The sequence below is a fragment of the Clostridium sp. TJA020 genome (genome assembly GCF_058310295.1).
In genome coordinates this window covers 57672-444159 of the sequence record NZ_JBZEFC010000002.1, presented here as the reverse complement: position 1 = coordinate 444159, position 386488 = coordinate 57672, and the positions used below count along the sequence as shown (strand labels likewise).

The window sequence follows — 386488 nt, the reverse complement described above, 5'->3', positions numbered from 1 at the left end:
AAGATGAGATTTCCCATAGCGTAAGCTAGTAAGACCCCTTGAAGAACACAAGGTTGATAGGTCAGGGGTGTAAGCATGGTAACATGTTCAGCTGACTGATACTAATAGGTCGAGGGCTTGACCAATAAAAACAATCAACAAAAATCATGTGCAATTTTCAGAGAACAAATCTCTTAAAAATATAAAAATCTGGTGATGATGGCATAGAGGAAACACTCCTTCCCATTCCGAACAGGAAAGTTAAGCTCTATAGCGCCAATGGTACTGCATGGGTGACCGTGTGGGAGAGTAGGACGTTGCCAGGTATGGTGTGGCTCGATAGCTCAGTCGGTAGAGCAGAGGACTGAAAATCCTCGTGTCGCTGGTTCGATTCCTGCTCGAGCCACCATACAAATTTTGGGGGTATAGCTCAGCTGGGAGAGCACCTGCCTTGCACGCAGGGGGTCAGGAGTTCGAATCTCCTTACCTCCACCAATTTTAAGATGTTCATTAGAACATCTTTTTTTACTTTTAAAAAGAATTAAATAAATTTATAAACAAATACTATAAAAACTGTGGATATTTTTATTTAAAAAGACAAAAATCTGTGGATAAATTTTAAATAATGAAGAAATTTCGTAATAAATATTTTGAAAAAATAATTTACGTTGTTAATTTATAAGTATATTGGTAAAATTAAATAGTATAATAAATTACTTATCTAAAAAGGAGAAGATAATATGGAAAACAAAATATTAGCAACAGTTGGTTCAGAAGAAATAACTGAAAAGGATTTAAATGATGTAATTTCAAAATATCCAGAAGATAGAAGATCAATGTTTGAAAATGAAAATGGAAGAAAGCAATTATTAGAGCAAATAATATCTTTTGAATTATTTAATAATTTAGGAAAAGAATTAAAGTTAAATGAAACTGATGAATATAAAGAAACTGTTGAGCGTTTAGCTAAAGAAATATTAACTCAAATGACTATTTCAAAGGTATTAGCTGATGTAACAGTTACAGATGAGGAAGCAAAGGAATTCTATGAAGCAAATAAAGAAAGATTTGAAGAACAACCTACAGTTTCAGCTAAACATATTTTAGTTGACAATGAAGGGGATGCTATAAAGATTAAAGAAGAAATCGATAATGGAATGACTTTTGAAGAAGCTGCAAGCAAGTATTCAAGCTGTCCATCAAAAGAGCAAGGTGGAAATCTTGGAGCGTTTGGTAGAGGTATGATGGTTCCTGAATTCGAAAAAGCTGCATTTGAAGCAGAAGTAGGAAAAGTGACAGAGCCAGTACAAACTCAATTTGGATATCATTTAATATTAGTTGAATCTAAGAATGATGCTAAAGTTAGACCTTTTGAAGAAGTTAAGGATGGAGTTGTTCAACAATTACTTCAAGAAAGACAACAAAGAAAATACTTAGATGTATTAAAAGAATTAGAAGGAAAATATGGCGTTACTAGAAAATAATAAGTACCTATATATTTAAAGGGAATTTTCGAAAGAGAATTCCCTTTTTGTGTACCTATATTTAAAGATTAAATTTTATAGGTTTTTTATTCTAATAATAATTTTTTATATGATATTATATTTATAATATCGTATAAAAAATAAATCAAGCTTTATATAACCATATCTTTTGATGGAATTAATTCAAAAAAGTCTGATATAAATTTATCTGATAGTGAAATTAAATTATCCTTGTCAGACAAACTTCTTTCGTCTTCTACTGCTACAACTTTCATATTAGCTTTTTTAGCACCTTTTACAGCTTGTACAATGTCTTCAAATACAATACAATTTTTAGGATTTACATTCAATTTTTTTGCAGCTAATAAATAAACATCTGGTTCATGTTTACCTACGGATACTTCATCTGTAATTGTTATAGAATCAAAATAAGAATATATTCCATTTTTCTTTAATGTTATCTCTAATAATTCTTTAGAATTACTAGTAGCTAGGCCGATTTTTATATTTGATTTTTTTAGAAAATCAAGAAATTCTTTGACACCTTTTTTTAATTTTATATTATTTGAATAATGATAATTAGCCATATCATGCCAACAATTTTTTATTTCATCTAATGAATCTTTTAGTTGGAATCTTTCTTTGAAGTATATAGCAACTTGATTAAAGCTTAAGTGTCCAATTTCAGCATTTAAATTTTCAGGAATTGGTATATTTTTATTTGTTAAATAATCAATATCTATTTTATCCCATATCCACATAGAGTCTATTAGTGTTCCATCTAGATCAAATATTGCAGCTTCTACGTTATCAAACATTCTGTACCTCCTTTTATGTTAATAAAAAACTGTAGGAATTAAAAAATAAAACCTACAGTTTATTATACAATAGTATTGAAAGCTATTAAAAATTTCTATGAAAAATTTTAGTTTTTTCTTCATCCAATAAATCTTCAAAATCATTTATACCCAATCTTTTAAATAAATCTATTATTATATCACTATGAGTTGGGATTTTTATAGGTGATGAATATGCAAATTCCTTTACATATTTAGTACCGTTATTTGTATCTATTAGTTTTTTAGGACCACCTACACATCCACCAATACAGCCCATGCCTTCGATAAAGTTAAATTTAGTATTAGAACTTTGTATTTCGGTTAACAATTCTTTACAAGATTTAACTCCACTTGCACTTTTGCCTTTAAATAGTGATGCTTTATCAGGATATAATTCTTTTACCGCATCATTTATAGCTTTAGTTACACCGTTAGCTTTTGCGTAAAGTCTACCGCATCTAGAAGCATATTCACTGGTAACGGTTTCTTGTAATTGTGATAGATCTATATTTAGGGTTTCAAATAATCCTTTAACTTCTTCAAAAGTCAAAACTAAATCAACATCACCTATTAAATCTTTTTCCCTTGCTTCAGCTTTTTTAGCTATACAAGGACCTATAAATACAACTTTTACATCGCTATTAAGATATTTTATAACTCTAGCAGCAGCTATCATTGGAGATACTGAAGGTGTTACATGTTTGACTAGAGAACTATAAACTCCTTTTATCATTCCAATCCACATTGGACAGCAACAAGAAGTTATAAGCAAATCATTGAAGCTATTTATATGACTATTAAATTCACAGGCTTCTTTTATTGTTAGCATATCAGCAGCAAATGCCACTTCTATCATATCAGTAAACCCAAGTTCTATAAAAGCAGTTCTAAGTTGATCCATTGATACATTTTCACCAAATTGACCAATTATTGCAGGAGCAACTGTTGCTATTACTTTAGTATTATTTTTCAATAATTCTAATAGTGGAAGTATTTCTATTTTTTCAAGATAATGTCCATCCTCACAACTAGAAACACAAATACCACAGTCGGTACATAAATTATTATCAATATAAATATTATTATTTTTTGAATCTTTTAATATAGCATCAAATGGACATGCTTTTTGACAAATAGTTTTGGAGTTAATATCAGTATTACAAGAATTACATTTTGAAATTTTTTCAACTAATTTAGTTTTTACTGAGTAGTCAGTAATAGATTTCTTTAAGTTATAAATAAAGTTATCTCCTTCAGGCACAGATACTCCACATAAAGATGAAATAATATGTTTTAGAGTTTCATTTGAAAAATCATTAGATTTAAGAATTTTTTCTACTTCTTTATCAAAATTATCATTATAATAAGAAGAAATTAGTTTGTTAAGTATATCTTTATACTTTTTATTCATAGATTTCACTCCTAAGAAATTAATAGTAATCATGTTAATATTATTTATATTTTTGTCAATAATAATACTTAGAATATAAATTTTTATAGATTAAGGAGTTTTTAATTTATGGTATATTTTGCATTAGGGTATATAGGGATTTTTATAATAACATTATCATTGTGTAAAGCAGCTAAATTAGGAGATAAATATATAGAAGAAAATTATAAGGAATAGATAAATAAAAAAAAGACTATGAAATACTTCATAGTCTTTTTTGGTCGGGGTGACAGGTCTCGAACCTGCGACCTCATGGTCCCAAACCATGCGCGCTACCATCTGCGCCACACCCCGTAGCGACAAAAAATATTATATATGAATAAATAAACAATGTCAATAAGTTTATAATTTATTAAAAAAGGTTACAATTTTGTAATTTATGTGTTATTATATATATGTCAATAAATTAATAGTATGTGAAAATTTTAGATATAATATTTAATTTATAAAATTACAGATTATAAATAAAATACTATGTTTATTGAAAAAAATACAATAAATTGTAATATTAATTTAAATTGTTTCAAAATTAATATTAATATATTTTTATTGCATATTACTGTAAACAATATCACATCAGAAATAAAATGTTTCAAATTTTTTATTGACCTTAATTAATATGTAATAAATTACGGTTGTACCATTTATAATGTGATGTTATAATAATAAATGTATTTTTTTACTAGATACACATTTTGAAAGGGGGGAGGTTCTAGAAAGAACCGATTAACTCATGAAGAAAAAAATAGTTGCAGCTGTTATTGCAGGTATGTTAGTTATGAATTCTGCTATCCCTGCATATGCTACACCAAGTAATAAAGAAGTGAATCAAGCAAGAGATGAATATGCTGAATTAGGAGCAAAAATTTCAGGAATACAACAAAAAATAGACGAATTAAATGTTAAAATAGAACCATTAGTTGAAAAAGTAAAAAGTAATCAAAGTGAAATAGACAGTACTAAAAAAGCAATTGATACAACTGAAAAAGAAGTTGAGAAAACTAAGGAAGATATCAAAAAACAAGAAGGTGTTTTAGGTGGAAGACTTAGAGAGCTTTATAAAAATGGTGGACAAACTAGCTACCTTTCATTAATATTTGGAGCACAAAGTCTATCAGATTTAATAGGAAAAATTGATTCTGCAAGCAGATTAGTAAATATTGATAAAGATGTTGCAGATCAATTAATTGAAAATAAAAAAGATTTAGATCAAAAAGTTACATCACTTCAAGAAAAGAATAAAAAGTTAGAAGAATTAAATGTGGAAACTAAGAAAGAATTAGCTAATTTTGAAAATTTAAAGAAAGAACAAGAAAAATTATCAGAAGATGCTAAAGTAGCACAAAAAGAATTTGATTCAAAATATCTTTCAAAGATGGAAAGACAAATTATATCAGGACAAGTTGATGTTATAAATAACTCAAATAGTTCAATTGATGCTTTAAAATCAGCAGTTTCACAATTAAAAGATTTAAAAGCTAATCAAATTAAGAGTCCAACTGTATTATCAGAAATAGATTCTGCTATATCAAAAGGACAAGATGCTATTTCTAAAAAGCAAAGAGAAGAAGCAGATAGACAAGCTGCTGCTAATAGGGGTGGATCAACAAGCAGTTCTTCATCAAATAGTGGATCATCAAACAGTGGTAGTGGATCAAATGGAGGTAGTTCATCTGTTCCATCAGCACCATCTGGAAGCGTACAAGCAGTTTTAAATGAAGCATATAAGCACCTAGGAAAGCCATATGTATTTGGAGCAACAGGACCAGATTCATTTGACTGTTCAGGATTTACAAGTTATGTATATCGTAAAGCAACAGGAATAGATATAACTAGAACTACATTTAGCCAAATTGGAGTTGGAAGACCTGTATCTAGAGATCAACTTCAACCAGGTGATTTAGTATTCCCACATACTGGACACGTTGGAATATATGTAGGTAATGGAAATATGATACATGCTCCACATACAGGAGATGTTGTAAAAGTATCACCAGTTTGGAAATTCTACGCAGCAAGAAGAGTATTATAATAAAATTTTATTTGACTTATAGAGATCTTAGAAGCTTCTAAGATCTCTTATTTTTTTATCGAGTTGTTAACTAATTTTTTATAATGTATAATTAAAAAAGAATTTTAGATGTAAAAGGATGATTACATATGCAAGTAAATAAAGATAATTTAGTAAGGTCTGATGAAAATATAGATGATTTACAACTTAATGGTTTAATGTTAATTCAAAAAAAGGACGGATTTAAATTTGGGATTGATGCTGTTCTTTTATCAGATTTTACTAATGTAAAAAAGAAACATAAAGTAATAGATTTTTGTACTGGAACTGGTATAATACCTTTTTTATTATATGGTAAATATTCACCTATACATATAACAGGAATTGAAATACAAGATGATATGGTTGAAATGGCAAAAAGAAGTGTAGAGTTGAATAATATAGATAATATTAATTTTATAAATATAGATTTAAAGGATATAAATTATTTAAAAACTTTAGAAAAAGTAGATATTGTAACTGTAAATCCTCCATATAAACTTAATAATGCAGGAATAGTTAATCCATCAGATAAATTATCAATAGCAAGACACGAAATAATGTGTAATTTAGAAGATGTTATAAAGGCTTCAAGAACTGTATTAAAAGACAATGGTAGATTATTTATGGTACATAGGCCTGAAAGACTTATAGATATTTTTATGTTAATGAGAAAATATAAAATAGAGCCAAAAAGAGTAAGAATGATTCATCCTAATAAAAATAAAGCACCTAATATAGTTTTAGTTGAAGGGCAAAGAGATGGTGGAGCATTTTTAAAATGGGATACACCTCTTTATGTTTATAATGAAAATGGAAGTTATTCAGAGGAAATAAATAGAATATATGGTAGAGAGGAGAAGTAAAAAATTGAGTAATGGAAAATTATATTTAGTACCTACACCAATAGGTAATTTAAAAGACATAACTTTAAGAGCTTTAGAAGTATTAGAAAATGCAGATGTTGTTGCGGCTGAAGATACTAGACAAACAATTAAGCTATTAAATCACTTTAATTTAAAGAAAACTTTAATTAGTTACCATATGCATAATGAACAAGGAAAAAGTAATGAAATTTTAGATAGATTAAGATTAGGAGAAAATATAGCTCTAGTAAGTGATGCAGGAATGCCAGGAATATCAGATCCAGGTAGCGTTATTGTTAAAAAGTGCATAGAACAAGGGTTAGAGTTTGAGGTTTTACCAGGAGCAACAGCTTTTGCAACAGCATTAATATATTCTGGATTAGATAGTTCAGCTTTTACGTTTAGAGGATTTATTCCAAGAGATACTAAATCAAGAAAAGTTGTTGTTGAAGAATTAAAAAATCAGAAAGAAACTTTAATTTTTTATGAGGCACCGCATAGATTATTAAGTACGCTTACATTTTTAAAAGAAAATTTTGGGAATAGAAATTTATCAGCGTGTAGGGAACTTACAAAATTGCACGAAGAAATAGTAAGAGGAAAAATTTCAGAAGTAATAGAATATTTTAATAATAACAATCCAAGAGGAGAATTCGTTCTTGTAATGGAAGGATTAACTGAAGAAGAAATAGAAAAAGAAAAAAGAGCAAGTTTTGAAGAACTTTCAATTGAAGAACATATAATAAAATATATTGAAGAAGGAATGAGCAAGAAAGATGCTATAAAAGCAGTAGCAAAAGATAGAAAAGTTCCTAAAAATGAAATATATAAGTATTCAACTAATATATAAAAAAAGGCCACTAAGAATAAACTTAGTGGCTTTAGTTTCATTATGATATAAATATATTTTAGGGGAATATATTTATATGTAATATAAAAAACTATTTTTTTAATTCTGCTAAACAATTTTTGCAGATGTTCTTTCCTTTATAGTTAACTACGTCTCTAGCGTCACCACAGAATATACAAGCTGGCTCATATTTTTTTAATATGATTTGCTCTCCATCTACATATATTTCTAAAGCATCCTTTTCTGCTATATCTAGAGTTCTTCTTAACTCTATAGGAATAACTATTCTTCCTAATTCATCTACTCTTCTAACTACACCTGTTGATTTCATATAAGTTTCCTCCTTAAATTATACACTTAATAATAAATTATCTAAAAATCCACAAATTTCGACAATTTACTATGTTATCTTACCAAAATTGTAATTTAAAGTCAACATTAAAAATATTAAGTTTTATTTAAATGCAAAATTTGCTGATAAGATTATATTAATAAATATACTACCAAAAATTAGAAATGTCAATACTTTACAAATTTAAAATAAAAGTTTACATTTATTAACTTAAAATACATTAATCTATATAAAAGTTAAATATAAATAATATAAATTAAAAAAATATGTATAAAAATAGAAAAACATTGAGATAATTAATAAATTATATAATAAATTAAATATATGAAAAAATAGAGAAAGTTGTTGAATTTTAAATATTAATTATTATAAGATAACAGAGGTATATTATTTAATAAGATAAATTCATTTTGTATAAATAAACATTTTATAAAAAACTTTTAAATAGTATAATAAAATATAATAATGGTAAAAATAACTTGTAATAAGTTTATTCATACTATATAATAAGTATTGAAACTTGTATGGAGGTAAAGGTGGTAAATAATGAATAAAAAAATTGATGCAAACTATATTAATGAACTTACTGAAGAAATGTCAAGAAGTAGTATGATTTCATATGATGAATTGCCAAAGTACGATTTATTTTTATCACAAGTTATAGATTATTTAAATGATAAATTTACTGATGATAAATATACAAATAATATAGTTCAAAATTATATTAAAAGTGAAGTTATAAGCAAGCCTGAAGATGGTAAAAAGAGAGGATATACAAAGATACATTTAGCTCAGCTTGTTTTATTAAGTTATATGAGACCTATCCTTACTACAGAAGAAATTAAAAAGGTATTTAGTTTAGCATTCAATGAAATTAATGATAGGACAGATGATATAATATCATGGGAAACAGCATATAAAATTTTTGCAGAAACGCAAAAAGAAAGCTTAGAATCATTTTTATCAAGCTCTGTAGAGACTGAAGAAAAGTTAGATAAAATAATTAAAAGTCTTAACTTAGAAAATAATGATGAAGAAAGAATTAGGATATTTTTATTAGTAGTATCTTTAATAGCACAAGCTAGTGTAATTAAAAAGTTAGTACAAAAGATAGTAAAAGAATATCATTCAGAATAGATTTTATAGATGGTTTTATACCATCTTTCTTTTTTATATTTTAAAAATATGCATATTTTTAAAATATAAGGAGGTGTTAATATTGGAAAAATTTATTGATATTATAGGAAATGTAGGTTTTCCTATTGCTATTTCATTATATTTACTTATAAGAATAGAAGGAAAACTTGAAATTTTAACTAATAGTATAAATAATTTATCTAATACAATGAACAAATTTGAAAAATAGTCATGATATTTTCCTATGTTAAGAGAGGGTGTGATATTGTGAAACGTACTGTAAGAGAGTCTGTAAGAGGATTAGTTGAGTTTATACTGAAAACTGGAAGTATAGATAATAGGTTTTCTATATCTAAAAGAGCTATTGAGGGAATAAAAGCTCACCAAAAGCTTCAAAAAAGTAATCAAACCTTATATAAAAGGTATGATAAAGAAGTGTATTTAAGTGAAGAATTCAATTTTGAAAATTTTACACTTAAGCTTTATGGTAGAGCTGATGGAATTATATATGATAATGAAGATATTATAATAGAAGAGATAAAATCTACCTATAAGCCTTTTTTAGAAATCAATGATAGGAATGAAGTGCATTGGGCGCAAGCTAAAGTTTATGGATATATGTATTTACTTAAGAATAAATTAATGAGTATATATATTCAATTAAGTTATTATCAATTAGAGTCTGACGAAGTAAAAAGCTTTAAAAGACAGTATACTTTTAGTGAATTAGAAAATTTCTTTAATGATTTAATTAATAAGTATGAAAAATATATAAAATTACAATCCGATCATAAGTATAGTAGAAATAAATCTATAAAGGAATTAAATTTTCCATTTGTTAAATATAGAGATGGTCAATTAAAAATGGCTAAGGCTGTTTATGGTACCATAAAAGAAGGAAAAGAATTATTTGTTCAAGCTCCTACGGGAATAGGTAAAACTATATCTACTATTTTCCCAGCTATAAAGGCTATAGGTGAAGGACATATAGAAAAAATATTTTATTTAACTGCTAAAACTGTAAATAAGAAAGTTGCAGAAGATACATTTAACATTTTAAGGAACAAAGGATTGAATTTTAGAAGTATAACAATAACTGCGAAACAAAAGATTTGTTTAAATGATAAGATTAGTTGTAATCCGGATGAATGCAAATATGCAATTGATTATTATGATAAAAGTAGAAATGCTATATATGAACTTTTAAAAGAGGAGAGAAATATTAATCGTGATTTAATTTTAGAAATTAGTAATAAGTATGGTATTTGTCCTTTTGAATTATCTCTTGAATTAATTAATTGGTGTGATGGGATAATTTGTGATTATAATTATATTTTTGATAAAAGAGTTGGTTTAAAAGGCGTTATTGATGATATTGGAAATGAAATTTCAGTATTAGTAGATGAAGGTCATAATCTTGTTGATAGAGCTAGGTCTATGTACTCAGCTTCCTTAAACAAAGAGAAGTTTTTAAAATTAAGAAGAAATTTAAAGAATAAAAGTAAAAAGTTATATAAAACAGTCAATAAGGTAAATTCTTATTTTATTGATTTAAGAAAAGAATGTGAAAGTATAGAAAAAAATAGTTATTATCAAACAGAAGCTCCAAAAGATTTATATAAAATTTTAAGGAGCTTTATGAATCAAAGTGAAGATGAACTTATAAAACTCAAAGATGAGCCTTATTATGACGAGTTATTAGAAGTTTATTTTGATATAAATAGTTTTTTATCTATTAGTGAAGAATATGATAAGAATTATGTAACTTATATTGAAAAGAATGGGCAAAATATAAGTATAAATTTATTTTGTGTAAACCCATCAGAAAAGATAAAAAGTATAATTAAGAAATTAAATGGAACAATAATATTTTCAGCTACATTATCACCAATTGAATATTATATAGATTTACTTGGGGGAAGTGATGAATCTTATAGGTTAAGATTAAAATCACCATTTGATAGTAAAAAATTTAATGTAAGAAGATGTTCTATAAATACAAGATTTAAATTTAGAGAATCTACAATTCAACATATAGAAAAAGAAATTAGTTATTTTTTAAGTGAAAATAAAGGAAATAGTATGATATTTTTTCCTTCATATGAATATTTAGAATTATTTATGAGAAATTCTAAATATGATTTTAATGGGTATAACCTGTTGATTCAAAAAAGAGAAATGGATGAGATAGATAAAGAAAACTTTATAAGTGAATTCAGAAACAAACAAAATATAGTTGGATTATTTGTATTAGGTGGAGTTTTTTCTGAAGGCATAGATTTACCAGGAGATATGCTAATAGGAGTAATTATTGTTGGTGTTGGATACCCTAAGATATCTATGGAAAGAGAAATAATAAAGGAATATTTTAATGAAAAAGGATATGATTATTCATATATATATCCTGGGATAAATAAAGTGTTTCAAGCGGTAGGAAGAGTAATAAGAACAGAGGATGATGAAGGTAGTGCATTATTAATAGATGATAGGTATTTTAATAAAAAATATGATAGATTATTGCCAAGTGATTGGAATTTGTAAATAAGATATATAAATTTAATTTTAAGTATAAAATAAAACCAGTAGACTTTTGTATTTCTACTGGTTTTATTTATTATATTTATAACTTTAATTACTTAATTTAAGGTTATAATTTTTGATATAAGCTTTTACTCTGATAATGTTATAGTATAGCTAACATTGAAAGTTTGGCCTATATTTAACTCTTGTATTCCTGATTTGTCTTTTAATTCACCATTAAAATCAAAGAAATCAGCATGTCCATACCAAGGTTCTATGCAAACGAATGGAGCGCCTTCAGCTTTTGACCATAATCCCATAAATGGAAAGCCTTCAAAGTTCATAGTTAGGAATTTTGAGTGGTTTTTAGATTTTAATGATATTTCATTTGATTTTAAGTTATCAAATACTAAAGCATCGTTTTTGAATAATTCCTTACTTAAATTTATTATATTTTCATTATTTAATAATTCTTTTCTATCTTTAACAAAATAGCCGTCTTTATTTAAAAGCATTGTACTAACAGTTTCTTTTTTATTAAATTCAAAGTAATAATCATCTATTGTTTCATTAGGTTCTATTGAACATAAAAATGCAGGGTGAGCACCTATTGAGAAATAGATTGTTTTATTATCTAAATTTTCTACTATATAAGATACTTTTACGCTGTTTTTTATAAGAGTATATTTAATTTTTAATGAAAATTTATAAGGATAAACTTTTAAAGTAGCCTCTGAATATTTAAGTTCAAAAGTTATAGAGTCAGAAGTTTTTTCTATCATTTCATAATTAGAAATTCTTCCAAGACCATGTTGAGGAAGTTCATAAACATTACCTTCAACTTTATACTTTCCATCTTTAACTTTACCTACAATTGGGAAAAGTACTGGTGAATGATACTTCCAATATTCTGGATTACCATTCCATAAAAATTCTGTATTACTTTTTTTTGAAATTAAATTATGTAATTCAGCTCCATAAGTACTAGCTGTGATTTTAACTAATTCATTTTCAAGTGTATATAACAAAAAATCACTCCTTTTATTTATGAAATAAATATACAGTAAATTATACTATAATTGGAAACGTTAATAAATACATAATAGATTTAATAATAAAAATAATATATAATAAATAAGTTTTGCTACAATTAATAATAAATGTTATATTATACAATAGAAATAATATAAAAAAATAATTTTTATGTTGGTGAAGATATGAAGAGTAAAAAGAAAAATGTATGCAAAAAATCTTTTTTAGATACTATGCTGTATTTGTTTGTAAAAGTAAAAAGAGATGATTTATTTGCATTAGGTTCACAAATGGCATATTATTTAATACTATCGTTTTTTCCGTTTTTAATATTTTTAATAACATTAATAGGTTTTATTAAATTAAATTCAGACCAAGTTTTATTAGGATTACAGAACCTTGTTCCAACTGCTGTATTTGAGTTAACAGCTAATACTATTGAAGAAGTTGTAAATTCACAGAATACAGGTATATTAGGAGTTTCTATTATTTTGACAATATGGTCAGCATCATCTGCTTTTAGAGCTGTAACTAAAGGGGTAAATAAAGCTTATAATATACAAGAAAATAGATCCTTTATAAAAAGATCTATAATAGGAATGTTAAGTGTGATAGCTTTAGCATTAACTATTATATGTACTTTGCTTATGCTTGTATTTGGAGATATAATAGGTAATTTTTTGAATGAATTATTACCTTTTGAGCATATAATAAATTTTATTTGGAATATTTTAAGGTATTTAATAATTATAATTATGATGATTGTAGTTTTTGCTAGTATATATAAGGTTACTCCGGCGAGGAAGGTTAAATTTATAAATGTACTTCCAGGTGCCATAATAAGCACTATTGGGTGGTTAATAGTATCATTAGGATTTTCTTTTTATATAAATAATTTTAGTCATTATTCACGATTATATGGAAGTTTATGGGCGGTTTTTGTTCTTATGATTTGGCTCTTTATAACTTCGATGGTATTTATATTTGGAGTTGAAGTTAATTCGGTTTTAGATGATGAAAAAGAAAGGATGTAATAATTATTACATCCTTTCTTTCTATTAAAAATTATTTTTCGAATCCATTTGGATGGTTTTTATGCCAATTCCAAGCAGTTTCTATTATAGTTTCAACACTATTAAATTTAGGTTTCCAATTAAGTTCTTTCACAGCTTTATCGCTTGATGCTATAAGAACAGCAGGGTCCCCAGCTCTACGTGGAGCAACTTCTGCAGGGATTGGATGGTTAGTTACTTTTCTAGCTATTTCAATCATTTCCTTAACTGAAAATCCAGTTCCATTTCCTAAATTATAAATTCTACTTTCTCCGCCATTCATAAGTCTTTCAAGTGCAAGAGAGTGAGCTGATGCTAAATCTGAAACATGGATGTAATCTCTTACGCAACTTCCATCTTCAGTATCATAGTCATCTCCAAAAATCATTATTTTTTCACGCTTTCCTAATGCTACACTAAGTATTAATGGAATTAAATGAGTTTCAGGTGAATGATCTTCTCCAATTTTTCCATTTATATGAGCTCCGGCAGCGTTAAAGTATCTAAGAGTAGTGTACTTTATACCGTAAGCGTGATCACACCATTTTAATATTTTTTCTACTAAAAGTTTAGATTCACCATAAGCATTTGTTGGAATGGTTTCACTTTCTTCTAGTATAGGAACCTCCTTAGGTTCACCATAAGTAGCTGCTGTAGAAGAAAATACTATATATTTTACGTTATGTTCTTTCATAGCTTCAAGTAAATTTATAGTTCCATAAACATTATTATTAAAGTACTTTAAAGGTTCTGTCATACTTTCACCAACTAAAGAATAAGCAGCAAAATCAATAACAGCATCTATTTTATTTTCATTAAATACTTTATTTAATACGTCTTTATCTCTTAAATCTCCTATATATAGTTTTCCTCCCAAAAGTGCATCTTTATGACCTTTTTCTAAGTTATCTAAAACAACAACATCATTTCCTTTTTCTATTAATTCTGCAACCATATGGCTTCCTATATAACCAGCACCACCGCAAACCAATATTGTCATTAAATCACTCCCTAATTATTCAATTTATAATTCTATTTACTAACATAATAATTATATCATTAAAAATTAACAAATTTAAACTATAAATATGAATAATTTTATTAATTAGGGAAATAATTCTAGGTATATTATTCAGGAGGTATATATATGAATAAAATAGTTTTATTAGGAAAATTAATTAAAGACCCTGAACTTAAACAATTAGATAATAGTGATAAAGTAAATACTAGATTTATTATTGCAGTTGAAAGAAGCTTTAAGTCATTAGATGGAGTTAGAAAATCAGATTTAATACCTATAAGTGTTTGGGGAAAAAAAGCAGAAGTAATATGTAAGTATTTAAAGAAAGGAAATTACATAAGTATAAGTGGAAGACTTAGAACTGGAAGCTATGAAGATAAGGATGGAAATAAAAAATATATAGCTGAAGTTGTTGCGGAAGATTTTAAATTTGTTGGTGGTAGAATTAATAATGTAAGTGAATATAAAAGAGAAATTAAATAAGCATAAAAAAATAAATGTAAAAAATTATAAAAAAATTTCTAGAATATATTGTAATTCATTTAGAAAGTATGTTATAATAAATTCAAGTTATGGTAACGTATTCACGTTTCAATTATGGTTGTTTAGGGGAATTATGAGAAAAAAAGAAAGCTGTGGGAGCTTTCTTTTTTTTATATCTATATGGAAAATTTATACTTAAACATTAATCGACATAGTGACAATAAAAAGTTAAAGAAAGTATTGTACTATGTAAAAAAAAATACATTTTATAGGAAAATTACGAAAGATGTCAATAAAAAAATAATTATACAAACACTCTTTGACATATTTCACACAATATCTATGATATATTGAAATAGAAGGGTTATTTTAATATATTAAAGGGGGATGGAAATGATTAAGGAGAATTTTGTATTTTCAAGAATTAACAATGGAATAGAAAGGAAGTATTATTACAAGTTAATTAAGAGTATAAGAGGAAATGAAGACGTATTTGGAATAGAAGTTGAAAGGGTAGACATAAAAGGAGATATAATCATAGATTCTTTTAAAGATTCTATTGAATTAATATCACCAGTAGAAGAAAAGGTAAAAAAATTATTAAAGATGCTTTATGATAATCAAGTATCACCTATTCATTTAATAGATATAATAGGTCCATTTGCAGATGAATATGTAAATGATTTTAAAGAAATTAATTTTAATTAATCTCATATAATATTTTTTATAAATACCTAAAAGAAATATTTATATTTATAGTAAAATATAAATATAAATGTATTTTTAAGAAGGTGAAATAATTGATATTTGGAATAGGGACAGACATTATAGAAATAAATAGAGTTGAAACTGCATCAAGGAGAAATCCAAAGTTTCTTGAGAAAATGTTTACAAAGAGAGAACTTGAGTTTTTAAATAGTAGAAAGTTTAAATCTGAGACTTTAGCTGGATCATTTTCAGTAAAGGAAGCTGTAAGTAAGGCATTAGGAACTGGGATAAGAGGTTTCACATTTAAAGATATTGAAGTTCTTAGAGATAACCTAGGAAAGCCTGAGGTTATATTAAGTGAGCATATAATAAGTATCTTTAAATTAAAAAATATAAACATACATGCTAGTATATCTCATAATAATGATACTGTAGTATCGTTTGTAGTAATAGAGGTGTTGTAAATATGGAAATTTTAAGTAGAAAAAAGTGTATGATTATAGATAAGGAAACTATAGAATGCATAGGAATTCCTTCTATTGTACTTATGGAAAATGCAGCAAATTCAATTATTAAAGAAATTGAGGAATTTGGTGATAGGGTTGTTATATTTTGTGGAGTTGGAAATAATGGTGGAGATGGCCTAGCTATAGCTAGAAAGTTACATTTACTTAACAAAAGTGTAAAAGTTATTTTAGTTGGTAATGATGAAAAATTAACTGAGGATAATAGAAAGAATCTAAAGATAGTAGAAAATATAAATATAAATGTAATTAAATTAAATAAACCAATAAATTCAATTAATAGAAGCTATATAATAGAAGAAATAAGAAATTCAGATTATGTAGTTGATGCTATATTTGGAGTAGGTTTAAATAGAGAAATAAAAGGTATATATAAAGAAGTAATAGAATTAATAAATAAGTTTTCTAAATTTACAGTTTCTATAGACATACCTTCAGGGCTAGACTCAGATACAGGAGAGATTCTTGGGGTAGCAATAAAAGCTAATAAAACATTTACTATAGAAGTTATGAAAAAAGGATTTTTTCAAACAAAAGCTGTAAACTTAATTGGTGATATAGAAATAGTAAAAATTAATATTCCAGAATTTATAAAAGAAAAAAATAGCGAAAAAACTTACATAATAGAAAAAAATAAATATAAAGAAATGATTCCAATAAGAGATATCACTGGACACAAGGGGAAATATGGCAAGGTTTTAATAATAGCAGGTAGTAAAAAATATAGTGGAGCAGCATTTATAACAACTGAAGCTTGCGTTAGAACAGGTAGTGGATTAGTTACATTATTATCTCACAAGGATATAGTAAATTCATTAAAATGTAGATTAATAGAGGCTATTGTTGATGAATATTCAATAGTTAAAGATATTAAAGATTTAAATTGCTTTGATGTAATAGCTTGTGGACCAGGACTTAGCACTGAAGAAGAAAGCGTTAAAGTATTAGATAAAATAATAAAAGAAAGCAAATGTAAACTTATTTTGGATGCAGATGCTTTAAATATAATAAGTCAAAATAAATATATGCTAGATAGTTTAAAATGTAGGGCTATAATAACACCACATCCAGGTGAATTAGCAAGATTAATAGGAGTTTCTATTAAGGAAATTGAATCAAATAGAATAGATATAACAAGAGATTTTGCAAAAAAGTATCAAATTATAGTATTACTTAAAGGGTATAATACAGTTATATCAGATGGAAAAAACACTTTTATAAATCCAACTGGAAATAGTAAGATGGCTTCAGGAGGAATGGGTGATTGCTTAACTGGAATAATAACATCATTTGTAGGTCAAAAAGTATCTATGATAGATTCTGCATTGCTTGGCGCATACATACATGGATATATAGGAGATACACTTTCAAGTTCTAGATATTCAGTTAATGCAAGAGATATAATAGAAGAATTACCAAAAACAATAGAAAAATTATGTGAAAATTAGAATAAATCTTACGTTAGCTTAATATTAGTATTAATAAACAATTAAGCTACGGAGGTTTAAATGAAAGTTTTAGATAAAATAAAAAGTAATTTTAATAAAAAACAAAAAAATGTTAAATCAAAAGATAATAATCTAAAAAAGAAATTATTAATAACAGTTTTAATGATAATACCCTTTATTTCAATAATACTTATAATATCATTAAGACATATGGTAACCCCAACTAATGAAGATATATTAAATACTGTTAAAAATTTAGATGATTATACATCTATAGTTGAATATACAATAACAAATGATAATGGAACATACAATCAAAAGGCGGAATTATCTTATTGTAAAGATAACGGTATAAGGTTAGATTTTGGGGAAGAGCTTACAAAAATATATACTGATGATAGTATAACTATGATTTACAATAAAACAAATGAAAAGTATGAGGTAGATAGAGAACTAGATAGAGTATATGACTTGGCTGCAATGAAAGAACTTTTTAAAAACCCAATTTTAGAATTTAAAGAAGGACAAGAAGAGTGGGGAGATTTAAAATATTTAAAGGTTGAGTTTGATTTAGTAACTAAAAATCTTCATATTGATAGGGCAACTTTATATATAGATAAAAATAAGAAAGAACCAATGGTTTTAAAAATATTTGATAGTAATAATAAAGAAAGAATAAAAATAGAATATAGAGAATTTTTGAATAAAAAGTTATGTGAAAAGGATAAGTTTAAAAAATAAAAATCAGCCAAAGATCAAATCAAAACATTACAAAGGGTTAAATAATTAATTTAAGTGTACATATAGGATAAAAAAATGGGTATCAAATGATTTTAAAAAAATTTAAAACAAATTTAAATATATAATACAAATCCTTTGACATTGTGACATACTTTTATATATAATTTGAATATACATAAAATTCTTTGTTGAATTAGGAGGAATTATCATGTCACGTCAAAAGGATTTAGAAAAGTTAGGTCAATTAGAAGAAAGTTGTAAATATAATGGAGATAATTTAATAGTATATATAGATAGGGAAAATAATAAAGAAATTGAGGATATTATGAAAAAAGGATATCAAGAGATGGCTTTATTAAATTTACAATTAGCTTTAATGACAGAACATGAATTAGTTGATGTTGATGATTATGAGACATGGCTTTGCGGAGTGTGATAATTCTTATGACGACTATGGTAGTAAAAAGAGGAGATATATTTTATGCTGATTTGAGCCCTGTTATTGGATCAGAACAGGGAGGGATAAGACCTGTTATCATAATTCAAAATGATATAGGTAATAGATATAGTCCTACAGTTATTGTGGCAGCTATAACATCTCAAATTAATAAAGCAAAATTACCAACACATGTTGAGATATCTTCAGAAGAATATGGGTTAAATAGAGATTCTGTAGTTCTACTAGAACAAATTAGGACATTAGATAAAAGAAGGCTTAAGGAAAAAATAGGACATATGACAGATGAAGATATGAAAAAAGTAAATAAAGCTTTATTAATAAGCTTAAATTTAATTTAAAGTAATTAACAAAATTTTAATAAAAGATGAACAAGCTATGCGAATGTAATCATTTGCGTAGCTTTTATTGTTTTATAATATCTATTAATTATATAAAAGTTCAATAAAAGATATGTAAAGGATATACTATTACAAATAGAGTATACTAAAGTGTTAAATATGAGATACTAATTCAAAATAGTATATATTATTATGTATACAAAGTGGAAAATATATGATAAAATAAAAAACGTAAATAGCGGAAAACTAAATCTATATAATGTTAAATTAATACTGGGAGGATAAAAAATGAAAATGAATAAACAAGAGCTAATGGACACAGCTAAAATTATAAGAAAAGACATAGTATCAATGTTAACTGAATCTGCATCAGGACATCCAGGTGGATCATTATCAGCTGCAGATATAGTAACAACATTATTCTTTAATGAAATGAATATTGATCCAAAAAATCCTAAAATGGAAAATAGAGATAGATTTGTTTTATCAAAAGGTCATGCTGCACCAGTTTTATACAGTGCTTTAGCAAGAAGAGGATTTTTTAGTCCAGAGGAGTTAAAAACTTTAAGAAAATTTGGTTCAAATCTTCAAGGACATCCTAATATGAATGATTTACCAGGAATAGATATGTCAACTGGATCACTTGGTCAAGGTGTATCAACTGCTGTTGGAATGGCTCTAGCAGGTAAGGTCGATAACAAAGATTATAGAGTATATGCTCTACTTGGGGATGGAGAATTAGAAGAAGGTCAAGTATGGGAAGCTGCAATGTCAGGAGCCCACTACAAATTAGATAATTTAACAATATTTATAGATTTTAATGGTCTTCAAATAGATGGAGATATAACTAAAGTAATGAACCCTTCACCAATAGATAAAAAGTTTGAAGCTTTTGGTTGGAATGTATTAGTAATAGATGGACATAATTATGATGAAATATTAGAAGCTATAGAAAAGGCTAAAAATCATAAAGGTCAACCAACTGCAATAGTATGTAAGACTGTAAAAGGAAAAGGTGTTTCATTTATGGAAAATGAAGCAAGCTGGCATGGAACAGCTCCAAGCAGAGAACAATGCGAAGAAGCTTTAAAAGAAATTGGAGGGGACAAATAATATGAGTAAAAAAATAGCAACAAGAGAATCATACGGAAAAGCATTAAAAGATTTAGCTGAAATCAACAAAAATGTTGTTGTATTAGACGCTGACCTTTCAAAATCAACAAAAACTGCAGAATTTAAATCAGTTGCACCAGAAAGATTTTTTAACATGGGAATAGCTGAAGCTAACATGATGGGTGTAGCAGCAGGTATGTCAACTTGTGGTAAAATACCTTTTGTTAGTACATTTGCTATGTTTGCTGCTGGTAGAGCATTTGAGCAAATAAGAAACTCAATTTGTTATCCAAGACTAAATGTTAAAATATGTGCAACTCATGCTGGTTTAACAGTAGGAGAAGATGGAGCTTCACACCAAGCTATTGAAGATTTATCATTAATGAGAAGTATTCCAAACATGACAGTTATAAATCCATCAGATGATGTAGAAGCGCAAGCTGCTATAAAAGCTGTTGCTGAATTTAATGGTCCTTGTTATGTAAGACTTGGAAGAGCTGCAGTTAATGTTATAAATGATAATGCTGATTATAAATTTGAAATAGGTAAAGGAGTTACTTTAAAAGAAGGTAACGATGTTACTATAATAGGAACAGGTATAATGGTTGATACAGCTATAGAAGCTGCAGAAATTTTAAAGGCTGAAGGAATAAATGCAAGAGTTTTAAATATTCATACAATAAAGCCTATAGATAAAGAACTTTTAATAAAAGCAGCTAAAGAAACTGGTGCAATAGTAACAGCAGAAGAACACAACATAATTGGTGGATTAGGTTCAGCTGTTTCAGAAGTTTTATGTGAAGAATATCCTGTACCAGTATTAAAAGTTGGTGTTATGGATACTTTTGGTGAAAGTGGAAAACCAAACGAATTATTAGAAGCTTATGGATTAACTGCAAAAAATGTAGCTGAAAAAGCAAAGAAAGCTATAAGTTACAAAAAGTAATAGAAAAAATTACCTTATTTATGATATAACAGTATAGTGAAGGCTATACTGTTATTTTTATATATAAAATTATGTATTTAAATTATGAGGGTAATATGTAGGGTGATTTAAATGGTATGGGTTCATAAAATTTAGAAACGAATTTAAATTGTATTTAATCAGAATACTTTAAGTTATGTAATAAAAGCAATAGAAAAAATTAAAAATAAGCTCCTTTAGAATATGTATTTGAATTTCAATATAAATAGTGAACTTACATTATATTAATGATTAGTTATATAAATTAGTATTGGAAAGAGATATATACAGAAATATGTATTTTATTAAATAGAATTGTTATATATAAAATTATAAATACAATAAATATATTTAACCAAGTTATTATTTTTACTAAAACTTATGATTAAAAAATTATATAATAAAAGCTATCAATAGAATAATTATGAAATTTATATACTAGAAATAAAAAGTTATTTTAAAAGTACAAGTTATTAAGCTTAGAAAATTTATAAAAGATAACAATGAAATAAGCCTTTATAATTATCAATACTTTGTTATTCAAAGGATTTTGTATCGTAGGATAGTATAATTAAAGCTAGAGAAACTAATAATAAAGTATTGAAGAATATTTTATTAAGAATTGGGGTGTTAATTAATGGAAAAGAGAGTATTAAAAGATTATGTAATAATAACATTGGGGGTAATATTAGTAGCAATATCAGTAGAATATTTCTTCGCACCAAATAACTTAGCAGCTGGAGGAGTTACTGGATTTGCTATAGTAGTAAATAATTTTATACCATCAATAGGTGTAGGTATTATAACATTAATAATAAATATTATTTTATTTGCTGTTGCATTTATATTTATAGGTGGAAATTTTGGAAGTAGAAGCGTTTATGCAACCTTAATGCTTTCAGTAGTTATGTGGATTATTGAAAAATTTCTTAATCCTTTTGCAATAACTCATGATTTAGTTATTGCTACAATAATAGGAACACTTATATCAGCTTTAGGAATAGCTTTAGTATTTAATGCTAATTCATCAACAGGTGGAACAGATATTTTAGCAAAAATTATGAATAAGTTTATGCATATTGATATTGGTAAAGCTTTATTAATAGTAGATCTTATAATTACAATTTCAGGAGCTTATGTGTTTGGATTGGATTTAGGTTTTTATTCAATGTTAAGTGTAATAATACTTGGTGTATCAGTCGATAAGTTTATAGAAGGGTTTAATTCATGTAAACAAGTAATGATTATAAGTGATCATACAGAAAAAATAAGTAAGTTTATACTAGAAGAGCTTGAAAGAAGCTATACCGCAATAAAAGGAGTAGGTGGATTTTCTAAGAAAGAAAGTTATATAATATATACAATTCTAAATAGAAATGAATTTATAAAATTAAAGAAACATATAAGAGATGTAGATAAAAGGGCTTTTATTACAGTTGGAGAAGTTCATGAAGTTTTAGGAGAAGGCTTCTCAGATATTAATGAAGCATAATTCTACAAAAAATTTAATAAGTTCTTGTAGAAATTTATCTTAATACAAAAAACTTAATAAAATATTATATTATATGTGTAGATACATGTGATATAATGGTTCTGTATAATGGACAAGGGGTTTATGGAGGAGTCCAATTTATAAGGAGTGTTTAGAGAATGATAGAATTTAAAAATGTATCTAAGGTTTATGATAATAACGTAAAAGCTCTATCAGATGTCAACGTAGAAATAGCATCAGGTGAATTTGTCTTTCTAGTTGGTCCATCAGGGGCAGGTAAATCAACATTCATAAAAATGTTATTAAAAGAAGTAGAACCTTCTTCAGGAGAAATAGTAGTTTCAGGTCAAAATTTAGCAGATATAAAGAGAAAACAAACACCATATTATAGAAGAAAAATAGGAATGGTATTCCAAGACTTTAGATTAATACCTAATCTTAATGTTTATGAAAATGTTGCCTTTGCTATGAAAGTAGTTGAAGCGGCACCAAAAGAAATAAGAAGAAGAGTTCCGATGGTGTTATCATTAGTTGGATTATCACACAAATATAAGATGTTTCCACATGAGTTATCAGGAGGAGAACAACAAAGAGTTTCTTTAGCAAGAGCAATAGTTAATAATCCATCAATTTTAATTGCTGATGAGCCTACAGGAAACCTTGACCCTGATACAGCGAAGGAAATAATGGAACTTTTAGATGATATTAATAAGGCTGGTACAACTGTTCTTATGGCAACACATGCTCAAGAGATTGTTAATGATATGAAAAAAAGAGTTATAGCTATTGAGAAAGGTGAAATTGTAAGAGACGAAAAGAGAGGTAGGTATAATGATGAAAATTAATACAGTAAATCATTTTATTTCTGATGCCTTTAAAAGCTTGAGAAGAAATAAAACTCTTTGCTTTGCATCTGTTATCACAGTACTTATTACATTTTTTGTTTTAGGTATATTCGTACTTATAAGCAAAAATGTAGGTTTAGCTCTTAATGATGTACAGTCAAAAGTAGACGTTAGAGTATACTTAAAAGATGATATCAAATTAATTGAGCAAAGAGAAGTTGAAATAAAGTTAAATGAGCTTCCAGGTGTTAAAGAAATACAATATGAATCAAAAGAACAAGCATTTAAAAATTTCCAAGAAAGCACTAAGGAAAGTAAAGGACTATTAGAAGGATATAATTTAAATAATAATCCTTTCCCAGCATCATTTGTAGTAAAATTACAAGACCCTAGTTATGCAAAATCAATAGCAGATGCTGTTCAAAGTATGCCAGGGGTTGAAAGTATAGGAAATCAACAAGATATAGTAAATACAATTACTAAAGTAGTAAATGCATTTAGAGTTTTAGGATTTGTTTTATTTGTAATACTAACTGGTGTTGCTGTATTCTTAATTATGAACACAACAAAATTAACTGTTTACTCAAGAAGAAGAGAAGTTGGTATAATGAAGTTTGTTGGAGCTACTGATTGGTTTATTAGATGGCCATTTATAATTGAAGGAATGATAATAGGGCTTATAGGTTCAGTATTAGCAATAATATTCTTAGTACTTGCATATAATGGATTTGTAAGTTGGATTTCAGATAAAGTACTATATATATCATTACTTCCAGTAAGCTATGTTGGAACTAATTTATTACTATACTTTGGATTAGGTGGATTAGTAGTTGGTGGTGTATCAAGTTATGCTTCATTAAGAAAATTCTTAATAGTATAAAATTATTAAATATGAATAAAATATTATTATAATAACTCAGTAGGAAGAAATTCCTACTGAGTTTAGTTTAATATGGAAAAATTTTATAATTTAAGTTATACTATTAAATTATATGGCTTGAGAAGATTGAAAGGATGTTGTGGTTATGTATCAGTATAATAAAAAGAAAAATCAAAACAACAAAAAGGTTATCTACATAATGTTAGGTACTCTTTTTGTTGTTTGTTTATGTTTAGGAAGTTTTTATTTAGGGAATTTATTTGCGACTAAGGGATTAGTTCTTGCAACTACTAATTCAAAGGTTGATAAAGAGCTTAAGGAATTTAATAACGTTAAGGAATATAAAGAATTATTTAAAGTTAGAGATGCATTAATAAAGAATTACGATGGAGAAATTAATGATAGCATAGCCGCAGAAGGAGCAATAAAGGGAATGGTTAATTCTCTTGGAGATCCTTATACAATTTATATGAATAAAGATGAATATAAAAAGTTTAAAGAACAAAACTCAGGGGAATATATGGGGATTGGGGTGTATGTTGGTGTTAAAAATGACAAGGTTACAGTTATATCACCAATTGAAGATTCTCCAGCATATAAAGCGGGAATAAAAAGTGATGATGTTATTGTTGCTGTAAATGGACAGCAAGTAGGTAATGATGTAGATAAGGCTACTTCATTAATTACAGGAAAGGAAAAAGAAGAAATAACTTTAACTATAAAGAGAGCTGGTAAAGATACATTTGATGTTAAAGTAAAAAGAGATGTTATAAAAACTGATTCTGTAAAAGGTGAAATGATAGAAAAAAATATTGGTTATATTCAAATAAAATCATTTAATGCAAATGTTACAGAAGATTTTAAGAAAGAAATAGAAGATTTAAAATCAAAGGGTATGAAAGGATTAATATTAGATTTAAGGGGAAATCCAGGTGGCTATCTTAAGGAAGCGGTTGGGGTTGCATCACAATTCATACCAAAGGGAAAATTAATAACGTATACGGTAGATAAATATGATAATAGGTCAGAAGAATTATCAAAGGGTGGTATAGCAGAAGGAATGCCATTAGTTGTACTTGTTGATAAAGGAAGTGCCAGTGCATCAGAAGTTGTTACAGGAGCTTTAAGAGATTATAATGTTGCTACAATTATAGGAACTAACACATTTGGTAAGGGGATAGTTCAAGCACCAGTAGAATTTAAGGATGGAAGTGCACTTAAAGTTACTATATCAAAGTATTACACACCAAATGGAGAAAACATTCATAAAAAAGGAATAAAACCAGATATTAATGTAGAGTTATCTAAGGATGTATTAGGAAAACAATATAATAGAAGTTTAGATAATCAATTTAAAAAAGCATTAGAGATTATAAACCAAAAGGTAAGTAAGTAGGAGGAAAGATGGACTTAATTTTAAACGCAATAAAATCAGTAGCATATATTTTTATAGATCCATTATTTATAATATTTTTAATTGCTATGTCCTTTGTGTTTTATGTAAAAAATAAAAAATTAGCTTTTATGCAAAGAATGATTATAGGGGAGAATATTAATTCTCCCTTAGAATTAACTTTATCTCAAATAACATTAGGAATAATTGCAGGCTTTCTTGCAAGTATATTAATAAGCATTTTAGGAATAACGTTTAAAGAGGGGTCAGGTATAGAGTTAATATTTAGTTTGACTATTTTATCTATATTTTTTAGAGGAAGAGCAATTAAACTTCCTTACTTAGCATTTATTTTTGGAGCTTTAAGTATAGTGTTTACATATTTTAAAATTGGGGGAAGTGATATTAATTTATTTAGAATAAATATTACTTCTTTAATAGCACTTATAGGAGTTATATACATATTAAAAGGTTTTTTAATTATATTTGATGGTAGCAAAGGATCAATGGCAGTATTCTCTAAAAAAGAAGAAAAAATAATTGGAGGATATGTATTGAGTAGAAATTGGATGTTGCCAGTTGCAATATTTATAGCATTAAAATTGAGTGGAGATAGTGCCACAACATCAGACGTTATAAATACTCCATCATGGTGGCCTTTATTAAACTCAAGTAGTATACTTGAATTAATAAAAGTTTCAGTTTTAGTAATGGTTCCTTTTTTTACTTTAATAAATTATAGTGCAACTACTTTTACTAAAACTAAAAAAGAAAAAAGTAGATTAAGCGGAATATATACAATTTTATATGGAATTATAATTATTTTAATTTCAATATTAACAAAGTTTGGACTGGCTATGGAAGTATTAGCAATAGCACTAACCCCTATAATATATGAATTTATATTTAGGTTTGAAAGAAAAATGGAAGATAAAAGAGAACCTATATTTTTTAGTGATGACGCAGGAATATGTGTTTTAGATGTAATTCCTTTTTCAAGAGGATATAATGTTGGAATTAAAGCTGGAGATAAAATAATAAGATTAAATGGTAATAAAGTATTAAATGAAAAAGAAATATATGCATCAATTACTAATAATTATATGAGTGTGGAATTAGAATTAATAGATTTATGTGGAAATAATAAAAAAGTAATGTTTGAAAAAGGAAAAATGCCAGGAATATTACTTGTACCAAAATCTATAGATGAAAATAAGAAAATTAATTTAACGAAAGAAAAAATATTAGAAATGGTTAAAAAGTTAAAGAATAAATAAATTTGAGATGAGGTGAAGTTATGGGTGAATTTAAAATAAAATCAAAGTTTAAGCCTATGGGAGATCAACCAAAAGCTATAGATAAGTTAGTTAAATCTATTAATGAGGGAAATGAATTTCAAACTCTTTTAGGTGTTACAGGTTCAGGTAAAACTTTCACTATGGCAAATATAATAGAAAGAGTTCAAAAACCTACAATAGTGTTAGCACATAATAAAACATTGGCAGCACAACTTTGTTCAGAGTTTAAGGAGTTTTTTCCAGATAGTATAGTTGAATATTTTGTTTCTTATTATGACTATTATCAGCCAGAAGCTTATGTACCTCAAACAGATACATTTATTGAAAAAGATGCATCTATAAATGATGAAATAGATAAGCTTAGACACTCAGCAACATCAGCATTATTTGAAAGAAAAGATGTAATAATAGTTGCTTCAGTATCTTGCATATATGGATTAGGTAATCCAGATGAGTATAAAAAGCTTACAATAAGTCTTAGACAAGGTATGATAAAAGATAGAGATGAAGTAATAAAGAAACTTATTGAAATCCAATATGAAAGAAATGATGTTGATTTTTCTAGAGGAACATTTAGAGTTAGAGGAGATTCTTTAGATATTATTCCAGCATCATCTTCAAGCAAAGGAATAAGAGTAGAATTCTTTGGTGATGAGATTGATAGAATTAGGGAGTTTGATGTTCTTACAGGAAAAATTTTAGGAGAAAGAAATCATGCTCAAATTTATCCAGCATCTCACTTTGCTGCATCAAAAGAAGTTTTAGATAGGTCAATAAATAGAATAGAAGAAGAACTTGAAGACAGGCTTAAAGAGCTTAATTCACAAGATAAGTTGCTTGAAGCTCAAAGGCTTAGACAAAGAACTAATTTTGATATAGAAATGATAAGAGAAATGGGATATTGTAGTGGGATAGAAAATTATTCAAGAATACTAGATGGAAGAGCTCCAGGAACTCCACCAAAAACATTGTTAGACTATTTTCCAAAAGATGATTACTTAATGTTTATTGATGAAAGTCATGTGACGCTTCCTCAAGTTAGAGCTATGTATGCTGGAGATAGATCAAGAAAAGATTCGCTAGTTGAATATGGATTTAGACTTCCATGTGCATATGATAATAGACCATTAAAATTTGAGGAGTTTGAAAAGAAAATAAATCAAGTTGTGTTTGTTAGTGCTACACCTGCAAAATATGAAGAAGAACATTCAAAGGTTGTGGCAGAACAAATAATAAGACCTACAGGACTTTTGGATCCTGAAATTGTTATTAAACCAGTAAATGGACAAATAGATGATTTGTATAGTGAAATAATAAGTACAACAAAGAGAGGTTTTAGAACCTTAATAACAACATTAACTAAAAAAATGGCAGAAGACTTAACTAAGTATTTAATAGAACTTGGTGTAAAAACAACTTATATGCATTCAGATATAGATACAATTGAAAGAATGAAAATAATAAGAGATTTAAGACTTGGAAAATATGATGTTTTAGTTGGAATAAACCTTTTAAGAGAGGGACTTGATATTCCTGAAGTTGCTTTAGTTGCAATTTTAGATGCTGATAAAGAAGGATTCTTAAGATCAGAGACTTCACTTATTCAAACAATAGGAAGAGCAGCTAGAAATTCAGAAAGTAAAGTAATAATGTATGCAGATACAATAACAGGTTCAATGGATAGGGCTATTAAAGAAACAGAAAGAAGAAGAGAAATACAAAAGGAATACAATAAAGAGCATAATATAGTTCCAAAGACAATAATAAAGGATGTAAGGGAAGTAATAGAAGCTACTAAAGTGGCTGAAGAAGAAACTAAGTATGAAATAGAACATCAACCTAAAAATATGACTAAGAAAGAAAGAGAAGATTTAATTAAGAAATATACAGATGAAATGATGGATGCTTCTAAAAATCTTCAGTTTGAAAGAGCTGCTGAACTTAGAGATATGATAAATAAACTTAAAAAATAATAAAAAGCTAATCGGTATTTTAAAGATTATCGGTTAGCTTTTTTATTTATAAGATAGACCCAATTTATAAATTGTTAAAGGAAAATAATTAAATAACGGAAGTGTTTTAATAAAAAAAGTGAAAGAAATATAACAGAATATAATTAAATAATATGATAAAATTATTTTGTATATAATTTAGGAGGCGTTAATTATGAAAGATGAAAGATTACTTAGAATAAAAGAAACAGCTGAAAAATATTACAGAGATGGACAACTGTTCTGTTCAGAATCTATAGTTAAAACTTTAAAAGATGAATTTATGCCAGAGTTAAGTGATGACGTAATAAAATTTGCATCAGGATTTCCAGTAGGAATAGGGAGAGCTGGATGTACATGTGGAGCTTTAACAGGTGCTGTAATGGCTATAGGAATGATATTTGGTAGAAATGAACTAGGTGGAGAAGAGGTAAATAAGACTTTAGAACTATCAAAAGAATTACATGATAGATTTAGAGAAGCAAATAAGCTAACTTGCTGTAGTGTGTTAACAAAAGGTATGGTTATGGGTTCAAAAGAACACAAAGATCAATGTGTAAGATTTACAGGAGAAATGGCAGAGGCTGCTGCTGAAATAATAATAAGAGAAAAAAATTTATAATAAAGAGTTTATACATAAATGAAATAAAAGCTAAACAATATAATATTATATTGTTTAGCTTTTTTTATTCAAATAAAGTATATAATTATTAAATAATATTAATTATTAAAGAACTGAATGAATGGTATAATTGACAATAAAGAGAGATAAATTTAAAATTAATAATGAGAATATATGTTCGTGTATTTAATTATAAACTTAAGTTAAAAATAGATTTATAAGTTAAAAGAGAGGTAGTTATATGAAAGATAAAATTATAATAAAAGGAGCTAAAGTACATAATTTAAAAAATGTTAGTTTAGAAATACCTAGAGATAAGTTAATTGTATTTACTGGACTTTCAGGTTCAGGTAAATCATCATTAGCTTTTGATACATTATATGCTGAAGGTCAAAGAAGATATGTGGAATCTCTTTCAGCTTATGCAAGACAGTTTTTAGGTCAAATGAATAAACCAGATGTTGAAAATATCGAAGGATTATCACCAGCTATATCAATAGACCAAAAAACAACAAGTAAAAATCCTAGGTCAACAGTTGGAACTATAACAGAAATATATGATTATTTAAGATTGCTTTACGCAAGAGTAGGAATTCCACATTGCCCAAAGTGTGGAAAAGTAATAAGCAAACAATCTGTAGATCAAATAATTGATAAAGTTATGGCGTTAGAAGAAAGAACAAAAGTTCAAATTTTAGCACCAGTTATAAGAGGTAGAAAAGGAGCTCATGAAAAATTATTAGAAAATATAAAGAAAAATGGTTTTATAAGAGCAAGAATAGATGGTGAGGTATATGACCTTACGGAAGATGAAGTAAAATTAGAAAAGAATAAAAAACATAATATAGAAGCAATTGTAGATAGATTAATAATAAAAGAAGGAATAGAAAAAAGGTTAACTGATTCAATAGAAACGGCATTAAAGCTTGGAGAAGGATTAGTTATTATTAATGAGATAGGTGGAGAAGATACTCTTTATAGTGAAAATTTTGCTTGTCCTGATTGTAATATAAGTATTGAGGAATTAGCACCTAGAATGTTTTCTTTTAATTCACCTTTTGGTAAATGTGATTATTGTGATGGACTTGGTTCATTAATTGAAATAGATGAAAATTTAATAATACCAAATAAAGATTTAAGTATAATGGAAGGTGCCATAGCTTGTTGGGGTGAAGGTAGACTAAAAGAAGATTCATGGACATTTGCCTTTTTAAAAGCTTTAAGCAAAGAATATAACTTTGATTTAAATACACCAATAAAAGATTTATCAAATGAAGTTGTTAAAGTATTGTTATATGGAACAGAGGGTAAAAGATTAAAGGTTGATTATGTTAAAGATGGTGTAAAAGCAACATATAATTCTGTATGGGAAGGTGAAATAAATGCCCTTCAAAGAAGATATAGAGAAACAAATTCAGATTTAATAAAAGGTGAAATAGAACAATACATGAGTAATAAACATTGTCCAAAATGTAAGGGGGCAAGACTTTCAAAGGAAGCATTATCTGTAACTGTTAGTGATAAAAATATTTATGAATTTACTCAAATGTCTATAAAAGATGAATTAGATTTTATAAAATCTATAAAATTTTCAGAAAAAAATAAAATAATAAGTGAGCAAATATTAAAAGAAATTATTAGTAGATTAGAATTTTTAGTTAATGTAGGATTGGATTATTTAAATCTTTCAAGAAATTCAGGTACATTATCAGGTGGAGAGTCTCAAAGAATAAGACTTGCTACACAAATAGGTTCAGCCCTTATGGGTGTTTTATATATTTTGGATGAACCAAGTATAGGACTTCATCAAAGAGATAATGATAGACTTATAGGAACACTAAAACATTTAAGAGATGTTGGTAATACAGTAATAGTTGTAGAACATGATGAAGATACAATGAGAGCGGCTGATTACATTGTTGATATTGGTCCAAGAGCTGGAGAGCATGGTGGAGAAATTGTTGCGGCAGGTACATTAGAAGAAATAGAGAAAAATGATAACTCAATAACTGCTCAATATTTAACAGGAAAGAAAAAAATAGAAGTTCCAAATGAAAGAAGAAAAGGTAATGGAAATAAAATTACTGTAGTTAAAGCTAAAGAAAATAATCTAAAAAATGTAACGGTAGACTTTCCACTTGGAGTATTGACTATGGTAACTGGGGTATCAGGTTCAGGAAAGAGTACATTAGTTAATGAAATTCTTTATAAAGGATTAAATAAATTAGTTAATAAGAGTAAAAATTCAGTTGGAAATCATAAAGAAATTAAAGGTTTTGAAAATATAGATAAGATAATAGATATAGATCAAAGTCCTATAGGAAGAACACCGCGTTCAAATCCAGCCACTTATACAGGTACTTTTGATATAATAAGAGAATTATTTTCGCAAACACCAGAAGCAAAAATGCGTGGATATAAACCAGGAAGGTTTAGCTTTAATGTAAAGGGTGGAAGATGTGAAGCTTGTTCAGGAGATGGAATTATAAAAATTGAAATGCAATTTTTATCTGATGTATATGTACCTTGTGAAGTTTGTAAAGGAAAGAGATATAATAGAGAAACTTTAGAGGTTAAATATAAGGGGAAAAATATAGATGATGTTCTTAATATGACAGTAGAAGAAGCGTTAGAATTTTTTGAGCATATACCAAGAATAAAAAATAAGCTTCAAACATTATATGATGTAGGACTTGGTTATATAAGACTTGGTCAACCATCAACACAATTATCTGGTGGAGAAGCACAAAGAATAAAGCTGGCATTTGAACTTTCAAAGAGAAGTACAGGAAAAACTTTATATATATTAGATGAACCAACAACAGGTCTTCATATAGACGATGTTAATAGATTAGTTGGAATACTACAAAGGTTAGTTGATTCAGGAAATTCAGTTATTGTTATAGAACACAATTTAGATATGATAAAATGTGCTGATTATATAATAGATTTAGGACCAGAAGGTGGAGATAAAGGTGGTACCATCTTGGGAACAGGAACACCTGAAGAAATATGTAACATAAAAGATTCATATACTGGCCAATATTTACGTAAGATATTAAAGTAAAATAAAATTATGAAATAATTAGCTAGGTTTTAAGATATTTTACTTAAATACCTAGTTAATTATTATATAGTTTATTAATTGTAAGATAAATGTATGAATTTAATGGTATTTTGGTGTATAATCAAAAAGATAAAGTATTTTTTTTGAGGTGAAAAGATGGATTTTTCAAAATTTATTGCAGGTGTATTTGGAATAATTTTTATAGTAATATTATATTTCATAATTGTATACGCCTTAAAAATAATGGCTAAAGATGTTAAAAGCGGTGGAAATCCAAGTACTGCCAATAAAAAAGCTAGCAATAGAAGACCTATACCTAATAAAAAGAGATATCTAGGTATAGAAATAGTAAAGGCTGGTGAAAATACATCGCTAAAAGTTGGGTCGGTAGTCCCTATAAGAGATTTAGCCACAATAGGTAGAAGAAGTAACAATACCATAATATTAACTGATAAATATGTATCAGGAAACCATGCTAGAATAATGGCAAAAAATAATGTACTTATTTTAGAAGATTTAAATAGTACTAATGGAACATATTTAAATGGTGAAAAAATAAATGGTAAGGTTAAGTTATTTCCAAAAGATCAAATTGCTATAGGAACAGCTATATTCAAGGTTATTCCTTAGATAGTGGTGGGGTGATTAAATGAAAAAAGACAATAAAGAAAGAATAATGCTTGGATTAACATATTTATTATGTATAGCTCTTTTTACTAACCTAGCACTTTTAAAAGCTCCTATAGATAAAGATGCATTATATTTAGGTGGAATATTATGTGTAGTTATATTTATTGCTAATTTGATTGTAAGAAAATTTTATCCAGAGGGAGATAAGTTTATTCTTACATTTTCGTGTATTTTAGTAGTTATAGGTATAGCTATGCTTTATAGACTTGATCCAAAGGTTGCAGAAAAACAACTTATTTGGTTTTTAGCAAGTATAGTAGTATTTATTATAGTACTTAAAGCATTTCCTAACTTTAAAAATTTTGCTAAGTATAAAAATTTATACATGATTGGTGTAATAGTGTTTATGCCTATGGCACTTTTATTTGGTAAAGTAGTTTTTGGAGCTAAAAACTGGGTAATAATAGGTCCTATAAGCTTTCAACCTTCAGAGTTTGGTAAAATAGCATTGGTTTTGTATTTAGCAGCTGCTCTTAAGGAATATAAGGTTGGGGATAATTCAAAGGGGAACTTTAAAAATCTTATAAGACCAGGACTTGTAGTAATGTTTAGTTTAGGTTGTATGGTTCTTCAAAGAGATTTAGGGTCTGCACTTATTTTCTTTGGAATATCCGTAACTATGCTGTATATTGCAACAGGAAAGAAAAAGTATATATTTACATGTTTAGGACTTTCAGTAATAGGTTCAATTGGAGCATATAAATTTTTTGGACACGTAAGAGATAGAGTTTTAATATGGAAAAATCCATGGGAATATGCTCAAGATCAGGGATATCAAATAGTTCAAGGTCTATATGCTATTTCTTCAGGTGGAATGTTTGGATCAGGACTTGGAGAAGGGTATCCACAATATGTGCCAGTACATACAACAGACTATATCTTTGCGATAATATGTGAAGAACAGGGTATGATATTTGGTATAGGAATAATGATATTATATTTCTTATTATTTTATAGATGTATAAGAACAGCATTTGTAACTGATGATGAATTTTCACAATTAAGTGCAGTAGGATTTAGTGCTATGATAGTTTGTCAGGTACTTGTTATTATTGGTGGAGTATTTGCAGTAATACCATTAACAGGTATAGCATTACCTCTTATTAGTTATGGTGGTTCATCAATATTAACAATGTTTTTTGCATTAGGAATATTACAGAAAATATCAGAGGAGGGCTAGAATGAAAGGTGATATTAAAAATAGTGTAACAAAAGTAATGATTGTTTTCTTATTTTTACTTATAGCCCTTATATCATATATGGCTTATTTTCAGGTGTTTAAAGCTCCTAAAATTTCAGAGATGCCAGGTAATCAAAGATCATGGGCTAAGAGAAATGAAGTTTTAAGAGGGGAAATAAAAGATCGAGATGGGAATGTAATTGCAAAAAGTGTAAGAGAAAAAAATAATACTCAAAAGAGAGAATATGAGTATGGAGCTTTGTATGCTCATCCAATAGGATATGTTGATAGTAGATTTGGAATATCAGGGCTTGAAAATTCTTATGATAAACAGCTTACAACTTGTACATCATCAAGTTTCAATGAATTACTTCATAATTTTAGTATAGATAATTTAAAAAAAGCTTTTGAAAATAGAAATAATGATAAAAATAAAATAGGAAATACAGTAATTACTACTCTTGATACAAATTTACAAAAAATAGCATATAATGCATTAGGAAATAATAGAGGTGCAGTTGTAGCACTTAATCCTAAAACAGGAGAAGTTATAGCATCTGTTTCAAAGCCTAGTTTTAATCCAAATAATTTAGAAGCTGAAATGAAGAAAGCAAATTCAGGAGATAAATTAAATAGTCCACTTATAAATAGAGTTACAGCAGGAAAATATCCACCAGGATCAACATTTAAAATAATAACAACAGCAAGTGCGCTTGAAAATATTCCAGATGTTACAGGCAAGACCTTTAATGATAGTGGTGAAATTAAATTCCAAGATGGAAAAAATTTAGCTAATGCAGGTGGAGCTTCATATGGAAATATTGATTTAAGAAAGGCATTTATAGTTTCAAGCAATGTTGTTTATGGAACACTTGCTATGCAACTTGGAAATGATAAGTTATTAAAAACAGCAGAAAATTTTGGATTTAATAGTCAGATACCAGCAAATGGTTTTACTATATCTCCAAGTGAATTTCCAAAGCTTGAAAGTTATCAAATTGGTGATATAGCAAGAAGTGGTATTGGGCAAGCAAGTATACTTGCAACTCCTATACAAATGGCACTAGCAACTTCAGCAGTTGCAAATAATGGTGTTATAATGGAGCCACAATTAGTAAAAAGTGTTGTTGATGACAAAGGAAAAACTGTTGAAACAATGAAATCTAAAGAATATAGAAAAGCTATGACTGAAGGTCAAGCTACAATTATTAAAGGATATATGCAAGGATTGGTTCAAAAAAATGTAAAAAGTGGAAAGTGGAGTTTCTTTGATGGAATAAATGCTGCTGGTAAAACTGGAACAGCAGATCACAATAATGCAGATGGTAGTCCTGCAACTCCACATTCTTGGTTTGTTGGATTTGCTCCGGCAAATGATCCTAAGATAGTTGTGGCAGTCATAGTTGAAGAAGGTGGATTTGGAGCTGGAAAAGCTGCAACAGTTGCTGGAAAAGTAATGAATAGTGAATTAAACAAATAAAAAAGAGCATTTATAAATGCTCTTTTTTATTTGTTTAATTTATCTATAATTTAATTATATTTTTATTTTGCTTAAGTGATATAATTATTTATATAATAATTATTATAGCTTGGAGGTGATTAGAATTTTTGATTTTGAATATCAATTAAAGATATTACCAGATAATCCAGGTGTTTATTTAATGAAAAATAATCTTGGAGAAATAATTTATGTTGGTAAAGCAAAAAATTTAAAAAATAGAGTAAGGCAATATTTTAGAAATTCAAAAAATCATTCAGAAAAAGTAAGAGCTATGGTGAAAAATATAGCTGAATTTGAATATATAATTACTGATTCTGAAATTGAAGCATTAATATTAGAGTGTAATTTAATAAAAAAGCATAGTCCGAAATATAACATATCTTTAAAAGATGATAAATTTTATCCTTTTATAAAAATAACTACTAATGAAGACTTTCCAAGAGTTTTTATAACAAGAAATTTTGCAAAAGATGGTAATAAGTATTTTGGACCTTATACTAATGGAGCTGCCGTATATGAAACTATAAATTTAATAAGAAAAGTTTTTCCAATAAGAACTTGTAAAAGATCTATAACTGAAGATGGAGAAAAAACAAGGCCTTGTTTAAATTTTCATATAAATAAATGCAATGCACCTTGTGGCGGTTATGTCTCGAAGGTTGATTATGGAAAAATGATAAATTCAGTAATTGATATATTAAATGGAAAAGATAAAGATGTTACTAAAGAGCTTAAAGAGAATATGGAAGAGGCTGCTAATAATTTAGAATTTGAAAAAGCAGCATCTTATAGAGATAAAATATTAGCAATCGATACTTTAGTTCAAAAGCAGAAAATGTTTAAAATAACTGATGAAGATGAAGATTTTATAAATATATATAGTGATGAAAAAGATAGCTGTGTTCAAGTTTTCTTTTTAAGAGAAGGAAAAGTAACTGGAAGAGAGCATTTTATGATTGAAAATACTTCTGGTGAAGAAGAAAGCGAAGTTATATCTAAATTTATAGTTAGTTTTTATAGTGGGGTTTCTAAAATACCTAAGAATATATATTTACCATATGTTGATGATCATGATATTTTGGAAGAATTATTAACAATAAAAAGAGGATCGAAGGTTTGGATTAAAATTCCTAAAAAAGGCGAGAAGAAAAGTATGTTAGATATGGTAAAGGAAAATGCTAAAATAACTTTACAGCAATTTAAAGATAAAATTTTAAAAGAAAAAGAAATAAATAAAATTTCTTTAGAAGAACTTGCGGAGTTACTTAATTTAGACGATATCCCAAATAGGATAGAAGCTTATGATATATCTAATATACAAGGGGTAGATTCTGTAGGAAGTATGATTGTTTTTGAAAATGGTAAAGCAAAAAATAGTGATTATAGAAGGTTTAGAATAAAAACTGTAAAAGGTGCCAATGATTATGATAGTATGAGAGAAATATTGGCAAGAAGATTTGAACATGGTTTAAAAGAAATAAAAGAGATTCAAGAAAGAAACTTAGTATTTTCAAATGGCAAATTTTCTAACTTTCCTGATTTAATAATGATGGATGGAGGAAAGGGACAAATTAACATAGCTTTAGAAGTTCTAAATAAACTAGGGATAGAAATACCTGTATGTGGACTTGTAAAGGATGATAAGCATCAAACTAGAGGTATTATATATAATAACGAGGAGCTTATAATAAATAGAAGTTCAAATCTTATGCAACTTATAAGAAGAATACAAGATGAAGTACATAGATTTGCAATTACATATCATAGATCACTTAGGGATAAAAGAACACTTCATTCTATATTAGATGATATACCTAATATAGGGGCAAAGAGAAGAAAAGAGCTTCTTATGAAATTTGGTAGTGTTGAAAATGTTAAAAAGGCAACTTTACAAGAATTATTGGATACGCCGAGCATAGATAAAAAAGCAGCTAAAAGTATAATAGAATATTTTAATGGAACTAAAATTTAATTAAAATAATATAAATGTAATAGTAAAAGACTTGTTTTAATTTCCAATTTAGAATATACTAATTAATTGTAAAAAAAATATATTTCAAGGAGTTTTATGGATGAATAAGTATAGTGGATTATTCAAAAACATATATTCAGAAAATCAAATAGAGTTAAATGCAAAAATGCGTGATCATATATATTTCAAGGTTGGTGGACCAGTAGATGTGTTGCTTAAGCCTAATACAAAAGAGCAAGTAGTTAAAACTATAAAAGTTTGTTTAGAAAATAACATTCCTTATTATGTTATAGGAAATGGTTCAAACTTACTTGTTAAAGATGGTGGAATAAGAGGAGTAGTAATTAAGCTTACAGAACTTAATTCAATAAGAGTAGAAGGTAATAAGATTATTGCTGAAACTGGAGCACTTTTAAAGGATGTTTCAAATGAAGCTTTAAACAATAAGTTAACAGGTTTGGAATTTGCTTGTGGTATACCAGGATCTATCGGTGGAGCTGTATTTATGAATGCAGGTGCTTATGGCGGAGAAATTAAAGATGTTATTGAAAGTGCAGAAGTATTATTAGAAGATGGAAGTATAGTAAGTCATAATAATGAAGAGTTAAAATTAGGATATAGAACTTCAAAAGTTATGACTGAAAATGGAATAGTTTTAGAAGCTACTTTTAATTTAAAAAATGGTGAATATGATGATATAAAGAATGTGGTTGAAGACTTAACTCAAAAAAGAGAATCTAAACAACCGTTAGAATATCCATCAGCAGGAAGCACATTTAAAAGACCAGAGGGATATTTTGCAGGAAAATTAATTCAAGATGCTGGACTTAAAGGTTATTCAATAGGTGGAGCAGCTGTATCATCAAAGCACTCAGGCTTTGTTATAAATAAAGGTGGAGCAACAGCTAAAGATATATTAGACATTATAGCTCATATTCAAAAAGAAGTTAAAGATCAATTTGGAGTAGATCTTCATCCGGAAGTTAGAATAATAGGAGAAGATTTATAATTTAATAATTTATAATTTTTAAATAAGCTCATTTTTATGAGCTTATTTTTTATATATTAAACATCAAAAATAATTTTATATTTAATAATGAAAAAAATAAAGAGTTTATTAAGTTATTTAAATAGTCTATAAAATATAAAAGTAGTGATTTATAATATAATTTATTGCTAATATTATAATAGCTACATTGAAGGTTAGATTATATATTAAAAAGTATATATGATATAATTATATATATATAGGACTTTTAAAGGAGGAGTAAGTATGAGATTCGTAATAGTTACAGGATTATCAGGAGCAGGAAAGACAGAAGCAACAAGAAGTTTAGAAGATTTAGGATACTTTTGTGTTGATAACCTTCCACCACAATTAATACCAAAATTTGCTGAAGCATGTAAGAATGGAAATATAGAAAAAGTAGCAATAGTTACTGATATAAGAGGTGGAATATTCTTTGATGATTTATTTGAGAGCTTAGTATACTTAAAAAATAATGATTTTAAATATGAAATTTTATTTTTAGAAGCATCAAATGAAGTATTAGTAAAGAGATTTAAAGAAGCAAGAAGAACACATCCTCTTTCACCAAAGTCTCGTGTACTTACAGGAATAATTGAAGAAAGAAATAAACTTAGAGAAGTTAAAGATAGAGCTGATGTAATAATTGATACATCAAAGTATGCAATTAGAGATTTAAGGGAAAAAATGAATTCATATTATGGTTCAGCAGAAGAGCCAGATAAAGAACTTTCAGTAACTGTTTTAAGTTTTGGATTTAAATATGGTATACCAGTTGATTCAGATTTAGTATTTGATGTTAGATTTATTCCAAATCCATTTTATATACCGGAGTTAAAGCAGTTTTCAGGTTTAGAAGAGCCGGTTCAAAAGTATGTTTTAGAGCAAAAAGAAACAGAAGGCTTTTTGGAAAAACTTATGGATATGCTTAAATTTTTAATTCCTAATTACACTAAGGAAGGAAAGAGACAGCTTATTATTTCAATAGGATGTACAGGGGGAAGACATAGATCTGTTGCAATAGCTAATAAAGTTTATGAGCTTTTATCAAAAGAAGGATATAAAACAGGCATTGAGCATAGAGATATAATTGAAGATGTAAACAAGGGAGAAAAGAAACTATGAGGCTCTCTGATTGGATTAAACCTGGCATTAGAGTTAAGAGATGGATTGCATTTGGATTATTTGGAGTGCTTTTAATAGCATTTGGATTTAATGAATTAGTTACTCATAGAGTTTATGATATTTATTATAAATTATTTTATATATGTCTTAATGTTACTGGGATATTTGTTATATATATATCAATAACAGAGGGAATGAAGTCTGTTATTGCACTTATGAATAAAGGTTATATAAGAATGTCTTTAGATAGTAGAAAGATAGAGACGTTAATAACTGAAAAAAGACTTTTAGTAAAAGGTCCCAAAATAGTTGTTATAGGTGGTGGCACTGGACTTTCAACAATGCTTAGGGGATTAAAATATTATACATCAAATATAACAGCTATAGTTACTGTTGGTGATGATGGTGGAGGTTCTGGAGATTTAAGAGAAGATCTTGGAATGTTACCACCAGGTGATATAAGAAACTGTATATTGGCATTAGCTGATACTGAACCTTTGATGGAAGATCTTCTTCAATACAGATTTAAGGATGGAAGGCTTAAAGGACAAAGTTTTGGTAACTTATTTTTAGCTGCTATGGATGGAGTTTCAGGAAACTTTGAAGAAGCAGTACAAAAGATGAGCTCCGTTCTTGCTGTAACTGGTAAAGTTTTACCTGTTACATTAGATGATATGAAATTAATTGCAGAACTTGAAAATGGAAATACTATAATAGGTGAATCTTATATACCAGAAGAAGCTATAAAGCAGAAATCAAAAATAAATAAGTTATCTATTGAACCTAAAGATGCTAAACCTTTAGAGGAAGCAATTAAGGCAATAGAAGAAGCTGACGCTATAGTTATGGGACCAGGAAGTTTATACACAAGTGTTCTTCCAAATCTTTTAGTAAATGGTATTGTAAGTACAATAAAGAAATCAAATGCTTTTAAAATATATATATCTAATGTAATGACACAACCAGGAGAAACTGATGGATTTAATGTATCGGATCATATAAAAATTTTAAGAAAATATGGTGGGAAAAATATAGTTGATTGTGTTATTGCAAATGTAGGTAGTATAAGCGATTTTATGAAGGAAAAGTATAAGGAAAAAGGATCAGAACCTGTTAAAATTGATAATAAGAAACTAAATGATCTTGGAATCGACATAGTTGAGAAAAATCTTGTAAGAGTAAGTAAAGGAACTATAAAGCATGATTCAGATTATTTAGCACAAGTATTAGTTGAAACTATAATGGAAAAGAAATTATTATATGATAGAAAGAAAATAATTGAGTACATGTATCTTTCACAACGTATAAAAGAGAGAGATAAGACAGAAAAGAAACATAAAAGAGAAAGTACTAATAGTCAAGAAAATTAGTATTTGATTATTTAAATAAAAAGAGCTAAATAGAATTCTTAATATTTAAGGATTTTTCTATTTAGCTCTTTTTTATTGTTATTTTAATTTAAAAATAGAAAATAAATAGTTTTAGAATTTTATTTATGGATATGTAATTTTCGAAATTAATATAAGTATATATAAAATATAATATTAATCTTAAAATTTTAATGATTTTAATTTAACATTATATGTCAATAAAAATTTTTAGAATTAATATTTATGAATTAAACATGAAGGTAGGTATATTATGAAAAGGTCAAGTGGAATTTTAATGCATATATCATCTTTGCCAGGGAAATATGGAATAGGAACATTAGGAAAAGAAGCATTTGAATTTATAGATTTTTTAAATGAGTCTGGACAAACTTATTGGCAAGTATTACCTTTAGGGCATACAAGTTATGGAGATTCACCTTATCAATGTTTTTCTGCATTTGCAGGTAATCCATATTTTATTGATTTTGATAATCTAAGAGAAGAAGGATTTTTAAAAATAGAAGATTATGAAAATATAGATTTTGGTGAAGATAGGGTTAAGATAAATTATTCTACATTATTTAAAAATAAAATGAAAATTTTAAAAAAGGCATATGAAAATTCAAAAGAAATAAATAAAAAAGAAATAGAGATATTTAGGGAAAAAAATAAATTTTGGATTGAAGATTATGCATTTTTTATGGCTCTTAAGGAAAAATTTTCTCTAGTAAGTTGGCAAAATTGGGATGAAAAAATAAGGTTAAGAGATAGAAAAACTTTGTATGAATATAAAGAAATATTAAATGAAGAAATTAATTACTGGATATTTTTACAATATAATTTCTTTAAACAATGGAATAAGCTTAAAAATTACGCAAATAAATTAGGTATTAAAATAATAGGAGACATACCTATATATGTTGCTGAGGATAGTGTAGATGTTTGGTCTAATCCAAAGATATTTCTATTAGATAAGAATAAAAGACCTATAAAAGTTTCCGGTTGTCCACCAGATGCTTTTTCAAAAACTGGACAGCTTTGGGGAAATCCAATATATAATTGGTCTTATTTAGAAAAAACAGATTATTATTGGTGGGTTGAGAGAGTGAGACAAAGTTTAAGTATTTATGATGTTTTAAGAATAGATCATTTTAGAGGCTTTGAATCATATTGGGAGATTCCTTATGGGGACAAAACTGCAATAAATGGTAAGTGGGTAAAAGGTCCTGGAATTAAATTATTTAATGCTATAAAAGAAAAACTTGGAGAAGTTAATATTATAGCAGAAGACTTAGGATATTTAACTAAAGAAGTAATAGATTTTAGAAATAAAACAGGCTTTCCAGGTATGAAGGTATTACAATTTGCTTTTGATTCTCAAGGGGATAGCTACTATTTACCACATAATTATATAAATAATTCAATAGCTTATACAGGTACCCATGATAATGACACAGTAAGAGGTTGGTTTGAGGTTACAGGAAATAAAGAAGATATAAATTATGCTATAAATTATTTAAGACTTACTGAAGAAGAGGGTTATAATTGGGGGATGATAAGAGGGGCTTGGAGTAGTGTATCAAATATATCAATAGCTCTTATGCAAGATTTTTTAAATTTGGGAAATGAAGCAAGAATGAATTTTCCATCAAAATCAGAAGAAAATTGGATGTGGAGAGCTAAGAAAGAAGATTTAACTAATGAATTAGCTAAAAAAATATATGAAATTACTAAAATTTATAGGAGATTAAAAAAGTGATAAAAATATAATAAATAAAAATAATACCTAATAAAAATTTTTAAATTTATTAGGTATTATTTTTATGTTTTCTAATTTATTAAGAAAAAAGTATTAGTTTATGTAAAAATATATATTTCCTTGACAACATTGGTATAATTATTTACATTAAATTATGCTATAATTAAGAATTGTATATAGTTAGATATTAAATGAATTATCGTATATAGAAGGAGATTTATAAATGTCGTTTTCATCAAAAGTTAAAGGAGAAATCTGTAGATATATTGATATAACAAAAAGAGAAGCTTTGGCAGAAATATCTGCAATTATGAAAGTTAGTGGAACGATTGCTTTTACCGGTAAGGGATTAGCATTTAGGATTACTACTGAAAATCCTTCAAGTGCAAGGCTTATATTTACTTTATTAAAAGAACATTTTGATATTCACTCTAAACTTATGGTAAAGAAGAGTAATTCCCTTAAGAAAAATAATATATATATGGTTGTTATTGATGCAGAAATGGGAGTTAAGGAACTTCTTGAAGAAACTGGGATATTAAAAGAAATTAATGGTATTATGAGTTTAGATTATACTATAGATCCTTCTTTTGTAGATACTATTGAAACTAAAAAGGCTTATATAAGAGGTGCGTTTTTAGGTGGGGGAAGTATTAGTAACCCTGAAAAAACATATCATTTAGAATTTGTAACTCATAGTGAAGAATATGCAAATGATTTATGTGCTCTTGTAAATAGCTGTGGACTTAATTCTAAAGTTATTCAAAGAAAAAATAGTTTTATTATTTACATAAAAGAAGGGGAACAAATAGTTGATTTACTTAATATATTAGGTGCACATACATGTCTTTTAGAATTAGAAAATATAAGAATCAAAAAAGAAATGAGAAATAATGTTAATAGACTTGTAAACTGTGAAACAGCAAATCTTTCAAAAACTGTTAATGCAGCAGTTAGACAAGTTGAAAGTATTAAGCTTATAAGAGATAGTATAGGACTTAAAAGACTTCCTCAAAATCTTAGAGAGATAGCTGAACTTAGACTTCAATATCCTGAGGAATCTTTAAAGGAACTTGGACAATTACTTGATCCTCCAGTAGGAAAATCAGGTGTAAATCATAGACTTAGAAAAATTGAAAAGATAGCAGAAGAGGTAAGGTCAGGTACATACTAATGGCCTTTCTCTTATATATGAAAGGAGTGTGGGTAAGTGGGAGATAAAAAATTTTGTCATTTACATCTTCACACAGAGTACAGCCTTTTAGATGGATCTGGAAAAGTTAAGAAGCTTGTAAAGAAAGCTAAGGAGCTTGGTATGGAAAGTATGGCTATTACTGACCATGGAGTAATGTATGGGTGTGTTGATTTTTATAAAGCAGCTAAGGAAGAAGGGATAAAACCTATACTTGGTTGTGAAGTTTATGTAGCTAGTAAGTCAATGCATATTAAAAATATAGATAAAGATAATAGTACAAATCACTTAGTTCTTTTAGTTAAAAATAAAATTGGTTATGAAAACTTAATGAAGATAGTTTCAGAGGCTTCAATAGAAGGATTTTATTATAAACCTAGAGTAGATCATGATTATTTGAGAAAACATAGTGAAGGGATTATAGCATTAAGTGCATGTCTTGGAGGAGAAGTACAAAAGGCATTACTTAATGATAACTATGAAAAAGCAAAAGCTGTAGCTTTAGAATATAAGGATATATTTAAAGAAGGTTTTTATTTGGAGCTTCAAAATCATGGTATGGAAGAACAAAGAAAAGTAAATGAATTAAATATAAAGCTTTCAAAAGAAACGGGGATACCATTAGTTGCAACAAATGATGTTCATTATATTGAAAGAAAAGATTCAAAATCACATGATATTTTAATGTGTATACAAACAGGAAAAACTGTTGATGACGTAAATAGACGTAGATACCCTTCTGATCAGTTTTACTTAAAGTCACCAGATGAAATGTATGATATGTTTTCTTATATACCAGAGGCTTTAGAAAATACTATAAAGATATCAGAACAATGTAATTTTGATTATGAGTTTCATGTATCAAAATTACCTAAATTCCCATTACCAGAAAATGAAGATAATCCTTATACATATTTAAGGGATACATGTTATAAAGGACTTATAGAAAGATATTCAGTATTTGATTGTATTAAAGAGGATAAATATGATTATGATAAAGTCTTTAATATGAGGGAAGAAAGTGAAGAGGCAAGAGAACTTATTGATAGACTTGATTATGAACTTGGAGTAATCAAGCAAATGGGATATGTTGATTACTTTTTAATTGTTTGGGACTTTATAAAGTATTCAATAGATAATGGAATACCAACTGGTCCAGGGAGAGGTTCAGCAGCTGGTTCAATTGTTGCATATACTCTTGGAATAACAAAAATAGATCCAATAAAGTATAGTTTATTATTTGAAAGATTCTTAAATCCAGAGAGAGTAAGTATGCCAGATATAGACTCTGATTTTTGTTATGAAAGAAGACAAGAAGTAATAGATTACGTTGTTGATAAATATGGGGAAAAAAATGTATCTCAAATTATAACTTTTGGAACAATGGCTGCAAGAGCATGTATTAGAGATGTAGGAAGAGCAATGGATTATTCTTATGCAGAAGTTGATAGAATAGCTAAAATGATTCCAACTATGCTTGGAATAACAATAGAGAAAGCATTAGATTTAAATCCAGAACTTAAATCAGCCTATGATACAGATGAGCGTGTTAAAAATTTAATTGATGTTAGTAAAGATTTAGAAGGTCTTCCAAGGCACTCATCAACTCACGCAGCTGGAGTAGTTATAGCATCAAAGCCATTAGTTGAGTATGTACCACTTCAAAAGAATGATGAAATGATAGTAACTCAATTTGGAATGACCACATTAGAAGAACTTGGTCTTCTAAAGATGGATTTTTTAGGACTTAGAACGTTAACTGTTATGAATGATGCTGTTAATATGATTAAGTATAATAGAAATGTTGATATAGATTTAGATAAAATAGACTTTGAAGATAAAGAAGTTTATAAGATGATTGGTGAAGGTAAAACAGCAGGGGTATTCCAGTTAGAATCAGCTGGGATGGTAGCTTTCATGAAGGAACTTAAGCCAGATTCATTAGAAGATATTATAGCGGGTATTTCATTATATAGACCAGGTCCTATGGCTGAAATACCTAGATATGTTGAAAGAAAGAGAAATCCTGAAAAGGTCGAGTATTTAACACCAGAGTTAGAAGATATATTAAATGTTACATATGGAGTAATGGTATATCAAGAACAGGTTATGGAAATAGTTAGAAAGCTTGCAGGATACTCAATGGGAAGAAGTGACCTTGTTAGAAGAGCTATGTCAAAGAAAAAGCATAAGGTAATGGAAGAAGAAAGAAAAAACTTTATATACGGAATAGAAGATAAAGATGGAAATATTGAAGTACCAGGATGCTTAAGAAATGGAATACCAGAAGATGTAGCAAATAAAATATACGATATGATGATGGATTTTGCTTCATATGCTTTTAATAAAAGTCATGCTGCAGCTTATGCAGTTGTTGGTTATCAAACAGCTTATTTAATGAAGTATTATCCAGTTGAAATGATTGCAGCTATGCTTAATTCAGTAATGGGAACAAGTGAAAAAGTTGCATCATATATAAAGTTTGCAGAAAGTTTAGGCATACAAGTGGTTCCACCTGATATAAATAAAAGTTATTCAAAATTTACTGTTGATGGAGATAAAATAATATTTGGTCTTGCAGCAATAAGAAATGTTGGAGTAAATGTCGTTGAAAATATAGTAAAGTCTAGAAATGATAAAGGTGAATTTTTATCAATAATGGATTTTATAAATAAATTAGATCTTGGAACAATTAATAAAAGAGCGGTAGAAAGTCTTATAAAAGCTGGAGCTTTAGATTCATTTAAAGTATATAGATCAAAGCTTTTAGCTGTTTATGAAAAAATAATGGATGGTGTTTCAGGAGAAAGAAAGAGAAATATTGATGGTCAAATTAGTTTATTTGGAATTGATGAAGAAAATGTAAGTATGCCAGAAATTAAATATCCTGATATAAAGGAATTTAATAAAAAGCATATCCTTTCAATGGAAAAAGAAATGACAGGTATATATTTATCAGGACATCCTTTAGATGAGTATGGAAAGAGTTTAAAGGTGCAAACTACAACAACTATAAGTAATATATTTAAAGTTTATGAGGCTATGGAAGAAAATATTGCTAAAGGTATAAGCTTAGATGATATGTCAAGTGAAATGCCTATAAAAGATAATCAAACAGTAATATTAGGTGGAATTTTAACAGAAGTAAATCAAAAGGTTACTAGAAACAATACAATAATGGCATTTTTAAAGCTTGAAGATTTAAGTGGAGAAATAGAAGTTATCGTTTTTCCTAGAACATTAGATAGAGTTAGAGAAAGTATAAACGAAGATGCACTTGTCACAATAAAAGGGCGTATAAGTCTTAAGGAAGATGAACCACCAAAGCTTATATGTGAAAAAATTGAAGGTCTAGAAAAAGTAGATTCAAATAAAATATATATAAGAGTAAATGATGCTAAAGAAGCAAAAATCTTAGCAAATGAAATAAAAAATAATTTTAATCAATATAAAGGTGAAACAGCAGTTTATATATTTAATAATGAATTAAGAAAAAGTTATAGACTTTCAAGAGAATGTTGGCTTGATTTAAATAGTGATTCAATAACAATATTAAAGGAAAAATTAGGTGATGATAACGTAAAGGTAGTGGAATCTTAAAATCTTTAAAAATGTAATTTAAAAATAAAAAAGATGGTTTAAGAAGTTAATTCTTAAACCATCTTTTTTATTTTTAAAACTATAAGTAAATAATATAAATCTACATAATTTTTTAATAATTAGATTAGTTTATAATATTGTTATATATAATAAATGAGTTTAATAGAATTATACAAATGCTTATATTATTTAATAGGAGGGAATTGTATGGAAAATTCGGAAATTAAGAAATTATCGAAAGAAAATCTTAAGGGGAACTGGCTTAAGTTTGTATTGGTAACTTTAGTAGTTTTTATTTTAACAGGAATTCCTGAACTTATATTTAATGAATCAAATATATCAATAGCAAATAATGTGTTAACTTTTATAATATCGGTATTAACAGGAGTATTTTCAATAAATTTATACTTAAATTTAGTTAGGAATGGTAAATTTGATATAAATAATATAACAAAAGATTTTAAAGTATATTTAAGATATGCAGGGTTTTCGTTAATATTAGGAATAGTTGTAGTTGTAATAACAATAATTTTAATTTCTATATTTATAGGAAGTATATTTAGTATTACTTTTTTTGAATATGAAATTAGTTATGTTATATTTTCACTTATTTTAGTTGCAGTATCATTAAGTTTAATGATGCTTATAATAAATATATTCTTTTTACCAGTAGAATATTTAATAGTTGATGGATTTACATTATCAGAAAGTTTGTCAAAGTCATTTAGTTTAATGAAAGGGAACAAATGGAGATTCTTTAAATTTCAATTATCATTTTTAGGTTGGATGATACTTGGAATATTAACTTTAGGAATAGGGTTACTTTGGGTAATTCCTTATTATAGTACATCATTAGCTAATTTTTATTTAATAATAAGGAATGAAAAAGATTCTTGTGAAAAATTTGATTTAAATGCATAAATAAAGTATAAATATTCAAAAATTTATATATTAAGGTAGGAAAGGTATGATAAAAATATAGATTTTCATACCTTTCTTTTGCTTTTTATTAAAAAATCTAAAAATACAGAAAATTCATTTTTTCTCTTGATATTTTATCGAAATAAGTAGATAATTGTTATGTAATAGCAAATAAAAGCTTTATAAAATATATAAAAAATAATTAATTTATAAAATAATTAATTAATAAAAAGGCAATAAAAATGCAATAATTGTATTAAAGTAATAACAATAGTCAATAATATTGAATGAAAGATAAATGAAAATTTTTACAAAAATTAAATCCAAAAAAATAATAAGATTACATATAATTTTGAATTTCATAGGGTATAATAATGATGTGGAATGATTACAACAATTCAATATAAAGAATATTGTAGAATATTTTAATATAATATCAATATATTAAAAAAATTAAACAATTTACATTGATAACATTGATAATTTTCAGCAATTTATGTACAATTATAATCGGTCATATAAACGTGGGAAGATTTATTACCGGTGGGACAAGATGTGTCCTGTTTGGTGAATAAGGAGGAGTAATCATGAAAAAGATAGCTATTTTAACTAGTGGTGGAGATGCACCAGGAATGAATGCTGCAGTTAGAGCGGTAACTAGAACAGCAATAGCAGCTGGATTAGAGGTAATGGGAGTTCAAAGAGGATATAGTGGTTTAATTAACGGAGAATTATTCACTATGGACAGAAGTTCAGTTTCTGATATTATTCAAAGAGGTGGAACAATTTTAAGAACAGCTAGATGTCCAGAATTTAAACAAGAAGAAGTAAGAAAAAAAGCAGTTAAAATCTTAAAAGCATATGGAGTAGATGCATTAGTAGTAATAGGTGGAGACGGATCATTTACAGGAGCAAAGCTTCTTTCTAAATTAGGAATTAAAACAATTGGTCTTCCAGGAACAATTGATAATGATTTAGCTTACACAGATTATACTATTGGATTTGATACAGCATTAAACACAGTATTAGATGCGATTAATAAGATTAGAGATACTTCAACATCTCACGAAAGAGTTTCAATAGTTGAGGTTATGGGAAGAAATTGTGGAGACTTAGCTTTATACGCTGGTTTAGCAGGTGGAGCTGAAGCAATAATAGTTCCAGAAAAAGGATTCGATAAAAATGAATTATGCAAAACTATTCTAGAAGGAAGACAAAGTGGAAAGATGCACAATCTTGTACTTTTAGCAGAAGGAGTAGGTGGAGCTTTCGAATTAGCTAAAGAAGTTGAAGAAGTTACAGGAATGGAAACAAGAGCAACTGTTTTAGGACATATCCAAAGAGGTGGAAGCCCAAGTGCTTTCGATACAATATTAGCTTCAAAAATGGGATCAAAGGCAGTTGAAGTTTTACAAGAAGGAAAAACTTCAAGAGTTATTGGAATAGTTGATAATAAAATAGTAGATATGGATATCGACGAAGCTTTAGCAATGGAAAGAAAATTTGATGAAAAGACTTATGAAATTGCAGAAATAATTTCAAAATAGTTTTAAATAATAAATTAATAATGCTATAAATAAATTTTTATATATAGATTTTGGGTAATTACAAAAAAAGAGGGAGTGTTATTTCGAATGAAAAAGACTAAGATGATTTGTACAATAGGTCCAGCTAGTGAAAATGAAGAAATATTATCACAAATAATCCAAGCTGGAATGAATGCTTCAAGACATAACTTTTCACATGGAGATCATGAAGAGCATGCAGGAAGAATAAAAAAAGTTAAGGAATTAGCTAAAAAATTCAACAAAGAAATAGCTATCGTTTTAGATACAAAAGGACCAGAAATAAGAACTGGAAACTTTGAACCAAGCAAGCTTGAACTACAAAAAGGTTCAGAATTCACTATATATGTTGGTGAAGAAGTTCTTGGAGATGCAACTAAATGTTCAGTAAGCTACGATGGATTAGCTAATGACGTTAAACCAGGAAACACAATCTTAATAGATGATGGTTTAGTTGGATTAGAAGTTAAAAAGGTAGAAGGAAATAAAGTAATCTGTGAAGTTATGAACACTGGATTAGTTGGAAGTCACAAAGGAGTTAACGTTCCTGGTGTATCAATAAAATTACCAGCTTTAACTGAAAAAGACGAAGCAGATTTAAAATTCGGTTGTGAAATCGGAGTAAACATGATAGCTGCATCATTCGTAAGAAAAGTTGAAGACGTAAGAGCAATCAGAAAAGTTTTAGATGAAAATGGTGGAGAAAACATCCTTATCTGTCCTAAGATAGAAAACCAAGAAGGTGTTGACAATATAGATTCAATAATAGCTGAATCAGATGCTATTATGGTAGCTAGAGGAGACCTTGGAGTTGAAATTCCAATAGAAAACGTACCAGCAGTACAAAAAATGATCATTCAAAAATGTAACAAAGCTGGAATCCCAGTTGTTACTGCAACACAAATGTTAGATTCAATGATCAGAAACCCAAGACCAACAAGAGCTGAAGTTTCAGATGTAGCTAATGCTATATTAGATGGAACAGATGCAATAATGTTATCAGGAGAAAGTGCTAACGGAAGCTATCCTGTAGAAGCTGTTAGAACAATGGCTAAGATTGCTGAAGAAACTGAAAAGCAATTAGAATACAAAGTTGCAACTTCAACAGCAACTCATCATGTTCCTGCAATATCAGGAGTAATAAGCAGAGCTACTTGTAATGCTGCTAATGAATTACAAGCTGCTGCAATAGTTTCATCAACTCAAAGTGGAGCAACTGCAAAGAGATTATCACAATGCAGACCAGAATGCCCAATATTAGCAATTACTCCAAGCGAAATTGTTGCTAAACAATTAGCTTTCTCATGGGGAGTATATGCAATGGTTTCAGAAAGAATGGAATCAACTGATGAAATGATGGAAAAATCAACACAAATAGCTAAAGAAAACGGATTTGTTAAAGCTGGAGATACAGTAGTTATAGCTGCTGGAGTACCAGTTGCAGAAGTTGGAGCAACTAACTTAATGAAAGTAACTGTTGTAAAATAGTTTAATTTATATAAGTTAATTAAAAATAACCTTTAGATTTATTTCTAAAGGTTATTTTTTATGAAAATATTTAAATTTATAAAAAAATATAATAAAGTATTGTATATTATTTATAAGATATGTTAAAATTATAAGATGTATCTAAAGTAAAGATTATTATTGGCAACTGATTCTATTGCACCCTTAGTGGTGCTAATTTTTTTAAAAAAATGAACAAAAAGTAAAACTTTAAGTTTTACTTTTATAACTATTGTAAATGTTTACTAAAAATATTATTATAAAATTAGAGATAGCGCTATCTTGAATTTTTTATACTTTAATCAAAATTTAATACATGGTACAGAGATTTAGAGAGTAGACCACAATTAGTATATTAAAAATATACTTTTGTGGTATTTTTTTATTTTCTGACATCGTAGGGGGGACAAGAGATATGTCAAACTTTTCAAAAGTTAACAAAGCAGATATGACAGTAGATTTATCTAATCAAACAAGAGATATATTAGGATTTTTAAAACCTGCTAAACCAATAGCTAGGTTGCCAAAGGATAAAATAGATTCTGCATATAAAAGGTATAGAATTCAAGTATTTATTAGTATATATATAGGATATCTAACTTATTATTTTGTAAGAAGTAATTTTTCATTAGCAAAAGCTTACTTAGTAGATCAAGGGTTTACTAAGCTTCAATTAGGATTTGTAGCATCAGCACTTGGAATAGCATATGGAATTAGTAAATTTGTTATGGGAAATGTTTCTGATAGATCAAATCCAAGGTATTTTTTGGGAATAGGACTTATTTTATCAGGTATAGTAAATTTCTTCTTTCCAATTACATCAAGTATAACATTAATGTTTATATTAATGCTTGCTAATGGTTGGGTTCAAGGAATGGGTTGGCCACCTTGTGGAAGAACAATTACTCACTGGTTTTCAGATAGAGAACGTGGAGTAAAAATGTCAATTTGGAATACTGCTCATAATGTTGGAGGCGGACTTATAGCAACAATAGCAGTAATTGGTGTTTCAATGTTTGGTAGCTGGAAAGGAATATTCTATTTACCAGCAATAATTGCAATTATAATTGGAATTCTTTATATGATATTTGCAAAAGATACTCCTCAATCAGTTGGATTACCACCTATAGAGGAATATAAAAATGATTATCCAGAAGTTCAAGTTGATGATAGAGAAAGAGAATTATCAGCAAAAGAAATATTATTTAAGTATGTATTTACAAATAAATATTTATGGGCAGTAGCTTTGGCAAATATTTTTGTATATTTAGTTAGATATGGAGTTATAAACTGGGTTCCAACATATTTAGAAGAAGTTAGAAACTTTAGTATGAAAGAATCATCAGTTGCATTTGCACTTTTTGAATATGCAGCAATACCAGGTACTATAATAATTGGATGGCTTAGTGATAAGGTATTCCATGGAAGAAGAGCACCTCTTGGAGTATTCTGTATGATTGGTGTATTTATCGGGGTGTTTATATATTGGAAGAGTTCAAATCCAATAATTATAAATTGTGCTTTAGCTTCGATTGGAGCTTTAATATATGGACCAGTTATGTTAATTGGAGTAAGTGCATTAGATTTAGTTCCTAAAAAAGCAGCAGGAACAGCAGCTGGTTTTACAGGTCTTTTCGGATACATGGGAGGACAAGTGTTAGCAGAAGTTGCTATGGGTGCTGTTGTTGATAAGTTTAATTGGGATGGTGGATTTATACTACTTATGGCATCATGTATATTAGCAATAGTATTCTTAGCATTTACTTGGAATGTTCATGATAGATCAAAAGCTTAATAGTAAATGTTATCAATTAAAAATTCTATATAAATAAAAGAATATTATCACACTCCTTGCAAATAATATAACTTAAGGGAGTGTGATAATTTATGAATACAACATTAGGATGTTCAGTTCATAGTTGTATAAATAATGAATGTGGGCTTTGTGGAGCAGAATATATTCTTATTGAAGGAGAAAATGCTTACACATCAAGTCAAACATATTGTAGTAATTATAGAGAAAAATCAATAATAAATGGATTTAAAGCTTTGGGGAATACTGATTTTATTGGAGAAATAATGCAAATGGTTAATGATGGTAGTGATATAAAACTTAGTCCAACAGTTTCTTGCAATGCAAAATCTTGTTTTTATAATGGAAATGGTAAGTGTGAAGCTAGAAACTTAATAATAACTAAAAACACTGAAAGAAATGATGTGTTAACTCAATGTGAAACTTTTATAGAGTCATATTAAATATTTTTTATACTATAAATAAAATATTTAATTTATCAATTAGTTAAAACAATAATTAATAAAAATCATAATATATAATAAAACAACATATCTCCATAAATAATTTGCATGAGGTGGATAAATGAAAGATAGTATTTCTTTAGGTTTTTCTTATAATGAAAAAAAAGTTAAAAGCTTATTAGGACTAGGATTAGTTATTGTTGTTACTTTTAGTGGTATATTAATTACATCTATTGCAAACAAAATTAAATAATTATAAAGAGCTGTCAAATGAAAGTTTGACGGCTCTTTATATTATAGAAATTAATTTTAAGCTTAGAAATTTTATTTAGAATATGAATTAATTTGATAAGAGGGTTATATCAATATTTATACAACTTTTATATAACTTTATGATATAATAAGTCGGTATTACATGTTAGGAAAAAGGTGAAACGATATGGTTATAAAAAACAAAGAGTACACTTTAGATATATTGTCACAAGGATATGAAGGTGAGGGAATTGCTAAGGTAGAAGGATTTCCTATATTTATTGAAGGAGCTTTAAAGGGAGAAAAGGTTAAGGCTTTAATTGTTAAGGTTAAAAAAAATTATGCATATGGCAAATTATTAGAAGTTATAGAAAAATCTCAAGGCAGAGTAGAAGCAAGATGTGAAAACTTTAAAAAATGTGGTGGGTGTAAAATTCAACATATGAATTATAAAACACAACTTGATTTTAAGTATGAGAGAGTTAAAGATTGTATAAAAAAAATCGGTGGTCTTAATGAAGATATAGTAAATTATCCTATTGGTATGAATGAAAATCCATATAATTATAGAAATAAAGTTCAATTGCCTGTAGGAATGGTTAATGGGAAATTATCAATTGGATTTTATGCACCAAGAAGTCATGACATAATTAATATAGATAGATGCTTTATTCAGGAAGATGATTCAGATAAGATAGTGAAAATCTTTAGAGATTGGATGGAAGAAAACAATATAAAACCAGCTTTTGTTGATGGTAAATTTAATAAAGAAGGTTTTTTAAGACATATAATGATAAGAAAAGGCTTCAAAACAGGAGAGGTTATGGTTGTCTTAGTTACAACTAGAAAAGAATTAAAAAATATAAATGAGCTAATACAAAAGTTAGAGTTTAAAATTAAAGGTTTAAAAAGCGTTATACTAAATGTAAATAAAAAAGATACAAATGTAATACTTACACCTGAATGTTATACGTTATGGGGAGAAGATTGTATTACTGATTACATTGGAAACTTTAAATTTAATATATCACCTCTTTCATTTTTTCAAGTTAATCCTGAACAAACAGAAGTACTGTATGGAAAAGCACTTGAATATGCAAACTTAACAGGAAATGAAACGGTATTTGACGCTTACTGTGGTACAGGTACAATAACACTATTTTTATCACAAAAAGCAAAGAAAGTTTATGGAGTTGAAATAGTTGAGCCTGCAATAGTAAATGCTAGAGAGAATGCTAAAAAAAATAATGTTGATAATGCAGAATTTTTTGTTGGTAAGTCAGAAGAAGTTATACCAAAGCTTATAGAAGATGGAGTTAAAGCTGATGTTATAGTAGTTGATCCGCCTAGAAAGGGTTGCGATAATAAATTACTTAATGCTATAGGTGAAGTAAAGCCAGAGAGAGTCGTATATGTATCATGTGACCCAAGTACTTTAGCTAGAGATTTAAAGGAACTTGATATATTAGGATATAAAACTATAGTGGTACAACCAGTTGATATGTTTCCACATACAGCACATATAGAAAATGTTGCATTATTAGAAAGAAAATAATTTTGATAGAAATACTTATAAATTAAATATATTTTAATGGAAGAATATTAATATATATTCTTCCATTTTTATTAATAATTACAATTATGTTTATTTAGAGGTTAATTATAATTTAAAGAAAGAGAATTAGATAATAGAATGAGATTAGATAAATTTTTAGCACAGTCATCAATTGGAAAGCGTAAAGAAGTTAGAATTTATATAAAAGAAGGAAAGGTAAGAGTTAATGAAAAAGTAGTAACAGTACCTGCAATTAATATAGATGAAAAGATAGATAAAATAGAATATCTTAATAATGTAGTAGAATATTCAGAAAAGGTATATTATATGTTTAATAAACCTTCTGGGTGTATTACTGCAAAGATAGATAAAGAGCATAAAACTGTATTTGAATTTTTAAGTGAAGAAGATAAAAAAGGAATATTTCATGTTGGAAGGTTAGATAAAGATACTGAGGGTTTATTATTGTTCACTAATGACGGAGATTTTGAACATAAGTTAATGCATCCAGAAAAGCATGTATGTAAAACTTATTTCTTTTGGGCATTAGGTTCTTTAAGTAATGAAAATATAAAAAGCTTAGAAAATGGAGTTAATATAATAAAAGGTAGAGTTTTAACTAGACCTGCTAAGGTGAAAATTAATGATTATGGCTTATTTAAGGATTTTGAAGATGAACTTAAAAAGTTAAATATAAATTTAAAAAATTACAATCAATCCGTTGTTTCAGGATATATTACTATTTCAGAAGGACGAAAGCATCAAGTGAAACGTATGCTTAAAGCAGTTGGATGTAATATTTTATATTTAAAGAGAATTGCTATAGGAGAAGTAGTGTTGGACACAAAATTAAATTTAGGTGAATATAGACATTTAACAGAAAAAGAACTTCAAAGTTTGTTTAGTATTTAATATAATTATTATAATAAAATTAAGAAAGTAGAAGTTTTAAAATTTATTATATATTGAATTGGTATTGTTTTGATTTGATATATCTTTTAATTACATAATGTTTATAAATTTATTTAACACAAGTATCATTTAATTATAATATAAAATGGAGATGATTTATTTTGAATTTTGATGATGGATTAGAGAAATTAGGAATAAATAAAGGGGAAATAATAAGTAGATTTGCGAATAATACTAATTTAGTTGAAAAGTTTATAAAAGCTTTTCTTAAGGATAATACATATTATGAATTAAAAGAAGCTGTTGATAATTTAGATTATAAAGAAATAGAAATAAAAGCACATACATTAAAGGGAATATCTTTAAATCTTAGCTTTCATACATTATTTTTATTATGCACAGAACTTGTAAATGATATTAGAGCTCACAAATACAATAAAATAAAAGAACTTTTTTTAGATATAAAAAATGAGTATGAAAGAATTTGTAAAATTATATCAAGTATAAATTAATCTTGGAATTAATAATTAAATAAAAATTTATTAAATTAGTGAGGTGTATCTGTTATATTATAAGAATGTAAAAATTAAAAATGGGGGATAATTTTATGAAAAAGAAGGGACATATTCATAATAATTTAAAAAGATATAAAGAAATAAATGAATATCTTAAAGAGAAATATGATTCTTCAAGTGAATTTTATAAACAGTTATTAGATGAGTATATATATTCTAATAATGAGTTTGATATAGATGAAATTAAAAAACATGAATTATATTTAGAATCGCAAGTTGAATTGGATTCATTAAATGAATTATACAATAAAATGAAAATAGAAGATTTTATAAATAATCAATTAGTTATTAAAGAAAATAATGAAACAAAATACGCTTTTATTTTATTAGATATTGATAACTTTAATAAGATAAATAAAAAATATGGACGAATGTTTGGAAATGAAACTTTAAATAAGGTAGAGTTAAAATTAAAGTCATTAGTTAGAGATAATGATTTTATTTCAAGGGTTAGTGGAGATGAATTTATTATTTTTATTAAGGATATTAAAAATAAAAATGATGTTTTAATAAGAGCTTATGAAATATGTAAAAGTATTAATTTAATATTTTTTTATGATTTTCCAGAACTTCATGTTTCTTGCTCATGTGGAATTTCAATAGCAAAGGAACATGGAAACAGCTTTAATGAGCTTTATAATATATCATATATAGCTCTTACAGAAGCTAAGAAGTTAGGAAAGAATTGTTGTAAAATTTATGGTGAAGAGAGTATAGATATAAATAACAAAAGTTTTAATGAAAACATAAATAATAAAATTTTGATTGTTGATGATATAGATATAAATAGAGAAATTTTAAAGAGTATTTTTTCAGATGAATATGAGGTTTTAGAAGCGGAAAATGGACAGGTGGCTTTAGATATTATAAAAGAGAAAGGTAACGAGATTTTAGCTGTAATTTTAGATATAATAATGCCTATTAAAAATGGATTTGAAGTTATGGCTGAAATGAAAAATAATAATTTAATTAATGAGATACCTGTTATTGTTGTTACTATGATTGATGAAACGGAAAATGAGGTTAAAGCTCTTGAAATGGGTGCCGTTGATTTAATTGTTAGACCATATAATTCAAAAGTTATTAAAGAACGTATAAGAAATGTTATAAGTAGAAAAGAGCTTAGTAAAATAAAATATCAAAACAAGATATTAAAGGAGCAAAATGAAACTGCTGAAAGGTATCGTATAATAGTTGAACAAACAGGGGCTATAGTTTATGAATGGAACCCAATAGATAGAACATTTTATAGTTCAGCAGGAATTAAAGAATTTCTTATAAGTACAACTAAGCCATATTTAGTTTTTTCAGGTAAAGATACTTGTTGTAAGTATTTTCATCCAGAAGATTATGGGATTATATTAAATACATATTTTAGAGATATCTTAGAGGGTAATGGTAAAACAATTGTTACTGTACGATTAAAAAAACTTGATGGATCATTTGTATGGTGTGAGATAACAATTAATTGTGTAAAAGATGATGACAACAATATACAACGTATAATAGGTACAATAGCTGATGTTGATGAAAAAATTAAATCAGAACAAAAGCTTTTATATATGGCTAAATATGATGAGTTAACTGGAATATATGATAAGGATGAATTTTACAGATCAACTTTAGATATGATTAAAAAAAATAATCAACTATCATATGCAGTAATTGTTATGAATATTTCAAAATTCAAGGTTTTAAATGATATATTTGGCTTAAAAGCTGGAGATAAGTTATTATGTTTTATAGCAAATTATCTAAAGACAAACTTAGTTGGAGATGTAAGGTTTGGAAGACTACAAGCTGATAGTTTTGCAATGTGCGTTCCAGCGGATGAGAAATTTATAATTAATTTAATAAAAGATATAGAAAAGAATATATCTATATATCCATTGGATTTTAATATAATAGTTAATTTTGGAATTTATTTAGTAGAGAAATATGATGAATGTGTAAATTTAATGTGTGATAAAGCAAATATTGCATTATCTACTATTAAAGGAAATTATGTAAAAAGATATGAATTTTATGATAGTAAAATGCGTAGAGATTTAATTAAACAACAAGAGTTAATTAATGATGTTAAGTTAGCAATGCAAAATGGAGAATTCAATATACATATACAACCTCAAATAGAATATAAATCAGGTGAAATTGTTTCAGGTGAGGCATTAGTACGTTGGAATCATAAAACTAAAGGAATGATTCCACCAAATGTTTTTATAAATTTATTTGAGGAAAATGGATTTATTACAAAATTGGATATGCATATATGGGAATGTACTTGTAAATTAATAAGAAAATGGATTGATAATGGTCAAAAAGTAGTACCTATATCAGTAAATGTATCAAGAATAGATATATTTAATTTAAATTTAAATGATCATTTCAATAAACTTATTAAAAAATATAATTTACCTAAAGGAGTTTTGGAATTAGAGATTACAGAAACAGCTTATATGGAAAACTCTGTACAACTTATTGAGATTGTAAATAAGTTAAGGTCAGATGGATTTAAGGTTCTTATAGATGATTTTGGTAGTGGATATTCTTCATTAAGTATGCTTAAAGATATTGAAGTAGATATATTAAAATTAGATCGTAGTTTTATTCAAGATGCAAATGTTAATAAAAGAAGTGAAAAAATTTTAACTGCTATAGTATATATGGCAAATGCATTAAAAGTACCTATTATTGCTGAGGGAATTGAAACAAAGGAACAAGCGGAATTTTTAGGGAAATTAGGTTGTGACATAATACAAGGATACTATTATTCTAAGCCACTACCTATAGATAAATTTGAAAATTTACTAAATAGCCAAAAACTAATAGGAGATTAATTTATATGAGAAAAAGAAAGGAAGGATATGAAAAACGAATAAAAAATATAACAATTATAAGTAATATTATAATTATAGTTTTATTAATTATGTTTTTTATATTCTTTATTAGGTCTATAAATGGACTAAAAAAACAAATAAACTATATTTTTTATCATACATTTAATGTATCATCTAGTGTAAATAAAATAAGTAGTAATTTAAATAATATTGGGGTAGGTGTATCTAAGTTATCAAATTTAACTAACGAAGATGATTATAAAGATATAAAGTTAAGCATAGATAAAGATAAAAATAATATTAAAAATGAACTTAAGTACATAAAAGATAATTATTTAGGTCCTTATAAAGACTATGAAGAATTTTACAATAGTATAATGCAAGTAGAAAGTAAGTTTGATGAAGTTTTTAAAGGTGCTAAATATAACAATGGTGATTGGATTAAAAAAGAACTTGGTAAAAAGGTATGTCCGTTAGTTACTAAGTATAATAAAAAGGGATATGAAATTATTGAAAATGCTCAAAAAAAATGCTCAGAATTAAATGAATACTATGAACATATAGATAATGTTTTGGTTATTGGATTAGTTATAATTGCTTTATTTATTCTAATAGTTTCTACAGTATTTAAGAAAGCTATAAAGTCAATGAATAAAAAAGTTTATGATGGTTATGAAATATTAAGTGTTCTTTCAAAAACATTAGATGCTGTATTTATTGTTTTTAATTTAAAGGATAAAAAGAAGGAATTTATTAGTTCAAATAGTTTAAGAGTTCTTGGAATAAATAATATTGAAATAGAAAAAGATAAATTTTCATTTATTAACTTAATTCATCCAGATGAAAGAGAAGAAATAAAAGAATTGCTTGAAAATGCTAATCAAGAAGAACCTTTAGAAAAAGAGTTTAGATTTTATAAAAATAATGAATTAGAGCCTATATGGTTAAGACTTAATATATTCCCTGTAAAAGATAATTATGATTCTAAAAGTAATGTATCTAAATATATAGTAACTATTAGTGATCAAACAGAAGAGAAGAAAAAGAAGCAAGCACTTAGTGATGCTTTAAGATTAGCTCAAGATGCTAATCGTGCAAAAGGTGATTTTCTTGCTAATATGAGCCATGAATTAAGAACTCCTATGAATGGAATTATAGGTATGACAACATTAGCTAAAACAAACATAAACAATACAAAAAAGGTAGAGCAATATTTAGATAATATATCTATTTCTTCTAATCATTTAATGATGTTAATTAATGATATTCTTGATATGGCAAAAATAGATAACGGAAAAATGTACATAACACATGAATTATTTGATTTTAACGAAATGATAAATGATGTAAATTCTATGATATATCAACAAGCTATAAAAAAAGAATTATCTTATAATGTGAAAATGACAAATATAGTTTATAAAAAGATTATTGGCGATTTTATGAGAACAAAACAGATACTTATAAATATTTTATCAAATTCAGTTAAATACACTCCTTCTGGTGGAAATGTACTTATGGAGATTAGTCAAATTCAAAGTGGAGATAAACTAAAAGTTAACTTTACAATAAGTGATAATGGAATTGGTATGAGTGAAGAGTTTTTAAAAAATTTATTTAAACCATTTGAAAGAGGTAGTAATATAAGTAATAAAAATATAGAAGGTACAGGTCTTGGACTAGCTATTACAAAAAATCTTATAGCATTACTAGATGGAACAATTAGAGTTCATAGTAATTTAAATAAAGGATCAAAATTTGTAATTGAATTGCCTTTTGATATTGATAAAAATTATAAAGTATCAGTAAATGACTTGCAAAATAATAAATTAAATACATTTAGTAATAGTAATATAAAATATTTATTAAAAGGAAAGAGATTTCTTTTAGCAGAAGATAATGATTTAAATGCGGAAATTGCGATATCATTTTTAGAGCAAGCATCTGCTAAGGTAGAACTTGCGAAAAATGGGAAAGAAGTTTTAAAAAAGTTTTTAAAATCACAAAAAAATTATTATGACTGTATATTAATGGATATACAAATGCCATTGATGAATGGATATGATGCAACTAGAGCTATAAGAAATTCGATACACGATGATGCAGAATCTATACCTATAATTGCAATGACAGCAGATGCTTTTGAAGAGAATATTACAATGTCATTAGAAGCAGGAATGGATGGGCATATATCTAAACCAATAGAGATAAACGTATTATATAATACTTTAAAGGAAATACTTATAAATAAAAAAGAAGGAAAATCTAATAATTAATAGAGAAATTTAATTTGATATAAAGTTATACTATTTTATTATTTAAAAATATAAGATTTAAATAATAAAATAAATTACAAAATTTAATTTATAAACTATATGAAAAATAGACTTTTTAAGATTTTATTTTAACTTAAAAAGTCTATTTTAAAATATAACAGAGAAAATTATTTACTTATATATTGTCCAAAAACCCAACCAGTATGTCCATTATAATTTACTTTATACCATCCATTTGAACTACCTAATACAGTAACGACTCTATTATTAGGTATAGTTAATATACAACTACTATGAGTAGTATTAGATGTTCTTAAATTTAATCCTGAGCGAGCAGTTATTCTAGCTTTCTTCATGCTTTTGTTTTCGTTATTAGAAGATGATGATTCTATGAAATTAGAATTTACTCTTACATAGTCTTTAGAAACATAAGCGTGTCCACCTCTATATTCTATTTCATAGAAGTTACCTTTTGAACCTGTGATAGTAACTTTATTATTTCTTTTTAAAGAACCGATTATTCTTGAATTAGTTGAAGCACCACTTCTAATATTTAAATAACTATTAACATTAACAGTACCAGTTTTCTTATCTGTAGAATTATTTGATTTTTTAATTTCTTTACTAGGTGATATATTTTTCTTAGTTTCTGTATAAGTTGAATTTATTCTTACATAATCTTTAGAAACATAAGCATGTTCACCTCTATATTCTATTTCATAGAAGTTACCTTTTGAACCTGTAATAGTAACTTTATTATTTCTTTTTAAAGAACCGATTATTCTTGAGTTAGTTGAAGCACCACTTCTAACATTTAAATAACTATTAACATTAACAGTACCAGTTGATATTTTCTTAGCTTCAGATTGTATAGCTGCTTGTTTTTTAACTTCAGATTTAATATTTATTTTTTTAGTTGTATCTGTTTTTACTGATTTATAGTTTTTTACATAGTCTGAATAAACATAAGCTGAATCACCATTATAATTTATTCTATAAAAATGATTATCTAATCCTGTAATATCAACTTTAGTATTATTTTTTAATGCTCCAATTGCTTTTGATTTAACTGAAGGGTTACTTCTTACAGTTAAATAAGTATTTACTCTTACAGTACCTTCAGCTATTTTAGGATTAGTTTTACAATTAGATTTTTTAGGGCTAGTTTTATAAGCAGCCTTTTTAGCTTCTTCTTTTACATATTCATAGAAATGAGAAGTTGCAGTTATATTTTTTCCATCATATAATCCTCTTTCATGATATATATTATTATTAAATAATGCCTTTTGATTATCAACAACATAAGCTAATGTATGTTCTTCATTAGCCCATCCCATAAAAATATATGCATGCATTTCTCCAGCAAAACATACATCACCAGGTTCTAATTGGTTTAAATTAGTTACTTTTTTCCATCCAACATTTTTTAGTGCTTTTTCTAAATTAGTTGTATATCCAGTCTCTTCAGGAATATTTACTCCAACACGTCTTAATGCTTCTGAAGCAAAGTAAACGCAGTTGTTGCTAGTAATACCATTATGAAGTTTTACAGCTTTTACATCAACAGATTTTTGATGTTCTGGATCCATCATATAATAATATAAATTTTCTTGAACTTTTGAATGAAATTTTGGTTTTACTGCAGATGATATTGTATTTTCACTTGAGGCTTTAACTGGTGAGTTTACTTTATTAGAATCAATTTTTTTTGTTTCTGAAGAAGATGTAGTATTTATATCTTTTTTTACTTTTTCTTCAGATTTTTTATCAACAGTATTTTTACTTTTTATAGTTTTATTTTCTGTTTTTTTGTCTTTAGTAGTTTCAGTATTTTTTGTTACATTATTATCAGTTTTCACTTCTTTATTGTTAGCTTTAGAATTAGAATCTTTTACATCTTTTTTAACTTCTGATTGATTATTAGAATCTAAAGCTTTTGAAGTGATATTTGTATTACTTTCAATTTTTTGTGTACTCATATTATCGGCAGATGCCGTTAATGAAGATGAATACAATAATGAGCCTGTAGAAATTGCACTTGCAATTAAAAACATAGCTATTTTCTTACTTTTCATTATTAATCCCCCTAGTTTTCTTTTGTATATTTATCAATTAATATTTTACAATAAAATTACTTTGCAAAATGTTAATAAATTATAAATAAAGAAAAAAAAACAATATATAACAAAAAATAGATAGAGATATAAAGTGTTTTATAATATTGTTATATTAAAAGTATTTTAATATAAATTAATAGAATTATATTATTTGCAACTGTTTATGAATTTTTTAAATAAATTAAGCATTTTTAAATCTTTTAATGCGAGAATTTCAGGATGCCATTGAACCCCTATAACAAATTTTTTATTAATCATTTCTATAGATTCAATAACACCATCTGGAGCATATGAAGTGGCTTTAAAACAATTACTAAGTTTATTAATACATTGATGATGTCCACTATTAACAATATATTTATTTCCTAATAAAGAATTAACTAAACTATTATTTATTGTTGTTATAAGATGAGTTTTTTCACCTAAATAGTTTTCTTGATTATGCTTAATATGATTTTTATTAAAATAAGATATATCTTGATATAATGAACCATAACAAACTACGTTTAATAATTGCATACCTCTACATATTCCAAGTATTGATTTATTTAAATTAATAGCTTTTTTAGCCAATGTAATTTGATACCAATCCATTAATTCGTTTGATTTATTTTGAAGAGGTTTTGGGGATTCACTATAATAAAGTGGATTTATATCTAATCCTCCAGGAAATAAAAAACCATCACAAAGATTTAATTGATAATTTAATACGTCAAGGTTTTTTGTTGCTGGTAAAATAATTGGCACACCTAAAGCATTTACAATAGACTTAGAATAATTATTGTTATTGTAATCATAATTATCTCCAATAAAATAAGTTCTTTTATCAGTAGATATAGAACTAGGTATTCCTATTATAGGTCTTTTCATAATAATCACCTCAACATAAAATAGAAAAGAACTTTTATAATATTATATTCTTTATATAAAAAGTTGATAAATTTAGTTATATATTTAATTTATAAAAATTAAATTAAAAAATTAAGGGTAATATAAATTTTATATAATTAAGAATTTTATTGTTTAAGTTTAATAAAATATAAATAGTTTGATTATTAAAAATCTTAAGTAGTATATAAAAACAATTAAAGAGAATAATAAAATAAGGAGTAATTTAAGATATTAATCAACTTAGGTTACTTCTTTTTTAATCTAAAATAAAGGAGGTTTCTATATGTATAAATCATTATCACCACAAAAGAAATGGATTATAAAAGGAATTCCTATTTTATTTATAATAAGTGCTTGCATTCATTCATTATATAAGTTAACAGGTGAGAATAAAATACTTGCAGCATTTTTTCCTATGAATGAAAGTGTTTGGGAACATTTGAAGATGATTTTATTACCTATAATTTTATGGTGGAGTATTTATTATTTAGTTAATGGAAAAATATACGATATAAATAAAAGAAAATGGTTTACTGGTGCTCTTGTATCATTGATTATTTCTTTAATAACTGTACCTTTATTATATTATTTTTATACTGGAGTCTTTGGTATTGAATCAGTAATTATAGATATTATAATATTATTTTTAGCTGTTTTAATTGGACAATTAATGGGATTATATGTTTATAAAAGGTGTAAGGGTATAAATTATAAATTTTGTATTATAGTTTTTATTATATTAATATTACTTTTTGTTTTATTTACATATTTTCCACCTGAATTACCTATCTTTCTTGATAGTACAACTGGAAAATATGGAATTAATTAAATATAACAAACATTAACATATTTACATTGAAAAGTAAGTATGTTATAATATTAACAAATTTAATAAATCTTCAGGGCAGGGTGAAATTCCCTACCGGCGGTAAAGCCCGCGAGCTATTAAATTAGCAGATTCGGTGAAACTCCGAAGCCGACAGTATAGTCTGGATGAAAGAAGATTAATAATAATTAAGTATTATATTTAATGAAATAATTTTGGTAATTATATTTTAAGTATAATTTTTATACAACATTAATTATTAATAGTATATTATTAAAATTTGTTTTTTAAGCTCTGAAATAATTTATATTTCAGAGTTTTTTAATATTAAATAAAAATTTAATATTAAAATATAATTTAAAATAAATTTAATTTAAAAGATATTAGATACAATTATATATTAAAAATTAAAAAATAATTATAGTATATTGTATTAATATTTTATTTAAATAAAGTTACTATTAATTTATAATATATAGCTTAATTATATTTATAAGGTTAATCAAATTCATTTAAGGTCCTGAGAAAATATTCTCAGGGCTTTTTTATATCCTAAAGAATTATTAAAAATTTAAAAAAGAGAGATGATGCTAATGGATGAAAAGTATATGAAGCTTGCGATGAATTTAGCTAAAAAAGGTGAAGGAAAGGTTAATCCTAATCCTTTAGTTGGAGCTATTATAGTGCAAGATAATAAGATAATTGGTAAAGGTTATCATAGAGAATTTGGGGAAAATCATGCTGAAATAGAGGCTTTTAATAATTTAGCTTCTGACAGTTATGGTGCAACTATGTATGTAAATTTAGAGCCTTGTTCTCATTATGGAAAAACTCCACCTTGTGTTGATAATATTATTAAAAATAAAATTTCAAAAGTGATTATAGGATGTTTGGATCCAAATGAATTGGTCAAAGGAAAAGGTATTAAAAAACTTGAAAATGCGGGAATAGAAGTTAAGATTAGTAATTTAGAAGATGAATGTAAAAAACTAAATGAAGTTTTTATAAAGTATATAAAATTAAAAAAACCATTCGTAGTTTTAAAGAATGCTATGTCTTTAGACGGAAAAATATCAACATATACTGGAGAATCAAAATGGATAACTGGGGAAAAATCAAGAGAATCTGTGCATAATTTAAGGAATAAATATATGGGGATAATGGTTGGTATCAATACTGTTATAAAAGATAATCCAGAATTAACTTGTAGATTAAAAAATGGAAGAAATCCAGTAAGAATTATAGTTGATAGTAATCTTAGAATACCTATAAATTCTAAAGTAATTTTAAATAATAAAAATTCATTTAACTTAAAATTATTAAAAGAATTTAATACTGAAATAGAAAATATAAATGATTTTTTTAAAGAAGATAATAATTTAAAAATTAGAAATAATATAGTTTTAAAAGATATAACAATAATTGCAACTACTAAAAAAGCTAACAAAGAAAAAATAAAAATTTTAGAAAGCAAAGGTGTCATAGTTTTAATTACAAAAGAAAAAGAGAATAGAGTAGATTTAAATGATTTAATGATTAAACTTGGAAAACTAAATATAGATAGCATTTTACTTGAAGGTGGATCAGAATTAAATTTTTCAGCTATTAAGGAAAGAATTGTAGATAAAATTATATGTTATATAGCTCCAAAAATAATTGGGGGAAGTAGCTCAAAGACACCAATAAGTGGACAAGGGATAGAAAAAATAAGTGATGTAATAAATATAAAAGATATGAGCTTTAAAAATATAGGAGAGGATATAGTCGTTGAAGGGTATATAAGATACTAAATAAATTACAAAGCTACTTAATAATTATAATTTAAAAAAATTTATTATATATAATTTTGAGGTGAAAATATGTTTACTGGAATTATAGAAGAAATAGGAGAGGTTAAATATATAAAAAAAGGGATAAACTCATCAAGACTTTTAATAAAAGCAAAAAAGGTTTTAGAAAATACTAAGATTGGAGACAGTGTTTCAACGAATGGAGTATGTCTTACTGTTACAAATATAAGTAATGATAATTTTGAAGCTGATGTTATGTCAGAAACATTAATAAGAAGTAATTTAGGAGGTCTAAAAATTGGTAGTAAAGTTAATCTTGAAAGAGCATTAACTTTAGAGAAAAGATTAGGAGGTCACATTGTTAGTGGACATATAGATGGAACTTCTAAAATAATATCTTTTTTGAGAGAAGATAATGCAATTTGGATAACATTAAAAGCAGATAAAAATATTTTAAAATATATTATTTTTAAAGGTTCGGTAACAATAGATGGTGTAAGTCTTACGGTGGCATATGTAGATGATGAAATTTTTAAGGTTTCAATAATACCTCATACAGGAAGTGAAACAAATTTATTAAGTAAAAATATTAATGAAACAGTGAATATTGAGTGTGATTTAATTGGAAAGTATGTTGAAAAGTTATTAGGTTTAAATCAAATAAGTAATGAAAAGAAAGTTAATCAAATAAGTGAGGAGTTACTTATAAATACTGGCTTTATATAAAAGAAAAATAAATATTTTAACTATATTTAATAGCTTTATTTTAGATATAAGAAATATTATTAACTAAAAATAATTTATATTATATAAATAATAATTTAGGATTTTAAATATTAGTATAAAGGTGGATGGTAACAAATGTTTAAGTTTAATAGTATTGAAGAAGCAATAGAGGATATAAGAAGTGGAAAGATGGTTATAGTTATTGATGATGAAGATAGGGAAAATGAAGGAGACTTTTTAATGGCTGCTGAAATGGTTAATGGTGAAGCTATTAATTTTATGGCAAAGCATGGAAGAGGCCTTATATGCATGCCAATTGAAAAGAAAATTGCAAAAAAATTAAATTTTCATCCAATGGTTTCAAATAATACAGATAATCATGAAACTGCTTTTACAGTATCAGTAGATTATAAAGATACTACTACAGGAATTTCAGCTTTTGAAAGAGCTTTTACTATAAAAAAAGTTTTAGAAAGTAATAATTGTAATGATTTTAGAAGACCAGGGCATGTATTTCCTTTAATTGCAAAGAATAATGGAGTTTTAGAAAGGTTAGGACATACAGAAGCAGCTGTTGATTTAGCAAAACTTTCAGGTTTTAAAGGTGCTGGAGTTATTTGTGAGATAATGAGTGAAAATGGAGATATGATGAGAACAAAAGAACTTATTGGATTTGCTAAAAAATTTGGTATTAAGATTATTACAATAGAAGATTTAGTTGAATATAGAAAAAATAAATTAGAAGTTAATAATTTTAAAGATAATCTTATTAAATGTAACTTTAATGAAAAGGAACTTACTTTTAATAATAAAAATTTAAAGTATGAAAGTAGTAATAATGAAGTTGTTGTTGAAAGAGTTGTAGAAACTAAAATGCCAACTAAATATGGTTATTTTACAATGTATGGTTTTATAAATAAATTAAATGGTGAACATCATGTGGCTTTAGTTAAAGGAAATATAGAGGGCGGAAAAAATATTCTTGTAAGAGTTCATTCAGAATGTCTAACTGGAGATGCCTTAGGGTCAAGAAGATGTGATTGTGGGGAACAATATGACGCTGCTATGAAAAAAATATCAAAAGAGGGGAGGGGAATACTTCTTTATATGAGACAAGAAGGACGAGGAATAGGACTTATAAATAAGTTAAAGGCTTATGCTTTACAAGATGAGGGATATGATACAGTTGAAGCAAATATAAAACTTGGATTTGAAGCTGATATGAGGAAGTATGATGTAGCAGCAGCTATACTTAAGGATTTAGGAGTTAAAAGCTTAAAGCTCATGACAAATAACTTAGATAAGATATATAGTTTGGAAAATGAAGGTATAAGTGTAATAAATAGAGTTCCTATTCAAATGGATTTCAATGAAAATAATGAGTTTTATTTAAAAACTAAAAAAGAAAAAATGAATCATATTTTAAATTATTAAACTGATAAATTATAAGATTTATAATAAAAATTTTTAAATCATATTTTAAACAAATTTTTTAGGAGGAATTAATATGAGAATATTAGAAGGAAATTTAGTAGCAGATAAATTAAAAGTTGGAATAGTAGCTGGAAGATTTAATGAATTTATAGTATCAAAATTATTAAGTGGTGCTTTAGATGGTCTTAAAAGACATGGTGTAGATAAAGAAAATATAGATGTTGCTTGGGTTCCAGGTGCTTTTGAAATCCCTCTTATAGCAAAGAAAATGATACAAAATGAAAAATATGATGCTGTTATATGTTTAGGGGCCGTTATAAAGGGATCAACACCTCATTTTGACTATGTATGTGCAGAGGTTTCAAAGGGAATAGCACAAGTATCAATGCAAACAGAAAAGCCAGTAATATTTGGAGTATTAACTACAGATACAATAGAACAAGCTATTGAAAGAGCAGGAACTAAAGCTGGAAATAAAGGTTATGATGCAGCAGTATCAGCTATTGAAATGGCAAATTTATTAAGTAATTTATAAAAATTATAAAAAGACTAGAGCTTTTAAAAGTTCTAGTCTTTTAGATTAATATTTAAGCTTTTCTACCAATAGTAGTATTGTCACAAGTTCTATCTCTAAGTTCAGGAATAGGGTGAGTATCAACTTCAAAACGATAATCTTCTTTCTTTTTGCAAATATAATCATCAATTACATTATGACTTGGTACGATATCGTTAGAACTATTTACGATATTTTGGAATTTGCAGAAATTACTATCAGCAGGAACTTTAGAAACATCAATATAATCTTCTTTATCTGAAGTTTCATTTACAGTTCCTTTTAATATATTTCTTACATAATCAACATTTGATCTAAGTTCAAGAAGTTCAGGGAATTCACCATTTGGAATAACTTGTTGCCATTCTTTATTTTCATATTTTTTTAGTAATTCTGCTGCTTTATGTAGTTGAGCAATTTCCATATGTAAGTTTTGTTCCCATAATGATTTTATGTATGGGTCCTTTTCTGTCATATAACATGAATAATATAAATAGCATTCTGTATATTCATGGTTTAAAAGATTTTCAAGCCAAGTACAGTTAGGATCCATTAAGCTTTCATATTGACTAACGTGTTGTTCTTCAATCAATCCAATTTCTTGGTATAATTTTCTTCCTATATCTTCTTTTGCTAAGTTAGAAACATTCATGTAATAATTCATTGTTTGTTGTTCAGCAGCAGTTATAATAGATACGTTTAACTTTGTTATAGGGTCGGCTGTAGTATTATCTATAAAGCGTTTAACATTATCAAACGGATAACGGTGCTCTGATATAGTTGGACGACCTGGCATAATTTCAGTAAATCCTCCAACTAAGTGTTCAGCATGTATTCCTTCTTTCATTTCTAAAAGATCCGCATAACGATATAAGTGATCAAAATCTTCTAATAATGCAAAGTCTAATGCTTTTTTTACATTAGGATCTGGTTCTCTTTGAGCTAATACCGCAGTTAAATCAACAGCTAATTGTTCATAACTTATTGTGTGTTCTAGTATAGATTCATTTTTAGGTTTTAAGTTTGAGATTTTCATTTGTTGTTGTTTTTCTATACGACGAGTAAGAGCTATTTCTCTACGAAGGTCATTATTATTACAATGTCTAGCAAATTGATGTGAGAACCAGTTTGCCTCAAATTCTGTTCCGTTCATAAGAATAATTCTAGTTTTAGTATATGGGTCTACTTCATGCTTATTATAAGGCTTTGGATAAATATCATTCCAATTTTCAAATGAGTTCCAAATATCCATAGGTTTTTCATTAAATGGATTCATAGTCATATCTTTACCTCCAATTTTAAAGTTTCATTTATTATTGTTACAATAATAGGGAATATTATGTATTACTATAAAATTTAAATATTAAAAAATTTTGGTTAAATGTTTACAATAATTTTGTAAGGTGTTACTATTTAATTGGAATTAAATGGAGGTGGAAATGAGTTTATTAAGGGGTATTGGGAATGTTTTAGTATATGTTATATTCTACATTTTATATTTGTTTTTAAGTATATTATTAAATTTTAGATGGAATATAATCATATCTGGAACTTTAATGATTATTTTTTTTATAATTGTTACAAGGCAAGGAATAAATATATTTAAAAGATATAAGGGTAAGATTATAAAGATAAAAATATTAAGCTTTATACTTAATATAATGATGTTATTTATGATCTTTATATCTATACTTGTATTGAAGGATTTTTATAAGCTTGAAGATAAAGGTGTTGCGTTATATGCTATTGCTTTAAAGACAGAAGGTGAGTCTGAAGAATATAATAGTAAATTTAAAGTGCTTGATTATAAAAACAATAAAATATTTTATACAGAAGAGCAAGAATCAATAATAGAATTAATAAAAGAATATATTAATGAAGCGAATAAAAAGAACAAAAATATTTTTGGAAATTTTGATTTAAGTACTTTAAGTATTAAATTAGATTACGATAAAAATGTATTCCATAAAAGAAGTAATAATTATAGGGTTGGAGGGTATTATCTTGTAGATGCTAATAGTATGTATTTAAGTGTAGAGGATCCTTATATAGATGTTTTAAAAGGTTATGATTTATTATATGACTTTGATTTTAAAGAAACTTTTCTACATGAATATACACATCATATAGTATATGAATTTATGAAGAAAAATAATATAGATGAAAGCAAAGTCCCTATATGGTTTATAGAAGGAGTATCGGAGTATGTTGGAAACTTAGGCAATAGTTTATATGCTCCACGAAAAATTATAGAATTTGAAAAATTAACTGATTATAATAATTGGAATGAAAGTATAAGTGAAGTAGATGTTTATACTCAAAGTAATTATGCTGTAAGTAAAATTGCGAATCAAAATGGAAATATTGCAATAAAAAATATATTATTAAATATTAAAAATATGAATTTTAATGAAGCTTTTAAGAAAGTTACAGGAACAGAATTTAAGGAGTTTGAATATAATTTTATAAAAGATTTTAATAATGGTTTTATTGAATATAATGATTTAGTACAATATACAGATAACTATAATATTAATGATGAAACTAGAGTTAAATGTTATGAGAAATATTTAGAGAAGAACAATATAATTAGTGCTTATGAAACTTTAGCTAATATATATGCTAATAGATTAAATAATTATGAAAAGGCTAAAGCTACTTTAAAAAAATGTATAGAAAATAATCCAAGTAGTCCTGAGGCTTGGAGGTATCTTGCTTTACTTTATGATGAAAAGGGAGAAAAAAGTTTGGCAGAAGAAGCATTTAATAAAGAAAAGGAGTTATTAAATAAATAACTATTTTTAATAAATTTAATTATAAAAATACTTAAAATCAATATATAATTTTATAAACAATAAATTATATTAAAAAATTTAAATGAGTAGTTGACAAGTTGGAAATTAAAGTATAATATATATTTAAATTTAAAACAGATTTTTAAATTCTATGACGAGAAAAAGTAAGTTATATAATTGTTCCACAGAGAGTTGGCATTTTGCTGTAAGCCAATGTTCAGTATATTTCCGAAAATCATCTCTGAGAAGTAAAGCTGAAACAATATTTTAGTAAGCTTTATCGGATTTTCACCGTTACAGGAAAAGCGTATTAAGATGTACGTAATTAAGGTGCTATGAACATAGTTAAGTGACATTTAGTTTATTTATGTTTATAGAATTAGGGTGGTAACGCGATTTAACCTCGTCCCTTTTATTAGGGGCGGGGATTTTTTATTTTTTTAAGTTTTTGATTTAAATATTTTAATAAAATATTTAATTAAAGTTATTTTATGAAAATATGTAAATATAAAAAGAATGTTAAATAAATTAAAAGGGGGCAATTTCATGGACATAGAAGGAGACATACAATTAGAATAATTTTTAAAATTGATTAATTGGGGGCGTTTTTAATGAAAAATTTATCAAAAAAAGATTTATTATTAGTAAGCTTAATGCTTTTCTCATTATTTTTTGGTGCAGGAAACTTAATTTTCCCGCCATTTTTAGGACAGTCAGCTGGAGTAGATACTTGGATTACTATGATTGGATTTTTAATTACATCAGTAGGATTTCCTATTTTAGGTGTAGTTGCAGTAGCAAAATCATCAGGACTATATAATTTAGCAAGTAGAGTAAGTCCTTTATTTGCAACGGTATTTACAATTCTTATTTATCTTTCAATTGGACCTGGACTTGGAATACCAAGGGCGGGAAGTTTACCATTTGAAATGGCAGTAAGACCATATTTAGGAGAAGGTTTTATATCTCATGGATTGGCATTATTTATTTATACATTTATATTTTTTTCAGTAGCTTATTGGCTTTGCTTAACTCCATCTAAATTAGTAGATCGTATGGGGAAAGTTTTAACTCCTACGTTATTAATATTAATTTTTTCAATATTTATTGCAAGTATTTTTAAGCCATTAGGTGCTTATGGTGAAGTAACTGGAGAATATGTAAATGCACCTTTAGTAAGTGGATTTTTAGAAGGATATATGACCATGGATACAATTGCAGCATTAAATTTTGGTATTGTTATCTCACTTGTAATTAAACAAAAGGGAATAAAAGGAGAAAAGGCAGTTGTAAAAAATTCAGTAAAAGCTGGTGTATTTGCAGGTGGATTATTAATTTTAATTTACTCAATGCTTGCTCATTTAGGGGCAACCAGTGGTGGTAGATTTGGAGCAACTGAAAATGGTGCTCAAACTTTATCAAATGTTATGACATATCTTTTTGGAGATATGGGAGCTGTACTTCTTGCAGTAATATTTACACTAGCTTGTCTTACTACTTGCGTAGGACTTATAACATCATGCAGTCAATATTTTGTAACATTAAACTCAAAGATAAGTTATAAAACTTGGGTTAGAGTTTTAGCATTATCAAGTATGGTTCTTGCTAATATGGGACTTACAAAAATTTTAAGTATTTCAGTTCCTGTACTTGATGCAATTTATCCAGTTGCTATTGTTTTAATTTTACTTGCAATGTTTGATAAACTTTTAAAGGGAAATAAGTTAGTTTATTCAGCAACAGTTTTAATTACAGCTTGTGTAAGTGTTATTTATGCATTAAGCAATACTTCATTAAATATGAAATTCCTTGAAGGTATAGTTAGATGGTTACCACTTTATGATAAAGGGTTAGGTTGGGTAGTTCCAGCATTTTTGGTAGCTTTATTAAGTTCTTTAGTTGTATTATTTAAGTATAAGGTTAATAATAATGAAATTTTAGAAAAAGAAATTAATGAGGAAAAGGTAAATTTAAGTGAATTAGAGTTATAAAATTCTTATTTGATTAATTAATTTATTATATATAGAAAGAACAAGAAGTTTGAATATAAAGTATTAATAATAAAAAATTAATTACTATATATTAATACAATAATAAATATAGACTGTAGAATTTGTATCTACAGTCTATATTTTATACTATAATGTTTAAGTATTATTTAAAGCAATTATTAATGCCTTGAGCTATTCCTTCACATATTTGATTATAATTTTTATCATTACTTAGGTAAGAATCTTCTTTAGGATTTGAAATAAATCCTAATTCAAGTAAAACAACAGGAACTTTTGACCAATTAAATCCAGTTAAATCGTCTCTTTTAACTACACCTCTATTATATATACCAGTAGTTTTGGTATAAGAGTTTAGTATCTTTTCACCATAAGAATAACTTTTCTTTGCTATATTTTCTGTTATATATCCTTTCACTTCAGGAACAAGTATAGAAGCTCCTTTAGCGCTTGGTGAATCAACTCCATCACAATGAATTCGTATTAGTAGATTTGCATTAGCTTTATTTCCTATATTTGCTCTTTCTATATTACTACGTTGTTCATTTATATTATCTTTAGTTAAAATAACATTATAACCTTCTTTTTCTAATAAATTTTTTAATTTAATACTTATTTTGTGAGTTATTGTATATTCAGGTATACCACTACTTACACCAGTTGCTCCACTAGTATCTTTTAATTTTTTTTCTTTTGAATCTGGTGATACACATTCTTTTTCATTTGAGCTTTTACTTGAATGTCCTGGATCAATAACTATAGTTATCTTTTTTAAGTTATTAGTATTTTTATTAAGATTATTTTCATTTAAGTTTTTATTATTAGATGTAGAATTAGTATCTTTAGTATTTTTCTTTTCTTTATCGTTAGATTTATCAATATCTTTAGTATCATTGATTATATTATCTGATTCAGAATTTATTTTTGAATTAACAGTATTAGAATCAGATGAATTAACTTTAGATTTATTATTAGTACAACCAAATAAAAGTATTGATAAACTTAATGTTAATAAAATGAATTTCATAAATTTCTTCATTTATATTACCTTCTTTTACTTAGAATTTTCAACTGATTTTATAGTTTTTACATTTGCTACTTCATATTCATTAAGTTCTTTATCATCACCTTTAAATGATGAATCTGGAGAATACCAAGACTTTGAATTAAAATATGATTTATAAGGCTCTGTTCCAAATATATAACCATGTCTTGCATAAATTTCATTTCTCATAAGAGCTAATGTTTCTTTGTTGTACTGATTAATGTCGGATTTATCTATATAACTTGAGTTACTATAGGGAATTAAATAATCTCCTTTATAATCATAAATATTTTTAGGAATATTATTAGTTGGAGTTTCATTTTTAAAGCTATAAATATTTTGTGATGAATCTGTAGACTTATGATTTTCTTTTGATTCATCTATTTTTTTTATTAATTCGTTATAGTTTATATAATCTTTTTCGTTATAGCCATATTTCTTAGCTAAAGATAAGTAACTAAGGCATGCATCGTAGTTTTTGCCATCAAAGTTTTTATCCGCATAAAATGTACATAATTTATATATTAATTTATTGGTATCTTCTTTATTCAAGTTAGTAAGAGGAGACATTTCATCTATGAATGATGAATCACCTTTTAATACATTATATATTGAATTAATAACATCATCATTATATCTATATTCTAAAGCATTATTATAATCTTTTAATTTTTCAAAAGTAGATGTAGCAGAATCTGCTTTATTTACATAATGATTATACATTAGCGAATCTCTTGAAAAATAAATGAAACTACCAATGGATAAAATAACTATAATAATTATACTTATTATTATGTATTTCTTTTTTTTATTTTTAGGTTTAATTTGGTCATCATAAGAATATGATTCCTCATCTATTTTATTATTGTTAATTATATTATTAGTATTTTTATTAATAGTTTCTTTAGATGAATTATTAATATTATTGTTTAAATCATAATCATTTTTATCATATAGTGTAGTTTTATCTAAATCATTAGAATCGGATTTTTGTGATTCATTAATTTTGCTTTTACTATATTTTGACTCATCAATATTAATTTTATTTTTATTAATAATATTATTAGAATTAGTGTCAAGATTACTCTTTATATTAATATCATTATTTTTTGATAACTCTTCATTAGATAAATCTTTAGTATTATTAGATGATATTTCTACTTCATTTTTAATAATTTTATTCCCACATTTATTACAAAACTTAGCTGAACTTTCTAATTTATTTCCACATTTATTACAATATTTCATTAAATACACCTCTAATCTTTAATATCAGTTAAAACTAATAGACCATTAGAATTTCTTTCAAAAGTATAAGTATTTTTAAATTCTTTATATTTTGGAACGTTATTATTTTTAGCAATAGAGTATACTTCATTACAAGTAACTTCTCCAGTATTTGTATCATTATTAAATTTATAATTTAGTATTTCTGTACTATTAAATGATTCAGTAATATTTTGTTTATAAATATCTGGTACAACCTTCTTTTGTTTATTATATATAGGACTATTTTCTTTAAGGTATGATGAAATATAATTAAAGTCATTATAATTAACAGCATAAGCGAACCCAGATGAGTAATTATTTAAAAGGCTATAAAGTTCTGTTTTAAAATCATCTTCTGATGCTTTAGCATCAGCAAAATTAATGTAAATTTCAGATGAAGAATCAACAGTATATTTTTTACTCATAAGTTTTTGACCATTTTCATTTGATATAGCATAAATAGTACTATTTGGGTCAACTGGACCAAAATCCTTAGCATCTTTTACTTTAATTCCAGTATTTTTGTTATTTATATATAAGTCAGCGTTTGGTATATCACTATCTATATGTATAATTTTTAAATCTTTAAATACTTCAATATCTGGACAATTATTATCAAAAGTATTTACATCTATAACTTCACTTTTATTTAAATAAGAATTAGATAATTCTGCTGTGATATTATAGTTTCCAGGCATTAAAGGACCTATTTCTGTTGATTCGTTTAAATCACTATAAGTTTGATCTAACACTTTAATTTTAAAATTTTTAAAATTACATTTTACTTTCATAAATGTAGGTTTAACAACAACTTTATATACTGGGAAAAAGAAAAACTTTTTAGAAATCTCTTTTATTGATAAAGGATAACCAGTATCAACATATTTTCCAGCGTTAAAGTTATCATTTATATCAGAAAATTTAGATGGATTTTTAGTAAAATAATCAATTAAAACATTTGCATTTGTTGTATTAATTTGTAGTTTTTGATTATCACAATAAAGAATTTCTTGAAGTTCATCAGCGTTTTTATTAGATATTGCATTAGAAAAATCCATTGCAATTTCAGACTGTGTTTTTGAGGTTGATTTTCCATAAATAAAAATACCTCCTATTAAAATAAATAAAATTATAATAAATCCAATTATAAGTTTAAAATAATTTTTATTTTTGTTTGAATTAGAAATAGTAGAGCAATTAGGACAAGAGCCGTTTTCAAGCCTACTACCACATTTGCTGCAAAAATTCATAATATATCCTCCTTAGTAAAAACTTATATAAATAATTTATCATTTTTATGTATAATTTACAAATATAATTAAAAATTGACATAAATAGTATGCGGAAGGTATAATTTTCAATATAATATTTAATTAAATTAAAGGGGGAGAAATAATGTATTGTACCAAGTGTGGAAGTAAGATTCCAGATGATTCAAAATTTTGTCCAGAATGTGGAAATAGTTGCGGTGGAGAAACAAAAAATAATAAAACAACTATAAATATATCAACTCCAGAAGTTGATATAAAAAAGCATAAAAGTTATGTATTAACTGCAATAAAACATCCATTTACTAGTATGAAAGATGGTATACTAGGACTTTCATTGAAGTTAAGTTTAATATATGGCGTAATAATAACTTTGATAATTCCTTTAATAAAGGTATTATCTATAAAAATATTTAGCTACAACTTATTAAAATCAATTATGGAATTGGTTTATAGTATATCAGGAGAGTATTTTAGTAAGAATGATTCTATATTTTTAAAACAGCAATTTAACACTCAATTAGATATGGTATTTCCTACTGGAAGTGTATATTTCTTAGATTTATTAAATTATATATTATTTTATGGAATAATAATTTTTATAGTATATTTAATTTATAAATATTTAATAAAAGAAAAGATAGATAGAAAAAATTTAGGAAATATATTTTTTGTTTTTTCAGTAATTAATTTTATACTTGTTATAATTCAATCTTTAGCATTATTTATAGGATTTATACCTTGGGCTATAGTAAGTATATTTGCTTCAATAACTTCAGTAATTTTAATTTATAGTGGTTTTAACAGTATATTAAAAGGGAAAAATAAATTAGTGTATTTATTTTCATTTGCTTATGTAATAGCATTTGGAATAGTTTTATGGGTTTCAATTAATAATATAACATCTATAATAACAAAAATTATTTATCATTCTAGTGGATTAAATTTTTAAAAATTCAAAAGTAATAGATTTAATTATAAAATTTTTAATAAAAACGAATTAAAATATTTTTGTAAATAAAATAGAGTTGCTTTAAAAGTATTAAAGCAACTCTTTCATTATGTAGACTATTTTATTGTTCTAAATTCAAAGCCTTTATCTTTAAAATATTCAATTATTTGAGGTAGAGCTTTTGCTGTTTCAGCTTTTCCATAAGTATCGTGCATTAATACAACAATACTATCTGCATTTGGGCCAAGTTCATTAACGCTTTTCTTCAAGAATTCAACAAGTTCAGGTGCGTTTTTCTTTTTACCTTCAGCATCACCATTTAGAGCGTTCCAGTCAATATTACTTATATTAAGTTCTTGCATTTTCTTTTTAAAAGGTTCTCTACCTTTCCATGACCAATATCCACCAGGTAATCTTATTACTCTAGTTGAAAAGTCTTTTCCTAAAACACTTTTCATAAGTTCATCATTTTTATTAAAGTCTTTTAGCATATTATGTACATTCATAGTTCTACCTGGGTATAAGTAAGCATAATCATGGCTATAACTATGATTTGCAATAGCATGTCCATTTTTAGCTATTTCTTTTAATAATTCCTTAGCTGTATCATTTGCAGCTAGAGATTTTCCCATTACAAAAAATGTACCTTTAACATTATATTTTTCTAGAGTTTTAAGGACTGTTGGTGTATTAGTAGTTGAAGGACCATCATCAAAAGTTAAGTAAACAACTTTTTTACCATCTGTTCTAACAGGGTACTGTTTAGCTCCAGTTAATAAATCATTTGTATTTTTTGCTACCATTTCAGCATCATCAGCATTTGGGTCATCTTTTAATGCTATATATCCACTATTATCTAATTTTTTTTCTTCAGGCTTTTCTTTTGCTTCGTTATTAATATTATCATTATTGTTGTTATTAGATGAATCAGTAGTAACTTTGTTAGTATCGGCTTTAACAACTTCATTATTAGTACTTTTTTTATTTAAAATTAAAAATAAAGGAATACAAATAATTAATATAGCAATAAATGAAATTGAAATTATTTTTCTTCTTCTCATTGCTTTTTTTCTTTTCATTATTTGCATACTTTTACGATTATTATTTTTCATTTTTTATTACCCCCTTTTATTTCTATATTTAAACTATATATTAAATATTAATATTATTAGTTACATAATGGTTAATTTTTAGCAACAATTGCTGAAAAATGAGCTAAAAATTATTATTTTAATAAATTATCATTTAAATTATCTAAATATGTATTTAAGTTTTTTATTACTAAAAATAGATATTGATATTAGACTATGTTTTTTAGTGGATTGGTTTATATAGGTATAAAATATTTAATTTTATATTTAGGTTATTTCATTATAAGAAATCAAATAGTGAATTAATTACAAAAGATTTGTTATTTAAGTATATAATAATTAAGTTTTGAAATTATATCTATAATAGAAGGAGCTAAAATTTAGCTCCTTTTTTAATAATTATAAATTATAAATTATATTAATCCTTTTTGTCTTCTTTCTCTTTCAGCAAGCTTTGGCATTATTAAACCAAGTCCTACTAATACGAAAGGAGTTATTATATTTAATACTAATTGGAAAGTATTTTCTGAATACATACCACCTATACAAGCAAAAGCTGTGAAGAAGAAGCACCATGCTCCTAAAATTATTCCAAGAACTTTGCTCTTTGTGAAACGATATTCTGCATGGAACTTGTCTCCAGCTTTCTTTAATGCGATATAAGCTACAAACACCCATAAATAACGTAATGGCATACAAACAGCATTTAATTTAACTAACCATTTAACTATAGCATCAACATTTCCTATACCAAATGCAGGAATTATAATTAATATTGATACAATTATAGTAATTAATATATTACCATTTATAAATGCACCATGTTCATTTTTCTTAAGTAATTTTGATGGAATAAATTGTTCATCAGCATTTTCAAGTAAAATACGTAAAGGAGCATCAATTGATAGTATTAAAGTTGAAATTTGTCCTATAACATTTGTTATAGCATATATTACAACGAATGTATTTCCGATTCCGTAATACTCACCAAGTTTTTGGAATGCATAATAAGCACCATTAGTTAATAAGTCTTTTGGTACATTATCAGAACTAAACATCATACCAAGAGAAATAGTTCCTAATATAGCACATACCGCAACCATAATTGCTAAAGCAATCATACCTTTAGGGAATCCCTTTGAAGGATTGTCCATTTTATTTACATAAGGTGAAATCTTTTCACATCCTCCAACAGCAAATACTAATATTGAAAGACTAGTAAAGTATTTAACATCAAATGTAGGCATAAATGTTTTAAATGACCAATCAATATTTACTAATTTAGCATCAGTAATAGCAGGTGCTGCTATCATAAGAAGTATAAATAAGATTGACATAACAAACATTGATGTACCAGCAATAGTTGTTATTCTTTTTAAAGGTTTTATACCTCTTGATGCAACCCATATTCCTATTAAGAATATTATTAAACAAAGTGTTTGTAAAAGAATTGGATTTAAAGAACTAACCCCGTTGTTTTGGAATATAGCCCAGAAACCAGCAATAATAGCACCTTGTGGCTTTTGAGAAATATAAGGAAGATGTACAACCCAATAAGTCCAACCAGCATAATATGCAAGTCTAGGTCCAATAGTTTCATTGATCCATGAACTTACACCACCACCTAAATCTTTGAAGGCAGAACCAAGTTCACCTACCATTAAAGCATAAGGTACAAAATAAATAGCAAAAATAAGAATCCATGATACTATAGCCTTTAATCCACCAAATTCTGAGAATCCATTAACTACATTACCGAATCCCCAAACAGCAGAGAATGCCATAAGAGCAAGGCTATACCACATAATTTTTTTAGTTTCTTTAGTTCCTTCCATATGAAACTCCCCCAATTATAAAATTTTTATTTTAATAAAACTATAGATAATTTCAAATATACAATTAAATGTACATTTAATTGTATAATAATTGTATAAAAATAAGTTTAATATAATGAATATAAATAGTCAAGGACATTTGTGTATTATAGGCGAACAATTTGTTTGTATTTGTGGAATAAATAAATATTCTAAAATACCACTAAAGGAGAGGAAATAATTGATTAATACTTATTATTACTACACAAGTTTAGGAAAAATTACTATTGTTCAAGAGGAAAATTATATAACAAAAATTTATTTTGGTGAAAGTAAAGAAGTAAACTCAAATAATATAGAAACGGAATTAATAAAAGATGCAAAAATTCAAATAGAAGAGTACTTAAATGGAAAGAGAAAAAAATTTAATTTACCAATTAATCCAAAGGGAACAGAGTTTCAAAAGAAAGTTTGGAAATTTCTGATGAAAATACCTTATGGAAAAACATTAAGTTATAAAGAAATTGCAAATTTTATTGGAAATAAAAATGCTTCAAGGGCAGTAGGAATGGCTAATAATAAAAATCCAATACTTATAGTCATACCTTGTCATAGAGTAATTGGATCAAATGGAAATTTAATTGGATATGCTGGTGGAATTGATATGAAGCAAAAACTTTTAAATATAGAAAAAGAAAATACGTTATAAATTATAGGTATATAAAATAATTGGTTACTATCACAAATAAAAATAAACTCTATAAAGGAGTATTCCTTTATAGAGTTTATTTTTATTTAGAATTTTCTTTTATATAATTATTTAAATTAGTTATTTGGTTATTTAACTCATCAATTTTTTTATTAGAATTTGAAAGTTCATTATTAGTATCAGAAAGAGTTATTTGTTTATTGCTATATTCTTTATCTAGTTTAGCTTTTAGTTCATTATTTTTATTTGAACCGCAACCTATGATAATTCCAACAAAAAAACAAATAAATACTAATACGATAGTAAGTAGTTTTTTTACTAATTTATTCATTAATTTCTCCCCTTAATTAAAAACATTTAGAGCAAGCATCTAATCCTAAACTTTGTGCTTCTTTTAATGATGCTTGTCTTGCGTTGTTTGGATTAGTATTTCCACAATGGTTTGTTCTATGATATTTTTTACCAGTTGCAGTTATCCAAACAGTAGTTCCAACAGTATTATTGTTGTTATCTTCATAATTTGAAGAATTATTTTTTGCTTTTGATGAAGAGCTTGTATTATTAGTAGTAGATTTATGAGAGCTATTACTACTTTTTTTTATGTTAGTACTAGATTCAGCCGAAGCAGTTTGTTTTTCTTTTAATTCTTCTTTTGCTTTTTCTGCTTTTAATTTTTCAGCTTCTTTTTTTGTTTCAATTTCATCTTTTTTTGATTGTAAAGTAGAAATCTCATTTGTTAGCTTAGATATTTTAGAATTATTAGATTGCAATGCTAAATTATTATTAGAGATTTCAGATGATATACTAGAATTTCTAGATTGAGCTGAAGCTATTTCATCTGCAGATGCTGATGAAATATTACCAAATATAATTCCTAAAAATAAAAATATAATACCAAAAGCTAAAATTTTCTTATTTTTTGATATAAATGATTTAAAGTTCATTATTTAACTCCCCCCTTTGTTTTTAATCATGATTATAATAACACAATGTTTAAAATATATAGTATAATGTTACAAAAATTTAAAATATTGCATTTAAAAATAAATTTTGGATAGTTGTAAAATATATATAATAATTATATTTTTATAATTTAAGTTAGGAGGAAATATGTTTTTTATAGGAATATTCGGAATAGAAAGTAAGTCAAAGGAAATAAAAATTTTAGAAAATCTTCAGTGTAAAAAATGCAATTTAAAAACTAAGGGTAAATTGATAAAAACATTTGACTGTTTTCACTTTTTCTTTATACCTTTATTTAAATGGAATGAAAGCTATTATGTAGTTTGCAACAGATGTAATTCTGTATATGAAATTCCAAAGGAAAAAGGTAAAGCAATAGAAAGAGGAGAGAATGTTGATGTAACTTATTGGGATTTAAAAGAGATTAAAAGAGAATATAATAACAATTATTATCAATATGAAAAAAGATGTCCGAATTGTGGAAAAGTAATAGAAGGTGATTTTAAATATTGTCCATATTGTGGAGAAAAAATAAATTAATTATTAAAAATAAAAAAGTTTAAATCATGTACACAGCAATAAATCAAATTATTAATAAATTACTTCTATAATTAAATCAAAATTATTTTATTATAAGGAGTAAAGTTCTATGGGTAATATAGATAATGAAGTTTCTGAAAGTAGAAAATCAAAAATATTAATGTGTGTTGTTATAATGACATTTATGTCATGTATTGATGGAAGTATAGTAAATGTTGCACTTCCACTTATAGCACGTGATTTAAATGTAACAATGGCTCAGGTTGAGTGGGTAGTTACAAGCTATCTTTTAATAATTTCAGTATTAGTTTTATTAAATGGAAGAATAGGAGATATAAAGGGTAAAAATAAAGTTTTTAAGTTTGGAATTTTAGTATTTACTATTGGATCTATTTGTAGTGGATTTTCAAAAAATTTAGTATTACTTATTGTTTCAAGAGTTATACAAGGTATTGGAGCATCTTGTACAATGGCAGTTAATATGGGAATAATAACTGGTATATATAAGGAAGGGGAAGGTAGAGGAAAAGCTCTTGGAATATCTGCAAGTGCAGTTGCTTTGGGAACAATGATAGGTCCATCAATTGGAGGTATACTTGCATCAATTAGATGGGATCTTATATTTTGGATTAATGTACCTATTGGAATAATAAATTTAATATTAGCCAACAAGGTTTTAGAAAAAGATAATATTAAAATTGAAGAGAAAATTGATGTTAGAGGAACAATTGCTTTTGGATTTTTTATAGTTTCACTTATATTGTCAGTAACTAAAGGTGAGTTTGTAGGATATACAAATAAATATATATTATTTGGATTTTTAATTTCAATAATAGGGCTTATTATATTTTTATATTTACAAAAAACAGTTAAGTCACCAGTACTAGATTTAAAATTATTTAAAAATAAATTATTTTCAACAAGTATATTATGTAACTTCTTAACTTTTATAGGACTAAGTTCAGTAACAATAATATTACCATTTTATTTGCAAGATGTACTTAAAATGTCAACTTTACATGCGGGATTTTTTCTTATGATATATCCATTAGTATTAGGAATAGTTTCACCATATAGTGGTAAGCTTTCTGATAAGTTAAATTCAAAATATATAGCAACTATTGGTTGTTTAATATTATCAATAGGATTAATTCTTTTAGGTACAGTAAAAGAAAATACATCTTTATTTCAAGTTGCTATTTATAGTGGAATAATGGGACTTGGTAATGGTTTATTTAAATCACCTAATAATGGACTTGTTATGAAGGAAATTAAAAAAAGTCAACTTGGTATAGCAGGAAGTGTTAATGCATTACTTAGAAATGTTGGGATGGTGTTTGGTATAACTCTTTCAACAACTCTTTTATATAATAGAATGAGTCATATTATTGGTTATGAAGTTTCAAATTATGTACCAGGAAGAAATGATGTATTTATTTATGCAATGGATATTGTATTTTTAACTACAGGTTTTATATGTGTATTAGCAACAATATTAAGTATAATAAGGTCAAAAAAGTATTAAGGAAAATTAATATTGACATAAATTTCAAATAGTGATATATATAAATTATGCATTAGCACTCGAGTTATAAGAGTGCTAATAAAAATATCTTTTGAATTTGAAGGGAGAGATTTAAATTGGAAAAAAGACAATTTAAAGCAGAATCAAAAAGATTATTAGATATAGTAATTAATTCAATTTATACTAACAGAGAAATATTTTTAAGAGAATTAATTTCAAATGCAAGTGATGCAATAGATAAAATTTATTATAAAACATTAGGTGATAATTCATTATCATTTAATAAAGATGATTATTTTATAAAAATAGTTCCAAACAAAGAAAATAGAACTCTTACTATATCTGATACTGGTATAGGAATGACAAAAGAAGAATTAGATGAAAATCTTGGTGTTATTGCAAAGAGTGGTTCACTTAAATTTAAAGAAGAAAATGATTTAAAAGATGGATTTGATATAATAGGACAATTTGGTGTTGGATTTTATTCAGCATTTTTAGTTGCGGATAAGGTTACTGTTATAACAAAAGCTTTTGGTGAAGAAAAAGCTTATAGATGGGAATCAGACGGAGTAGATGGATATACAATAGAAGATGCAGAAAAAGAGAGCCATGGAACAGATATAATTCTTCATTTAAAAGAAAATACAGAAGATGAAAATTTTGATGAGTTTTTAGATGAGTATAAATTAAGATCTTTAATTAAGAAGTATTCAGATTTTATAAGATATCCAATAAAGCTTGATGTTACAAAATCAAAACTTAAAGAAGGAACAGAAAATGAATATGAAGAATACAAAGAAGAAGAAACAATAAATAGTATGGTTCCTATTTGGAGAAGAAATAAAAATGAACTTACAGATGAAGATTACAACAATTTTTATTTTGAAAAAAGATTTGGATTTGATAAACCATTAAAACATATTCATATAAGTGTTGATGGTATGATAAGTTATAATGCAATACTTTATATTCCAGAAAATATACCATATGATTATTACACAAAAGAATATGAAAAAGGATTAGAGTTATATTCAAATGGTGTATTAATAATGGAAAAATGTTCTGATTTATTACCAGATTATTTTGGATTTGTAAAAGGTATAGTTGATTCACAAGATTTATCACTTAATATATCAAGAGAATTACTTCAACATGATAGACAATTAAGACGTATTGCTAAAAATATTAAAAATAAAATTAAAAATGAATTAGAAAATATGCTTAAGAATGATAGAGAATCTTATGAAAAATTCTATAAATCATTTGGAAGACAATTAAAATATGGTGTTTATGATGAGTTTGGAGCAAATAAGGATACATTAAAAGATTTATTAATGTTCTATTCATCAAAAGAAAAGAAAATGGTAACATTAGCTGAATATTTAGATAGAATGTCAGAAGATCAAAAATATATTTACTATGCAGTTGGTGAATCAAATGAAAGAATAGAAAAAATGCCACAAACAGAAATGGTATTAGATAAAGGATATGAAATTCTTTATTTCACTGAGGATATAGATGAATTTGCAATTAAGATGCTTATGAACTATAACGAAAAAGAATTTAAGTCAGTATCAAGTGGAGATTTAGGAATAGAATCAGAAAAAGATAATGAAAAGGCAAATGAAGAAAATAAAGATATATTTGAAGCTATGAAAGAAACTTTAAATGGAAAAATAAAAGAAGTTAAAGCTTCAAGTAGACTTAAAAATTATCCAGTATGTTTATCAAGTGAAGGTGAACTTTCAATAGAGATGGAAAAAATATTAAGTCAAATGCCAAATAATGGTGAAGTTAAAGCTGATAAGATATTAGAAGTAAATATAGATCATGAAGTATTTTCTTCATTAAAAGATGCTTTTTCAAATGATAAAGAGAAGTTTAATCTTTATACAAATCTTTTATATAATCAAGCATTACTTGTAGAAGGATTAAGCATCCAAGATCCAGTAGAATTTACAAATGATATATGTAAATTAATGAAATAGTTTGAATGGAATAGACTGTCTAAAAATTAGACAGTCTATTTTATTTATTTTAAGTTTGTATAGCAAAGGTAATAAAAAATATACATTAAAACTACTTTAATATAACTTTAATAATACAATTATTAATTTTATTTATTAAAGTTATATTAATAAAGTTAATAAAAGGTAAAAATTACTAACAACTACTAAAAAGTATTAAATTTGATATTATAATTAAATAGACTTTTTTATATTAGGGGGAAAATTATGTACTGTAAGAATTGTGGTAAGGAAATCGATGATAATGCTTATGTATGTGTACACTGTGGAGTAAAAGTTAATAATGAGGATGATAAAAAAATTGATAATCCTTCAAACTTAGCAGGAGCAGTTTCTTGTTGTTTTCCAGTTGTAGGATTAATATTATATTTTTTATGGAAGGATGAGAAGCCAAATTCAGCAAAACTTATTTGTAAATGGATGATAGGTGGAATAATTGTTTGGGTAATAATTTATATTTTATTCTTTATGCTTGGAATAGCAAGTGAGTTATAATACATATGGAAAAAATACTTCATTATATGTTTTTTTGTCATAGACTACCGGAAAGATCATTTTTTTTCAAAGGTAAGCAGTTTCCAATATGTGCAAGATGTACGGGAATACTTTTAGGATATTTAATAGGAATTATATATTTGATTATAGTTGGTAAAAGTAATTTTGCTATTATAGTATTATTAATAACTCCTCTTTTAATTGATGGAGTAGGACAGCTAAAAGGAAAATGGATAAGCAATAATTTTAGAAGACTAATTACGGGAATATTTGCAGGTATAGCAACTATACTTTTTTTAAAATTTTCAGCAGAATTAGGATTAAATAGCGGTAGATATATAAGTAAATTTATATTGAATAAATAGAGAAAAGGAGAGTATTGATTATTTCAGTACTCTCCTTTCTTGTTTAACAATTATATTCTAATTTTAGTTTATTTATATTATTTTTTATTTAGAAATGAATTGGTATTTTTACTAATTAAAAAAATATTAATACATAAACTTATTGACTTAGAGTAAACTCTAAGTAATACAATATAATTTATAAAAATTATGCAATATAAAAATTGGAGTATAAAGATGGAATATACTATAGGACAAATTTCAAAAATAACAGGATTAAGTGAGTATACTATAAGATTTTATGAAAAAGAAAAGCTAATACCAAATATAAAAAGAAATAAAAATGGAATTAGAATATTTAGTGAAGAAGATTTAAACTGGGTAAACATAGTAAAGTGTTTTAGAGATACAAATATGTCAATTGATGATATAAAAAATGTAGTAGCTCTTTATGAAGAAGGAGACCATACATTAGAAGAAAGAAAAAAACTTATAGAAAAGCATAGAGAAAAGATAGAGAATCAAATAAAAGAATTAAGAGAATATTTAAATAGAATTGATGCTAAATTAAATATGTATGAAGGAAAAATAAAGGATAGACATTAAAATATTTATATAGATTTTAAATAAAATATAAAGGAGGAAAAGTTATGAATAACTTTGATTTTTATAATCCAACTCATATAGTATTTGGTAAAGATAGAATAAAGGATATAAATAATCTTGTACCAACAGATTCAAGAGTATTAATTCTTTATGGTGGTGGAAGCGTTAAAAAATTTGGAACATTAGATAAAGTAAAAGAAGCTTTAGGAGATAGAATTGTATTTGAATTTTCAGGAATTGAACCAAATCCAAAATATGAAACATTAATAAAGGCAGTAGATTTAATTAAGAAAGAAAAGATAGATTTTTTACTTGCAGTAGGTGGAGGCTCTGTTATAGATGGAACTAAGTTTATATCATTAGCATCACATTATGATGGAAATTTAACTGATTTATTAATACCAAACTTTACTTTAGAAAATATAAAAGTAGCACTTCCAATAGGAGTTGTATTAACATTACCTGCAACAGGTTCAGAGATGAATAGTGGTGCTGTTATAACATATGATAAGGGAAAATATAGTGTTTATAGTCCTTTAGTATTTCCAAAGTTCTCAGTATTAGAACCAGAAATAACATTTACTTTACCAAAAACTCAAGTTGCAAATGGTGTTGTTGACACATATGTTCATGTTCTTGAACAATATTTAACATATCCAGTTGATGCAAAATTTCAAGATAGAATGGCTGAGGGGATACTTTTAAGCTTAATTGAAATAGGAAGAAAAACTATTGATGAACCAGAAAATTATGACTTAAGGGCAAATCTTATGCTATGCGCAACTATGGCATTAAATGGATTGCTTAAGATGGGAGTTCCAGGAGATTGGAGTACTCATAAGATTGGTCATGCACTTACTGCTTTATTTGAAATTGACCATGCAAAAACTTTAGCAGTAGTTTTACCAGCATTATGGACTGTAAGAAAAGATAAAAAGAAAGCAAAATTAGTACAATATGCAGAAAGAATATTTAATATTACAGAAGGTAATGATGATTATAAAGCTGATATGGCTATACAAAAAACAAGAGAGTTTTTTGAAAGTCTTGATATAACTACTAAACTTTCAAATTATAATATAAATAAGGAACAAATTGAATTAGTAGTTGATTCATTAAAGAAACAAGGACTAACTAATTTATCAGAAACAGGAGATTTAACACCTAATATAGTAAGAGAAATATTAATAGAAGCGTTATAAAAAATAAAAAACCAATTAATGATAAATTAATTGGTTTTTTATTTAAGGTTTAATGAGATACCTTTAATATAATAATTCTGTTTTATTTATGTTAACTATAAGTTTTTCTTAATATTATAAATATTTCATTAGTTTATAGTAAACTTTAATTAATAGAATTATTTATATGTTTTATTTACTTATCAATAATAATTAAATTTAAATGTATTTAAGTTATTATTAATTATTGGTTTAAAGAATTTGTAGGCTAATATATAAAATGCAAAAATATAAATTCTATTTTAGAAACTTAAATTTTATGTATGAAAGGAATGAGGAGTATGAATAATTTTGATTTTTACAATCCAACTCATATAGTATTTGGAAAGGATAGAATAAAGGAGCTAAGTAGTCTTGTGCCAAATGATTCAAGAGTATTAATTCTTTATGGTGGTGGAAGTGTTAAAAGGTTTGGAACTTTAGAAAGGGTAAAAGAAGCTTTAGGAGATAGAAGTGTATTTGAGTTTTCAGGAATTGAACCAAATCCAAAATACGAAACATTAATAAAGGCAGTAGATTTAATTAAGAAAGAAAAAATAGATTTTTTACTTGCTGTAGGTGGAGGTTCTGTTATTGATGGAACTAAGTTTATATCATTAGCTTGCAATTATGATGGAGATTTAACTGATGTTTTATTAAGGGAAGTATCAGGAAAAATCAAAAAAGCTTTACCTATAGGAGTTGTACTAACTTTACCAGCAACAGGCTCAGAAATGAATAGTGGTGGAGTTATAACATATGATAAAGGAAAATTTGTAATTGGAAATCCTTTAGTTTTCCCTAAGTTTTCAATATTAGAGCCTGAAATCACATTTACTTTACCAAAAACTCAAGTTGCAAATGGGGTAGTTGATACATTTATTCATGTTGTTGAACAATATGTAACATATCCAGTTGATGCAAGATTTCAAGATAGAACAGCAGAAGGAATACTTAAAACTTTAATTGAAATCGGTAAAGATACAATTGAAAATCCAAATGATTATGATTTAAGAGCAAATCTTGTTTTATGTGCAACAATGGGACTAAATGGTTTAATAGCTATGGGGGTTCCAGAAGATTGGAGCACTCATATGATAGGACATGAACTTACAGCTTTATATGGAATAGATCATGGGAAAACTTTAGCAATAGTTCAACCAGCATCATGGAGTGTAAGAAAGAAGGAAAAGAAGGAAAAGTTATTGCAGTATGCAGATCGTGTATTTAACATAAAAGATGGGGATGAAGATAGTAGAATTGAAATGGCTATAAGTAAGACAAGAGAATTTTTTGAAAGTTTAGGAGTTAAAACAAAGCTTTCAGATTATGGTTTAGATGAAAAAAATATTGATGAAGTAATAAATTCATTACAAAAACATGGACTTACAAACTTAGGAGAAAATGGAGATGTAACATTAGAAGTATCAAGAGAAATATTAAATAAAGCTTTATAAATTTTTATGGTAAAGTTAATTTAATTAAATTGAAGAAATATCATATTAAAGTTTTAAAAATGAAAAATTTTTATAAATTTACCGGTTAACTATTTATAATTTTGCAAAAAAGTATTATTATAATAATATAAGTGTATACAATTACATTAGCAAAATTATGGATATACAGAGGAGAAATTTATGAAGATTGGAATTTTAACAAGCGGTGGAGATGCTCCAGGAATGAATGCAGTTATTCGTGCTATAGTAAAGGTTTCTAATAACTATGGTATTGAGACTTTTGGAATAAAGAGAGGTTATACAGGTCTTTTAAATGAAGAAATTAAAAAGATTGGTGAATTTGATGTAGATTATATTTCAGAAGCAGGAGGAACTATACTAAAAACATCTAGATGTCCAGAATTTACGACAGTAGAAGGAAGAATGAAAGCAATAGAAAATTTAAAAAAATATAATATAGATGCTGTAATTGTAATTGGTGGAGATGGTTCTTTTCAAGGAGCAAATAAATTACATGAATTAGGTGTAAAGGTTATTGGAATTCCTGGAACTATCGATAATGATTTAGAGTATACAGATTATTGTATTGGTTTTGATACAACTTTAAATACAGTATTAGAATGTATAAGTAAGATAAAAGATACAGATGCATCACATGAAAAGCCAACAATAGTTGAGGTTATGGGGAGATACTGTGGAGATTTAGCTCTATATTCAGCAATGGCTGGTGGTGGCGATATAATATCAACACCAGAGAGAAAATTAAGTTTTGAAGAAATTGCACAAAAGCTTAAAAAGAATATAGAAAAAGGAAAGCAAGACAGTATTATAATAATAACTGAAAGAATGTATAATATAGAAGATCTTCAAAGATATTTAGAAGAAACATTAAATATTGGAGTAAGAAACACGGTTTTAGGATTTATACAAAGAGGTGGAAATCCATCTGCTTTTGATAGAGTTTTAGCATCAAGAATGGGTATTCATGCTGTAGAGCTTCTTAGAAAAAATGAATCTGGAAAAGCAGTAGGAATTCAAGACAATAATATGATAAGTGTTGATATATGTGATGTAAATAAGAAAAGAGACATAAAGGAAAGCAAGTACAATCTTATGGAATTGCTTTTATAAGATAAATATAGATTTAGTTTACGCATAAAATAAAAAGGACATTTTTAATGTCCTTTTTATTTTTTATTATTTTCACTATTGGTATAATTAGATTCATTTATAAGGTTTTTAAACATTTGATGGACTCCTGTACTTGCAAGTCCAGAAAACATACCAGCAAGAATTATATCTAAAGTAATTGATTTGTTTATAAAGATATTTAATGATAAACCAAGTATTAGCATAATTAATGGGATATATTTATTAGGAATAAAATCTAAGCTACTTTTAATTACATAGCCAATGCATAAACAAATTCCAACTATAGTAGGAATGCAATAATTTTGCAAAAAACCTAAATCCATATTTAAGCCTCCATGTTTTAGAATTAATATATATTATTTAAAATATTTTAAATTTGATATAAAACAATTTGGGTTGATTATAATAAATTTTTGAATTAAAATTATATTATGGCAAAAATAACTTAATAAGACAGTTCGAAACCATCCTGTCTATAAACAAAACTAGGATTATAATATATTATATATATATTTTATTTGTTTATTAGGGCAGTTTATGCCCTTTTTTTTATGCAAAAAATATTAAATTAATTATATGGCTATAATTATTGATTTAATGTTTTAGTTTATAAAATGAATTTTATAATGTATTAATAAAATACAGATTTAGAAATGTCTTATTTAGTTAAATAATTAAATAAGGAGAAAATTTTATGAGTTATTTTTTAGAAGGAGAAGAAAGTTTTGATTCAAGTCATTTTTTAAAAGGACATTCTGGTAAATGTAAAAATTTACATGGGCATCGTTGGAGGGTAAAGTATGGACTAAAAGCAGAAAATCTAATAGAGAGTGGTAGCTCTAAAGGAATGATAATAGATTTTTCTGATATTAAAAATATAATAAAAGAGTATTTTAAAAATTATGATCATGCTTTAATTTTTACTGATGAAAATGTAACAAATGAAGAAAGAATTTTTATAGATGCATGTAGAAGGATGAATTTTAAAATAGTTAATATTTCTGTTAGATCAACAGCAGAAAATATGTGTAAATTATTTTTTTGTGAACTTGAAAATGAGCTTTCAAAAGTAATTAAAAATAAAAATTTTAAAATTGATTATATAACTGTATATGAAACACCAAATAATAAAGCAACATATAGGGAGTGTAATTAATGAAAGTAGTTGAAATTTTTCAAAGTATAGATGGAGAAGCAAATAGAGCTGGTTTTATCACTAATTTTATAAGACTTTCTGAATGTAATTTAAGATGTTCATATTGTGATACTTGTTATGCACAAAATGAATCAGATGGTGTAGAAATGAATGTAAATGAGATTTTAAATAAGCTTGATTTTAATATAAAAAATGTAACATTAACAGGTGGAGAGCCACTTTTACATAAAGAAAATGCTAGTTGCTTATTAAAAAAATTAATAGAAAATGGATTTAATGTAAGTGTAGAAACTAATGGTTCTATAAATATTAAGGAGTATATAGAAGAATTTCCAACTGTATCTTATATAGTTGATTACAAAAGCCCTTCAAGTAATATGGAAAATAAAATGATATTAGAAAATTTTGAGGTTGTAAGAAATATAGATTGTGTAAAATTTGTTGTTTCTAATTTAGAAGATTTAAAAACTATGGAAAAAATATATAAGGAAAAAAATTTAGAAGATAGAAATATTAATGTATTTGTTAGTGCAGTATTTAATGAAATTAATCTTGAAGATATAGTGAATTATTTGAAATTAAGAAAATTAAATGGAATAAGACTTCAATTACAAATGCATAAAATAATATGGAATCCTATGAAAAAGGGAGTTTAAGAAAATGAATATTTGGAATTCAAAGGAAAAGGAAGAAAGAGCAATAGAGTTAGTTAGAGAACTTTTAGAATTAATTGGAGAAAATCCAAATAGAGAGGGATTAATTGAAACTCCAAAAAGATATGTAAATATGTTAAAGGAAGTTTTAGAAGGTAATAATTATTCCAATAAAGAAATAGCAGAAATGTTTAATAAATGTTTTAATGAAAGTTTTGAAATATCATATAGTGACGAAATGGTTATAGTTAAAGATATACCTATATTTAGTTATTGTGAACATCATTTAGCTTTAATGTATAACATGAAAGTTACAGTTGCATATATTCCTAATGGAAAAGTAATAGGACTTAGCAAAATAGCTAGAATTGCAGATATGGTAGGCAGAAGATTGCAACTTCAAGAAAAAATAGGTAAAGATATAGCAGAAATTATAGAAATTATAACTGAAAGTTCTGATATAGCAGTTATTATAGAAGGGGAACATTCCTGTATGACAACTAGAGGAATTAAAAAGAATGGATCATGTACTAAAACAAGTATTTATAAAGGAAAATTTAAAGAAAATATACTTTTAAGACAAGAGTTATTGTTAAATATGAAAGGTGGATTTTAGTAATGAATAAGGAAGAAGCAATAGTAGTTTTTAGTGGTGGACAAGATAGTACAACTTGTTTATTTTGGGCAAAGAAAAAATATAAAAATGTAATTGCAGTATCTTTTGACTATGGTCAAAGACATAACCTTGAACTTGAATGTGCAAAAAATATTTGTAAAAAGTATAATGTGGAACATTATATATTAGATTTAAATTTGTTAAATCAATTAGCTCCAAATTCATTAACTAGAGTAGATATAGAAGTTGATAAAGAGGCGAAGAAAGATACAGTTCCAAATAGCTTTGTAGATGGAAGAAACCTTTTGTTTCTAAGTTTTGTTGCAATATTTGCAAAGCAAAGAGGAATAAATAATATAATTACAGGTGTTTCACAAAGTGATTTTAGTGGTTATCCAGATTGTAGAGATGTGTTTATAAAATCATTAAATGTTACATTGAATTTATCAATGGACTATCAATTTGAAATAATAACACCACTTATGTGGATAGATAAAGCAGAAACTTGGAAATTAGCGGATGATTTAGGTGTTTTAGATATAGTTAAAAATGAAACCTTAACTTGTTATAACGGAATAATAGGAAATGGATGTGGTCATTGTCCATCATGTACATTAAGGAAAAATGGTTATATAAAGTTTAAAAATAAATTTAAATAATGGGGGATTTTTTGTTATGCAAAATTTAAATAGAGAAAATGAAGGATTAACACTACTTGGAAATAAAAATACAAATTATGAATTTTCATATACACCAGAGGTTTTAGAAGTTTTTGAAAATAAACATAAAGATAATGATTATTTTGTAAAATTTAACTTTCCAGAGTTTACAAGTCTTTGCCCAATAACTGGACAACCTGACTTTGCAACAATATATATATCATATGTACCAAATATAAATATGGTAGAAAGTAAGTCTTTAAAATTATATTTATTTAGTTTTAGAAATCATGGAGATTTTCATGAAGATTGTATTAACATAATAATGAAAGATTTAATTAAAGTAATGGATCCTAAATATATAGAAGTTTGGGGAAAATTTACTCCAAGAGGCGGTATATCAATAGATCCTTATTGCAATTACGGTAAGAAAGGCACCAAATGGGAACAGGTTGCTTACAATAGATTAGTAAACCATGATCTTTACCCAGAAAAAATAGATAATAGATAATAGTGTATAAGGATATATTTAATTAAATATATCCTTATTAAATTTAAAAATATATAGATAGTTTTAATAAAAAATAAACTTATATATTAAATAACTAAGTTATTTATATAATATTTATACTTAATTTATTTATAATTTTTAATATTTTACTATCAGGCGTATTTTCTGTAATTATATAATTTATATCAGATAGAGTTCCAAATTTATAAGTTCCATCAAAATTAAATTTTCTATTTTCTATTAGAAGATAAGTTTTATTTGATGCTTCAATTATTGCTTTCTTAGTGTTACCTTCTTCTAAATCAAAGTTGCTTATACTTTTATCAAAAATGTTTATTCCACAACTTCCTATAAATGCTTTATTAAACCTATATTTAGAGATACCTTGTATAGCTTCAGAACCAACAACGCCTCCAAGTTTTTTGTTATACATACCGCCTATACAAATAACATCTATTTTAAGTTCAGGATTATTAAAAAGAGAAGTTATTTCAACCATATTAGTAACTAATGTTATTTTTTTTGAACTTTTAGATAATAATTCAGCAAGTAAGTAGTTTGTACTTGATATATCTAAAAATATAGTATCATTATCTTTTATATTTTCAAAAGCTTTATTGGCTATAATTTTTTTTGTATCTATATTATTTATAAGTCTATTAGAAATATTTGTGCTTTCAGCTAAATTTCTTGGAAGTATAGCACCACCATAAGTTCTTTCAACCAAACCTTCCTTTTCAAGTTTATTTAAATCTTTTCTTATCATACTTTCTGTAACATTAAATTTATTACTTAAATCTTTAACTAAGACTTTATTATTTTTTTTTACTAATTCTAATATTTCATTAAGTCTTTCTTCCATAAACATTTTAATTCACCTCATTATTATTATATATAAAATGAGAATAAATGAAAATAAATAAGAATTGAATATATTGACATTAATAATTAATAACTATAAAATATAGATAAATGATAATAAATAAAATTAAATGATAATAAATGGGAGGTGATTTATATGAACAAAGCTGTTGTGTGTGAAATAGAAAAATACGCTACACATGATGGTCCTGGAATTAGAACAGTAGTTTTTTTAAAAGGGTGTCCATTAAAATGTATATGGTGTGCAAATCCGGAAACTCAAAGAAAAGAAATTGATATTTATTATAACGAAAATAAGTGTGTAAAATGTAAAAGATGTATAAATTCATGCAATAATGATGCAATTATTTTTAAAAATAATAAAGTAGTAATAAACAGGAATAAGTGTATATTATGTGGCGAATGTATAAAAACATGTCTAATGTCTGCTTTAAATTTTGTAGGAAAAGAAAGAGATGTAAAAGAAGTGTTTGATGAAGTTTATAAAGATAATATTTTTTATAAGCAATCTGGTGGTGGAGTTACTATTTCGGGTGGGGAAGTTTTGATGAATAGTAAATTTGTATTAGAACTTCTAAATATGTGTAAGGAAAATTATATTAATACAGCTATAGAAACAAGTGGGTTTGGAGACTTTAATGATTTAAAGAATATAGCAAATCTTTGCGATACTGTTATGTTTGATATAAAAAGTACTGATGATAATATGCATAAGAAGTTTACTGGAGCAAGCAATAAAATTATATTAGATAATTTAAAAAAGTTAAGTAAAATTCATCATAATATAATTATTAGGATTCCTGTAATTACAGGTTTAAATGATAATGAAGAAAATATTTCAAAAACAGCAGATATAGCTATTGAAAACGATATAAAAGAAATTCATTTATTACCGTATCATTCATTAGGAAAAGACAAGTATAGACAACTTCAAAGAGATTATAAATTAAAAGAATTGAAGAACTTAAACGAAATTGACATAGAACATTTAAAAAATATTGTTCAAAATAAAGGCTTAAAATGTGTAATTGGTGGATAAGAGGAGGTTAAATTTATGAAAGTTTATGAGATTAGAAGTGAGAGAGTAAAGGCTTTAAGAGAATCAGTTTTATCACAAACACCTAGTGTTTGTATTGAAAGAGCTAGATATGTAACAGAGGCGTATAAGGAATATGAAAATGCTCCAGTTTATATAAAGAGAGCTAAGGCAGTTGAAAAAATATTAAAAAATATGACTATATACATTAAAGATGGAGAACTTATAGTTGGTAATCAGGCTTCGAATGAAAGAACTGCTCCAATTTTTCCTGAATATGCAGCAAAATGGATGGAAGATGAAATTAAAGAAAAAGGAAATTTTGATAAAAGGGAAGGAGATAACTTCCATCTTAATGAAGATGATATAGATGAATTATTAGAGATAGTAGATTATTGGAATGGAAAAACATTAAGAGATAAATGTTATGGAGAAATACCAAAAGAAATAGAAGATGCAATTTTAGTTAAAGTAATACATGGTGAAGGAAATATGACATCAGGAGATGGACATATAGTTCCAGATTTTGAAAAGGCACTTAATTTAGGATTAAAAGGTGTAATTGATGAAGCAAAGGAAAAGCTTAAAAATGTAGATATAAGTGAAAATGATGGATTAAGAAAAAAAGCATTTTTAGAGGGTGTAATTATAACTAATGAAGCAGTAATTAAATTTGCAAATAGATATGCAAATCTTGCTATGGAACTTGCTAAAAATGAAGATAACGAAAAAAGAAGACTTGAATTAATCAAAATCGCAGAAGTTTGTAGTATTGTTCCAGAAAATCCACCAAGAAGTTTTTATGAGGCTGTGCAATTAGTTTGGTTTATTCATTTAGTAATTCAAATTGAAAGTAATGGACATTCTGCATCACTTGGAAGACTAGATCAATATTTATATAAATATTATAAAAATGATATTGAAAAAGGCATCATAACAAGAGATGAAGCAAATGAAATATTACAGTGTTTATGGATAAAACTTTATTCAATATTAAAAGTTAGACCAACTTCACACTCAGGATATGGCGCTGGATATCCAACATATCAAAATGTAACTATTGGAGGCTCTAACTTTGATGGAAGTGATTGTGTTAATGAATTAAGCTATCTTATTTTAGAGAGTGTTGGAGAAGCAAAGCTTACTCAACCAAATCTTTCAGCAAGATTACATTCAAATAGTCAAGAAAAATTTATAAGAGAATGTGCAAATGTAATAAGAACAGGTTTTGGGATGCCTGCACTGCATACAGATGAAATAATAGTACCTGCACTTTTAAATAAGGGTGTAAGTTATAAAGATGCTTATAATTACACAATGGTTGGTTGTGTTGAAGTAGCAGTTCCAGGTAAATGGGGATATAGATGTACAGGAATGACATTTTTAAATATGATAAAAGCTTTAGAACTTACATTAAATGATGGTTTTGATAAGAGAACAGGAAAAACTCTTTTAACTGGAAATGGTAATCTTACAAACTTTAATACTTATAATGAACTTTGGGAAGCTTGGAATAAAAATATTAAATATTATACAAAACTTACAGTAGCCCTTGATAAACTTGCTGATACTCATCTTGAAGAATTTCCAGATATGTTATGCTCATCACTTGTAGATGATTGTATAGGAAGAGCTAAGAGCATAAAAGAAGGTGGCTCTGTATATGATTTTATTTCAGGTCTTCAAGTTGGACTTGCAAATGTGGCAAATTCCTTAGCTGCATTAAAGAGTGTAGTATATGAGAATAAATATTTAAGTAAGGAAGAAGTTATGAGTTCTTTAAATAATAACTTTGAAGGAGAAAATGGAAAAATAATTCAAAAGATATTATTAGAAGCACCAAAGTATGGTAATGATATAGACTATGTAGATAATATAGCAAAAGAAGCTTATGATACTTATATTAATGAAATAGTAAAATATGATACAACAAGAAAAGGAAAAGGTCCAATTGGTTGCAAATATGGCTTATCAACTTCTGGAATTTCATCAAATGTACCTATGGGAACAGTAACAGGAGCAACTCCAGATGGTAGAAAAGCATGGACTCCAGCAGCAGAGGGAGCATCACCAGTTCAAGGAACAGATGTAAATGGACCAACATCTGTATTAAAATCAATAACTAAACTTAAAACTATATTAATGACAGGTGGACAATTATTAAATCAAAAGTTTTCACCAGAATTATTAAAAGGAGATGCTCAATTTGAAAAGTTTGTAGCTTTAATAAAATCTTTTGTAGCAATGAAGGGATGGCATATACAATTTAATATAATTTCAACTGAAACATTAAGAGCAGCACAAAAGGACCCAGAAAAATACAGAGATGTAATAGTTAGAGTTGCAGGGTATTGTGCACAGTTTGTTACATTAGATCCTACAACTCAAGAAGACATAATATCAAGAACAGAAGAAGCATTATAAATTTAATTAAATAAAAATATTTTAAAGTGCAAAATTTATATATTAAAAGGGGAGAAATAATTATGATATACATGTTAGATACTGCAAATATAGCTGATATAAAGAGAGCTTTTGATTTATATCCAATAACAGGAGTAACAACAAATCCAACAATAATATCAAAGGAGAATAAAAAATTTTTAAGACTTTTAAAAGATATAAGAGAAATAATTGATAAAGATACAATGTTACATGTACAAGTTTTAGGTAAGACTTCAGAAGAAATGGTAAGAGAAGCTAAATATTTAAATAAAACTATAGGGGGAAATCTTTATATTAAAATTCCTGTAACTAAAGAAGGAATTAAAGCAATTAAAGTTTTAAGTAAAGATGGGATAAATATAACAGCTACTGCAATATTTACAGCTCAGCAAGCATTAATGGCTGCAGTAAGTGGTGCTAAGTTTGTTGCTCCATATGTAAATAGAATTGATAATATAAGTGGAAATGGTGTACAAGTAGTAAAGGATATTATTGATGAATTAAAACTTTATAGCTTAGATTGCAAAGTTTTGGCAGCATCATTTAAAAATGTTCAACAAGTCCATGAATTAAGCAAATATGGGGTTCATTCAGTAACTGTAAATCCAGAAATAATGGATAAAATGTTAGAGCATCCATTAACTGATTGGAGTGTTGAACAATTTATTAAAGATTGGGAAAGTGTATATGGTGAAGGTAATTTAACAACTGATGTAAAATAGTAAATTTAAAAATTTTATGTTATTAAGAAATTAATCGTCTATAAATTAATAATAATTTATAGACGATTTTTTATATATAAAAATTTGAAAAAATTTAAATAAATTGTATAATTAAACCAAGGGACTTTGGAGGAATTTATGAAAAATTTATTTGACTTAATTGATTTAAAAAATGGTGATATAGTTTCTGTTGTTGGATCTGGTGGAAAGACGACATTTATGTACAAATTATCTAAAGAGTTATCTAATAAAAAAGTTATTATAACTACCTCTACTAAAATGTTTATCCCAAAAGAAGATGAAAAATTTAATATTATATTTTTAAATGAATCTAAAAATATTAATTTAGAAAAAGGTATAAATTTTTTAATTGGAGAAATTGTTTCTGAAAACAAATTTCATACAAATGTAGAATTAATAAATGAAAATGTATATGGATTTGATTATTTATTAATAGAGAGTGATGGTTCAAAGAGAAAGCCATTAAAAGGTTGGAATGAAACTGAACCAGTAATAAGTAAGAGAACAAATAAAACAGTAGGAATAATACCTATAGATATTATAGGGAAAATTGCTAAAGAGGATATAATTCATAGAATAGAAAAGTTTTCAAAAATATCTCTTATATCAGAAGGAGAGGAAATAACTCCTGAGGCTATAGCAAATGTTATTTCAAGTAAAAATGGATTATTTAAAAATAGTGTTGGAGAAAAAATATTATTTTTAAATAAGATAGAGAATAAAAAACAATATGAAATGGCATGTAAGTTGCTAAAAATATTAGAGAGGAAAAATATAAATAAAATAATAGGTGGAAGTCTCTTAAATGAAAGTTATTTTTTATTTTAAGTTTTATATTGAGGTGTTTTAGTTGGTAGCAATAATTATGGCATCTGGGATGTCTAGAAGAATGAATGAAAATAAGCTTCTTATAAATTTATATAATAAGCCTTTAATAAGATGGACTATTGAATTAGCAAAAAGTTGTGATTTTGAAGATGTAATAGTAGTTTATAAAGATAAAGAAGTTAAAGATATAGCAGAGAATTTACAAGTTAAAACTATATATAATGGAAGGTTTAAATATGGACAAAGTGAAAGTATAAAATTAGCTTTAAGTTCTTTGAAAAAGGAATATGATGGATATATTTTTTTTACTGGAGATCAGCCTTTTATTAAAAAGGAAACTATTAAAATACTTATGAAAACGTTTATAAAGAGGGGTGGAATAATACTTCCAAAAGTAAATGGCAAAAATAAAAGTCCAGTAATTTTTTCAAGGGAATTTAAGTTTGAATTAATGAATATTGAAGGTGATATAGGTGGAAGAAATGTAATAAAAAATAACATTAAAAAAGTTACACCTGTTTATTTTAATAAAAGTATAGAGTTTTTTGATATTGATACAAAAGAAGATTTAAAAATGGCAAAAGCTATATATGAGGGGGAAAAGTTATGAAAGATGAAATAATAGTAGTAAGAGGTGCTGGAGATATAGCAACTGGGACTATTCAAAAACTTAAGAGGGCAGGATTTTCAGTGGTTTCACTTGAAGTTCAAAAACCTTCATCAATAAGAAGAAATGTATGTCTAAGTGAGGCTATATATGATGGCGAATGTACAGTTGAGGATATAATTGCTAAAAAGGCTGAGTCAATAGAAGAAATGCATAATGTATTAAAAGAAAATAAGGTATGTGTTATGGTTGACTCAAGTGGTGATTTAATAGAAAAAATAAATCCAATTGCAGTTGTTGATGGAACTTTATGCAAGAAAAATATAGGAACTAATAAAAGTATGGCTCCAATAACAATAGCATTAGGACCAGGTTATGAAGCTGGAAAAGATGTTGATATAGTTGTTGAAACAAATAGAGGACATAATTTAGGAAGACTTATATTTAAAGGGCCAGCTGAAAAAAATACTGGAGTTCCTGGAATTATAAAAGGGTATGGAAAAGAGAGGGTTGTTTATTCACCTTGTGAGGGATCATTACACATAATAAAAGATATTGGTGATGTAGTTGAAAAGGGTGAGCCAATATGTAAAGTTGGAAGTGAATATGTATATGCAACTATGAGTGGTTTGTTAAGAGGAATGATAAGAGAAGGGTTTTATGTAACTAAAGGATTTAAAATAGCTGATATAGATCCAAGAATAGAAGAAAAGAAAAATTGTGATTTAATTTCAGATAAAGCAAGATGCGTAGGTGGAGCAGCTTTAGAAGGAATACTTTATTTAAGAAGTATTATGGAGGTTTAAATTATGGAAGAGAGAATTTTGAGAAATATAACTATGGAATTAAATAATTGTAGAAAGGTTGCTCTTGCAATTATAACTGAAGCTGGAGGTTCAACACCAAGGAAAGCAGGGACAATGATGAGTGTTAATGAAGATGGAGTTATAGTAGGAACAATTGGTGGAGGAGCTGTTGAAGCAAGAGTAATAAAAGAGTGTAAAAATGCAATAAAAGAAGGAATAGGTACAAGCTTTGATTACAGATTAAATGAAAAAGGAAATCTTAAAATGACTTGTGGTGGAGATATTTCAGGGTACATAAAAGTGTTTATACCAAAACCAAAACTTATAATATTTGGGGCTGGACACATATCACAAAATATTATAAAAATAACAGATAGCATGAACTTTAGAAGAATAATAATAGAAGATAGAGAAGAATATAAAAGCTACGAAACATTTAAAAATGTTGATGAGTTCATAGTTACAGATGATGAGAATTATATTGAAAACATTGATTTTAAAGATTCTTTTGTAGTTTTAGCAACTAGAGGACATGCTAGTGATCGTAAATGGCTTAAAGCTGTTATAGATAAGCCATATAAATATATAGGGGTAGTAGGTAGTAAAAAGAAGGTTTCAGGATTGAAAGAATATCTTGTAGAAAAGGGAATTGAAGAAAAAATAATAAATAATATTCATATGCCAATAGGGCTTGATATATCAGATGGAACGCCAGAAGAAATAGCATTTAGTATAATTGCAGAAATATTATTTGAAAAAAACAATGGTAACTTAATATGTATGAAGGATAAATCAAAAAAATAATTTAATTAACTAAAATATTTCTAAAAGGGTGAAATTTTATATGAATAAAATAGGATTAAAAGATATTTCAGATGTTGTAAATGAATATGTTGTTTTACTTTCTAATGTATTAAAAATAGATGTTGAAATTGTAGATAATAATATGAATAGAATAGCAGCAACTGGAATCTATGAGAATCAAAGTGGTCAAAACATAGAGTTTTCAGGGTATGTTTATAAAGAAGCATTAAGATCTGGGGAACCAAAAGTTATTGAAAATCCTGGATTAGATATACTTTGCAAAAATTGCAAAGATAAGGGTAAATGTAAAGAGTGTATGGAAATATGTGTTCCTATAATATATGGAAATGATAAACTTGGAGTTATAGGACTTATATGCTCAACAGAAGAACAAAAAACTAGATTAATGGAAAATCTAAATACTAATTTAGAATTTTTAAAGAAAATAGCAGATTTTATAGCAATAAAAATAATGGAAGAAAGAGAAGTACTAGATAATAAAAATAATTTAGATTTTTTAAAACAAATAATAAATTCAGTAGATGATGGAATTATAACAATAAGTAAAGATCATAAGATGACATTAGTAAGCAATAAGGCTTTAACTATGTTAAATCTTACAATAGATGTATTAAATAAAGAAATAAAAATAGAAAACACTGGAGAATATTATCCTAGAGGAGAACTATTTAATTTAAAGATAGATAGAAAAAAATATTCAGTAGTTGGAAAAATAATATATAATTACATAAATTTTAAGGAGTGCGAAAAGATATTAATATTTAAGGAATTTAAAAGCGCACAAAAAGAAGCTGTTAATTTAACATTTGGTAAAAATAGAATTTCTTGTGATGAAATAATTGGTGAATCTCATCCAATGGTTCAATTAAAAAGTAAAATAAAGAAAATAGCTTCATCTAAATCAACAGTACTTATTACTGGGGATAGTGGAACAGGAAAAGAGTTAGTTGCAAGGGCAATACATGCAGAAGGTGATAGAAGAAATAAACCATTTATTGCTATAAACTGTGGAGCTATTCCAGAAAGTCTTTTGGAAAGTGAACTTTTTGGATATGCTAAAGGTGCATTTTCAGGAGCAAATTCAAATGGAAGAGTAGGTAAATTTGAACTTGCAAATAAAGGAGTAATTTTCTTAGATGAAATAGGAGATATGCCACTTTATTTACAAGTTAAGTTATTAAGAGTTCTTCAGGAAAGAACTTTAGTAAGAGTTGGATCAAATAAGCTTATAGATTTAGATATAAGAGTTGTTGCTGCAACTAATAAAAATTTAAAGGAGCTTGTTGAAAAAGGTGAGTTTAGAGAAGATTTGTACTATAGATTGAATGTAATACCTATAGAAGTTCCTCCTCTTAGAAAAAGAGATGATGATGTTATCTTAATAATAAATAAACTTATTAAGAAGTATAATAATTTATTTAATAAAGATGTTCATACAATAGAAAATGAAGTGTATAGAATATTAAAGGAATATAATTGGCCTGGTAATGTAAGAGAGTTACAAAATGTAGTTGAATTTATGGTAAATGTTGCAGGTGAAGATGGAATAATAAAAAAAGATATGATACCAAAATCTATATTAGATTTTGAAAAGAATAATGTAGATTTTGAAGTTAAAAATATAGAAGAAAATATAAAATTTGATAAAAATGAAATAAAACCTTTAAAGGATATGGAAATGGAATATATTGAAAAGGTATTAAATTTATGTGGTAAAGATACAGCAGGAAAGAAAAAAGCAGCTAAGATGCTTGGGATAGGTATTGCAACTTTATATAGAAAGATAGAAAGTCATAAAGAATAATTTTAAAATTTTATATTTATCATTTTGATAAAATTTAATATTATTTTGATATATAAGTATATAAACTTAGAAAAATAGAGGGTTACGGCCTAATTATCACTTTGACAATTAATTCTCAAAATGATAATTAGGCCTATTTTTATATAAAAAAAGAATAGGTTTATATAAAAAAATATAAGTTTAAATATTTACACTAAACTGTTAGTTTTATTGACTTTATAGAAATATTTTCAAAATAATTGTAGATTTAATTAACAATAAAAAATAGAGGTGGTTTTGGCATAGCAATTGCTATCAGTATAGTTATAAGGAATAAACTCTAGAAAATAGTGGGGGATAAAAAAATAACTTTAGGAGGATAATGCTATGGAAAAAATATTATGGAAAGAAAATACTTTACCAAAAACAGATAAAGAAGGATGTGTAAAATTTTTAAGTAAAGAGGAAGTATCAAAAGCTAGAAACTTTCACAAAAGTTTTTCAGAATATAAAGAAACACCATTAGTTAGCTTAGATCATTTAGCAAAAAAAATAGGACTTTCAGGAATTTACTTAAAAGATGAATCTTATAGATTTGGGTTAAACGCTTTCAAGGTTCTAGGTGGATCATTTGCGATGGGAAAATTTCTTGCTGATAAATTAGGAGAAGATATTGCAAATTTACCTTATGAAGTAATAACTTCAGATAAAGTAAGAGATAAATTAGGAGATATTACTTTTGTAACTGCTACAGATGGTAACCATGGAAGAGGAGTTGCTTGGACTGCAAATAGATTAAAACAAAAATCAGTAGTTTATATGCCAAAAGGATCATCAAAAACTAGACTTGAAAATATTAGAGCAGAAGGTGCAGAAGCTAGTATAACTGATATGAATTATGATGATGCTGTAAGACTTGCTGCTAAATATGCAGATGAACATAATGGAGTTGTTATTCAAGATACAGCATGGGAAGGATATGAAAAAATTCCTGCTTGGATAATGCAAGGTTATGGAACAATGGCTTTAGAGGCTGAAGAACAATTAAAGGAAAAAGGAATTGAAAAACCAACTCATATATTTGTACAAGCTGGTGTTGGTTCATTAGCTGGAGGAGTTCAAGGATTCTTTGCATCAGAATTTGGAGAGGATTGTCCAAAAACTGTTATAGTTGAAGCAAACTTAGCAGATTGTTTCTATAAATCAGCAGTAGCAAATGATGGTAAAGCAAGAGCTGTTGGTGGAGATATGCAAACAATAATGGCAGGACTTGCATGTGGTGAAGTTAATACAATAGGATGGGAAGTTTTAAAGAATCATGCAACTGCTTTTGTATCATGTCCTGATTGGGTTTCAGCAAAGGGTATGAGAATACTTGGAAATCCATTAAAAGGAGATACAAAGGTAACATCAGGAGAATCAGGAGCAGTAACAGCAGGTCTTTTATATGAAATTATGACAAATGAAGATTATAAAGATTTAAAAGAAGCTTTAGAGCTTGATGAAAATTCAAAAGTATTATTATTTAGCACAGAAGGAGATACAGATCCAGATAAATATAGAGAAATAGTTTGGGAAGGTAAATATTAAATTTTTAGATTATATATTTGAGCATGGAGGTGAACTTTATGTTAGACGAACAAAGAAAAGAAGAATTAATAAGTTTATGTCAAGAACTTATTAGAAATCAATCACTTTCAGGAGAAGAAGAAAATGTTGCATTAGCTATAAAAAATGCATTTGAAACACTTGGATATGATGAATGTTTTGTAGATTCTTATGGAAATGTTATTGGACATATTAAAGGAAAAAGAGAAGGTAAAAAAATTCTTTTTGATGGTCATATAGACACTGTACCAGTTCCAGATGATACAAAATGGTCCCATGCACCTTTTAGTGGAGAAAGAGTTGATGGAAAGATATATGGCAGAGGAACTTCAGATATGAAGGGGCAATTGTCAGCTATGATGGCGGCAGCAGCTTTCTTTGCGAAAGATACAAATAAGGATTTTGATGGAGATATATTTGTAGCAGGAGTAGTTTTTGAAGAAATATTTGAAGGTGTTTCAGCAAGAAAAATAAGCGAAGCTATAAAACCAGATTATGTAGTAATAGGTGAGTCATCAGAACTTAATTTAAAAATAGGACAAAGAGGTAGAGCTGAAATAGTAGTTGAAACTTTTGGAAAGCCAGCTCACTCAGCAAATCCTGAAAAAGGAATAAATGCTGTCTATAAAATGTCAAAAATAATTGAAAAAATACAAGAAATAGAACCAGTAGAGCATGATGTTTTAGGTAAGGGAATTTTAGTTTTAACAGATATAAAATCATCACCTTATCCAGGAGCATCAGTTGTTCCAGATTATTGTAAAGCTACTTTTGATAGAAGACTTCTAGTTGGTGAAACTAAAGAAGAAGTTTTAGCACCAATTCAAAAAATAATAGATGAGCTAAAGAAAGAAGATAAAGAATTTAATGCAAAAGTATCTTATGCAATAGGTACAGAAACATGTTATACAGGAGAAACAATTCATGGAGAAAGATTTTTCCCAGCATGGTTATATGATGAAGATGATGAATTTGTAAAAGCAGCTCTTAAAGGTTTAAGAGAAGCTGGAATAGAACCAGAAATCACTCAATATTCTTTCTGCACTAATGGATCACATTATGCTGGAGAAGCAGGTATTAAAACTATTGGTTTTGGTCCATCAAAGGAAAATTTAGCTCATACAATAGATGAATATATAGAAGAAGAACAATTATTTAAGGGAGCTGAAGGATACTACGGAATATTAAAATCTGTTTATAACAAATAGAGGGTGATTAACATGAAAATATTAATAAAAAATGGGTTTATAGCAGATGGAAGTGGAGAAAAAGGATGGATTGGAGATATCTTAGTTAATGGTAATAAGATAGAAAAAATAAATAAAAATATAGATGATAAATCTTATGATAGATTGATAGATGCTAAGGGGCTAGTTGTAGCCCCAGGATTTATCGATACACATTCACATAGTGATCTTAAGATACTTGAAAATCCATATAATGAGATAAAAATAAGACAAGGTGTAACTACCGAGGTTTTAGGACAAGATGGTATATCAATGGCACCTTTACCAAAAGAATTTATTTCACCTTGGAGAAAAAATTTAGCTGGTTTAGATGGTGAATCTGATGATATAAATTGGGAATATGAAACTACAGATGGATATTTAAAACTTATGGAGGAAAATGGAGTAGGCTTAAATGAAGCTTATTTAGTTCCTCATGGAAATATAAGAATGGAAGTTGTAGGACTTGGAAATACAGAAGTTACAGATAAAGAAATAAAGGATATGTGTAAAGTTCTAAGAAGAGAAATGGATGCAGGGGCATTTGGGCTTTCAACAGGTCTTATATATATGCCATGTGCATATTCTAAAACAAAAGAACTTATAGAACTTTGTAAAGTTGTTGCAGAATATGATGGAGTATTTGTAGTTCATCAAAGAAGTGAAGCAAATGAAATAATATCATCAATGAAAGAAGTAATAGAAATTGGTGAAAAATCAGGTGTAAGAGTTCATTTTTCTCATTTTAAGATTTGTGGAAAGAAAAATTGGAAACATATAAATGAAGTTATAAGTCTTCTTAAAGAAGCAGAAAAAAAGGGGATTAGGGTAACAGTTGACCAATATCCTTATATAACAGGAAGTACAATGCTTGGAGTAATTTTACCACCTTGGGCTCATGATGGTGGAACAGATAAGCTTATGAAAAGACTAGCATCAAAAGAAATGCGCGAAAGAATGATATATGATATGAAAAATGGAATAGAAGGTTGGGAAAACTTTCTTGAATTCATACCACTTGATTCAATATACATAACTTCTGTAAAAACAAAAAAGAATGAAGATGTTATAGGAAAAAACTTAGTTGAAATTGGACTTTTAAGAGGAAAAGACCCTTACAATGCAACATTTGATCTTTTATTAGAGGAAGAAAATGCTGTTGGAATGTATGACTTTTATGGTAAAGAAGAACAAATAATTGAATTTATGAAATTGCCAGAACAAAATGTTTGCACTGATGGATTATTATCAGGAAAACCTCATCCAAGAGCATATGGATCATTTCCAAGAATACTTGGTAGATATGTAAGGGAACTTAAAGTTATAACTCTTGAAGAAGGAGTTATGAAAATGTCTAGTAAAGCTGCAGAAGCTTTTGGTATAAAACTTAGGGGATATATAAAAGAAGGATATTTTGCGGATTTGGTTATATTTAATAAAGATACTGTAAGAGATGTTGGAACATATGAAAATCCAACTCAATATCCAGAAGGAATAGACTATGTAATTATCAATGGAAATATAGTTGTTGAGAAAAATAAGTACAATAGAGTAAAGGCTGGTATGGTATTAAGAAAATAATAGGGGGAGAGTTTATGTTAGTTGTAGGTAATGGAAGATTAATAACTCAAAATAATGAAAACCCATTTATAGATAATGGTGCCGTAGTAATTGATGGTGGAAAAATAATTGATTATGGAAATACTGAAAATATTCTTGAAAAATATAAGGAAATAGAATATTTAAATGCAGAAGGAAAAGTTATAATGCCAGGACTTATAAATACTCATGGACATATATATAGTGCTTTTGCAAGAGGGATGAATTTAGAAGGTCCAGTATCTAAAAACTTTATTGATATACTTAATAATCTTTGGTGGAGATTAGATAAGGCATTAACATTAGAAGATATAAAATATAGTGCTTATAGTACACTTATGGATAGCTTAAAGTATGGTGTAACAACATTTTTTGATCATCATGCTAGCCCACATGCTGTTGAAGGAAGTCTTTTTGAAATAGAAAAAGTTGCTAAGGAGCTTGGAATAAGAACTTCTCTTTGTTATGAAGTTTCTGATAGAGATGGAGAAGAAATCTTAGAAAAAGGAATAAAAGAAAATGTAGATTACATAAAGCATTGTAAGGAAGAAAATAATAATATGAATTCAGCAATGTTTGGATTACATGCAAGTTTTACTCTTTCAGATAAGTCACTTGAAAAATGTGTAAAGGCAGCAGAAGGATTAGATTGTGGATATCATATTCATGTAGCAGAAGGAATTGCTGATGAAGAGGATTGTATAGAAAAGTATGATATGAGAGTTGTTGAAAGACTTAATAAGTTTGGAATACTTGGTGATAAGACTTTAACAATTCACTGTATACATGCTGATGAAGATGAAAGAGAATTACTTTTAAAAACAGGTACTTCAGTAGTTCATAATCCTGAATCAAATATGGGAAATGCAGTAGGAGTATCTCCTGTAATAAAACTTATAAAAGAAGGAGTTACAGTAGGTCTTGGAACTGATGGATATACACAAGACATGTTTGAATCAATGAAAGTTTGTAATATAATTCATAAACATCATCTTAGAAATCCTTCAGTTGCATGGGGAGAAACTCCAATGATGTTATTTGATAATAATAGAAAAATTGCACAGAAGCATTTTGAGGGAATGTTTGGAATAATTAAAAAGGATGCTAATGCTGATGTAATAGTAGTAGATTATAATCCTTTAACTCCAATGAATGCAAGCAATTATAACTCACATATTTTGTTTGGAATGATGGGAAAATCAGTTGATACAACAATAGTTAATGGAAAAATTGTTGTAAGAAGAGGTCAAATTGTTAATGTAGATGAAAATAAAATATTAGAAAAAACAAGAGAGTTAAGTGCTGAATTATGGAATAGAGCATAATAATGAAATTTTAATATTTTAAGTAATAATAATCCTTTTTGAAAAAGTGAACATTTATGTTTTATATAGTGTTGTTTTTAATATGAGTATAGTAAGTGTGTTAAAAATAAACTAATAAATTTTAATGTTATTAGTTTAAGATAATCTATAAAATTAAAATTTTATAGAAAAATAATATAAAAAATCTAATGGTAATTAGGGGGAGTCAAAATGGCAAGTTTAAAGGTTAATATATTAGGAATGGAATTTAATAATCCAGTATTTACTGCAGCAGGTCCAGGAGCTAAAGATGGAGATCTTTGTGTTAAAGCAGTAGAAGGTGGAGCAGGTGGAATTGTTACAAAAACAATATCAGTAGATCCAGCTCCAGTACCAAGACCTTGTATGGGAAAAACAAATTCAGGATTTTTAAATACAGAATTATGGTCAGAATTACCAAAGGAACAATGGATTGAAAAAGAATATAAAAGAGCAAAAGAAGCTGGAGTTCCAATGATTGTTAGTATGGGATATACAAAAGAGCAAATAGAAAAGGTTGCTCCTCTTGTAAAACCTTATGCAGATGCAGTTGAACTTTCAACTCACTATGTAGGAACAGATGTAACTCCAATTGTTGAGGCTATGAAGGCAGCAAAAGCTGCATTAGATTGTCCAGTATTCATGAAAATGAGTCCTCATACTGATATTCAAAAAATTGCTAAAGCATTAGAAGAAGCAGGAGCAGATGGATTAGTAATGATTAATTCATTAGGACCATGTATGGCAATAGATGTTGAAACTGGTTACCCAATTATGGGAAGTGAAAAAGGATATGGATGGCTTTCAGGTTCACCAGTAAGACCAGTTGCAATAAGAAATATATATGATGCATCACAAGTTATAAATATTCCTATAATTGGTGTTGGTGGAGTAACTTGCGGAAGAGATGCAGCAGAAATGTTAATGGCTGGAGCTACTGCAGTTCAAGTTTGTACAGAGGCTATATTAAAAGGACCTAGCGTTTATGGAAAAATAGCTAAAGAATTAGATGAGTTCTTAGATAGCCACGGTTATAAAGATGTAAATGAAATAATTGGATTAGCTCATAAAAAGTCAGCTGATAGACATTTTAGAACAACATCAATTGCACCAGAAGTAGATCAAGACTTATGTATTAAATGTGGAATATGTAAGACAAGCTGTGTATATGATGCAATTGAAGTTTCAGATAAATTAATAATTGATAAAGATAAGTGTTTTGGATGTGGATTATGTGTTACAAGATGTCCAAAACATGCATTAAGCATCCAATATAAATAATTTTAAATTAAATTGATACTTATTTATATTGAGTTTATATAAATAAGTAAAAATAGATATACAAAACAAATAAATTATTTTTGAAAAGATGGTAGTTTGGGTATTTTATTTTAAATTACTTAAATTTAATAATAAAATATTATTCAAATTATATTGCGAAATAACATAATTACGCGTTAAGACCTTCAAATGTTAAGTACACATTAGTATGACACTTACAAAATAGCTAAACATGATAAAAAATAGATTACCCAAAATTTTATAGTTCAAAAATCTAAGTATAATATTAAAAATTAATTAAGTAATAAAAAATACCCTACTATCTTTTAATATTAATAATAAAAATAATAATTATTTAATAGTAATAAATTTATTAAATTTATTAGTTTTAATAAAACAGAAAATTTTTAGATATTTATTAGAATATAAATATCTGTTTAAAGAATATGTTTATATAAGGGGAACATAATAATTTGATATAAGATTATATGGGAAAACTTGTTTTGTTAGTATATACAAAACAAGTGTGACTATGAGAGGTGGAAGTTATGGCTGAATTCATACTTAATGGAGAGAGGAAAGTTGTAAATCAGAATAAGAAGTTATTAACATACTTAAGAGAAGATTGTAATATAACATCAGTAAAAAATGGATGTTCAGAAGGTGCATGTGGAACATGTACTATTTTAATTGACGGAGTTGCTAAAAAGGCTTGTGTAGTAACTACTGATAAGGTTGATGGAAAAGAAATAACTACTATAGAAGGATTTACAGAAAGAGAAAGAGATGTATTTGCTTATGCATTTACAGAAGCAGGAGCTGTTCAATGTGGTTTCTGTATACCAGGAATGGTTATGAGTGCTAAAGGATTATTTAATAAAACATTAAATCCTACTTCTGAAGAAGTTAAAAAGGCACTTATAGGAAATATATGTAGATGTACTGGTTATGTAAAAATAGAAAAAGCTATTATGATGGCTGCTGAAATATTTAGAGAAAACAAAGAAGTACCAAAAGTACCTTGTAAAGGAATACCAAGAGTTGGAGAAAGATTAGAAAGAGTTGATGCAATGGAAAAAACTCTTGGAATAGGTGAATATGCTGATGATATTAGAATAGATGGAATGCTTCATGGAGTTGCCCTTAGAACTAAATATCCAAGAGCTTTAGTTAAATCAATTGATATTAGTGAAGCTGAAAAGGTAGAAGGTGTAGTAAAGGTTGTAACTGCAAAGGATATTCCAGGAAAAAGATATTTAGGACATATATTTAAAGATACTCCAGCACTTGTAGAAGTTGGAGAAGAAACAAGATATTTAGGTGATGCAGTTGCTTTAGTAGCAGCAGAAACTGAAGAAATAGCAAGAGAAGCTATTAAGCATATAAAAGTTGAATATGAAGAATTAAAGCCAGTTACATCACCAGAAGAAGCAGCAAAAGAAGATGCTCCAAAGATACATGAAAAAGGAAATCTTTTATCACATGAGCATTTAGTAAGAGGAAATGCTGATGAAGCTATAAAAAACTCTAAGTATGTAGTTACTTATAAATATAAAGTTCCATTTACTGAACATGCTTTTTTAGAACCAGAATGTGCTGTTGCAGTACCAGAAGGAGAAGATGGATTAGTAGTTTATACAGGAACTCAAAGTATATATGATGATTTAAGAGAAATAGGATCATTATTAGATTTAGGTCCAGATAAATTAAGAGTAATTTCTAAGTATGTTGGTGGAGGTTTTGGTGGAAAAGAAGATATGAGCTGTCAACATCATACAGCACTTCTTGCATATTTAACAAAGAAGCCAGTTAAAATGGTATTACCAAGACAAGAAAGTATTATAGTAGATACAAAGAGACATGCAATGGAAATGGAATTTACAACTGCTTGTGATGAAAATGGTATGTTAACAGGAATGAAAGCCGTAATAGTTGCTGATACAGGTGCGTATGCATCACTTGGAGGTCCAGTCCTTCAAAGAGCTTGTACTCATGCAGCAGGACCATATAATTATCAAAATGTAGATATAGATGGAAAGGCCTATTATACAAATAATACTCCAGGAGGAGCATTTAGAGGTTTTGGAGTTACTCAATCAGCATTTGCAACTGAATGTAACTTAAATAAACTTGCAGAATTAGTAGGTATAGATCCATTTGAAATAAGATATAAAAATGCTATAAGACCTGGTCAAGTTTTACCAAATGGCCAAATAGCAGATGAAGGAACTGGATTAGTTGAAACTCTAGATGCAGTTAAAGATGAGTATTATGCTAATAGGGATAGAGCAGGAATTGCTTGTACATTTAAAAATGCAGGTATAGGTGTTGGGCTTCCTGACACAGGTAGATGTAGAGTTGCTGTAGTAGATGGTAAGATTCATATTAGAACATCAGCAGCATGTATGGGTCAAGGTCTTGGAACTGTAGTTGTTCAAATAGTTGGTGAAGTTCTTAAATTAAAAAATGAAGATATAGTATACGAAACACCAGATACTAAAATAACTCCAGATTCAGGAACATCAACTGCTTCAAGACAAACAGTGTTTACAGGTGAAGCTACAAAAATTGCAGCAATGAAGCTTAGAGATGCATTAAGAGATAAAACTTTAGAGGAGCTTGAAGGTGAAGAGTTCTATGGTGAATATCTAGGTGTAACTGACCCAATGGGTAGTCCTAAAGAAAATCCAGTAAGCCACGTAGCTTATGGTTATGCAACTCAAGTTGTAATTATAGATGACAAAGGAAAACTTGTAAAAGTAATTGCAGCTCATGATGTTGGACGTGCAATTAACCCAAGAAGTGTAGAAGGTCAAATTGAAGGCGGAGTTGTAATGGGACTTGGTTATGGATTAACTGAAGATTACATTATAGAAAATAGTGTACCAAAATCAAAATTTGGAACATTAGGTCTTTTAAGAGCAAATCAAATACCAGAAATAGAACCTATAATAATTGAGAAAAATACAGCAGAATTGTCATTTGGAGCTAAGGGGGTTGGAGAAATTACATGTATACCAACTGCCCCAGCTGTACAAGGAGCTTATTATAAATTAGATGGAGTGTTTAGAACAGAACTTCCACTTAAAGATACTTTTTATAAAAAGAAAAAATAATATAAATATATAGAAATAGTTAATCAAAAATTTCTATTTCTAGACTTATTATAAATATGCTTAGTATTAAAAAATAAATAATAATACTTAAAAGATAAATTAATATGAAAAGAGGTAAATGTTATGAAAAAAGTAATTAACACAGAAAAGGCACCAGCTGCTATAGGACCATATTCACAAGGTATTGAAATTCAAAATTTAGTTTATACATCAGGACAATTACCATTAAACCCTGAAACAAAAGTTTTAGAAACAGAAATAAAAGCTGCAACTAAACAAAGTTTAGAAAATTGTAAAGCAATTTTAGAAAAGGCAGGAACAGGATTTGATAAAGTAATAAAGACAACTGTTTTTGTAAAAGATTTAAATGATTTTGCTGCAGTTAATGAAGTATATGGAACATACTTTAATGAAAATCCACCAGCAAGAAGTTGTGTACAAGTAGCAAAATTACCTATGGATGCACCTGTAGAGATAGAGGTAATTGCTATTAAATAAATATTATTTTGGTTAAGGATGCTTTTAAGCATCCTTTTTTAGTATAAATATTTTATTTAGGATAAACTAAAAATATAAGCATAAACTTAAATAATATATTAAAAATATGGTATAATTCTATTGAAATCATGAATATATTTTTGTTTTTACTCAGGAGGAAACAGTATGGATTTAATAACGGTATCGGCTATAAGTGTTGGGATTTTTTCTGCATTATGGGCATTTATAAGCGATGCTCTTGGATTATTGACATGGGTTGGGTTTATAGGATTTACTAGTTATTTTGCATCAGGAGGAAAGGCTGTTGGTCTTAAAAAATCAATTGTTGCAAATATTACAGGAATAATTTGGGCTATGTGCATAATTGGAGGAACTAATTATTTTGGCTCTCCATATATAGCTTATATACTTACAGGATTTTTTTCTTTTGTTATGTGTTTTCAATCTAAGGCTAAGCCTTTAACATTTATTCCGGGAGCATTTTTAGGAGCATGTTCAACATTTGGAACTAATGGTAACTGGAAGATAGTATTAATATCAATAATTATTGGTAATTTAATAGGTCGTTTATCAGATATAGTAGGATTACTTATGCATGGTAAATTTGGAAAAGAAGATTAAGATTAATTTAATAAATTAATAATTAAAATAGTTACTTTTATAACTTCTTAACTGATTATTGTTAGGAAGTTTTTTTATTTGTGAATACTATATAATTAAATCACATTAAAAAGTTAATATAAATAAGTTTAAACAGTATATTAGATATAAAATTAAAATAACTATATAAATGTATTTAAATATAAAAATTAGTTTGGTATTTAAGTTATTTTAATTTTATTCAGATAGACTTTATATAAATAAAGATGTTAATATAAATTTTGTAGTAATTTTATTGTAGGTTAAATATAAGTAAAAAGATATAATTATATTTAATTAAGAAAAATAACATTTGTTTATAATTTAATGATTAAAGGATGATAAAGATGAGTATAGCTATAATGGCATGTAGAAAACTTATAGGAAAGTGTGCAGGATCAGGATGCTTTAAGGCATATAATAATTCTGATAAATATTTTTCTATATATAAAAATAATAAACAGGAGCTTGCAAGTTTCTTCTATTGTATAGGATGTAAAGATACATTAATAGAAGGTGAGAATTGGAGTCATAAGTTAAGTCAGTTAAAGAAAAATAATGTTAAAGTAGTACATATATCAGATTGTATAAAAAGAGAGTGTAAGACGTATAAAAAGCATGAGGAGATTTTAAAAAAAGAAGGTTTTGATGTTGTCCATGGAACTCATTAAAAAGAAAAGACCAGATGAATATTCATCTGGTCTTTTCAATAAGAAAGGTTTGTTTATTTATATTAATTATTATGGTTGTTAGCTTTTTTTGTGTTTAAAGTTAATGATAGAAGGATTAAAGCAATTACTGCTCCGCATATTATAAAAATAAATGCTCCATTCCATCCAAAGTTATCAGCTATAAATCCTATAACTAAGTCAGCCATAAGCTCACCTAGGATATATGCACAAAGTCCTGATAATCCAACTGCTGCACCAACAGCGAAGTTTGGAACAATATCAATTAGGTTCATACCTATTAATAATTGTGGACCATATATAAAGCATCCTATTACAGCTACTGATATCATAGTTACCATGTAGTTAGAAGTTGTCCAGTAAGCTACAACAGCGAAGATAACTCCTACCATACATATTATACTTAAAGGAGCACGTTTTCCTTTAAATAATACGTCTGATAACCATCCAAGTAATATTGATGCAGGTATTGCTGCGTATTCAAATAAGAACATAGCCCAGTTTGCATCGGCATTTGTAAAGTTTTTAGCTTCGTGTAAGTATATTGGAATCCAGTTAACAACACCTTGTCTGATTAAGTAAACAAAGATATTTGCTAAACATAAATACCAAACATATTTATTAGTTAAAACATATTTGAAAATTATTTCTTTAGTTGATAATTTTACTGGGTCTTCTTCAGTTTTGATTTCTGAATAGTCATTTCTATATTCATCAATTGGAGGTAATCCAACTGATTCTGGAGTATCAGCTCCAACTATAAATACGAATATTGCAACTACTATACATATTACTGCTGGTAAGAAGAATATGCTTTGGAAATTACTAGCTCCAAATAATACTAAAGCTAATGTAGCTAAAGGAGCTATAAGTCCACCACCAATGTTATGTGAAGTATTCCATATTCCCATTTTAAGTCCTCTTTCATTTTGTGAGAACCATTTACCTATAACGATTGAACATGGAGGTGCTCCCATAGCTTGGAATAAACCGTTTATAATCATAAGTATTAAAAATATCCAAACAGTACTTGTGAATCCCATAAGGATACTTACTACTGCAGATGCTAAAAGACCAAAACCTAAGAAATATTTAACGTTTGATCTATCTGCTAAACTTCCTAAAACAAACTTACCTAAGCCGTAAGCTACAGCAAGTCCAGTACTAATTAAACCTATATCAGTTTTTGTAAAGTGATAATTACTAATTAAAAATGGTGATGCAACTGCAAAGTTTTTTCTAACTAGATAATATCCAGCATAACCAACAAATATCATAAGAAAAACTCTTAAACGATACATTTTGTAGGCTGAAGGGATTTTATCTTTTGCTAACCTTGGCATTGCAGGTGCAGGTTTAAAAAAATTAAACATTTATAAATCCTCCCTAAAAACATAATAAATTGATTACGTTTTCTGTATTTAAATCACATTAATATAATAAAATAAAAAATTAACAACAAAATCTCCTAATTGTTTCGCAAATGTAACAATTAGGAGATTTTGTTGTAGCTTTTATTATTTATATACATTTTTGTTAAATATATTCATAATTTCGTCACGATTCATAGCTGCTTTGTTGAAATCGTAATCTAAAAATATAGTATTATATATGTTATTATTGGCTTGTTTTGTTGAGGTAGCCTTTGAATAGTTAGATAAATTATTAGCAACTTCTTGAGATAATATAAAATCTATAAAGATTTCTGCTGCTTCCTTATTTACACAGTTTTTAAGTTCTGCTATAGAATCTACATTCCAACCAGTGTTTTTAGGAACTATGCTTATTATATCTTTGTTAAATTTACTTTGAAGAAGTTGATCTCCTAAAAAGTTTACTGTAACTGCATATTCACCAGATGAGACTCTTTGAATTGAATTAAAACCACTTACAGTATAGGCAGGTACATTTTCTGTGAATTTGGATAAATATTCTTTATATTTATCTTTACCTAACTCTTGATATAAAGAAGCTAAAAATGTATAACCAGTACCTGAGGTTTCAGGGTTAGGCATTATTATTTTTCCTTTATATTCTTTTTGTAGTAAATCATCAAAGGTTTTAGGAAGTGAAATTCCTTTACTTTTAAAATCCTTATCCCATATTTTTTTATTTATTCCTATTGCTAATACATCTACTTGAAATCCAGTCCAGTAGCTATCTGGATCTTTGTATTTTGCTTGTATATCATTAGAGTTTGGTGATTTATATTTTGCTAAAGCTCCATGTGACTTTAAAACTTCATAGGCATCACAACTTCCTCCTATAAATATATCACCACTTGATTTTCCTTTTTCAGCTAATATTTTATTAACAGCTTCTTCGGTAGGGAGTTTTATAAATTCATATGTACAGCCAGTTTCTTTTTTAAATTTTTCTAAAAGTGATATAGCTTCTTCTTCTCTCATTGCTACATAAACTGTTAAATGTTTTCCTTTTAGATTCAATTTATCCTTTTTATTATCTTTATTTTTAAAGGCAAAGATAATAAAAATAATTGATATTAATATAAAAAAGATAATTATGACTTTTTTATTTAAAATCTTTTTCATTTAGTTCACCTTTAATATAAATATTTTTACCATTTTCATCGCCTAAATATTGAATTGCTAAATAATTTTTATATATAGCAATGTATATTGTATTATTTGCATTAATAGTGTTTAAACCATTTATAAAAATTTTTAAAACACCTTTTGAATCCTCATTAAGATTAGTATTTAAAAAATCTTTATTATCTTTCATAGTACTAAATTTATTTAAACATTCTATTAGCTTCTTTTTTTTCTCATTATTAAGCGTGTAAGATAAGTTTTCTTTTTCATAAATAATTTTTGTTTTATTAGATTTTAATATATTTAATATGTTTGGATAAGTATATAAGTTATTAAATAAGCTGTTTCTAAGAGTATTAATCAAATATGAATCATCATAAAATTTCTTATTGTCAATGGTTAGGTGATTATTTACTTTATACTTTTCGGAAGTGCCGTTTGAGTAAAATATTTCACCTGATATTGTTATGGTGTTAGTATTTTTAATTTTATTCTCCTTAGACATTTTTGAAGATTTTATGTCATTGAAATATTGAACTGTATCATTCATAAGTAAATTATCAGTTGAAGTAGTAGTGCCTAAGTAGTCATTATGTATTATTATTTTTGTTGGAAATTTAGTTGAAAAACTTTTTTTATTAAAACTAGAACTATCTATAATAGTTAAGTTATTATAAATTGCTTTTGTTGAATAAAGTAAAAAAGATAAAATTAAAATTATAAAAGCTATATATAATACAATAATATTTTTAAAATTCTTATTCATAAAAAATCCTTTCGTTATTTATAAAGGACTATTTCCTTTGTTTAAAAAATGTTAATGTTGCAGTTGTACCTTCATCTAAAATACTTTCAATTTTAAAACTTCCATTTTGAGTAGATAAAATTTCTTTGCATATATTAAGGCCAAAACCGTTTCCTTTTATATTGTTTATATTTGACATATTATTTATATCAAATCCTATTCCGTCATCTGATATATAAATTTCTATTCTATCATTAAGGTTTTTTGATGAGATTTTTATATACTCACATCCGCTATATTTTATTGAATTAATTAATATGTTTATAAATACTTGTTTTGTTTTATCATAATCGCCGTATATAAAAAGGTTATCGTAATTTTTTATTACTTGAATATGATATTTTTGAAGATTTACACTTAAAATAGACAAGCATTCATCAATTAAAGATTTTATATCTATATAAGTTGATTCAATTGAAAAATTTTCTTTATTTCCTTTTGATATGGTTAATATTTCTTCAACTAAAGATAATAATCTTCTTCCTTCTTTTTCAATAAGGGAAGAGCTATGTATAACTTTTTCTTTATCTGATAACTTTGGTATTATTTCTGAAAAACCAATTATTGCAGTTAAAGGGGTTTTGAATTCATGAGATATATTGTCAAAGAATTTTTTTTGTTTAATTTTTGCAGACTTAAGTTCTTTAATATAAACATCTATATTTTTACTCATTATATTAAAGGTATTTGCTAAATCTTCTACTTCATCTCCACTTTTGATTTCTATTGTTTCACCAAAATTACCATTAGCAATTTCATGTGTTTTATCCTTTAACATAAGTAATGGTGTTACTAATTCTTTTGAAAAGTTATATATTAAAATTATACCTATACCTAATGAAATGATACTAACTAAAATCATTATTAATAAGGTATTATTCAATATGCTTCCGTAAGAATCATTTTTAAGTATAAGTCTTAATACACCACAGTTAATATTATTATAAAAAATTGGTGTAGACAAAAATATGTAGGGAACACCATCAATTTTTTTTATTATGTAAGCTTCTGAACCTTCTAATGCTTTATCTATATCTAAATTATAAAGGCTTAATTGTTTTTTATCAGAATCATAAAATATTTGTCCTGAATTACTTATTATCTGAACTCTTGTGTCAAACCTGTTACTTAAATTTGTAGCAATAAATGGAGAAAGTGATTTAAAAACCTCTTCTTTATTTGGATTTTTGTTTGATTCTAATAAGTTTTCTATGTATGCCCCCATAGTTGTATTTTCTTTAAGTAAGTATTTAAGAGAGTTATCTAATAAATTTTCTGAAAGGGTATTGAAGGTTATTATATATATAAAAGCTATAATAGGTATTAAAATTGATATATTAGTTAAAATTATTTTTTGTTTAAGAGTTAGATTCATCTTCAATATCAAATTTGTAACCTGCTTTATATAAAGTTTTTATATATTTTTGACAAGAGCCTAATTTTTTTCTAAGCCTTTGAATTAAAATGTCTACAGCTCTAGTTGTTCCTTCAAAATCATATCCCCATATTTTATTTAATAAATCTTCACGACTAAATACTCTACCTTTATTTTCAGCAAGACAAAGTAAAACTTCAAATTCTTTAAATGTTAAATCTACATAATTAGAATCTATAGAAACCTTTCTTTCAATAGGGTTTATTTTAAGATTTCCAAAGGAAAGTAAAGTTGGTTTTTCTTCAGAGGTTTTTTCTAATCGTTTGGAGATAACTTTTACCCTAAGTAACAATTCCGTACTGTTAAATGGTTTAGTAATATAATCTTCTGCACCAAGTCTAAACCCTAAAATTTTATCGTTAATATCGTCTTTAGCTGTAAGCATAATTATAGGTACATCTTTAATTAATTTAATTTTATTAATAAGTTCAAAACCACTTATATCAGGAAGCATAGCATCTAAAATTATTATGTCAGGTTTATGTTTTATAGTAAGGTCTAAAGCTTCATTTCCACATGTTGCTGTAATAACATTATAATTTTGTAATTCTAAGTTCATTTTTATAAGTTGTAATATACTAATTTCATCATCAACTACTAAAATATTCAATATTTTTCTCCTTCTATTTTAATATTGTTAAATGGTATACAATAGATTATACAAAATGAGTAGCTTTTTTACAATTAGAAAGGTTTTCATATCATTAAATATTGATAAAAAAAATATATATAAATTATTTTTAATTTATAAATAAAAATAAAAAATTTTAATTTTAAATTAGATTAAATATAAATTTAACAAAAGTTAACAATAAGTTACTATTGTATTAAAGTAATTATATATGCTTGACTAAATTAAGTTTCATTACTACAATGATATAAAACATAGTAAATTTATAAATTAAATAAGTTCTCGGTAGGTGAGGCTACCATAGGGATACGGGTTGCTGCCGCGGATTAATGGAGACATTAATTTGAAGGTTAGCAGTATACGTCGAATTTCAAGGCGTATTCTAATGCAATTTCATTGCCCTACGGAGTTGAAGCTTGAACGAGGTAATTTAAAGATTATTATCCTTGTTCTGCTTTTAAGATTTTAACAAGGATTTTTTTATTTTTTAAATTACTAATAATTTTAATAAATAAGTGAGGTGAAAATAAATTGGAAACTGTAAGTAGTATTTTGGGAATTGATGGGCACCTGAGAAGCCTATATTTAATTAAGCAAAACATAAATAATATATTAAAAATACGAAGCCAGTATCTGGTTTATTTGTTTTGCCTGAAAATATAGAGACTTAAAATTAAGTGCCTGTCTACTAAAGCTTTAGTTGACAGGTTTTTTTATGCCTAATTCTCATTACTATTAAAAAGTAAGGAGGGTTTTAACATGAAAATTTTAAGAAAAGATTTTTCAAATAATAAAGTTAATTTAAGAAGAGAAGAAATAAATAAAAAATTAATTGAATTTGGATTATTAGAGAAAGAAGAATTTTTTAAAAAATTAAATACAAAAATAGAAGGTTTGGAAAAAGAAGAAGCTGAAAGAAGAATTGAAGAATATGGTTACAATAAGATTAGTTATGGGGAAGGAATAACATGGTATAAAAGACTTTTTGATGCCTTTATAAATCCTTTTTCATTAGTATTAATATTATTAGCAATAGTATCATTTTTTACTGATTACGTTATTCCAGCTCCAAAAGATAAAGATTTAACTACTGTTATTATAATTTTAGTAATGGTAACAATTAGTGGTATTTTACGTATTTTCCAAGAAGGAAAATCTAATAAAGCTGGTGAGAAACTTAAAGAAATGATTGAAACAACAGCAACTGTTATTAGAGGCGGTAAAGATATTGAAATTCCTATGGATGAAATAGTTAAGGGAGATGTAGTAAAGCTAAATGCGGGAGATATGATTCCAGCAGATATAAGAATTATTTTTGCAAAAGATTTATTTATAAGTGAATCAGCAATGACTGGAGAATCAGAGGCTGTAGAAAAGTATGGAGATTTATCAGAAGAAACTAAGGGGAAAGATATAAAAAGTACTTTTGAATTAGAAAATTTAGCGTTTATGGGGACTAATGTTATAAGTGGTACTGCTATAGGAATTGTATTAAGTACAGGTAATAATACAGTAATTGGTAGTATGGCAAATGTTATAACAGAAAAGAAAGAAATGACAAGCTTTGATAAAGGAGTAAATTCAGTAAGCTTTTTATTAATAAGATTTATGGCGATTATGGTTCCGGTAGTATTTGTTATTAATGGAATTACAAAAGGTGACTGGTTACAAGCATTTCTATTTGCGTTATCAGTAGCAGTTGGATTGACTCCAGAAATGCTTCCAATGATAGTTACAACAAACCTTGCAAAGGGTGCTGTAAAAATGTCAAAGTATAAAACAATAGTTAAAAACTTAAATTCAATACAAAACTTTGGGGCTATGGATATACTTTGTACTGATAAGACAGGAACACTTACAGAAGATAAAATAGTTTTAGAAAATCATCTTGATATACATGGAAATGAAGATATTAGAGTACTTAAGCATGGTTATTTAAATAGTTACTTTCAAACAGGACTTAAAAATTTACTTGATGTTGCCATACTTCAATATGGAGATAAAGAAGGATTTTCTAATTTAAGTGAAAAATATAAAAAAGTAGATGAAATTCCTTTTGATTTTTCACGTAGAAGAATGTCTGTTGTTTTACAGGACCAAAATGGAAAAACTCAATTAATAACAAAAGGTGCAGTTGAAGAAATGCTAGAAATATCTTCTTATGCAGAATATAAGGATGAAATTGTAGAGTTAACAGATGATTTAAGAAAAGAAATATTAGAAACTGTTAGTAAACTTAATACAAATGGTATGAGAGTAGTTGCAGTATCACAAAAAAATAATCCATCACCAGAAGGTAGTTTTTCAGTGAAAGATGAAAGTGATATGGTTCTTATGGGGTATGTAAGTTTTCTAGACCCACCAAAGGAGTCATCAAAGGATGCTATAGAATTTTTACATGATTATGGAGTAGAAGTTAAAGTATTAACTGGAGATAATGAAAAAGTAACTAAATATGTATGTAGTCAAGTTGGTATAAATGTTAAAAATATATTATTAGGTTCAGAAATTGAAGATATGAAAGATGAAGAGCTAAAAAAAATTGTTAGACATACAAATGTTTTTGCAAAATTATCACCAAGTCAAAAAGCAAGAATTGTATCAGTATTAAGAGATGATGGACATGTTGTTGGATTTATGGGAGACGGTATAAATGATGCTCCTGCAATGAAAAAAGCAGATGTTAGTATTTCAGTAGATACAGCAGTAGATATAGCAAAAGAATCAGCAGATATAATTCTTTTAGAAAAGAACCTTATGGTACTTGGAAAAGGTGTTGTTGAGGGACGTAAAACTTTTGCTAATATAATAAAATATATAAAAATGACAGCAAGTTCTAATTTCGGAAATATGTTTAGTGTATTAGTTGCAAGTGCGTTTTTACCATTTTTACCAATGCTACCAATTCAAATATTAGTATTAAATCTTATATATGATATTTCATGCATAGCAGTTCCATGGGATAGGGTTGATATGGAATATTTGAAAAGACCACGTAAATGGGATGCCTCATCAATTGGAAGTTTCATGGTATGGTTTGGACCAACAAGTTCAATATTTGATATAACAACTTATGCAATTTTATATTTTATAATATGCCCGATTGTAGCAGGTGGACATTATGGAGCTTCAGGAGTTAATAATGTAGTATTTTTAGCAGTATTTAATGCGGGCTGGTTTGTAGAATCACTATGGACACAAACTTTAGTAATACACATGATAAGAACACCAAAAATTCCATTTATTCAAAGTAGAGCTTCAAGTTCAGTATTTTTATTTACAGGACTTGCAATATTAATTGGAACAATTATTCCATATACTTCATTTGGAGAAATTTTAGATATGAAACCAATGCCGGGAGTATATTTTATATATTTAACTTTAACAATATTATCTTATATGATTTTAGTAAATGTTATTAAGAAAATTTATATAAAAAAATATGGGAAATTATTATAATATATAGATTAATAATATAAGTGTATAATAATTATATAAAAATAAAATTATTAAAAGAGAGGAGGAAGATTATGTTTTCATTTTTAGATAAAAAATATAATTCAGTAAAAGTGAATGATTTAAAAGATAAATTAGTAAATATAAATTTAATAGATATTAGAGAACCATATGAATTTAATAATGGACATTTACCTAATGCAAAAAACATACCTATGGAAAATATAGTTAACCAACCTGAAAAATATTTAACTAAAGATAAAGAGTATTATATAATATGTCAGTCAGGAGTAAGAAGCAGTAGAACTTGTGATTTTTTAGATAGAAAAGGATATAAAATAATAAACGTTTCAGGTGGAACAGGAAACTATAATGGAAAATTAGAAAAATAATAAAAAAATTTGTACTAAATATAATTTTAGTACAAATTTTTTTTGCATAAAATAGAATTAAGTTAATAATATAAAGTATATTAATTGTAAAAGAAATAAAATAGAAAAATATAGAATTAAATATTTAATGTGATAGTTTGCTCTTATGACGAATAAGAGTTTTTAGAATAATTCTAATATAATAGATGATTATATTAATATTTAATTATTAATGTTTTGTTATATATTAATTATTAATATTAATGTAATAATTAATATATTGAAGAAAAGATTTTAAATAGTATACTTAATATTATTATAAAATAAAAATTGGAGGACATAATGAACGGATTTGAATTTTATGTTGATTTAATTAATATATACAGAGAAGTAGATTTAAGATTAAATTATAAGCTTAGTAATCTTTTAAAAATGATAAATACTAAAGGAGCAGTAAATGCAGCTAAGTATATAATAAAAGAAGATGATGATATATATGGATTGGAATTATTAATGAATAATAATATGGAAGATTTAACTATAGAAAATCTTATTCTTAATAATAAATATAAGGCTCTTTTTACTGATAAAGATAGAGAGTTAAGTAATTTAAGATTAAAAAAATATAGAAATACCGAAAATAAAGATTTAAATGAAGAATAAAAAATCTATATCAAAAGGAATATATTCCTTTTGATATAGATTTTTTATTTTTATATTAAATTATTTTAAAATATATAAAAATATATATTATTATATAATAATTGTAATTAATTAGTACACATAAATTTAATTAAATTTAAATAGTAATAAAATATTACAAAATATGAACTAAGTGTTAAAAATGTATTGAAATTTTAAATAAAATGTTTTAAAATTTTAAACAAGATATAAAATAATTAAATTTTTTGTAAAACTTAGGAAGAGTGGAGTGAGGGAATAAATGATAAAGCTAATTGGAGTTTTAATTGTAATATTAGGGTTTGTATTTAAAATTGAAACTTTATTTACAGTTTTATTGGCAGGACTTGCAACTGGTTTTGTTTCAGGAATGGACTTGAATGAAATTCTAACAGTTTTAGGACAATCGTTTGTATCAAATAGAGCTGTTTCATTATTTATATTAACGTTGCCTGTAATTGGAGTATTAGAAAGATATGGTTTAAGGCAAAGAGCCATTTATTTAGTAAAAAAATTGGGCAAGCTTACAACAGGCGGAGTTTTAACTGCTTATACAGCTATAAGGCAAATTACTGGAGCACTTTCAATAAGAATAAGTGGACATCCTCAATTTGTTAGACCATTAGTTAATCCAATGGCACAAGCAGCAGCTAAAAATAAGTTTAATAATATAGATGAGGCTGATGAAGAAAAAATAAAAGGTTTATCAGCAGCATCAGAGAATTATGGTAATTTCTTTGGGCAAAATCTTTTTGCAGGAAGCTCAGGAGTTTTATTGATATCAAGCACATTAACAGAGTTTGGATATAATGTTACTGCATTAAGTATAGCCAAAGCTAGTATAATAATGGCTTTAATAGCTTTCTTAGTATCATTATTACAAAATTATTTATATGATAAAAAAATGCAAAAAAAATATTCTAAAAAATAATTCAACAAAAGAGGAGGGGAAATATGCAACAGTTTATAGATATAGCTTTGGAGATTTTTTATATAACAATGGGTTTATTTATGATTGTAATAGCATATAAATCGTTTAAAACAATAGATTCAAGTAAACGATATTATACAGCATTATTTTGGATTATGATGTCGCTACCATTTATATTTGGTAAGTTGCTTCCTTACAACGTAACTGGTGGAATACTTGTCTTATCAAGTTTGTTAACAGTTTCTAAAAAAGTTGTTTTTGCAAAATACGATACAGCTACTGAAGAAGAAGGACAAAAAGCATCAGAAAGAATTAAAAGCAAAATATTTACTCCTTCATTAGTATTGGCTTTTGCAGCAGTTATAGTAGCTATGGGATTATCCGATTATAAGAATTCATCACAATTTGCAATTGGTGTTGGGGCAATAGCTGCAATGGTAGCAGCTTTTGCAATAACAAAAGCTAAACCTAAAGAAGCTGTTAATGATGGAGCAAGGCTTCTTCACCAAATGGGACCAACAAGTATGTTACCGCAATTACTTGTTGCACTTGGAGCATTATTTACACAAGCTGGTGTTGGGGAGGTTATATCACAATATATTTCAGGTGTAGTTCCGCAAGGAAATAGATTATTAGGAGTTACTGCATACGTACTTGGAATGGCATTATTTACAATGGTTATGGGAAATGCATTTGCAGCATTTTCAGTAATTACAGCAGGAATAGGAGTACCTTTTGTATTAGCACAAGGAGCAAATCCAGTAATAGTTGGAGCATTAGCACTTACTGCTGGATATTGTGGAACACTTTTAACACCTATGGCTGCAAATTTTAATATAGTTCCATCTGCATTGCTAGAATGTAGAGATCAAAATGAAGTAATTAAGACTCAGGCACCAACAGCTATAATATTATTAGTTGTTCATATATTTGCTATGTATTTCTTAGCGTTTTAAAAAATTTAAGGGTATAGTAACAAAGGAGGAATTAAAATGAAGATATTATTAACTGGATTTGATCCTTTTGGTGGTGAAAAAATAAATCCAGCACAAGAAGCTGTAAATATGGTTTCAGATAATATAAATGGTGCAGAAGTAATAAAACTTATAATACCAACTGTATATGAAAAATCATTAAAAGTTATAGAAGAATCTATAATAAAACATAAACCAGATGTAGTAATATCAATTGGTCAAGCTGGGGGAAGATATGATATAACTCCAGAAAGAGTTGCAATTAATATAAATGATTTTAGAATAAAAGACAATGAGGGAAATCAACCAATAGATGAGGTTATAAGAGCAGATGGAGATGCTGCATATTTTTCAAATTTACCATTAAAAGCAATAGTAAAACATTTAAATGAGAATGGAATACCAAGCACTCTTTCAAATACAGCTGGAACTTTTGTATGCAATCATGTAATGTATGGAGTTTTATACATGATAAATAAAAAGTATCCAAATATTAAAGGAGGGTTTGTTCACATACCATATATAACATCTCAAATCTTAGATAAAAAGAATGTACCTTTTATGTCGTTAAATGAAATAGTAAAAGGTATAGAATTAATTTTAGAAGCATGTACTATCTATGATGAAGATGTAAAAGTAATTGGTGGAGAAATATGTTAGTGGATAAAGTATTTGTATATGGAAGTCTTAGAAGTGGGATGTTCAACTATGAGAAATTATTAAAGGGTAAGGTTAAAGGGTTAAAAAAGGGGACAATTTATGGAGAATTGTTCCATATAGAAAATAAGGGATATCCAGCAGTAATTTGTGGGGAAGAAGAAATTGCTGGTGAATTAATGACATTTAAAAATTTTAATAAAACTTTATTTGAACTAGATGAATTAGAAAATTTTAAAGTTTTAGATGAAAATTCAGAGTATTTAAGAGAGGTTGTTGAAGTTTATTTAGAGGATGGTACTAAAGAAAAAGCATATTTTTATAAATATAATACAAAATCTATTTTAAATAAAGAAGATAAGTTATTAAAAGTTAAAAGTGGGGATTGGTTTAAGAGGTAATGTAGAAAGAAGTTATCAAATATTTGGTAACTTCTTTTTTGTATAATTTATAGATTATAAACCAAAAATACAATAAATATTAACAAAAATATAGTAAACTTAAAAAACATATAAATATTAAATTGAATATGCTAAATTATTTTTATAATTTAATCATTAGGGGGAAAAATGAAAGATAAAAAACAATTAAAAAAGAAAAATTCAATAAAAACTGTACTTAATATTATATTTTATTTATTTATAGTTGCAGTTATAGTTTTATCAATCTTTAATATAATGGGTGAAAAAGAAGGAAAACATCCAAGTATATTAGGTTATAGTACATATTATATAATGACTGGTAGTATGGAACCAAATATAAATCCAGGAAGTTTAGTGGTAGTTAAAAATGGTACAGATCAATCAATAAAAGTTGGAGATGTAATAACATTTAGAGGCTCAACAGGAAAGACAATAACAACTCATAGAGTGCAAAAGGTTATAAATAATGGAACTGAATTTATAACAAAAGGAGATGCAAATAATACAGCTGATCCAATTCCAGTTAAAAATATGCAAGTTATAGGAAAGGTAATGTTCCATGTACCTTATTTAGGAAATATATCTCAATTTATTCAAAGAAATTTAGTTATAGTAATAATATTTATTTTGGCCTTATTTGGTATTAGTACAGTTATCGATAAAGTTAGAAATAAATAATAAAAATATATTTTATTAATAAATTTAACAAAGTGTTAATAAAGTAAAATAAATATAAAAACTATTGTATAATAAAAAACTAAATGATAACATTTTATTATAAAAATGAAATTTAGGAGCTTTGAAACATATTCTGTATATGGGCACTTGGAATATGTGGAGCTAGTAGTGCAACCGACTAATTTATATTATTTTAAATATAGATTAGTCTTTTTTTATATAAAAATATATTAATTAAGACTAATGCAATTAAAACTAAAATTTTATAGAAGCTTTGAAGTATGTTCTGTATATGGGCACTTGGAACATATGGAGCTAGTAGTGCAACCGGCTAATTCTACATGATTAGCTTATTTTCTTAGCTAATCCTTACATTATATTCTAAAAATATAAAATAAAGTAAAACGGAGGATTAACAAATGAAAAAGAAAAAAATTATTAGTGCAATAGCGGCAGTCGCAGTAGTGGCATCATTATCAATAGGATCATTAGCTTGGTTTACATCACAAGACAGTGTAACAAATAAATTTTCAACAGTATCAACAGATAATCCAAGCAATGCAAATTCAGGAATAGATATAAACGAAGATTTTGATAAAACAACTGCTCAAAAAGTACTTCCAGGAACAGAAGTAAAAAAACTTGTAAAGGTTGATAGTAAAGCACAATATGATCAACTTGTAAAAGTAAAATTAGAAAAAGTTTGGACAAATTCAAGAGGAGATAAAGTTGACTCATATAAGGTTACTACTAAAATAGGACAAGATACTAATGGAAATAATATTAAGTTGGAAGATATAACTTATTATGATAGTTCAAAAGATAATACACCAAAAGATGCTAAAAAATTAGATTTAAGTTTAATTAAATTAAATTTTGGAGATAACTTAGGTGATTCAGAAGGAAAGTGGATTGATGGAAAAGAAGGAACTTATTATTATAATGGAATTCTTAAACCAGGGGCTACAACAAATGCATTATTAAATAGTGTTACATTAGATAAAAAAGCAGATAATGTTTATAAAAACTTAAAGTTTAATGTTATAGTTACAGCAGATGGTATACAAGCATCAAATGGAGCTGTAAGTGATGGATGGAAAGAAGCACCTCAAGCTATTAAAGATTTAGGCGGAGTATCTAAATAATTAAATAAATATAAAAGTAGGGTGATAATATATGAAAAATATTTTAAAAGCTTTTGTATTAACCCTATCAATTATATTACTTACTGGAATTAAGGGGGAGGCAGCAGAGGTGCTTCCCCCTAATGTTAAATTGGTAGGAGATGCTAATGGAATAGTATTTGTTAATGGTGATGAACCTTTTTTATGTAAATATAATATGCTTCCTGGGGATAGTGTAAAAAGAACAATGACTCTTAAAAATGCTCATAAAGATTCTTATGATATATATGTAAGAGCTGAAAGAGTTACTAAAAGTAAACAGTATGATTTATTAAAAAAGATAAATTTAGTTGTAAAATATGATGGCAATATTATATATAATGGTCCAATAGCTAGTAAAAATGGATTAAGTAATGAGATTTTTCTTGGTAAAGTTAAGCCAGGAGAAGAAAAAAAGCTTGAAGCTGAGGCTGTATTTGATGGAAAAACAATCGGAAATGAGTACAAAAATAAATATGCTGAAGTTGAATGGATATTTACTGGTATAAAAATTCCAGAGCAAATGATTAATAAAGAAAATAATTATAATCTAAATAATAAAAAAATGAATGGTATTTTACCTAAAACTGGTTACGAAAATTTTTATTTTATAGGTATATTAATTGCTTCAATAGGAATTATTTCTATTTTAAAAAAAGATAAGAAATTTAGTAAGTAGTAGTAATGGTATTTAAAATTATTTATATATAAAAGTTATACGATTTATGGATACTTCTTAAAAAGGAGGAAAAGTATGATTAAAAAGAAGAAAATTATAATTGCAACAATTGGAATAGCGTTAGTTAGTTTAATTAGTTTAATCAGCTTTGCAAGTAATGCATTTTTTACATCTTCTGATAAAGTGAAAAATGATTTTAAAATTGCTAAATATGAAGTTACTACTAAGGAAAATTTTGATCCTAGTAAATATAATAAAAATGATACTATAAAAAAAGAAGTTTATGTAGAAAATACAGGAAGCTTACCTGCTTATATAAGAGTTAAAATAGTTCCAGTATGGAAAAATGGATTACCTATACAAGTTAATGGTAAAAGCACAGTTGATTTAAATATTATTAATTTAGATAGTTGGGTAAAAATAGGGGATTATTATTATTATAAGGGAGTATTAAATCCTAAATCTTCTACAAAAAAATTACTAGATAGTGTAAAAATTAGTGATAATATAAAAAATTTAGATGGTGATTATGATATAAAAAATTTATCTGTTGATGTATTTACTGAAAGTATAATACATCTAGATGAAACAAAAGAGAACCAAAAAGAGATTAATATTAAAAGAATAAAAGAAGCTTGGAAAGTTGATGAATCTAAGTTTATTGATAAAAAGAGTAAGGAGTGATTTTACTAATGAATAATAAAAGAAAAAAATCTAAAGTTATTTTAGCAATGACAGTAATATTCACTTTTTTTACTTTTAATATTACTCCATTGAGTGTTAACGCAGATAATAGAGAAACAGCAAATAATAAAAGTTTATTTACTATAAGTAAAACAGCAGAATATTATCACAAAGGGGATAAACAAAAACAATTAAAAGATAGAGAATATACTATAAATTTAAATGCTTCATTTAATGGAGCAACAAAATCAAATCCTAAAGATGTAATATTAGTTTTGGATAAGTCAGGAAGTATGAAATCTAATAAAGCAGAAGATAACTTAAAAGAGGCTGCAATTAACTTTTCAAAAAAGTTGCTTTCGGATAAAAATAATAAAATATCTGTAATAACATTTTCAGGAACTTATGAAAATGATAGAGAAATTAAGGGGTTAAAAAAAGTTTCATATAATGAATATAAAGGGTATTTAAAATATTATAATGACAATAAAGAAGAAGTAGTAACTATACATGATGATGACTCAAATGAATATTATTGTTATGGATATATAAATAAAGGATTAAAAAATGAAAAGAAATTATTGTTAAGAAAAATATATACCCAAAGCTTACACTTTCCTCAATATATATATATTGGTTATAAGGTTATGTCTGGTATTAAATCCGATTCAGATTTATTAGTAGATTTTACTTCAAATAAAAATTATGTAACACAAAAAATAAATAGTATTACCTCTGAAGGAGTTACTAATGCAGAAGCAGCTTTAGATAAAGTTGAAATACAACTACAGAAAGTTAAGAATGACAATAGGGGAAAATACGTTATATTTTTTACAGACGGATTACCTAACTATAGCTTAAATTATGTAGGTGAAAATAACCAAAATTATATTAGCTTGAATGTTATTAATCAAACTATAAATACTTATAAAGAAATAGAAAAAGAAAATAAAAATACTAGGTTTATATCTTTAGGATTTAAAAGTTCTACGTTAGGTTTTGATGGATATTATAAAAATATGTCAGACAAATTCTTGTCTGGAATACAAAATTATAATAAAGAAATAGAACCTGAGAGTAAAAATGGAGTAATTTATATAAATAGTCCTAATGATATTGATAAGGTTTATGATAAAATTTATAAAAAAATTATAAATTCTATAGATAATGTAACAATAAGAGATGTAGTTCCAGATAATTTTAAAATAGTTGAAGGTAGTGTGACAAAAGGCGGAAAGATAGATGGAAATACTGTCACTTGGGATAATCAAGTAATAACAAAACAAAACCAAACTTTTTCATTTAGGATTAAGGCTAAGGATACTTATCTTGGAAATGTAGAAGCTAATAGTGATTATATGAATAAAGATGGTTCAATTAATACTAATGAAAAGGCAACAATAGAATATATAAATCCCACTGATAATAAAAAAACTATAGAAGAATTTCCAATACCTAAAGTAAATGTTCCTTATTTATATAAATTGAGTTTACAAGATAAAACAGTATTATATGGAGATAAAATAAGATTAAAAGATTTAATAAAGGATTTAAATATACCATATGGTCAAGAAAATGGATATGTATATAAGTGGACAGATAATAAAGGTAAAGAAATATTATTAGATAATGTAGGAAAGAATGAAAAATTAGGTGATGGATTTAATAAAAATGATAGTATAGTTATGAAAGAAGATACTAATTATACTTTAGAAATAACTAATAAGGATATACCAAGTTTAAATTTAAAAAGTACTGCCAAGGTTAAAGTTATTAAACCAAAAGTAGAAATATTAAAAAATGTTATTGATTCAACTGGAAAAAGTATAGATTCAGATCAACTATTTTCATTTAATATGTCTCAAAATTATAATGGCAATATTCCTGTAGAATTTACTAATCAAAATTGGAATGTTGATATTTATAACAATGAGAAGTTTACTATTAATAATATTACAAGGGGAACATATAAATTTAATGAAGGTGATTGTCAAGGTTATAACATAAAATCTTTAACAGTAGATAATCAAGTTATTTCTTTGAATAAAGATGCTTTTGAAATTGGTATGTCAGGTGATGGTAATGTAACTTTAAACGGGAAAAAGATAGGTAATAATAATCCTGTGATAAAAATAAATATAGTTAATGAATCTAATCCACTTAAATTTTTTAATAGTAGTAATGTAATAAGAAATACATTTGAAAAATGTAAGTAATATAAGCCCATAAAGCAATATTTATATACTAAGGTATTTACTTCAATTTAATTGAGTAAATACCTTATTTTTTATGAAAACTTTTATAGTATTTTATATATAAACTTAAGTTAATAACTTTAATAATATGTAAAATAAATAATAATATATATTAAAAGCAAGAATACATTAGATATTAGAACATTAAATATATATTTTTTTATTTAAACTAACTTTAATAAGAAAAATAAACAAATAAAAGATAATATTAACTAAAGGATATTTTACCTCATTTATAATAGATGTTAATATTAAGATAAGATTTGGACAAGATGTTGAGAGGGATGATAATTATGAGTCAAAAAAGATATGATGAAGTTGTCATTGAAAAAGAAAAAACAAAAACAAATGAATTAAGAAAAGAACAAGAAAAAATGGCTAACAAAATAAAAGAAAAAGAATTACATAAATAAGACTACACCAATAAAATAAAAGAACATATTGTTTGATTAAGTAAATCTTAATTAAGCAATATGCTCTTTCTTTTTATGTGAAGAAATTTAATTTTATACTGTCATTATTTTTAAAGTATTATCTTTAAATGATGAATCTCTATTAGAAGTAAGTACTATAATAGTATCCAATCTATTTGCAATTTTATTTTTTAATACAAAATTTCTACAATCATCTAAAAATTTATTATCGCTTATAAAATCATTATATACAAAAGGTGTTACACCGTATTGCAATAATAAACTTCTAGCAACCTCCTTATTAGGTGTTATTGCAATTATATTAGCTTTAGGTCTGTATTTTGATATAGATTTAATCATTTTACCATCTAAAGTATTTATTAATATAGCTTTAGTTGGAAAGTTATTAGCCATATTGACTATAGAAGAATACATTATATCATCATATCCTAAGGTTTTATTTATACATTCTTCTAATATTTTATTTTTAATTTCTAATTTGTTTTCTCCATCTTTTAATAATTTGCATAATGTATCTAATACTTCAATTGGATTATTACCTATAGATGTTGATCTTGTAAGCATAACTCCATCAGCATTATCAGATATTATTGTGAATATATCGCTTATTTCAGAACGATTAGGTTTATTAAATGTAATCATTGAACTTAATATTTGATTAGCAACTATAGATATTTTATTATTTTTAATACATTTATTTATTATATTTTTTTGAATTGCTGGTATTTCTTCGTATTTAATAGTTATACCCATTTCATTTCTACAAATAATAACCCCATCACAAAAACTTAGTATATCATCAATATTGTTGATACAATCAATATTTTCAACATTACATAATAATTGAGTCATTGAGCTTTTTCTATATTCTAATATTTTATCAAAATATAGTAATATATCACTTTTAGTTCTTACAGAAGATACAGAAATAAAATCAGCACCAATATTACAAGCAAATTCAATATCTTTTTCCATTAAAGTTGTAATTAGAGGTTTTTGTTCTTTTATTTTAGAGCAATTTAATTGTTTATTTGCAGATATAAATCCTGGAACTATAACCTTGCATTTAATTTCACGTCCTTGAATTTCAATAACTTCAAATTGAATAAGACCATTATCTATAAATAGTTTATCAGAAGGAGATAAAATTTTATGTAGATATGAGTTTGATATGGAGCACCTAGTATCATCTCCAATAATTTCACTACCACATAAGAAAGAAAAATTTTGACCTTTCTTTAGAGCAAAGCCACTATTTATAAAAGAGTTAGTTCTAATTTTATTGTCTTTAATATTTATAAGAATTGCTGTAATTGTATTTAATTCTTCGTCAACTTCCCTTAAAAGCTTAACAGCAAGTTTTGCTTCATCATATGAATAATGCAATAAGTTTATTCTTGCTACGTTCATACCATGATTAATTAATGTCTTTAAGCTTTCTTTATTAAAATTAGATTTGTTTAAAGTAGCTATTACTTTTGTTTTTTGCATTATATCACCTCAAATAATAAATTTGTAAATTGTTATAATAAGATTATACATATTTAAATATAAAAAAGGGGTTAAATTTATTTAATTATTTAAATGTTTACAAATTTTGTCTTACGAAAATGTAAGTTAAATGAAATATAAATAAATATGAGATTATATGTAAAGAAGTTAATATATACACATAAGATAATTTCAAGGAGGGCATACTGATGAAAAATATATTAGAAGTTAAAAATATAGAAAAATATTATGGAAATAAAGATAACGTTACAAAAGCATTAGATGGAATAAGTTTTGATGTTACAGAAGGAGAATTTGTTGGAATAATGGGAGCATCAGGAAGTGGTAAAACAACACTATTAAATTGTATTTCAACAATAGATACAGTAACTACAGGTAAAATACTTTTAGATGGGGAAGATGAAACAAGATTAAAAGGAAAGAAATTGGAAGAATTCAGAAGAGATAAGCTAGGATTTATATTTCAAGATTATAATTTATTAGATACACTAACTGTTTATGAAAATATTGCGTTAGCCTTAACAATACAAGGCAGAAAACCTAAAGAAATAGATAATTTAGTTAAAGATGTATCAAAAAAATTAGGAATAGAGACACTTTTATCAAAATATCCATATCAAGTATCAGGAGGTCAAAAACAAAGAGTTGCATCAGCTAGGGCAATTGTTACTGATCCTACATTAATATTAGCTGATGAACCAACAGGAGCACTTGATTCAAAATCAGCAAGACAATTACTAGAAAGTTTTGAAAAGATAAATAAAGAATTAAAAGCAACAATACTTATGGTAACCCACGATCCATTCACAGCAAGTTATGCAGATAGAATTTTATTTATAAAGGATGGGAAAATATTCAATGAAGTAACAAAAGGAAATAATTCTAGAAAAGAATTCTTTGATAAAATAATTGAAGTTGTTACTCTTCTAGGGGGGGAAACTAATGTATTTTAAGTTAGCAATAAATAATGTAAAGAAAAGTTTTAAAGATTATACTATATATTTTCTAACATTAACATTTGTGGTATGTATATTTTATAGTTTTAATTCAATTGATGCCCAAAAAGACATGATGGGTATTAACAAACAATATTTAGAGCTTATGTCAAATGGAATGTCATACATATCAATATTTGTATCAGTAATACTTGGTGGACTTATTATATATGCGAATAACTTTCTTATAAAAAGAAGAAAAAAAGAATTAGGTCTTTATATGTCTCTTGGAATGAGCAAAGGAAAAATGTCAAAACTTTTAGTTATAGAAGAACTGTTAATAGGTATAGGTTCATTAATTATTGGACTTATTGCAGGTATGGTAATATCACAGCTTTTAGCGATTATTACTTCAAAATTATTTGAAGTAAATATAATAAAATACCAATTTATAGTATCTGTAAATTCAATAATAAAAACAATAATATATTTTGGTGTTATATTTTTAATAGTTATGATATTTAATACATTTAATATTTCAAAATATAAGCTTATTGATTTATTTAATGCTCATAAAAAGGGAGAAAAGAACAAAATTAAGAACCCTTTTATTGCAGGAATTCTTTTTATAATTTCAATAGTTATGATAGTATTTGCTTATAAATTAATACTTAAAATTGGATTAGATTTTACCAAACCTGAATTTAAAATATCAATACTTTTAGGAATAGTAGGAACAGTATTATTTTTCTATGGCTTAACAAGCTTTTTAATAGTTATAATTAAAAAAAATAAAAAAATATATTTGAAAAAATTAAATATATTTACTTTAAGACAAATGAATAGCAAGATAAACACAAATTTTATATCAATGGCAGTTATTTGTTTAATGTTATTTTTAACTATTAGTATATTATCAACAGGTGTAGGTTTTAAGAAACAAAATATTGATAATATTGCTAAATATGATGCTTCAGTTACTGCATATTTTGATAAAAATAAAAAAGATTCAATTAAAAATATATTAGATAAAACTAAGTTTAAAATTATAAGTGGAGATAAGTATGCTTACATAAACCTTTATGATACAAAAGTAAGTTTTAATAGTCTATTGGGAGAATATGCAAATGGAAATATAAAAGAAACCATTGAGAATGGGCATATGGGAAATATAAAGGCTATTCCATTATCAGAGTTTAATGAATTAAGGGCATTAAATGGAGAAAAACCTTTAAAGTTAGATGAAAATAAGTTTTTAATACAATCTAATATGGAACAAATGAGACCTACAATAGAAAAATTTATAAAAAAATCAAGTGAAATACAAATAGAAAATAAGAAATATACATTAGAAGATAATAAATTAATAGAAAATCCTATATCTACTCAATCAGCGGCAGAAGTTCTATTTAATATTATAGTTCCAGATAGTGTTGTAAATGGATTAGAAATTAATCAATCTTTCTTAGATATACAATATGGAAATGATAAAGATAAATCGCAACAATATTATACTGAATTCTTTAAAAATAATAATGATTTTAATGGTACTTTTTTACGACTAACAACTAAGATAGAAATATTAGAAGTTATGAATGCTTCAACTGCATTAATACTATATATTGCATTATATTTGGGAATAATTTTCTTAATATCAAGTGCAGCAGTGCTTGCTCTTCAACAATTATCAGAAGCTAGTGATAGTGCTGAAAGATATAATTCATTAAGAAGAATTGGAGCACCAGAAAAAATGATAAACAAAACAATATTTATTCAAACATTATCATATTTTATGCTTCCATTAGCACTTGCTATAGTTCATTCAGTAGTTGCTATAAAGGTTACTAATTCATTTATAGCATTATATGGAAAGCCAAGTATAATATCATCTTCGTTATTAACTATGGTATTTATAATAATAGTATATAGTGGATATTTTATTGCGACATATTTTGGTTATAAAAATATAGTTAAAAAGATTTAATTAAATAAAAATAGGGCTATTGTAGTAGCTCTATTTTTATAAGTTCAAATATTTTATTGAATATTATGTAAATTGACTTAGAATAATATATAATGCTATTTAAAATAAAGTATATTTTATAAATATGTTTAAATGAAGGGATAGGAGGTTTTTTATGTTTAATATTGGGATAATAGAAGATACAGAAATTATAAGAGAAGAACTTGGGAAGCTTCTTTCAAAGTATGGATATAAAACTACATTACTTACTGATTTTGAAAATGTAATAGAAGATGTTTTAAAAACTAATTTAGATTTAATATTATTAGATATAAATTTACCTTATTATGATGGATATCATATATGTAGAGAAATTAGAAAAAAATCATCTGTTCCAATAATAATAGTAACAAGTAGGGATAGTGATATGGATGAAATTATGAGTATGAATTTGGGTGCTGATGATTTTATAACAAAGCCTTATAACACTCAAATACTTTTAGCAAGAATAGAAGCAATTCTTAGAAGAGTAAATGGAGTAAAAAATGATTCCAATATACTTACATATAAAAATTTAAAATTAGACTTATCAAAAGGAATAATTATTCTAGAAGATGGTAATACATTAGAACTTACAAAAAATGAAATAAAGATATTATCATATTTAATGGAGAGAAAAGGTGAAATTGTAAGTAGAGATGATTTAATGGAATATTTATGGAATTCTGATTATTATGTAGACGATAATACATTATCAGTTAATGTAACTAGAATAAGAAAAAAACTTCAAGAAGTAGGAGTTAAAGATATAATAGAAACTAGGAGGGGACTTGGGTATATAATGCCATGAGTTTATTAAGTTATTTAAAAGATAAAAGTATATTTTTAATAATAAATTTAGGATTATTTATATTAATGTCTATATTAATGAATTTTTTAAAATTTGGAAATGGAATAATATTTGTTATATTTTGTATATGGTTTATGCCTTTATTTATTTATATAATATTTCAATTTTTAAGAGAAAAAAGATTTTATAGTGAAATAATAGAATTAAGCAATGAATTAGATCAAAAATATTTGTTAGCTGAAATAATAAATAAGCCTGAGTTTTTAGAAGGACAAATAGTTTATAATGCATTAAAAGAAGCTAATAAAGATATGCATGAGCATATAAATGTTTATAAAAATATGCAAAATGAATATAGAGAATATATAGAAATGTGGGTTCATGAAATAAAAACACCAATTGCATCAACAAATCTTATTATAGAAAATAATAAAAATGAAGTAACAAAAAATATTTCAGGTGAACTTAAGAAAATAGATAATATGATAGAACAAGTTTTGTATTATTCAAAAAGTGATGAAGCTAATAGAGATTATATAGTAAAGCAATTTTCATTAAAAGAAGCTGTAATGTATTGTGTTAAAAAGAATTCAAGAGATTTTATAAGTAAGAAAATTAAACTAAATATTGGGGAAATAGAAGCAAATATATTTAGTGATATAAAGTGGATTGAATTCATAATAAATCAAATATTAGGAAATTCATTAAAATACACTCTAAGTGGAGGAGAAATTTCTATAAAATGCAATAAAGAAAAAAATAAAATAATTTTAAATATTGAAGATAGTGGAGTTGGAATTGAAAAATCTGAATTAAATAAAGTTTTTATAAAGGGATTTACAGGAGAAAACGGTAGAATATTTGGTAAGTCAACAGGTATAGGATTATATTTATGTAAGAAGCTTTGTGATAAATTAGGACTTGGAATAGCACTAATGTCTGATAAGGGAAAAGGAACAAAGGTTAGTATAATTTTTCCAGTAGGAAATACCTATATATAAAATTTATAAATATTTTAGCAAAAGTGATTAATATTAAATTTAAAATGAAATAATACTTATATATGTAAAAATAGGAGTGGTTTAATGTGAGTAAAAGGATATTAATTACAGGAGCTGGAACAGGAATAGGTAAAGATGCTTCAATAGAATTAGCAAGATTAGGGCATAGAGTTTATGCAACAACACATTATGATGACGAAGCAAAATGGATTAACGAATATGCAAGAGATAATGAATTACAAAACAATTTAATAGCCTTTAAATTAGATTTATTATCAGTTGAAGATAGAAAAAAAGTTTTAGAATATGATATTGATGTTTTAATAAATAATGCAGCCATTGGAGATACTGGTTCAGTAATAGAAGTTCCGATTGACTCCTATAGAAGAACTTTTGAAACTAATGTATTTTCAGTTTTAGAATTAACTCAATTAGCACTTCAAAATATGATTACAAAAGGAAAGGGCAGAATAATTTTTGTATCATCATTGGTTGGTAGAATATCAATGCCATTTTTTTCGCCTTACTCAGCTACTAAATTTGCAATAGAAGGTATTGCAGAATCTTTAAAAGATGAACTAAATATGTTAGAAAACTGTGATATAGATGTTGTATTAATAGAGCCTGGAGCTTATGCTACTGGATTTAATCAACTTAATATGGAAAAGAAGTATGTGTGGATGAGAAATAATTCATATTTTAAGGATAAATTTAATAAGATTAAGTGCAAAGAGCAAGAGCGATTTAAAATTTTAGAAGAAAAAGATACTGAGTCAATAGTTTTAAAATATATAAGAGCGGTTGAGGAACGTAAACCTAAATTTAGATATACATCACCTACATATCAATCATTTGTTATTCAAGGACTTAGACTTATAGGTAGATAAATTAATTATACTTTTAATAAATTTTTTAGAACTTAGTAAAATCTAAGTTCTTTTTATTTCAAATTTAATTTAATAAAAAAAGAATTTATATTAAAATAGTAGTAGTGGACTTTATAGAGTAATGAACTTTTTAAGGAGGAATAAATGAGAAGGATATTTGATTCTTTATTTAGTAGAATAGCCATAGTTGGACTATTAATTTTTATACAACTAATTATATTGATTATAGGGATATGGAAGCTTAGTGAATCATTTGTATACTTGTATGTATTTTTCTTTATAATAAGTGTTTTAGTAGTAATATACATAGTCAGTAGAACAGATAACCCATCATATAAATTAGCTTGGACAATACCTGTTTTGTTATTTCCTGTATTTGGAGGTTTGTTTTATTTATTATTTGGTGGAAAGAAAATTAATAATAATTTTAAAAGAAAAATAATTAGAGTATATTATGAATTTAAAGGGGCTCTAATACAAGATCCAATGATAATTCGTGAGTTAGAGGAACAAGATAAATCAATAGCTAACCAAGCTAAGTATACAAGTAAATATGCAGAGTCTCCAGTATATAAAAATACGTTAACTGAGTATTTATCTCCTGGAGAAAAGTTTTATGAAAGATTAGTTGAAGAATTAAAAAAAGCAGAAAAATATATTTTTATGGAATATTTTATAGTTCATGAAGGTAAAATGTGGAATACTATTTTAAATATTTTAGAAGAAAAAGCCAAACAAGGCGTAGATGTAAGAATGATATATGATGATATGGGATGCTTAACTACACTTCCTTATAAGTATAATGAAGAACTTGAAAAAAGAGGTATAAAGTGTAAAGTATTTAATCCATTTGTACCATTTCTTTCAATAATATTAAATAATAGAGACCATAGAAAAATAACTGTAATTGATGGACATACAGCATTTACAGGAGGAATAAATTTAGCTGATGAATATATAAATGAAATAGTTAGATTTGGTCATTGGAAAGATTCTTCAATAATGATAAAAGGTGAAGCTGTTTGGAATTTAACTATAATGTTTTTACAAATATGGAGTTTCAATAGTGGTGAAAATATTGATTATAATGATTTTAGATTCCCAAAAGATAAATTTAAATTTGAAAGTGATGGATATGTTCAGCCATATGCAGATAGCCCTTTAGATGATGAGATTGTAGGAGAAAATGTTTATTTGAATATAATTAATAAGGCTGAAGATTATGTTTACATATGTACTCCATACTTGATAATTGATAATGAATTAGTTACGGCATTAACTTTAGCTGCAAAAAGTGGGGTGGATGTAAGAATAATAACGCCTCATATAGAAGATAAGTGGTATGCGCATATTGTTACTAAAGCATATTATCCTCAACTTATAAAAGCTGGAGTTAAGATATATGAATATACTCCTGGTTTTATACATTCAAAAACTGTTGTATCAGATGATAAGGTAGGAACAGTTGGAACTATAAATTTTGATTATAGAAGTTTATATCTTCATTTTGAGTGTGGAGTTTGGTTATATAAAACAAGTTCTATAAATGCAATAAAAGAAGATTATATAAATACGTTAAAAGTTTGTACAGAAATAACGTTAGAAGATTGCAAGCATGTTAAAGTATATAACAGAATATTAACAGCTATATTTAGAGTTTTTGCACCACTTATGTAATATTTGCTTTATAATTAAGTTAAGAGGACTTTTTTTAAAAAGTCCTCTTAATAAATTAGTTTTTTACAGAAGAAAAATTAAGGGGGAAGTTTATGGTTTTAATCTTGACGTTTATATTGTTTCTTGCAATATTTCTTTTAGTTATAGATTTTTTCTCAGTACTTTTTAGACTTACAGGAATGCCTTTAAAAAAAGCAAGATTTCAAGTAATATCTTTACTTACTAGTACAGGATTTACTACAAAGGAAAGTGAAATGATAGTTAGAAATCCATTAAGAAGAAAACTTGCAAGTTGGCTTATGGTAATAAGTTATGTAAGTACGGCAACATTTATATCATTTTTTGTAAGAATGCTTTCAGATAGTGTTACGAGCATTGGATTTTTTACAGTAGTTATAATATTTATTATCGTAGTAGCTTTTTTTCATAAAACTTCATTACTTGAAAAGTTTGAATCAAAGATTGAGTTATCTGTATCAAAATCGAAAATATGGGAAAAGTTAAATGCTAAGCATTTTACTTTAATTACGGATACAAAGGGATATGGAATATATGAAATTTATTTAGCAAAAGATTCAAGTTTGATTGGAAAAAGTATAATGGAAAGTAATCTTAAAGATTTAGAAATAGAAGTTTTAAATATAGATAAAGGAGATGAATTTATAAAATTTCCTTCTCCTGATTACATATTTGAGATATATGATAACATAACTGTTTATGGTAATTTAAAAAATATAAGATCAGAATTTAAATATGTAAGTGGACAATAAACAAAAAAAGAACTACTAAGTAGTTCTTTTTTATTTATTTACTATCAAATATATAAAAATTATTTGAAATATAATTATTAAAGGAATACCATATTTAAATTTAATATGCTTTGTTTTGTGTCTAAATTTATTCATTCCTATAAAACTTCCAATACTACCACCTAATAAAGATAAAATAATTAATGTGTTTTCTGATATTCTCCATTTATGCTTTTTAGCTTTTTCTTTATCTATATACATAAATATAAAGCCCAATATATTAATGATTAACAAATAAAATATAAATAAATTATTCAACTTTCTAGCCTCCTTATATTACTGATTTAATATTTTATCAGATAAATAATATAAAAAGAACAAAAAGTTTGCATTTATTTACAAAATATGGTAACATTTATTTATAGAATATTGGTATAAAATGAAGCATGTCTTAGATATTTAAAGGTTTTTAAGGGGTGATGGGGAATGGCAAATACAAATTATGCTAAACTTAGAGAAATTGAGATGTTTCATAAAAAAAAGATGAGATATGAAAGAATTATGCAAAAAAGAAGAAGAAGAACTTTTACAATTGTTGCGTTAACCTTAATAATATTTAGTTTTTTTATTTATACTAAAATATCAAGTAGTAGATATTCAACATTTTTGATGAATAATAGTAAGTACGGAAAAGTTAAGAACAGCCTTTTAGCAGAAAATATTGACAATTTAATAAGAAATTTAAATATAGAAGAAGTTAATTATAAATGGAATGAAGACATTATAGAGAATAATGTACCAAATAAAATAGTTGTACATCATGCTGTTACAACTGATGTTGAACCACAAGAAATACATTCTTGGCACATAGAAAAAGGTTATGGTGGTATAGGATACCACTACTACATAAAAAAAGATGGAACTATATATAGAGGAAGAGAAGAAAAAATGCAAGGAGCACATGCTATAGGAGAAAATAGTAGAAGTATAGGAATATGCTTAGAAGGAAGTTATGATAAAGAAAATATAGAACAAGCCCAGATGACTAGTCTTGTAAACTTAGCATCAAGCTTAGTTGTAAAATATAATATGGAAAATATAATAGGCCATAGAGATTGCAATGATACTTTATGTCCAGGAGAAAATATAAATATAGATAAAATAAAAGATAAAGTTGTAAATGTATTAACTAATTCAATAGAATAAACACTCTTAAAATAAACAATACTAATATTAAAGTATTATTATTTTAGGAGTGTTTTTAATATGAAGTTATTACACATAATAGTGAATTCAAAACCTGAAGAAGAATCATCTAGCAGAAAAGTAGCAAGGCATCTTGTAAATACAATATTAGAAAGAAATCCTCAATATAAATTAGAGGAAATAAATTTGTACGAAGATTATATACCAAGATTAAAATATAATTATTTTAAAGGTAGGAATTGTTTAGTAGATAATAAAGAATATGAAAATTTAAATGATGATGATAAAAAAGAAGTTGATAGAATAAATGAATTATGTGATCAATTTAGGAGTGCTGACATGTATGTAATAGCTGCACCAATGTGGAGCTTATCATTTCCAGCTCCTTTAAAGGAGTATTTAGATTGTATAGTTCAGGTTGGTAAGACTATTGAAATTAAAGATGAAAAAATAAAAGGTTCATTAGATGATAGAAATAGAAAAATGGTTTATGTTCAATCTTCAGGTGGGGAGATTCCTTGGATTTTAAGAGGAAAATTAAGTCAAGGAGTTGAATATTTTGAGGATATAATGAAATTTTTAGGAATTAAAAAGTTTAAAGAATTATTAGTTGATGGGACAGGAATTGATAAATATACTAAAATGGATGCTGAACATAGAGCGATGAAAAAAATAGATGAAATTATAGAGGATTTTGAATCATAAAAGAAATTTTGATAAATCTAGATAATATTAGAAATATTAAAATATTATCTAGATTTTTTGCATAAAATAACAAAAAAATAACTAAATATAATAAAAAAAATTATAATTATTCAAAAAAATCTCTATCATATGAATAAAATTTCTGTTATTCTAGTTATTGTGTTTAACAAAAGAAAAATAAAAGTTGTATTAGGAGATGTTAATTGTGAAAGAAAACATAAAAGAATACGGAATAATAACTATAGGAGTTCTTCTAATTTCAATAGCAATAGAGTATTTCTTTGCACCAAATTGTATAGCTGCTGGAGGAGTAAGTGGACTGGCTGTTGTAGTAACTCATTATATACCTAGTTTAAGTGTTGGTAGTTTCTCATTTATAGTTAATTTATTTTTATTTGTACTGGCATTTATTGTAGTTGGTGGAGATTTTGGACTTAAAACTATTTATGCAAGTTTTGGCTTATCTTTTATATTATGGTTTATGGATAAATTTATACATCCACAAGCGTTAACGAATGATTTGATGCTTGCAACTATTTTAGGAACTATAATAGTTGCTATAGGACTTTCAATAGTATTTAATATAAATGCATCAACTGGAGGGACTGATATATTAGCTAAAATATTAAATAAGTACACTACTTTTAATATTGGTATAGCATTACTTTGTGTAGATTTTTTAGTAACTTTATCAGGGGCTATAACATTTGGGGTAGATAAAGGATTTTATGCATTACTTTCTGTTGTAATAAATGGACCATTAATAGATAAAATATTATCTATTATGAATCAGAAAAAGCAAATTACTATTATAAGTAATAAAAATGAAGAAATATCAAAATTTATAATGGACGAATTAAAGAGAGGATGTACAGCTTTAGCTGGTTCAGGTGCTTATAGCAAAGAGAAGAAAGAAATAATTTATTCCATTTTAAATAAAAAGGAATTAGAAAAATTAAAAGATTTTATAGAAAAGATAGATAATGAAGCTTTCTTTACTATAGGAAATATAGAAGAAGTTCAAGGAAAAGGTTTCTTAAAGGTTAGTGGACTTTAATAATTTATAAGACAAGTGTTTTTATAATCACTTGTCTTTTTTTATAAAAATAATTAATAAAATAAACTATGTTGAGATAATAATTAAAATTAATGTTAACAAGAATAGATATAGTTAATAATAGTATTAATATATTGATATAATTGAAATAAAAGCAAATAAATTTATATAAGTTTATAGAAATAAATATATTATTTAAATTCATAATAAAAGATTATTGTGTATATTAAGTTTTAAAATAATCAAATATAAATTACAGAAGAAGAGGGGATTAATGTGAAAAAAGTAATATCAATTCCAGTTATAGTTGTATTATTATTTAGTTTAGTTTCATGTGGTGCTAATAGAAAAATTTACGATAGTGTTAATGACTTTTTTAAAGCATACAAGGAATTGGATTTAAATAATGCAAACAAGTATGTTGAAGATGGTGGATTATTAGCCAAGTCTATAAATAAATTTGATAGTTATAATGATAAAAGAAAAGATGCTATAAAATATTGGGCAAGCAAGATATCATATAAAATAAATAAAACAGAAGAAAAAAATGGTATAGGAATTGCAGATGTTGAAGTTACAGCTCTTGACGGAAATTATATTTATAATAATTATATGCAAAATGTACAAGCATTACAATTTAATGAAAATCAATTAAATAATAATAATAAATATGGAAATCCAATAGGTGGGGATTTCGATGATGCATTTTTAAGTGCTTTAGAAAATCAAGAAACACCACTTAAAACAACAAATATTAAAGTTAAGCTAAAGAAGATAGATGATACGTGGAAAATTACAAATGATAGTGAAGTACTTACTGCAATATTAGGTGGACTTAGTCCTAGTGAAATATTAGATTAATTAAATTTTGTTTATTTATATAGATTGAATTTTTTTAGATACATAAATAATATTATTTGTGTATCTTTTTTCTTTGATATAGAATAAATTAATAAATATATTTAGTAGATGATAGAATTAGTCTGAAGGAATATATTTATTTTTTGTTATATTAAGGGGGATTTTTATGAAAAGGTTTTTAATTACTTTTATTATTTGTATTGGATCTATATCTTTAATTGGATGTTCTGGTGTGAATAAAAGTATATCTGAAAATTCTAATGAAGTAATTAATCAGGAAGATAACAATGAAGAAAAAGAGAAAGAAGATACTAAAAGAAAAGAAGAATTAAAAAAAGCTAAAGAGGAAAAAGATGCAGCAGAAAAAGCAAGATTAGAGAAAGAAAAAAAGAAAGTAGAAGAAGCAAAAAAAAGGAGGAAGTTAAGAGAATAGAAGAAGAAAAGAGAAGAAAAGAAGAAAAAAGGAAGTATGAAGAAATTAAGAAGAATCAAAATAAGGTATTTAAGTTATATTCTTTAGATGAATTAGGCGATAAAAAAATAATTATTGGTGAAGTTAAAAGTTCATCAAACTCTATAAAAGAAGATTTAAATAAAATAGCTGTAGAATTATCAAATAAAAAATTTAATTCAATGAAGATAGAAGTAAAAGAAGTTAAAAATAATATAGCTTATATAAATTTAAAGGACAGCGGAAATAATGAATGGGTGAAAAAGTGGTTTCAAGGTTCTTATGGAGGATTATCAACTTACACGGCACTTACAGAAAGTTTTTTACAAAAATCTTATAAAGGTGATTGGATTAGAGGAGTAGTTTTTACTTATAATAATAAACCTATTGAAGAGTATGATCATGTTAATTTAACAGGCACAATATATAGATAAAAAAAGGCTACATATATGTAGCCTTTTTTTAAAATCCTAATCCCATTGGATAATTCATAAACATGCTAGAAAATACTGAAGCAAATACTAATACAAACATAATTGCAAATAATAAGCATACAGCTAATAGAACTAAAGGAGCTACAATATTAGTTCCTCCATTTTCTTTTAGAGCTTCTGAGCTATCTCCAAACTTATTAAAGAATGATTTTAGAGAAGTAATTTTATTTTTACTATCATGTACATAAATACAGTTTCCATAAACTCCAAGTAAAATCATAATTATTAAGTCAAAAATAGCAGCTAATGTAGAACTGAATGTACCTATTAGTATACCGCCAAATAATTTTATTAAAAATACTCCAATAAACCATTTATAAAGCTTTCTATATAATAACCAATATGTTCCTAAGAAAAATGAAGCCCAATTCCATGATGCAAAATTTGATTTTTCGTGGTTATTTTTAAATTTTTCAAAATAATACTTAGTATTTTTATTTCCAATAAAATTAATAATATCTAAATCTGTTATTTTATTAGAAGTGCTTGTACTATTTTTTTGTTCTGAATTTTCTTCAGTATTTATGAATTCTTGTGAATTATTTAATTCTTCTGAAATCATATAATTCCCTTCTTTCTATAAGTTTTAAATATAAGTTCTTAGTTTATTATAACAAAATAGTAATGAATAATTGTATTAAATATAAGAAGGTATTGTTTCAATAAAGTAAAATTTAGTTCAATATAAATTAAAAATAAAAATATGTTTAAACATGAGGAAAGAGGGGATAAGTTAACCCCTCTTTAGTGTAGTTAAAAATTATAGTTATGCATGAATAGTTATTATAGGTAAATTACTTAGGTTGTTAGATTCATCTCCATCTGGTAAACTTCTTAGATATTCTTCGCCTTTAGCGGAGACTCCAACGCCAACACCTTTGATTTCTCCTCTTTTAGCCATTTCAATTGCAGCATTTTTATCAACTTGGTGGCCGTTTTGAAGTTCATATCCTATTATTAACCCGCCGTGTTTAACAACTTTAGTAATTTCTTGTGCATCACTTTTAGGTGTTGGAACTATTTTATTAATATTTTTTGGTACATTTCCGGTCATATTATCTTTTATAGTATCCTTCATTTAAATACACCTCCATTTGATACAGTAATAGTTTAAGTAATTTTAAAAAAATTATTCAGTAAAATATTAGATTATTATTCTAATATAAGTTTAAATTTAATAAATTATTATAAGACCATTATAAATTAATTTAAATAGTGGAGGTTCTTATGAAGTTAGATTTATATACTTTATATCTTTATAGATATGCAAAAGAATATTTATTTGAAAAAAATGTTGATATAATAAAGATAAAAGAATTTTCAAATTGTTCTAAAGTAAGGTTTTTTGATAACTTCATATTTGAAAAAAATATTGCAGATAATGTAATAGATTTTTATGAATATTTAAAAAGAAGAAAATGTTTTAAAATTAATATGCTAGTTCATAATAAAAAATATTTAATATTAAAATTTTGGTGTAGTTTTTCTCTTGAATATTGGTATGGATATAAAGAAGATGATAAATTTGACATAATGAACTTTGAAAAAGTAAATGAAGATATTTGGGCAAAAAAATATTTGAATATTTCAGAAGAAGAAGAGAAGATGTTAAGATTAAAATTTAAGATGAATAACTATATGAATATTTAAATTAATCACAATATACCATAAGTATATTGTGATTTTTAATACTAAAATATAAAGATTATATAATTATTCTATTTAATTTATGTTTATAACTCCAGATTCAGTTGATTTTATACTTAAGATATCTTTTCCATTACCGAATTTTTTTGTATATATTTTTTTATCAAAAGCTTTATCATTTAATGCTATTATTTCGCCATTACGAGTTTTTGCATTTAATGAATAATCACTTACATTACCTCTATTATATATATTTATTATTCCATGAGTATTTGAAATATTAGTATATGAACCAAGTTTAGTAAATGAAAAATCAATTTCTCCTGAATAGCATTCTATAGATGAGTTTCCAAAATATCCATTACAATAAATCTTTCCGTTGTCATTTTTAATTTTAGAGTTTTTAAAATTAGAATTTGTACAACTTATATCACCAAGTGTTTCTACATCAACATTAGTGGCTTTTATATCAGAAAGTTCAACCGATGAAGTATCTCCTTTTATGTTTAAATTATTTAAATTTAAATTAATTATAGATATTTGAGATGATGTTGGTTTTATAGTTAAATTTTTATTATAGCTCTTAGGTATAGAAATATTTATTGTATTATAATCTATGGATGAATCTAAGTTCTCAGTATTAAAGGTTAAAGTTCCACCATTTTTATTAAATTTTATTTCTTTAGAATTAAAATCTTTAACTATACTTTCTTTACCTGATATAGAAAATTCTAATAATAGTTCATTTGAATTATTAGGATATATTTTTATATCAGAATTATTAGATATTATATTTATAGAATCTATATCTTTATTTATATTGTATTTGGCTTGTTTGGTTGTAACAATAGTATTTTCAAACCAAGTTTCTGCATTAAATAATCGAGAATCAAATCCTAAGAATTTTTTGGCATCTTCTTTGTAATTTGATAATCTATAACCACTATTATAAAGTATTGCAACAGAACTTATATATGAAGCTATACAAATTATAAGAAGAACTAATAAAGCAATTTTATATTTCTTTTTTATAAGAGGTTTTTTCATATTAGTTAGCCTCCTTACCAAATATTTTTTTTACTAATTTAATTGAATAGAATAAGCAAAATTTTAATAAATAATAAGTTAGCATTATAAAAAGTAAAGTTAATGAAATTGAGCCTATTATAAACATGATTATTGAAGCAGTAGGAAATTCAGTTATAAATGCTGGTGTATTACTTGCTCCTAATATAACTAATCCCATTTTTCCTAACAAAACAGATATACTACCTATATTTAAAGCAATACTAAAAGCTATAGCTGCTATAAGTATTGCAATTATTGCAGCAAATATTCCGAAGGCAAGCCCTCCGATAGATAGAATTATTGGGATACATAATAAGAACAAAAAACAAATTAAAGCAAGTTTTATTACTCCACGTATATTGATTGAAAAATTTTTAGAGAAAAATTTTTTAGATGTATTATTAGTATCTCTAATATTTGAATTAGATGAGTAATTAATATGATCTATTGTTTCTTTTTTACAATCATTATTTTTACTTTTTGATTCTTCACTTGATTTAGTATCAGTACTAATATTAGAACTTGAAATTAAATCATTAGAAAATTGTTCTGTATCATTTATATTAGTAGATGTAGTTTTATCTGAAGTATCACTATAGTCTTTTACATATTTATTATAATCATTTTCGTAATAGTCTTTTGTATATTCATTATAACTATTTTTTAGATAAAGATTTTTATAATGAACAATTAAATCGTATGGATTTCCTAATTCATTTATAATCTCTTCTTCATTTTTTCCTTCAGAAAATCCAGATATAAAATTTTCTTGATAATCAAAAATAATCTCAGCAAGCTTTCTATCAGGAAGTTCTTTAAGTCCATTTGCAAGTATTGATAAAAATTCTGATTTAGTCACATTGACATCCCCCTATTATAACTAAATTACAAAAAGTTATATAGATTTTGTAAAAAATTTCATATTCATAGTATAATATTCGCTTAATGACAATTCAACGTATTGGTGTGTATTTAAAGATTATTTTAAGAGACTTAAGAATTTAATAAGATTTGTTAAGGATTTTTATAATTATTTATAAAATAAAAATTCTGAATTACATAATATTATTTTTTATACAATTTAATTACTTGTTTTCTAAATTTTAAAGTATAATTTTAGAAATAATATTTATTAAAAAGAATTTCAATATTTCAATTAAAGTCTTTATGAAGTTAAGTATATTAATAAAAATATACATATTAATAACTTTATATTATGAAATTATAGAAATTCTTTTTAATTTAAATGTACTTTTGCTTAAAATTTAAGCTTTGAAATTTGTTTATACATTGATAATTCTTTTTCAGATGATACTTCCTCTAATGATTCATTCCAATCTTTATCAAATTTAATTTTAAATATTTCTATTTGATTTGGAGAATTAACAGGTGCTAATGCAACGTATTCAGTTCCACATAATAATTTTTGTTCTAAAATAGAATAATCAATTTTATTATTATTTTCATCTAAAAATGTCATTATATTTCCTGTATTCAAAATAATCACTCCTTAAAAGTTATATCACTATATTTTTCTACAAAAAAATATAATTATTCAGAATAATAATTAACAGGCTATAAATGGCTTATTTAAAGGATTTATTAAGAATTGTTGTTGATAATGTGGATAACTATGTTTATAATATGTAAAAATAAAGAATAATTTCCATAAAAAATATAGTATAAAAACACCACAATATATACCAAAAAAATAAAAAAATAATCAATATGATGGGTGTTGTAGAAATAAAGATTATTAGTTAGAATTTATTTAAGAAAAATAATTTATGTTGATGAAAAATGTTAACAGTATTCACAAAGCTGTGGATAAAAATTGTGGATAATGTGAATAACTTTAAAGGAGATAAAATATGGAATATAATAAAGAAATACTTGAGGCTAAATTTATAAATAGACCAAATAGATTTAATGCATTAGTAGAGCTTGAGGGGGAGGAGATAACTGTACATGTTCCTAATACAGGAAGATGTAAGGAATTACTTGTAGAAGGAGTTAAAGTACTTCTAAGAAAAGAAAATAATCCTACAAGAAAAACTAAATATGATTTAATTTCTGTATATAAAGGAAATGAGTTAATAAGTATAGATTCGCAAATACCAAATAAAGTAGTTATGGAAGCTTTACAAAATAAAAAAATAGAGAAATTAATTAGATATAATAATATTTTAAAAGAAAAAACTTTTGGAAATAGTAGATTTGATTTTAAATTATCTAATGATAATGGGGAAGAATACTATTTAGAGGTAAAAGGTGTTACATTAGAAGAAGACGGTCATGCAATGTTTCCTGATGCGCCAACAGAAAGGGGAAGAAAGCATTTATTAGAGTTAATAGAAGTTAAAAAAAGTGGTAGAGGAGCAGGTGTGTTATTTTTACTTCAAATGAATAATATGAAAGATTTTGCACCAAATGATGAAAGAGATAATGAATTTGGTAAAGCCTTAAGAGAAGCAAGAGATAATGGAGTAGATATATTTGTTTATGAATGTGATGTTTTAAAAGATTCAATAACATTAACAAATAGAATTGAAGTTAATTTTTAGAAAATTTACTTCTAAAACATAATATTGTATTTTATAATTAAAGTAATAATTATAAAGTAAAAGGGAGTTATATATGAAATATAAGTTTTGTCCAAAGTGTGGTAGGGAATTAGAGATGTTTAATTGTTGGGATGAGGGATATGTACCTTATTGTCCAATAGATGATACATTATATTTTGATACTCCAAAACCTTGTATAGTGGTTGGAGTAGTGAAAGAAAAAGAAATTCTTTTATTAAAACAAAGTTATATATATAAAAATTCAAAAGTATTAATATCTGGATATGTAGGTCAAAATGAGTATGCAGAAGATACCGTTTATAGAGAAGTTCTTGAGGAAACAGGAATAAAAATAAAAAATATAAAATATCTAGGTTCTGATTTTGTTAAAGATAAAGATTTATTTATGATAACATTTATGGCTGATTATGATAGTGGTGATATAAAAAAATCAGATGAAGTAGAAGGAATTGAATGGGTTAACATAAATGATGCTATATCTCAAATGGAAGAAGATAAGATAGGGAAAAGAGTAGTTAAAAAGATATTAGAAAGTATGAATTTATAACAATTAAAATCCACATAACTATAGTTTGATATAGTTATGTGGATTTTTTAATAATTTTCAATTCTTTTAAGTTCTATAACTAATATATTATTATCATAAGAAATAGTTGCACTATCTACCATCATACCAACTAAAGATAATTCAGAGTCAAATTCATTATTTCCTCCTAAATGCCAATAGTATTGTTCAACTTCATGTTGGCGTGGAATATTAAGAGTTTGAGTTAAATTCATTAAAGTTTCATCTGATAAATTTTCAATTTTTGCCTTTATTAAAATAATAGATGTATTTTCTATAGTTTTTACGTTTACATTAATGTCAGTACTATTTAAGTGATAACAAAATGACATAATTTCATTAATTATCTTAAGTTTTTTTTCTACATTAAATTTCATTTGTGTAAACCTCCCTTTTGAATGTTGTTATAATTGGTATTAAAATCATTGCTACAAATCCACCTGCAAGTCCATTATTATATAAATTTAACCCACCATGTAAATATCCTACATTTGTAACTAATGAAACATGAAGTATACCTGCTAGTATTCCATATTTCCAACCAAATTTACCTGATATAGGAGCAAGACAAGTACTGAATAGTATTGCGAGTTGAATTCCAGGATCAGATATATCATTAACTCCTATAATAGCACATATAGTAGCTCCAATCATTACAGGTACTATGTTTTTTATATGTTTTCCAAAACAGCCAAAACCTATTATAGTAAATAAACCACCAATTGTTGGACCGTTTAAGTCTCCACCAAATAATAATAAGTATATACTTGAGAAAATACCTATTATTCCCATATTAATATAAGATGTTTCTCCAAATAAAATATAAAAATCTGATACAAGTTTTCCAGAAAAACTATTTATTTTTTTTAAGTTATTTTTATAATCTTTTCCAAAATAGAGTCCAATACAAATTAAGTAAATAGATATTATAAGCATAAATATAAAAAGAAATGTGTTGTTTCCGGTACTCCAAACTAATTGAGTTTTAAAGTCTATTCCAAATATTCTAAAAATGGACATAAGAAGTGTTGCAAGAAGTCCACAAGCAAAGCCTATATTATAAAGGTTATAACCGCCATGAGCTGAAATACAATGAGTTGCTATAGGAGTTAGTAGGAATCCTGTAAATACTCCTATTAATGACCCTAAAGTAATACCTAGCAATAGATTATTAGATGAAAAACTAAGTTGAGTAACAGTTGGGGCTAGAGTTGTTGATAATAACATTACTAAGGAATAATTCATTAAAGGTTGCTTTTGATATTTGGAATATAGATAAACACCAAACATAACAGGCCATATATTAATTATATTTTTGCCAAAGAAAGAAAAGCCAGTCATAAGCCATAATGCCATTATAGTTGAGCCATTAGGTTTAATTTTTAAAGCTACTAATATAAAAATGCTTATAATACTTGTCAATGCTGCATTTACTAATGTAGCACCAATGCCAGCAATTTGAATATAATCAGTTATTAGAATATCAGGTGTTAATATTATGTTTTTTAATCCTATAAAGATTTCTTTAGGAGAATTAATAGTAAAAGCAGTAAGTATAAAAAATAGATATATTGAAATTAAGATTTTGTACGGGAGAAAAAATTTTTTTAGTTGAAGCATAAATAAAAAAACACCGCCTTTTATAAATCAATATTATTTGTAAACATTATATTACAAATAATACATACTTATCTATAAAATGAATAAATATTTTTTATTTATCAAAAATAAATATTTTAATTAATGGAAGTTGGTTATATAATAAGTTGTAAAGCAAAGCAATGTAAGTTTTTGGAGGGATAAAAATGAGTAAGGATAATGAAAAATATGTTCCAGAAATATTAGGAACATTTAGAAATCATATAATTGAAGCACCTTCTGCAATAAGAAAGTGTAGTGGAATAAAGATATTTGGAAAGAGAATTAAATCAATAATGTTTTCAACTGATGTTGCCATGATAAAAAATACAAATGCAGATGCAATAATGGCAGTATATCCTTTCACCCCCCAACCAAAAATAACTGAGGCTATAATAACAGCAGCTGATGTTCCTGTGTTTTGTGGAGTTGGAGGTGGAATAACTCAAGGTAGGAGAGTTATAAACTTAGCATTAGATGCTGAATTTAAAGGAGTAATAGGGATAGTTGTAAATGCACCAACAACAAACAGTGTAATAAAAAAGATAAGAAAAACAATAGATATTCCTGTTGTTGTAACAGTTGTATCAGAAGATACAGATATAGAAGAAAGATTAAATTCAGGTGCCACTATATTAAATGTATCAGGTGGAAAAAATACAGCTAGAATTGTTAAGAAAATAAGAGAAAAGTATCCTTTAGTTCCTATAATTGCAACTGGAGGAAATACTGAAGAAAGTATATTAGAAACAATAGAAGCTGGAGCTAATGCAATAAGTTATACACCACCATCATCAGCAGAGATAATGGGAGATTTAATGAATATTTATAGGGAAAAAGAATATTAATGTATAAAAGACTTTAAATTTAAATAAATTTATAGTATCATAAATAATAAAAAATAATAATATATTAGGAAAGAACAAATCTTAGGGTAGAGGTGCCGAGATTAAGAGTAATCTTTAGGAGTTTTGCAGACTATGAATAAGGATGAAAGGATGATTGGCCGAAGTTAAATTATAATGCAAATATAATTTTTCTGGGTATGTATATAATATATGCATAACTGTCACATAACGTGGAGAGCTACAAGGATTTTTAAATTACTATATAAGTGAGTTTAGAATATATTAATTTTAGGCTTAAGTTTTTGTAATTATAATACCTTAATGTTATAACGTTATTACCCGTCACAGGAATTTTCCTGTGACGTTTTGTTTTACTTAAATGAATTGGAGGAATTTAAATGAAACTATTTGGTAATATGAGGACTGAAGAAAATACTTTAGTAATTGGAGGAGTAAAAACAACAAAGTTAGTTGAAGAGTTTGGAACTCCTTTATATGTTATGGATGAGAATTTAATTAGAGAAAATTGTAGAAGGTATTTTCAGGCCTTTAGTTGTGAAAATAGAGGTAATAAGGTAGCCTATGCTGGAAAAGCATTTTTAACTTTAGCGATGTGTAAAATAATAGAGGAAGAAGGCTTATGTTTAGATGTTGTTTCAGGTGGAGAATTATATACAGCATATAAAGCTGATTTTCCATTAAAAAAAGTATTATTTCATGGAAATAATAAAACATTAGAAGAAATTGAAATGGGTGTAAAACTTGGTGTTGGAACATTTGTAGTGGATAATTTATTTGAAATAGAACAGCTTAATAAAATTGCTAGAGATTATGAAAGAAAGCAAGATATTTATTTAAGAATTACTCCAGGTATTGAGGCACATACACATGAATATATAAAGACAGGACAAATTGATTCTAAGTTTGGTTTTGCACCAGTAGGAGATAATATAATAAATGCTATAAAAAGGGCTATAAAATTGGAAAACATAAATTTACTTGGGCTTCATTGTCATATAGGTTCACAAATATTTGAAATAACTCCTTACGAAGATGCGGCTGAGATAATGCTTAATTTAATAAATAGAGTTAAGAATGAAACTGGATATATAATAAAAGAGTTAGATTTAGGTGGTGGATTTGGAATATATTATAGTGATGAAGATAAACCAAGAGAAATAGAGGAATATTGTAATGCTATAATAAATAAAGTAGATGAAGTTTGCAAAAATTTAGAATTGGAAAGACCTATACTTATTATAGAGCCGGGAAGGTCAATAGCTGGAAATGCAGGAATAACATTATATACTATAGGCTCAATAAAAAATATACCATCAGTTAGAAAATATGTATCTGTAGATGGTGGTATGACTGATAATATAAGACCAGCATTATATAAGGCTAGATATGAATGTATAGTTGCAAATAGGGTTATATATGATGCTAAAGAGAAAGTAACTATATCTGGAAAGTGTTGCGAATCTGGTGATATATTATTAAATGCAATAAAAATACCATCTGTTTTAAGTGGAGATGTTCTTGCAGTTATGTCAACGGGTGCATATGGTTATTCAATGTCTAATAATTACAATAAGATTCCAAAGCCAGCAGTTATTATGGTTAAAGATGGAAAAATTAAAATTATATGTAAAAGAGAGAGCTATGATGATATAATTAAAAATGAAGTAATTTAAATTTAACTGAAGGGTATAAAGTGGGGAAAAGTATGGGAAAAAAATTTATTATGGACATAGTCTGTCCTATTATCTTAGCTGTAATATTAGCTTTACTAATAAACAAATTTTTAATTTTTAAAGTAGAAGTTCCTACATCATCAATGGAACCTACTATAAAAGTAGGAGAAAAGTTTTTAGTAACAAAAGTTTATAATTTTAACAATTTAAAAAGAGGGGATATCATAGTCTTTAAAAATAAAGAAAAAAATGAGATTATGATAAAGAGGCTTATAGGTCTTCCAGGAGATGAAATTGATGTAAGAGGAAATGAACTTTATATTAATGGAGAATTTATTCAAGAGGATTATGTGAAAAATCCAGATGGTTTTTTTGGGGAGTTCAAAGTTCCAGAAGGTAAATATTTTTTCTTAGGAGATAATAGAAAAAATTCAGCTGACTCAAGGTATTGGGAAGATCCATATATTCCAAAGGAAGATATAAAAGGTGAGGCACAACTTAGAATATATCCAATAAGGGAATTTGGAAGTATAAAATAATATTTTATTTAATAATAGTAAAAGATTTTAATGTAATTTAGAACGAATAAACTAATTAGTTTATTCGTTTATTTTTGTTATTAAAAAATACTTAAGTGGTATTTAATATTGTATAATATTGAAATATAAATTACATATGATATAATGTGAAAATAAGATTAAAAGTATTTAAAAAAGGACAAGAATATAATATAAAAATTTAAATTTCATGAAATAAATTTGTCAAAAAAGTATGATATAATTAAATTTAATTTAATATCAATATTTAGGAAAGGTTAAACAGGTATATAATGCATTTATGAGAAAAATTTATGTAGTTGATAGAAGTGAAGGACGATATTATATTTTACAGTCTTTAGATAATAAAATATTAAATGTTCCTAAAAATGAATTTTCTATAAAGTTAAAAAGTGGTGATGTAGTATATGAAGAAAATAATCAATACTATTATAGTGAAGAAGAAACCATTAAAAGAAAAAAGTATATTAGTGAATTAATGGAAGGAATGTGGGATGAATAATACTAAGTTAAATTTTTTTAAAGATTGGATTATACCAATAATTATAGCTGTTGTATTAGCTATATTAATAAATAGATTTTTAATATTTAGAGTTTATATACCAAGTTCATCAATGGCACCAACTTTAAATGTAAATGATAGGCTTTTAGTAACAAAAGTTTATAAGCCAGAAAATTTAAAAAGAGGTGATATAGTAGTTTTTAACTCTAAAGAACTTGATGAGGTAGTTATAAAAAGACTTATAGGACTTCCAGGAGATGAAATAAGATTTGATTGTACTTCTGTTTATGTAAATGGCAAGAAGTTAGATGAACCATATGTAAAAAATCCTATGGAGTTTTATGGAACATTTAAGGTTCCAGAAGGTAAGTACTTTTTCTTAGGGGATAATAGGGCAAATTCAAATGATGCTAGATTTTGGAAGAATCCGTATATAAATGGAGATCAAATATTAGGTAAAGCACAAGTTAAAATATATCCTTTCAATGAGATAGGATTTTTACAATAATTATAAGGAAAAGAGAGGTGGATTGTATGGAGCCAGAAAACCAAAAACAAAATAAAAATAAGGCTGGGATTATATATTTTTTAATAGCCTTAGCAATTATAATGTCCTTTAATTACATTAGAGAGACATCAATGAACAAAGAGATTAGTTATACTTCATTCCAACAAATGGTGAAGGATAAACAAATTTCAAAGGTTGTAATAACTACTGAGAATTTAATTATTACACCAAATGATAAGAGTGAATACAAAGGAAAGACTTTATATACAGCAAATATACCAAACAATGACTTACTTAAACAATTAAATTCAGCAGGAATTGACGTAACAGGAAAAAATCCTAAACAATCACCTATTTTTGACTTCTTAGTAAGTTATGGATTATTATTTTTATTCATGTTTATAATGTGGAAAGTAATATTCTCAAAAATGGCAGGTAAAATGGGTGGCGGAATGATGTCACTTGGAAAAAATAATGCTAAAGTTTATTTAGAAGATGAAATAGGCGTAACATTTAAGGATGTTGCAGGACAAGAAGAAGCTAAAGAATCTCTTGAAGAGGTAATAGATTTCTTAAATGATCCTAGTAAATATACTGAAATAGGAGCTAAGCTACCAAAAGGAGTTCTTTTAGTTGGACCTCCAGGAACAGGTAAAACATTACTAGCAAAAGCAGTTGCAGGAGAAGCAAAGGTACCATTTTTCTCAATATCAGGTTCAAGCTTTGTTGAGATGTTTGTTGGTGCTGGAGCTAAAAGAGTTAGAGAATTATTTAAGGATGCTCAAGAAAAAGCTCCTTGTATAATCTTTATAGATGAAATTGATGCTGTTGGTAAGAGTAGAGATAGTCAACTTCAAAGTAATGATGAAAGAGAACAAACACTTAATCAGTTATTGGCTGAAATGGATGGTTTTGATTCATCAAAGGGTATAGTAATACTTGGGGCTACAAATAGACCTGAAATACTTGATAAAGCATTACTTAGACCAGGTAGATTTGATAGAAGAGTTATAGTTGATAGACCAGATTTTCCAGGAAGAGAGGCTATACTTAAAGTTCATGCAAAAGATATTAAACTTGGAAAAGACGTAAATTTAGAAGAAATAGCAAAGAGTACTCCTGGTGCAGTTGGGGCAGACCTTGCAAACATCATGAATGAAGCAGCACTTAGAGCTGTTAGAGAAGGTAGAAAAGAAGTTATTCAAGATGACTTAAGAGAAGCAGTAGAAGATATAATAGCAGGTAAAGAAAAGAAAGATAGAATACTTTCACCAAAAGAAAAGAAAGCAGTTGCTTTCCATGAAGTTGGTCACGCTTTAGTTGCAGCTCTTTTAGATGGAGCAGATCCAGTTCATAAAATTACAATAGTTCCAAGAACTATGGGAGCTCTTGGATATACTATGCAATTACCTGAAGAAGAAAAATACCTAATTTCTAAGGAAGAGCTTATGAATCAAATAACTGTAATGCTTGGTGGTAGATCAGCTGAAGAAGAAGTATTTAATCTTGTATCAACAGGAGCTTCAAATGATATAGAAAGAGCAACTCAAACAGCTAGAGGAATGGTAACTATGTATGGTATGACAGAAGAGTTTGATATGATGGCTCTTGAATCAATACAAAATAGATATTTAGATGGTAGGGCTGTTAGAAATTGTAGTGAAGAAACTTCAACTTTAGTTGATAAAGCAGTTCTTAATATAATAAAGGAAGCTCATAAGAAAGCAAGAACTTTACTAAAAGATAATAGAGACCTTTTAGATAAAATATCAAATGTTCTTCTTGAAAAGGAAACTATTTTTGGAAATGAATTTATGGAAATAGTTTATGAAAAATATCCAGAAATGAGAATTAAAAAAGAAGAAGAAGATAGAATAAAAGAACAAGCTAGAAAAGAAGCTAAGATGCTTGCTGAAAGTAGAAAAAATTCTAAAAAGGAAGCTTCAATATTATCAACAGAAAAATTAGAAGCAAAGGATGAAATAGCTGTTACTAAGGTTTCTACTACAATAGTAGAAAATTTAGAGCAAAACAAAGAGAGTTTAAATTCTTCTAATAATGAAAAAAAAGATTTAAAATTAAGCAATGAAAATGAAGAAAAATCAACAAGTAATGAGAATAATAGAGATGGTAAATAGGTGAGTAACAATCTATTTTGGAAGGAGATATAGATAATATGGAAAACAACCTAGATTTCCTTATGGAAGAAGCTCATTTAAATGACACATTAAATATAATAAATGAAGAGATTTTAAGTTATATAGAAAAAAGAAAATATATAACAGAATATATTATAGATTACAGAAAAAAAGTAATAGAAGAATATAGAGATGATGAGGATAAAGTATTAGAATACTTTGACCATGAAGCTTATGTAAAAGAGGAAGCTTTTAAAAATATAGATAAAAAGCTTAAGGAATACACAATTTTGAAGGAATCACCTTACTTTGGAAAAATAAATTTTATAGAAGAGGGAGATTCTCCAGAAGAAATTTATATAGGTAGATTTGGACTTACAAGAGAAGGAACATATGAGCCAGTCATTGTAGACTGGCGTGCTCCTATAGCTTCATTATTCTATAAAGGAAATGTTGGTGAATCTTCATATACTTCTCCATCTGGAGAGATATCTGCTGATATACTATCAAGAAAACAACTTGTAATAAAAAATGGAGAACTTAAAGGTGTATTTGAATCAGCAATAGATGTAAAAGATGAAATACTTCAAATGGTTTTAACAAGTAATTCAAGTGAGAAACTTAAAGATATTGTAATGACAATACAAGAGGAGCAAGATGAAATAATAAGAGCTCCAAAGGATAAAGCTGTTGTTGTAAATGGAGTTGCGGGTTCAGGAAAAACAACAATAGCTCTTCATAGAATATCATATCTTTTATATAATTTTAGAAAACAATTTGGAGATAAAGTTTTAATACTTGGTCCAAATGATATATTTATGGATTATATAAATGGTGTACTTCCATCACTTGGTGAAGATGGAGTAGATAATATGACCTTTGAAGCTTTTGCAATTAAAGAAATAGGAATTAATGAACCTATAACAGAGTTTTCTTATTATATAGAAGAAGCTATGAAAGGTAACGAAGAAGCTTTAAAAGAATACAAGTATAAGAGTTCATTTGAATTTGTAAGAAAACTAGATGATTCCATAGAAGAAATGAATGAAAATTATTTTTCTTTAGATAGTGTAAAATTCTTTGGAGAAGAAATAGTTTCAAAAGATGAAATAAGAGAATTATTTAATAAACATTATGCTTATATGCCTTTATTTAGAAGAAGTGATAAAATAAAAAGAATACTTATTTCTAAAATAAAAGATAAAAGAGATGAGTATGTTTGGAAGTTAAATAAAGAAATACAAGAAAAAATAAGCGCTCTTACAGAAGATGAACTTATTTTTGAAAAAAATAATTTAGATTTTACTAGAAGACTAAGAATAAGAGAAATAGTAAGAGAAGTTATTAATGCAAGAGAAAGATTAAATGAATGGCTTAATAATGAAGATACAGTAAGTATATATAAGAAAATTACAAATACTGATAATCTTGGTTTTATGGATCTTGCAGGTATACTTTATTTAATGATAAAGTTAAATGGTAAAAAAACTAAAAAAGAATATAAGCACGTAGTAATTGATGAAGCTCAAGATTATAATTATATTCAATTTATAGTATTAAAAGAATTAACAGGAGCTAAGAGTTATACGATAGTTGGAGATAGTAATCAAAGGCTTATTGATACAAAAGAAGTTCCAGCAATGCTTAAATTAAATGAAATATTAGATAATGTAATGGAATTTAGTTTAAATAAAAGTTATAGATCAACTCAACAAATAATGGAATATGCAAGTAAATTCTTAGATGAGAAGAAAATTGTACCATTAGTAAGAAGTGGTGAGTCCGTTCTTGAAGAAGAAACAGAAAATATTGAAGAAACTATAGATACTATAACTTCTATAATTGAAGATTATGAAGAAGAAGGTCTTGAAAGTATAGCTGTTATAACTAAGAAAAAAGATGAGCTTAAAAATTTATCTCATAGACTCAAAGAAAAAGTTAAAATACTTACATTTGATAGAAATGACATAATATATAGAGGCGGAAAAGTTTTAATACCAGCATATTTTGCAAAAGGATTAGAATTTGATGGGGTAATTATTTTAGAGGATGACACAGACACTCCAAATCTTGTAAAATATATAATGTGTACTAGGGCCCTTCATAGATTATCAGTTATAAAACAGATAAACAAATAGCAAAAAAGATTGCGTAAATTTACGCAATCTTTTTTTTGCTTATAATTATAATCCATCATAATATTAAACAGTTAAAGATTAATTAGGATTTAAGTTTATTTAAAGATAATTTAATTTTTAAACTTTTCAAAATCTATTATTATATCATTATAAATTTTATTTACTAAATTAAAATCCATGTGAGAAACATATATTTTTTCAAGCTTATCATGTGTAAGTTTAGCTTCTGTTATTAAAGATAAACCTTTATTAAGAAGTATATCAAATTCAGTTCTATCAAAGTCTAATTCTTCTTTATAATTTGCTAATATATTTCTATCACAAAGGGAGGATAAATCAAAAACAGTTGCATTTAATTTTATTTTTGATAATTCATTTTCACTAAATATACCTATTCCTTCTGAAGGTATTATTATATGCTCTAATTCATCAGGTAAAAGAGGATGATGGTAGTACTCAACATATAAACCAAGCTTTTGAGCTGAAATTCCTAATGATTTTAATAAATCACTTTTATAAAGACCAGGTTCACCTTTAAGTACGAATAATTTTGTTAAAGATTTTGATAGAAGTTCACTAAAAGAAACTATTCCATTTGGAGTAAAAGCAGTAGCAAAAAGATGTCTTTCACCTCCAAGTGTATTGGATGATTTAATAGGTAAAACTGCTGACTTAATTGTTTCTTCAAGATTTAATAATAAGTCTTTATTTACAGATGATTTATTTATATTTCGCCAATCCAAATATACTGAATTTGCAGCGTTAAAAAATGTATAAGCTCTAGAAAAACATTCACTTATTTGATTACTAAGGGATATAATTTCATTCTTATATTTAGATATATTTTTGTTATCTAAAGCGACAGCTAAGTCAATAATTTTATCTATAGCTCCAGGGGAACGTGGGTCTGTCATATGAGGAGAAGTTGCATCTAAAATTGCTGCTTTTAGTTCTTTAACTAAGACACCATCTAATGATTGATCATCAGATGAGCAGTGATATTCCTCAACTGTATATCCGTTAGATTTAAAGTGGAAGGCAAGTTTTTTCATAAGAGAGGATTTTCCAGTTCCAGGTCCACCTTTAAGACATATAATTCTATTGGCATCTTCTTGAGATAATAAATATTTAAAAAGGGAATAAAAACCTTTTGGTGTATTATTACCTAGAAACATATGACGATTTTGAGTTGTGTCCATTATTTCACCTTCTCATAAAATATTTCAGTAATACATTATATATTTGTATAGATTTATTTGTTACTATTAGGGAATTATGTTTTAAAATAGTTATGAAAATAAAAAAGGACAGAATTCCTGTCCTTTTTATTGCTTTTTGGCAAAATAATATCTAATACCAATTACCAATACAGCCAGTAAAAATAAGATTACAAACCAACTCACAAAACTAGGTTTTGTATTAGTTATATTAGAAAGAATATTAATATTATTTATCATATAGCCCCCTATAATACAATGATTTTTTCTATGCTTATAATATTATATGCAATAGTAATATAGTTCTCTAAAGAGAACTATATATTCCTTTAATTGATTAAAATATTAATTTTATTTTGAATTGATAATAAAACAATAAAGAGTTAAAAGATTTTAAATAGAATTTACTTATAAATAGATTATAATACAAAAATTTCCAAAAATTCAATATAAAAAATAACTTTTTGAAAAATTAAAGTTTTATTAGATTAACAATAGAGTAGCTAAAAAGCTACTCTATAAAATTTGCTTAAAACAAATGATTACTATAAATTATAATTAAATTAACTATAATCATGGTCTATTGTTATTATGCAATTATATTGAGGATGTATATCTTTTATTGATTTTATTAAATCTTTTTTTAAGGCATTTTCATCCATTATTTTATTTAGTGCCTTTGAATTAACTACTATATCAAAAATAAGATTTTTTTCATTTCCTTCACCAACTATCCTAAAGTCATGCATAGACTTAATTAATGGATTATATTTAATAATTTTTGATACTTCATTATGAGCTTCTCTAATTTCATCATTAGATAAACATATTGGGTCCATATGAATTACTAAATATACACCAAGTTCTTTAGAAATTTCTCTTTCAGCTTTATCTATTATATTATGAATTTTCATAATATCAATATCTGATGGTATTTCAGCGTGGACTGATGCCATACATCTTCCAGGACCGTAGTTATGTATAACAAGATCATGTATTCCTGTTATATAATCGTATGATAAAAGCATAGAATGTATATCTTTTACTAATTTAGGGTCAGGTGCTTCGCCTAGTAAAGGATTAATTGTTTCTTTAACAAGTGAAAATCCAGAATAAATTATAAATAATGCAACTAGGATACCAACATAACCATCAATTGGAATAGTTGTAAATTTAGCAGCAAGTAAAGATATTGCAACACAACTTGATGTAAATACATCACCTAAAGCATCAACAGCAGATGCTTTTAAAGCTGTTGAGTCAATTTTATTTCCAATAAATTTATTAAAGAATGAAAGCCACACTTTAAGAAAAATAGAAATAATAAGAAGAATAAAAGGAATCCATTCAAATTTAATAGCTTCGGGATTCATTATTCTATCAAATGATGTTTTTACAAATTGAAATCCAACTAGCATAACCATAAATGCTACAACAAGAGCTGATAAGTACTCAATTCTACCATGTCCAAAAGGATGTTCTTCATCAGCTGGTTTATTTGCCATATTAAATCCAACAATAGTTATTATTGAAGAAGCCGTGTCAGATAAGTTATTAAAGGCATCAGCAGTAACTGCTATACTTGATACTAATGTACCGACACTAAATTTTATTAAAAATAATAAAAAATTAACTATTATTCCAATAATACCACCTAAAAATCCATAAGAATTACGAACTTTTTTACTAGCGGTATTTTCACTATCTTTTATGAATTTTTTTACTAAAAATTGCGAAATCATTAATATTACCCCCGTTTAATTTATATATTTTATTCTATATTAGAGTTAAACATTAATCAAATAAAGTAAACATTAATTTTATACTATATTTTAAATTAAATTTTATTTTTTATTTGGTAAAGAAATATTATTTTAATTTAGAATTTATATAGTTAAAAGTATATTTTAAAAGTTAATATTTATTTAAATAAATGTTTATTTTATTTCAGGTTATTTATATAATTTTAGTTTAAATGAAAAAATTAAAATTTATGCTTTATACATATTTTAATTTAAATAATTAAAGGTTAAATAAAGTATTAAATCATTAGTTTATAATTATTTTTAGTATTAAATGTGGTAAAATATATAATAAATAGTTATTTAGCTTTAGGAGGAATAGTTATGCAAAAGAAATTAGCAAATGAATTAATAGATTTCTTATATAATAGTCCAACAGCATATCATGCTGCTTCATCAGTAAAAGAAATTTTGGATAAAGAAGGATTTGAAGAATTATTTGAATCTGACTCATGGAAAGTTAAAAAAGGCGGAAAATATTATTTAAAGAAAAATGATTCAGCAGTAATAGCTTTTACTGTTGGTAATGGTGAAATAGAAAAAGATGGTTTTAGACTTATTGGAGCACATACAGATGCACCAGGATTTAAAATTAAGCCAAATGCTGAAATGGTAGGAGAAAATCATTATTTAAAATTAAACACAGAAGTATATGGTGGACCAATACTTTATACTTGGTTTGATAGACCACTTGGAATTGCTGGAAGAGTAATAGTTAAGGGTAAATCAGCATTAAAGCCAGAAGTTAAACTAGTAAATATAAATAAGCCAGTATTAGTAATACCAAGTTTAGCTATTCATATGAATAGATCAGTAAATGAAGGTTATGAATTTAATAAACAAAAAGATACATTACCTTTAGCTGGATTTGTTAATGAAAGTTTAGAAAAGGAAGATTTATTATTAAATCTTATTACAGAAGAATTAGGTGTTAATAAAGAAGATATATTAGATTTTGATTTATTCCTATATGAATTTGAAAAAGGATGCATAATGGGAGTAAATGAAGAATTTATATCAGCTGGAAAGTTAGATGACCAATGGATGGTTTTTGCAGGAATTAAAGCTTTAATAAATAGTTCAGATATAGATGCAACAAAAGTTATGATTTGTATAGATAATGAAGAAATAGGAAGCTTAACAGCTCAAGGAGCTAATTCAAATTTAATTAGAAGAACATTAGAAAGAATTGCAATTGCTCTTGATAAAAATACAGAAGAATTCTTTAGAGCACTTTCAAATTCAATAATGATTTCAGCAGATTTAGCTCATGCAGTACATCCAAATTTACCAGAAAAACATGATCCAACAAATAGACCTGTTCTTGGAAATGGACCAGTTCTTAAAATTGCAGCATCAGGAAGCTATTCAACAGAAGGAGTTGCAGCTGGAATATTTGAAGCTGTATGTAAAGAAGCTAATGTTCCAATGCAAAAGTTTGTAAATAGATCAGATGTAAAAGGTGGAACAACAATAGGACCAATGTCAGCAGCTGATTTATGTATACCAGTTGTTGATATGGGAGCACCAATATTAGGAATGCACTCAGTAAGAGAACTTGCAACAGTAAAAGATAATTTCTATTCAGTAGAAGCATTCACTAAATTCTTTAGCTTAAATTAGTTATTATAAAGAGCAGTTATTTAAATAATTGCTCTTTTATTTTTATAGTAAAATTAAAAAATTCTCATTTTATATAAAGTATATTTTAATTTTAAGTTGTTATTATTAATACATAATATAAATATTAAATTTTTAGGAGGATTTTTTATGAATGAAAATAATATAAATGAAAACAAAAATATAAAGGATACAGAATTTATAGAATTAAATAATAATAAAGATGATTCACAAAATAATTCAAAAGAAAAAAAAGCTAAGAAAAAAATTAGTAAAGGAAAAGTGATAGGACTTTCAATATTGGGAGTTCTATTATGTGGAACAATAGCTGCGGGAGCTATAACACATGAAGTTATGGAGAATAAATATAATCCAATAGAGCAAGTAGAAGAAAAAATAGAAATGAAGTTTGCAGAAAAACCAAATTATACATTAGATCAAGCTAAAGAAATAGCTTTAAAGAAAGTTCCAGGAAGTTTAGTAAGCGCAAAAGAAGATGTAGATGATGGTGTTGTAGAGTATGAGATAGAGATAAAAGATAAAGATAATATGCTTCAAGAAGTTAATGTAGATGGAAGAACAGGTGCTATAACAGAAATAGATAATAATTGTCATGATGGTCATGGGGATAATCATCATGATGATTAATTTAATTATTAACTATTATAAATAAGAGAGATTTTAAATCTCTCTTATTTTCAAAATATTTACATATAGTTTAGCTATTGTGTGATTAAATAGTAGTATAGGCAATTTATATTAATTTAATTTAGGAAGGAGGATTTTATGAGAAAAATTTTAATTGTTGAAGACGAAGAAAATATGGTTTTATTTATACAGATGGAATTAAAATATGAAGGTTATAATGTTGATGTAGCAAGTGATGGCAGAAAAGCTGTAGAATTAGCATTAAAAAATAATTATGATTTAATATTACTAGATTTAATGTTGCCAGGAATAAATGGTTTGGAAGTTTGTAGAAGAATAAGAAAAGAAAAAGATACACCTATAATAATGTTAACGGCAAGAGATAGTGTTATGGATAAAGTTACTGGTCTTCAAAATGGAGCAGATGATTATATTGCAAAACCTTTTGCAATAGAAGAATTATTAGCTAGAATGGAAGCTATATTTCGGAGAATAAATAGAAAAAATATAAAAAGTGAATTTAAATTTAAAGATATAACATTAGACGTAGAAGGAAGAATAGTAAAAAAAGATGAAAAAATTATAGAATTAACAAATACAGAATTTCAACTTTTATTAATACTTATAAGAAATAAAAATAAAGTTCTAACTAGAGATGTATTATTAGATAATGTTTGGGGATATAACTCAGAGGCAGAAACTAATATTGTTGATGTATATGTAAGATATATAAGAAATAAATTAGATAAAGATGATAAGGAAAAATATATTCAAACAGTAAGAGGAGTTGGATATGTTATGAGAGATAATGATTAAAGAAAAGTATAAGAAATTACCTATATTTTGGAAAATAACGATAGCATCTGCAATAGTATTTGCAGTATTTATATTATTTATAGCAATAGCTCAAACAGCAGTATTTTTTGATTGGTTTATAGATCATAGAAGTAAATATGGAATAGAACTTAATATTTTTGATGATATATTTGAATCTTATGGTTATTTAATATTAATAACTGCTGTACTTGGGTTATTTATAAGTGTGATAGGTGCAATGGCAATATCAAGATTATTTCTTAAAAATATAAGAGAACTTACAAATACAATGGAACAAATAAAAAATGAAGGAAGACTAGATAAAAGAGTTAATATAATTGGTGATGGTAGGGATGAAATTTCAAAGCTTGGTATAGTTTTTAACTCTTTAATGGATGACTTAGAGGCTTCGTTTAATAGGGAAAGAAGATTTGTTCAAGATGCTTCTCATGAACTTAAAACACCACTTACTATAATAAAAGGTCATTTATCATTATTAAATAGATGGGGAAAAAATGATAAGGAAGTGCTAGATAAATCAATAAAGGCAAGTAGTGAAGAAGTAGATAGATTAATAGATTTAGTAAAAACATTACTTGATATATCAAAACTTGATAACTTGAATGAGAGGTTAAGTGGAAGTTGTAATACGGAAGAAGTTTTAAAAAATATTTTAGATGATTTTTCTATTATAAAATCTGATTATAATATTAAAGTTAATTATAATGGAGTAAAAACTTTTCCTATGAGCGAGTTACATATGAAGCAACTTATTATAATTTTATTAGATAATGCTATAAAATACTCAACTACTAATAAAAATATAGATATAATATTTGAAAAAAATAATAACAATAAAATATTAAAGGTTGTAGATAGAGGTATTGGAATACCAAAAGAAGATATACCATTTCTTTTTGATAGATTTTATAGAGTTGATGAATCAAGAAATAGTAAAACAGGTGGAAATGGATTAGGTTTATTTATAGCAAAAAAATTAGTAAATATATATGGCGGAACTATATTTGTTAATAGTAAATTAGGGGAAGGATCAATATTTGAAATAAAAATATGACAATAGCAAAATAGCCATTGACAATAGGATTTTATACTCTTACAATCTATAATTGAACGTGTTTAAAAGTTAGTGATTATATATAATTAAGGGGATGAAGAATTGAAAAATTACAAAGGAATTTTATTTGCAATATTAGCTTCAGTTGCATTTGGGTTAATGCCTATATTTGCTAAATTTGCATATCAAAATGGTTCAAATCCAACTACAGTATTAGTATTTAGATTTTCAATAGCTGCAGTTATACTTTTTGTATATTTACTTATAACTAAAGTATCAATTAAAGTAACAAAAAAACAATTTCTATATTTATTTTTTACAGGATTTTTTGGCTATACAATAACTACTCAAACATTATTTATGTCTTATAATTATTTAGGGGTAGGACTTGCAACTACATTACATTTTGTTTATCCAGCATTTGTTTGTATATTTGAATATATTTTATTTAAAAAGCTTATGAGTAAAAATAAATTAGCATCATTAATATTTGCAGGAATTGGAGCATATGCTTTAATTGCATTTGAAAATAATACATTAAGTATATTAGGTGTAGTTTTAGCTATAATTTCTGGAATAAGTTATGCAGGTAACATTATAATGTTAGCCCTTGAGGAGCTTAAAGATGTTGATAATAGAGTAGTTACTATGTATTTATCTTTTGGAGCTGGTGTTGGAATGATACTTTATGGACTTATAAATAACTCATTAGTTATGACATTTACAGTTAATTTAGTATCTTCATATATGTTAATATCAGTTGTATCAACAATATTATCAATAATATTATTATTAAAAGGTATAGAACTTATAGGTGCATCTTCAGCATCAATACTTGGTACGTTTGAACCAATTGTTAGTATTATTATGGGAGTAATATTATTTGGAGAACATCTAACATTAGCATTAATTTTAGGTACAATATTTATAATAATATCAACTATAATATTAGCAAAAGATAAATCAGGCATAGAAACTGTTGAAGAGTTAATTGAAGAAAAGAATTTAGGGGAATTAAATACAGAAATAAAGTAATATTATATATTTAAAAAGATGGTATTTATAAATGAGATTTTTTATCTTTTTTATAAATACCATCTTTTTTATTTTTATAGAAAAATAAAAAGTAATTTTTTTTATTATTTTGGTAAAAACTAAGTTAACAAGTAAAACTTTGCAAAGGAGAAGATTAAAGTGAATAACAAAAACTCATCAAGTAGGAGAAATGTACTTAATGAATTAAAGCTTAGTTTTATGAAAATAAAAGAAAATTATAAGTATATAAAAGCTTTATCAAATGAAGGAGAAGATGTAATAGGGGCAGGGCAATGGTTATTAGATAATATTTATCTAATAGAAAAAGAATATAAAACAACTAAAAAGAATATGCCTAAAGAATATTTTGAGGATTTAAATGAAGTTACTTTTAATAATGAAAATTCTCCACGTATTTTTTTTCTTGCAAGAAAGATGTTAAATGAAAATAATATGAATGTAACAGAAGAAGAATGTATAAATTTTATATTAAAAAATAATAAAAAGTTAACTATGGGAGAACTATGGGCATTTCCATTAATGCTTAGAGCTTCAATAATTATAAGCTTATCTAATATAACTGAAAATTTAAAAGAGATATATAGTGATAAATTAAATGGTAAAAAACTAGCTTATAAAATAATTTCAGATAAAGAACATAAAAATTCAGATGGATATTATGAAATTATAAAAAAATCAACATTTAATTTTAATAATCAGTTATATAAAGTTTTAAAAGATAATTCTTATGAAGATGAAAATTTATATAGTATTTTAAAGTTAAATTTAATTGAAAACAGTTCAGATAAATGTGTAATGAAAAATAAATTATTAGAATCAAAATTAGAGTTAGAAATAAGTTTATTAATTAATTCAATAAGAGAGATAGATTCTATAAATTGGAGAAGGTTTTTTGAAGAAACATCTATGGTGGAGAAAATTTTAAAAAATGATCCTAATAATATTTATAATAGAATGGATTTTGAATCAAAAGATTATTATCGCCATAAAATTGAAAAAATTTCTAAATTAAATAATATTGATGAAATTTTAATAGCTGAAAAATTAATATTTCTAGCAAAAAAAGCAAGTGATTTGGGAAAATGTGATTTTAAAAGGCATATAGGATACTATTTAATTGATGATGGAATTAAATATTTAAATGAAGTTCTTGAAATTACAAATAAAATAAAGAATAAAATGAATTTTAAAAGTTTCTTTATGATAAATGTTTTAGGAACATTATTTTTAATATTAATTACACTTTTTATGGGAAATTTATTAGGTGCAAATTATAATTTAAGTCAATATATACTTGCAGCAGTAATACTTTTAATTCCATCAAGTGAAGTTGTAGTTACATTAATAAATTTAGTAGTTAGTAAAAGTGTAGAAGTGAGGCATGTACCAAAGTTGGAGTTAAATTCTATAAGTTCAGAACAAAAGACTATAGTAATAGTGCCAACAATAGTTAATTCAATAAAAGATATACATAAGCTTTTAGAAAAACTTGAAGTAGCATATTTAGCTAATAAAGAAGATAATTTATATTTTGCTATACTTGCAGATTTTAAAGATAGCAAAGAAGAATTAAATGATTATGAAAAAGAAATAAATTTAAAGGCTATAAGAGAAACGGAAACTCTTAATATAAAGTATTGTAAAGGAGATGAAGATGATAAGTTTTTCTTCTTTAATAGAAAAAGAGTTTATAATCCTCATGAAGGTGTGTTCATGGGTAAAGAAAGAAAAAGAGGAAAAATAATGGAATTTATAGCTTTATTAAAAGGGAGCAAAAACCATACATATAATGTTATAAGTTCAAATATAGATTGCATTAGAGATGCCAAGTATATTGTAACTTTAGATACAGATACTTTTTTAACAAGAGGAGTAATAAAAAAATTAATAGGAGCAATGAGTCACCCTTTGAATAAACCATTTTGCAAAGAAGGTATTGTAAAAAGAGGTTATACTATAATGCAGCCTAAAGTTTCAATATCTTTAGAAAGTAAAAATAAAAGTAAATTTTCAAAAATATTTGGTGGTGATAGTGGAGTTGATGGTTATTCAACAGCATATTCTGATACTTATCAAGATTTATTTGAAGAAGGTTCATTCACTGGTAAAGGAATTATAGATATAAATGTATTTTATAATGTTCTTAAAGATGAAATACCGGAAAATAGAGTATTAAGTCATGACCTTTTAGAAGGATGTTATGTAAGAAGTGCATTAGTAACTGATTGTGAGTTTATAGATAATTATCCATCAACATATATATCAAGTACAAAAAGATTACATAGGTGGGTAAGAGGAGATTGGCAATTAATTTCATGGATGTTTTCAAAAAAGTTATCTGCACTTTCAAGGTGGAAAATATTCGATAACTTAAGGAGAAGTCTTTTAGCTCCATCAATATTAATAGGCATTATAATAACTTTATTATCATTAAATAGAGGTATTGAAATAACTATATTATTATTTTTAGCAATAGCAACACCATTATTATTTACTGTTACGGATTTTGTTGTTACTCCTAAAAATAAACTTATAGGAACTTTGAAAAGTTTTAAAGAAGTAATTCTAATTATAAGTTTTATACCATATCAAACGTATATAATGGTAGGGGCAATATGTAAAGCATTATTTAGACTTCTAATATCAAAAAATAATTTATTAGAATGGCAAACAGCAGAAGATGCTGAGAATACAGTTAAGGATAGTATTGGATATTATTATAGAAATATGTGGTTTTCTGTATTAGCTGGAGGATTATTTATTGTATTTGGATTTAATTCATCTTTTACATTAGGTGGATTAATGACAGTAATATCTATACTATGGTTATTTGCACCATTAATAGCTTTTAATATAAGTACTTCAATAAAAGAAGAAAAAGATGAGCTTACAAGAGGTGAAAGAAATTATTTAAGATGTATAAGTAGAAGGATATGGGCTTATTATGAGGATTTTGTTAATGAAGAAAATAATTATTTAGCTCCTGATAATTATCAAGAAAAACCTTACAAAGGAGTTGCACATAGAACATCACCAACTAATATTGGAATGGGGCTTATATCAAATATTGTTGCATATGACTTAGGATATATATCATTAGGTGAAGTTATAAAGAGATTAGAACTTATAATAGAAGGAATGAATAAACTTACTAAATATAAGGGGCATTATTTTAATTGGTATGATACAAAAACCTGTACACCATTATGGCCAAGATATATATCAACAGTAGATAGTGGAAATTTATTAGGTTATTTATGGATTATAAAAGAAACACTTGTTGAATATAAAAATAATCCATTAATAAGAGAAGAAGAAGTTTTAAGTTTAGTTGATACATACAATATATTAGGAATAGATTATAGTAATAATCTCAATGTATCAAATAATTTAAAAAATGAAGATTATATACAGATTTTAAAACAACAATTACAATATATTAAATTAATAAAAGAAGAAAGTACAGATAGAGAAGAAGAATTTAAATATTGGTTAAATAAGTTAGAGAAAGAAATTGAAAATAAAATAAAATATTCAGAGTATATTTATGGAGATATAAATAAAATATTATTTGAATATTTAAAGAAAGAAAACCCATCGCTTATAGAATTTAAAAAAGAAATAAAAAAGATTAAAAGATTATCAGAAGATGACTCTAATAAAGTTTTAGAAGAAAAAGTTAAACAATTAGATGTTTTTGAAAAGAAAATTGATGATTTAATAGAAAAAATAGAAGTAATTATGAGTGAAATGGATTTTAAAATTTTATATTCAAAAGATAGAGGATTATTTTCTATAGGATATAATGTAGAGGAAAATTCTTTAGGTAATTCATATTATGATTTATTAGCATCTGAATCAAGAGTAGCTTCATTTTTATCTATAGCAAGAAATGAAGTTGATACTAGTCATTGGTTTAAACTTGGAAGAGCAATGACTAATGCATATAGAGGGATGAGTTTAGTTTCATGGAGTGGAACTATGTTTGAATATTTTATGCCAAATTTAATAATGAAAAGTTTTGAAGAAACTCTTTTAGATAAAACGTATAAGTCAGTTATAAAGGCACAAATAGCATTTGCTAAAAAGAAAAATGTTCCTTGGGGTATATCAGAATCAGCTTATTATAAATTTGATATAGGAGAAGTTTATCAATATAAAGCTTTTGGAATTCCAGGAATAGGATTAAAAAGAGGGCTTGAAGATGATTTAGTAATATCACCATATTCAACACTTATGGTATTACCTTGTATTAAGGAGAAGTCTATAGAAAATCTAAGAAATTTAGAAAGTTTAGGAGCAGTAGGAAGATATGGTTTTATAGAAGCTATAGATTTTACTGGAAAAAGAGATAATAAAATAAAAGGGCATATGTATAAAGGTAAAGAAGTAAGATGTTATATGGTTCACCATTTAGGTATGTCTTTATTAGCTTTAGATAACATATTAAATAATAATATACTTAAGCAAAGATTTCATAATATAAAAGAAGTAAAAGCAACAGAAATATTACTTAAAGAAAAGATACCTAAATATATAACATTTGAGCGTAATGAAGATATTGCAATTAATAGAGAATATATAGAATGTGAAGATTTTACTCCAAGAAGATTTAATAGCAGTACAAATAAAAATCAAGAAGTTTTGTTGTTATCAAATGGAAACTTTTCAACTATGATTACCTTACAAGGAAGCGGTTATTCAAAAGAAGGAAATAATTTATTATATAGATGGAAAGGGGATAGTACTGTTGATAATAGTGGATTATTTTTATACATTAAAAATTTAAATTCTAATGAATATTGGAGTGCTACTTTTGAGCCTTGCAGAAATGATTGTGAAGAAACGGATATAGAATTCTCAGTAGATAAAGCAAAATTTACAAAAAGATGTGGATTAATAAAGAGTGAAATGGAAGTTGTAGTATCAAGTGAAGATAGTATAGATATAAGAAAGCTAAAATTAAAAAATGTTGGAGAAAAAGGAATATCTATAGAAGTAACAAGTTATATGGAAGTAACATTAACTACTATGGAAGCTGACACAGCACACCCAAGCTTTTCAAATCTTTTTATTCAAACTGAATTTGATGAAAGTACAAAAACAGTAATAGGGAAAAGAAGAGCTAGAGTTAAAGATGGAAAAGTTCCTTATATATTTCATAAGCCAATATGTGATTATGAGTTTGAAGGGGTAATGAGTTATGAAACTTCAAGAATGAATTTTATTGGAAGAAATAGAGACTTAGATAAGCCTTTAGCTTTGGATAATAATAATAGTTTAAAAAATACAGTAGGAACAGTATTAGATCCTATAATTAGTACTAGAGTAAGATTAAACTTAGAACCAAATGAAGAAAAAATAATTTATTTTATAACAGGAACTGCATCTGAAAGAGATGAGGTTATAAAACTTTCTAGAGAATATAGTAATATTAAAAAATTAGAAAATGAGTTTAATACATATAGTAGATTTATGCAAGTTGAACTTAAAAACCTTGCTATTACATCAGCACAAGCTAATATATATCAAAGTTTATCTTCATATATATTATTTTTAAATAATGAAAGAAAAGATAGAGAATTTTATATAAGAAATATAAATAAACATCAGAAAGATTTATGGGCATTTGGAATATCAGGAGATATAAAAATTATAATGTTACTTGTTAATAGTGATGAAGATATTAATTTAATTAGGTCAATTATAAAAATGCATAAGTACTTTAAAAATAAAGGAGTTAAAACTGACTTAGTAATTTATAATAATGAAGAATCAAGTTATGAAATGCCACTTCAAAGAGAGATATTAGAAGAAATTAATGTTTTATCTGGTGAAGAAATTTTAAATAAACAAGGAGGAATATATCTTCACAATAAATCAACAATGAATGAAGATATAAGAGATTTTTTAATTGGTATATCATCAATTTTTATAGATAGTACAAAGGGAAATATATTAACTCAATTAAAAGAACAACAATTTTTAAATAAGAAGAATGATAAATATACATATGAAGAAAAATATAAATATAAAAAAATAATAGAAAATAAAAACAAAATAAGTATGTATAATGAATTAAAGAATAAGTTAGATTTTTTTAATGGGTATGGTGGTTTTGATAAAGAAGATAAAGGTTATGTAATAGTGCTTAGAGAGAATAATAATACGCCAGCACCATGGATTAATGTTATTTCTAATGAAAGGTTTGGATTTCATACATCCGAAGTTGGATCTATGCACACTTGGTGTGAAAATAGTAGAGAAAATAAAATAACTCCTTGGAATAATGATATAGTTAAAGATTCATTAGGAGAAGCAATTTATATAAGAGATAATAATGATTTGAAATATTTCTCAATAACTCCAGAGCCTGTTAGAAATGATGGAGAGTATATAATAAAACACTCATTTGGATATTCAAGCTATTCTCATACAGTTAATAATATAAGAAGTAATATGATAGTATTTTCTCCAAAGGGAGAAAGGGTTAAAATTCAAAAAATAATACTAGAAAATATAGATAATATTGATAAAAATTTATCAGTATATTATTATGCTCAACTAGTACTTGGAGTTTTAAATTATCAAACAGCTAGATATATATCAACCTACAATAGAGGAAACTATATTTATGGTCAAAACCCATATTCAGAGTACTTTGGTAATTTGAAAGCGTATTCAACTATAATAGGTGGAGAAAATATAAGTTTTACCTGTGATAGAAAAGAATTTATTGGAATTTCTGGTAGTTTAGAATCACCAAATGGTTTGCAAGAAGATAAATTAAGTGGGGCATGTGGAAGCAGTTTTGATCCATGTTTAGTTACAAAGTGTGATATTACATTAAAGCCTGGAGAAAAGAAGGAGTTAATAGTACTTTTAGGAGAAGAAGAATCTGAAGAGAAAATAGAGTGTTTAATAGAAAAATATGAATATATAGAAAATGTAAATGACGAATTAAATAATATTAAGGAGTATTGGGGCGATTTCCTAGGAAATATACAAGTTAAAACAAAAGATGAATCAATGAATTATCTTTTAAATGGATGGTTACTATATCAAAATTATAGTTGTAGATATTTAGCGAGAACGGCTTTTTATCAATCAGGTGGTGCTTATGGATTTAGAGATCAACTTCAAGACTCAATGTCTCTTGGTATTATAAATCCAAGTATAACAAAAGATCAAATTATAAGAAGTGCTTCAAGACAATACTTAGAAGGTGATGTTCAACATTGGTGGCATCCTATAATAAATAGTGGAATAAGAACAAAATTTTCAGATGATTTATTATGGTTACCATTTGTAACAGCTGAATATATAGAAATTACAGGAGATTATAATATATTAAATGAAAGTGTTCCTTATTTAGAGGATGAACCTTTAAAGGGAGATGAGGATGAGAGATATACAATAGTTAATCAATCAAATAAGGAAGGAACTATATATGAACATTGTATAAAAGCTATAGAAAAATCACTGAAATTTGGTAAGCATAATATCCCACTAATGGGAAGTGGGGATTGGAATGATGGAATGAGTACAGTAGGCAATAAGGGAAAAGGTGAAAGTGTATGGCTTGGATGGTTTATATATAAAATTTTAGTAGGATTTGATGATATATGTAATTATATGAAAGATGATGAAAAAGTAAATAGATATAGAGAAATGAGAGAATTTATAAGAGAAAATATTGAGAAAAATGCTTGGGATGGAGGATGGTATAGAAGAGCTTATTTTGATGATGGAACACCTCTTGGTTCTAGAGAAAATGGTGAGTGTCAAATAGACTCATTAGCTCAAAGTTGGTCAGTAATATCAGGAGGTGGTAAATTAGAAAGAGCAAAAGAAGCTATGGAAGCTGTAGATAAAAATCTAGTGGATAAAGATTTAGCTTTAATAAAACTTTTAACTCCACCTTTTGAAAAATCAAAAGAAGAGCCAGGGTATATAAAGGGGTATGTTGCAGGGGTAAGAGAAAATGGAGGACAATATACTCATGCAGCAACTTGGGTTATTTTAGCATTAACAAAGCTTGGAATGGGAGATAAAGCTGTAAAATATTTTAATATGATAAATCCAATTAATCATGGATTAACTGAACTTGATTGTAGAAGATATAAGTTAGAACCATATGTTATGGCAGCTGATGTTTATGTAAGAGAACCACATGGAGGCAGAGGTGGATGGAGCTGGTATACAGGAACAGCTAGTTGGATGTATAAAGTAGGATTAGAAAATATATTAGGATTTAAAATTTATAAAGGAATAGGATACAAAATATCACCATGTATTCCAAGTGATTGGGATGATTTTGAAATAAAAATAAACAATAAATCAGAAAAATATAATATAAAGATAAAAAAATCATTTAAAAATAAAATAATAATAAACGGAAAAGAAATAGAAGGAGATTTAATTCCTAAAAACTTAGGAGATGCAAGTATAGAGGTTTATTACAAAGATATTAAAAACTAAAAATTTAATAATAGTAAGAGATATAGTTAAATTTATTTTTCTATATCTCTTTTTTCTTTAAAATAAATTTATTGAAAATATAATTAAAGTTTAAAGAAAAAAATGAATTAATTTTAATATTTTACTTATATTTATAAATAAATTAAAGAAATTAATAGAAAAATGTTAAAAAAATATCATAATTGACATATATTTTAATAGGTGCAATAATAAAAAAGTAGAAAACATTTACAGAAATGATAGGGGCGAGAATATGAATTTTAAAGAAGTTTTAGCAGATAATCCAGTAATAGCAGCAGTAAAAGATTTTGAGGACTTAAAGGTGGCTATAAATTCAAATATAGAAATTATATTTGTTCTTTTTGGTGATGTCCTTAATGTAAAAGAAATAAGCAGTATGATAGAAGAAAAAAATAAAATAGGAATTGTACATATTGATTTAATAGATGGATTAAATCAAAGAGAAGCAGCAATTAAATTTTTAAAGAAAGAGACTAAGTTTAAAGGAATTATTAGTACAAAGCCTCAAACAATAAGATTTGCCAAAGAAAATGGTTTTATAGCAATACAAAGAAGTTTTGTATTTGATACAATATCACTTAAAAATGTTAAAAATCATTTATTATCAGATATTGATGCAGTAGAAATATTACCAGGTCTTATACCAAAAGTTATTAATCAAGTTACAAAAGGCTCTGAAAAGCCAGTAATTTGTGGTGGACTTGTAGAAAAGAAGGAAGAAGTAATAATGGCATTAAGTTCTGGAGCATCATCAGTTTCAACAACTAAAAGAGAAATATGGGGAATGTAAATATGGTATTTGAAATTTAATGATAAATTAAATTTATGATTTTAAATACGATATATTATATAAAAGCAAAACATATAGACTATAAAAGAGGTGTAGAGATGAAACAAAAGTATATTATAGCTTTAGATCAAGGAACAACAAGCTCAAGAGCAATAGTTTTTGACAATGAACAAAACATATTAGGGGTAAGCCAAAAGGAAATAACTCAAATATATCCTAGAGAGGGTTGGGTTGAACATAATCCTATGGAAATATGGGCAACACAATATGGTGTTCTTCAAGAAGTTATAGCAAAAACTAATATAACTCAAGAGGATGTTGCAGCTATAGGAATTACTAATCAAAGAGAAACAACTATAATATGGGATAAAAACACTGGAGAGCCTATATATAATGCAATTGTTTGGCAATGTAGAAGAACAGCTACTATTTGTGATAGTTTAGAAGAAAAAGGGATGAAAGATTACATAAAGGAATCAACTGGTCTTATACTTGATGCATATTTCTCAGGTACAAAAATTAAATGGATTCTAGATAATGTTGAAGGTGCTAGGGAAAAAGCTGAAAAAGGAGAATTACTTTTTGGTACTGTAGATACTTGGCTTGTATGGAAGTTAACAAATGGAAGAGTTCATATAACTGATTATACAAATGCATCAAGAACAATGCTATTTAATATAAATACATTACAATGGGATGAAAAGATTTTAAAAGAATTAAATATTCCAAAATCAATATTACCAGAAGTTAAAAATAGTTCAGAAATATATGGATATACTAATCTTGGTGGTAAGGGAGGAGTAAGAGTTCCTATAGCTGGAATTGCTGGAGATCAACAGGCGGCTTTATTTGGACAAGCATGTTTTACAAAGGGTTCAGCAAAAAATACTTATGGAACAGGATGTTTCTTACTTATGAACACAGGTGATGAAAAGGTTGAAAGTAAAAATGGACTTTTAACAACAATAGCAGTTGGAATAGATGGTAAAGTTCAATATGCATTAGAAGGTTCAGTATTCGTTGGGGGAGCAGTTATACAATGGATAAGAGATGAGTTAATGCTTGTAAGTGATGCTCAAGATACTGAATATTTTGCAAAAAAAGTTAAAGATAATGGTGGTGTATATGTTGTACCAGCTTTTGTAGGACTTGGAGCACCACATTGGGACATGTATGCAAGAGGAGCTATATTTGGATTAACAAGAGGATCAAATAGAAATCATATAATAAGAGCAGCATTAGAATCAATAGCATATCAATCAAAAGATGTATTAAATGCTATGGAAGAAGATGCAGGAGTAAAAATTAATGTCCTTAAAGTTGATGGTGGAGCTAGCAAAAATGACTTTTTAATGCAGTTCCAAGCAGATATATTAGAAACAGAAGTAACAAGACCAATAATTACAGAAACAACAGCACTTGGAGCAGCATATTTAGCAGGACTTGCAGTTGGGTATTGGAAAGATAAAGAAGAAATAGCTAAGTCTTGGTATGCAAGTGAAAACTTTAAACCAAAATCAGAAAAAGAGCATATAGAAAAATTATATTCTGGTTGGAAGAAGGCTATAAAAAGAGTTAGTGGCTGGGAAAAAGAATAGTAATAAAAGGAAAAATTTATTTTTAAATTATAGTTGAAAACGTTTGACAAAAATAAAAAGCTATGATAATATATAACCATAATATAATATGAGTGTTAAGAGAATTAGAGTCAAGCACATAAGTTAGGGATTATTAATCCCTAGTTTCTGCTTGACTTTTTTTGCTTTTAAAATTTATAAAGCGCATTCTAGGAGGTTTTTTTATGTATGATGTTGCAATTATAGGAGCAGGAGTTATAGGAGCTTCAATATTTAGAGAACTTACAAAGTACAATTTAAAGGTAGCAGTATTAGAAAAAGAAAATGATGTATCAATGGGAACATCAAAAGCAAATTCAGCAATAGTTCACGCAGGTTATGATCCAAAAGTTGGCACATTAATGGCAAAATATAATGTTAAAGGAAATGAAATGTTTGAAGATCTTTGTAAAGAATTAGATGTACCATTCAAAAGAAATGGTTCATTAATAATAGGTTTCTCAGATGAAGATATGGAAACTATAAAGGCATTATATGAAAATGGTAATAAAATTGGAGTTAAAGGCTTACAAATTTTAAGCAAAGAAGAGCTTCTAGAAAAAGAGCCAAACTTAAGCGAAGAAGTTGTTGGAGCTTTATATGCACCAACAGGAGGTATAGTTGGACCATTTGAATATACAATAGCACTTATGGAAAATGGTGTATCAAATGGAGGAGAATTAATATTAAGAGCTGAAGTAACAGATATAAAGAAAGAAAATGATATATTTAAGATAAAAACAAAAAATGGACAAACAATTGAAGCTAAATATGTAATTAATGCAGCAGGAATTCATGCAGATGATGTACATAATTTGATTTGCAAAGAAAGCTTTAAGATAGTTCCAAGAAAAGGTGAATATTTTGTAATGGATAAAACTCAAGGGGATATCGTAAGTCATACAATATTCCAATGTCCATCAAAACTTGGTAAAGGAATATTAGTAACACCAACAGTTCATGGAAATCTTTTAGTTGGACCAGATGCAGAAGATTTAGAAGATAAAGAAGATACAAAGACAAAAGGTGATAGATTAGACTATATAAGAGAAACATCAATGAGAACAACTAAAAAAGTTAATTTCAGAGAATCAATTAGAAACTTTGCAGGACTTAGAGCAACACCAGATAGAGGAGATTTCATTGTAGAAGAGGCAGAAGATGTTAAAAACTTTATAGATGTTGCAGGAATAAAATCACCAGGATTATCATCAGCACCAGCAATTGCAGAAGATGTTGTTAAAATTTTAGAAGGTTGCGGATTAAAATTAGAAGAAAATAAAGATTTCAATGGTGTTAGAAAAGAAATAAGATTTATGGAATTATCACCAGAAGAAAAAGCTGAAATAATTAAAAAAGATCCAAGATACGGAAAGATAGTTTGTAGATGTGAAAGTATCACAGAAGGTGAAATAGTTGATGCTATACACAGATGTTTTGATAAAAATATGACATTAGATGGTGTTAAGAGAAGATGTAGACCAGGAATGGGAAGATGTCAAGGTGGTTTCTGTGGACCAAGAGTTCAAGAAATTATAGCTAGAGAATTAGGAATTAAGTTAGAAGATATTAACCTAGAAAAAGACGGTTCATATATATTAGTAGGAAAAACAAAATAGGAGGGGTAGTTATGTACGATTTAATAGTAGTTGGAGGAGGCCCTGCAGGACTTGCAGCAGCTTATGAAGCATACAATGATGGAGTAAAGAAAATTTTAATTATAGAAAGAGACAACGAGCTTGGAGGAATATTAAATCAATGTATACACAATGGTTTTGGACTTCACACATTTAAAGAGGAATTAACTGGCCCTGAATACGCACAAAAGTTTATAAATATGCTAGAAGACACAAATGTTGAAGTTAAACTTGGTACAATGGTTCTTAATATAGATGAAAATAAAAATGTACATGCCATAAATGAAGAAGAAGGATATATAGTATTAAGCGCAAAAGCTGTAATACTTGCAATGGGATGTAGAGAAAGAACTAGAGGAGCTATAAATATACCAGGAGATAGACCATCTGGAGTATTTACAGCAGGAGCTGCTCAAAGATATATCAATATGGAAGGATATATGCCAGGAAAAAAAGTTCTAATATTAGGATCAGGTGATATTGGACTTATAATGGCAAGAAGAATGACTCTTGAAGGAGCAAAAGTTTATGGTGTTGTAGAACTTATGCCATATTCAAATGGATTAAATAGAAATATAGTACAATGTCTAGAAGACTATGATATACCACTATACTTATCACATACTGTTGTAGATATTGTAGGTAAAGAAAGATTAGAAAAAGTAGTAATAGCTGAAGTTGATAAAAATAGAAAACCAATAAAAGGAACTGAAAAGGAATTTGAAGTAGATACATTACTTTTATCAGTTGGATTAATTCCAGAAAATGAATTATCTACTAAAGCAGGTATTACAAAAGATATGAGAACAAATGGACTTATAGTATCAGAAAGTATGGAAACATCAATAGATGGAATCTTTGCTTGTGGTAATGTAGTACATGTTCATGACTTAGTTGACTTTGTTACTCAAGAATCAAAACATGCAGGAAAATCAGCTGCAAAATATATAAAGAATGAGTTAAATAAAGGTGAAACAATAAATATAGTTAATGGTCAAAATGTAAATTATACAGTACCTCAAAGATTTAATGTAGATGCAATAGATGGTAGCATGACTGTGTTTATGAGAGTAAATAATATATATCATGATAAAGCATTAGTAGTAAGAGAAGGAGATAGAGAAATAGCAAGCTTTAAGAGAAAGCATCTAGCTCCATCAGAAATGGAAAAAATAATATTACCAAAGAAACTTCTTGAAGGAGTAAAGGGTGATATTACAATATCATTAGAATAATATAAAATAATAATTAGTAGGGGAACTCAACTTCTCCTACTAAATAAGATTAAAAATAAGACCTCAACCTAAAAAATAATAAAGTTATAAAAATTAAGTACAACAAAAATGAAAAACTAACAATATTTACAAATTAAGTATAAATAAGATACGGAAATTTAATTGTTTAATGAGAGAATTAGTAAAATAGAGTATATTATAGGACGGTGAAAATCTATGATTAAGGAATTAATTTGCATAAGTTGTCCAATGGGATGTCATTTAAAAGTAGATACAGATAAAAAAACAGTTACAGGTAATACTTGTAAACGTGGTGAAATATATGGATTAAATGAAGTTACAAATCCAGTTAGAGTAGTAACTTCAACAGTAAAAGTAGAAGGTGGAGAACTTCCAGTGATACCAGTAAAAACAAATGGAGCAATTCCAAAACCTTTAAACTTTGAATGTATGAAAGTTATAAATGAAACTGTAATTAAAGCTCCAGTAAAAATGGGAGATATAGTTATAAAAGATGTACTAGGAACAGGAATAGATGTAATTGCTAGTAGAAATATAGAAGCAGTCTAAAAAGCTAAATAGAGCTTATAGAAATAAAGATTTAATCACATACGTACCTCTTTAAGGGCAATTTAAACTTTAAAAGTTTAAATTGCCCTTAATTTGTGATTTTTATAGAGTAATTGTAATAATTTTGACTTTATTTTGTAATTGTATATAATATATATAAAATTTATACTTTATATAGTATATATGAGTTACTTTAATGAAATTTTTATAAATTTATATGTATATTAAAAGTTAAAAGTTAGTTAATTATTTGATGAAAAATACTATTTTTAATATAGCTATAAGCCTAGAAAAATGGCTTTATAAGGAGTATTTAGGTAGTTTTATAAATTTAATTTAAGAAGTAATTAAGATAGTATTTACAATTTGTTAAAAACAGTTAAATTAATGTAATTGAATATTATTAAAAATAGTAATAATATTTCAGGTGGAATTTATTTATTTCCGGATTTTACGTAACTTTAAGAGAGGAGCAAGGTATGAAAAAATTATTATATTTTATAATACCATTAATAATTGGGGTATTATTTGCTTTTGGACTAAATAAGTTTTTAGACCATGAAAATAGCAAATTGATGAAAGAAAAAAACTTAGTGCCTCTTATGGGGGAATATTCATCAGATATAAAGGATAAGGGTGTACTTATAAATAATGAATTATTATCTAAAAATAATATAATGATTTTAGGTTCATCAGAATTAAGTAATATAATAAAAAGACAACATGCAGCAACATATTTTAATAGTGGAAGAACTAAAAATGGATTATTTACTGTTGGAAGACCATATAATCAAACATTACAAGAAACACTTATACTTGGATCTACTAATCCTGATATAGATAATAAAAAGGTTGTAATATTTGTATCTATGCAAGCATTCTTAAGTAGAAAAGGAGTGCCTGGAAAAGATTTTCAATCATTATTTTCGCCAACACAATTTTATGAATTTTTAAATAATAATAATATAAATAAAGAAACAAAAGATTATTTAGCAAGAAGAGTAGCATCACTTTTAAAAAGTAGTGATGAATATTCAAGTGAAAGAGTTTATGCTGAACTTTACACTGATAACTCAACTTTGGGTGATATATGTAGTGTATTATTTAAGCCTTATTTTTTTATTAGAGAAAAAGAAGTTATGTTAAAAGAAAAAGGTCTTTTATATTTAAAACTTAAAAAACTTAATAATAAAAATAAAACTAAAAAATTAAGCAACAATTCAATAGATTGGAAAAGAGAAGATGAAATAGCATATAAAGAAGGTCAAGCAAAGGCTAAGGGAAATAAATATAAAATAGATTATAACAATTATAAATTTATTTCCAAGAAGTTACCGAAAATGAAAAATGCGTATTCAAAGATTAATTTATTAAAATCACAAGAAGTAGATGATTATAAGAATCTTTTAAATACTTGTAAAGAACTTGGAGTTAAACCTACTATAGTATTATTACCAAATGCAGACTGGTATTATGATTATACTGGAATTACTAAGGATAAGAGAACTAATTTTTATAAAACATTAGAAGAATTAGCTAGCAAGGATGGTTTTAAAGTAATTAATTTACAAGACAAAGAACCAACTCTAAAAAATAATAAAAATACAGATTACTATTTAAGAGATATAATGCATCTTGGAACGAGAGGATGGGTTGATATAAGTGAAAGGATTTATAAAGAATATAATCAAGGACAAATACCTGTTAACTAGTATAATAGTAACTTTAATAATAATTGCAGCAATATTAATAGTAACATTTACACCATTTAAACAAATACCATTCATTTACAATGAATTCTAATTTGAGGAGGATATTAAGATGGAAATAATTAAAGGGATTAAGAAATATGCTAATACTGATAGAATTGCTTTAAAATGCGATGGAGAAGAATTATCATATAAAGATTTAGATAAATTTTCAGAAAGCATAGGAGTTTATTTAAAAGAAATACATAAGGATAACACTCCTATAGTTATATATGGTAATAAAGATAATTTAATAATGTCATGTATGATTGGGGCATTAAAATCAGGTAGAGCTTATGTTCCATTAGATATAAGCTTTCCTTTAGATAGAGTTTCAAATGTAACTGAAGAAGTAAAACCAAAAGTACTATTTAACTTTAGTGATTATGATAAAGAGGTTTTTGGAGAAGGAATAAAAGTAATTAATAAAGATGAATTAGAAAAAATAATATGTGATAATAAAAATGAAGTATTAACAGAAGATTCATGGGTTAAAGAGGATGAAAATGCATACATATTATTCACATCAGGAAGTACAGGAAAACCAAAAGGGGTTCAAATAAGTAGTAACAACTTAGATAATTTTGTTGAATGGATTAGTGAGTATTTAAATATTGATGGAAGTGAAAAAGTTATAATGAATCAAGCTGCATATTCATTTGATCTTTCAGTAACAACAATATATCCAGGATTAACTCATGGAGCAACTTTATTTTCACTTTCAAAAAAGACTTTAGCAAACTATAAAGAACTTTTTAATCAATTTAAAGATTCTGATATGGCAATATGGGTATCAACACCATCATTTGCAGGGGTATGTGTAACAGAAGATACATTTAATTCAGAGATGTTACCTAAATTAGAGTCAATGATATTTATAGGAGAAGTTCTTCCAAAAAATTTAGCTAAAGATCTTAAAGAAAGATTCCCTAACACTAGAATAATAAATGGATATGGACCAACAGAAGCTACAGTTGCAATAAGTGCAAATGACATAACTTCACAAATGATTGAAGATTCAAAAAGCTTACCAGTTGGTGTTGTTATGGATACAACAAAAATTAGAATAATAGATGATAATGGGAATGATGTAGTAGATGGAGAAAAAGGTGAAATCGCTATAATTGGTAAATCAGTATCAAAGGGTTATTTTAAGAATGAAGAAAAAACAAAGGAAGTTTTCTATTATGATGAATTTAATGGTGAAAAATTTAGAGCGTATAAAACAGGGGATATGGCGTATCTTTTAGAAGGTAAAATATATTACTGTGGAAGAAAAGATTTTCAAATAAAGCTTAATGGATTCAGAATAGAAATAGAAGATATAGAAAATAACTTAAGAAAAGTTGATAATGTAAAAAATGCTGTTGTATTACCGATATATAAAGATGAAAAGATTGCATATTTACAAGGAATAGTTCAATTAGAAGAAAAAAATGACCTTAGTAATTTAAAAAATGGAGTAAGAATAAAAAAAGATTTAGAAAAATTTATTCCAAATTATATGGTTCCAAGAAATATTAAGATAATAGAGGAATTCCCAACAAATATAAATGGTAAAATTGATAGAAAGAAACTTATGGAGGAGATTTAATGACACAGTATGGAGATTATTTATATCTATACATATTATTATTAACAGCTATACCTGCCATAGTTTTAGGTTTATGTGGTAAGAAGATAAAAATATATGGAATGATTGCTACTATATTTATGATTTTTCTTATTATTGGTATTAATGTACAGTTAGGATTTTTGTGTACATTCATAATATGGGAATTAATAATAGTATATGGATATTTATTTATTAGAAAAAAAACAGATAGTATTATAGTATATAGAATATTTTTATTTGCTTCAATGCTACCTGTAATAATTAATAAAATATCACCGCATTTTGATTTAATAATTCCAGGTGCTAAGATAACTACTATAGGTTTTATCGGTATATCATATTTAAACTTTAGAGTTATTCAAATGGTTATTGAAATATATGATGGTGCTATAAAAGAAGTGAAATTATCTACATTTTTATATTTTGTTTTATTTTTCCCAACATTAAGTTCAGGACCAATAGATAGGTCAAGAAGATTTGAGAAAGATTTAGATAAGGAAATTTCAAAATCAGAATATATAAATGAATATTTAATGCCAGGAATAACAAAAATATTTTTAGGTATTTTATATAAGTTTGTAATAGCATTTTTAGTAAATACAATGTGGTTTACTAAAATACCAACAAACCATTTAACATTTGGTCATGCATATCAATATATGGTAGCTTATACTTTATATTTATTCTTTGACTTTGCAGGTTATAGTTTATTTGCAGTAGGTACAAGTTACATATTTGGAATAAAAGCACCAGATAACTTTAATAAGCCATTTATTAGTAAAGATATGAAGGAGTTCTGGACAAGATGGCATATATCACTTTCAAGATGGTTTGGAGATTATATTTTTTCAAGATTTGTAATAAGTTCTATGAGAAAAAAAAGATTTAAAAAGAGAGTTACAGCATCTCATGTTGCACAAATGATAACAATGATAACAATGGGATTTTGGCATGGATTAACATGGTATTATATAGTTTATGGTATATATCAAGGTGCTGTATTAGTACTTACTGATATGTATCAAAAAAAATCAAAGTTTTATAAAACTCATAAAAAGGAAAAATGGTTTCAATATTTACAAATATTTATTACATGGCATATAGCTGGATTTGGTCTTTTAATATTCTCGGGATATTTTGCGATAGTTAAATAATAAGGTTTAATTAAATGTTATATAAACTTAATATAAATTTACTGGAGAATTTTAGCTTTTAGTATTAAAATATAAATATATATTTTAAAAATAATTAAACTTTAATAAAAAATAAAGATTTGTATAATAGTATATAAGAGAGAGTTTAAAAATAAAGGAGAATTTAGATATGCAAGAACAAGTAATAGAAATTTTTGAAGAAGTAACAGGTTGTGATGAAATAAGAGACGATTTAGATTTTGATTTATTTGAAGCTGGTCTTTTAGATTCACTTGCAATAATTGAAGTTTTATTACAAATTGAAGAAAGATTAGGAATAAAATTACAACCAACTGATTTAGAAAGATCAGATATGGCTACAGTAAATAATTTAGTAGCATTTTTAGAAACAAGATAATATTAACTTTATAAAAATTAATATTTAAGTTACATAAAAAGAGATATTCAATTTATTGAATATCTCTTTTTTGACGCTTAATCTTTTGGTTATTTTAACTTATAGTTATTTTTTATTATTTTTAAGATGAGATTTTGGTTGCTTTTGTATTTCTTTTACTGATTCAATTTCAGATAATCTATCTGCCATACTATCAGTGTAATTAAATTCTTGCCAAGCTATATTATTTACAACTATATCATCAGTAACAGGGTTTGGAATCATTGTTATATCTCCATTTGGAGCTGTACTTATTAAGTCTTCATCTGGAAGATGATAGTCATCTCTTTCATTAGGAAGATATGCATGTTCACCAGGATTATTTCTTATTTTTGCTGAATCTACTTTATTTTTTTTCATAATTAATCCCTCCTCGTGTTTAGTTTCTCCATAAAGAAAAAATATATTAGATTTATTTAAAAATAAATTTATTTAGGCTTACTTCTAGTAAGCATTACATTTTATATGATAAAGTATTAATTATAGAAAACTTAAGATTATAAATATTTAAAATAAAGTGGTGAAAAGATTATGTTTCAACTAGAGGCTATTAAAAGTTTCAATGATTTAGAATTTAGCGTTTATGATTATGTTATGAAAAATAAAAATACAGTAGTATATATGAGAATAAGAGAGCTTGCAGATGAAGCACATGTATCAACAACTACAGTTTTAAGGTTTTGCAAGAAACTTGGATGTGATGGTTTTTCTGAATTTAAAATTAAGTTAAAAATGTATTTAGAAAATGAAGAAAATTTTAATGTGAAAAATGATAAAAGTATTATAGTTGAATTTTTAAATAGAGCAGATAGCAATAATTTTAAAAATGATTTAGAAAAAGCATCAATTGCTCTTAAAGAAGCTAAATATATATTTTGTATAGGTTTTGGTAGTTCAGGAGCTATGGCAAATTATGCTTCAAGGTATTTTGCAGGGCTTGGAAAATTTTCATTACCAATAACTGACCCTTATTATCCAACAGAAAGTGTTTATGTAGAAGGAAGTGTTACACTTGCCTTTTCAGTATCAGGTGAATCAAAAGCAGCTGTAATGCATACTAATAGAATGAAAAGTGCTGGGGGAAAAATTATATCAATAACAAATAGTAAAAATTGTACTATAGCAAGTTTAGCGGATATAAAACTTGCATATTATGTACCACAAGAAAAGTATGGAATAAATGAAGCAACAACTCAAATACCTGTACTGTATATAGTTGAAGATTTAGGAAAAAGAATGAAAAATTTATAATTTTAAAATAATTAAAGTGATAAAATTTTATATGTTTATTTAATTGAAATGTTTTATATAAAAAAGCATCTTATAACAAGATGTTTTTTTTATATAACAAATTATTTAAAAGATTATGTGTTTTTTATTAGTTCAAATATATTTACCTAAATTTTAAAAGGAAATATAATTAAGTCAATATAAGAAAGAATTATTTAAGGTATAGGTTATCTGTTATAAAATTTGTATAAATAAATTGAGAATAAATTATAAAAATAAATTGGGAGGTTTTAATTTGAGTAAAAAAGGATTGAAGATAGTTACAATAGGTGGAGGGTCAAGCTATACTCCAGAATTAGTTGAAGGAATTATAAAAAGATATGATGAGATGCCAGTTGCAGAATATTGGCTTGTTGATATAGAAGAAGGAAAAGAAAAACTTGAAATAGTAGGGAATCTTTCAAAAAGAATGGTTGAAAAAGCGGGAGTTCCAATGGAAATACATTTAACTTTAGATAGAAGAGAAGCTTTAAAAGATGCAGATTTTGTTACAACTCAATTAAGAGTAGGTCTTTTAAAGGCCAGGGCTAAAGATGAAAGAATTCCTTTAAGCTATGGATATTTAGGACAAGAAACAAATGGAGCTGGAGGACTTTTTAAGGCACTTAGAACAGTTCCGGTTATTCTTGATATAGCAAAAGACATAAAGGAGCTTTGTCCTAATGCTTGGCTTATAAACTTTACAAATCCAGCTGGTATAGTTACAGAAGCACTTTTAAGATATGGAGTTCATAAAAAGGTAATTGGAGTTTGCAATGTTCCAATAGGCATGGAGTTTGGAGTAGCTGAACTTTTAGGAGTAGAAAAAGATAGAGTAACAATTGATTTTGCAGGTTTAAATCATATGGTATATGGACAAAGAGTTTACTTAGATGGAAAAGATATTACAGAAGAAGTTATAAATAAAATGGTAAAGGGAGAAGATATACAAGGGGTTGCAAATATTGCATCATTAGGATGGGATCCAGCGTTTATAAAGGCATTTGGAGTGCTTACTTGTCCGTATCATAGATATTATTATAAGAAAAAAGATATGTTAGATAATGAATTAAAAGAGTTTGCGGAAGGAAAAACAAGAGCGGAAGTAGTAATGAAACTTGAAGAAAGGCTATTTGAACTTTATAAAGATGAAAATTTAGATGTGAAACCAGAAGAACTTTCAAAAAGAGGTGGAGCTCATTATTCAGATGTTGCATGTAATGTAATTAATGGTATTTATAATGATAAGCATAATATAGTTGCTGTAAACACAAAAAATAATGGAAAGCTTAAGCAATTTGATGATAATTCAGCAGTAGAAATAAGCTGTTATATAACAAAAGATGGTCCAGTACCAGTTGAGACAGTAACAGATTTACCAATAGCAGCTCAAGGATTAACATCACAAATAAAAGCATTTGAAAGATTAGCAGCAGAAGCGGCCTATACAGGAGATTATAATACGGCTCTTCTTGCAATGGTTACAAATCCATTGGTATCAGATGATATAAAAGGAAGAAAAATATTAAATGATATGTTAGTTGCTCATAAAAAATATTTACCTCAATTTAAGAAGGTTATAGATGCAATTGAAAAGGTAAATTTAGCAGAGTTTTAAAATTATAAAAATACTATTTTTTAAAACTACATGGCTTTATAAGGCTATGTAGTTTTATTTGTGTTATAATCATTATATTAGTTTTGACTAATTTAATTGAAACTTATTGATTGTACTGATATAATAACTTTGTTTTCTTAAACTTATGATAAAAAGTTAAGTACAAATGTTTATTTGGAGGAGAGAGATTATATGCCAGTAAGAATAGCCATCTTAGGTGGACCAAGATGTGGAAAAACTACACTGATACAACAATTATATGTTGATTTAAAAATAAGAGATTTAAATGTTGGAGTTGCGACTGAGTATAGTACTGATTACTTAAGAGATAAAGGTATGATAGAAACAATCGCAGAACAATATGGTATATATTTAGGACAAGCTCAATTAGAAGAAAGTTTAAATGAGTTTGATTATGCAATAACAGATTATGCTACATTTGTTCCATATATATATGCTAGATTTATGTTAGGTGATAAAAAGAGAACAAAAAAAGAAATAGAAATATTAAAGGATTTGTACATATTAGCATTAAGAGATTTACCAAAGTATGATTATATATTCTTTGTACCAAGAGAATTTGGTTATACACAAGATGGAGTAAGATGGCAGGATGAGGATTTAGCAAATGCCATAGATAAAGCTATATTAAGTTTCCTAGAAGCGGAAAATGTTAAGTTTGAAGTAATAACAGGTTCAACAAAAGAAAGATCAGAAAAGATTTTAGATAGAGTTGGAATAAAAGAAGTAGAAATAAAGGCAGCAATGCCACAAAAATAATATAATTATAAAGACTTATTAAAGTTTAAATTTAAACTTTAATAAGTCTTTTTTTATCATTAAATTTAATTTAATATACATAAAAAATAACATTTATTTAAGTCTAAAATTAATATGAAAGTTTAATAAATATAAGAATTAAAGTATACAAATTTTAACTGTTTAGTGATTATTTAAAAAATTTTAAAATAATAATACGCTTAGTGTGATAAAAGTTCTTAAATAAGTGTGAATATATAAATGAAAGTTTAGTGATACTGTATAAAGAGTTTTTAATTTTAAAAATAATATAGATAAAACTTTAATTATAGATTTCACACGAATTTGGCACAATAATTGCTATTTGTATTTAATACTAAGGGAAAATAAATTAAAAGTACATATATTATAGTCATATTGGAGGGTTTAGAAATGGAATTCAGAATTGAGAAAGATTCAATAGGAAGCAAAAAGGTGCCAAAGGATGTTTATTATGGAGTACAAAGTTTGAGAGGGCATGAAAACTTTAGAATTAGTGGATTAGATTTAGAAGAATCTTTCATAAAAAGCTTAGCTTTAGTTAAAAAAGCTTGTGCTATTACAAATTGTGAGGTAGGGGAGTTAAAAGATAACTTAAAAGATGCTATAGTAAAAGCTTGTGATGATTTATTAGAAGGAAAGTATTTAGATCAATTTATATTAGATCCAATTCAAGGAGGAGCTGGAACTTCAACTAATATGAATATGAATGAAGTTATAGCTAATATAGCAAATGAGTATTTAGGTTATGATAAGGGGTTACAATATCCAGTACATCCAAATGACCATGTAAATATGGGACAGTCAACAAATGATGCTATACCAACAGCAGGATTAATAAATTGTCATTTATTATTAAGAGAATGTATAGAAGAATTAGAAAAATTTAAAAATGCACTTTTAGTAAAAGGACAAGAATTTGAACATGTAATAAAAATGGGAAGAACAGAAATGCAAGATGCTGTTCCAATAAGTTTAGGTTCAGAATTTACTGCATATGGAAGAGCAGTAAGTAGAGATATAAAGAGATTAGAAAAAAGACTTGATGAAGTTTTAATAGTTAATCTTGGTGGTACTGCAATAGGAACAGGAATAAATGCAAATAAAGATTATATAAAAGAAGTTTGTATAAATTTAAATAAATTAAGTGGATTAAATATAAGACAAGCTGAGGACTTAGTAGATAGCACTCAAAATGCAGATACAATGGCAGCACTTTCATCAGATTTAAAAGTTTGTGCTATTAATTTAAGTAAGATTGCAGGAGATTTAATTTTAATGTCATCAGGACCAAGAACAGGATTTTCTGAAATAAATCTTCCAGCTAAACAAAATGGTTCATCAATAATGCCTGGAAAAGTTAATCCTGTAATGCCAGAATTACTTAAACAAATATCATTTCAAATAATGGGAAATGATACAACAGTAACTTTAGCAACACAATCAGGACAATTAGAACTTAATGCTTTTTATCCAATTATACTTTTAAATGTATTCCAATCAATTAGAATATTAAAAAATGGAGTGCGTACATTTACTGAAAACTGTGTTAAAGGTATTGAAGCTAATGAAAATACATGTAAAGACTTAGTTGAAAAGAGTATAGGAATAGTTACAGCTTTAGCACCTTCTTTAGGATATGAAAAATCTGCTGATATTGCAAAGAAAGCTCTTAAATTCAATAAGAGTGTAAGAGAAGTTATAAAGGAAGAGTTAGGACTTAGTGACGATGAAATAAAAAAAACACTTAATATAGATAAAATGGTTAGAATTAGTGGTTAAAGGTTTTAATTGAAAATTTATGATTTTATAAATGAAAGGAGCATAAAAAATGCTCCTTTTTTATTTATCAAGAATTATATCAGAGTTAAAAACATATATTGCAATTAACATAATTAGAATAAACTCTGATGGAGAAATATATAGATTAAGACTATCTTCAATAATATTTGTATATTCTAAAGCTAGTTTATATTCTTCAGGAAACAAGCCTTTTAATCTATTTTGAAGATTTAGGTTATCTAAAGAAATAAGGCTCATTCTATCATATATTAAATCTATATGAATATTAAATAAATTTTCAAATACAGAAATTTTAAAAAATTTCTCCATATTTTTATCAAATTCAATAAGTTTATTATTAGTCTCATCAAATGTAGCATAAGCAAAGTTAAATTTATAATTATCACTATGATGAGATATAACCTTAAGATACTCGTTTAAGATATCATTAAAATCTTCATAAGAAGCGTGCTTAGTTGATGAATGTATTTCAACTTGATTAATTAGAGTTTTATATGCTTTAAACATAGCCTGTTTTTGATTTTGAAAAGAGTGACTATTAACTTTACTATCCTTATCATATATAAAGTATCTATCCTTAGTTGGAAGTTTATCTAGTATTATTTTTTCTTCAATCAAAGGACGAGTAAGGTTTTCACGCATTTCTTTTGGAAGATCCGGACTATTAATTTTTATATGTTTTTTATTATTTATAAAATATTCAGTATATGAATTAGCGATAGCAAGCTTTACATCATTTCTAAGTTGTCCGACATTAAATGTGCAATTATAAGATAAAAAGCACAGCATTGCATTATAGGAAATATATATAGGTTTATTTAAATTAATACTTTCTTCTTTTATAAAAGTTTCAATTAAAGTAAGTTTTTCTTCTAGACTTCTTTCATTAAGACTTGGTATTTTTATTTTTATAGAAATTCTTCTTAAGAAAGTACTAAGAAGGGTTTCATTTATATCTTCGTTAGTTGCACAAATTATCCTAACATCAGATTTTATCTTTTTTGATACTTCACCAAATCTTCTAAAATACCCTGTATCCATAAATAAAAATAGCATTTCTTGTCCTTCGCTTGGAAGATTGTGTATTTCATCTAAAAATAATATACCTCCATTTGCTTTTTCAATAAGTCCAGCTCTATCTTCAGTTGCTCCAGTAAATGTACCTTTTTTAACTCCAAAAAGATGAGAGCTTAAAAGTTGTACATTATTTGCATAATCTGAACAGTTAAAGTGAATAAAAGGCATATCTTTATTAAAAAATGATACTGCATATTCATGCATAAGTTTTGCAAGCATAGATTTACCAGAACCAGTTTCACCTATTATTAATGAATTCATTCCATTAGGAGGATAAAGTATAGCTGTTTTTGCAAGCTTACAAGCATCTGTAAGAGATGGATAAAGATAGGAAAGTTTATCAAGTGATGATTTTAAATTAAAATCTATATTATTAGGATTTTTTAAATAATATTTTACTGGTCTAGAAGAGTTTTTATACAATTTTTCTTCTTTAACTAATTTATTTAGATTTTTGCTTATATTTGAACGTTCTATATTTAATTCATTACAAATATCTTGTGTAGTAACCCCATTACCTTTATCTAACTTTCTAATTGTCTCATAAATTAAATCAATTCTTTTCACCATTATGTTACCTCAACCCCATTATTGTATATAAGAGAATTCACTCTTATTAAAAAAAATAATTATGTATAAATTTAGTGTGCTATAAATGTAAAAATTTAAATTATTATGTATTATTTTAAAGCACACATAATATAAAATCAACAGATTATGAAAATGATATCATAAAAATTAGCTAAAATACTAGCCTTATAACTAATGAAAATTTATGGCATGATATTTGCTTATTGTTATTTGTACAAAAATAAATTAATAAAAATTTTATAAATTCTAAGGAGGAATTATCTATGAAAAAAATATTTTTATTTTGTGATGCAGGAATGTCAACAAGTCTTTTAGTTTCAAAAATGCTTGAAGTTGTAAAGAAACATAACTTAGACATTCATATTGAAGCTAATCCTTGTGTTAAAGCTCATGCAATGATTCAAGATGAAAGACCAGACTGTGTTCTTTTAGGACCACAAGTAAGATTTATGCTTGGAAAAATGCAAGAAATATGTGATCCATTAGGAATTCCAGTTGATGCTATAAATGCAGCTGATTATGGAGTTATGGATGGGGAAAAAGTATTAAAAACAGCTATAAAAATGATAAAAAAAGCTCAAAGCAAATAACTATAAAAAGTACAAGCTATTAAGTGAAAGAACTATAGTGTAACCATGGAGAAAATTAGTAAGTAACGTATATAAACAAAAGATAAAGTTATAAAAAGGGTTTAATAAAAGAGAGAGGGGAACTTATTATGAACTTTATAATGAAAAAGTTTGAAAAGATATTAATGCCTATGGCAGAAGTTATAGGAAAAAATAAATATTTAATAGCAATAAGAGATGGTTTCTTAATATCAACACCACTTCTTATTGTGGGATCATTATTCTTACTTATAGCAAACTTCCCTATTCCAGGATGGAATGATTGGGTAGCACAATTTTTAGGTGAAGGATGGGCAGCTAAACTTACAACTCCAGTTGCAGCAACTTTTGATATTATGACAATACTAGCTATAGTAGGTATTGCATATAGTTTAGCGAGACAACTAGATATAGATGCAATTCAGGCATCAGCTACAGCATTAGTTGCTTTCTTTATAGTTACACCTTATAAAATAAATTTTACTCCTAAAGAGCAAAATGTTGAATACATAGTAAAAGGTATTCCACTTGATTGGGTTGGATCAAAAGGATTATTCCTTGGTATGATTGTAGCTCTTGTTTCAGTAGTGATTTTTGCTAAAATTCTTAAAAAGGGATGGGTAATCAAGCTTCCAGCAGGGGTACCTCCAACAGTTGCAAAGTCATTTGAAGCATTAATACCAGCAGGTATAGTTATAATAGTATTCTTCTTAATAAATTATATTTTTGCAGCAACATCTTATGAAACAATTCATAATTTTGTATTTAATATGTTACAAGTACCACTATTAAAATTAGGTAATACATTACCAGCTATGGTAATTGCATATATTTTCTTACATGGATTCTGGTTCTTTGGAATTAATGGATCAAGTGTTGTTGGAGCTGTATTTAATCCAATATTAAAGGCATTATCAGTAGAGAATTTAGAAGCTTTCCAAGCAGGACAACCAATTCCAAATATAATTACAGGACAATTCCAAGATATGTTTGCTACATTTGGTGGAGCTGGAAGTACACTATCATTACTTATCGCAATAGTATTTATTTGTAAGAGTCAAAGGGTTACAAAGATTGGTAAACTTTCATTATTACCAGGAGTATTTGGTATTAACGAACCAATAATATTCGGATTACCAATAATGCTTAACCCAGTAATGTTAGTTCCATTTATGTTAATACCAACAATTAATATAATTATTTCTTATTTTGCAATGTCAAGTGGTTTAGTTCCATATACTAACGGAGTACAAATTCCATGGACAACACCACCAGTTATTTCAGGTTTCTTAGTGTCAGGATGGCAAGGTGCAGTATTACAAGTATTACTAATAATTTTAGGTATAATTATTTATATTCCATTTATTAAAACAATAGATAATCAATACTTAAAAGAAGAATTAGAAGCAGCAGCTAATGAAGATGAAGATGATGATTTAGATTTCGATGATTTAGATTTATAAAATTTATTATAAAAGTTTAGGAGGAAAGAAGAGCAATGGTTAAAGTATTATTAATATTAAATCATGTACAAGCTGGAATGGGAAGCGATGAAAATGCAGATTTACCACCAGCTGGAAAAAAATCAATAATAGGACCGGGAAAGATGATGGAGCCTTACTTTAAAGAAATGGATGGTAAGATAGTTGCTACATTATATTGTGGTGATATGTATTATCAAAAAAACGAAGAAGAGGTGAAAAAGAAGTTCTTAGCAATGGCTAAGAAGCTAGGTCCAGATGTAGTAATATGTGGTCCAGCTCTTCATTATCCTAACTTTGGAGAAATGGCAGGTGGACTTGCTGAAGAAATTAATAATAATTCCGATATACCAGCATTTGCTGCTATGTCAGCTGAAAATCCAGCAACTACAAAGTATAAAGATAGAGTTATTGTTGTAAAAACACCTAAAAAAGGTGGGGTTGGATTAAATCAATCAATAGAAAATATTTGTAACATGGCAATAAAGCTTGCCAATAAAGAAAATATAGAAACTTTAAAGAAAGAAGTATGTTTCTAATAAAAAAACAAAAGGGTTAAAACTTTAAATTTGCAGTATGAGTGGAGGAATAAATTATGAAATGGGCTATGATAGCTACTTGGAGAATGGCAGTTGAAGGGATTACAGAAGCATCAGAAGATCTTAAAAATGGAGGATTTGCAGGGGATGCAATAGAAAAAGCTATAAAGGCAGTTGAGGACTTTCCTTATTATAAATCAGTAGGATACGGTGGACTTCCAAATGAGCATTGTGAAGTAGAGCTTGATGCAGCATATATGGATGGAGATACACTTTCAATAGGAGCAGTTGCTGGAATAAAAGATTACAGCAATCCAATAAGTATAGCAAGAAAATTAAGTGAAGAAAGATTTAATTGCTTTTTAGTTGGAGCAGGAGCAGAAGATTATGCACACAAAGAAGGTTTTGAAAGAAAAAATATGCTAACTGATAGAGCAAAACAACATTATAAGAAGAAAGTAAAAGAAACTTTAGAAAAAGGCTTAAGCCCATATGACGGTCATGACACAGTTGGTATGATAGCTGTAGATAAAGAAGGTAAAATGGTAGCTGGAACTTCAACAAGCGGACTTTTTATGAAGAGAAAAGGAAGAGTTGGAGATTCACCAGTATCAGGTTCAGGATTCTACTGTGATAGTGAAGTGGGGGGAGCGTCAGCTACAGGTCTTGGAGAAGACTTAATGAAAGGATGTATTTCATATGAAATAGTAAGATTAATGAAAGAAGGAATGCATCCACAAGAAGCTTGTGATAAAGCTGTTCAAGATTTAAATGATAAATTAACAAGAAAACGTGGAAAATCTGGAGATCTTTCATTAGTAGCACTTAATAATAAAGGTGAGTGGGGAGTTGCAACTAATATAGCTGGTTTTTCATTTTCAGTAGTTTCAGAAGATGAGGAACCAACAGTATATGTTTGTAATAAACAAGAGAACGGAAAAACTACTTATGAAAAAGCATCAGAAGAATGGTTACAAGCTTATCTTGATAGAATACATTCACCAATAACATTTGATTAATAATTTTAAGGTAGCTAATATTTAGCTACCTTAAATAATATAGTTAAAATTATTTTAAAATGTAATTTTAACTATGTTTAGTATATAAAATAATATTTTATATTTTAAATATAAAAATAATTTATTATTAATTATTTAAGGAGATGTGATTTATGAAAGAGGTAAAAGATGATCTTAATATAAAGTTTAAAGAAAAAGTTTTAAGCTACAAAGATGAGCTTATAGAAAGTATAAGAAGACTAGTTAAAATAGATAGTATTGAAGGGGAAGCTAAAGATGATGCACCATTTGGTGAAAATCCTAAAAGAGCATTAGAAGAAGCATTAAAAATAGCAAAGGAACTTGGATTTAAAACAAAAAATATAAATAATGCTATTGGTTATGCTGAATTAAGTTTAGGAGAAAATTGTAGTGATGATTATATTGGAGTAATTGGACATGTTGATATAGTTCCAGTTGGTAAAGGATGGTCATATAATCCTCTTGATGTAACAGAAGCAAATGGAAAAATATATGGTAGAGGTGTTTTGGATAATAAAGGACCAATAATGTCAGTTCTTTATGGCGCAAAAGTAATAAAAGATTTAAATATACCCTTATCTAAAAAAATAAGAGTTATTTTTGGTACTAATGAAGAAACAGGATTTAAAGATATTCCTTATTATTTAAATTCAGAAAAACCACCTGTAATGGGATTTACTCCAGATTGTAAATATCCAGCAGTATATGGTGAAAGAGGAATACTTGATGTAACAATATGGAGTAATGAAATAAAAAATTATTATGTAGAAAATATTAAAGGTAATTTTAGAAATAATATGGTTCCAGATTTTGCAGAAATATGCATAAAGAGAAATGAATTTTTAAAAGGTGAAAGTACAAGTTGGGAAACAAATATAACTGAAAAGGTAAGTGCAAAAGGTAAACAAGCACCAGGAAATGCACCAGAGGTTGGGATAAATGCAGCTACAACTTTATGTAAAACATTAAATGGAATTGGAAGTTTTAAGGGTGAACTTGGCGAATTCTTTAAGTTTGTTCATAATAATTTTCATGAGAATCATTCATTAGAAAAGTCAGGAATAAAGTGTGAAGATGAAATATCAGGAAAACTTGTTATAAATCCATATAATATAAGTAAAAATGGTAATAAACTTGGAATATCAGTAGTATTTAGGTATCCAATAACTTATAAATATGAGGATATTATTGAAATAATAAATAGTATAAAAATAGAAGGATATGAAGTTGAAGTTAATAGAAGAATGGATTCAGTATGTTTTGATAAAGACCATATACTTCTTAAAGAATTACAAAAGGCATATGAAGGTGTTACAGGAGAAGATGGAACACCAGTTACAACTACGGGGGGTACTTATGCAAAAGTATTTCCTAATATAGTAGCTTTTGGACCATCATTTCCAGGTCAGAAGGGAATAGCACACAATAAAGATGAATATATGGATGTTAGTGATCTTTTATTAAATACAGAAATATTTACTAATGCTTTATATAATTTAGCTAAAGAGTGATAGTAATTAGATTAATTTATTATTTAAATATTTATTATTAAAATTTATAAACAAAAATAGTGTAAATGTTATCAAAAACTGTGATTAACTATTTTAGGTTGTGGATAATTTTTTATATTTATTTATGTTAAGAGATTTTAGATTTAAAATTTTTTGTTATTTAATTATATATTCTTATTAAATACAAGTATTATTAAAACTAATACTTGTATTTATAATTAGTTTTTTGAATAGAAATTTAATTATAATATGTTATTATAGTTTTATAATAAAAGCTATTTTTTAAAGTATTACTAATTTTTATATAAAATTTTATTATTATTTGAATGATTATTAATATTTAATTATGTAATAGTAACAATAAATAATTAATAAAGATATAGGCTATATTAATATCAATTGAAAATATAGATTAAAATATAATTTATAAATTGAAAGGGGATAGAGAAATGAATATATATGAAGAGGCGTTAAAGTTTCATGGAGAACTTAGAGGAAAGCTTGAAATTAAGTCAAGAGTTAAAGTTGAGAGTAAAGAGGATTTAAGTTTAGCATATACACCAGGAGTAGCTGAACCTTGTAGAAAAATTCATGAAAATAAGGAATTAGTAAATACATACACAAGAAAATGGAATACAGTAGCAGTAGTTTCAGATGGTACAGCAGTTTTAGGACTTGGAGATATTGGCCCAGAAGCAGCTCTTCCTGTAATGGAAGGAAAGAGTGTATTATTTAAGGAGTTTGCAGATGTTGATGCAATTCCAATAGTTTTAAATACAAAAGATGTTGATGAAATAGTTGATACAATAGTTAGAATATCACCAACTTTTGGAGGAATAAATTTAGAAGATATATCAGGACCTAGATGTTTTGAAATAGAAAAAAGACTTCAAGAAAAACTAGATATTCCAGTATTTCATGATGACCAACATGGTACAGCAATAGTTGTATTATCTGCTCTTATAAATGCACTTAAAGTTGTTAAAAAAGATAAAAAGGATATAAAGATTATTGTAAATGGTGCAGGAGCAGCAGGATGTGCTATAACAAAACTTCTTTTATCTTGGGGAGCTGGAAATGTTGTTATGGTAAATATAAATGGTGTTATTCATAGAGATATGGAACATGAAAGTGAAATTCATAGAGAACTATCAGAAGTTACAAATAAATATAATGAAAAAGGACATCTTAAAGATGTAATAAAAGGAGCAGATGTATTTATAGGAGTTTCAGCACCAAATGTATTAACAACTGAAATGGTTAAAACAATGAATAATGATTCAATAGTATTTGCAATGGCAAATCCAGTTCCAGAAATATTTCCAGAAGATGCTATAAAAGGTGGAGCAAGAGTTGTTGGTACTGGACGTTCAGATTTTAATAATCAAATTAATAATGTATTAGCATTCCCAGGAATGTTTAGGGGAGCTTTAGATGCAGGTGCTAAGAGAATAACAGAAGAAATGAAACTTGCAGCAGCTTATGCAATTGCAGACTCAGTTAAAGAGGATGAATTATGTGAAGAATATATAATGCCAAAAGCATTTGATAGAGATGTACAAATAAAGGTTGCTGAAGAAGTTAAGAAGGCGGCGATTAAATAAAATAATTAGTGATAATATTGAGTGTTTATCATAAATAATCATTAAATTTGAATAATTATTTAATAAAAAGTTAAAAAATATACAAATTTATTTACTCATATTAAATAGGATTGTATTATTTAATAGAAATCAATTACATTAAGTCTACATTTAAGATTTCAATATCTTAAATGTAGACTTTTTGCTTTATGGGGGAACATATGAAAAATAAAAAGATTCAAGCAATTATAATAGCTAGCGCTATGACTGTTAACTTAGTTGTACCATCAACTAATGTTTTAGCAGATGAATTAGGAAACAAGGTAGAAATTAATACTGTTTCTGAAAATACAGATATAAATAAAAATATATCTAGTACTATTTTGAAAAATAATGAAGTGAAAGAAGGTGAAAAAAATAATATAAATTTAAAAAATTCAGTTACGAACAAAAATGAAAGTATTACTAAAGACATTAGTAAAAAAGATAATACATATAAATTAGGTTGGAATAAGATAGGTGAAGATACATATTACATTGATACAGATGGGAATAAAAAGACTGGATGGCAAACAATAAATGGCATTAAATTTTATTTTGGACAAGATGGTAAGTTAAAAACTGGTTGGCAAAATATTGGTGATTCAAAATATTATTTTTGGGAATCTAATCAACCGGCAAAATGGTCAGGAACTCCTGTTGGAGCAATGGCTAATGATAATTGGATTCAAATAGATGGAGTATATTATAGTTTTAATAGTGATGGAAGGCTAAAAATAAAAGATATAGATTCAAAGAATGAATCAAATAAAAAATTAGAAGAAGACAATTTAAATACATTTATAAATAAAGAGTTAAGTAAGATAGATATAAGCAATGTAAGTGATGTATTAAATAATGAAGAACTAAATAAATATATTAACAAAAAAGAACTTATATCAAGAATAGGAGTAGATAGTTTAAATCAATTTAAAAATACTGATGATGTACATAAAAACTTTATGAATTGGCTTTTAAATAATAATGAAGCTATGGAATATTATTTAAGTGGTGGGCTACCATCAACAACAACTCAAGGTTCAATGGGAGCTTATCGTTATGAAAATAATTCAAAAGTAAATAAAGAAAAAGAAATAAGCGCATTAGAAGTTTGGTCAAAAATTTGGAATTTTGATAAGGAGTCACAAACTGGAATAAATTTAAAAATTGCTATAGCAACAGCATTAGAATTTGCAAGTCCAGTAAACACATGGCTTACAAATAAACCATTAGATTCAATATCAAGATACAATACTTTTAAAGATTCAAATAAAGAAGGAATACTATTTCCTTGCTTTAAAGATTTAAGTATAAAAGATTTAAGAAATGTAGTTAATGCAAAAATAACAGATGAAGATATAATATGGCTTAGACAATATGTAAAAGAGTTAACAGAAGGAAAAGAAGATAAAAAATTTAAATGGCAACATGATCATGTTCATAATCCAGATTTATTAAGTCAGGATAAAATAGCAAATATATGCTCAACAATACAATATACTAAAACAAACCCATATGGAAAAAGTATATTTGGAGCAGGATTTTATGGAGATAATCCAACAATAGAAAAGGTAGTTGAATATGGTGGAGTTTGTGGATCTATATCAAAGTTTAGTACAGCAGCATGTCAAGTATTTGGGGTACCTGCATATCCTGTAGGTCAACCTGGACATTGTGCATTTCTTCATTTAAATTCAAAAAATAATTGGCAACTAGGATATGATGTATTTGGATGGGAAAAGTCAGGTGGATATTATAATTCAATTCCATACATGTTAATAAATGAGGAGTTAAATTTAAATAATAATCAAGATGCATATATAAAATCTGAACAACTTAGAATTATTGCAAAAAATATTAATTCTAAAGAAATATCAGAAATTTTATTAAATGAAGCAATAAAAATTGAACCAATAAATTATATGGCTTTTGAAGATAAAATAAATATTATGATAAAAGATTCAAATACTACATTAGAGCAATATAGAGAATTAAATTTACAAATAATGAATAACTTTAAAAAGTATCCTCAAGTTATGGAAAATTTACTTATTAAAATTAGAGAGAAAGTATTAAATGGTGATAGAAAAGAAGTACAATATTATGTAAATAAATATGAACCAATACTTAGACAAGTTTCAGATAATAGACAAAAGCCTTATGCAAATAAGCTTTTAGGTGAAATGGTTCAAAACGGATTATATTTAGCAACGTTTAGTTTTGATGGCGTTAATGGAGGGAAGCTTGTTGGAGTAAAGAAAGGTATTGATGAATATAGTATTGATGGAGGAAAAACTTATAAGTTAGTTAATGAAGATTCACAAATGTTAAGTGAAGAAGAGATAAATAGTTTAACTTCTAAAAATGGAATATTAGTAAGAGTAAGGGGAAGTGAAAATCCAAATATAATTAAGATAAAAAAAGGTTCAAATATAAATATATCAATTAATGATGATGAAAACTTAATATTTGGTTTAAATAAAACTATGGAGTTTTCAAAAGATGAAGGAAAAACTTGGACTCAATATGATGGAAATAATTTAGGTGATTTAAGTGGAAATTTAGCATTATTAATTCGTAAGAAAGCAAAAGAAGATACATTAAGTAGTGATATAGTTAAAGTTAATTTTACGGATAATGAAGCTCCAAAAGGATTAATACTACATAAAAATATGAAAGTAAAAGCTTTTTCAAGTGAACAAAATAATTCAGATCAATCAGTTAATAATGCTATAGATGGAAATAAAAATACTATTTGGCATACAAAATGGGATAGAAGTGATAAAACACCATTTATAACAATAGAACTGAATAAAGAATATGACATAAAAAAGTTATCATATACACCAAGACAATCAGGAAATTATAATGGCAATATATCACAATATAATATATATACAAGTTTAGATGGTGAAAATTATACAAAAGTTAAATCAGGTTCATGGCAATCAAATAGAGAAGTTAAATTTGCAGATTTTAAGCAAACAAAAGCAAAATATGTAAAATTAGAAGTAGTAAATGGTGTTAATGGATTTGCATCAGCAGCAGACATAAGTTTATACACAGAATAAATTTTATTTATTACTTGTAATAGTTATAAAGGAAAAGTAAAAATATATAATACTTAAATTAAAAATAAAAAATAAATAAACAATAAAAGGGGCTTAAAATTTAAGCCTCTTTTATGTTTTAAAAATATTTTTTTAAGTATTTAAATATTAAAAAAATTAATTATAAAATCATTAACAATAGAATCCATTAACTGGTTCTAGATTACCAACTAATATTCTTATAAAGTCAATAAGTGCCCATATAAAAACTACAAAGGTTGTAATTCCAAAAGTAAAAAATCCTAAGAAAAATAATACTAAAAATATAATTCCATAAGTTGTATATCCAAGATAAAATCTATGAATTCCAAGATTACCAAGAAAGAATGCAAGTAAGGCAGCAGCAAGTTTAGATTTTCCTTGACCATTAACAGTATCATTTGCCATATCTTTTAATTTTTTTGTAAATGGATCTTTTAATGAACAACCACACTTTAAGCAAACTTCTTGTGTTTCGCTAGATACGGATTCTCCACAGTTACCACAAAAATTTTTGCAATCACCAACTTTTGTTCCACATTTTACACAAATTACAGCTTTTTCATTTTCAATTTTTTCTCCACAGTTTTTACAATACAAAATATTCACATCCAATCAATAATATATTCCATAAATATTATGATTAATAAGACATTATTATGATTACAAGATTAGTAATTATAAATGGTAGATTTTTAAATGCATTAAGTTTTAAGAAAAAGTGTATTAAAGATATTATTTTAAATAAGATAGAATACTTATTACTGATTAGCTTGCATTAAATTCAAAAAAAAAATTAGTTTAAATAGGGAACATATAAATAAAATTGTTAATGAAAGAAATGAAAGATTGGAAAATTAAAAGAATTGGTATATTTACGATAAATTAGAGAAAAAATTAAAATTAAATAAGGGTTTTTAAGTTATGTACATTGAGCCTGTAACTATGTTATAATCGAGGGTAGATTGTAATAATATAGATAACATAATTTTTAATATGGAAATAAAAAAGTACTATTAATATATAAGGAGGAAATATCTTGGCTGATTTTAAAAAAGAAATAGAAAAAAGAAGAACCTTTGCAATAATTTCTCACCCAGATGCAGGTAAAACAACATTAACAGAAAAATTCTTATTATATGGAGGAGCTATAAGACTTGCAGGTTCAGTAAAAGCAAGAAAAGCTTCAAAACATGCAGTATCTGACTGGATGGAAATTGAAAAACAAAGAGGAATATCTGTAACATCATCAGTTATGCAATTTAACTATGGTGGACACTGTATAAACATATTAGATACTCCAGGTCACCAAGACTTCTCAGAGGATACATATAGAACTCTTATGGCAGCGGATTCAGCAGTAATGGTTGTTGATGCAGCTAAAGGGGTAGAGGATCAAACAAAAAAATTATTCCATGTTTGTGCATTAAGAGAAATGCCAATATTTACTTTTGTAAATAAGATGGATAGAGAATCACAAGATCCATTCCAATTATTAGAGGATATTGAAAATGAACTTGGAATTAAAACATATCCAATGAACTGGCCAATAGGCTCAGGTAAAGAATTTAAAGGTGTATATGAAAGAGATAACAAAAGAATTATAGCATTTACAGGTGGAGCTCACGGACAAAAAGAAGTTGAAGCTATAGATGGTGATGTTGACGATCCTAAATTCAAAGAAATATTAGGAGAAGCACTTCATGAAAAATTAATGGAAGATATAGAGCTTCTTGATATAGCTGGAGATGAATTTGATGTAGAGAAAGTAAGAGCAGGGGAACTTACTCCAGTATTTTTTGGATCAGCTCTTACAAACTTTGGTGTTGAGCCGTTCTTAGAACATTTCTTAGAAATGACAACATCACCACTTGGAAGAAAATCAAGTATAGGTGATATAGATCCATTTGATGAAAAATTCTCAGCTTTTGTATTTAAGATACAAGCAAATATGAATAAGGCTCATAGAGATAGAATTGCATTTATGAGAATATGTTCAGGTAAGTTTGAAGCTGGAAAAGATTATTTCCATATGCAACAAAATAAAAAAATAAAACTTACTCAACCACAACAATTTATGGCTCAAGACAGAGAAATTGTTGAAGAAGCTTATGCAGGAGATATAATTGGGGTATTTGATCCAGGTATATTCTCAATTGGAGATACTATTTGTACACCATCAAAGAAATTTAAGTTTGAAGGAATACCAGCCTTTGCTCCAGAACATTATGCTAGGGTTAGACCAGTTGACACAATGAAGAGAAAACAATTCATTAAAGGAGTTACTCAAATAGCACAAGAAGGAGCAATCCAAGTATTTAAAGAACTTCATATCGGTATGGAAGAAATAATAGTTGGTGTTGTTGGTGTTCTACAATTTGAAGTATTAGAATATAGACTTAAAAATGAATATAACGTTGATATAAAGATGGAAAGATTACCATACAGATTTGTTAGATGGATTGAAAATGATGCTAACATTGATGTTGATAAGTTAAACTTAACATCAGATACAAAGAAAGTAAAAGATTTAAAAGATAGAAACTTACTTATATTCCAAAACACTTGGGGAATTAGCTGGGCGTTAGAGCATAATCCAGGGGTAGTATTATCAGATGTAGGAAAGTCAGAAGAATAGTAGTATAGTTATATATTAAAAAGTGATTTATTATATTACAGGTAGAATGTTTAATTTAATAAAAGTATTTTGATTGTCTTTTTCTTAAATATTAATAAGATTTTTGAAGTTTATTTTATTTAGATATATTAGAATTTTATTATAGTTATTATAAAATCAATGAAATACTAGAATCTTATTTAAATATTCTACTAAGTAATATAATAATCAATTATTGTAAATGATAGATAATATATTATTTAAAATTAATAGCTTACATTAAGTAGACTAGAAATTTTGGATGTTAGCAATAATTAAAAAGTAAATGTTTAGCTTAGAAATTTACAGTTAAATATTTAAGTTAAGCATGTTAGCTAAAGATAAGTTATAAATTACATAAATATAATTTAAGGAAATATAAATTATAAGAAGAAAAATTTTAAATATTAATTTTAATATTAATCAGCAGTTTATGCTACATTTTAAAGGACGGTAGATTACTATGAAAAAGATAAAAGTATTATCAGTTTTTGGAACAAGACCTGAAGGAATAAAAATGTGTCCATTAGTTAAGGCACTTGAAAAAGACGATAGATTTGAATCAATAGTATGTGTAACAGCACAACATAGAGAAATGCTTGATACAGTACTTGAAATATTTGATGTTCATCAAGATTATGATCTTGATATAATGGCTCACGGACAAACGATAGTTGATATATCAAGTAAAGTTTTAAAGGGAGTGGATGAAGTAATTAAAAAATGTCAGCCAGATATAGTGTTAGTTCACGGAGATACTTCAACAACTTTAAATGGAGCACTTGCTGCATTTTATAATCAAGTTCCAGTAGGACACGTAGAAGCTGGACTTAGAACATATGACATATATTCACCATTCCCAGAAGAAGCAAATAGAAAACTTACAGGTGCTATAACAACACTTCATTTTGCTCCAACAAAAACAAATAAAGCTAATCTTTTAAAAGAAGGTGTAGCAGAAGAAAAAATATTTATTACAGGAAATACAGTAATTGATGCATTACTTAGTGTAATAGATGATACATTAATGTTTGAACAGCCAATATTAAATGATATAGATTATAAAAATAAAAATGTAATATTACTTACAACTCATAGAAGAGAAAATTGGGGAGAGCCAATGGAAAATATCTTCAAAGCAATGATTAAGCTTATTGAAGAAGATGAAAGGGTAGAAGTTATATTCCCAATGCACAAAAATCCTGCAATAAGAAAGTTAGCTCATAAATATTTTGATGAATATGCAGGAAGAGTATTCTTAATAGAACCTCTTGAGTATGTTGAATTTGCAAATCTTATGTCAAGAGTTAAGCTTATAATGACAGATTCAGGTGGAATTCAAGAAGAAGCACCAACACTTGGAAAACCAGTAATGGTACTTAGAACAGAAACAGAAAGACCAGAAGCAGTTGAAGCAGGTACAATAAAACTTGCAGGAATTGAAACAGATAAAATTTATGAAGAAGCTAAGAAGCTTTTATTAGATGAAGAAGCATATAAAGAAATGGCACATGCAGAGAATCCATATGGAGATGGAACAGCTTGTATAAAGATATTAGATGTGATAAGCAATTACTTTTCTAAATAATTATAAAAATTACTCAATTAGATACCACCAAAAAGCTATAAATTTTGGTGGTATTTACAAAGTAGGAGGAATATAAATGGATAAGCTTTATTTAGTAATACCTTGCTATAATGAAGAAGAAGTACTTCATGAAACTAGTAAGAGATTACTTGATAAAATGAATACAATGATTGAAAGAGAATTGATACATAAAGATAGTAAAATTCTTTTTGTAAATGATGGTTCAAAGGATAAAACTTGGAGTATAATTGAAGAATTACATAATCAAAATGATATTTTTTCAGGAGTTAATCTTTCAAGAAATAAGGGGCATCAAAATGCGCTTCTTGCAGGTCTTATGACTGCAAAAGAATATGCAGATATGACAATATCATTAGATGCAGACCTTCAAGATGATATTGATGTTATAGATAAATTTGTTGAAGAATATTATAGTGGATCAGATATAGTATATGGTGTTCGTTCATCTAGAGCAACAGATACATTTTTTAAAAGAACAACTGCTCTTGGGTTTTATAAGTTTATGAATACACTTGGAGTTGATGTGGTTTATAATCATGCTGATTATAGACTTATGAGCAAGAGAGCTCTTGAAGGTTTAAGTGAGTTTAAAGAAGCAAATCTTTTTTTAAGAGGAATAGTCCCACTTATAGGATATAAGTTTTCAATTGTAGAATATGAACGACATGAAAGATTCGCAGGAGAATCAAAATATCCTCTAAAGAAAATGCTTACATTTGCTTGGGATGGAATAACATCATTTAGTGTAAAGCCAATTAGAATAATAACAAGCTTAGGATTCTTTATATTTTTCATAAGCTTTATTGCAATAATATATTCACTTGTTTCTAAATTTATGGGAAATGCACAAGCTGGTTGGACTTCACTTACTGCTTCAATATGGATGATTGGTGGAATTCAACTTTTATCTCTTGGAGTAATTGGGGAATATATAGGTAAAATTTATACTGAAACAAAGAGAAGACCAAGATTTATTATAAAAGATACATTAATTGATGGAAAAAAAGAAAATGTTAGAGATATATAAAGAAATAGGGGAGAGGTTATGGGAGAAGTAATAAAAAAAATAAAGGATACTTTCTTCAATAAACAATTTATATTATTTGTAATAATAGGTGTTATAAATACATTTAATGGAGTTGTTTTTTCATATATATATTCAAGCTTTTTAAATGAAAATGTAGCCTTTGTATTTGGATATATATCAGGGCTTGTTATATCTTATATTTTAAATAGTTATATAACATTTAGAGAGAGATTGGAATTTATTAAATTTATAAAATTTGCAATATCTTATATACCAAATTTTATAATTCAAAATATAATTGTTTTAATTGTATTCAATATGATGGGATTTGATAAGCTTATTGCTTATGCACTTGCTGCAATAATAGGGGTTCCTGTTACTTTTATATGTATGAAATTTTTTGCATTTAAAGAAAAATAAAAATTTAAATTAAAAATACTTAATAAATATTATTTTTAATAAAATTTATTAAAAGAGTTATGAAAATTAATTTTCATAACTCTTTTTTTATTTACTAATATTTTTAAATAATAAAAATAAATAAATAGTTAATAAATAGTTAATAAATAGTAAATAAAAATAATTGCAAAAAGAAATATAGGTGTTAAAATATAGTAAAAATAAAACTTATGAGGTGATATATGGTTAATATAGCAATATGTGATAATGATTTAAATGATATTAAAAAATTAGAATACATTTTAAAAATAATATCAATAAATAAAAACATAAAAATGAACATTGAAAAATTTAATCATGGTAAGGAACTTATGAGAGTTTATAAAAATGATGTAGCAAAATATAATGTTATATTTTTAGAAGTTGATTTGGATGATATTAATGGAATTGATGTTGCTAAATATATTATAAAGAGAGATAGATTTGTAAAATTTATAATTTTAAGTAGAACTAAGAAGTATGTATTTGAAGGGTATGAAATATTAGCAGTTAATTATCTATTAAAACCTGGAATTAGGGATAGAATAGAGAAAGAATTATTTAGAGCTCTAAAAATAGATAATGATAAAGAAAATTTTCATGAGATAAGTAAAAAAGGAATAAAAAAATTAATTGAAATTAATTCAATATATTATTTTGAGGTAAATCATAGAAAGATAAATGTATTTATGAATGATTGGCAAGTTGATTATTATGAAAAACTTGAAAATATAGAAAAAAAGCTTTCAGAAAGAGGTTTTATAAGGTGCCATAGAAGTTATATGGTGAATTTATCTAAAATAAATGAAATTATAAAAAATGAACTAATTTTAATAAATGGAAGTATATTGCCTATAGGTAGAAAATATAAGAATAATTTAATTAAAACATTAAATTATTATAGAAATTTAAGAAATGAAATTTCTTTATGATTTATATAAATTAGACTTTTTATGTAATTTATTACATTTAAAATGTAATTAAGTACAATAATGTTTTATCAAATTATAAAAAATGGTATAAGTTATTAGGGAAGGGTGAGGTCTTAAATATGGAAGGAACAAAAAATAAAATTTTTTTTTGGAAGTATTTAAAAAATATTATTTTTTATTTTTTAGTATTTATTTTTTTGTTAATAGCTTTATTTTCAATAATGGGTAATAAGGGAATAGGTGGATATAGATCTTTTAATATACTAACTGGTAGTATGAGTCCTAATATAAATCCAGGGAGTTTAATTATAACTAAAAAGGTAGATGTAAATAAAATAAAAGAAAATGATGTAATAACTTTTAAGGGGAGTAATACAAACAACGTTACTACACACAGAGTGGTTGAGGTTATTAATGATAAAAGTGGAAGAATTAAATTTCAAACTAAGGGAGATGCAAATGATGTTTTAGATCCTATGTTAATTGGACAAGATCTTGTTGTTGGGAAAGTAATTTGTTCAATGCCATATTTAGGATCAATTATTAACTTTATTATAAAATTTAAGTTTATAATTATGGCTTTAGTAATATGTTCATTAGTATTAAGTAGCATATTTGATAATAAAGTTAAGATTAAAGGGAATATATAAATAAATTTTATATATAAATATTTGAATTTTGGGAGGATTATTTTATGGGAAAAAAGAAAATTATAGGACTATGTTTAGCAGTAGGACTAATGGTTGGAGTTGTTGGAGGATCACTTGCTTGGTTTACTGATACTGATACAGTAACTAACAATTTTGCAACACAAGGAGATGGAACAGAGAATAACAATGGAATAGAGATACATGAAGACTTTGAGTCAGAATTAGCTCAACAAGCTTTACCTGGAACAAAGGTTAATAAAGATGTTAGGGTAGAAAATAAAGCTTCATACCCACAACTTATTAGAGTGGAATTTAAAAAAATTTGGCAAGATGGTGGAGATCTAAAACCTGAATTTATAGAGTTAGGATTTCAAAATTTAACTACAACTGGACAAGAAGGTAAATGGATTGAAGGAACTGATGGTTATTATTACTTTAATAAGGTTGTAGAATCTAATGGATTTACTACTGATCTTTTAGATTATGTTAAATTAAGTAAAAATATAGACAATACTTATAAAAATAAAAAATATGATGTTGTAGTTAATGCAGAAAGTATTCAAGCATCAAATGGAGCTGTAAGTGACGCTTGGAAGGGTGCACCAGATGAAATAAAAAAATTAGGTGGAACTTTAGAAAAATAATATAAATAATTTTATATATAATATTTAAAGGAGTGAAAAAATGAGCAAGGTTTTAAAGACTATTGTTATGTCTTTATCACTTCTTTTAATGATTGGAATAACGGGGGTTGCAGATGAACTTGCACCCCCTAATGTTGAATTAGAAGGAAATTCTGAAGGTATAGTGTATATTCCAGGAGATGAGCCTTTTTTGCAATTTAACAATATGATTCCAGGAGATAAAATAAAAAGAAGCTTGATAATGAATAACAAACATTCAGAAGAATATGAAATATTTTTAAGAGCAGAAAGAATTAATGAAAAAGAAGAATTTGATTTATTAGAAAAATTAAATATGAATATAATACATGATAATAAAGTGTTACATGATGGAGATGCAACAGGCGCTCCAAGTATAGAAGAGGATATATCACTTGGAGTTATAAATCCAGGTGAAAAAAAAGAAATTACTGCTGAGGTAATTCTTAATGGATCAGAAACAGGAAATGAATATAAGGGAAAAGAAGGTTCTGTAAGATGGATTTTTACAGCAGTAAGAACAGGAAATACAGATGATAATACAGTAAAGCCAAACTTACCTAATGATACAAATGGCAATATATCAACTAGACCACCAAAAACAGGAGATAATGGTATATTAAATTATTTATTAATAATTGTTATTGGAGCTATATTACTTGTAGTCATAAATAGAAAGGGAGGTAAGCAAAATGAAAAAAACTAAAATAATCATATGTGCGGCACTTGCATTTTCAATATTTTGCTCTACTGAATTAAGTACAAAGGTTTATGCTATGGGTAAAGAAGTTATTGGATGGTTTACAGATAGTGATCAAGTAACCAATAATTTTAATTTAGCAACTATTGATATAAATACAGATGAATCTTTTACTCCAGCAGAGAATTGGAATGGAGATAAGTATGAGAAAATAGTTAAAGTTAAAAATGAAAGCACAGCAAATGCTTTAATTAGAATATCTATAAATCCAAGATGGGTTGATGAGAACGAAAATTCATGGGCAGGAGATATTAATTTTATTCAGTTAAATTTTTCAGATAGTAATAAATGGGTGAATGGAAATGATGGGTATTACTATTATAATGAAATTTTACCTAAAGGGGATACAACTGATGAGATTTTAAATTCTGTTCAGTTAAATATCCCAAAAAATTTAAAAGAAAGATATAAAGGAAAGACTGTAATAATTGATGTAAGTTCAGAAGCTGTACAAGCAACCGAAGAAGGATATAAAGCTATATGGAAAAATTTAAATTCTGATATAGAAAATATGTTAAATGGATTATGCAAAGGGAGGTAAAGGTAATTTATGAGAATGAAAAGAAGAAGAAAAAACAAATTAGTATTAAAAAAATATGCCTTTATCTTAGGTATTTTAATGTGCATTACAGGTTTTATAACATTATTATTTTCAGAGTTTGATGTTTATGCAAATAATAATATAAAAACTTCTGAAAGCTTTAATGAAGTAAATGGAATAAAGTATCTTAAAACAGCAACTCCAACAGATGAAGAAGGAGTATATGAGATTACATTTAATGTAAAGGGTACTCCAACTACTGAAATAATTCCATCAGATATAGTTATGGTAATGGATACATCAGGTAGTATGAGAAATGATATGAAAACATTAAAAGCATCTATGAATAAATTTGTAGATGAAGTTTTAAAAATAAAAGATACAAGGGTATCAGTAATTGAATTTGCAGGTCCAAGTAATTACTATACAACAGGAAAAAGTTCAGATGCTAAATTAATTCAAGATTTTAGTAAAAATGCACAAACTATAAAATCACAAATACAAAAAACAGTATCAGGTGGTGGTACAAATGCTCAAGCAGCATGGCAATCTGTTAAAAATCAATTAAATAACGCAAGAAAAGAAAGTAAAAAATATGTTGTATTTTTCACAGATGGTATACCAACAGTTAAAAATGGAATTACGTCAGTTCAAGATACAAGGGTAGATAAAATAAGAGAAAAAATAAAACCAGATACTATAAATGCATATAATGAAGCGATAAAAGATAAAAGTGTAAAAGTATATTCTATAGGATTATTAGATAATATAAAAGGAGATAATTCAAATACAACAAAAAGAATGAGAGAATTATCTAAAGAAATTTTAAATGAAACTCAAAATGCTGGTACTTATTTTATTGAAGGTGGGAACAGTAACTTAGGTAGTATATATGAGGAAATAGCAAATAATATAATTACAGATATGTCAATGTCTAAAAACACTATTATAGCAGATGAAGTAACAAAAGAATTTGATATAATACCAAATTCAAATATACAAGTAATAAAACCAGGAGTAGATGGAAAAAAAGATGAAATATTAAATATAAAACCAAATATTGAGGGTAATAAAATATCATTTAATCTTGGTGATGTTGGAACAGAAGGAAGAATAATAAAGTTTAGAATAAAACTTAAAGATGAGTATTATGGAATAGGGGATGAAAAAATAAAAACAAACGTAAATGCAACAATGAATTACAAAGATAAAAATAATCAAGATAAAGAAATAACATTCCAAGTTCCAGAAGTTAATATTCCTTATAAACAAGGTTCAATAACTATAGAAAAAGAAGTAATAAATAAAGATGGCTTAAAAGCTCCTAAAGATGATAACTTTAATATATTATTAAAGGGAAATGGTAATAGTTATGCATTTAATTTAAAGGCTGGAGAAAGTAAAAAAATAAACTTTACATTAAAGCATAAAGATGCTAAAGTTTCAGATGAAAATTTAGCAAAACAGGATTTCTTAAATATTGGAGAATTTAATATTAAGGAAATAGTTCCAATGAATTATGAAATTCAAAGTATAACTGTCAATAATAAAAATGTAACTGATAATCCTAAAGTTACAATTAATAACGTGAATACAGATATAAAAATAAAAATAACAAATAAATATGTAAATGATAATTATTTCTATGATAAAGATGAAAAGAAGAATGTACTTAAGGTTAGCAAGTAAATTTAAATTATTAATAAGTGTAATATTGATAATTATGATAATTATAAGCAGTTTTATTTTAGTAAATAAAGTAAATAGTTATAAAAAAGCAAAGAACACCTATAAAGAATTATTAAATATAAAAAATGAATTAAATAAGAAAGATCAAATATTGCATAGTAAACTAAAAGCTATAAATAAGGATTATAAGATGTGGCTCCAAGTTGAAGGTACAAGTATAAACTATCCAGTAGTTCAAGGAGCGGATAATGAGTATTATTTAAATCATGATTTTAACAATAATATAAATAGTTCTGGAAGTATTTTTATTGATTATAAAAATGATATAAAAGAAGATAAAAATATAATTGTTTATGGACATAATATGAAAAATAAAACTATGTTTCAGCCACTTATTAATTTTAAAGAAAAACAATTTTTTGAGAAGAATAAATATATAATACTAACTGTTAATAATAAGGAATATAAATATGAGATATTTGCAAGCTATTTAATTGATGCAAATGTTGATGAATTAAAAATAAGTTTTTCATCAAATAAAGATTTTCTTAATTATATAAAAAAAATCAAAGAAAAAAGTTTATATAATAGAAATTTAAATATAAAAAATGATGATAAAATTATAACTTTAAGCACTTGTAGTTATGAAACTAAAAGTACTAGAATTGTAGTTTGTGGAAAATTAATAAAATAAAATAATTTAATTTAAAATAAGGTTGGATATAAAGTAATATCCAGCCTTATCTATTTAAGGTATTTATAACTTAAATAGAATAAAATTTCCAATTAAAAACTTTTCAACTTTTTTACACAGTTAAAATTTAACAATATTTGATAAATTATATAAAATATATATGAATTTATTAATTTAAGTTTAAATAAGCAAATTTTTATGTTAATTATACATATTAAGTTTAATAAAAAGAAAAAATAATCCTTTAAAAGTAAAAAAAGGAGAAAAAATATATTAAAAAAATTACAAGTTTCTTAACATTTAAAGAAAAATATAGTAGAATAACAAAGTAATACAAAATAGTATTAAAAAAATGTGAATTTATAATATATAATATGTTAAAAAAAGATAAATATTAATGGAAAAAGGAAGAATAAATTCATATTTATGTTATAATTTCAAAGGAAATGTAAAAAATACGGGGGAACTTAAATGAAAGAAGAAAATATTAATATTAGTGAAATCTTTGAAGCTCTTAAAAAGAGATACAAAATGATAATTGGTATAACATTAGCATTTACAATTATTGCTGGAATTATAAGCTTTTTCGTAATAAAACCAAAATATGAAGTTACAACAAAGCTTTTTATTGGTAAACAAGAAAGTAAAACAGAACAATATAATAGTAATGATGTAATGATGTATCAAAAATTACTTCAAACTTATGCTGAAGTTATAAAAACTGATGATTTAATAGAAAAAGGCTTAAAGAAAGCAAATGTAAGTCATGATATTAAAGATATAAATGATGTAGAGGCAAGCTTAAAAGTTACTCCAAGAGCTGATACTCAAATACTTGAAATATCTTATACTGGAACAGATAAAGATGAAGTTGCACGTGTAGTAAAAGGAATTACAGATGAATTCATAAAAGAATCAAAGCAACTTATTCCAAATGGAAATGTTAAAGTTATAGAAAAAGTAAAAGTTCCAGAAAAGCCAGTAAGTCCAAATAAAAAACTTAATATACTTATAGCTTTTGTACTTGGTCTTATGGTAAGCGTTGGATTAGCATTACTTTTAGAATTTATGGATAATACATATAAGTCAAAAGAAGAATTAGAAGATGACTTAGATTTACCTGTTATTGGTGTTATACCAGAGCTTGATGATGAAACTAATAATAGAGATGTAAAGAGAAAGAAAGGTAGAAGGTAGGTGGAAATATGTTAATAGTTGAAAAACAGCCAAAATCAATACCAGCAGAAAGTTATAGAACTTTAAGAACTAATATTCAATATTCATCTTTTGATAAAGAAATTGAAAAAATATTAGTTACAAGTTCAGAACCAGGAGAAGGAAAATCAACAACAGCTGGAAACTTAGCACTTGCCTTTTCACAAGATGAAAAGAAGGTATTACTTATAGATTGTGACCTTAGAAAGCCAAGTATTCATAAGAAGTTTAGAATATCAAATAATATTGGTCTTTCAGATGTTGTAATTGATAGTTCAAAATTTAGTAAAGCAGTAATACATCACACGGAACATCTTGATGTATTACCATCAGGTAAAATTCCGCCAAACCCTTCAGAGCTTTTAGGTTCAAAAGCAATGGAAAATTTACTTAATGAACTGCAAAAACATTATGATTTAATAATACTTGATACTCCACCAGTTCATGCAGTTACTGATGCTCAAATACTTTCAACAAAAGTTGATGGGGTTTTGCTTGTAGTAAGAGCAGAAAGAACTAAAAAAGATTCAGTTGCATCAGCAAAGGCATCACTTGAAAAAGTTAATGCTAATATTTTGGGAGTTGTGTTAAATGGTGGAGAAAGAAGCTCAGGAAAATATTATTATTACTACGCTGACTAGGAGGACAATATATGATAGATATACATTCACATATATTACCTGGAATTGATGATGGATCAAAAAGTATAGAAATGACTCTTGATATGATAAAAAGAGCAGAGCGAGAAGGAATTGAAAATATTGTAGCTACTCCACATTTTAGGAGAGGATGTTTTGATGTTACTTATAATGAAGTAAAAGAGTTAGTTTTAAAAATCAATAAGCTTTTGGAATCAGAAGGAATTGATATAAAGGTTCATTCAGGGCAAGAAGTATATTTTTCAGAAAGAATAATTGATGATTTTGAAGAAGGAATAATTGGAACAATTAATGATGGAAAATATATGTTGCTTGAATTTCCTATGAGAAAAATTCCAAAAGAAGCTACTGATTATATGTATGAACTTAAATTAAGAGGAGTTACTCCCATTATTGCTCACCCTGAAAGATATTCAGAAGTTATAAGTAATGTTGAAGTATTAAATCAATTCATTGATGAAGGATGCCTTTTTCAGCTTAATGCAGGAAGTATAAGAGGGGACTTTGGAAAAGATGTCAAAAAAACATCAGAAAAGCTTATAAAATCTGGAGTATATTCATTTATTGGAAGTGATGCTCACAATAATAAAAGTAGAAATACTGGAATACTTGAAGAGTCTCAAGAAGTATTTAAGAAAAATGTTTTATTAAGAAGTGTATTTTTAGAAAATGAAGTTAAGTTACTTAATAATGAAGATATAATTTATGAAGGAAGTAAATTAAAGAGAAAGAAATTTTTCTTTATATAAAATAAAATTATAAGGGGGAAGTGCTTTGGAGAGAATAGAAGTGGATAGTCAGGCTCAAGAAAAAGAATCTACTTTATATAACCTTACAAAAAGATTAATTGATATTATTGGTTCATCACTTGGGGTTATAGCTTTAAGTCCTTTGTTTTTAGTTGTTGCTATTCTTATAAAAAAAGAATCAGAAGGGCCAGTTATATTCTCTCAAGATAGAATTGGGAAAAATGGAGTTTCTTTTAAGATGCATAAGTTTAGATCAATGGTTCAAAATGCAGAAGAACTTAAAGAAAAACTTAAGGAACAAAATGAAATGTCAGGACCAATGTTTAAGATGAAGGAAGATCCAAGGGTTACAAGAGTAGGGAAATTTATAAGAAAGACAAGTATTGATGAATTACCACAGCTTATAAATGTACTTAAAGGAGATATGAGTCTTGTAGGTCCAAGGCCAAGCCTTCCTAAAGAAGTAAAAGAGTTTGAACCATGGATGATGGAAAGACTTAATGTAAAACCAGGTCTTACTTGTTACTGGCAAGTATCAGGAAGAAATAATATTGATTTTGAAGATTGGATGAAACTTGATATTAAATATGTAAGGGAACGTAATACACTTACTGATTTAAAACTTATATTTACAACAGTTTTTGTTTTATTTGGAGATGAGAATGCTAGATAGGGGATGGATAATATGAAAAAATTAAATATTATAGGATTAGGTTACATTGGATTACCAACTGCACTTTCTTTTGCATCTGCAGGTGTAGAAGTTGTTGGTACAGATTATAATAAAGATATAGTAGATACTTTAAATCATGGAAAGACAACATTTAAGGAAGATGGATTAGATGAATTGTATAAAAAAGCACTTAATAAAGGAATTACATTTTCTAATGAGTACTTAAGAACAGACAGGTATATAATAACAGTTCCAACACCATATATAAAGGAGACCAAGAAATTAGATTCAAAATATGTTATTGCAGCTGTAAATTCGGTTTTAGATGTATGTGAAAAAGGAACTATTCTTATAATAGAATCGACAGTATCACCAGGCACTATGGATAAATTTGTTAGACCGATAGTTGAAGAAAGAGGTTTTAAAATAGGTGAAGATATACATTTAGTGCATGCACCAGAAAGAATAATACCAGGTAATATGGTATATGAATTAGAATATAATTCAAGAACTATAGGTGCTGATAATGTAGAAATTGGACAAATGGTAAGAGAATGGTACAAATCTTTTTGTAAGGGAGATATAGTAGTTACAGATATAAAAACTGCTGAGCTTTCAAAAGTTGTAGAAAATACATTTAGAGATATAAATATAGCATTTGCAAATGAGCTTTCAAGAATATGTAGAAGAGAAAATATGGACGTTTATGAACTTATAAAAATAGCTAATAAGCATCCAAGAGTGAATATATTAACTCCAGGCCCAGGTGTTGGTGGACATTGTATATCTGTTGATCCATGGTTCTTAGTTGGAGATTATCCAGATTTAGTTAACATAATAAAAGCAGCAAGAGAGGTTAATGATTCACAACCAGATTTTGTTATAGATAGAATAAGAGATGTTATGAATGAAAATGGAATAACTGATATTTCAAAAGTTGGCTTATATGGACTTACATATAAAGAAAATGTTGATGACATGAGAGAAAGTCCAACTCTTCAATTATTAGAAAAATTAGAAAGATATTTTGTAAAGGGAATTAAGGTATATGATCCATGGATAGAAGAAAAGAAGTTAGAAAATCAATATAATAGCTTTGAAAGATTTTTAAATGATGTCGAGTTAGTTGTTATACTTGTAGCACATGATCATATAAAAGATAATAAAGAATTATTAGATAATAAAATAGTATTAGATACTAAAAATATCATTAATTTTGCTAAAAAAATATATAAGCTATAGGATGAATGAATTATGAAAGAAATTTTTATTATTGGATCAAAAGGAATACCTGCAAAATATGGAGGTTTTGAAACTTTTGTAGAAAAACTTACAGAGAATAAAAAAAATAACCAAATAAAATATCATGTTTCATGTTTGAGTGATAATTTTAACGAATTTGAACATAATAATGCTAGATGTTTTAATGTAAAAGTCCCTAATATTGGACCAGCTAAGGCTGTATATTATGATATAAAAGCATTAAAAAAAAGCCTTGAATATATTGAAGAAAATAATATAAAAAATTCGATTATATATATTTTAGCGTGTAGAATAGGACCTTTTTTAGGATATTATAAAAATAAGGCTAAAAAATTAGGTGTTAAAATTTACGTTAATCCTGATGGCCATGAGTGGAAAAGAGCAAAGTGGAATTATTTTATAAAAAGATATTGGAAACTTTCTGAAAAATTAATGGTGAAAAACGCTGACTTATTAATATGTGATTCTAGAAACATAGAAAAATATATAAAGGAAGATTATAAAAAGTATAATCCAAATACAACTTTTATAGCGTATGGTGCAGATATGAATAAATCTAAATTAACTGATGAAGATGAGGTTTTATTAAAATGGTATAAAAAAAATCAACTTAATACTAAAGAGTATTATTTAGTTGTTGGAAGGTTTGTTCCAGAAAATAACTATGAAGTAATGATAACAGAGTTTATGAAATCGAAGACAGATAAAAACTTTGTATTAATAACAAATGTTGAAAAAAATAAATTTTATGATGATTTAAAAGAAAAAACTGATTTTGATAAAGATAAAAGAATAAAATTTGTTGGGACTGTATATAATCAAGAATTGTTAAAAAAAATAAGAGAAAATGCTTATGGATATATTCATGGTCATGAAGTAGGTGGTACAAATCCATCATTACTAGAAGCTTTAGCAAGCACTGACTTGAATTTATTATTAGATGTAGGATTTAATAGGGAAGTTGGAAAAAATGGAGCGGTATATTATTCTAAAGAAGAGGGAAGTTTATGTAAATTACTTAATAATCTAGAATATATTTCAGATGATGAAATAAAGAATATATCATTAATGGCAAAAAAAAGAATAATTAATAATTATACATGGGATATTATTGTAAATAAATATGAGGATACGTTTTTTAATTAAATATGAAAGATGTGAGTAGTTTCTAATGAAAATAAAAAATATATTTAAAATTTCAATTTTTAAATCTATTTGGTATTCTATTAAATTTAAAGGAAAAATATTTGTTGGAAAAGGTTGTAATATAATTATAGCGAAAAATGCAAAAATAAAAATTAATAATGGAATTTTAAAATTAGGAATTTCGTATAACATTCCTAATAAAATGATATTACAAATAGAAAAAAAAGGATTATTTATAGTAAATGGTAATGTTTCTATAGGAAGAGGATGTAAGGTAGTTATTGGTGAAAATGCTGAGATGGAAATAAATAATAATAGTTATATAAATGAATGTTCAAAAATTGTATGTATGAAAAAGATAAGAATTGGTGAAAATTGTGCAATTTCTTGGAATGTTAATATATTGGATACTGATTATCATTTTATTATAAAAGATGGAGTAATAAAAGAAAGGGAAAAAGAGGTAATTATACATAATAAAGTATGGATTGGATGCAATTCAACAATTCTAAAAGGTACTGTAATAGGAGAAAATAGTATAATTTCAGCTAATTCTTTAGTTAATACAATTATACAAAATAATATTTTGTTTTATAATGGAAAACAAATTTCAGGTTATGATTGGAAGATATAAATTATAAGCCAGGAGATTAAAATGATAAAAAAAGTATTTAAAATTATTAGAAAAAAAGGATTAAAGCAACTAATTAATATAATTTTAAAAAGATTAAAAATTTATATTGAAAGCTATATATATAAGTTTAAAAAAGATAAATATACATATTTGAATTATAATACAAATAAAAAAAGATTATTAAGAAATAATTATGAAATAAAAGAAATGTTCAAAAATGATGGGAATATTTTAAATGCAGCAGATAAAATAATTAATCATAAGTTTAATTTTTTGGGAATGAATTATTTAAATATAGGAAAAAATATTCTTTGGAATAGAGATTATATTAATAAATTTTCGTGGAAAAATAATTATTATAAAAAAATAAAAATTGTAGATAAAGATTATAATGCTGATGTTAAGTTACCATGGGAGTTATCAAGAATGCATCAATTGGTTATTTTAGGACAAGCGTATATTATATCAAATGATGAAAAATATACAATTGAGTTTATAAATCAATTAAATTCATGGATGAAAGAAAATCCATATAAGATGTCGGTAAATTGGACTTGTGCAATGGAAGTTGCAATAAGGTCAGTAAATATAATTATCTCTCTAGAATTATTTGAAGATAGTAAATTATTAAATAAAGATTTTAAATATTTAATTAATGATTTATTGTATAAGCATGGAAGCTTTATATATGAAAATTTAGAAATAGTTGATGGAGTCAAATCAAATCATTATTTAGCTGATATATGTGGGTTATTTTGGTTAGGAATATATTTTGGACAATATGATAATAAAACAAAAGAGTGGTTTGAATTTGGGTGTAAAGAATTAGAAGTAGAAATATTAAATGAGACCAATAAGGATGGAACAAGTTATGAAGGCTCCACTTCTTATCATAAATTAGTTACAGAAATGTTCTTATTTAGTGCGATATTTGCTGAGAAAAATGGATATTATTTCTCAAAAGATTTTAATGATAGATTAAAATTGATGATAGAATTTTTATTTAATATTTCAAAAGTAGATTATACAATACCATTATTAGGAGATAATGATGATGGAAGATTTATAATTTTAGAGAAATATTATTCAAGTAAAAAGTATTCAATAAAATATCTTATTGCCTTGGCATGTGGGTATTTTGGTTGTAAAGATGTAAATCTAAATATAAAAAATATAGATTCATTTAAATTTGTATATGGAAAAAAGGAAATTAAAAATAATTGTCAATTCATAAGAAATAATTGTTATAAATATGGTGGATATTACATGTTAAGAAATGAAAGAATTAATATGATAATTAGATGTGGAGAATTGTCATTTAGAGGTCAAGGTGCACATAGTCATAATGATCAATTGAGTTTTGTATTGAATATAGATGGAAATGATATATTTATAGATCCAGGAAGTTATGTATATACTTCAAATTATGAGTTAAGAAATAAATTCAGAAGCACATCCATGCATAATACAGTTTTGATAAATAATACTGAACAAAATGAAATAGATTTTGAAATTTTATTTGCGCTTAAAGAAAGAACATATTCTAAAAAGGTATTTTTTAATGAGTATAAGTTTATAGGAATCCATGAAGGATACAAAAGTGCTTATGGATTAATTCATAAAAGAGAAATAAATTTAAATAAAAATGAAATAAATGTAATTGATGAAATATTAGGAGAAAATAAAGAAATTAAAAAAGTTATTTTAAATTTATCACCAAATGTAGAATTGAAAATAATAGATAATGAGATAATTATAAATTCATATATTCATATAATAACGGATTTGGAATTTTATGTAAATAAATCTATGATGTCAGAATCATATGGCGTTTTAAATAAAAATAAACAAATAATTTTTGAAACTAGTTTAAATAAATTTAAAATAAAAATAAAAATATAAAAAGGAATTGTTATTATGAAAAAAAACTTGATAAATAAATTACTACAACCTTTAAAATATGTATATAAAAGTATTCCAGATTATTATAGATATGGACGAATATATAGAAAAAGATATAATGAACTATGTTCATTTGATGAAACTTTATCAAGAAATCAAGTTGAAAAATTACAATTAGAAAAATTACAAAAACTAATTAAATATTGTTATGATAATGTTCCATATTATAAAGAATTATTTTTAAAAGAAAATATTATTCCAGAGGATATAAAAAATATAGAAGATATAAAAAAGATTCCATATTTAACAAAAGATATTATTAGAGAAAATGCAGAGAAACTAATATCTAATAAATATGATAAAAATAAAATTTCTCCAGTAGTAACAGGTGGAACTACTGGAGTTCCTCTAAAATTATATATGGATAAAGGTTATGACAAAGATAATGAGTGGGCATATACAACATATATATGGAAGGAAATAGGATATAGCCCTTTTAAAGTGAATAAAAGTGTGATATTAAGAGGAAATAAACCAGAAGGTGAATTTTTTGAATATAGAGGAAGAGATTTAATACTATCAGGATATGATATGAGTGATGAAAATATAGAAAAGTATGTGAACCTAGTAAATAGATTTAATCCAGACTTTTTTCAAGTATATCCTTCATTTGCTTATGAATTTGTTAAATTAATAAAGAAAAATAATTTAAAAATAAAAACTAAAATTAAAGCAGTAATATCTGCTTCAGAAAATTTATATAGTTTTCAAAAAGACTTAATTGAAGAGGTATTAAATTGTAAGGTTTATACTTTTTATGGGCATACTGAACATTCAGTATTAGCAAAGCAATGTCTTAAAAGTGGAAACCTTCATTTTATTCCCCAATATGGTTATGTAGAAATAATTAATGAAAACAATGAATATGCTAAAAATGGTGAAGCGGGAGAAATTGTTTGTACAGGATTTAATAATTATGTTATGCCATTATTAAGATATAGAACAAATGATATTGGAGTATATATTGAAGAAAAATGTGAATGTAATAGTAATTATAAAAGTATTTCTAAAATTGAAGGAAGAAAACAAGAATTTTTTGTTGATAAAAATAATAAAAAAATTTCATATATTTATCAAGATGTCCCATTATGGGAAATAAAAGATAAAATAAAAGCATACCAATATGTTCAAGATGAAAAAGGAAAACTAATATTAAAAATAGTTTCTAATGAAGAAATATCAAATAAGCAAGTTGAGTTAGTAAATTCAGTATTTAATAAATATTATTCAAATATTGAACTAAAAATTATATTTACAGATAAATTAGAAAGAACTAGAAGTGGTAAATTTAGATATCTTATACAAAATATTAAGTAAAAATAAGAAGTTGAGGGAATAAATATGATAATTCAAATTGGACCATATCCGCCACCAGTAGGGGGAATATCAATTTATATAAAGAGATTAAAAGAAATTTTAGATAAATTGAATATAGAAAATGAAGTATGGACTAATACTGATGTAAAAGAAAAGTATGGAATTAAAGTATATAGGAATAGAGAGATATTATTTAAAGTTTTAAAGTACAAGAAAAATATAGATATTATACATATAAATCAAGCTGGAAGAAAAAATAAAATTTATTTTGGAATTTTAAATTTGTTTTTTGGGAAAAAAATAAGAAAAATAATAACTATGCATGGAGATTGCACAGATCTTTTTGACGGATTTTGGGGTAAAATAGCAAAGTATACTTTAAATACATTTGATGTTATTATTTGCGTAAAAAAAGGAGATAAAGATTTACTACAAAAGAATGGAATAAGCACATGTATTATTGAAGAAAATGCCTATATAAATCCAATAAAATTTGAAAAATTACCAAATAAAATAGAAGAATTTATATTAAAAAAAGATTTTATTATTTCAAGTAATGCATCTTCTTTAGATAATTTATATTCAATTGAAGAGATAATAATAATGGTTTATAAATTAAAAAAGATATATTTTAATAAAAATATAGGTTTAGTATTCTTAATTCCTCAGATTGATGATATTAAAGAATTTAAAAGATTAAATGATATTATTAAAAAATTAGGATTAAAAGATGATATTTTATTATATAGTGAAGAAAAAGTAGAATTTTCTTCATTAATTTTAAAAAGTGATTTAACTATAAGAGCAACAAAAGAAGATGGATATGGAGTTTCTATACCAGAATCTATTAGTTTAAATACTCCAGTTTTAGCAAGTGATGCATGTAAAAGGGCAGAAGGAACAATTTTATTTAAAAACTATGACTATGATGATATGTTAGAGAAGACTAAAAATATTATTGATAATTATAACTATTATTTAAGAAAAGTAAAAAAAATAAAAATAAAAGATGCAAGTGAGACTATATTAAATCTATATAAAAATAAAGGTCAATAATAAAGAGGTAAAAATGAATTCAAATAATAATTCAAAAGGAAATTTAATAAGAAAAGCAACTATAATTTATGTTATAGGACAATTTATTATGAAAGGTGTTAATTTTTTCTTAATACCTTTATATACACATAAATTAGGAACTGTTGGATTTGGACAATTATCATTAATAGATATGATATATTCTTTTGCAACTATATTTATAACTATAGGAATAGGATCAGGATATACTAGATTTTATAATGAATATAAAAGTGAAGATGAAAAAAGAATATTAAAAAACACAACAATAACTTTTGCAATAGTTTTAGCGGTTATAATAACAATTTTAGGAACTATATTTTCTCCAGTATATTCTGAAAGCCTGTTACATATAAGTAATTCTAATTTTTTAATGTTTTTATTGCTGGTAAGGTGTGCTACAGATCAAATAATATATATATTATTAATAGAGTATTCAATGACATATAATGCTAAAAAAGTGGTAATTATAGAAACTTTGAAAGTTATATTAAGTACAATTTTAATAATAATATTAATAAATATTTTAAAAAACGGAGTTATGTCTATATATATGGGATATGTCATTGGCAATATTCCTATAATGATATATTTATTTATAACTCAAAGAAAATCTTTTGAAATTACAATTAATAAAAAGATGTTGCAAGAAATGTCAAATTATAGTATACAATTGATTCCATCAGGATTATCAAGTGTAGTATTAAATTTAGCAGATAGATATGTTATAGAGTATTTTTGTGGTTTATCAACTACGGGGATATATTCATTGGGATATAAGATAGGAATGCTTATAGATCCAATTTTTATAGATCCATTTAGAAAAACATTCACTCCTTTTAAATTTTCGGTTTGTCATGATAGTGATGCAAGTGAAAAACTATCATCTAAATATGAAAGTTATAATATTTTAGGAATAGGAATTGTGTTTTTAATATCAATATTTAGTAAAACTCTTATAGGAATAATTTCTACTCCAGATTTTATAGATGCATATAAGATAATACCATTAATATTAATATCATATTTTATATACGGTAAATCGCAATTTTATAGTTTAGGAATGCATGTATCAAATAAAACATATTACGATGCTTATGTGATGATAATTGGAGGAGTATTAAATATTATACTTAATATCATTTTAGTTCATTATTTTGGAATGTATGGTGCAACTATATCAACAGTTATATCATATTATATTATGAATATTTTATATAAAAAAGTATCTGATAAATTATCAAGTTATGAGTTTAAAACAAGTAAAAAAACAATATTTATGTATTTAATAACTATAATAATGTATGCAATATATTTTACTTTAACATTATTTATTAAAAGTTCAATATTAGAATTTTTGTTTGAGTGTATAATTGCATTTTTATGGATTTTCCTAGTAGATAAATTAAAGATAATAGCTGTGAAAAGTATAGTTATAAATATATTTTCAAAATATTTAAGGAGATAGTAATGAAAGAAAAATTAAAATTGTTGACCTTTGATACACAGTCTGCAACTACACTTAGCTTAATTAGAAATTTGGGACAACAAGGAATAGAAATATTATTAGTAAAAGACAAAAAAAGTAGTATAACTAGTTTAAATGAAAAATCAAAATATATAAAGGAAATAAAGAAAATAACATGGCATGATAATGATGAAAAACAATTTATATATGATTTAATTAATATAGGTAAAAAAGATGCATATATTATTATTGCAGCTGACGATAATATTAATAGTATAATATGTAATAATTTTAGTGTTCTTAATAAATATTTTAAGTTACCATATAAAAATGCTGATATTATAAAATCTAATATAGATAAAAAATTATTCTATAATTTAATGAAAGAAAAGAATATAGTGATACCTAAAACTATTTTTGTAAACAAAGAAGCTGATTTAGTATATATTAAACAAAATTTTAAATTTCCAATAATATTAAAGCCAAATAAAATGTATAATAAAATTTTTAGAAATATATTTGGTGATAAATATTATAAAATATATTCTTATGAGGAGTTACAATCTTTCAAAAATGACATTTTAAAATTATATGGAGATTTGATAATACAAGAGTGTGTTAATTATAAAAAGTCGCTTTGTGTCTATGGATTTTTCAATAATGAATTTAAGAAAGTTAATGTACTAAAGAAAGATCTATTAGGAGAAGGTGGAACTACAGTATTAGGGCATTTAGTAAATGATGAGGATATAGTTTATATAAGCAATAATATATTGAAAAGTATAGACTATAATGGTTTTGCAGAATTAGAATTTTTGTATGATGAAGATAATAAAGAATATAAGTTGTTAGAAATAAATACTAGGCCGGTTCAATGGTGTAGTATAACAAAATATGTTAATAATTCATGTGAAGTATACCCATTTGATGAAAGTAATAAATTAAAAGCAACAAATAAAGATATATATATATATTATGAAAGTGGATTAATAGAATTATATAAACAAAAGAAAATTTCATTAAATAAATTTTTGAAAATAATGTTTGGATATAAATATAAATCTATGTTTTCAGATTATAGAGATTTAAGACCTACTATTAGATATAAATTAAGGTGTTTAAAACAAATATTAAAATAAACTAAGGCAGGAAAATGTAATGAATATATGTAAATGGTATAATGATGCGAACTCACCAGTTGTATTTATGATAGATGATTTAGCAAATGTATGGGTTGATACTAATAATAATGGAGAGATTGATATAGAAGAAGATTGGGGATATGCAGGATTTTCTGAAAATTCTTCATTTAGATATTTAGAAAATAATATTCTTAGGGATTTTAAGAATATAAAAGTTACTTTTTTTGTTCCAGTAGGTAATAGAGTTGGAATGATAGAAAATCCTTATATAAAATCAATATCAAGACCAATTAATAATTCAAATAAAAGTAAAGAATTTTTTAAAAAAATAAATGATAGTACAAAATTTGAAATAGCATACCATGGAACTGATCATGGAAGAGTTGGAAAAATAAATGAAGATTTTATACAGGAATGGGAACTATTCAATAGTGTTGAAGAAGCCAATTTAAAAACTAGAAAAGGAATTGATATTTATATAGATACATTAGGAAAAAAACCATTAGGTGGTAAGTACTGTGGATATATGAGTAATCAATTTTCAGATTGTAGTATAGATGAATTGAAATTTTTATGGTGGTGTAGATTCTGTAATTTAGATACTCAGGCTGCATCAAAGGAAAATAGATTAATTAAAGAATTTCATGGAATAGATACAAATTTTATTACTAATAATGATATAAAATTTTTTGGAAAAAACAATATTATAGATATTCCAACAACAGTTAATGGTGGATTGCTTACAGGTATATATTCAAGAAATGGGAATTTACCAAAAAAAATATTAAAAACTTTATTTCCACAAATTTTATCAAGAAAAAAATTGAAAATTATAGATAGTTTAATTGAAAATAAATTAATAATATCTATACAAGAGCATATATCTCCAGCTAGAGATGATGGTAGAAGGCAAACTCCCAATATATATGATGATAAAAAAAGCTTAGTTAATATATTTAAGTATTTAAAAAATAAAAATATATGGAATTGTACATGCAGTGAACTTGCTTCTTATGTATATTATAGAGAAAATATTAAATTTGAGATAGTTGAAGATGGTTTTGATACAAATTTTAAAATGTTGGAAAAATATGAATATAGATTTATTACTATAAAAATTAAAAAAGTAAAAAGTATAAAAACACCTTCTGGAAAAATTATAAAGGGAATAAATGGGATTTTTAATATTCCATTAGAAAATGGAATATATAAGTATGTAGATTAGATATAGTAATAATAATTTATTGGGAAGAGGAGATTTGTTTGGAAAAAATTAATTCTGATATAGATGCATCTAGTAAAAGTTTATCAAAAATAATGTTTTGGATAATTATTTCGATAATGTTTTTTAATGATGTTATAAGAGAAACAATTTTTGGACATAATATATTTTCAAAATATAATATTATTTATATAATACTAAGTTTTATTTTATTTTATAAATTAATTGTTTACAAAAGATTGAAAATAGTATGGATTATAATATTATTCTTTTTTTGGAGTATTGGAATAGCATTTAATAATAATTTTGATTTAATAAGTAAATTTAGAATAATATTTTTTCTTATAATTCCATTATATTTTTGTGTTGATAATTTTATTACGATAAAAAGTATAAATAGATTTTTGAAGATTTATAATAAAATAATAATAGTGTTATTATTGTTTGGAACTATAGATTTTTTCTTGGATGGAAAGTTAATGAATTATGTTATATCAATATTTAATAGATATCCATTGAAAGATTTAATGTATGAAGAAAGAAGTTGGGAAGTATACAGATATTATTCAATTATTGGACATCCACTAACCAATGCAACATATTTTCTTTTTTATCTTATTATTAATTTTACATATGGAATAAAAGATAAATTTGTAACTAATAAAGCAGTTATTATAATTGTTGGGTTATTAGGACTACTTATTTCAGGAAGTAAAACTGCAATTTTAATAGGGCTAGTTTACATTATATTAATGTATGGACTTGGCGGAAAGAAAAAAATATTAAATAGTATTTTAATATTAAGTATTATTATCTTATTATTTAATACAAGTTTTTTTAGAGAAATATTATTAACAAGATTTAAGGTTGCTATAGATTCAGGAGATATTACAACTGGTAGAAATTCATTAATTTCTATTTTAGAATCATCATCTTATGTATTAAAGCCAAAATTTTTAGGATTAGGTTTAGGAGTATCAAGAAAGGTGGCAATTAGTTTAGGAAGTAATATATTTAACTTTGAATATCCATTTATAATGTTATTATATGATTTTGGATATTTAGGTGAATTAATTATATACATATATATGATTTTAATACCTTTAGTTAAAGGAATTTTAAATAGGAATATGGTACATATAATTTCTATAGTAGCTATTTTCGTTATGGTAAATACTAATAATGGAATTGCAAATATATCTGATTCTACTGTTTTATATGGAATTTTTATCCTTGTGTTGAATAGTATATTTTTTAATAAGAAAAATGATAAATTTAAAATAGATATATAGATTTTAAAATATAAATTTCTTGAATATTAATAATTTTAGTTAATGTAAATGGTGAAGAAATCTTTAGAAAAGAGGAAAAGTAATGGAAAAGATCATGTATATAACAGATTATGTTGAAGGTTTTCCTGTAGTTGCATCAGTAAGATACTCAGATCTTATGGAGCAATATAATAAAGCATTTGATGTTATTGTTGTTAATGATTTAAAGTATGGAGATTCAAAGAGTAAATATTCAAAAGAAAATTTAAAATTTTATACTGGAAAATTAAATTTTAATGTTAATAATAGAGGTTCAAATAGAAATTCTTTTAAAGATTTATTTAGGCAAGATTGGATATTAAAAATTTGGAGGAATTACAAGTATAGCTATTTGAAATTTAAAAGAGAGAATGATAAAAATTTAGATAAAATTATTGAAATTATAGAAAATAAAAAAATAAAAAAGGTTTTTATAACTGTTCCAGATGTTTATTCAATATATATTGCTAAATATATAAAAGAAATAAATAAAAGTATAATAATTATTACTGAAATTAGAGATATATTAAATCATAATATAGGTAAAGGGAATCCAAGATTTATAATGAAAAAAGCAGAAAGAAATATGTTAGAAATTTCAGATGGATTAATAGTTTTATCAGAAGGAATAGAAAATTATTATAGACAAATGGATAATACAAAGACAATTAAATTAATAAAAAATGGATATAATAGTAGAGACTTTGAAGAGTTTGATTATACATATGAAAGTAAAAAAGGAAGAATAGTTTTAGCTCATATAGGATCTATTTATAAAGGAAGAAATATAAAAGATTTTATTTTAGCATTGATAAAATATAGTGATGAAAGAAATATAAATATTATATTTAATGTTGTTGGATTCTTAGATAGTGAAGCATTAAATGACTTAGAGGAAATAGATCATTTAGTAAAAGAGTCTAAAGTAGTTTTAAATATTATAGGAACTGTTGAACATAAGAAAGCAATAGAATATTTAGTTAACTCAGATATTGCAGTTATATTAACACATATTAGCGGAAGTGGATTTGCTATTCCAGGAAAGACATTTGAATATATAGGTGCAGAAAAACCTATATTAGCAGTTACTAATGATAAACCATTAGTTGATTTAATAAATCATAAGTATGGGGAATGTGCTAAGCATAATATTGATGATATAGTAAAAAAACTAAAAATTATATTAGATACATCATATGATTTTCAAGATAAATATAAATATACACGTAAGTTTCAAGCTGATAAAATAATAGATTTTATAAAATCATTTTAGAAAGGAAATTTATTATGAGAGTATTAATGCAATCAAGACAAAATCTATTTACTTTGCCAGGAGGAGATACAATACAATTATTAAAAACTAAAGAGTATCTAGAAAAAAGAGGCATAGATGTTGATATATCAACAGAACTTGAACCAGATTTAAATAAATATGATATAGTACATTTGTTTAATTTAACGAGAGTACAAGAAACTTATTTTCAAGCAAAAAATGCAAAAAAACAAAATAAAAAAATTATATTATCAACAATATATTGGCCTACTGATGAATTTGAAAGAAAAGGTCAAATTGGTATTAGAAAAGTTATAAATAATTTAATCAGTATAAATAATATAGAGAGATTAAAGGCTTTTTATAAATATTATATAAAAGATGAGAGGCATAAGGGAACTAAGTATTTAATGCTAAATAGTTTTAAAAAAATGCAAGATGAAATTTTACAATTAGTTGATTGGTTTCTTCCTAATTCGTATATGGAAATGGATGAGTTAGGAAAAAAATTCTATTTTAATAAGGATGATTATACAGTTGTTCCAAATGCGATAGACTTAGATAAAATAAATAATTTAGATGATTGTGAATATGAAGAGAAATATAGTAAGTATAAGGATTACATATTATGTGTAGGTAGATTAGAAACTAGAAAAAATCAATTAAATGTAATAAAAGCATTAAAAAATTCAAGTTATAAAGTACTATTTATAGGAGCTATATCACCTGGGCATAGAAAATACGGAGAAAAGGTAATTAATGAAATAAATTCAAATTCGAATTTTGAATATATTGAAAAAATTGATAATGCAGAATTATATAAGATATATAAGCAATGTAAGGTTCATATATTACCAAGTTGGCTTGAAACACCAGGATTAGTTTCATTAGAAGCAGCTGTAATGGGGTGTAATATTGTAGTATCTGATAGGGGGACAACTAAAGATTATTTTAAAAATTATGCTTATTATTGTAAGCCTGACGATATAGAGTCAATATTATGTGCAACTAATAGTGCTATGAATAATGACTATAGTAATGATTTTAGAAAATATATTTTACAAAATTACACATGGGAAAAAGCCGCTGAAAAAACAGAAGAAGGATATAGAATTTTATTAAGTTTATAAAAAGAAATCTTAGGAGGAATTTATATGAAAGGAATAATACTAGCTGGAGGAAGTGGAACAAGACTTTATCCAGTAACAAAGGCAATGTCAAAACAAATGGTTCCAGTATATGATAAACCAATGATATATTATCCAATGTCAGTTTTGATGCTTTCAGGGATAAAAGATATTCTAATTATATCAACACCAAGAGATATAGTTCATTTTAAAGAATTATTTAAAGATGGTTCAGAACTTGGATTAAATATAGAATATGCAATTCAAGAGCAACCAAATGGACTTGCAGAAGCATTTATGATAGGAGAAGAATTTATAGGTAATGATAATGTTGCCATGATACTTGGAGATAATATATTTTATGGACAAAGCTTCTCAGAAAAGTTAGTAAATGCAGCAAATCTTAAAGAAGGTGCAATGATATTTGGATATTATGTTCAAGATCCAAGAGCTTTTGGAGTTGTTGAGTTTGATAAAGAGGGTAAAGTGTTGTCTTTAGAAGAAAAACCAGAAAAGCCAAAATCAAAATATGCAGTTCCAGGTCTTTATTTCTATGATAATTCAGTAATTGAAAAAGCTAAGGCTTTAAAGCCATCAGCAAGAGGAGAACTTGAAATAACTGATTTAAATAAAGTTTATATGGAAGAAGGAAATTTAAGTGTAACATTACTTGGAAGAGGAATGGCTTGGCTTGATACGGGAACTCATGCTTCAATGCTTCAAGCATCAAATTTTGTTGAAGCTGTTCAAAATACTCAAGGAACATATATTGCTTGTCTTGAAGAAATTGCATATAGAAAAGGTTGGATAGGTGAAGATAAAGTAATAGAACTTGCTAAACCTTTAATGAAAACAGGATATGGAAAATATTTAGTTGATATTGTTGAAGAAGCTGAAAAACAAAAGGCATATGAAGAAGTTGCAGCAACTAAATAGAGAGGATGAAATAAAATGGGAAAGTTTAATTTTATTGAAACCAAAATTAAAGATTTATATATTATAGAACCTACAGTCTTTGGAGATGAAAGAGGATACTTTATGGAAACATATAGTAAGAAAGATTTTTTTGAGGCTGGTCTTGCTATGGAATTTGTTCAAGATAATGAATCAAAGTCAAGAAAAGGTGTATTAAGAGGACTTCATTTTCAAACACAAAAAACTCAAGGTAAGTTAGTTAGAGTTACAAGTGGAGCTGTTTATGATGTAGCTGTTGATTTAAGAAAAGGATCACCAACATATGGACAGTGGGAAGGTGTACTTTTAACATCAGAAAATAAAAAACAATTTTATGTTCCTGAAGGATTTGCACATGGTTTTCTAGTAGTTTCAGATGAAGCAACTTTTAATTATAAATGTACAAACTTCTATGCACCAGAATATGATGGTGGAGTTTTATGGAATGATCCAGATATTGGAGTAGAATGGCCATTAGAAGGAATTGATGAAATTTTATTATCAGAAAAAGATAAAAATCAAAAAACATTAAAAGAACTTGATTTACCATTTGTATATTAAGCATTGGAGGAACGTATTATGAAAATACTTATTACAGGTGCAAAAGGTCAACTTGGTAATGAATTAATTTCAATAATTAATTCAGGAAAATCAGAAATAGGGGATATGCCAAGTTATGTTAAAGATTATGAAGTTATAGCATTAGATGTTGATAAACTTGATATAATAAATCTTTCACAAGTTAAAGAAGTTGTAAGAATTGAAAATCCGGATGTAATAATAAACTGTGCTGCAGCTACCAATGTTGATGGATGTGAAACAGATAAAGAATTTGCATTTAAAGTTAACACTTTAGGAGCAAGAAATTTAGCTATTGCAGCTGAAGAAAATGGTTCAAAATTAGTACAAGTTTCAACTGATTATGTATTTAGTGGTACAACTCAAGAAACTCCTTTTACAGAATTTGATTTAACTGGACCATATAGCGTATATGGAAAAACAAAACTTGAGGGAGAGAAATTTGTCAGAGAATTATGCTCAAAATATTTCATAGTTAGAACAGCATGGCTTTATGGATATATAGGACATAATTTTGTATATACAATGAGAAAACTTGGACAAGAAAGAGATAAGTTAACAGTTGTTAATGATCAAACTGGAAATCCAACAAATGCAAATGATTTAGCTTACCATATTTTAAAGCTTATAGAAACAGAGGAATATGGAGTATATCATTGTACAGGAAATGGAGAATGTACATGGTATGATTTTGCTAAGAAGATAATGGAACTTTCAAATATTGATTGTGAAGTAGTTCCTTGTACTTCAGAACAATTTAAAACAGCAGCAAAAAGACCAGAGTATTCATCATTAGATAATATGATGCTTAGATGTACAATTGGTGATGAAATGAGAGATTGGGAAGAAGCTATAGAAAACTTTATAAGTAATCTTAATAAATAATAGGAGTGAATAATAATGAAAACATACTTAGTTACTGGTGGAGCAGGATTTATAGGATCAAATTTCGTACTTTATATGCTAAATAAGTATAAAGATATAAAAATACTAAATTTAGATAAATTAACTTATGCAGGAAATTTAGAAAATTTAAAATCAGTTGAAAATGATGAAAGACATATATTTGTTCAAGGAGATATTTGTGATAAAGAATTAGTTACAAGACTTTTTGAAAAATATGATATAGATTATGTAGCTCATTTTGCTGCTGAATCTCATGTTGATAGAAGTATAAAAGAACCAGAAATATTTGCAAAGACAAATGTTTTAGGAACAGTAAACTTACTTAATTGTGCAAAAAATGCATGGGAAACAGAAAATGGATGGAAAGAAGGGGTTAAGTTTCTTCATGTATCAACAGATGAAGTATATGGTTCACTTGGAGATACAGGATACTTTATGGAAACAACACCATTAGATCCACATAGTCCATATTCATCAAGTAAAGCAGGATCAGACTTAATGGTTAAGGCATATGCAGATACATATAAAATGCCAGTTAACATAACAAGATGTTCAAATAACTATGGACCATACCAATTCCATGAAAAATTAATACCACTTTTAATAAATAATTGTTTAGAGCATAGAGATTTACCTGTATACGGTGATGGTATGAATATAAGAGATTGGTTATTTGTTGAAGATCATGCTAAAGCAATTGACATGGTAATTAATAATGGAAGATTAGGAGAAGTTTATAACATTGGTGGACATAATGAAAGAACTAACATTCAAATAGTTAAAACAGTAATTTCATATATTAATGAAAATGTTGATAAAGAAGTTACAGAAAACTTAATTAAGTTTGTTGAAGATAGAAAAGGTCATGATAGAAGATATGGAATAGATCCAACTAAAATCAAAGAAGAACTTGGGTGGTATCCAGAAACAACATTTGAAGTTGGAATAAAGAAAACTATTAAATGGTATTTAGATAATAAAAAATGGATGAATAATGTAACATCTGGAGAATATCAAAGTTATTATGAAAATATGTATAGGTAGGAGATAATATATGAAAAAGATAAAAGTATTATCAGTTTTTGGAACAAGACCTGAAGGAATAAAAATGTGTCCACTAGTTAAGGCACTTGAAAAAGACGATAGATTTGAATCAATAGTATGTGTAACAGCACAACATAGAGAAATGCTTGATACAGTACTTGAAATATTTGATGTTCATCAAGATTATGATCTTGATATAATGGCTCACGGACAAACAATAGTTGATATATCAAGTAAAGTTTTAAAGGGAGTAGATGAAGTAATTAAAAAATGTCAGCCAGATATAGTATTAGTTCATGGAGATACTTCAACAACTTTAAATGGAGCACTTGCTGCATTTTATAATCAAGTTCCAGTAGGACACGTAGAAGCTGGACTTAGAACATATGACATATATTCACCATTCCCAGAAGAAGCAAATAGAAAACTTACAGGTGCTATAACAACACTTCATTTTGCTCCAACAAAAACAAATAAAGCTAATCTTTTAAAAGAAGGTGTAGCAGAAGAAAAAATATTTATTACAGGAAATACAGTAATTGATGCATTACTTAGTGTAATAGATGATACATTAATGTTTGAACAGCCAATATTAAATGATATAGATTATAAAAATAAAAATGTAATATTACTTACAACTCATAGAAGAGAAAATTGGGGAGAACCAATGGAAAATATCTTCAAAGCAATGATTAAGCTTATTGAAGAAGATGAAAGAGTAGAAGTTATATTCCCAATGCACAAAAATCCTGCAATAAGAAAGTTAGCTCATAAATATTTTGATGAATATGCAGGAAGAGTATTCTTAATAGAACCTCTTGAGTATGTTGAATTTGCAAATCTTATGTCAAGAGTTAAGCTTATAATGACAGATTCAGGTGGAATTCAAGAAGAAGCACCAACACTTGGAAAACCAGTAATGGTACTTAGAACAGAAACAGAAAGACCAGAAGCAGTTGAAGCAGGTACAATAAAACTTGCAGGAATTGAAACAGATAAAATTTATGAAGAAGCTAAGAAACTTTTATTAGATGAAGAAGCATATAAAGAAATGGCACATGCAGAGAATCCATATGGAGATGGAACAGCTTGTATAAAGATATTAGATGTAATAAGTAATTACTTTATTTAAATTTTTAGTTAGTTAAAAAGGAAAAAGAATTATGAATAAAAAATAAGAAAGGCAATAATACCATCAGCAGGCCTTGGTACAAGATTTTTACCAGCGACAAAAGCACAACCAAAAGAAATGCTTCCAATAGTTGATAAACCAACAATTCAATATATTATAGAAGAAGCAATAGCTTCAGGAATAGAAGAAATACTTATAATAACAGGAAGAAGCAAAAAGTGTATAGAAGATCACTTTGATAGATCAGTAGAACTTGAATTAGAACTTAAAAAATCAGGTAAAAAAGAAATGCTTAAAATGGTTGAAGATATATCAAATATGGCAGACATATATTATATAAGACAAAAAGAACCTAAAGGGCTTGGACATGCTATAAGCTGTGCTAAAACTTTCGTAGGGGATGAACCATTTGCAATATTACTTGGAGATGATGTTGTATATAATGATGAAAAACCATGTTTAAAGCAACTTATTGATTGTTATAATGAGTATAATACATCAGTACTTGGGGTACAAACTGTACCAGAAGATAAAGTAAATAAATATGGTATAGTTGATGGAATATTAATTGAAGATAGAGTATGTAAGGTTAAAGGCTTAGTTGAAAAGCCAAGCATTGAAGAAGCACCATCAAATGTTGCTATACTTGGAAGATATATTGTTACACCAAAAATCTTTGAAATTTTAGAAAGAACAAAGCCAGGTAAGGGTGGAGAAATTCAACTTACAGATGCATTACTTGAACTTATAAGTGAAGAAGTAATGTATGCATACAACTTCGAAGGAAGAAGATATGATGTTGGAGATAAGCAAGGTTTCTTAGAAGCGACAGTTGAATATGCATTAAGAAGAGAAGATTTAAGAGATGGCTTTATGGAGTACTTAAAAGCATTAGCAGAAAAAGAAGAAAATAAATAATAATTATTTTACTACCTCAAATGTATTATTAAATTAAATTTTAATAGTATATTTGAGGTGATTTTTTTTGTTTTAAGTCATAATTCGACAATTAATTGATATTTAATATAATATAATAAATTTGATAATTAAATATACTTAGGGGGAATAAACAAATGAAAAAGAAAAAAATAATAGTAAGTTGTATTATTGCTATTTTAATAATTTGTTTAGGAGGTATTACATATAAACATTATTCTAAAAATCAAGCAATAAAAAGTTTTAAAAAATACATTGAAAATTATGATGAAAGCATAAAATGTTTTAATTTAACTACAGAAGAAAAAGATAAATATAATGAATTAAAAACTAAGGCTGATGTTGCAATAAATTTAAAATCGGATGATTATATAAAAAGCTTAGAAGGAGATTTTGAAAATTTAAAAAAGAATATAGAAAAAGAAAATATAGAGAACATAAATAATCAATATAAAAAAATAAAAGATATAGATATAAATAATTTTAATCATGATACTAAAGAAAATTTAAAAGATTTAAAAAAGAAAATACAAGATAAAATAAATAATAAAGATTTTATTCAAGCAAAAAAATATATAGATGAAGCAAATGACATAGTTAATAAAGTAAATAAAGAGAAAGATGATGAGGAAAAGAAACAAGCTGCGAAAGAATCAGAGGCTAAAAAGGCCAGAGAACAGGCTAAGAAAGAAGAAAAAAATAAGATGAATCCAAAAGATATATCAGGAACGTATGAATATCAAGAGCTAAATAAATATGGTGTGCCAGTGGTTAGGGATGAAATTAAAATAGAAAAAATAGGAGAAAATAAAATTTCATTTGAAGGTGGATATAATTTTTTATTAAATTGTTACTATAATGGGGAAAGTATAAATGCTAAAGATATAACAAAAGAAATTGAAAATAATGGAGCAACTCATTCAAGATCAGGAACTAGAAGTGGAGTTTTGGAATACAAAGGCAATAATATATGGGAAGGAAAAGTTTATGATGATAATGCAGTATCTGAAGATAAAGGAATGCCAAGTGATCCTAAGATTCCTTGTAAGCTTTCAATTAATGGAGAGAAATTAATACTTACATTTGAAGTTCAAGTAGTACCTTATAGTAAAAAATAATAAATATTATGATTTTAAAGATTATAAATATATCTATTTATAGTCTTTATTTTATATTTTTGTGATATTTTAATCTAGTTAAATATATAAATATAGTATATTTTATAAAATATTTAATTTAATTATAATATGTATAAATTTTTATGTATAATATTATTATGTTAATTTTAGAATATTATAGGTTACTATTAATATTAATCTTTATATAACATAATAAATAAAATTTAATATAGGGGGAAATAAAAACAAATGAAAAAAGAAAGTATAATAAAGATACTAATATTATCTGGTATTTTATTAAGTTTTACTTCAGCATTAGATGGAAATGCTGCAACTGCTCATAAAAATAATGTAAAAAAGATAAGTAGTAATGTACAAGCAGGATGGATAAAAAGAAATGGAACTTGGTATTATAAAAATAGTAATGGCACTTTAGCAACAGGATGGAAAAAAGTAAATAATAAGTGGTATTACATGGATAGTACAGGAAAAATGAAAGCAGGTTGGGTTAAAGTAAAGGGTATTTGGTATTACTTAAATGATAATGGTGATATGGCAATAGGGTGGAAAAAAGTAAAAGATAAATGGTATTACTTAAACAGTAATGGAGAAATGCAAACAGGTTGGATTAAGGTAAGGGGAATTTGGTACTATTTAAATAATAATGGGGATATGGCAACAGGATGGAAAAAAGTAAAAGATAAATGGTATTACTTAAATAGTAATGGAGAAATGCAAACAGGTTGGATTAATGTAAGAGAAAACTGGTATTATTTAAATGATAATGGAGAGATGCAAACAGGGTGGCTTAAGTTTGGGGATAAAAAATATTATTTAAAATATTCAGGTGAAAGAGCTACAGGAAAAATAAAAATAGATAATAAGGAATATGAATTTAACAGTGATGGAACTTTAAAAATAAGAAAAGCTGAATGGATTAAGAGGAATGGAAAGTGGTACTATAAAAATGAAAATGGCAATTTAGTAAAGGGTTGGAAAAAGATAAATAACAAATGGTATTATATGAATAAAGATGGTGAAATGCAAACAGGCTGGATTAAGTTTAATGATAAATGGTATTATTTAAACAATAATGGTGATATGGCAACTGAGTGGAAAAAGGTAAATAATAAATGGTATTATATGAACAATAGTGGAGAGATGCAAACAGGATGGCTTAAACTTGATAATAAGTGGTATTACTTGAATAAAGATGGTGATATGAGAACTTATAGAATAAACTTAGGAAATAAGTCTTATGAGTTTAACAGTGATGGTTCAATGAAAGATCAAAAATATGCTAAAGGAAAAATTACTGATTATACAATGAACCTTAGAAAAAGTCCAAGCCTTAAGTCACAAGTTTTAACAACAATTTCACCAAATTCAAAAGTTGAAATTTTAGGTAGAGAAAAAAGTGATCTTACTTATTATCATATTAAATATACTGAAGATGGACAAGTTTATTATGGTTATGTAAGTGTTTATTTAGGTGGAGATACAGCAGTAGAAGTTTATGAAGATAATAATTGTAATGATTATTTAGGGATACTATCTGAAAAGTATGAATCAAATGGTGATCCAGGTTGTGTATCTTCAGGAGAAGGAGATTATGGTGGTAAATCTTATGGAGCTTGGCAATTATCATCAAAGTTAGGTTCTTTAGATAATTTTGTTAACTGGCTTTCAGGAGAAAATAATGAATTTTATACAAAATTAATTAATGCAAGAAAGTTAGATAATGGATCAAATTGTGGAAAGAATTTTGATGCAGCTTGGAAGACAATTGCAAAAGATCATTACAATGAATTTTATAATTTACAACATACATATACAAAGATAACTTTTTATAATGACTTAGTAAATAGATTAGAAAAGAGTGGAGATTTTAATAAAATTTTAAATGATTTTTCTGCTAGAAATGTACTTTGGTCAACAGCAGTACAACACGGTGGATATGGAGCTTACAGAATAATAGAACCTCTTAAAAATATTTCAAACATAGAAGATTTTATAATAGCTGTATATAAAGAAAGAGGACGTAGAAATTCAAAAGGAGCTTTAGTTCATTTCCCTAATTGTTCAAAAGTTGTACAACAGGCTGTTGCAAGTAGATACAATAGAGAAAGAGAAGATGCTATAAGTATATATAGAGATGAAAAGTAAAGGAAGAATAAAAATGAAAAATAAAAGAAGGTTTTTATATAGTTTATTCATTTGTGGAATTTTAATTTTATCTCCAATGTATGTTTTTGTTGGATGTGGAAATAAAGATTCTAATAATGAAAATACAAAAATAGAAGATAAATTTAAGCCTAAAGAAGATATTAATAAGCAAGATACTGAAAGTAGAAATAATTCTATAAACATAGAAAAAAATAAAAATAACAGTAAAGAAAATACTAAAAGTGAACTTAATAAAAATATAAAAAATAAAGTTAATAAGGAAAAAGATTCAAATAATAAAAAGACTTCAGTTAATAATGAAGGTAATGATACAAAAAAAGTAGTTACTGCTAAAGAAAGTAATAAAGGAATTAAATCTGAAAATCAATTATCCAATAAGAAAGAACAATCAAAAGCAGTATCAAGTAAATTTACATCAAAGGATGCTGTAATTGCTTGTGAAAAAAAGTATGGTAAAGATTCAGATACAATATATTCATGTAGTGAAAATATGAAAAATGTTAATGGTGAAAAAGGTTATTTGGTTCAAGTAAAATCAAAAGAGCTTATGAAACAAGGGGGAAATGGAGTAGCATTTACTGTACTTGTTACACCAAGTGGAAAAATAATAGAATTATAAAGAAAATATAATAATATGGATTGATTATATAAGAAGTATTTTGATTAAAATACTTCTTATTTTTTTATATGATAAAAATTAAAATAATACAAAATTGAATTTTAGTATTAACATTTGTATTAGAATTATTATAAAAAAGTAAAAGTGTAAAATTAAATATGAATTAATTTTGAACAATTATAGAATTAAATGGTTATTTTAAAATGTAAAATTTGTATAAAATAACAAAAATGCATATTATATATAATTAAGTATTTTTTTATTTTGAAAAATTAGTTATAATAATACTATGTAAAGATATACAAGGGGGATTCAGAATGAATTATAAAGAAAAATATAGCAATTGGTTAGAATCAGAAATTTTTGATGAAGCAACAAAAAACGAACTTAAAGAAATAAAAGATGAAAAGGAAATTGAGGATAGATTCTATAAAGACTTAGAATTTGGTACTGGTGGACTTAGAGGAGTAATTGGAGCTGGTTCAAATAGATTAAATATTTACACAGTTGGTAAAGCAACAGAAGGACTAGCAAGATATTTAGTTAATAAGTATAAAGAAAACATATCAGTATGTATAGCTTATGATTCAAGACATATGTCACCTGAATTTGCTGAAGAAGCTGCTCTTGTACTTGCAGGACATGGAATAAAAGCAAATCTTTTTGAAGCTTTAAGACCAACACCTGAATTATCATTTTCAGTAAGAGAACTTAAAGCAAATGCAGGAATAGTATTAACTGCATCACATAATCCAAAAGAATATAATGGATACAAAGTATATGGAAATGATGGTTGTCAAATTACTGATGAAGCTGCACATGCAATTATTACAGAAATAAATAATGTTGATTATAAAGATATTAAGAAAATTTCTAAAGAAGAAGCTTTAAATTCCGGACTTCTTAACATAATTGGAGAAGAAGTAGATAGAAAATTTATTGATAAATTAAAATCATATACTATAAGAAAAGATTTAGTTAAAAAACATGCAAAAGATTTAAAAATAATTTATACTCCATTACATGGTACAGGTTTAATGCCAGTTACTACAATATTAAAAGAACTTGGATATGAAAATTTACATGTTGTAAAAGAGCAAGAAAAACCAAATGGAGACTTCCCAACAGCTCCATATCCAAATCCAGAAGATCCAAAGGTATTTGAAATTGCACTTGATATGGCAAAGGAAATTAATCCAGATATAATATTTGGTACTGATCCAGATGCAGATAGAATTGGTGCTATTGTTAAGGATTCAAAAGGTGAATATAAAATACTTACAGGAAATCAAATGGGAGTGTTACTTACTAATTACATCATTGAATCATATTCAGATTTAAATGAATTACCAGACAATGGTGCAGTAATTAAAACAATAGTTACAACTGAAATGGTAAGAAATATTTGTAAGCATTATAATGTAGAATTATTTGATGTTCTTACTGGATTTAAATATATTGGAGAAATGATGACAAACTTTGAAAAGACAGGTAGTCATAAATTCTTATTTGGATTTGAAGAAAGTTATGGATGTCTTTTTGGAGATCATGCAAGAGATAAGGATGCAGTAGTTGCCGCTGAGCTTATTGCTGAAATGACTCTTTACTATAAAACAGAAGGGTTAAGTCTTTATGAAGCATTTATAGAACTTTGTAAAAAGTATGGATTCTATAAAGAGCATTTAGTTTCAATTACTTTAAAAGGTAAAGAAGGACAAGAGAAAATTAAAGAATGTCTTGATAGCTTAAGAAAGAATCCTATAATGGATGTTAATGGAGTTATGGTAGAAACATTCTTTGATTATAAATCATCAACAGAAATGAATTTAAAAACAAGAGAAGTTAAGGATGTTACACTTCCAAAATCAAATGTACTTAAATATGTACTTGAAGATGGTTCATGGTTTGTAGTAAGACCTTCAGGAACTGAACCAAAAATTAAGATTTACTTAGCTGTGGTTGGTAAGTCAGTTGAAGATTCAGAAGAAAAAATTAAAGCTTTTGAAAAAAATGTTATGGAAATAGTAAATTTATAATATTTTATTTAATATAAAACCTTTATTAGCATAGTATTCGCTAATAAGGGTTCTTTTTATAGTAATAATATTTAAAAGTTAACAAACAAAAATTAACAAATTAATAAAGAAAAGATTAAGAAAATATTAATTACAACATAATATTAATAAATTAATATTGAAACAGAAAAAAAGACTATATATAATAATGGTACAAAATATATTTTTAAATTAACATACGATAAAAGGAAGTGGATTATGGGAAATATTAAAAAATTTAAATCTATAAATGATATAGAATTAAATGAGTTTTATGGGGCAAGCGAATTTAATTTTAAAGAATATATTAAGAAATCGAATAAATACAAAATCATACTTATTGATGAAAATTATTCGGATTACGTATTTAAAGAAATATATGATATGCAGATAAATGGAGATATTGTAATAATACTTTATCCAGAGAAGTTAGAAAAAATAACAAAAAATATAGAAGAAATTAATCATTTTTTAGATGCTGGATGTCTTTTTATTCTTGATGCAAAAAGCCTTGAGGGGGATTATGGAAGAAGTGTAAAAAATGTTGCAAAGTATTTACTTGAGAAAAATATATATAATTTTATAATAAAAAATCGTGTATCAGAAGACAGAATCGAAAACAAAATAATAAAATTTAATAACGTAAAAGATAAGTTGTTAAATAATTTAGAATGTTTAGTTAATGATGAAGTTATAGAACAAAGTAATAGAAGAATAAAGAAGAAAAAACTATTAGGAATTTTTTAAAGACTTTACTTATTGTAAGGTCTTTTTTATTTTATATTAATTAAAGAATTTTAGTAAATAATTATTTAATTTAAATTACTTCATTAAAAATTTCTTAAATAATATTATTTTAATAAATTTTTACATTTATAGTAATATAATAAATTAGTAAAATGAAAGAGGGATGGTAGGATATATGATCAATAATCAAAGCGATATACATAATAATGAACAAAATAATTTAAAAATAAATGAAGTTAGTATAGAGCATAATAAAAATAGAAATATTAGAAATAAACATAAAATGAATACAAATAAAGACTTATTTATGATAATATCAGTAATTTTAAGCAGCATAATAAATATTGAATTTATTTTACCCTTTTGGATTAAACTTGGATATTCGAAGAATATATTTATTCAAACAATATTTATAACACTTATTTCACTAGTTTTATATATATTATTTAATTTTTTAATAAATAATGAGAAGATTAGTATTCATGCAAATAATTTTATAGTTATTTATATATTATTTTTAATAGCTATAACTTTTTTTAAAGCAAGAACTAATAATATGTCATTTATATTTAATCCATTTGATTCTATATATAACTTAAAATCTGAAATTTTATCTCCATTAATAAATATAGTTGGTAACTTATTAATGTATATACCGATTGGAATATATATAAAATTTAAATTTAATAAGAATATTACAACTATGACAGTTATATTTATAATATATATATTATTAGTTGAATTAACTCAAGGTATAACTAAAACAGGAATATTTGATGCTAATGATATTATTATGAATACTTTAGGTTTTATAATTGGTATGAAACTAATCTCAAAATATTAGAGGTTAGTTTTTTTATATTTATTTGTAGAGTAAAATCGACATATTTCCAGGGAAATTTATATTTATAATATAAATTCTAGAATTAATATATTATATACAAAAAGTACTTAAAACTATAAATTTTTTTATTGATAATATTAATATGGTATGTTAAGATTTTCTTTAATGCCAAAAAAAGTTATATGAAAGGGATGTGGACAACTATGGATTCATCAATGAAACCCAAAAAGGAAAAATTTTTGAGTAAGAAAAAATTAATAGACAACCTATTAGTTATGCTTGGCATAATAATATTTATATCAATATTTTCAAAGTTTTTTGGAGAAGACAATACATTAGTTGGTGTAACAATAATAACTGCAGCTCTTATGTTTAGTGCTATGGATGTTAGTATAAAATTTAAAGATGCAATAGCATCAATAATTATTGTATTTACAATTATGGGAGTAACTTCATACGTAAGTATGCTTAATGCTTTTATTGGAATACCACTAAACTTTATATCAGTATATTTAATTACATATATATTTTCAAATAAAGTAGAAAATAAAGCTTATCTTCCTTTTATGTTATGTTATGTATTTATGCAAGGAAATCCAATACTAGGATTAAATCAGTTTTTAATAAGAATAGGGGCACTTTTTATTGGAAGTATTATAGTTGCATTAGTATATTATTTTACACATAAAAAATCAAAAGATGATGATAAGAGAAGTATAAAAGAAATGTTTACTACAGAATTTCATGCTAATAAAATACAAGCTAATTTTGCTTTAAGAATGGCAATTGGAATCACTATATCAATGTTTATTGGAAGTTATTTTGGATTTCAAAAAGGAATGTGGATAAGTGCTACTGTTTTATCACTTACTCAACCTTATTATGAACAAACTAAAGAAAGAATACCAGAGAGAATATTTGGAACGATAATTGGTGCAATAGCATTTGTTATTATATTTTATTTTATTGTTCCAAAATCACTAGAGTCTATGGCTGTTTTAATAATAAGTTATGTTTATATGTTTGTTAAACCTTATAAATATCAAATGATATTTGTTACTCTTAATGCACTTTCAGCTGCAATGATTTTATTTAATTTTACTGTTTCAATTCCAATGAGAATAGCTTTTATGTTAGTTGGAGTAGTTATAGCTATAATAGTAAATAAATCAATGAGACATGTTAAAGAAAAAATTGATAAAAATGAAATTTAGTTAATTATATGATAGTTGTAATGTTATAAAGATAAATCTGTTATAAAAGAATATATTATAAATAAGTCGTATAAAAAATAATCTAAATACAAAAGCTTAAAATGAAAGATTTTTGTATAGGAGGTTTTATTATGGCAAAAAAGAATCAACCATCATCATGGGAAAGTAAAAGATTTAAAACACCACAAAAAAATGATATGAATCCAGTACCAGAAATTCAAGGTAAGGAAAAACATAAAAAATAATTATAAAAAAGTAAGCAAGGATTTTAATTAAAGTCCTTGCTTACTTTTTTATGCATAACATACAATAATATGTTAAAATTAGATATATAATACAAAAAAATAGGAGGAACTATGAAAGGAAACTATATAAATGAATATACATTCCTTAAAGGAAGAGGAATAAGATACGCTGTATTAGTTGATAAAGATGATAATTTAAAAACTATTCCGTATAATTTTGATTATTTAACTTTTTTAATTGGAGGTATTTCTTATATTATAAGAAAGGAGTTTATAAAAGGTATTGGGTTATTATTAATACAAGCTCTTTTAGTCTTTTTAATAGAAATGCCTTTTGGAATTTTAGCTAATTTTGCTTTAACCTTTGTACTTTCATTTTTTACTGGTAAGGAATATGTAAAGAAACTCATTAAAGATGGAGCTATAGCTTTTGAGGAATATAAAGAAAATGGATATTCATTAAAGTATGAAGAAGGACAAGTTATAAGTAGATCTAATGATAAAAAAGGAAAAAGAATGATGGATGAATATAAAAATAGTATTAAAAAGCAAAATACTTATTTTTATATTTTTGGAATTTGCCTTTTAGTAGGAGTATTTTTAGTTTCAGGCTATAAATTTAGGCACTTAGAAAGTAAACCTACAAATGTTAATATGCAGGCTGTTACATTAGAAGATGAAGAGAGTCACAAAGAAATTAAATTACCAGAAAAATTTGTTTTACTTTTAAATAAAGGTGATGATTTACAGTATTTTTCAATAGTAAACTTAAATGAAAAAGATAAAAAGCTTAGTGGAAAATATTATGACGGAAAAGTTCTTGTTTCAGAAAAGGATAATGATACTTCAACTCCATTAAATGAAATAGTAAAGAAAAAAGGGAAAATTCCAAGCTTCGTATTTAAAAAATATTTTAGTATAGATAAAGATATTCCAGAAGTAAAAGTTAATATTTCAGATGTTGAAAAGGTGTTACCTAAATTAAAAGAAAGCGATGTAAAAGAAAAGTTTAAAGAGATTTTAGTTAATTCTACAAAACTTTCAGAAGAAGATTATGAAACTTTAATAAAAAGTATAACTTATTGTTATGATAATGCTTCAGATGATGTAAATAATGAAATTAATAAAGACGTATTTTTAAAGTACAAGGAATTTGTAAGTGAAATAAATATTAAAGAAAACTATGATTTTAATAAGGGTAATTATTATGAACTTGGTTTAGAAAGTATAGCATCAAAAGACATAATAAATACATTTAAAAATAAATTAAATGGTAATGTTATGTATTATTTAAATAATAATGATGTTGAAAATAATGATGTTGTAAAAGATATTAAGAAAAAGGTAGCTGAAGAAGAAAAGAAAAGAAAAGAAGAGCAAGAGAAAGAAGAAAACAATAATAATGTGAATAATTCTAATGATGATGATAATACAAATAATAGTGGAAGTAATAGTAACAATAATAATTATAGACCATCATATAATACAAATAATTCAAGACCAAACAATTCATCTGGTAATTCAAGTAGTAGGCCAACACATAGACCAACACATAGACCAAATAGGCCTTCAACACATAAGCCAGTTAATAAGCCAATTAATAAACCAAGTAATAATAATGGACAGAATCAAGAAAAACCAAGTAAACCTAATGAAGAACAACATAAACCAGAAGTGGATAATAATTCAGGAGACAATAATGTTGAAAATCAAAAGCCAGATAAGCCATCTGATGGAGAAGAAAATTAAAGTTTTATATTGTAAGTAATTACTATAAATTTAAAAGAAAAAATTATCCTATAAAAGAAAATAGAATATAATTAAAAAATATAAATTATGTAAAGTGTACCCCGTTAAGAAGATACAGTAAAATGTGCTGTTATAAATTTACTTGACGGGGTAATTTTTATTTCAAAATTTATTTATATAAATAATTTATAATAAAAGAATAAATTAATATATGGTGTAAGAAAAAAATTTTTAATTATAGAATTAAATCTTTTAAAAAGTCATATAATAAATAATATATTTGATAAATGAAATATAAGCTTAGTATATATTTAAAAATATCTTCTTTAATTTAGTACATAATTTTTTCTTTTGATATATACATTTAGAATAATCAATGTTGTATTTTTCAGAATATCTTTTTAATGGACAACGAACACCACTATACATTAAAAAATCAAAAAGTTGTCTTTCTTCAGTGGATAAAAGCTCTCTTGCTTTAAGTATACGTTTATCTTCATAGTTATTTATAAAAATATCTTCTGTTGATTTATTATCTTCAATTAAATCTATAATTTCTAATCCGTCTTCATTTTCTATATTTAAACTTGTAGCACATTTTTCTGAAGGATTTTGTCTGCAAAGATAAGCAAAGTTATTTATTACAGCAAATTTAACGTAAGATGGAAATTGTGTTTTCTTTTCAACATCAAAGGCTTTAATAGCTTTTAATATAGAAAGTATTCCGTACTGAATAAGGTCATTATAATCATAATTATCTATAAAAGGATATTTTTTAATTTCCTTTTTTACTAAAGGTAAATATTTTTCTATTAATATTTGTTTTGAATTTTTATCATTATTTTTGGCAAGTAGAATTAAAGTTATGTCTCGCATTATTATGTCCCCCTTTCAATTTATACGTTTTATTTTTAGTTTTTAATTAATAATTTTCAATAATATATTTACTTATATATATGCAAATAAAATAAAAAATAATAAAAAATATGAACGTATGTTCGCATAAATGTTAAAAATTTTGCTTAGCTACATTATGAGTAACTAAGCTTATATTTTAACTTTGCTTATAATTTAGATTTAATTATTGCTATATAAGTTTTATTATCTTTAATTATGTTTATAAAAAATAATTCTTTATTAAATAAAATATATTTTTATAAATATAGTATAGCATTATAAGGAATTTATGTAAATAAAAGTATAAAATGATTTAAAGAAATTTTTAATATAAAAATAAAAACACAAGTGGACTATAGTTATACTTGTTTAACTTCATTAGTTTTATAAAGTACAAAAGTAGGAAATAATATTCCTACTCTTATGTCTTAATTAATTTTCAAAAATAAATTTATGCAATTCTTTTGTTTCAGCTGGTATATCAAATGTCATATAATAAACACTTTTTATAAGCTTTCCATTTTCATGTTTATCACAAGGAACTCTTAGTTCATCAATTTTATTAGCTCCAGTATCAATTATATCTTTACCTAAGCTTATAAATTCATTTGAACTTATATTAGTAGTTACAAGAGGTAATAATTGATTTAAAATTCCTGGATAATCAGTTACAGGAGAATTTTTTATTTTATCGAAGACAGCAGTTATAACTCTTCTTTGTCTTTCAGTTCTTCTTTGATCTCCGCCATCATATCTAATTCTACAATAAGCAGTAGCTTGAACACCATCTAAATGTTGCATTCCTGTACTTGTTATATGAGGTGAATTTGTATGATCATAATTATTTATACTATCTATATAACCATTTATATATTTTAAATCACCTTTAGTAATATTCATATCAATTCCACCAAGCTTATTAATAACATTTGGTAGTGAAGTAAAGTTTACTGTTATAAATTTATCAATATTCAAATCGAAATTAGTATTGATAGTATTTAATGCAAGTTCAGGACCACCATAAGCATAAGCATGAGTAAGTTTTGTCATTCCATGACCTTTCACATTAACATATGAATCTCTCATAAGAGAAGTAAGCTTAATTTTATTATGTTTATTATCAATTGTAAGAATCATGTCAGCATCAGATCTTCCTACTTGACCTTGAGGAGCATCAATTCCAAATAATGCAATATTAGTTATATCTGATTTTGTAGCTTCATTTTGAGCTTCTTCATTAATACCAAGATTATTTTTATTAAGTTCTACTTTATTAGTTTTATTAAGCATAGCATATACATATCCAGCTCCAAGTCCTATTATAACTAATATTGCAATAACTATACCTATAACAACCTTTTTCCAAGTTGCCATTTTTCTTTTTGATTTTTCCCCCATTTTTTGTTCTCCTTTCAGTATAAAAGATTAAAGAGCAAACTTTCTAATGGCTTTAGCTACACCAGAATTTACATTTGTATCAGTAATATACTGAGCTTCTTTTTTCAATAAATCAAGTCCATTACCCATACAAACTCCAATGGCAGCATATTTTATCATAGAAAGATCATTCTCACTATCTCCAATACACATTATTTCATCTTTATTTATATTAAGCATTTCTGATAAATGCTTAACTGCATTTCCTTTTGAAGTTCCTTTTTTCATTACTTCAAAATTATTAAGTCCTGAACTTACAACTTCATATCTGCCAAGACTTAGGAATTCATTTTTTGCTTTTAAAAGTTCTTCATCATTAGCTTCATTATTTACAGCGATAAATTTTAAAATATCTCCTTCAAGCTTTATTAAAGTATCTGTTAAGTCTTTAGATACTATAAATTTAATTTTATCTTCTTCTGGGATATTTTTATTAGTAATTTTATAAGCATGATTTTCTTTAAACTCAGTAGTAGATATTGCTGTATCATGAGTATTAAAGTAAGCATTAAAATTGTATTTTTTTGATATATTATATATTTCTAAAGATTCATCAAGTGATAATGGTCTTTCATATAAAACATGAGATGATTTTTTTTCTCTTATGTAGGCACCATTAGATGAAATTATAGGTGCATCAATTCCTATTAAATCAGAATAATATTTAGCTGATGTAAATAATCTACCTGTAGTTAAAGCAATTATAATACCTTTTTCTTTAGCTTCTATTAAAGCTTTTTTATTATCTTCTGATACTTGATGATTATTATCTAAAAGCGTTCCATCCATATCAATACAAATTAATTTTATAGACATATAAAAAAACCTCCTTTACTTAAGTTTTGAATAAATTAAATATTATAAATTTACACATTCAAAATTTTATCATTATTAAAAAATAATGTAAAGTTAACTATTTATAATGATTAAATTACAATAAAAGCAATAAATTTTAAAATTATATTAGCAAAATTATATTATGTATTTATAAGAAATATATTTATAAATAAATTCTAAGTTAAAAATAATTTAATTAATGAAATGAAAAATAAAATTAATATTAAATAAGAAATAATTAAAAAGAAGCTTCTTAAAATTAAGAAGCTTCAATTTCATTTAAATTATTTGAATTAGTTTCATCATTTTTAGATTTAGATCTAAATATTACATATCCTAAAAGGATAGCAACTATTGTTGGAATAAGCCAAGGGAATCCTTGAGCTCCAAGTGGAAATAAGTTTAAGTTTATTCCAGGAATTATTCCGATTACTCCAAAAACTAATGAAGTATAAACTCCAAGTCTTACAGCATTTATATTAGTTAAGAATTTATCTAATAAAGTTGTTACAATAAGAGTTATAGCAACTGGATATAATATATTAAGTATTGGTCCTGATATTTTTACAATATGATCAACACCAAGAGAACCAATTCCGATACTAATTACTGAAATAATTAACGCATTAACTTTATAAGGTAATTTCCCTTTTGAGATTTCAGTAAAGAATGATGCTCCAGCAGATATTAATCCAATTGAAGTTGTAAGACATGCTAGTCCCATAGCTATTCCTATAATTGCTGGACCAACATTTCCTAAAATATTTTTTGAAATAAATAAAAGTAATGTTGTTTTTGTTGCATCAGCTGGTGCGGCATTAGCAGTTTGAGCTCCGATAAATGTTAAACCACCATACACAAATGCTAGTCCAATAGCAGCAACTACTCCAGCTTTTATAGTCATAGGAACTAAATCTTTTTGTTTATAACCTTTAGCAATTATGTTACCAGATACTATTGCTGCAAAAAGTAATGCTGCAAGAGCATCCATTGTTTGATATCCTTCAAGGAATGAACTTGAAAGAACTGATGTAGCTCCAGTACTTTCAATAGCATCAATTGGAGATATTATTCCTTTAAAAATAATTATAGCTAATATAATAAGTAATGCAGGTGTTAAAAATTTACCTATTAAATCAATAACACTTGATTTTCTAAATATAAAAAATAAGTTTATAGCAAAATATACAACCATCCAAGCTATTGATGGAACTTCTGGGAAAAATGGATGTATAGTTAATTCATAAGTTGTTGCTGCAGTTCTTGGAATTGCAAGCATAGGTCCTATTGCTACAAATAAAAGTGTTGCGAAAATTAAAGCAAACTTAGGACTAATTTTTGAAGCCATTGTTTCAAAAGTACCATCACCTTTTATACATGCAATTATAGCAAGTAAAGGTAGTCCAACTCCAGTTAAGCAAAAACCAATTATAGCAAATATATATTCACTTCCAACCGATTTACCAAGAAACGGAGGGAATATTAAGTTACCAGCACCAAAAAACATAGCAAATAGAGCAAAGCCTACTATTAAAAAATCTTTTGTTCTTTTGTTCATAATTAAAACCTTCCTTTTATAAATTCTTTTTAAAATTAAAATAATATAATTTTATTTTTTAACGTAAAATCAAATATATTTAAAGTTTGTAAACTTTTTATTTATTTACATTTTAATATATCAACTATATTAGCATTAAATTTTATAAAATTCAATAAATAAACTTTGGAAATGATGTAATATAGATTTGATAATGGCAAAAAAATTATCAAATTATCAACAGATAACGTTTAACATTGATGAATAGTTATATAGAAAAATAACTTAATGTTATGATATAATAAATTCGTATTTTTAATAAATTTTATAAATTTAACTTTACTAGGATAATTTTAGTAGATAATATTTAAATTATTGTTCTAAAGAGGGGGATAAATAATGAGAGTAAAAAAAGCAATAATACCTGCAGCTGGACTTGGAACTAGATTTTTACCTGCAACAAAAGCACAACCTAAAGAAATGTTACCAATAGTTGATAAACCAACTATACAATATATTATAGAAGAAGCTATTGCATCAGGAATTGAAGAAATATTAATTATAACAGGTAGAAATAAAAAATGTATTGAAGATCATTTTGATAAATCAGTAGAACTTGAAATGGAACTTGAGAAATCAGGAAAAGATGAACTTTTAGAACTTGTAAGAGATATATCAGATATGGTTGATATTCATTATATAAGACAAAAAGAACCTAAGGGATTAGGTCATGCTATTCATTGTGCTAAAACATTTGTTGGCAATGAGCCATTTGCAGTATTATTAGGGGATGATGTTGTAGATAGCAAAAAGCCATGTTTAAAACAACTTATGGATTGCTTTGATGAATATAAAACATCAATATTAGGAGTTCAAACTGTTCCAGAAGAAGATGTTTCAAAATATGGTATAGTTGATGGACTTCATATTGAAGATAGAGTATACAAAGTAAAGGATTTAGTTGAAAAACCAAAACAAGAAGAAGCACCAACTAATGTAGCTATTCTTGGTAGATATATAATAACTCCACAAATATTTGAAATATTAGAAAATACAGCACCAGGAAAAGGCGGAGAAATTCAATTAACAGATGCTTTAAAAACATTAATTTCTCAAGAAGCTATGTATGCTTATGACTTTGAAGGTAGAAGATATGATGTTGGAGATAAGTTTGGTTTCTTAAAAGCTACAATAGAGTTTGGACTTAAGAAAGATGAGTTAAGAAATCAGCTTTTAGATTATTTAGAAAATAAAGACTGGGAAGAAGTTTTTAAATAAATATAAACAAAATAAAAAATAATACTTTTAAAAAGTAACATGAATAAAATGTATAAACTAAAAGCTATTATGAAATAATTATTGATTTATTTCATAATAGCTTTTTTATATAAATAAACAGATAAGTAGAAATATATATTAAAGTTTAATATTTTAATTATTTTATTTAAATATATAGTACTTTTTGATAAAGAATATACATATAAACTATCAATATAAACAAAAATATTTCTAAAATGTTAATTAGAAACAAATTATTAATAAATAGAGGTTTTTTATACATATTTTTACTAAAGTAAAATTACAAATAATCAAAAAATAATAAAATTAACTAACAAATGTTAATTATTAAAAAATCCCGAATAAAACAACCAAAAAATATATAAATATTAGTTAACATTTACATTTACATATTATATATAAAATGGCTATTATCCCTTTAAAATGAAGGATATAGCCATTTTTAAATTTTTAAAAATTTGGATAAGTTTTAAATGGAATATTAAAGAAAAAACGTATAGTAAACGGGTGAAGTACATATGTATATTATATGTGTACATATAACAAAATGATAAAAAAATAAGCATTTATTTAATAATTTATTAATCGTGTTTAAAGTTTACTAAAAATATAAAATTGCTTCTTTAAATTTTTGATAGAATATATAAAAAGGGGGCAGCAGTATGAAAGCTAAAAAAGCAATAAGCACATTTTTAATTAGCGGATTAATAGTAATTTTATTCACAGGGTGTGGAAGTAAAAGTTCTACATCATCTAAAAATTTAAAAAAGTTAAATTTAACAACTGGGGCAATTAAAACTATGGATTCTGTAAAGGCTACTGATTCTGAGTCTTTTAACATATCTCAAAATACTCAGGAAACATTATTAGTATATGATAATGATAAGCCAGTGCCTGGAGCAGCAAAATCTTTTGAAAAGAGTAAAGATGAAAAAACATATACATTTCATTTAAGGGATGGGCTTAAGTGGAGTGATGGAAAAGATCTTACATCAAAAGACTTTAAATATGCATGGATGAGAATGTTAGATCCTAATGTTGCAGCTGGATATTCATTCTTTTTATTTGGTGTAAAAAATGGAGAAAATTATTTTAATGGAAAAGCAAAAGCAGAAGATGTTGGAATAAGAACACCAGATGATAAAACTTTAGTTGTAGAACTTGAAAATCCAATTCCATATTTTTCTCAATTAGTAGCATTTCCAGCTTTAGCACCACAAAGAAAAGATGTGGTTGAAAAGCAAGGTGAAGAATATGGAAGTAGAGAAGAAGGATTAGTATTTAGTGGACCATTTATGATTTCTAATTGGCAAAGAGGAGCTAAAGTTGAATTAGTTAAAAATCCAAACTATTGGAATGCAAAAAATATTAAATTAGATGAAGTAAATTTAACTCAAATTAATGAAGCAAATACACAATATCAAATGTTTTTAAGTGGTCAGCTTGATGTAATGTTTAAGGTTAATGGTGAATACATAAAAGAACTTCAAAAAGGAGTTAGTGAAAATAAATGGGATGAAGTAAGTGGTGTAATGCCAACTGTTTTCTATAATCAATTTAATTTTAAGTCAAATAAAATATTACAAAATACAAAAGTAAGACAGGCTTTATCTATAGCTATAAATAGAGAAGAATATACAAAAGATATATTAAAAAGTGGAGTTCCAGCTTATGGATTAGTTCCAGATGGAATTGTAGTTGGAGACATGAATTATAGAAAAAAAGTTAAAGAACCATTAAAAGAAATAATAAAAGAAGATCCTAAAAAATTATTTGTAGAAGGATTAAAAGAGTTAGGACTTGATCCAGATCCTTCAAAATATAATATAAACTTTTTACTTCAAGGAAGTAGTTCAAGTTATAAAAACTTAGGAGAATATTTACAAAATACTTGGAAAAATAAAATTGGAGTAAATATTAAACTTTCAATACCAGCAGATTTTTCAGATTTCTTAAGAAAAGAAGATTCAGGAGAATTTGATATAGCAATGGCTGGATGGGGTGCAGACTATAATGATCCTATGACTTTCTTAGATTTATATGGGGCAAAAAATGGAAGTAATTATGGAAAGTATAATGATCCTAAGGTTAATAAGTTATTAGAAGAATTACAGACAGAAATAAATATTGATAAAAGGCTTGATATGTATAAAGAAATAGAAAAAATTGAAGTTGCTGAAAATCCAGCAGTAGCTCCAACATATTATTTAGATATACATTCATTCCAAAAGAAATATGTTCATGGAATGCAATATCCAAAGTTTGGTGGAAGTTATCAATTAAGATGGGCATATATAGAATAAGCTAAATAAATAAGGGGGCAAAATATATGGTTAAATATCTTTTGAAAAGATTAGGATTAATGATAATAACTTTATTTGTTATAGTATCAGCTACATTTTTCTTAATGAATAGTATGCCAGGAAATCCTGTAAGGGCACAAGCTAAAAAATTACCAGAGTCAGTACTTAAGACTATGGAAGCTAAATATGGATTAGATAAGCCAATTACAGAAAGATATGTGCTATACATTAAGAATCTTGTTAAGGGAGATTTAGGTGATTCTTTTGTAACTCCAGGACTTGGAGTTGGAGAAATAATTAAAGATAGATTTCCAGCATCAGCAAGAGTCGGAGTTCAATCAGTACTTTTAGGATTAGTAGTAGGTGTGTTGCTTGGAATTATAGCAGGATTTAAGAGAAATACAGCAATAGATTATGTAGTTATGTTTATTGCAATACTTGGAGTTTCTATTCCAAGCTTTGTTCTTGCAACTTTAATACAAAGTACTGTAGGAGGAAATAGTGGACTTCCTATTGCAGGTTGGTTTAGTAGTAGTACTCCATTTTTAGAAAGATTTAAGTTTACAATATTACCAACAATAGCATTAAGTTTTAGTAGTATAGCAACTTATGCAAGATATATGAGAACTTCAGTTTTAGATGTTCTTGGACAAGATTATATATTAACAGCAAAGGCTAAAGGTTTATCTTTTGGGGCAATAACTTTTAGACATGTTTTAAGAAATTCTATGTTACCAATAATAACAATACTTGGACCACAAATAGCTACAATAATAACAGGAACTGTAGTTATTGAAAGAATATTTGCTATTCCTGGTATTGGTAATGGATTAGTAGATGCAATATATACAAAGGATTATAACGTGATTATGGGACTGACATTATTCTTTGCAGCTCTTTATATATTATCACTTCTTATGGTAGATATTTTATATAGTGTCGTAGATCCACGTATTAAATTAGAGGGTAAATAGGAGGGGGAAATATGGCTGAATTAACTAGAGAAAAGTTTAAAGTTGTTGGTATAGATAAAAATAAAGCAGAACAAATAGCTAGGCCAAACTTAACATATTGGCAAGATGCTTGGAGAAGGCTTAGGAAAAATAAAGTAGCTTTAAGCTCATTAATTATTTTAATAGTACTTATACTTATGTGTATAATACAACCTATTATTGCAGGTGATAATTATATGGTTCAAAATATAAATGATATGAACCAAGGACCTTCAGCTTCTCATTGGTTTGGAACTGATAATCTAGGAAGAGATTTATTTGATAGATTATGGATTGGTGGAAGAGTATCATTAATTATTGCTTTTGTTGGTACTTTAATTGAATGTGTAGTTGGAATTATATATGGAGGAGTAAGTGGATACTTTGGTGGAAAAGTAGATAGCATAATGATGAGAATAGTGGAAGTTTTAAGTGGAATTCCATATTTAATTGTTGTTATATTAATAGCTATAAGACTTGGAAATGGTATATTACCTCTTCTAATTGCACTTTGTATAACAGGATGGACAGGTATTGCAAGAATGGTCCGTGGACAAGTAATGCAACTTAAAGAGTCAGAGTATGTTATGGCAGCAAAAACTTTAGGTGCTAGTCCTTTTAGAATTATAATGAAACACATGATTCCAAATACTTTAGGGATTATTATTGTATATATAACTTTTGATATACCAAGTTACATATTTGCAGAAGCGTTCTTAAGTTTTATTGGACTTGGAATTCAACCACCACAAACAAGTTGGGGTGCTATGGCATCAGCTGGACAACAAGTAATGCAATTTTACCCAAGTCAGCTTATATTCCCATCATTAGCAATTGCAATAACAATGCTTGCGTTTAACTTATTAGGTGATGGATTAAGAGATGCTTTAGATCCTAAGCTTAGACAGTAATAATGGTTCTTGATTTGGGAGGTAGAGAGATGTCAAAAGTACTTGAAGTTAAAGATTTAAAAGTAAGGTTTAAAACTTACGCTGGGGTTGTTCAAGCTGTTAGAGGTGTTAGTTTTGATTTAAAAGAAGGAGAAACTCTAGCAATAGTTGGAGAATCTGGTTGTGGAAAGAGTATAACTGCTAAATCAATAATGAGACTATTACCAACACCACCAGCAGAAGTAGATAAAGATTCTAAAATTATATGTAACGGAAAAGATGTATTAAGTTTAAATAAAAGGGAGCTTCAAAGTTTAAGAGGTGGGGATGTAGGAATGATATTCCAAGATCCTATGACTTCTTTAAATCCTACTATGAAGCTTGGGAAGCAAATAATTGAGGTTTTAAATATACATAGAGGATTAAAGGGCGAAGAAGCTAAACAAGAAGCTATTAGGCTACTTAAGCTTGTTAATATTCCAAATCCTGAAACTAGAATAAATCAATATCCATTTGAGTTTTCAGGTGGTATGAGACAGAGAATGATGATTGCAATTGCACTTGCATGTCATCCAAAGGTATTAATTGCTGATGAGCCAACTACAGCACTTGATGTAACTATTCAAGCACAAATAATGGAGCTTATAGATAAATTAAAAGAAAAATTTAAAACAGCTGTTGTATTAATAACTCATGATTTAGGAGTTGTTGCAGAACACTCTGATAAAATTCAAGTTATGTATGCTGGAGTAATATTAGAAAGAGGAAGCGTAAAAGAAATATTTGAGGATGCAAAACATCCATATACATGGGCGCTTTTAAGATCAATGCCTACTCTAGATACAGAGCATAAAGCTGAATTATATTCAATAGAAGGAACACCACCTGACCTTTTAAATCCACCAAAAGGATGTCCATTTGCAGCTAGATGTGAGTATGCAATGGAAATTTGTAAGGAAGAGATGCCAGAAGAAACAAAACTTTCAGAATCTCATAAGGTTAATTGTTGGCTTATGCATGAATATGCTCCAAAGGTTGTATCACCTTTAAAGATAGGAGGAAAAGCTAATGAGTAAAGAAGTATTATTAGAAGTTAAAGATTTAAAAAAGTATTTTAATGTAGGAAAAGGAAAAACATTAAAGGCAGTTGATGGAGTTAGCTTTACTATAAATAAGGGTGAGACATTAGGTTTAGTTGGTGAATCAGGATGCGGTAAAACTACATGTGGTAGAACAATAATAGGTCTTTATGATGTAACTGATGGAGAAGTATTGCTTGATGGTGTTAATATGAGCAAGTTAAGCAATAAGGAAAGAAGAAAGCATGCAAGATTTGCACAGATGATATTCCAAGATCCTTATGCATCATTAAATCCGCGTATGACAGTTGGAGATATAATAGCAGAAGGTATTGATATACATAAACTTTATACAGGTCAAGCAAGGACGAATAGAATATATGAGCTTTTAGATCTTGTTGGACTTAATAAAGAGCATGCATCAAGATTTCCACACGAATTTTCAGGTGGACAAAGACAACGTATAGGAATAGCAAGGGCACTTGCTGTTGAACCTAAGTTTATTGTATGTGATGAACCTATATCAGCTCTTGATGTATCAATACAAGCACAAGTTGTTAACTTGCTTATTGAGCTTCAAAGAAAAATGGATTTAACATATCTTTTTATAGCTCATGATTTATCAATGGTTAGACATATATCAGATAAGGTTGGAGTAATGTATTTAGGAAACTTAATGGAATTATCAGATAGTAATGAATTATATGAAGAGCCACTTCATCCATACACTAAGGCTCTTATGTCTGCTATACCAGTTGCACAATATAGTGAATGTGAGAAAAAGAGAATAGAACTTGAAGGTGAAATAAGTAGCCCTATAAATCCGAAACCAGGTTGTAGATTTGCAAGCAGATGTAAGTTTGCTAAGGATATATGTAAGAGTGAGACACCTATATTAAAAGAGGTTAAGAAAGATCACTTAGTTGCATGTCATTTATATTAATTTTATAAAATAATATAAATTGAAAATTGATTTTAAATAAAGATTTATAGAATTAGTTTTAAATAGAATTAGTTTTAAATAGAATTAGTTTTAAATAGAATTAGTTTTAAAAAAAGAAGTTAAAGCATATTGCTTTAACTTCTTTTTTTATCTAGGAATAAATCCGATTTTCTTTTGCATTTTTCTTAAAGTTTTATTAGCTATATATGAAGCTTTATTAGCTCCTTCTTTATATATAGCTTCAAGAGTTTTCTTATCTTTAATAAGTTCTTTAACTTTATCTTGAATTGGAGATAACTCATTAACGATTGCTTCAGCTACATCTTTTTTTAGATCTGCATAACCTTTACCTTCATAATTTTTAACTAAACTTTCAGGTTCTACATTATTTATTGCAGCTAGTATATTAAGTAAATTTTTAACTCCAGGTTGTTCATCTGAATAATTAACGATTCCGATACTATCTGTTACAGCTCTTGAAATTTTCTTTCTTATAACATCAGGTGGATCCATTAATAATATGAATGAGTTTGGATTATCATCAGATTTTGACATTTTCTTAGTTGGTTCTTGTAAACTCATTATTTTAGCACCTGTTTTAGGAACATATCCTTCAGGAATCTTAAATGTTTCACTATAATTGTTATTAAATCTTATAGCTATATCTCTTGTAAGCTCTAAATGTTGAATTTGATCTTTTCCAACTGGAACTAAATCAGTTTGATAAAGTAAAATATCAGCAGCCATAAGTACAGGATATGTAAATAATCCTGTTCCTACTGAATTTCCAGCTTTTTTTGATTTATCTTTGTATTGAGTCATTCTTGAAAGCTCACCCACATATGAGTTACAAGTTAAAAGCCATGCACATTCTGAGTGTGCAGGTACATGAGATTGAATGAAAAGAGTATTCTTTTCAGGATCAATGCCACATGCTAAATATATTGAAAGAAGTTCTAAAGTTCTTCTTCTTAAATCTGCTGGTTTTTGTGGTACTGTTATAGCATGTAAATCAACTACACAGAAATAACAATTGTATTCATCTTGAAGCTTAACCCAATTTTTTATAGCTCCTAGATAATTACCTAATGTAAGATCACCAGAAGGTTGGATTCCACTAAAGATGACTTTCTTAGCATCTTTATTTTCCATAGTGCGTCACTCCTTAATTTTAGTTATATATAAAATTATAGGGGGCATATATATTAATGTCAATTTGTATATATTAAGTTATATTTTTATTTGTATTTTTAGATTTTATGTCAGGAATAAGTTTTTTACGCCATTTAATATAATAAATTAAAAATGTTACAAATGGTAGAAGACAAAATACAATTAATGAAATAAGCTTATATAATTTTAATAAATCAAATAATAAGTAATGATGTCTAGCTAAAGGAAGAGCCAATACAAATACTAAAATTGAATATATAATTGAAAATAAAATTTTGTTAGTAAATATATTTGAATAAATATGTCTTATTGCTATTACAGCAAGGGTATATTTAAGTGTCCATATACATACTGTTTTAGCTATAAAAAATAAATCACCAAATTCTATAAAGCCGTTAATTTGAATTCTTTGTACTCTTATAAATTCTGGATAATAAATATTATAAGCTCTAAGAGGTCCAAAAGTTCCAATAGCTGCAGCTATACTTATAACTACAATAAAAACAACAAAAATATTAGTTAAAGTTGTATATTTTAAAAATTTATTTTTTTTATCCATATATTTTAAAAATGGAAATGTTATTGCAGTTGAAGCAAATGAACCAAGTATAAGAAGTACTGCATATATAAATTTTTTACTAATTCCATAGCCCATAATTGGTAATAAAAGCTGTGGCTTTATATATTTAAATGTAAATAGTTCTACTATGAAAACTGAAATATATATAAAAGCACAAGATATTATTACAACAATCATAATGGTATCTAATCTTCTTGTTATTAAATAAGCAGTTGGAATTATAAACAATAATAAAGAATACCAAACTGGAGTTTCTAAAAATATATTTGTATGAATTGAATCAGCCTGTATTGCAGCTGTTTCTACTGATGTTATAAATAAATGTAATGAAAATAAAAATATAAAAATATTACTTAATGTTTTAGGATATGTAAGTTCAAATATTTCTTTGAAGTCAAAAGTATCAGTTTTCTTACATACATAAAAAATAAAAAATGAAAAAGCTATATAAATAATTCCAGCTATAATTGCTGCAACCCAAGTGTCTCTATCACCTAAATCTATAAATATAGAAGAATAACTTCTAAGACTTATTGCTGAAACTATAAGTATGAGAAATATATAATGTTTACTTGATATTTTATTCATTTAATCACCTCTAAAACTATAACTTACCATATTCAAGTATAGTATTAGCAAAATAATGAATATTAAACATTTATAGAGGAATAATATTTTTAGGTGATGCTTATGGATAAAAATTTACAAATAATAAAAGAGAGATTTAAGGATAGCTTTGACGTTAAATATAGAGAGATAAACGGCGAGCTTGGTAAAATGACTTTAGTATTTATTGATAATTTATGTAGTACTCAGTTTATAAGTGATTATATTGTTGCGCCAATAAGAGCTCAAAGAGTTCCTTGCAATAACTTAGATGAACTTATTACTAATGTACTTGAGATAAATATTGCAAATTATGTAAAGGACAAAACAAATATAGATGATGCTATGCTTCATATAGTTTCAGGAGATATTGTAATATTTGTTGAAGGCTATGAAGAAATGATTTATTGCGAGGTAAAGGGATACGTAAGAAGAGGTATTGGAATACCAGTTACTGAATCAGTTATAAAGGGACCAAGAGAAGGGTTTAATGAGCTTTTTGTTGATAATATTGCATTAATAAGAAGAAAAATTAAAAATCCTGATCTTAAGTTTGAACCAGTTTATGTTGGTGAAAAAAGTCAGACTGTTATTTGTGTAGCTTACATAAAGGGAATAGCTCCTAAAAATTTAATAGATTATGTAAAAAAGTGTGTTAACGATATGGATTTAGATTTTGTACTAGATACAAACTATGTTGAAAGTAAACTCAAAGAAAATAATTCTCTCTTTGACACAACTGGATATACAGAAAAGCCTGATGAAGTAGCAGCAAAGATTATGGAAGGAAGAGTAGCTATATTAGTAGATGGAACTCCATTTGTAGTTACAGTGCCATATTTTTTTGTAGAGAATTTTCAAATGCCAGATGATTATTATATAAATAGGATTTTTGCTAACTTTACAAGAGGATTAAGAATTTTAGCCTTTATATTCGCTACATTTGTACCAGGAATTTATGTTTCAATAATAACATATCATTTTGCTCTTATACCGTCATTATTTTTGTTTAGGCTCGCTGTATCAAGAGCTGGAGTACCTTTTCCAACTATCGTTGAAGTGCTCATGATGATGTTTGCATTTCAAATAATAAAAGAAGCTGGGCTTAGACTTCCACAGCCAATTGGAGGGGCAATGAGTATAGTAGCAGCACTTATCTTAGGTGATGCGGCAGTTGGTGCAGGAATTGCATCTAGAATAACTATAATTGTAGTTGCACTTAGTTCTTTGAGTTATTTCTTAATTCCAAAGCTTTATGGTGCAGTATCAATTTGGTCTATAATTTTTGTTATTGCTGGTTCTATATATGGATTACCTGGTATATTTTTATGCTTTATAGTGTTCCTTACTATATTGGCAGATTTAAAGAGTACAGGATATCCATATTTATTCCCATTAGGAAGTTTAGAGGAGTTTAAATTTAAAGATTTATTATATAGGGGCAGATTAAGTAGAATATCAAAAACTATAATTGGAAAGGGTGGAGATTATGACAGTATTAAGAAAAAGTTTTAAAGTTTTAATTGTTATTTTGCTTATTCCAATTATATTGACAGGTTGTTTTAATTATAAAGAAATAAATACAGCTACATTCACAACTTGTGCTATATTCGATATAGCAGATAATGGAGATGTATTAATTTATTTAGATTGTGTAAAGCCTTATAGAAATGCAAATGAAAGTTCTGATAAAGGTAAGAGAATAATATATAAAGGTACTGGAAGAACTGCCTTTGAGGCAATAAGAAGTATAAATATGGCATCAAGTTACAAGGTTAACTTCACTCAAAATAGAGCAATAATATTTACAGAAAAGGCTGCAAGAGGTGGAATAAACAAATATCTTAGTTTAATAAATACTGATCAAGAATTCCAAGTTAAGCCATATGTTTTTGTATTTTTTGGAGATGTTGAACAATTAATAAAAATAAGTTCAAGTGATGAAGAGTATCTAGGGGTACTTTTAAGTGAATTAGTTCAAAAAAATAAAACTAATCCAAGAGCAATAACTACTAATATAAATGATTATTTAGTTGAATCAAAGGTAGGAAATAACTACACAGTACTTGGAGGATTAGATATTAGAAAAGATGCATTAGATGAAAGAGTAGAGCTTTCAGGTGGTGTTCTTATGAGAATGACTGAAATGGTAGAGAGAATAGACGTTATTGAATGTATGAGTTATAACTTTTTAACAAATAGAATAAAAACGGGCACTTTGGAAGTTAAAAATCCGCAGATGAAACAGGGCTTTTTAAGTTTAGAAATATTAAATAGTAATACTAAAACAGATATAGAATATAAGGATGATGAAGTTATATTAACAAAAGATATAAAAATAAATGCTGTAATTGCTGAATCACAAGGAAGATTTATAGTAACTGAAGAATCACTTAAGGAGCTTAAGAGAAATGAAGAAGAAAACATTAAACAATATTTAATGCAATTTTTTAAAAGATTTTCAAATAGTCAAGTTGATGTGTTACAAGTTGAAAGGCTTTTAGAGATGAAATATCCAAAACTTCAAGTTGAAAATATATTATCAAAAATAGATTTAAGAATAAATGTTGATGTTAATATATCAGAAAGTAATAGAGTTGAGGATAGTTATTTTTAGTATAAAATTATAATAAACTCTTAGTAATATATGATTTTTTATATATTACTAAGAGTTTTTATTTAAAGCATAGTTTATTTATTAATTTTAAGTAAGAATTGTTATAAACTTAAATAAGTTATTTATTATTTAAATTCAATATAAATAGAATGTTGTGTTATTTTAAAGAAAATATATTATATTGTTTATGAAATTAAAAAATTATGTATTATTTTTATGATATCGGTAATTTAGTAGTAACTCATAATAATATATTTAATTTGAATAATAATTTTTAATTATACAATTTGGAGCAATGCTTTAAATAGAGTAGTATTATATATAGAGAAACACTTTATATAAAAAGGGGAAAGAGCTAGTGGATATTAAAAAGTTACACTCCTTAATTCAAAAAGATGAGGGGCAAAAATTAGATTTTAAATTGAAGTTAGACCTATGGTCAGAAAGTGGGAAAAAGGAATTTGTAAAAGATATTTGTGCTATTGCTAATTCAAAAGGTGGTAGAGGTTATATAATAGTTGGAATTAGAGATAAAAGTAAGCGTGTAGAAGGTATAAGGAAAGATGATATGTTTTCAGAGGAGCAAATTCAGCAAATAATATCATCAAGAACTGAACCTCCAATCCCTTTATTAGTAGAGTTTTTTAGAATAGAAAAGAAAAAAGTTGCTGTAATTACTATATGTGATAGTAGTGAAAAACCACATCAAGTTAAAGAGCATGGTATTTTTTATATAAGAAGGGGATCAACAACTGATGTTATGAGAAGAAGTGAGCTTATATCTGCATTTGAAGATAATATGGAGTTAACAGTTGAAACTACGAGTGTTATTAGAAGTAATATAAACATGTTAGATGATTCTTTAATAGAGAGTTATTTTTTACAAAAAGGAATAAATATTAATGATAAAAATAAAATAGCATTATTAGAGGCATCAGGAATAATAAATTATGTAAGTGAATTAAATGAATACAGATGTACCTATGGAGGCCTTTTGGTATTTTCAGAAGTTAATAGCTTATGTATACCAAATAATATTATAAAAATTGTAAAAGGAAATTACAGTAAAATAATACAAGGTAGTTTAATTACTATGGTGGACAAGGCTGAAAATGAATTAAATAATATTTTGGATAAAAGTTATCCTAAAATTGCAGTTTTTGAAGCAATAAAAAATGCAATACTTTATAGAGAATATACAGATATTAATAAGTTTATAGAAGTTGTAATAGATGATGATAAAATAACAATTACAAGTCCTGGGGACTTTATTGATAAAGATATTGTAAAGCTACGTGGAAAAAGAAATATGTGGATTTATGAAAAGTTAATAACAATAGATAGTAAAAAAAGATTTTTAAATAATGGAAATGGACTATCAAGAATAAAGGAAGTTTTTAAAGAGAATAAAGTTAAATTTATAAATTCAAGTGAGGAAAATTGCTTTAGTGTAGTATTACCAAATAATATAAAATAAAATTTATTAAAGTTAGGATTAATTTAAAAGTTATGAATATAATGTAATATAACTAAAAATAAGGAGTGGTCCTAATGATTAGAGTATTTTGTAACAGAAGAGGTTCAGGAAAGACTAAGAAATTAATTGAGCTTGCAAATAACTATGTAGATAAAGCTAAAGGAGACTCAGTATATATAGATAAAAATACTAAACACAGAAGCAGTTTAAATTGGAAGATAAGATTTGTATCTATGGAAGAGTTCAAAATATCTGATTGTAATGGATTTTATGGATTTCTTTGCGGAATGATATCTGCAAATTATGATGTTGAAAATATATATATAGATGAGTTTTTAAGTATAGTTTCTTGTGACATCAATGATACCTACTATTTATTTAATAAATTAAGATCACTTACAAAACAATATAATATAAATTTATTTATTAATATTGATTCAGAGGAGAATGTTCCAAGCTTCTTAAAAGAGTATATATGTGATGCTGCTTAAAAGATAAATATTTAAAAAGTAAGTTAAAAGATTAAAAATTATAAAAATATTTTCGTTGAAAACAATTACTTTAATAATTTAAATTTTGTTTTTTAGTTAGATTAAAATTTGTTTTTAGGTTTTGAAATACACTTGAGTATATTAGCATGGGGTATAAATCAAGATAATTATAAATTAAAAAATTTTTAAAATAATAAAAGCAAGGACTGTATAAAATTACAGTCCTTTTATATTTATTCTAATTGAATGTTAAATGACAAACTTTTTTTTAATATTTAAAATTAATTTATTTAAATTATACTAAAGTATTATTTAAGTTAAAGTATGCTTAAAATTTTATAATAATGTGCCTTTTTAATTGCAAAATTTACATATTAAATATATACTATTTATTAGGCATTTAGTATATGGATTTGGAGGAATTTAAGATGGCTAGTGTATTAGACGAATTATTAGAACGTGGTTATATAAAGCAATTTACTCATGAAGCTGAAACAAGAGAATTATTAGAAAAAGAGAAAATAACTTTCTATATAGGATTTGATCCAACAGCTGATAGTTTACACGTTGGACATTTTATAGCAATGATGTTTATGGCTCATATGCAAAAGGCAGGACATAGACCAATAGCTTTACTTGGTGGTGGAACTGCAATGGTTGGAGACCCAAGTGGTAAAACTGATATGAGAAAAATGCTTACAAAAGAGCAAATTCAACATAATGTTGACTCAATAAAGAAACAAATGGAAAGATTTATTGATTTTACAGATGATAAAGCTCTTATTGTAAATAATGGAGATTGGTTATTAGATTTAAATTACATTGATTTCTTAAGAGAAGTTGGAGCTCATTTTACAGTAAATAAAATGCTTTCAGCAGAGTGTTTTAAAAAGAGACTTGCAACTGAAAATGGTCTTTCATTCTTAGAATTTAACTATATGTTAATGCAAGGATATGACTTCTATGTGTTAAATAAGAAATACGGATGTAAGATGGAACTTGGTGGAGACGACCAATGGTCAAATATGATTGCTGGTGTTGATTTAGTTAGAAAGAAATCAAGAGATAATGTATTTGCAATGACTTGTGCACTTTTAACTAACAGCCAAGGAGAAAAAATGGGTAAAACTGTTGGAGGAGCTTTATGGCTTGATCCAGAGAAATGTTCACCATTTGATTTCTATCAATATTGGAGAAACGTAGCAGATGCAGATGTTGAAAAATGCTTAAAACTTTTAACTTTTGTACCAATGGATAGAATAAAAGAGCTTAGCAGTCTTGAAGGTGCAGCAATTAATGAAGCTAAAAAAGTTCTTGCTTTTGAAGTAACTAAATTAGTTCATGGAGAAGAAGAAGCTAAAAAAGCTGAAGAAGCATCACAAGCTCTTTTTGCAGGTGGAAATGATATGACTAATGTTCCAACAGAAGTTATAAAGAAAGAATTTATCGGTAAAAGCTTAATAGATGCATTAGTTGATGTTAAAATATTCCCATCAAAAGCTGAAGGTAAGAGAATAATAAAGCAAGGTGGTCTTACAATAAACGAAGAAAAGGTTACTGACTTTATGAGACTTCTTACTGAAGAAGATTTAAAAGATGATGGAGCATTAATTAAAAGAGGTAAAAAGAAATTCTATAAGCTTATAGCAGAATAAAATATTTATATAAAAATTAAAAGTTTAAATTGTTTTTAGTTAATTATATAAATTTAAACTATAAAAACCTTGGTAGCACGCTATCAAGGTTTTTTTAATCTATTGATGTTATGTAATTTTTTACTTTATTTACAACGTCATTTTCACCAACATAAACTATTATGTCTTTTTCAAGTATATTAAAGTATGGACCAGGTGAAAGAAATAAGTGGTCATCTCTTTTTATACCAACTATTGTTGCACCAGTATTATGCCAAAAATTAAGTTCACCTAAATTTTTACCTATCATTAAGCTATTAGGTTGAACTATACTTTCATAAGGAACTATAAGTCCAACATTTCTAAGTTGTGTTGCAAATTCTATTAAATTTTGGATTTTATTTTCTAAATTTTTTTCAAGATTTTTCTTTTCATCAAGTAAATCGTAAATTTCTTCTTTTAAATTAGTAAATTCACTTTTAGTTTTAAATTGTTCTAAAAATTTTAAGGCATTATCTCTACTACATATTCTAATACCACTTTTTTCTTCAACTTCAACAACATTCATATCTCTTAATAGTGCTATTGCCCGACGAATTGTTTCAGGAGAAACATGATATATACTTACTAAAGTAGAACGTCCTGAAAGTTTTTCACCTTCTAAAAAACCACCGTTTACTATTCTAGAAGCAACATCAATTGCTATCTTTAAATATGCTGGAGTTGATGCTTTTCTTGCCATATTGAATCACCCCTATCAGTGATTAATTGTACCATAAATGTAATGAACTTAATAGATATTAGGGGATAATTTAAACTTGATAAGTATACATTATTTGAAATTTGAAAACTTATATGGTATCATAAAGTTGTTAGATGAATAATATAAATTAATGAAGTATTGAATTTTGCATTAATTTATATATGATATTAGGTTATTAAAAGTAAAAAATAAGTAAAGTGACAACTTGTTATTTTGAATAAAGTTATCACTTTAGTTTTGATTTAATTTAATAACGTGGTATCAATGAGAGATAAAATTTTTTAACAATACTGACAACTTTTAAAATAAAAAAGAGTTGTCAAAAGAAAGGGTGTTATGATGAAAAGTGTAATTCAAAATATAAAAAATAATATAACTTATTATTTAACTATAATTATATCTTTAGTAGTTCTTATATGGGGAGGAATTTTTACTGATAATTTTAAAACATTCTTTGATAAAGCATATAAATTTACAACGGAAAATTTCTCGTGGTATTTTATGGCTTTAATGGCCTTCTTCTTTGTATTTAGTATTTATTTATTATTTAGTAAATATAAAAATATAAAGCTTGGAGATGATGATTCAAAACCAGAGTTTTCAAATATTTCTTGGTTTGCAATGCTTTTTAGCGCAGGGATTGGAATTGGGCTTGTTTTCTGGGGAGTTGCAGAGCCATTAACTCATTATTTAAATCCAGTTGGAGCTGAAGCCGCAACAAAAGAAGCTGCAGCTTTTGCTTTTAGAAAATCTTTTTTACATTGGGGAATATCAGCTTGGGCTTGTTATGCATTACTTGCTCTTATAATTGGATATATGCATTTTAGAAAGGGTAAGCCAATTCTTCTAAGTTCAGTTTTAATTCCTTTAATAGGAGAGAAAAGAGCTAGAGGACCTATTGGAAAAACTGTTGATATATTAACTATTTTTGTAACAATAGCTGGTATAATTACTTCTCTTGGAATGGGAACTTTACAAATAAATAGTGGACTTAATTATTTGTTTGGAGTGCCTGAAACAAAAACTGTCCAAATTTTTATTATTGCTATAATAACAGTTCTTTTCTTAATATCAGCAACAACAGGAGTTAAAAAAGGAATAAAAATATTATCAAATTTAAATTTAGGTGTTGCTGTAGTATTTTTCTTAGGAGTATTTCTTATAGTTCCAAAGATAGATTTATTTAATAATTTTACTGTAAGTATTGGACAATATGTACAAGCAATAACTGTTGATAAGTTTAATTTATTTGCAAAAGGGGATTGGTATTCTAAGTGGACTATATTTTATTGGGCTTGGTGGATTGCTTGGGCACCATTTGTTGCTATTTTTATAGCTAGAGTTTCAAAAGGAAGAACAATAAAAGAGTTTATTAAAGGGGTACTATTAGTACCAGCTGGATTTTGTATGTTTTGGTTTTTAGTATTTGGAACACTTGGTATTTCTGCACCATTAGATGTTGCACATAGAGCAGTACAAAAAACAGAAACAGCACTTTTTGTAATATTAAATGAATTTAGTGGTGTTGGACTTTTATTAAGTATAATAGCAGTTGTCTTGTTATTTACATTCTTTATAACATCAGCAGATTCAGCGACTTATGTTTTATCTGTAATTGCAAGTGATGGAATATTAGCACCAAAAAATTCAAGAAAAATTATTATAGGTGTTACTCAAAGTTTACTTACAATAGCATTTTTATTTGCAGGAGGATTTGATATGATTCAAACTGCAACTATTGTAATGGCGCTGCCCTTTGGTATAGTTATTTTAGGAAGTATAATATCATTTATAAAAGAAGTTAGGTGTGAAAATATTAATGAAGTTGACGAAGCATTTTATAATGATAAGTTACAAGAAAAAGTTAATGTTGGAACAGAAAATGGAAACTTTAATGGAAACAGGGGAACTGTTAAATTAAGACTTCCTAAAGGCTTAACGATTATAAATGTTAATAATGTAAACCATAAAATAAGTTAATATAAAGATAGGGTTTCTAAGTGTATTAGAGCCCTATTTTTTATATATTTTTAAACTCATTGGAAAAAAATAAGTATATGATGATATAATGTTTATTAGCTTATAAAATGATGAAAGAATATTAATATAGTTATTAATTATTATGTTTAATTTATACATTAATTAATATTTCTTTAATTTTAGTTTTATATAGAATATATTAATAATATTGATTGTTTATATACAAATATAGATATGGAAAGGTGATTTTAAGACATGGCTTTATATGCTATATCAGATTTACACTTAGCTTTAAGTGGGGATAAGCCAATGGATATATTTGGAGAACATTGGAGAGACCATCATGAAAAAATAAGAGTAAATTGGTTATCTAAAATAACAGAAGATGATACTGTTTTAATTGCAGGAGACATATCTTGGGCAATGAAATCAGATGAAAGTGAAGAAGACCTTAAATGGATAAATAATCTTCCAGGTAGAAAAATAATTTCAAAAGGAAATCATGATTATTGGTGGGGAAGTATTAGTAAGTTAAATAAAATGTTTGAGAATACTAAATTTCTTCAAAATAATTTTTATGAATATGGAGAATATGCTATCTGTGGAACTAGGGGATGGATATGCCCAGGGACAGATAGATTTACAGCACATGATGAAAAAATATATTTAAGAGAAGGTATAAGACTTAGACTTTCATTAGATGAAGCTAAGAAAAAGGGATTTAATAAATTTATTGTTATGCTTCATTATCCTCCAACAAATGAAAAGTTTGAACCTTCCCAGTTCACTGAAATATGTAAGGAATATGGTGTTGAGAAGGTTATATATGGGCATCTTCATGGAAAGTGTTTAAATAGAGTTTTAGAGGGAGATTTCCATGGAGTAGAATATATAATGACAGCAGCTGATTTTATTGATTTTAATCCTAAGCTTATAAAAGAATAGTTGATTTTTTTAAAAGGGCTAAAATTTTATTTTTAGCTCTTAATTAGGTTTTAAATTTATAATAGATATACTATTTAAGATTTTTTATTAGTTAACATAATTTTAATTATAAATGGTATATCACATAAAGTTTAAATTTTGGTATAATATAGTGTAGTAATAAGGAATAGGTGGGTTATTTAAATGGCTATAAATGATTGGAAGAGTTTTTTAGTGCCTTATGATCAGGCAGTAGACGAACTAAAAGTTAAACTAAAAAGTATAAGAAAAGAATACAGAAAAAAGAAAGAATATTCTCCAATTGAATTTGTAACTGGTAGAGTTAAGGAAGTTGCAAGTATATTAGAAAAAGCCAATAAATTTGGGATTCCTGTTGATAGAATAAGATATGAAATGGAAGACATAGCTGGTATAAGAGTTATGTGTCAGTTTGTTGATGATATAGACAGGGTTGTTGAGCTTTTAAGGGGAAGAAATGATATGCAGGTTCTTTATGAAAAGGACTATGTAAGAGGGGTAAAATCAAGTGGATATAGAAGCTACCATATGATAATTAAGTATACTGTAAATATGGCAGAAGGACCAGTTGATATTTTGGCAGAATTTCAAATAAGAACCCTTGCTATGAACTTTTGGGCAACTATAGAACATTCATTAAACTATAAGTATAAGCAGCAAATTCCAGTTGAACTGAAAAGGAAGCTTAAGAGTGCTGCAGATGCTGCATTTAAGCTTGATGAAGAAATGCTTGAGATAAAAGATGAGATTAAAGATGCTCAAAAATTATTTGAGGTTAAATCAGGAATAATATCAGATATTATGAACAACATATTAGTTTTAATATCTTTAGGAAAAATACCTGAGGCAAGTAGATACGAAAAATCGTTAAATAAATTAATAGAAGATGGAGATGTTTGGGAACTTAATGATCTTCTATGTCTTATAAAAAGGGAAATAGATAAATATAAAGATTAATTTTAAATATAATTTGAAAATAGTGCTAGATGCTTAAAGTTTAAGTATCTAGCTTTTTTATGTTTTAAATATATGATTATAATTCTATTAGTTTTATATTTATTTTTTGATTTAATGTTGAGTATAATAGTAAGAAATGATATAATTTATAAATGATAATTATTATTATATAATAATTAAGTTGAATTTGAAGTTTATTACTGTATTTTTAAAAAGGTATTATATAAAAATATAATATAAATATTAGTTTTAAAAAGTGTTATAGAAAACTTTATTATATATTGTTTAAGAGGTGTTATAGTGAAGGACGTTAATTTAAATGAAAAAGAAATAATAAAAATGATAGAACAAAATCCTACAAGAATAGCTGAAATTGAAAATCCAACAGAGGATATGAAAAAGGCAGCTCTTAAAGGTAATGGAATGATGATTAAATTTATGAAAAACCCAAGTGTTGAACTTCAAAGACTTGCTGTTAAAAGTGACCCTTTATCAATAGAGCATATTGATAATTTAGATGAGGAAGTTGCTATTTCATCTGTAAGAGCTTTATGGAATTCATTAAAGTATATAAAAAATCCAAATGAAAAAATTATTGAAGAAGCAGTTAAGTCAAAAGGATGGGCAATTCAATATGTAGAGAATCCTTCAGAAGAACTTAAGCTATTAGCTGTAAATAAGGATTATGATGCAATAAAATATATTAAAAATCCTTCAGAAGAAGTTCAAGAGGCAGCAGTATTAAACTATTGGGGAGCAATAAGATTTATAGAAAAGCCAACTCTTAAAGTAAAAAGACTTTCTGTAATTAAAGATGAGGAAGCTATTAATTATATAGCTGGATATTCTTACGATGAAATGAAGCTTTTTATAGAGGATAATATAAATGTTGTTAAGTATCTTTATGAAAGTATAGATCCAGAACTTGTTGTTGATGTATTAATTGAAAAATTAGATAAAGGTGAAATGACAAGGGAGTATATGAAAAACTTCTTGGATTTAGAAATATTAGAAATGGATAAGGTTTCTTTCATAAGAGAATACGGAGATAAAGAAACTAAAAAACTTTTAGTGGATTGTAAGCTTTAGGGAGGTAGACAAAATGAGATATTCAGATACTTTAAGTGCAGCAGAGTTAGTTATGTCTTCAAATGATGTTCCACTTATTATTGGAGAAAGTGGAATAGGAAAGACTGCACTTGCAAGAGAAATAGCAAAAAGAAATAATTATGTTTTAATTACAATAGATGCAAATCTTTTAAAGGAAGGGGAAATAGGTGGACTTCCAACTGTTGTAAGAGGCAGAACAGTGTATGCAACTCATGATAAGCTTTCTAAAGTTTCAGAGATTATAGAAAATGGAAGAAATGTATTGTTATTTATTGATGAGCTTAACAGATGTGAGCATGCTGTTCAACAAGAGCTTATGAACTTAATATTAAATAGAGAAATAAATGGATATAACCTTCCAGAAGAAGTTAAAATAATTGCAGCTATGAATCCATCAAATAAGTATGATAATTACAGAGATAGTGAATATGCAGTTGTTGATATGGACCCAGCTCAAGAAGATAGATTTGTATGGCTTGATATGGAAGTTGATGTTAAAGAGTGGATTAAATGGGCTATGAGCAAAGATGGAAATATTGATGAGGATATTATTGAATTTATAAGTACATTCCCAGAATATTTAAATACTCCAAACTCAAATGAAAGTATTAAAGCTACTCCGAGAAGTTATGAAAGAGTTTCTAAAGCTTATAAAGTTTATAAAGATAATAAGGAAAGATATTCTTTTGATGTATTTTTAAGTACAGTTAAAGGTAACTTAGGAGTTAATATATCAACTGATTTTGCAAGTTTTATAAAAAATAAGAAAAAACCTATGCTTAAACCAGAAGAAATATTTAAGTTTGATATTTTACCTGAAAATATTAAAGAAAGAATATTTAGTGAAAATAGTTCAAGACTATATATATTAGCTAAAAGTAGTTTGTTATATTTAGAAGGATTAGATGAGTTTAATAGTGAAGTTTCTATATTTGGAGAAGTTTTAAGATGTTACCCAAGAGATTTAAGACTTGGAATAATGAAAGAAATAAAGCATGAAGGAAGTAAAAGAGTTTATGAAGCTCTTCTTGATACAGATGAGTTTTTAGAAGCATTTTTTGATATTTATGCTTAAGGTTATGTTACGTTAAAAAGTATATTAGTAGGAGGAAGGATATGGCTACAAGTTTTGAGGATAAGAGAAATTTACTTTTAAAAGAAGCTCTTGAATTTCAAAATATAAATGATGTTTCAAGTAAGTTTAAAAGAGAATTTTTCAGTTTAATAGAAAAAATAATAATAAATGAAATTGAAGAGGAAGACAGCTTTTTTGGTAATTTTATGCTTAAAATTGACAGAGATATAAAGCTTGATATATCTTGGCCACTTGCTACAACTCCTACATTAAATGGATTTAAAATGTTTTTTAATCCAATATTATTTTTAAATAATACAAAAAGAGAAATGGGAGCCCTTTTTAAACATGAAATATATCATATAATGTTTAATCATTATGAGAGAGAAAAAGAGCTTAAAAATACTTATAGCAAAGAAGCTGTAAGTGTTGCCATGGATATATCAATAAATCAATTTATAAAGCATCTTCCTATGGAATGCAAAAGACTTCAAGCAGTAGCTATGGAATATAATATTGAACTTAAAGAAGATAAACCATTAGAATATTATGCAAAAGAAATAGATAAGGCTATTAAGAAAAGAATAGATAAAAATAAATCTAAAAAAGATAGCGATAAAGTAAAAAGAGAATATGATAGTGAAACAGCTCATGATATTTGGGAAAATATTGAGATGGATAATGAAAGAGTAAAAGAACTTACAAAAAAGACTGCTATAAGTTCAGCTAAAGGTGATACTCCAAAAAGTATATTAGATATTATTAAAGGATATAAAGAAAAAGAAGAAATTGATTGGCAAAGTACTTTGAAAAGATTACTTCCAATAGTAAAGAGTGGATATAAGAAAACTATAGTTAGAAGAGATAGGAGACAGCCAAATAGAGTAGACCTTAGAGGTGTTTTACGTGATTCTATTCCAGAAGTTATTGTTGCAATAGATATAAGTGCAAGTATGAGTGATGAGGAAGTATATAAAATAATGATTGAAATACTTTCTATAACAAGAAGTAGAGTGGATAAAATAAAGGTTATAGAATGTGATGATGAAATAAGAAGAGTATATGATATAAAAACTCCAAAAGATATTAAAGAGAGAAGTAAAAAAAATGGAGCAACTAAATTTTCAAAGGTTTTTGAATATATAAAAGATAATAGATTACAAGATAGAGTTCTAATTTATTTTACTGATGGTGAAGGGGAGGCAGAACTTACTATAAAGCCAAATATAAAAAATGTTATATGGGTAATAACAGGTGACTCTAATCTTTCATTAAAAAAACCTTTTGGAACTATAAAGCATATCAATAAAACAATAAAAAAATCAGAAAGTGGAGATGCTGCTCTTCAAATGATTAGAGGAGTTATTCATGATTGGGCAAGGTGATTTATTATATAAATTATAGTTGTGCAAAGTTATATAGTTAAATTAATATTAATAGAATTAAATAGGATTATATATTATAAAAATATTATATAAGGTTATAAGTATTTTAAATTTGTTAAGTTAATAGAAAAAATGTGTACTTTATGTTAATATTAATTTATAAGGGGTGTTAACATGCATAAGTTAAAAAAACACAATAAGTATTTAACGTTACTTGTATTAATAGTGTTTGTAAGTTTTGTATTCAATATAATTATGTATTTAAATAATAGTAGATATGAACATAGAGTAGGAATGAATTCATACAAGAACATAGTAACTATAAAAGTTAGTAATGATAAAATATATAATATATTAAACAAGGCTACTGAAATAAAAAAGATTAGCAATGAAGAAGTATTATTATTATATAAAAATTATGGGGCTTTATCTGAATGTCTAATTGAACTTTGGGATGATTATAATTATTATAACTCTAATTATTCAGGAGTGTTTTCTAAGAAGAAAATAGATACAAGTTCTATATTACAAAATGAAGTATATTCAAGAATAGAAAATTATTTAGAAAATAGTTTAAGCAATATAATGAATACAGAGGAAAATGAATTAAAGCTTTCAGGAAAAGGACTTCAAGATTTCCAAGTGATGAAGAGTTTATCTGAGAAAACTAAAATGTTTTATCATGAATTTAATGATAAAAATTTAAGTGGATTAGACGGTAAAGAGAAAGAAGAAAAAGCTGTAAAAGATAAATGTTGGATTGATATGTTAAATAAAATAAATCAAATAAATGAAAATTATACAGACTATGATTTTACAAAAGAAGTAGTTAAAACAAAAATAATAAATTAATGAAATTTTGTAAATAATAAAAATAAAAGGATGTCTTAATTAAGACATCCTTTTTGTGTGGATTAGTGACATCCACCACCACATGAACCGCAACCACCTTCTGGAGCGATTACTGGTTTTAAGCTTAATCCGTTTCCGTTATTTTCTTCTGATGCAAGTAAGATAAATCCACCAAATTCATCGATTAATGATTTTTCCATAATGAAGTTTACTTCATTTACTGCTTCAACAACATCATTATCGTTAGCTTCATCAACAGTAATGTTGAATACTGGACCACTACAAGCCATTCCAGCTAAGTTTATTCTTATATTATAATTTTCAACTTTATTTTCATCTAAAAATTCTTTAAATTCATTGTAAGCTGCATCGCTTATTGTTATGTTTTTCATATATTTCACCAATCCTTATAATTAAAATTAAATTTTGAACTTATAATTATTATAACACAATTTAATTCAAAGTAAACCAGTCAGAATTAAAAAAATTATGTAAATTTTAAAAAATAAAGGTATACTAAGTTTTAAGGCGAATTTATTATTAAGTAAGGAAATAGTATTAAATGTAGAAAGGATGGTTTTTAGTGAAACCATATGTAAAAAAATTTGTAGTAGAAAAAATTAAAGAATATAATGACAAGTTAAAAGAGGAAGAAATAAATGAACATAAAATAGTAAAGCTTAAAGGCCCTTTTAAAAGTACAGAAGGATATCTTTATGAAAATGAACAAGGTATAGAATTAGATTTCTTTGAACTTGTAGGTAAAAATAATTATTGGATGAGATTAGACTTTAGAGAAGTTGAAAGTACTTATGGTATTATAAAAAATGCTCATGGAAGAGTTGGAGTTGTTGGACTTGGACTTGGTTTTACTGTTCAAGAAATGGCAAAGAGAAAAGAAGTTAAAGAAATAATAGTATATGAACTTGAAAAAGATATTATAGATCTTTATTTAAATAATTTTGGAGAGAATGAAAAAATAAAAATAATTAATGAAGATGCTTTTAAAGTAAAAGGAGAAACATTTGATTATTTTTATGTTGATATATATGAATACAAATTAACAGAAAAAGTTGTTGAAGATTATAAGCATTTTATGAAAGCACATAAAATAACTGATTATGTCTTTTGGGGAGTAGAACATTTCTTATTAAGTTGTAGATATGAAGAAATAGTATGGGTTTATATTCCAGAGCTTTGGATGGATTTAAGCAAACATATATTTGTTTCACTTCAGGAATCTGGTTACTTAAAATGGTATAAGCAACTAAATGGGTCTCTTGTATCTAAAATTTTAGAGGAATTTAAAGAAGAGCTTAATAAGTAAAAATTATATTATAAGGCAACTTAATTTAATATAAAATAATTCTAAGTTAAAATATAATCTATTTTATAAATAAATTTATTGTAAAAGCAAATATTTAAAATAAGTAAAAAATGAATAAATTATCATAATAATTCTAAAACTACTAAAGTGTAATAAGGCTTATTAAATAAAGCTTAGGAGGAATTATTATGAAGGTCACTAATTCAGAGGAATTATCTAAAAAGATGGAACAGCTTAGAGCTGCTCAAAAAAAGTTTCAAACATACACTCAAGAACAAGTAGATGATATTTTTAGAGCAGCTGCAATGGCAGCTAATAATGCTAGAATTGAGCTTTCAAGAATAGCTGTTAAAGAGAGCGGAATGGGAATAATAGAAGATAAGGTAATTAAAAATCATTTTGCATCTGAATATATTTATAATCAATATAAAGATATGAAAACTTGTGGAATTATAGAGAGGGATAAAACTTTTGGAATTACAAAAGTAGCTGAACCAATTGGCGTAGTTGCAGCAATTGTTCCAACTACTAATCCAACTTCAACTGCAATTTTTAAGGCTTTAATATCTTTAAAGACAAGAAATGCAATAATTATATCACCTCATCCAAGAGCTAAAAATGCAACAATTAAGGCTGCTAAAATAATATTAGATGCAGCTGTTAAGGCAGGAGCTCCAGAAGGTATAATTGGTTGGATTGATGAACCATCAGTTGAACTTTCTCAAAAGGTTATGCAAGAAGCGGATATTATACTAGCAACTGGTGGACCGGCTATGGTTAAAGCAGCTTATTCATCAGGAAAGCCAGCAATAGGTGTTGGTGCTGGAAATACTCCAGCTATAATTGATGAAACAGCACATATTAAGATGGCTGTTAACTCTATATTACTTTCAAAAACTTTTGATAATGGTGTTATATGTGCATCAGAGCAAAGTATTATAGTTTTAGATGAAGTTTATAATGAAGTTAGAAGTGAGCTTATGGATAGAGGAGCTTATCTTTTAAATGATAGAGAGTGTGATCAAGTAAGAAAAGTTATTTTAAATGAAAAGGGCGGATTAAATGCAGCCATAGTTGGTCAATCAGCATATAAGATTGCCAAGATGGCTGGGGTTAAAGTTCCAAAGGATGCTAAAGTTTTAATTGGAGAAGTAAAATCAGTTGAACTTGACGAACCATTTTCACATGAAAAACTATCACCAATACTTGGAATGTATAGAGCAAAAACTTTTGATGAGGCTTTAAAGAAAGCATCAAGACTTATAGAACTTGGTGGATATGGTCATACATCAGTACTTTATACAGATCAAGTTAAATCAAGAGATAGAATTGATAAGTTTGGAACAACAATGAAGACAGCAAGAACTTTAGTTAATATGCCATCATCACAAGGAGCTATTGGAGATATATTTAATTTTAAACTAGCACCATCTTTAACACTTGGTTGTGGTTCATGGGGTGGAAACTCAGTTGCAGAAAATGTTGGTCCTAAGCATTTATTAAATATTAAGAGTGTAGCTGAGAGGAGAGAAAATATGCTTTGGTTTAGAGTTCCAGAAAAAACTTACTTTAAGTATGGATGTCTTCCAGTTGCTCTTAAAGAATTATGTGAAATGGGCAAGAAGAAAGCATTTATCGTAACAGATAAAGTTTTATTTGATCTTGGATATACAGATGAAATTAGAGAAATATTAGAAGAATGTGATATAGAATTTAAAGTATTTACAGATGTTGAGCCAGATCCTACACTTGGAGCTGCAAAAAATGGAGCAAAAGAAATGCTTTCATTTAATCCTGATGTAATAATTGCAGTTGGTGGTGGATCACCAATGGATGCAGCAAAAATAATGTGGGTTCTTTATGAACATCCAGATGTTAAATTTGATGAACTTGCAATGAGATTTATGGATATAAGAAAGAGGGTATTTAAATTCCCTGAGCTTGGAAAAAAAGCTATGATGGTTTCAATTCCAACATCAGCAGGTACAGGTTCAGAAGTTACACCATTTGCTGTTATAACAGATGAAGAAACAGGTGTTAAATATCCACTTGCTGATTATGAATTAACACCAAATATGGCTATTGTTGATGCAGCACTTATGATGAGTATGCCAAAAGGTCTTACAGCAGCATCAGGAATTGATGTCTTAGTTCATGCATTAGAAGCTTATGTATCAGTATTAGCTTCTGAATATACAAATGGATTAGCACTTGAAGCAATAAGATTAGTGTTTAAGTATCTTCCAGTTTCATATTTAAATGGTTCAGAAAATATAAAAGCAAGAGAGAAAATGGCTCATGCAGCATCAATGGCAGGTATGGCCTTTGCAAATGCTTTCTTAGGAGTTTGTCACTCAATGGCTCATAAGCTTGGAGCATTCCATCATATACCACATGGAATGGCAAATGCTTTATTAATAAAAGAAGTAATTAAGTTTAATGCAGAGGATGCACCAAGAAAACAAGCAGCATTTCCACAATATAAATATCCAAATGCTAAGTGGAGATATGCAAGGGTAGCAGCTTATCTTGGACTTCCAGGAGATAATGATGATGAAAAAGTTGAAAGTTTATTAAAGGCTATTGATGATTTAAATGATACAGTTGGAATGCCAAAATCAATAAAAGAAGCTGGAGTTTCAGAGGATAAATTCTATGCTACTTTAGATGAAATGGTTGAGCAAGCATTTGATGACCAATGTACTGGAGCAAATCCAAGATATCCACTTATGAGCGAAATAAAACAAATGTACATAAATGCTTATGAAGGAAATAGGGATACAGAGCCAGTTAAGGAAGATAAGACAGAAGTCTAATTAAAATAAATATATTATAATACATATGAAATTAAAAAAAGAGATTATCTAAAATAATAGATAATCTCTTTTGTATTAAATTACTTAACAACTATATTAACTAATTTTCCTTTTATAACTATAATTTTAACTATGTTTTTGCCTTCTGTATTTTTAATTACATTTTCATCAGCTAAAACAGCAGCTTTTATAGTTTCATCATCTGCTCCGTTTGGAATAACAACTTTAGCTCTTACTTTTCCGTTAATTTGAACAGCTATTTCAACTTCATCTTTAACTAATGCACTTGGGTCAAATTTTGGCCAAGTTTCGTTAAATACTGAAGTAGTATTAGAGAACTTGCTCCATTGTTCTTCAGCAAAGTGAGGTGCAAATGGTGCTAGAATTTTTATAAAGCTTTCGCATACTTCTTTTAAGAATTTAGTATTTTTAACTTGTTCTTTGTTGTATTTTGATAGGGCATTTATAAATTCCATCATTCTTGCAATTGCAGTATTAAATTGCATTTTTTCTCCGTCTTCAGTAACACCTTTAATTGCAGTGTTTAACCAGAAGTTAAGTTCTTTTTCAGCCTTATCAACTGTATCTTTAGTTTGGTCTCCATTTATAGCTTCTAGTGCAGTTTCTAAGTTTCTTTCGATTCTATCTACAAATCTTGCAACAGATTTAATTCCGTCATCACTCCAAGCTCCACCTTCAGTATAAGCAAAACCAAACATTAAGTACATTCTAAATACATCAGCACCATATTCTTTAATGTAATCATCTGGTGAAATTGTATTTCCTTTTGATTTACTCATTTTAAGTCCATCTGGTCCTAAAATTAATCCTTGGTGAACTAATGAAGTGAATGGTTCATCAAAGTTTAAGTATCCCATATCTCTTAATGCTTTTGTTATAAATCTTGCATATAGAAGGTGCATACAAGCATGCTCTGGTCCTCCAACATACATATCAACAGGAAGCATTTTATCTATAAGTTCTTTATTGAAAGGTTCTTTTTCATTTTTGTTATCTGGGTATCTTAAGTAATACCATGATGAACAAACAAATGTATCTAAAGTATCAACTTCTCTTTTTGCTTTTCCACCACAGCAAGGACAAGTTGTATTTACAAATTCCTCACACTTAGCAAGTGGTGATTTACCATCTGGTGCAAATTCAACATCATATGGTAATTGAACTGGAAGGTCTTTTTCAGGTACTGGAACTGTTCCACATTTTTCACAATAAATCATTGGAATTGGAGCTCCCCAGTATCTTTGTCTTGATACAAGCCAGTCTCTTAATCTAAAGTTAACTTTTTGACTTCCTTCATTAGATTCAGCTAGTTTTTCAACTATCTTAACTTTAGCTTCTTTTGTAGTTAATCCATCAAATTCACCTGAGTTAACTAATATTCCATGCTCGCAGTATGGAAGTTCTACTTCTAAGCCATCCTTTGGAGCTATAACTCTGTTTATTGGAAGATTAAACTTAGTTGCAAAAGCAAAATCTCTTTCATCATGAGCAGGAACTGCCATAACAGCACCTGTACCATAGCTTGCAAGTACATAATCAGCTACCCATATTGGAACTTCTTTTCCGTTTATAGGATTTATAGCATAAGCACCAGTAAATACTCCAGACTTTTCTTTTGTACTTGATTGTCTTTCTATATCTGATTGTTTTATAGCTTCTTCTTTGTATTTTTCAACAGCTTCTTTGTTTTCATCAGTAACTAATTTGTTAACTAATTCATTTTCAGGAGCTAAAACAACATATGAAACTCCATTTAATGTATCAACTCTTGTAGTAAATACGTTAAATGATAAATCACTATCTTTAACTTTAAATGTAACTTCAGCACCAGTTGATTTACCAATCCAGTGTTTTTGCATAGCTACAGTTTTTTCTGGCCAGTTAAGTCCATCAAGTTTTTCAAGTAATTCGTCAGCGTAATCAGTAATTTTTAAGAACCATTGAGTTAAGTCCTTTTTAGTTACTTCAGTTCCACATCTTTCACATGCACCATCAACAACTTGTTCATTAGCTAAAACTGTGTTACATGATGGACACCAGTTTACAGGAGCTTTTTTTCTGTAAGCTAATCCTTTTTCATAAAGCTTTAAGAATAACCATTGAGTCCATTTATAGTAATCTGGTCTACAAGTTACAAGCTCATTTTCCCAGTTAAACATAGCTCCCATAGCTTTAAGTTGAGCTTCCATGTTTTTAATATTTTTTTCTGTTGAATCTTGTGGGTGAATACCTGTCTTTATAGCAAAGTTTTCTGCTGGAAGACCAAAGGCATCAAATCCCATTGGTTGAAATACGTTGTATCCATTCATTCTTTTAAATCTTGCCCATGTATCAACTGGTCCATAGTTGAACCAGTGTCCAGCGTGAAGTTGGCTTCCTGATGGATAAGAGAACATTTCAAGAACGTAAAGTTTTTTATCTAAATTGTTTGGGTCAAATTTATATAATTGTTCATTTTCCCACTTTTCTTGCCATTTCTTATCTATGGCAGTTCCATAGTTTCCCATTAAAAATTCCTCCTTAAATATATCTTTTATATGTAGCACATAATATGCTTTATAATTTGCAAATTTAAATTTTGTTTTATTAAATTCAAAAATAAAATTGAAATTAATAACAAAATTATTAGAAAAGGAAATACATATAAAAATATTTAAAATAATATTTAGATTAAAAATATTTTATTTCCTTTTAAGTTTGAGAGTGTTTATTTTAATAAAATATAATAAAAAATTTAAAATCCTTACTATAATTTTTATTAATTAAAAAAGTTTAAGTTTTTATTATAAGTTTTATAAAAATTAAAGAAAATAAAAAAATCCTTAAGCCTCTTAAAAATTTAAGAGACGAAAGGATACTTCCGCGTTACCACTCTTTTTAGGAATTTAATAATTCCTCACTCAATAATTTAACGGTTTCCCGTACTTGCTTCAACACAAGTAAGCTCCTAGGCAAGTTCCTATATTTGTGATGCTATTTTGCACCAAACAATAGCTCTCTAAAAAACACAAGTTTATAGTACTACTCCTATTCAAAGCAATATATAATTAAGTTTTAAAAAATTAGTGCTATAAAAACTATAACACTTTTTCTAATTATATATTAGAAAATATAATTAAGTCAATGATATTTTAAGTTATATAGATACATGAAGGAAATATTAAGAGATTAAAGGAGAACAGGTGCCATTTGTTATAGCAATTGATTGATAGAGTTATAGATAATTAGGGAGATTTCACAATATATAGTACTTGTAATATAATACATAGTATAAGGCCTAAACAAAAATTTGTAATTTGGAGCGTGATATTTTGTATTCCAGGTCAAAAAACTTGAAAGGTATTATTAAGGGAATTCTTTTAGTGATACTAGGGTCAAGTATATTAGCTTTTGGTACTTATAATTTTAATTACCAAAATGGCATTACAGAAGGAGGGGTTTTAGGATTACTTCTTCTCGTTAAAAATATTTTTAATATATCGCCATCAGTAACTAATCTTATAATAGATTTTTCATTATTTGCTCTTGGAGCAAGATTTTTTGGAAAAAGATTTTTAATTTTTTCTATATTCTCAACAGCTTGCTTTTCGGTATTTTATAGAATATTTGAAAGCGTAGGTTTTGTTGTGCCAAGCCTTAATGAATATATGATTTTTGGAAGTATTTTTGCAGGACTTTTTGTAGGAGTTGGTGTAGGATTTGTACTTCGTGGAGGAGGAGCATCAGGTGGAGATGATGTTATTGCTCTTTTAGGTAGTAAATTTACTCCTTTAAAGGTTAATCATGTTTATATGTTAACTGATGCCATAGTACTGTTACTTTCATTAGTATATTTAAGGGTAGATCAGGTTATGTATTCTATATTAGCTGTTACTATAAGTGGAAATCTTATTGAGATTATATATGAATATAAAAATAAAAGTATTGAAAATGATAAGATAAATAAAGATGAAGAAGAAAATATAGATACAAAAAAATCTATAACAACATAGAGATTTTAAGCTATTATAGTTAATTCTATAATAGCTTTTTTGTTTTAGATAATTATATTTTATATGTAATAAAAATATGTATCGATACATTTGACTGCTTGTACTTAAGGTAATAACATAAAATAGATATTATTAAATATTAAATTTTGGAACAATAATTAGTGTATAAAAAGTAAAAAATAATTTAAAGCATGAGAATATAAATAAATTTGAGGTTTAGGAGATAAGGGTTATGAAGAAGCCAATAGATAGAGTATTAATGATAAATAGTTTTTGTACAGTAGGAAAGGTTTCTATTACAAATATGATGCCTATTATGAGCGTTAGAGGAATAGAAGCATGTCCAATGCCTTCAATAGTATTATCAAGTCATACTGAAGGGTTTAAAGATATTGCTACATTCACTGGTAAAACTTTTATAGAAGATGCAACTAGAAGTATGAAAGAAAATAATATATATTTTGATTTAAATTATATTGGATATTTAGGAAATATAGAAAATATAAATCAAACACAAAATTATTTGAAGGAAGTAAAAGATTGTATAAATATAATTGATCCAATATTTGCTGATGATTTTAAATTATATAGTGGATTTGATATGAATTATGTTTATAAAATTAGGGAACTTTTAAAATATAGCAATATAATTACTCCAAATTTTACTGAAGCTTTATTTTTAACAGGAAGGGAAAAAGAAATTAGAGAAATTTATAATGAAGATTATATTAAAGATATAATTTATGATTTAAGAGAACTTGGAGCTAAAAATATAATTATAACTTCAGTACCATCAAGTAAGGAAAATGAATTAAAAATAGCTGTATTTGATGGAGAAGATTTAACTTTTGTAACTCATGAAAAGATGAAAAAATCATATACAGGTACTGGAGATATTTTTGCTGGAGTTTTATGCACAGAAGTTTTAAGAGGAACAGATTTAGTTACTGCTTCAAGAAGGTCTGGGGAATTTGTTAAAGATTGTATTGAATATAGTATGCAATTTGATTATCCAGCTATTGAAGGAGTTTTACTTGAAAAGCAATTATATAGATTAATTTAAAAAGTATGGTAACATTACCATGCTTTTTTATGTTTATACATAATATAATAAGAATATTGGTATTAGTTTATTAAAAAAATAATAATATAAAATATATGACTTAAAAGATTTTAAAATTATAATTGTACTAAAACATTAAACTATTTTTATAATAGGTGGTGAAATTATGGTTAATATTTTAAATAATATCCCTTTAAAAATAAATACTGTAAAAGTGGAGCATTTATTAAAAGGTTGGTCAAGTGATAAAAAATTTTATATTGAAGATGATAAAGGTAATAAGTACTTACTTAGAGTTAACGATATTTCACAAAAAGAAAATAAATTTAATGAATATAAAAGCATAAAGCTATGTGAAAAACTAAAAATAAAAACATCCAAAGCTATTGAAGTTGGTGTTTCTAAAGATTTAAAGTATGTTTATATATTACTTAAGTGGGTTGAAGGATATGATGCACTAGAAAAAATAAAGGAATTTAATGAAAAGGAACAATATAAGCTTGGTGTAAAATCAGGGGTAATTTTAAAGAAGATACATACAATAGAGCCTTTTGAGTTTAAAGGAACTTGGGAAAAAAGATATGAAGAAAAAATAGAAAGAAAAATTAAGCTTTATAAAGAATGTGGATATAAAATAAATGAAGATTTAAAGATGATTAACTTTATAAATAATTTAAAACCTTATATAAAGGGAAGAAAGCAAAGTTTTCATCACGGAGATTATCATATTGGAAATTTAATTATTACTGATAATAACAATATTGGGGTAATTGATTTTAATAGGTTTGATTATGGTGATCCATGGGAAGAGTTTAATAGAATATTTTTCTCATGGAGAGTAAGTGTTCCATTTGCAATTGGTCAAATTCATGGATATTTTAACAATAAAGTACCAGAGGAGTTTTTTAGGCTTTTAGCATTGTATGTTTGTACAAATTCTCTATCTGCAGTTTCATGGGCAGTTCCTTTTGGAGATAAAGAAATTAATTTTATGATTGAAAACGCTAATAATCTTGTAAAGTGGTATGATGAATTTAATACAGTTGTTCCAGTTTGGTACAAAGGTCCAAAGGATATGAAATTATTATATAAATAAATTATTATATATCTATAAATAATAATTTAAGTCGTTTAGCTTGATATGAATTTAATATATAAATAGATTATTTAACTTGGATTTTACTGGAGCTGTCAATATTAATTTAATATAGAAATAGATTATACTAATAAAGGCATATAACTTTAGATTAAAAGTTATATGCCTTTTATTATTTTCTCTTAAAGAAATTTAAATATATCAATAAAATTATAAGTACTAATATAAGAAAAAATAAAAATAATAAGTCTTTGTTGAAAATAAATGATACAAAACTTGTTCCCATAAATATCCCCCTTTAACCTCTTCTTTTACATAAATTTATGTTGTAAATTAGAGAAAATGTTTAATATTAATAATCATTTGAAGTATAAATTAAGTGAAACAAAATCCTATATTAAAATATAAAATTTAAAAACTAAAATTAAATTAGAAAAATAAATTATATATAATATTTTACCTTATATTTCCATAAATATTAATGAGATTAGATTTATAAATAATAAAAATTATTAAATATATAGAGTAGGTTAATAAAAAATTTAAATATAATAATAAATAAAGTTTAAATAGGGGTGATTATTTTATGAGTAATCTAAATATGAAACAAGTAATGCTTGATATAATATATAATGCTGGAGAGGCTAAAGCTTTAGCTTATGAAGCTTTAAATGAAGCTAAGGTTGAAAGATTTGATAAAGCAGAAAAGCTTCTTAAGAAGTCTGATGAGTTACTTTTAAAGGCTAATTCAATTGAACATAAAATTATTCAGGAAGAAGCAGCAGGTAATAATATAGAAGTAACAATTTTAATGGTACATGCTCAAGACCATTTAATGACAGCAATAGAAGCTAAAAATTTAATAGAAGGCATAATTGATTTTTATAAAATAAAGACATATTCAGATAGTTTATATAACCCTATTTAATTAATAAATTTTAAGGGGGAAATTAATTAAAAATGTTAAAGGTTTTATTTGTTTGTTTTCAAGGAATAACAAGTGCAATTGCAGTTAATGAATTAAAAAAGGCAGCTGATAAAGAAGGAATTAAAATGGTAGTATCAGCAGTTAGCACTCAAGAATTTGAAGATGAAATAAAAAATGGATATGATATTGCAATGATTGCACCTCAAGTTAGGCATAGATTTGATCATTTAAAAAATCATGCAAAGAATTTTGATACTCCATTTGCATTAATTGAATCACAAGGATATAGACAACTTGGTGGTGATAAGCTTTTAGAGCAAGTTAAGGAGGTTCTTAAATTATAATTTAGTTAAATAAAAAAAAGTATAGATTTAAATAAAAATCTATACTTTTTTATTAATTTTTATTATTCAATAAAAACAACTGGTTTAATTAAATTTTTTGGCTTGTCCTTCATTAAAAGAAGAGCTTCCTCTATTTTATCAAATCCAGTGAAGCGATGTGTTATTAATTTAGAAGGATCTACACGTTTTGTTTCAATTAAGGAAATAAGTTTTTCCATACGTAGACGTCCTCCAGGCATTAATCCAGCAGAAATTTGCTTATGTGCCATTCCGCATCCCCATTCAACACGTGGGATTTTTACATAATCACCTTCACCAAGATAATTTACATTTCCAATTTTTCCACCAGGTTTAAGTACTTTAATAGCTGTGCTGAAAGTATCTACATCTCCACCGGCAATAATAACTTTATCAACACCTTTTCCATTTGTTAGTTTCATAACTTGATCTTCAATTGAACCATTTTTATAATTAATTATGTGTGTAGCGCCATAATCTTTAGCAATTTCAATACAGTTTGGTCTACTTCCAACAGCATAAATTTCAGAAGCACCTCTAATTGCTGCACCAGCTACTGACATAAGTCCAACTGGACCAATTCCTATAACAAGAACTTTATCTCCAAATTGAACATCTGCAAGTTCAACACCATGGAATCCTGTAGGCATCATATCACAAAGCATAACTCCAGATGCATCATCAATGGATTCTGGAAGAATAGCCATATTTCCATCAGCATCATTTACATGAAAATATTCTGCAAATACCCCATCTTTAAAATTTGAGAATTTCCAACCAGATAACATTCCACCAGAATGCATAGCATAACCAGCTTGAGCTTCTAAAGAATCCCAATCTGGTGTAATAGCAGGAACAACAACTCTATCTCCAGGTTTAAAATCCTTTACTTCACTTCCAACAGCTTCTACAATACCAACAGCTTCATGTCCTAAAATCATATCTTTACGATCACCAATTGCACCAGCCCATACTGTATGAACATCTGATGTACATGGTGAAAGGGCAGTAGGTCTAACAAGTGCATCCTTTGCACCTAGAGAAGGAACTTCCTTTTCTACCCAACCAATTTCTCCTATTTTTTTCATTGCAAAACCTTTCATTAAGTCTCAACCTCCTTTGAAATTTTACTATATAATTATAACACATAGAATGGGATATTAGTAAAATATATAATAAAATGTATTTAAATGGAACACTATAATTTAATATTTATTGAAATAGAGGAATTAATAATATCATTAATAATTGGTTAGACAAGAAAAAAATGGTATAATTTATGTAATTATTATAACTTTACACAAAATATAACAAAATAGCTTTAACTACTAAAAGAAAAAGGGGGATAACTTTGGATTATTTTGGAGTTTTTTTAGGTGTTGTTTTCTTTATAATAAATATAATACTTATTATAAAAACAATAAAAAGTAAAAAAGAATTAAAAGGTTATGAATATAATATTGTAGATTTAAATTTAAAAAATGGAAGAGAGAAAAATAATTATAAAATTTCTTATTATTCAATAATAATTATGATAGTCTCTATTCAAATCATGGTTATATGTTCATTAATAGTAGGAGATATTAAATTTATAATGTTTGTAGGTTCTTTTTATGCAATGATATTAGCTTTAAATAATCAATATTTTTATGTATCTAAAAATAGAATTGGAACTTTATATAAAATAAATAATACAGAAAATATTAATTATATTGAAGCGGAGTTTAATAAGGACTATTGTAAGATGAAACTTTGTTATAAAGATAAAAGTGAAAAGAAATTATCTTTAAGATGTCGTAACACAAATGGACTTATAAAAAAATTAAGAGACCATAATTATGAAGTTCATTATATACAAAATTAAATGGCAGTATTACATAAAAGTGATGCTGCTAAAATTTTATGTATAAAATAAGTTTTTATATAGTTAAATTTAAGAATATCTTTAGAAATAGTTGATATAATTGTTTACAAGTAAATTAATAATAAAATAATGTAAGATTATAATATAAAATTTAGGACATTATAAAGTTATAAAATAAATTAACAAAGGAGGAAGTTTATTTGGAAATCTTTAATATATGCTTAATTACAGTGCTTACAATATTTAATTGTTTTCTTTTTATCGCTTTTATGAAAAATGGAATATACTTAAAGAAAAATAGTGCGGAATTTGTTGACCTTTTAAAAAAAGGATTAAAAATTAGAAGAATTAATTTTAACTTTATAGTTTTACTTTTAGCTATACAAGTTGGGTTATTTCTTATAGCATATTTAAAAGAAGAAAATTTATACTTCGTACTTATAATATACATATCACTTATGATTATTAATGACAGAGGATTTTATGTAAGTGATAAAAAAATTGGTAAGATGCTTAAGCTTCAAGATACAGAAGGTGTAGAGTATATAACAATAGCTCGTACTATTGACTATGCAGAGTTTACATTAGTTTATAATGATAACAGTATCAAGAAAATTAGAACACAAAACAAAAATGTAGAAGGAATAGAAGATGCATTAAAAGATTGTGGATATGAAGTTTATGAGAAGTCAAAATAATTAATGAAAAAGGCTAGTAGTTTAAAAAACTACTAGCCTTTTGTTATATAATTTTAATATTTTAAAGTAGCATATTTTAACTTAAGAAATAATAAAAATACAGTAATATTAAGTTTTGTGGAGGGTTTAACTTGGGAGTTTTAGGAGAATTATTAAATTCTTTTACTGGTCAAGGAATCGTAGGATTTTTATTTGTTTTTATTATTTTAGCATTAGGGGTAACTGGTATAATTTTAAGCTTGAAACTTAAAAAAATTTATAGTGAGTTGAAAAGTAACTTTGAATCTTCACCAATAATTAATGATGAAACAGGTGAAAGAAATCTTGAAGATAAAACTCTTTATAATATTTCAGAAGAGTTTAAAAGAAGTGCATCTAAGGGAACTGAGAACATAAATACAGAAGTACTTATGGCAAAACATTTAAGTAATAGATTAGGGGTAAATGAAAAAGCACTTCATTTATTTCCAGCTTCATCAATAGCCTTAGGTCTTCTTGGAACTTTTTTAGGACTTACAGTTTCAATTAATTCAACAAATACTGTTTTAGAATCAGGTGTTAATTCAATGGAAGCTTTTTTAAGCCGTATGGAAATACCTCTTCAAGGAATGGCAAGTGCATTCTGGACAAGTATTTTTGGTGTTATTATGTCTTTAATTTTAAATTACGTAATTCAGCTTTCTAAAAAGGAAAAAGAAAGTTTTTATGACCAATTTGAAGACTACTTAGATAATATTTTATATAGTGAGCATGCTTTTAGTTTTGTTACTCAATTTGAAAGATTTAATGATGTTATTAAAGGCTCAATGATTGATTTAACTAAAGAAATTAGAGTTTTATTTAAAGAAGGTATTGATGAGCTTGTTAAAAATATTAATAAAAATACAGTTGATATGACTGAATCTGCAAAGGTTCTAGCAATATACACTAAAGATTTAGAACTTGTAATAAGTTCTCTTAATAATTCTGTGGATAATTTTAAAGCACCTATTGATAAATTTAAAGGTTCAATTGATGATTTTAATATAACAACTGAAAAGCTAGAATTTATAATGAATACTTCAATAAATAAGCTTTCAGATAAAATGGATGTTTTAGCTGAGATTCTTAATAAATTAGATATATCAATGGATGGACAAAAAGAAGTTATTGAAGTTGTTAATGATGAAATAAGGTCATATAAGGAAATAGTAAGTAGAAGTTATAGAGAACTTTCAGAAGGAATTTATAATATTTCTAAATCTATTGATCAAAATAATGAAATTTCAAAAGAGCATATTGATGAATTAAAAGATGTTTTTGAAGGGGTTAATGAAACAATAGGAGATTTTGCAAATAATGTAGATTCATTAAAGGAAGGCATTGCCGAAGTTGTTTCAAGAATAATAAAAGAGGAGCTTTTAAATATATCAGATGAAATTGCAGAAAGGCTACAAGTTTCAATTAAAGGTATAGAAGAAGCAACAGATAGTTTAAGTTATAATACAAAAACTATTGGAGAGCTTGTACGTGCAACTAATGAATGGGTTGCTGTGGCAAATGATGATTAAAGGAGGTCCTCTTTATGAAAATAAGAACTAGAAAATATAGAAGCAGAGAAGAAGGACAGTCCTACTGGCCATCTTTTGTTGATATTATGAGTGTTTTTGCTCTTGTATTTTTCTTTCTTATGATGATTTCAATGGCTATATCATCATTATTTGTTGACAATATATCAAAAAAGAGAGAAGAAATATATAATTCTATACAAGATAATTTAGATAAAAATAATGTAGATGAAAATATTATGTATTTTGATAGAAATGAAGGCAAGATGGTTTTAAATACAGAAACATTTTTTGATACAGATAAATGGGTTTTAAAAAAGGACGGACAAAACTTAGCAAAACAGCTTAATAATATTTTTTATAATATTTTATCTTCTGAAAATATAAAAGATGAAATTGAATATATTGAAGTTGTTGGTCATACAGATTATGCAGGTAACACAATAGAAAACAGAAAACTTTCAACAGAACGTGCAATGAGCTTTTTAAATGCTATGGTTCCAATGGATAGTAAGCTTGAAAATGAGTTTGGAGGGAAATTTAAAGCTTCTGGAATGTCAGAGTTTGAAACTAATCCAAATAAAGAAGATAGAGATAAAAAAACTTACACTAAAGAAGATATAGAAAATACTAAAGATCAAAGAAAAATTGAAATTAATATGGTATTTTCTAATAAAGATTTAGAAGAGGCTATAAAGTCTAGAGTAAGTAACTAGGAGGACTTTATATGGAAAGCTTAGATAATAAGGTTTATGGCTTTAGTGTAGAAGATGCATTAAGATATAGAGAAAGAACATCACTTACTGATAGAGTATTAACTTATAAAAGAGAAAATGGACTTCATAAGGAATTTTGGATTAAATATGAAAGTGATGGGTTACTTTATAATATAAATAAAGTTTCTGTAAAGCATAATGAAATAATAGATGTTATAATTGAAAATTCTCTTTATGAAAAAAGAATAAAAGTATCTATAAATATTCCAAGGCAGTTAAGGCGTCAATATAATTTTAAGGAAACATTAATTATATACACAGGTTATGATGTTAGAGAATTTTCCTTTTACGTTCAATGTGAAGGGGCAAGAATAGAAAAAAATATTATAAAGCTTACTGATGTATTAAAGTATAGAAAAAGTGAAAGTACACTTTTAAGCATAGTAAATAACATGAATGACATTGATGATATATTAGATATTACAAGAAAAGCTCCTTATATTATAGATATGGATATCTCAATAGATACTTATTTAAAGATTATAAAAAACTGTAAGGAAATTTCAAAAAATGATATAAAGCTTTCTTTATTTTGTGAAGAACTTATAAAAAATAAAGCAATTGTAACTAATGATATTGTTGAGTGTGTAAAAAACATGTACACAAGAGGTTTAGTTACTAAAAATACTTTAGAAGCTATAAAATATTTAAGTATTACTTGCTCAAATAATAGAGAGTTAAGCTTTATATTACTTGGAATAAAAGCAAAACTTAATTTTATAGATGATGATTTTGCAAAAGAGTTTGTAAAATTATATAAAGAGGCACCAAATGTTAAAGCTTTAGATAAAATATTAAATTTAATATTATATTCAGAAAGAGTTAAATACAATAAAGAGCTTATAAAAATAATATTTGGATTTCATAAAAGAAATAATGATGTAAAATCACTATTAACTGTATGTAGATGGCTTACTAAAAATAAAGTTTCGTTAGAGCTTTATGGAATAAGCCTTAAAGATAGAAATCTTTTAGTTAAAGCTTATAGGAAAGATATTATAGATTGGAAAGAGCTTTTATTATATTGTGATGGATATTACAATAAGAGTATTTATATAAGAGATGCTTTAACTAAGCTTTTTGAAGAGAAGATTTTAAGAGGTAAAGAAAAAGATAAAAGATTTATATATTCAAAGTATAATCACGTAGTAAAAGATTTAAGTAAATATAGTAAAGTTATATACAAAGATTATATTGATTTTATTTTAAGTCTTCAAAATAGAACTGATACATTTAAAACTTTAACTCTTGAAAATTATTTAAATAACTTTAGAGATTCGTTATCTAGAGAAGAAAAAAATAATATAGTAGAAAAAATAATAACTTTTTATATAGAAGAAGGAAGTAGAGAAAAATATATAAAGGTTATAAAAGAAAATAAGGAAATTTTAAATTCTATAATATATAGAAATATAAAAAATATTAATTTTATAGAAGAAATTTTGTTTAGTGATTTAACTAAAGAAATACAGTTTACAAATGAATTATTAAAAGATTTTTCAACATGTATTATAAAAAATAAAAGGTTTGAATTGTTATTTTATATTTTAGAAGAATATAAAAATATAGAAAATTATGATGAAAACTTATTTAAAATATTTAAAAGCTTTATATTTAATTTTAATGGAATAAATGAAGCAGTATACGAAAAAACAATATTCCCAATATACTATAAGTTATCTCTTGAAGAAAAGGAGAAGTTTTATAAACTTTTATTAAATAGAGAGGATTTACCTTATTATTTTAGGGAAGAAAATTATAAAATATTTAAAATAAGTAAAGATAAAAAATTTATAATTGATAGTTTCTTAAAAGGAAATAATGAAAGTGTATTTTCTAAAAATTTAACTCTTAAAGAATATTTTAATGAAGATGATATTTTTTTAAAAGCATTAAAAAAGGGTAATGAAGATGATATTACAATAAAAATTGTTTTAGAAAAAATATGGAATAAATTTAAAGAAGATAAGACGTATGTAGTAAGTTTATGTTCTAATATAAAAAATAAAAATACAAAAATTAAAGATATAGAAATTTTTGCAAAGGATTATTTGAAATTTAAAAACGATAAATTTAATAAATATATATTTGAAGAATTTAAAGTAACAAATAAAATTTCAGGAGAAGTTTGTAATAAAGTAGAACTTACTAATATATTTACTTTAAAAATAGAAAGTGGATATATATTTAAAGAGGAAGGTATAAAAAATTTAATAAAGAAATATTTAAAAAGAAATTATATATCCTTTAAGGAAATTGAAGGTGAAGTTATAGTAATTGATGAAAAGCCTAGTAAAGCTCTTAATGATAATAATATAAATTTATTTTTGAAAAATATGATAAAATTTATATCACTACAACAAGGACTTATGAATAATGGATGTATTATTTTAGACTTTGGAAGTGACAGCTTTATTTATTTTAAAGAAGATATATTTTTAGATAACCTTCAAAATATATCAATATTTAAATATAATATAGAAAATAAAAACAATAAAGAGCTTAGAATAGAAAGTAAATATAGTAGAACATTTGGTACACAAAATAATGAAGTAGTTAATATAAAATGTAATGATAAAGAATTCAATATAAAAAATAATATAACCTTCAATAATATAGAAAAAAGCTCAGTTAATAGTTTAAAATATTTTATAAATAAAAGTATTAAAGCTTTAAGTTTAGATGATAAAAATAAAGAACAACTAATTAAAAATAATATTATAAAAAATATAATTTATAATGATAAAATTAAAACTTATATAGACCTTAAAAATTCCATTAATGAAATATTAAAGGGAGAAGATGAAGGCTTTAAAGAATATAAATACAATAAGTATTTAGATGATTTTCAAATACTTCAAGATAGTTTTAAAGAAAAGGTATTAGAACTTATATTAAAGAGATGTGATATAAGAAAAAAAGCTAAGAGTATAGCTATATATTCTTCTGTTTATGAGAAGGCTCGTGAAGCACATTTTAAGTATTTACTTAATTGCTTTAATAATCACTTTTTTGATTTAGAGGATAGTGATTTTAAAGAAATATACAATAAAATAATAAGTATAATAAAAGAAGATAAAAATATGGCTTATGAGTACCAAAATGAAATTACTGAAGTATTTTTAAATGCACCAAAGAGATGTAATTATAGTGGATATGATGTGCTTTTTGAAGTGAAAAAATTTCCTGATATGTTTGATGTAGATTATATTAGAGATAAAATTATAAGTTAAATTAAAATAAACGTAGGTATATATTATACCTACGTTTATTTTGCAAACAATATTAAATTTGTTTAACAAACTTATTCTCTATCATAGGAACAAGGATGGCATGGGTTGTCATGATCTTGTTTATGACATTGTTGGTTTCTTGGAGTTGGAATAGTTAAAACTGATAGCTTTTCTTCAGCTAAAGCATATATAGTTTTCTTTATTAATAATGAAGTTTCTATATTAGCTTTGAATTTAAATTGATTATTATGCATTCCGTGTTTTTCGGAAGTATCAAGTTCTTCAGAAACATCAGCTTCTTCAGAAGCAATAGCTTCTTCAGTAGTGTCAGTTTGAACAGTATAATGTTTCTTATATAAATCAGTTGCAGGTTCTATGCAATCTATAGAAAGACAAGATTCAAAGTTTTCTCTAATTATTACACCAGAATTTGATTGAGGGATACATAATTTACCAAAGAAGTTGTAATGATTTGGTAATCCTAATGTTTTATATAATTCAGTATCATCATGATGAGGAATATATTCAGCAGTAAATGGTAAGCAACCAACTCTACCAGTTACAATAATTTTTAATCCTAAAATTCTAAATGGAATATTTTGTTCTACAACTTTACATTGTCTTCCTTCTTTTACATGATAATTGTCAAAACAACAAGAAGTATTATTAATGCTAAAAATAAGATTATTTGAAATAGATTTATCATTATGACCAAATTTTACTGGATAAGGTATAGATGAACCAGGGATAGGTTGTGGATTTACCTTATTTGAGCAAACTGTAGTATGAGGTTTATGACTAGTTGTTTCATACATTTTACAGTGTTCAAATACTGGGCCTATAACATCATATTTAACACAAATTTTATCTATACAAACTTTGTCTCCACAATTATAATTAGTATTTGGTGGTGGGGAGCTTATAATTTTAAATTCTCTTTTAGCAATTGCAAAATTAGGATTTTCTAATTTTATGCAATCAAATATTCTGTTTGTAAGAACTGGCACTGCCTTAACATTATTTAAATCTGGCACTACTTTAGGTAATCCAGAACAACATTCAGGTTTACAATTTGGTTTAAATGGAGCACAGTCAGTGCAGCATTTTATTTCATCACAATGATGATGGTCTTCGTGATGATGACAATGCTCTTCATGATGGCAATGATCTTCGTGATGACAATTATCATCATTATTAGGTTTTTCTTCGTAGCAATTTAAGTCATTTTCGAAGTATGACATATTATCTTCAGGATATTTACAATCGGACATAAAAAGTTCCTCCTTAAATAAAATAATTTTATAAATTAAATTCCTTACTTTTATATTATGGAGATAACTTAAATTGTTTACGAATAAATTTAATTTTAAAGAAAAATATTGACGAATAAGTAAAAATAAACGTAGGCATAAAGCCTACGCATATTATAATTGTTTATTTATGAGGTTTCATTAATCCAGAATTATTACAGCAATGCTCTCTAGGAGTATTAATAGCTAATACTGATAAGTTTTCTTGAATTAAAGCATATAAAGATTTTATTATTAAAAGTGATGATTCTACAGTTGCATTAAAAGTAAAAGTTGTTGTTCCTTGTAATGGTGTTGTTGGTTCTATACATTCTATAGATAAACATTCTTTAAAGTTTTCTCTTAATGGTATTCCAGAACTTAAATGAGGCAAGCATATTTTACCAAAGAAATTAAATTCAGAAGGTAACCCTAAAATTTCATTTAATGTTCCACTTTGAGGAGCAGATTCAGCAGTAAATGGTATGCAACCAGCTCTACCAGTTACAGTTATAACTAAATCACTAATATAGAAATTAAGTTCTCTTTCTAATACTCTACAATTAGTTCCGTTTTTATTATTATGATGATGACAGCTATGACAACAAGGAATATTTCCAGTTGTAATAGAAAAATCATTTGCAATAATTATATCATTATCAAGCGTTGTTGGGTTAATAGCTGTTGCTGTAGCTAATTCTGAGCATATTGTAATGTTACCGTCTAAGGTATTATCACCGGTAACTATAGCCCCTATTGCATCATAACTAAATGATACTCTATCAACACATACATCAGTACCAGCTGTATATGAACCATTTTGTGGTGGTTGAGAAGTTATAGTAAATTCTAAATCTTCAAACATTCCAAAGAATGGATTTTCTGATTTCATACAATCAAATATTTTATCAGCTAATATTGGTACACTAAAAACTGAACTTAAATCTGGTGTAACCTTTGGTAATCCAGAACAACAATTTGATTTGCAATTTGGTTTAAATGGGTTGCAAGTTGTAGCTTGGCAACATCTTTCAGGCCTTTCAAAACAATTTTCTTTTTCCTCATGATTTAATCTATCATTACAGTTTAATCTATCATTATGGTTTAATCTATCTTCAAAATAAGAATCTTTATCTTTACAATATCTATAATCGGACATAATTTGAAATCCTCCTTAAAATTTTATCAGTTGTCTATCAATTTTTTATATTTTATTGAAGTGTTAAAACTATTTTTTGTAAATTTGATTTACCTACTTATATACTATGAAAATTGTCTTATATGTTTACAGAAATTTTTATAAAGTATATTAAATTATTTAAAGGAGATTAAAATTAGTTGTAATTCATAAGAATAACCAAAATAGAATATATATTTCATAAAAATAACTTTTAGGAGTGAGCATATGTCTTTTGTAAGGGAATATGAAACAATTTTAAAAAAGTCAGATGGAAGTATATATTCAATAAATTATAATAATGGAAGTTTTAGTGTTTATGATGATGAAAAAAATATTTGTAATGAGAAAATTACAAATGAAGATTTAAGCTTTGTTGATGTATGGTTTGATATAGATAATAAAGATAATATTTATGGAATTATAAATAATAAAGAAGGTAAAATTTTATATTTTAATGAACTTAACAATATTAAATCAAAAGTATCTTTTTATAATTATGATAAATATAAAACTTTAATAAAATTTCCTTATATAAAAAATATAAATGATGAAAGTCATATTATTTATTATTCAATGGATGCTTATGATGGAAATTTTTTTAGATTGATACATTATAACAAGGTTGGAGATAAAATAGTAAAACAAGAAATAGATAAAGTTGAATGTATTATTTTAAGTAATTTTTGTGTTGATTTTACTAAGGATATGATGTATGTATTTTATTTTAAAATTGTAGACCAATTAGAAGAAATTTTTGTGTCTTGTTATGATTTAAAAAGTAAAGTGTGGGGAAATCCAATTCAACTTACAAGTACAAATAAACAAAAAGTGTATTTATCTTTAGCAAAAGATAATGAGAATAATTTTTTTGTAACATATTCTGAAAATAATGATAGCAAATATTATTGTATGTGCTTAAAGGTTAATATTTTTGAAGGAAAAATAGTTAATAAAAATATTAAGGTTGTTAATGAGTGTGTTGAGTGTACCTTTCCTCAAGTAATTAGGGAAGGGGATAGCTTATATATTCAATGGGTTGAATATGGAAAGTTAATTGAATGTTTTTCAAAGGATTCTGGAGAAAGCTTTAGTAAAGGAATTATTTATAGTAAGTCAATTGATAGTGATTTTATTAGATGTAACTATGGATCAAATAATTTAGAAGATAAGGATTTAAGCTTAACAACTGTATTTTTAGAGTACTGATAAATGAAGGTTTAATTATAAATATAAAATAAAGTATAGTAAATTTTTGTTAATTTTTATAATAAATACTTATAATAAAACTGTAATAATTTAAAATAGAAGTATAAGTATATAAAGGGGAGTGAGTTTTTTGAAGATATTTATAGATACTGCAAATGTAGAGGAAATAAGAGAAGCTAGTAAGCTTGGAATTTTATCTGGAGTAACTACAAATCCATCTTTAATAGCAAAAGAAGGAAGAGATATTAAAGATGTTGTAGAAGAAATTTGTAGCATTGTAGATGGTCCTATAAGTGCTGAAGTTATGAGCCTTAATGGTGATGAAATGGTAAAAGAAGCTAGAGAACTTTCAAAAATTCACAAAAACATAGTAATTAAAATTCCTATGTGTGAAGAAGGTCTTAAAGCTGTTTCAATTCTTTCAAAAGAAGGAATTAAAACAAATGTAACTTTAATATTTTCACCACTTCAAGCATTACTTGCAGCAAGAGCTGGAGCTAGTTTTGTAAGTCCATTCATTGGAAGGCTTGATGATATAGGAAATCCAGGAATTGAAATTGTAAGGCAAATATCAGAAATGTTTGCACTTCATGGAATAGAAACCGAAATTATAGCAGCTAGTATAAGAAATCCAATGCATGTTTTGGATTCAGCTATGGCAGGTGCAGATATAGCAACAATACCTTATAAGATTATAGTAAGTATGACAAAGCATCCTTTAACTGATGCTGGAATTGAAAAATTTATAAAAGATTATGAAAAAGCTAATAAATAAGGCTAAAAAAATAAAATTATAACTTTATTTTTATATGAAAAATTAATTAGTAATTATGTATAAGTAAAGTAATTTATAAACAATTATAGTATTATAAAGGAAAAAGAAGAAAGAGGGGAGCTTTTAGAGAAATTTAAAGCTAACCTCTTTTTTAATATTTATTTTTGTTTGATAATTATTATTAAAAATTATATTATAAAATAGAAAGTGTAAGGTTTTATTTTAAATCAATTTTTAAAGTAGCATTAATTATGGTTTTAAAATTATTTAAATATATAGTATAAAAATTGGGAGCGAAAGCTATGAAAAAATTAAAAATAAATAAAAATGAGAAGGAGATAGAAGTAACTCTTATAAGAAAAAATGTTAAAAATATAAATTTAAGAGTTAAAGATTCAGGAGAGATAACTGTAACAGCCAATAATAAAGTTGATGAAGAATATATTATAGATTTTCTTAAAAGGAAGATGGATTGGATTTTAAAACATATAGATGAGTTTGAGGAAAGAAAAAAGCTTAAAGTAAAAAAAGAAAAGTTGCTTAAAGATAATAATATAATATATTTAGGAAACATATATAAAATTAAGGGTGTTAAAAGTAATAAGGAATATGTAAAGCTAGGGAAAGACGAAATTTATGTATTCTTAAAAGATAAGGATAATTTACATAAAATAAATTTAGCATTAAATAGATGGTATAAGGATAAAATTAATGAGGTATTTTTAAAAGTTTATAGGGAAACGTTTAAAAAATTTAAGAGATATAATATAAAGCATGTTGAAATAAAATCAAGAAAAATGAAAAGAAGATGGGGTTCTTGTAATCAAAATGATAGAATAATCACTTTAAATAGTGAACTTATTACAAGAAATATTGAATGTATTGAGTTTGTTATGGCACATGAGCTTGCACATTTAGTTCATGCAAATCATAGTAAAGATTTTTATGAAGTTTTAGAAGATGTTATGCCAGATTGGAAAAATAGAAAAGAAGCTTTAGGAAGTATATAAAGTATAAAAAAGCTTTAGGAAACATCTAAGGTATTATTTTAAAATAATATAAATAAGTGAAACTTAAATTTAATATGTAGTTTAATTAAATATATTTATTAAGAAAACTAACCAGTAGAATTTAAATTTCTGCTGGTTTTATTATTTAATGAACTTATTTATTATGCAAATTTGTATAATATAAGAAAAATATACTTAAATAAAAATATATTTGTAAAAATTTTTAAGGTAAACTAAAAGAGTTTATTTAAAGTATTTATTTTATTATAGAGCTTTTATATTAGTTTATTTTTATATTTTACAATATATTTAGTTAATAATTTGAAAAACAACTAAAATTGGTGATATAATCCTAATGAAAAGGATTAAATTAACTAGGGGAGAGAATATTTTGAAAAATAAGGACAGAGTCGAAAGGTGTTTGGAAGATTTAACTTCAAGATTAATAGATAGAGAAGATTTTTTGGGCATAGAAACAACAGAAATTGCAGAGAAGCTAAATTTAAAAAGAAATTCTGTTAGTCACTATTTAAACGTTTTAGTAGATGAAGGGAAAGTTATAAAAAGAAAAAGTAGACCTGTTTATTTTATTCATAAAGGTGTTATGGATAAGTATAAAGAGGAAAAGGATATAATCGAAGGCAAAAAGGAAAAATCTTATTATACTTATAAAGATGTTATAGAAGAAGAAATTTTAAAATTAAAAAGTTTTTTAATTGAATATGACAAAAGAAATATAACTATAGATTATTTAAAAAAAGAAGTAAGATTATGTGTAAATAAAATACTTAGCATTATAGTTTATAAAGATTTTGATTTTAATGATGAAATTTTGAGAAATAATTATAATGAAAGTGTAAAAGTTGCTCTTGATAAAAGTAGTAAGTTATATGGATTTAAGTATTATAAAAATGCAGTTAATGCAGTAAGTAAAATATTATTATTTTTTAATAAGTACACTGAAATTGATGAATTTTTTGATGACTATAATAAAACAAGAATAAGAGAAATAAAAAATAAAATTTTCTGGAAAGAAAATATAATTTCAGATTACATAATAAAAGAATTATCAAGTTTAATAAATTATAAAAATAGTTTTATTATAGATTTCTTTTTTACAATTTACATATTTACAATAACAGATAATAAAGATTTAAAAACAAATATTATACTTATGGCACATGGGGAGTCTACTGCTAGAAGTCTATCAAGTGTTGTAAATAAATATTTTGGAGAATTTTTAATAACTCCTTTTGATTTTTCATTAGATACTAAAAGAGAAGATAAAATTAAGACTATAAAAGGATATTTAAATTCAGTTTGTACTTTTGGAGATAATATTATATTAGTTGATATGGAAGAATTGCTTGAAATTAGTGATGAAATTGAAAGCATAGTAAAGGGACATACATTAATTATAAAAAATATAACTACTGATTTTATTATAGATATATCTAAGAAAGTTAATGAAGGTTCTGATTTAAATTCTATTATTAAACTACTTGAAGAAGAAAGTAATTTTAAATATAAGCTTGTTAAGGGTAAAAAGAAAGAAAGAGCAATTCTTACAACTTGTGTATCTGGTATTGGAACTTCTGTAAAAATAAAAGAACTTTTATCAAGATGTATTGATGATAAAGAAATAAATATAATACCTTATGAGTATGGAAGACTTGCTAATAAAGGCTTAGATGATGAAATTTTTAATGATTATGATGTTAAGCTTATAATAAGTACAACAGATTTAAAAATTGAAGGAATTGAATGCATTTTATTAAATGATTTAATGAAAATTAAAAGTTATGAAAAGATAAATAAGGCTCTTATTGAAAATATAGATAAAGATAAAGTTCAAATAATAAGAAAAGACTTAGCAAAACATTTTTCATTTGAAAATATAATAAGTAAATTAACTATTTTAAATCCACAAAAAACAATAAATGAAGTTGAAACTATTGTTATATCTATGGAAAAGAAGTTAAAGAAAAACTTTACTCCAGAACTTAGAATGCTTCTTTATATTCATATGAGTATAATGATTGAAAGACTTATGATTAATAAGGGAATAGATTGCAAGGAAGATGAATTAAAGGATTATATTAAAAATAATAAAAGAATAATAAAAATTATAGAAGATAGCTTCTATGAAATAGGAAAAGAATATAATTTGGTCATAACAACAAAAGAAGTTCAAATTATACAAGAAATAATTGAGGGACGTATAGGGAAATTATAAATTAATTTAAAAAAAGACATGTATATCCTCCATTTAGGTTAGATATGCATGTTTTTTGTTTATAAATTAATAAGTATTATTTTAAAAAAAAGAGAAGAATTTGTAGTAATATTTAATATTTTTACAAATTAACAAAATATTATTTAACAATAGGTTTTATTTGGTTCACAGAAAAATAATTACTGATTAATTATTATGATACAAATTATTGATAAAATTTTTTTATAAAATAAAAATATTAGAAATGGGGAAAAAGAATGAAAAAATTTCAAATAAATGATTTATTAAAACAAATAATTATTATAAATAGAAACATTAATCCAGCTGATAAGGAAAAATTAATAAAACAAATAAAATATAAAGAAGTTACAAGTCTTCAAGGAGTTAAAATAATAGAAGGAATATTAAATTATGGTGTTATTTTAAGTGAAGAACAGATAGAATCACTTCCTTATGTAGATTGTAAGAGGTTAAACACTGCATTATATTTAATAATTAAATGTTATAAAATTATGGATATAGAAAGCTTAAATGAAGCTTTAGATTCAATGCTTACAATTAATATTGATGAAATAACTGGTGGATTTTATGAGAGAGATACAATTGCAGATGTATCAGCGGTAAACGATATTATTGAAGGATATGTTTTAGCTTCTAAGCCTTTAGAAGATGATGATTATAACATAGGAAATGATGAAATAAGTATAGATAAAATAAAAATCAATTATGGAAATAAAGAGATGATAAGAGAATTTAATCGTGAATTATTTAGTTAATTATAAAACTAAAGGAGTGATAAAAATGAAAAATATAATAAGACTATTATTAGGTTCAGCTTTTATTTGTACATTAGCGATTTCTCTTGTAGGATGTAACAATAATTCTATATCAAAAAACATTGATGCAGCAAAAGAGTTTATAAATAATAAAGAATATAACAAGGCAGAAAGTGCACTTGAAAATGTAATTGACCAAGATAGCTCAAACAGAGAAGCAAAACAATTAATAGATATAGTAAGTAATTATGAAGGTGCATTAGCTCATTATAATGCTGGTGAATATAAGGATGCTGTAAAAGAATTAAATGAGATTCCAGTAGAATATAAAGATTATAAAATTAAAGATGATATAGATAATTTAAAACATGAATTAGCTTTTCAAATTGATAAAACTAAAGACGTAAATGGATATATAAAAAAGGCAAAGGATTTAATTGCAAAAAATAAATATGATGAAGCAGAAGAAGTTATTGAAATGATAGATGTAAATTCACCAAATAAAGCTCAAAGAGATGAAATCAATAATCTTATGACAGAAATAAGTAAACATGATGATTAATTTAAGTAAGATTTTAAAAATAAAACTTAAATAAACAAAGTAGCAAAGTAAGTAAAAGATTTAAACTATATATAATATTAAAATTTAAATTAAGAAGTTTTATACTTAAAATACTAAAGAGAATTAGAAGAATTTAAAGAGAGCTAGAAGAATTTACTTGTATAAAATAGAATGATTTAAAGAAAAATAATAGTATAATGAAAGGAGTGGATTCATATTATGTATACAAATGTTTATAACATGCTTTATGAAACAGGATCAACTACTTTTGGTATTATTTTATATGCTGTGGTATATTTAATTGAAATATATCCCCTTTATGTAATGGCTAAGAAAGCCAATCTTAGCAATCCATGGCTTATGTTTATTCCAGTATTTAATATGTTTAAGCTATATCATTTAGCAGGACTTTCTTACTGGTATGTATTGTTATCATTTATACCATTTATAGGATGGATTGTACCTATAATAGTTTTATACAGAGTCTTTAGAAACTTTGATGTTGGAGTTCTTGGAAGTATACTTGGGGTTATATTCTCCTTTATAGGCTTCTGGTATCTTGCATTAAGTAACAAGAGATTCGTTGGTGAAATACCAGATAGATTTAGAGAATATATTTAAAATAATTTAAATAATGTTAGTATGAGTCATCTATTTAAAGATGGCTCTTTCTTTATATTTTAAAATATAAAAAATTAAACGAGGAATTTATTTAAAACAAGTAGTTAATTTTAAAATTATTAAATTATAAAACATTAAAACTAATACTAAAATTCTAATGTGAAATTTACGTGAAATTAGAAAATAAAAGTCTATAAAGTGTTAAAATGAAAAATAATAAAAATCTATTTAGTTAAAACTTATTTAGTAAATAATAATCTAATTTTAAACTTTAAATTATTTTAGTTTGAAATTAATAAGAGTTAAATAAAAATATCTATTAGGAGGTAACTTAATTTCATTATGGAAAAAATATTAGTAGTTGAAGATGATAAAAAAATAAATGAGCTTATTGTAGAATTTTTAAAAAGTGAAGGCTATAAGGTTATAGGAAGTTATGATGGAATTGATGGTTTTAGTAAATTTAAAGAGAATGAATTTGACTTAGTTATTTTAGATGTAATGATGCCAAAGCTTGATGGATATGAATTATGTAAATTAATAAGAGAAATAAGCAATATTCCAATAATATTTTTAACAGCACTTAGTGAAACAGGAGATGAGATTAAAGCTTTTGATATAATGGCAGATGATTATATAACAAAACCTTTTTCTTTTAATATACTTATAAAAAGAGTTGAGGCTATTTTAAGAAGAACTAAAATAAATAAAAAAGATAATGATAATTCTAAAGAAAAATTAAAGTTTAATGAAATAACTATAAATCCAAATACTTATAAAGTTTATGTAAATGGAGAAGATGTAGAGTTTACATTAAAGGAATTTAATATATTAAAGCTTTTAATGGAATATTATCCAAATGTAGCTTCAAGGGAATTTATTATGGATAAAGTTTGGGGATATGATTACTACGGGGATATGAGGGTAATTGATGCTCATATAAAAAATATACGAAAGAAAATAGTTTATAATTACATAGGAACTGTTAAGGGAGTTGGATATGTACTTAAAGAACAAATGGAATAACCTTGGAATAAAGAATAAATTATTTATAATATCAACAACTGTTATACTTATTACATCAATAATAACTTATACAATTTTGTTTTTTGTAGCACCAACAATATATTCAAATTCTAGAGAAAAGTCTATAAAAAATTCAACAGAAAACTTAATTAAGCTTATAGAAAATGATAATGAAGAAAATTATATTAAAGAACTTGATAAATTTTCTTATGAAAATAAAGGGTTTGTATTACTTAAAACTTTAGATGGGAAAGTATTATATGCATCAAATGATTTTTTAATTAATAAGCCTCTATTTTCAAGAGAAAAGTATTTAGGTTCAACAATAAATAATATAAACAAAAAAGAAGAAATAAAAATAATTAAAAGAGTAAAATTAAAAGCTTTAAACGAAGAATGTATTTTAGAAATATTATCACCAAATAAATTAGGTGGAGAAATACAAGGGGCAATGCTTACAATATTACCTATAATATTTTTTATAACAATAATAATTGGAGTATTATCTCAATATGTTTATTCAGTAGTAATAAGCAAGCCACTTCTAAAAATAAATGATGTATCAAGAAAAATTTCAAAAATGGATTTTGATGAAAAATTAAATTATAAAGGTAATGATGAAATCGCAGAATTATCTGAAAGTATAAATTCAATAAGTGAAAACTTAGAAGAAACTATAAATGATTTAAAAGAAGCAAATAAAAAGCTTTTAAGTGATATTGAAAGAGAAAAACTTCAAGACAGAAGAAGACGAGATTTTATAAAAGCTATATCTCATGAACTTAAAACACCTATTACGGTTATAAATGGGCAAATAGAAGGAATGATTTATAATATAGGTCCTTATAAAGATAGGGATAAATATTTAAAAGAAAGTTTAGATAGTGTAAATGATCTTAAAGTTTTAGTTCAAGAAATAATAAATCTTGCTAGATATGAGGAAAGCATAGCTTTAAATTATGAAAATATTAATTTAAATGATTTGGTTTATGAGATTGTTTATGGATATAATTATTTAAAAAATGAAAAAAGAATTGATATAAATATAAAAGAAGAAGGAAGTATTAATATTTTTGCTGACAGCAATATAATTAAAAAGGTTATATCAAATTTAATAAATAATAGTATAAAATATTCAGATGACAATAAGGATGTAAATATAATTTTAAAATCAGATGGAACTTTAAAAATAATTAATTATGCAGAAGAAATAGAAAATATAGATAAGGAAGCTATATTTACAGCTTTTTATAGAGGAGAAAAATCAAGAAATAAGGAAACTGGAGGAAGTGGACTTGGTCTTTATATAGTTAAGACCCTTTTAGAGCTTCATAAGGATATTGATTATAAAATTGATACTAAAGATGGAAAGTTTATATTTATATTAAAATTTAAATCTATTAAATAAATTATAAAGATTAAATAAGTTAAGGAAAAAGAAAAGTAGAAGTAACAAAATGTTATTTCTACTTTTTTACTTTAAAAATAATATTATTAATTTCACTTAATTACTAACTTCACTTAAACTTCATGTCTCTTTCATATTCATTACAGTTTAAAGAATTAATATGATACCTGTGATGAATATTAAAAAGAGGAGGGATAAAATGAATTTTTTGTTTAGAGGATTTTTAAGTGTAAAAGAAAGATTTTCAAAATCCTTTATATTGTTTTTAGTAATGACAGCTATTTGTGTATTTGTATTAGCTGGATTTTCTATAAGAAGTGCAACAGAAAAGGCTGGAGTTTTGGCACGACAAAAGCTTGGAGCAACAGTTACTTTTTCAGCTAATATGGAGAAGATTAGAGAAAATATGAAACAAGGCATGGAAGAAAAGGGTGAACCAAAGAAGATGGAAATGCCAAAGGTTTCAATTGATGATGTAAATAAAATTTTAAAGTTAGATAATATAAAATCTTATAATCTTATATCAAAGGCTGAAGGAATATCAGACGGATTTGAACCAATTACAAGTAGTGATGAAGAAGATAATAATACAAATTGGAATATGCAAATGGGAGGCGGATTTAGAGGACCTATAAGTAATGCAGATATTACTATTTATGGAGTTTCAAATTTAAGTTCATTAAATACATTTTCAGATGGAGAAAGTACATTAGAGAGCGGAAAAACAATAGATGATAGTTTAAAGAATGATAAGGTTTGTGTAATTGAAGAAACTTTAGCTAGTCAAAATAGTTTAAAGGTTGGAGATTCAATAAAGGTTAAATCATCAATGAATGAAGATGATACAGTAACATTAAAAATAGTTGGAATTTATAAAAGTGGAGAAGAAGTTACAGATTTTGCAGTAAGAAATTCAGCTATGAATCCATATAATAAAATTTATGTTCCATATACTGTGGCAAATACTTTAAAGGGAGCTGATTATAAAAACACTGTAGATAGTGCAGAGTTTTATTTAAATGACCCAGTAAATGTTGATTCATTTATAGAAGCTGGTAAAAAGATTGATATAGATTATGACACATATACACTTGATGCAAATAGTAGAGCTTATGAAACTATGATGAGCTCAATTGATAATGTAGCATCATTTGCAAAAATGACTGTAATAGTTGTATCAATAGCAGGAGCTGTTATATTAGGACTTATTATAATGCTTTCAATAAGGGAGAGAAAAAATGAAATTGGAATATTATTATCTTTAGGAGAAAGTAAGATTAGAGTAATAAGTCAGTTTATAACTGAAACTATTATAATTTTAATTTTAGCATTAGCAGTATCATCGGTATTAGGAAATACTGTAAGTAAATCAATTGGAAATGTATTAATGTCTAAAGAAACAGAAGTTACGGAAAGTGTAAATAATTTTGGACCAGGTGGTCCTATAGATAGACAAGGTGGCCCAGGCGGTATGGATAAGGGCGGAAGAGGCAGAGAAGAAAAAGTTGAAACAATAGATAATTTAGATGTATCAGTATCTGGAGAAGATTATGGCAAAATGTGTGGATTAGCAGCATTAATATCTGTTGCTTCTGTATTAATTCCATCAGGTGCTATTATGAGATTACAGCCAAAAGAAATTTTAAGCAAGCATGATTAAAGCTTATAAAGGAGGGTTAGTTTATGTCAGAGTGCATATTAAGTTTAAATGACGTATCTTATTATTATAATAGTGATAATAATATATTAGATAATTTAAATGTAAGTTTTGAAAAAGGAAAGTTTTACACTATAATTGGACCTTCTGGAAGTGGAAAGACTACATTTTTATCAATAATATCAGGACTTGATAAAGCAAAGAGTGGAGATGTTTTATATAAGGGAGAAGCTCTTAAAAAAATTGGTCTTTCAAGTTATAGAAATAAGTGCATATCAATAATATTTCAAGGGTATAATCTTATAAATTATATGACAGCACTTCAAAATGTTATTTCTGCAATGTCAATAAAAGGTGTTAAAGTAAAAAATAAAAAAGAAGTTGCATTAAATATGTTAAAAAAAGTTGGACTTACTGAAAGTCAAGGTAATCAAAAGGTTCTTACATTAAGCGGAGGACAGCAACAAAGAGTTGCAATTGCAAGAGCACTTGCTTGTGAATCAGAGCTTATAATAGCAGATGAACCAACAGGAAATTTAGATGAAAAAACGTCAGATGATATAATTATGCTTTTTAAGCAGATTGTAAAAGATGAAAATAAGTGCCTTATAATGGTAACTCACAACAATGAAATTGCAAGAAATTCAGATAAAACATATAGGCTTAAAGATAAAAAGCTTATAGAACAAGTTTAATAATTTAAACTGTAATAATTTAAAGTGTAGTAAATTAAAAAGAACTAAAAATTTATAAATAACTAAAAATTATAAATTAACTAACAATTTATATCCATAAGCTAGAGATAAATATGATGTTAAATCCCCCCCTAAAAATTTAATATATATGTATTTAAGGCTTATGGGTAAATTGAATATAAAAGCCATATAAAATATTAAAAAATAAAAGAGGGTGTTTTAAAAAAACACTCTCTTTTATCTATTATGGGATATTTTTTGGTTAACTAGCTTAATTTAAATTAAATTACTTGTTTTCTTTATTTTCTTTTTTGTCTTTATTATCTAATCCACATGGTACCCATGGATAATCTGGATGTGATGGATCACATGGATTTTGTGGGTTAACTTTCTTTTCTTCTTCATAAATTTGTTCATATTTGTTTAAGTTTTCTTTATCGCTCATAATTAACATCTCCTATCTATAACTCTCAATCACTTTATGTTTATATTATATATTAAGTAATAATAATTATCAAGAAATAATTTGAAAAGTTTTTATGAATTGAGTTCTTAATATTAATATAAAATAAATTGATAGTTTAATAATATTTTTACCACAGTGATGATTTTTATTATTAAATCTAGTTAATGATAGCTTATTTTAAAGAATTAGATAGGTTATTTTGATAAAAGTACCTTTTGTTAATTATAAATTATAAAGAATTATTTATAACTTTGTTTAAATAATAAAAACTATTTAAACTTATTTATAAGTATTATAAATAAACTTATGCACAAAACTATAATAAAGATTATTAATATTATAAATGTGTTTAGAACATACATATTTAAAGATTATTTAATATTATAAAAGGATTTAGGACATACTATTTATTAGAGGATGAATTACATTTAAACCCTTTATTTATAAAGGGCTTAAGTGATTAATTAAAAGCTTATATTTTATTAATATAAATTTAATATTTAACATATTGTAAAGAATGTTTAGTTATAATAAAATCAATGTAATTTATAAAATATATATAGTTTTAAAGAGAAAGCTAATATATTTTTTAAGCGTTATTACAAACTAAAAGGGAGGTTTGAATTGTATGGATATAAAAGAAAAATTAATAGACTTAGTTGTCTTAAATGGGGATGAAAGTGAAATTAAAGCATTAGAAGCAAAAGCTTTAAATGAAGACATATTTGATATAGACAATGGCAGAGAAATTGTACGTAAAAATAATGAAAGCCTAGGAAATTACATAGATAGATATTCAGTAGAAATAATGAAGAATTTTTCAAAAGAAAAGTATTTTAAGTTAAAAAGATTATCAGAAATTTATAGTAGCAAAGGTGATAGTAGTGAAGTAGTAGTTACTATGACAATTGAAGAAAAGCCTAAGCACAATATTTTTGGAAAACACAAAGGTAAAATTGCAGTTGGAGCTTTAGCAGTAGCAGCAGGAACAACTTTATTTAAATTTTTCTCAAAGAAAAATACTAAATAATAAAAGTTTATTTAAAGAAAAAACTTAATATATTTTTATTAATATAGTTTAAAGAGAGATAAAGTATTAAAATTTATCTCTCTTTTTTATAACTTTTATAAATAAAATTTATTAAATTATAAAAATATATTGCTTTTATAATGAATATTAATTAATATTTATTATATCACAGTATGTTATGATATTACTTAAATGGGGTAAAAAGTAAAATTTTAAATCTATGGGAGGGTTAAATGGGAGTAAAGTTAAGTAATGATGTTGTTGTAACTAAAGTTTTTAATAATAGTATAGTTTTAGTTAAGTCAAAAGGAAAAGAAAAAATATTATTTTCAAAAGGGATAGGCTTTAGTAAAAGATTTGGAGAAAAAATTTTAAAAGGAACAGAAGTTGATAAATTATTTACTATTGAAGATGAAAATAATTTAATAAACTTAAATAAAATAGTTGATAGGGTTGATTCAGAATTTTTTGCTTTCTGTGAAGAAATTATATATAGCATATCAGAAAGTTTAGGAGAAGAATTAAGTGAAAATATACATATAGGACTTATTGATCACTTATATTTTGCAATAAAAAGGCTTAAAGATGGGGAAGAAATACAAAATCCTTTTATAGTTGAAATAGAAACTTTATATCCAAAAGCATTTAATTTAGCATCAGAAGCTTCTAAAAAAATTGGGGAAAAATTTAATGTAAAAGTACCAAATGGGGAAATTGGATTTATAGCTTTACACATTCATTCAGCAATAAATAATAGTAAGCTTTCTCACACTATAAAGTATAGCTATTTAAGCAATTTAATAGTTCAAAATGTTGAAGAAAAATTAAAAATAAAAATTAATAAAAAATCATTAGATTATGCAAGGTTTTTAACTCATATAAGATTTGCAATAGAAAGATTATTAACTAAGAAAACTATAAAAAATGAACTTACAAGTGTTATTAAAGAAAAATATGAAAAGTCTTATGAAATTGCAAGTTATATAAGTAAATTGTTAGAAGAAGAGTTAAATACTAAGATTGAAGATGATGAAATTGCTTATTTAGCTATGCATATAGAAAGATTAAAATTATCTTTGTAGAAATTTAAAAAAATATGTTGAAATCGTTGACAAGATTTTCAAAATGAAATAAAATTAAATTGATAAAGCAAATAATGTTTAGATCGGCGTGTTACCAATTTAAATTTGGGCATTAGCTGGGGAGAATACCATACTAACGGTATAGGTATATTCTTTCCAGCTTTTTTTGTGCTTAAAAATAAATTTATAGCTATAATATCATAATTCTTACTTTTAATCGCCTATCTAAATATAAAAAATTTATGTTGGGGGGAATTATAATGGCAAAAGGAAATGGAAAAATACTTGGCCCATTACAAAAGCTAGGTAAAGCACTTATGACTCCAGTTGCTTGCTTACCAGCAGCAGCACTTCTACTAAGACTTGGAGCTCCAGATGTTTTAGACATTGTTTGGATGAATAAAGCAGGGGCTGCTATCTTTGACAATATGGCAATTTTATTTGCAATTGGTATTGCAATAGGACTTGCTAAAGAAAATAATGGTGTTGCAGGACTTGCAGCTGCAGTTGGTTATTTTACTATTACTAATGTGGCAACTTCCTTTGATAAAGAAATTAATATGGGGGTTTTAGCTGGAGTTATTGTGGGAGTAGTTGCAGGATTACTTTATAACAGATTTAGAGATATTCAACTTCCACAATTCTTGGGATTCTTTGGAGGAAAGCGTTTTGTACCAATAGCAACAGCATTTACTTGCTTAGCATTAGGATTTGTTGCAGGATACGTTTGGCCAATGATTCAAGGTAACTTAAATGCATTTGGTAATTCAATGGCTCAAGCTGGAGCAATTGGAGCATTTGTTTTTGGAGTATTAAACAGATTACTTATTCCTTTTGGTTTACATCACGTACTTAACACTATATTCTGGTTCCAATTTGGAACATTCCAAGGTCCAGATGGAGTTGTAACTGGAGATATTAATAGATTCTTTGCAGGAGATCCAACTGCAGGAGCATATACTACAGGATTCTACTTTATAATGATGTTTGCATTACCAGCAGCTTGTATAGCTATGATAGCAGCAGCTAAAAAAGAAAATAGAAAAGCTGTAACAGGTATGCTTATAAGTATAGCAGCAACTGCATTCTTAACAGGTATTACAGAACCAATCGAATTTACATTCATGTTCTTAGCACCAGTACTTTATGTATTCCATGCAATTATGACAGGAATAGCACTGGCAGTAGCAAATATATTTGGAATGAAGATGGGATTTGGATTCTCAGCAGGTCTTTTAGATTATCTTTTAAGCTTTGGTATTTCATCAAAACCAATAATGATTGCAGTTGTAGGTTTAATATTTGCAGCAATTTATTTTGTAGTTTTCTATCTTGTAATTAAGAAATTTAATTTACCAACTCCAGGAAGAGAAGAAACTGGAGCAGATTTATTAGAAGAGGTATCAGATGGTGATTACTCAGCATCAGCTTCTTCACCAATAAAAGCTAAGGCAGAAGCTATGATTAATGCTTTAGGTGGAAAAGAAAATATAGAACACTTAGATGCATGTGTAACAAGATTAAGATTAGTTCTTAAAGATTCATCAAAAATGAATGAAAGAGAAATTAAAAAATTAGGTGCTAGTGGAATAATGAAATTAGATTCTAAAAATGTACAAGTAATAGTTGGAACAATTGCAGATCCATTAGTATCTCAAATGAAAAAACTTATGTAGTAAATTAATAGAAGTTATATATTAAACTTTTGAGAATTATATAATTTTAATAATAATTTATAGTTTTTGTTATATGGTATTTACTAAAGTCTAAAACTCACTCCGCTCAACAATTTGGACTTATTAATGTAAATACCATTGTACAAATACTTAAATTTAATTATTTATGTTAACCATATTATATAAATAAAAAACTATTAAATACCCAAAGAACGCCAATAATATTTCTTAAGTTTAATAATAATATTCTTTAGTTTTTGAGTTTTAAAATTAAACTCTGTAAACACTCTATTTGTTTTTAAATAGAGTGTTTTTTAATATTTAATTATTTTTGATTTTAACAAAAATGGTACTTAAATTATATGTTTTTTTATTATTTATGTAATAATCTCATAATATTTCTTGCAAAGGGTTGTACAAGGAGTAATTCTAAAAAGATAACTATGCAAAAATTACGTGGCCAGTTAAGTGGAAATTCTCTAAAGACTATAATATCAAGACCATTTGCAAAAAATCCACCTATAGCGGTCATAATTATTGACATACCGATAACAGTGAAAAATGTTTTAAATAAGATATAAGCATTTAAACTATCTGTTGGTGAAGTGAAAATTTCTACTAATTTATCAGCTATTTTACTTACAATAAAAGTTTCAATTAACATTGCAATTATAAAAAGCATTGGGAATGCTTTTAAAGTTGTAATAAGTGATAATTTTGATATTCCACCCATAGCAATTGAAATGTTAATAGTTGCCATACATATACAAGTTAAAGCACATATAATTCCTCCATATAATAAGCCTTCTTTTGCATTTCTAGGCATACAATTTTTCATTTAATGTCCTCCTATTTTGTTTAAAGTTTTTATGATTAAAAGAAAAAATGCGTGTATCCTTTGACAAGTGGTATGACACTTTGGTACAACGCATTGACTTTCATAAGTATAGCACAAAAAAAAAATTTGATGTAATAGCAAAAAATTTAAACAATTTGTTAATTTTTAAATATTAATTTTTTTATTTCAGAAACTATTGTATGTAAATCTTTATATGTTGTATCTATTTTTATGGTGTTCATTTTATTATATAAAGATAATCTTTCTAGGCTTCTTTCGATGTTACTAGAATCCCTTAAGCCATTTTTTATATCTTTTTCTATTCTAGAAATTAATTCATCCTTTTTACATATTAATGATATTTTATATACATCTACATTACAAAGTATTAGTTTATTTAAAATAGTTTCCATTATTTCATCTGTATGAATAACCCAATTGAATATAATATATTGACCGGATGAGTTTTTTATAAAATTATTTAATATATAAGTTATATTATCTAAAACCATACTTTTATTTTCTTCATTTACTATAAAAGGATTCATCATCCAGCAATTATCACCATCTAACCAAAAAGAGTTTTCAAGTTCTTTATAAAGAAGTTTGCTTATAGTTGTTTTACCAACCCCAATAACACCATTTATTATTATTAGTTTCTTTCTCATAAAATTCTCCTTAAAAATATTAGTTTATATTAGATTATTTAAAAAGTTGTTTGTATTCATCTGAAAGAATTGAATACAGTGAGTAATCACATATTCCTTGATTATTTATTTCAGCTTGTCTGATAGTACCCTCATATTTCATATTACATTTTATCATTACTTTACCTGAGTTTGGATTATTAGAGTCATGTCTTGCTTCAATACGATTTGCTTTAACTTCAGTGATAAAATAGTCAATTAAAGCGTTTAATGCTTCAGAAGTAATCCCTTTATGCCACCATTTTTCTCCAATACAATAACCTACATTAACTATTCCTAATTTTTCATTTTGGTCGACAATACTAATACTTCCAATAGGTTCATCCCTGTTTCTTTAAAAATAATTGCCCATTGATAATAGTTTTTGTTTTTATACTGAGAAATCCAAGAATTTAAAATATCTTTTGTAACTTCTATATTTTCATGAGGTTTCCAAGTTAAAAACTTAGTTACATTAGAACTATTTGCCCAGTTTCTAAACATAGCTTCTGAATCTTCTAATTTGAATTGTCTTAAAATTAATCTTTCTGTTTCAATATATTTTGTTCCTAAATGATTCATAATAGCCCCCTTTTTTAGTTATCTTTAAATAATTTAAAATAATTAGTAATTTATTTTTTATGTATTAATATTTTAAACTCTATTATTTAAGTTCTTTTTACTTTTATTCATGAAAAATTTTATTATTCTATTATTAATTAAATTTTTTACTACAATTCAATAAAATAATTTTCATAAAATATGGTAACAATTATAAAACAAACATAAAATAATAATGGTGTAATATTTTTAGGGGGATTTATTGTGGATAGTAGGAGCATTAAATCAGTTGTTTTGTGTATTATTTTTGGAATTATATGGGGAACTATACTATATGAACTTGGAATATTTATAGTTCAAAATAGTAATGAGAAATTAAGTGATATTTTATTTATTGAAGGAATTATATGTATATTATTTGGTCTTTTTTCTCATGTTGGAGGAAATTCTATTGGAATTTATATGCAAGGCCTTGAAGAAAATAATGCTCATTACATTGGTAGTTTAAATCTTTCTATATCTAAAATAGAGAAAAGTAAGTTTAAAAGTAATATTAGGTCAATTGTTAGTTTAAGTTTAAGTATGGTTTCTTTTATTGTTGCAGGAACTATATGTTTTGGAATTAATTTTATTCTTTAGAAGTTTAAAAAATAAGCTAAAGATATATAATATTAAACTTTTAAAAATATAGTATATTGAAAAATATGGTATAATATTAGTTAATATTATAGCTAAAGGAGAATTTTTATGAAATTAGTTTATTTTATAACTCCAGCAGTTCTTTGGATATTAGGGTTAATAATTGGAACTGGAAAGGCAAACTTTTTAATAGCAGGATATAATACTGCATCTAAAGAAGAAAAAGAGAAAATAGATGAAAAAGCATTAAGTAAGTTTATGGCTAAATTTCTTTTTGTTTTAGGTTTTATTCAATGTATTTTGCCAATTGCTCAAGTTTTGGAGGTTAATAATATTGATGTTATTTTAATTTTTGAAAATATATTATTTTTCTTAGTTGTAATCGGTGGAGTTGTATATATGAATACTGGAAATAGATTTAGTAAGTAAGGTAATTATTTATGTAGTTAATAATTTATAATAAAAACTATGGTTTAAGTAAATGTTTATTTTTATGAGTTATTTAAATTTTAATAATAAGCTTATTAGAATTAATATTAAGAGAAAACTATAATTTTAAATAATAAATTTATAAAAATGTAAGGATAAGTGTAATGCTTGTCCTATTTTATTGAAAAAATTTAGTTTTAAATAAAATGAGCATTAAAATTAATCTAAAATACATTAAAAATCAATTTAAAATACAATAAATTTTAAAAAATATTTAAATTATAATATAAATATTTCCACTAAATTAAATGAAGGGTTATACTTGTAAATAGAGTTAAAAAGTTTATTTTTGTTTTAAAGCTAATCATAATTTATAAAAAGAAATATTTTGTAATTGGAATTTATTTAATAAAAGAAATATTTTTTATTAGAATGTATTTAATATAAGTATAGTTTTAAAACAATAACTTAATTCATATAAGTTATAATGGATTTAATTTTGGGAGGCATAAAATATGAAAGTAATATTAGTTAATGGAAGTCCAAACGAAAAGAAATGTACTTACACAGCATTAAGTGAAGTTGCAAAGACTTTAGAAGAAAATGGAGTTGAAACTGAAATATTTCAATTAGGAAACAAGCCTATGGCTGACTGTATTGGTTGTGGAGCATGTAAAAAGACAGGTCAGTGTTTTAGAGGCGATAAAGTAAATGAATTTGTAGAAAAGGCAAAGGATGCAGATGGATTTGTATTTGGTTCACCAGTTTATTATGCTGCATCAAGTGGTGCTTTAAGCTCTTTCTTAAATAGAGTATTTGTTAGTGGAGGAAAGAATTTAGCATTCAAACCAGGGGCTGCTGTTTGTAGTGCAAGACGTGCTGGAACAACATCAACTTTAGATGAAATAAATAAGTATTTTACAATATCAAATATGCCAATTGTAAGCTCTCAATATTGGAATATGGTACACGGTTCTAATGTAGAAGATGTTAAAAATGACTTAGAAGGCATGCAAACAATGAGAATATTAGGAAGAAATATGGCTTGGTTATTAAAATGTATAGAGTTTGGAAGAGAAAATAATATTAATAAGCCAGAGTTAGAAGAAAGAATATGGACTAACTTTATAAGAAATTAATTTATACAAATTATTCCTTAACATCCTTGAAATGTATAAGTTTTGTTATATATAATAAACTTATATAAAGGGTGTAGGGGGAATAATATGAAGGGAATTTTATATAAAAATCCAGTTGTATCAGCTATTATTATAAATATAGTATCTTTAATAACTTATATTTATTTAATTAAAGATAGAAATTTTATATTTACTGTATTTTTGATATTTATAGGAGTAATTAATAGAAAAATTATTGAAAATGGAATAAATATTAATAAACAAAAGAAAACTATAATTTATATTAGTTTCTTTTTAATGCTTGCTTTAGGATTAATTTATGGACTTTATGCAATAAATTTTAGTGCAAAGTTTTAAATTTATAGTAATTAATAACAAGCTTTTATGATTTATTTTAAAAAGTATTATTATAAATTAATATTATATACTGTAAAAGGGAAGTAGATAAGTGCTACTTCCCTTTAAATTTATTTAAATAATTTATCAGTTTTATAATATCTAATTAATACAATAATAATTATAATTCCTTTTAATATGCTAGTTAAACTTACAGCCCACCATACACCATTTATTCCTAAAAGATTAGGACTTGATAAAATATAAGCTAAAGGAACTCTAGCTCCAGTTAAAACAATACTTATTATTGATGGAATATGAGTTTTTGAAACACCATTAAATATTCCTGATGTTGTAATTTCTATACACATAAATATTTGTGAATAACCAAGTATTTTAAGGTAAGATGTACCTTGAATAATTGCTTCTTTCTCTGGAATAAATATTGAAAATACATAATTACCAAAGAATATAAGAAGTATAGAAGCAAATACACCAACACCAAGGGCAATTAATAAAATTGCTTTATAACCTTTAATAATTCTATCAAATTTTTTAGCACCAAAGTTTTGACCAACAAATGCTCCAAGTGCAACGGCAAGTCCTTCAGTAGTCATCCAAGATATAGATTCTATTTGAGAACCAACCTTTTGAACAGCAATAGGAATTGGGCCCCAAACTGCAATAATTCTTCCAAGTATCATTGCAAATACAGTAAATAATCCACTTTGAACTGCAACTGGTGTACCAACTTTGCATATTGTTTTTGCATATTTAAAATTAAAGTTTTTAAGTACATTAACTTTTAAAAAATCATAATTGCTTTTAATAATGTTGTATAAAAATAATAATGATACAACTACTTGAGCAATAACAGTTGCAATAGCAGCTCCTAAAACTCCAAGTCCTTTAAAATTTCCAATACCAAGTATAAAAATTGGATCTAAAATCATATTTACAATAAGACCACATGTATTTACGAAAAAAGGCATTCTACTATTGCCAACAGCATTAAAAATTGAAGTAAATACTGGATTTATAAAATAAAAAGGTAATCCAAAAACAATAGCAACTAAATAAGTTTCTGCCATATTTATAACTGTTTGGTCACCTAAGTGAAAGAAACCAATTAACGGCCCTTTAAAGAAAATTAAAACTAACGAATATAAAATAGATAAACCTATATTTATTTGAAGTGCAGTTCTAATATAATTTTTAGCACATTCATAATCTTGACGACCAAAGCTTTGTGCAACTTTAACTTCAGCTCCCATTTTTGAAACTAAAACAAATGCCATTGCAAGCCAAGTGAAAAATCCAGCAGTACCAACAGCTGCAACTGCTGAACTGCCAACTCGTCCTACCCATATCATATCAATCATATTATAAGCCATTTGTATAAACGAAGTTCCCATTATAGGCAAGGACAGTGCAATAAGCTTTTTAATAATTGGCCCTTCAGTAAGATTTAACGTTTTTCCCATATTTAATACCCCCTCTATAAATTTATTTAAATATTAAGCTATAACTATTAATTATTAGATTATATCTTATATAATTTATCAAATTATTATATTATAGCTTTTATAATTTATAATTTCAAGAAAGAATAGTAAAATTTGTACATAAAATACTAAAAGGCTAGGTAGAATGTCTATATAAGACAGCCTACATAGCCTTTTAACTTACAATTTACGGGTAACTAATAATTATACTAGGAAGTTTATATTTTAAATAGATTAATATCTATTTAAAGTCTTTTTTAAATTCATCAACTAATTTTTTTTCATCTGCTTTGCTTAATTCATTATCTTTAACAAATTGCTTCATTCCTTCATCAAACATTTTGTTAAATTCCTTTATAATTTCGGCACTTGATTTGCCTTCTTCTTTTTCTATTTTAATAAGTATCTTTTCACAATCTTTTAAGAATTTTATTTTTTCTTTAGCTTCTAACTTAGTTTCATGTTTTAAATCTTTTATTGTATCTAAGTCTAATTTCTTTTCAGCTCTTGCAATACTTGATGGTTCATCAGTATCTTTAGTTTTTTTAATTTCTTGCTTCATCTTTCCAAGTTCATCAAGATCATTTACTTTTTCAGTTTTGATGCCTTCTTTAACTCCTTTAAAGAATTCTTTTGTTTCTTTGATTTCTTCCTTTTCATTTTCTTTAATATCTTTAACATCATTACTCATTTTAAATTCACCTCAATTTTTTTAAAAGATATTTATATAATTTATAATGTAATACTCTAAAGCTCCTTAAAGGAACTTTAGAGCATTATATTGTATGGCTATAAAAGGGGGATGGGGGGTTAAGTAGATTAATATTATATTAAGGATAAGCATTAAATTTTTTTATTTAAAAGAATATTAATCTACTTAACTTATTCTTATTACATGTTTATTATAACAAGTAAAACTCAAAAAAGTTCATGTGTAAATCAAGTTTAATAGGTTTATAAGTAAATGTTTAAAATTGGTAATATTTGTTCATTTATGACTCAAATAATAAGATTTGAAATAGACTTTAAACAAATATATTTAAATTTAAACATAATAAAGAAATCATTTATTTATGTGGTAATATAGTAAATAATTTTCAATTAAATTATAGAGGTGGTATAAAAATGAAAACAAAAGAGGTAGAGTTAAATATTAATAAAGATAATGCAGTTTATATTTTACAGATGGAAATAAACAAGCTATCTGATATAACAGGAGCTAATTCTATAAAGCTTGCAATAGAGGAGATTTTATCAAAGCTTGATGAGGTTTTATGTGATGAAAATTTGAAAAATGTTTTTAAGGAAAAAGAAGAAGAATTACTTAATGATGATGTTTTAAAAGCAAAGGAAAATGTTATAGATTTTCTTAAAACTTTAATTTATGAAATAAATGATAAAGCTTACAATGACGTTAAGAGCATCTCTGATGAAACAGCAATTAATATTGTTGAGAATGCTTTAAAAATAAAAAATAATAAGTAAAAATATAAAAGATGGGATGCATTAAAAACAACCCATCTTTATTTATTTAAATAAAATTTTCTTATTAGGATTTTTAGTTAAATTTTCTTTTAAATAAGTTTAATATTTTCTTTTATCAACTCTTTAACATAATTAAGCTTTTAGTTGATTTCTATTTTAAATAAATTTTTTATTTTAAAGTATTTAAAGATTAAAAAATTTTTCTCAAAAATTTATATAACTGCATATATGTAAAGTAGATGAAGTTTTATAAAGGAGTTGGTTTTTATGAGAAAAATAGTTTTAGGATATTTACAAGAGGAGGCTATAAAATTAGGGATAGACCTTAAAGATTTACAAATTATTAGGTACATTTATGATTTTATAAAATTAGGTTTTGTTGTAAGTAGGGAAATTGATGGGGAAAAATTTTATTGGATAAAATCATCACATTTACTTAAGGAGCTTCCAATACTTGAAATAAAAAATTGTGAAGTATTAAGAAGAAGGCTTAAAAATTTAGTTGAACTTAAAATACTTGATTATAGGTTAGTTAAAAAAGGTGGATTATTTACTTTTTATAGGTTTGGAGAGAATTATAAATTATTACTAGCTAGAGAAGAAGAAATTAATGAGTTTAATTTTAGATTTAATAATTACAAAGAAGCTTATGATAACAGCACAAAAAATAGTTATGAAGAAGATGATTTTGATAATAGCTCAAAAATTAATTATTACAAGAGCCATTACCACCATAATTTTAATAATTATGATGATATGGATTTTAGTGATGAGTTTAATTTTAATACAAGCTCTAAAAAAATTTGCCCTAAAATAACCGTTTTAAAAGAAGAAAGGGATAAGAGTTTTAAATCTGATGCTTTAAACTCAAAGGTAGAAACAAAAGATAATCAGGTTTATATAAACAAAGAAAAAGATAATAAAAAATATATACAAAAAAAGTTTGTGAAGAAGTAATAGATTTTTTAAATAATGAACTTGGTACAAAATATAAAAGCAATACTAAGCAAACAGTAAAGCTTATTGAAAGACTTATTGATTTAGGTTTTGATATTTCGGATTTTAAGAAAGTTATATTAAATAAAAAAAGATGTTGGAAAGATACTGAGTATGAAATTTATTTAAGACCATCAACTCTTTTTAGAGAAAGTAAATTTGAAGAATACTTAAATGAAAAGTATAAGAAAAAAGATTTTAAAGAGAAGGAAAGAAAGCTTAAAGATGTTTATAAACCTTTTTTTGAGGATTAAAATTTTATAAAAATATTTATATAAGCCTATTTGATTTTTATAAAAGCTTAGATTAGTTTTATTAAATAATTTTATATTTTATGGGGAGAGTTTATGGGTATGAATAGTTTTTGTAGTATAAAAAGTATTGAGGCTGAAATAGAAGTTTTAGGAGCTATATTAGTTAAACCAAAGCTTATAGAAACTTGTGTTATGAGCCTTAAAATAGAAGATTTTTATTTGGAAAAACATAAAAAGTTATATAAGGGTATACTTAATCTTTATTATGAAGGGAAGGAAATATCAGTTACAACTTTAATTGAAGAAATAACTAGAGAAAAGCTTAAAGAAGTTGGTGGAATAAGCTATATTAGTGAGCTTATAACAAGTGGGCTACCTGTTAATATAGAAGGGCATATAGAAATTTTAAAAGAAAAAAGTTACAGAAGAAAAATAATGATGGCTCTAAATAAAGGACTTAAATATATACAAAATGAAAAAAATAAAAGCTTTTGAAATAGCAGGTAAAATACAAAATGACCTTTTAGAAGATGAAGAATTTAGTAAAAGAAAAATTTTAAGTGATGAGGATTTGTTTAGTAAAACTTTAGATAAAATTGAGAAAATTTATAATTCTAAAGGGAATATGTTTGGCATGAAAACAGGTTTCTATAAATTTGATAGTGTAACAAATGGTCTTCAAAAAGGAGAACTTGTTGTAATTGGTGGTAGACCTTCAATGGGAAAAACAGCAACAGCTTTAAGTATTGCAGAGGGACTTGCAGATAATGGCTCAAATGTATTGCTTTTTGAAATGGAGATGACAGAAGAAAGTCTTGGTATAAGAAGGTTTGCGGCAAGGTCAAATATAAAAGCATCAAAAATATCAAGTGCAAAGCTAAATGATGTTGAATTTACTAAACTTATAAATACTTTTAATGAATTTTCAAAAAGAGGGAGAATATTTACTGACTGCTCAAGTTACCAAGATATTTTAAAAATAAAATCAAAGTGCAATGGGTTAAAGCTTTCAAAAGGCCTTGATGTAGTAATAATAGACCATTTAGGACTTATGGATATGAGTAAAGGTGAAAATAGAGTACAGGCAGTAGGGGAAGTAACAAGAAGTTTAAAGTTACTTGCAAAAGAATTAGATATTTGTATAATTTTACTTTGTCAATTAAGTAGAGCGGTAGAACAAAGGCGAGATAAAATCCCTATGCTTTCTGATTTAAGAGAAAGTGGAAATATAGAGCAAGATGCTGATTTAGTTATGTTTATATATAGAGAAGCTTATTATGATAATGAATGTGAAAATAAAGATGTAATATGTTGGGTTATTGCAAAGCAGAGAAATGGAAAAACGGGAACATTAGAGTTTAAATACTTAGATGAATTCCAAAGAATAGAGAACTTATAATTATTTTAGTAATATTATACTAATTTATAGAGAGATTTAAACTTGATTATATAAAAGAAGTATCAATAAAAAAAGACTTAGATATTAATTCTAAGTCTTTTTATTTTTATATATACTTTTTATTTATATTTTTCTTTTATAGGAATGTTTGTATCAATATTTAATATTATTTTAGATGGAACTTTTTCTTTTAAAATAGCCATAATTTTATCATAATCTGATAATTTAAAGTACAAAGAACATTCTATAAAATCGCCTATTAATTCAATTTTTATATGTTTTTCACAAGACACTGTAACCTTACTTATATTTTCCCACTTAATAAGCTCATAGGAACGATATTGTCTAACAAATCCATTTTCACAAATTCCTTTATCTAAAAATATTGATATAAAACCTATTATAGCCAAAGTTCCAATTATGTAAAAGCTTATTGTATCTGAATAAAAATAAACAAATATAACTAATGCAATTATAGAAACAATCATAATAAATGATTCTAACTTTTGATTTATTGCTTTAACTTTAAGATGTATTATTGAATGTATATGTCTTATTATAATGTATAGAAAAAATATACCTACCAAAATATTTAAAATATCCATTTTTTAAGCCCCCTTATTTATATTATTTATACAACCTTGTAAAAATATCCCTATAATTATGTTAAAGAAATTATTAATATAAAACAATATAATACAATACTCTATTCACAAAAAGTTAAAATTTAAAACATTGACGACACAAAGTTAATATATTATTATTATCAATGTGATAATGATAATAAATATCAATAGAAAGAGGTAAGAAATTATGCATTTAATTTATTCATTAATTATAGTTACGGCATTATCATTGATTTTACCAACAGCTATAAGAAAATATTCAAAAGTATTTTATGGGTTAGCTACTGTAATTGGAATTCTAGTTACAGTTTATGAAATATTAAGATTAACAAATGGTTATAAACTAGAAGGGTTTATTGGAGCTTTAGAAAAAGCATTTATGAGAGGAAATGTTGCAATAGCATTTTTCGTACTTGTTATGTTTGCAGGAGCTTTAAATAAAAAGCTTAATATAACTAAAAAATTAATAAGTATTAGAGCAGAACTTGCTATATTAGGTTCAATACTTATAACTCCACATTGTATTATGTATTTTGTAAGATTTATAAATAAATTTATGTTAGGAAAACCAATTAAATTCCTTTATGTAACTTATTTAATTATAGGACTTATAGCATTTTTCATAATGATTCCTTTATGTGTAACTTCATTTAAAAAAGTTAGACGTAAAATGGACTTTAAAAAGTGGAAGAAGATACAAAGATGGGCTTATCCATTTTATTTCTTAGTTTATGTACATATAATGATAGCTTTATTTAATCACAAGTTAGATTGGATAAAAATAATTACATATACAGTTTTATTTGTTGGATATTTTATTTTAAAGATTTTCAATGAGAATAAAAATTAATTTCGCTTAAATTATATAATAAAAGTTTATTATATTTAATTTATAAATACAAATATATTATTTTAATTGTAATATGAAACATTAATATTCATTACAATAGCATTTGAAATGCTTACAAAAAATCACCTAGATTTAAACACATAATTAAAAGTAGTTAAAGAAAATAAAATTATTTTCTTTAACTATTTTTTATATAAATTTTAAACATTAATAAACATAAATAATAAATTATTTTATAATATTTTTTTTGTATTTTTGAGATTTAATAATTAAGACACAACCTAATACAGCAAGTATTATTGTTATTATAAATGATAATAATATTGGTAGTTCATATATGTAATAAATAGGATTAGTGTAAAAGCTACTATGCATTTGCATATCAATGTACTGAATGATTTTTAAGCCATATAATTCTAAGGATAATAATACCAAACTTATAATAATTGCAAGCCATCCAATATAACCTTTTTTATTCATAGTTATCCTCCTAATAGTTTAAAATGATTATTTATAACTACTTTTAAAAACTACATTAAATTTATGAAAGTATAAAATTTTATTATACTTTTAATATATAGTATCACATATAACCTATTTAATAACAGAAGTGTTAAAAATTTTTTATTTTTTTAATAGATTTTTATATTCTGTATATAAATTTTCATATAATTTCGTATGCTTTTTAAATACTATTTTAAATTTATAAAGCTTAAAAAATTTAAGATTAAAATTTAATAAGTATACCTAAATAAAAAATAATTGTAGTTTATGAAGATAGATTTATATGTTATTAAAAGGCTCTTTTAAAATGTAGAGATTTTTTCTTTTTTAGAAATATAAATAATTAAGATTTTAAAATTTAATTATATGAAGTTAATTTGAATTAAAAATTAATTTTACATTGCAATTTTTAAAAGTTTAAAGACTATCAAAAGTATATATAAGCAATTATATTAAATTATATTTTTAATATAAAAATAGTTAAATGAATAAATGATATTTAAGTATATAATAGCTGAACATAAGAAAAAATACTTTGTATATAAGAAAAATATGAGGTGAATTTATGGAATCAGTATGGAGCGAAAGCTGTAAAATTACAAAAAGAGAAAGCTTAAATAAAGATATAAAAACTGATATTTTAGTTATTGGAGCTGGAATAGCAGGAATATTAACAGCATATATGTTAAAGGAAAAGGGAAGAGATGTTGTTTTAATTGATGGAGATAAGATTGCAGGGGGAAACACTAAAAATACTACTGCAAAAATAACTTCTCAGCATAATTTAATTTATCACAAATTAATATCAGAATTTGGAGAAGAAAAGGCAAGGCAATATGCAAAGGCAAATGAACTTGCTATAAAAAAGTATAAAGAAATTATTGAAGAGAGAAAAATAGATTGTGATTTTGAAGAAAGACCTGCATATGTTTATTCTTTAAATGAAACATATTTTCTAAAAGATGAAGTGGAAGCTGCTAAAAAACTTGGTATTAATGCTGAGTTTGTAGAAGAAACTGAACTTCCATTTAAAGTTGAAGGTGCTGTTAAGTTCAATAATCAAGCACAATTTAATCCACTTAAGTTTTTAGAAAACATTTCAAAAGATTTAACTATATATGAAAATACTAGAGCAATAGAAATTAGAAGAAATGAAGTAGTTACTAATAAAGGAAAGATAACTGCAAATTATATAGTTATAGCAACTCATTATCCAATAATGAATGCACCAGGATATTATTTCTTAAAAATGCATCAAGAAAGGTCATATGTTATTGCTTTAGAAAATGTAGATAAAATTAATGGTATGTATATAGACGTTGATGAAAGTGGATATTCTTTTAGAAATTATAAAGATTTAATGTTACTTGGTGGAATAAAGCAAAGAACAGGAGATAATGAAACTGGTGGTAGTTATGATAAATTAAGAGAAGTTTCAAAAGAGTTATATCCAAAATCAAAGGAAAAATATCATTGGTCAGCTCAAGATTGTATGACTTTAGATGGAATACCTTACATAGGAAGATATTCAGATGATACACCTAATATATATGTAGCAACTGGATTTAATAAATGGGGAATGACAAGTTCTATGGTATCTGCAATGATAATATCAGATATGATACTTGAAAAAGAAAATGACTTTAAAGAAATATTTTCTCCAAAGAGATTTGACTTATCATTATCAATAAATAATGTTGCAAAAGATATAAGTGAAACAGCAAAAAACTTTATTGCACAAAAAATATATATTCCAAGTAGTCAAATAGAGCATATTCAAAATGGTCATGGAGGAATTGTTGAATATAATGGAGAAAAGGTTGGAGTTTATAAAGATAAGAATGGAAAAGAATATATTGTATCAACAAAATGTGCTCATTTAGGATGTGAACTTAAATGGAATGCAGATGAGTTAACATGGGACTGTCCATGTCATGGATCAAGATTTGATTATAAAGGAAGATTAATTGGAGGGCCAGCAGTTAAAAATATTGTGGAAGATTAATTTTAAAGGCTTGTGTAAAGTTATGAAGGAAATATAACACTTTATAATATTGATGGGAAAAAGATTAATAGTATTAAGGAAACTTATGGTTAAAATAAAAAGAACCAAGTCTATATAGATGAGGTTCTTTTTTTAATATAAGTTACAAAAGAAATTTACTAAATTTTAATAAACTTGAACAATAAATGGAAGAATACTAAAATTAATATGGAGAGGTATTTGAAAAATAAAAGGAGTGTTTGAGGGTGAAAAAATATTATTGTAACAAAAGAAGAATGGAAGATAAAATAAAAACCTTTTCAAAATATGGTCACACAGAAAAAGGTGGAATAACAAGATACTCTCTATCAAAGGAAGCAATACTTGCAAGAGAAGAATTTATAAAGAGAATGAAAGCAATTGGAGCAAAAATACAATTAGATGATATGGCAAATATATATGCAACAATAGAAGGTACAGATAAAAATGCAAAAAGAATTGTTATGGCATCTCATTTAGATTCAGTAAAAAATGGTGGTAATTATGATGGAATACTAGGGGTTATTGGTGCTATGGAAGTTTTAGAAACAATAGTATCTGAAAATATAAAACATAAACATCCAATAACAGCTATGGTATGGACAAATGAAGAAGGTTCATTATATCCACCAGCAATGATGTCCTCTGGAATATTATGTGGAAAATTTGATAAAGAAAAAATGCTTCAATCAAAAAGCATAGTAGATGGGAAAAGTACATTTGGAGAAGCTTTAAAAAATAGTGGTTATATTGGAGATGAAAAAAATAGATTAAATCCTGATGATTATAAATGTATGCTTGAATTTCATATAGAGCAAGGGCCAATACTTGAAGCAAATAAAAAAGAAGTTGGAGTTGTTACTTGTGTACTTGGAATGGTTAATTACAGAATAAAAACTTATGGACAAGCAGACCATGCAGGAACAACACCAATGAAATTTAGAAAAGATGCACTATATGCAGCAGCAAAGGTTCTTATACATATTCATGATGAACTTGATAAACTTGATGAAAATCTTGTATATACAACTGGAGAAATTACATGCCACCCTTGTGTTCACACAGTAATACCAGACTTTGTATCTTTTTCATTAGATGTAAGGCATGAAAATCCAGAAGTTATTAAGGAAGTTGTTAATGTAATTAATAATATACCAAAGGAAGTTTGTAAGTGTAAAGTTGAATGTGAACTGGCTTGGGAACGTGATACTGTTTATTTTGATAAGGAACTTGTAAAAATTATTAAGGAAAGTGCAGATGAACTTAATATAGAAAATCAATATATAAATAGTGGGGCTGGACATGATGCACAGTATGTAGCAAGTATGCTTCCTACTGCTATGATATTTGTTCCGTCAAAGGATGGACATAGTCATTGTGAGGAGGAGTTTACAAGTGTAGAGGAATGTACAAATGGTGCAAGTGTTATGTTAAATACTGTACTTAAGGTGGATGAGAGATAGAGTTTTGAATTTTTAATTGAGAAGTGTAGAATAAATTATTAATTTATTAAAGTTGTATATGTATTTATATTTATAGTATTTTTCTAGCATAATTATAATACTCAACAATACAGAAAAGTGTTGTTGAGTTTTTTATTCAGTTGTTTTATATTTTAAATAATTTATATTTTAAAAAAAGTGTAGTATTATTATACTATAATTTTACAGTATATTTAGGGGGAAATATGACATATCAAAGTGAAAGTGAATTAGAAGAACGATTAATTTTACAATTAACAAAACAAGGTTATGAAAAAGTAAAAATAAATAATGAAGAGGATTTAAATAGAAATTTTAAAGAAATACTATCAAAATTTAATGAGAAAAAGTTAAATGGAGTTCCGTTAACTGATAAGGAATTTAATAGAATACTAACTTATTTAAAAGGAAAGAGTATTTTTAAAAGTTCAAAACTTTTTAGGGATAAATATGTATTAGAAAGAGAAGATGGAACTTTTATTTATATAGAATTTTTTGATAAAAAAGATCATCATAATAATATTTTTCAAGTTACTAATCAAGTTACTATGGAAAGTAAATATAAAAATAGATATGATGTAACTATTTTAATTAATGGATTACCTATGGTTCAAATAGAACTTAAAAGGAGAGGTAAGGATTTTAAAGAAGCTTTTAATCAAATAGAGAGATATAGAAGGCATTCTTTTAAAGGGCTTTATAGATATATTCAATGCTTTGTAATTTCAAATGGTGTTGATACTAAGTATTATGCAAATAGCGATAAAGATATTAAATTTGATTTTACTTTCTTTTGGAGTGATGAAAAAAATAAACGTATAACTAATTTAAGTGAGTTTACTGAAAGTTTTTTAGATAAATATAGATTAAATAACTTAATAGCAAAGTATATGATAATTCAAGATTCAGAAAAAAATCTTATGGTTATGAGACCTTATCAAATATATGCAGTTGAAGCTTTAATGAAAAGAGCTAGAGAAACTAATAATAACGGATATATATGGCATACAACAGGTTCTGGAAAGACCTTAACATCTTTTAAGGCAAGTCAGCTTTTAGCAGATGAAGAAAGTATTAAAAAAGTATTTTTTTTAATAGATAGAAAAGACTTAGATAGTCAAACTGTTGAAGAATTTAATAAATTCCAAAAAGGTTGTGTAGATACAACTACAAATACAGGAATTTTGATAAAACAAATAGAAAATATAAATACAAGACTTATAGTAACAACTATTCAAAAGCTTGCAAGACTTTTAAAGTCTGAAAAATATTCAAATAGAATGGAAAAATATAAAGATGAAAAGGTTATATTTATTATAGATGAATGTCATAGAAGTCAATTTGGAGATATGAATACAGCTATAAATAAACATTTTAAAAATGCACAATACTTTGGATTTACAGGGACACCAAGGCTTTTAGAAAATAAAAGTCAAGATGGTAGAACTACGGCAGATATTTTTGATAAATGTTTGCATAGTTATCTTATAAAAGATGCAATTAATGATGGAAATGTTTTAGGATTTTCAGTTGAATATATAAAAACTTTTGATGGTGATATAAATGAATATGATGATGAGAAAGTTAAAGCAATAGATAAAGAAGAAGTATTTATGGCTGATGAAAGAATAGAACTTATTGCAAAACATATAATTAAAAATCATGACAAAAAAACTAATGGAAGAAAGTTTTGTTCTATATTAGCAGTACAAAGTATCCCTGCGCTTATTAAGTATTATGATAAATTTAAAGAACTAAAGCATGATTTAAAAATTGGAGCAATTTTTACCTTTCAAGATAATGAAGATTTAAGTAATAAAAAAGAACATTCAAGAGATAGTTTAGAAAAAATTATAAAAGATTATAATTATATGTATAAAGAGGAAGAAAAAAAATATAGTACAGATACCTTTGAAGCTTATTTTAAAGACATTTCAAATAAAATAAAAAATTCAGAAATAGATATTGTTATAGTTGTAAATATGCTTTTAACAGGATTTGATAGTAAGCCTTTAAATACACTTTATGTAGATAAAAATTTAAAACATCATGGATTAATACAAGCTTTTTCAAGAACAAATAGAGTATTAGATGCTACAAAACCTTATGGTAATATAGTATGTTATAGAAATTTAAAAAAAGAAACTGATGAAGCTATTTGTTTATTTTCTAAAACAGAAACATCAGACGTAGTTTTAATGCAAAGTTATGAGCATTACTTAAAACTTTTTAAGAAAAGATTAGAAACGCTTTATAATATAGCACCAACACTTGAAACTATTGATATGATGCAAGATGAAAATGATAAAAAAGCATTTGTTGAATCTTTTAAAGAACTTACAAAACAGCTTACAAAGTTAAAAACATTTACTGACTTTGAGTTTACTAAAGAGCTTTTAGGAATATCAGAGCAAGAATATGAAGATTATAAAAGTAAATATTTAGGGATTTATGATTCTGTTAAAAAAGAAGAAAAAACATCAATATTAGCAGACATAGATTTTGGAATAGAACTTATGGAAACAGATAAAATAAATGTTTCATATATATTAAATCTTTTGAGAAATATTGATTTTAGTACAGAAGAAAAAGTTAAAAAAGATGTTGAAAAAATAAGAAGGCTTTTAGATAAAGCTGATAATGAAAACTTAAGATTAAAGTCTGAACTTATTAGAGAGTTTTTAGAAAAAGTAGTTCCAAAGGCTACAAAAGATGATTCTATGGATGAATTATTTAATGACTTCATTGAAGAAAAAAGAGTTGAAGATATTTTAAATCTTTCAAATGAAGTTGAAATCAAAGGAGAAACAGTTAAAGGATTTATAAGTGAATATGAATATTCAGGAAAAGTAGACAGTGCTAAAATTAAAGATTCTTTAACAGGCGGATTATTAAAAAAGAGAAAACTTTCAAATAGAATAAAAGATTTTATTATAGAACATGTAAATAAATTCACATTTTAATTAGGAGGCATTTAAGGTATGGGTAATTTAGTAGAGAGTATAATGGTAAATTCACAATTGGAGGAAGATATGAATACACAGGATAAGCAAAGAGAGCAACAAAGTAATTTACAAAATAAACTTTGGGATATAGCAAATACATTAAGAGGAAGCATGGAAGCTAGTGAATTTAAAAATTATATACTAGGGCTTATTTTCTATAGATACCTTTCAGAAAATGTAGAAGAAAGAGCATTAAAACTTTTAGAAGAAGATAATATGACTTATGAAGAAGCATGGGAAGATGATGAATATAGAGAAGCACTACAAGAAGAACTTGTAAATGATATAGGATACTTTATAGAGCCAAAATATCTTTTTAGAATTCTTTTAAAGGGAATAGAAACTGGAGACTTTGATATAGAAACTTTAGAAGAAGCTATAAATGATATTACAGAATCTACACTTGGTAATGAAAGTGAAGAAGATTTTGATCACCTTTTTGATGATATGGATTTAAAATCAACTAAGCTTGGAAAAGATGTAAAATCAAGAAGTGAAATAATTTCAAAAGTAATGGGAAGTATTGCAAATATTCCATTTAAATTTAATGATAGTGAAATTGATATTTTAGGAGATGCATACGAATATCTTATAGGACAATTTGCAGCAAATGCAGGTAAAAAAGCTGGAGAATTCTATACACCACAACAAGTATCAAAAATATTAGCTAAAATTGTTACAATGGGAAAAACTGACTTAAAAAATATTTATGATCCAACATGTGGTTCAGGTTCATTACTTCTTAGAGTTTCAAGAGAAGCAAAGGTTAGAAATTTTTATGGACAAGAAAAAGTTTCTGCTACTTATAATTTAGCGAGAATGAATATGATACTTCATGGAATTTCATATAAAGATTTTGATATAAAAAATGATGATACATTAGAAAACCCACAACATAAAGATTTAAAATTTGAAGCAATAGTTGCAAATCCACCATATTCAGCAAAATGGTCAGCAGATGCTAAATTCTTAGATGATGATAGATTTTCATCTTATGGAAAACTAGCACCTAAGTCAAAAGCAGATTTTGCATTTATACAACATATGATACATCAGTTAGATGATAATGGAACTATGGCAGTTGTATTACCACATGGAGTGCTATTTAGAGGCGCGGCAGAAGGTGTTATAAGAAAATATCTTATAGAAAAAAGAAATTTATTAGATGCAATTATAGGGCTTCCTGCAAATATATTCTTTGGAACATCAATACCAACAGTAATATTAGTGTTTAAAAAGAATAGACAAAATAGTAATAATGTATTATTTATAGATGCTTCAAATGAATTTGAAAAAGGTAAAAATCAAAATGTATTAAGAGATAGTGATGTAGATAAGATAGTTGAAACATATAAAAATAGAGAAACTATTGATAAATACTCATATGTAGCAAATATAGAAGAAATAAAAGAAAATGATTATAACTTAAATATTCCAAGATATGTAGATACATTTGAAGAAGAAGAACCAGTTGATATAGTAGAAGTGCAAGGAAGGCTTAAAGAGAGAGAAGAAAAGATTAATAACTTATATGAAGAGTTAAATAAACAATTAAAAGAACTTGGATTATAGGAGGTGCAGAAGATGAATAAGAATGTGCCAAAATTAAGATTTAAAGAGTTTAGTGATGAATGGGAAACTAAAAAATTAGGAGATGTCATTAATTATAAAAAAGGATTTGCATTTAAATCTAAGGATTACATTGATAAAGGAATAAGGGTTGTTAAAATATCTGATACAACAGCTAATTCTATTTTAAAAGAAGGAAATACGTTTATTGAGGTTAATAAATATCAAAAGTTTAAAGATTGGATTTTAAAAACTGATGATATAATAGTTTCAACAGTTGGTTCTAGACCACCATTATATTCATCAATGGTTGGGAAAGTTGTAAAAATACCAGAGTTTTGTAATGGAGCACTTTTGAATCAAAATTTAGTAAAGTTGGTACCAAAAGAAATATTAAATGGCTTTTTATATGATTTATTAAAAAAAACAAGGTATACAAAATATATTGAAAATATTTGTAGAGGAAATGCCAATCAAGTTAGTATAACATTGGATGAACTATTTAAGTTTAAAATTAAAGTACCAAGTTTAGAAGAACAAGAAAAAATAGCATACTTCTTTACAATATTAGATAGTTTAATAGAAGAACAAGAAGGAAAAGTAAGAGATTTAAAAATTTATAAAAAAGGAATGATGCAGAAAATCTTTAAACAAGAAATAAGATTTAAAGATGAGGATGGATTAGATTATCCTGAGTGGGAAACTGTTAGTATTGAAGAAATTTCACGAATAAAAGTTGGATTCACGCCTAGTACTAAAGACGATAACGCCTGGAATGGAGATGTTGAATGGTTATCAATAGCTGGAATGACTAATAAGTATATTTACAATGGAAATAAAAAAATTTCTTGTGAATTATTAGGGAAAAGAGAGTTAGTACCAAAAGATACATTAATTATGAGTTTCAAATTAACGATTGGTAGATTGGCAATAGTTAAGAAAGAGCTTATGACTAATGAAGCTATTTGCCAATTTTATTGGAAGAATAATAATATATTAAATGAGTATATGTACGAATATCTTAGTACAGTAAATATTTCATCATTTGGTTGTAGGGCTACAAAGGGAATAACATTAAATACTGAAAGTCTAAATTCAATTGTTGTAAAACTTCCTTGTTTAGAAGAACAAACAAAAATAGCTAATTTCTTATCTAATATAGATAACCTAATAGAAGAGGAGCAAAAGAATCTTGATGATTTAAGAGAAATGAAAAAAGGATTATTACAACAAATGTTTGTATAGGTATAATTAATTTGCAAATCACTAAATAGAAAAAAATGTATAAATTTTCAATTGTTTTAAAAAATAAATAAAAAAAGTTGTAATTGATTAAAGACTATGTTATACTAATCTAGTAGCAGAGTGCTAACAAAAAAAGTTTCATTTAGGTAAATAGTTTCTCAAAGATTAGAGATTATTATATCAATTTAGAATCTTTAATTTTAGGAGGAATGTTTATGACAGATAAAACATTAAAGTGTAGAGATTGCGGAAGTGAATTCGTATTTTCAGTAGGAGAACAAGAATTCTACAAAGAAAAAGGATTTGACAACGAGCCAACAAGATGCATATCTTGCAGAAGAGCTAAGAAAGAACAAAATAGAAGATAATTTTAGATTGTTAAAGGTTGTAGTTTAAACTACAACCTTTTTTTATTTATAAAATAAATATTAAACATAGTTATTAGATTGGGTAAGAGAGGTATGTAGAAGTATAATAAAAATAATCTAATATTTTAAACTGATAAATATTAGTCATTTATATATTTAATTATGTAAGATTAATAATAATTTTTGAGATTAATAGTTCCCTTATTACAATTATATATAGTAATTTTAAATTTATATTGTTTAGAGTTTTTATATTATTAATTAGAATATACACTGCTAGAACAGGGTTGTTTTCCTGATAGTATAATTTTAAATATTTTATTATTAAGTTCAAGAATGTATTTTTTGTTATGTTATATTTTATAGTTAACTATTAGCAAGTTAAATATGAGGTTACTAAAGAATGAAAAAGTGATTTTTAGCATATAGGAAGTTAGTTTGTGGGGATATGTGTTAAATTAACAAAAAATTATTAAATTTAATAAAAAAATAAAAAAATAAATAATTTTTTAATTAGATATTATTTACCATAAGTAGTAAAATTTAAAAGTAACATATTACATAAGGGGGATAAAAATTACATACACCTGATAGAATTTCAGTGTTAAAAGAAAAAGGATTAGTATAGGAAAACAAACGGAGTTGCCACTTGAAAATAAACGGGTTGCTACTAAATTGGTAGTAGCCTATTTTTATGAAAAGGAGGAAGTTATGGGAAAGATATTAATTTTTCTTTATGGAGTATATACAGTACTTAATTATGAAGTTGTAGACATGAAAAGATTTAATAGTGAAGATATGACTTTATTTTTTATAACAGCAATTATAGGTAGTATAATTATGTTGATAGTTAACAGTGGATTTAAAGATTTCTTACATAAAATTTATGCTACAATCACTGGGGGTATAATAGTTGGAATACTAATTATGATTATTGGAAAAGGTGAGGTGCTTATAGCAAATTATTTACATGAAGCTATTGTTAATAAATCTTTAAATAGTGGATTTTGTGATTCTCTTATAAAATTTATAATTATTATACTGATGATTTTAGGAGTACCATTACTATATACTATGTTAACTACATTTGTACCAGAGTTAATGAAAACGCGTTCTAAAAAGTTTTTTGTAGATTGTAAACAAAGAAAAAGAACAGGAAGAAGAAATGAAATATTAAATCATTTACGTAGTAAAATTGGTAATGTAGAAGGTTATGATTTAACAGTTTGTAATAATTTTGATGAAGATAAAATTTATTTATATGATAATACATTAAAATTTGTAGAACATGAAGGTAAAAAAAGATGGTGTACAAATGAAGAAAGAGAAAAGTTAAGATTAGATGATATTGAGAAGATAAAAGAAATATCTAATAAACTTAAAAAAATAGATTTTAAGTTTATAAACAATGAAACTTGGGATATAAATCCAGAACATAATGCATTTGTAGAAAATATAGAAAATAAAAGTTATGAAATATATAATTTAATTAATAGAAGAAAATATATATGCGAAACTGACTATAATAATATTAAAAATGGTAGATTAGGTGAAGAAGCTGTAAATAGGGAACTTAATGAATATGAAAATATTTATAATTTACCTAATATTAGATTAGAGGAACCAGATATTAATGGTAATATGCAAAGTATAGAAAATGACAATATTATAATATCAAGAAATGGTGTTTTTATATTAGAAGTTAAAAACTTTGGACTTAAAGGAAATTATTCTATAGAAATTGAAAGAGATGGACGATGGATTAGAGAATACGATAAAGGTAAACGTGATGTAATGAAAAGTGCTACAGCTCAAAATAATAGACATATTGTTTACATAAATAAAATTATTAATAGAGTTTTAGGTAGAGGTATAGAAAATTACATAGATGCAGAGGGTATAGTGGTTATATCTAATGACAAAGTTTCAATTACAAATCATAGTGAAAATCAAAAGGTTGTTAGAAGCTCTGAAGTTTATTCTTACATAAAAAATAAAGAAGCTATGTTATCACTTGAAGAGATGAATAAGCTAAAAGATTATTTTATTGAGAATAATCTACAAGAACAAAGTTTTCCTATATATGATTATACAGATGAATTAATTAAAAATGTAGAAATATATAATGATGAAATGACTAAGATAGAAAAAATCTTAGATAATATGCTTGAAGCTAGTAGAAAGTTACGTGGAATTAAAAATTGTTAATCTAAAATAATTTTAAAAGATGTTACTACATATGATAATATCATAAATAACAATAGATAAAGATAGAGAAATATAGTTAATAAATTTAAAAATAAATGGTGATATAATTGAATATCTGAATAAGGAAGAAGGAGAGTCAAAGAAGAATTCTCCTTCTTTTTTTCTGTTTAGAAATATGAGTATAAGTATGCTTAATTTAGATATTGCTATATAATATTTGTATATTTAAATAAATATAATGAGATGAATTAATAGAAAGTATAAGAGGGTATTTAGTAAGTAGGAGGAATTAAAGATGTCATTAGCAAATAGTTTTGATGAATTTAAAAGAGAAATAGAGCTTATAATTAAGCAAAATCCATTAGAATGTGAATTATATTCCATTGTTGCATCAATTATTCGTGAAAGGGATAGTAGTAAAAATATTTCATTAAGAGATGTATCTAATATTAAGAGTTTTTACAATCATCAAAATCAAAAAGATAGGATGTATAGAATTAATAATGGTGAATTTGGTGCTTCTGATTTTTTGATAATGGATTCAAGTTACTATTATTCAGGTAGTTGTGAAAATAAGATTTTGGGTTCAATTGAAGTCAAGGCTATATATTTAGAGTTAGATTCAGAAATAAATAATAAGAAAGAGCAGTTTTATGGCGAATTACAAGCATTTAAGAAATTAATTTACACAAATGGGTTGGTATGGCGTTTATATGAATATAATTCAAATTTAAGAAAAGAAAAATTGTTATGGGAAATAAAACTTGGTGAATATAGTTTATACAATAAATGCAGTAATCAAATATCATGTAATGATAAAATAAATTGGGAAAACGTTAAGGAATGGTATAAGTTATTAACAAATTTAGAGGAAATTCATTGGAAGGAAACTATATGTAAGGTAAACAATATTGATATAGAATTAATATGGAAGAGAATTATTGAAAATGAAGGTAAAGACTTTAAGCAAAAAGGTGGTAAGATATTTACATATAATTTAATAGGGGAAAATACTATTAAATTAAATACAACTAATAGAATTATATCTAAATCACAATTTGAAAAAGCTTTAAATTTTGTTCCTTTAGATAAACTTGAACCTATTCAAAACTTACAAGCTCCTTCATACATATATGGAATATTAATGGATGACAGAATTAGAAAAGAAAATTGGTAGAAACCTTATTTAAAGATGATACGGCAAAAGATTTCAAACTGGAAAGAATTATCCTGATATAAATAGTTTGGTACTATCAAGTACTCTATTTGGTGTTTCTCTTGATACTCTAGTTAAAGGAGATTTAGAGGAAATGAAAGAAGAAATTAAGGCATAGGATATCAAAGGGTTTAACCATAAGGTATAAAAGAGAATTAATTTAGAGAGGAATGAATATATGAGAGAATATGAGAGTAAAGAGGATTTAATTTTAGAAATTTCAAATAAAGCTAAATTATTTATAAAAGAGTTTGATGATATTAAGGAAAATGATAAAAATAAGTTAATTGATGAAGTTGATAGAACTCCAAGTCAAATGATTGCATATCAATTAGGATGGATGAACTTGCTTCTTAATTGGGAAAAGGAAGAACAAGAAGGAAAAACAGTTATAACACCAACACCAGAATACAAATGGAATAAGCTTGGTGGCTTATATAATAGTTTTTATAAACAATATGAAAATTATACTTTAAAAGAGCTTGAGAGTATGTTTATAAATTTAGAGAATCAAATTATTGAACTTATTAATAGTTACACAGATGAAGAGTTATTTGTTCAAGGGAAAAGAAACTGGGCATCACAGACCCCTTCTAATTGGCCAATATGGAAATGGATTCACATTAATACTGTTGCACCATTTAAATCTTTTAGAACAAAGATAAGAAAATGGAAGAAAGTAATGTATAGTTAAATTTTGAATATATAAAATTATTTTGTTATAAAATCTATTGAGAAAATTTAAAAAGTCAAAAATAAAATAAGAACAAGATTTTTATATTAATTTATCTAATATGATATTACAGCGTGAGCAGAAGAAAGTTATATAGAAAGAGTGCATTTAATTTTTTAAATGCACTCTTTTAATTTAATAATATAGAGGAAATATTATTAATATATAGAATTATATAAGTATAAGGGTATATAAAAGAGAATTTAAAATGAAAAATTACAAAGGAAGGTGAAATTTATGAAGAAAAAAATACTATTACCTCTTGATGGAAGCGATAGAGACTTAATGGAAGTAAACTTCATAAAAGAAAATTTCAATCCAGAAAAAACAGAGGTTATATTATTAAATGTTGGAGAAGTAGTTTATGTTGAAGGGGCTGTTGTAGCAAAATTAATAATGTCAGAACAAGAAAATAGCTCCAAAATATTAGAAAGAGCTGCAGAAAATTTAAAAGGTTTTCAATGCATAAAGAAATTCCAATTTGGTTATGCAGATAATATTATACTGGATTGTGCTGATGAATTTAATGTGGACATGATAGTAATGGCCAAAAATACTAAAAAGAAATTTGTTCAACTTGTTGGTTCAGTAACTTCTAAAGTAATAAAAAGAGCAAAATGTTCAGTATTAATGTTACCTCAAGTTTAGGTAAATTAATTTAAAATCAAAATAACTTACAATAAAAGCAATGAGGTAGTTAAATTTTTTGACTATCTCATTACTTTATTAAATAGTATATTTTGTAAAATATACTATTTAATAATTTAAAATATTTAAGCTTTTAATTTTTATGTGTAATTATTAAATTTTATATTATTATTAAGATACAATTTTAATAAGTTTTCTGTTTCTTAAATTAAAATAAGTTTTTATAAATAATATTATTTAAATTTAAACAGGACACTATATGACCAATTTAAGTATTATTATAATAATAAAATAACGAAACAAAATTATGACATAGTTATTTTTGAGGAGAAAAATATGAGATTATTGGAAATACTATTTTATTTATTAAGAATTAATTGTAAAACTACAATTAAAGAATTAGCAAAAAAGTTTAATGTATCAGAAAAGACAATACGTAGAGATTTAGATAAACTATCAGTTTTAGGCATTCCTATAATTTCATATAGAGGGAAAAATGGTGGGATAGAAATAGACAAAAACTACATAATAGCTAAATATATATTAACAAAAGCTGACTTTGAAGATTTAATTTTATCATTATACATATCAGAAAATATAATGAGTGATTTAAAAAGAGCAAATCTTATTGATAAATTTAAACTTGTTAATTCAAAAAGATGTGAAGAAATATTATCTGATTTAGAAGAAAAATTCATAATAGATTTAAAGAGTGAGAAAGATAATAATAAAAACAATATAAACGAAGTAATTAATAAATGTTTAAATGAAAAGTCTTTTGTAAAAATACAATTAGAAGAAAAATTTATAGAGGTATTGCCTATTTCTTATATTTTAAAAAATGATGGATTGTATTTATATTGCTATGATGGGGAGTATAAGTTAATTCCAACAAAGAATTTACATAATCCTTGTCAATGCAATAAGTATTATGATGGAAAAATAATTAAATACAAAGATAATAAAAAGTTTTTAATTAATATTTAATTATAAAAAATAAAAATTATGAGGTGAGAATATGTGTACAGGATTAAGTATTAAATCAAATGAAGGTCATAATTTTTTTGGGAGAAATATGGATTTAGCATACAATTTCAATCAATCTGTTTTAGTTATTCCAAGAAATTATATAAATAAAAGTATAGTTACAGGTGAAAATTTCTCATGTAAATATGCAATTATTGGTATGGGTACTATTATTGATAACCATCTTGCTATGGCTGATGGTATGAATGAAAAAGGATTAGGCTGTGCAGGTTTAAATTTTGATGGTTATGCTTGCTTTGCAGAAAAGCCAGTAGAAGGAAAAGATAATATTACACCATATGACTTTATATACTGGGTATTAGCTAATCACGAAACAGTAGACGAAGTTAAAGAAGCTATTAAGGGTATAGAGTTAGTAAGTATTCCTATAAATGAAAAGACACCAGTATCAATGCTTCATTTTATGATTTGTGATAAAAGCGGAAAAGCAATAGTAGTTGAAAGAACTAAAGAAGGAATTGCTGTTTATGATAATCCAGTAGGGGTTATGACTAACAATCCAAAATTTGATTGGCATTTAACAAATTTAAATGAATATTTATATATTAATCCAAATCATCCAAAAGAAACTATGTGGAGTGATGAAAAATTAGGAGCATTAGGTATTGGAGCTGGAACATTAGGAATGCCAGGAGATTTTTCTTCAGTATCAAGATTCGTAAGGATTGCATACATTAGAGCTCATATGCCAGAATTAAAAGATGATGAGGCAGCTATAACTCAATTCTTTAATATGCTTGATTATGTAAAAATGGTTAAAGGTGGAGTTATAACACAAGATGGTTTAGAAGATTTAACTACATATACAGCTTGTATGGATCAACAAAAAGGAATTTATTATTATAGAAATTATTATAATAATAGAATAAATGCTGTTGATATGCACAAAGAAAATTTAGATGGAAATGAAATTAAAAAGTTCCCATATGCAATGAAACAAGATTTTAATTACCAAAATTAATAAGAAAATATAATAATTAAAATTTATATAAAATAAAAAGATAGAAGTAATTTTACTTCTATCTTTTTTATGTTAAAAATTATAAATTATGCTATTTCACTTACTGAATTAATACATTCCTTGCTTTTTTGAGGGACAAATTCCTTTTCCCACTTAGAAATAACAACAACAGCTAATGAGTTACCAAGAACATTAACAACAGTTCTTGCCATATCAACAATACGGTCAATACCAGCAATAAATGCAACTCCTGCTACTGGAATTCCTAAAGAACCAACAGTTGCTAAAAGAACTACGAAAGATGCACCAGGAACCCCTGCCATACCTTTTGAAGTAAGCATTAATACAAGCACTAAATTAATTTGCGCAGAAAGTGGAAGATGAATTCCATATATTTGAGCAATAAAAAGTGCTGCAATAGATTGATACAAAGTAGATCCATCTAAGTTAAATGAATATCCTGTTGGAATAACGAAAGAAGTAATTGCCTTAGGACAACCGAATGCTTCCATTTTCTCCATAAGTCTTGGTAAAACTGCCTCAGAACTTGCAGTAGTATAAGCTAAAATAAGTTCATCTTTTAAAACCTTCATAAGAGTTATAATGCTTGTTCCAGCTATTTTTGCAACAATACCAAGTACAATAAATATAAAGAATATCATAGCACCATAAACAGTAACAATTAATTTTCCTAAAGGAATTAATGAAGTTAAACCAAACTTAGAAACAGTTACACCAATTAATCCAAAAACACCAAGTGGTGCAAGCTTCATAATTTTATCAGTTACCCAAAACATTGCATCAGCAATACCTTGACATAATGCAAGTACAGGTTTTCCTTTTTCTCCAATTGCAGCTACACCTAAACCAAACATAACTGAGAAGAAAATAATAGGAAGTAAATCACCTTTTGCAAGAGATTCAAAAATATTAGTTGGAACAATGTTTATAAAAGTATCAATAAATCCATGATTTGATGCAGCTTCTGCTGTATTCATATATTTATCAATATTAGTAGTTGCAAGACTACTTATGTTTACTCCGTTTCCAGGGTGAAATAAATTAGCTACAATTAAACCAATTATAATAGCAAAAGTAGTTATTATTTCAAAATAAAGAATTGTTTTTCCACCAATTTTTCCAAGTCTTTTAATATCTCCAACGCCAGCAACCCCAACAACAAGTGATGAGAAGACGATAGGTACAACAATCATTTTAATTAATCTTATAAAAATATCTCCAAATGGATGAAGATATGAAGTAACAACTGGGTTACCATAAAAGATAGCTCCTACAATAATACCTAGTGCTAGTCCAAGTATAATTTGAAATGCTAGTCCGAATTTTTTCATTTGTTTAATAGCCCCTTTCAATAGTTTATAATTCAAAAATTACTATTACGAATTTTATTAAATTAAATATTTGCAAGAATTGAATATATAAAATTGCAATTTGCAGATTATAGTATAACATAAAAAAAAGAATTTATCCTTATATTTTTGAAATTTTTTAATATAATATTTGTATTTTGCAAAATAGATTGAAAAAATTTCTAATTTAAAATGAATAATTATGAAGCTAAATCTTGCAAAAATTTTAAAAAATGAAAGTTTTGCGTTAAAAAATGAAAAAAACAAGTGATTTTTAAATCAAAATTGTTATTTTTTATGAAAAAATATAATAAAAATTACGAACAATATAGTAAAAAATATTAATTTTATAAGATATTTGTTTGTAAATTTGATTTTTTAAAATATGAAATTTTTTTATGGTATTTGATACAAAATAAATTAAAAAATCCAAATAAATGAATAAATAAAAGCTACTAAGAAATTTTTCTTAGTAGCTTTTTTATTTAAATTAAATCATCTAATCCATTAACTTTAGCTTGTTCATCATCATTAATAGGAATAACAATACACTTTTGTCCATTAATTACTTCAGATTTTATTTGAGATACCTTTTCAGGTTTAACTTGAAGTACAACATCATAATCAGACATATCCAAATTATTTTCTAAGTTTTCATCATTAGAATTATTAGTATCATTACTTTCTAAAGTATCTTCTGAATTTAAAGTATTTTCATCTCTGTTTTCAGAAGCTTCTTCTAATGCTATTTCTTCATTAGCTTCAATATTTTCTTCTAAATCCATAGCTTCATTAGTGTCTGAGCCTTCTAAAGCTTTATTAGAATTATCTTCTGAAATATTATCATTATTTAAAGAAGCTTCTTTAGTAACTTCTTCAAGCTTAGTTTTAAGAACTTTAACTTGTTTCTTTAAGTGTTCTTCTTTTTTTCTTTGCTCATTTTCTTTAAGAATCTTTGAATCAATTAAGTTTTCAGCTAAAGGAACATCATCACCAAAGCTTTCAACAAAGGATTTTTCAATTTTAGAAGTAAGTTCTTCAGGGACTCCACTTTCAATTAGAAGGTTTTGAATATCTTTATCCTTTAAAGAAATAGGCTCTTTGTCTGTATCATCATACATTTCATTATATTCTTCAATCATGTTATTTAAATTTTCTTGCACATCCATAAAAACTTTATCAGCTAAAGCTTCATCAGGGAAGGAATCTTTAATAATTGATTTAAAAGCTTCTTTTTGAATAGTTGCAGTTTGTTTTGAATCACAACCTAAAGTATTTTCCATAAGTTCTGGGTGTGTATCTTTTGCATTTTTTGTGTAATACATAATGGAATTAACGTCAGATGAACGGTCAATAAATGCAGGGAATACAAAACCATTAGCAGGTGGCTTAACTACCCAGTCCCTAATACGTGTCTTTATAGTGTTATCTTCTTCAAAATATCTAAGTCCAGGCTCTGAAAGCTCAACAGGGCATATTGCACATAAAATATATTCATATACTTCTTCAGATTCATCTAACTTTTGATTGTCTTTAGTTTTTGTAAGAACATCATAAGAGTCATTAAAAACAAGTATTAAAAAATTACCTGTATAATCATAATTTTCTATAATAGATTTGTAAAAATCATCAAGTAAAGTATCATCATTTAGTTGACTATTTTTAAGCTGCATAAGTGAAATTTGTTTTTCGTTTATAAGATCTTCGTTAAGAGGAAAGTTAAGTTCTAAAATGTTGTTGCCTATTGTTCCAGATAAAACTTTCTTTGCAATTTCTAAGTATTTGAAGTATTCATCTTCATCTAAGTTTAGGAAAGTTTCTCTAAATTTTAAAAGTATGTTTTTTTCTCCATTAACATAGCAACCACACATTTTACTGAAGGTGCAGTAATCTTTTTTGAAACGCTTTTTTAACTCAAGTATATCTTTTTTTCTCATATATAAACTCCTCAATTTGGTATTTTTCATTTTATTATTTAAGTATAGTATTTTTTTAGGGGGAATTAAAGAATTTATTAATTATAAATATATTTTTATAATTTAATCAAAAAGGTGTGCATTTTTATGTAAACTATTTTGAATTTATTCTTATTAAACTATAATCATAATGTATAATTTAATAAGAGAAATAAAATTAATAAAATAAAAAACAAATTATAATCCCAAAAAAGAAAGGCTGAAAAAATATGATAAAACCAATAGTAAAAGATATATTATTTTTAGGTCAAAAATCAGAAATAGCAACTAAAGATGATATATCAGTTATTAATGATTTAGAAGATACATTAAGAGTAAACCTAGACCGTTGCGTTGGAATGGCTGCAAACATGATAGGAATAAAAAAACGTATATTAGTATTTACTGTAGGAAATCTTATAATTCCTATGATAAATCCAAAGATATTAAAAAAAGAAAACAGTTATGAAACAGAAGAAAGCTGTTTATCCTTAACAGGTTTTAGAAAAACAACAAGATATGAAAAAATAGAAGTAGAATACTTTGATAGAAATTTCAAAAAGCAAAAGGGTGTATTTACTGGATTTACTGCACAAATTATTCAACATGAAATAGACCATTTTGAAGGAATAATAATATAAATCCAAGGAAGTGTGATTTATGATGAGGTTTGTATTGGCACCAGATTCATTTAAAGAAAGCATGACTGCAAAAGAAGTTTGCATAGCTATGGAAAAGGGAATAAAAAAAGTATTCAAAGATGCAACATGTATTCATGTTCCTATGGCTGATGGTGGTGAAGGGACATTACAATCATTAATTGATGCAACAAATGGAACAATATACGAAAAAGAAGTAATAGGTCCCTTAGGTAACAAAGTAAAAGGAAAGTTTGGAATACTTGGTACAGAAAATGTTGCTATAATAGAAATGGCACAAGCAAGTGGTATACAGTTAGTTCCAATTAACAAAAGAAATCCTCTTATAACAACAACCTATGGAACTGGAGAATTAATAAAAGAAGCATTAAATAAAGGTGTTAAAAAAATAATAATAGGACTTGGAGGCAGTGCTACAAATGATGGTGGAGCAGGTATGTTACAAGCCCTTGGTGTTAAGTTTTTAAATGATGAAGGTAATGAGATACCATTTGGTGGAGAAAGCCTTAAAGATTTAAAAAATATAGATATAAGTGAAATGGATAAGAGAATATTTAATGTAAATATAGAAGTAGCTTGTGATGTAAAAAATCCTTTAATAGGTGAAAATGGTGCTACAAAAGTATTTGCAAAACAAAAGGGAGCATCAGAAAAGGATATTGATATTTTAGAAAATTCCCTTAAAAATTATTCAGAAGTTGTTTTAAAAGCCTTAGGAAAAAATATAAATGTAGAAGGTGCAGGGGCAGCAGGTGGTCTTGGAGCTGCACTTTTAGGCTTTTGTAATGCTAAGTTACTTAAAGGGATAGATATAGTAATAAAATATTCTCTATTAAAGGAAAAAATAAAATATGCAGATTATGTATTTACTGGAGAAGGAAGTATAGACTTTCAAACGAAATTTGGAAAAACTCCAATAGGGGTAGCAAGTCTTGCAAAATCCTTTAATATACCAGTTATAGCCTTAGCTGGTAGAGTTGGAGAAGGAACATCAGAATTGTATAATCTTGGTATAACATCAATATTTGGAATACTTAAAGAAGCAACAACTTTAGAAGAAGCTCTAAAGAAAGGACCAGAAAATATAGAAAGAACAACAGAAAATATTTGTAGGTTATTAAAGGAAATAAAATTGATTTAGAATTTTCACTATGATAAAATTAAAATATAAATTTTACTCATAAATTAAAATAGAATTATATATTTAAGTTTTCTAGGGTTCCATAATTTAAAAAATTAGCAGGTCCGAGAGAAAACGCACATTTTTGTGTACACGGAAGGATAAAAGCCTGGGAGATATTTTTGTGATATTTCTAAGGCTTTTTTTATTTATAATTAAGGATTTTATTTAGATTTGGGAGGTTATACAAATGAAAAAATTTATTATTGAAAATGACTTTTGGGAGCTGTTTCCTAATGCAAAAATTGGAGTTATTGCTTGTAAAGGCATAGATAATTCTATAAAAGATGAAGATAAATATAAGGATATGCTTTTAAGTGCTGAAAAAGAAGCATTAACACATTTAAACAATTCAGAATTTAGCAAAAATCAAGTTATAAGGGTTTGGAGAGATGCTTTCCAAAAATTTAAGAAAAAGAAAGGTGCAAGAGCATCAATTGAAGCTTTATTAAAGAGAGTTAATAATGGGAATCATATAGGAACAATTAATCCTTTAGTTGATATTTATAATTCTATTTCTTTAAAATATGCTATGCCATGTGGTGGTGAAGACATAGATAAATTTGTTGGAAATATAAGATTAACTAAAGCAGTTGGAGATGAGCCTTTTATAACATTAGGAAGTGATGAAAGTACACCACCATGTGAAGGTGAAGTTGTATATAAAGATGATGCAGGTGCAATTTGTAGATGCTTTAACTGGCGTGAATCAGTAAGAACAATGCTTACTGAAGATACAAAAAATGCTTTTTTATGTATAGAATTAATTGATGAGGAAAGAACAGAGGAGTTTGAAAAGGCATTAAAAGAATTAGCTGAAATAGTTAATGAAGAATTAGGTGGAGATTTTAAAATTTCAATTCTTGATATTAATAATAAAGAAGTAGAAATTAATTAATAATTTAAAAGTGAATAAAAACGTATTTAAATACAAAGATTAGCAAACTTAAGGGGGATAACATAGTGGATAAATTTACTTACAAAGATATTTATATTGAGGATGGAAAAAGGGTACTTGAAATGAACGTACTTCCAGAGAAGTATTGTAATTTTGATTGCATATTTTGTCCAATTGGAAGATCAATAAATAAAATAGATACACAAACTTCTTTTGATAAAATGGATAATGCATTAATTGAATTTGAAAAAACTATTGAAGATACAAAACCAGATTTAATTTTTATTAATTCAAAGGGAGAAGCTTTAGTAAATGACAAAATAAGTGATATTATCGATTTAATTAAAAGAAAAGGAATACCTGTAAGATTACTTTCTAATGGATATATATTAGGTAGAGATGAATATATAAAAATTGCTAATAAATGTGATGAAATAATTGGGGAAATAAAAGCAATAAAAGAAGAAGATTTTCAAAAAGTACAAAGACCTATTGAAGGTTATACACTAGAAGAATACATTGAAAGCATGGTAAAGTTTGATAAACAATATGAAGGAAAATTTATATTTGAAATTACTATAATTAAGGGATATAACGATGATGATGAATCAGTTAAAAAGTTGAAGAACATTATTGAAAAAATAAATCCTGATAAAATAATTATTGAAAGAATGAATGATGAAGTTTTCAAAGAAAAGCTTGGAATAAGTGATGAAAGATATGCTGAAATCTCAAATGAGTTATTAGGATAAAATTTTTTTGATTTTCATTACAATTTAAGAAAAAGTTTATTGATAATATAATATTAATCAATTTAGGTTTAATTATAATTTAGCATATGAAAGGGTATAGAGTATGAAAAAAATAATTTTAGATTTAGATACTGGAATTGATGATGCAATGGCATTATCAATTGCATTAGGAAGCAAAGAATTTGAACTGCTAGGGGTAGTAGGAACTTACGGTAATGTTTATACAGAACAAGGAGTTAAAAATGTAGCAAGCATTTTAACTATGACAGGAAATGAAAATATTCCTGTATATGCAGGTGAAAATCATGCATTAAACAAAACTTCTTTTAAGCGTGAAGAAATTTCAGCAAAAATTCATGGGCAAAATGGTTTTGGAGAAGTTGTTTTAAAAGAATCACAAAAAGATATATATAATAATGGTGCACAGTATATTGTAGATATGATAAATAAATACGGAAAAGATTTAACAATTGTAGCGACAGGCCCTATGACTAATTTAGGAAAAGCTCTACAAATAGATAAAACAATTGCAGAAAAAGTTGGACAAATTGTTATTATGGGTGGAGCGTTAACTGTTCCTGGAAATGTTAGTCCATTTGCAGAAGCTAATATTTCTCAAGATCCATATGCAGCAAAATTATTATTTGATAGTGGAGCTAATGTTATAATGGTTGGACTTGATGTTACAACTCGTTCAGTACTTAAACTTACTGATACAGATAAATGGAGAAAAACTAATACTGAAACAGGAAGAAAATTAGCTGATGCTGTTGATTATTATATTCATATTCATGATGAAATAGCACCAGGAGTAAATGGTTCTTATTTACATGACCCTTCAGCAGTAATTGCAGCAGTTCATCCAGAATGGTTTGAAATGTTACCACTTTATTTAAATGTTGAACAAGAAGGGCCTTCAGTTGGAAGAACAATAGCTTATGCAGAAAAAATAAGAGAATCTAATCCAAATGTGAGGGTTTGTATTAATGTAAATTCACCAAAGGTAGTAGAGTATTTAAATGAATCAATATTAAATTTATCTACAAAAAAAACTAAGGATATATTTTAAAAATATATCCTTAGTTTTTTATAGCTATTTTAAAGAGTGATTGTTATATAAACAAAATAGTTTTTACTAAAATTTTGTTTATTGTTGGTATTATAATTAACTTTATATTTATTTTAATAAAGTTAAATTCTTATTTTGGTCATATATTTTTTGTAAAGTATCTTTTTATATAAACATTGAAAATTGAATCTTACCCTTAATTAGTCTTATAACTTATATTTATTTTAAAAAAATTAAAATTGAATTATTTTTCTTTTTAATAGTTAACTTGACTTTATAATAAACCTTTATTTATAAATTTTTATATTAATAAAATTATTTAAACTCCCTTAAATATGAATTATAAATATTTGTATTAATAAAATTATTTCCCCTATAATAGTATTTATAAATCTTTATTTTTAATAAACTTAATTTATGTTAATTCCCCTTATAACATCTAATTTTTTATATAGTTATTTTAATAAAGTAACGTTTGTATCAATTACTTCAGGTTGTCTCTTAAATAAGAATTCACCTTTTCTAACAGAGCAGTTAACACCAACTCTTTCAAGTATTGCATCAAATTCGTTTTTAGCATTTAAAACTATAAAGTTAGCATCTTTACCTACTTCTATACCATATTTATCTCCAATGTGAAGAGTTTTAGCACCATTTGTTGTAATTAAATCTAATGCATTATTAATTTCATCAAAAGACATCATATGGCATATATGAATTCCAGCATCTAATATATTCATTAAGTTACCATTTCCTAATGGATACCATGGGTCTGAAATTGAGTCTTGAGCAAAACAAACATTAATTCCAGCATCATTTAATTCTTTAACTCTTGTAAGACCTCTTCTCTTTGGATAAGTGTCATATCTTCCTTGTAAATGAATATTTTCTGTTGGACATGATATAAAATTCATTTTTGATAATTTTAAAAGTTTAAATAATTTAAATGCATAAGCATTATTATAAGAACCCATAGCACAAGCATGACTTGCTGTTGTAAGTTCTCCGATTCCATTCATGTAAGCTTCAGCAGCTAAAAGTTCAACAAATCTTGATTGGTCATCATCAGTTTCATCACAGTGAACATCAATTAATTTATTATATTTCATTGCAAGTTCAACAGTTTTCTTAACTGATTTTTCACCCATTTCTCTTGTAAATTCAAAATGAGGAATAGCACCAACTACATCAGCACCCATTTTTAATGCTTCTTCCACTAATTTATCCCCACCTTTGTAAGAATACATACCTTCTTGTGGAAAAGCTATAATTTGAATGTCAATAATATCTTTATATTCATCTTTTAATTCCATAATAGCCTTTAAGCCTGTAAAGTTTGGATCAGTTACATCAACGTGAGTTCTCATATATTGAGTTCCATATAAAATTTCTTTTCTTAAAGCAATTTTTGCACGTTCTTTAATTTCATCTATTGTCATATTTCCTTTTGTTTCAGACCATCTTTGAATTCCTTCAAAAAGAGTTCCTGTTCCATTATTTGCACCAGGCATACGAGCTGTATAAACATAATCTAAATGAATATGTGGATCAACATAAGGTGGTATAACAAGGTCACCTTTTAAATCATAACTTTCTACATCTTTATATTTTTCAGAAAGATTTGGACCTATTTCCTTATAGACACCGTTTTCAACAAGTAAATCAACTAATTCATTTTTACCTTTTAATTTAGCATTTTTAAATAAAATAACTTTCATTTAAATAATCTCCCTTCAGTTTCTCTTGCAATTACTAAAAATAAAAGTAAATTATTAAGTTAAATAAATTAAGTATTAATCATTAAATTATTAAAACAACTAAATAGAGTAGTAATTTGATATTTAATAATTTAAAAAATATAAATTTCAATATGCTATTAATAACTCAATAAATATAGATTTAAATATGTTATTTATTATTTTTAGTAAAGGTCTTGTCGATAATGGAAGTTTAACATGAAAAAATTAGCTAGTCATTGTACTAAATGTACAATAATATTTAGGTATTACTGTGCACATAAAGAACATATTTTCATAGAGATATTTGTATTTTTAGTACATTGTTACAAAAATATCATTATTGTATACTGTGAACATGATAAAATTTACATAAAAATTTTAAATAAGCTGTTTCTTTTATAATTTTTGTTTTTAGCTGGTTTCTTAGCAACATTCAATTTGATTATTTATTTAACTCTTTATAAACATTAAAAACATTAAATTCCTACTTATTTATTTAAAATGTTTTTAGGAAGCTAGCTAAAAATCAACATTAATTAAAATAAGCTTAAAATATCTATACGAGAAAAGGGGACTTTATTATGTACGAAAACGTAAAAATGGAAAACATGACTTGGCAAGAATTCGCAAAGAAAAAAGATGATGTAATTATATTACCAATAGGTTCAACAGAACAACATGGACCTCATCTTCCAACTTGCGTAGATACAGTATTAGCCAATGGATTTGCTTACAGAATTGCTGAAAAAATAAATGGGGTAGTTGCTCCAGCACTTTCATATGGATATAAATCAAAACCATTAAGTGGTGGTGGTCCATTATTCCCAGGAACAATAGATTTAAATGGAGCTACATTACAAGCATTAGTAATGGATATAATTGATGAATTTGTCCGTGATGGATTTAAGAAAATATTTATATTAAGTGCTCACTTTGAAAATGAAGCATTTATTGTAGAAGCTATGGATTTATGTTCAGCAAAATATGGAGATAAAGTTCAAATACTTCTTACTAACTGGTGGAATCCAATGTCACCTGACGTAATTGATAAAGTTTTTGATGAAGTACCATTCCCAGGTTGGGCTCTAGAACATGCAGCTGTTACAGAAACATCATTAATGATGTATTTTGCACCAGAGCTTGTAAGAGAAGATAAAATTATGGATACAGAAAATGCAAGCCCAGCAACTTATTATAAATATCCAATAGAAAAGGGAATAGTTCCTGAAACTGGAATACTTGCATCAGCTAAATCATCATCAGCTGAAAGAGGAAAAATAATTGTTGATGATGTTATCCCAAATATTATTAAAATTATTGAAGAAGCTTTCAATTAATGTTTAAATAGTACTTGAAAAAAATTAATAAAAAGTAGGTATTATTATGAAAACAAAAGGAATTATTTTAACAATGCTATCTTCAATTACCTTTGGGTTTGCCTTTACATTAGGCCCTATGACCTATGGTCTTGAAGGAAGCAACCCTGTAACACTAACATTTTTAAGGAACTTTTTAAGTTTACCATTTTTATTAGTAATTATTTTACTTTTAAAAATAAATTTAAAGGTAACAAAAAAACAACTTAAAGATTTAATGATACTAGGTTTTGTTGGAAACGCAATAACAACATTAATGTTAAATATGGCTTTTGCTTATGTAGATGTAGGAATAGTTACACCAATACACTTTACTTATCCGATATTCGTAACACTTGGTTGTGTAATATTCTTCCACGAAAAATTAAGTAAACAAAAAGTTTTAGCATTAATTATTGCAATGTCTGGTATAGGATGTTTCTTTATTACAGCATTAACATCAGCTTCTCTTGGAGCTAGTACATTAATAGGATTAATTTTAGCTGTAGCATCTGGTATGTTTTATGCATTCTATATTATATTTATGGACAAAAGTGGTTTAAAAAGTGAACCACCATTTAAAATAACATTTTATGTAGCAATTTCATCATCAATAGGTATGTTTATATACGGAACGATTACAAATCAACTTGTTTTTTCAACATTAACACCTAAAGCTTGGGGACTATCTGCAATATTTGCATTCTTATGCACAGTTGTTGCATTATCATTATTACAAGTTGGTATTAAACATATTGGAGCGAGTGAAGCTGCTGTTATAAGTACATTTGAACCTATAACAAGTGTTATTTTTGGAGCAATACTTTTAGGAGAAAAAATAACGTTAATGAAAATTATTGCATGTACATTAATATTTGCAGGAGTATTAATACTATCTTTTGCAAAAGAAAAAGTACAACAAACTAAAAAAGTAAAAGAACCAGTTGCAAATTAATATAAAATAAAAAGTTAAATTCAGTTTACTACTCTTACTATTTTTATATATTATAAATAAAAATAATGAAATTTATAAGCCAATAAAAACTTTTGTACATTCTTATTTTAAATAGTTATAATTTTAAATAATAAAATTGACAAAATAAATAATGGACTATATCAAAGTTAAATTATAATTTTGATATAGTCCATTTAATTTAAAAAATCAAGCTAACTTAAACTTTATATTATTAAATTAATCTTATATTATAATTAGTTTTAACTTTTTACTATAAGTTAAGCTTAAAGTTAAGTTTAATTTATGAATAAATACATTTAATTTAGAGTTAGTTAAAGTGATAATTTATTTTGTAAATTAAGAAATTCATAAATCAATATACTATTAAAAAGCTCTAAATCAGTCATAGCATCATCTAAGTCTCTTTGCAAAAGATTTTTTATTGTTGATAATCTATAAAGTAAAGTATTTCTATGAATAAAAAGCTCTTGAGAAGTTTTAACTAAATGTCTATTATTTTTAAAATAACATTTTAAAGTGCCAACTAAGTCCATTCCATGATTTTTATCGTAATCTAATATAGGGCCTAGATTTTCATAACAATATTGCTCAATATCTTTAGTTTCAGCAAGTTCAATAAATAATCTTACAATGCCTAATTCATTATATTTAATAATATTTGACTCATTATTATAAATACCTATCATAGAAAGAGCTTTACAAGCTTCCTTATAACTAATTTTAATATCAGAATTACTTTCCCTTATACGACTAAAACTTAAATTCATTTCTACATTTTCAGAGTATCTAGAACTTGCGACCTTAAACATATCTTCAATATATTCTAAAGATTTTTTTGCATCTTCACAATTGTTAGCGAATACTAAACTCATTAAGTGATTGGCATATTCCATATGTAATAAAGTATAATTTTTTTCATTTAAACCTTCATCTAAAGAATTCATTATATGTTTAGTAACATTTTCAGAAGCGTGATGAGTATTTGATAATTTTTTAATTTTAAATATACAAATATAATGATAAGGTCTTAAATTTATATTATAAAATTCAGCCAAACCATTAATATTTTCATGCAACTGATCTTGTGAAAAAAGAAGAGATTCAAGAAAATGCTTTCCATTCTTTTTTTCTTCTCTTTTTTGTTCAATCTTTAGAAAAATTTCTTGTATAATATCAATTAATTTAATACCCCATGGCATTATAAATAAGGGAAGATTAGCTTCATTAGCTCTATCTATCATTTCTTTTGATATTTTACTTATATCTTTTTCATCAATTAAAATAACAATACCAGAAAGCTTTTTGAAAATACATTCTTCAATAAGTAATAAAAGGTTTTCATCATTTTCATTATAAATAACAAAAAGTAGTTCCCCTCCATAAAGCCATTCTGAAATAGATTCGGTTGTACGTACATAAGGCAAAGAAATTTGATTTTTTAATCCATTTTGTCCAGCTAGTAGCTTTGCCTTTGAAAAATATTTAAGCTGGAATAAATCCTTGCAGCAAAAACTCATAAAGTCACTCCTTTTTATCCCATTTCATTCCACTTTATTTATTTTACCATTTTTTTATAAACATGTTAATTGTTATTTAATGTATGTAGTGTTTAGTGTTAAATCACATAAATGTTTTAGAATAAGCTAAAACCGTAAATTGCAATAGATAAAAAACAAAAAAATAAGAAAAAGTTAATAGTTGATAAAAATATATAATAAAAGTAAACATAGATATAAAAATATTAATTGAAGGACTAGAGGTTTTGTAAATAAATAAAATACTAACTAAAAATAAGAAGATTATTTTATATATTAATTTAATATTTCTACAAACAATTGATAATACAAATGTTATTAAAGTAGATAGTATCGTTGATATCAAAAAAGTGTAGTAATCTTCTAAAAAGAAAGCCTTATTTAATGAATCTTTTAATAAATGATTGTTTTTAAATATAAATATTATTATTAAAGAAAAAATGAAAAATTTTAATATGGTAAAGCGATATTTTTTAAAATTTGGAATTTTAATCATCTCCTTTAGTTTATTATATAAAATTTTTATATGGGTTTTGAAGGACGAACTGAGGATTTATCAAATTAATAAATTTGAGTAAGTATGAGAAAAGCAGTTAAAATTTATATTAGATATTAATATAATATAAATAAAATTAAAAATTAAAAAATAATCATGGTTAATATTTCAAGTATTTATATATAATGTAAGAGTAAATGAAGTAACTGTGGAAAATTTTTAAGTATAATGTTTATCTTATTACAATAGTTAATTTAATTAATATAGGCATTAAAATTACTAAAATATAGTATTACATTGAGTTATAAGATTTTATATTTAAAAATAATTATATAATGATTTTGGGAGTAATAAAAATGGGAAATTTGATAACATGTATTTTAGAACAAAAAGAGTGGATATTTTCAGGTATAGGTATTACGGGAATAGGTGCTATATATAAAGGAATAGGAAAATTACTAGTATGTAAAAAGAAAAAAGAATCAGAGAATATATTTAATAATGAAAAGAATAATAATACAAAGGAAAATGTTAAAAGCAATTATATAAATGTTAATTTATCAATTGATAAATTTAATAATCTTACTGATATTTTAAAGGAAGCTGATGGATTTTATGAAAAAAAACTTTATAAAGAAGCATTGAATAAATATAAATATATCTTATCTGTGATTTCAAGTAAATTAAACTATGAATTTTATGCCTATGTCCAAAATAATATTGGTTCTATTTATATTGAATTATCAGAAATAGGTGATAAAGAAAAAAATTTAAAAAAGGCTGAATTAGCATTAAAGAATGCTATAAATATATATATAAATAAAGAAAATTCAAAGTTTGTAGTAGCACTAAATAATCTTGGATTAGTTTACTTTAGACTATCTGAAATAAAAGAAAAGGAAAAAATTTAAAAAGAGCATTACAAATGTATTCTGATGCAATGAGTGTAGATATTGCTGATATAAGTGTGCTTGAGAATACTGCTAATAATCATTTACTTGGACTTATATATTTAGAACTTTCTGAATTAAATAATACTAATAAGAATTTAAGTAAATCTATATCATGTTTTAAAATTTGTTTGGAATGTTATACTATTAAAAAATATCCTAATGAATATGCAGTAACATGTCATAATTTAGGTGTAGCATATTTAAAGTTAGCGAATTTGAAAAATATTAAAGGTAATTTGAATCAAGCAATTAAGTATTTTGAAAAGGCTTTAAAGTATTATACAATTGAAAGTTGTCCTATTGAGTTTGCTTCTACTATGAATAATATTGGAATTGCTTATAAAACATATTATGATATTAATGGAAAAAAGGAACATTTATATAGTGCAATAGAGAGTTATTTAGATGCATTAAAAATTATAACAATAGAAAATAACCCAGTTAATTATGCTTCAATACAAAATAATCTTGGAATGAGTTATGAAAAACTTTCTAGCATAATAGACAGATATAAAAATTTAAATAATGCTAAAAATGCATATAATGAATCTTTAAAAATAAGAAATATTATAGAATATCCATTAGGTAATGCTGAGTGTAACGTGAATTTAGGAACATTATATTTAGAATTTTATAATGGTTCTTGTAAATATGAATATTTACTTGAATCAAAAAAAGCAAATGAAGAAGCATTAAAGGTTTTTAAAGTAGATAAATATCCAATTAATTATGCAATAGTTAAGCGTAATCAAGGCCTGGTATATATGGAATTATCTAAACATGTTAGTAAATCAGTTGAATATTTATATAAGTCTATTGAGTTATTAAATGAAGCTTTATGTATCATTGGTATTGAGGAATATCCGTTGGACTTTGCTAGAATTCAAAATAGCATTGATAATGCATACAATTATTTATCTGATTTTGAAGATAAATTTATTAATATTGACAAAGGTATTAAGGCATTTAAGTTAGCTCAAAAAATTATAACCATTGATAATAATCCTATTGATTATGCAATGATAGAGCATGGGATTGGGTCAATTTATTACAAGTTATCAGAAATTAAGGATAAAAAATTAAACGCTTTAAAATCGATTAATTGTTTTAGAAATTCTTTGAAGATAAGAACAAAAGAAAATACACCAATAGATTATGCTATAACTAACTTAAATTTAGGGGCTGCATACTTTAATCTTGCAGAAGTAGAAAATAGTAAAAAGAATATAAAAAATTCAAAAGATTGTTATATAAAATCTTTAGAGATATTTAAATTATATAAATTATCTTATTATGAAAAGTTAGCATTATATAATTTAAAATTATGTAATGAATTAGAAAATAGTACTATATAAAGAAAAGAATTTATTACTTTATTGATGTAATAAATTTATATACTCAATAAAGTAATAAAAAATAATAAAAATACAGTATTAAAATAGAAAAATTAGCGATTTATCATATAAACATGATAAATCTCATTTTTATTATTAAATCATATAAATCTATATTTTATTTATTCTTATTTGCATTTTCTAAATATCTAGTTGCACATTGGGCAAAGAAAGCAGCACCTTCTGGCAGAACATCTTCATTAAATAAAACCTTTGGATTATGACCACTATAGCTTTCTCTATCTGTAAAACCAGCTGACAAGAACATATAAGCTCCAGGTACGTGACTTAATACAATAGCAAAATCTTCAGAAGCACTAGCAGTAGTATCTCCAACTGGCATAAAGCCAGGAATATCAAGCTCCTTCATATATCCAAGCATTTCTCTTGTAAACTCAGGGTCTCCTATTAATGGTGGAACTGATGGAAGCCAAGAAACAGTAGCTTCACCTCTAAATGTTGAAGCAACACCTTTTGCAACTTCAACAATTCTATTTTTTAAATATTCATCTGTTTCCTTTGATACTGTTCTCATAGTTCCTTGCATCATTGTAGTTTCAGGAATTATATTACTTGCAGAGCCACCTGAAAGCTGACCAACAGTAAGAAGTGCAGGAGTTGATGGATTAGTTTCTCTTGCAATTAATTCTTGAAGAGCTAAATAAATGTGAACTGCTATGTTTAATGAATCAATAGCTTCATGAGGAGTTGCACCGTGTGAGCCTTTACCCTTTATATCAATTTTAAATCCTGTTGAAGAAAATAAAGATGCACCTTTATCATTATATGCACAAACCCCTACTGGAGCTTTTCCTGCACCAACATGAAATGATAATGCTCTGTCAACATGAGGATTTTCTAAAACTCCTGCCTCTATCATAGCCTTTGCCCCTTGGAAGGTTTCCTCTCCAGGTTGAAACATTAGTTTAATAGTACCATTAATATTTTCTTCCTTTTCTTTTAGCATTTTTGCTGCACCTAGAAGCATAGCAGCATGTAAATCATGACCGCATGTATGAGCAGAACCAGGATTTTTACTACAAAAGCTTAATCCACTTTCTTCTGTCATTGGAAGTGCATCCATATCAGCTCTAAGTAGTATACAAGGACCTTTACCATTTCCAATTGTTGCAACTACGCCACTATCTATTATTTGTTTTGGTTCATAACCAAAGCTTTTTAATGTTTTCATAACAAATTCAGTAGTAGAAGGAAGGTTCATTCCTATTTCTGCATTTGAGTGTATATTTCTTCTATATGAAATTATTTCATCTTTTAATTCTTTTGCTCTTATCCAATAATTCATATGACCTATCCTTTCATTAAACTTTTAAAGTTTATAAATTAATATATTTGTAAAGTTATAATATATTAAAAACTTTTATATTGTCAAAAGCTATAAAGGGTAAATAAATCTTAAATTTTTCAAAAATAAGCGAATTTAATAGATTAATGATAAAATAAATATATAGAAGTTTTTTTAATGGGGGAATATTATGAGTATATGGTCAACATCTTGTTTAGTACTTGGAATAATATTTTTAATAGTGGCAATAATTTTTGCTGTGTTAAAAGAAAAATCAACAATATTAATTAGTGGATTTAATTATTTTTCAAAAGAAAAGCAAAAAAATTATGATAGAAGTAGAATGAGTAAGGATATGAGAAATTCATTTTTACTTTGGGCAATAGTATTATTTTTAGGAGCAATTTTATCATATTTTTTAAATAAATATTTTGCTATTTTATCAATAATTATTTGGATAATTCTTTTTATAAAAGATGTTCATATTGATCCAGACAAGGCATTTAATAAATACAAAATAAAACAGTAAAATAAGTTTATAAATATAAATAATAAAATATTAATAGATAAAATAAAGCAGTAAACTTTAATAGTTTACTGCTTTTAATATATAAATTTTATATATAAATTTGGGTGGGAAGTTATTTTAAGGATTTTTTAAATTCTTTATATCCAATTAAAACAATCCAAACATAAGCTAAAGTTTTTGGTATCATAAGCATTCCAACAAGGAAATTTTCTGATGCCCAAAGTACAACTGGAATATAAAATGCAAAAGATAAAAATACAGCTATTCCAAGATTTTTATAATCTTTATCATTATATTTATTTCCATAACTGTATAAAAGATAAATCATTATAATTCCCATAATTGCGAAAGGTATATTTCTATAAATTCCCCAGCTTATTGGAGGATTATACATAAACCATTCATTTTGAGGGAATAAGCAAAGAATAATTCTAATTCCTGCAAGTAAATACATTGTTGTATCTAATGTTTTTGAGTTTTTAATTTCAAATCTAAGTTTAAAAATTTTATAAAGTATAATATAAAAAATTGTCATAGTTATTGATGTAACTAACTTACCAAAACCTAATGCTGCTGCATTATTTTCAAGACCAGTAGTTAACAGAGCATATATTCTAGGAATTAAGTGAAATGAATCACCAAAACCTAAAGTTACAGACATTATTCCAAAAAGTCTAAAGTATTTATCTTTTGTTTTACTTATCATTATAATTCCTAAAATAATTACAGTAGATAAATAAACTACGTGAAAAATTGGTTCCATAATTGCTTGCATAAATTTTAATCTCCTTAATTATTTATTTGTAGTTAAATTATTTTTAAATAGATTAAAACACTTTAATTTGAAGTTAATATTTTATTATATATGTAAGAAAGTAACGTTAAAAAATTTAAAGTACTTTTATTTAAATTAATTAGTTTATAATATCTATTTAAAAATTAAGGTTTGTCCCTTTGATATTAGTTTATTATTTATATATTTAATTAGGATAAAATCCATCTTAAATCTATCTTAAATTTAAATTTCATATTAAAATCTAATTGACTTAAAACTTAAGCTTTATGATATAATCTAAACCACAAAGGGGTGGGGATGAGATGAATAGTATTTTTGAAAAATACAAAGTTTTGATAATTGATGATGAACAAGATATTGTTGATATTTTAGAAACTGTATTAAAGAGAGAGGGCTTTAATAATATTTTTGTAGCAAATAATGGAGAAGATGGAATAGAACTATTTAAAAAGGTTAAGCCAGATATAGTTCTTTTAGATATTATGCTTCCAGATATAAGTGGCTATGATGTTTTTAATGAAATTAGGAAATTAAGCGAAGCTCCAATATTATTTATATCAGCAAAATCAGAAGAAGTTGATAGATTATTAGGTTTTGCAATTGGTGCAGATGATTATATTACAAAACCTTTTAGTCCTAAGGAAGTAGCATTTAGGCTTAAAGCAAGACTTAAAGCTTTTAATAATATTTCCATAAGTAAAAATATAAATGAAAATAAAATTATTAAGTTTGGTAATGTTGAAATAAATGAAGAAACAAGTGTAGTTTATAAGGATGGAAAAGCTTTAGAATTTACAGCAAAGGAATTAAAATTACTTAAATATTTAATTAATAATCCAAACAGAATAATTAGTAAAGAAATGATTTGCAATGAAGTTTGGGGAGAAAACTTTTTTGGGTTTGATAATACAATTACAGTTCATATAAGAAAACTTAGAATGAAAATTGAAGATAATCCATCAAAGCCAAAGTACATAACAACAGTAATTGGCTTAGGATATAAGTTTGTAATGAATGGAGAATAAAAATGAAATGGAAACTTATTTTTCATTATGCTACATCTTTTATACTTGCATGTTCAGTTATTGTGTTAATAAATATAATTTTTATGAGAAACAGCATTTATAAAGAAGGAGCATTATACAATTATCATCCAGAAGAGATAATATCAGAGTTTAAAGATTACTTATATTTATCAAATGATAATTATATAGAAGTAAAACCTTCAGGAATTGAATTTTTAAAAGAAAATAATATAGGACTTCAAGTTTTAGACCAAAATAATAATGAAGTTTATAGTTATAATAAACCAAATAACGCACTAAAAAGCTATTCAAATAAAGAACTTATAAATAGTTTTAATAATAAAAGTAATACTTTATTTTTAGATGAAAAAACTTTAAATAACAAAGTATATACTTATCTTTTATTTTTAGATACTAATAAAGTAAAGAGAGTAAACTATTCTTATGATGTAAATTTAATTGAAAAGGCTCATAAGTTTCCAAGTTTAATTATAATGAATGTAATTTTACTTATTGTAATAAGCTTTTTATATACTTTAACAATAACAAAGCCTATAAATAGAATTGTTTATAAAATATTAGATTTATATAATGGTAAGTATTCTAAAGATAAAGTTAAGCTTGGAATGTATTATGAAGTTGAAAATTGTTTAAATAGATTAGAGGACAAGCTTCAAAGTAATGAAAAAGAAAGAGAAAAGCTTGAAAATATGAGAGAAGAGTGGATTTCAAATATTTCTCATGATATAAAAACACCTCTTACTTCAATTATTGGAAATGCAGAAATAATGGGAGATACTGAATATGAAATTGATGATTATATTAGGAAGAAGTGTTGTAACACTATAATAAGAAAAAGCGAATATATAAAAACTTTAGTTGAAGATTTAAATTTATCAACAAGGCTTAAAAACAATACTTTAGTTTTAAATAAGCAAAAAACAAATATAGTATCCTTAATTAGACATGTAATAATAGATATTATAAATGATGAAAAATATAGTCATAGGAATATAAATTTTACTTATTCAGATGAGAAAATATTTCTTGATTTAGATAAGCACTTAATAAAGAGAGTTTTTATAAATATTATAATAAATGCCTTTGTTCATAATGATAGTGATGTAAAGGTGAATATAAATATTAAAAAGTTAAATGATAAGGTAGAAGTTTTTGTTTGTGATAATGGAAAAGGTGTTTCAGAAGAAGAACTTACAAATATTTTTAAAAGATATTATAGGGGAACAAATACAAATAAAAAGGTAGAGGGTTCGGGGCTTGGAATGGCAATAGCTTATGATATAGTTAAAGCTCATAATGGAGAAATTTATGCAAAAAGTAAACAGAATGAAGGCTTAAAAATAAATATAAAATTTAAGATAAAATAGTTATAATTAGAATTAAATATAATGAAATTTTAAAATGACATAGTTATAATTAGCATAAACATAAAATATAATAAAATTTTTAAATTATATAGTTATAATTAGTATAAGATTTGAAAGATGATTAAAGAAGCTTTGTATAATTTGCAAGGCTTCTTTTTATATATTAGTAAGAAAATTTATATTTTAATTTATATATTAAGCTTTATTTTAAGTTATAAAGTTTTAAGTTAAAGTAATAAGAAATTTTAATATTTTAAGTTAAAGTTTTAGATTATTTATATAAAATATTATGAATTTATATAAAGTTTTTTTGTATTAATAAAATTTATAATTAATATATTTATTTAAAGGATTACAATAATATTTCAATTAAGCATATAATTTAAATAATATACAAAAAGTGTAACTTAAAATCGTATTACCTTTGAAGGGAGAGTTAATAAATGAAAAAAGAAATTTTAAAAAATCAAATTAAAAGCTCAACCAAGAAAGAATTAAGTGATTTAGTAATTAAAAATATAAATGTAGTTGATGTATTTCAAAGTGATACATTTATATGTGATGTTGCAATAAGAGATGGATATATAATTGGACTTGGAAATTATAATGGAAGGGAAGAAATTGATGGAACTTCAAAATATATAGTTCCAGGACTTATTGATGGACATGCTCACATAGAATCTTCTTTAATTACACCAAATGAATATTATAAAGAAGCATTAAAGCATGGAATAACATCAATGGTAACAGACCCACATGAAATAGCAAATGTATTAGGTGTTGAAGGTATAAAGCTTATGATGGATTTAAGTGAAGATGTACCTTTAGATTTTTATTTTATGATTTCTTCTTGTGTTCCATCAACAGATTTTGAAGATTCAGGAGCAAGAATAGAAGCAGAAGATTTAAAGGATTTATATAATCATAAATTTGTGCTTGGACTTGCTGAAGTTATGAATGCACCAGCTGTTTTTAATTGTGATGACAAAATGATAAATAAATTTTTAGAAACTAAAAATAGAAATTTAATTGTTGATGGACATTGTGCAGGTTTTAATGAAGAAATGATAAATGCTTATAGAGTTTGTGATGTAAAAACAGATCATGAATGTCATACAAGCAAGGAAGTTATAGATAGATTAAGACGAGGAATGTATGTCCTTATGCGAGAAGGAACAGTAGCAAAAAATTTAAAAGAGTTATTAGCTTCAGTTAATATATACAATACAAGAAGGTTATGCTTCTGTACAGATGACAAGCATATTGACGATTTAATGAAAAATGGAAGTATAGATAAATCAATAAAGATGGCAATTGATTATGGAATAAAAAAAGAAACAGCAATACAAATGGCAACATTAAATACAGCAGAATGTTATGGTTTAAAGGATAAAGGGGCAATAGCACCAGGATATGTCGCAGATTTTGTAATATTAGATGATTTAGAAAACTTTTCTATAAATTCAGTATATAAAGATGGAAACCTTGTAGTTAAAGAAAATAAGCTAATTTATGATAGTAGTAAAGAAAATAAAACTATAAATATTAAAAATAGTATTCATTTACCTAATATTTCTCTAGATAGCTTTAAAATAGATTTAAAGGATAAAAAATATATAAATGTTATAGGTCTTATAAAAAATAGATTAGAAAGCAATCACTTAAAAATACAAGTTGATAATTTAGAAAATAAAGATGAATTTGTAAGTAGCACAAAAGATGATTTATTAAAGGTTGCAGTCATTGAAAGGCATAAAGGAAGTGGACAGATAGGTCTTGGAATTATAAATGGACTTCAAATTAAAGAAGGTGCAATAGCAACATCAATAGCACATGACTCTCATAATATTATTGTTACAGGAAGTAATGATAATGATATGCTTCTTGCTGTTAATGAACTTGAGAGAATTGGTGGTGGAATTGTTGTTACAAAAAATAATAAAGTTTTAGCAAGTATTCAACTTGAGTTTGGTGGAATAATGACATTAAGAGATACAAAATATGTGTTAGAAGATCTTGAAAATTTACATGAAGCAGTAGGTAAAATAGGGCCAGAAATTGATTTTAATCCATTTTTAACATTATCCTTTTTAGCATTACCAGTAATTCCAGAGCTTAAAATAACAGATAGAGGTTTATTTGATGTAAATAATTTTAAGTTTATTAACGCATCTTACTAAGTGTTATATAATTATGAAATATATATAAAATTTAGGTAAAAACCAATATGTAAAGGATAAATTTACTTATAATTAGAAGTAAGATATGTACTTGTTTACTTTTAATATAGGAGATGAATTATAGATGATGGAAAATGATATCAAATATTATTTAAGTTTATCCAAGGAACCATTTAAATATGATGAATATATAAAAATATTAGAAGATTTAAATGAAATATATAATGATTTTTCTAACAACTTAAATGTAGATGCTAAAGTTTATAATATAATAAAAACTAAAGATGGTATAACACTTAAGATTATTTCAAATTCTAATGATATAAACTTATATTCATACCCAACCTATAATTTTGAATTTAAGGTTGTTGATGATGTAGATGAATATATGGATCAAAACTTTAAGGAAAATGTTAAAAAATACGATGCTTCTGATATAAAATTTATAAAAGATGGTGGAGTAATTGTAAAATCAAGCCTTGAAACATTAGGAAAGGTTTTAAAGGTTGAAAGAGATACACCAGAAGAATATGATTCATTAGAAGAATATAATTTAGATATATTTATATCTGAGCTTGATAATTTATTAGCTGAAATAGATATAAAAGATTTTATAATTTACAGCAAGCAAAAGAAAAATTTTTATGTATTAAAAGATGGAAAGTTTAGAGTTCATAGTCTTTATTCACGTTCAGCAGTTCAGTATGTTACAGAACTTATAGACAGCACATATGATTTTGTAAGAATAACTAACTGTGAAAATGTAGAAGAATATTTAGGAAGATTAATAGAACCATTTGAAGAATCAGAAGATGTATTTACTGAAAGATTACAAGATATGGTTGATTTAAAAAATAAATTTATGAGTTTACTTTATTGTGAATTAAATGCAGTATACAATAAATAAAATTAAAGTATCAATATATATTATTTTTAATAATGAAATTATACTTTTAAATTATAATATAATAAGTAATTTAAATATGAATTATAAAAAATATACAAAAACCAGTAGTATAAAATTCTACTGGTTTTTGTATGTATTAATTTAATTAATATTGGTTTTAAAAATTTTTTTGAATTTATTATTATAAATGAAATAAAGTTTTATAATATAGATGAGCATAAATTATATGTATAAGTATAGTAAATTATCCAATAATAAATTTATATATTTAAATAGGAGAATTATTATGTTGTTAGATAAAGATTATTTTCAAAAAGATGCATTGTATTTAGCAAAAGATTTACTTGGAAAAATTTTAGTTAGAGAAGTTGATGGAAAAATAATAAAGTCAAGAATTGTTGAAACAGAAGCTTATATTGGTAATGGAGATAAAGCTTGTCATGCTTATAATGGAAGAAGGACTAAAAGAACAGAGGTACTTTATTCAGAAGGGGGAATAGCTTACATTTATCTTATATATGGTATGTATAATTGTTTGAATGTAGTTACAGGAATAAAAGAAGAAGCTGAAGCTGTATTAATTAGAGCATTAGAACCTTTAAATGAATTTGATTATATTTCTAATAAAAGATTTAATAAAGATTTTGATAACCTTACAAATGCACAAAAATTAGCCCTTACAAATGGTCCAGGAAAGTTATGCAAAGCTTTATTAATTGATAGAGAATTAAATGCAATTAAGCTTTATGAAAAAGGAAAGCTTTACTTAATAGATGATGGCTTTAAAGATTTTGGTGTAGTTAAAACAAAGCGAATAGGAATTGATTATGCAGAGGAAGCTATTCATTTCCCTTGGAGATTTTACATAGAAGGAAATAGATATGTTTCTAAAAAATAAGATAGACAAAAAGCCTATCTTATTTCTTTTTCCATATAAATTGTAATTTAGTAAGTAACTTACCTGTATTATTACTTGTAATATTATGAACAGTTGTAATTTCATCATTTTCATTATTAACTATTTCGGATGTAATATGTAATGTATCCCCATCAGTTGTTTCTTTTTTGAATAAAACTTTAATATTAAATAATCTATAATCATTTAATATTGTTCTTGGTAGAGTATCCATTGCCATTTCCATATATTTAACATTATTTACATGACCATTAGCATCTATATCACTAAATCTAATTGGATAATCTTTTATGTACTCTTCATTTTCAACATTTTTAATATCATCTAAAGGCGGAACTTCTTCTAATTCTCCTGAAATTCCATATATCTCACATTGGTCTTGTGAAATTTTTGTTGGGCGTCTCTTTTCAAAATCTATTAATATAGCTGTTGAAACAACTTCTCCTATAATTTTACCTTCGGAATTTTTTATAGTATTTTTTCTGTAACCATAAAACTTCTTTGAACCTAAAACTTTAGTATCAACAGTTATAGTATCTCTAAATTTAGGGTACTCGTATATTGTCATGTCATATTTTAAAAGAACCCAAACACATTTATTATGCACGAAACCTTCTTTAGTTTCTCCTAAATAGTCTGATTGTGCTATAACAACATCCCATAAATAATCAGCAAGAGTTGAGAATTTACATTTATGTTCTGTATCAACATCAAAAGCATTTATTTTATATTGTTTTTCAAAAGCTGTACTCAAAATATATTGCCTCCTTATAATTTTGTAAATATCAATAATAAATATTATAGCACAGCTTCGGAAAATATGTATTTTTTGGAATATATTAATGGTATAAATATATTTAAATTTAAAAATATAATATTATGTAGTGGAATTTAAAATAATTTATATGTAATTAAAGTTTTATAATAGAGCCTGTAAACTTTTCACTGTTTGTAAAATTTAAAATAATATATGTAATTAAAAGTTTAAAGATAAATTTGAATTTTTGATGTATAATAAAAATATAATTAAATTTAAAAAATCCTTTGATAAGGAGTAGTAACTAAATTTAGGTTCAACAAAGAGAGCTTTAGGTGGTGGAATTAAGGCAAGAAAGAATTTAGTGAATGGACCTTTGAGGAACAAAGTGAAATTTTATTTAAAAAATATATATTTTTAAATAAAAAAGTATCTAAGTGGTTGGCTGCACCTTATAGCAGATAGAGTATGTTAGTACTTGAAATTGAGTGGTATAGTTTAAAATTTTATTCTATACAATTTAGGTGGCAACACGGATATAATCTTCGTCCTATTTTTTAGGGGCGAAGTTTTTTTATTTTAAAAGAAAATTGATTTTTCTAAATAATGTTTAATGTTATTTTATTTAGTTTAAATGATTAGATAAATCTAAATAGGATTTTGGTTATTCTGATTTTAATTTATGTATTTATTTAAAGTTATATATATGAATTTTATATGTAATTGTAAAATACAAAATTTTAATAAAAAACAATTTCTAATAATTTTCATAATTTAAAAAGACTAATAACTTGAATTAATAAAAAATAAGGAGATGGAATTAATGAGTAAAGAAATAATATTAACAGGGGATAGACCAACAGGAAAGCTACATATAGGACATTATGTTGGTTCTTTAACAAACAGAGTAGAGCTTCAAAATAGTGATAAATATAATAGTTATATTATGATTGCAGACCAACAAGCTTTAACTGATAATGCAAGAAATCCAGAAAAAATAAGAAATAGTTTAATTGAGGTAGCTCTTGATTATTTAGCTGTTGGAATAGATCCACAAAAATCAACTATATTTGTGCAATCACAAATACCTGAGTTAAATGAGTTAACTATGCATTATTTAAATTTAGTTACTGTTTCAAGACTTGAAAGAAATCCAACAGTTAAAAATGAAATAAAAGAGAAAAATTTTAATATGAGTATTCCAGCTGGATTTTTAATTTATCCAGTAAGTCAAGCAGCAGATATAACAGCCTTTAAGGCAACAGTTGTTCCAGTTGGAGAAGACCAATTACCTATGCTTGAACAAACAAGGGAAATAGTTAGAACATTTAATCAAACATATAACAAAGAAATTTTAGTAGAACCAAGAGCTGTTCTTCCAAAGAAAGGTTTAGGAAGACTTCCAGGCATAGATGGAAATTCAAAAATGAGTAAGTCTTTAAATAATGCAATATATTTATCTGATGATGAAGATACTATAAAGAAAAAAATTATGTCTATGTACACAGATCCAAATCATATAAAAGTAGAAGATCCAGGAAATGTTAAAGATAATCCAGTATTTATGTATTTAGATGCTTTTTGTGAAGATAAAATAACATTAGAAAATATGAAAAATCATTATGAAAAAGGTGGTCTTGGAGATGTTAAAATAAAAAAATATTTAAATGAAGTTATGCAAGAAAAGTTAAGACCTATAAGAGAAAGAAGAAAAGAGTACGAAAAAAATATTGATTATGTTTATAATATTCTAAAAACTGGTAGTGAAAATGCAAGAGTTATAGCAAGTGATACATTAAAAGAAGTTAGAGATGCAATAGGAATAAATTATTTTAAATAATAAAATAATCACATATATATAAGAAGATAAAAATAAAAAATATTTCTAATTAAAAGAAATATAAATAAAAGAATTTAATTAAAAATAAATTTGTTTTTTATAAAATAAAAGCTAAGAGAGGAAGGATGATAGTAAAAGGTAATTATAGGTTTATACTCTCTTAGCTTTATTAGTTATTATTAGTTTATAAGTGATATTTATTGTTAATAAAGTTATTAAGTGAATTTTTAATTCAACTTATTTTATAAGTTTGTAACTTGAAAATTTTCTAATAGGAGTAATTTATAAATGTTTATATAGTTTTACTTTCATATATATTTTTTTCTACATCTATAAATACTTTTGCAATAACCTCATAAGCTTGTCCCCAAGCTTCTAATACTTCAGCTGTTGCATCTTCTCCTAAAACATCCTTAATAGCTCTTAAAAGATTTTGTCCAACTATTGGATAATGTTCTGGTTTAATGTTAGCATTACAATGCTTTTCTCCAATCTTTTTTACTGCTGGAAGTAAAACTTCTAAGTTATCTATATTTTCAGCTGCAGCTAAAATAGTCATAGCCAAAGCTTTTGGTTGTTCACCTGATTTTTGTCTATCCATATTAAATAATGGTTTAACTTCTGGATTATTTTCAAACATATTTTTATAAAAAGTTTTAGTAATTTCTAATCCATGTTCCTTTAATGCAGGAACTGTACTTTTAATTATATTTATTGTATTTTTGTCTAGCATATAAAGGTCTCCTTTTAATATTTATTATTTTGAAATAATTATTATCATTTCATGAAATAAATATAGCACAATAAAATAAAATGTGCAAGTAAAATGCACATTTTATTTTATATATTTTTTTTGATATAATTTTATATAGATTTAATTACTAAAGGAGATAAAAAATGCAGTTATCAAAGTTTACAGATTATGCGTTTAGAATGCTAATATATTTAGCAAAAAACGAAGAGAGAATTTCAGTAATAGATGAGATGTCAGATGAGCTTAATATATCAAAGCATCATTTAAAGAAAATAGTTAATAAGCTTGCAAAAACTGAATATATAATATCTTTAAAGGGAAGAAATGGCGGATTAAGACTAGGGGTTGAACCTAAAGAAATAAATTTAGGTAACGTTCTAGTTTTAACAGAAGAAAATTTAAATTTAGTTTCTTGTATGGGAAATAGTGATATGTGTCCATTAATTAAAGATGATTGTAAGCTAAAAGTTGTTATATCAAAATCATTAAATACATTTATTAAAGAAATGGGCAAATATACTTTAGAAGATATATTATAATATAAAATTAAAATGTAAATACTGTATTGTATAAAAACTTAACTTGGAGATGAGTTATTATGAAAAAAACATTATATGATTATATAG

At 25.8% G+C, this 386488-nt stretch carries 335 protein-coding genes, 3 tRNA genes, 2 rRNA genes, 2 pseudogenes, 6 riboswitches and 2 other annotated features (1 of these 350 running past the window's edge); of the genes and pseudogenes, 276 read left to right on the top strand and 66 right to left on the bottom strand.

The genetic code is table 11. The annotated features are described in order from the left end of the window. The 5 genes from AC4FQ1_RS05955 to AC4FQ1_RS05935 form a co-directional block, all read left to right on the top strand. Nucleotides 1–125: ribosomal RNA gene (locus AC4FQ1_RS05955) — 23S ribosomal RNA — on the top strand; the annotation flags it as partial. A 63-nt stretch (nucleotides 126–188) separates the two neighbouring features. Then, a 5S ribosomal RNA gene (gene rrf / locus AC4FQ1_RS05950) occupies nucleotides 189–305 on the top strand. A 7-nt stretch (nucleotides 306–312) separates the two neighbouring features. Next, nucleotides 313–388: transfer RNA gene (locus AC4FQ1_RS05945), tRNA-Phe, on the top strand. A 10-nt stretch (nucleotides 389–398) separates the two neighbouring features. After that, a tRNA-Ala gene (locus AC4FQ1_RS05940) sits at nucleotides 399–474 on the top strand. 245 nt (nucleotides 475–719) lie between these two features. Then, a complete protein-coding gene (locus AC4FQ1_RS05935) occupies nucleotides 720–1463 on the top strand; it encodes a peptidylprolyl isomerase (protein WP_491169200.1) in 744 nt (247 codons plus the stop codon). 152 nt (nucleotides 1464–1615) lie between these two features. Here the strand turns inward: AC4FQ1_RS05935 and AC4FQ1_RS05930 are convergent, their stop codons facing one another. From AC4FQ1_RS05930 to AC4FQ1_RS05920, 3 genes are all read right to left on the bottom strand, one after another. Next, complete coding sequence (locus AC4FQ1_RS05930; RefSeq protein WP_491169199.1) at nucleotides 1616–2281, bottom strand: HAD family hydrolase; 666 nt, start codon at nucleotides 2279–2281, stop codon at nucleotides 1616–1618. Nucleotides 2282–2366: 85 nt separating this feature from the next. Further along, on the bottom strand, nucleotides 2367–3713 hold the full coding sequence (locus AC4FQ1_RS05925) for a [Fe-Fe] hydrogenase large subunit C-terminal domain-containing protein (RefSeq protein WP_491169198.1): 1347 nt from the start codon (nucleotides 3711–3713) through the stop codon (nucleotides 2367–2369). 257 nt (nucleotides 3714–3970) lie between these two features. Next, nucleotides 3971–4046 (bottom strand) — tRNA-Pro (locus tag AC4FQ1_RS05920). 439 nt (nucleotides 4047–4485) lie between these two features. Between AC4FQ1_RS05920 and AC4FQ1_RS05915 the strand changes: the two genes are divergently transcribed. From AC4FQ1_RS05915 to rsmI, 3 genes are all read left to right on the top strand, one after another. Beyond that, nucleotides 4486–5784 carry a C40 family peptidase gene (locus AC4FQ1_RS05915; protein WP_491169197.1) on the top strand — a complete coding sequence of 433 codons (1299 nt, stop codon included), beginning with the start codon at nucleotides 4486–4488 and terminating at the stop codon, nucleotides 5782–5784. 128 nt (nucleotides 5785–5912) lie between these two features. Next, nucleotides 5913–6668, top strand: a complete 756-nt coding sequence (locus AC4FQ1_RS05910) for a tRNA1(Val) (adenine(37)-N6)-methyltransferase (protein WP_491169196.1) — start codon at nucleotides 5913–5915, stop codon at nucleotides 6666–6668. 4 nt (nucleotides 6669–6672) lie between these two features. After that, nucleotides 6673–7518 carry a 16S rRNA (cytidine(1402)-2'-O)-methyltransferase gene (rsmI, locus tag AC4FQ1_RS05905; RefSeq protein WP_303127694.1) on the top strand — a complete coding sequence of 282 codons (846 nt, stop codon included), beginning with the start codon at nucleotides 6673–6675 and terminating at the stop codon, nucleotides 7516–7518. 91 nt (nucleotides 7519–7609) lie between these two features. Here rsmI and AC4FQ1_RS05900 read toward each other — a convergent pair whose 3' ends face one another. Further along, entirely contained in the window at nucleotides 7610–7849 is a 240-nt protein-coding gene (locus AC4FQ1_RS05900; RefSeq protein WP_024614332.1) for an AbrB/MazE/SpoVT family DNA-binding domain-containing protein, read from the bottom strand. Between the two features lie 567 nt (nucleotides 7850–8416). Here AC4FQ1_RS05900 and AC4FQ1_RS05895 point away from each other — a divergent pair. The 3 genes from AC4FQ1_RS05895 to AC4FQ1_RS05885 all read left to right on the top strand — a co-directional run bounded on the left by AC4FQ1_RS05895 (nucleotide 8417) and on the right by AC4FQ1_RS05885 (nucleotide 11548). Further along, a complete protein-coding gene (locus AC4FQ1_RS05895; RefSeq protein WP_303127699.1) occupies nucleotides 8417–9007 on the top strand; it encodes a DUF1836 domain-containing protein in 591 nt (196 codons plus the stop codon). A 79-nt stretch (nucleotides 9008–9086) separates the two neighbouring features. Further along, the gene (locus AC4FQ1_RS05890; protein WP_491148709.1) at nucleotides 9087–9236 is read left to right on the top strand and encodes a YvrJ family protein; all 150 of its coding nucleotides are present in this window, start codon (nucleotides 9087–9089) and stop codon (nucleotides 9234–9236) included. A gap of 38 nt (nucleotides 9237–9274) precedes the next feature. Then, on the top strand, nucleotides 9275–11548 hold the full coding sequence (locus AC4FQ1_RS05885; protein WP_491169195.1) for an ATP-dependent DNA helicase: 2274 nt from the start codon (nucleotides 9275–9277) through the stop codon (nucleotides 11546–11548). 128 nt (nucleotides 11549–11676) lie between these two features. Here AC4FQ1_RS05885 and AC4FQ1_RS05880 read toward each other — a convergent pair whose 3' ends face one another. Then, nucleotides 11677–12555 carry an aldose 1-epimerase family protein gene (locus AC4FQ1_RS05880; protein ID WP_491169194.1) on the bottom strand — a complete coding sequence of 293 codons (879 nt, stop codon included), beginning with the start codon at nucleotides 12553–12555 and terminating at the stop codon, nucleotides 11677–11679. A gap of 189 nt (nucleotides 12556–12744) precedes the next feature. Here AC4FQ1_RS05880 and AC4FQ1_RS05875 point away from each other — a divergent pair, with 189 nt between their 5' ends. Next, the gene (locus tag AC4FQ1_RS05875; protein ID WP_303127707.1) at nucleotides 12745–13593 is read left to right on the top strand and encodes a YihY/virulence factor BrkB family protein; all 849 of its coding nucleotides are present in this window, start codon (nucleotides 12745–12747) and stop codon (nucleotides 13591–13593) included. Nucleotides 13594–13624: 31 nt separating this feature from the next. Here the strand turns inward: AC4FQ1_RS05875 and galE are convergent, their stop codons facing one another. Continuing rightward, nucleotides 13625–14611 carry a UDP-glucose 4-epimerase GalE gene (gene galE, locus AC4FQ1_RS05870; protein ID WP_491169193.1) on the bottom strand — a complete coding sequence of 329 codons (987 nt, stop codon included), beginning with the start codon at nucleotides 14609–14611 and terminating at the stop codon, nucleotides 13625–13627. Nucleotides 14612–14758: 147 nt separating this feature from the next. On the opposite strand from galE, the gene AC4FQ1_RS05865 reads away from it, so the two are divergent. The 38 genes from AC4FQ1_RS05865 to AC4FQ1_RS05680 all read left to right on the top strand — a co-directional run bounded on the left by AC4FQ1_RS05865 (nucleotide 14759) and on the right by AC4FQ1_RS05680 (nucleotide 63070). Then, on the top strand, nucleotides 14759–15115 hold the full coding sequence (locus AC4FQ1_RS05865) for a single-stranded DNA-binding protein (RefSeq protein WP_303127713.1): 357 nt from the start codon (nucleotides 14759–14761) through the stop codon (nucleotides 15113–15115). 393 nt (nucleotides 15116–15508) lie between these two features. Next, complete coding sequence (locus AC4FQ1_RS05860) at nucleotides 15509–15823, top strand: DUF6514 family protein (protein ID WP_303127715.1); 315 nt, start codon at nucleotides 15509–15511, stop codon at nucleotides 15821–15823. 92 nt (nucleotides 15824–15915) lie between these two features. After that, nucleotides 15916–16287 carry a holo-ACP synthase gene (acpS, locus tag AC4FQ1_RS05855; protein ID WP_303127717.1) on the top strand — a complete coding sequence of 124 codons (372 nt, stop codon included), beginning with the start codon at nucleotides 15916–15918 and terminating at the stop codon, nucleotides 16285–16287. 2 nt (nucleotides 16288–16289) lie between these two features. Further along, nucleotides 16290–17795: an NAD(P)H-hydrate dehydratase gene (locus AC4FQ1_RS05850; RefSeq protein ID WP_491169192.1), complete on the top strand. Its 1506-nt coding sequence runs from the start codon at nucleotides 16290–16292 to the stop codon at nucleotides 17793–17795. Nucleotides 17796–17855: 60 nt separating this feature from the next. Next, nucleotides 17856–18536: a germination lipoprotein GerS-related protein gene (locus AC4FQ1_RS05845; protein ID WP_491169191.1), complete on the top strand. Its 681-nt coding sequence runs from the start codon at nucleotides 17856–17858 to the stop codon at nucleotides 18534–18536. 208 nt (nucleotides 18537–18744) lie between these two features. Beyond that, nucleotides 18745–18972, top strand: coding sequence for a hypothetical protein (locus AC4FQ1_RS05840; RefSeq protein ID WP_303127724.1), 228 nt, complete (start codon nucleotides 18745–18747; stop codon nucleotides 18970–18972). A gap of 8 nt (nucleotides 18973–18980) precedes the next feature. Beyond that, nucleotides 18981–19334, top strand: coding sequence for a type II toxin-antitoxin system PemK/MazF family toxin (locus tag AC4FQ1_RS05835; protein ID WP_303127726.1), 354 nt, complete (start codon nucleotides 18981–18983; stop codon nucleotides 19332–19334). 288 nt (nucleotides 19335–19622) lie between these two features. Continuing rightward, nucleotides 19623–20447, top strand: a complete 825-nt coding sequence (locus AC4FQ1_RS05830; protein WP_303127729.1) for a transketolase — start codon at nucleotides 19623–19625, stop codon at nucleotides 20445–20447. Between the two features lies 1 nt (nucleotide 20448). After that, nucleotides 20449–21393: a transketolase family protein gene (locus AC4FQ1_RS05825; RefSeq protein ID WP_303127731.1), complete on the top strand. Its 945-nt coding sequence runs from the start codon at nucleotides 20449–20451 to the stop codon at nucleotides 21391–21393. Between the two features lie 655 nt (nucleotides 21394–22048). Then, a complete protein-coding gene (locus AC4FQ1_RS05820; protein ID WP_303127733.1) occupies nucleotides 22049–22903 on the top strand; it encodes a YitT family protein in 855 nt (284 codons plus the stop codon). A gap of 158 nt (nucleotides 22904–23061) precedes the next feature. After that, nucleotides 23062–23748 carry a cell division ATP-binding protein FtsE gene (gene ftsE, locus AC4FQ1_RS05815; protein WP_303127736.1) on the top strand — a complete coding sequence of 229 codons (687 nt, stop codon included), beginning with the start codon at nucleotides 23062–23064 and terminating at the stop codon, nucleotides 23746–23748. After that, complete coding sequence (ftsX, locus tag AC4FQ1_RS05810; RefSeq protein WP_303127823.1) at nucleotides 23738–24628, top strand: permease-like cell division protein FtsX; 891 nt, start codon at nucleotides 23738–23740, stop codon at nucleotides 24626–24628. The genes ftsE and ftsX overlap by 11 nt, the downstream gene beginning before the upstream one ends. Nucleotides 24629–24773: 145 nt before the next feature. Then, entirely contained in the window at nucleotides 24774–26024 is a 1251-nt protein-coding gene (locus tag AC4FQ1_RS05805; RefSeq protein WP_303127738.1) for a S41 family peptidase, read from the top strand. A gap of 8 nt (nucleotides 26025–26032) precedes the next feature. Further along, nucleotides 26033–27298: a PDZ domain-containing protein gene (locus AC4FQ1_RS05800; RefSeq protein ID WP_303127739.1), complete on the top strand. Its 1266-nt coding sequence runs from the start codon at nucleotides 26033–26035 to the stop codon at nucleotides 27296–27298. 20 nt (nucleotides 27299–27318) lie between these two features. Next, a complete protein-coding gene (gene uvrB / locus AC4FQ1_RS05795) occupies nucleotides 27319–29292 on the top strand; it encodes an excinuclease ABC subunit UvrB (RefSeq protein WP_303127742.1) in 1974 nt (657 codons plus the stop codon). 193 nt (nucleotides 29293–29485) lie between these two features. Beyond that, nucleotides 29486–29932 carry a C-GCAxxG-C-C family (seleno)protein gene (locus AC4FQ1_RS05790; RefSeq protein ID WP_303127744.1) on the top strand — a complete coding sequence of 149 codons (447 nt, stop codon included), beginning with the start codon at nucleotides 29486–29488 and terminating at the stop codon, nucleotides 29930–29932. Nucleotides 29933–30173: 241 nt separating this feature from the next. Beyond that, nucleotides 30174–32999, top strand: coding sequence for an excinuclease ABC subunit UvrA (gene uvrA / locus AC4FQ1_RS05785; RefSeq protein WP_491169190.1), 2826 nt, complete (start codon nucleotides 30174–30176; stop codon nucleotides 32997–32999). Between the two features lie 156 nt (nucleotides 33000–33155). Beyond that, a complete protein-coding gene (locus AC4FQ1_RS05780) occupies nucleotides 33156–33629 on the top strand; it encodes an FHA domain-containing protein (RefSeq protein WP_491148669.1) in 474 nt (157 codons plus the stop codon). A 19-nt stretch (nucleotides 33630–33648) separates the two neighbouring features. Continuing rightward, nucleotides 33649–34869, top strand: a complete 1221-nt coding sequence (locus AC4FQ1_RS05775) for an FtsW/RodA/SpoVE family cell cycle protein (RefSeq protein WP_303127752.1) — start codon at nucleotides 33649–33651, stop codon at nucleotides 34867–34869. A 1-nt stretch (nucleotide 34870) separates the two neighbouring features. After that, complete coding sequence (locus AC4FQ1_RS05770; protein ID WP_491148666.1) at nucleotides 34871–36349, top strand: peptidoglycan D,D-transpeptidase FtsI family protein; 1479 nt, start codon at nucleotides 34871–34873, stop codon at nucleotides 36347–36349. A gap of 124 nt (nucleotides 36350–36473) precedes the next feature. Beyond that, the gene (gene uvrC, locus AC4FQ1_RS05765) at nucleotides 36474–38342 is read left to right on the top strand and encodes an excinuclease ABC subunit UvrC (RefSeq protein WP_491169208.1); all 1869 of its coding nucleotides are present in this window, start codon (nucleotides 36474–36476) and stop codon (nucleotides 38340–38342) included. Nucleotides 38343–38442: 100 nt separating this feature from the next. Further along, nucleotides 38443–39351: a UDP-N-acetylmuramate dehydrogenase gene (gene murB / locus AC4FQ1_RS05760; protein ID WP_491169189.1), complete on the top strand. Its 909-nt coding sequence runs from the start codon at nucleotides 38443–38445 to the stop codon at nucleotides 39349–39351. A 264-nt stretch (nucleotides 39352–39615) separates the two neighbouring features. Continuing rightward, entirely contained in the window at nucleotides 39616–40494 is an 879-nt protein-coding gene (gene rapZ / locus AC4FQ1_RS05755) for an RNase adapter RapZ (protein ID WP_303127758.1), read from the top strand. After that, the gene (mgfK, locus tag AC4FQ1_RS05750) at nucleotides 40491–41864 is read left to right on the top strand and encodes a gluconeogenesis morphogenetic factor MgfK (RefSeq protein ID WP_303127761.1); all 1374 of its coding nucleotides are present in this window, start codon (nucleotides 40491–40493) and stop codon (nucleotides 41862–41864) included. The genes rapZ and mgfK overlap by 4 nt, the downstream gene beginning before the upstream one ends. A 271-nt stretch (nucleotides 41865–42135) precedes the next feature. Continuing rightward, nucleotides 42136–43623 carry a 4-alpha-glucanotransferase gene (gene malQ, locus AC4FQ1_RS05745; RefSeq protein WP_491169188.1) on the top strand — a complete coding sequence of 496 codons (1488 nt, stop codon included), beginning with the start codon at nucleotides 42136–42138 and terminating at the stop codon, nucleotides 43621–43623. Between the two features lie 223 nt (nucleotides 43624–43846). Beyond that, entirely contained in the window at nucleotides 43847–44797 is a 951-nt protein-coding gene (gene whiA / locus AC4FQ1_RS05740) for a DNA-binding protein WhiA (RefSeq protein ID WP_491169187.1), read from the top strand. A gap of 36 nt (nucleotides 44798–44833) precedes the next feature. Next, complete coding sequence (locus tag AC4FQ1_RS05735) at nucleotides 44834–48415, top strand: DNA polymerase III subunit alpha (protein WP_491169186.1); 3582 nt, start codon at nucleotides 44834–44836, stop codon at nucleotides 48413–48415. Nucleotides 48416–48622: 207 nt separating this feature from the next. Then, entirely contained in the window at nucleotides 48623–49336 is a 714-nt protein-coding gene (locus tag AC4FQ1_RS05730; RefSeq protein WP_491169185.1) for a DUF975 family protein, read from the top strand. 587 nt (nucleotides 49337–49923) lie between these two features. After that, nucleotides 49924–50883, top strand: coding sequence for a 6-phosphofructokinase (gene pfkA / locus AC4FQ1_RS05725; protein WP_303127781.1), 960 nt, complete (start codon nucleotides 49924–49926; stop codon nucleotides 50881–50883). An 87-nt stretch (nucleotides 50884–50970) separates the two neighbouring features. After that, nucleotides 50971–52389: a pyruvate kinase gene (pyk, locus tag AC4FQ1_RS05720; RefSeq protein WP_303127784.1), complete on the top strand. Its 1419-nt coding sequence runs from the start codon at nucleotides 50971–50973 to the stop codon at nucleotides 52387–52389. 466 nt (nucleotides 52390–52855) lie between these two features. Beyond that, nucleotides 52856–54202: a glycerol-3-phosphate transporter gene (gene glpT / locus AC4FQ1_RS05715; protein WP_303127828.1), complete on the top strand. Its 1347-nt coding sequence runs from the start codon at nucleotides 52856–52858 to the stop codon at nucleotides 54200–54202. Nucleotides 54203–54294: 92 nt separating this feature from the next. Beyond that, nucleotides 54295–54663, top strand: coding sequence for a DUF1540 domain-containing protein (locus tag AC4FQ1_RS05710; protein WP_303127786.1), 369 nt, complete (start codon nucleotides 54295–54297; stop codon nucleotides 54661–54663). 121 nt (nucleotides 54664–54784) lie between these two features. Then, nucleotides 54785–54916 carry a hypothetical protein gene (locus AC4FQ1_RS05705; protein WP_303127788.1) on the top strand — a complete coding sequence of 44 codons (132 nt, stop codon included), beginning with the start codon at nucleotides 54785–54787 and terminating at the stop codon, nucleotides 54914–54916. Between the two features lie 186 nt (nucleotides 54917–55102). Then, complete coding sequence (gene rlmD / locus AC4FQ1_RS05700; RefSeq protein ID WP_491169184.1) at nucleotides 55103–56470, top strand: 23S rRNA (uracil(1939)-C(5))-methyltransferase RlmD; 1368 nt, start codon at nucleotides 55103–55105, stop codon at nucleotides 56468–56470. 138 nt (nucleotides 56471–56608) lie between these two features. Then, nucleotides 56609–57382, top strand: coding sequence for a pseudouridine synthase (locus AC4FQ1_RS05695; RefSeq protein ID WP_303127793.1), 774 nt, complete (start codon nucleotides 56609–56611; stop codon nucleotides 57380–57382). Between the two features lie 161 nt (nucleotides 57383–57543). Continuing rightward, entirely contained in the window at nucleotides 57544–57894 is a 351-nt protein-coding gene (locus AC4FQ1_RS05690) for an Hpt domain-containing protein (protein ID WP_303127796.1), read from the top strand. A 95-nt stretch (nucleotides 57895–57989) separates the two neighbouring features. Further along, the gene (locus AC4FQ1_RS05685; protein ID WP_491169183.1) at nucleotides 57990–60794 is read left to right on the top strand and encodes an EAL domain-containing protein; all 2805 of its coding nucleotides are present in this window, start codon (nucleotides 57990–57992) and stop codon (nucleotides 60792–60794) included. 5 nt (nucleotides 60795–60799) lie between these two features. After that, nucleotides 60800–63070, top strand: a complete 2271-nt coding sequence (locus AC4FQ1_RS05680; protein WP_491169182.1) for a PAS domain-containing hybrid sensor histidine kinase/response regulator family protein — start codon at nucleotides 60800–60802, stop codon at nucleotides 63068–63070. A 167-nt stretch (nucleotides 63071–63237) separates the two neighbouring features. On the opposite strand, the gene AC4FQ1_RS05675 is transcribed toward AC4FQ1_RS05680, so the two are convergent. Both AC4FQ1_RS05675 and AC4FQ1_RS05670 read right to left on the bottom strand, forming a co-directional pair. Next, nucleotides 63238–65145, bottom strand: a complete 1908-nt coding sequence (locus tag AC4FQ1_RS05675) for an SH3 domain-containing protein (RefSeq protein ID WP_491169181.1) — start codon at nucleotides 65143–65145, stop codon at nucleotides 63238–63240. Nucleotides 65146–65334: 189 nt separating this feature from the next. Next, on the bottom strand, nucleotides 65335–66057 hold the full coding sequence (locus tag AC4FQ1_RS05670; RefSeq protein WP_491169180.1) for a gamma-glutamyl-gamma-aminobutyrate hydrolase family protein: 723 nt from the start codon (nucleotides 66055–66057) through the stop codon (nucleotides 65335–65337). A 304-nt stretch (nucleotides 66058–66361) separates the two neighbouring features. On the opposite strand from AC4FQ1_RS05670, the gene AC4FQ1_RS05665 reads away from it, so the two are divergent. The 5 genes from AC4FQ1_RS05665 (at nucleotide 66362) to ribH (ending at nucleotide 71389) form a co-directional block, all read left to right on the top strand. Further along, entirely contained in the window at nucleotides 66362–66907 is a 546-nt protein-coding gene (locus AC4FQ1_RS05665; protein WP_303127813.1) for a DUF6512 family protein, read from the top strand. 62 nt (nucleotides 66908–66969) lie between these two features. Beyond that, nucleotides 66970–67087, top strand: a riboswitch (FMN riboswitch). A gap of 410 nt (nucleotides 67088–67497) precedes the next feature. Beyond that, nucleotides 67498–68694: a bifunctional diaminohydroxyphosphoribosylaminopyrimidine deaminase/5-amino-6-(5-phosphoribosylamino)uracil reductase RibD gene (gene ribD / locus AC4FQ1_RS05660; protein ID WP_491169179.1), complete on the top strand. Its 1197-nt coding sequence runs from the start codon at nucleotides 67498–67500 to the stop codon at nucleotides 68692–68694. A gap of 69 nt (nucleotides 68695–68763) precedes the next feature. Continuing rightward, the gene (locus AC4FQ1_RS05655; protein ID WP_491169178.1) at nucleotides 68764–69420 is read left to right on the top strand and encodes a riboflavin synthase; all 657 of its coding nucleotides are present in this window, start codon (nucleotides 68764–68766) and stop codon (nucleotides 69418–69420) included. Nucleotides 69421–69555: 135 nt separating this feature from the next. After that, nucleotides 69556–70854 (top strand): GTP cyclohydrolase II, encoded by a 1299-nt coding sequence (ribA, locus tag AC4FQ1_RS05650; protein WP_491169177.1) that lies wholly within the window; start codon nucleotides 69556–69558, stop codon nucleotides 70852–70854. Between the two features lie 73 nt (nucleotides 70855–70927). Continuing rightward, complete coding sequence (ribH, locus tag AC4FQ1_RS05645) at nucleotides 70928–71389, top strand: 6,7-dimethyl-8-ribityllumazine synthase (RefSeq protein ID WP_491169176.1); 462 nt, start codon at nucleotides 70928–70930, stop codon at nucleotides 71387–71389. A gap of 52 nt (nucleotides 71390–71441) precedes the next feature. Here the strand turns inward: ribH and AC4FQ1_RS05640 are convergent, their stop codons facing one another. After that, nucleotides 71442–72683: a hypothetical protein gene (locus tag AC4FQ1_RS05640; RefSeq protein WP_303127989.1), complete on the bottom strand. Its 1242-nt coding sequence runs from the start codon at nucleotides 72681–72683 to the stop codon at nucleotides 71442–71444. A 163-nt stretch (nucleotides 72684–72846) separates the two neighbouring features. Between AC4FQ1_RS05640 and AC4FQ1_RS05635 the strand changes: the two genes are divergently transcribed. Together AC4FQ1_RS05635 and brnQ (AC4FQ1_RS05630) are read left to right on the top strand one after the other, a co-directional pair. Further along, nucleotides 72847–74202, top strand: a complete 1356-nt coding sequence (locus AC4FQ1_RS05635) for a tetratricopeptide repeat protein (protein WP_491169175.1) — start codon at nucleotides 72847–72849, stop codon at nucleotides 74200–74202. A gap of 142 nt (nucleotides 74203–74344) precedes the next feature. After that, nucleotides 74345–74616: a binding site (T-box leader), on the top strand. A gap of 197 nt (nucleotides 74617–74813) precedes the next feature. Further along, nucleotides 74814–76193, top strand: coding sequence for a branched-chain amino acid transport system II carrier protein (gene brnQ, locus AC4FQ1_RS05630; protein WP_303127985.1), 1380 nt, complete (start codon nucleotides 74814–74816; stop codon nucleotides 76191–76193). 163 nt (nucleotides 76194–76356) lie between these two features. On the opposite strand, the gene AC4FQ1_RS05625 is transcribed toward brnQ (AC4FQ1_RS05630), so the two are convergent. From AC4FQ1_RS05625 to AC4FQ1_RS05615, 3 genes are read right to left on the bottom strand one after another with little or no spacing between them, the layout of a single operon-like run. Continuing rightward, complete coding sequence (locus tag AC4FQ1_RS05625; RefSeq protein WP_491169174.1) at nucleotides 76357–77238, bottom strand: N-acetylmuramoyl-L-alanine amidase family protein; 882 nt, start codon at nucleotides 77236–77238, stop codon at nucleotides 76357–76359. A gap of 27 nt (nucleotides 77239–77265) precedes the next feature. Continuing rightward, nucleotides 77266–78504, bottom strand: a complete 1239-nt coding sequence (locus AC4FQ1_RS05620; protein WP_491169173.1) for a YARHG domain-containing protein — start codon at nucleotides 78502–78504, stop codon at nucleotides 77266–77268. 11 nt (nucleotides 78505–78515) lie between these two features. Next, entirely contained in the window at nucleotides 78516–79775 is a 1260-nt protein-coding gene (locus tag AC4FQ1_RS05615; RefSeq protein WP_491169172.1) for a zinc ribbon domain-containing protein, read from the bottom strand. 145 nt (nucleotides 79776–79920) lie between these two features. Between AC4FQ1_RS05615 and AC4FQ1_RS05610 the strand changes: the two genes are divergently transcribed. Beyond that, nucleotides 79921–80745, top strand: coding sequence for a zinc ribbon domain-containing protein (locus tag AC4FQ1_RS05610; RefSeq protein ID WP_303127975.1), 825 nt, complete (start codon nucleotides 79921–79923; stop codon nucleotides 80743–80745). Nucleotides 80746–80861: 116 nt separating this feature from the next. Here AC4FQ1_RS05610 and AC4FQ1_RS05605 read toward each other — a convergent pair whose 3' ends face one another. Together AC4FQ1_RS05605 and AC4FQ1_RS05600 are read right to left on the bottom strand one after the other, a co-directional pair. Beyond that, on the bottom strand, nucleotides 80862–81857 hold the full coding sequence (locus AC4FQ1_RS05605) for a polysaccharide deacetylase family protein (RefSeq protein ID WP_303127973.1): 996 nt from the start codon (nucleotides 81855–81857) through the stop codon (nucleotides 80862–80864). A 392-nt stretch (nucleotides 81858–82249) separates the two neighbouring features. Further along, nucleotides 82250–83671 carry an amino acid permease gene (locus tag AC4FQ1_RS05600; RefSeq protein ID WP_303127971.1) on the bottom strand — a complete coding sequence of 474 codons (1422 nt, stop codon included), beginning with the start codon at nucleotides 83669–83671 and terminating at the stop codon, nucleotides 82250–82252. 220 nt (nucleotides 83672–83891) lie between these two features. Here AC4FQ1_RS05600 and AC4FQ1_RS05595 point away from each other — a divergent pair, with 220 nt between their 5' ends. After that, nucleotides 83892–84359: a methylated-DNA--[protein]-cysteine S-methyltransferase gene (locus tag AC4FQ1_RS05595; protein ID WP_491169171.1), complete on the top strand. Its 468-nt coding sequence runs from the start codon at nucleotides 83892–83894 to the stop codon at nucleotides 84357–84359. Between the two features lie 82 nt (nucleotides 84360–84441). On the opposite strand, the gene AC4FQ1_RS05590 is transcribed toward AC4FQ1_RS05595, so the two are convergent. After that, nucleotides 84442–84690 (bottom strand): Z-ring associated ZapG family protein, encoded by a 249-nt coding sequence (locus AC4FQ1_RS05590; protein WP_303127967.1) that lies wholly within the window; start codon nucleotides 84688–84690, stop codon nucleotides 84442–84444. A 16-nt stretch (nucleotides 84691–84706) separates the two neighbouring features. Further along, a complete protein-coding gene (locus AC4FQ1_RS05585) occupies nucleotides 84707–85303 on the bottom strand; it encodes a hypothetical protein (RefSeq protein ID WP_303127965.1) in 597 nt (198 codons plus the stop codon). A gap of 166 nt (nucleotides 85304–85469) precedes the next feature. Between AC4FQ1_RS05585 and AC4FQ1_RS05580 the strand changes: the two genes are divergently transcribed. The 9 genes from AC4FQ1_RS05580 (at nucleotide 85470) to pfkA (AC4FQ1_RS05540) (ending at nucleotide 94667) form a co-directional block, all read left to right on the top strand. Beyond that, nucleotides 85470–85862: a zinc ribbon domain-containing protein gene (locus AC4FQ1_RS05580; protein WP_303127962.1), complete on the top strand. Its 393-nt coding sequence runs from the start codon at nucleotides 85470–85472 to the stop codon at nucleotides 85860–85862. Between the two features lie 109 nt (nucleotides 85863–85971). After that, a complete protein-coding gene (locus tag AC4FQ1_RS05575; RefSeq protein ID WP_303127960.1) occupies nucleotides 85972–87387 on the top strand; it encodes an MFS transporter in 1416 nt (471 codons plus the stop codon). A gap of 116 nt (nucleotides 87388–87503) precedes the next feature. Beyond that, nucleotides 87504–89375 carry a molecular chaperone HtpG gene (gene htpG / locus AC4FQ1_RS05570; protein ID WP_491169170.1) on the top strand — a complete coding sequence of 624 codons (1872 nt, stop codon included), beginning with the start codon at nucleotides 87504–87506 and terminating at the stop codon, nucleotides 89373–89375. 246 nt (nucleotides 89376–89621) lie between these two features. After that, nucleotides 89622–89909, top strand: coding sequence for a zinc-ribbon domain-containing protein (locus AC4FQ1_RS05565; protein WP_303127957.1), 288 nt, complete (start codon nucleotides 89622–89624; stop codon nucleotides 89907–89909). Nucleotides 89910–89914: 5 nt separating this feature from the next. After that, nucleotides 89915–90274, top strand: a complete 360-nt coding sequence (locus AC4FQ1_RS05560) for a DUF2085 domain-containing protein (RefSeq protein ID WP_303127954.1) — start codon at nucleotides 89915–89917, stop codon at nucleotides 90272–90274. 216 nt (nucleotides 90275–90490) lie between these two features. Continuing rightward, nucleotides 90491–90859 carry a MerR family transcriptional regulator gene (locus tag AC4FQ1_RS05555; protein ID WP_303127952.1) on the top strand — a complete coding sequence of 123 codons (369 nt, stop codon included), beginning with the start codon at nucleotides 90491–90493 and terminating at the stop codon, nucleotides 90857–90859. A gap of 44 nt (nucleotides 90860–90903) precedes the next feature. Further along, entirely contained in the window at nucleotides 90904–92061 is a 1158-nt protein-coding gene (locus AC4FQ1_RS05550) for an iron-containing alcohol dehydrogenase (RefSeq protein WP_303127946.1), read from the top strand. 302 nt (nucleotides 92062–92363) lie between these two features. Next, nucleotides 92364–93536 (top strand): iron-containing alcohol dehydrogenase, encoded by a 1173-nt coding sequence (locus tag AC4FQ1_RS05545; protein ID WP_491169169.1) that lies wholly within the window; start codon nucleotides 92364–92366, stop codon nucleotides 93534–93536. Nucleotides 93537–93716: 180 nt separating this feature from the next. Beyond that, nucleotides 93717–94667 (top strand): 6-phosphofructokinase, encoded by a 951-nt coding sequence (pfkA, locus tag AC4FQ1_RS05540; protein WP_303127940.1) that lies wholly within the window; start codon nucleotides 93717–93719, stop codon nucleotides 94665–94667. 56 nt (nucleotides 94668–94723) lie between these two features. On the opposite strand, the gene AC4FQ1_RS05535 is transcribed toward pfkA (AC4FQ1_RS05540), so the two are convergent. Next, on the bottom strand, nucleotides 94724–95011 hold the full coding sequence (locus tag AC4FQ1_RS05535; RefSeq protein WP_491169168.1) for a phage holin family protein: 288 nt from the start codon (nucleotides 95009–95011) through the stop codon (nucleotides 94724–94726). A 371-nt stretch (nucleotides 95012–95382) separates the two neighbouring features. Between AC4FQ1_RS05535 and AC4FQ1_RS05530 the strand changes: the two genes are divergently transcribed. The 5 genes from AC4FQ1_RS05530 to queF are packed head-to-tail and all read left to right on the top strand — an operon-like array spanning nucleotide 95383 to nucleotide 98283. Beyond that, entirely contained in the window at nucleotides 95383–95844 is a 462-nt protein-coding gene (locus AC4FQ1_RS05530; protein ID WP_303127936.1) for a 6-carboxytetrahydropterin synthase, read from the top strand. Beyond that, entirely contained in the window at nucleotides 95844–96500 is a 657-nt protein-coding gene (locus AC4FQ1_RS05525; protein WP_491169167.1) for a radical SAM protein, read from the top strand. The genes AC4FQ1_RS05530 and AC4FQ1_RS05525 overlap by 1 nt, the downstream gene beginning before the upstream one ends. Nucleotides 96501–96504: 4 nt before the next feature. Next, nucleotides 96505–97113 (top strand): GTP cyclohydrolase I FolE, encoded by a 609-nt coding sequence (gene folE / locus AC4FQ1_RS05520; protein WP_491169166.1) that lies wholly within the window; start codon nucleotides 96505–96507, stop codon nucleotides 97111–97113. A 2-nt stretch (nucleotides 97114–97115) separates the two neighbouring features. Continuing rightward, on the top strand, nucleotides 97116–97772 hold the full coding sequence (gene queC / locus AC4FQ1_RS05515; protein ID WP_491169165.1) for a 7-cyano-7-deazaguanine synthase QueC: 657 nt from the start codon (nucleotides 97116–97118) through the stop codon (nucleotides 97770–97772). A gap of 16 nt (nucleotides 97773–97788) precedes the next feature. After that, nucleotides 97789–98283, top strand: coding sequence for a preQ(1) synthase (queF, locus tag AC4FQ1_RS05510; protein ID WP_303127925.1), 495 nt, complete (start codon nucleotides 97789–97791; stop codon nucleotides 98281–98283). A gap of 103 nt (nucleotides 98284–98386) precedes the next feature. Here queF and AC4FQ1_RS05505 read toward each other — a convergent pair whose 3' ends face one another. Further along, nucleotides 98387–99151 carry a DeoR/GlpR family DNA-binding transcription regulator gene (locus AC4FQ1_RS05505; protein WP_491169164.1) on the bottom strand — a complete coding sequence of 255 codons (765 nt, stop codon included), beginning with the start codon at nucleotides 99149–99151 and terminating at the stop codon, nucleotides 98387–98389. 150 nt (nucleotides 99152–99301) lie between these two features. On the opposite strand from AC4FQ1_RS05505, the gene AC4FQ1_RS05500 reads away from it, so the two are divergent. The 17 genes from AC4FQ1_RS05500 (at nucleotide 99302) to AC4FQ1_RS05420 (ending at nucleotide 120219) form a co-directional block, all read left to right on the top strand. After that, nucleotides 99302–100204 carry a glycyl-radical enzyme activating protein gene (locus tag AC4FQ1_RS05500; RefSeq protein ID WP_491169163.1) on the top strand — a complete coding sequence of 301 codons (903 nt, stop codon included), beginning with the start codon at nucleotides 99302–99304 and terminating at the stop codon, nucleotides 100202–100204. 15 nt (nucleotides 100205–100219) lie between these two features. Then, nucleotides 100220–102625, top strand: a complete 2406-nt coding sequence (locus tag AC4FQ1_RS05495) for a glycyl radical protein (protein WP_491169162.1) — start codon at nucleotides 100220–100222, stop codon at nucleotides 102623–102625. A 62-nt stretch (nucleotides 102626–102687) separates the two neighbouring features. Beyond that, nucleotides 102688–103368, top strand: a complete 681-nt coding sequence (locus AC4FQ1_RS05490) for a fructose-6-phosphate aldolase (RefSeq protein WP_491169161.1) — start codon at nucleotides 102688–102690, stop codon at nucleotides 103366–103368. Between the two features lie 138 nt (nucleotides 103369–103506). Continuing rightward, nucleotides 103507–104217, top strand: a complete 711-nt coding sequence (gene yqeC, locus AC4FQ1_RS05485) for a selenium cofactor biosynthesis protein YqeC (protein WP_491169160.1) — start codon at nucleotides 103507–103509, stop codon at nucleotides 104215–104217. A 22-nt stretch (nucleotides 104218–104239) separates the two neighbouring features. Continuing rightward, nucleotides 104240–104827 carry a nucleotidyltransferase family protein gene (locus AC4FQ1_RS05480; RefSeq protein ID WP_491169159.1) on the top strand — a complete coding sequence of 196 codons (588 nt, stop codon included), beginning with the start codon at nucleotides 104240–104242 and terminating at the stop codon, nucleotides 104825–104827. Beyond that, nucleotides 104824–105630, top strand: a complete 807-nt coding sequence (yqeB, locus tag AC4FQ1_RS05475) for a selenium-dependent molybdenum cofactor biosynthesis protein YqeB (protein ID WP_303127906.1) — start codon at nucleotides 104824–104826, stop codon at nucleotides 105628–105630. The genes AC4FQ1_RS05480 and yqeB overlap by 4 nt, the downstream gene beginning before the upstream one ends. Nucleotides 105631–105633: 3 nt before the next feature. Then, nucleotides 105634–106434, top strand: a complete 801-nt coding sequence (locus AC4FQ1_RS05470) for an XdhC family protein (RefSeq protein WP_491148603.1) — start codon at nucleotides 105634–105636, stop codon at nucleotides 106432–106434. Nucleotides 106435–106474: 40 nt separating this feature from the next. After that, nucleotides 106475–108259, top strand: a complete 1785-nt coding sequence (locus AC4FQ1_RS05465; RefSeq protein WP_303127901.1) for a sigma 54-interacting transcriptional regulator — start codon at nucleotides 106475–106477, stop codon at nucleotides 108257–108259. Between the two features lie 366 nt (nucleotides 108260–108625). Beyond that, a complete protein-coding gene (dpaL, locus tag AC4FQ1_RS05460; protein ID WP_303127898.1) occupies nucleotides 108626–109828 on the top strand; it encodes a diaminopropionate ammonia-lyase in 1203 nt (400 codons plus the stop codon). Between the two features lie 38 nt (nucleotides 109829–109866). Beyond that, nucleotides 109867–111054, top strand: coding sequence for a YgeY family selenium metabolism-linked hydrolase (locus AC4FQ1_RS05455; RefSeq protein WP_491169158.1), 1188 nt, complete (start codon nucleotides 109867–109869; stop codon nucleotides 111052–111054). A 12-nt stretch (nucleotides 111055–111066) separates the two neighbouring features. Then, entirely contained in the window at nucleotides 111067–112653 is a 1587-nt protein-coding gene (locus AC4FQ1_RS05450; RefSeq protein ID WP_491148598.1) for an N-acyl-D-amino-acid deacylase family protein, read from the top strand. Nucleotides 112654–112667: 14 nt separating this feature from the next. After that, a complete protein-coding gene (gene ssnA, locus AC4FQ1_RS05445; protein WP_303127891.1) occupies nucleotides 112668–113996 on the top strand; it encodes a putative aminohydrolase SsnA in 1329 nt (442 codons plus the stop codon). A gap of 210 nt (nucleotides 113997–114206) precedes the next feature. Next, nucleotides 114207–115295: a 4Fe-4S binding protein gene (locus tag AC4FQ1_RS05440; RefSeq protein ID WP_303127888.1), complete on the top strand. Its 1089-nt coding sequence runs from the start codon at nucleotides 114207–114209 to the stop codon at nucleotides 115293–115295. Between the two features lie 548 nt (nucleotides 115296–115843). Beyond that, a complete protein-coding gene (gene xdh / locus AC4FQ1_RS05435; protein WP_491169157.1) occupies nucleotides 115844–118411 on the top strand; it encodes a selenium-dependent xanthine dehydrogenase in 2568 nt (855 codons plus the stop codon). A 123-nt stretch (nucleotides 118412–118534) separates the two neighbouring features. Next, nucleotides 118535–118909, top strand: a complete 375-nt coding sequence (locus tag AC4FQ1_RS05430) for a RidA family protein (protein WP_303127882.1) — start codon at nucleotides 118535–118537, stop codon at nucleotides 118907–118909. A 165-nt stretch (nucleotides 118910–119074) separates the two neighbouring features. Further along, nucleotides 119075–119530, top strand: a complete 456-nt coding sequence (locus AC4FQ1_RS05425; RefSeq protein ID WP_491169156.1) for a DUF1097 domain-containing protein — start codon at nucleotides 119075–119077, stop codon at nucleotides 119528–119530. A gap of 365 nt (nucleotides 119531–119895) precedes the next feature. Further along, the gene (locus tag AC4FQ1_RS05420; protein ID WP_303127877.1) at nucleotides 119896–120219 is read left to right on the top strand and encodes a CGGC domain-containing protein; all 324 of its coding nucleotides are present in this window, start codon (nucleotides 119896–119898) and stop codon (nucleotides 120217–120219) included. Nucleotides 120220–120281: 62 nt separating this feature from the next. On the opposite strand, the gene AC4FQ1_RS05415 is transcribed toward AC4FQ1_RS05420, so the two are convergent. The 5 genes from AC4FQ1_RS05415 to AC4FQ1_RS05395 form a co-directional block, all read right to left on the bottom strand. Next, nucleotides 120282–121610: an MFS transporter gene (locus AC4FQ1_RS05415; RefSeq protein WP_303127875.1), complete on the bottom strand. Its 1329-nt coding sequence runs from the start codon at nucleotides 121608–121610 to the stop codon at nucleotides 120282–120284. A 144-nt stretch (nucleotides 121611–121754) separates the two neighbouring features. After that, nucleotides 121755–122789, bottom strand: a complete 1035-nt coding sequence (locus tag AC4FQ1_RS05410) for an ABC transporter substrate-binding protein (RefSeq protein ID WP_491169155.1) — start codon at nucleotides 122787–122789, stop codon at nucleotides 121755–121757. Then, nucleotides 122770–123558, bottom strand: coding sequence for a DUF3919 family protein (locus tag AC4FQ1_RS05405; RefSeq protein WP_303127869.1), 789 nt, complete (start codon nucleotides 123556–123558; stop codon nucleotides 122770–122772). The genes AC4FQ1_RS05410 and AC4FQ1_RS05405 overlap by 20 nt, the downstream gene beginning before the upstream one ends. 28 nt (nucleotides 123559–123586) lie before the next feature. Further along, complete coding sequence (locus tag AC4FQ1_RS05400) at nucleotides 123587–124984, bottom strand: HAMP domain-containing sensor histidine kinase (RefSeq protein ID WP_303127866.1); 1398 nt, start codon at nucleotides 124982–124984, stop codon at nucleotides 123587–123589. Further along, nucleotides 124956–125642: a response regulator transcription factor gene (locus AC4FQ1_RS05395; protein ID WP_303127864.1), complete on the bottom strand. Its 687-nt coding sequence runs from the start codon at nucleotides 125640–125642 to the stop codon at nucleotides 124956–124958. Before AC4FQ1_RS05395 ends, AC4FQ1_RS05400 begins: the two co-directional genes overlap by 29 nt. A gap of 295 nt (nucleotides 125643–125937) precedes the next feature. Continuing rightward, a riboswitch (M-box (ykoK) riboswitch) is annotated at nucleotides 125938–126097 on the top strand. Between the two features lie 325 nt (nucleotides 126098–126422). Here AC4FQ1_RS05395 and mgtA point away from each other — a divergent pair. The 12 genes from mgtA (at nucleotide 126423) to AC4FQ1_RS05335 (ending at nucleotide 138575) form a co-directional block, all read left to right on the top strand. Further along, nucleotides 126423–129122, top strand: a complete 2700-nt coding sequence (gene mgtA, locus AC4FQ1_RS05390; protein ID WP_491169154.1) for a magnesium-translocating P-type ATPase — start codon at nucleotides 126423–126425, stop codon at nucleotides 129120–129122. A gap of 71 nt (nucleotides 129123–129193) precedes the next feature. Beyond that, complete coding sequence (locus tag AC4FQ1_RS05385) at nucleotides 129194–129511, top strand: rhodanese-like domain-containing protein (RefSeq protein WP_491148583.1); 318 nt, start codon at nucleotides 129194–129196, stop codon at nucleotides 129509–129511. A gap of 321 nt (nucleotides 129512–129832) precedes the next feature. Continuing rightward, complete coding sequence (locus AC4FQ1_RS05380; protein ID WP_303127852.1) at nucleotides 129833–130153, top strand: hypothetical protein; 321 nt, start codon at nucleotides 129833–129835, stop codon at nucleotides 130151–130153. A gap of 283 nt (nucleotides 130154–130436) precedes the next feature. Further along, the gene (locus AC4FQ1_RS05375) at nucleotides 130437–131102 is read left to right on the top strand and encodes a DUF969 domain-containing protein (protein WP_491169207.1); all 666 of its coding nucleotides are present in this window, start codon (nucleotides 130437–130439) and stop codon (nucleotides 131100–131102) included. 23 nt (nucleotides 131103–131125) lie between these two features. Continuing rightward, a complete protein-coding gene (locus AC4FQ1_RS05370) occupies nucleotides 131126–132058 on the top strand; it encodes a DUF979 domain-containing protein (RefSeq protein WP_491169153.1) in 933 nt (310 codons plus the stop codon). 36 nt (nucleotides 132059–132094) lie between these two features. After that, nucleotides 132095–132736: a pyroglutamyl-peptidase I gene (gene pcp, locus AC4FQ1_RS05365; RefSeq protein ID WP_491169152.1), complete on the top strand. Its 642-nt coding sequence runs from the start codon at nucleotides 132095–132097 to the stop codon at nucleotides 132734–132736. After that, the gene (locus AC4FQ1_RS05360; RefSeq protein ID WP_491169151.1) at nucleotides 132730–133134 is read left to right on the top strand and encodes a gamma-glutamylcyclotransferase family protein; all 405 of its coding nucleotides are present in this window, start codon (nucleotides 132730–132732) and stop codon (nucleotides 133132–133134) included. The genes pcp and AC4FQ1_RS05360 overlap by 7 nt, the downstream gene beginning before the upstream one ends. A gap of 168 nt (nucleotides 133135–133302) precedes the next feature. Next, a complete protein-coding gene (locus AC4FQ1_RS05355; protein WP_491169150.1) occupies nucleotides 133303–133833 on the top strand; it encodes a signal peptidase I in 531 nt (176 codons plus the stop codon). Nucleotides 133834–133938: 105 nt separating this feature from the next. Next, a riboswitch (cyclic di-GMP riboswitch) is annotated at nucleotides 133939–134022 on the top strand. 69 nt (nucleotides 134023–134091) lie between these two features. Beyond that, a riboswitch (cyclic di-GMP riboswitch) is annotated at nucleotides 134092–134172 on the top strand. 80 nt (nucleotides 134173–134252) lie between these two features. Next, the gene (locus AC4FQ1_RS05350; RefSeq protein ID WP_491169149.1) at nucleotides 134253–134978 is read left to right on the top strand and encodes a BsaA family SipW-dependent biofilm matrix protein; all 726 of its coding nucleotides are present in this window, start codon (nucleotides 134253–134255) and stop codon (nucleotides 134976–134978) included. 31 nt (nucleotides 134979–135009) lie between these two features. Next, complete coding sequence (locus AC4FQ1_RS05345; protein ID WP_491169148.1) at nucleotides 135010–135675, top strand: LPXTG cell wall anchor domain-containing protein; 666 nt, start codon at nucleotides 135010–135012, stop codon at nucleotides 135673–135675. A 75-nt stretch (nucleotides 135676–135750) separates the two neighbouring features. Beyond that, nucleotides 135751–136359 (top strand): hypothetical protein, encoded by a 609-nt coding sequence (locus tag AC4FQ1_RS05340; protein WP_491169147.1) that lies wholly within the window; start codon nucleotides 135751–135753, stop codon nucleotides 136357–136359. An 8-nt stretch (nucleotides 136360–136367) separates the two neighbouring features. Further along, nucleotides 136368–138575 carry a vWA domain-containing protein gene (locus AC4FQ1_RS05335; RefSeq protein WP_491169146.1) on the top strand — a complete coding sequence of 736 codons (2208 nt, stop codon included), beginning with the start codon at nucleotides 136368–136370 and terminating at the stop codon, nucleotides 138573–138575. 545 nt (nucleotides 138576–139120) lie between these two features. Here AC4FQ1_RS05335 and pyk (AC4FQ1_RS05330) read toward each other — a convergent pair. Next, complete coding sequence (pyk, locus tag AC4FQ1_RS05330; protein ID WP_491169145.1) at nucleotides 139121–140539, bottom strand: pyruvate kinase; 1419 nt, start codon at nucleotides 140537–140539, stop codon at nucleotides 139121–139123. Nucleotides 140540–140748: 209 nt separating this feature from the next. On the opposite strand from pyk (AC4FQ1_RS05330), the gene AC4FQ1_RS05325 reads away from it, so the two are divergent. The 7 genes from AC4FQ1_RS05325 (at nucleotide 140749) to AC4FQ1_RS05295 (ending at nucleotide 148643) form a co-directional block, all read left to right on the top strand. Continuing rightward, the gene (locus AC4FQ1_RS05325; RefSeq protein WP_303128969.1) at nucleotides 140749–141513 is read left to right on the top strand and encodes an ABC transporter ATP-binding protein; all 765 of its coding nucleotides are present in this window, start codon (nucleotides 140749–140751) and stop codon (nucleotides 141511–141513) included. Beyond that, a complete protein-coding gene (locus AC4FQ1_RS05320) occupies nucleotides 141503–143479 on the top strand; it encodes an FtsX-like permease family protein (RefSeq protein WP_491169144.1) in 1977 nt (658 codons plus the stop codon). Before AC4FQ1_RS05325 ends, AC4FQ1_RS05320 begins: the two co-directional genes overlap by 11 nt. A 154-nt stretch (nucleotides 143480–143633) precedes the next feature. After that, complete coding sequence (locus AC4FQ1_RS05315; protein WP_491169143.1) at nucleotides 143634–144308, top strand: response regulator transcription factor; 675 nt, start codon at nucleotides 143634–143636, stop codon at nucleotides 144306–144308. Next, entirely contained in the window at nucleotides 144305–145309 is a 1005-nt protein-coding gene (locus AC4FQ1_RS05310) for a sensor histidine kinase (RefSeq protein WP_303128964.1), read from the top strand. The genes AC4FQ1_RS05315 and AC4FQ1_RS05310 overlap by 4 nt, the downstream gene beginning before the upstream one ends. A gap of 86 nt (nucleotides 145310–145395) precedes the next feature. Next, entirely contained in the window at nucleotides 145396–146196 is an 801-nt protein-coding gene (locus AC4FQ1_RS05305; RefSeq protein ID WP_491148560.1) for an SDR family NAD(P)-dependent oxidoreductase, read from the top strand. Between the two features lie 144 nt (nucleotides 146197–146340). Beyond that, nucleotides 146341–147873: a cardiolipin synthase gene (gene cls / locus AC4FQ1_RS05300; protein ID WP_303128961.1), complete on the top strand. Its 1533-nt coding sequence runs from the start codon at nucleotides 146341–146343 to the stop codon at nucleotides 147871–147873. Between the two features lie 92 nt (nucleotides 147874–147965). Beyond that, entirely contained in the window at nucleotides 147966–148643 is a 678-nt protein-coding gene (locus AC4FQ1_RS05295; RefSeq protein ID WP_303128957.1) for a cation:proton antiporter regulatory subunit, read from the top strand. Between the two features lie 30 nt (nucleotides 148644–148673). On the opposite strand, the gene AC4FQ1_RS05290 is transcribed toward AC4FQ1_RS05295, so the two are convergent. Then, entirely contained in the window at nucleotides 148674–148940 is a 267-nt protein-coding gene (locus AC4FQ1_RS05290) for a DUF1294 domain-containing protein (RefSeq protein ID WP_303128956.1), read from the bottom strand. A 168-nt stretch (nucleotides 148941–149108) separates the two neighbouring features. On the opposite strand from AC4FQ1_RS05290, the gene AC4FQ1_RS05285 reads away from it, so the two are divergent. The 6 genes from AC4FQ1_RS05285 to AC4FQ1_RS05260 all read left to right on the top strand — a co-directional run bounded on the left by AC4FQ1_RS05285 (nucleotide 149109) and on the right by AC4FQ1_RS05260 (nucleotide 153336). Then, entirely contained in the window at nucleotides 149109–149828 is a 720-nt protein-coding gene (locus tag AC4FQ1_RS05285) for an N-acetylmuramoyl-L-alanine amidase (protein ID WP_491169142.1), read from the top strand. A 60-nt stretch (nucleotides 149829–149888) separates the two neighbouring features. Next, nucleotides 149889–150533 (top strand): FMN-dependent NADH-azoreductase, encoded by a 645-nt coding sequence (locus tag AC4FQ1_RS05280; RefSeq protein WP_491169141.1) that lies wholly within the window; start codon nucleotides 149889–149891, stop codon nucleotides 150531–150533. Between the two features lie 196 nt (nucleotides 150534–150729). Beyond that, the gene (locus tag AC4FQ1_RS05275; RefSeq protein ID WP_491169140.1) at nucleotides 150730–151590 is read left to right on the top strand and encodes a YitT family protein; all 861 of its coding nucleotides are present in this window, start codon (nucleotides 150730–150732) and stop codon (nucleotides 151588–151590) included. Nucleotides 151591–151866: 276 nt separating this feature from the next. Continuing rightward, nucleotides 151867–152451, top strand: coding sequence for a hypothetical protein (locus tag AC4FQ1_RS05270; RefSeq protein WP_491148549.1), 585 nt, complete (start codon nucleotides 151867–151869; stop codon nucleotides 152449–152451). A gap of 166 nt (nucleotides 152452–152617) precedes the next feature. Further along, entirely contained in the window at nucleotides 152618–152884 is a 267-nt protein-coding gene (locus AC4FQ1_RS05265) for a hypothetical protein (RefSeq protein ID WP_491169139.1), read from the top strand. A gap of 200 nt (nucleotides 152885–153084) precedes the next feature. After that, the gene (locus AC4FQ1_RS05260; RefSeq protein ID WP_491169138.1) at nucleotides 153085–153336 is read left to right on the top strand and encodes a hypothetical protein; all 252 of its coding nucleotides are present in this window, start codon (nucleotides 153085–153087) and stop codon (nucleotides 153334–153336) included. 28 nt (nucleotides 153337–153364) lie between these two features. Here the strand turns inward: AC4FQ1_RS05260 and AC4FQ1_RS05255 are convergent, their stop codons facing one another. Next, complete coding sequence (locus AC4FQ1_RS05255) at nucleotides 153365–153958, bottom strand: DUF2628 domain-containing protein (protein WP_303128947.1); 594 nt, start codon at nucleotides 153956–153958, stop codon at nucleotides 153365–153367. Between the two features lie 204 nt (nucleotides 153959–154162). Beyond that, the gene (locus AC4FQ1_RS05250; RefSeq protein WP_303128946.1) at nucleotides 154163–154474 is read right to left on the bottom strand and encodes a DUF3892 domain-containing protein; all 312 of its coding nucleotides are present in this window, start codon (nucleotides 154472–154474) and stop codon (nucleotides 154163–154165) included. A gap of 149 nt (nucleotides 154475–154623) precedes the next feature. Between AC4FQ1_RS05250 and AC4FQ1_RS05245 the strand changes: the two genes are divergently transcribed. Then, the gene (locus AC4FQ1_RS05245) at nucleotides 154624–155046 is read left to right on the top strand and encodes a hypothetical protein (RefSeq protein WP_303128945.1); all 423 of its coding nucleotides are present in this window, start codon (nucleotides 154624–154626) and stop codon (nucleotides 155044–155046) included. A gap of 72 nt (nucleotides 155047–155118) precedes the next feature. On the opposite strand, the gene AC4FQ1_RS05240 is transcribed toward AC4FQ1_RS05245, so the two are convergent. The 3 genes from AC4FQ1_RS05240 to AC4FQ1_RS05230 form a co-directional block, all read right to left on the bottom strand. Continuing rightward, entirely contained in the window at nucleotides 155119–156090 is a 972-nt protein-coding gene (locus AC4FQ1_RS05240) for a DUF4097 family beta strand repeat-containing protein (protein WP_491169137.1), read from the bottom strand. Between the two features lies 1 nt (nucleotide 156091). Then, the gene (locus AC4FQ1_RS05235; protein WP_491169136.1) at nucleotides 156092–156970 is read right to left on the bottom strand and encodes a DUF1700 domain-containing protein; all 879 of its coding nucleotides are present in this window, start codon (nucleotides 156968–156970) and stop codon (nucleotides 156092–156094) included. Nucleotides 156971–157369: 399 nt separating this feature from the next. Next, nucleotides 157370–157609 (bottom strand): DUF1292 domain-containing protein, encoded by a 240-nt coding sequence (locus AC4FQ1_RS05230; protein WP_491169135.1) that lies wholly within the window; start codon nucleotides 157607–157609, stop codon nucleotides 157370–157372. 373 nt (nucleotides 157610–157982) lie between these two features. On the opposite strand from AC4FQ1_RS05230, the gene sfsA reads away from it, so the two are divergent. Both sfsA and AC4FQ1_RS05220 read left to right on the top strand, forming a co-directional pair. After that, nucleotides 157983–158675 (top strand): DNA/RNA nuclease SfsA, encoded by a 693-nt coding sequence (gene sfsA / locus AC4FQ1_RS05225; RefSeq protein ID WP_491169134.1) that lies wholly within the window; start codon nucleotides 157983–157985, stop codon nucleotides 158673–158675. A 73-nt stretch (nucleotides 158676–158748) separates the two neighbouring features. Beyond that, entirely contained in the window at nucleotides 158749–159243 is a 495-nt protein-coding gene (locus AC4FQ1_RS05220; RefSeq protein WP_303128936.1) for an NAD(+) diphosphatase, read from the top strand. Nucleotides 159244–159290: 47 nt separating this feature from the next. Here the strand turns inward: AC4FQ1_RS05220 and AC4FQ1_RS05215 are convergent, their stop codons facing one another. Together AC4FQ1_RS05215 and AC4FQ1_RS05210 are read right to left on the bottom strand one after the other, a co-directional pair. Then, nucleotides 159291–159638, bottom strand: a complete 348-nt coding sequence (locus tag AC4FQ1_RS05215) for a hypothetical protein (protein ID WP_491169133.1) — start codon at nucleotides 159636–159638, stop codon at nucleotides 159291–159293. Then, nucleotides 159628–160881, bottom strand: a complete 1254-nt coding sequence (locus AC4FQ1_RS05210; RefSeq protein WP_491169132.1) for a DUF1576 domain-containing protein — start codon at nucleotides 160879–160881, stop codon at nucleotides 159628–159630. Before AC4FQ1_RS05210 ends, AC4FQ1_RS05215 begins: the two co-directional genes overlap by 11 nt. Before the next feature lie 185 nt (nucleotides 160882–161066). Between AC4FQ1_RS05210 and AC4FQ1_RS05205 the strand changes: the two genes are divergently transcribed. The 7 genes from AC4FQ1_RS05205 to AC4FQ1_RS05175 all read left to right on the top strand — a co-directional run bounded on the left by AC4FQ1_RS05205 (nucleotide 161067) and on the right by AC4FQ1_RS05175 (nucleotide 169284). Next, a complete protein-coding gene (locus AC4FQ1_RS05205) occupies nucleotides 161067–161747 on the top strand; it encodes a beta/alpha barrel domain-containing protein (protein WP_303128932.1) in 681 nt (226 codons plus the stop codon). 79 nt (nucleotides 161748–161826) lie between these two features. Further along, nucleotides 161827–161996: riboswitch (Lysine riboswitch) on the top strand. Nucleotides 161997–162145: 149 nt separating this feature from the next. Continuing rightward, a complete protein-coding gene (lysA, locus tag AC4FQ1_RS05200; RefSeq protein WP_491169131.1) occupies nucleotides 162146–163441 on the top strand; it encodes a diaminopimelate decarboxylase in 1296 nt (431 codons plus the stop codon). 32 nt (nucleotides 163442–163473) lie between these two features. Further along, nucleotides 163474–163980, top strand: a complete 507-nt coding sequence (gene lepB, locus AC4FQ1_RS05195) for a signal peptidase I (RefSeq protein WP_491169130.1) — start codon at nucleotides 163474–163476, stop codon at nucleotides 163978–163980. Nucleotides 163981–164278: 298 nt separating this feature from the next. Next, nucleotides 164279–164500: a DUF3006 domain-containing protein gene (locus AC4FQ1_RS05190; protein WP_303128925.1), complete on the top strand. Its 222-nt coding sequence runs from the start codon at nucleotides 164279–164281 to the stop codon at nucleotides 164498–164500. Further along, a complete protein-coding gene (gene lepB, locus AC4FQ1_RS05185; RefSeq protein WP_491169129.1) occupies nucleotides 164493–165008 on the top strand; it encodes a signal peptidase I in 516 nt (171 codons plus the stop codon). The genes AC4FQ1_RS05190 and lepB (AC4FQ1_RS05185) overlap by 8 nt, the downstream gene beginning before the upstream one ends. Nucleotides 165009–165034: 26 nt before the next feature. After that, on the top strand, nucleotides 165035–167146 hold the full coding sequence (ftsH, locus tag AC4FQ1_RS05180) for an ATP-dependent zinc metalloprotease FtsH (protein WP_491169128.1): 2112 nt from the start codon (nucleotides 165035–165037) through the stop codon (nucleotides 167144–167146). A 38-nt stretch (nucleotides 167147–167184) separates the two neighbouring features. Then, complete coding sequence (locus AC4FQ1_RS05175; RefSeq protein ID WP_491169127.1) at nucleotides 167185–169284, top strand: HelD family protein; 2100 nt, start codon at nucleotides 167185–167187, stop codon at nucleotides 169282–169284. A 110-nt stretch (nucleotides 169285–169394) separates the two neighbouring features. Here the strand turns inward: AC4FQ1_RS05175 and AC4FQ1_RS05170 are convergent, their stop codons facing one another. Both AC4FQ1_RS05170 and AC4FQ1_RS05165 read right to left on the bottom strand, forming a co-directional pair. Further along, nucleotides 169395–170459, bottom strand: coding sequence for a P-loop domain-containing protein (locus AC4FQ1_RS05170; protein ID WP_491169126.1), 1065 nt, complete (start codon nucleotides 170457–170459; stop codon nucleotides 169395–169397). Nucleotides 170460–171064: 605 nt separating this feature from the next. Further along, complete coding sequence (locus tag AC4FQ1_RS05165; RefSeq protein WP_303128921.1) at nucleotides 171065–172243, bottom strand: cation diffusion facilitator family transporter; 1179 nt, start codon at nucleotides 172241–172243, stop codon at nucleotides 171065–171067. Nucleotides 172244–172627: 384 nt separating this feature from the next. On the opposite strand from AC4FQ1_RS05165, the gene AC4FQ1_RS05160 reads away from it, so the two are divergent. The 15 genes from AC4FQ1_RS05160 (at nucleotide 172628) to dltC (ending at nucleotide 196782) form a co-directional block, all read left to right on the top strand. Further along, nucleotides 172628–173926, top strand: coding sequence for a M18 family aminopeptidase (locus AC4FQ1_RS05160; protein WP_491169125.1), 1299 nt, complete (start codon nucleotides 172628–172630; stop codon nucleotides 173924–173926). Nucleotides 173927–174073: 147 nt separating this feature from the next. Further along, on the top strand, nucleotides 174074–174571 hold the full coding sequence (locus AC4FQ1_RS05155) for a PepSY domain-containing protein (protein ID WP_303128917.1): 498 nt from the start codon (nucleotides 174074–174076) through the stop codon (nucleotides 174569–174571). 138 nt (nucleotides 174572–174709) lie between these two features. Then, nucleotides 174710–175387, top strand: coding sequence for a response regulator transcription factor (locus tag AC4FQ1_RS05150; RefSeq protein WP_491169124.1), 678 nt, complete (start codon nucleotides 174710–174712; stop codon nucleotides 175385–175387). Beyond that, the gene (locus AC4FQ1_RS05145; protein ID WP_491169123.1) at nucleotides 175380–176462 is read left to right on the top strand and encodes a sensor histidine kinase; all 1083 of its coding nucleotides are present in this window, start codon (nucleotides 175380–175382) and stop codon (nucleotides 176460–176462) included. The genes AC4FQ1_RS05150 and AC4FQ1_RS05145 overlap by 8 nt, the downstream gene beginning before the upstream one ends. Nucleotides 176463–176564: 102 nt before the next feature. Then, nucleotides 176565–177497, top strand: coding sequence for a DMT family transporter (locus AC4FQ1_RS05140; RefSeq protein WP_491169122.1), 933 nt, complete (start codon nucleotides 176565–176567; stop codon nucleotides 177495–177497). A 159-nt stretch (nucleotides 177498–177656) separates the two neighbouring features. Continuing rightward, the gene (locus tag AC4FQ1_RS05135; RefSeq protein WP_491169121.1) at nucleotides 177657–185999 is read left to right on the top strand and encodes a glycoside hydrolase family 94 protein; all 8343 of its coding nucleotides are present in this window, start codon (nucleotides 177657–177659) and stop codon (nucleotides 185997–185999) included. A 253-nt stretch (nucleotides 186000–186252) separates the two neighbouring features. Next, a complete protein-coding gene (locus tag AC4FQ1_RS05130; RefSeq protein WP_491148516.1) occupies nucleotides 186253–186810 on the top strand; it encodes a glycerol-3-phosphate responsive antiterminator in 558 nt (185 codons plus the stop codon). Nucleotides 186811–186908: 98 nt separating this feature from the next. Then, nucleotides 186909–188408, top strand: a complete 1500-nt coding sequence (glpK, locus tag AC4FQ1_RS05125; protein ID WP_491169120.1) for a glycerol kinase GlpK — start codon at nucleotides 186909–186911, stop codon at nucleotides 188406–188408. Nucleotides 188409–188611: 203 nt separating this feature from the next. Further along, on the top strand, nucleotides 188612–190045 hold the full coding sequence (locus tag AC4FQ1_RS05120) for an NAD(P)/FAD-dependent oxidoreductase (RefSeq protein WP_491148512.1): 1434 nt from the start codon (nucleotides 188612–188614) through the stop codon (nucleotides 190043–190045). Nucleotides 190046–190056: 11 nt separating this feature from the next. Further along, nucleotides 190057–191298, top strand: coding sequence for an NAD(P)/FAD-dependent oxidoreductase (locus AC4FQ1_RS05115; RefSeq protein WP_491148510.1), 1242 nt, complete (start codon nucleotides 190057–190059; stop codon nucleotides 191296–191298). Between the two features lie 216 nt (nucleotides 191299–191514). Continuing rightward, the gene (locus AC4FQ1_RS05110; protein ID WP_491148508.1) at nucleotides 191515–191868 is read left to right on the top strand and encodes a DUF1667 domain-containing protein; all 354 of its coding nucleotides are present in this window, start codon (nucleotides 191515–191517) and stop codon (nucleotides 191866–191868) included. Between the two features lie 479 nt (nucleotides 191869–192347). Continuing rightward, entirely contained in the window at nucleotides 192348–193580 is a 1233-nt protein-coding gene (gene dltD / locus AC4FQ1_RS05105; RefSeq protein ID WP_491148506.1) for a D-alanyl-lipoteichoic acid biosynthesis protein DltD, read from the top strand. Between the two features lie 109 nt (nucleotides 193581–193689). Continuing rightward, on the top strand, nucleotides 193690–195210 hold the full coding sequence (gene dltA / locus AC4FQ1_RS05100; RefSeq protein ID WP_491169119.1) for a D-alanine--poly(phosphoribitol) ligase subunit DltA: 1521 nt from the start codon (nucleotides 193690–193692) through the stop codon (nucleotides 195208–195210). Then, nucleotides 195210–196385, top strand: a complete 1176-nt coding sequence (dltB, locus tag AC4FQ1_RS05095; protein WP_491169118.1) for a D-alanyl-lipoteichoic acid biosynthesis protein DltB — start codon at nucleotides 195210–195212, stop codon at nucleotides 196383–196385. Before dltA ends, dltB begins: the two co-directional genes overlap by 1 nt. Before the next feature lie 169 nt (nucleotides 196386–196554). Next, nucleotides 196555–196782, top strand: a complete 228-nt coding sequence (gene dltC / locus AC4FQ1_RS05090) for a D-alanine--poly(phosphoribitol) ligase subunit DltC (protein WP_303130577.1) — start codon at nucleotides 196555–196557, stop codon at nucleotides 196780–196782. A 105-nt stretch (nucleotides 196783–196887) separates the two neighbouring features. On the opposite strand, the gene AC4FQ1_RS05085 is transcribed toward dltC, so the two are convergent. Next, nucleotides 196888–197181 carry a hypothetical protein gene (locus AC4FQ1_RS05085; RefSeq protein ID WP_491169117.1) on the bottom strand — a complete coding sequence of 98 codons (294 nt, stop codon included), beginning with the start codon at nucleotides 197179–197181 and terminating at the stop codon, nucleotides 196888–196890. 171 nt (nucleotides 197182–197352) lie between these two features. Between AC4FQ1_RS05085 and AC4FQ1_RS05080 the strand changes: the two genes are divergently transcribed. The 4 genes from AC4FQ1_RS05080 to AC4FQ1_RS05065 all read left to right on the top strand — a co-directional run bounded on the left by AC4FQ1_RS05080 (nucleotide 197353) and on the right by AC4FQ1_RS05065 (nucleotide 202288). Continuing rightward, on the top strand, nucleotides 197353–198072 hold the full coding sequence (locus AC4FQ1_RS05080; RefSeq protein WP_491148498.1) for a MurR/RpiR family transcriptional regulator: 720 nt from the start codon (nucleotides 197353–197355) through the stop codon (nucleotides 198070–198072). A gap of 274 nt (nucleotides 198073–198346) precedes the next feature. Next, complete coding sequence (locus AC4FQ1_RS05075; protein ID WP_491169116.1) at nucleotides 198347–199708, top strand: 6-phospho-beta-glucosidase; 1362 nt, start codon at nucleotides 198347–198349, stop codon at nucleotides 199706–199708. 192 nt (nucleotides 199709–199900) lie between these two features. Further along, complete coding sequence (locus AC4FQ1_RS05070; RefSeq protein ID WP_303130571.1) at nucleotides 199901–200488, top strand: AAA family ATPase; 588 nt, start codon at nucleotides 199901–199903, stop codon at nucleotides 200486–200488. Between the two features lie 411 nt (nucleotides 200489–200899). Further along, on the top strand, nucleotides 200900–202288 hold the full coding sequence (locus AC4FQ1_RS05065) for an aspartate ammonia-lyase (RefSeq protein ID WP_303130569.1): 1389 nt from the start codon (nucleotides 200900–200902) through the stop codon (nucleotides 202286–202288). A 60-nt stretch (nucleotides 202289–202348) separates the two neighbouring features. Here AC4FQ1_RS05065 and AC4FQ1_RS05060 read toward each other — a convergent pair whose 3' ends face one another. Beyond that, entirely contained in the window at nucleotides 202349–203956 is a 1608-nt protein-coding gene (locus AC4FQ1_RS05060; protein ID WP_491169115.1) for a sigma 54-interacting transcriptional regulator, read from the bottom strand. A gap of 284 nt (nucleotides 203957–204240) precedes the next feature. On the opposite strand from AC4FQ1_RS05060, the gene AC4FQ1_RS05055 reads away from it, so the two are divergent. The 7 genes from AC4FQ1_RS05055 (at nucleotide 204241) to AC4FQ1_RS05025 (ending at nucleotide 213849) form a co-directional block, all read left to right on the top strand. Then, complete coding sequence (locus AC4FQ1_RS05055) at nucleotides 204241–204567, top strand: PTS sugar transporter subunit IIB (protein WP_303130566.1); 327 nt, start codon at nucleotides 204241–204243, stop codon at nucleotides 204565–204567. A gap of 128 nt (nucleotides 204568–204695) precedes the next feature. Continuing rightward, nucleotides 204696–206048 (top strand): PTS cellobiose transporter subunit IIC, encoded by a 1353-nt coding sequence (celB, locus tag AC4FQ1_RS05050; RefSeq protein ID WP_491169114.1) that lies wholly within the window; start codon nucleotides 204696–204698, stop codon nucleotides 206046–206048. 35 nt (nucleotides 206049–206083) lie between these two features. Further along, on the top strand, nucleotides 206084–206605 hold the full coding sequence (locus tag AC4FQ1_RS05045; RefSeq protein ID WP_303130565.1) for a GrdB-related putative oxidoreductase: 522 nt from the start codon (nucleotides 206084–206086) through the stop codon (nucleotides 206603–206605). 56 nt (nucleotides 206606–206661) lie between these two features. Further along, nucleotides 206662–207624, top strand: a complete 963-nt coding sequence (locus tag AC4FQ1_RS05040; RefSeq protein ID WP_303130809.1) for a glycosylasparaginase — start codon at nucleotides 206662–206664, stop codon at nucleotides 207622–207624. Between the two features lie 152 nt (nucleotides 207625–207776). Next, nucleotides 207777–209156 (top strand): Sapep family Mn(2+)-dependent dipeptidase, encoded by a 1380-nt coding sequence (locus tag AC4FQ1_RS05035; protein ID WP_491169113.1) that lies wholly within the window; start codon nucleotides 207777–207779, stop codon nucleotides 209154–209156. A gap of 449 nt (nucleotides 209157–209605) precedes the next feature. Then, nucleotides 209606–210760 (top strand): NAD(P)-dependent malic enzyme, encoded by a 1155-nt coding sequence (locus AC4FQ1_RS05030; protein ID WP_491169112.1) that lies wholly within the window; start codon nucleotides 209606–209608, stop codon nucleotides 210758–210760. A 200-nt stretch (nucleotides 210761–210960) separates the two neighbouring features. Then, entirely contained in the window at nucleotides 210961–213849 is a 2889-nt protein-coding gene (locus AC4FQ1_RS05025) for a discoidin domain-containing protein (RefSeq protein WP_491169111.1), read from the top strand. Nucleotides 213850–214020: 171 nt separating this feature from the next. Here AC4FQ1_RS05025 and AC4FQ1_RS05020 read toward each other — a convergent pair whose 3' ends face one another. Then, a complete protein-coding gene (locus AC4FQ1_RS05020; protein WP_024615563.1) occupies nucleotides 214021–214467 on the bottom strand; it encodes a TM2 domain-containing protein in 447 nt (148 codons plus the stop codon). A 439-nt stretch (nucleotides 214468–214906) separates the two neighbouring features. On the opposite strand from AC4FQ1_RS05020, the gene AC4FQ1_RS05015 reads away from it, so the two are divergent. The 41 genes and pseudogenes from AC4FQ1_RS05015 (at nucleotide 214907) to AC4FQ1_RS04815 (ending at nucleotide 260087) form a co-directional block, all read left to right on the top strand. Continuing rightward, entirely contained in the window at nucleotides 214907–216505 is a 1599-nt protein-coding gene (locus AC4FQ1_RS05015) for a peptide chain release factor 3 (RefSeq protein ID WP_303130804.1), read from the top strand. Nucleotides 216506–216986: 481 nt separating this feature from the next. Further along, nucleotides 216987–218111 carry a non-hydrolyzing UDP-N-acetylglucosamine 2-epimerase gene (gene wecB, locus AC4FQ1_RS05010; protein ID WP_491169110.1) on the top strand — a complete coding sequence of 375 codons (1125 nt, stop codon included), beginning with the start codon at nucleotides 216987–216989 and terminating at the stop codon, nucleotides 218109–218111. A 76-nt stretch (nucleotides 218112–218187) separates the two neighbouring features. Beyond that, a complete protein-coding gene (locus AC4FQ1_RS05005; RefSeq protein WP_491169109.1) occupies nucleotides 218188–219159 on the top strand; it encodes a glycosyltransferase family 2 protein in 972 nt (323 codons plus the stop codon). Nucleotides 219160–219177: 18 nt separating this feature from the next. Continuing rightward, nucleotides 219178–219579: a GtrA family protein gene (locus tag AC4FQ1_RS05000; protein ID WP_491169108.1), complete on the top strand. Its 402-nt coding sequence runs from the start codon at nucleotides 219178–219180 to the stop codon at nucleotides 219577–219579. A 221-nt stretch (nucleotides 219580–219800) separates the two neighbouring features. Next, a complete protein-coding gene (locus AC4FQ1_RS04995; protein WP_491148473.1) occupies nucleotides 219801–220529 on the top strand; it encodes a LytR/AlgR family response regulator transcription factor in 729 nt (242 codons plus the stop codon). Nucleotides 220530–220648: 119 nt separating this feature from the next. Continuing rightward, nucleotides 220649–221179 (top strand): signal peptidase I, encoded by a 531-nt coding sequence (locus AC4FQ1_RS04990; RefSeq protein WP_491169107.1) that lies wholly within the window; start codon nucleotides 220649–220651, stop codon nucleotides 221177–221179. A 44-nt stretch (nucleotides 221180–221223) separates the two neighbouring features. Further along, entirely contained in the window at nucleotides 221224–221823 is a 600-nt protein-coding gene (locus AC4FQ1_RS04985; RefSeq protein WP_491169106.1) for a BsaA family SipW-dependent biofilm matrix protein, read from the top strand. 40 nt (nucleotides 221824–221863) lie between these two features. Beyond that, on the top strand, nucleotides 221864–222547 hold the full coding sequence (locus AC4FQ1_RS04980) for an LPXTG cell wall anchor domain-containing protein (protein ID WP_491169105.1): 684 nt from the start codon (nucleotides 221864–221866) through the stop codon (nucleotides 222545–222547). Further along, nucleotides 222534–223142 (top strand): hypothetical protein, encoded by a 609-nt coding sequence (locus tag AC4FQ1_RS04975; RefSeq protein WP_491169104.1) that lies wholly within the window; start codon nucleotides 222534–222536, stop codon nucleotides 223140–223142. Before AC4FQ1_RS04980 ends, AC4FQ1_RS04975 begins: the two co-directional genes overlap by 14 nt. Nucleotides 223143–223151: 9 nt before the next feature. Next, complete coding sequence (locus AC4FQ1_RS04970; RefSeq protein ID WP_491169103.1) at nucleotides 223152–224831, top strand: vWA domain-containing protein; 1680 nt, start codon at nucleotides 223152–223154, stop codon at nucleotides 224829–224831. Continuing rightward, nucleotides 224773–225525, top strand: a complete 753-nt coding sequence (gene srtB, locus AC4FQ1_RS04965) for a class B sortase (RefSeq protein WP_491169102.1) — start codon at nucleotides 224773–224775, stop codon at nucleotides 225523–225525. Before AC4FQ1_RS04970 ends, srtB begins: the two co-directional genes overlap by 59 nt. Nucleotides 225526–225996: 471 nt before the next feature. Beyond that, nucleotides 225997–226722, top strand: a complete 726-nt coding sequence (locus AC4FQ1_RS04960; RefSeq protein ID WP_491169101.1) for a YveK family protein — start codon at nucleotides 225997–225999, stop codon at nucleotides 226720–226722. A gap of 8 nt (nucleotides 226723–226730) precedes the next feature. Beyond that, on the top strand, nucleotides 226731–227381 hold the full coding sequence (locus AC4FQ1_RS04955; protein ID WP_491169100.1) for a CpsD/CapB family tyrosine-protein kinase: 651 nt from the start codon (nucleotides 226731–226733) through the stop codon (nucleotides 227379–227381). Nucleotides 227382–227392: 11 nt separating this feature from the next. Then, nucleotides 227393–228148, top strand: a complete 756-nt coding sequence (locus AC4FQ1_RS04950) for a tyrosine-protein phosphatase (protein WP_491169099.1) — start codon at nucleotides 227393–227395, stop codon at nucleotides 228146–228148. Nucleotides 228149–228182: 34 nt separating this feature from the next. Continuing rightward, a complete protein-coding gene (locus AC4FQ1_RS04945) occupies nucleotides 228183–228821 on the top strand; it encodes a sugar transferase (protein ID WP_491169206.1) in 639 nt (212 codons plus the stop codon). 12 nt (nucleotides 228822–228833) lie between these two features. Continuing rightward, nucleotides 228834–230063 (top strand): nucleotide sugar dehydrogenase, encoded by a 1230-nt coding sequence (locus AC4FQ1_RS04940; protein ID WP_491148451.1) that lies wholly within the window; start codon nucleotides 228834–228836, stop codon nucleotides 230061–230063. Between the two features lie 12 nt (nucleotides 230064–230075). Next, nucleotides 230076–231230 (top strand): beta 1-4 rhamnosyltransferase Cps2T, encoded by a 1155-nt coding sequence (gene cps2T, locus AC4FQ1_RS04935; protein WP_491148449.1) that lies wholly within the window; start codon nucleotides 230076–230078, stop codon nucleotides 231228–231230. A gap of 25 nt (nucleotides 231231–231255) precedes the next feature. Continuing rightward, entirely contained in the window at nucleotides 231256–231864 is a 609-nt protein-coding gene (locus AC4FQ1_RS04930) for an acyltransferase (protein WP_491148447.1), read from the top strand. Between the two features lie 21 nt (nucleotides 231865–231885). Next, complete coding sequence (locus tag AC4FQ1_RS04925) at nucleotides 231886–233766, top strand: alginate lyase family protein (protein ID WP_491148445.1); 1881 nt, start codon at nucleotides 231886–231888, stop codon at nucleotides 233764–233766. A gap of 15 nt (nucleotides 233767–233781) precedes the next feature. Beyond that, nucleotides 233782–235143 (top strand): phenylacetate--CoA ligase family protein, encoded by a 1362-nt coding sequence (locus tag AC4FQ1_RS04920; RefSeq protein WP_491169098.1) that lies wholly within the window; start codon nucleotides 233782–233784, stop codon nucleotides 235141–235143. A gap of 24 nt (nucleotides 235144–235167) precedes the next feature. Beyond that, nucleotides 235168–236199, top strand: a complete 1032-nt coding sequence (locus AC4FQ1_RS04915) for a glycosyltransferase (RefSeq protein ID WP_491169097.1) — start codon at nucleotides 235168–235170, stop codon at nucleotides 236197–236199. A gap of 13 nt (nucleotides 236200–236212) precedes the next feature. After that, nucleotides 236213–237685 (top strand): lipopolysaccharide biosynthesis protein, encoded by a 1473-nt coding sequence (locus AC4FQ1_RS04910; RefSeq protein WP_491148439.1) that lies wholly within the window; start codon nucleotides 236213–236215, stop codon nucleotides 237683–237685. 2 nt (nucleotides 237686–237687) lie between these two features. Next, entirely contained in the window at nucleotides 237688–238824 is a 1137-nt protein-coding gene (locus AC4FQ1_RS04905) for a hypothetical protein (RefSeq protein WP_491148437.1), read from the top strand. A 19-nt stretch (nucleotides 238825–238843) separates the two neighbouring features. After that, complete coding sequence (locus AC4FQ1_RS04900) at nucleotides 238844–240052, top strand: polysaccharide deacetylase family protein (protein ID WP_491169096.1); 1209 nt, start codon at nucleotides 238844–238846, stop codon at nucleotides 240050–240052. A 38-nt stretch (nucleotides 240053–240090) separates the two neighbouring features. Beyond that, nucleotides 240091–241341 carry a hypothetical protein gene (locus AC4FQ1_RS04895; RefSeq protein ID WP_491148433.1) on the top strand — a complete coding sequence of 417 codons (1251 nt, stop codon included), beginning with the start codon at nucleotides 240091–240093 and terminating at the stop codon, nucleotides 241339–241341. An 82-nt stretch (nucleotides 241342–241423) separates the two neighbouring features. Beyond that, a complete protein-coding gene (locus tag AC4FQ1_RS04890) occupies nucleotides 241424–242632 on the top strand; it encodes a glycosyltransferase (protein ID WP_491148431.1) in 1209 nt (402 codons plus the stop codon). A gap of 14 nt (nucleotides 242633–242646) precedes the next feature. Further along, nucleotides 242647–243762 (top strand): glycosyltransferase, encoded by a 1116-nt coding sequence (locus tag AC4FQ1_RS04885; RefSeq protein WP_491148429.1) that lies wholly within the window; start codon nucleotides 242647–242649, stop codon nucleotides 243760–243762. Nucleotides 243763–243786: 24 nt separating this feature from the next. Further along, nucleotides 243787–244695 (top strand): glucose-1-phosphate thymidylyltransferase RfbA, encoded by a 909-nt coding sequence (gene rfbA, locus AC4FQ1_RS04880; protein WP_491148427.1) that lies wholly within the window; start codon nucleotides 243787–243789, stop codon nucleotides 244693–244695. Nucleotides 244696–244710: 15 nt separating this feature from the next. Beyond that, nucleotides 244711–245274: a dTDP-4-dehydrorhamnose 3,5-epimerase gene (rfbC, locus tag AC4FQ1_RS04875; RefSeq protein WP_491148426.1), complete on the top strand. Its 564-nt coding sequence runs from the start codon at nucleotides 244711–244713 to the stop codon at nucleotides 245272–245274. Between the two features lie 18 nt (nucleotides 245275–245292). Beyond that, on the top strand, nucleotides 245293–246177 hold the full coding sequence (gene rfbD, locus AC4FQ1_RS04870) for a dTDP-4-dehydrorhamnose reductase (protein WP_491148424.1): 885 nt from the start codon (nucleotides 245293–245295) through the stop codon (nucleotides 246175–246177). Between the two features lie 15 nt (nucleotides 246178–246192). Continuing rightward, complete coding sequence (rfbB, locus tag AC4FQ1_RS04865) at nucleotides 246193–247242, top strand: dTDP-glucose 4,6-dehydratase (protein ID WP_491169095.1); 1050 nt, start codon at nucleotides 246193–246195, stop codon at nucleotides 247240–247242. Between the two features lie 10 nt (nucleotides 247243–247252). Then, nucleotides 247253–248374 carry a non-hydrolyzing UDP-N-acetylglucosamine 2-epimerase gene (wecB, locus tag AC4FQ1_RS04860; RefSeq protein ID WP_491169094.1) on the top strand — a complete coding sequence of 374 codons (1122 nt, stop codon included), beginning with the start codon at nucleotides 247253–247255 and terminating at the stop codon, nucleotides 248372–248374. 42 nt (nucleotides 248375–248416) lie between these two features. After that, nucleotides 248417–249292, top strand: coding sequence for a UTP--glucose-1-phosphate uridylyltransferase GalU (galU, locus tag AC4FQ1_RS04855; protein ID WP_491169205.1), 876 nt, complete (start codon nucleotides 248417–248419; stop codon nucleotides 249290–249292). Between the two features lie 155 nt (nucleotides 249293–249447). Continuing rightward, the gene (locus AC4FQ1_RS04850) at nucleotides 249448–250428 is read left to right on the top strand and encodes a hypothetical protein (RefSeq protein WP_491169093.1); all 981 of its coding nucleotides are present in this window, start codon (nucleotides 249448–249450) and stop codon (nucleotides 250426–250428) included. 381 nt (nucleotides 250429–250809) lie between these two features. Further along, nucleotides 250810–252594 (top strand): annotated as a pseudogene (locus AC4FQ1_RS04845) (VgrG-related protein); the annotation flags it as partial. Further along, nucleotides 252584–253234, top strand: coding sequence for a hypothetical protein (locus tag AC4FQ1_RS04840; RefSeq protein WP_491169092.1), 651 nt, complete (start codon nucleotides 252584–252586; stop codon nucleotides 253232–253234). The pseudogene AC4FQ1_RS04845 and the gene AC4FQ1_RS04840, both read left to right, overlap by 11 nt. Before the next feature lie 317 nt (nucleotides 253235–253551). Beyond that, nucleotides 253552–255270: a phospho-sugar mutase gene (locus tag AC4FQ1_RS04835; protein WP_491169091.1), complete on the top strand. Its 1719-nt coding sequence runs from the start codon at nucleotides 253552–253554 to the stop codon at nucleotides 255268–255270. 237 nt (nucleotides 255271–255507) lie between these two features. Next, the gene (locus tag AC4FQ1_RS04830) at nucleotides 255508–256035 is read left to right on the top strand and encodes a CpsB/CapC family capsule biosynthesis tyrosine phosphatase (RefSeq protein ID WP_491169090.1); all 528 of its coding nucleotides are present in this window, start codon (nucleotides 255508–255510) and stop codon (nucleotides 256033–256035) included. Nucleotides 256036–256210: 175 nt separating this feature from the next. Continuing rightward, nucleotides 256211–256879, top strand: coding sequence for a VanZ family protein (locus tag AC4FQ1_RS04825; RefSeq protein ID WP_491169089.1), 669 nt, complete (start codon nucleotides 256211–256213; stop codon nucleotides 256877–256879). A 203-nt stretch (nucleotides 256880–257082) separates the two neighbouring features. Beyond that, entirely contained in the window at nucleotides 257083–258093 is a 1011-nt protein-coding gene (locus AC4FQ1_RS04820; RefSeq protein ID WP_491169088.1) for an FUSC family protein, read from the top strand. A gap of 356 nt (nucleotides 258094–258449) precedes the next feature. Continuing rightward, on the top strand, nucleotides 258450–260087 hold the full coding sequence (locus tag AC4FQ1_RS04815; protein ID WP_491169087.1) for a hypothetical protein: 1638 nt from the start codon (nucleotides 258450–258452) through the stop codon (nucleotides 260085–260087). Between the two features lie 300 nt (nucleotides 260088–260387). Here the strand turns inward: AC4FQ1_RS04815 and AC4FQ1_RS04810 are convergent, their stop codons facing one another. The 4 genes from AC4FQ1_RS04810 to brnQ (AC4FQ1_RS04795) all read right to left on the bottom strand — a co-directional run bounded on the left by AC4FQ1_RS04810 (nucleotide 260388) and on the right by brnQ (AC4FQ1_RS04795) (nucleotide 264816). After that, entirely contained in the window at nucleotides 260388–260963 is a 576-nt protein-coding gene (locus tag AC4FQ1_RS04810) for a sigma-70 family RNA polymerase sigma factor (RefSeq protein WP_491148406.1), read from the bottom strand. Nucleotides 260964–261416: 453 nt separating this feature from the next. Further along, nucleotides 261417–262382, bottom strand: coding sequence for an LCP family protein (locus tag AC4FQ1_RS04805; RefSeq protein WP_491169086.1), 966 nt, complete (start codon nucleotides 262380–262382; stop codon nucleotides 261417–261419). A 27-nt stretch (nucleotides 262383–262409) separates the two neighbouring features. Continuing rightward, complete coding sequence (locus AC4FQ1_RS04800; RefSeq protein WP_491169085.1) at nucleotides 262410–263237, bottom strand: Cof-type HAD-IIB family hydrolase; 828 nt, start codon at nucleotides 263235–263237, stop codon at nucleotides 262410–262412. A 280-nt stretch (nucleotides 263238–263517) separates the two neighbouring features. After that, a complete protein-coding gene (gene brnQ, locus AC4FQ1_RS04795) occupies nucleotides 263518–264816 on the bottom strand; it encodes a branched-chain amino acid transport system II carrier protein (RefSeq protein WP_491169084.1) in 1299 nt (432 codons plus the stop codon). Between the two features lie 378 nt (nucleotides 264817–265194). Here brnQ (AC4FQ1_RS04795) and galU (AC4FQ1_RS04790) point away from each other — a divergent pair, with 378 nt between their 5' ends. The 6 genes from galU (AC4FQ1_RS04790) (at nucleotide 265195) to AC4FQ1_RS04765 (ending at nucleotide 272301) form a co-directional block, all read left to right on the top strand. Further along, a complete protein-coding gene (gene galU / locus AC4FQ1_RS04790) occupies nucleotides 265195–266073 on the top strand; it encodes a UTP--glucose-1-phosphate uridylyltransferase GalU (RefSeq protein WP_491169083.1) in 879 nt (292 codons plus the stop codon). A 683-nt stretch (nucleotides 266074–266756) separates the two neighbouring features. After that, the gene (locus AC4FQ1_RS04785) at nucleotides 266757–268397 is read left to right on the top strand and encodes a peptide ABC transporter substrate-binding protein (protein WP_491169082.1); all 1641 of its coding nucleotides are present in this window, start codon (nucleotides 266757–266759) and stop codon (nucleotides 268395–268397) included. A gap of 26 nt (nucleotides 268398–268423) precedes the next feature. Beyond that, nucleotides 268424–269371 carry an ABC transporter permease gene (locus AC4FQ1_RS04780; protein ID WP_491169081.1) on the top strand — a complete coding sequence of 316 codons (948 nt, stop codon included), beginning with the start codon at nucleotides 268424–268426 and terminating at the stop codon, nucleotides 269369–269371. Nucleotides 269372–269382: 11 nt separating this feature from the next. After that, nucleotides 269383–270300 carry an ABC transporter permease gene (locus tag AC4FQ1_RS04775; protein WP_491169080.1) on the top strand — a complete coding sequence of 306 codons (918 nt, stop codon included), beginning with the start codon at nucleotides 269383–269385 and terminating at the stop codon, nucleotides 270298–270300. A 29-nt stretch (nucleotides 270301–270329) separates the two neighbouring features. Continuing rightward, nucleotides 270330–271355: an ABC transporter ATP-binding protein gene (locus AC4FQ1_RS04770; protein ID WP_303129518.1), complete on the top strand. Its 1026-nt coding sequence runs from the start codon at nucleotides 270330–270332 to the stop codon at nucleotides 271353–271355. Next, the gene (locus AC4FQ1_RS04765) at nucleotides 271348–272301 is read left to right on the top strand and encodes an ABC transporter ATP-binding protein (RefSeq protein WP_303129517.1); all 954 of its coding nucleotides are present in this window, start codon (nucleotides 271348–271350) and stop codon (nucleotides 272299–272301) included. Before AC4FQ1_RS04770 ends, AC4FQ1_RS04765 begins: the two co-directional genes overlap by 8 nt. A 147-nt stretch (nucleotides 272302–272448) precedes the next feature. Here AC4FQ1_RS04765 and trpS (AC4FQ1_RS04760) read toward each other — a convergent pair whose 3' ends face one another. Next, on the bottom strand, nucleotides 272449–273453 hold the full coding sequence (gene trpS, locus AC4FQ1_RS04760) for a tryptophan--tRNA ligase (protein ID WP_491148393.1): 1005 nt from the start codon (nucleotides 273451–273453) through the stop codon (nucleotides 272449–272451). 73 nt (nucleotides 273454–273526) lie between these two features. Beyond that, entirely contained in the window at nucleotides 273527–274642 is a 1116-nt protein-coding gene (locus AC4FQ1_RS04755) for an endospore germination permease (RefSeq protein WP_491169079.1), read from the bottom strand. Between the two features lie 102 nt (nucleotides 274643–274744). Between AC4FQ1_RS04755 and AC4FQ1_RS04750 the strand changes: the two genes are divergently transcribed. The 5 genes from AC4FQ1_RS04750 to tyrS all read left to right on the top strand — a co-directional run bounded on the left by AC4FQ1_RS04750 (nucleotide 274745) and on the right by tyrS (nucleotide 280900). After that, nucleotides 274745–276175 (top strand): spore germination protein, encoded by a 1431-nt coding sequence (locus AC4FQ1_RS04750; RefSeq protein WP_491169078.1) that lies wholly within the window; start codon nucleotides 274745–274747, stop codon nucleotides 276173–276175. Continuing rightward, complete coding sequence (locus AC4FQ1_RS04745; protein ID WP_491169077.1) at nucleotides 276150–277277, top strand: Ger(x)C family spore germination protein; 1128 nt, start codon at nucleotides 276150–276152, stop codon at nucleotides 277275–277277. Before AC4FQ1_RS04750 ends, AC4FQ1_RS04745 begins: the two co-directional genes overlap by 26 nt. 358 nt (nucleotides 277278–277635) lie before the next feature. Next, the gene (locus AC4FQ1_RS04740) at nucleotides 277636–278754 is read left to right on the top strand and encodes an AlbA family DNA-binding domain-containing protein (protein ID WP_491169076.1); all 1119 of its coding nucleotides are present in this window, start codon (nucleotides 277636–277638) and stop codon (nucleotides 278752–278754) included. Nucleotides 278755–278828: 74 nt separating this feature from the next. Further along, a complete protein-coding gene (locus tag AC4FQ1_RS04735) occupies nucleotides 278829–279245 on the top strand; it encodes a hypothetical protein (protein WP_491169075.1) in 417 nt (138 codons plus the stop codon). Between the two features lie 428 nt (nucleotides 279246–279673). Further along, on the top strand, nucleotides 279674–280900 hold the full coding sequence (gene tyrS, locus AC4FQ1_RS04730; RefSeq protein ID WP_303129510.1) for a tyrosine--tRNA ligase: 1227 nt from the start codon (nucleotides 279674–279676) through the stop codon (nucleotides 280898–280900). 94 nt (nucleotides 280901–280994) lie between these two features. Here tyrS and AC4FQ1_RS04725 read toward each other — a convergent pair whose 3' ends face one another. Further along, entirely contained in the window at nucleotides 280995–281621 is a 627-nt protein-coding gene (locus AC4FQ1_RS04725; RefSeq protein ID WP_491148387.1) for a GntR family transcriptional regulator, read from the bottom strand. Between the two features lie 357 nt (nucleotides 281622–281978). Here AC4FQ1_RS04725 and AC4FQ1_RS04720 point away from each other — a divergent pair, with 357 nt between their 5' ends. The 7 genes from AC4FQ1_RS04720 to AC4FQ1_RS04690 all read left to right on the top strand — a co-directional run bounded on the left by AC4FQ1_RS04720 (nucleotide 281979) and on the right by AC4FQ1_RS04690 (nucleotide 289964). Beyond that, nucleotides 281979–283622, top strand: coding sequence for a BCCT family transporter (locus AC4FQ1_RS04720; RefSeq protein ID WP_491169074.1), 1644 nt, complete (start codon nucleotides 281979–281981; stop codon nucleotides 283620–283622). A gap of 255 nt (nucleotides 283623–283877) precedes the next feature. Continuing rightward, nucleotides 283878–284567, top strand: a complete 690-nt coding sequence (locus tag AC4FQ1_RS04715; RefSeq protein WP_303129507.1) for a metallophosphoesterase — start codon at nucleotides 283878–283880, stop codon at nucleotides 284565–284567. 183 nt (nucleotides 284568–284750) lie between these two features. After that, complete coding sequence (gene yjbM / locus AC4FQ1_RS04710) at nucleotides 284751–285542, top strand: GTP diphosphokinase (protein ID WP_303129506.1); 792 nt, start codon at nucleotides 284751–284753, stop codon at nucleotides 285540–285542. A gap of 339 nt (nucleotides 285543–285881) precedes the next feature. After that, nucleotides 285882–286631, top strand: coding sequence for a hypothetical protein (locus AC4FQ1_RS04705; protein WP_303129525.1), 750 nt, complete (start codon nucleotides 285882–285884; stop codon nucleotides 286629–286631). A gap of 13 nt (nucleotides 286632–286644) precedes the next feature. Beyond that, nucleotides 286645–287727 (top strand): ATP-binding protein, encoded by a 1083-nt coding sequence (locus tag AC4FQ1_RS04700; RefSeq protein ID WP_491169073.1) that lies wholly within the window; start codon nucleotides 286645–286647, stop codon nucleotides 287725–287727. A gap of 41 nt (nucleotides 287728–287768) precedes the next feature. Further along, nucleotides 287769–289112: a vWA domain-containing protein gene (locus AC4FQ1_RS04695; protein ID WP_491169072.1), complete on the top strand. Its 1344-nt coding sequence runs from the start codon at nucleotides 287769–287771 to the stop codon at nucleotides 289110–289112. Between the two features lie 174 nt (nucleotides 289113–289286). Continuing rightward, nucleotides 289287–289964, top strand: a complete 678-nt coding sequence (locus AC4FQ1_RS04690) for a hypothetical protein (protein ID WP_491169071.1) — start codon at nucleotides 289287–289289, stop codon at nucleotides 289962–289964. Nucleotides 289965–290026: 62 nt separating this feature from the next. On the opposite strand, the gene AC4FQ1_RS04685 is transcribed toward AC4FQ1_RS04690, so the two are convergent. Then, the gene (locus AC4FQ1_RS04685) at nucleotides 290027–290356 is read right to left on the bottom strand and encodes a HesB-like protein (RefSeq protein ID WP_303129502.1); all 330 of its coding nucleotides are present in this window, start codon (nucleotides 290354–290356) and stop codon (nucleotides 290027–290029) included. Nucleotides 290357–290547: 191 nt separating this feature from the next. Between AC4FQ1_RS04685 and AC4FQ1_RS04680 the strand changes: the two genes are divergently transcribed. Together AC4FQ1_RS04680 and adhE are read left to right on the top strand one after the other, a co-directional pair. After that, nucleotides 290548–291291: a hypothetical protein gene (locus tag AC4FQ1_RS04680; protein WP_491148379.1), complete on the top strand. Its 744-nt coding sequence runs from the start codon at nucleotides 290548–290550 to the stop codon at nucleotides 291289–291291. 188 nt (nucleotides 291292–291479) lie between these two features. After that, the gene (gene adhE / locus AC4FQ1_RS04675) at nucleotides 291480–294107 is read left to right on the top strand and encodes a bifunctional acetaldehyde-CoA/alcohol dehydrogenase (protein ID WP_491169070.1); all 2628 of its coding nucleotides are present in this window, start codon (nucleotides 291480–291482) and stop codon (nucleotides 294105–294107) included. An 80-nt stretch (nucleotides 294108–294187) separates the two neighbouring features. On the opposite strand, the gene leuS is transcribed toward adhE, so the two are convergent. Then, nucleotides 294188–296635: a leucine--tRNA ligase gene (gene leuS, locus AC4FQ1_RS04670; RefSeq protein ID WP_491169069.1), complete on the bottom strand. Its 2448-nt coding sequence runs from the start codon at nucleotides 296633–296635 to the stop codon at nucleotides 294188–294190. 332 nt (nucleotides 296636–296967) lie between these two features. Then, nucleotides 296968–297172, bottom strand: a binding site (T-box leader). Between the two features lie 288 nt (nucleotides 297173–297460). Between leuS and AC4FQ1_RS04665 the strand changes: the two genes are divergently transcribed. From AC4FQ1_RS04665 to AC4FQ1_RS04645, 5 genes are all read left to right on the top strand, one after another. Further along, on the top strand, nucleotides 297461–298120 hold the full coding sequence (locus tag AC4FQ1_RS04665; protein WP_303130160.1) for a YitT family protein: 660 nt from the start codon (nucleotides 297461–297463) through the stop codon (nucleotides 298118–298120). A gap of 232 nt (nucleotides 298121–298352) precedes the next feature. Next, nucleotides 298353–299183, top strand: coding sequence for a pyridoxamine kinase (locus AC4FQ1_RS04660; RefSeq protein WP_303130159.1), 831 nt, complete (start codon nucleotides 298353–298355; stop codon nucleotides 299181–299183). Nucleotides 299184–299349: 166 nt separating this feature from the next. Then, nucleotides 299350–300279, top strand: coding sequence for an aminoglycoside phosphotransferase family protein (locus tag AC4FQ1_RS04655; protein WP_491169068.1), 930 nt, complete (start codon nucleotides 299350–299352; stop codon nucleotides 300277–300279). Between the two features lie 586 nt (nucleotides 300280–300865). Continuing rightward, on the top strand, nucleotides 300866–301207 hold the full coding sequence (locus AC4FQ1_RS04650) for a PTS sugar transporter subunit IIA (protein ID WP_491169067.1): 342 nt from the start codon (nucleotides 300866–300868) through the stop codon (nucleotides 301205–301207). A 32-nt stretch (nucleotides 301208–301239) separates the two neighbouring features. Beyond that, complete coding sequence (locus AC4FQ1_RS04645; RefSeq protein WP_491169066.1) at nucleotides 301240–301551, top strand: PTS sugar transporter subunit IIB; 312 nt, start codon at nucleotides 301240–301242, stop codon at nucleotides 301549–301551. 62 nt (nucleotides 301552–301613) lie between these two features. Here the strand turns inward: AC4FQ1_RS04645 and AC4FQ1_RS04640 are convergent, their stop codons facing one another. Beyond that, nucleotides 301614–302672, bottom strand: coding sequence for an NAD(P)-dependent alcohol dehydrogenase (locus AC4FQ1_RS04640; protein WP_303130154.1), 1059 nt, complete (start codon nucleotides 302670–302672; stop codon nucleotides 301614–301616). 248 nt (nucleotides 302673–302920) lie between these two features. Here AC4FQ1_RS04640 and AC4FQ1_RS04635 point away from each other — a divergent pair, with 248 nt between their 5' ends. From AC4FQ1_RS04635 to AC4FQ1_RS04615, 5 genes are all read left to right on the top strand, one after another. Then, nucleotides 302921–303433 carry a hypothetical protein gene (locus AC4FQ1_RS04635; protein WP_303130152.1) on the top strand — a complete coding sequence of 171 codons (513 nt, stop codon included), beginning with the start codon at nucleotides 302921–302923 and terminating at the stop codon, nucleotides 303431–303433. 200 nt (nucleotides 303434–303633) lie between these two features. Continuing rightward, nucleotides 303634–304131: a hypothetical protein gene (locus tag AC4FQ1_RS04630; RefSeq protein WP_303130151.1), complete on the top strand. Its 498-nt coding sequence runs from the start codon at nucleotides 303634–303636 to the stop codon at nucleotides 304129–304131. Nucleotides 304132–304262: 131 nt separating this feature from the next. After that, nucleotides 304263–305681 carry a hypothetical protein gene (locus tag AC4FQ1_RS04625; protein ID WP_491169065.1) on the top strand — a complete coding sequence of 473 codons (1419 nt, stop codon included), beginning with the start codon at nucleotides 304263–304265 and terminating at the stop codon, nucleotides 305679–305681. 14 nt (nucleotides 305682–305695) lie between these two features. Next, complete coding sequence (locus AC4FQ1_RS04620) at nucleotides 305696–306394, top strand: OmpA/MotB family protein (protein WP_491169064.1); 699 nt, start codon at nucleotides 305696–305698, stop codon at nucleotides 306392–306394. A gap of 11 nt (nucleotides 306395–306405) precedes the next feature. Beyond that, on the top strand, nucleotides 306406–309687 hold the full coding sequence (locus AC4FQ1_RS04615; RefSeq protein ID WP_491169063.1) for a hypothetical protein: 3282 nt from the start codon (nucleotides 306406–306408) through the stop codon (nucleotides 309685–309687). A 71-nt stretch (nucleotides 309688–309758) separates the two neighbouring features. Here AC4FQ1_RS04615 and AC4FQ1_RS04610 read toward each other — a convergent pair whose 3' ends face one another. Next, on the bottom strand, nucleotides 309759–310958 hold the full coding sequence (locus tag AC4FQ1_RS04610; RefSeq protein WP_491169062.1) for a hypothetical protein: 1200 nt from the start codon (nucleotides 310956–310958) through the stop codon (nucleotides 309759–309761). Between the two features lie 163 nt (nucleotides 310959–311121). After that, on the bottom strand, nucleotides 311122–312135 hold the full coding sequence (locus tag AC4FQ1_RS04605) for a hypothetical protein (RefSeq protein ID WP_491169061.1): 1014 nt from the start codon (nucleotides 312133–312135) through the stop codon (nucleotides 311122–311124). A 246-nt stretch (nucleotides 312136–312381) separates the two neighbouring features. Here AC4FQ1_RS04605 and AC4FQ1_RS04600 point away from each other — a divergent pair, with 246 nt between their 5' ends. The 11 genes from AC4FQ1_RS04600 (at nucleotide 312382) to AC4FQ1_RS04550 (ending at nucleotide 324128) form a co-directional block, all read left to right on the top strand. Continuing rightward, the gene (locus tag AC4FQ1_RS04600) at nucleotides 312382–313362 is read left to right on the top strand and encodes a hypothetical protein (RefSeq protein ID WP_491169060.1); all 981 of its coding nucleotides are present in this window, start codon (nucleotides 312382–312384) and stop codon (nucleotides 313360–313362) included. Between the two features lie 130 nt (nucleotides 313363–313492). After that, nucleotides 313493–314137, top strand: coding sequence for a fructose-6-phosphate aldolase (gene fsa, locus AC4FQ1_RS04595; RefSeq protein ID WP_303130144.1), 645 nt, complete (start codon nucleotides 313493–313495; stop codon nucleotides 314135–314137). Between the two features lie 302 nt (nucleotides 314138–314439). Then, the gene (locus tag AC4FQ1_RS04590) at nucleotides 314440–315147 is read left to right on the top strand and encodes a M48 family metallopeptidase (RefSeq protein WP_491169059.1); all 708 of its coding nucleotides are present in this window, start codon (nucleotides 314440–314442) and stop codon (nucleotides 315145–315147) included. 391 nt (nucleotides 315148–315538) lie between these two features. Next, nucleotides 315539–317383: a PRD domain-containing protein gene (locus AC4FQ1_RS04585; RefSeq protein ID WP_491169058.1), complete on the top strand. Its 1845-nt coding sequence runs from the start codon at nucleotides 315539–315541 to the stop codon at nucleotides 317381–317383. A 257-nt stretch (nucleotides 317384–317640) separates the two neighbouring features. After that, on the top strand, nucleotides 317641–318159 hold the full coding sequence (locus AC4FQ1_RS04580; RefSeq protein ID WP_491169057.1) for a hypothetical protein: 519 nt from the start codon (nucleotides 317641–317643) through the stop codon (nucleotides 318157–318159). A 25-nt stretch (nucleotides 318160–318184) separates the two neighbouring features. Then, nucleotides 318185–318721 (top strand): tetratricopeptide repeat protein, encoded by a 537-nt coding sequence (locus tag AC4FQ1_RS04575; protein WP_491169056.1) that lies wholly within the window; start codon nucleotides 318185–318187, stop codon nucleotides 318719–318721. Between the two features lie 219 nt (nucleotides 318722–318940). Then, on the top strand, nucleotides 318941–319342 hold the full coding sequence (locus tag AC4FQ1_RS04570; RefSeq protein ID WP_303130137.1) for a DUF5684 domain-containing protein: 402 nt from the start codon (nucleotides 318941–318943) through the stop codon (nucleotides 319340–319342). Nucleotides 319343–319684: 342 nt separating this feature from the next. Beyond that, complete coding sequence (locus AC4FQ1_RS04565; protein ID WP_491169055.1) at nucleotides 319685–320368, top strand: response regulator transcription factor; 684 nt, start codon at nucleotides 319685–319687, stop codon at nucleotides 320366–320368. Next, on the top strand, nucleotides 320343–321776 hold the full coding sequence (locus AC4FQ1_RS04560; RefSeq protein ID WP_491169054.1) for a HAMP domain-containing sensor histidine kinase: 1434 nt from the start codon (nucleotides 320343–320345) through the stop codon (nucleotides 321774–321776). Before AC4FQ1_RS04565 ends, AC4FQ1_RS04560 begins: the two co-directional genes overlap by 26 nt. Nucleotides 321777–321975: 199 nt before the next feature. Beyond that, nucleotides 321976–323436, top strand: a complete 1461-nt coding sequence (locus AC4FQ1_RS04555) for an ABC transporter permease (protein ID WP_491169053.1) — start codon at nucleotides 321976–321978, stop codon at nucleotides 323434–323436. A gap of 23 nt (nucleotides 323437–323459) precedes the next feature. Further along, nucleotides 323460–324128 (top strand): ABC transporter ATP-binding protein, encoded by a 669-nt coding sequence (locus AC4FQ1_RS04550; protein WP_491169052.1) that lies wholly within the window; start codon nucleotides 323460–323462, stop codon nucleotides 324126–324128. Nucleotides 324129–324414: 286 nt separating this feature from the next. Here the strand turns inward: AC4FQ1_RS04550 and AC4FQ1_RS04545 are convergent, their stop codons facing one another. Beyond that, entirely contained in the window at nucleotides 324415–324573 is a 159-nt protein-coding gene (locus tag AC4FQ1_RS04545; protein WP_303131113.1) for a hypothetical protein, read from the bottom strand. A 649-nt stretch (nucleotides 324574–325222) separates the two neighbouring features. On the opposite strand from AC4FQ1_RS04545, the gene AC4FQ1_RS04540 reads away from it, so the two are divergent. The 3 genes from AC4FQ1_RS04540 to nagE all read left to right on the top strand — a co-directional run bounded on the left by AC4FQ1_RS04540 (nucleotide 325223) and on the right by nagE (nucleotide 328382). After that, nucleotides 325223–325624 (top strand): hypothetical protein, encoded by a 402-nt coding sequence (locus AC4FQ1_RS04540; protein WP_491169051.1) that lies wholly within the window; start codon nucleotides 325223–325225, stop codon nucleotides 325622–325624. Between the two features lie 233 nt (nucleotides 325625–325857). Beyond that, on the top strand, nucleotides 325858–326706 hold the full coding sequence (glcT, locus tag AC4FQ1_RS04535) for a glucose PTS transporter transcription antiterminator GlcT (RefSeq protein ID WP_491169050.1): 849 nt from the start codon (nucleotides 325858–325860) through the stop codon (nucleotides 326704–326706). A gap of 260 nt (nucleotides 326707–326966) precedes the next feature. Then, nucleotides 326967–328382 (top strand): N-acetylglucosamine-specific PTS transporter subunit IIBC, encoded by a 1416-nt coding sequence (gene nagE / locus AC4FQ1_RS04530; protein WP_303131117.1) that lies wholly within the window; start codon nucleotides 326967–326969, stop codon nucleotides 328380–328382. A 373-nt stretch (nucleotides 328383–328755) separates the two neighbouring features. Here the strand turns inward: nagE and AC4FQ1_RS04525 are convergent, their stop codons facing one another. The 4 genes and pseudogenes from AC4FQ1_RS04525 to AC4FQ1_RS04510 all read right to left on the bottom strand — a co-directional run bounded on the left by AC4FQ1_RS04525 (nucleotide 328756) and on the right by AC4FQ1_RS04510 (nucleotide 330488). Beyond that, complete coding sequence (locus AC4FQ1_RS04525) at nucleotides 328756–329220, bottom strand: DUF2798 domain-containing protein (protein ID WP_491169049.1); 465 nt, start codon at nucleotides 329218–329220, stop codon at nucleotides 328756–328758. Between the two features lie 158 nt (nucleotides 329221–329378). Then, the gene (locus AC4FQ1_RS04520) at nucleotides 329379–329888 is read right to left on the bottom strand and encodes an ATP-binding protein (protein WP_491169048.1); all 510 of its coding nucleotides are present in this window, start codon (nucleotides 329886–329888) and stop codon (nucleotides 329379–329381) included. 196 nt (nucleotides 329889–330084) lie between these two features. Then, nucleotides 330085–330201 (bottom strand): annotated as a pseudogene (locus AC4FQ1_RS04515) (GNAT family N-acetyltransferase); the annotation flags it as partial. Nucleotides 330202–330203: 2 nt separating this feature from the next. Next, nucleotides 330204–330488, bottom strand: coding sequence for a GNAT family N-acetyltransferase (locus AC4FQ1_RS04510; RefSeq protein ID WP_491169047.1), 285 nt, complete (start codon nucleotides 330486–330488; stop codon nucleotides 330204–330206). Nucleotides 330489–330731: 243 nt separating this feature from the next. On the opposite strand from AC4FQ1_RS04510, the gene AC4FQ1_RS04505 reads away from it, so the two are divergent. The 4 genes from AC4FQ1_RS04505 to AC4FQ1_RS04490 all read left to right on the top strand — a co-directional run bounded on the left by AC4FQ1_RS04505 (nucleotide 330732) and on the right by AC4FQ1_RS04490 (nucleotide 333031). Continuing rightward, a complete protein-coding gene (locus tag AC4FQ1_RS04505) occupies nucleotides 330732–331106 on the top strand; it encodes a hypothetical protein (protein ID WP_491169046.1) in 375 nt (124 codons plus the stop codon). 108 nt (nucleotides 331107–331214) lie between these two features. Beyond that, nucleotides 331215–331535, top strand: a complete 321-nt coding sequence (locus AC4FQ1_RS04500) for a DUF3784 domain-containing protein (RefSeq protein ID WP_491169045.1) — start codon at nucleotides 331215–331217, stop codon at nucleotides 331533–331535. A gap of 515 nt (nucleotides 331536–332050) precedes the next feature. Further along, a complete protein-coding gene (locus tag AC4FQ1_RS04495; RefSeq protein ID WP_491169044.1) occupies nucleotides 332051–332674 on the top strand; it encodes a flavodoxin family protein in 624 nt (207 codons plus the stop codon). 87 nt (nucleotides 332675–332761) lie between these two features. Further along, nucleotides 332762–333031: a hypothetical protein gene (locus AC4FQ1_RS04490; protein ID WP_491169043.1), complete on the top strand. Its 270-nt coding sequence runs from the start codon at nucleotides 332762–332764 to the stop codon at nucleotides 333029–333031. Nucleotides 333032–333141: 110 nt separating this feature from the next. Here the strand turns inward: AC4FQ1_RS04490 and AC4FQ1_RS04485 are convergent, their stop codons facing one another. Next, entirely contained in the window at nucleotides 333142–334494 is a 1353-nt protein-coding gene (locus AC4FQ1_RS04485) for an MATE family efflux transporter (protein ID WP_491169042.1), read from the bottom strand. Between the two features lie 262 nt (nucleotides 334495–334756). Then, the gene (locus AC4FQ1_RS04480) at nucleotides 334757–335206 is read right to left on the bottom strand and encodes a hypothetical protein (protein WP_303130667.1); all 450 of its coding nucleotides are present in this window, start codon (nucleotides 335204–335206) and stop codon (nucleotides 334757–334759) included. 434 nt (nucleotides 335207–335640) lie between these two features. Between AC4FQ1_RS04480 and AC4FQ1_RS04475 the strand changes: the two genes are divergently transcribed. From AC4FQ1_RS04475 to AC4FQ1_RS04455, 5 genes are all read left to right on the top strand, one after another. After that, the gene (locus tag AC4FQ1_RS04475) at nucleotides 335641–336000 is read left to right on the top strand and encodes a hypothetical protein (RefSeq protein ID WP_303130665.1); all 360 of its coding nucleotides are present in this window, start codon (nucleotides 335641–335643) and stop codon (nucleotides 335998–336000) included. 267 nt (nucleotides 336001–336267) lie between these two features. Continuing rightward, the gene (locus tag AC4FQ1_RS04470) at nucleotides 336268–336957 is read left to right on the top strand and encodes a hypothetical protein (protein ID WP_491169041.1); all 690 of its coding nucleotides are present in this window, start codon (nucleotides 336268–336270) and stop codon (nucleotides 336955–336957) included. Then, nucleotides 336927–337250: a conserved phage C-terminal domain-containing protein gene (locus AC4FQ1_RS04465; protein WP_491169204.1), complete on the top strand. Its 324-nt coding sequence runs from the start codon at nucleotides 336927–336929 to the stop codon at nucleotides 337248–337250. Before AC4FQ1_RS04470 ends, AC4FQ1_RS04465 begins: the two co-directional genes overlap by 31 nt. Nucleotides 337251–337349: 99 nt before the next feature. Further along, nucleotides 337350–337745 (top strand): DnaB-like helicase N-terminal domain-containing protein, encoded by a 396-nt coding sequence (locus tag AC4FQ1_RS04460; protein WP_491169040.1) that lies wholly within the window; start codon nucleotides 337350–337352, stop codon nucleotides 337743–337745. Continuing rightward, the gene (locus tag AC4FQ1_RS04455) at nucleotides 337723–338649 is read left to right on the top strand and encodes a replicative DNA helicase (protein WP_491169039.1); all 927 of its coding nucleotides are present in this window, start codon (nucleotides 337723–337725) and stop codon (nucleotides 338647–338649) included. The genes AC4FQ1_RS04460 and AC4FQ1_RS04455 overlap by 23 nt, the downstream gene beginning before the upstream one ends. 119 nt (nucleotides 338650–338768) lie before the next feature. On the opposite strand, the gene AC4FQ1_RS04450 is transcribed toward AC4FQ1_RS04455, so the two are convergent. Continuing rightward, entirely contained in the window at nucleotides 338769–339254 is a 486-nt protein-coding gene (locus tag AC4FQ1_RS04450; RefSeq protein ID WP_491148322.1) for a PH domain-containing protein, read from the bottom strand. A 208-nt stretch (nucleotides 339255–339462) separates the two neighbouring features. Between AC4FQ1_RS04450 and AC4FQ1_RS04445 the strand changes: the two genes are divergently transcribed. Then, nucleotides 339463–340125: a ferric reductase-like transmembrane domain-containing protein gene (locus tag AC4FQ1_RS04445; RefSeq protein WP_303130657.1), complete on the top strand. Its 663-nt coding sequence runs from the start codon at nucleotides 339463–339465 to the stop codon at nucleotides 340123–340125. A 228-nt stretch (nucleotides 340126–340353) separates the two neighbouring features. On the opposite strand, the gene AC4FQ1_RS04440 is transcribed toward AC4FQ1_RS04445, so the two are convergent. Then, on the bottom strand, nucleotides 340354–340605 hold the full coding sequence (locus AC4FQ1_RS04440) for a hypothetical protein (RefSeq protein WP_303130655.1): 252 nt from the start codon (nucleotides 340603–340605) through the stop codon (nucleotides 340354–340356). A 589-nt stretch (nucleotides 340606–341194) separates the two neighbouring features. Here AC4FQ1_RS04440 and AC4FQ1_RS04435 point away from each other — a divergent pair. The 12 genes from AC4FQ1_RS04435 to bsh all read left to right on the top strand — a co-directional run bounded on the left by AC4FQ1_RS04435 (nucleotide 341195) and on the right by bsh (nucleotide 357133). Continuing rightward, nucleotides 341195–342634, top strand: coding sequence for an FAD-dependent oxidoreductase (locus AC4FQ1_RS04435; RefSeq protein ID WP_491169038.1), 1440 nt, complete (start codon nucleotides 341195–341197; stop codon nucleotides 342632–342634). Nucleotides 342635–342879: 245 nt separating this feature from the next. Then, on the top strand, nucleotides 342880–344115 hold the full coding sequence (locus AC4FQ1_RS04430; protein ID WP_491169037.1) for a Zn-dependent hydrolase: 1236 nt from the start codon (nucleotides 342880–342882) through the stop codon (nucleotides 344113–344115). 224 nt (nucleotides 344116–344339) lie between these two features. Beyond that, nucleotides 344340–347096, top strand: coding sequence for a type I restriction endonuclease subunit R (locus AC4FQ1_RS04425; protein ID WP_491169036.1), 2757 nt, complete (start codon nucleotides 344340–344342; stop codon nucleotides 347094–347096). 69 nt (nucleotides 347097–347165) lie between these two features. Continuing rightward, nucleotides 347166–348710: a type I restriction-modification system subunit M gene (locus tag AC4FQ1_RS04420; protein ID WP_491169203.1), complete on the top strand. Its 1545-nt coding sequence runs from the start codon at nucleotides 347166–347168 to the stop codon at nucleotides 348708–348710. 12 nt (nucleotides 348711–348722) lie between these two features. After that, a complete protein-coding gene (locus AC4FQ1_RS04415) occupies nucleotides 348723–349952 on the top strand; it encodes a restriction endonuclease subunit S (protein ID WP_491169035.1) in 1230 nt (409 codons plus the stop codon). A 215-nt stretch (nucleotides 349953–350167) separates the two neighbouring features. Further along, the gene (locus AC4FQ1_RS04410) at nucleotides 350168–350320 is read left to right on the top strand and encodes a zinc-ribbon domain-containing protein (protein ID WP_024615861.1); all 153 of its coding nucleotides are present in this window, start codon (nucleotides 350168–350170) and stop codon (nucleotides 350318–350320) included. A 711-nt stretch (nucleotides 350321–351031) separates the two neighbouring features. After that, complete coding sequence (locus tag AC4FQ1_RS04405; RefSeq protein ID WP_491169034.1) at nucleotides 351032–352528, top strand: nuclease-related domain-containing protein; 1497 nt, start codon at nucleotides 351032–351034, stop codon at nucleotides 352526–352528. A gap of 295 nt (nucleotides 352529–352823) precedes the next feature. Then, the gene (locus AC4FQ1_RS04400; RefSeq protein ID WP_491169033.1) at nucleotides 352824–353705 is read left to right on the top strand and encodes a hypothetical protein; all 882 of its coding nucleotides are present in this window, start codon (nucleotides 352824–352826) and stop codon (nucleotides 353703–353705) included. Nucleotides 353706–353922: 217 nt separating this feature from the next. Continuing rightward, on the top strand, nucleotides 353923–354438 hold the full coding sequence (locus AC4FQ1_RS04395; RefSeq protein ID WP_491169032.1) for a ClbS/DfsB family four-helix bundle protein: 516 nt from the start codon (nucleotides 353923–353925) through the stop codon (nucleotides 354436–354438). Nucleotides 354439–354714: 276 nt separating this feature from the next. Then, the gene (locus AC4FQ1_RS04390) at nucleotides 354715–355125 is read left to right on the top strand and encodes a universal stress protein (RefSeq protein WP_491169031.1); all 411 of its coding nucleotides are present in this window, start codon (nucleotides 354715–354717) and stop codon (nucleotides 355123–355125) included. Between the two features lie 336 nt (nucleotides 355126–355461). Next, the gene (locus AC4FQ1_RS04385; protein WP_491169030.1) at nucleotides 355462–356112 is read left to right on the top strand and encodes a helix-turn-helix transcriptional regulator; all 651 of its coding nucleotides are present in this window, start codon (nucleotides 355462–355464) and stop codon (nucleotides 356110–356112) included. Nucleotides 356113–356143: 31 nt separating this feature from the next. Next, nucleotides 356144–357133, top strand: a complete 990-nt coding sequence (gene bsh, locus AC4FQ1_RS04380; RefSeq protein WP_491169029.1) for a choloylglycine hydrolase — start codon at nucleotides 356144–356146, stop codon at nucleotides 357131–357133. 86 nt (nucleotides 357134–357219) lie between these two features. On the opposite strand, the gene AC4FQ1_RS04375 is transcribed toward bsh, so the two are convergent. Together AC4FQ1_RS04375 and AC4FQ1_RS04370 are read right to left on the bottom strand one after the other, a co-directional pair. After that, the gene (locus tag AC4FQ1_RS04375) at nucleotides 357220–358485 is read right to left on the bottom strand and encodes a cation:dicarboxylate symporter family transporter (RefSeq protein WP_491169028.1); all 1266 of its coding nucleotides are present in this window, start codon (nucleotides 358483–358485) and stop codon (nucleotides 357220–357222) included. Nucleotides 358486–358988: 503 nt separating this feature from the next. Next, complete coding sequence (locus AC4FQ1_RS04370) at nucleotides 358989–360440, bottom strand: DUF4317 domain-containing protein (protein WP_491169027.1); 1452 nt, start codon at nucleotides 360438–360440, stop codon at nucleotides 358989–358991. 248 nt (nucleotides 360441–360688) lie between these two features. Between AC4FQ1_RS04370 and AC4FQ1_RS04365 the strand changes: the two genes are divergently transcribed. The 5 genes from AC4FQ1_RS04365 (at nucleotide 360689) to AC4FQ1_RS04345 (ending at nucleotide 365016) form a co-directional block, all read left to right on the top strand. After that, nucleotides 360689–361099 carry a peptide deformylase gene (locus AC4FQ1_RS04365; protein WP_491169026.1) on the top strand — a complete coding sequence of 137 codons (411 nt, stop codon included), beginning with the start codon at nucleotides 360689–360691 and terminating at the stop codon, nucleotides 361097–361099. A gap of 22 nt (nucleotides 361100–361121) precedes the next feature. Next, the gene (locus tag AC4FQ1_RS04360) at nucleotides 361122–362258 is read left to right on the top strand and encodes a glycerate kinase family protein (protein WP_491169202.1); all 1137 of its coding nucleotides are present in this window, start codon (nucleotides 361122–361124) and stop codon (nucleotides 362256–362258) included. A 61-nt stretch (nucleotides 362259–362319) separates the two neighbouring features. Beyond that, nucleotides 362320–362415, top strand: a riboswitch (guanidine-I (ykkC/yxkD leader). Between the two features lie 72 nt (nucleotides 362416–362487). Then, nucleotides 362488–363195 (top strand): B3/B4 domain-containing protein, encoded by a 708-nt coding sequence (locus tag AC4FQ1_RS04355; RefSeq protein WP_491169025.1) that lies wholly within the window; start codon nucleotides 362488–362490, stop codon nucleotides 363193–363195. 65 nt (nucleotides 363196–363260) lie between these two features. Beyond that, nucleotides 363261–363947: a radical SAM protein gene (locus AC4FQ1_RS04350; protein ID WP_491169024.1), complete on the top strand. Its 687-nt coding sequence runs from the start codon at nucleotides 363261–363263 to the stop codon at nucleotides 363945–363947. 103 nt (nucleotides 363948–364050) lie between these two features. Further along, on the top strand, nucleotides 364051–365016 hold the full coding sequence (locus AC4FQ1_RS04345; RefSeq protein ID WP_491169023.1) for a nucleoside hydrolase: 966 nt from the start codon (nucleotides 364051–364053) through the stop codon (nucleotides 365014–365016). A 455-nt stretch (nucleotides 365017–365471) separates the two neighbouring features. Here AC4FQ1_RS04345 and codA read toward each other — a convergent pair whose 3' ends face one another. After that, entirely contained in the window at nucleotides 365472–366734 is a 1263-nt protein-coding gene (codA, locus tag AC4FQ1_RS04340) for a cytosine deaminase (RefSeq protein ID WP_491169022.1), read from the bottom strand. Between the two features lie 602 nt (nucleotides 366735–367336). On the opposite strand from codA, the gene AC4FQ1_RS04335 reads away from it, so the two are divergent. Both AC4FQ1_RS04335 and AC4FQ1_RS04330 read left to right on the top strand, forming a co-directional pair. Continuing rightward, on the top strand, nucleotides 367337–368092 hold the full coding sequence (locus AC4FQ1_RS04335; RefSeq protein ID WP_491169021.1) for a creatininase: 756 nt from the start codon (nucleotides 367337–367339) through the stop codon (nucleotides 368090–368092). Between the two features lie 46 nt (nucleotides 368093–368138). Beyond that, the gene (locus tag AC4FQ1_RS04330) at nucleotides 368139–369065 is read left to right on the top strand and encodes a DMT family transporter (protein ID WP_491169020.1); all 927 of its coding nucleotides are present in this window, start codon (nucleotides 368139–368141) and stop codon (nucleotides 369063–369065) included. Nucleotides 369066–369397: 332 nt separating this feature from the next. Here AC4FQ1_RS04330 and AC4FQ1_RS04325 read toward each other — a convergent pair whose 3' ends face one another. Beyond that, nucleotides 369398–370603 carry a PucR family transcriptional regulator gene (locus AC4FQ1_RS04325; protein WP_491169019.1) on the bottom strand — a complete coding sequence of 402 codons (1206 nt, stop codon included), beginning with the start codon at nucleotides 370601–370603 and terminating at the stop codon, nucleotides 369398–369400. Nucleotides 370604–371473: 870 nt separating this feature from the next. Here AC4FQ1_RS04325 and AC4FQ1_RS04320 point away from each other — a divergent pair. Together AC4FQ1_RS04320 and AC4FQ1_RS04315 are read left to right on the top strand one after the other, a co-directional pair. Continuing rightward, nucleotides 371474–372028, top strand: coding sequence for a hypothetical protein (locus tag AC4FQ1_RS04320; RefSeq protein ID WP_491169018.1), 555 nt, complete (start codon nucleotides 371474–371476; stop codon nucleotides 372026–372028). Nucleotides 372029–372042: 14 nt separating this feature from the next. Then, the gene (locus tag AC4FQ1_RS04315) at nucleotides 372043–373425 is read left to right on the top strand and encodes a tetratricopeptide repeat protein (RefSeq protein WP_491169017.1); all 1383 of its coding nucleotides are present in this window, start codon (nucleotides 372043–372045) and stop codon (nucleotides 373423–373425) included. Nucleotides 373426–373582: 157 nt separating this feature from the next. Here AC4FQ1_RS04315 and AC4FQ1_RS04310 read toward each other — a convergent pair whose 3' ends face one another. Continuing rightward, complete coding sequence (locus tag AC4FQ1_RS04310) at nucleotides 373583–374770, bottom strand: M20 metallopeptidase family protein (protein ID WP_491169016.1); 1188 nt, start codon at nucleotides 374768–374770, stop codon at nucleotides 373583–373585. Nucleotides 374771–374960: 190 nt separating this feature from the next. Here AC4FQ1_RS04310 and AC4FQ1_RS04305 point away from each other — a divergent pair, with 190 nt between their 5' ends. After that, nucleotides 374961–375299 carry a DUF3784 domain-containing protein gene (locus AC4FQ1_RS04305; RefSeq protein ID WP_491169015.1) on the top strand — a complete coding sequence of 113 codons (339 nt, stop codon included), beginning with the start codon at nucleotides 374961–374963 and terminating at the stop codon, nucleotides 375297–375299. A 112-nt stretch (nucleotides 375300–375411) separates the two neighbouring features. Here AC4FQ1_RS04305 and AC4FQ1_RS04300 read toward each other — a convergent pair whose 3' ends face one another. Further along, complete coding sequence (locus AC4FQ1_RS04300; protein ID WP_491169014.1) at nucleotides 375412–376074, bottom strand: hypothetical protein; 663 nt, start codon at nucleotides 376072–376074, stop codon at nucleotides 375412–375414. A gap of 323 nt (nucleotides 376075–376397) precedes the next feature. Between AC4FQ1_RS04300 and AC4FQ1_RS04295 the strand changes: the two genes are divergently transcribed. The 5 genes from AC4FQ1_RS04295 to AC4FQ1_RS04275 all read left to right on the top strand — a co-directional run bounded on the left by AC4FQ1_RS04295 (nucleotide 376398) and on the right by AC4FQ1_RS04275 (nucleotide 382493). Further along, entirely contained in the window at nucleotides 376398–377120 is a 723-nt protein-coding gene (locus AC4FQ1_RS04295) for a response regulator transcription factor (RefSeq protein ID WP_303131076.1), read from the top strand. 2 nt (nucleotides 377121–377122) lie between these two features. After that, the gene (locus AC4FQ1_RS04290) at nucleotides 377123–378508 is read left to right on the top strand and encodes a sensor histidine kinase (protein WP_491169013.1); all 1386 of its coding nucleotides are present in this window, start codon (nucleotides 377123–377125) and stop codon (nucleotides 378506–378508) included. 443 nt (nucleotides 378509–378951) lie between these two features. Then, complete coding sequence (gene ade, locus AC4FQ1_RS04285; protein WP_491169012.1) at nucleotides 378952–380688, top strand: adenine deaminase; 1737 nt, start codon at nucleotides 378952–378954, stop codon at nucleotides 380686–380688. A 124-nt stretch (nucleotides 380689–380812) separates the two neighbouring features. Continuing rightward, complete coding sequence (locus AC4FQ1_RS04280) at nucleotides 380813–381595, top strand: hypothetical protein (RefSeq protein WP_491169011.1); 783 nt, start codon at nucleotides 380813–380815, stop codon at nucleotides 381593–381595. 286 nt (nucleotides 381596–381881) lie between these two features. Next, nucleotides 381882–382493, top strand: a complete 612-nt coding sequence (locus tag AC4FQ1_RS04275; RefSeq protein ID WP_491169010.1) for a DNA-3-methyladenine glycosylase — start codon at nucleotides 381882–381884, stop codon at nucleotides 382491–382493. A gap of 19 nt (nucleotides 382494–382512) precedes the next feature. Here the strand turns inward: AC4FQ1_RS04275 and AC4FQ1_RS04270 are convergent, their stop codons facing one another. Next, complete coding sequence (locus AC4FQ1_RS04270) at nucleotides 382513–383265, bottom strand: acyl-[acyl-carrier-protein] thioesterase (protein WP_491169009.1); 753 nt, start codon at nucleotides 383263–383265, stop codon at nucleotides 382513–382515. 826 nt (nucleotides 383266–384091) lie between these two features. Here AC4FQ1_RS04270 and trpS (AC4FQ1_RS04265) point away from each other — a divergent pair. Beyond that, nucleotides 384092–385108, top strand: a complete 1017-nt coding sequence (gene trpS, locus AC4FQ1_RS04265; protein WP_491169008.1) for a tryptophan--tRNA ligase — start codon at nucleotides 384092–384094, stop codon at nucleotides 385106–385108. 292 nt (nucleotides 385109–385400) lie between these two features. Here trpS (AC4FQ1_RS04265) and AC4FQ1_RS04260 read toward each other — a convergent pair whose 3' ends face one another. Further along, nucleotides 385401–385841, bottom strand: a complete 441-nt coding sequence (locus tag AC4FQ1_RS04260) for a globin domain-containing protein (RefSeq protein WP_491169007.1) — start codon at nucleotides 385839–385841, stop codon at nucleotides 385401–385403. A 164-nt stretch (nucleotides 385842–386005) separates the two neighbouring features. Between AC4FQ1_RS04260 and AC4FQ1_RS04255 the strand changes: the two genes are divergently transcribed. After that, nucleotides 386006–386401 (top strand): RrF2 family transcriptional regulator, encoded by a 396-nt coding sequence (locus AC4FQ1_RS04255; protein ID WP_491169006.1) that lies wholly within the window; start codon nucleotides 386006–386008, stop codon nucleotides 386399–386401. Nucleotides 386402–386460: 59 nt separating this feature from the next. Then, nucleotides 386461–386488: the 5' portion of a hypothetical protein gene (locus tag AC4FQ1_RS04250; protein ID WP_303130774.1), read on the top strand. It continues 734 nt past the right edge of the window; the window shows 28 of its 762 coding nt (coding positions 1–28); it begins with the start codon at nucleotides 386461–386463; its stop codon lies off the right edge, out of view.

Bases quoted from the DNA above. Each gene is read 5' to 3' on its own strand.
- AC4FQ1_RS04565 (WP_491169055.1), top strand. From the start codon at position 319,685: ATGGAAAAAATATTAGTAGTTGAAGATGATAAAAAAATAAATGAGCTT.
- AC4FQ1_RS04985 (WP_491169106.1), top strand. From the start codon at position 221,224: ATGGGAAAAAAGAAAATTATAGGACTATGTTTAGCAGTAGGACTAATG.
- galE (WP_491169193.1), bottom strand. From the start codon at position 14,611: ATGACAATATTGGTTTGCGGTGGTGCTGGTTATATAGGAAGCCATATG.
- AC4FQ1_RS04390 (WP_491169031.1), top strand. From the start codon at position 354,715: ATGAAGAAAAAAATACTATTACCTCTTGATGGAAGCGATAGAGACTTA.
- AC4FQ1_RS04590 (WP_491169059.1), top strand. From the start codon at position 314,440: ATGAAAAAATTAAAAATAAATAAAAATGAGAAGGAGATAGAAGTAACT.
- AC4FQ1_RS05150 (WP_491169124.1), top strand. From the start codon at position 174,710: ATGAGAAAAATTTTAATTGTTGAAGACGAAGAAAATATGGTTTTATTT.
- AC4FQ1_RS05315 (WP_491169143.1), top strand. From the start codon at position 143,634: ATGTTTAATATTGGGATAATAGAAGATACAGAAATTATAAGAGAAGAA.
- AC4FQ1_RS04655 (WP_491169068.1), top strand. From the start codon at position 299,350: ATGGTTAATATTTTAAATAATATCCCTTTAAAAATAAATACTGTAAAA.
- rfbA (WP_491148427.1), top strand. From the start codon at position 243,787: ATGAAAGGAATAATACTAGCTGGAGGAAGTGGAACAAGACTTTATCCA.
- AC4FQ1_RS05545 (WP_491169169.1), top strand. From the start codon at position 92,364: ATGAAAGGAATGAGGAGTATGAATAATTTTGATTTTTACAATCCAACT.
- AC4FQ1_RS05790 (WP_303127744.1), top strand. From the start codon at position 29,486: ATGAAAGATGAAAGATTACTTAGAATAAAAGAAACAGCTGAAAAATAT.
- AC4FQ1_RS05065 (WP_303130569.1), top strand. From the start codon at position 200,900: ATGGAATTCAGAATTGAGAAAGATTCAATAGGAAGCAAAAAGGTGCCA.
- AC4FQ1_RS04700 (WP_491169073.1), top strand. From the start codon at position 286,645: ATGAGATATTCAGATACTTTAAGTGCAGCAGAGTTAGTTATGTCTTCA.
- AC4FQ1_RS05820 (WP_303127733.1), top strand. From the start codon at position 22,049: ATGGAAAAGAGAGTATTAAAAGATTATGTAATAATAACATTGGGGGTA.
- tyrS (WP_303129510.1), top strand. From the start codon at position 279,674: ATGGCTAGTGTATTAGACGAATTATTAGAACGTGGTTATATAAAGCAA.
- ribD (WP_491169179.1), top strand. From the start codon at position 67,498: ATGGATGAAAAGTATATGAAGCTTGCGATGAATTTAGCTAAAAAAGGT.
- folE (WP_491169166.1), top strand. From the start codon at position 96,505: ATGAATATTTGGAATTCAAAGGAAAAGGAAGAAAGAGCAATAGAGTTA.
- AC4FQ1_RS05160 (WP_491169125.1), top strand. From the start codon at position 172,628: ATGCAAAAGAAATTAGCAAATGAATTAATAGATTTCTTATATAATAGT.
- AC4FQ1_RS04420 (WP_491169203.1), top strand. From the start codon at position 347,166: ATGAATACACAGGATAAGCAAAGAGAGCAACAAAGTAATTTACAAAAT.
- AC4FQ1_RS04890 (WP_491148431.1), top strand. From the start codon at position 241,424: ATGGAAAAGATCATGTATATAACAGATTATGTTGAAGGTTTTCCTGTA.
- AC4FQ1_RS05900 (WP_024614332.1), bottom strand. From the start codon at position 7,849: ATGAAATCAACAGGTGTAGTTAGAAGAGTAGATGAATTAGGAAGAATA.
- AC4FQ1_RS05415 (WP_303127875.1), bottom strand. From the start codon at position 121,610: ATGTTTAATTTTTTTAAACCTGCACCTGCAATGCCAAGGTTAGCAAAA.
- ade (WP_491169012.1), top strand. From the start codon at position 378,952: ATGAAAAAAGAAATTTTAAAAAATCAAATTAAAAGCTCAACCAAGAAA.
- glcT (WP_491169050.1), top strand. From the start codon at position 325,858: ATGGGAGTAAAGTTAAGTAATGATGTTGTTGTAACTAAAGTTTTTAAT.
- AC4FQ1_RS04495 (WP_491169044.1), top strand. From the start codon at position 332,051: ATGAAAGTAATATTAGTTAATGGAAGTCCAAACGAAAAGAAATGTACT.
- AC4FQ1_RS05525 (WP_491169167.1), top strand. From the start codon at position 95,844: ATGAAAGTAGTTGAAATTTTTCAAAGTATAGATGGAGAAGCAAATAGA.
- AC4FQ1_RS04745 (WP_491169077.1), top strand. From the start codon at position 276,150: ATGACAGTATTAAGAAAAAGTTTTAAAGTTTTAATTGTTATTTTGCTT.
- AC4FQ1_RS04400 (WP_491169033.1), top strand. From the start codon at position 352,824: ATGTCATTAGCAAATAGTTTTGATGAATTTAAAAGAGAAATAGAGCTT.
- AC4FQ1_RS05530 (WP_303127936.1), top strand. From the start codon at position 95,383: ATGAGTTATTTTTTAGAAGGAGAAGAAAGTTTTGATTCAAGTCATTTT.
- AC4FQ1_RS05260 (WP_491169138.1), top strand. From the start codon at position 153,085: ATGAAGATAGAAGTAAAAGAAGTTAAAAATAATATAGCTTATATAAAT.
- AC4FQ1_RS04690 (WP_491169071.1), top strand. From the start codon at position 289,287: ATGCATAAGTTAAAAAAACACAATAAGTATTTAACGTTACTTGTATTA.
- AC4FQ1_RS05635 (WP_491169175.1), top strand. From the start codon at position 72,847: ATGAGTTTATTAAGGGGTATTGGGAATGTTTTAGTATATGTTATATTC.
- AC4FQ1_RS04640 (WP_303130154.1), bottom strand. From the start codon at position 302,672: ATGAAAGGTTTTGCAATGAAAAAAATAGGAGAAATTGGTTGGGTAGAA.
- AC4FQ1_RS04385 (WP_491169030.1), top strand. From the start codon at position 355,462: ATGAGATTATTGGAAATACTATTTTATTTATTAAGAATTAATTGTAAA.
- AC4FQ1_RS04835 (WP_491169091.1), top strand. From the start codon at position 253,552: ATGAATTATAAAGAAAAATATAGCAATTGGTTAGAATCAGAAATTTTT.
- AC4FQ1_RS05220 (WP_303128936.1), top strand. From the start codon at position 158,749: ATGAAATATAAGTTTTGTCCAAAGTGTGGTAGGGAATTAGAGATGTTT.
- AC4FQ1_RS04480 (WP_303130667.1), bottom strand. From the start codon at position 335,206: ATGAGTAATGATGTTAAAGATATTAAAGAAAATGAAAAGGAAGAAATC.
- AC4FQ1_RS04375 (WP_491169028.1), bottom strand. From the start codon at position 358,485: ATGAAAAAATTCGGACTAGCATTTCAAATTATACTTGGACTAGCACTA.
- codA (WP_491169022.1), bottom strand. From the start codon at position 366,734: ATGAAAGTTATTTTATTTAAAAATGCTAAATTAAAAGGTAAAAATGAA.
- AC4FQ1_RS05850 (WP_491169192.1), top strand. From the start codon at position 16,290: ATGGAAATTTTAAGTAGAAAAAAGTGTATGATTATAGATAAGGAAACT.
- AC4FQ1_RS04295 (WP_303131076.1), top strand. From the start codon at position 376,398: ATGAATAGTATTTTTGAAAAATACAAAGTTTTGATAATTGATGATGAA.
- AC4FQ1_RS04290 (WP_491169013.1), top strand. From the start codon at position 377,123: ATGAAATGGAAACTTATTTTTCATTATGCTACATCTTTTATACTTGCA.
- AC4FQ1_RS05215 (WP_491169133.1), bottom strand. From the start codon at position 159,638: ATGAAATTTAATGTAGAAAAAAAACTTAAGATAATTAATGAAATTATG.
- AC4FQ1_RS04955 (WP_491169100.1), top strand. From the start codon at position 226,731: ATGTTAATAGTTGAAAAACAGCCAAAATCAATACCAGCAGAAAGTTAT.
- AC4FQ1_RS04840 (WP_491169092.1), top strand. From the start codon at position 252,584: ATGAAAAGTAAAGGAAGAATAAAAATGAAAAATAAAAGAAGGTTTTTA.
- trpS (WP_491148393.1), bottom strand. From the start codon at position 273,453: ATGGAAAATAAAGATGCTAAGAAAGTCATCTTTAGTGGAATCCAACCT.
- dltB (WP_491169118.1), top strand. From the start codon at position 195,210: ATGACACAGTATGGAGATTATTTATATCTATACATATTATTATTAACA.
- srtB (WP_491169102.1), top strand. From the start codon at position 224,773: ATGATAATTATTTCTATGATAAAGATGAAAAGAAGAATGTACTTAAGG.
- AC4FQ1_RS05555 (WP_303127952.1), top strand. From the start codon at position 90,491: ATGGAATATACTATAGGACAAATTTCAAAAATAACAGGATTAAGTGAG.
- rapZ (WP_303127758.1), top strand. From the start codon at position 39,616: ATGAGATTCGTAATAGTTACAGGATTATCAGGAGCAGGAAAGACAGAA.
- AC4FQ1_RS04850 (WP_491169093.1), top strand. From the start codon at position 249,448: ATGAAAAAGAAAAAAATAATAGTAAGTTGTATTATTGCTATTTTAATA.
- AC4FQ1_RS04805 (WP_491169086.1), bottom strand. From the start codon at position 262,382: ATGGGGGAAAAATCAAAAAGAAAAATGGCAACTTGGAAAAAGGTTGTT.
- AC4FQ1_RS04695 (WP_491169072.1), top strand. From the start codon at position 287,769: ATGGCTACAAGTTTTGAGGATAAGAGAAATTTACTTTTAAAAGAAGCT.
- AC4FQ1_RS05495 (WP_491169162.1), top strand. From the start codon at position 100,220: ATGAAAGTTTATGAGATTAGAAGTGAGAGAGTAAAGGCTTTAAGAGAA.
- yqeC (WP_491169160.1), top strand. From the start codon at position 103,507: ATGAAAAATTTATTTGACTTAATTGATTTAAAAAATGGTGATATAGTT.
- AC4FQ1_RS04405 (WP_491169034.1), top strand. From the start codon at position 351,032: ATGGGAAAGATATTAATTTTTCTTTATGGAGTATATACAGTACTTAAT.
- AC4FQ1_RS04315 (WP_491169017.1), top strand. From the start codon at position 372,043: ATGTATTCTGATGCAATGAGTGTAGATATTGCTGATATAAGTGTGCTT.
- adhE (WP_491169070.1), top strand. From the start codon at position 291,480: ATGAAGGTCACTAATTCAGAGGAATTATCTAAAAAGATGGAACAGCTT.
- AC4FQ1_RS05825 (WP_303127731.1), top strand. From the start codon at position 20,449: ATGAGTAAAAAAATAGCAACAAGAGAATCATACGGAAAAGCATTAAAA.
- AC4FQ1_RS05335 (WP_491169146.1), top strand. From the start codon at position 136,368: ATGAATAATAAAAGAAAAAAATCTAAAGTTATTTTAGCAATGACAGTA.
- AC4FQ1_RS04715 (WP_303129507.1), top strand. From the start codon at position 283,878: ATGGCTTTATATGCTATATCAGATTTACACTTAGCTTTAAGTGGGGAT.
- AC4FQ1_RS04415 (WP_491169035.1), top strand. From the start codon at position 348,723: ATGAATAAGAATGTGCCAAAATTAAGATTTAAAGAGTTTAGTGATGAA.
- pfkA (WP_303127781.1), top strand. From the start codon at position 49,924: ATGAAAAAGATAGCTATTTTAACTAGTGGTGGAGATGCACCAGGAATG.
- AC4FQ1_RS04300 (WP_491169014.1), bottom strand. From the start codon at position 376,074: ATGCAAGCAATTATGGAACCAATTTTTCACGTAGTTTATTTATCTACT.
- AC4FQ1_RS04360 (WP_491169202.1), top strand. From the start codon at position 361,122: ATGAGGTTTGTATTGGCACCAGATTCATTTAAAGAAAGCATGACTGCA.
- sfsA (WP_491169134.1), top strand. From the start codon at position 157,983: ATGGAATATAATAAAGAAATACTTGAGGCTAAATTTATAAATAGACCA.
- AC4FQ1_RS04960 (WP_491169101.1), top strand. From the start codon at position 225,997: ATGAAAGAAGAAAATATTAATATTAGTGAAATCTTTGAAGCTCTTAAA.
- AC4FQ1_RS05675 (WP_491169181.1), bottom strand. From the start codon at position 65,145: ATGAAAAGTAAGAAAATAGCTATGTTTTTAATTGCAAGTGCAATTTCT.
- glpT (WP_303127828.1), top strand. From the start codon at position 52,856: ATGACAGTAGATTTATCTAATCAAACAAGAGATATATTAGGATTTTTA.
- AC4FQ1_RS05120 (WP_491148512.1), top strand. From the start codon at position 188,612: ATGTATGATGTTGCAATTATAGGAGCAGGAGTTATAGGAGCTTCAATA.
- lepB (WP_491169129.1), top strand. From the start codon at position 164,493: ATGAATAATACTAAGTTAAATTTTTTTAAAGATTGGATTATACCAATA.
- AC4FQ1_RS05895 (WP_303127699.1), top strand. From the start codon at position 8,417: ATGAATAAAAAAATTGATGCAAACTATATTAATGAACTTACTGAAGAA.
- AC4FQ1_RS05240 (WP_491169137.1), bottom strand. From the start codon at position 156,090: ATGAAAAAACCTCTTATAAAAAAGAAATATAAAATTGCTTTATTAGTT.
- AC4FQ1_RS05535 (WP_491169168.1), bottom strand. From the start codon at position 95,011: ATGGATTTAGGTTTTTTGCAAAATTATTGCATTCCTACTATAGTTGGA.
- AC4FQ1_RS05405 (WP_303127869.1), bottom strand. From the start codon at position 123,558: ATGAATAAGAATTTTAAAAATATTATTGTATTATATATAGCTTTTATA.
- AC4FQ1_RS05590 (WP_303127967.1), bottom strand. From the start codon at position 84,690: ATGAATAAATTAGTAAAAAAACTACTTACTATCGTATTAGTATTTATT.
- AC4FQ1_RS05840 (WP_303127724.1), top strand. From the start codon at position 18,745: ATGTCACGTCAAAAGGATTTAGAAAAGTTAGGTCAATTAGAAGAAAGT.
- AC4FQ1_RS05915 (WP_491169197.1), top strand. From the start codon at position 4,486: ATGAAGAAAAAAATAGTTGCAGCTGTTATTGCAGGTATGTTAGTTATG.
- AC4FQ1_RS05780 (WP_491148669.1), top strand. From the start codon at position 33,156: ATGGATTTTTCAAAATTTATTGCAGGTGTATTTGGAATAATTTTTATA.
- galU (WP_491169083.1), top strand. From the start codon at position 265,195: ATGAGAGTAAAAAAAGCAATAATACCTGCAGCTGGACTTGGAACTAGA.
- AC4FQ1_RS05490 (WP_491169161.1), top strand. From the start codon at position 102,688: ATGATATACATGTTAGATACTGCAAATATAGCTGATATAAAGAGAGCT.
- AC4FQ1_RS04445 (WP_303130657.1), top strand. From the start codon at position 339,463: ATGCATTTAATTTATTCATTAATTATAGTTACGGCATTATCATTGATT.
- pyk (WP_491169145.1), bottom strand. From the start codon at position 140,539: ATGCAAAAAACAAAAGTAATAGCTACTTTAAACAAATCTAATTTTAAT.
- AC4FQ1_RS05035 (WP_491169113.1), top strand. From the start codon at position 207,777: ATGAAAGAGGTAAAAGATGATCTTAATATAAAGTTTAAAGAAAAAGTT.
- AC4FQ1_RS05025 (WP_491169111.1), top strand. From the start codon at position 210,961: ATGAAAAATAAAAAGATTCAAGCAATTATAATAGCTAGCGCTATGACT.
- AC4FQ1_RS04460 (WP_491169040.1), top strand. From the start codon at position 337,350: ATGAATAGTTTTTGTAGTATAAAAAGTATTGAGGCTGAAATAGAAGTT.
- uvrB (WP_303127742.1), top strand. From the start codon at position 27,319: ATGGGTGAATTTAAAATAAAATCAAAGTTTAAGCCTATGGGAGATCAA.
- AC4FQ1_RS05250 (WP_303128946.1), bottom strand. From the start codon at position 154,474: ATGAAGGATACTATAAAAGATAATATGACCGGAAATGTACCAAAAAAT.
- yjbM (WP_303129506.1), top strand. From the start codon at position 284,751: ATGGCTATAAATGATTGGAAGAGTTTTTTAGTGCCTTATGATCAGGCA.
- murB (WP_491169189.1), top strand. From the start codon at position 38,443: ATGAATAAGTATAGTGGATTATTCAAAAACATATATTCAGAAAATCAA.
- AC4FQ1_RS05465 (WP_303127901.1), top strand. From the start codon at position 106,475: ATGAATAAAATAGGATTAAAAGATATTTCAGATGTTGTAAATGAATAT.
- AC4FQ1_RS05210 (WP_491169132.1), bottom strand. From the start codon at position 160,881: ATGCTTCAACTAAAAAAATTTTTTCTCCCGTACAAAATCTTAATTTCA.
- AC4FQ1_RS05925 (WP_491169198.1), bottom strand. From the start codon at position 3,713: ATGAATAAAAAGTATAAAGATATACTTAACAAACTAATTTCTTCTTAT.
- dltA (WP_491169119.1), top strand. From the start codon at position 193,690: ATGGAAATAATTAAAGGGATTAAGAAATATGCTAATACTGATAGAATT.
- AC4FQ1_RS04435 (WP_491169038.1), top strand. From the start codon at position 341,195: ATGGAATCAGTATGGAGCGAAAGCTGTAAAATTACAAAAAGAGAAAGC.
- AC4FQ1_RS05550 (WP_303127946.1), top strand. From the start codon at position 90,904: ATGAATAACTTTGATTTTTATAATCCAACTCATATAGTATTTGGTAAA.
- AC4FQ1_RS05130 (WP_491148516.1), top strand. From the start codon at position 186,253: ATGAATTTTAAAGAAGTTTTAGCAGATAATCCAGTAATAGCAGCAGTA.
- trpS (WP_491169008.1), top strand. From the start codon at position 384,092: ATGAGTAAAGAAATAATATTAACAGGGGATAGACCAACAGGAAAGCTA.
- AC4FQ1_RS05070 (WP_303130571.1), top strand. From the start codon at position 199,901: ATGCCAGTAAGAATAGCCATCTTAGGTGGACCAAGATGTGGAAAAACT.
- rfbC (WP_491148426.1), top strand. From the start codon at position 244,711: ATGGGAAAGTTTAATTTTATTGAAACCAAAATTAAAGATTTATATATT.
- AC4FQ1_RS04940 (WP_491148451.1), top strand. From the start codon at position 228,834: ATGAAAAAATTAAATATTATAGGATTAGGTTACATTGGATTACCAACT.
- AC4FQ1_RS04335 (WP_491169021.1), top strand. From the start codon at position 367,337: ATGTACGAAAACGTAAAAATGGAAAACATGACTTGGCAAGAATTCGCA.
- AC4FQ1_RS04560 (WP_491169054.1), top strand. From the start codon at position 320,343: ATGTACTTAAAGAACAAATGGAATAACCTTGGAATAAAGAATAAATTA.
- AC4FQ1_RS04550 (WP_491169052.1), top strand. From the start codon at position 323,460: ATGTCAGAGTGCATATTAAGTTTAAATGACGTATCTTATTATTATAAT.
- AC4FQ1_RS04980 (WP_491169105.1), top strand. From the start codon at position 221,864: ATGAGCAAGGTTTTAAAGACTATTGTTATGTCTTTATCACTTCTTTTA.
- wecB (WP_491169094.1), top strand. From the start codon at position 247,253: ATGAAAAAGATAAAAGTATTATCAGTTTTTGGAACAAGACCTGAAGGA.
- AC4FQ1_RS05505 (WP_491169164.1), bottom strand. From the start codon at position 99,151: ATGTTTATGGAAGAAAGACTTAATGAAATATTAGAATTAGTAAAAAAA.
- AC4FQ1_RS05420 (WP_303127877.1), top strand. From the start codon at position 119,896: ATGAGTATAGCTATAATGGCATGTAGAAAACTTATAGGAAAGTGTGCA.
- AC4FQ1_RS04885 (WP_491148429.1), top strand. From the start codon at position 242,647: ATGAGAGTATTAATGCAATCAAGACAAAATCTATTTACTTTGCCAGGA.
- AC4FQ1_RS04610 (WP_491169062.1), bottom strand. From the start codon at position 310,958: ATGTCCGATTGTAAATATCCTGAAGATAATATGTCATACTTCGAAAAT.
- AC4FQ1_RS05255 (WP_303128947.1), bottom strand. From the start codon at position 153,958: ATGATTTCAGAAGAATTAAATAATTCACAAGAATTCATAAATACTGAA.
- AC4FQ1_RS04620 (WP_491169064.1), top strand. From the start codon at position 305,696: ATGAAAATAAGAACTAGAAAATATAGAAGCAGAGAAGAAGGACAGTCC.
- AC4FQ1_RS05935 (WP_491169200.1), top strand. From the start codon at position 720: ATGGAAAACAAAATATTAGCAACAGTTGGTTCAGAAGAAATAACTGAA.
- AC4FQ1_RS04255 (WP_491169006.1), top strand. From the start codon at position 386,006: ATGCAGTTATCAAAGTTTACAGATTATGCGTTTAGAATGCTAATATAT.
- AC4FQ1_RS05350 (WP_491169149.1), top strand. From the start codon at position 134,253: ATGAAAAAGAAAAAAATTATTAGTGCAATAGCGGCAGTCGCAGTAGTG.
- AC4FQ1_RS04970 (WP_491169103.1), top strand. From the start codon at position 223,152: ATGAGAATGAAAAGAAGAAGAAAAAACAAATTAGTATTAAAAAAATAT.
- pfkA (WP_303127940.1), top strand. From the start codon at position 93,717: ATGAAGATTGGAATTTTAACAAGCGGTGGAGATGCTCCAGGAATGAAT.
- AC4FQ1_RS04800 (WP_491169085.1), bottom strand. From the start codon at position 263,237: ATGTCTATAAAATTAATTTGTATTGATATGGATGGAACGCTTTTAGAT.
- AC4FQ1_RS05710 (WP_303127786.1), top strand. From the start codon at position 54,295: ATGAATACAACATTAGGATGTTCAGTTCATAGTTGTATAAATAATGAA.
- AC4FQ1_RS05085 (WP_491169117.1), bottom strand. From the start codon at position 197,181: ATGAAAAAAAATAAAGTAGATTCAGCAAAAATAAGAAATAATCCTGGT.
- cps2T (WP_491148449.1), top strand. From the start codon at position 230,076: ATGAAAGAAATTTTTATTATTGGATCAAAAGGAATACCTGCAAAATAT.
- AC4FQ1_RS05060 (WP_491169115.1), bottom strand. From the start codon at position 203,956: ATGGTGAAAAGAATTGATTTAATTTATGAGACAATTAGAAAGTTAGAT.
- AC4FQ1_RS05800 (WP_303127739.1), top strand. From the start codon at position 26,033: ATGGACTTAATTTTAAACGCAATAAAATCAGTAGCATATATTTTTATA.
- brnQ (WP_491169084.1), bottom strand. From the start codon at position 264,816: ATGAACAAAAGAACAAAAGATTTTTTAATAGTAGGCTTTGCTCTATTT.
- AC4FQ1_RS05425 (WP_491169156.1), top strand. From the start codon at position 119,075: ATGGATTTAATAACGGTATCGGCTATAAGTGTTGGGATTTTTTCTGCA.
- AC4FQ1_RS04900 (WP_491169096.1), top strand. From the start codon at position 238,844: ATGAATATATGTAAATGGTATAATGATGCGAACTCACCAGTTGTATTT.
- AC4FQ1_RS05155 (WP_303128917.1), top strand. From the start codon at position 174,074: ATGAATGAAAATAATATAAATGAAAACAAAAATATAAAGGATACAGAA.
- AC4FQ1_RS04600 (WP_491169060.1), top strand. From the start codon at position 312,382: ATGTCTTTTGTAAGGGAATATGAAACAATTTTAAAAAAGTCAGATGGA.
- AC4FQ1_RS05500 (WP_491169163.1), top strand. From the start codon at position 99,302: ATGAACAAAGCTGTTGTGTGTGAAATAGAAAAATACGCTACACATGAT.
- AC4FQ1_RS04605 (WP_491169061.1), bottom strand. From the start codon at position 312,135: ATGTCCGATTATAGATATTGTAAAGATAAAGATTCTTATTTTGAAGAT.
- xdh (WP_491169157.1), top strand. From the start codon at position 115,844: ATGGCTGAATTCATACTTAATGGAGAGAGGAAAGTTGTAAATCAGAAT.
- AC4FQ1_RS05345 (WP_491169148.1), top strand. From the start codon at position 135,010: ATGAAAAATATTTTAAAAGCTTTTGTATTAACCCTATCAATTATATTA.
- AC4FQ1_RS04975 (WP_491169104.1), top strand. From the start codon at position 222,534: ATGAAAAAAACTAAAATAATCATATGTGCGGCACTTGCATTTTCAATA.
- AC4FQ1_RS04370 (WP_491169027.1), bottom strand. From the start codon at position 360,440: ATGAGAAAAAAAGATATACTTGAGTTAAAAAAGCGTTTCAAAAAAGAT.
- AC4FQ1_RS04330 (WP_491169020.1), top strand. From the start codon at position 368,139: ATGAAAACAAAAGGAATTATTTTAACAATGCTATCTTCAATTACCTTT.
- AC4FQ1_RS04450 (WP_491148322.1), bottom strand. From the start codon at position 339,254: ATGGATATTTTAAATATTTTGGTAGGTATATTTTTTCTATACATTATA.
- AC4FQ1_RS04910 (WP_491148439.1), top strand. From the start codon at position 236,213: ATGAATTCAAATAATAATTCAAAAGGAAATTTAATAAGAAAAGCAACT.
- AC4FQ1_RS04260 (WP_491169007.1), bottom strand. From the start codon at position 385,841: ATGCTAGACAAAAATACAATAAATATAATTAAAAGTACAGTTCCTGCA.
- AC4FQ1_RS05860 (WP_303127715.1), top strand. From the start codon at position 15,509: ATGATTAAGGAGAATTTTGTATTTTCAAGAATTAACAATGGAATAGAA.
- AC4FQ1_RS05000 (WP_491169108.1), top strand. From the start codon at position 219,178: ATGGGAGAAGTAATAAAAAAAATAAAGGATACTTTCTTCAATAAACAA.
- AC4FQ1_RS05430 (WP_303127882.1), top strand. From the start codon at position 118,535: ATGAAAAAAGTAATTAACACAGAAAAGGCACCAGCTGCTATAGGACCA.
- AC4FQ1_RS04645 (WP_491169066.1), top strand. From the start codon at position 301,240: ATGTTAAAGGTTTTATTTGTTTGTTTTCAAGGAATAACAAGTGCAATT.
- AC4FQ1_RS05310 (WP_303128964.1), top strand. From the start codon at position 144,305: ATGAGTTTATTAAGTTATTTAAAAGATAAAAGTATATTTTTAATAATA.
- AC4FQ1_RS05295 (WP_303128957.1), top strand. From the start codon at position 147,966: ATGGTTTTAATCTTGACGTTTATATTGTTTCTTGCAATATTTCTTTTA.
- AC4FQ1_RS04905 (WP_491148437.1), top strand. From the start codon at position 237,688: ATGAAAGAAAAATTAAAATTGTTGACCTTTGATACACAGTCTGCAACT.
- celB (WP_491169114.1), top strand. From the start codon at position 204,696: ATGAACTTTATAATGAAAAAGTTTGAAAAGATATTAATGCCTATGGCA.
- AC4FQ1_RS05265 (WP_491169139.1), top strand. From the start codon at position 152,618: ATGAAAAGGTTTTTAATTACTTTTATTATTTGTATTGGATCTATATCT.
- ssnA (WP_303127891.1), top strand. From the start codon at position 112,668: ATGTTAGTTGTAGGTAATGGAAGATTAATAACTCAAAATAATGAAAAC.
- AC4FQ1_RS05600 (WP_303127971.1), bottom strand. From the start codon at position 83,671: ATGGAAGGAACTAAAGAAACTAAAAAAATTATGTGGTATAGCCTTGCT.
- AC4FQ1_RS05385 (WP_491148583.1), top strand. From the start codon at position 129,194: ATGTTTTCATTTTTAGATAAAAAATATAATTCAGTAAAAGTGAATGAT.
- AC4FQ1_RS05775 (WP_303127752.1), top strand. From the start codon at position 33,649: ATGAAAAAAGACAATAAAGAAAGAATAATGCTTGGATTAACATATTTA.
- AC4FQ1_RS04455 (WP_491169039.1), top strand. From the start codon at position 337,723: ATGAAAAAAATAAAAGCTTTTGAAATAGCAGGTAAAATACAAAATGAC.
- AC4FQ1_RS05560 (WP_303127954.1), top strand. From the start codon at position 89,915: ATGGAAAAAATACTTCATTATATGTTTTTTTGTCATAGACTACCGGAA.
- AC4FQ1_RS05205 (WP_303128932.1), top strand. From the start codon at position 161,067: ATGAGTAAGGATAATGAAAAATATGTTCCAGAAATATTAGGAACATTT.
- AC4FQ1_RS05190 (WP_303128925.1), top strand. From the start codon at position 164,279: ATGAGAAAAATTTATGTAGTTGATAGAAGTGAAGGACGATATTATATT.
- AC4FQ1_RS04820 (WP_491169088.1), top strand. From the start codon at position 257,083: ATGGATTCATCAATGAAACCCAAAAAGGAAAAATTTTTGAGTAAGAAA.
- AC4FQ1_RS05275 (WP_491169140.1), top strand. From the start codon at position 150,730: ATGTTAATTGTGAAAGAAAACATAAAAGAATACGGAATAATAACTATA.
- AC4FQ1_RS05875 (WP_303127707.1), top strand. From the start codon at position 12,745: ATGAAGAGTAAAAAGAAAAATGTATGCAAAAAATCTTTTTTAGATACT.
- mgtA (WP_491169154.1), top strand. From the start codon at position 126,423: ATGAAAATTTTAAGAAAAGATTTTTCAAATAATAAAGTTAATTTAAGA.
- AC4FQ1_RS04500 (WP_491169045.1), top strand. From the start codon at position 331,215: ATGAAATTAGTTTATTTTATAACTCCAGCAGTTCTTTGGATATTAGGG.
- AC4FQ1_RS05145 (WP_491169123.1), top strand. From the start codon at position 175,380: ATGATTAAAGAAAAGTATAAGAAATTACCTATATTTTGGAAAATAACG.
- AC4FQ1_RS05470 (WP_491148603.1), top strand. From the start codon at position 105,634: ATGGAAGAGAGAATTTTGAGAAATATAACTATGGAATTAAATAATTGT.
- AC4FQ1_RS04685 (WP_303129502.1), bottom strand. From the start codon at position 290,356: ATGAAAAACATAACAATAAGCGATGCAGCTTACAATGAATTTAAAGAA.
- AC4FQ1_RS04770 (WP_303129518.1), top strand. From the start codon at position 270,330: ATGTCAAAAGTACTTGAAGTTAAAGATTTAAAAGTAAGGTTTAAAACT.
- AC4FQ1_RS04540 (WP_491169051.1), top strand. From the start codon at position 325,223: ATGGATATAAAAGAAAAATTAATAGACTTAGTTGTCTTAAATGGGGAT.
- AC4FQ1_RS05665 (WP_303127813.1), top strand. From the start codon at position 66,362: ATGTATAAATCATTATCACCACAAAAGAAATGGATTATAAAAGGAATT.
- lepB (WP_491169130.1), top strand. From the start codon at position 163,474: ATGGGAAAAAAATTTATTATGGACATAGTCTGTCCTATTATCTTAGCT.
- AC4FQ1_RS04395 (WP_491169032.1), top strand. From the start codon at position 353,923: ATGAGAGAATATGAGAGTAAAGAGGATTTAATTTTAGAAATTTCAAAT.
- AC4FQ1_RS04660 (WP_303130159.1), top strand. From the start codon at position 298,353: ATGAAGAAGCCAATAGATAGAGTATTAATGATAAATAGTTTTTGTACA.
- yqeB (WP_303127906.1), top strand. From the start codon at position 104,824: ATGAAAGATGAAATAATAGTAGTAAGAGGTGCTGGAGATATAGCAACT.
- AC4FQ1_RS04705 (WP_303129525.1), top strand. From the start codon at position 285,882: ATGATAGAACAAAATCCTACAAGAATAGCTGAAATTGAAAATCCAACA.
- AC4FQ1_RS05245 (WP_303128945.1), top strand. From the start codon at position 154,624: ATGAAGTTAGATTTATATACTTTATATCTTTATAGATATGCAAAAGAA.
- AC4FQ1_RS04275 (WP_491169010.1), top strand. From the start codon at position 381,882: ATGTTGTTAGATAAAGATTATTTTCAAAAAGATGCATTGTATTTAGCA.
- AC4FQ1_RS05110 (WP_491148508.1), top strand. From the start codon at position 191,515: ATGATTAAGGAATTAATTTGCATAAGTTGTCCAATGGGATGTCATTTA.
- AC4FQ1_RS05080 (WP_491148498.1), top strand. From the start codon at position 197,353: ATGTTTCAACTAGAGGCTATTAAAAGTTTCAATGATTTAGAATTTAGC.
- AC4FQ1_RS05695 (WP_303127793.1), top strand. From the start codon at position 56,609: ATGAGATTAGATAAATTTTTAGCACAGTCATCAATTGGAAAGCGTAAA.
- AC4FQ1_RS05770 (WP_491148666.1), top strand. From the start codon at position 34,871: ATGAAAGGTGATATTAAAAATAGTGTAACAAAAGTAATGATTGTTTTC.
- AC4FQ1_RS05045 (WP_303130565.1), top strand. From the start codon at position 206,084: ATGGTTAAAGTATTATTAATATTAAATCATGTACAAGCTGGAATGGGA.
- AC4FQ1_RS05340 (WP_491169147.1), top strand. From the start codon at position 135,751: ATGATTAAAAAGAAGAAAATTATAATTGCAACAATTGGAATAGCGTTA.
- AC4FQ1_RS05640 (WP_303127989.1), bottom strand. From the start codon at position 72,683: ATGAATCCATTTAATGAAAAACCTATGGATATTTGGAACTCATTTGAA.
- mgfK (WP_303127761.1), top strand. From the start codon at position 40,491: ATGAGGCTCTCTGATTGGATTAAACCTGGCATTAGAGTTAAGAGATGG.
- AC4FQ1_RS05930 (WP_491169199.1), bottom strand. From the start codon at position 2,281: ATGTTTGATAACGTAGAAGCTGCAATATTTGATCTAGATGGAACACTA.
- AC4FQ1_RS04720 (WP_491169074.1), top strand. From the start codon at position 281,979: ATGATGAAAAGTGTAATTCAAAATATAAAAAATAATATAACTTATTAT.
- wecB (WP_491169110.1), top strand. From the start codon at position 216,987: ATGAAAAAGATAAAAGTATTATCAGTTTTTGGAACAAGACCTGAAGGA.
- AC4FQ1_RS04320 (WP_491169018.1), top strand. From the start codon at position 371,474: ATGGGAAATTTGATAACATGTATTTTAGAACAAAAAGAGTGGATATTT.
- AC4FQ1_RS05040 (WP_303130809.1), top strand. From the start codon at position 206,662: ATGAAATGGGCTATGATAGCTACTTGGAGAATGGCAGTTGAAGGGATT.
- AC4FQ1_RS04765 (WP_303129517.1), top strand. From the start codon at position 271,348: ATGAGTAAAGAAGTATTATTAGAAGTTAAAGATTTAAAAAAGTATTTT.
- AC4FQ1_RS04615 (WP_491169063.1), top strand. From the start codon at position 306,406: ATGGAAAGCTTAGATAATAAGGTTTATGGCTTTAGTGTAGAAGATGCA.
- AC4FQ1_RS04355 (WP_491169025.1), top strand. From the start codon at position 362,488: ATGAAAAAATTTATTATTGAAAATGACTTTTGGGAGCTGTTTCCTAAT.
- AC4FQ1_RS04570 (WP_303130137.1), top strand. From the start codon at position 318,941: ATGTATACAAATGTTTATAACATGCTTTATGAAACAGGATCAACTACT.
- AC4FQ1_RS05730 (WP_491169185.1), top strand. From the start codon at position 48,623: ATGGAAAATTCGGAAATTAAGAAATTATCGAAAGAAAATCTTAAGGGG.
- AC4FQ1_RS04510 (WP_491169047.1), bottom strand. From the start codon at position 330,488: ATGAATCATTTAGGAACAAAATATATTGAAACAGAAAGATTAATTTTA.
- AC4FQ1_RS04545 (WP_303131113.1), bottom strand. From the start codon at position 324,573: ATGAGCGATAAAGAAAACTTAAACAAATATGAACAAATTTATGAAGAA.
- AC4FQ1_RS04490 (WP_491169043.1), top strand. From the start codon at position 332,762: ATGAAGGGAATTTTATATAAAAATCCAGTTGTATCAGCTATTATTATA.
- AC4FQ1_RS04735 (WP_491169075.1), top strand. From the start codon at position 278,829: ATGATTAGAGTATTTTGTAACAGAAGAGGTTCAGGAAAGACTAAGAAA.
- pcp (WP_491169152.1), top strand. From the start codon at position 132,095: ATGAAGATATTATTAACTGGATTTGATCCTTTTGGTGGTGAAAAAATA.
- AC4FQ1_RS04410 (WP_024615861.1), top strand. From the start codon at position 350,168: ATGACAGATAAAACATTAAAGTGTAGAGATTGCGGAAGTGAATTCGTA.
- AC4FQ1_RS04310 (WP_491169016.1), bottom strand. From the start codon at position 374,770: ATGAATTATTGGATAAGAGCAAAAGAATTAAAAGATGAAATAATTTCA.
- AC4FQ1_RS05910 (WP_491169196.1), top strand. From the start codon at position 5,913: ATGCAAGTAAATAAAGATAATTTAGTAAGGTCTGATGAAAATATAGAT.
- AC4FQ1_RS05580 (WP_303127962.1), top strand. From the start codon at position 85,470: ATGTTTTTTATAGGAATATTCGGAATAGAAAGTAAGTCAAAGGAAATA.
- malQ (WP_491169188.1), top strand. From the start codon at position 42,136: ATGAAAAGGTCAAGTGGAATTTTAATGCATATATCATCTTTGCCAGGG.
- cls (WP_303128961.1), top strand. From the start codon at position 146,341: ATGAGAAGGATATTTGATTCTTTATTTAGTAGAATAGCCATAGTTGGA.
- rfbB (WP_491169095.1), top strand. From the start codon at position 246,193: ATGAAAACATACTTAGTTACTGGTGGAGCAGGATTTATAGGATCAAAT.
- AC4FQ1_RS05610 (WP_303127975.1), top strand. From the start codon at position 79,921: ATGTATTGTACCAAGTGTGGAAGTAAGATTCCAGATGATTCAAAATTT.
- queC (WP_491169165.1), top strand. From the start codon at position 97,116: ATGAATAAGGAAGAAGCAATAGTAGTTTTTAGTGGTGGACAAGATAGT.
- AC4FQ1_RS04775 (WP_491169080.1), top strand. From the start codon at position 269,383: ATGGCTGAATTAACTAGAGAAAAGTTTAAAGTTGTTGGTATAGATAAA.
- pyk (WP_303127784.1), top strand. From the start codon at position 50,971: ATGAAAAAGACTAAGATGATTTGTACAATAGGTCCAGCTAGTGAAAAT.
- ribA (WP_491169177.1), top strand. From the start codon at position 69,556: ATGTTTAAGTTTAATAGTATTGAAGAAGCAATAGAGGATATAAGAAGT.
- AC4FQ1_RS04815 (WP_491169087.1), top strand. From the start codon at position 258,450: ATGAAAGGAAACTATATAAATGAATATACATTCCTTAAAGGAAGAGGA.
- ribH (WP_491169176.1), top strand. From the start codon at position 70,928: ATGAGAATATTAGAAGGAAATTTAGTAGCAGATAAATTAAAAGTTGGA.
- AC4FQ1_RS04440 (WP_303130655.1), bottom strand. From the start codon at position 340,605: ATGAATAAAAAAGGTTATATTGGATGGCTTGCAATTATTATAAGTTTG.
- AC4FQ1_RS04950 (WP_491169099.1), top strand. From the start codon at position 227,393: ATGATAGATATACATTCACATATATTACCTGGAATTGATGATGGATCA.
- AC4FQ1_RS04990 (WP_491169107.1), top strand. From the start codon at position 220,649: ATGGAAGGAACAAAAAATAAAATTTTTTTTTGGAAGTATTTAAAAAAT.
- AC4FQ1_RS04930 (WP_491148447.1), top strand. From the start codon at position 231,256: ATGAAAATAAAAAATATATTTAAAATTTCAATTTTTAAATCTATTTGG.
- AC4FQ1_RS05325 (WP_303128969.1), top strand. From the start codon at position 140,749: ATGAAAAATATATTAGAAGTTAAAAATATAGAAAAATATTATGGAAAT.
- queF (WP_303127925.1), top strand. From the start codon at position 97,789: ATGCAAAATTTAAATAGAGAAAATGAAGGATTAACACTACTTGGAAAT.
- AC4FQ1_RS05280 (WP_491169141.1), top strand. From the start codon at position 149,889: ATGAAGTTATTACACATAATAGTGAATTCAAAACCTGAAGAAGAATCA.
- AC4FQ1_RS05605 (WP_303127973.1), bottom strand. From the start codon at position 81,857: ATGAAAAATAATAATCGTAAAAGTATGCAAATAATGAAAAGAAAAAAA.
- ftsH (WP_491169128.1), top strand. From the start codon at position 165,035: ATGGAGCCAGAAAACCAAAAACAAAATAAAAATAAGGCTGGGATTATA.
- AC4FQ1_RS05685 (WP_491169183.1), top strand. From the start codon at position 57,990: ATGAAAAAGAAGGGACATATTCATAATAATTTAAAAAGATATAAAGAA.
- AC4FQ1_RS05360 (WP_491169151.1), top strand. From the start codon at position 132,730: ATGTTAGTGGATAAAGTATTTGTATATGGAAGTCTTAGAAGTGGGATG.
- lysA (WP_491169131.1), top strand. From the start codon at position 162,146: ATGAAACTATTTGGTAATATGAGGACTGAAGAAAATACTTTAGTAATT.
- nagE (WP_303131117.1), top strand. From the start codon at position 326,967: ATGGCAAAAGGAAATGGAAAAATACTTGGCCCATTACAAAAGCTAGGT.
- AC4FQ1_RS05805 (WP_303127738.1), top strand. From the start codon at position 24,774: ATGTATCAGTATAATAAAAAGAAAAATCAAAACAACAAAAAGGTTATC.
- AC4FQ1_RS05355 (WP_491169150.1), top strand. From the start codon at position 133,303: ATGAAAGATAAAAAACAATTAAAAAAGAAAAATTCAATAAAAACTGTA.
- AC4FQ1_RS04280 (WP_491169011.1), top strand. From the start codon at position 380,813: ATGATGGAAAATGATATCAAATATTATTTAAGTTTATCCAAGGAACCA.
- glpK (WP_491169120.1), top strand. From the start codon at position 186,909: ATGAAACAAAAGTATATTATAGCTTTAGATCAAGGAACAACAAGCTCA.
- AC4FQ1_RS05680 (WP_491169182.1), top strand. From the start codon at position 60,800: ATGAGAAAAAGAAAGGAAGGATATGAAAAACGAATAAAAAATATAACA.
- AC4FQ1_RS04830 (WP_491169090.1), top strand. From the start codon at position 255,508: ATGGGAAATATTAAAAAATTTAAATCTATAAATGATATAGAATTAAAT.
- AC4FQ1_RS04485 (WP_491169042.1), bottom strand. From the start codon at position 334,494: ATGGGAAAAACGTTAAATCTTACTGAAGGGCCAATTATTAAAAAGCTT.
- AC4FQ1_RS04825 (WP_491169089.1), top strand. From the start codon at position 256,211: ATGATCAATAATCAAAGCGATATACATAATAATGAACAAAATAATTTA.
- uvrA (WP_491169190.1), top strand. From the start codon at position 30,174: ATGAAAGATAAAATTATAATAAAAGGAGCTAAAGTACATAATTTAAAA.
- AC4FQ1_RS04920 (WP_491169098.1), top strand. From the start codon at position 233,782: ATGAAAAAAAACTTGATAAATAAATTACTACAACCTTTAAAATATGTA.
- AC4FQ1_RS04525 (WP_491169049.1), bottom strand. From the start codon at position 329,220: ATGAAAAATTGTATGCCTAGAAATGCAAAAGAAGGCTTATTATATGGA.
- AC4FQ1_RS04995 (WP_491148473.1), top strand. From the start codon at position 219,801: ATGGTTAATATAGCAATATGTGATAATGATTTAAATGATATTAAAAAA.
- AC4FQ1_RS05585 (WP_303127965.1), bottom strand. From the start codon at position 85,303: ATGAACTTTAAATCATTTATATCAAAAAATAAGAAAATTTTAGCTTTT.
- AC4FQ1_RS05285 (WP_491169142.1), top strand. From the start codon at position 149,109: ATGGCAAATACAAATTATGCTAAACTTAGAGAAATTGAGATGTTTCAT.
- AC4FQ1_RS05655 (WP_491169178.1), top strand. From the start codon at position 68,764: ATGTTTACTGGAATTATAGAAGAAATAGGAGAGGTTAAATATATAAAA.
- AC4FQ1_RS04470 (WP_491169041.1), top strand. From the start codon at position 336,268: ATGAGAAAAATAGTTTTAGGATATTTACAAGAGGAGGCTATAAAATTA.
- AC4FQ1_RS04325 (WP_491169019.1), bottom strand. From the start codon at position 370,603: ATGAGTTTTTGCTGCAAGGATTTATTCCAGCTTAAATATTTTTCAAAG.
- AC4FQ1_RS05565 (WP_303127957.1), top strand. From the start codon at position 89,622: ATGTACTGTAAGAATTGTGGTAAGGAAATCGATGATAATGCTTATGTA.
- dpaL (WP_303127898.1), top strand. From the start codon at position 108,626: ATGGAAAAAATATTATGGAAAGAAAATACTTTACCAAAAACAGATAAA.
- AC4FQ1_RS05625 (WP_491169174.1), bottom strand. From the start codon at position 77,238: ATGAAATTCATTTTATTAACATTAAGTTTATCAATACTTTTATTTGGT.
- AC4FQ1_RS05845 (WP_491169191.1), top strand. From the start codon at position 17,856: ATGAAAGTTTTAGATAAAATAAAAAGTAATTTTAATAAAAAACAAAAA.
- AC4FQ1_RS04780 (WP_491169081.1), top strand. From the start codon at position 268,424: ATGGTTAAATATCTTTTGAAAAGATTAGGATTAATGATAATAACTTTA.
- AC4FQ1_RS04575 (WP_491169056.1), top strand. From the start codon at position 318,185: ATGAAAAATATAATAAGACTATTATTAGGTTCAGCTTTTATTTGTACA.
- bsh (WP_491169029.1), top strand. From the start codon at position 356,144: ATGTGTACAGGATTAAGTATTAAATCAAATGAAGGTCATAATTTTTTT.
- ftsX (WP_303127823.1), top strand. From the start codon at position 23,738: ATGAAAATTAATACAGTAAATCATTTTATTTCTGATGCCTTTAAAAGC.
- AC4FQ1_RS05055 (WP_303130566.1), top strand. From the start codon at position 204,241: ATGAAAAAAATATTTTTATTTTGTGATGCAGGAATGTCAACAAGTCTT.
- AC4FQ1_RS04650 (WP_491169067.1), top strand. From the start codon at position 300,866: ATGAGTAATCTAAATATGAAACAAGTAATGCTTGATATAATATATAAT.
- brnQ (WP_303127985.1), top strand. From the start codon at position 74,814: ATGAAAAATTTATCAAAAAAAGATTTATTATTAGTAAGCTTAATGCTT.
- AC4FQ1_RS05865 (WP_303127713.1), top strand. From the start codon at position 14,759: ATGAATAAAATAGTTTTATTAGGAAAATTAATTAAAGACCCTGAACTT.
- dltC (WP_303130577.1), top strand. From the start codon at position 196,555: ATGCAAGAACAAGTAATAGAAATTTTTGAAGAAGTAACAGGTTGTGAT.
- AC4FQ1_RS05450 (WP_491148598.1), top strand. From the start codon at position 111,067: ATGAAAATATTAATAAAAAATGGGTTTATAGCAGATGGAAGTGGAGAA.
- AC4FQ1_RS05370 (WP_491169153.1), top strand. From the start codon at position 131,126: ATGCAACAGTTTATAGATATAGCTTTGGAGATTTTTTATATAACAATG.
- AC4FQ1_RS04475 (WP_303130665.1), top strand. From the start codon at position 335,641: ATGAAAACAAAAGAGGTAGAGTTAAATATTAATAAAGATAATGCAGTT.
- AC4FQ1_RS04755 (WP_491169079.1), bottom strand. From the start codon at position 274,642: ATGAATAAAATATCAAGTAAACATTATATATTTCTCATACTTATAGTT.
- AC4FQ1_RS05455 (WP_491169158.1), top strand. From the start codon at position 109,867: ATGTTAGACGAACAAAGAAAAGAAGAATTAATAAGTTTATGTCAAGAA.
- dltD (WP_491148506.1), top strand. From the start codon at position 192,348: ATGAAAAAATTATTATATTTTATAATACCATTAATAATTGGGGTATTA.
- ftsE (WP_303127736.1), top strand. From the start codon at position 23,062: ATGATAGAATTTAAAAATGTATCTAAGGTTTATGATAATAACGTAAAA.
- AC4FQ1_RS05440 (WP_303127888.1), top strand. From the start codon at position 114,207: ATGGCAAGTTTAAAGGTTAATATATTAGGAATGGAATTTAATAATCCA.
- AC4FQ1_RS05175 (WP_491169127.1), top strand. From the start codon at position 167,185: ATGGAAAACAACCTAGATTTCCTTATGGAAGAAGCTCATTTAAATGAC.
- AC4FQ1_RS05830 (WP_303127729.1), top strand. From the start codon at position 19,623: ATGAAAATGAATAAACAAGAGCTAATGGACACAGCTAAAATTATAAGA.
- AC4FQ1_RS04915 (WP_491169097.1), top strand. From the start codon at position 235,168: ATGATAATTCAAATTGGACCATATCCGCCACCAGTAGGGGGAATATCA.
- AC4FQ1_RS05705 (WP_303127788.1), top strand. From the start codon at position 54,785: ATGAAAGATAGTATTTCTTTAGGTTTTTCTTATAATGAAAAAAAAGTT.
- leuS (WP_491169069.1), bottom strand. From the start codon at position 296,635: ATGGGAAACTATGGAACTGCCATAGATAAGAAATGGCAAGAAAAGTGG.
- AC4FQ1_RS05005 (WP_491169109.1), top strand. From the start codon at position 218,188: ATGGATAAGCTTTATTTAGTAATACCTTGCTATAATGAAGAAGAAGTA.
- AC4FQ1_RS05030 (WP_491169112.1), top strand. From the start codon at position 209,606: ATGAATATATATGAAGAGGCGTTAAAGTTTCATGGAGAACTTAGAGGA.
- AC4FQ1_RS04555 (WP_491169053.1), top strand. From the start codon at position 321,976: ATGAATTTTTTGTTTAGAGGATTTTTAAGTGTAAAAGAAAGATTTTCA.
- AC4FQ1_RS05320 (WP_491169144.1), top strand. From the start codon at position 141,503: ATGTATTTTAAGTTAGCAATAAATAATGTAAAGAAAAGTTTTAAAGAT.
- AC4FQ1_RS05170 (WP_491169126.1), bottom strand. From the start codon at position 170,459: ATGTTTCTAGGTAATAATACACCAAAAGGTTTTTATTCCCTTTTTAAA.
- AC4FQ1_RS05410 (WP_491169155.1), bottom strand. From the start codon at position 122,789: ATGAAAAAGATTTTAAATAAAAAAGTCATAATTATCTTTTTTATATTA.
- AC4FQ1_RS04425 (WP_491169036.1), top strand. From the start codon at position 344,340: ATGACATATCAAAGTGAAAGTGAATTAGAAGAACGATTAATTTTACAA.
- AC4FQ1_RS05165 (WP_303128921.1), bottom strand. From the start codon at position 172,243: ATGATTTCGCAATTTTTAGTAAAAAAATTCATAAAAGATAGTGAAAAT.
- AC4FQ1_RS04750 (WP_491169078.1), top strand. From the start codon at position 274,745: ATGGATAAAAATTTACAAATAATAAAAGAGAGATTTAAGGATAGCTTT.
- rfbD (WP_491148424.1), top strand. From the start codon at position 245,293: ATGAAAATACTTATTACAGGTGCAAAAGGTCAACTTGGTAATGAATTA.
- AC4FQ1_RS05615 (WP_491169172.1), bottom strand. From the start codon at position 79,775: ATGAATTTTTGCAGCAAATGTGGTAGTAGGCTTGAAAACGGCTCTTGT.
- AC4FQ1_RS05380 (WP_303127852.1), top strand. From the start codon at position 129,833: ATGAACGGATTTGAATTTTATGTTGATTTAATTAATATATACAGAGAA.
- whiA (WP_491169187.1), top strand. From the start codon at position 43,847: ATGTCGTTTTCATCAAAAGTTAAAGGAGAAATCTGTAGATATATTGAT.
- AC4FQ1_RS05620 (WP_491169173.1), bottom strand. From the start codon at position 78,504: ATGAAATATTGTAATAAATGTGGAAATAAATTAGAAAGTTCAGCTAAG.
- AC4FQ1_RS04305 (WP_491169015.1), top strand. From the start codon at position 374,961: ATGAGTATATGGTCAACATCTTGTTTAGTACTTGGAATAATATTTTTA.
- AC4FQ1_RS05835 (WP_303127726.1), top strand. From the start codon at position 18,981: ATGACGACTATGGTAGTAAAAAGAGGAGATATATTTTATGCTGATTTG.
- rlmD (WP_491169184.1), top strand. From the start codon at position 55,103: ATGGTTATAAAAAACAAAGAGTACACTTTAGATATATTGTCACAAGGA.
- AC4FQ1_RS04925 (WP_491148445.1), top strand. From the start codon at position 231,886: ATGATAAAAAAAGTATTTAAAATTATTAGAAAAAAAGGATTAAAGCAA.
- AC4FQ1_RS04345 (WP_491169023.1), top strand. From the start codon at position 364,051: ATGAAAAAAATAATTTTAGATTTAGATACTGGAATTGATGATGCAATG.
- AC4FQ1_RS05575 (WP_303127960.1), top strand. From the start codon at position 85,972: ATGGGTAATATAGATAATGAAGTTTCTGAAAGTAGAAAATCAAAAATA.
- AC4FQ1_RS04725 (WP_491148387.1), bottom strand. From the start codon at position 281,621: ATGGCAAGAAAAGCATCAACTCCAGCATATTTAAAGATAGCAATTGAT.
- AC4FQ1_RS04365 (WP_491169026.1), top strand. From the start codon at position 360,689: ATGATAAAACCAATAGTAAAAGATATATTATTTTTAGGTCAAAAATCA.
- AC4FQ1_RS05670 (WP_491169180.1), bottom strand. From the start codon at position 66,057: ATGAAAAGACCTATAATAGGAATACCTAGTTCTATATCTACTGATAAA.
- AC4FQ1_RS04580 (WP_491169057.1), top strand. From the start codon at position 317,641: ATGAAAAAATTTCAAATAAATGATTTATTAAAACAAATAATTATTATA.
- AC4FQ1_RS04520 (WP_491169048.1), bottom strand. From the start codon at position 329,888: ATGAGAAAGAAACTAATAATAATAAATGGTGTTATTGGGGTTGGTAAA.
- AC4FQ1_RS04785 (WP_491169082.1), top strand. From the start codon at position 266,757: ATGAAAGCTAAAAAAGCAATAAGCACATTTTTAATTAGCGGATTAATA.
- AC4FQ1_RS04810 (WP_491148406.1), bottom strand. From the start codon at position 260,963: ATGCGAGACATAACTTTAATTCTACTTGCCAAAAATAATGATAAAAAT.
- AC4FQ1_RS05115 (WP_491148510.1), top strand. From the start codon at position 190,057: ATGTACGATTTAATAGTAGTTGGAGGAGGCCCTGCAGGACTTGCAGCA.